This window comes from Thermotoga maritima MSB8 (genome assembly GCF_000008545.1).
Taxonomy (GTDB): domain Bacteria; phylum Thermotogota; class Thermotogae; order Thermotogales; family Thermotogaceae; genus Thermotoga; species Thermotoga maritima.
Genome location: NC_000853.1, coordinates 1,494,718 through 1,860,725 on the forward strand (window position 1 = coordinate 1,494,718; position 366,008 = coordinate 1,860,725).

The window sequence follows — 366,008 nt, forward strand, 5'->3', positions numbered from 1 at the left end:
CCACCGAGCCTTCCAGCAACCATCACTTTTATTCCCTGTGCACCCTTTCTCATAGCGTTCATTATTGCTCTCTTCATTGCCACTTTGTAAGATGCCCTCTTTTCTATACGGGAAGCTATAGACTCGGCAACAAGCTGTGCATCGAGTTCGGGCGTTTTTATTTCTTCAATATTAATAACAACCCTTCTGTTGAACTTCCTCTCCAGCTCCTCTCTCAAGCTTGTTATCTCCGATCCTTTTCTTCCTATGATGATTCCAGGCCTTGCTGTTTTCACGGTTATGTTGATTCTTTCGGCATCAGGTCTTTCCACGTAGATCTCGCTGATCCCGGCATGGTAGTACTTGTTCTTTATGATCTTTCTTATCTCTTCATCTTCGAGGAGCCACTCTTTGTAATTCTTTTCGTTGAACCATTTTGCTTGCCAGTCGGCACTCAGACCCAACCTGAAGCCGCGGGGATGCACTTTCTGACCCACCGTATCACCTCACTCTTCGGATGATATCTTCTTTTGTAATTCTTCAAGAGCCTTCCGGTATTCATCTTCTCTACTGCGATCCCTCACCACGACTGTGATGTGGGACATTCTCTTCTGGATGATATCCGCCCTTCCCCTTCCTCTGGGCCAGATTCTTTTCATCCTTGGACCGTCGTTAACGTAACACTCAGAAACATAAAGATTCTCGACGCTCAACCCAAAGTTGTTTTCGGCATTCGCGACAGCCGATTTCAGTACCTTCTCCATTATTCTTGCGGCCTTCTTCGGTGAAAAAGCAAGAATCTGGAAAGCTTCTTCGACGGATTTTCCTCTTATCGTATTCGCTATCGCCCTGGCTTTTCTTGGAGAAATCCTGATGTATTTTGCCACAGCTCTAGCTTCAATCTTCGGAAGAGAAGACAGGAGCTCTTTTCTCTTTTTATGGAAAAGTGAGCGCTTTAAACCGTTTCTGGGTACCTGGAGTTTCATTCTTTCCCTCCTCACTTCTTCAGTTCACCTTTTTTCGCTTTTTTGTCGGCATGACCTCCAAATCTTCTGGTTGGTGCAAATTCTCCAAGTCTGTGTCCAATCATGTTCTCCGTGATGTAAACCGGTATGTGTTTCATGCCGTTGTAAACCGCGATTGTGTGTCCTACCATTTCGGGAATGATCATAGAGGCTCTGCTCCACGTTTTGATAACCTTCTTTTCACCGGTTTCGTTTAGTTTTCTGATTTTTTCCAGTAATTTTCTATCTACATAGGGTCCCTTTTTTCTGGAACGACCCATTCAATTCACCTCCTTACACTTCGTTCCTTCTCCTGACGATGAATTTGTCAGAAGGTCTCTTTCCACGTCTCGTCTTGTAACCCTTGGTTGGCAGTCCCCATGGACTCGTTGGGTGGTGACCTTTACCTCTTCCCTCACCACCACCGTGCGGGTGATCCACCGGGTTCATGGCAACTCCTCTGACATGCGGCCTTCTACCAAGCCATCTCACTCTTCCAGCCTTTCCGTGAACTTCGTTCTTGTGATCTTCGTTGCCCACAACACCGACGGTGGCGTAGCATTTGATGTGTACCTTTCTCAGTTCTCCAGAAGGCATTCTGAGCAGAGCGTAATTTCCTTCCTTCGCCATGATCTGGCAGTACGTACCGGCTGCTCTTGCGATCTGGCCACCCTTGCCAGGTGTGAATTCCACGTTGTGGACAAGGGTACCGACAGGTATCTTCTCAAGAGGAAGTGCATTCCCTGGCCTTATTTCCGCATCAGGACCGCTCATGAGAGTGTCTCCCACGTTCACACCTTTGGGAGCCAGAATATATCTCTTTTCTCCATCGGCATAAAGGAGAAGCGCTATTCTGGCTGATCTGTTGGGATCGTACTCAATAGCCAGTACTTTCGCAGGAATTCCTGCTTTGTCGTATCTCTTGAAATCTATTATCCTGTATCTTCTCTTGTGTCCGCCACCTCTATGTCTTACAGTAACTCTTCCGTGATGATTCCTTCCACCTGTTTTCTTGAGAGGTGCGAGCAACGACTTTTCAGGTTCTGTCTTTGTGATATCCGAAAAATCGGAGATAACCATGAAACGCCTTCCTGGGGTAACCGGTTTGAATCTCTTAAGTCCCATGACTTCACCCCTCTCAGTGTTCGCCTTCCAGTTCTTTGATTGTGTAACCTTCCTTCAAAGTTACAACAGCCTTTTTCCAGCTGCGAGTCTTCCCTTCAAAAATACCCCTTCTTTTCGGCTTGGGCTTCATGTTGAGGATGTTTACCTTTTCCACCTTAACGTTGAAGAGCTTTTCAACAGCTTCTTTTACCAGGTTCTTGTTTGCGAGCGGATTGACCTCGAATACGTATTTCCTCTGTTCGCGGAGGATAAGAGCCTTTTCTGTGATGATGGGTCTGATTAGAACATCATGCAGTGAGAGCTTTTCCTGCTTCATTTCCGAGCACCTCCTCTATCTTGGAAACCATGTCCCTGGTGAGAACAAGGTAATCGTACTTGAGCATGTCAAAAACATTGAGTCCATCTATTCTTACCGCCTTCTCACCATTTTTGCTGTTGTTCGGATTGTCCGCAATTATTACCTTCACGTCGGGAAGGTTTCTTCCAGAGAGTTTCACATTCATATATCCTTCCTCTTTCCACGGAAGGACAATCAGTGTTTTCTTGTCGGAAAGCTGAAGGTTCTGGAGAATTTCCTTCAGAGACTTTGTCTTGGGTCTTTCGAGTTTCAGATCATCGAGTACAAGGAGTTTGTTTTCTCTGTACTTCACAGAAAGGGCAGATCGCAAAGCGAGTTTCTTCATTTTTTTGTTGAGCTTTTTGCTCCAATCTCTCGGTTTAGGTCCGTGTACTACTCCTCCATGTCTCCAGATGGGAGATCTTATGGATCCGTGTCTTGCTCTTCCAGTGTGTTTCTGCGGCCAGGGTTTTCTGCCACCACCGGAGACTTCTCCTCTTGTTTTCGTAGAGGCAGTTCCAGCTCTCCTGTTGGAGAGCTGCATATCCACGTATCTCCACATCACGTCGTAGTTGGGATCGATGTTGAAAACGAAATCACTGATTTCCAGGGTCCCTACTTTTTCTCCCTTCACATTCAACAGATCAACCTGAGCCATCTTTTATTCCTCCTCCACTGTTACTTTTTCGGGGCCTTGGCGCTCCTGATCAAAACGAGCCCGCCCCTCGCTCCAGGGACTCCACCTTTAACCACTAAAAGGTCGTTTTCAGGATCGATATCCACAACTTGAAGATTTCTGACAGTTACCCTCTCGTTTCCATATCTTCCAGGCATTTTCTTACCTTTCCATATCTTGGCAGGTTCCGTGTGCTGACCAACGGAACCGAGTTCTCTATGGAATTTGGAACCGTGGCTCTTCGGTCCACCGCTGAATCCCCATCTTTTCATCGCACCGGCAAATCCTCTTCCTTTTGTCCAGCCAGTGACGTCCACGTACTCGCCTTTTTCAAACACGTCAACCTTTATTACCTGTCCGGGTTCGTACTCGTCGGGATTTTCTACTCTGAACTCCCTGAGTATTTTCATCGGTTCCACACCGAATTTTTTGAAGTGGCCTGCAAGAGGTTTGTTGACCTTCTTCGCCTTTTCGAATCCGAGCTGTACCGCATTGTACCCGTCTTTTTCAACGGTTTTTTTCTGAACAACCACACAGGGTCCCGCCTTTATGACTGTAACGGGGACAGAATCATTTCCAACGAATACTCTCGTCATACCGATTTTCCTTCCAATTATCATCTTCATCAAAGACACCTCCAGGGATTACAGTTTGATCTCAACGTCGACACCTGCTGGGAGGTTTATCCTCATCAAAGCATCGATGGTCTTTGGAGATGGATCTATGATATCTATGAGCCTTTTGTGTACTCTCTTTTCGAAGTGTTCTCTGGAGTCCTTGTGTTTCATGGGAGATCTCAGGACACAGTAGAGTGTCCGCTCCGTTGGCAGGGGAATGGGACCGGACACCTTGGAATTCGTGGATTTAGCGACTTCAACGATCTTTTTAGCCGATTCGTCGAGTAACTCGTGATCGTAGGCTTTGAGTTTTATCCTTATCTTCTGTCCAGGCATATTCTAAGCACCCTCCCTCTTCTCTCAAAAAGGAGGGGGAAGCGTCCCCCTCACTCGATGACTTCTGTAACCACACCAGCTCCAACTGTTCTTCCGCCTTCCCTTACAGCGAATCTCTGTCCCTTTTCGATAGCGACAGGGTAGATGAGTTCTATTTCCATTTCGACGTGGTCTCCAGGCATGACCATTTCGACACCTTCAGGAAGTCCTACGATTTCTCCTGTAACGTCAGCGGTTCTTATGTAGAACTGAGGCTTGTAGCCTTTTGTGAACGGTGTATGTCTTCCTCCCTCTTCCTTCTTCAAAACGTAGATCTGAGCCTTGAACCTCTTGTGAGGTTTGATGCTTCCGGGAGCTGCGAGAACCTGTCCTCTTTCAACTTCATCCTTGTCGATTCCTCTGAGCAGACATCCAACGTTGTCTCCTGCGATTCCTTCATCGAGTTCCTTTCTGAACATTTCCACACTCGTCACAACGGTCTTCTTGATCTCGTAGCTGAGACCTATGATCTCAACTTCATCACCGGGTCTGATTCTTCCTCTTTCTATTCTTCCTGTAACAACCGTTCCTCTTCCTGTGATGGAGAACACGTCTTCGATGGGCATGAGGAACGGCTTATCGACGTCTCTCTGAGGATCAGGAATGTAGTTATCCATAGCGTCGAGGAGCTCCTGGATGGGTTTGTAAGCTTCGTGATTCGGATCGTTAGGAGCTTCGACGGCTTTCAGAGCAGAACCTCTTATGACTGGCACTTCGTCTCCAGGGTAACCGTACTGGCTCAGAAGGTCTCTCACTTCCATCTCGACGAGGTCGATGAGCTCAGGATCGTCAACCATGTCTGTCTTGTTTATGAAGACGATCATGTAGGGAACCTCAACCTGTCTTGCGAGAAGCACGTGCTCTCTTGTCTGGGGCATGGGACCATCGGTTGCGGCAACAACAAGGATGGCTCCGTCCATCTGAGCTGCTCCTGTGATCATGTTCTTGATGTAGTCCGCGTGACCGGGACAGTCAATATGAGCGTAGTGTCTCTTTTCGGTCTCATACTCAACGTGTGTGATGTTGATGGTGATTCCTCTTGCCTTTTCTTCAGGGGCCTTGTCGATCTGGTCGTAAGGAATATACTGGGCAAGTCCCTTGAGAGAAAGGTACTTTGTTATAGCGGCTGTCAGTGTGGATTTTCCGTGGTCGATATGTCCAATCGTTCCAACGTTAACATGCGGTTTTGTTCTCACAAATTTTTCCTTCGCCATGTTCTCCCTCCTTAAACAACCTTGATGATTTTCTCGGCGATTTTCTCCGGTACTTCCTGGTAGTGCGAGAACTGCATAATGTAGCTCGCTCTACCCTGACTGAGCGATCTCAACACTGTGGCATATCCAAATGTCTCGGAAAGTGGAACTTTGGCAACGATAACCTTCAAATGTCCCCTTGTTTCAAGAGACTCCACTTTTGCCCTTCTGGAATTGAGATCGGAGATGATATTACCCATGTATTCCTCCGGTGTAGTGATTTCAAGCTTCATGATAGGCTCGAGAAGAACCGGTTGCGCTTTTTTCATGGCCTCTTTGAATGCCATGGAGGCTGCTATCTTGAACGCCATTTCTGAAGAGTCGACTTCGTGGTAAGATCCGTCAAGCACGATAGCTCTCACTCTCACAACGGGATATCCCGCAAGGGGTCCTGCCATCATAGCTTCTTTGATTCCAGCTTCGATAGCAGGCATGAATTCCTTCGGTATCACACCACCAACTGTTTTGTCGATGAATTCGAAATTCTTTCCTTCTTCTTCGGGTATGGGTTCTATTCTGAGAATCACATGACCGTACTGACCTCTACCACCGGTCTGCCTGATGTATTTTCCTTCGGCTTCAGCAGATTTCTTGATAGTTTCCCTGTAAGCCACCTGAGGCTGTCCAACTCTCACGTTGACACCGAACTCTCTCTTCAACCTGTCTACGACTATTTCAAGATGAAGCTCGCCCATTCCTGAAATGATGGTTTCTCCCGTTTCTTTGTCAACCCTCACCTGAAGTGTGGGGTCTTCTTCAGAAAGAGCCAGCAGTGCCTTCACGAGCTTTTCTTCATCTGCTTTCGTGACTGGTTCTACGGCAAGAGAGATAACGGGTTCTGGGAAGTCGATCTTTTCGAGGATTATAGGTTCTTTCTCGTCGCAGAGCGTGTCTCCAGTCTGAGAAACCTTGAGACCGACTCCTGCCGCTATATCACCGGGTCTGACGTAATCAACTTCCTCTCTCTTGTCTGCGTGCATGAAGACGATCCTCGATATTCTCTCCCTCTGACCCTTTGTGGAGTTGTAAACGTAACTTCCTTTCTCCAGTCTTCCAGAGTAGACTCTGAAGTACACGAGTTTTCCTATGTATGGATCCACCTGCACTTTAAAGACCAGGGCTGTGAAGGGTTCGTTTTCATCCGGCTTTCTGTAGACAACCTCTCCGTCGGAAACCCTCCATCCCTTTACCGGTGGTAGATCAAGAGGCGACGGCAGATAGTCTATCACCGCGTCCAGAAGCGGCTGTATTCCCTTGTTGGCTTTTGCCGCTCCACAGAGAACGGGAACTGCTTTGTTTTCTATGGTGGCTTTTCTCAAGACCCTCTTTATTTCTTCTTCGGAAATTTCCTCGCCTTCGAGGTATTTTTCAAGAATTTCTTCGTCGAGTTCTGCGATTTTTTCAAGCATCTCTTCTCTTCTCATTTCTGCTTCTTCTCTGAGTTCCTCCGGAATATCTCTTTCCTCGTACACAGATCCATCTTCGCTGACCCAGTAGATCGCTTTCATTTTTATGAGGTCAATCACACCCTGGAAGTCTTTCTCACTGCCGATCGGCATCTGCACCGGAATGGGATTTGCCCTGAGTTTTGTTACAAGAGTTTCAACGGCCATGTAGAAATCTGCTCCCACTTTGTCCATCTTGTTCATGAAAGCGATCCTCGGGACATTGTACTTGTCAGCCTGTCTCCAGACGGTTTCCGACTGAGGCTCGACTCCTGCCGTGGCGTCGAAAACAGCTATCGCTCCATCGAGAACACGAAGCGCCCTTTCAACCTCGGCCGTAAAGTCAACGTGTCCGGGTGTATCAATTATGTTGATTCGGTAACCTTTCCAGAAACACGTTGTGGCAGCAGACTGTATCGTAATGCCTCTTTCCTTTTCCTGAGGCATCCAGTCAGTGGTTGTGTTTCCTTCATCGACGTCTCCTATGAAGTGTTTTCTTCCCGTGTAATAGAGTATTCTCTCTGTTGTAGTAGTTTTTCCGGCGTCGATATGAGCCATTATACCGATATTTCTAAGCTTATCCAGGTCAACATATCTCGCTTCCACATTCTGCATGCTTATCACCACCTGTAATGAGCAAATGCCCTGTTGGCTTCCGCCATTCTATGTGTGTCTTCCTTCTTCTTGATGGCTGTACCCGTGTTGTTGTAAGCTGCTATGATCTCCTCAGCCAGTTTCTCCTTCATTGGTCTTCCTTTTTTGGCTCTTGCGGCTTCAACTATCCATCTGAGCGCAAGGGAAGTTCTTCTCGGTTCCTGAACTTCGATAGGAACCTGGTAAGTTGCACCTCCAACCCTTCGCGGCCTTACCTCAAGAACAGGCTTCACATTTTCTACAGCCTGCCTGAAAACTTCAAGCGGATCCTTCTTTGTCTTTTCTCTGATGATATCGAAAGCACCGTAAACGATCTTTTGGGCGATCGTCTTTTTACCATCCCACATAACTCTATTTATCAGCTTTGCAACAAGCACATCTCCGAACACTGGATCAGGTGGTATCTGTCTCTTTTCGGCTCTTCTTCTACGCACCCACAGTCACCTCACTTCTTTTGATCCTTGGGTCTTTTCGCACCATACTTACTCCTGGACTGTCTTCTTCCTTCGACACCTGCAGCATCCAGAGCTCCTCTGATGATCTTGTATCTGACACCCGGAAGGTCTTTGACCCTACCGCCTCTGACGAGCACAACAGAGTGTTCCTGGAGGTTGTGACCAATTCCGGGAATATACGCAGTGACCTCTATTCCATTTGAAAGTCTCACCCTTGCGATCTTTCTGAGAGCGGAGTTCGGTTTTTTCGGTGTCATTGTAGAAACCTTTATACACACGCCCCTCTTTTGAGGGTTTCCCTGAAGAGCAGGAGCTTTTGACTTTTTCTTCTTCGGTTTCCTGCCGTACCTGATCAATTGATTGATCGTTGGCATCTTCATCCTCCCTTCCGTTTTACTCCAAGCCGAAGTTTAATTTTACTCTTTAATCTGTATGTTGTCAACAAAGAAAACAGACACCTCTGATCAATTTATCATAAGTAGTTTAAAACTTCATTTAAAGTGACGTGAATTTTGAAAGAACAATCCTTATGATTTCCTCCGGGTCGTCCATCTCCAGAACCAGTTTTTCGAATGGACACATACTCTTGCCATCTTTTCCCAGGACGAAAGGTATTTTTTCATCATAACTGAAAGACTGTCCGTATTCATTCATCAATTTCAACGCCGGCTTGCTTATAACTTTTGCGTGGATGTGATCGGGTTTCATTTTCAACAGAAAAGAAGCCGCAGCCTTTCCAACCATTTTGTCGATCACCAGGCTTCCTTCCAGATTATCGAACCTTTTGAAAAGCTCCACCACGGGTTTGAGGCCGCTGTCTTTACTTTCGAAGATCGATCGGCCGCTATAAGCCAGCAAACTTAGATCTTTCTTCTCGAAGATTTTCAAAGCTGATCTTAAAAGGTTTTTCTCCACGGCTTCACGCTCCCTGTAGTATAATTTCCTTAGAAAGTATACCAGTGTGGAGGTGGAAATTACGATTACGGTTAGGAAAGTAAGAATTCCCGAAGATGTGGCCGTTCTGGAGATATTCGGACAGTACGATAAGCGCGCGAGGTATCTGAAAAAACTGTTCAACGTGGAATTCGCGGTGAGAGACAGTGAGATCCTTATAAAAGGCATGGATGAGAAAAGTGTCGATGCGGCTCACCGGGTGCTCGATGAGATCATATCCATAACACGGGACGGTCACCTTCTGGACTGGACTGAGTTCGAGTATCTCGTGGAGAGAGTTTCGAACTCAGAAAGTGTGAAAGAAGTTTACTCAAACAATAGCAAAGGATTGATCATCGGCAAGAAAGTGAAACCAAAGACACTCGGCCAGAAGAAGTATCTGGAAGCAGTCGAAAAAAACGACGTGGTGTTCGTTATAGGTCCAGCCGGTACAGGAAAAACGTACCTGGCAGTGGCCGTCGCTCTAGATTATCTGAAAATGGGAAAGGTGAACAGGATCATCCTCACAAGACCAGCCGTTGAAGCCGGTGAGAAGCTCGGATACTTGCCGGGAGATCTGTCCGAAAAGGTGGAACCCTATCTCAGACCTCTTTACGACGCCATCATAGATATCACGTCTCCGGACAAATTCAACAGCTATCGTGAAAGAGGCATCATAGAGATCGTACCGCTCGCTTACATGAGAGGAAGGACTTTGAATAACTCCTTTATAATACTGGATGAAGCCCAGAACACCACATACCAGCAGATGAAGATGTTCCTCACCAGACTCGGATTCAACTCCAAGGCGGTCATAACGGGAGACATCACACAGGTAGATATCGAGAAGGAAAAGTCCGGTCTTATAGAGTGTCAGAAAATTTTAGAAGGAATCTCTGGAATAGAATTCGTGTATCTGAACGAAAGCGACGTTGTGAGGCATCCTCTCGTTAAGAAGATCATAAAGGCCTACGAAGAGTATGAAAGGTCGAGGAAATCATGAATCGAAAGCGTTTCCTCCTGATAACGATTACAGTGATTCTCTCTCTGATGCTGGTGCACGTTCGTACAGGAATCAGACCCTTGAATTTCACCTTTGAGGCACTGATCACCCTCATTGTTTGGTTCGCCCTGGTAGAAATGAGCACCAGATATTACAGAAAGTACTGGCTCAGTGAAGTGTTTACCTACACTCACTTGGCTCTGATCCTGCTCGGATCTTCTTTCATTGGATTTTCTTTCCCGGAGATAGGTCCTTTTGTGACACCTGTATACATACCGGTTGCCCTCATAGAACTCGTGTTCTTTTCCCCAGAAATAGCCATAACAAGTGGATTTTTGATGTCTTTGTTTGCTCTGTATCGATGGAGTTACGATATCTTTCTTCTTCTACCGTTCATTTCAACAACCTTTGTTGCGGCAGTGACTCTCTCCAAAGCGAACAGAAGGCTGGACGTGGTGAAATCTTCTGCCTTTACATCTCTTGCTCTTATGGGAACATCTCTGTTCATGAAGTTTGGACTGAAAATCGAGTACACTCCGTATGACCTGGTAGCTGCTATTTTGAATCCGATCTTTTCAGGAATTCTGGTTCTTGGAATACTGCCTTACGTAGAATACACAAGCCGTCTTTACTCGAATCTTGGGCTCGTGGAGTTCGGAAATCTGAACCATCCGTTGCTCAAGATGCTTTCCATTAAAGCCCCAGGAACTTATTATCACAGTGTGATCGTCGCGAATTTAGCAGAAACTGCAGCGGAGAAAATAGGCGCAAACCCCATTCTGGCAAGAATAGGAGCCTACTATCACGATATAGGGAAGATGAAACGCCCTCACTTCTTCACTGAAAACATTAGAGATGGTAAAAACCCCCACGAAGACATAACCCCTTCTCTCAGTCACCTCGTTTTGAACGAACACGTGAAGTACGGTGTGGAACTTGCAAGAAAATATCGACTCCCTCTCCTTGTTGAATTCATAATCCCCCAGCACCACGGTACAAGATCACAGAAGTATTTCTACTACAAGGCGAAACAACAGTTCGAGGATATTCCCGAGGAAGAGTTCCGTTATCCTGGTCCCAAGCCTCAGTTCAAAGAAGCGGCTATTATCATGCTTGCCGACTCTGTGGAAGCCGCCTCAAGAAGCTTGAAGTCACCTTCTGTTTCTCAGATAAAGGAATGTGTCGAAGATGTCATATCTTCCATATTCTTTGAGAGACAGCTCGATGAGTCAGGCATCACTCTGAGTGAGCTCGAAGAGATTTCCGACGCGTTCCTTCAGGTTCTCGTGAACCTGTTCAGTTCCAGAATTGAATACCCCGAAGAAGAAAAAATTCAGAAGGTGGTAAAGATAAATGATAAGAATACTGGGTGAAGGTAAAGGATCGAAACTTCTCGAAAATTTGAAAGAAAAACTCGAAGAAATCGTAAAGAAAGAGATAGGAGACGTACATGTAAACGTGATTCTTGTGAGCGAAGATGAAATTAAGGAACTCAACCAGCAGTTTCGGGGTCAAGATCGACCGACAGACGTGCTCACTTTTCCCCTCATGGAAGAAGACGTCTATGGAGAAATTTACGTTTGTCCTCTGATCGTAGAAGAAAATGCGAGAGAGTTCAACAACACCTTCGAAAAAGAACTGCTGGAAGTGGTGATCCACGGGATACTTCACCTTGCAGGATACGATCACGAGTTCGAAGACAAAAACTCCAAAGAGATGTTCGAAAAACAGAAAAAATACGTTGAGGAGGTATGGGGTGAATGGAGATCAAACCCTTCAGAGGATTCAGACCCAGGGAAGAGATAGCCGAAAAATTCGTGGCCAAACCCTACGATGTGGTTTCCTTTCTTGAAGCCAAAGAGACAATAAAGAACAATCCTTTCAGCTTTCTCAGAGTAACTCGCGTTGAAGCAGAAACACACGAAATAGAGATGGATCCTACACCCGAAGACATGGAGAAAGCCAGGAGAAATCTTGAAAAGTTCATAGAGGATGGCATCCTCATTCAGGAAGAAAAAGAAGCGTTCTACATTTACCGTCAGAGAATGGGCGATCACATACAAACAGGAATTGTAGCGCTCTTTCCTGTGGAGGAGTACAAAAAGGGTCGAATAAAGAAACACGAACTCACCAGAAAAAAGAAAGAAGAGGAAAGAGTTCAACACATTCTGAAAACACGTGCACACACAGGACAGGTCTTTCTTTTCTACAGAGCCTTTGAAGAATTCGATAGAAAACTCTCCGAAATTGCTGATTCTCAGGAGCCTGTCTATAGAATACGCGATGATCTCGATGTCATCCATGAGTTTTTCGTTGTCAAGAATGAAAACGAAGTGAATGAAATAAAGAAGCTCTTTGAGAGAGTGGAGGAACTCTACATAGCGGATGGTCACCACAGGGCAGCGGCCGCAGCCAGGGTCAGCGACATACTGGACGAGAAGATAGGAAAAGGACCTCACAATTACTTCATGGCCACAGCGTTCCCCCACAACCAGCTCAGAATATTCGACTACAACAGAGTGGTGAAATCTCAACTCACGCCAGAGGAATTACTCGAAAAACTCCAGGAAAAATTCGAAACGTACAGATCCTACAAGGTACCTGCAAGACCATCCAGAGAACACGAAATAACCATGTACGTGGGTAACAGAAAATGGTACGCCCTGATCCCAAAAAGAGTGCCGGAGGACGTTGTTGAGAGTCTAGATGTGAACATTCTTCAGCGTGAGGTTCTGGAACCCATCTTCGGTATTTCCAATCCTCGCGAAGATGAGAGGATAGACTTCGTTGGTGGAATAAAGGGCCTGTGCGAACTGGAAAGAATGGTGGACAAAGGAGAGTTCGATGTGGCCTTCGCGATGTATCCGGTGAACATAGAAACGCTTATGAAAGTCTCAGATGAAGGAAAGATCATGCCGCCGAAATCAACATGGTTTGAACCGAAACTTCTGAGTGGTCTGGTGGTGCACGTGTTCGGCTGAGGAGGTGATACGGTGTTCTTCCTTTTTGACCCAACGTTCATCATACTGATTCCCGGTATTCTCCTGGCTTTCTGGGCGCAGATGCGAGTTCAGGCTGCTTACAACAAGTACTCACAAGTAAGATCCTCTCTTGGACTCACTGGATATGAACTCGCAAAAAGACTCCTTGAGAACGCGGGAATCTACAACGTGAAAATAGAGGTCGTTTCCGGTTTTCTGACTGACCATTACGATCCCTACCGGAAGGTTCTCAGGCTCTCTCCACAGAATTTCAAAGGTGTTTCCGTCGCTTCACTCGGAGTTGTGGCTCACGAAGTGGGGCACGCTCTTCAAGACGCAGAAAAATATCCGATGCTCGCACTGAGGAATCTGATGGTACCAGCAGCCATCACGGGTTCTCAGCTTGCTTGGATTATTTTCATTCTTGGTTTCATCTTTTACACACCGTTTCTGATAAGACTGGGAATTCTTCTGTTTTCTCTGGTGGTGCTTTTTACCCTCATCACGCTTCCTGTTGAGTTCGACGCCAGCAGGCGCGCCGTGAAACTCCTTGAAACAACGATGCTGATGCCGGAGTACGAGCTCAAGGGAGTAAAAGAGGTACTCGATGCCGCTGCTCTCACCTACGTCGCGTCTTCACTGATGGCGTTCCTCCAGCTCCTCAGAATGATAGTAATCGCTGGTTTGTTCGGTGATAGAAGATGAGAACGAACGTTAGATTGCTCGCCTACAGACTTCTGAGGAAGTACGAGAAGGAAAAATTCATATCGAGAGAGGACGTGGACAGCGTCCTCTCTTTTTTGGACGACAGAGACAGAAGATTTTTCAAAGAGCTCGTGTGGGGAGTTGTGAGGAAAGAAGAACTTCTGGACTGGTACATAAACCAGCTTTTGAAGAAAAAGGACATCCCTCCCGCTGTCAGGGTTGCGTTGAGGATGGGGGCTTATCAGCTCCTCTTCATGAACAGCGTTCCGGATTACGCAGCAGTCAGCGAAACAGTAAAACTGGTGAAGAACGAGAACTTCAAAAAACTGGTGAACGCCGTGCTGAGGAGATTGAGGACCGTCCCCGAACCAAAAGAACTTCACCTCGTCTACTCACACCCGGAGTGGATCGTGAACTACTGGAGATCATTTCTTCCCGAAGAAGCGGTCCTGAGAATAATGAAGTGGAATCAGGAACCTCTCCCTGTTATGCTCCGTGTGAATTCGCTTGCAGCCACTAAGGAGGAAGTCATCAAAATCCTTGCTGAAGAGGGTACGGAGGCAGTCCCGGGAAAACACGCTCCGTTTTCCCTGATTGTGAGGAAACTCGGCGTTCCAATGAACGACTCCAGGGTGATAAACGATGGGCTCGCGAGTGTTCAGGGAGAGTCTTCACAGCTTGTACCTTTCTTCATGGAGCTGAGACCCGGACTGAGAGTACTGGATACCTGCGCGGCACCGGGTGGTAAGACTACCGCCATCGCCGAATTGATGAAGGATCAGGGGAAGATACTGGCCGTTGATATAAGCAGAGAGAAAATCCAGCTCGTCGAAAAACACGCGAAACGTCTGAAACTCTCTTCGATAGAGACAAAGATCGCCGATGCGGAACGACTCACAGAGTACGTCCAGGATACATTTGATAGGGTCCTGGTGGACGCTCCCTGTACCTCGCTGGGCACGGCAAGAAACCATCCGGAAGTTCTGAGGAGAGTGAACAAAGAGGATTTCGAGAAGTTCTCGGAGATTCAGCTGAGGATGGTACAGCAGGCCTGGCAGCTTCTGGAAAAGGGAGGAATTCTCCTCTACAGCACATGTACCGTGACAAAAGAAGAAAACACTGAAGTGGTGAAAAGATTCGTCTACGAACAGAAAGACGTTGAAGTGATCGATATCAGAGACAAGATGAAAGAATTCGAAGTGGAAGGAATCTGGGATGGTTACGGCTTTCTGATGCTTCCCGACGAGACGATAACTCCCTTCTACATCTCCGTTCTCAGAAAGATGGGATGAATGGAGAAGTCTCGCTCCCCACAGCGCTGTTCCACCGATGGGAAAAACATCGAGTAGAAGTTCGTCGCCTTCACGTCAAGATCGATCTGTTCAAGAAAGAGTTGTTTATCAACTGGTAGGTCTGTTTTCTCCAGTACTTTCCTGTAAAGAGACATGTTTGTCACGATCGGAAGTTTTGCCTTCTTTCTCATGAGAGAAAGGATCTCTCTTCCCTTCTCTGTGAAGCCGAGGATTCTGATGTACTGAGGCCCTTTTGTGTTGCTTTTTTCAACGAATTCTTTGTTCACTTCGAACACCGAAAAGAGAGCGAGCCTTCTTATTCGAGAAAAGGTGAAGCGTTTGGCTTTGACACACTCCAGAAAATCCCGGTAAGACCCTGTTTGTCTGGCACAGACGTGAAATCTCTTTTCGAGTCCCTCAGAAAAACCGTGGATCTTCTCGAAGAAATCCATGTTTTTCAGTCTGAAAAACGAGAGGAGAAAATCTCCCATGTTCTCGAGGAAAACGGGTCCCCGCCCTTCGTTTATCTCTCTCATGAGAATTTCAAAAGAATCTTCTGGAAGAGAATCTCTCACCTCTTCCCATCTTTTTTCCCTCATAAGATTTCTTATCGCCGTTGCGCTGGAGAATCGTCCCCTGAAACTGGTATCTTTTTCTTCTGCTCCTACCCTTTTTATTGTGTGGAATCTGATGTTCGAGCCTATCTTTAGAGCGGAATGAATGTACTCCACTCCTAGGATGTCGTTCGACTTTTCGAGTTTCAAGACCTCTTCTTCGTTCCAACCCTTCATGGAGAAATACCTCATCAGAGCGTACTTTCTGGCATTAGGGAAGGAATAGCCTTTCTTCAACTCTTCATGCAAAAACTTCTGATATTCGTCGGGTTGTTCGTAAAGGATTCGTGCCACTCTTTGAAGAAATTCGATATCGTTCGATTCACTTCCAAAGACTACATCTGTGACAACACCCGTTGCATCCAGCACACACACTGCACCGAAAGCAAATCCCCCGGCATCCTGCGTGGCAAAAACAACGGGCAATTCCAGAACAACATCTACCCCCATTCTGAGAGCGATCTCTGCCCGTGCGAATTTATCTATGACGGCAGGTTCGCCTCTCTGGCAGAAATTACCGCTCATCACAGCGATTGTGTAGTCCGGTTTCACGAGTTCTCTGGCCGAAGTCAGATGATAGAGGTGTCCGTTGTGGAATGGATTGTACTCCACGACAACGCCGAGAACCTTCAGTCTTCATCCCTCCTGATGATCGTGAGGAAATAGGCAAGAGAGACCATTGTGAAGAGAAGAAAAATGAGATAAGCGGGAGCGATCTTCGAAAAGATTCCCCTGAGGATGTACAGTCCATAAATCTCGCTCACAAAAGAGACGGAAAGAACAACAAAGCCTAATACAACGAACCACTTGATCCCGGAAGAGGTGTAGAAGTTGAGGAGAATACCTGAGCCGAGTATTGGCAGAAAACACGCCAGAAGAACATTTGCAATATTTTCCGGGAGTTTTATTCCTGCGAATCCCTCGATGTAAGGTGCCAGAAAGTACAATCCCGCCCAGACAACCAAACCCAGAATTCCTATGATTACGAGAAGAAGAGAAAAAAGTTGCACAAGGTACCTCAATCTTTCACCTTCTTCAAACACTCCTCACAGATGCCTTTTATCACCAGTTCGATTTTTTCTCTTTTGCCTTTTACCTCTCCAAGTTTCAGCTCCCTTATTTCTACGTCTTCAATCTTTCCGCATTCTCTGCAAATGAAGTGCCCATGCGGTTCCGGGTTGAAATCGAAGATCGTTTTTTGACCATCGCTGAAGGCATAAATAACACCAAGATCCACCAAAAGGTAAAGAACACTGTAGAGAGTAGCGATGGAAAGCGAGGGAACTTTCTTCGACAGAATGGCAAAAAGCTCCTTTGCCTCAAAATGGCCTTCTTTCATCTCGGATACGAATTTTATGATCTCCATCCTCTGAGTTGTGAGTTTTACCTTTTTCGATTTCAAGCGTTCAATTATCTCTTCTGTGGTCATAATATTCACTCTCCTCAAATGACCATAGCAAGCTCAGCTAAAAGATCCGCCGCCATGGGTATATACCTGTCATTCGGTAAAAAACGCGGGTGGTGAAGCCCAAAACGTTCTCCTTCTCCCACGCCAAACCAGAATAAGAGAGAAGGAAACACTTGCGAGAAATATCCAAAGTCCTCTCCGGTCCACTTCATATCGCATTCAACAAAAGAAAACCCCAACCTCTGACAGGTCTCTCTTAGAGTTTCAAAGAGGTTTTGATCCACCTTCACCTCGGGATAGACACTGCCTCTTTCAACAGCAAAATCAACTCCCATTTCTTCTTTCAGTTCTCCAAGCTGTTTTACCATGTTGGATATCACTTCCTCTGTTATCCTCAGCGCTTCTGATCTTATCGTTCCTTCTAATTTTATCTCATCTGGAACGATGTTCCTCGCCCGTCCCCCCGAAATTTTGCCAACCCCCACAAGAGCGTTCCACTTTTTGTTGTAGAGCCAGCCGAGAAAAGAAACCGCTGCCTTCAGAGCGTCCTTTCCTTTCTCAGCGAACGCCACGTGGGCCGGAACACCTTTAAAGTATACATCGAATTCCGTGGCAGAGGCAAAAAGCACTCCGGGTCGGGATGCCACAGTTCCAGCATCGTACTCGTCAGTCACGTGGAATCCAACAGCGGCTTTTATTTCGTACTTATCTTTGAGAAAGTCCACAACTTCTTTCGCTCCACCACCCGTCTCTTCGGCAGGCTGAAAGACAAAGAGAAAGTTCTTTTTCACGTTCCTGAGTCTCTTCATGGCACCGTAGAGTGCGCTCATGTGAAAGTCGTGTCCACACGCGTGCATATACTCATTCCGCGACGCGAACTCCCATCCCGTTTCTTCTTTTATGGGTAGAGCATCCATATCAGCTCTCAGAACAACGTACGGATCTTCCGTTTCTTTCTTCTCTATCACAAGCCCTGTTCCGGCCACTTCTATGATCTTCTCGTATCCGATCTCAATCACTGCTTTTCTGAGCGTCTCTTTTGTCCTGTACTCCTTGAAAGAAAGCTCCGGATTCATGTGGAGAATGTGCCTCAGCTCGATTTCGTCCATTCACATCACCACGTCTTTGAAAATATCCATCTCCGTTTCCCTTCTTCTTATCAGAGAAATTCTTCCGTTTTCTCTGACGAGCACTTCAGCTGGACGTGTGGTCGAGTTGTAGTTGTTCGACATAGTGTAACCGTAAGCTCCCGCGTTTTCCACAGCGATGATGTCACCCGGTTCGACCTCTGGAAGTTCCCGGTCGTACGCGATCACGTCACCGCTTTCGCACAGTGGACCAACCACATCTGCCCTCATCTCTTTACCCTGTTTTCCGAGCACAAAGATCCTGTGATATGCGGAATAAAGTGCCGGTCTTATGAGGACATTCATCCCACCATCGACTACAACGAACGCCTTGTTATGTCTTCTTTTGACGAGCACCACTCTGAGGAGCAGATACCCAGAAGGTGCTACGATGTACCTTCCTATTTCGACGATGACTCTTTTGAATCTCTTCAAATCAGGAACAACCTTTTCTCTGTAACTGGACAGGTCGAGTTCCTCTCCGCTGTAGTTTATTCCCCAGCCGCCGCCGATGTTGATCTCTTCGAATCCATACCTTTCAGAAGCCCGAACAACTTTACTGAAGGCTTCCACAAAGGGTTCAACCCGGGTTATCTGCGATCCTATGTGAACATGGAGACCTCTTATGTTCATTGATCTGAATCTTTCCATGAACGAATCCAGATCTTCCAGTGGTATTCCGAACTTGTGCTTTTTCAAGCCGGTGGAGATGTGAGGGTGTGTCTTCGCATCGACCTCCGGATTCACCCTGATGAAATACTCCACGCCTTCCGGGTTCAATTCTCTCCAGATCTCCATCTCCTCGAACGAATCCACGTTGACGATTCTCACATCTTCTCTCAAAAAGTGTTCCATTTGATCCCTGCTCTTTCCGTTGCCGTTCCATACAACGGTATGGGAAGGAACTCCCGCCAGTTTAGCCGCGAGGAGTTCCCCCTTTGTCACCACGTCCATGCCGAAACCCTCTTCTCTTAGAATCTTCAAAAGAACAGGATTGTTGTTCGCTTTCACGGCAAACGTTGGAAGGAGATTCACTCCCTCGAAGACCTCTTTTACAAGACGTGACCTTTTTCGCAGTGTTTCCTCGAAGTATACGTAGGTGGGTGTCCCATGAATCTCTGCCACTTTCCTCAGGATGTCCATTTCTTCACCTCACAGTTCGAATTCTTCGATCACCGATTTCAGCGCCTCTTCCGCTTTCTCTTCAGGAACAAGACAGGAGATCTTTATCTCCGACGTTGTGACGAGCTCCGGTGTGACTCCCGCTCTTTCCAGCGCTTCAAAAAACCTTGCGGCCACGCCCGGACTCGTTCTCATTCCCACTCCAACTATGGAGAGTTTGGCAAAACCTCCTTCGTAGGTGGATTTCCACCCTTCCACATCCCTGAGAGCCTCTTTGAGCGCTTCGTCCAGATCTTCTTTGTGGTCTTCGAGAATCGTGAAGGAGAGGAAAACCTTTCCGTTCGAAGGGACAAGGGAGATCATGTCCACGTTCAGAGCCCTTTTTCCAACTTCCTCGAAAATGGCCGTGATGTACTTCACATCCTTTGGGAGGAAAGATATGGAAACTTTTATTTGACCATGAGAAATTGTCGCTCCTGTTACAACGGGTTCTTCCAGCCACTCCGGAAGTCTTTCTACCACCATGGTTCCCTCCTCTTCGGTGAAAGAAGATGCACAGTAGATGGGTATCCCATACTTCTTTGCTATTTCCACGGATCTTGAGTGAAGAACTTTCGCACCGAGAGCGGTAAGCTCGAGAGCTTCGTCGTAGGTGATGTAAGCGAGCTTTTTGGCTCTCGGATGGACACGCGGATCGCAGGTGTATATCCCGTCCACGTCGCTGTAGATTTCACACGGCACTCTGAGTTTTGCCGCAAGCGCCACGGCAGATGTATCCGAACCGCCCCGACCGAGTGTGGTCAGATCACCGTGTTCGTTCACACCCTGAAAGCCCGTTACGACGAGAACATCGTAATCTTTCAGGTTTTCCCGGATCACACTGTCATCTATATCCACGATACGAGCGCTCGTGTGATGCGGAGTGGTTTTTATTTTCACCTGGAACGCGTTCAAAGATTTGGCCTTTACTCCGAGATCTTTCAGGGCCATCGAAAGGAGCGCGGCGGAAACCTGTTCTCCCGTTGCAAGAAGCATATCGAGTTCTCTCGAATCCGGTCTTGGAGAGATCTCCTTTGCGAGTTTTATGAGGTTGTCAGTTGTCTTTCCCATAGCGGAGACAACGACCACAACTTTGTACCCTTCGTCCACTTTCTTTTTTATTCTCTGCGCGACGTTCTTTATTCTCTCCGGTGTGGCAACGGAGCTTCCTCCGTATTTTTGAACCACCACGTTCATTTTCCAGACCTCCATTCATTCGAGATTTCTGAGCTCATCAACTATCTTTGTCTTTTCCTTTGTTTTCTCGTCGATCTGTTTTATCACACGTGCAGGAACACCAGCCACGACTGTGTAAGGTGGAACATCCTTCGTTACAACCGCACCGGCCGCGACGACCGCACCCTTTCCAACCGTCACCCCTTCAAGGATCACTGCGTTCGCCCCTACAAGCACTTCGTCCTCTATGACAACGGGTTTTGCACTCGGAGGCTCTATAACACCCGCTATCACCGCACCGGCACCTATGTGGCACTTCTTTCCTATGATCGCCCTTCCACCAACGACCGCGTTCATATCTATCATCGTTCCTTCACCGATCACCGCACCGACGTTTATAACGGCTCCCATCATGATCACAGCGCCTTCTCCTATTTCCACCATGTCCCTTATGATCGCACCCGGTTCTATTCTGGCTTTGTACTTCGTGAGATCCGCCAGAGGAAGTGCGGAATTTCTTGCTTTCACCTCGAGATGGTAGTCTTCTATTTTTTCTCTGTGCTCTTCGAGAAGCTTTTTGAAGTCTTCGTACTCTCCAAAGAGAATTCCGAACCTTTCATCACCGAAGAATTTGAAACTGGAGAAATCTATGCCTGCTAAATCGCCTTTTATGTAAGCGACTATGGGAGTTTTCTTTTTGGCTTTGGCTATCATTTCTATGATTTCTCTTGCGTCCAACTCACTCACCTCCAAAGATCACTTCTTCGAAACTGTACATACCGGGATCTTTTCCCACAAGAAACTCCGCCGCTTTCAGGGCTCCTATGGCGAAAACAGTCCTCGAAATCGCCCTGTGCTTTATCTCGATCGTCTCACCTATGTTTCCAAAAACGACCACGTGATCTCCCGGAACACCACCCACTCTCAGCGAGTGAATGGGAACACTCTTTCCCAGTGCGCTCTCCAGAAGAATCGCGGTTCCGGAGGGTGCGTCCTTTTTGAAGCGGTGGTGCGTCTCCACGATCTCAACATCCCAATCTTCGAGGACTTTGACGAGTTCCGAGAGGAACCTCTTCAGAACGTTTATGCCAATGGAGAAGTTGTAAGCCTGAACAACGGGTACTTCTTTCGAAAGCTCCCTCAACATCTGGAGATGTTCTTCTTTCAGGGCAGTTGTTCCCAGAACGAGGCCAGCCCTGTATTTTTTACACAGATCCACCGTTTTCGGAAGCGCTTCAGGTGAAGAAAAGTCGATCACAACATCCGGAGAATCCAGCTCCTCGACACCGTTCACATCCACCTTCAAAACGAGTTCATGCCCTTTCTCCGAGAAGACCTTCTGGATCTCCTGGCCCATCCTTCCGGAATAACCGACTATTCCGTACTTCATAGCAATCCACTCTCCTTGAGAACGTTTCTGAGAAGTTCCACCGTCTTTTCACTGGCAGGTACAAGCGGTAGTCTCAGCTCGTTCTCGATGAATCCCATGAGATTCAAAGCGGCTTTAACTGGTATCGGATTTGTTTCCACGAACAGTGCCTTCATGAGAGGTCTGAGTTTTCTGTGAACCTCCCTCGATTTTTCGAGGTTTCCGCTGAAGTACTCTGCGCAGAGTTCTACCATCTGTTTCGGTGCCACGTTCGACACAACAGAGATGACGCCGTCTCCACCCGCGCAGAGGAGATAGAACGTTCTATCATCGTTGCCGGACCACACCATGAAATCGCTTCTTGCCTGTTTTGTCAGTGATACCGTCCTGTCTATCTGGTCTATATCCGGGTTCGCCTCTTTTATTCCCACCACGTTCTTGAGGTCCGCAGCGATCCTTGCAGCAGTTTCCGGGAGAACGTTCACACCGGTTCTTCCGGGCACGTTGTAAACAACGATCCCGAGATCCGTTCTCTCAGAGATGTACTTGTAGTGCTGATAGAGTCCTTCCTGTGTGGGCTTGTTGTAATACGGGGTGACCACAAGAACTCCGTTCGCTCCGAGTTTTTCCGCCTGCTTGACGAGTTTCAGCGTTTTTTCGGTGGAATTCGTTCCCGCTCCCACGATCACAGGGATTTTCCCATCGACGATCTCGAGAGTTCTGGAAACGAGCTTTTCTCTCTCGTCTTCGTTGACGGTTGGTGATTCACCTGTCGTTCCAAGGACGATCAACGCGTTGACGCCGTTTTCGAGCTGATACCTGACAAGCCTCTCGTAAGACTCAAGATCAAGCTCACCATTTTTGAATGGTGTAACGATAGCAGTTCCTACTCCTCTGAACATCTTTTCACATCCCCCCTGAGAAAGATTTCTCCGTTTTCTTCTTTCAGAAAGAGTGTGCCTCCTGGAACCTGGATCTTCACCTCTTTTGCCCCTGTTTTATCTCGATACACGACGAAAACAGACGTAACACCCGTTCCACAGGCTTTTGTTTCCCTTTCCACTCCTCTTTCGTATGTTCTCACCTTGAGGCGGTCGGGAAGTACCTCGTAGAAATCCACGTTCGCGCCTGTTTTGTACCTGAGATCTCTTCCGAGTTTTTCCACATCCAGTTCGTCGATTCCTTTCACTTCCATAACGAAATGAGGAACGCCCACAACGACGAAATATCCTTCGTAACCATCCACCTTCATCTCTTTCTTTTCTGAAACACCCGGCATCCTCACCCAGATACTGTCGTCAACGATCACCTTTATTTCTCCAGCCCTAGAGAGAAAAGTGAATTCTTTTTCTTTGATCCAGCCCCTGTCTATGAGGTACTGAGAAAAGGCCCTTGCGCCGTTCCCACAGAAGGCCGCCATACTCCCATCGCGGTTGTAGTAGTCCATGAAGTATTTCCCATCGACCAGCTCCACGAATATGACTCCATCCAGATCGCCCACGTTTTCCCTGACAAAATCTGGTTTTTTCTCTTCGGGTATCCTCTTTTGCGTGTTGTCAACTATGAGGAAGGTGTTCCCATTGGCCGAATAGCACACACTATCACACCTTTCCGTTCATCTCAGCGTGCTTCAGGAGAATTCTGACGGCGTTGGTCGCAGCCCCTACACGGATGTTGTCCGCCACGTTCCAGAAAAGAATGGATCTTTCATCGGTCGCTCTGAGTCGGCAAACATAAGTTTCGTTCTTTCCTGCGACATCCACCGGTGTTATGAGATCGTCCGTCACCACCACGTCTTCTCCAGAAGCTATGACTTCTCTCACCTTTTCGAGAGACTCGTAGGGTTTCTTGAGCCTCACCATGATCGCTTCAGAGTGTCCGTACAGAACGGGCACCCTCACCGTTGTTGGATACACCCTTATCGAGTAGTCGTTCAGAATTTTTCTTGTTTCATTCACCATCTTCATCTCTTCCTGAGAGAAAAGATTTTCCTGGATATCACCTATGAGAGGAATGACGTTTCTGTGAATGGGTTTTGGGAAGACTTTCATCACGTTTTCTCCTCTTTCTTGAGCAAGGAGTTCTTCTATCCCCTTATGACCAGCGCCGGAGACGGACTGATACGTCGACACAAAGATCTCTTCTATTCCGTAAACTTCGTGAAGTTTGTAGATGGAAAGGATCATCTGAATCGTTGAACAGTTCGGATTTGCTATTATTCCTGTGTATCCCTTGAGAAGGTAAGCGTTCACCTCCGGAACCACAAGGGGTATTTCCTTCTCCATTCTGAAAGCAGAAGAGTTATCTATCACGGTCACTCCGTTTTCGGCTGCGATAGGAGCGAACTTTCTGGAAACACTGGCACCCGCGGAAAACAGGAAGTAGTCACACTTCCATTTCATCGATTCTTCCGTGAGAAGCTCGACCTTGAATTTCTCACCTTTGAATTCAATTTCTTTACCCACAGATCTTTCCGAAGCGAAGAGCCTGAGCTCCGTGACGGGAACGTTGAATTCTTCGAGTACTTTTACCATCGTTCTTCCAACTTCTCCCGTGGCACCAACAACTCCTACTTTCACCTTCATCCCTCCTTGAATTAATAAAAAAAGCGTCTCTTCGCTCCCCGAAGAGACGCCAAATCAGGTCTGAAATCTTTTTCTGATTCCAGACCCGATCGGCTCTCCACGGAGAGACCTCCGTGACAGTGGTATGGGTATTCCCCATACCCCCAGGCATGCAGAGCGGGAGGAACTCTGCACCCTTCGGCGCCCTCGCCTTTCAGCCGTCCCCGATTCCTCCCCTGATGGGACAGCCTACTCATCTCGGGCGCGCCTCCGTCGGGTCAATGACTATTTTAGCTTAATTGTATCAGTATTTCAAACCGAAGACAATTAAGGAAAGGTTAACTTTGAAGTGACAATCGATAAGGGGTTTGAAGTTAGACAAAAATTTATTTATCAAAATTGATTATGTTTTATTCATACAAACCAGGTTAGTTCCAATCATTCACAAAGTAGGTATTGTGTGTACCGGGCATTGGAAGGTTGATTCAGAGTATGCAATTACCGGTAACGAAGAATTTCATGCGGGTTTGTGGTACCGGAAGCTATGCGTTAAAAAGGGAATAATGGATGATATGAAGAGACAATATGAAGAGAATTTGTGGTAATCAACGACGTGTAAGTGCTTTGAATTCGAGAAATTAGTAGTTAACTTCTAACACATTGAGGAATGCCTTCTTTCATCTATTTGTGAAACATGGAACCAATCGATTTTTACCAGAAACACCCCAAAATGCCCTGACGTAGGTTGATATAATTTATCTTCTGTTTTTTGCTTGTGTTCTTTTCTTGTTTGACTATGCAATTATTCCATTTTTCCAAACAGTACTTGAAGGTGCTCTCTTGTGTGTTAGAATGGTTTATGGAAAGGGAGGATATGGAAGGTCAAAAAACATCTTGCTTTCAGAGTGTGTTTGTGGTATAATTTCTTTTGAACTCAACGGGTTTCAATACTTCCTTAGAGGTATGGAAACTCAGTTCCCCTGCTTTCTGGATTGTTAAGCGAGGATCTTCCGTTTCAATACTTCCTTAGAGGTATGGAAACTCATACTCATCCCTCCCTCAAACCTTCAAATTGTCCGTTTCAATACTTCCTTAGAGGTATGGAAACCCTGACGGCAAAATCGTTTTCCGCACACGCATTGAGTTTCAATACTTCCTTAGAGGTATGGAAACATCTTTCTAATCTTATAGGTTAGAAACGGCTTCTAAGTTTCAATACTTCCTTAGAGGTATGGAAACAGGACTTCTTGTTGTAGTTTGCGGAACATATCATACGTTTCAATACTTCCTTAGAGGTATGGAAACGAATTGCTCTTGTACGAAAAGCTCGAATCCTTCGTCGTTTCAATACTTCCTTAGAGGTATGGAAACTCAGAGGAGACTACGACCTTTTCGAATACGCCGACAGTTTCAATAATTCCTTAGAGGTATGGAAACGCTCCTCCCTGTAGTCGTGGTCCACGATATTGAGCCAGTTTCAATGCGTCTTCAGAGGTACAAGAACAAAAATTCGATAAAAAGAGAAAAGCAGGGATTAATACCCCTGTTTTTTTATTTTTGGGTGTATTTAGTTCTATTTGCGAATTTTCAGATTTTGAATGTAAACATTTTCATAATAAGATGTTTTCTGGAGGTGATAATGGTGGTACTGATGACAAAACCGGGAACATCGGATTTTGTATGGAATGGCATTCCCCTTTCCATGGAGCTGAATCTGTGGAACATAAAGGAATACTCCGGTTCTGTAGCTATGAAATTCGACGGTGAAAAGATAACTTTCGATGCGGACATTCAGAATCTTTCTCCGAAAGAACCGGAAAGGTATGTTCTCGGTTATCCCGAGTTTTATTACGGTTACAAACCATGGGAAAATCACACAGCAGAAGGTTCGAAACTTCCGGTACCAGTTTCTTCTATGAAATCATTTTCCGTCGAAGTTTCTTTCGATATTCACCACGAACCGTCTCTGCCTTTGAACTTTGCCATGGAAACATGGCTCACAAGAGAAAAGTACCAGACGGAAGCATCGATCGGCGATGTTGAAATCATGGTCTGGTTCTATTTCAACAATCTCACACCCGGAGGCGAAAAGATAGAAGAGTTCACGATCCCGTTCGTGCTGAACGGAGAGAGTGTCGAAGGCACCTGGGAACTGTGGCTCGCGGAGTGGGGATGGGACTACCTCGCTTTCCGCTTGAAGGATCCCGTGAAGAAGGGAAGGGTGAAGTTCGACGTGAGGCATTTTCTTGATGCCGCCGGAAAAGCTCTTTCGAGTTCTGCTCGAGTGAAAGATTTTGAAGATCTTTACTTCACCGTCTGGGAAATCGGAACCGAGTTTGGAAGTCCGGAAACAAAAAGTGCACAGTTCGGGTGGAAGTTTGAAAACTTCTCTATTGATCTGGAGGTGAGAGAATGAGGTGGGCAGTTCTTCTGATGGTGGTGTTTTCCGCTCTGCTCTTTTCCTCCGAGGTGGTTCTCACGAGCGTTGGTGCAACGGACATTTCCTTCAACGGATTTCCAGTCACCATGGAACTCAACTTCTGGAACGTGAAATCCTATGAAGGAGAAACGTGGCTCAAATTTGATGGAGAAAAGGTTGAGTTCTATGCGGATTTGTACAACATCGTTCTTCAGAATCCAGACAGCTGGGTGCATGGATATCCAGAGATCTACTACGGTTACAAGCCCTGGGCGGGGCACAACAGCGGTGTTGAATTTCTTCCTGTGAAGGTGAAAGATCTTCCGGATTTCTACGTGACTCTTGATTACTCGATCTGGTACGAAAACAACCTGCCTATCAACCTTGCCATGGAGACGTGGATCACGAGAAGTCCCGACCAGACCTCTGTTTCTTCGGGTGACGCGGAGATCATGGTTTGGTTCTACAACAACGTTCTGATGCCCGGCGGTCAGAAAGTGGACGAGTTCACTACAACAGTCGAGATAAACGGCGTGAAGCAGGAAACAAAGTGGGATGTTTACTTTGCACCGTGGGGATGGGATTACCTTGCTTTCAGACTGACAACACCGATGAAAGAAGGAAAGGTGAAAATCAACGTGAAGGACTTCGTTCAGAAAGCCGCGGAAGTTGTCAAGAAGCACTCAACGAGAATAGACAATTTCGAAGAGCTGTATTTCTGCGTCTGGGAGATCGGAACGGAGTTTGGAGATCCGAACACAACAGCGGCGAAATTCGGCTGGACTTTCAGGGACTTCTCTGTCGAAGTTGTAAAATAAAGCGCAGAATCATTAACGAGAAAGGCGGGGCTTTCCCGCCTTTTTCTTTTGGCAAATTTATACACAAGTAGTATAATATTCTATGCAATGTGTGAAAATCAGAACAATGAGGTGATTCTATGAAAGTAAGCGACATTCTGACAGTGGCCATCAGGCTGGAAGAGGAAGGCGAAAGATTCTACAGGGAACTATCAGAACATTTTAATGGAGAGATAAAGAAGACTTTCCTTGAGCTTGCCGATCAGGAAAGGATTCATGCGGAAATCTTTAGAAAGATGTCAGACCAGGAAAACTGGGATGAGGTGGATTCTTATCTCGCGGGATACGCTTTCTATGAAGTTTTTCCTGACACGAGTGAAATTTTAAGGAGAAAGGATCTAACCTTGAAAGAGGTTCTGGATATAGCCATATCCGTTGAAAAAGACAGCATAATTCTCTACTATGAACTCAAAGATGGTCTTGTGAATTCCGATGCACAGAAAACAGTGAAAAAGATCATCGATCAGGAAAAAGAACATCTAAGAAAGCTTCTCGAGATGAAACGTGAAAGTACCTGAGGCGATATCTTTGATGGTGATGTTAGAAAACAGATCTTTCAAATAATCGGAAAGCCAGTTCCAGAAGTATTTTACCCTGCAGGCCCTGTAATTCTTGCACCGGCTGTTGCAGTCCACAATAACAAGGTCTTTTTCAAAGACGCTGATAACATCCAGAAACGATATTTCGTCTGGCGACTTTGCAAGAACAAAACCACCGTTTTTTCCTTTGATCGAATTCACAAGGCCCGATCTTTTGAGGTAATGAAGGACTTTCAAGGCGAAATTTCTGGTGATGAGTTCTTTCTCAGCGAGTTCCGAAGAAGACATAGGTCTGTTCTCCAGCGACAATCTCACGAGAAGTCTAAGAGCGTATCTCACGTGTTTTTGACACTTTCCAAACATCAAGCGCACCTCCAGGAGGGATAGATAGTGAAGTATTTCGTAGCTGTGAGACCGTTTTCCTTCGTTGCAAGTGCTTTTCCTGTTACTGTGGGAGCCATGCTGGCTGAGGAATTTTCCTTGATCAGATACATTCTATCACTGATTGCTTCCATTTTCCTACATGCAGGTGTCAACACAACGAACGATTATTTCGATTACAAAAAAGGTGTAGATACTAAAGATTCTCTTGGTTCGAGTGGACTTCTTGTTTCCGGGAAAATAACACCACGCGAAGAGCTCCTTTTGAGTGTTTTCTGTTACGCGGTGAGTGTGGTTCTGGGGCTTGTTCTCATAAAGATCTCTGGACCTGCTCTGCTGTGGCTGGGACTTACTGGTCTGGTTCTCGGGTACGCTTACACTGGGCATCCGTTCTATCTGAAATACAAATCCCTTGGTATGTTTCTCGTGTTTATTCTCATGGGACCCCTGATGGTGCTGGGAGCCTATTATGTTCAGACGGGAAGGTTCTCACTGGAAGCACTTCTGGTCTCTATTCCCGTGGGGATCGCTACAGATCTCATTCTCCTTGCCAATGAAATTAGAGACTCCGAGTTTGACAGAAGAAGTGGTATCAAAACCCTTCCTATTTTGATCGGAGACAGAGCAGCGTCTTTTCTCTACGCGGTCCTCACTGGTTTGATCTACGTCTTTATCGTGATCCTCGTATCGACGGGTGTTTTTAGAGTAATCTCTCTTGTCAGCTTAGTTTCTCTTCCGCTGTACATACGGGTGATAAAGCAGTTGTTTCAAAAATCAGCGGGAAGGAAAAATGCACGAGAGATCGCTGACGTTGATAAAATGAGTGCGCTGGCGGAAATGATACTCTTTGTTTCTATGATTTTGGGACTTTTGAGGTGATGCCGATGGTTAAAAGAATCTCTGAGATAAGTTTCCTTTCAGTTTTGATCGGACTTTTTTTAGGATGGTATTTCGTCTTTCAGGTGAATATGCTCGATTTCTGGTGGAGAATGTTCATGACCACTCTGATTTTTTCTGTGATTTCGATCTTTCTTGGCGGAAAGAGGAACATAAAGCCAAATAAGTACGAGGCGCCCCTTGCGATCTACTCCGCTGTAGCAGCTTATCTTCTTTTCGTCGTTGGATATTTGATTTCGCTTTTGATTCCTCCGTTTCACAGGGATGTTGTCAGTGTTTACGGACTCGCGGAAGGGCAAAATGCATTGAAAGTGATCATTCTTCTCGTGTTCATAGCCTTTTTTGAAGAGATCATATGGCGTGGTTTTGTAACAGAATTCCTTCTCCAACGGCTGGACGTTGTTCCTTCAATACTGATCTCTTCGCTTCTTTACAGCGTAGTCCACGTGTTCACTGGAAATATGGCTTTGATAGTGGGGGCGTTTGTCCTTGGGATAATTCTTTCTCTTCTTTATGTGATCACTGGAAAGGTCAGCACACCAGCTTTTGCGCATGCGCTGTGGAGCCTTCTCATATTCGTTGTTTTGCCTCTGAAAGGGGGTTTTTGAATGAAAGCACTGAAGCTGATAATCGAGTTTCCGGTTGCTGCAGCTGTTCTCATGTTCGTGGGATTTGACCTTTGGAGGAGATATCTGAGGAGGCGAAGAGCATGAATGTGGTTGTCTGTATCAAACAGGTTCCCGATACAACGAACGTCAGAATCGACAGAAAAACGAACAACCTTGTGAGAGAAGGTGTCCCGTCTATCATAAATCCCGATGATGAAAGGGCACTCGAACTTGCCTCACAATTGAAAGAAAAATTCGGAGCCACGGTTTATGTGATCACTATGGGACCACCGCAGGCGAAAGAGGCTCTGAAGGATGCCATTGCCTTCGGTCTCGATGAAGCAGTCCATTTGAGCGACAGGACGTTCGCGGGAGCGGATACGCTCGCCACGACGTACACACTTTACTGGGGAATAAAGAAGATCGAAGAAAGAATAGGAAAGATAGATCTCATTTTGACAGGAAAGCAGGCGGTGGATGGAGACACCGGTCAGGTGGGACCTGGTCTTGCTACAAGATTCGGATACGCGCTCGGTGCCTACGTCGTTCGAATAGAGGAAATAGATCCAGAGAAAAAAGAGATGGTGATAGTCAGAAGACTGGACCAGGGATTTGAAAAGATACGGCTCAAACTGCCAGCGGTTCTCACAATCACGGATGAGCTGAACAAACCGAGGTACGCAGATCTGCCCAATCTCATCAGGGCGATCAGGTACGAGCCCATCGTCTGGACTCACAAAGATCTGGGTCTCGATCCAAAAAAATGTGGATTCTTTGGATCACCTACAAGGGTTGTGAGCACAAACATACCCCCGGCGAGAAAAGGTGGAGACATCATTTCAAAAAATGAAGATCCGGAAGTGGCAGCGGAGAAACTCATAGAAGCTTTGAAAAAATTTGAAGCCGTTCGACTCGTGGAAGCGTTGAAACCTGTGTTGGAAGGTGAGAAAGATGAGTGAGAAAAAGATAATTTTCGTTCTCATAGAACATCACGGTGGAAAAGCTCATCCTGTTTCCTGGGAACTCATTGGAAAGGCAAGAGATCTCGCCTCGAAACTGGAAAATTCAGAAGTATGGGGTGTTTTGCTGGGAGAAGGTCTGGAGAGTGTGGCAAAAGAAGCAATTCAACGCGGAGCGGACAAAGTTCTTTATGTTAAGAACAGGGAATTCAACACGTATGTGAACTATCTCTACAAGAAAGCCCTCGTGGATATGGTGAGAAAGTACAGACCGGAGATATTCTTAATAGGTGCAACTCTCGAGGGAAGAGAGCTCGCTGGAATGGTGGCAACAGAACTTGAAACAGGTCTGACTGCCGATTGCACAGGACTGGATATAATACCGGACAAAAAGCTTCTTGCCATGACGAGGCCCACATTTGGTGGAAACCTCATGGCAACCATCATGTGTCCGGATCACAGACCGCAGATGGCAACGGTGAGACCGGGTGTTATGAAAGAGCTTCCGCCGGATCCAGAGAGAACGGGAGAGATCATAGAAGAGGAGTACGATTTAGGAACTTTTGACAAACTGATCGAGATTCTGGAAACCATACCGCTTCAGACCCAGGTGAACCTCGAGTACGCTCCGGTTGTGGTAGCAGGTGGAAAAGGAGTTGGGGGACCGGAAGGTTTCAAGAAATTGAAGGAACTCGCGGATCTCCTTGGAGGAGAAGTGGGAGCTTCAAGGGCGGCTGTGAAAGCTGGATGGATTTCTCCAGAGCATCAGGTTGGCCAGACCGGAAAAACTGTGAGGCCCGTTCTATACTTCGCGTGTGGCATTTCCGGTGCGATCCAGCACGTGGTTGGAATAAAAGAGTCAGAAATAATAGTGGCCATAAACATAGATGAGAAAGCACCAATATTCGATATAGCCGATATAGGGATCGTTGGTGACCTGCACAAAGTAGTTCCCGCTCTCACTGCAAAACTCAGAGAGCTTCTGAACAAAAGCGGGGTGAAAAAATGAAGATAGAATTCGACGTTGTCGTCGTTGGTGCTGGCCCTTCTGGTCTGTCCTGCGCATACGTTCTTGCCAAGAATGGTCTCAAAGTTGCGGTCGTGGAGAAAGGAGAATATCCGGGTTCCAAAAACGTGATGGGAGGGGTTCTCTACGTACATCCTCTGAAAGAGATCATGCCAGATTTTCTGGAAAAAGCGGCAAATTCGAAAGCTCTTGAAAGAAACGTTATAGAGCAGAACCTTTGGCTCCTCGGAAATGAAGGTGTCATCAAGATCGGTCACAGAAACGTGGAATGGAAAGAAAATCCGAATGCATTCACTGTTTTGAGGGCAAACTTTGACAGATGGTTTGCCCAGGAGGTGGAAAAAGCAGGTGCCCTGATCATACCAAAAACCAAGGTGGAAGACTTCCTGAGGAACGAAAAAGGAGAAATAGCAGGCGTGGTGACCTCGAGACCAAAGGGAGAAATACACAGCAAGGCGGTTGTGATCGCGGAGGGTGTGAATCCCATCCTCACGATGAAAGCTGGGCTCAGGAAGGAAGATCTGAAACCACACATGGTGGCCGTTGCTGTGAAAGAGGTGATCAGTGTTCCTGAAGATGTGGTGAACAGGGTCTTCGGTGTGGAGGGAAACGATGGAGCAACGATAGAACTTCTTGGAAGCTGGTCTGAAGGTATGTTCGGAATGGGATTTCTTTACGCCAACAGATCTTCCGTATCTCTGGGTTGTGGGGTTCTCCTTGAAGATCTCAGAAAAAAGAAGATCAAGCCGTATCAACTTCTTGAGAATTTGAAAAATCACCCTGTCATTTCCGATATGCTGGGAGAATACAGAAACAACACGATGGAGTATCTGGCACATTTGATACCTGAAGGTGGATACTACGCGATGCCGAAGGTCTATGGAGACAGGGTTCTGGTCTGTGGAGATGCGGCAATGCTTGTGAACTCTATACATAGAGAAGGATCGAATCACGCGATCACATCGGGAAGACTCGCTGCTGAAACACTTCTCGAAGCTTTTGAAAAGGGAGATTTTTCTGAAAAAATTCTGAAAAATTACTACCTCAGATTGAAAGAATCCTTCATATTGAAAGACCTGGAAAAGTACAAAGATCTCATGCCCACTATGGAAAAGAACCACCAGTTCGTGGAAATCTATCCGGATCTTGCAAACGATGCTTTGAAGAGATTTCTACAGGTTGACGGAACTCCAAAGTGGGACGTTCAAAAACAGATCGCGGACATGGTACTTTCCAGGAGAAGTTTGATTGGAATCTCCCTTGATCTGCTCAGATTCTGGAGAGCTGTGAGGTGATGTACTGTGAGGATCGAAGATAAACTCTATTTGAACAGATACAGAACGGATGAGGAAAATCCGCATCTCAAAATAAAAGATGAAAGCATCTGTGCGGAAAAATGTTCCGATCGACCATGTGTGAGCTGTTGTCCTGCGGATGTGTACGAGTGGACGGAGAGTGGAATGGAGGTGAAATTCGAGGGGTGTCTCGAGTGTGGCACCTGTAGGATTGTTTGTCCCTTTGGAAACATAGAATGGAATTATCCAAGGGGAAATTACGGTGTGCTCTACAAATTCGGGTGAGGTGATTTTATGTATGTGAAGATCGACAGAAAGAAGCTTCCCTGTGTGGAGACTGAAGGAACGGTTCTGTGTACCACCTGTGGAAACAGTTACCAGATAGAACCCCGGCAAAAATTGCACTCCATCATAGTTACAACGTGTCCGCACTGTGGCCATCAGAACATAAACGTCGTGACAAACAGCGTAAAGTTCATAGAAGAGGTCTTATCCAAGATAGACAGGCTGAGGAAGGATCTGATGGAGCTGAAGAAGTCCCTTGAAATTGAGTTGCAGCAGAATGGCTTTGTCGACAACTATCCGGAGGTGTTCAAAGCAGATGACGAAAAACAAGCTGAACCAAAACTCCTATGAACTGGAAAAAGTCAAAGAACGCATCGAACAGATTCTTTCCCAATTCTTTCCAGAACAGATAATGAAGGATCTTCCGCTCTACGGAAAGATGTTGAGAGTGAGACTTTCGATACTTTCTTTCAAAAATAGAGGAGTAGAGATCGGTGAAGATGCGATATCTTCTCTTGCAGCTCTCGAACTCGTTCACCTTGCCTCACTCCTCCACGACGATGTGATCGATGGTGCTCGTTTTAGAAGGGGAAAAGAGACGATAAATTTCATGTACGGTGATAAAGCAGCGGTGGCAGCGGGGGATCTTGTACTTGTCAGTGCGTTCCATACGGTTGAAGAGATAGGAAATAACAAACTGAGAAGAGCTTTTTTGAATGTGATCGGGAAAATGTCGGAAGCGGAGCTGATCGAACAGCTGAGTCGATACAAACCGATTACAAAAGAAGAATATCTTCGCATAGTTGAGGGAAAGAGCGGTGCGCTTTTCGGTCTGGCGTTGCAGCTTCCCGCATTACTCGAGGGGGAACTCGGAGAAGATCTTTACAATCTGGGGGTCACCATTGGAACCATTTATCAGATGTTTGATGACATCATGGATTTTGCTGGAATGGAAAAGATTGGAAAAGACGGATTTCTCGATCTCAAAAACGGCGTCGCTTCTTTTCCATTGGTGACGGCGATGGAGAAGTTTCCAGAAGCCAGACAGATGTTTGAAAACCGTGATTGGAGTGGATTGATGTCATTTATGAGAGAAAAAGGGATTCTGAAAGAATGTGAAGAGACTCTGAAGGTTCTTGTGAAGAATGTGATAATAGAGAATTCATGGTTGAGAGATTTTGTGGATGGGATTTTTAAAATCAAAATCTCTTCATGAGGAGGTGTACATATGTTTGTTGATTACCTGACTGTGTTCATGGCAGATGTTGTTGCAGGGTTGGGCGTTCTCATCGCTTTCGTTCTCAAGGGTCTAAACGATTCTGAGAAGGCGAAGTCTTTTGCTCCAGCTTTTGCGGCGGTTGGACTTCTGGCGATCGCAACAGGACTCCACATGGTTCTGACCTGGCCGCTTCCCGGCAGCCACAACATAGCGTTCGGAGAACCTTTCCTTCTTTACGGTTTCGTCTTTCTCGCCGCGGCAATAGCTGTCGCGAAGGGATGGGATCTCATGCCAACGACGATCTTTGCGCTGTTTGCGGGAATATACGCGATCATAGTTGGAGGTTCCATCATGGGTTATGGTATGACAAAGCATCCATTCACTTCTGGTCTTGGATTCATCGCAGCGGGTCTTGTGGGTGTTCTGAGTCCTGTGGTGTGGAAACTCAGAGAAAACAAGGTCATAAGGTTCCTCGGTGTAGTGCTCCTTGCCCTGACACTTCTTCTCTGGTTTATCACCATGTACGGTTCCGTCACAGGACATATAAACCCGCAAGGTAGTTTCGGAAAATGGACTCCAATTCCGATGAGGTAAAAAAAAGGGGCTTCGGCCCCTTCTTTCTGTGTTAGAATACCCACAGAGGTGATTCTCATGAGAGTGCTCCTCATAAATCCCTACAGCGGTGGGTACTACTACAGACTAGGTGCCGTCTATCCTCCCCTCGGTCTCATGTACATTAGTTCCTCCCTCAAGAGAAAAGGACACAGCGTGGCTCTGATAGACATGAACGTGGAGAAATTCGATCTGGAAAGGTTCAATTTCAGAGATTACGATGTGGTGGGGATATCTGCCGATACTGTGCGGTTTCCCGTTGTGGAAAGGATCGCAAAGAAGGCTAAAGCGCAGAACGTAACGGTGGTGATGGGAGGCCCCCACGCGACAGCCTACTACCATGAGATCCTTCAGAAGGGACTCTGCGATTACGTCGTGCTCGGAGAAGGAGAAAGAGCCTTTTCAGATCTTGTAGAGAGCATAGCAAGCAATGAAAAATATCCTCTCATACCCGGTGTTGCCTACATGAAGGATGGAGAAGTAATAGCTTTGCCTTCTCGATTTTTGGAGAATCTGGACGATCTGCCGTTCCCCGATAGAGAGAAAGTCCATCTTTACAGAACGAAATTCGCGGGTGAGAGAGCGACGAGTCTGATCACCTCAAGGGGCTGTCCTTTCAACTGCGAGTTCTGCAGTGCTTCTCAGTTCATGGGAAGGAGAATCAGGTGGAGAAGCATCGAAAACGTGATAGATGAGCTGAAAATCTTGAAAAAGTTGGGATACGGATCTGTCATCTTCTTCGATGACAACTTCACGATAAATCCAAAAAGAGTCGTGAATCTGTGCGAGGAAATGATGAGGAAAGACCTTCGTTTCAAGTGGTGGGCGTTTTCGAGGGCTGATGAACTTCTGGGACGAGAAGATATGGTGGAAGCGATGTCGAAGGCCGGTTGTAGAATGCTTTTCATAGGTTTCGAGAGTGCGAACGATGAGGTGCTCGAGGAATACGGAAAGAATTTGAAATCAGATATAGCTTTCGACGTGATGAAGCTTTTGAAGAAGTACAAGGTAGACGTGTTTGCGAGCTTTGTGATTGGAGCGCTGAAGGACACGAGGAAAACCATAGAAAAAACCGTGAAATTCGCCAAAAAATTGAAAGCCTCCATCGTTCAGTTCTCCATTCTCACACCGTATCCCGGCACCGCCCTTTTCGAAAAACTGAAACACCTGATCTTTGAAAAAGACTGGAGAAAATTCGACGGGACGCACCTGGTTTTCAAGCATCCGAATTTCTCACCAAAGGAGCTGAGGAGACTCTTCATAAAGGCCTACTACGCCGTTTACACGTCACCGAGGCTGATATTCAGACGGGGCATACCGTTCCTTGTGCGTCTGCTCTTTTATAGAGAAGCCTATTTTCTCTGAGGAAGGCTGGAGATTTTCTTTCCACCGAGACTCTTCATGACCATGTCAGCCAGAGGGCTCTGCTCTGCGGCGTGTTTCGAGTACTCCTGAAGGAGCATTTCTTTGAACCACTTCTCGGCAGTTGTTTCAGGTACGAGATCGTACTTCGGAATCGACTCGTACATCTCCTTGAAGATTCTGTAGAAGAGATCACTCACGAATTCAATGCTCGCGTCCCGCAGATTCTTTATATTAGAAGAAACTCCGTAGACGAACACGCTTTTCACCTCACATGATTATGAGTTCTCCTGTAATGTATCCTGATTCATAGATCACCTGCAGAATGGCTATGATGTCCTGAGGAGTGGCACCCGCTGCTTTGAGAGCGCTGACGAGATTGGAGATCGTGGCATCTTTATCTCCTATTTTTCCCCCGGTCACACTTATCGTGAAGTTTCCGTAGGAGATCACAAAGTCAGATAGTTTCACATCCCCTCCGAACAGAACGGTTCCTGTTCTTTCGTTCACCACAATTCTTGCCGGAACGTCTGGCTGAACTTCTATCTCTTCAACAAGCGAAAGAAATGTGATGAGGTCATCCTGGAACGCACTGGGAACGGTCAATTTGATGGCGGATGGATCGATGGCCTTTGCGAGATCCATCTCGAACTTCTCGTTTATCGCCCTCGCCACCCTGGCTGCGGTGGTGATGTCCGGCTGTCTCAGAAGGATCGTCACACTGTCTCCATCGAGCATGTCAGATGGAATGTCCCTTTCCACGATGGCACCCTCTAGAAGATAGCCAACCACTCTATACCTCTTTTGAAGATTGGAAGAGAGCTTTACGTCTTCTCCTCCGATGATCACGGAACCCTGCGCTACGGCGTACACCTTTCCATCGGCACCGTAGAGAGGTGTCTGGAGGAGATATCCACCCGCGAGTGATTTCGCATCGGCTATGGAAGCGACCACACAGTCTATTCTCATGCCTTCTTTGGCAAAGGGAGGAATGTCTGCGAGAACCATCACAAGCGCTGTGTTCTTGGACTTCAGGTCGTTTTCCGAAACCTGAACGCCGAACTTTTTCATCATTTCGAGAAGAAGAGGAGAGTTCACGTTACCGGAATCTCCCGTTCCGTTGAGACCAACAACGAGCCCTATTCCGAAGAGCTGGTTGTCACGGGCACCTCTGAAGAACGCTATGTCTTTTATCCTTGTGGTCACAGAGAACGAAAAGGTTATCGTCAGAACGATGACCAGCAAAACGGCCAATCTCTTCTTCATGTTCATCACCTCATGTGAAGAGTCCTGCTAAGAACGCGAGTATCTTGTCGAAGAAACTCTCTTTTCCGGGTTCCTCGCTGAAAACGAGTTTCCCGTTCACCCATATCTCGGAATCTGCAAGCTTGGAGGAATCCACCTCGTTTCCTATCTCTATGTCGTCTGGCCTCACTTTTCCCTTCACAATGATTTCCTGATAGTCCTTGTCCACCTTTATCGTTTTTCTTCCCTCCACCACGAGGTTGCCGTAGGGATCGATGTCGACGACCACCGCCGAAATCTTCGCCACTACGGAAGACTGCACCTTTCCACCGCGCTGTCTCTCAGGAGAGTTGTTGTTTATAGGAATGAAGTTGTTGAGGTTGACACCTGCGGCTGCGTTCACAACGTTTCCCAAGATGTTCAAAAGGGTTTTCTGAATCTCGAGGCTTTCCCTCTCAGAAGACACGTTGTTGCTTTCCCGGATCACGATAGTGAGGATATCCCCAACCTTCGAGGCCTTCTTTATGGAAAGGAGGTTTTTGTACTCGGATTCGCCCGCGGAGTTCCAAATTGAGAAGGGGAAGATGCTTGTCGCGAAAACGATCAACAGCACGATTGATATCCTTCTCACTCTACCACCTCCAGAATTCTCAGCACGGGTCCTCTCTCAACTCTTCCAAAGACGTATTTTCTGCTCTCTACGTTCATCGCCCTCACCGTTTCACCGAGATAGCCGTTTTCCAGAACCTCAACGAACGTTGTTACCTTTATGCTGCCCATGTCCACGTAAGCTGGAACCACCTGGCCTTTCACCACGTCGGGGGGATCTTTCACCATGTCTGCCGTCAAAACAGTTCCTTCTTTCAGGTATCTCCTGGATATCTTTCCGACCACCTCTGAAACGTCGAAGAACGGCTCTCCATAGATCTCGAACACGTTTCTCTTTTCCAGTCTCACGTCTTCTTCCTTTATCACATCGCCCACATTTATATTTCTCTTCAGAACCACCACATTCCTTTCTTTGCGTAGCAACATGTTGAGGGTCACGTAAGTGTCTGGAAACCTCAGAAAGACGCTGAAGAGATTTTTCGAGATTTTCGTTACTCTGATCGTTTGAGGTTCAAATTTCTCCGGCAGAGTTCCAAAGGTCTTCACCACGAAGGCTTCGAAGTCTTTCGCTTCCGCTTTCTTTCCTATCTCTTCGAAAACAGCGTTTTTGAGACTGCTGTATCCTTCCACAGTTATTCTCACGTTTTCTGGGCCTGTGAAATCGTACTCCGGAAATTTTGTTCTGAGAAGATCTCTGGTTACAAGATATTCGAGCCCCGGCAGGAGAATCATCAGATTCTTTTCAGATTCTACTTTTTCGATCGTGATGTCATCTAAGAAAAGAACTCCTGGCGAAGCCAGGAGCGTTTCCTTCAACGTCAGAGTTTCAGAAAAGAGGAAGGAGGAGATGAGCACTATCAGAATCAAAAGGACCTTCATAACTCATCATCTCTTCACATTCGTGGCTGTTCTGAGCATCTCATCGGCTGTCTGGATAACTCGAGAATTGAATTCGTAGGCCCTCTGTGCTGTGATCATGTCCACCATTTCCCGCACCACATCAACGTTGGACTTCTCCAGAAAGCCCTGCTTTATAGCACCGAAGCCGTCCTGTCCTGGAACACCCTCGATGGGGTCTCCAGAGGCTGGAGTTGCGATATAGAGGTTGTCTCCTATGGATTTCAAACCAGATGGGTTCACGAATCTCACAAGGGTGATCGTTCCAAGTTCCTGTATCGTACCATCCTGGAGTTCGGCGGAGACGATTCCATCGGGAGAAACGTTTATCGAGACGGCGTTTTCAGGTATGGTGATTTCCGGTACCAGAAGAAGTCCGTTGGAAGTGACTATTCTTCCTTCACTGTCCATCTTGAAGCTTCCGTCTCTTGTATAAGCGATTCTACCGTCCTGAAGCTGGATCTGGAAAAATCCGTCTCCGGCTATCGCAAGATCAAGCGCGTTTCCCGTTTGCTCGAAATTACCCAAGGTGAAAATGCGCGTCGTCGCTGCCGTTCTCACCCCGTGACCCACGTAGAGTCCTGTTGGAAGAGATGACGTCGCGGCGGTTGGAGTTCCAGCGTTCTTCACGTACTGATAGAGAAGGTCCTGGAACTCTGCCCTCACTTTTTTGTAGCCTGTTGTGTCCACATTGGCGAGGTTGTTCGCTATGGTATCGAGTTTGAACTGCTGTGCTGACATCCCCGTTGCCGCAGAGTAAAGCGATATCATCATTGCTCAACACCTCCGGTTCATTTCAGACTGGCGAGTGAATTGATCAGCTTTCCGTTTAGTTCGTCGTTCACTGTCACTGCTCTCTGCGATAACTCGTAGTGTCTCATCGCTGAGATCATATCCACCATGGCTTTCAGGGCATCCACATTTGATTTTTCTACGTATCCCTGCATAATCCTAAAGTTCTCCGAAGGTGATGGATTCTCGCCTGTGAAGAGTGTGTTTCCAAATTTTTCTGGGTTTTCCAGATTGTACACACCGATCCTGGTGACAATGTTTCCATATGCGTCTCTCACGTAGCCCTCTTCGTCCACGGTGAAATCATCGAAGAATCTGACTCTTTCACCGTTTTCATCGAGGAGATAGCCTCCGTAATTCGTAACGATGTATCCCTCGCTGTTCACAGTGAATTCCCCGTTTCTTGTGTAGTACTCTCCTCCGTTGAATTCTATTCTGAAGAATCCTTCTCCATTTATCGCGAGGTGGTAAGGAACGTCTGTTTCCTCAACAGGACCCTGGGAGAGATCTGTTCTGACCTCGTCGAGAACGGTAGCGTACTCCAGAGGACCGATCGGCACTTTTTTCGTTCTGCTCTCCACCGGGTTTGGCTCCTGCCTGAACACCTCTCGTCTCAGGTAGGCCCTGAAGGCTTCCCGGTCCTGTTTGTAGCCTGCAGTGTCAACGTTTGCCAGATCGTTGGCGATTCTATCGAGTTTAGCCATGTCGACAAGCATTCCCATCGCGGCGTTGTATATGCCCCTCGTCATAACATCACCTCGAATAGGTTTCACACACGGTTTTCAGGAGCTTCTCATCTTCGAGGAGAATCCCCGTTCCTCTTGCGACGCAGGTTATGGGATCGTCTGCCACGATCGTCTTCACGTGTATCTCATCGTATATGGTTCTGTCCAGTCCTCTGAGCAGTGCACCTCCACCGGTCAGACGAATGCCGTTGTTTATGATGTCGGCAGAGAGTTCTGGTGGTGTTCTTTCCAAGACATTCTTGAGCTTTGTAAGAAGCGCAAAAATGATGGGTTCGATCGCTTCTCTCACGTCTTCCGAGCTCACGCGGTCTGTTCTCGGAAGACCCGTCACCACATCTCTTCCCTTTATTTCTATTTCGTAGTTTTCGAAAGCGGGATGTGTTTTTCCTATTCTTTTCTTGATCTCTTCAGCGGTGGATTCTCCGATAATGAGACCGTATTTTTTCCTTATGAACTTCACGATGGCCTCGTCCATCGCGTCTCCGGCCATTCTAACAGACTCTCCCACCACCGTGCCGCCGAGACTGATGACCGCTATGTCCGTGGTTCCTCCTCCGATATCCACCACCATGTTTCCCTCTGAAGCCATCACATCTATTCCGGCACCTATCGCGGCTGCGATCGGTTCAGAAACGATGTGAACCCTTCTAGCACCAGCGTTCAAACCGGCTTCGAACACCGCTCTTTTTTCTACCTCTGTTATTTTCGTGGGAACACCTATGATGAGAGAAGGTTTCACGAAGCTGAACCTTCCTATGATTTTCTTCAGAAAGTTTCTTATTATCGCTTCGATCATTCTGTAGTCCGCTATCACACCGTCTTTCATGGGTCTTATCGCTTTGAGGCCTTCTGGAGTTTTACCGAGCATCTTCTTCGCTTCTTCTCCTATGGCGACGATTTCCCCGGTTTTTTCTGAGATCGCAACGACAGAAGGTTCGTGCAGAACAATTCCTTCTCCTCTCTTGTAAACGATTATGGATGCTGTTCCAAGATCTATTCCGATGTCACCTCTTGGCATTTTAAAACCTCCTCGTCATGATATTTCTTCTTCAAAATGTGCTTTTCCTAAGAATTAAAAAAAATCTGGTGTGCCTGGCGGGACTCGAACCCGCAACCTCTGGATCCGGAGTCCAGCGCTCTATCCGTTGAGCTACAGGCACACCAGCCTACCGTTTTCTTTCAGGTATTTCTTCAACTCTTCGCAGTTTTTTCCAGAAATGATCAGGTCGTACTTCTTTTCCCAAAGTTCTCTTCCAACGAAGTATCCATTTTTACTGTAGAAATAAGCAAGAACCGGATTTTTCGTGACCACATCAACTTCTCTTGCTTCGATGTTCAAAGAAGGATCTGGGAACTCGTACAGGAGAACTTCTCCATCGACTTTTTCCAAAGCCAAATCGACTTTTTTTCTTGGATCTGTGACTTTTTCACATACCGAGGAATTCTCGAAGAAAGACTGAAAAATCAGAGCGGCGCTCACGGCGTCATCTCTCTTCGAGATTCTTTCTCCTATTTTCGTGGTGAGTCTTTCGTCACAGAGATATGTTTCGTACTCTTTTGAAAATTTGAAGGCAACCGCGACTGTTTTGAACGTCTGCTGGGTGTATTTTCCACTCATTGAAAGAGGCAATCCAAAGATTATTTTATCAGGTTTCAGCTTTCTGATGAATTCCTTCAGGTTTTTTGTGGGTATCACAAGACTTTTTTGAGGAAGAATTTCTCCAAATGCGACTCCACACTTCCTTTCTCCGTAATCCACAGCGACTATCACTTTACCACCGTATCCTTGAAAAAGTTGAATATCCACTTCAGATCCTTTGAAAGAACGGAAACCGTCCTTTCGAACTGGGCTATTTCGAGCTCTCTCTCAAGCAATCTCCAAGGTATCCTTTCATCTTCCGAAAAACTCCATCTATCGAAGTTGAACCCGGATTCTTCCAGAAGGTCCAGGTAAATCTTTCTCAGAGTGGCGCTGCTCAGATCGTACTCGCTCTCCAAAATCTTCTCCAGTTTTTCTTTGTCTTTCAGATTCATCGCTGTGATCGCTATTTCTTTTAGTTTTTCACGATCTGGAAACAGCTTGTTGAGCTCGTATCGACGCTTTTCAATGTCGGAGGAAGAGTAGCAGAGGTTAACCACCGATTTTCTTCTCAAAAGATCCACTATTTCGTAAATGCTGAGCGGGAAGTCGTAAAAGAAGATATCGCCTTTTATGTGGGTCGGAAGCCCATCGGTGTTGCTTGTGATGATCGCTTTTCGAGCAGAACCACTTTCCATCAAGCCGATTGCCTTTATTTTCTTTTCCATGTCCATGCTTGTGTAGTAAACGATTGCATCTTTGCCAATCTTCCGATAAAGATCTGGTATGAGTTTTTTCTCAGAAACAACCACCGCGAAACTGTGAGCGTCCACAAGAGAACCTAAGTCGAAAGAATTTCTCTGATCGGAGAACAGAAATTCCTCAGGTTCGCCGGTTCTCAGCTCAACGACATCGTATTTTTCCTTTTTCAGAAACTCTTCCAACCCTGGGTGTTCCATCGAGGCAACGAAGATGAATTTTCCCGGGTGTTTGTCGACTATGTCTAGGAAGCTTTTGACCAGTTCGCTGTCGCGATGCGCCAGAAAATCTTGGAACTCGTTCACCACAAAGACATCAAACTCATCCAGACGGTGTTTTTTCAGAAAACCAGCAAGGGTGAAGAGAACAATATCGCTTTCTTCTTCCTTAGAAAAGGTGGAATTTACAAATCCCAAGTTTCTGGAGGTGTAGTACCTCGAAAGGCACCCCAGAATGTTTTGAGTCGTAGCGTTCGTTAAAGAAACGATCGCCAGTTTTCCCCGAAGCTCTTCCTTTATGGAAAGCAGAAGCTTTGTTTTTGATGGGTAAGGTACCTTTATCAGTGTTCTTTCTTCCTTAGATCTACTCAGTATATGACTCACTTCTCTGTTTTTTACAGAGAAAACAGGTTTCACATCCAACGAGATGAGATAGTAAGAAACTCCATTTCCCATGGGGCGCAGATTCACCACAACGTCTCCTCTGGTGGGAGTTACTGGTAATGTAGAAAGAGAACTCGAAAGGTTCTTGAAATTGTATCCCACAACTTCCAGGTTCTTTTCACCGTTTTTCAGGTGAAGGAACACGTTGCTGCCGTCTTCTCCAAAGAAATGGATCTTTTCTACCAGGACGTCTTTGAAGAGAAGAACAGGTTCCGGATTTCCCTGGCCGAAGGGCATGAGTTTTTTTATGTCTTCAATGAAGCGATCATCGATATCTTCCATTCTGACCTCAGCATCAACGATTACCTTCTCTTCTCGTTCTTCCAGAGAAATGTTTCTGATGTAATCCCTGAACGGTTCCAGTTGGTCTCTTTTCAAGGAGAAGCCAACCGCCGAGGAATGACCTCCTATCTCCTCGAATATTTTGAGAATATCTTCGTTGAAAATGTTCATTATGTCATAACCGTTGTAGCTCCTTATGGAACCTTTCGCTATCTTTTCGTCCAGAGAGACGACTGCAACGGGTTTTTCATAACGATTTGCCAGTTTGGCAGCGACTATGCCGATGACTCCCACGTGCCAGTTTTCTTTTGCAACGACTATGACGGGATCTTTCCACAGGTCGTTTGTCTCGATTATTTCAATTGCTTCTTTGTATATCGCCCATTCTGTTTTCCTTCTGATACTGTTCAGCTCCATCAATCTATCCACAACACTGTCCGCTTTCGCTGGATCGTTCATTATCAGTAAATTGAAGGCGTCGTTGGCACTCCCCATACGGCCCGCGGCGTTGAGACGAGGAGCTATTTTGTAACTTATATCGTGCGATGTGAGATTTCTCAGTCCGAGTCTTTCCAGAAGCCTCTTTAAACCTACACGTTTTGTGTTCGCAAGTAACTCTATTCCCTTTTTCACGAAGTATCTGTTTTCGTCGAGGAGGGTGACCATATCGGCGACCGTTCCAAGAGCTACCAGCTCCAAAAATCTCTCGGGATGGGGATAATTGGTCGCTTCAGAAAGAGCCTGGACGAGTTTGTAAGTTACACCGACACCTGCAAGATCTCTGAATGGGTAGTTCTCTCCAGGTACTTTTGGGTTCACAATGGCATCGGCGGGGGGAAGATCGCCGTTCACCTCGTGGTGGTCCGTGACGATCACTTTCATTCCGAATTTTTTCGCGAGAGCAACTGAATCCAGCGCGGTTATTCCGCAGTCAACCGTTACAAGACAGGAGACGTTGTTTTCTTTAAAGGTCGAGATGTTTTCTGGCTGGATACCGTATCCTTCTTCGATACGGTGGGGAATATAAACATCAACACGCCAGCCGTTCTCCTCGAGGAATTCCTTCAACATAACGGTTGAAGTTATACCATCCACATCGTAGTCTCCGTGGATCAGAACGAGTTCGTTCTTGGATCGGGCTTCAAGCAGGGTTTCAACCGCTTTCTCCATATCGTTGAAGAGGAAGGGATCGTGCTGGTGGGATTCATTGACGAACAGAAAAGCCTCTACCGCTTCCCTGGTAGTGAAGCCTCTGTTTACGAGTATTCTCGATGCAATTTCATTGAGACCAAAATACTGAGAAATCTCTGACACAGCCTTTTCATCAGGCTGTGAAAGTTCCCACTTTTTCATCCTCCGCTTCTCCTTTTCTTTTTTAGTAATTTTACCATATTTTCGAGTGATACAATTTAACAGAAGGGTGGTGATAGCGTGTTTAAAAAGGTTTCAAGGGATCCTGTGCATTCGGAAATATATCTCTATCCACTGGAAATACTAGCCACCGATACGAAAGTGGTTCAGAGGCTTCGCTTTCTTTCGCAGTTGGCAGGGGCGACCGTCGTGTATCCCGGCGCGACTCACACACGCTTTGCACACTCATTGGGAACCATGCACGTTGCCGGATTGTACGCGAGGAATCTTTTCAAAGAAAGCGATCGAATAAGGATAGTGCGTCTTGCCGCTTTGCTGCACGATGTTGGACACGGTCCGTTCAGTCACCAGTTCGACGATGTGGTTTTCAAAAGATACGGTTACGAGGACGGTCACGATGAGTTCAGAAACAGACTAATAACGGAAAAGCTTCCAGAAGAGATGATGAGGGTTTTCAACTCATACAACGAAAGATTGAAACAAGCAGTAATCGAAGATATAAGAGAATCGGTGGGAGAGGTTTCCCTGGAAGACGCCTTTCAGGAGATAGCAAAAAGAGTAGTTGAGGTATACAGAGGAGAGGAAACGGGGAGTGTGGATTTCAACATCATCCAGGGACCGCTGGGAGCCGACAGGCTCGATTTTCTGCTGAGGGACTCTTACTACAGCGGAGTGGGGCATTTTGCTCCGATGAACGTGGACAGGGTGCTGAGGAATTCCCTTGTCAAAGAGGTAGATGGAAAAGAGATACTCTGTTACCACGTGAAGGTGGTTGACAACATATATTCGATACTGTTCAGCCGATTCATGATGTACAAAAATGTGTATTTCCACAAAACGTCCCGTGCTGCCGATCTCATGATTCAGGAGATACTCTTGAGGGCCTGTGAGATTCTCGATTTGGAAGAGCGCTTGAAAGATCTCGACGAATTCCTCGAATTGACAGATTATTCCATTCTCAGAGAACTCGAACTGAAGGGGGACAGTGAAACGAAGAAACTCGTGGAGCGGTTCAAAAATCGCGATCTGTGGAAGATGGTGGTTGAGCGTCCTTTCTCCGCTGAAGGGTTTGATCCATCTGAACTCAGTCTATCCGCAGCCAGAAACTTGATCGATAAGATCGTCGAAAACATAGACCGTGTGTTGTCCAGTGTTAACGTAGAGGATTCAGACAAAAGCATTCTCGAAGAGATTCGCGATAACAAAGAGAAATTCTTCAGGATCGACACACCGTACAAACTCACCATCTTTCATCCCGATGAATTCCTCCAGAACAACGTCTTCCTTTACGACCCCAAACATGATGAGATTCTCACGGTGGACGAGTACGTGAAGAAATACCCCGCGTACAGATTGATGGTGAGCAACATGATTCAGATCGTGAGGGTGTACGTGACAGAGGATGTACGTGAGGTACTTTTCAAGTACGGAGTTATACCAGAAGACGGGAGAAGGGTGATCACAAGATGGTAAGAAAGGCGCTCCTTTTTGTAATCGACGTGGCTCTGACGTACTTTGCAGGTGTGGTGGCGCTCTTTTCGAGGTTTGGTTTTGACTTTCAGGAAATGAGCCGTTATGACGAGTCCGTGATCGTATACACTGTTATCTCAGCCGTTGTCTACATTCTGAACGGAAACTATTCCATCGTGTGGGAATACGCTAATGCCAGAGACTTTCTCATTCTCATAAGAGGAAGCGTTATCTCCTATCTTTCCAACCTCGCGTTTTTTTATGTTTACAGGGGAATAGTTCTTCCCAGATCCGTGGGCTTTGCTGTCTTTCTTGGATCGATGGTTCTTCTCGTACTGAGCAGGATCACATGGCAGTGGATGATTGTGAACGGAAGAGGTAAAGTCCCAGGGGAAAAGAGAATACTGATCATAGGAGCAGGAGATGCGGGAGTCTCTATTCTCGAAGAATTTGAGAAACACCCCCATTTAGGAAAAATAGTGGCCTTCGTGGACGATTCTCCCAGAAAGATCGGTCGAAAGGTGAGGGGAGTTCCGGTTTTTGGACCAATAGAGAAAACAATGGAATTCGTGGAGAAAATGAACGTGGACGAAATCGTGATAGCTATACCTTCAGCTTCCAGAGCTGAGATGGAACGAATTCTCAAAAGCATCGATTTGAAAAAGGTCAGAGTAAAGACCCTCCCCAGTGTGAGAGAGCTGATAGAAGGACGTGTCAGGATCTCCCATCTGAAGGAAATATCCATAGAAGATCTTCTGGGTCGCGAAGAAGTGAAGGTGGATTTTCATGAAATAGGAAAATTCTTGAAAGGGAAGAAAATTCTTGTGACCGGAGCAGGAGGCAGTATCGGTTCTGAGCTTTGCAAGCAAATAGCCAGGATGAATCCAGCGGAGATCTTTCTTCTGGGCCACGGAGAAACCAGTATATATCTCATAAACGAGTTTCTCACCGAACACTTTCCGGAGGTGAAGAAAAAAAGGATCATAGCGGATGTTGCCGACAGAAAGATAATGGAACACTGGTTGACCCAGCTGAGGCCGGACGTGATCTTCCACGTGGCAGCGCACAAGCACGTTCCTTTGATGGAGGAAAATCCGCTTGAGGCTTTCAGAGTGAACGTTCTGGGAACGATGAATCTCGTGGAACTCTCCGAAAGGCTCGGTGTTAAGTATTTTGTTTTCATCTCGACAGACAAAGCGGTGAATCCCACTTCTGTGATGGGCCTCACCAAGAGGATAGCGGAACTCTACATCCTTTCGAGAGAAAAAAACAGCACGAATTTCTCGATCGTGAGGTTTGGAAACGTTCTTGGAAGCAGGGGAAGCGTAGTGGAAAAATTTCGCCGTCAGATAGAAAAAGGTGGGCCTGTAACGGTGACGGATCCACGAATGAAGCGCTACTTCATGTCCATACCTGAGGCCGTCTCCCTCATTCTCCAGTCCCTTCTCTTCTCTTCCGGAAAGGATCTCTTCATTCTCGACATGGGAGAGCAGATACCCATCCTGAAGCTTGCGGAAACCATGATCATGCTTTCTGGATACACCCCTTACCAGGACATAAAGATAGTTTTCACCGGAATCAGGCCGGGGGAGAAGATGTACGAAGAGTTGCTCTACCCTTACGAGGTGAAAGAGTTGACTCCACACTCGAAAATCTTCAGAGTGAAGACATCCGTTCTTCCAGGGAAAGAGAGCGTAGAACAGGCAATCAACAGAATGAAAGAAGCCTTCGAAAACAGCGACGTAAAAGGACTTCTCACCGAAATGAAAAAATTAGTCCCGGAGGCACAAATAAATGTGGGAAGCGATAATTAGTTTCTTCCTGACTTCGGTGCTGTCTGTTTTTGCGAAGAAGACGGAATTTCTCGATCGTCCTGACTCCAGAAAATCCCACGGGAGAGCGGTTCCGCCGGTCGGTGGTGTTTCCATATTCCTGACGCTTCTCATCTTCGAAAGAGACAATCCCTTTTTTCTCTTTTCGATTCCCCTGTTTCTTCTTGGACTTCTGGATGATCTTTTCGACCTCTCCTACAGAATCAAACTCGCTGTGACCGCTCTGGTTGCTGTCTGGTTCTCCACCGCTGTGACCATAGAGGTCAGTATCTTTGGAGCGAGGATACATCCTGTCTTTTTCGTGATCTGGTTTGTCGGTATGGTTAACGCGTTCAACGTAGTCGATGGATTGGACGGCCTTTTGAGCGGAATATCTCTATTTTCTTCGCTCATGATTGGAGAAAGGTCTCTTGCGTTTTCGATAATCGGTTTTCTTCCATGGAACCTCCCAGACGCAAAGGTTTTTCTGGGGAACAGTGGTTCGTTTCTTCTTGGAGCTTACCTCTCCACGGCATCGGTGGTTTTCTTCGAGGGAGATCTCGGATACGCCACGCTTTTCCTTGGATTTCCGTTCTATGAGATCGTGTTCAGTTTTGTGAGAAGATTGGTTGTAAAGAAAAACCCGTTCTCTCCGGATGAGAAACATACTCACCACGTGTTTTCCAGAAAGATAGGAAAATGGAAAACACTTTTGATTCTCGTTTCCTTTTCACTGATGTTCAATCTTCTTGGACTATCCCAGAAGTTCTACTTCATCTTCCTTTACGTTGTCCTCTGTTGTGTCCTTCTCTTCACCTACTGCGTACTTCAGCGCGGTAATGGCAACCTCAAGCTGTGAATCATCTGGTTTTGCCGTGGTCAGGTATTGAAGAAGGTACCCTGGAAGATAGAGAAGCTTCACCAGTCCCTTTCCATTGAAAAAGGCTATGACTTTCAGGAGTTCGTAAGAAATCCCCGCTGCGAAGGGAAGAAGGACGAGCCTTGAAACGATCCTCGTCCAGGTGTTCATCTCCACAACGACACCGACCAGGCTGAGAAGAAGGATGGCCACTATTAAAAAGATCATCAAAAAGTTGGTCCCGCATCTTGGATGTATTGTCGAATATTTTCTCACATTTTCCGGTGTGAGTTCCTCTCCATGTTCGTAAGCGTGAATTGTCATATGTTCCGCACCGTGGTACTGAAACACGCGTTTTACATCCTTGAACAGTGAGATGATCCAGACGTAGAGGAGAAAGAGTCCAACCCTTATGAATCCTTCAACAAGCGAATAGAGAAACTCTCCTTTTTTCGTCACCAGGAAATTGGTCAGAAAAATAGGTACTACCACAAAAAGACCAACGGCAAGTCCAACAGCTGTGATGAGAGAAAAGAATTTCTCGCTTTCCTTCAGTTTTTCACCGGAAGAGATTTCGGAGGAAAGATTGAGGGCTTTTATTCCAAAGTAGAGAGAAACAAAAAGCGAATAAAAACCTCTCAAGAAAGGTATCTTCGCCCAACCTGGAAACTTTACTTTCCCGAGTTCCCTGACTTCGATGTTCCCATCTGGATTTCTGACAGCAAGGGAAACCTTTCTTGCGATCATAAGCACTCCTTCTATTACCGCTTGACCACCTGCTTTCACGTTCTATCCTCTCCTTTCTCGATCTCTCAAATTCTATGATACAACAGGTGCTATAATTGTTACAGGTGGTGGGAACATGATAGGCGAGCATCCTTACGTGAAATGGGCAATAAGGGTCATAGAGAATTACGTGAGATATGGAAAAGTGATCGAACCCGATGAAAGTGTTCCTGAAGAGCTCTTCAAAAGAAGAGCAGGGGCTTTTGTGACTCTTCACAAAACGGACGGTTCTCTGAGGGGCTGTATAGGAACCTATCTTCCCACAAAGCCGAATCTCGCTCTTGAGATAAGAGATAACGCCATCGCGGCTGCCACTCAGGACCCAAGGTTTCCTCCGGTCTCGCCCGATGAACTCGACGATATCGTTGTGCACGTGGACATTCTCAGTCCTCCTGAACCGGTGAGGGATATCTCCGAGCTCGACCCGAAAAAATACGGTGTGATAGTAGTTAAGGGCTGGAGGAGAGGGCTCCTTCTTCCTGACATAGAAGGTGTGGATACGGTCGAAGAACAGCTCAGAATAGCGAAGCTGAAAGCCGGAATCCCTGAGTGGGACGACGATGTGGAGATTTACAGGTTCACAGTTGAACGCTACAAATGAGGAGGATGGGACATGGAAAGGATGGCTTTGCACTTTGAAATTCTTGAGAATGGAAAAGTTAAGTGCCTTCTGTGTCCGCATGAATGTGTGCTTGATAACGGACAAATTGGGTTGTGCGGTGTGAGAAAGAACAAAAACGGCTCTCTGGTGAGTCTGAACTACGGTGAAGTAACAGCAATCGCTATGGATCCCATAGAAAAGAAACCGCTTTTCCACTTCAATCCTGGTGAGCAGATATTCTCTGTGGGAACTTTCGGCTGTAATTTCAAGTGCGGTTTCTGTCAGAACTGGGAGATTTCGCAAGCAAAGCCAGAAACCAAAAGAGTCACTCCAGAACAGCTTGTCAAGATAGCCCAGATGAACAGAAACTCAAAAGGAATCGCTTTCACATACAACGAGCCTCTTGTCTGGTACGAGTTCGTTCTCGACACGTCTCGTGTGGCTGTGAGAGAAGGTATGTACTGCGTTCTTGTGACCAACGGTTTTATAAACGAAGAACCTCTGGAACTCCTCTTTCAGTCCGTGCATGCGATGAACATAGATCTCAAGGGATTCAACAGAGATTTCTACAGGGAGATCGGGGGAGATTTGGACGTGGTCCTCAGAAACATAGAGAAGGTTTACAACGCAGGAATTCACGTTGAGCTCACCACGCTGATAATTCCGGGAAAGAACGACGACAAAGAAGACCTGAGGAGAGAATTCGAGTGGATCGCTGATCTGGACAAAGACATCCCTCTTCATATAAGCCGCTACTTTCCAAATTACAAGTACACCATACCTCCAACGCCGATAGAAGAGCTCATCGAGATATACGAGATGGCCAGAGAGTATTTAAATTTCGTCTACCTCGGTAACGTGTGGGACGAAAGATACGAGAGCACTTTCTGCCCGGATTGCGGAAATCTTGTGATCAGAAGACAGGGATATGAAGTGGAAAAAGTGGGACTGGATGAAGAAGGGAAGTGCACAAAATGTGGCCGTCAGATAGCAACGATCATCGGGTAACCAGAAGAAACGTCATCATCTTTTCTTCACTTCTTCTAGGTTCTCTTGCGATTCTCTTGGCTTTACTCCTCATCCGAACGAAAGATCAGTATTATGAGCTCAGAGATTTCGCTCTCGGAACGAGTGTGAGGATAGTCGTTTCCTCTCAGAAGATAAATCCCAGAACGATCGCAGAAGCCATTCTGGAAGACATGAAGAGGATTACCTACAAGTTTTCTTTCACGGATGAAAGAAGTGTTGTGAAAAAGATAAACGATCATCCCAACGAATGGGTCGAGGTGGACGAAGAGACTTACAGTTTGATCAAAGCGGCCTGCGCGTTCGCAGAGCTCACAGATGGAGCGTTTGATCCGACAGTAGGAAGGCTTCTCGAACTCTGGGGGTTTACCGGGAACTACGAAAATCTCAGGGTACCTTCTCGGGAAGAGATCGAAGAGGCTCTGAAGCATACCGGGTATAAAAACGTTCTCTTCGACGATAAGAACATGAGAGTGATGGTTAAAAACGGTGTGAAGATCGATCTTGGTGGTATAGCGAAGGGATACGCCCTCGACAGGGCCAGACAGATAGCACTCTCTTTTGATGAGAACGCAACGGGGTTTGTCGAAGCAGGTGGAGATGTTCGTATCATCGGGCCAAAGTTCGGAAAGTATCCGTGGGTGATAGGAGTAAAAGATCCCAGGGGAGACGATGTGATAGATTACATCTATCTGAAATCTGGAGCGGTTGCGACTTCCGGTGATTACGAAAGATATTTCGTTGTGGACGGTGTCAGGTATCATCATATTCTCGATCCTTCAACAGGGTATCCTGCTCGTGGTGTGTGGAGCGTAACGATCATAGCCGAAGATGCCACCACAGCCGACGCACTCTCCACAGCGGGCTTTGTGATGGCCGGAAAAGACTGGAGAAAAGTGGTGCTCGATTTTCCAAATATGGGAGCTCATCTGCTGATAGTTCTTGAAGGAGGAGCGATCGAAAGGTCTGAGACCTTCAAGCTGTTCGAAAGAGAGTGAAAAAGGTGAGGAGCTTCTTCAGAAAAAAAGATGTGATGCTGATCATTTTGATCTTTGTTGTCCTTATCTTTTCAATACTCGCTTCGGAGAAAAAAGGAAGCAAAGTTGTGGTTCAAGGAAGAGATTTCAGAAAGATTCTGTCGAAACCAGGAACGTACGACATAACAGAGAACGGAAGATTCCTCATGAAGGTGGAATTCGATGGAAACAGGGTCAGAGTCGTCGAGTCAACCTGTCCTTTGAAACTGTGCGTGAAAACGGGATGGGTTGGTCCAGGAGGGACCATCATCTGTGTGCCAAACGAGGTGATAATATTCTTCGAAGAAAAGACAGATTACGATACCGTGACCTGGTGAGGAGAATCACATTTCTTTCTGTTTTGACGGCTCTTTCTTCTACTTTTTATGTCCTGGAAAATCTACTTCCTTTTCCGGTGCCGTTTGGAAGATGGGGATTCTCCAACTCGGTAGTCCTCATGATAGCTTCGGAAATTGGTTTTGGAGATGCTCTGATCGTCGCATCTGCAAAGAGCATTTTGGGTGCTCTCTTTTCCGGCAGGTTTCTTTCTCCATCTTTTCTAACTGGATTCTTCGGTGCCGTTTCCGCTTCCCTGGTGGAATCGTTTCTGGCCCGGTTCGATTTTGGTTACTTGAGCTTGAGTGCAATGGGATCTTTTGTGAACAACCTTGTTCAGCTCATCGTCATATCTTTTCTGGTTGGAAGCACGAAGACCTTCTTACTCTTTCCTTTGATGGTGATACTCGGTCTTGTTTCGGGAACAGTCAACGCCTTCCTGGCAAGCAGGATGGGAGGGATAGTGTTTGAGAATTATTCTCGCTTCTTCTTCGCCCAGAAGAAGGCAACTGATGGAGTTGCTGGGGATAGAGTTCGAAGTTGAAAAGCCTGATGTTGAAGAGGAGTTTCTTGAAAGTCCCGAAGAGACCGTTAGAGAACTCTCGTTGAGAAAAGCGGAGTGGGTGTTCAAAAAGAGGAAGGAAGAGGAAATACTCGTCATTGGATCCGATACGGTGGTGGTTTTGGATGGTAACATACTGGGAAAGCCGGAGTCTCTGGAAGAAGCGAAAGGTATGCTGAAGAAGCTTTCTGGAAAATGGCACGTGGTTTACACGGGGGTGGCGTTCGTCTCCAGTGAAACAAAAGACGTGATCGTTTCTTCAACGAAGGTCAGGTTCAGAGAACTTCCAGAGAGTGTGATCGATTACTACGTTGAGAAATACAGACCTCTCGACAAAGCGGGGGCTTATGGGATACAGGATTTCGCGGCCGTCTTCGTTGAAAAAATAGAAGGAGATTTCTTTACTGTGGTGGGATTTCCTCTTGGAATGGTCTGGCAGTACCTCTATGAAAAGGGATGGTGGAAGGTTGCTTCCAAGAGAGAGGATGATAAAGGCGGGGCCAGAGTCGCTTTCGGTTGAAGAACTCGTCGCCATAGTGTTGAGAACTGGAAAGAAGGGAAAACACGTTCTCGAACTTTCAAAGGATCTTCTTGAAAGGTTTGACGGCTCGTTGATAAAACTCTCGAACGCAAGTCTCGAGGAGATAGCTTCGGTCGAAGGGGTCGGTATGGTCAAGGCCATCACCTTGAAAGCTGCTCTGGAGCTTGGAAAAAGACTTCACAGAGAACTGGAAAGGATACCGGAGAAGCTGGACTCTTCCGTGAAAGTTTACAAATACTGCCAGGAAATGGTGTATCTTGAGAGGGAAATTGTGAAGGTGATCTGTCTCGATACGAAGCTCAACGTTATAGGAGAAAACACACTCACTGTTGGAACTTCTGACAGGAGTTTGATACATCCGCGGGACGTGTTTCGGACGGCTATCAGGGCTAATGCATCTGGAGTGATCGTCGTTCACAACCATCCTTCTGGTGATCCCACTCCCAGCAAAGAAGATCGTTTGATCACGGAAAGATTGAAACAAGCAGGAGAAATCCTTGGGGTGAGTCTTGTGGATCACGTCATTGTATCGAGACGAGGATATTTCAGCTTCAGGGAGGAGGGAGAACTTTGATCAGCAGGGAAAGGGCAATGGAGCTGTTGAAAACCCACGTTAAAACGAAAAATCTTGTGAAGCACTGTCTTGCAGCGGAAGCTGTTATGAGAGCTCTCGCGAGGGAATTCAACGAGGACGAAGAAAAATGGGGTCTTGCCGGACTTCTTCACGATCTGGATTACGACTACACCAAAGATAAACCCGAGGAACATGGCTTGAAGACCCTGGAAATCCTGAAAGATGAGGACGTACCCGAAGACGTTCTCAACGCTATTCTGGCCCACTGCGAAAAGAAAACTCCAGAAACTTTGATGGAGAAGGCTTTGTATGCGGTGGATCCAACCACTGGTTTTATAGTGGCGGCCGCACTGATCAGACCAGAGAAGAAACTGGATGTTATCGATGTGGATTTTCTGCTGAGGAGATTCAAGGAAAAGGCCTTTGCGAAGGGAGCGAGCAGGGAACAGATGAGAACCTGTGAAAACTTTGGGCTCTCGCTTGAGAAATTCTTAGAAATTTCTCTCGAGGCGATGAAAACGATCGCTTCTGAACTCGGTTTGTGAGGTGATTTCTCATGATAGAGTACAGGATTGAGGAGGCAGTAGCGAAGTACAGAGAGTTCTACGAATTCAAGCCCGTCAGAGAAAGCGCAGGTATTGAAGATGTGAAAAGTGCTATAGAGCACACGAATCTGAAACCGTTTGCCACACCAGACGATATAAAAAAACTCTGTCTTGAAGCAAGGGAAAATCGTTTCCATGGAGTCTGTGTGAATCCGTGTTATGTGAAACTGGCTCGTGAAGAACTCGAAGGAACCGATGTGAAAGTCGTCACCGTTGTTGGTTTTCCACTGGGAGCGAACGAAACTCGGACGAAAGCCCATGAGGCGATTTTCGCTGTTGAGAGTGGAGCCGATGAGATCGATATGGTCATCAACGTTGGCATGCTCAAGGCAAAGGAGTGGGAGTACGTTTACGAGGATATAAGAAGTGTTGTCGAATCGGTGAAAGGAAAAGTTGTGAAGGTGATCATCGAAACGTGCTATCTGGATACGGAAGAGAAGATAGCGGCGTGTGTCATTTCCAAACTTGCTGGAGCTCATTTCGTGAAGACTTCCACGGGATTTGGAACAGGAGGGGCGACCGCAGAAGACGTTCATCTCATGAAATGGATCGTGGGAGATGAGATGGGTGTAAAAGCTTCCGGAGGGATCAGAACCTTCGAGGACGCTGTTAAAATGATCATGTACGGTGCTGATAGAATAGGAACGAGTTCGGGAGTTAAGATCGTTCAGGGGGGAGAAGAGAGATATGGAGGTTGAACGCCTTTCGCTCAAAGAATTCTGCGATATGGTTGCAGAGAGAAAGCCAACTCCTGGTGGGGGAGCGGTTGGATCAGTCGTGGGAGCCATGGCATGTGCCCTCGCTGAAATGGTTGCGAATTTCACCAGGAAGAAAAAGGGTTACGAAGATGTGGAACCGGAGATGGAGAGGATAGTTGAGGCAATGGAAGAAGCGAGACTGAAACTCTTCGATCTTGCAAAGAAAGACATGGAAGCCTTTGAAAAGGTCATGAAAGCTTACAAATCCTCTGAAGGAGAGCTTCAGAATGCTCTGAAGGAAGCTGCTTCTGTACCGATGGACGTGATAAGGGTGATGAAAGACCTCGCACACGAGCTCGAGAAGCTCGCCGAATTTGGAAACAAGAATCTGGCATCGGACACGTTGAACGCCGCAGATCTCTGCCACGCGGTCTTTCAGGTTGAGAAGGTGAACGTTCTGATCAATTTGAAAGAGATTTCAGACGAGACTTTCAGGAAAAACATGCTGGAAGAGCTCGAAGAACAGGAAGCACAGATTGAAGGCTGTTATCAAAGGGTGAAGAAGATGCTGGAGGGAATCGTGTGGAGTTCGAAGTGAAAAAAACTTTCGGAAAAGCAAGACTGGGTGTCATGAAGCTTCACCACGGAGCTGTTGAAACTCCTGTTTTCATGCCGGTTGGAACCAACGCGAGCGTGAAGCTTCTCACTCCCAGAGATCTGGAAGAAGCAGGAGCGGAGATAATTCTTTCGAACACGTTTCATCTCATGTTGAAACCCGGTGTGGAGATCATAAAGCTTCACAGGGGACTTCACAACTTCATGGGATGGAAAAGACCGATACTCACCGACAGCGGAGGTTTTCAAGTTTTCAGCCTTCCAAAGATCAGGATAGACGATGAAGGTGTGGTCTTCAGATCTCCTATTGACGGTTCGAAAGTTTTCCTGAATCCAGAGATATCCATGGAGGTTCAGATCGCTCTGGGATCGGATATCTGCATGGTCTTCGATCACTGTCCTGTACCCGATGCCGATTACGAAGAGGTGAAAGAGGCAACAGAGAGAACCTATCGATGGGCTCTGAGATCTAAAAAGGCTTTCAAAACGGAGAATCAAGCACTCTTTGGAATCGTTCAGGGAGGGATCTACCCGGATCTGCGGAGAGAAAGCGCTCTTCAGCTTACATCGATTGGATTCGATGGATACGCCATAGGAGGATTGAGCATAGGTGAAGAAAGATCCCTCACTCTTGAAATGACCGAAGTCACGGTGGAGTTTCTTCCGGAAGATAAACCCCGTTACTTCATGGGAGGAGGGTCTCCAGAACTCATACTCGAGCTCGTTGATCGAGGAGTGGATATGTTCGACAGCGTCTTCCCAACCAGGATAGCAAGGCACGGAACTGCGCTCACCTGGAATGGGAAACTCAACCTCAAGGCCTCTTACAACAAGCGGTCCCTCGAACCGGTGGACGAAAGGTGCGGGTGTTATACCTGCAAGAATTTCACGCGGTCTTACATCCATCACCTCTTCGATCGAGGAGAAGTCCTTGGGCAGATACTCCTCACGATTCACAACATCAACTTCATGATCTCTCTAATGAAGGAAGTAAGGCGTTCTATAGAGAGTGGAACCTTCAAGGAACTGAAAAGCAAAGTGGTAGAAGTCTATTCTTCAGGGGGTGTGAATGTATGAAGAAGGTCTTTCTTTTGATTCTTGTGATTTCAACACTGGCGGTAGCTTCCCAGCTCGAGATTTTTTCCTCTTCTGGTGAGTGGGCTTTCTTCGAAAATCCCGCACGACTTCTTTCCATGAACAAACAGGGAGTCATGGGTTCGTATCAGGTGTTTTCTGGTGAGGGTGAATCTCTGGGAACGTTCTTGGTCGGGCTCTTCCAGACTCCCGCACCGAACATCGCAGGAGTGTTGTATTTGAAAAGAAGTACTCTAACGGAATCCAGCTACAGAACCACGATCGAATACGATGCGGCCTTTTCGCCAGAAGAGAGCTTGAATGTCGGAGCCGGTGTTTCTTTCACCATGGATCAGGAAGAAAGAAAAGAGATCGATCTCCACGGGGGTGTCTCTGGTTACTTGTTCAAAGATGTTGGTTTTGGTGTCAGCGTTCGGGATTTCACTCTCTGGAGTCAGAAAGGAACTTACATGGGAGGAACTTATCTTTTGAAGCTTTTCTACGATTCTTCCAGGAAAAACAGATTCTCCTACTCTCTGGTGTTCGACCAAGAAGTGCTGGAAAACAGGATAGACTTCACGATCGGATCGGAACAAAAAGCGGGTCTGGGAGTTTCGGTGCTGAGCAACACCAAAACGAAAGAAAACACCGTAAAAATCTCTCTTGGTTTCTACGCAACTGTGAACAACGTCTCTGTGGGCTTTGGCACGTTCATCATCAGTTCACCCGTGAGCAGTGACCCATTCTCGGAGTACTACTACACTCAGGGAACAGGCATCAAATTCGCTGTGAGGTGGTGAGAACTTGCTCGCCAAACTGATCCTCACGGCGGTAACGGTTGTTGTTTCTTATCTGGTTTTCAAATGGTTGTTCAAGCTCATCGAAAAGAGTGTGGAAAAGCTCGGAAAAGAACTTCAAATGAGAAACACCATCAGATTCTTCCTGGGATTGATCATCTCTGTGATCGCGGTGATGATAATTCTCGACATCTGGGATTTAAGTCTTGCACCACTTCTCGCTGGAGTGGGTATCGGAGGTCTTGTCATAGGTCTTGCTCTTCAGGAACCGCTGGCCAATTTCTTCTCAGGGTTGTTCCTTCTAGTGTCTCGGGCTGTCAAGGAAGGAGAGGCTCTGGAGGCCGGTGGAGTCTCCGGAACCGTTGAAGTGGTGAATTTGAATCATACCGTGATCAGGACCTGGGATGGTCGAAGAGTGATGATACCGAACAAAGCCGTCTGGAACGACAAGATAATACATTTCTGGCCTTCGAACGTTAGAAGACAGGAAATAGTGGTGGGAGTTCCTTACTCAGCTGATTTAAGGAAAGTGGTGGAGATCTTCCAGAAGGCGCTGGAAGACGAAGAGACCGTTGAAAAAGATCCAGCACCAGCTATTGTTTTCTCCGCGTTCAACAGTTCTTCCATAGACTTCATTATCAGATTCTGGGTCAACCGTGATAACTTCTTCGAAGGTGTGAAGAGATTGGCTTTCAGAATAAAGGATTATCTGGAAAAAGAGGGAATCTACATACCTTTCCCACAACTCGACGTGCATTTTGACGAAGAATTCATAAGGGTGTGGAAACATGAAGGCTCTGAAAATAAGAGTTGAGGGGATCGTTCAAGGAGTGGGCTTTCGATATTTCACAAGAAGAGTTGCGAAATCTCTTGGTGTGAAGGGTTACGTGATGAACATGGATGATGGGTCTGTTTTCATACACGCCGAAGGTGATGAAAATGCCCTTCGGCGTTTTTTGAATGAGGTAGCGAAAGGCCCACCTGCGGCGGTTGTGACGAACGTGAGTGTGGAAGAAACTACGCCTGAAGGATACGAGGACTTCACGATCAAGTATTATTAAAAACATGTGTAGTTTAGTAGGTGGATTAAGTTAAACCACCTATTCATTGAAAATAAATTGTAACATTAAGTGCGCTACTCCTTAGATGATTGGAAACCTGGTATTAATGAGAAGCGTCTAATATGAGAGAAGGTCCTTCGGAGGTGTTTCGATGTTCGAGAATCTTCAGGAGAAGCTGTCTAGGGTTTTCAAGAATCTGTCTGGACGCGGAAAGATCACAGAAAAGAATGTAAAAGACGCGATCAGGGAAGTGAAACTTTCCCTGCTCGAAGCTGATGTCAACTACAAAGTTGTGAAAGAATTCGTGGACCACGTCCTCCAGAAAGCTCTCGGAGAGGAAGTCCTCAGGAGTCTCACACCGGACCAGCAGTTCATAAAGATAGTGAGAGACGAGCTTGTAAGAATCATGGGAGAAAAGAACGAACCATTGAGACTCGTCCACAGACCAGCTCCCATAATGATGGTGGGACTTCAGGGAAGCGGAAAGACCACAACGTGTGCAAAACTCGCAAAGCTCCTCAAAAAAGAGGGAAGGAATCCTTTGCTTGTCGCAGCGGATCTGTACCGTCCTGCAGCCGTTGATCAGCTTGTGAAGCTTGGAAATCAGATTGGTGTAAACGTTGTTCACGATTACAACAAAACACCCGTTGAGATAGTGAAAGAAGCTGTAGACGTTGCTGAGAGTACAGGAAAAGATGTTCTGATAGTGGATACCGCTGGTCGACTTCACATAGACGAAGAGATGATGAAAGAGCTGGAAGAGATAAAGAAAATCCTGAACCCAGATGAGATCCTGCTCGTCGTTGACGCGATGATGGGGCAGGACGCAGTCAATACCGCCAAGGTGTTTGATGAAAGGCTCGATTTAACAGGATTCGTTGTAACGAAGATGGACGGAGATGCAAGAGGCGGAGTCATTCTCTCCATAAAGTACGTGACTGGGAAACCCGTTAAATTCATTGGAACGAGTGAAAAACTCGATGGTCTGGAGCCGTTCCATCCAGACAGAATCGCAAACCGAATCCTGGGAATGGGGGACGTTCTTTCACTGATCGAAAAAGTGGAAAAGGAACTCGATCAGGAAAAGATGAAGAAAAGCGCAGAAAAGTTCCTGAAGGCAGAGTTCACCCTGGAAGATTTCAAAGAACAGCTTCAGGAGATGAAAAAACTCGGACCTCTTTCTTCCATTCTTGAGATGCTTCCAGGTGCACCGAAGGTCGATGTGGAGATGAGTGAAAAGGAGCTGAAAAAGATCGAGGCCATCATAAATTCGATGACCATAGAAGAGAGAAGAAATCCCGGTATAATAAACGCCAGTAGAAAAAGGAGAATCGCACGTGGAAGTGGAACTACCGTCCAGGATGTGAACAAACTTCTCAAAAGCTATGAACAGATGAAAGCTCTAATGAAGAGGATGAAAAAAGGTAGATTCAAAATACCATTTGGATTCTGAGGAGGTGTGTTCGGTGGTAAGGATCAGACTCACAAGGATGGGAAAGAGACACCAGCCTTTCTACAGAATAGTCGTTGTTGACAGCAGGAAGAGGAGAGATGGTGCTTACATCGAGTCTCTTGGATACTACAACCCTCTGAAAGAAGGGGAAATAAAGATCGATGTGGAAAGAGCCGTGGAATGGATTCTGAAAGGAGCCCAGCCGAGCGACACTGTGAGGGATATCTTCAGAAAATTCGGGGTTATGAAGAGGGTCCACGAGATAAAATACGGAAAGAAAGAGGAGGCCACGGCTGAATGAAGGAGCTCCTCGAGAAGATTCTTCGGGGAATAGTGAAGCATCCCGAAGAGGTTGTGGTCATGGAGTTCGACGAAGAAGGAAAGAAAGTATACGAAATCGTTGTGAACGAAGAAGATGTTGGACAGGTCATAGGAAAAGATGGAAGAACGATAAAATCTTTGAAGATACTTCTGAGTGCACTCATGGGAGATTCTAAGGAGATCACCATCAAGGTGGTCCGGTGAGAGTATGATAAGAACCATTCAAGACCTGTTGAATGAAAGAGTGGCGATTGGAAAGATCGTCAACACACACGGCCTCAAGGGAGAGGTCAAGTTCTTCCCTTACACGAACTCTGAGGAAATCGTGAAGAACCTCTCCAGTGTGGTTCTTTACAACAGCGAGAAGAAGGCGTTTTACAACCTCACCGTTGAGTCTGTGAGGAGGATGAACAAGCTCTTTCTCATCAGGTTCAAATCGATAGACACGATAGAAGCCGCAGAAAGGATCAAAGGTTGTGAAGTCTTCATAAAATACGAGGAGCTTCCAAAACTCAGCGAAGACGAATACTACTTTTACGAAATACTGGACTGCGATGTTTTCTACGAGTCGGGCGAAAACGTTGGAAAAGTAGTTGACATAATAGAAACCGGTTCGAACGACGTACTCGTGGTGAGAAAAAAGAAGAAGGAAACCCTGATCCCCATGACGAAGGACTGTATAGTTGAAATCGACAAAGGTGCGAAAAAGATCATAGCAAAGGAAATGGAGTGGATTTGATGAGAATCACAATAGTGACTATATTCCCTGAAATGGTCGAAGTTATAAAGAAGTACGGCGTCATAGCTCGGGCGGTAGAAAGAGGTATCGTGGAGATAAACGTGGAGAATTTGAGGGATTACACCACCGACAGGCACAGAACGGTTGACGATTATCAATACGGCGGCGGATACGGCATGGTGATGAAACCTGAACCTTTCTTCAGATTCTACGAAAGTTACGTAGAAAAATATGGAAAACCTTACGTTATTCTCACAAGTCCGCAGGGGAGAATTTTCAACTACAAGATAGCAGAAGAACTTTCAAAGAAGGACGACATCGTTATATTCTGTGGAAGGTACGAGGGAATAGATGAAAGAGTGATGAGCATCGTTGACGATGAAATATCCATAGGAGACTACATACTCACGGGTGGAGAGCTCCCCGCCATGGTCATAACTGACGCTGTTGTGAGGCTTGTACCGGGTGTTGTCGAGAGAGAATCCGTAGAAAGAGAATCGTTTCATCAGGGACTACTCGATCATCCCGTTTACACAAGGCCGTATGAGTACAAGGGTATGAAAGTTCCAGATGTTCTCCTCTCTGGAGACCACGAAAAGGTGGAGCTCTGGAGAAGAAAGGAGAGCATAAAGAAAACACTGGCAAAGAGGCCAGATCTTTTCTTAGCGAAGGAACTGGACGAAATGGACAAATTGGCTATAATAGAGTTGTTCAGGGAGTTGATGGAAAAATGTTAGAGAAGGTGTACGTGGCCCTGATTCATTACCCTATAAAAGGAAAAGACGGCAGCATCATATCAACGGCCGTGACAAACCTCGATGTCCACGATATAGCAAGGACTGCGAGAACGTACAACCTCAAGGGATACTACATTGTGACTAACCTCAGAGCGCAGCAGGATATGGTAAGCAAGATGTTAAAATTCTGGAGAGAAGGTTTTGGAAGCCGGTACAATCCTTCCAGAGCGGAATCTCTCAAGCTCGTGAAGCTCAAATCCTATCTGGAGGATGTGCTGGAAGACATAGAAAGTGTCGAAGGAGAAAGACCTTTGATCTTCTTCACCTCTGCGAAAAAACGCGAAAATGACATTTCTTTCGAAGAGGGAAGAAGAATAATCATAGAAACCGAAAAACCTGTTCTCATACTTCTCGGTACAGGCTGGGGTCTTCCCGATGAAATTCTCGAGATATCCGATTACGTACTGGAGCCCATAAGGGCGCAGTCTGATTTCAACCATCTTTCCGTGAGAGCGGCTGCTGCCATCATCATCGATCGGTTGATAGGAGAAAATTACGCGAGGAGGGATTGAAGATGGATCATCTTGTGAAAATCATCGAAAAGAAATATGAAAAAAAGGAGATTCCCGATTTCAGACCAGGAGACACCGTGAGGGTGCACGTGAAAGTTATAGAAGGTGACAGAGAAAGAACACAGGTGTTTGAAGGAATCGTCATCGCAAAGAGAGGTTCTGGAATAAACAAAACGTTCACAGTGAGAAGAATAGGCAGCCACGGTGTTGGAGTCGAAAGGATCTTCCCCGTCCACTCCCCAGTTGTTGAGAAGATCGAAGTTGTGAGAAAGGGTAAGGTGAGGAGAGCCAAGCTCTACTACCTCAGGAACGTGAGAGGTAAGATCAGGATCAAGGAGCGCAGAGATTGATGAACTTGAAAAAAGAATCCGTGGAATGGATCAAGGCACTCCTTTATGCACTGGTTGCAGCGACGATCGTGAGACTCTACATATTCGAGACCATGCTGGTTCCGACTGGATCGATGATCCCAACGATACAGATTGGGGATCGGCTCTTCGTCGAAAAGATCACGTACACTGTACGTGAACCGCAGATAGGAGAAATCGTGGTTTTCTGGTCACCGTTCGTGGATGAGAGAGCAAGCCACATGCTCCGACTTTTCGATAAATTCATGGATCTCTTTTCTCCCAGTAAGTTCAGGGGTCATGTAAAGTACGTGAAGCGCCTCGTTGGAAAGGGTGGAGATGTCCTCGAAATAAAGGACGGAAAACTCTACGTGAACGGTGAGGTTCCGGAAGTTTTGAAAGACAGGTACTACGAGCCGGAAGGGATTTTCAAATACGAAGATTTTTACGAATGGCTGTACACAGCGAGCAAGCTGAGAAAAGACAAACAAGCGTACAGAGATTTCATATACGATATCGCAAAGAATTATGGCAGAACAGCGGCAGTTCTTGTTTTCTCCCTCATCGGGGAGGAAGGTCTCAGCTACGGAGAAGCTTTCCTCCCCGGTTTGTTGAACTATTTCGATCCATCCATGGTTTACTACGACGAGAAAACGAAATCCTATTACATCCCAGGAATGATCTACCATGAGTTTTACGAGGAATATTACTCCAAACTCGATCTCAAGAAGTACGTCGGAAAAACAGATGATGGTACGATCAGAATAAGGGTGCCGGAAGGATTTTACTTCCTGATGGGGGACAACACAAAGGAAAGTCTTGACTGCAGATATTTCGGTTTTGTCCCTAAGGACCACATCATAGGATGGCCAATTTTGAGGATCTGGCCCTTTGAAAGATTCGGTCCTATTCAGAAATACTAAGGATGAACAGAATCGAAGAAACAGTAGAGATTTCCACTTCTGGTGACAACCACTACACGTTCTTCACCAACAACGGGTTCTACGGTACTCTCCCCGACCTTTCTTTCCCATCTTCTCTTTCCATCGAGCGTGAAGGAGTAAAGAACGCCCTCAGACACGAAGTATACGTATCCTTCCTTTGAAACAGCCACCGGAGAAGGAGTGGAAGCTGAAATGATTCTTTTCACATTACCGGAAAGGTCGATCGAGTAGATTCCATCTTCCGCGTTCACGAAAACGGTATCTCCGAAAGCTGAAAGTTGTGAATTCAACGAGAGAGGAAGTTTCTTTTTCCAGACCACGTTACCGTTTGTTCTGTTAACGCACAACAACCAGCCTGAGTTACTTCCAGTGATCACATATCTGTCGATGATTATCGGTTTCATCGTTAGAAGATATCCTGTGCGGGTTTTCCATCTCAAGGAACCATTTGAATAGAGAGAGTACAGACTTCTCGAAGTTCCAAAATAGACGACTCCGTTTTCATCGACCGTTACACCGGTTGAAATCCACTCTTCGTCTTTGAATCGCCACACGATGGAAGAATCGTGATCGATGAAGTACACTTCGCCGCTGTCGGTGGCAAGGTAAATACCGTAGGAATTCACTTCAAAAGGCTTTGAAACATCAGCCTCAAGATCGATTTTCCACACCAGCTGACCGTTTTGAGATATGGCGTAGAGGAAGTTGTCCCAGCTCGTTACGTAGATCCTTTCCATGAAAACGCGGGGTGGTGCCGTTATGACGAAACCTGTTCTGTAACTCCAGAGTTTTCCACCGCTCATCGAGATAGCGTGAACGATTCCTTCTACATCCGCCACAACCAGCAGATTTTCAAAAATGACGGGTGAAGATCTCACCTCGGCTTCCAGATTCAGCTGCCAGATCAAATCTCCCGGTGTGTACATCTCACCCTGAGCAAGAACCGGAAAAACCCTTTGAGCTGTTCCGATCTTCTTCAGAGAGAAGACTCCCACTCTGTAGAGGTCGTTACCTTTTGTGAAGAGGATTGAATCCTGGAGTTTTACAACCGATGTGGTGTTTCCACTTGCGATGTACTCCTTGAACGCTCTGGGAGACGTCAATTTTGCCGCGTTCATGGTGATCACTTTGTTTCTGAAAAAGACGATCAGAAAGTCTTCGATCCATTCTAAGTCTTCTGCTTCTTCAAATTTCGAGAAGAAAACGACCTTCGGTGCCAAAACGTTTTCCAAATCCACCAGAAAAATCGTTCCATCGGAAGTTAAAGCGGCGAACGCTTTTTTCTCTTTGTTTACAGAAATCTTGTTTATCTCTGCCTCGGCCTCTATCTTCCAGATCTCTTCACTGTTCTTCGTGAGAGAAACGTATTTTCCATGACTCACCAGCAGGTAGCCTTCGTAGAAATCGACGTCAGAAACGGATTGTTGAAAACTGATCTTGCTGTATTTGAAAGAAACGGGATCCAGAAGTAGAACCTCTTTTTCGCAGATTACCACCAAACGTTCATCGTTCCACTTCAATTTCTTTGCCGGTATTTTCAGCGATCGGATGATTTCTTTGCTCTTCAGATTGTACTCCAGGAGAGCGTTTCCGGTCGCAAAATATGCCGTATCCGAAACCACGACTCCATCGAGAGGAGAGAATGGAAAGACGATCTCCAGGTTCTTCTTCAAGTAATCTCCTTCCACTTCCACGAGGGAGGCGAGGTTTCCCTGGACGACCATGAGTTGCGCTGAGAATAGGTAAGACGCGAGAAGGATGCAAAAGAAGACGATTTTCCTCCACATGTATTTCAACTCCGGCTGTTAAAATATGATCTGGTACAGTAAAAATATAGCACGAATCGAGGTGAAAAGATGAAGCGCGTGGCGGCAGTGATCGAGTACGATGGAAGTAATTTCTTTGGATACCAGGGGCAACCCGATGTCAGAACGGTTCAGGGAGTTATAGAAGACGCTCTTGAGAGGATATTCAAACAGAGAATCTACACCCAGGCAGCGGGAAGAACGGACACCGGTGTTCATGCGAACGGTCAGCTCATCGCTTTCAACTGTCCGAACGATCGAATGACCACCGAGGACATAAGAAACGCCATGAACGCGAATCTTCCGGATGATGTTTATGTGAAAGAGGTTTTCGAAGTTCCTGTGAATTTTCATCCCCGTTTCGATGTGACAAAGAGAATCTATCACTACTTCATTCTGACTTCGAGGCAGAAGAACGTTTTCCTCAGAAAATACGTCTGGTGGTTTCCCTACGAGCTCGATCTCGATGCGATGCGAAAAGCGGTGAAGTATCTGGAAGGTACCCACGACTTCACCTCTTTCAAGACGGGGAGTGATGAAAGAGATCCTGTGCGGACCATATACAGAATCAGAATTTTGAGGTTAAAAAACGATCTTGTTCTCATAAGAGTGGAGGGGAGATCCTTTCTGAGAAGAATGGTTCGAAACATCGTTGCCGCTCTTGTGAAAGTTGGTTTGAAGCAGTGGGAACCTGAGAAGATGAAGGAGGTGCTCGAAGCACGCGACAGGAGCGCGGCGGCTGGTACCGCACCTGCACATGGCTTGTACTTTTACAAAGTGCTGTTTTGATTCTTGCTTTCAATTACAGGATTGAGGAAAACGGAGTACTTTACTTCCTCGGTGATGCGACTCCGACGTCATCTGAAATCGAGATCATCGAGGAATGGAAACGGCTTCCTGTGGTGACGCTTGTTTACGATGGACCCTCTGAGTACGAAGCGTTGTGAGAGATCTTCTCTCTGAAGAAGGAGTACTGACTGGTTCGGGAACACCCCTCATTGTCAAGATTCGAACTAAGGAAAATTACGTTGCCTTTCAGTTGATATTCGAAGAAAAGTCCGTGGATAACTTTGAAAATCTCTCAACAAAAGACTCCTTCCCGGAACACTTCAGAAGAGCTGTTAGGGGAATCTTTCCAGATTCTCAGCTTCCCGATGAGTTTTTCCTCGTCGTTTACAGAGATGGAAAGTTTGAAAGGAGCCTTCAACCGACTGCGACTTTTGCGGGAAGAAAAGCTCCCGTTGTGATAATTCCTCAGTGGAAAGAGAAACATACTCTGGAAATAGGAAACTACAGAAAGGTGGTTGACGAAGAGTTTTACCAGATTGGTGGGAAGATGATATACGCAGGAAGGGACATTTTCATAGAAGACGTCCCAGGGCTCTACAGGAATATCGATATGGTCTTTTTGGACGGAGAAAAAGAGTGCATCTATCGCGATGGATTTCTTATGATGGAAGAAAAAATCCTAAAGATCGAAGAACCCGTTGATGTGGTTGATGGAATAGTGATCACCAGACACAGGATGGGAAGTAAAGAGATCGATGATACAATTCTGTTCAGGTGGAACAATTTTGTTTTAACGGCATCGGGTTTCCTTGTGGATATAAAAGGAAAATGGTCGTGGAAAGTTTCAAATGCACCGGTGGAGTTTTCCTTTCAGGGTGATATTTTCTACGTGCTCGATGTGTGCGGTTTCTTGAGAAGTTACAATCTCAAAACAAGACAGCTTCTCTGGGAGAAGAAATTCGAAGGAGCCTGGGGGCTGGACTCTTCTAAGGATCGCGTTTTTCTGGGTGCTGGAGACGAAGTACTCGTTTTGAACGCACAGGACGGAGAGACGATCGAAAGAATGGAAGCAGATGATTTCGCTGTGTGGAAGGGTAGACTGCTCGTTTACAAAGATGGAAAGGTAGATGGAGAGGATATGGAAGGGTTCTTCATCAGAAACTTTGGGATGCCTCTCTTCGTTTCGGGAAAGCGAGTTGTGATGTTTGGTACGGAGAAAAAGGAGTTCGAAGAAGTTGAGAAAGTGCGTCTTTTTGACTGGGGAACGGTGATAAAGGCAGGGGATGAATTGTGGCTGATAAGAAGAGATTAGACCAGCTTGTTCTGGAAAGAGGACTCGTGGAGAGCAGGGAAAAAGCGAAGGTGTTGATACTGGCGGGGAAGGTTCTCGTGAACGGAGAAAGGGTTACAAAGGCCAGTAAACTCGTTCCAGAAGATGCCAATGTCGAACTCCTGGAGGAGCCAAAGTATGTGAGCAGAGGAGGGTACAAACTCGAGTCTGCCTTCGAGAGCTTCAAAATAGACGTTTCAGGGAAAGTCGCGTGCGACATAGGAGCGTCCACGGGGGGATTCACGGATTTTCTTCTCCAGCGTGGAGCGAAGAAAGTGTACGCTGTGGATGTGGGGTACGGCCAGCTTCATTGGAAATTGAGAAACGATCCTCGGGTTGTTGTGATGGAAAAGGTGAATGCTCGTTATTTAAATCCTGATGATCTGGGAGAGAAAGTGGATGTTGTAACCTGCGATGTGTCTTTCATCTCTTTGAAAAAGATCATCCCTGCCATTTCCAGGATACTGAAGAACATCGGTGATGCTGTTTTGCTCGTGAAGCCTCAGTTTGAAGCTCCAAGAAAATTCGTAAAAAAGGGTATCGTAAAGGATCCAGGTGTTCACCTTGAAGTGCTGGAGGAAATACGAAAGAGCCTGATCGAGAACGGTTTTGTTGTGAAAGGATGCTGTTTTTCAAAAATCAAAGGAACGGAAGGGAACATAGAGTACTTTTTCTGGGTCAAAAAGGAAGGAGAGAACGCTGAAATAGACCTGAGAAAAATCGTGGAAGAAGCCTGGAGGTTTTTTGGGGAGAGGGAAAGATGAAGAAAACAGTGTTTTTTTTGCTTTTAATGGCTTCTCTGTCTTTTTCAGTACCTGTTCTGCAGAACTACGATTACTTTATTCATCTAAAGAATACCGGAGAGCTCTACTCCGCTTTGAAGAAACTGCCACTTTTTGAATTTTTGTTCTTGGAGGGTGTCGGTTACGAGGAAACGGTTGTGGAATGGGTGGAAAGTCGATTGAACGATCCCGAAGAGTTCTTTCAGGGTATCTCAAGCGAGATAGTGATCTGCGGAAAGGGAGATATTTCGAACCTCTTCACCTTGGATATCAACGAGATTCTCTCCTTATCAGAGAAGATAAATGGATTCATAGCCTTCAAGACACCGGCTCCAGAGAGGTTCATTGAGGATTTTGCAAAGGTGAAGGACCGCACTTTCATCAAAAGAGACGATCTCTATGTTCTGGGAAACACCACACCTCTTTTCTCGAAAATTTCAGGAAACTACGTCTTGATCTCCTCGACAGAGACCGTGTTCGAAAAGATAGGAGAGAGTGAAGACACGACTGATAAACCGTTCTTTGCCCGTATCAAGAAAATGAGCGTGTTTGGGAGAGAAGGTGAAGTCGAAATCGTGGGACAAGTGAAAGAATCTCACCTCACCGTTGAGATCACGCAGAAGGCCAGTCCATTCAGGGTATCAGCCAGAGAAGATATCGGTAAACTGCCGTATCTGGGAGATCTTTTTGCATTCACAAGCGATCCTGAGATCCTTAGGTGGTTTTTCATGAATATGTTCAGAGGAAGCGATGTGGAGAAGTTTTTCAACACGATTTCTTCTGAGGGGAGCTCTATGTTTCTGGTTTCTCTGTACGGAACACCACGGTTCGCTTTCCTGATGGAGAATAAAACGCTGGATGAGGTGACGTCCGATCTCGTCAGCCGTGGTGCGAAATTTGTGGGAGAAGAACTGCAGCTCGATGTGGGAGGTTTGCTTCTTCACTTTTTCAATTACAACGGGAAAATCGTTGTTTCATCCATGAAGAAAGTGGGATTTCTGCAGACTTTGAACAGAAAAAGACTCGAAAATCATCCGAGTTTCGTCTTTCTGGAAAAAGAAGTTCCTAAAAGCGTTTTTCTCGAGGTGTTCGTTGACCTTTACACGCTTTTCGACAAGCTCCTCGGATTTTCTCCAAGATCGAGCCTTCTCCTGATAGGCTATGAGGAGGATGGTCTCATAAAATACAGATTGGAGGTAATGTGAAATGATACTCTTCGATAAGAACAAGCGCATTTTGAAAAAATACGCGAAGATGGTCTCAAAAATAAACCAAATAGAGTCCGATCTACGCTCGAAGAAAAACAGCGAGCTGATAAGACTTTCCATGGTGCTGAAGGAAAAAGTGAATTCCTTTGAGGACGCCGATGAACACCTTTTTGAAGCGTTCGCCCTGGTTAGAGAAGCAGCACGAAGAACGCTCGGAATGAGGCCTTTCGATGTCCAGGTGATGGGTGGTATAGCGCTCCATGAAGGAAAAGTGGCCGAGATGAAGACCGGTGAAGGAAAAACCCTCGCCGCCACCATGCCGATTTATCTGAACGCTCTCATCGGAAAGGGTGTTCATCTGGTCACGGTCAACGACTATCTGGCCAGAAGAGATGCGCTCTGGATGGGACCCGTGTATCTCTTTCTCGGTTTGAGAGTGGGTGTGATAAATTCTCTGGGAAAGTCGTACGAGGTGGTGTGGAAAAACCCTGATCTCGCCAGAAAAGCAATAGAGGAAAACTGGAGTGTCTGGCCTGATGGGTTCAACGGAGAAGTTTTGAAAGAGGAATCTATGAACAAAGAAGCCGTTGAGGCTTTCCAGGTGGAACTCAAAGAGATAACCAGGAAGGAAGCCTATCTGTGTGACGTTACCTACGGCACGAACAACGAATTCGGCTTCGATTACCTGAGGGATAACCTCGTTCTCGATTACAACGATAAGGTGCAGAGAGGCCACTTCTACGCCATTGTGGACGAAGCCGACAGCGTACTCATAGACGAAGCAAGGACCCCACTGATCATCTCCGGTCCCTCCAAAGAGAGTCCTTCTGTGTACAGGAGATTCGCTCAGATCGCTAAGAAGTTTGTTAAAGATAAGGACTTCACGGTAGATGAAAAAGCGAGGACCATCATTCTCACCGAAGAGGGTGTGGCGAAAGCGGAGAAGATCATCGGTGTCGAAAACCTTTACGATCCGGGAAACGTGTCTCTTCTCTACCATCTCATAAATGCCTTGAAAGCGCTGCACCTGTTCAAGAAGGATGTCGATTACGTCGTCATGAACGGTGAAGTTATTATCGTTGACGAGTTCACGGGAAGACTGCTGCCTGGCAGACGCTACAGTGGAGGGCTCCACCAGGCTATCGAAGCCAAAGAAGGAGTACCCATAAAGGAAGAATCCATCACCTACGCGACGATTACCTTTCAGAATTACTTCAGAATGTACGAAAAGCTCGCCGGTATGACGGGAACAGCCAAAACAGAGGAAAGCGAATTCGTACAGGTTTACGGTATGGAAGTGGTGGTTATTCCCACTCACAAGCCCATGATAAGAAAGGACCACGATGATCTGGTCTTCAGGACTCAGAAAGAAAAGTACGAAAAGATCGTGGAAGAAATCGAAAAGCGCTATAAAAAAGGTCAGCCAGTTCTTGTCGGAACAACCTCCATCGAAAAGAGCGAACTTCTCAGTTCCATGCTGAAAAAGAAAGGTATCCCCCATCAAGTTTTGAACGCGAAATACCATGAAAAAGAAGCTGAGATCGTCGCCAAAGCCGGGCAAAAAGGCATGGTGACGATCGCCACCAACATGGCTGGGAGAGGAACAGATATAAAACTCGGACCAGGAGTGGCGGAACTTGGAGGACTGTGCATCATAGGAACGGAAAGACACGAGAGCAGAAGAATCGATAATCAGCTGAGAGGACGTGCCGGTAGGCAAGGAGATCCGGGAGAGTCCATCTTCTTCCTCTCTCTCGAAGACGATCTTCTGAGAATCTTCGGTAGTGAACAGATTGGAAAAGTGATGAACATACTCAAAATAGAGGAAGGACAGCCTATACAGCATCCGATGCTTTCAAAGCTCATCGAAAACATTCAGAAGAAGGTTGAGGGTATCAACTTCTCGATAAGAAAAACCTTGATGGAAATGGATGATGTCCTCGACAAACAAAGAAGAGCAGTGTACTCGCTTCGCGATCAGATCCTTCTCGAAAAAGACTACGACGAATATCTGAAGGATATCTTCGAAGATGTTGTCAGCACAAGGGTTGAGGAGTTCTGTTCCGGGAAAAATTGGGATATCGAAAGCCTCAAGAATTCTCTTTCTTTCTTCCCGGCTGGTTTGTTCGACCTGGACGAAAAGCAATTCAGTTCTTCTGAAGAACTTCACGATTACCTGTTCAACAGACTTTGGGAGGAATATCAGAGAAAGAAGCAGGAAATAGGCGAGGATTACAGGAAAGTGATCAGATTCCTGATGCTCAGAATAATAGACGATCACTGGAGAAGATACCTGGAAGAGGTAGAGCACGTTAAGGAAGCCGTTCAGCTGAGGTCTTACGGTCAGAAAGATCCTATCGTTGAATTCAAAAAGGAAACGTACTACATGTTCGATGAAATGATGAGGAGAATAAACGATACGATAGCCAACTACGTCCTCAGAGTTGTTAAAGTCTCGGAAAAGGATGAAAAAGAGGCCAAAGAAGAACTTGGTAAAATAAGACTCGTGCATGAAGAATTCAATCTTGTGAACAGAGCGATGAGAAGAGCCACAGAAAAGAAAAAGAAAAAAGATGGACTGCACAGCTTTGGTAGAATAAGAGTGAAGAGGTGATGGGTATGATCAGTTTCGAAACCAAAACCAAGATAGAAGAACTTGAAAAGAAATACAAGGATGTTCTTTCGGTGGTCAACGAGGATGAAATCAACAAGGAACTCGAAGAGGTAGAGAAAAAACTCACAGATCCATCGGTATGGGATGATCAAAAAAAGGCGCGTGAGTACACCCAGAAACTGAAGAGGTTGAAGAACATCTCTGAAGATTTGAAGAGAGTGAGATCTCTGTTCGAAGATCTGGAAGTTGCCATAGAACTTTCCGACGAGGATCAGGAGATGGCTCAGCACGTGGAAGAAATAGTTCAGGAGCTGGAAGGTGCCGTCAAAAAACTGGAACTTGAGATCATTCTGAACGGAAAATACGATCCGAACAACGCTTATCTGTCGGTCCATCCAGGTGCGGGTGGTACCGAGTCTCAAGACTGGGCGCAGATGCTTCTCAGAATGTACATGAGGTGGGCAGAGAGAAAAGGTTTCGATGTTGAGATTGTGGAGTTCCAACCGGGAGAAGAGGCCGGTATCAAGGATGCCACGATTCTCATAAAAGGTGAATACGCTTACGGTTACTTGAAACACGAATCCGGTGTTCACAGACTGGTCAGGATCTCACCCTTCGACGCGGCCAGAAGAAGACACACTTCTTTCGCTTCTGTGAATGTGATTCCGGAGATAGATGACGACGTGGATATAGAGATCAGACCGGAAGATTTGAAGATAGAAACTTTCAGAGCTTCTGGACACGGCGGACAATACGTCAACAAAACCGAATCTGCCGTGAGAATCACGCATCTACCGACCGGGATCGTGGTCTCCTGTCAAAACGAAAGATCGCAGCACCAGAACAAACAAACCGCGCTGAAGATACTCAAAGCGAAACTCTACCAACTCGAGATGGAAAAGAAGCGAAGGGAAATACAAGAGATTCAGGGAGAACTCAAGGACATTTCCTGGGGAAACCAGATAAGATCTTATATTTTCCACCCGTACACGATGGTTAAAGATCACAGAACCGGAGTGGAAACTGCGAACGTTGACGCCGTTATGGATGGAGACATAGATATGTTCATAGAGGCCGAGCTGGTCTATTTCGCTCGTCGATCAAGTTAAACCGTATTTCTTCATTTTGTAAGACAGGGTCTTGTAGTTCATATTCAGGACTTCACATACTTTTTTTCGATTGCCCTCGTTTTCCTCGAGGGCTTTCTTTATGACCTTCTTTTCCACGAATTCAACCAGAGAGTCAACGAATTCTTTCAGGTTCAAGCCTTTTATCTCATCGATTCCACTGGCGATTTTCATCGCCTGATCAACGGGATTCTCCAGAGTAATTATTTCGTAGACTTTCTCGAGAAATTCCTGCGTGTTTCCCGGCCAGTGGTACTCTATCAGGAGCTTTGTCAGATCGTCATCGATTTTCACTGTTTTTCCCTGGAACTGAAGAGACTTTATGACCCCGTCAAGCATGTAGGGTATATCCATCTTTCTTTCTCTCAAAGGCGGTATTTCGACGAAGGGGATGTTGTTTTTCGGTGTGCTGTCCATTCCCAGTATTATCTTTCTACCACCAAGGCCAGCAGGCGAGAAATCTGGAGGCACATCGTCGATGAAAACAGTGTGCGAATTTATGTTCAGCGGAAGATCTTCGTGGTAGATGAGGGAAAGGTAATTTCCACCCGTTACAAAATCCACATACGCGTGTCTGTGAACCCCTTTCTCTGAAACCAGCGCAAAAATTGAAAAAGAATTGTAAAATTTCAAAACTTGGAACAGAATTTCCTTTATCTTGGCTCCCTGAAGTTCTGGGGTGTAGAGTAAAAGGTTGAATCTTGCCTTGATGGTTTCAAGATCCTTTCTGGCAGCCGCGTACTTCAAGGCAAGTTCCAGCTCCCTCAAAGACTGGACAAAAAGGGTGTCTTCCATTTCCAGAATTTTTTCACCGAAAACTACATCCCACTTTTCGGCAAGGATCTTGTCTCTGTAGTCTTCTCCTTCGTACAGGTCCCAGATCACATCGTGGGATATCTCTGATATCATATCTTTGAAGGTGTTGACAATATCCTTTCTGATGAGGACCCTCAACACGGTATCAGCCCCGTTGTCCGTTGCTTCCGTTTCAAATCTTACCACACGAAAGGGAGGAAAGAGGAACGGAATGGAGCTCAAAAAACTGGATGAAGGTCTTTTCTGGCCGGATTACAAAAACTCTATCGTCAATTTTTCAAATTCGATTCTCGAGTTGTTCGACGAAAAACCACTACATAGGCCTTTCAGGTTCCCCAAGCGAGTTCTTGAAAACGTGAGAAAAGTGATCGTTATGGTAATAGACGGCCTCAGTTTTGAGATCTTTTCGGACACGATTCATGATGACGATGTTCAGGTTTTTCCCTGTTCGGCTGTTTTCCCAACCACCACCGCTGCTGCTCTTCCCAGTCTCTACTCTGCTCTCACACCGCTAGAACACGGTTTTTTAGGTTACATTCTTTATCTCAGAGAAGTGGGAAGCCTTGTGAACATGATAGAGATGTCTCCTCCGGGCCTTCCCAGAGACAGCGTGCTCAGGTTTCACGATTTCAAGTTCACCACTATCTTTCAGAGACTTCAGAGCAAAGTGAAGAGCTTCTTTCTTATTCCAAGGTATCTTCTGGGAACGGGTTTTTCCAGAATAATGTCCCAGGGATCGGAGCAGATCGGTTTTTCGAGTTTTGGGGATATGATCGAAAGAACTCTTGAAGTGCTTGAAAAACACGACAGAACGCTGGTTTTCATCTACTGGCCAACGTTGGATTCGATAGCGCACAAAAACGGTGTTGGAAGAGAGTACATCAGAGAGCTAAGATGGATTTACAGGATCTTGAAGTCCGAACTTCTCCGCAGGTTGAAGCAGGATACGCTCTTTTTCCTCGTGAGTGACCACGGACAGATTTCGACACCTCAAGACAACGAAATATGGTGGAATTTTTCTTCTGAAGTTATGAGGTTTCTCGACAGACCCCCCGCTGGAGAACAGAGAATGATGTTTCTTTATACGAAAAAAAAGAGAGCTTTGATAGAATATCTTAAGGAGAAATACGGAGATTTTGCCGTTTTTCTTGACACGAAAGACGTCGTCCAGCTTTTTGGAACTGGAAGAAAGCATCCAGAATTTTTCAGCAGAGTGGGAGACGCTGTTCTGATAACAAGGGAGACTTTTTCTTTCAATTACAGATACACAGGAAAGGAAGAGAGCTTGTCTGGAAGGCACGGGAGTCTTTCTTATCAGGAACTGGTGGTGCCGTTGGTAGTCTACAGGAGGTGGTAGGTTCCGTTATTTGAAGAGTCCAACCTGGGGAAAAGTGGATTACAGAACGGTTCGAGAGCTCATAAAAAAGTTCACAGAAGGATACAAATACAGCGTGTTCGTCGGGACGGACAGTGATGTGAAGGACGGGAAAGTGATATACGCCACGGCACTTGTTGTGTATCGTTTTGGGAGCGGTGCCACTTACTTTTACACGGTGTACAGGGACGGAAATGGAAAAGATCTGTATTCGAGGATCTTCAAAGAAGCGGAGATGAGTCTCGAGATGGCAAGATTCGTAGAGGAGATATTGAAGCTGGGAAAACCTGTTGTGCACCTCGACATAGGTTACGAAGGTCTCACAAAAGATCTCGTGTCCAGTGTGATAGGTTACGTGAAGGGGGTTGGGTACCCCTATCAGATAAAACCTGATTCGTTCGCCGCCACGAAAATTGCGCATAAACACACCAAATAGGGAGGTATAGTTGTGAGAATCCTTCTGAGTGTCTCCAGATTCGAAGACGAACTGATCGAAATTCTCGATAGACTCGATGAAACATACGAAATCTTCGCTGATAACGATTGCTTCGAGATTCTCAAAGATAGAATCCCCAGGATAAGACCGTTTGAAAGAGACGACTTCGATCTTCTTTATCTGAACTGGAGAGATTTGCCTTCCGAGAAACGAGAGGAAAAGATACTTTCGACCATCGATGAGAACAGAACTCTCCTTTTCCTAAAGGCGATCAAGAATTATCGTGAAAAGCTTGTGGTGACCACTTTGGAAGATTTGAAACTCACCTTCTCTGAGATAGAAAGAGCGGGGGACGTTTCCCTTCAAACTAGGAGGTACCTTCTTCTCAAAGGGCTTGCACATTTTTTGAAAGTTCATTCCGAAGTTCTTGAGAGCCTGTCTGATCTATTTTTCATAAAGGATTGGAAAGCAATCGTCCTGGAAAGGTTACAAGAGGGTATCAAAGCGCCTGTCAGTCTCCTGCCAGTGAGCATTCCTCCAGAACTGGTTGAGGATATCGGTCTCGCTTCGCATCTGATAAGGTTCCTGCCCCAGAAAGCGTGCGTTCTGGTTAAAAACGGGAAGATCGTTTACGCTTCATCGACGGGTGATCTTCCAGAAATCGAGGGTGGTGTTTTCGCACTCAAAGGTGTGTTCAGAGGAGAGAAGAAGTTTGACTTCATCCTGGCAGAGGATTTCGAAGGTGATGTGGAGGGTTTGAGGATAAAGGACTTGCTCCATCAAGAAGAGGGCCTCGTTCTTTTGGGAGCGTCTGGATACCTGAGAGAACCCGTTCCAACAAACGACTTCACAGAGGTGCTCTCTATGCACCCGGTTTTCGACAGCTGCGCTGTGACGAAAGAAGGAAAACTCGTCCTTCACGTTGTGGAACTGAACAGAAGCGATGTCATAAATGCCCTTGAGAAAATTGACCTTTCGGGCACGGAGGTGGCGTTCAACTTTCCCATCTCTGATGAAGAGAAAGCCGAGCTGAAACAAAAGGGGGTAAAGAAGGTATCCTGGATAGATTCGAGAAGAATCTGGAGAAGGTGCTGAACTATCTTTTTGAGAATAACTGCCTTCTCTGTGGCAAGGAAGTGTCACCACTCAGATCTTTGTGTGAGAACTGCGAAGAGAAGGTCCTCAAAAATGGACCTTCTTTTTATCGTGAAGTTCACAGAAAATACGAGCTTTTTGTGTACTCTGACTACACGGATGAAATTGAACGCATCATAAGGCTTTACAAATATCATGGTGAAGTTTCTCTTTCCGGAACATTGGTGAAGCTTTTTCTGAAACTTTACAGTTATTTTCCCAGAGAAGCCAACCTCATCACATGGGTTCCTTCTTCGCTTGATTCTCTCGAAGACAGAGGCTTCGATCACATGAGACTTCTAGCGAAGAGGATAAGCAAAGAGTTGGGCATACCGTTTGACGCTGTTCTGGAAAACGTGTCGGAAGGAAGACAGGTGGAAAAGAGCAAAGAAGAGAGGAAAAGAACCGGAAGATTCATCTGTAAGAAAGATCCTCCTCAGAACGTGATACTGATAGACGATGTTTTGACGACGGGAACCAGTGTAAGAGACTGCGTGGAAACCCTTTTCAGGAATGGAGTCAGCAAAGTTTTCGTTTATGTTCTGGCGAAAACTAGACGATGAGGCCTATTATCAAGTCGTTGACGTTCGTTCCCGTAGGTCCTGTTATCAAGAGCGCTCCAGATTTTTTCAGAGCGTTGTACGAATCGTTGTTCTTCAGATACTGGTAGGGGTCTTCTCCCATTGCTTTCAGCGTTTTTGCCGTGCTTCCATCCACGATTCCTCCAGCTGCGTCTGTGGGGCCGTCCGTTCCATCTGTTCCTGCTGAACACAGAATCACTCCTTCTATCCCTTCGAGGGCTATCGCTGCTGAGAGGGCAAGTTCTTGGTTTCTTCCTCCGATGCCGTTTCCTTTCACATGAACGACTGTTTCTCCACCGAAGATCAACGCGGCTGGTTTTTTCAGAGGTCTGTCTTTGAACTTGACCTCCTTCATGATGCTCGCTATGAATCTTCCCGCTTCTCTGGCTTCACAGTCCAGAGAAGTGGTTATTATCTCCGCGTTGAACCCTTTTTCTTTTGCCAAACTCTTCGCTTCGTCACACACCTTTTGAACGTTTCCTATCAAATGTATCTCCACGTTCGATAGATGTTTTGGAGTCTCCTGAAGGATCGCTCTTTTCACCGATTCGCTGGTTTCTATTCCGTACTTTTCCAGAACTTTCAGAGCGTCTTCGGAGGTGGAGCTATCAGGCCAGGCAGGACCGGATGCTATCACGTCCAGTCTGTCACCGAGTACATCGGAGAGGACGAGCGCTACGACTTTAGCGGGAAACACCCTCTCCGCGAATCGACCACCTTTCACCTGCGACAGGTGTTTCCTCACGGTGTTTATCTCTTCTATGCTTGCACCACTTTTCAAGAGAGCGCTGGTTAGTTTTTGAATTTCTTCGAGAGACACTCCTTCTAAAGGCAACTCGAAGAGGGAAGAACCTCCTCCAGAAAGAAGAAAAAGGACTGTGTCGTTCTCATTCAGCTGATCAACAAGTTCTAAGACTCTCCTGGTGGTTTTTATGGTGTTTTCATCGGGAACCGGATGGCCTGCCTCGTAGATTTCAAAATCATCTATCGGTCCTTCGCTGTGGCCGTACTTTGTTACAACCACACCTTTTCTTATCTTCTTCCCAAGAACTTCATAAGCAGCTTTTGCCATTCGCCACGCTGCTTTCCCAACGGCAACGAGAATCACTCGATCGAGGTTCAACTTCGGCAGCGTTTCTTTCACTGCTCTGTCGGGAAAAACCGCTTCTATGGATTTTTTGACTATTTCTATCGCTAATTTCTTCAAGGATTCAGGATCAAACAATACGTATCCTCCCCTCTTTTTTGTATCACAGGTTCTCTTTTGAATATCTCCCGGGCTGTGAGGTACGCGTGTGACAGGGCTATTCCCAGGTCTACAGGCCTTTCCGAAGAGATGCAGAGTTCACCGCCGGTGTATTTGATTTTCCACGGCTGTCTGTTCAGGGCAGACGGTGCCAGGATCGTCATCTCAACGATTTTTACGATCTCGGGTGGAAGTTCTTCCAGGTCGTTTTCGAGAAAGGAGGTGATGGGTCTTCTCTTTCTGGTGAAATTTCTGGTCCTGGGATATCCGAAGACGATGATGTAAGGAACATCAGGATGGGGTGATCGGGCCATCCAGCACGTTCCAAAACCCTGCGCTGTGAGAAAAAGGACTATTTGTTCTCCCTGAAAACCGTATTCGACGAGTTCGTCAAAATGTTTTTCAGCTTTTGCGTAAATGTAACTTGGAAATGAGGAAAGATTTATTTTCCAGTCCAGTTTCTTTGTGATAAACTTTACTAAAAGATTTTCAATATCATCTTTTACTCTCTCCGGCATTTTCCTTTCCAAAAAATCCCGCACTGAGTGCCTGTTTTCAATCGCTTCAAAGATGTTCACCTCTACCACCTCCGGGGGTGAGCGACGTGAGAAAATCACTGGCTTTTTTGATTGTTTCTGTTCTGCTTTCAATTTCTTTTGGGGATTTCCTGTATCTTGTGCCGCTCTCGGTGGATTTTCCCGAGGAACTCTACGAGAGCACGGGAACCAGGTCGTTCCTTGTGAAATATTTTACTCTTTTCGAAGACGAATTCCAAAAGGGAATCGTTTTTTCTGGATGGATCTTTTCACCCAGCGATCAAGCCACAACCACCGTGGAAGTGAAGCTCGAAGGTAAAGGAGAACAGCACAGCTTCTTTGTAGAAGCGATTCGTGAGGGTTTTTACCTTGTGATCCCTCCACATCTTCTGGTGTTTCCAAAGGATTTGAAGGTCTTCATTGGAAAATACGAAGTGGGGGGTGAGCCTCGTTGATAAAGATGATCACCCATTTAACGGCTGCTGTGCCTCTTTTCTTCTTCGTCGTTATCGTGAGAAAGTACGCAAGGAGCCTGGGGAGTTATTTTCTGGAACTTGGAGTTTCTATCATAACAGGGGGGCTTTTACTTACAGAGATCAACGGAACATTTGGATATAATATCATACTTGTTGGGATAGTGGTTACCTTTTTTGGCGTAACAAAAATCTTCAAGAGATTAAAAGAAATAGCCATAAAAGACTATCTCACAGGACTTTACACGAGGTACTACTTCTTTGAGGAGTGGCTCCCAAGGGAAATGGAAAGGCAAAAAAGAAAGAGTGGAAAAGGCATTTCTTTTCTCATCATCGATCTGGACGATTTCAAAACCATCAACGATAAGTATTCTCACAGAATAGGCGACAAACTTTTGAAGTACGTTGCAAGTGAGATCATCAAAAACATCAGGAAAACCGATTGTGCGGTTAGATTCGGCGGAGACGAAATCCTTGTTGCTTTTCCGGATACCGACAAAAAAACTGTTGAAAACATTGTGAAAAGACTCGAGAAAAAATTAATTTTCAACCCAGTGGGACTCCCGGTAGAATTTTCTTATGGAATAGAGACCTGGAAACCCGGTGAAAACGTGGAAGGTATTGTTCAAAACGCGGATCTTCAGATGTACGCTCTGAAGAACCTGAAAAAGCAAAAGCGCGTTCTGACGGAAGAGCCAGAGGTTGACTAACTCAAAATTTTAAGGTAATATATTCAATGCGGTGGGAGCGTAGCTCAGGGGAAGAGCGCCTGCCTTACAAGCAGGAGGTCGTAGGTTCAAGTCCTGCCGCTCCCACCAGAGATGTCAGGTGGCCAGGTAGCTCAGTTGGTAGAGCACTGGACTGAAAATCCAGGTGTCGGCGGTTCGATTCCGCCCCTGGCCACCAGTTCTGTTCAAAAGATATTCAGCCCGGTCAAAAAGGCCGGGCTTTTTGTATTATTCTGGATTTAGATTTTGTTCACTATTCTGGAAGATCTCGTAGCAACCTTCTGAGTGATAGGAAAGGAGATTTCAATTCCTTTTTCTTTAGAGAATTGCCTAAGAAAGCAGTTGCCCCTGATTTGTAGGACAAAACGTCACCTGTCTGATGCCAAGATTCAAGGAAATTGGACCACAGGAGTTCCTGGGAGAAAAGAAGAGAATTGTAGTCGCTTCCCCAATAAATTAGGGAATCTGGATCGTCTGGCATGAATATACTTACAGGATTTTCTATTGAGGTACCTGATTTTTCGGCATATTCGTAAATAACCAGCTGTTCGAGGGATTGTGATACTTCATTAGCATAGGTTTGAACATCAGAGTTGTTTATGTCTTGCATAGAAATCGCACAATTGTTGAGATCCACAAGCAGATTGTAGTCGGGATAGTACTGCATCAAACTTGGATAGAAACTGTTTATTGTGATTCTTAGAGAATCATCCATGATGGAAACGAGCCTGCTCGCTAAGCTGTTCAAAGAATCGGTTACACCAGTGACTTGATTGGCGTCGTAAACTGCTAGACTCAGACCATAATTCTCCCAAAATGTCTCATCATAGAAATTTCTGTAGGCATCAACTATCTTCATTCCAACATCGAGAGCATCGTCAGAAGAAGTTATGTTCGCCAGGAAGCTGTAATCCCACCCGTCGCCAGGTTCTGTGAAACTGGAGGCAACAATGTAGTCAACCAAACCTCTCAATTCGTAGAGAACTTCTATGGATCCCATTAGACACGCGTCCATTCCCAGGATATCGATGCGCGGAAGTCCGTAGCTGTTGTATTCTTCCAAAGCTTGGCGGAGTTCTGGGGTGGTGATGTGATTACCTGAAGTCTCATCGAAGCATATGGCTCTTGGTGAATACCTGGCTTTTGCGTCGTAAAGCCATGCGTTTCCATGATCCCAGAGAATAATGGCGCGGTGTGAAGCTTCCAAATTGCTTGCATATTCCATATAATTGATCAATTCTGATATATTTCCAGAATCGATTTCAGCATCTGCCGGTCCCCCTTCCCATTCTCCTTCTTCGTTTAGAACGTATATCCAATCACTATGGAAGAAACCATCGAAAATTACCACAACAGAAACGTTTTCATTTGAATTCAACATTTCACTCAAATCGTTCAAGGCAAATGATTCCAGATTGTTGTCAGCACACATCCAGACGAGGAAGAACCAGTTTAAACCCTGAAACGTTACATCGAATTGAGTTTCAATTGAAGGATTTCCAACAAGACGAGCTTTGAATGTCACAGTACCGCTTTGAACCGGCCAAATCCTTATCTTTGCAATTCCATTGCTATCCGTGGTGAAGGAGTTCTCTTCTGTGATAGCGTCAGAAAGTGGATACCAGTTTCCATCAGATTCTTGGTATAATAACTGGACGTTCACCCCAGGAATGGGTACACCCGATTCATCAACCACCTGAACGTCTATGTAACCGATTCTCCCGACCACGTGAGTCTCATTATCTGCGATTATCTGTGCTGAAGTTGTTGAAATTTGTTCTTCAGGTTGTATAATGATGTAATCCACCCAGGCTGTGTCGTATCCTTCGGAAACGCTGGAATCTTTCTTGTACGCGAATCTTATCGTGTGCTCCCCGGGTGGGAGAAGGTACGCCAGCGGTGTCCAGTCCACCTCTCCAGAAAGTTCGTCCCAGAGCACGTTGTCAACATAGAACCTGAAATAGTCGAAATCTTCCTCACTGCTCACTTTCACCCAGAAGGATAGGATAACTGGTACATTGTAGTTCACTGTGAACTCCACCCAGCTTTTTTCGTAGTTGTCTATGTCACCGAACTGAAGAGAATGGTTTCCTTCATAGAAAACGGAATCCTGAACAAACGGTAAGGCATCTCCTCCCAGGATCCAATCAACTGGAATTCCATATTCAAAGTCTACGATGTAAGCAGGGCCAACGTAAGTTATGCCGCTTTCCATACCGTTTGCTACAGCGTTTACACCGACCATCGCTATCTCTTCATCACCTTGCACAAGGGGAATGGAAAAGAATTTTTCTGTTGTCTCACCTACATATCTCCAGAAATTTTCAGAAACGTACTTTTTATGCACCATGAACACCGCATTCTCTATATTGTAATCCCAGCTGAGGACTATTTCCTCGTTTTCCAAACTCGCTGTCAGATTGCTCACAGGTGGTAGGTATGGAAGCGATGCTGTTATCGTTATTTGGGGATTTGTTAAAACAAGATCATCCCCTACACTAAAATTTATCTCACTCATCCTTGCGGGATAAATTGTGACGTCGAACTCTTCTTGTAGGTTTGTCACAGTATTATCGTTAATGTTGGTTAAAGTAGCTGAATAAACGATGTGCCATACTCCCGGTTCGAGATCAGAGATTGTATAAGTATCCTCTGTTGAATTTACAGTGTGATCAAGGTTCAACTCAGAATTATTTGCGGAATGCACCATTTGGATCTCAGAACTTTCTATTATGTAAGGAGCATCAGGATTCAAGCTCATGTTGAGACTAAATTGACCGGAAAGGAACTCGAGAGCTATAAAAACATCATTTGCTCCATCTCTAAGATTCACCTGAGAGGAACCTTCCATTATTTTTGTTTCTTTATCATAGAGTTCTGAATTGTCCGTATAAGCTTCTACCTCTATCGTATGCACACCGGGATAGGTTTGAACTGTTATAGAAATTTCTGAGGAGGTGAATTCCCCTGAATAAATCACCGTTCCTGAACTGTTCAGGACTCTCACTTGGAATTTGCTTATGGGAAGTTCATCTTGGAAGGCTTTTGTAAAAGGAAAGTTCAATGTAAGATGAATCTCCGCTGTTATCTTTTCGGAGGATGGTACCAAAGAAGGCTGCGCACATCCTGATAGAATGACTAATACCATGAAAGCTGCTAAAATGGAAACGAAAAAAGACTTTCTCAACCTCATGGTTTATACCCCCAAAAAAGAGTTTGTTACTTTATTATATGAGAACAACTTCAACAAAGTCAAGAAACAGAAGTTTCGTAGTTCAAAGTTTTGGAAAATGAAGGCGTGTTGATCTAAGAAAGAAAAATCCGAAAAAATAAAAAGTCCTTCTGGGGATTGACCATATTTCGTACTCATGCTATAATCTTCTTCGGCGTGTCTGAACTGGTCTTTTCAAAGGAAAGGGATTGTGATATAATATAAAGACGAGGTGGGGCCGTAGCTCAGCTGGGAGAGCGCTACCATGGCACGGTAGAGGTCGTGGGTTCAAGTCCCATCGGCTCCACCAGCGGGGGCCCCCGTAGTTCAACGGATAGAACGGCGGATTCCTAATCCGCAGATGGAGGTTCGATTCCTCCCGGGGGCACCACTCCCGGAAGGAATATGAGGTGGGCCGTTAGCTCAACAGGTAGAGCACCTGATTCTTAATCAGGGGGTTGCAGGTTCGAGTCCTGCACGGCCCACCAGATTTTTTTAGGAAAAAGCAAGTGGAGGCCAGCCCGGCTTCCCACCCTGGGGCAAGAGGCTACCAGGGTAAATATCCCTGAAAGATTCAGCTTCAAGGGGAAGCGGGCTTTTTGCCCGCTATTTTTTATGACTGAAGGAGGCGATAGGTATCGGTGTAAACACGGATCTTCCGAGAAACGAGCAGATAAAGGCTCCAAAAGTCAGAGTAGTAGACGAAAATGGAAAGATGATAGGTGTCATGCCAACCAGAAAAGCTCTGGAACTTGCGAGGGAGAAGGGACTCGATCTTGTTCTCGTTGCTCCCAACGAGAATCCGCCTGTTGCCAGAATTATGGACTACGGAAAGTACAAGTACCAGCTCACAAAGAAACAGAAAGAAAACAAGAAGAAGCCTGTTCAGATGAAACAGATGAAGTTTCGCTTGAAGATTGACGAGCACGACTATCAAACCAAGGTGAAACATATAAGGAGATTCCTGGAAGATGGTCATAAAGTCAGGGTAGTTGTAATGTTCATAGGAAGAGAGATGATGTTCGCTGAAAAGGGCAAAGAGATCCTGGAAAGGGTTATCAAAGACACGGAAGATCTGGCTACGGTGGAAAGTCCTCCCAAGATGGAAGGAAGAGACATGTGGATGGTGCTGAAACCCAAAAATTCGTGAAGGAGGTCCTGGATATGCCGAAGGTGAAGACAAACAGAAGTGCCGCGAAAAGATTCAGGATAACAAAGAACGGTAAGATAATGAGAAATCACGCTTACAGAAGTCATAAAACGGGAAAGAAAAGAAGAAATGCCCTCAGAGCGCTCAGAAAGAAAGACGTGGTTTCCAGTGCAGATAAAAACAGAGTTCTCAGACTTCTTGGAAAAAAGTGAGGAGGGATAAGTCATGCGCGTAAAAAGAGCTGTGCACGCGAAAAAGAAGAGAAAGAAATATTTGAAAGCCGCTAAGGGATACAGAGGTGCTCTCAGCAGAAGGTACAAACTCGCCAAGCAGATGTACGTAAGGTCGAAATGGTACTCCTATGTTGGAAGAAAGCAGAAGAAGAGAGATATGAGAAAGCTCTGGATCACAAGAATCAACATCGCTGCAAGGAACGAAGGACTCAAATACAGCGAGCTCATTCACGGTTTGAAACTTGCCGGCGTTTCCATAAACAGAAAGATGCTCTCTGAACTCGCGGTGAACGATCCTGAAGCTTTCAAAGAATACGTGAAGATAGCGAAAGAAGCTCTTGCGTCTTGAGGTGTTGAGAATGGAAAAAACGAAGAAGATAGCTGTGATGAGTGGTAAAGGTGGCGTTGGAAAAACTACTGTAGCGGTGAACCTCGCTGTTGCACTGGCGGCTGAGGGTTACCAGGTTGGTCTTCTCGATCTCGACCTCCACGGACCAAACGTTCAAAGGATGCTCGGTGTTTCTCTGCCACCTTCCGAAGGTGAAAAGATCGTTCCAGCAAAGTATGGAGATTCTTTGAAAGTGTTTTCACTAGCAATGATTCTCCAGGAAGGTGCTCCCGTCATATGGAGAGGTCCTCTCAAACACAAGGCGATTGAACAGCTCACAAGAGATGTAGAATGGGGTGACCTCGACTACCTGATCTGTGACCTTCCACCGGGAACAGGGGACGAAGCGCTTTCCACCTTTCAAATAATAAAACCTGACGCTGTGATAGTCGTTTCCACTCCTCAAAAAGTGGCTGGAGACGATGTGAGAAGAGCGATAAACTTTGTCAAAAGATTGAGTGGAAAGATACTCGGACTGGTGGAAAACATGTCCTATCTGGTCTGCCCAAACTGTGGTGAGAAGATATACGTTTTTGGAAAGGGAGAGACAGAAAAACTGGCAGAAGAATTTGGTATCCCTCTCATTGCCAGGATACCCATGGATCCAGAGGTGGTTTCCCTCTCAGACGAAGGAAGGCCTGCGGTGGTTTATAAGAGAGGAACCGTAATAGAAGAAGAATTCAAGAAGATCGTCGAGAAAGTACTTTCTCTGTGACCACAGAGTTCTTTCCAAGAATTTTTGCCAGGTAGAGGGCCTCATCGGCCCTTTTTATTGTTTCAAAGGGGTCCTCGCCGTTTTTGTATTCTGCCACTCCAAAACTCAGAGTGATGTGATAGGTGTTCTCTGGATCTTCCATAACGGCCTTTCTCAGCTTCTCTGCTACAATCTTTGCCTCTTCCAGGGAAGTTCCCGGGAGAGCTATAATGAACTCTTCCCCTCCGTATCTTCCCACAAGATCGCTCTTTCTCAAAACGGACTTCATCTTTCTTCCCAGCCAGCCGAGAGTTTTGTCACCCGCAACGTGTCCAAATTGATCGTTTATCTTTTTGAAGTCATCGGCATCGCACATAATGATGGAAAGGGGAGATTTATACCTCGAAGATTTGTACGCCTCTTCCTCAAGACGTTCCATGAAGTACCACCTGGACAGAACTCCCGTGAGAGGATCCTTCATACTTCTGTCTCTGTAGAGACGTTCTCTGAGAATGGTGGTGAGAATGTTTCCAAATTGTTCGAGCGTTTCCACCAGCTCCCAGGCTGTCTTTTCGTCACATTCAAGGTTGGTCTCGACACCAACGATCATGTCGTGCTTCATATCGAGATGGAAGGACATGACCGTTCTGAAGGGTGAAATTTCGAGGAAGTCCTTCTCCATAGGTGGAGTGATTGGAGATGTTGAATATTCTTCCATCACCTTTTTCGTTGTTCTCTCAATTATTCGAATTGAAAAAACTTCGTATGGAATTACTTCTGAAAGCCTTGCCGAAGCAAACTCCATCATATCAGAAAATTCCTTTTCTGTTTCTATGAAACCCAGCAATAGATAAAACGGTGCTTTTTTCTCTTCAATTTGAGTTTTTTCTTCCACTTCCGGCTTGACCGAAACTTCTCTCAAGCCTATCAGGTTGTAAACAAAAATCGCCCTTCTGAGATAACGCTTGGCTTTGAAGTTTTCTCCAAGGGCACTGTAGAATTTGTAAAAGGTTTCATAAACCAGAGCGAGTGTGAGATTTGAAGAATTTTCGACATTTTCCCTTTCAAGTTCGAGGAGGAATTCTTCAAAGCCTTCTGGATCCAGTTTTGCTAACCTTTCTGTAAAAACATAAGCGATTTCTTCGTTGAAGAATTTCTGAGGAGTTTCAAGCCTTTCTTTCCAGATTTTCAAGAGCTCTGAATCGTCTTTTGCAAGGACCAGCCTCTTGAGAAAATTGAATCCGAATCTATCGAACTCGGGTTCATCCTTTTCCAGAAGACTTTTAGCGGATTCAACGTCTCCAGAAAACAGGTAGTTCATGACCAGTCCTCTGAGTGCTCTTCTTTCTATTCCGTGTTTTTCTTCCAGTTCGAGTTCTGTTCTGAAAACTTCTTCTGCTTTTTGGAAATCTTTCTTGTGGATGTAGTAGAGCCCTTCGAGAAAGTAGGTGTAAGAAAGGATGGGCATGTCTTCAAAGAGCCTTGCCTGTTTTCTCAGTCTTTCAAGCTGGACGAGGAAGTTCGTTATTTTTCCCTCGTAGAGCAAGCTCCATGTCAAATTGCTTTCGTCCACGATGGAAAGTGATGGGTCTATTTTTCTTGAAAGCTCTAAAGAGTGATGGAAGTAGTAGTTGCTCATCGCTCTCGTTCTTGAAAGAACTCCCAAAGCTCTGTAACCCATCACTTGAAGGTCGAGGAAACCTTCCGAGGTGGCAATGTTCATCATCTCTTTCAGTGCTTCCCGATCTTCAGTTGAAGAAAAGAGATCGTAGAGAAGATGAGCCTTCAGATAAAGCCTTTCTCTTGTGGAGAAGTTTTTCTCTTTGAGCTCTCTTTTGATGGTGTTGAGAATTTCCTGAGGGGCTTTCTTTCCCGCTCTTATGTGAAAACGGGAAAGAACGACGAGATTGTAGAGATCATAATAAGACAGTGAGTCTTTTTGCAAGATCGATTCGACATCTGGATTTCTGAGAGTTTTGAATCTGCGAAAATGAAAATTCTCCTTTTCTACACCCAGAGGATCTATTCTGAAAATAAGCTTCATCTTCAAGCTTTCTATGGAATAATAGGGCTTTTCGAAAAACTCTTCCAGTCTTCTCAGGTATTCAATGAGCGATCTGGTCTTTTCATAATCCCAGAAGTGCTTTCTCACGTATCTCAGCACGTAGAAAAACTTTAATCTTGGGTCCTCCAGAGACAGGGCGTGTTTTATTGCGAGGTCGTCCGGGAGATTTTCGAACAGTTTTTCGTGGAGATTTTTCTTTTTGTTCTCTGAAAGCTTGTTGTAGTAGTATTTCCAGAATTCTCTAAGTGCGAATCTGTAGAGTCCTTCTTCTGTCGTTATCACACCAGAATCATATGCGGACATCAAAGTGTCATGGTAGTCTTTTCCGGTTATCTTTTCAAGCACCTTCAGTTCAGTTCCAGTGAACTTCTGCCCCAGAACGCTCAGTTCTCTGATTTCTGGGGAATCCAGCTCTCGAAGAAGAGGTTTGAAGATTCCAACGATGTTTTCTCTGAGATTGGACTTGTTGAAGAATTTCAACAATTCTACCATGTATCCCGGTAATCCCTTGCTGAGACTGTGAATCAACTTAACTTGATCCTCGCTGATTTTTCCAATCGCTCTCTCAAGAAAGATACGAGTTTCCTCAACTGTGAAAGGAGAGAGCCTGTACACCTTGTGGAAGAATTGAAAAGCCTTTGTAGAAGTTGTTAGAACGATTATTTTGGTGATAGTGGAGAGTCCGGAAAACTCCTCGAGAAACGATAACAAGTCTGAACCTTCAAACAAGTCGTCGATCAAGATCACCTTTTTTTGACCGTCGTCGAGTTTGGTGAGAAGATCGAGTTCGTCTGAAGCATCATACCACACGCGGAGATCTTCGAGAGAGGTGATTTGATGAACCATGTATCCTTGTTCTCTCAAACCATCGACGAGAACAGACGCGAGTTTTGTCTTCCCCACTCTCTGTTCACCTGTAATAAGAATGAAGAAAGGAAATTTTTGAGCAATTTCTATGTCTCTTTTTATCAGTTCTTCTTCTTTCCTGTGAATGTAGGGAATTCTGATCTCTCTGGAGTCGAACGAGGGCTCTCTGGTCTCCAGATGAGGTTCTATTCCGTGGATTTTCAAAAAACGCCTGCACACTTCTTCGGTTGCCCGGGAAGATCTCTCTGGAGAAAAAACAACGCCCTTCACATCGTCCGGAATGTTCGAGATGAGTGCAGGGATCAAAAAAACTCCGTCGTTCACCAGTATGTCGTCCATCCCGAGCGCGGGAATAGTGACGCCCACTTTCGAGAGAAAGAGAAACAGCTTGAGAAGCTGCTTTGCGACCTGATCGCTCAGATTTTCGAGAGGTGCGAGGTTGTGGTAGTAGGGATAGAACAGCAGGAACTTCCCATCAGAGATTTTCAACTTTTCAGGCAGAAGAACGTTTGGCAGATTGAGACGTTTCAATTTCGCGTATTCGTTGAAGAAGAAAGATCTATCCACGGGAGCTCTTACGATTTTCAAAACTTGATCTTCACCGTCATCTTCTATGAGAAATTCATCCCCCCAGTACGTCTCCCTCAGGAATTTTTTCACTCTCACTTTCCACACCTTCTTTGAACTTCTTCAAGAGATGATTTATAACCCTGGGAATCACTTCTTCTATTTTCTTCCCCTCGAAAGTCACACCCGCTGCTCGAGGGTGCCCCCCTCCTCCAAGCTCAAAGGCAACCTCGTTGACGTTGAACCAGTCTTTTGATCTCATGCTGACATGTATTTTACCACGTGGAAACTCCATGAAGAGCACAGCCACTTCCACGCCTCTTATGGAACGAAGCTCACCGACAAATCCCGCGCTGTCCTCATCGGTGCAGTTGTGTCTGAGATAGGTGTCGTAATCGATGTAGGAGTAAGCGATCTTTCCATTTTCAAGCAGCTGGAGTCTTTCGAGGACTTCAGCGAACAGTTTGAACTGTTCGAATCTCTTGTTCTCCAGGATCTCTTTGGCAACGAAATGTGCATCTGCTCCCATCTTCACCAGTTTGTAAGCGTCTTCGAACACTCTGACATCTGCGTTGGAGTGCCTGAAAAACCCTGTGTCGGTTGCGATCCCAAGGTAGTTCAAAGTGGCAAGGTTCGAATCGTACTCTACACCAAGTGCCTTGTTGATTCTGAATATCATCTGAGCGGTGGCTGCAAAAGACGGATCCACCCAGTTCCAGTTTCCGAAATTCGTGTTCGTTGAGTGGTGATCGATCACAACAGAAGGAACCTTATCCAGGAGATCCTGAAACTTTCCGATTCTGTCGGGAGAGGAGGCATCGACCACCACAAGAAGCTCCGGATCAAAATTCGGATTCTCTTCTATTTTATCTATGTAAGGGAATTTCTCGAATACGTAAGGAATTTTGTAATCTACAGCAGCCTTCACTTCTTTTCCTAATTTTTCCAGTCCGAGTGTGAGGCTCAGAACGGAACTCACACAATCACCATCTGGCATTATGTGACCTACGACGAGTATTCTATCGTGTTGAGAGAGCACTTTGACGATCTCGTCCACTTAGAACACCTCCACTGCAGTGGTGAGAGCTTTTTCTATTTTACCCTGTGCCATTTTCGTTGTTCTCACCACTTCTTCGTGTGACAGTCTTCCGTGGGTGATACCGGCTGCCATGTTCGTCACACAGGAGAATACAACCACTTTGAGTCCACAATGTTTTGCAGCGATCACTTCTGGAACGGTTGACATCCCAACAAGATCAGCTCCGAGCTTTTCAAAGACGCGTATCTCAGCTGGCGTCTCGTAACTTGGTCCAAGGACACCGATGTAAACCCCTTCCTTCAGGCTGAGTCTTTCCTGGATTTTCCTCGCCCATTCAGGATCAACAACCGAGGACATATCGGGAAACCTCGGACCTATCTTTTCGTCGTTTGGACCTCTGAGAGGATTTCTGAACATGAAGTTTATTATGTCTCTCACCAGAATGATTTCTCCAGGTTTGAACTCCGGGTTTATCGCACCGGCGGCGTTGGTTACAACGACACCTTTCACTCCCACGTATTTTGCCAGATACACGGGAAAAGCCACCGTTGCTGGATCGTGACCCTCATAAAGGTGAAACCTTCCTGCCATGATCATAACTGGCTTATCGCTTATTCTTCCAAAAACGAGTTTCCCGCTGTGACCTTCCACGGTAGGTTGTGGGAAGTGAGGAATATCTTTATAATCTATAATAACAGGGTCTTCCACTTTTTCTATGAAAGGCCCAAAACCGGATCCCAGGATGATCAAAATGTCCGGTGAAAGGTTCGTTCTTTCACTTATAAACGTCCTTGCTTCTTCGATCTTTTTCATCATAACTTGTGATCACCTCCACGTAACTATTCTACTATAAAGTGAGGTGTTGATGGTGTATCCCAGGCTTCTGATAAATCTAAAAGAGATAGAAGAAAACGCAAGAAAAGTGGTCGAAATGGCTTCCAGAAGAGGTATAGAAATAGTTGGTGTTACCAAGGTGACTCTTGGTGATCCCCGTTTTGCGGAAACGCTCAGAAAAGCGGGTATCGGGATACTGGGTGAGTCCAGGATAAGGAACGTTCTCAGAATGAAAAAAGCGGGAATCGAAGGACCGTTCATGCTCCTGAGACTTCCCATGATGAGTGAACTTGTTGAAGATGTGAAGCACTTCGATTACATAATGGTCTCCGATCCTGATGTAGCAAAGAAAGTGGATGAGCTCTCCAGAGAGATGAAGAGAAACGTGAAGATCATATACATGATAGACGTGGGAGATCTCAGAGAAGGTGTTTGGTTTGAGAAGGCCGTTGAAGAAATAGCTCAATGCAGGGGAGCCAACATCGTGGGAATAGGCACCAATTTTGGATGCTACGGTGGTATCATACCAACGAGAGAAAAGTTCGAAATCCTGCTCGATATAAAGGAAAAGCTGGAAAAAAATCACGGATTCAACATAGAGATAGTCTCCGGTGGAAACACTCCGGCGCTCTACGCACTGGAGAATGGAGAGATTCCTGAGGGAATAAACCAGCTCAGGATAGGAGAGGCCATTGTTCTGGGAAGGGACATAACGAACAATCGAGTCATAGACTGGCTTTCTCAGAACACCTTTCTGATCGAGGCTGAAGTGATAGAAGTGAAGGAGAAACCCTCCGTCCCCCTGGGAAAGAGAGGACTCGATGTCTTTGGAAGGAAGGTTGACTTCGTGGACAGGGGTATAAGGAAAAGAGCGATCTGCGCTCTTGGAGAGCAAGATATAGACAGCAGAGGGCTCATTCCCGTGGACAAAGGAGTTGAGGTACTGCACGCTTCGAGCGATCATATCGTCCTCGATGTTACGGATTTTGGAGATGTGAAAGTCGGTGACGTGTTCAGATTCAGAATGACTTACTCCTGTCTTTTGAAGGCTATGACTTCTCCATTCGTGGAGAAGGTGTATGAACCCTCAATCTGAGGGGAAAGTCTTAATACGAGGAGGAAACGGTTTTGAACGAAAAAAAACTCGTCGAAGCCCTCAAAAGGAAAGAAGACTGGGCATACGAGGTTCTATACAGAGAATTCGCTCCAAAAATAGGGAGTATAGCAAAGAGCTTTTTGAACACCGACGATGTGGATGATGTCGTTCAGGATGTGTTTTTGAGGATTTTCAAAGGGATAAAGAAATTCAGAGGTGATTCGAAGCTCTCTACGTGGATCTACAGGATAGCCGTGAATGTCTGTAAGGACTACCTTCAGAAGTACAAGAAGAGAAACGAGTTTTTGACAGATTTTCAGGAGAAAGACAACGAGGAAGAAATCTATATCCAGCCAGAAGCGAAAGAGAACGTACTCGATGAAGTGCTTCGCTCAATCACCGCTGAGAGGGTTCAAAAGGCTCTGGAAAAGCTCTCACCGGAGGACAGGCTGCTCATAAAACTGAGGGATATAGACGGGTTGAGCTATGAAGAAATAGCGTCCGTTTTGCAAAAACCTGTTGGAACTGTAAAAAGCCGTCTTCACTACGCAAGAAAGAGGCTGGGAAACTTGTTGAAAGAGGGTGAAACTGTTGAAAGATGACAGATTGAACAGGATTCTTGACGGTGAAGAGCCCATAGAGGGGCTTCCTGAGGAACTCCTCAGAGATTACCGAGTTTACAGGGAGGCTATCACTCTCTACAGAATACGATGCGAGTACGTTCCAAGTGAACGTCTGATGAGGAAGATCCTGAAAAAAAGGCGAAAGAAACTCGTCCTTTCAACAGTTTTCGCTGGGATCGCAGTTTCCCTGCTGCTTCTTTCTGTAGTCCTCGACATTTTCCCTGTCTCTCCGTCTCGAAAAGTTGTTCAAAAACAAAATCCTGTTGTTAAAGAGTTAATAGATTACATAAAAACAGTGGAAGTAGTGAGCGATGGATGGTGATAGTGTGAAAAAGTACGTTCTGGTAGTTTTGTTTTTCCTCGCAGCTACGATTTTTGCACTACCTGAAATCGTGGAAAAGTGGATGTACGCGAACTATTACGCGAAGAGGATAATGGTTGAAATTGGTTTGAAAAGCCGTTTCAGATACGAAGAGGTGTACAAGTGGGGAGCGGACAAGATGGTTCTGGTACACGAACCCGTCAGTGTGAACTGGGTGAGACTGGGTCAGAGCTGTTACATGGGATCCGGTACCACCTTGAAGAGATCTCCCATGCTCATTCTCGATCTTGAGGATCTTGCCTTCAAGGAGATTCTGCAGGGAAGAGATCTGAAAATTGAAGAAACAAACGAAGGGTACGAGATATACATTCATGACACGGGAGAATACCGCGTGCTTCTCTCATCCGATGGATTCCCAAAAGAGATCGAAAGAAACTACATGGACACGAAGAGCAAGCTGATCTACGAAGAAGTGAAACCGCTTTCTGCCGATAAGAATGAAATTTTGAAAGACTACACTCTTGTGGACTCTGGAGTGGAATTTCCAAAAGAACTGGTTGACATCCTGAGTAACTTTCGTTTCCTCATAATCAGAGAAGGAACATCGGGGCTCGAGATAGAAGGTATCTACAAAAACGGTCAGAAGGTAGAGATATTCATAGGAAACGACCTTCCAAAGGGTGGTTTACAAGTCAACATCAACGGACTCAAGATAGCCATCGTTGCCGATGAAAAAACTCTTGAGGAGATAAAGGTGATTCTTGGACAATGAGAGCGCTCATAGTGGACGGTTACATAGACGAGCCCGCCGCCTTTGGTGTCCCACCTTATGTGAGTCCGTACGTCAGGTACCTCGCAGGTGCACTTGTGGTTCATGATGTAGAAGTCGATTATGTCACCATAGACAAAATGAGAAAGGAATCACTCTGGGAAATTGCGAACGAATACGATTTTCTTTTTGTTTTTGGTGGAATCACCGTGCCAGGTCGATACAAGGGCGGAACACCTCTCACCCTTTCAGAGCTTCAGAGGATTCTCAGCATCGCAAGAAGACCCATAAAAATAGTGGGTGGTCCAATAGTTGGGGGATATTCACTCAGAGGGGGATCTGTGGCAAGACGATTTGACATACAGGCGGATTATCTGGTGAGTGGAGATATGGAGGCTTTTGTAGTCTCCTATTTTCAGGGTGTACCCGATCCAGAGGCAAAAAGCGATTATGAGCTGATCGATGCGGTGGCACCTTATGGGGCCGTTGTCCTTGAGAAACATCCGAACTTTCCGCATGTCATATGCGAAATAGAAGTCTCGAGAGGTTGTGAAAGAAGAACGTTCTGTTCTTTTTGCACAGAACCGCTTCTCCATGGAAGGTTGAAATCTCGAGATGTACAGGCCATACTGAAAGAGATAGAGTCCCTCTACAGAGCTGGATGCAGAGCATTTCGCTTCGGAAGGGCTGCAAATATCTTGGCGTTTGGATCTGACAGAAACGGAGGGAAGCCTTCCCCAGAGATCTTGGAAGAGCTGTACTCGGGTACCAGAGAAGTAGCTCCTCATCTGGAAGTTCTCCACACGGATAACGCCAACCCATCCTACCTTGTTACATACGAAAAGGAATGTAGAAAGATAGTTGAAACCATTGTCAGATACAACACACCAGGCGATGTGTTCTCCTTTGGAGTGGAGTCCTTCGACGAAAATGTCCTGAAGAAGAACAACGTTCAGGGTTCGCCGGAAGAGTTTTTGAAAGCCATCGCTGTTGTGAACGAGATAGGTGGAGTGCGGGTGGATGGAATACCAAAACTCCTTCCCGGTGTGAATCTGATCTTTGGTCTTCCGGGGGAAACGGAAGAAACCCTCAAAAAGAATTATTCATATCTGAAGCGCATTCTCGATGAAGGTTATCTTCTGAGAAGGATAAACATCAGAAAACTTCTCGCTTATCCGGGAACTCCGGTATACGAGTATTTAAAGAATAAAAAGCACAGAATCAAAAGTTATCTTCATGATCAGTGGAAAAGAAGGATAAGGGAAGAGATAGATCGTGAAATGCTGAAGAGAGTCTTCCCTGCCGGCACTGTTCTAAAAAAGGTGATAGTTGAGTACAGAGAAGGAAAAACCTCTTTTGGAAGACAGCTAGGGAGTTATCCGATACTCGTCGGCATTCCGGGAAATCACAGCGGTGTGCTGGACGTGGTTGTAGTTTCCCATGGCGAACGATCGGTGACTGCCCTGCCTTACCCTTCCTTCATAAACTCCATGTCACTGGAAGAACTCACAGCGATCCCAGGGATTGGAAGTGCCCTCGCCAGAAAGATCATTCTGAACCGTCCCTTCAGAAGCTGGGAAGATCTCAAGAAAGTAGTTCCCGCCGAGACAGCGAACTTTCTCAGAAATCTTGGCATTTCTTTACAGCAGGTGTAAAATATGCTCGGGTGATGCACATGAAAACCGTTAGACAGGAAAGATTGAAGTCCATCGTAAGGATTCTCGAGAGATCAAAAGAACCTGTCAGTGGAGCTCAGCTGGCAGAAGAACTCAGTGTGAGCAGGCAGGTGATCGTTCAGGATATCGCCTACTTGAGAAGTCTTGGTTACAACATCGTGGCCACGCCAAGGGGATACGTGCTTGCGGGTGGAAAGTCTGGAGTCTCGAGGCTTGTAGCTGTGAAGCACGCGCCAGAAGAGATAAAAGAAGAATTACTCTGTGTGGTGAGAAACGGTGGAAGAATAGTCGATGTGATTGTGGAACATCCGGTTTACGGTGAAATAAGAGGTATCATCGATGTTTCCTCCGAGGAAGAGGTCTTGAAATTTGTAAACTTGATGGAGATGGCAAAGACAGAACCTCTCTTAACTCTCTCTGGAGGAGTTCATCTTCACACCATAGAGGCACCGGATGAAGAAACAATGGAAAGAATCATGAGAGAGCTGAAGAAAAAAGGTTTCCTGATAGAGGAGGGATAAAAGATGAGAATAGACGAAATAGTTGAAAAATACGTGGACAGAAAAACTCAGAGAAGGTTTCTCATCCTCACTTCTATCGCCTGGATGTTCGATGCTGCCGGTGTTATGCTTCTTTCTTTTGTGCTTCCTTACGTGATAAAGGAATGGAATCTCACCTCTACTCAGGGAGCTACCATAGCAAGTGCTACCTTCCTTGGAATGCTTTTTGGAGCGCTTTCTGTGGGGTTCGTGGCTGACCTTCTTGGAAGGAAAGTTTCCAATCTGTTCTTTTTCATCGTAACGATCACCTTCACTTTTCTGTCCGGCTTTTCCTCATCGTTCGAAACTCTTTTAGTTCTGAGAGGCCTTTCGGGTTTTGGGTATGGAGGCTTGATGCCTTCGTTCAACGCGTATCTTGCAGAATTCACGAGTATCAGACTCAGGGGAAGGTATCTTGTGCTTCTGGAGTCGAGCTGGGCGGTTGGGAGTATACTGATAGGACTCTTCGCAGTGAATGTTCTCCCGAACTGGAGATGGGTCTTCTGGATCTTCTCCATCGGGTACCTTTTTGTTCCGGTGTTTCTTAGGATGCCCGAAACCCCAAAGTACGCGTTTTTGAAGGGTGGAAAAGAAGCGCTGGAGAGGTCTCTGGGTAAAAGAGTGGAGGAAGAGGTGGAGCTTCCAAAAAAAGAGAAAGTTCCCATCCTGGCTCTTTTGAAGAGGGAACATTTGAAAGACACAGTTGTGATCTGGATAGCGTGGTTCGTTGTGAGCTTCGTGTATTACGCTCTGTTCACCTGGGCTCCCAGGATCTTCTCCTCGCTGGGTGTGAGTGTTGTCAAATCTTCCTGGTTCACATTCTACATGATGGTGGCACAGCTTCCCGGGTACCTTTCGGCAGCCTACTTCATAGAAAAATGGGGAAGAAAGGCTTCTCTTGGTGTTTACTTCATAGGAACAGGACTTGCCGCTCTGCTGTGGGCCAACGTGAGAGGAGATGCTTCGCTTCTTGCAGCTGCTTTGGTCCTTTCTTTCTTCTGTCTTGGAGTGTGGGGACTGGTCTACGCTTACACACCGGAGCTGTATCCCACGTCGCTCAGGGGGACTGGAAACGGAGCAGCGGGAGTATGGGCAAGGATAGCGGGTATAATAGCTCCTTACTACACAGGCTTCATGATGGAGAAAGGAAAAAGCATCGCGGAAACCCTCGCATGGATCTCCGCGATGGCAATGTTTGCCGGTGTGATCGTTCTGATATTTGGAAGAGAAACAAAGGGGAAATACGTGGATTAATCTGGAACAACGGTGCTTCCCACGTCTTCTCCCTTCAGCGCTTTCAGAAGAGTTCCTGGTTCGAAGAAATTGATCACCTTCACTGTAATTCCAAGCTTCTTACACAGAGCGAAGGCTTCGGCATCCATGACCTTGAGCCCCATTTTCATCGCTTCTGAGAACGTGAGATGAGGGATCTTCTTCGCATCGGGAAATTTCTTTGGGTCTTTATCGTACACACCATCCACTTTTGTGGCTTTCACCACCAATTTTGCTCTCATTTCCTGGGCTCTCAGAACGGCTGCTGTGTCTGTAGTGAAAAATGGATTGCTCGTGCCTCCAGCGAAGATCAGAATGCTGTTTTCTCTTAGGGCAGATTCTATAGAATCGTAGTTCACCCTTTCCACATCCGGAAGATTCACTATCTGTGAATAAATTCGAGCTTTCAATCCGGATCTTTCGAAGATGTCTTTCAAATATACGGAATTCATCACGGTTCCGAGAAGACCGATCTGATCGGCCCTTGTCATGGTGAGATTCTTCAGCTCGACACCCCTGAAGAGATTCCCTGCTCCCACAACGATACCTATTTTGAAACCTTCTTCAATGGCGCTTTTAATCTCGTTGACTATGTAGTTCACTCTTTCTGGATCGAACCCTCTGCCTCCTTCTCCCGAGAGTGCTTCCCCACTCAGCTTCACCAGTACTCTCATGATCCATACCTCCAAAAAAAGGGTGAGCTTTTCGCTCACCCTCGCTTATGTGTGTCGTTGATCAATCTTCGTAACCCTCTCCTATCTCGTATCTTGTGAACCTTGAAACTCTTATGTTTTCACCTGTTTTCGCTATCAGTTCGTTTATGAGATCTTTCACCTTTTTTGTATCGTCGAATATGTAAGTCTGTTCGTAGAGACACGCCTGTTCGAAGAATTTCTCGAGCTTTCCTTCCACGATCTTTTCCACGATGTTTTCAGGTTTATCCTTGATCTGAGCTCTGTAGATTTCTTTCTCTTTTTCTATGACTTCTGCCGGAACGTCCTCTCTTCTGACGTACAGAGGTTTCATTGCAGCAACCTGTTTTGCGAGGTTGTAAGCGAGTTCTTTGAACTCATCGGTTCTGGCCACGAAGTCCGTTTCACAGTTCATCTCGAGCAGAACACCTATTCTTCCGTTGAAGTGAACGTATGCAACGATGATTCCTTCTTTGGTAGTTCTTCCAGCTTTCTTTTCAGCTGTTGCAGCACCCTTTTTTCTGAGAATCTCCACCGCTTTTTCCATATCACCGTTGGCTTCTTCGAGGGCTTTTTTACAATCCAGAATACCTGCACCTGTCATTTCTCTGAGCTTTTTGATTAGGTCCATGGATATTTCCATGTCACTTTCCTCCTTTCTTGGTCTTCGCCTTGATCTCGTAAGAATTTGGATCGTGCCAGCCGTAATCCAGGTTCAGTTTTACTTTGAATTCCTTCTGGAGCTTTTTTATATCTTCCCTTTTGAAGTATCCAGACATGTTCGGATGAACTTTCAATGTTACTTCCTCAAAATCTTTCAATTTTTTCAAATCTTCTCTGATTCTCTTAAGCAGAATCTTTTGAGAAAGTACTTTTCCCGTTCCCGAACACACGGGGCACCGGGTGAAAAGAAGTGTATCCAGAGGTCTTGTCGTTCTTTTTCTTGTTATTTCCAGAAGCCCAAGATTTGTGAATCCAAAGATTTCGATTCTTGTTCCGTCTCTTTTTGCAACCTCTTTGAATCGTGAAAGAAGCTTTTCATAACTCTTCGGATCTTTCTGCTTTATGAAATCTATTACCACGATTCCTCCAATGTTTCTGAGTATCAACTGACGAACGATTTCTTCGATGGCCTCCATGTTCGTTTTCAAAGCGAGTTCCTCCTGGTTTTCAGCGTCTGTGTAGCTTTCCGAGTTTACATCTATAACGGTGAGCGCTTCTGTTCGATCTATGACGATGTTTCCTCCGCTTTTCAATGGAACAGTGCGGGAGAGAAGTTTTTTCAAACGTTCGTAAACGGAAAACTTTTCAAACAGGTCACCTTCTACGTACTCGATCTCCGGTTTTTTCGGAAGATTTTGAAGATATTTCTGTAAGGTCTCAAGGAGTGATCTGTCGTTGTAAATCAATTTGTCTATCTTCGAATTCACCTTTTCTTTGATGATCTGTTCTACAGGATCTTCTTCGTATAGCAACTTCGGTTTTCTCGATCTTCTGAACTTTTGAAGTACCTGGTTCCATTTTTCTAATGCCCTTTCGAAATTCTTTATGATCTCCTCTTCGTCCACACCTTCCGCTGCTGTCCTCATTATTACACCGACACCGTATTTTTTTCTCAGAGAAAAGGCTATGGTTCTCAATCTGCGTCTTTCTGAAGCATCTTCTATCTTTCTTGAAACACCTATCACTTTTTTGAAAGGAAATATGACAACGAATCTGTCGGCTATCCCTATCTGGGGTGTTACCTGAGGTCCTTTTTTTCCCGAAGCATCCTTTTTCACCTGTACGAGTATCTTCTGGCCTTCTTTTACTTCTTGTCCTTTCAGAACAGTTTTCCTGTAGGCTTCATTAATCTCGCTGAGTTTCAAAAAGGCGTTCCTGCCCTTTCCAATTTTCACGAAGGCTGCTTCGAGTCCTGGTACAATTTTTTCGATCCTTCCAAGGTAAATTTTCCCTGCGATCGTTTCTATTTCATCGAAAAAGACCTCTTCGAGTTCACCATCGTCCATTACAGCGTAAGACAAGCTGTCCGATTGAACATTAAGGAGAAATTCTCTTATATCCTTGACACCTCCGGTTTACTCTGCCATCTCGATGAGATGAATGTCTCCGTTTTCGTCCCTGTAGAGGAGATTTATTTCGCCAGTATTGACGTTTCTGAAAACGAGGAATCGATGGTTCAACTCATCCATCTGCATAACTGCTTCATCGAGATCGAGGTTGAGAAGAGAAACTCTTTTTACAGAAGAGACCTTGTCAGATGGGGAAAATTCACCTGGCTCTTCAAGAGGAGTTTCAACGAGTGCAGAACTTCTATGAGGGTGGTTCTTCAGCCTCTCTTTCAATCTTTTCACCTGTTTTTCTAGAGCATCCGAGGCAAAATCTATCGCGGTGTAAATATCCGGGTGTCTTTCTTCTACATTGATGATGTTCCCTTTCAGATTCATATTGAACTTAACCACATATTGATTCTTACCATCTTTTTCTATTCTAACGTTGAAGGAAACGAGGTCATCATCGTAAATCACCCTGTCAATTTTATCGAGCCTTTTTTCCAGATAATTTTTGATGGCTTCGGAAATTTCTACACCCTTTCCCGTTATCCTGTACTCCATAAAAGCACCTCCCTTACAGTATGAATACACCTGCTCCGAACATCTTGGGACCAGAATGAACAGCAAGGGTGGGAGGCAATCTCACGATGTCCACCCTTTCGATGTGTTCGTCTTTCAGTTTTTCTTCTATTTCAAGAACGATCTCCTTCATTTCTTCCCCGGCATAAACAAGTCCCAGCATTTTTCTTCCGTCTATTTTCAGGTCCTGAACAATTTTCTCTACAACATTCTTTAAACCACGTTTTTTCGCTACCACTCTGAGTTCTCCATCTTCAATGCTCAGAATGGGATGTATCTTTATGAGATTCCCGAGCATTCCTGTTATCGCTTTTACCCTTCCACTCTTCATGAGATAATCGAATTCCAGCACTGAGAAGCGGATCTTTATTCTTTCGTTTGCTTCCTGAACAACTCTTTCAAGATCCTCTCTGCCGTCTTTCACCGATTCCATCAACTTTAGAAGAACATATCCTGCACCTATTGAAACTTGTCTGGTGTCAATAACCCTGAATGTCACCGATGGGAACTTTTCTTTTAGACGTTCGGTTACGCTCTTCATCACGTTATAGAAAGCACTCAGCTTTGAAGAAAGGTGAACGCAGTATATACGGGTACAACCTTCAGAAATTATATCACGAAGCACCCTCTCCATTTCAAGCGGAGAGGGGACGGCTGTTCTGAAGTTTTTTGCCTTTCCAAAAAGACTGTAAAAAGTTTCTTTATCGATGTCTACGTCGTCTGTGTACTCTTTATCGTCGATGTAGACCTTTATACCGATCGTTCTTACAGGAAACGGAAGTTCCCAATTGCCAACTGTGACAGCGCTGTCTATAACGAAGACTGGAAGAATCGTCTCACCCTTTCCACTCTTTCCCTTGCTTCCATGAATCTATCAGGGGAGATGTCTTCTTCTCTTCCGGCTTCTTCCGTGATTATGATCACATCTTTTCCATCGCAGAGCAAAAAACCACCCGCAACTTTCAGATGGTATTCATCATCACCCGATTTTATTTTTACATCGCACACGGAGAGCTGGGTTACTATGGGAGCCCTCCTGGGGAGGATTCCCATGGATCCTTCCACCGTTCTGAAAGAAATGAAGTCGCTTTCTCTGTCGTACACGATCCCATAGGGTGTAACGATTTTTACCTTCACATTTTCAACTCCTCATTTCTTTTGCTCTTTCTTTAACTTCGTCGATGTTTCCGGCCATGAGAAACGCCTGTTCAGGTACATCGTCGAGTTTTCCGTCGAGAATCTCCTTGAATCCTCTAATTGTTTCTTCAATGGGTACGTATCTTCCAGGACGACCTGTGAACCTTTCTGCTACGTGGAACGGCTGGCTGAGGAACCTTTGAATTCTTCTGGCACGGTGAACCACAAGTTTGTCTTCCGGAGAGAGTTCCTCCACACCGAGTATGGCGATAATATCCTGAAGGTCCTTGTATCTCTGAAGAACTTCCTGAACACCTCTTGCCACTTCGTAATGCTCTCTTCCAACGATCGCTGGATCCAGAATTTTCGAGGAGGAGTCGAGAGGATCAACCGCCGGGTAAAGTCCAAGTTCTGCTATTCTTCGTGACAGAACCACAGTGGCATCAAGATGGGCGAAGGTGGTTGCCGGTGCCGGGTCGGTTATGTCGTCCGCAGGAACGTATATGGCCTGAACGGATGTGATGGAACCTCTCCTCGTCGAAGTGATTCTCTCCTGAAGTTCTCCCATATCGGTTGCGAGGGTGGGCTGATATCCCACAGCAGACGGCATTCTTCCGAGAAGTGCCGAGACTTCACTTCCAGCTTGGACAAACCTGAATATGTTGTCTATGAAGAGAAGAACGTCTCTTCCTTCTACGTCTCTGAAGTACTCAGCGATGGTGAGGGCGGTAAGAGCCACTCTGAACCTTGCTCCCGGGGGCTCGTTCATCTGGCCAAAAACGAGAACGGTGTTTCCAAGAACTCCGCTTTCCTGCATTTCGAGCCAGAGTTCGTTACCTTCTCTTGTTCTCTCCCCGACACCTGCGAACACTGAAAATCCCTTGTGTTCTATTGCGATGTTTCTGATGAGTTCCATAACGAGCACGGTCTTTCCAACGCCCGCTCCTCCGAAGAAACCGATCTTTCCGCCCTTTGGGAACGGAGCGAGAAGATCGATCACCTTTATACCGGTCTCGAGGATTTCTATCTCTGTGGATTGTTCCACAAGCTCAGGGGCTGGTCTGTGAATGGGCCATCTTTCTTTGGCTTTTATTTCTCCTGCTTCGTCGACAGGTTCACCTATCACGTTCAGGATCCTTCCAAGGACTTCTTTCCCCACAGGTGCTGTTATGGGAGCTCCTGTATCTACCACTTCCAGACCTTTGGTTAAACCGTCTGTTGAATCCATAGCCACCGTTCTAACAACTCCATCGCCGATGAGCTGCTCCACCTCGAGCACTACCTTCTGCCCCGTTTGGGGATTTACAACTTCGAGGGCGTTGTATATATCCGGGAGTTCCTCTTCGGGAAATTTCACGTCCACAACAGGTCCCATAATACTCACAATGAATCCTTTCGAACCCTTTGCCATGCCATATCACCTCATTTTTCTATTTCCTTCAGAGCTTCTGCTCCCGTAACGATCTCTATGAGTTCCTGGGTGATCGAAGCCTGACGCGCTTTGTTGTACGCCAGTGTCAGCTCCCTGATCACTTCCTGGGCGTTGTCTGTGGCGTTCTTCATGGCGTTCTGTCTTGCGTAGTATTCTCCTATCTTCGTCTGAAACATGAGTTCCATGAGTGTGGCCGAGAGATAGTAATGAAAGATCAGCGGAGCAATTTGCTCTAGGCGTGGTTCGTATTCGAAGTCTTCTCTCTTTTTTTCTTCCTTTTTGATGGGAAGAAGTTCGTGCACTTCTGGCCTCTGTATAAGAACGTTTTTGAATCGGCTGAAAATCACTCTGACTCTCGCGGGTTTCCCATCGAGAAAATTGAGAATATCTTCCACGATCGTAGAGCCGTTTCTAAAGTCGGGTATTTCGTAGAATCTGTCGTACATTTTCAACACTTTTCCGTCCTTGAAATGGTTTATGGCTTTGAGACCTACGAGTATGAGGTGTGGATCCCTGGATTCGGAGATCACTCTTTCTGCCTCTCTCAAGATTTCACTGTTGAAGGAACCACACAGTCCCATATCGCTTGTTATCACCACGATCAGGTCTCTGTTCCCTTCTTCAAAAAAGATCGGATCGAGAGATTCCGCTGGAACCAGCGCCCACAATCTTTTCACTTCGTCGTAGAAGGGCTTGAATTTTTGATACTCCGACTCTATTTTTCTCACCTTTGCGCGCGCTACCATCTCCATAGCGCGCGTGATCTTCATCAGTGATTGTGTTGCGTTTATCTTTCTCTTTATCTGTAGCATTCGACCTCTACTCATTGCACATCACACCCTGAAAGTGGTTTTGAATTCTTCAATGGCTTTCTTGAGTTTTTCCTCCGTTTCCGAAGTCAGTTCTTTCTTCGTCTTTATGTCGTCGAGGATATCCTGGTGCTTTTCGTGCATAAATCTGAGAAATTCCTTCTCGAATCTTCTGACTTCTTCCACCGGGAGATCATCGAGGTATCCCCTGACACCTGCGAAGAGAACGACGACCTGCTCTTCAACGGGCATAGGACTGTACTGTTCCTGTTTCAGAAGTTCCATGAGCCTCTGTCCTCTTATGATCTGGGCTCTGGTAGCTGGATCCAGTTCTGTGGCAAACTGAGCGAACGTTTCGAGTTCTCTGTACTGTGCAAGATCAATTCTCAACATACCGGCGACCTGCTTCATTGCTTTTATCTGCGCAGATCCTCCAACCCTGGAAACGGACAGACCAACGTTGATAGCAGGTCTCTGACCGGCGTAGAACAATCCGGGCTCGAGGTATATCTGACCGTCAGTGATGGATATCACGTTCGTTGGAATGTAGGCGGATATATCGTTCGCCTGAGTTTCAACGATGGGTAGAGCCGTGAGGGATCCTCCACCGAGTTTGTCGTTCAGTCTGACGGCCCTCTCAAGGAGTCTGGAGTGTAGATAGAAGATGTCCCCAGGATAAGCCTCTCTTCCCGGGGGCCTTCTCATGAGAAGTGAGAGCTGTCTGTAGGCGACGGCGTGCTTCGAAAGATCGTCATAGACCACGAGGGCATCCCTTCCGGAATATGCGAAGTACTCTCCCATGGCACAGCCCGCGTACGGTGCTATGTACTGGAGAGATGCCGGGTCGGAAGCGGAGGCCACAACCACCGTTGTGTACTCCATGGCTCCGTACTGTCTGAGTTTATCGATGATCCTTGCAATAGCGGACTTTTTCTGACCTATCGCCACGTAAATGCAGTACACACCCTGTCCTTTCTGGTTGATGATGGTGTCTATAGCGATGGCCGTTTTTCCCGTCTGCCTATCTCCTATGATCAGCTCTCTTTGGCCTCTCCCGATGGGAATCATGGAGTCGATCGCCTTTATTCCTGTCTGGAGAGGTGTATCGACGGGTTTCCTGTAGATGACACCGGGGGCTTTTATTTCTATCGGTCTGAAGTTCTTTGCGTTTATTGGGCCCTTTCCATCGAGCGGTTCTCCGAGCGGATTGACCACCCTACCGAGGAGCTCTTCTCCAACCGGTACTTCTATGATCCTTTTCAATCTTCTGACGGTGTGACCCTCTTTTATATCTTTGTATTCACCGAGTATGATGATACCAACGTTGTCCTCTTCCAGATTGAAGGCGACTCCTTTGACTCCAGTTTCGACGAATTCCACGAGCTCACTCACCATCACTTTATTCAACCCGTACGCACGGGCTATACCGTCTCCAACCTGGATGACCTTACCAGTGTCTTCGAGATCGATCTTCTCCTCGAAACTTTTTATCTTCTCTTCGAGAACCTTCGTGATTTCTCCAGGATTTATCCTCAACTCATCTCACCCCTTTTGAGGGCTTCTCGGGCGATTCTTTTCAGTCTGCCCTGAACCGTCGTGTCCAGTCTGAATCCTTCGAATTCAACGAGAGCACCCGCTATGAGAGATTCGTCGATGGAAATATCGAAAACAGGATCCTTGAGAGCGTACTTTCTGACGAACTTTCTGAGGAGAGAAAGTTCTTCATCTTCTGGGCTGTGGGCTATCGATAGATTTGCCGGAACTTTCTGCTCCGACAGGATCTTCTCGTACTCGAACAGATCCCTGATGTTTCTCAGAAGTTTCTGTCTTTTTCTCTCAAACACGAGCGTTAAAAATCGTTCCTGAAACTCATCCATTTCCTGGCCGAAACTTTTCATTATCTCTTTTATGAGAGAAATCTTCTTTTCTGGTTTCAAGATGGGATTGTCAAACAGTTCCCTGCTTGATTCGTAAATCTGGCACACAAGATCCAGGAATCTCAGGTATTCCTCTTCTTTTTCTTTTTCTATTGCAACGTTTAAAAGTGCTCTGGCGTACCTTCCCGCCACCGCAGAGAACCTCATGACTTTTCTATCTCCTCTTTGAGGATTTTGACGAGATACTCTCTTCTTGCTCTTTCATCCTGAAACACCTTTTGGAGAAGCTTGGTAGCGAGTATCACGGAGAGTTCCGCTGCTCTTTCCTGAACCTGTTCCAGAGCCTTTTTGTATTCAACTTCTATCTGTGTTTTTGCGGACTCTACGATGTTCTGCGCTTCTTTCTTTGCCTTTTCACGAGCTTCTTCAACAATCGCTTCGGCTTCTTTTCTGGCACTTTCTACGATTTCGTCTGCTCTCTGCCTTGCTTCGGAGAGAAATCTCTCGGCTTCAGATCTCATCTTTTCGGCTTCTTCCTTCAGTTGCTCAGCGCTTTTCAGGTCCTCTTCCACCTTTTTTCTTCTCTTCTCCGCCATCTCAATGAACGGTGTGTAGAGGAATTTGTTTAGAAAATACACCATGAGAACGAAGAGCATCAGCATTGCCGCTGAGGTCCAGTTTATCTCCAGAAAGCCCAAAGTTCTCCCCTCCTCACACCACGAGGAGGATCATGAAGGCTATGAGAAGAGAGTATATACCCGTTGTTTCGGCAACGGCGTCGGCAAGAAGCATCCTCGTGGTGATGGTACCGACCATTTCAGGTTGTCTCGCCATGGCGTCCATCGCGTGGGCTCCTATGTTACCTTCTCCTATTCCAGGACCGATGGCTCCTATTCCCATACATAGTCCTGCACCGAGATATTTTCCAAGAAGCGCCAGTCCCTGAGCGAGATCTCCAAGATTTTCCATCTTTGACCCCTCCTTACGAAAGTTGTGAACTGATGTATGCAACTGCGAGCATACTGAACACGAACGCCTGTACCAGACCAACGAAGATACCGAAGAATCCCCAGAAAATGATGGGAGCGAAGAAGTACTTCGTCATGTAAGAGAGGATGTAAACGAGTATTGCTCCACCTCCTATATTACCAAACAACCTCAGAGAATGGGAGATGGGTTTTGCCAGTTCGCCGATGAGGTTTATAGGGAACATAACCGGATTTGGATAGAACCAGGACTTCAGCCACTCTTTGAATCCCTTGGACTTTATGGCGAAAGCATGGCTGATGATGAGGACCATGACGGCGTAGGTGAGATTGGTGTTCAGGTCTCCTGTTGGTGCCGGCCAGGTGTCGTTGAAGAGTACTACTTTCTGAACAGCTCCAGTTTCATCGGCGACCACACTCACGCCCGGCACCGCTCCACCTATTATGTTCGAGATGGTGATGAAGAGGAAAAGTGTGGTTGCGACTACAAAAGTGGGTTTCACGAATCGCTTATCTGGGATCGATTCGTCAACGATCTCGTAAAACATCTCGAGGATCGACTCCATGAAAGCCTGCTTTCTGTTTGGAATCATTTCGAACTTTCTCAGTCTGTACGCGAGCACTATTAGAAAGATCGCTATAGCCGTTCCAACGATGATGGTCATGGGATTGATCCTGAAGCCGTTTATATCCACAATCCACCTTTTACCGAGACCACCGAAGATCTCTTCCATGGGTGTCCGTTTCAGCTGCTGGATGTTCAAGACGGCGACGAGAACGTAGAGGGAAATGAAGACAGCGAGAAATATTTTCTCTTTTTTTGAAAACGTGATCTTCAATCCGTCCACCTCCAGGCTATGAAAGAGACTATCTTCAAATTCATCAAACCAAAGAAAACTCCCAGAAGAGTTTCAAAAGACACAAGACCACCCAGAAGAAGAAGCGCCGCGCTGAAGGTGTATCTTCCCAAGTATCCAAAGACCCATCCCTTTGTGGTTCCCCTGGAAGCCATCTTTTCTATGTCGTTTTTCAAAGAAAAGAGATTCAGTACAGCTCCTGCACTTCCAAGGAGTGGGCTCCAGCTCTTTTCGAAGCCACTTATCAAGCCAAAAACGAGTGCTTCAACCATTCCCATTATCATTATCGTCACTGCCATCTTTTTCGTTAACCTTTTCACTTTTATCATACCTCTCAGTTTCTTTCAAAAGAATTTTGAAACCGTTATAGAAACCTGAAACAATTCCTAAAATTATGAAAATAAACAGTAAAATCCCATTTTTGAAGGTCCATTTGTCCAGATAATACCCGATCAAAGCACCGACAACGATGTTCGAAGCCAGAGTCGTTATGAACATAACGACTATGTTGTATTTTCCAAAGTCCCTGAAAAGATTTCTGGAAATAGGCATCACCCTCCGCTCTTCACTGAAAGATGAAGATCGAAATCCTCTTCCGAAAAGACAGAGATCGGAAGTTTCAAAATAACACCAAAACTCTTTATTTTGAGATCTCTTCCACTCACCACAGTTGGCGGGGTGATATCCACATGTTTTCCCAAGTGTTCGAGTTTCATCGCCAGCTTCCCGGCTGTCATGTTTCCAAGTTCTCCTATCGCGCTCAGAGCGAGTTCATCGAGTTGATTGTATTCCATTCCACCCATCATAGCGGAAACAACTTTCAGTGCCGTCTCCGACGAAAAAGAATAGATCAGACTGCCTTCTATTCCACCTGTTATTCCAATGACGGTTACCAGCGAGTGGGGAATCTCTATGTGTGATACGGTGCTGGGTTTTCCTGTTTTCGGCTCTATCCCCAGAACATCTCTGATGGTTTCATAAACCGATCCAATGAGGGCGTTCACGATTCTTGCATCCACAGATAACACCTCCTCACGACCATGTTTTGCCGATGGTTACATCCACTTCGAGCGGCACTGAAAGCTTTACCACATTCGTCATTCTGTCTTTCACCAGCTCGACGAGCGCGTCCTTTTCCTCATTGGGCACTTCAAAAACCAGTTCGTCGTGGACCTGTATGATCATCTTCGATCTCATTTTTCTTTCTTTCAGTTCCCTGTCTATTTCTATCATAGCCAGCTTTATTATATCCGCTGCTGTACCCTGTATGGGAGTGTTTATGGCAATTCGTTCTCCTTCAGCCTGTGTGTTCCTGTCCCGGGCCATGAGCTGTGGTATGTCTCTTTTTCTTCCAAACAGCGTTCTAACATAGCCTTTTTCTTTCGCTTCCGATACGACCCTCTGAATGTAATCGCGCACCTTTGGGTAGAGGACGAAGTAGTTGACGATCATCTTTTCTGCTTCTTTCACAGGTACTCCAAGCCTCACAGACAGACCGTAAGGTGTTACACCGTATATGATGGAAAAATTAACCATTTTACCAGCGCGGCGCATTTCTTCGGTTACTTCTTCGGGTTTCACGTTGAATATTCTGGAAGCTGTTAGAGTGTGGACGTCGATGCCCTCTTCGAATGCCCTCAAAAGATTCTCATCACCACTGAGATGGGCGAGGATCCTCAGTTCTATTTGGGAGTAGTCGGCACTGACGATCCACCAGTTTGGATCCTGAGGAACTATCGCTTTCCTGATTTCTTTTCCCTCTTCACTTTTCGTCGGGAGGTTCTGAAGATTGGGATCGCTGCTGCTAAGTCTTCCAGTGGCAGTCCCCGTTTGATTGAAAGAAGCATGAATCCTTCCGGTCTTTGGGTTGACCATCTTGGGAAGAGCGTCTATGTAGGTTGATTTCAATTTCTGTATCTTTCTGTATTCAAGAATCAGAGGAATGATTTCGTGTTCACCGGCAAGTTCCTCGAGGACTTCTATGCGTGTTGAATAGTCTCCCGTTTTCGTCGTTTTACCACGTGGTTTTATGCCGAGTTTTTCAAAAAGGATCCTTGAAACCTGCTTCGGTGAGTTTATGTTGAACGGCTCTCCAGCTATCCTGTATATTTCCTCTGCCAGTTCTTCGAGTTTTTTTCCGTACTCTTCTGAGAGTTTCTTCAGGAACTCTGTGTCCACATACACACCGTTCAGTTCCATCCGTGCAAGCACGTTCACAAGGGGCATTTCTATCTTGTAGAACACGTTTTCCAGATCTGCCTCGTGGAGTTTTAAGCTCAGGGTCTTGTAAAGTCTGTAGGTGATGTCTGCATCTTCACAGGAGTAGTTCGCTGCTTTTTCTACAGGAACATCGGCAAAACTGAAACCAAACAGCGGAAAAGAGAAGGACATGAGCTCTTGGTAAGATGTCATTTTGTATCCAAGAAATTTCAATGCGAGATCGTCCAGATTGAACTTCTTTTCGTTCGGCTCAAGAAGGTAAGCCGCTATCATCGTGTCGAAGTAAGGAGGAACAGGTTCAACACCCTTCACCATCAACACCTTGTAATCGAATTTCAAATTCTGACCAACGATCTTTGCTCCGGGGTCCTCCAGAATTTCTTTGAGCTTTTTCAGAACCTCTTTTTCGTCCAGGTTCTGGGCGTTTCTATGATGGAGTGGTATGTAGTACGCTTCCTTTGGTTTGAAAGACACAGAGATACCGACAATGTCGCAGTCGAAAGGATCGAGGGAAGACGTCTCAAGATCTATGGCGAACGAAGGGGATTCTCTCAGTTTCTCTATGAGTTTTTCAAATTCCACTAGGTCTTTCACTATTCTGTATCCAACGGGTTCGGACTCTTCGTACAGTTGAAGTTCCTTCATGATGGATGCGAATTCCAGTTCTTTCAAAAGTGGTAAGAGTTTCTCTCTGTCGTAGCCCTGGTAGCGAAGTTCTTCCCAGTTTATTTCAATGGGAACGTTTGTTTCCAGAATCGCCAGCTTTTTGCTGAGAATGGCGTTTTCTCTGTCTCGAAGCAGGGCTTTTCTCACCTTTTGAGGAAGTTCGCGAACATGATTCAGTATGTCTTCGAGGTCTTTGTACTTCTCTAGAAGCTGAACAGCAGTCTTTTCACCTATCCCAGTTACACCGGGGATGTTGTCTATTTCATCTCCGGTTAGAGCCAGAAGATCCGGGATCTGCTGGGGTTCAACACCGTATTTTTCCTTCACCTTCTGCGCATCGTAAAGTTCCAGATCGGATATCCCTTTTACGATTCGCCACACCTTGATCTTTTCGTTCACAAGCTGAAGCATGTCTTTATCTCCGGTCACTATGAATATTTCATCAAAAAGCGGAAGCCCCTTCACAGCCAGAGTGGCAATTATATCGTCCGCTTCGTATCCTTCTACCTCCAGCACTTTCATTCCAAGGGCTTCGACCAGCTTCTTTATGTACGGAAGCTGCTGAATCAGGAGATCCGGAGTCTTTGGTCTTTGAGCCTTGTAAGTCTCGAGGAGCTTGTGTCTGAAGGTGGCAGCTTTTTTGTCGAAAGCCACAGCAACGTAGTCTTTTCCGACAATGATATGGTCTTTGATGAATCTCACCAGCATCCTCGCCACACCGTATGTGGCGTTTGTGGGAATGCCGGTGGAAGTAGAAAGCGATCTATCGAGCGCATAGTACGCTCTGTAGGCCAGAGCAGTTCCATCAAAGAGAAATAGTCTCGCCATTTTTCTCCATCTCCCTCAGCTCTTCAAGGAATCCCACAGCTCTTCTCAAGTGCGGTATCACGATAGAGCCACCAACCACGAGGGCGATGTCAAGGGCTTCGAAGATCTCTTCGTCGCTCGCTCCTTCCTGAACACACCTTACAAGGTGGTACCTTATACAATCATCGCACCTGAGAACCGTGGATGCTACGAGCCCCATCAGTTCTTTGGTCTTTACATCGAGTTTCCCGGGCCTGTAAACGGCGGAGTCGAGATTGAAGAATCTCTTCGTGTTCAGAGTTCCACGGGATAACACCTTCTCGTTCAGCTCTCTTCTTGCTTCCACAAACTTTTTGTACTCCACGGCTTTTCACCTCAACTTCACGAAGAGTTCCACTTCGTCCGTGATAACCCCGTCTATTTCTCTGCGTATCTTTCTATAAATTTCCGGATCGTTCAGCGTCCAGACAAAGATCACGATTCCTTTTTTTCTGAAACTTCTCAAAACCTCTACTGCGTATTCTAATTCGAACGCCTGGTACGGTACGTGGAGCGAATAAGGACGTTCTTTTTCTACTCTCTCGACAAAGTTTTCTATACTTCCGTAGTTCTCTTCATCTATCAGATAGCCGTATTTTGTCCCCTTGAATTTCTCATCGAGCAGGTCCAGATCGAAAGAAGAGAATATCAGATTCTTTCTTTTTTTCGAAATTTCTAGAACAGCATCTGCCGCTTCTCTTTCTTTTATCTCGATGTTAATGATTTTATCATCAGAAACGTTTTCGAACACTTCTTTCAAAGTGGTTATCTTTCCATCTGTTAATTCTTTCAGCTCAGACACAGTGGCATCTCTTATCTTCACGTCCAGTCCAAACAGTCTTTTCAAATCTTCGTCGTGTGAGACAACAACTTTCCCGTCCTTCGACAGTCTCACGTCCAGTTCCACACCGTTTGCCCCCGCTTCTATCGCCTTCATAAACGCTTCGAGGGTGTTTTCAAGGTATTTCGCAGAGTACCCCCTGTGCCCCAGAACGATCACTGTTTCATCTCCTCATAGACTCTATAAACGTGCTTCACAAATTCTTCTACACCGTTTTTCCCTTCGACGATGAAAAGCCAGTTTTTTCTCCACCAGGCGACGATCTTCTTTCCGTTCGATACTGTGGAGAATTTTCCCATGTTGGGCAGGTCCAGAACACTTCTTATGGACACAAACCCGGCTCTGCCGTTCAATTTCTTCCAGATCTTCTTCGCTTCTTCGCCTTTGTAGACGTAGAGGAAAACAGGGCCATACTCCGTTTCAAAAACCGCAACTTTGCCCTTCATTTCCACGTCTCCATAACTGTCTATCTCCTTCACATCCGACAATCTGTAATCTCTGGTCTCCAGAACGAAGATGGCTGTATCCAGAGAATAGGCCTCCGGTGGTACCACTATTTTTATCAACGTGCATGAAGAAAGCATCAGGAGTACAACAACGAGAAACAAAGAACGCCTCACTTTTCATCCTCCCCTCCTATTTTGAGAAGAGCCAGGAACGCCTCCTGTGGAATGGTCACGCGCCCGATTTCCCTGAGTTTCTTTTTACCCTCCTTTTGTTTTTCGAGAAGTTTCATTTTCCTCGTCACATCTCCACCGTAACACTTTGCCAGAACGTCTTTTCTGAGGGCTTTTATGTCTGCTCTTGCTATTATCCTGCCTCCGGCTTTCGCTTGAATGGGAATCTGGAACTGGTGACGCGGGATCAGATCTTTCAGCTTTTCTACTATCTTTCGTGCCATCTGGTACGCTTTCGACCTGTGTACGATGAACGACAATGCGTCGACGGGTTCTTTGTTTACGAGTATGGTAACCTTCACCAGATCGCTTCTTCTGTACTCTTTGAACTCGTAATCCATGGAGGCATAACCTCTGCTCACCGCTTTCATTCTGTCAAAGAAGTCATAGATTATTTCGGCAAGTGGAGCGTCGAATCTGAGAATGACGCGATTTTTTCCTGCGTTCTCGGTTATTCTGAGTTCTCCTCTCTTTTCATTCTGAACGAGATTTATTATCGCTCCGATGTATTCGCTCGGTGTTATGATCGAAAGATCAACGTACGGTTCGTACGCTTCCAGTATCTCGCCTTCATCGGGAAATTTGGAAGGATCCGTGATCTCTATTTCCTCACCGTTTCTGAGCTTCACCCTGTATCTGACGTTCGGTGCGGTGAGAATGACAGCGAGATCGAACTCTCTCTCTATTCTTTCCCTCACCACTTCCATGTGGAGAGGTCCCAGAAAACCACATCGAAAGCCAAAACCCATAGCTGGGGACATCGTGGGCTCAAAGTACAGCGCAGAATCATTGAGTTTCAGCTTTTCGAGGGCTTTTCTGAGTTCTTCGTAGTATTCGGGAAGCCCTGGAAACATCCCGGCGAAGACCATCGGTTTTATCTCTCTGTATCCCGGAAGAGCTTCATCTACCGGATCGTTCGCCGATGTGATCGTGTCTCCCACCCGCGCGTCCGACACCTCTTTTATCCCTGCGATGATGTATCCCACTTCGCCCGCACTGAGTGAATCCACCGGTTCCATCTCCGGCAGAAACACTCCTACTTCCTGGACTTCGTAGACTTTTTTGTTGGAGAAAGTCATTATTTTATCACCTGGTTTCACCTGACCATCGAAGAGACGAACGTGTACGATCACACCTTTGTAATTGTCGTATTTCGCGTCGAATATAAGTGCCTTGAGTTTGCCGTTGATGTCTCCCTTCGGAGGAGGAACCCTTTTGACGATGGCTTCGAGGAGTTCTTTCACACCGGTTCCTTCCTTGGCGCTGACGAGCAAGATTTCGTTTTCGCTTACACCAAGAAGGTCCTTTATTTCAAGGGCAGTTTCCTCTATGTTTGCATTCGGAAGATCGATCTTGTTGATCACCGGAATTATCTCCAGATCATGTTCTATGGCAAGGTAGGTGTGGGCAACCGTCTGGGCTTCCACTCCCTGCGTTGCATCAACGAGCAGTATGGCACCTTCACAGGCCGCCATACTCCTTCCCACTTCGTAAGAGAAATCCACGTGTCCCGGCGTGTCTATTATGTTTATTTCATAGGTGTTTCCATCTTCTGCCGTGTACATGACCTTCACCGGCTGGGCCTTTATGGTGATTCCTCTTTCTCTCTCTATATCCATCATGTCCAGGTACTGCTCTCTCATTTTTCTTCTGTCCACCGTATTTGTGATTTCAAGAATCCTGTCCACCAGGGTTGTCTTTCCATGATCGATATGCGCTATTATGCATATATTCCTGATCAGGTCGGGTCTGTACACTCCTCGATCACCTCCGGAAAAATTAACCTCTCTTTTGAATTTTACCATTTCGTTTTTTCATAGAGAGTGTGATATACATTCATGAGGAGGTGATAACGTGAAAAGAATCGACCTGAATGGTTTCTGGAGCGTTAGGGATAACGAAGGGAGATTTTCGTTTGAAGGGACTGTGCCAGGGGTTGTCCAGGCAGATCTGGTCAGAAAAGGTCTTCTTCCACACCCGTACGTTGGGATGAACGAAGATCTCTTCAAGGAAATAGAAGACAGAGAGTGGATCTACGAGAGGGAGTTCGAGTTCAAAGAAGATGTGAAAGAGGGGGAACGTGTCGATCTCGTTTTTGAGGGCGTCGACACGCTGTCGGATGTTTATCTGAACGGTGTTTACCTTGGAAGCACCGAAGACATGTTCATCGAGTATCGCTTCGATGTCACGAACGTGTTGAAAGAAAAGAATCACCTGAAGGTGTACATAAAATCTCCCATCAGAGTTCCGAAAACTCTCGAGCAGAACTACGGGGTCCTCGGCGGTCCTGAAGATCCCATCAGAGGATACATAAGAAAAGCCCAGTATTCGTACGGATGGGACTGGGGTGCCAGAATCGTTACAAGCGGTATTTGGAAACCCGTCTACCTCGAGGTGTACAGGGCACGTCTTCAGGATTCAACGGCTTATCTGTTGGAACTTGAGGGGAAAGATGCCCTTGTGAGGGTGAACGGTTTCGTACACGGGGAAGGAAATCTCATTGTGGAAGTTTATGTAAACGGTGAAAAGATAGGGGAGTTTCCTGTTCTTGAAAAGAACGGAGAAAAGCTCTTCGATGGAGTGTTCCACCTGAAAGATGTGAAACTATGGTATCCGTGGAACGTGGGGAAACCGTACCTGTACGATTTCGTTTTCGTGTTGAAAGACTTAAACGGAGAGATCTACAGAGAAGAAAAGAAAATCGGTTTGAGAAGAGTCAGAATCGTTCAGGAGCCCGATGAAGAAGGAAAAACTTTCATATTCGAAATCAACGGTGAGAAAGTCTTCGCTAAGGGTGCTAACTGGATTCCCTCAGAAAACATCCTCACGTGGTTGAAGGAGGAAGATTACGAAAAGCTCGTCAAAATGGCAAGGAGTGCCAATATGAACATGCTCAGGGTCTGGGGAGGAGGAATCTACGAGAGAGAGATCTTCTACAGACTCTGTGATGAACTCGGTATCATGGTGTGGCAGGATTTCATGTACGCGTGTCTTGAATATCCGGATCATCTTCCGTGGTTCAGAAAACTCGCGAACGAAGAGGCAAGAAAGATTGTGAGAAAACTCAGATACCATCCCTCCATTGTTCTCTGGTGCGGAAACAACGAAAACAACTGGGGATTCGATGAATGGGGAAATATGGCCAGAAAAGTGGATGGTATCAACCTCGGAAACAGGCTCTACCTCTTCGATTTTCCTGAGATTTGTGCCGAAGAAGACCCGTCCACTCCCTATTGGCCATCCAGTCCATACGGCGGTGAAAAAGCGAACAGCGAAAAGGAAGGAGACAGGCACGTCTGGTACGTGTGGAGTGGCTGGATGAACTACGAAAACTACGAAAAAGACACCGGAAGGTTCATCAGCGAGTTTGGATTTCAGGGTGCTCCCCATCCAGAGACGATAGAGTTCTTTTCAAAACCCGAGGAAAGAGAGATATTCCATCCCGTCATGCTGAAGCACAACAAACAGGTGGAAGGACAGGAAAGATTGATCAGGTTCATATTCGGAAATTTTGGAAAGTGTAAAGATTTCGACAGTTTTGTGTATCTGTCCCAGCTCAACCAGGCGGAGGCGATCAAGTTCGGTGTTGAACACTGGCGAAGCAGGAAGTACAAAACGGCCGGCGCTCTCTTCTGGCAGTTCAACGACAGCTGGCCGGTCTTCAGCTGGTCCGCAGTCGATTACTTCAAAAGGCCCAAAGCTCTCTACTACTATGCGAGAAGATTCTTCGCTGAAGTTCTACCCGTTTTGAAGAAGAGAGACAACAAAATAGAACTGCTGGTGGTGAGCGATCTGAGGGAGACAAAAGAAGTCTCTCTCAGGCTTGCAGCCTACGAGAAGAAGGGAGAAAAGGTATTCGAAAAGACTTACAGAACGGTACTCCCAGCAGACGGTGTGAGTTTGGTTGATAGAGTAGAGCTACCCGATGATCTTTTCTTCTTCGTCGAGGCAGAAGTGGATGGGGTTAAATACAGGAACTACAGGGTTTTCAGAAAGTGGCGCGATCTGGAACTTCCAGATCCAGAGATTTCGCTCGAGGATATGGGAGAGCTCATAGAGCTGACAGCGCAGAGGCCAGCTTTTGGTGTAAAGATTCTCTCTGATGAAGTACCCGAGGATGATTTTCTGTTCCTTGAACCAGGAAGGAGCATCACGCTAAAGAAACCAGATGGAGTGAGAGGAGTGAAATCTCTGTTCGATTACCTGAGATGATGAAAAGCCCCTTCGGGGGCTTTTCATTTTACTGTTTTGTTTTTGATTTGAAGTATGAGTTGTTTTAAACGATTGGCCTTTCTGTAATCTTCGTTTTTTATTGCCTCTTTTAGCTTTCTTTCGAGGAAAGTGATTTTTCTTTCATTCTCAAAGTTTTCCTTCTCCTGATCTGACCAGAGCTTCCCGAACATTTCCTCCAGAATTCTCAAAGGTGTCTCCACAAAAATCACCATTTCTCCATCGAAGGAAAGATGCCTTTTTTTTTCCATCGAGTCCTCTGAGGGAGATGGAGTGTTTTTGAGTGGGACACTCTCTTTTAAAACATCCATCAAGCACTTTTGACAGTATGCGATCTCTTTTTCCACACCGTCGAAATCCACTTTATATGACTTTGAAGTTTCATGGCCACATCTCAAGCATTTCATGCTCTCACCTCTAAGGAATTGTAGATAGACATTGCTTTTTCTATTCCTTCGACGAGAATCACCTCAAGGGCTTCTTTCATTACTTCAAACACTTTGTTAAGTATAATCCACTCCTCGTCTGAGAATTCTCCCAGCACGAAATTTACAAGATCCATTCCTTCTGGTTTATCGCCTATTCCTACCCTTATACGTTTTATCTCCTGTGTTCCAAGCGCCTGTATAATGGATTTCATGCCGTTGTGCCCACCGTCGGAACCTTTCTTCCTGATGCGGATCTTCCCGAGTTTCAAACTCACGTCATCGTACACCACTATTATATCATCCAGACTGGCGCTGAAGAATTTCAAAACGTGGGGCATCGCCAAACCGCTGAGGTTCATATAGGTCAATGGTTTCACCAGAGCCACTTCATTTCCAGCCAGGTTAATTTTGTTCCACGCGAAATATTTTTCAGTTTTCCAGTCTTTGTTTTTCAAAAAGTCCAGAAACAGAAAACCCACGTTATGCCGGGTGAAGGCATAACGTGGGCCTGGATTCCCCAGACCAACAACAACCATGCGTTATTCCTCTTCCTCTTCCTTTCTCTTTATAACTTCAGGTTCTGCAGCTTCTTCCTCTTCTTCCGTGGCCTCTTCGATCGCCACTTCTTTCGGAACGAGTACGGAAACAACTGCCTCTTCTTCTTCGAGAAGGCACTTGACACCTTCTGGGAGTTTCAGATCTCTTGCATGAATCACGTCGCCGAGATCGAGAGAAGAAACGTCCACTTCTATTTCCTGTGGGACTTTGTCGGGATCGGTTTCAACAGGTATCTCTTCATGGAACACTTCGAGGAATCCGCCCTTTTCAACACCGACGGGTTTTCCAACAACTTTGAGAGGCACATTGATCCTCATTCTGTGGCCCTTTGTCGGTTCATAGAAGTCGAGGTGAACGACCGTTTCGGAGACTTTGTCCCTCTGAACCATCTTGAGAAACACGGTTTTTTCCGCCACCGTGTTTCCCTGATCGTCTTTGATTATCAATTGAATGGGAGTTGCTTCGGATATGGTGTGGAATATCTTCTCGAGGACCGATCTTTTGATTTTCACGGGTATAGGTTCAGTTGCTGGTCCGTACACTACCGCTGGTACTTCTCCTCTTCTTCTGAGACGCCTCGCTTCTCTTTTTCCCTTCACTTCTCTCACTCTTGCTTCCAGACTTACCATCTTTTCTCCCTCCCGTAGGTCTTCGCATTGTCATCTGAAGAGCGTGCTCACAGACAGATGTTTTCTTATTCGCATGATGGCTTCTCCTATGAGATTCGCTACCGAGATCACCTTAACCTTTTCTGGAAGATTCTCGTGATATATCGTGTCGGTTATGTATACGGTGTCTATCGAGGAATTTTCTATTCTTTCCAGAGCTCTATCGGAAAAGACACCGTGCGTTGCACAGGCTATGATCCTCTTTGCACCCGCGTTTTTCAGTGCTTCTGCACCCTTCACTATAGAGTGAGCAGTATCTATTATATCATCGAACATAATAACCACTTTATCTTCGACTTCTCCTATTATGTTGACCACTTCCGCGACGTTGTCACTTGGTCTTCTTTTATCGAGAATTGCAAGCGATGTCCCGAGTCTTTCGGCCATTCTCCTTGCCCTTCTCACACCACCAACATCTGGTGACACAACCACTGTTTCCTCAGGGACGATGTTTTCTCTTTTGAGGAGTTCCTCTGCGAAGACGGGGTAGCTCCAGAGATTGTCAACGGGAATGTCGAAGAACCCCTGTATCTGTTCCGCGTGGAGATCCACCGTCAGAACGCGGGTTGCTCCAGCCACGGTGATGAGGTTTGCAACCAGCTTGGCACTGATAGGATCCCTTCCCTTTGCCTTCCTATCCTGTCTCGCGTATCCGTAGTAGGGAATCACGACGGCGATGGTGTTGGCTGATGCCCGCTTGAACGCGTCGATCATTATGAGAAGTTCCATGAGGTTCTCGTTCACCGGAGGCGAGGTGGGCTGAATGAGAAAGATATCGTGTCCCCTCACTGTTTCGTTTATGCGGACGTTTATCTCTCCGTCGGCGAATCTTCCGACCTCACAGTCACCGAGTTGAAGGTTGAGGTAATTCGCTATCTTCTCAGCCAGAGGTCTGTTGGCGTTCCCAGAAAAAACTTTCATTTCGTTTGAGAAAGACATATCATTCCTCCTTTCTCTTTTTCAATACCCACCCTTCTTTCACAACCTGCCTCGCTCTACCCAGACCGAGGGAATACGGTGGAACGTCCTCTGTTATCACCGATCCCGCTCCTATCAGAGCTCCTTTCCCAATGCGAACGGGTGCCACCAGAGATGAGTTGCTTCCTATGAATGCTCCATCTTCAATGAAGGTGGGATTCTTTTTCTTACCATCGTAATTACAGGTGATTGTCCCTGCGCCTACGTTCACATTTTTTCCGACGAACGCGTCTCCTATGTAACTGAGGTGTTGAGCCTTGGTTCCCTCTCCAATTGTACTTTTTTTGATTTCAACGAAGTTTCCAATTTTTGAAGATTTCTTCAAAATCGTTCCTTCTCTCAGCCTCGCAAATGGACCAACGGAGACATCGTCTTCTATCACACTCTTGAAACATTCAGATCTTGTGATCTTCACGTTGTTTCCTATCTCACAGTCGACTATTCTCGTCATGGGTCCTATCTCGCAGTTTTCTCCCACACGGCTCTTGCCTTCTATGAAAGTCATGGGGTAAATAACCGTGTCCATGCCGATTTCGACGGAGTAGTGAATGTAGGTGGTGGCTGGATCTAAGATGGTAACACCGTTTTCCAAAAGCTCTTCTATTTTTCTCATTCTGAGCTGTTCCTCGAGCCAGACAAGAGTCTTTCTGGTGTTCACTCCCGTTATTTCGAGTAGATCGTCCGTTCTTACAACCCTCACTTTTTCGGCGAAATTGACCGCATCCGTGAGATAGTACTCTCCTTTCGCGTTCTCGTTCTTTATCTCCGGGAGTGCTCTTAAAAGAAAATCACCGGAGAACACGTAAAATCCGGTGTTGATTGTTGTTACACTCTTCAATTCTTCTGGCAGGTCTGTGTCCTCTATTATTCTGTATTTGTCTCCGTCTTGTATGACTCTACCGTACCCGGATGGGTCTTCGAGGTCAGCCACCAAGATGGTCACATCTGCACCTTTTCTGTGTTCTTCGATCATTCTTTTCAAGGTGTTTTCGCTTATGAGAGGAACGTCCCCGTAGAGGATCAAAACGTCATCTCCCGGTTCGATGAAGTCTTTTGCACACATCACAGCGTGTGCGGTGCCCAGCTGTTCTCCCTGAACGAAGACATCTACCCATTCCGGAAGAGCTTTTCTGACCAATTCCGCTTCAAAACCGAGGACAACACCAACTTTCTGCGCTACTTTCCCAGCTGTTTCGATCACCCACTCTATCATGGGCCTTCCAGAGAGTGGGTGTAACACTTTTGGAATCTTTGATTTCATCCTCGTACCCTTTCCCGCTGCGAGAACGAGGGCTCTCATACTTTCACCTCTTAAAACCAGTTTTTCTCTTCGAGATCGAGCTCGTTCATTTCCCCTTTCAGGAAGAGTTCCATTTCCTCTCTGGTCAGATCTTCCTCCACGAAAATCCTTTTTTCTCTCGGATAATCTTCAAAAACACGGTGGATTATGGGTTTCTGAGAAATCTCCATGGCAAACAGTATCATCCGGAGCGCTTCGTTTATTTCTGCGTCTGAATACTTCTTTCTGAGCTGGTGTATGTGTTTTCCGACAAGATCAAAGAGATCTTCTTGGGTTTCTTCGAGAACACTGAGAATCTCATCCAGAACGCTCACACTCTCTCCTCCAGCATCTTCTTGAACTGCAAGGCGTTTATTGCCGCCTGACCTTTGTAACAGTTGTTGAAGAAGACATAAGTTTCCTTCACTCTTCGTGAAAGTTCTACAACATCTTCAAAAAGAGTTTTCAGTTCTTCCTCGCTGTAGAGGTAATCGTACCTTTCTTCCCCTTCGGCCTCGAACCATCTTTCGTTCCTTCCATGAAATCTGAAGTAGGCGTAATCAGTTGTTGTTATGGGTCGATAAGGGAACAATCCGGGAAGCTTCGGTTCGTCCACCACTACAAAGGTTATACCATGATTTCTCAAGAATTCATATGTTTCTTCTCTGTCCCAGGAGTAGTGTCTGAACTCCACAGCGAGTTCGTACGGGTAGCTTTCTCTCAGTTTTTCAAGATACTCCACGTTTTTTCTGGAGAATTTGAAAGAAAATGGAAACTGTGCTAAAGTCATCTTTAGTCTTTGTTCTTCTATTAGAGGCTCTATTTGACGTGTGAAATTTTCCATGTCCTCTTTCGGATCTTTTCCCTCTTTCCAGAGAACGTGTGTGACGCTTCCTGGGGTCTTTACGGTAAAATAGAAATCGGGAGGGGTCTTTCTCAACATCTGAACAAAGGAGCGCCACGATGGTTGTGTGTAATAAGTGAAATTCAATTCCACGATTCTGAATCCAAGCACCGCCCAGTAGTACTTCAGAAACTGGGAAGGTTTCAAATGTTCGGGGTACACCACTCCCTTCCAATCTTCAAAGGAAAAACCGCTCGTTCCCACGTAAACCATTCGTTGTGTCTCCTTCCGGAGGGATTCAATATGTATTGTACAACACTGTGGAGGAACAGAAAATGAGACATTTACGGTTTGAAAATTTGACCGAAGAACAGTTGAAAAGACTCGCAAAAATTCTCACTGAGAATCTCAAGGGCGGAGAGGTGGTGATCCTCTCCGGAAATCTCGGAGCTGGAAAAACAACGTTTGTGAAGGGCATGATCAGAGCGATAGGTCTCGATGAAAAAATGGTGAAAAGTCCTACTTTCACCCTCATGAATGTTTATCCAGGTTTGAAAACAATATACCACCTCGATCTTTACAGACTTCAAGACACGGACTTTCTCAGTCTCGATGTTGAAGACATACTGGAGGACGAAGACGGAATCATGGTGGTAGAATGGGGAGATCTGTTCGATGGATTCTGGCCTGAGGACTCGATAAAGGTGAAGATAGAAATAGCGGACGAGAGTCACAGAAACGTGGAGATCCTTATACCCGAGGAGGTGAACTTTCTTGTCGAAAAAATCGAAAGATACCGAAAAGAGCTTCAAAATACTTGAGAAATACGCCAGTCAGCAGGAAAAAGAGCTGGAGATACCTGACAGCTTGCCGTGTATTCCTTTGAGAAACGGAATGGGAGTCTTTCCAAACACCGTTGTTCCTTTTTACGTGGGAAGGACCGGCTCTCTCATAGCGCTCGAAGAAGCCATGGAAAAGTACAACAGACTTCTTCTGGTGGTCAATCAGAAAGATCCATCCGTTGAGATACCAGAACCGGAAGATCTCTACAAAGTAGGAACGGTCGTGAAGGTGCTTCAGATAATGAAGCTTCCAGATGACACGTTCAAGGTGCTCGTGGAAGGGCTGGAGAGAGCTCAAATAGAGGAATTCGTCTCGACTGATCCTTTCTTCCTCACGAAGATAAAAATACTGAAGGTGAAATACAGAAAAACGAAGAAACTCGAAGCACTTATGAGAAGCGTCAAAGACAAGGCAGTCAGATATTTCAATCTGACCCACAGGTTCCCTCAGGAGACGCTCGTTACCCTTAAAGAAATGCAGGATCCGGACAAACTGGCAGACTTCGTTGCTTCGATTCTTCCTGTTCCTCTGGAGACGAAGCAGGAACTCCTCGAGACGGTTCATCCGCTTGAACGTCTCGAGAAGATACTCTCAATACTGGTGAAGGAAATCGAGATTCTCGAGATAGAAGAGGAAATTGAGAAAAAAGTGAAAGACAGAATAGAGAAGACCCAGAGAGAATACGTGCTCCGCGAAAAGCTCAGAGCTATAAAAGAAGAACTCGGAGTGGAAGAGGAGCTGGAGATCAAGGAACTCTACGAGAAGGTAGAAAAAGGTGATTACCCGGACTACGTGAAGGAAAAGGCCTACAAAGAGATTCAGAGGCTCGAGAAGATGTCGCCCTACAGCGCCGAGGCGACGGTTGTCAGGACCTATCTCGACTGGCTTCTGAACCTTCCCTGGAACGTTGCTACCGAGGATAGACTCGACATAAAAGAGGCGAGGAAGATCCTGGATAAGAACCATTACGGGCTCGGAGAAGTCAAGGAGAGAATACTGGAGTATCTCGTGGCCAGGAAGTTTTCAAAGAATCTCAAGGCTCCCATTCTCTGTCTTGTGGGGCCTCCAGGAGTGGGGAAGACGTCGCTAGGCAGAACCATAGCGGAAGCGATGGGAAGGAAGTTTGGAAGAATGTCCCTTGGAGGTCTCAGAGACGAGGCGGAAATAAAGGGACACAGACGCACTTATGTGGGTGCGCTTCCGGGAAGAATCATACAGATCATAAGAAGGCTGGGAACGAAGAATCCTGTTATTCTGCTCGACGAAGTGGACAAGATGGGGATCAGTTTTCAGGGTGATCCGGCGTCTGCTTTGCTCGAAGTTCTCGATCCCGAACAGAACAAGGATTTCGTCGATCACTATCTCGAAGTACCCTTCGATCTCTCTCAGGTGCTGTTCATTACAACTGCGAACGTGCTCCACACCATTCCTCCCGCACTGAGAGACAGAATGGAGATCATAGAGATACCCGGGTACTCGGATCCAGAGAAGTACCACATAGCCAGGGACTACATAATACCGAAGATTGCACGGTCTTATGGTCTGTCAAAGGTGATGTTTACTCCTGGAGCGATCAAAAAGATCATCAGGGAGTACACAAAAGAAGCGGGTGTGAGAAATCTCGAGAGAGTCATAGAAAAGGTGATAAGAAAAAGTCTTGTGAAGGGCGAGAAGAAGTCTTTCAAAATAACCACTAAAGATGTCGAAGAACTGCTCGGGCCTCCTGTTTTCAGGGAGGAGGAGATTTTGGAAGAAGACACAGTGGGAGCGGTCACAGGTCTTGCCTGGACTCCAGTTGGTGGAAGTGTTCTCATCGTAGAGAGTCTGCTGCTTCCAGGAAGAGGCAACCTCATTTTAACAGGAAACATGGGTGACGTGATGAAAGAATCTGCCAGAATAGCCCTCAGTGTGGTCAGGAAGATGTGTGGAGAAGAATGCAGAGAGGTCTTCGAGAAGAACGACATCCACATCCACGTTCCAGAAGGAGCCGTTCCAAAGGATGGCCCCTCCGCCGGCATAACGATCACAGTGGCCCTGTACTCTGCCGTCACCGGTAAAAAAGTCAGAAGGGATGTAGCCATGACGGGTGAGATCACGTTGAGGGGTAAAATACTCCCGGTGGGAGGGATAAAAGAGAAATTGCTCGCGGCAAAGAGAGCCGGCATAAAAAAAGTAATCCTTCCTTCGAGAAACAGACCAGACGTGGAAAAGATACCGAAGGAATATCTGAACGGGATGGAGATCGTTTACTGTAGTGAAATACAGGAAGTTCTCAAGGAGGCCATTGTGAGGTGAAGAGAGACATATTCTACGTGATCATTCTGACAGTCTTCGCGGTTCTTTTTATGCTCACATATTTTTCCTACAGAAATCTTGCCGTGAAGCTCACCCGTATGGAAAAAACGTTGAAAGCATACGAGCTTTACATTTTCTCCGATTATGAGAATTTTGAAAACTACGTGAAGAAAGAGGGATTGAAAATAGAAGGAATGGAACTTCTGAAAGAAAAGAAGGCCAGGTCTCTCATCGCTGAAGGAAAGGATCTGTTCGAGACTGCCAACTATGGAGAAGCCCTTGTTTTCTTTGAGAAAGCTTTGAATCTCTCTGACAACGAGGAGATAAAGAAAATAGCCAGTTTTTATCTGGAAGAATGCAGGAAAAAGCTGGCGGGTGATTAATTTGAAGGAGCTCAAAATACTCCACACATCCGACTGGCACCTCGGTGTCACCTCGTGGACCAGTTCGCGTCCAGTAGATAGACGTGAAGAACTGAAGAAAGCGCTCGATAAAGTAGTCGAAGAAGCCGAAAAGAGAGAGGTCGATCTGATTCTTTTAACGGGTGATCTTCTTCACTCGAGGAACAATCCCTCAGTCGTCGCTCTGCACGATCTTCTGGATTATCTGAAGAGGATGATGAGAACAGCTCCTGTGGTTGTACTTCCAGGAAACCACGATTGGAAGGGGTTGAAACTCTTCGGAAACTTCGTAACATCGATCTCAAGCGACATAACCTTTGTCATGTCTTTCGAACCTGTGGATGTAGAAGCCAAACGGGGCCAGAAGGTGAGAATTCTTCCCTTTCCATATCCTGACGAGTCGGAAGCTTTGAGAAAAAACGAGGGAGACTTCCGGTTCTTCCTCGAATCCAGACTCAATAAACTTTACGAAGAAGCGCTGAAGAAGGAAGATTTCGCTATCTTCATGGGTCACTTCACTGTTGAAGGGCTCGCGGGTTACGCTGGAATCGAGCAAGGAAGAGAGATCATCATAAACAGAGCGTTGATTCCGTCGGTGGTTGATTACGCTGCGCTCGGGCACATTCATAGTTTTCGAGAGATTCAGAAGCAACCTCTCACCATATACCCTGGCTCTCTCATAAGGATAGATTTCGGAGAAGAAGCGGACGAAAAGGGAGCGGTCTTTGTTGAGCTGAAAAGAGGAGAACCGCCCAGGTATGAAAGAATAGACGCCTCCCCTCTTCCGTTGAAAACTCTCTACTACAAAAAGATAGACACCTCTGCCTTGAAAAGCATAAGGGATTTCTGCAGGAATTTTCCTGGTTACGTGAGGGTGGTTTATGAAGAAGACTCCGGTATTCTTCCCGACCTGATGGGAGAGATAGATAATCTGGTGAAGATAGAGAGAAAGTCAAGAAGAGAGATAGAGGAGGTGCTTCGAGAAAGCCCGGAAGAGTTCAAAGAAGAACTGGACAAGCTTGATTATTTCGAACTCTTCAAGGAGTATTTGAAGAAGAGAGAAGAAAACCACGAAAAGCTGTTGAAAATCCTGGATGAGCTTCTCGATGAGGTGAAAAAGAGTGAGGCCTGAAAGACTCACCGTTAGAAACTTTCTCGGACTGAAAAACGTCGATATAGAGTTCCAGAGCGGAATAACGGTTGTAGAGGGTCCTAACGGTGCAGGGAAGTCGTCCCTCTTCGAAGCCATTTCTTTCGCACTTTTCGGGAACGGGATAAGGTATCCCAACTCGTACGATTACGTGAACAGGAACGCCGTCGATGGAACTGCCCGTCTCGTGTTTCAATTCGAACGTGGAGGGAAAAGATACGAAATCATAAGAGAGATAAATGCCCTGCAGAGAAAACACAACGCGAAGCTCTCCGAGATACTGGAAAACGGAAAGAAAGCGGCCATAGCTGCAAAACCTACCAGTGTTAAGCAGGAAGTGGAAAAAATTCTGGGAATAGAACACAGAACCTTCATAAGAACGGTTTTCCTCCCACAGGGGGAAATAGACAAGCTTTTGATTTCTCCTCCATCGGAGATCACCGAGATCATCTCCGATGTTTTCCAAAGCAAAGAAACACTCGAAAAGCTGGAAAAACTCCTCAAAGAGAAAATGAAAAAGCTGGAGAACGAGATATCCTCATTGCAAGCTCTCTACACCGCTATCTGGAAATATCTGGAAGAGAACGATCTGGAAGTTCTGAAGAGCGAGCTGAAAACCGTCTCGGAGAAAAAGAAAGAACTTCTCAAAAAAAGAGAAGAACTCCAGAAAGAAGAAGAGCAGCTCAAGAGGCTTCTTGAAAAATATCGGGAACTCGTGAAAAAGAAAGAGAGGCTCAGGGTGCTTTCTCTGAGAAGGAACGAATTGCAAAAAGAAGTGATCTACGAACAGAAGGTGAAAAAAGCGAAAGAACTGGAGCCGCTCTTTCGAGAAATCTATCTCAGGCAGAGGGAATTTGAGAGGTTCTCACAGGAGCTGAACAGCAGGGAAAAGAGATACAAAGAACTCGAAAGTGAGAAGGAAGCGATCTCAAAAGAAATCCCTGTTCACAGGGAAAGACTTTCCAAGCTGGAGGAGATAGGAGAGAAGATCAAAGAAGAGCTGGATCTTCTTGAAAAGGTCTTGAAGGCCTCTCGGCCGCTTCTTGAGCAAAGAATAAGATTGAAAGAAAATCTCACGAGGCTCGAGGAAGAGTTCAGAAGACTCGTTGGAGAAAAAGAAAAGAGGGAAAAAGAACTGCTTTCTATTGAAAAGACAGAGAATGAAACGAAGAATGAGCTGGAAAAACTACTCGATGAACTTTCGATTTTGAAGAAAGACCACATGAAATGGCTGGCCTATCAGATAGCTTCCAGTCTGAACGAAGGTGATACTTGTCCTGTATGCGGTGGAGTGTTCCATGGAAAAGTGGAAGCCGTCGAATTCAACATCGATGAATTCGAGAAGCTCGATCAAAAAAGAAGCGAACTGGAAAACACCTTGAACGTTCTGAAAGAGAGAAAGAAAAGCCTTTCCAGCCTCATAGAGGATCTTCTGATGAAAATCGAAGAGGGGAAGAAAAATCTGAAGAGCATTCGAAATCAGATCGAAAAAATCGAAGAAGAACTGCACAGATTGGGTTATTCGGAAGATCTGGAGGAAAAACTGGATGAAAAAAGAAAAAAGCTCAGAAAAATAGAAGAAGAGAGGCATTCTATTTCCCAAAAGATCACAGCGGCCGACGTTCAGATTTCACAGATCGAAAACCAGCTGAAAGAAATAAAAGGAGAGATCGAAGCCAAAAGGGAAACTCTGAAAGAACAGCGCGAAGAGATGGACCAGTTGAAAAGTGATTTCTTCGATCGTTTAAGGAAGATAGGGATCGGCTTCGAAGAGTTCAGGATCCTCGTCAAAGAGGAAGTAAAGGACGCGGAAAAAGAATTGGGAGTTGTAGAGACGGAGATCAGGCTTCTTGAGGAAAGCCTGAAGGAGCTCGAATCAGAGAATGTTCGAGATGTGAGTGAAGATTACGAAAAGGTTCGAAATCAACTGGAAGCTCTCTCACAGGAAATATCGGATCTTGAGAGAAAAGAAGGACGGCTCAATCATCTCATCGAAGAAACACTCAGAAGAGAGCGAGAGTTGAAGAGTCTGGAGAAGAAACTAAAAGAGATGAGCGATGAATACAACAATCTGGATCTTCTGAGGAAATATCTGTTCGATAAAAGCAACTTCTCGAGATACTTCACAGGGAGAGTTCTCGAAGCGGTCCTGAAAAGAACGAAGGCATATCTCGACATTCTGACGAACGGAAGGTTCGACATAGATTTTGACGACGAAAAAGGTGGTTTTATCATAAAAGATTGGGGTATCGAAAGACCAGCGAGGGGACTTTCCGGTGGGGAAAGAGCTCTCATTTCCATATCTCTTGCCATGTCCCTTGCGGAGGTGGCCTCCGGCAGACTGGACGCGTTCTTCATCGATGAAGGGTTTTCCAGTCTCGACACGGAGAACAAAGAGAAGATCGCTTCCGTTTTGAAGGAACTCGAAAGATTGAACAAGGTGATCGTTTTCATCACGCACGACAGGGAGTTCTCGGAGGCTTTCGACAGGAAGCTGAGAATAACGGGAGGAGTTGTGGTGAATGAGTGACGAAAAGAGAAAGAAAGAGGAACTGATAGAGAGAATCGTGAGTGAAAAGGGAGAGGAAGCGTTTCCGAAACTGCTGGAGCTTCTGGAGGACGAAGACCCGGAAGTGAAAGAAATCGTTTCTGAAGTTTTCTACAGACTCGGTGATCGGGCAAGGGAGTTTCTCTTCAACGAAATTCAAAAGAGAAGGGAAAGAGGTTTCGAGAAGAACGACATCACGAATCTCTACATAATCGATATACTCGGAGATCTCGGTGAGAAAAGAATGAAGAACGTTCTTTACGAACTCATGGAAAAGTACGACTCGGAAGAAGCACTTCTCATCATATACGAAGCACTCGCTAAAATAGGAGAGGGGGAAGTCTTCCTGCCGGAACTGGAATACCTGATGTTCGAAGATGCCTACAGAAAGGAACTTTGCGAACAGGTGGCGATGGTGCTTGCCAATATTCCAACGGAGAGATCCCTGAGAATCCTCCTGAAGGCTCTGAAGAGCAAAGAGTTTTCGGAAGATCAGAAGGAGTTTTTCAGAAGGGCAGTGGAGATGATTCTGTACAGAAAACCGGAGCTTTCTAAGTATGTGACCGATGAGGAAAGAAAGGAGCTGGGATTATAGTTGTAGTCGCGGAAAACTTGAAGAAATCCTACGGGAAGAAGAAGAAGGTTCTGGATGGAGTTTCGTTTTCTCTCGAGAAAGGAAAATCCCTCGGCATTGTTGGACAGAATTCCGCGGGGAAGACCACTCTTTTGAAGATACTCGCCACCATCCTGAAACCGGACGAAGGAAGACTCTTTCTCTTCGAAAAAAACGCGCTGAAGGACCTGTCGTACATTCGAAAGAGAATAGCCTTCGTTCCCGAGTTCCCTGCTCTGCTTGAAGAACTCACAGTTCGTGAGAACCTTCTTTTCTTTTCCAGACTCAGAGGGGTGAAGATGGAAAACTTCATTGTCTCTGAGCTCATGCTGGAGCCTTTCATGGGAACCCTTGTTCGAAACGCTTCAAAAGGTGTGAAACAGAGAACGGCTCTCGCAGTAGCTCTATTTGGAAACCCTGAACTTCTGATCCTCGACGAGCCGACCAGCGGTCTCGATGTTGAATCAGCCAGCATCGTCAGGAGTAAACTGAAACGACTTAAAGAAGAAGGAATCACGGTGATAATATCTTCTCACATAAGGGAGGACATCGAAGAACTCTGCGACGAAATTCTGGTGATCAACGGTGAGAATGGGGGGGACGGCTTTGAACGAGATCGTTAAGAAGGTGAAAATCGCAGAAGACGTGTTCGATTTCTGGATCCATTCACCCTCTGTTTCAAAAGAAGCAAGACCGGGCCAGTTCGTTGTGATAAGGCTCCACGAAAAGGGAGAGCGAATTCCTCTAACGGTGGCAGACACAAAGCCTGAAGAAGGGTTGTTCAGGATGGTCGTGAAAGTTGTTGGAAAAACCACTCATGAGCTTTCTCTGAAGAAAGAGGGGGACACCATTCTCGATGTGGTGGGGCCCCTCGGGAACCCGAGTGAGATCGAAAACTACGGAAACGTCCTGCTCGTGGGTGGGGGAGTGGGAATAGCAACGCTCTATCCCATAGCGAAAGCGCTGAAAGAAGCAGGGAACAACATCACAACCGTTCTCGGTGCAAGAACGAAAGACTACCTGATCATGGTGGATGAATTCAAAGAGATATCTGATGTTCTGCTTGTGACGGATGACGGAAGCGCCGGAATGAAAGGTGTCGTAACGGACGCGATGGATAAACTCTTCAGGGAAAGAAAGTTCGATATCTGCTGGGCTGTTGGGCCCACCATTATGATGAAATTCTGCACGCTGAAAGCAAGAGAATTTGGCGTTCCGATATGGGTCTCTCTGAACCCGATAATGGTGGACGGAACGGGAATGTGCGGTGCCTGCAGGGTCACGGTTTCTGGCCAGATAAAGTTCGCCTGTGTGGACGGCCCCGAGTTCAGAGGGGAAGAAGTGGACTGGGACGAACTTCTGAAAAGACTCGCACAGTACAGAGAGCAGGAAAAGATCTCGTACGAAAGATTTTTGAAAACGGCAGGTGAATCAGAATGAAAAACAGAAAAACTCCGATGAAGGAACAATCGCCGGAATCGAGGAGAAGGAACTTCGAGGAAGTGGCGCTCGGCTACACGCTCGAAGAGGCTTTGGAGGAGGCTCAGAGGTGTCTTCAGTGTCCCACACATCCGTGCGTCTCCGGCTGTCCTGTGGAAATCGACATTCCCGGCTTCATAAGGAAACTCAGAGATGGAAAACTCGAGGAATCTTACAGAATTCTCAAAAGCTACAACAACCTTCCCGCAGTCTGTGGAAGAGTCTGTCCCCAGGAAGTTCAGTGTGAGTCGAGGTGTGTCGTGGGAAAGATGAAAGACAGCGAACCCGTTGCGATCGGAAGACTGGAACGATTCGTTGCGGACTGGGCGGCTGAGAACCTCGAGGAGGATGTGAAACCTCTGGCCGGGTCAAAAAAGGAGAAAGTCGCCGTCGTTGGTTCAGGTCCCGCGGGACTGACAGCCGCAGCGGATCTCGCGAAGATGGGATACCACGTTGACATCTTCGAAGCTTTTCACAAACCGGGTGGTGTTCTCGTGTATGGAATTCCGGAGTTTCGTCTTCCAAAGAGGATCGTCGAAAGAGAAGTCAGCTACATAAGGAAACTCGGGGTTAACTTCCACCTCAACACGGTCGTTGGTAAGACCGTCAAGGTGAAAGAGCTCCTTTCGGAGTACGACGCCGTCTTCATAGGTACCGGTGCGGGGACACCGAAGTTCATGGGAATTCCGGGAACGAATCTGAACGGGGTATACTCCGCAAACGAGTTTCTCACGAGGGTCAATCTCATGAAAGCCTATCTCTTTCCTGAGTACGACACACCCATCCGTGTGGGAAAGAAGGTAGCTGTGATAGGAGCTGGAAACACTGCTATGGATGCGGCAAGAAGCGCTCTCAGATTGGGAGCCGAAAAGGTGTACATTGTCTACAGGAGAACGGAACGTGAGATGCCTGCCAGAAGAGAGGAATACCACCATGCACTTGAGGAAGGAATCGAGTTTCTGTGGCTCACCCTCCCGATACGGTACATCGGTGACGCCAACGGAAACGTGGAAGCCATGGAGTGCGTAAGGATGGAGCTGAAAGAAGCAGACGGTTCGGGAAGGCCAAGACCCGTTCCCATCGAGGGAAGCAATTTCGTTCTCGAGGTTGACATGGTGATAGAGGCCATAGGGCAGGGTCCAAACAGGGTGCTTCTCTCTGAGTTCCCAGGCTTGGAACTGAATGAGCGTGGATACATCAAAGCAGACGAGGACACAGGAGCAACGAGCGTGAAAGGCGTCTTCGCAGGTGGAGATATCGTGACGGGTGCAGCGACGGTGATAAAGGCTATGGGAGCTGGAAAGAAAGCGGCGCAGTTCATCCACTCTTACCTCACGGGGGAATGGAATCCGTGGCAAAAGTGATTTTCGTTCTTGCGATGGACGTCTCCGGAAAGATAGCCTCTTCTGTTGAGAGCTGGAGCTCATTTGAGGACAGAAAAAATTTCAGAAAAATCACCACAGAGATCGGAAACGTTGTGATGGGAAGAATCACCTTCGAGGAAATAGGAAGACCTCTTCCAGAGAGACTGAACGTTGTTTTGACAAGAAGACCCAAAACTTCCAACAATCCTTCACTCGTTTTTTTCAACGGTTCACCCGCGGATGTGGTAAAATTCCTCGAAGGAAAAGGCTACGAAAGGGTGGCTGTCATAGGAGGAAAGACCGTGTTCACGGAATTTCTGAGAGAAAAACTGGTAGATGAGCTTTTCGTCACTGTCGAACCGTACGTGTTCGGAAAGGGAATACCTTTTTTCGATGAGTTCGAAGGTTACTTTCCTTTGAAACTTCTGGAGATGAGGCGTTTGAACGAAAGAGGCACACTTTTTCTCAAATATTCTGTAGAAAAATCGCACCGTTAGGTGCGATATTTTTTTGTCTGAAGGGGGTATCGTGAATGAAACGGGATTTTCTCGGCAGAACCCTCGCAGTCATAGAAGATCTGAGCGTGGAGGAGCAGATGTTCCTCTATGAAAAAACCAGGGAGCTCAAACAGAGATGGTACAGCGGAGAGGATGTATCGGATTTCAGGATAAAGAAGAGAAACGTTGGAATATACATCGTTTTCGTTGAACCAAGCACGAGGACGAAAGAATCCTTCATAAACGCCGCGAAGTTTCACTCGGGCCCGAACGTGAAGGTGAACGTTTTCGATTCGGAACATTCCTCTTTCAACAAACAGGAGAGCTACACGGACACCTTCTCCATGCTCACAGGCTACAGCGACTACTCCATATTCGTTGTGAGAACAAGACTCGAGGGAGTCTGCAGACTCCTGGAAAGAAGAATATCAGAGTTCGCAAGCAGGAACGGTATAGAAGTACCCTCTTTTATAAACGCGGGTGACGGAAAGCACGAGCATCCAACACAGGAACTTCTGGATGAATACACCTTTCTCGAGCAGAACGGTTTTGACAACTCGTTCATACATGTGGCACTCGTTGGTGACCTGCTTCACGGCCGAACGGTTCATTCTAAAGTGAACGGCTTGAAGATATTCAAAAATGTGAAGGTGGATCTTGTGGCACCGGAAGAACTCATGATGCCTGAGCATTACGTAGAGAAGATGAAAAAGAACGGTTTTGAGGTCAGGATTTTCTCTTCGATCAGAGAGTATCTCGACCAGAAAGATGTGGCAAAGATCTGGTACTTTACACGGCTTCAACTCGAAAGAATGGGAGAAGACATTCTCGAGAAGGTTCATGTTCTGAGAGAAGCAGTCACTTTCAAAAAAGAGTATCTGGACGCACTGCCGGAAGGAGTGAAGTTCTATCATCCGCTTCCAAGGCACAAGGTTTATCCGACGATACCGAACTTTCTGGACACACTTCCTCTGAACGGATGGGAAACACAGGCTAGGAACGGTTACTGGGTGAGGATCGTGCTTCTTTCCATGTTTGGTGGAGCGCTGGAAGCACCTTTCGATACCTCGAAGAAAGAAGAAAAACCAGAAGAAGACTTCATAATCCCCGCTCCCATCACACACGGATCAAAGGGGGTTCAAAAGGAAGGAAAGAGAGGCATAAAACCCATCGAAAACGGAACGGTGATAGACCACATAGCCAAGGGAAAGACACCGGAGGAAATCTACTCAACAATTTTGAAAATAAGGAAAATTCTGAGACTCTACGATGTGGACAGTGCGGATGGTATTTTCCGGTCGAGCGATGGAAGCTTCAAGGGTTACATCAGCCTGCCGGATCGTTATCTCTCCAAGAAAGAAATAAAGAAACTCTCGGCGATTTCTCCGAACACCACGGTCAACATCATAAAAAACAGCACGGTTGTTGAAAAGTACAGAATAAAGCTTCCACCAACGATCTATGGATTCGAAGAGCTCCGATGCAAAAACGAGAACTGTATCACCAATCCCGCACACGGTGAAAATGCTTCACCTTCCTTTGTGAGAAACGAAAAAGGACAGTTCATATGCGAGTACTGTGAAACACCGCATTCTTTCGAAGAGATCTGGAGTATTTGAGAAATTTGCGAAAAAAGAAAGCAGGGGAATTTTCCCCTGCTTTTTTATTTTATAGCCAAGCTTATCTGGACTCGGTTGGTGTTTCCATACCTCTAAGGAAGTATTGAAACACAAGCGTTGTGCCATCACTACTTGTTCGAAGCCCAGTTTCCATACCTCTAAGGAAGTATTGAAACAGACGTTCCTGTCGCTGGTAGTGTCGAATATTCGTGTTTCCATACCTCTAAGGAAGTATTGAAACTTGTGTCTGAAGAATGAGCATCGAGTTCTACACGATGTTTCCATACCTCTAAGGAAGTATTGAAACCCGTTGAGTTCAGGAGAATTTATACCACAAACACACTCTGAAAGCAAGATGTTTTTTGAACTTCCATATTCTCTTTTTCCATAAACCATTCTAACATACAAGAGAGCACCTTCAAGTACTGTTTGGAAAAATGGAATAATTGCATAGTCCAACAACGAAAGAACACAAGCAAAAAAACAGAAAATAAATTATATCAACCTACGTCAGGGCATTTTGGGGTGTTTCTGGTAAAAATCGATTAGTTCTATATTTCACAAATAGATGAAAGAAGGTCTCCCTCAATGTGTTAGAAGTTAACTATTAACTTCCTGAATTCAAATCACTTACACGTCATCGATTACCACAAATTCTCTTCATATTGTCTCTTCATATCATCCATTATTCCCTTTTTAACGCATAGCTTCCGGTACCACAAACCCGCATGAAATTTTTCGTTACCGGTAATTGCATACTCTGTATCGACCTTCCAGTGCCAGATACACGTATCACCCACTTTGTGAATGATTGGAACTAATCTGGTTTGTATGCATAAAATAATGTTGTTGGATATTAATATTTTTCACACTAATATTACAGCGACTTTTGATCAAAACAACTTGTCTTTTGTTTACAGCAGGTGTAAACTTATTTCTGGGGGTGTTGAGCATGACTGTTCTGATCATCGGAATGGGAAATATTGGGAAAAAACTCGTAGAACTGGGAAATTTCGAGAAAATCTACGCTTACGACAGGATTTCAAAAGACATTCCGGGAGTCGTTCGCCTCGATGAATTCCAGGTTCCTTCAGACGTCAGCACGGTTGTCGAATGCGCTTCTCCAGAAGCCGTTAAAGAATACTCACTTCAGATCCTGAAAAACCCTGTGAACTACATCATAATCAGCACCAGCGCTTTCGCGGACGAAGTTTTCAGGGAAAGGTTCTTCAGCGAATTGAAAAATTCACCAGCCAGGGTCTTTTTCCCATCCGGTGCCATCGGCGGTCTCGATGTTCTCTCTTCCATCAAAGATTTCGTCAAAAACGTCCGCATAGAAACAATAAAACCTCCAAAGAGTCTCGGCCTGGATTTGAAAGGTAAAACAGTCGTGTTCGAAGGAAGTGTTGAGGAAGCGTCAAAACTATTTCCAAGAAACATCAACGTAGCGTCGACCATCGGCCTTATAGTGGGCTTTGAAAAGGTAAAGGTAACAATAGTGGCAGATCCCGCCATGGATCACAACATCCACATTGTAAGAATCTCCTCCGCTATCGGAAACTACGAATTCAAAATAGAGAATATTCCATCACCAGAAAACCCAAAAACAAGTATGCTAACAGTCTATTCGATTCTCAGAACCTTGAGAAATCTCGAATCAAAAATCATATTCGGATGAGGAGGAAAAAACATGGTGGATGAAATTCTCAAACTGAAAAAAGAAAAAGGCTACATCATTCTTGCGCACAATTATCAGATTCCAGAGCTTCAGGACATAGCCGATTTCGTCGGTGATTCCCTTCAGCTCGCAAGGAAGGCAATGGAGCTCTCAGAAAAGAAAATTCTGTTTCTTGGGGTAGATTTCATGGCGGAACTGGTCAAGATACTGAATCCAGACAAAAAAGTGATCGTCCCCGACAGAAGCGCGACCTGTCCCATGGCGAACCGTTTGACACCGGAGATCATCAGAGAGTACAGAGAAAAATTCCCAGATGCACCGGTGGTTCTCTACGTGAACAGTACGTCCGAATGCAAAACGCTCGCCGACGTTATCTGTACGTCTGCCAACGCCGTGGAAGTCGTGAAAAAACTGGATTCCAGTGTGGTCATCTTTGGTCCGGATAGAAATCTTGGAGAGTACGTCGCGGAAAAAACAGGAAAGAAGGTCATCACGATACCCGAGAATGGCCACTGCCCAGTCCATCAGTTCAACGCTGAATCCATCGACGCTGTAAGGAAGAAATATCCGGATGCCAAAGTAATCGTTCATCCAGAGTGTCCAAAACCGGTGAGAGACAAAGCCGATTACGTGGGAAGCACGGGACAAATGGAAAAGATCCCAGAGAAAGACCCTTCCAGGATCTTTGTGATTGGAACAGAGATAGGAATGATCCACAAACTGAAGAAAAAGTTTCCTGACAGAGAATTCGTGCCACTCGAGATGGCAGTGTGTGTGAACATGAAGAAAAACACACTGGAGAACACTCTCCACGCTCTGCAGACCGAATCTTTCGAGGTAATTCTCCCAAAAGAAGTGATCGAGAAGGCAAAGAAACCGATCCTTCGAATGTTCGAACTCATGGGGTGATATGATGGAGAAAATCCTCGACCTTTTGATGAGTTTTGTCAAAGAAGATGAGGGAAAACTCGATCTCGCCTCTTTCCCGCTTCGAAACACAACTGCCGGCGCTCATCTTCTTTTGAAAACGGAAAACGTGGTTGCCTCTGGTATAGAGGTTTCTCGAATGTTCCTGGAAAAAATGGGATTGCTTTCTAAATTTAACGTGGAAGACGGAGAGTACTTGGAAGGAACCGGGGTGATAGGAGAGATAGAAGGCAACACCTACAAGCTTTTGGTCGCGGAGAGAACTCTCCTCAACGTTCTCTCTGTTATGTTTTCTGTGGCTACAACAACAAGAAGGTTCGCCGAAAAACTTAAACACGCAAAGATAGCAGCGACGAGGAAGATCCTGCCCGGTCTGGGAGTTCTTCAAAAGATCGCTGTGGTGCACGGAGGAGGAGATCCCCACAGGCTCGATCTGAGCGGATGTGTGATGATAAAAGACAACCATCTGAAGATGTACGGCAGTGCCGAACGGGCTGTTCAGGAGGTCAGAAAGATAATACCCTTCACCACAAAAATAGAAGTCGAAGTGGAAAATCTGGAGGATGCACTGAGAGCGGTTGAAGCTGGAGCGGATATTGTCATGCTGGACAATCTCTCTCCCGAAGAAGTGAAGGACATATCCAGGAGAATAAAAGATATCAATCCTAACGTGATCGTGGAAGTGTCCGGTGGGATCACGGAAGAGAACGTTTCTCTCTACGACTTTGAAACAGTCGATGTGATCTCCTCGAGCAGACTGACACTCCAGGAAGTGTTTGTGGATCTCTCACTCGAGATTCAGCGGTAGAGGTTGAGGATCAGTCCGTTTATCTCTTCTATTCTGGCGGCCAAGTTTATGGTCTGCCACTCGTTTTTCATGATCTTCTCCGTGAGATCCATCAGTTTTTCGTTCACTTCTTCGACTACCAAGTGGAGCCTTGCACGGCCACTGTTCATATCGAAACTTCCAGCCAGTTTGTAGATTTTCTTCTCTATGAGTTTCAAGAACTCCTTTATAGCGTTTTTGTATCTCTTCAAGTTGGAAGGAGTGGGGGAGCGCACGAGCTCGTTTCCTGAGTCGATCACTTCTTCCACAGCTTCCTCGAGCAGTTTTTCGAAGTGGTCTTCTTTCACATCCTCCAGAATATCGAAAAACTCCTTTTTCTTCGACTCACCAACTCTGGAAGTCTTTCCGGATTTTTTACCCTTCACTTCCTGGTTCTTCAGAGACTCCCCACCGAGAGGATCTATCCTCACCTTTTCATCTCCTCGGAGATGGCTTTGAGTTTCTCCGAGTCCAGATACAGTCTCTCGTACTTCTTGCCTTGAACTTCTATCACAATGGGCTTTTCCGTCACCGTCGGCGCTTCGAAAACGTCTACGGCGTAGTTCGAAATCTTCTCAAAGAACTTGTAGAGAGAGAACCTGTTCAGGTTGTTGAAACCGAACTTTTTCAACCAGCTTCCAACAAAGAGAAAGTCGAAAAACTTCAGTTTTCTTTTAGAGAACTCTTTAACGAAGTTCGAAAAACTCTCACACTGCTTTCCGAGAAGATCCTGACAGAGTTTTAGAAACTCTTCCTCAGACATAACGGAGTAGAAGGCTCTTTCAGCCTTTACATCAAGAAGGTTCTCCATCTTTTCAAGATCGCTCAGAGGTCTTTCAGAAATGATCGTTTCTCTTCTTTCGGGATCAAAGGACTCCTTTGGAAAAGAAACGACGAAGACCATTCTCTTCGAATCGTCTATTCTCACGAAGTAGCTATTGTCTCCCACTCTGAAGAGATAGTGAACCTCTGCTGCTTTGTAATCCGGGGAGGTGAGGAACGATCTGTAGTAAAGGAACAAAACGGCAGAGAGAGCAACAGCGATCAGCACAATTACCAGTACGATTTTACTCGACCTCTTCATCGACAAGACCTCCTCTTCCCATAAGAATGCTGTTCCACAGTTCAACGGTTTCCGGGATCAACAGGTAGTTCTTCCCGACCGCGTAAAAGATCTTGTTTTTCAAAACCTGAAAGAATCCTTCCTCCAGGTTCCTGAAAGCGATCCTTCGAAGCTCATCCACCCCTGGAAAGTCACGCGTGAACTCCAGAGAATCGGCTATGAACAGAATCTTTCCTACGGTTTTGAAGCTCACATGCCCTGAGGTATGATAAGCTACCGCGTTGAGAACTTCTTCGTCTTCCACATTGAAGCGCCTTTTCAAAAATTCCGCCGCAACTTTTCCATGCAGAAGAACGGGGTGTGTTCTCTCCAGTTCCGAAATCTTCAGACCATAAGCTTGGGCCATTTTCAAAAGCTTCCTTGGTGGAACGTCTCTGAAGAGATCGTGAGAGATAGCTGCAAGTTCCAGTTTATTTGAATCCGCACCGTACATTTCTCCCAGTTTCCTTGAAAATTCCACCACCGATCGCACGTGGTTGATCCTTTTTCTCGAAAGAAGCCTCTCCATAATGCTTTCAAGCTCGTTCGTTATCACGACCATTCACCACACCTCTCTTTCGATCTCTTCCACTTCCATTCCCGGATAAAGATCCAGATAATCGATGATTGAATCGAAAACTCTCTCAATAACGGCTCTGTCAGTGTTCACCATGGCGATTCCTATTTCAAAGAAGCTCTTTGAATCGTGCGCTCCTACTTCAGAGATGGAGATGTTGTACTTTTTTCTCAAATCGTTCATCAGTCTCTTCAGGATTCCTCTTTTTTCTTTCAAAGATCTCACACCGAAAAGTCTCACTCTCAGACTCACAACACCTACACTCATTCTACCACCCGCTCTCAGTAGAGCACGAAAGAGAGTATCAGAGGTTCTTTTCCTATCTCAACAGTCGCGCGGGAATTTTTCACAGGAACTCGAACGATCTCATCGTTGAACACGTTCTTCGAATGTATACACGCGCTTTCCCAGATACCGGAGAAGTCGAGAGTTACTTTTGTGTTTTCAAGAAGGGGATTCAGCATACAGAGGATGTATCTGTTTTCGTATCTCCAGAGATAAGATATCACCTTCTCTGGTTGATCGTTTTTCACAAAAAGCATCTCTCCTTCACTGAAAACACTTGTTCCGTATCTGTAGTGTGCGAGTTTTCTGTGAAGAATCGAGATTCTGTTCTCTTCCATGGGAAACGGTAACGTGTACTCGTTGAATATGTCCACGTCTTCTTTGAGACCGTACTCCTGTCCGTTGTGAACGAGCGGAACTCCCTTGAAGGTGAAAAGAAACGCTATCCAGTGGACCAGCGAATCCTCTTCGATGAACTTTGCAATTCTCGGCTGGTCGTGGTTTTCCAGAAACCTCATCTTTATGTAACCTCTGGGATACATGTGATCCTGCATCCTCAAGAAATCCACATACTCCCTCAAACTGCCTCTTCCTTCTATGAAATCCCTGAACTTGTAGTAGCCATCGTAGTCGTAAGTGATATCGAACGCCTGGTACATATAGGGATCGTGTGTTTCAGAAAGCCAGATGAGTCTCTTCACAGGATCGAGTTCTTTCCTTGCCTGCAGCCAGAAGTCCAGTGGGACAAGTCCTGCTACATCGCATCTGAATCCATCGACGTCGAATTCTTCGACCCAGTACTTCATCATGTTGATCATGTACTTTCTCAGCTCTCCATTCGAATAATCGAAATCGACTATATCTGTCCAGTCCGGAACCTTCCTTGTGGGATTTCCCTTTTCATCCCTGAGGAACCACTCGGGGTGTTCCCTGACTAAGACGTTGTCAGCTGCCGCGTGGTTCAGGACCATGTCCATCAAAACGTACATGTTCAACTCGTGAGCTCTCTTCACGAATCTCTTGAAGTCATCTTTTGTTCCTATGAGGGGATCTATCTCGTAGTAATCGCGTATGGCGTATGGAGATCCTAGAGTGCCCTTTCTTCCTTCTATCCCGGTAGGATGAATGGGCATCAACCACACTGTGTTGATGCCCATTCCTTTTAGTCTTTCAAGATCTTTTATGAGAGAATCGAATTTCTTTCCTTTTTCTCCTGGATAAGCGCGTGCAAAGGCTTCGTATATTATCAGCCTTTTGAAGTTCATCTCACTTCTCCTGTTCCTGCATCTCTCTTCTTCTCTCTTCGATGATCTTCTCCTGTATGTTCGGAGGCACTATTTCGTACCTCTGGAACCTCATCGTGAAGTATCCTCTACCGCTTGTGATGGAAGAAAGTTTGCTGGAAAAGTCGAGCATCTCAGCGAGTGGAACCTCTGCCTTCACCTTTACCATGCCTTTTCCAGACGGCTCCATTCCAAGGGGTCTTCCCCTTCTACTGGAGATCTCTCCCATCACGTCTCCTGCGTTCTCTTCTGGGACAAAGACCTCAACTTCCATTATGGGTTCCAGGATGACGGGTTTTGCCGCTTCCATTCCTTTTTTGAAGGCCTGAATAGCGGCTATCTGGAACGAAATATCCGAAGAGTCCACTTCATGGTAAGAACCATCAAAGAGTATGACTCTGACATCCGTCACAGGGTATCCCGCCAGAACGCCCTTCTTCATGGCTTCCCTGATACCCTTATCGACAGATGGTATGAAGTTCCTCGGGATCACTCCACCAACGATCTTGTCAACGAATTCGTACCCTTGTCCCCTTGGAAGAGGCTCCAGCTGTATCTTCACGTGACCGTACTGACCGTGTCCACCCGTCTGTTTCTTGTGCTTGTGTTCGGCGACAGCGGTTGTCGTGATCGTCTCTCTGTAGGCGATCTTCGGCTTTCCAACTTCCACATCGACACCGAAGATCTTCTTCAATCTCTCTATCATGACGTCGAGGTGCATCGCACCAAGACCAGAAACGACGGTTTCTCCTGTTTCAGGATCGTATTCCCACACGAACGTTGGGTCGGAGTCCGAAAGCCTTGAAAGTCCACTGCTGATCTTGTCGATATCGGACTTCGATTTTGGATGAACTGATCTGGAGAACATGGGTTCCGGGAAGGCAGGAGGCACTATTTTCACCCTTCTGTCTCTGTGTGCGAGTGTTTCTCCAACGGCACCCTCCTTGAGTTTCAGAAGAACAACGATCTCACCGGGACCAGCGGATTCAACTTCCTTCTGCTGTTTGAGGATAGGAACATAAACGTGTCCAACCTTCTCTGTAACATCTTTCTGGACGTTCACGACGGTATCACCGGGCCTGAGAACACCAGCTATAACCTTGGCGAAAGTGATTCTTCCAACGAACTGGTCAACCACGGATTTGAAAATGTAGGCGCAGAACGGTTCTTCTTCAGAAAATTTCACTTCTATCTCCGTTCCATCTTCCAGGAGTGCCTTGTACGAAGGAGCTTCCTCGGGAGAAACGCCTATGTCTCCCAGATAATCGAGAAGAAGATCCAATCCTATTCCTTTCAACGCGGATCCCGAAAGTACAGGCACGATTTCTCCCTTTTTGTAACCTTCTTTGAGTACTCTCATGAGTTCGTCGTATCCGATATCTTCGCCGTCGAGATACCTCATCATCAATTCTTCATCTTGTTCCACGATATCTTCGAGAATTTCTGATCTCATATCGTTGAAGCTCTCTGGCATGTCTTCTTCTTGAACTTTATCTCCATCGTACCTGTAGGCCTTTTTCTTCAGAAGATCCACGACACCCTCGAAGTTTTCAGCCGCACCGATTGGAACAACTACCGGGACGATCTTTCTGGAGAACCTCTCTTTCAGTTCTGCCACCACATTCTCAAAATTGGCTCTCTCTTTATCCATCTGGTTGACGAAAACTATGATGGGTTTTTTCATCTCATCCGCCATGTTCCATGTTCTTTCGGTCTGTATCTCCACACCGGCAACGGCGTTCACCACGGAGATGATGTTTTCAGAAACGAAAATCCCGTTTATAACCTCCGATATGAAATCCGAGAATCCAGGGGTATCTATCAAATACACCTTTTTGCCTTTCCATTCAAGGGACGCCACGTGTGAGGAGAAACTGGCTCCTTTCTCCTCTTCTACAGGATCGTAATCCACGTACTTTGTATCTGCTTTGTCGATCAGACCTGATTTGTAAAGAATCTGTGCGAGAAGAAGAGATTTACCCGATCCGTTGTGCCCTATCAAAGCGGCCGAACGCACATTCTGAAGTCCTCCCATCACTTACCCACCTCCGTCTTCTTTTTCTCCCAGACTACGATTCCCACAGGTATCGCGGCTGTGCTGTTCTCCGTCCTGCCGAAGAGACTGCCAGCCACTGCCATTACAGAGGAGCTTCCCCCATCTACACACATGGCGTCTTCGAACCCCCTGGAAACAAGAAAGTCCACGAGTTCATCGTAAGTCAATCCCCTCGTTATATGATTATAACCTTCGAAGACGAGAAACCAAAGCTTTCCATCTTTTGTGGCAATAACCGTCCTTGGAGCCTTCGCGTACGCTATTCCACCACCGTACCTTGCCTTCTCTTCCCAGGCATCTGGGATCGGAGCACCGTTCTGGATGAGAAGAGGACCCCCTTCAACTGCCTGCTTTATGCGCAGCGGAATGTTTGGCTGAAGAGATATATACACTTCGTCTCCTTCTTTGAGATCAGAGAGGTATTCTTCGTACTTCTTGCTGATAGAAACAACATACTCAGAATCTTCCGCGTGGCTTTTGTATCCAATTTGCGATACTTTGCTGTCTTTCACCACGAAGTAGATTTTGTCGTCTTTCTTCGGTATCTCTTTGGAGAATTCCTTTGTGTAAACGAGGACTTCACCTTCTCCGAGGGTGTTTATTCCCTTCACGAGAAAGAGGACATCCTTCACCATGAGTGTGACATCCACTATAACCCTTCCTATGAACACCTCGTTGTCCTCGGTGATGGCAAAAACCGGTCTTCCGCTGAACATGGCAGAATACGGTTTCCCATCTATCACAACAAGACCGATGGGGAACTTTGTGACCGGGTCGAAGTAGTTGCCGTTTATCCCGGCGATGCCTCCCACTCTTTTCACCATTTCGTCGAGCCGCTCGATGGTCCCAAAACCGTTTTCCGACACAACCGGTTTTATCGTTACCTTCTCTGGATCCATTATGAGATAATTGACAACCGTCTTCTCACCCTCGTCGAATTCTTCGATTTTCCTTTCGAAGACTACTCCATCTGCGACCTCCAGCCTTCCAAAGAAACCTTCGACGAGGAGAAACCGGAAAAGCAGTTTCCCATCACCAATGGAGTACTCCACGTCTGGATAAAAGTTTCCCACATCTACAATAAACGAAAGACCATTTTTCTCAAGTTCAACCTTTATGTCTTCAGAAACATTTGGAAGACTCACCACAACAGGAGACAGATTTATTCTGACTCTTCCCATGCTTTTTTCCACACTCACCATATCAGGAACGATCGTTCCCGTGTATGTTATCGTAACTCCATTTTTTTCCTTCGCCGCTGAAAGCACGATCGGAAGGGAATCGTAGATCAGAACCTTCTCACCTTTCGTGTACATTTGATAGCCTTCCATCACCTTTTTTAAGGCATCGATAGGCACGAAAAGAAGGCCATCTACGAAGAGCGGAGGGGAGAGTTTTTCCACAAAATCAAAAATCGTCTCATGCTCTTTTATGAAGAGCACGTGGTTGTCGTAGACGATGTAGTGGTAGCCGTTCGAATGTATGTAACCAACTCCGGCAGGTGCGAGATCCTCAGCGCACACATAATAAATCCCTTCACTGAAGACGGTTCTCAACGGAAAAGCCTTTCCACCACTGATCAGGTAGGAACCAAAAACGACACTTGCGAAGATCAAAAGAACCAGAATTATTTGCTTCATTTGATCACCTCTTCAACAACTCTGGGTGGTTCTGAAGGAGAGTCAGAGATCACATACGCTTCTTTCAGAAGTTTCAGAGCGCTTTCAACATCACTCCTGTCTGACACGAAGAGTCTCGCTATCGCCTCTCCCTTTTTCACAGAGTCGCCGAGCTTTTTCTCAACGATGATTCCAACGCTGTGATCGATTCGATCTTCTTTCTTTTTCCTTCCCGCTCCAAGCATCATCGATGCAATACCCACTTTCTCCGCGTCTATCTTTGAAACAAAGCCCTCTCTCGCTGCAGAGAATTCCACCACCTGTTCTGCGACCGGGAGCACTCTCCACGGGTCATCCACCACTCTTTCGTTTCCTCCCTGAGCCTTGACGAGAAGCCGAAACTTATCCAGAGCCTCTCCTGTTTCGAGCTTTTCCTGCAAGATCTTCTTTCCTTCTTCAAAATCCGCCACTCCGGCAAGTTCCAGCATGAGAGCTCCCAGAGTAAGCGACAGTTCCTTCAAATCCTCAGGACCGTTTCCTTTCAGAGTTTCTATCGCTTCTATCACTTCCAAGGAATTTCCAACGGCTTTTCCGAGGGGTTGATCCATATTCGAGAGAACGGCGACCGCTTTTTTTCCATGCTGCTGGGCTATTCTGAGCATGAGAAAGGCGAGTTTTTTCGCGTCTTCGAATCCCTTCATGAAAGCACCTGTTCCGAATTTCACATCCAAAACGAAGGCATCGCTCCCACCGGCGAGTTTTTTGCTCATGATACTGGAAGCGATCAGAGAAATCTCGTCAACGGTTGCCGTTGCGTCGCGGAGTGCGTATATCTTCTTATCGGCGGGAACAAGATTCCCCGTCTGTCCTACAATCGCTATTCCATATTTTTTGACGTTTTTGATGAATTCTTCAAGGGAAAGTTCCGTCCGAAACCCAGGAATCGACTCCAATTTGTCGATGGTTCCTCCTGTGTGACCAAGGGCCCTTCCAGACATCTTGGCAACAGGTACCCCAGCAGAAGCCACAAGAGGTGCGACGACCAGGGTTGTTTTGTCACCGACTCCCCCCGTCGAGTGCTTGTCCACCTTCGTTCCCGGTATTTCCGATAGGTCGAGTACCTCTCCCGATCTCATCATCGTCTCCGTGAAGTAGTAAGTTTCCTCCTCGTCGAGATGGCGGAAGTAAACGGCCATCAAAAAAGCTGCCATCTGGTAGTCTGGAATCTCACCTTTCACGTATCCACCAACCATGAACTCTATTTCTTCTCTTGAAAGCTTCTCCCCGTTTCTCTTCTTGAGTATCACATCGTAAGCTCTCACTTTATTCACCTTCTTTTCGGCAGGAGCACCCTCATCAGCGTTCCCTGGTTGATCTCACTCTCAACCTCTATCTTTCCTCCGTGTTTGTCAACGATCGTTTTCACTATCGTGAGACCCAATCCCGTTCCGCCCATCTTTCTGGAACGCGCTTTATCCACCCTGTAGAACTTCTCGAAGATTCTGCTCTGGGCTTCCTTGGGTATTCCAGGTCCCGTGTCTTCTACCTCAACAACCACCCAGTCCGGTGTATCGTAGGCCCTCACCCAGACCTTCTTTTCTCCTTTTTCCTTCAAAGATGTGTATTTGACAGCGTTGTCCACAAGATTCAGGAGCATCTGGATCAGCCTTTCTTTGTTTCCCCTGACCACAACATCCTCACATTCAACGATGAGATCCACTTCGTTCTCCTCGGCTATCGGTTGTATGATTCTGTAAACGTATTCTATCACTTCACACAGATCCACATCTTTCATTTCAAAATTGGCTTCGCTTTCTTCTATTTTCTCAAGATCGAGAAGATCGTTGATGAGGCGTGTCATTCGAGCGGATTCTTCCTCTATGATCTTCAAAAACCTTTTAACCAGTTCCTTGTTCTCCAGATCATCTTCGAGGAGCGTTTCCGCATAACCGTGGATGGAGGTGAGGGGAGTTCTGAGTTCGTGTGAAACTGTGGCTATGAATTCTCTTCTCATCTCGTCGAGCTTTCTTTCCTTGGTCACGTCATGGAAGAGAATGACAAAGATTTTGTCGCCGCTTTTCAGCTCGACGGGTATCACCTTCACGTGGAAGTATTTCTTCTCGTTACCAACATAGGTAACGAGAGTTCCTTCCTGCGGTTCTTCGCTTTTGATTGTTTCTTCCACCATCTCGTTTATATAGTAATCTTCGAATATTTCATAATAAGGTCTTCCTTCGGGGTTGATTCTGCCTTGCACGAGTTCACGGGCAATTTCGTTCAAAAATGTGATCTTTCCCTCTCGATCCAGAATGAATATGGGTTCGCTGAGGCTGTTCAAAATCGTGAGAAAGTTATCTCTGCTCACTTCGACACGTGAAATTGTTTCTTTCAGATTGTCCACGTACTTTTTCAGTCTCTCGAAAAGATAAAGTGGGGGAACACCCTTTTCCCCCAGCATATCTGACAGCTTTTCGATGAGAATTTTGTACTCGGAGAGACGCTTCTTGAACACCAGAAAGAGCAGGACGAATAGAACGGCTACTATGACGAACAGGAACACACTCATAGATCAGTCTTCCTTTCCGGGGTCTCTGAATTTGTATCCCTTTCCTCTCACAGTGATTATGTATTTCGGATTCGAAGGATCTTCTTCTATCTTCGTTCTCAGCCTTCTTATGTGAACATCTACAGTTCTCGTATCTCCGTAGTAATCGTATCCCCAGAGTTTGTCCAGAAGAACATCCCTGCTGAAAACTTTTCCTTCGTTTTCCGCGAGGAATCGGAGCAGTTCAAATTCGAGAGGAGTGAGGTTCACTTTTTTCCCTCTCACTTTCACTTCGTACTTTTCCACATCGATTTCAAGATCCTTGGCTATGATCTTCTTAGGCCTTTCTTCCTTGCTCTGAGTAGCGGTGGAAAGCCTTCTGAATATAGCCTTCACCCTCGCAAGAAGCTCTCTCACGCTGAACGGCTTGGTGATGTAGTCGTCCGCACCGAGCTCCAGCCCAAGCACCTTGTCGAATTCTTCTCCCTTTGCGCTCAGGAAGATCACGGGGGTGTTCTTGTATTTCTCCATGGATCTGATCTTCCTGACCAGCTCGAAGCCGTCGATTCCAGGAAGCATGATATCCACTATGAACATGTCCACGTCTTCGTCGTTGGCAATTTTGAGTGCTTCCTCTCCATCATAAGCCTTGAGCACCTCGTATCCTTCCTTGGAAAGGTTATATCCTACCAGCTCAAGAATTGCCGGGTCGTCGTCAACCACCAGAATCTTCTTTTTCGCCATCTTCGATCCCCCGAGGGGGTACACCTCCTTTCAGATCTGGTTTCTATACTATTTTAACATTTACGAACTAGTTTTTTGATAGGATCTTTTCCTGAAAGTGAACCATGCAGAAAGAAACAGAAAGAGCAGAAAAAGAGACACGTAGAAGAAGATCATCATCTTGTTCGCAAAGAGAGATTCCGGTTTAAACTCCACACCAAAGAGTCCGGAAAGGTAGAACAAAACCAGCACTGAAAAAATCGCAGCACCCACCACAACTGAGAGGATTCTCGCAAATTCTTTTTCCTTGCGGTAAGCAGTCAATCCAGCTAAAAGTCCAATGAAAACGGAAAGTCCAAACGTTATCCAGTTCATGTACTGAACACTTTGAAGGTTAAAAGAACTCACCAGAAAGTTTATAACGTAGTAAGCGACGAAGGTCACGGTGACGAGAGCAGCGAGGAACACCAGGTATCTGTACAGAACGTAAAGCACAACTGCGGTTAAAACACCTGTTGCCACCAGTACAACAACCTTCACATTCTCATTCGTGAGATAGGATTTGAGAAATTCGATATTCGAAAGAAGAGGAAACACGAAGTTGATACCGATTACAAAACCGATCACCGCAAAAGCTATGTGTTCAACATACCTGGCAGCGAACATGAGAAAAAGAGCGGCGGGTAGAGAAAAATACCAGTTTTTAATAATCAACCTGAAGAAATCCCCTATCAACCCCTCCACGCACAATCCCTCCCTTTAAAATCAGAAATGCCCCGCAAGGGGGCCAGCTTTCAAAAACAGCAAGAAATTCACTCCTGAGTTGTTTCGAGAGTTCTCAGGTATTCGTTCACCTTCTCGAAAAGTCTCGCTTTTCTTCTCGCACCCTGATTCTTGTGGATGACTCCCTTGGAAACGGCTTTGTCTATGGCAGCCTGCGCTTTCCTGGTGAGTTCAAGAACGACTTCTTTCGGTTCTTTGTTCTCGATAGCTTTGAGAACCTCTTTTATTCTGTTCTTGAAGAAAGTCTTGTAAGCCTTGTTTCTGAGTCTTCTCTTTTCAGAAACTCTGACCCTTTTCTTTGCAGATTTGATATTCGGCACTACTTGATCCCTCCCTTACATATTGAAAGCTCTTTTCAACTCATCTACCATGTCGAGTTTCTCCCATGTGAATTCCTCTTCGTTCCTTCCAAAGTGACCGTAGGCGGCTGTTTTCCTGTAAATAGGTCTCAAAAGATTCAGTTTCTTTATGATCGCACCCGGTCTGAAATCGAACAGTTCAGTGATCACCTTGAGAAGTTTGTCTTCATCCACCTTCGCGGTTCCATACGTGTCGATCATTATGGAAACGGGTTTCGCGACACCTATAGCGTAAGAAAGCTGTATGAGGAACTTGTCCGCAAGACCTGCAGCCACAACGTTCTTCGCTACATATCTTGCCATATAGTGAGCCGATCTGTCAACCTTTGTGGGATCTTTTCCGCTGAACGCCCCTCCGCCGTGGGGTACCCAACCACCGTAAGTGTCAACGATGATCTTTCTCCCTGTGAGCCCCGTGTCGGCCATGGGACCTCCAAGAACAAATCTTCCCGTTGGATTCACCAGTATCTTCATTTTGTCGTCCCTGTACTGTTCTGGAATCACAGGATTTATGACGTGTTCTATTATCGCCTCTCTCAGATCTGCCTGGGAGATATCCGGATCGTGCTGAGTTGAAATAAGCACTGTGTCGACACGGACTGGTTTGTCGTCCTCGTATTCTATGGTCACCTGTGTCTTTCCATCTGGCCTGAGGAAAGGAAGAGTCCCGTTCTTTCTGACCTCAGCGAGTCTCATGGCGAGTTTGTGGGCGAGAGTTATGGGAAGGGGCATGTACTCAGGGGTTTCGTTGGTGGCGTAGCCGAACATGATTCCCTGGTCGCCAGCTCCGAGCGCCTCGAACTCGTCAGCCACTTCCTCTCCTGTTTTGACCTCGAGCGCCTTGTCTACACCGAGAGCTATGTCAGGAGACTGACTGTGGATGCTGGTGAGCACTCCGCAGGTTTCCCCATCGAATCCGTACTTCGCCCTCGTGTATCCTATCTCCAGAATGGTCTTTCTCGCTATATCGGGGATCTCAACATAAGCTCTGGTGGTAACCTCTCCCGCGATGATGACAAGCCCTGTTGTTACGAGTGTTTCAACGGCAACCCTGCTCCTTGGATCCTGCTCGAGCATGGCGTCGAGTATGGCGTCGGAAATCTGGTCGGCGATTTTGTCCGGATGCCCTTCTGTTACGCTCTCGCTGGTGAAAAGTCTTCTCATCTCCCATCCTCCTTTCGCTGATCTTATAACAGCCTTGATAGTTTATCACAATCTTTCTTAAAAAAAGGTTACATCATTGTTTTTGCGATTCTTCAAATTCTTCTCGGGTTATAAAAGTTCCACCCTCCAGAGAAACAGACACCGGTTTATAAGAAGACGTGAAGGTCGCAACAAGATGTATCTTGTTGGGACATTTTGAACCCACATAGAGCTTGTCTATCTTGTAAGGAACGCCCGGGTTATCGTAATCCACGATGAAATCGTACCCCGTTCTCAGATGACTTCTGAAGACTTCCCCACACCTGTCACATTTTATGTAAACTACAAGGGATCCCTTTTCCCTGTAAAACGGGTTTTTGTTCAGGTCTTTCTTTTTCTTTCCAAAAAACAGAAAGAGCATGATTTCACCTCCGCTGCAGGTAGAAAGAAAATTCCTTCTTCATGCCCCAGATATCTTCAATAACGACTGTGTATTTGGCAAAATCTGGGGCTTTTCCCAATTCGGGAAATTTGTTCACCTTTATCATCGAAGAAAACGTTTCGGGGAACAATTTGTACCAGAGCTCAAACCTGTACGCGGCCGAAACGGACTTCCTATCGTACACTCCCCAGACGTTTGTGAACTCGGACCAGGGAATCTGATCGAAAGAGATCTGATAGATCTCTTCACCTTCCAAAAGGAGTGAGATCTTCTTGAGTCCTAACGTGTTGTTGAACCCTTTCGAATAGGCTTTGATCGCAAGATCCGGGAAATTTCCACTGAACGGGTACGTCCTCCCCTCGACGAAATCGTACACACTGTCTCCTATCTTTATTTTTTCCAGAACAATATCCTCATCCACGGGTTTTGGAAGGTTCAAGAAAGTCGAAGGGTCGTAGGAAACTTCCTCGTTCCTGTCTCTTATCTCGAAGTGTGCGTGGGGAATGGGTGCCTCTCCTGTGGTTCCTGAGTATCCGACGACTTCACCTTTTTCGAACCAGATCTCTTTCTCAGGGAAGTTCACGACGATCCTCACATTCCCGAACTCTTGTTTCAAAGAACTCGCTACCGTTTCCAGTTTTTTCGAGAATCTGCTCAGATGGGCGTAGAGCGTTCTGTATCCATTCTCGTGTTCCAGAACCACTGTGTAGCCGTATATATCGTCCTCGTCTATTTCGATTCTGACGAGCCAGCCTCTCTCGGAGGCGTATATGGGAACTCCTTCTTTCAATCCCGTAGAAAAGTCGATTCCCATGTGAAAATGAGGTCCTCTGTTTCCACTCCCTCTGTACTCACCGAAAGTTGCCGAAACCCTTGGAGAATCAACGGGTGCGGAGAACGAAAACACAACCGCGGAGAACACCATCAAGGAAATCAAAAGCAACCACCTTTTCACGTCTCTTCCCTCCTCATCTCTTAACGGTTCTTGCTATGTCCATGAGTTTCTTTCTGAGCAAAAGGCGCTTTGCTGGACTGATTCGATCGATGATCAAAACTCCGTTCAGATGATCGAACTCGTGCTGAAAAACCCTTGCAGCGTAACCTTCCAGTTCTTCTTCCACGTATTCTCCCCTTGTGTTCTGGTATTTGACCTTTATTCTTTTGCTCCTTTCTATCTCGACGAAGATCTCGGGAAAGCTGAGGCACCCCTCTTCTGCTACTTCAGTTTCTGGATCGATTTCAAGAATCTCCGGATTTATCACGGCAACCGGACCATTTCCAACGTCCATGACGAAGAACCTCTGAGATATTCCAACCTGCGGTGCCGCGAGTCCCACACCGTCGTAGTGATACATCGTCTCTATCATTCTTTCTATGGTCTTTTTCAGGTTCTCGTCGAACTTTGTAACGGGTTTTGCCCTCTTTCTCAAGACGGGATCTCCAAAGACTCTTATTCTGTACATCAGTCGTACACCTCCCTTAACTTCTTCAGACACTGTTCGTTCGTGAGAAAGGGATGTATCGGAGTGATGGAGACGTACCCTTCTCTAACCGCCTTGTAGTCAACATCGTCTCTATCGTCGTCTTCGATGACCTCTCCCATCATCCAGTAGTACTTCTCCCCAAAGGGTGAGACTCTCTCTTCGAAGTAATCGTTCCACCTTCTTCTGCTCTGCCTTGTGAATCTCCATCCCTTTATCTCACCAGCAGGCACGTTTATGTTCAGCATGGTGAAAGGATCGAGGAGTGAGAAGTCGAATTCTTTCAGAAAGTCGATCAAAAAACGTGCCGCTCCTTCGAAATCGGGACTCTCGTAGTTAGCACTCGATATGGCAATCGAAGGAATGTTCATCATGGCACCTTCCATCGCACCCGAGACCGTCCCAGAGTGGAGAATATCCATGCCCATGTTGGGCCCCCTGTTCACACCACTCACGATGAGATCGACCCTTTTATCCATGACCACGTTGTAGGCGAGTTTCACACAGTCCGCGGGCGTTCCTGTAGTGGAGTACGCAACCACCCTCTCTGAGATGAAAACCTTCTTCATCCAGAGCGGAACGTGTATGGTGATGCTGTGACCAGTTGCGCTCCTCTCTTTATCGGGAGCCACCACGAACACCTCGTGTTCCTCGGAAAGAAGCTCTGCGAGGACGATGATCCCCTTAGACTGTATCCCGTCGTCGTTGGTTACCAGAATTCTCATACCGATCCTCCCACAGGTTTATCTTCCCACATTTCTTCCAGAGTTTCCACTTGAAAGGAATCTCCACATCGTCGAACTCTCTCTCCACGAATTCCTCCCAGCTTCCACAGAAATCGATTGTACCATTCGAGATGTGGAGTATGAAGTCCATATCATCCAGATACTCCAGCTCGTGTGTTACCAGTATTATTCCCTTTCCTTCATTCTTGAGGCTCTCGAGCACCTGAAATATCTCCCTCTGAGAGGGAGGGTCCAGCATGGAAACCGGTTCATCTAAAGCGAGAAAGCGTGTATCCCGAGCGAGCATCGAGGCAATCGCAAGCCTCTGTTTCTGGCCTCCTGAAAGGTTCAGCGGGTCTTCCTTTTCGAGACCGGAGAGTCCCACCAGTTCCAGGACCTTCTTTATTCTCTTTCTCATTTCGCTCTCGTCGAGCCCCATTATCTCCAGCGAAAAGGCCACGTCCTCCTCCACGGTGGCACCTATGATCTGTGAAGACGGATTCTGGAAGACGTAGCCCACGTTCTTTCTCAAAAGAAACGGATCCGCTGGTGAACCGTCCAGGAAAATCTCTCCCTCGGCTTCCAGGAGTCCTGCGAGGATCTTCAAAAGGGTGGTCTTCCCGGAGCCGTTTTTTCCCACCACAACGTAGATCTTCCCCGTTTCGAACTCGGCGTTCACGTCCTTCAAAACGTAGTCTCCGTTGTATCTGAAGGAAACGCTATTCAGCGTTATCTTCATCTTCTTTCAATCCTTTCACGGACCTGTAAACCCTTATTCCACCGGTTTTGCAGAGCTCCTCCACGTTCCCGAAAACCTCTTTCATGAAATCTCTGATCCTTCTGCCACCTTTGTTGTGGTAAGCGACGATCTGAAGGCTTCCGCCTTCTTCAAGGAACTCGGGGGCACTCTTCACTATTTCCATCCAGACTTTCTTTCCTGCAACGATCGGAGGATTACACACGATCATGTCGAACTTCATATCTTCCCACGGCTCGTAGAGATTCCCCCACCTTATATCGACTTCGACGTTGTGGTCCTTCGCGTTTATCTTGGCGAATTCCACTGCGCGCTTGTTTATGTCGCTCATGTAAACTTCAAGATCTGGATATTCTTTTTTCAAAACGATTCCTATCACACCGTAGCCGCATCCAAGATCGAGCACCTTCTTTCCGTGAACTTTCAGGTTTTCAAGGAGCACCTGCGTGGCTTTGTCTATTTTTCCGTAAGAATACACACCGGAAGGTGTTTTGAAAATGTATTCATGGCCGTTTTTCAAAACGAGTCTCGCTTCTCTGACCTTCAGCTTCGATGTGGGTTCCACCGTGTAGTAGTGTTCGAATTTTTCACTCATTGTTTTCACCTCCTTTCAATTCTCTCTCAAGACTCTCCAGAGTTTCGAAGAGAAAAACCGCAAAACTGGGGCTCTCCGGGTCCCAGAGTCCTTTCTCCCTCAGTTCGATGGTATTTATCTCATAACCGTCTCCATTCTTCTTTCTGATGATGTACCAGTTCACATCGGGATCAGAAAGAATGAGACTCGCGAGTGCTCCGGCTACGTCCCCAACCGGCTGGCAATCCACACTTTTCAGATTGAACCGCGCTTCTACTTTCGTTCCCTTTCCTCTTTCTGTGTGTAATTTAACGAATCCTCCCGTCTGTTCCGCGGCCTGTTTCAAAAATGGAAGACCGAGCCCCACTTTTCTCAGCCTAGGATCCCTTGTGGTGAAGAAGGGATCGAACACCCTCTCTGGATTCTCTATCCCCGGTCCGTCGTCTTCCACGACGAAACTGAACCATTCATCGGTCTCTTCTATCTCTATCTTTATGTTCTTCGCTCCTGCTTTCACGGCGTTTTGCGCTACATCCATGAGGTGATCAGCGATCGTTCTGAGCAATCGATTCACCTCTCGGTTCCGAGAAGTGCGAACACCTTCGCATCTTCCACCATGTGCGATATCCTTCGGTACTCGTTGGGCTGATGAGCAGTCTCGTCTATTGTGCTCCAGACGACCGCGGGCCAGCCTTTCTTTCTGAAGAACGCAGCGCAGGTGCCTCCACCTATACCTCCCACTTTCGCTTCCAGCCCTCTTAGACTTCTCAAAACATTGGAAAGTTTCACCACGAGTTCCGAATCGGGTGGAGTTGGCTCGGGCGCGGGCTGTTTCACGACGACCTCCAGCTCTGCACCTCTTCCATCGAGAATCGACTTGACGATGGACAGCACCTCGTCGAGATTGTAGCGAGGCAGGACCCTGCAGTCGAAGTAAAAGACGAATCTGCCGGGAACGGTGTTCACGTTGTCCACAGTTTTTTCAGCGCGAGTGGGCTCGAACGTGCTGAGCGGTTCATCGAAGAGTTCATCTCTATCGGAGTATTTCCTGTGGAGTGCTTCATCTATCTCTGTTATGAGATGTGCACCCTTTCTGAGAGCGTTCTCTGTTGTTTGCGGTCTTGAAGCGTGTCCCTGTTTTCCGTTCACCATCACTTTGAACCACAGGATGCTCTTCTCTGCGATCTCGATGAAGTCTCCCTTTTCGTTTCCAGCATCCGGGACCAGGAACATGTCTTCTGGGCTGAACAACCCTTTTTCTATCAGATATTGGATTCCATACTCACTTCCCGCCTCCTCATCGGCAACGAGTGCAAGACCGAAGTTGTACTCGGGAGTGATACCAAGGTCGATAAGGGCCTTCCCAGCGTATATGGAGGCTATCATGGAACCTCCGTTGTCTTCGGCTCCCCTACCGTAAACTTTCCCGTCCTTCACAACGGGCACGAAAGGATCCGTCTCCCACAAAGAGAGATCTCCCGGTGGTACCGTGTCGATGTGAGTCACGATCCAGAGCGTTTTTTCTCTATTTTTTCCCGGAATCTTTGCCACAATGTTCGATCGCCATATACCCCTATCGTCTCTCACATCGCAGCGGTCGACCTCGAAACCGAAATCCCTGAGGAGGCCTTCAAGCCAGTCGGCCTTTTCTTTCTCTCCCGGGCCTCCAAAAGCAGGATTCACCGAGTTGATGGAGATGAATTTCTTCAAGGATTCCACCATTTCCTCTCTGAGCTCTTCTATTCTTTTTGTGATCTCCATTGAAAACACCTCCCAGATTCAAGTATATCCTAAAAAAATATTTGAAATGATACCCCAAGATTTTATATAATTGATTGATAGAAAAAATTTAGGGAGGTGTTTACATGGCAGAATTTTTCCCAGAAATCCCAAAGATTCAGTTTGAAGGTAAGGAAAGCACGAACCCGCTGGCGTTCAGGTTCTACGATCCGAACGAGGTGATCGATGGGAAGCCCCTCAAGGATCATCTGAAGTTTTCCGTCGCCTTCTGGCACACTTTCGTGAACGAGGGAAGAGATCCGTTTGGAGATCCAACCGCTGAACGCCCATGGAACAGGTTCTCCGATCCCATGGACAAAGCTTTTGCAAGGGTGGACGCTCTCTTCGAGTTCTGCGAAAAGCTCAACATCGAGTACTTCTGTTTCCACGACAGAGACATCGCTCCCGAAGGAAAGACGCTCAGAGAGACAAACAAGATACTGGACAAAGTGGTGGAAAGAATTAAGGAAAGAATGAAGGACAGCAACGTGAAACTCCTCTGGGGAACGGCGAATCTGTTCTCCCACCCGAGGTACATGCACGGCGCCGCGACGACATGCAGTGCGGATGTCTTTGCCTACGCGGCGGCCCAGGTGAAGAAGGCCCTCGAGATCACAAAAGAACTAGGAGGAGAAGGCTACGTCTTCTGGGGTGGAAGAGAAGGCTATGAAACACTCCTCAACACAGATCTCGGGCTGGAACTCGAAAATCTCGCGAGATTTCTCAGAATGGCAGTGGAGTACGCAAAGAAGATCGGCTTCACCGGACAGTTCCTCATAGAACCCAAGCCGAAAGAACCCACCAAGCACCAGTACGATTTCGATGTGGCAACGGCCTACGCTTTCCTGAAGAACCACGGCCTTGATGAGTACTTCAAGTTCAACATTGAAGCGAACCACGCGACACTTGCCGGTCACACATTCCAGCACGAACTGAGGATGGCAAGGATCCTCGGAAAACTTGGAAGCATCGACGCCAACCAGGGAGATCTCCTGCTCGGCTGGGACACCGACCAGTTCCCAACGAACATCTACGACACAACACTTGCCATGTACGAAGTGATAAAAGCAGGAGGATTCACAAAGGGTGGCCTCAACTTCGACGCGAAGGTGAGGAGGGCTTCCTACAAGGTAGAAGATCTCTTCATCGGTCACATCGCAGGAATGGACACCTTCGCCCTCGGCTTCAAGATAGCGTACAAACTCGCGAAAGACGGAGTGTTCGACAAGTTCATCGAGGAAAAATACAGAAGCTTCAAAGAAGGTATCGGAAAAGAGATCGTAGAAGGAAAAACCGATTTCGAAAAACTCGAAGAGTATATAATAGACAAAGAAGATATCGAACTTCCATCTGGAAAGCAGGAGTACCTCGAAAGCCTGCTCAACAGCTACATAGTGAAGACAATAGCAGAACTGAGGTGATGTGGGGTTTGAGACCCCTTTTCTTGAGACTTCAAAAGTTTCTTCTGCCACTTCTGATCACGATCGGAATAATTGTTGTAGTCGTTGTATCCGGACAGAGCGACAGGGTGAAGTTCCCAAAAGGAAGGATTGTGATCACAGATGGTGAAAAGTCACTCAAACTGGATGTGGAAATAGCGAACACCCCCGCTCTTCGTTCCATTGGTCTGATGTACAGAAAGAGCATCCCGGACGATTTCGGGATGCTCTTTGTTTTTGAAGAGGACACCTGCTCGGGTTTCTGGATGAAGAACACGTACGTTCCCCTCGAGATCGCTTTCATAGACAAAAACGGTGTCATATTCTCCATTCAGGAGATGGAGCCATGCAAAGAGGAACCCTGCAAGATCTACTACGCACCAGGCCCTTTCAGGTACGCTCTCGAGGTGAAGAAAGGCTTCTTCGAAAGGCACAGATTCGGCGTGGGAAGCAGGGTTTCAATAGAGAAATGATCACAATATAGACTGCGGCTTTGGGTACAGTCTAACTTCGGTTCCTTCATCCTTTTGTACGATGTCCAGCGAGAAGGAGTAGTACTTTCCATCCACTGATATCATCGCCACTGAACCGCTGTGGTCGTTCCATCCACCGTTGTACACTTAAGAGAAAGGAAATAGGTCTTATCGACGAAATCTGGTTTGTTGTTAAGGAGAAATGGGATGAACTTTGTGGTATATTCCGTTATTCCCTCGATTTCGATCGATGTGACGGTTGCAGGCATGAAGAAACTTACCTGAAACACATAGTAGAGATACTGCCAGCCTTCTGCCCACACGAGTTGTTCGAAATCGCTTGGAATGTAGATCATAGAAGAGGCACCTTCCAGAAATCCCATCGCCCAATCCTCGTACTCGTCTGGAGAACTATCGGGATCTGGTATTTCAAACGAAGATGTGTTGCTCATCACCGCTTAAAGCTGATCGACGAGTCCCCTCGCTGCTTCTGAAAGCGTGTCAGCTTCCTGTGTTCCGCTGAGAAGATCAAACAGGCCAGAAAACACACTTTCTTTCCCATGATCATCCCCCCTATTATTGTTTGTATTATATTAAAATTTCGCCTGAAAAAGCAAAGTGTTTTTTGAAGAATCGCTGGAAAACAGAAAGATACCAGTTAAAACAAAAACAGGGATGCCTTTTGGCATCCCTTTACACTTCTGCTATTGCATCTGGCAGCCCCACGGGGAATCGAACCCCGACCTCCGGACTGAGAATCCGGCGGACTGGCCGTTATCCTATGGGGCCATCCAGGGGTAATTTTAAACCATATCGGAAAGAAAATCAAGTGGGGAGTTAAATTTTCCAGATACCAACACATTTAAGAGCTCTACGGAGGGCCGAACGAAAATCCATAAGGGTTGAAATCTTCACATCCTGTGATAAAATATAAAGACGGCGGGGCGTAGCGCAGGTGGCTAGCGCGCTTGCATGGGGCGCAAGAGGTCGCTGGTTCAAGTCCAGTCGCCCCGACCACGCAGAGGTCCCCACGTTTGGGGACCTCTTTTCATTTGTCGTATCTTTTCAGAAAGGCGTATATCTCAGCGATCACAAGGTACATCTCTTCAGGAATCTCTGAGAAAAGATCCAGTCTCAAAAGATCGTCTATGATATCCGGCCTTTCTTCTATTGGTATGCCATGCCTTCTGGCCATCTCGATTATCCTTTCTGCAACTTCACCCACACCCTTTGCCACAACCTCAGGTGCACTCGTTCTGGTGGGATCGTATTTCAAAGCCACTGCTTTCTTTATCTCATCCGTACGCATTGAATCCCTCCCAGTTCATGGGATCCTTTCTCAAAAAGAAGACGTGCGCGATCAATCCCAATCTTTCGAATTCCTTCTGAAGCTCTTCGCTGTGAGCGGACAATTCCTCCGAATTCTTCTCAGCGTAGAATCTCACCGAGAGAGATCTGCCCTCCAAAATCACGTCGGCAACGACCCTGCCGAACCGCACGGTGTTAACAACAAGGATCACTCTATTGTTGTCTTTCTCCCACCACATCTCCTGAACACCGAAAGAAGGCATCGAAGCGAACCTGACGTTTTCTTCCAGAAGGCTGTTCAAAAGAAAGACGGCATCTAAGAGGTCATCGTCCACCAGTTTTTCAGGTCTTGGGAGGAGTTCTTTGTCCGGAAGTTCAAACTCCATCATTTCTCTGTCTTTCCAGATGAGGACCCAGCCGTTTTCTCTTTTCTCAACCGCTACTTTGTCGTTCACAAAATCCTCAAAGAAGGTCAGATCCGGCTCCTCCTTGAGTTTGAATTCGACAAACGGAAAGTTTCTCCTTCTGAAAACAACAATCAGGTACTTTCCAGAGAGAGGTAATGCCATGTAGTTCTTCCCCGCGAATCCCTTAGAGAGCGGTTCATTCATCTGATAGACATCGTACTCTTCGGTGGAAAGGATGGGTCTTTTCAAAGTGACTGTTCTTCTGAGAGCCTCTTCATTTATATTCCGATTGATTGGAAAGTTCTTTTGAACGTACTCAAAGAAGCTCTTGACGGAAAACCTGATCCGAACGCTGGAAGGTCCTGACTCGAAAACCTCAGGGAAAGATTTCATTATGATCTTCTTTTCTTCATTGTTCATCTTGAGGAAGCGAGATGGAACGAGGTGTTTCACAAACAACTTCACAAAGTGAACGTACTTCTTATCGAACCCGCGGGAAATGTCGTGCAAGAATTCCAGAAGACCCGGCACTTTGAGAACCTTGAGGGAGAGTTCTTCATCGAAGTGTGCCAGGAGCTTCGCTTTGAGCTCCTTTCCGGTCATGACCCTGTTGTTCCAGACTCTCACGCTCTCTCCCGGCTTCGGTGCCTTGCCGTTTATCTCGAGGATGAGGATGCTGTTTTTCTTCGAGAGAACGAGCACGTTGCTGTACCTTCCCAGAACCTTCCAGACGTCCATTCTTCATCCTCCCCCTATGATTATCGACAGTCGTTTAAAATCATAAACGTGGAGGTGGAAGAATGTTCCTTCAAAAAATCCTCGGAGCGTTTCTGGTAACACCCGGTCTTTTCATACTCCTGTTGATCGTGGGGAGTTTCTTTTTCAAAAAAGCAAGATGGTTCCTCTTGGCTTTGGCAGCGATTGTGTATCTTTTCAGCAGTTACGTGGGGGAGTTTCTCTTTCTCTGGCCTCTCGAGAAAAACCTCGATGTTCCTGCAACGCTTCCAAACGACGCTGTGATCGTTGTTCTCGGTGGTGGTGTGGAAAGAAACACGAAGGCGGGTGACAACCTCAGCGATGCCACTCTGAGAAGGCTTCTGACAGGTGTACAGATCTACCAGAAGACAAAAATGCCTATACTCGTAACCGGTGGTAGTTTAACCGGGCTGAGGTCGGAAGCGATGATAATGAAAGACTACCTTGTTTCGCTGGGTGTTCCCGAAGAAAAGATCACCGTTGAAGACAGATCGAGAAACACGTACGAAAACGCCCTTTTCACGAGGGAAAAAATAGGAGATGTGCCCATCATTCTGGTAACCGATTCGATCCACATGAGAAGGGCTGTTTTCACTTTCAAGAGGTTTTTTCAGAGTGTGACACCGTACCCCGCTGGATTCTACTTTGGAGATCCGGAGTTCGTAGATTTCCTTCCGAATGCCACCTCTTTCTATCTGAATTCACGGGCCATCTACGAGTGGATCGGTCTTGTCTGGTACAATTTCAGGTGGAGGTGATACGATGAATCTTTCAACCGCGAAAACGTTGGCGGGGGTAGGGATGATACTCAAACTGTTTGGTGCGGTGCCGGTGGTAGGGTGGATCTTTTCTCTTGTGGGGCTCATACTGTTTCTCATTGGTATCTACAATATTTCACAGCAGGTGGGGGAAAGAAGAATCTTCAACTACCTCTTGATACCCGCTGTTTTGCTGTTGATCGTTTCTGTGATCTTCTCTGTTTCACTCGTTGCTTCACTCTTCGCGGGCGGTCTGTTCGCTGGTGGTGTGACCTTAGCCGGCTTCGTAACCATTGTTGTTCTTGGAATAATAGCCCTCGTTTACAAGGTGAAAGCCTACAGAATGATCGCCGAGAGTTTGAAAATCTCAGTCTTCAACACCGCCGCGTCTTTCTACAAATGGGGAGCGATCCTTCTTGTTGTTTTCGGGATGGGTTTCATACTCATGTTTGTGGGTGATATTCTCACGATAGTTGGCTTTTTCTCAAAACCATCCGAAGAAGCGGCTTGAAAAAACTCGGGGGGATGATTTTTGTATCTGAAACGTTACAAATGGATTTTCTTAGTCGTCGCAATGCTCATTTTCTTTGGAGTGGCTTTTGTTCAGATCCACTACCAGAAGAAACTGGAACGCTACCAGCTCGAAGTCTTCAAAATCATCGTTCAGCGATCTGTGGATCTCGTATCGAGTGGATACTTTCAGTGGACAGAACTGAAAGAAGCGATAGAAAAAAACGATGAAGAATTCATCGAAGAAGCCTTTGAGGAAATAAAATCTTTAGATCCATACATTAAGGAAATAAAGATCCTGAATCAACCTCCAGATTTCGAAGAGGAATACTACAGAGTGGAATCAGATGGGGAAAGACTCTGGGCACTGTTCAAAATATACGACAGCATGGGAGAAGAAATGATAGCTGACAGAACAGCGTATGTAGAATGGAACGTAGCTGGTATTTTGAACTCAATCGGTGCTTCTGTGGAGTTTCGAAAGGGAGGAAAGAAGACGTTCTGGGGTTTAGAGTACAGAAGCAAGTTCGGCAATAAATGGTTTGCAGTTTCTTTCTGGAGTTCACTTGGAGGGTTCTCAATCATACTCATCATTCACTCCATTTTTGTGAGGTCTATTTTGAAGTTTCACTATGAAACAGAAGGACTCGAAAGGATGATCAAAATTATCGACAAGAAAGATCACTACACAGCTCTTCACTCGGAATACACTTCGAGAATCGCTGTTCTCTTAGGAAAGAAATTGGGACTTAACAAGAAGGAACTGAAAGAGCTTGGAATAGCAGGCCGACTCCATGACAGAACCCCAACCACGCAAGCTATCCCCCTTCAGGGGGATAGTAAGTGGTTGTTGTAGTTCAACTGTGTTACAATTAGCACAGGGAGTGGGAAAATGCCCGGACGTGTGATACGAACCTACAAACTCGCCGTACCAGGACACCTGAGTCAAACATGCGAAGAACTCAACCGCACTGCAGCAAGAATCTACAACAAAACGATGTCTATTGTGCGAAAGATACACCGAAAGAAAGGCTTCTGGCTGTCCTGGCCCACCGCAGACAAATACATCCTCCGCTGGGCAGAAAACATCAAAATCCACGTCCATTCAAAGCAGGCATTTGTTCAGCTCTACTTTCAAGCCCTCAAAGGGTACTTCAAAGCAGCCAAAAAGAATCAAGATGCAAAACCTCCCCACAAGAAAAAACGCTATCTGCCGTTCATATGGAAAGAAAGCGCTGTAAAACTTCTGCCAGACGGTACCCTAAGACTGTCTTTGGGCAAAGAACGAGAATCATTTGTTGTACAAACACCTCTCAAACCTCCCCTTCGCATCAAACAGACAAGACTTGTCTTTGAAGATGGATACTATCTCCACCTTGCGATAGAGGTGGAGATTGAAGAGAAGAATGCTGGCTCTGGTGTTATGGCGGCCGACCTTGGAGTGCTCCGTCCCATCACGTGCTTTGATGGAAAAGAAGTCATCAGCTACCACGGAGGAGTCCTCAGCAGCACTCTTCGCTATCGAAACAAACGCCTTGCAAGTTTTCAGTCTGCCATAGCAGAGTGCAAGAAGGGATCAAGAAGGTACAACAAGCTTGTTCGTGCAAAGAAAAGAGTCCTGAGACGGCTCAGAAACCAGATCAACGACATCATGCACAAGATCACAAGCAGTTTCATCGGACTGTGCCTCAGAAAACAAATCAGAACCATCGTGATAGGAGACGTCACAGGGATCAGAGAAAGAGCGGACTACAGCGACAACGCGAACCAGAAGATCCACCAGTGGCAGTTCAGAAAACTCATCGAGATGATAAGGTACAAAGCAGAGCAGTTCGGAATCGAAGTGAAACTCATCTCAGAAGCGAATACAAGCAAGACGTGTCCTGTCTGTGGTGCAAAGAACAATCCGAACGGAAGAAGATACCACTGCAAAGCCTGCGGTTTTGAGTATCACAGGGACGGAGTTGGAGCAATCAACATCTGGAAAAGGTATCCTGGCACAGGCCAGGTAGTAGCGGGCTTGGCCCCCGTCAGAGGTGTGAGGTTTCATCCACACCTCTGTGGCCATGGAGCATCTTTGGCTCCATGGAAGGTGGCCTGAGAGCCACCAAGAATCCCATCCCCTTCAGGGGATTGGGAGGAGGTCAAATAGGAAAGATCGCTGTACCAGAACACATCTTGAACAAACCCGGAAAGCTCACAGATGAAGAATTCGAGGAAATCAAAAAACACTCCATCGTTGGTGCAGACATATTGAGGGAATATCCGGAGCTGTCCTTCGCTGTCCCTGTGGTTCTATACCATCACGAAAGGGTGGATGGTTCTGGATATCCTTTCGGTTTGAAAGATGGAGAGATACCGCTCCTTGCCAGGATTTTAGCGGTAGCGGATGTGTTCGACGCCCTTACCAGCGACAGACCCTACAGAAAAGCCATGAAGCCAGAAGACGCTGCAGCTCTCATGAAGAAAATGCCTCTCGATCAGGAGATCGTGGGAATCCTAGAAAAACATCTTTCGGAGTTCGTCAGTCTGAAACCTCAAGTTTCAAACCCGCGTAGCAATCCATGATTTTCCCGAGGAATTCTCTTTTGAAGATATCAACTGCTCTTTCACCCGTGCAGTGACAGGGAACCACGGTTTCAACTCCAAGCTCGTTGAAGGCCTTCACGATTTTCTCTATCTCATCATCGGAAGATTTCAGAAGATGGAAGCCTCCCACCACCATTTTGATGCGCTCGTTGAAGGTCTCCGCGATGTCAAGGAGAATGTTGTCGATCCCGCGGTGAGAACAACCGGTTATGACAACCAGACCTTCCTTTGTTCTCACAACCAGAGTCTGTTCGTCCTCGAAGAGATCTTTTCGCCTCTCACCGTTTCTCTCAACGAAGAAGTCTCCTGTGGGGACCTTTCCTCTCAGATTCGCTGGTCCCAGAAGGAACATGTTTTTCCCGATCTCAGTGATTCTTTCGATCACGAACTTTCCTGTGTTCTTCTTGAGTACTTCATTCCAATCGGCTCCTGCGTATCTTTCTCCAGAATACTTCTGATCTAGGGCTTCTTTTCTGAGCCACACTCTCTTTCCTGAAAGATACAAAAGACCCCCTGCGTGATCGTAGTGACCATGACTGATGAGCACGTCCTTTGGAAGATCAATTCCCAGTTTTCGCGCATTTTTGAGAAACACATCGGATTTCCCCGTATCGAAAAGAACGGAATCCACAAGAACAGAAAAACCGTGTTCGCTTTCAAATCCATTTTGAGATGAATCATCACACAGAACGTGTATTCGCATCTTTCTCCCTCCGCTCAAAAACTGAAGGGGGTTGATACCCCCTTCATATTACCACCAGCCTCTCCATCCCCATCCTCTTCTGTGTCTCCAAGCAAAGCCCATTCCAAATGGCCATCCTCTTCTCCATCCATAACCAAAACCTCTCCACCATCCCCAAGGTCTTGCCCAGCTACCACCGAACCTGCACCATCCAAGACCTCTGCCCGTCATCGGCCCAAGTCCCATCGGGCCCGTTCCGTCGAGCCTCGGCATACTGCTCACCTCCTGTTTTCAAGCTCTTTCAGTCTCTCTTCAACGTATCTGAGCTCCTCTTCCAGGTATCTTTTGTAATCTAGAAGCATTTCTTTTTCCTCTTCAGGAGAAGGTGGTACTGGAGGATAGTCGTAATAAGCCCACCATGGCCCTCTTCCAAAACCGAATCCTCCTCGCCAGCCCCAGCCTCTTCTCCATCCGTATCCTCTGCCCCACCACATATTCTCACCTCCCATATATGTATTTTACATATATATGAGAAAAAGTCAAGTCGCTCTAGACTTCCAACATCAATTATTCGCCGTGAGTTTTTTCCCAGATTTCTTTGATCTTTTCGTGTTTTTCCCTGAAAATCTCGATCAGCTTGGGGTGAAAATTGGACGGTGAGGTTCTTCCGTCTCCCTCGAGAATCACCCTGACGGCCTCTTCATGGGACAAGGCTTTTTTGTAGGGTCTTTCTGAGCGCAGGGCATCGTAAACATCGACTATCTTGACGATCTGCGCTTCTATGGGGATCTCGTCGTCTTTCAGACCGAATGGATAGCCCGTTCCGTCATAGCTTTCGTGGTGGTAGAGGGCTATGTTTCTTGCAACTTCCAGTTCTTTTCTGCCGGAGAGCAACTCCCCACCCCAGATGGTGTGCTTCTTCATGATTTCCCATTCTTCTGCTGTGAGCTTTCCTTTTTTGTTCAAGATCTCCTTGGGAACCTTTATCTTTCCAATGTCGTGGAGTGGAGCGTACAGATATATTTTGTGAACAAGATCTTCATCGAGGCCCATCTCTTCAGCGAAGAATTTCGACAGCTCCTGAACTCTTCTGACGTGGTTTCCAGTCGGCTCGTCGAAACCTTCCACGATATCCACCAGTTTGTAGGTGAAAAATTCGTACGCTTCTTCGACAGCTCGGCTTTTCTCCTCTATCTCCTGAGCCATCTTTTGAAGTTCAGAGTAAGACGCCTCGAGCTCCTCGTAGGATGCTTCGAGCTCTTCCCTCTGGGATTCAATTATGGTGATCATATCGGAAACTTCATCGATGAGCTGGTTGATCTCCAGAATGTTCGAAGATGTACCCCCAAGATCAAAGATCCTGGAACGCAGGTACTCCTTTGAAGCCTTCGAGAACACCTCGAGGGGAACTCTGAGTTCTCTGTCGATCAACTTAGATACTCTTCGAACGATCGGGAAAGAAATTATGAAGGCTAACCCGATCACATAACCCAAGTGGAGAAGAGAATTCCTCAGAAAAACAAGAAGCGGTACCTGGATCACAAAGACCGTGGATCCCGTTTTTCTGAAAAATGCAACACCGGACACGCTTATCTTCGCGCCGTAATCTCTTGATTCAAAGTCTTCGGGATCGAGTTTCACATGGATTTCACCGTTTTGAAGAAGAACCGTTCCGTCTTCTGAAAGAACGTACATGCCCGGTTGTAGAAGATCCTTCATCACCTTTGATGGAACAATATCGATTCCCAAAACACCGAGGAGGTTTCCTCGTTCGTCGAGTATCGCTCTCACTATACCAAAAGTGACAACACCGAGGATTCTGTGGGTGAAGGGAGGAGTAACCACAGCAGAGTCGGGGTTTTCAGCAGCAGCTTTGTACCAGGGTCTCTCCCTTGGGTCGAAATCGGGAGGAAACGTGTAAAGAGGATATATGTAGTAATTGCCATCCGGGGTGGCAAAGATGGGATAAGCTGAATAATCTCCGAAGTGTTCGCGGATCAGTTTCAAAACCTCGAGAATCGTTCCGGGATTTTCAAAATCCTTACTGCGATCTGCGAAGAAATCGAGGACATCCCGGTAGTGATCGATTGTCCTTTCCCACTCGTTCGAAACAAGGGTGAGCTTTTCGAACCAGTCTTTCTTGCCAATATAGTAGGTTACTATAAAAACAAAAACAGCTATCACGAGCGATAGAAGAAAAATGAAGATCAGATTTTTCTTGTAAACCAGATCTTTGATAACATCACTCAATTTTCTCGGTGCCACATCATCACCCCTCGGTGTTCTTATTTTACTACATTTTTACAAGGCGATCGTGATGTATGACTATTTGGCTTAGAAGTGCTAAAACTTTAGTAGGTCGCACAGAAATAAAGTATCTCCGAGCCCGAAGAGGGGAAGATTGGGAGGAGGTCAATACATCTTGACACATCCACCTACGAAGTGTTATGATTGAGGAGTACCATCTTTCGTTAAGGAGGCATGTGTTATGAGAGGAAAGGTTAAGTGGTTCGATTCCAAGAAGGGCTACGGATTCATCACAAAGGACGAAGGAGGAGACGTGTTCGTACACTGGTCAGCCATCGAAATGGAAGGTTTCAAAACTCTGAAGGAAGGCCAGGTCGTCGAGTTCGAGATTCAGGAAGGCAAGAAAGGTCCACAGGCAGCGCACGTGAAAGTAGTTGAGTAAAGAGACGAATCAGCCCCCGCCCGGGGGCTTAAATTTTCTTTCTCCACTTGATTTTTAGTCTCACATATGGTACCATTTGGCATGTGAGACGTAATAATATTCATGGAGAGGTGAGGACACGGTGAAAAAGGGAATACATCCAGAGATGAAGCTCGTAACTGTTAAGTGTGCGTGTGGTGCTGAGCACACTTTTTACACGACGGTTGACAATATAAGAATCGACGTGTGTTCTAACTGCCATCCGTTCTACACCTCCGGTGGAAAAGGTGGCGTTCTCATAGTGGATACGGAGGGTAGAGTGGAGAAGTTCAGAAGGAAGTACGGAGACAACTATTGAGAGGCAATATCACTTTTGTGAGGAGGGTTTTTTGTGAAAGTTGGTGAACTTGTGAAGGGAAAGGTTTCTAAGATCGTGAAGTACGGAGCCTTCGTGGATATCGAAGGGGGGGAAAGAGGATTCATCCACATTTCCAAGATCTCCAAAAACTATGTGAAGAGAATCGAAGATTACCTTCACGAGGGGCAGGAGATATCCGCGAAGGTGATAGGAAGAGCCAGAAACGGCGGCTGGGAACTTTCCCTGAAAGATCTTGAAGAAGAAACACCAAAGACAGGTGAGAAATCTGAAGAAAAGAAAAATATGGATTTCGAGAAAAAGCTATCCAGATTCTTGAAAGAAAGCAGTCAGAAGCTTTCCGAATACAAGAAGAGACTCGAGAAAAAAGGCAGAAGAAGCGCATGGTAAAAAAAGCGGGGGTAATCCCCGCTTTCATTTTTTTAATAGATCCTTTCTGGAAATTCTTTATCTTCCTTCACCACCACAACTTCCGTTCCAACACCAGCGAAAGCGTCGATTTCTTCCACATCTCTGTTGAACATCCTGATACAACCGTGCGAGATCCTTTTTCCTATTTCCCACGGTTTCGAGGTGCCGTGTATCGCATACGTGGGATCCGATAACTGCAGATACCTCGTTCCGAGTCCGTTGAGAGGGGTTCTGGGGGATATGTACTCCCCAAACCAGTAGAGGGCAGGATCTATCTCTTTTCTGAGAACCCAGTAACGTCCCGGAGGTGTGGCGTCACTCCTTCCAAGGGCCACGGGATAAACTTTGAGCAGAACCCCATCGTAGTAAAGAGCGAGCTTAGATGAAAACAGATTCACAACTATTGTGACTGGATTCTCCCGGAAATAGACCCTTCCGATCTTCAAAACCTGACCAGCCACTATCCTGTCGGGATCTTCCAGGCGGTTTATCAAAACGATGTCTCCAACTCTCACACCGTATTGATTGGCTATGCTCCAGAGTGTTTCTCCTCTCTTCACAACGTGCTCGGCAAACACAGTGTAGTCGAAAGCGCCATCTTCTCCCCTCATAGGTACCGCAACGCGTTTTATAACGTAGATTTCTTTCTTCAAGCTGAAGGTGTAACCGTATGGACCGTTGAAAGTAATTTCCAGTTCGTGCGCACCATCTTCGAGAAAGGACTTGAAGACGCAGATCCACTTCCCTTCCAGGTTGAAGAATCTGAATCTCTTTCCCTCCAGGTTTAACGAGACAGGTACCACACCTTCTGGAGACTGAATGAACACGTACACCAGAACTTCTCCGTTTTTTATGTCCGAGATCACTCTTGTTTCGGGTTTCTCCAGAGGTACCCTCAAAACCTGAGGTGCCACACGGTACATCCTCTTCCCGAAAGAATTCACACCTTCAACAATTGGAAAGAAGGGGCCTTCGAAATCCACCTCGAAGGTGTAATCGCTGTTTTTCACTTTTTCAGGAAACACAAATCCCGCCGGGGAGTAGAGAAGAAAGGTCGTTATTTCTCCTTCGTAGAGTTTTTTTACGGAGAGAGTCACGTGATCTTCAGAAACGCTCTTCAGTTCAAGAAGGTGATCCGCCAGCAAGGTTTGAAACAACATCAAGAATACCGCAAGCCACACGAATCTTGTCATCTTCATCAATCCTTTTGATGAAACCGTCTCTTCCGTATATGTAGACCTCCACTCTGTCGGAAGAGAACGCTTTCCGGGCATCGTTCAGCACGAGCAAATCCAGATTCTTCTCTCTCAGCTTTTTCACAGCGTTCTCCTCGAAATTTTCCACCTCAGCCGCGAATCCCACAAGAATCTGATTTGACTTTCTCTGTCCGAGTTCTTTGAGAATATCTTTTGTTCTTTCGAGATGGAGAACGAGATCGTTCTCTGTTTTCTTCAGCTTTCCTTCAAAGACCTTTTTCGGCCTGTAATCTCCCACGGCGGCGTTCATTATCACGATGTCTGTATCTTCGAATCTCTTCATCACCTCTTCGTACATCTCTTCAGCACTTTCTACTTTCACAAATTCATCCACATAGTAAGGTGGTTTCAAAGACGTTGGGCCGGATACAAGAGAAACACGAGCTCCCATCCTCTTTGCGACAGTTGCCAGCGCGTATCCCATCTTTCCTGAACTCGCGTTAGTGATGAACCTCACAGCGTCTATACGCTCTCTTGTTGGTCCCGCGGTGATAAGAACCTTTTTTCCGGCGAGCTTCTTTGGAAAAGTCAAAAGGTGTACCGCTTCGACTATCTTTTCGTTCTCCGGATATCTTCCCTTTCCGACCTCACCGCACGCGAGATGGCCTTCTTCGGGTTCCACAACGAACCAGCCGTTGTTTTTTAGCTTTTCAAGATTCTCTTGAAACAGTTTGTTGCTGTACATACGGTAATTCATCGTGGGAACGAGAATCTTCGCGTCTTTATCAAAAGCGAGAGCGACGAGTGTGAGAAGATTGTCCGCTATTCCGTTTGCGATCTTTGAAATGGTGTTCGCGGTTGCGGGGGCAACAACGAGCACGTCTGCCGTTCTGGAAATTTCGGTGTGCGGGATCCAGCCATTCCTGACATCCATCCAGTCGTGGTACACGGAACAGTTTCCAACAGCTGAAAACACCACCGGAGAAATCATTCTGGTGGCGTCCGGTGTCATCACCACGTGAAGTTCGTGACCTTCTTTTCTCAACTTACTTGCCAGGTCCACGGCTTTGTATATCGCTATGCCGCTGCTGACACCGAGTACTATCCTCATCCTCACTTCACCTTCGGAATGAGCGCTTTCAGTATCTCCTCGTTTTTGATCCTGATGTAGTTCAGGCTGAGCTCCATGAAGGCGATGCTAACATAATTTTCGTCGTCTGTAATCACAAACGGCCTGGCGTATTCTCTGATCGCTTCAGCACGCTTTGCCACAACAACAGGTATGGCGTACTTGTAGGGTATCTTCTTAAGCAGTTCATCGTACTTGAGGTCGAACTTCACAATTTTTTCCATCCTTTCACCTCCATCTTGAACCGTTCTATCTTGTCTTGATTTCTGGTGACTTTCGCTCTCTCGGACCTCACAATCGACACGACCATCTCTACAGCATCTTCGAGATTTTCGTTTACAACGATGTAATCGAACTCATCCATGAACATGAGCTCCCACTTGGCGTTTTCGAGTCTTACAAGCACGTCTGCTTCTTTCTCCGTTCCCCTTTTGAGGATACGTTCCCTCAGATCCGCATAGGATGGAGGAGCCACGTAAATGAACACCGTGTTTGAGTATTTCTTCTTTACCGAGAGCGCACCCTGAACGTCTATGTCGAGTACAACATCCTTTCCTTCGTTGATATGAGATTCCACAAAGGAGCGAAGGGTCCCATAGAGATGGCCGTGGACACGGGCCCACTCGAGGAATTCTCCTCTTTCGACACGCTTCAAAAACTCTTCTTCCGTGATGAAGAAATAATCCTTGCCATCCTCCTCGTGAGGGCGCTTCGGCCTTGTCGTGCAGGAAACGGAGAAAACTACGTTGTCCAGTCTTTTGAGAACTTCTTTGATTATACTGGTTTTCCCCGCACCGGAAGGACCACAGATGACGAAAAGCTGTCCTTTCATTGATCACACTCCTATTTTTTCGTTTCTCTCAACACTCTTTCTATCTCGTAGAAGTTCTCCATGAATCTCTGAGCGATCGTTTCCGGCTGAATGGCACTCAGAATGATATGGTTACTGTCCGTGATGATGATCGATCTTGTTTTTCTTCCATATGTAGCATCGATGAGCTTTCCTTCAAGCTTCGCCTCGTCTTTCATCCTCTTCAAAGGAGAGGACTCGGGGTTCACGATAGCGATCACACGGTCACCCGCTACCACGTTTCCAAAACCGATGTTGATCAGACCGTACATACTTTCTCCCCCTCACTCAACGTTCTGAATCTGCTCCCTGAACTGAGAAACCAGTACCTTCCCCTCGAGAGCAAGGCTGGTTATCTCACCGGAGATAGACTTGGAAAGGATTGTGTTCAACTCCCTCAACATCTCTTGACCGAGAAAATCCAGATTCATTCCGACCGGCTCGTCGCTTTCTATTAGCTCAAGAGCTCTTTTTATGTGACTTCTGAGCCGGGTGATCTCTTCTCTTATGTCGGCTTTGGTGGCCATGAAAGCCACGTGATTCTCCAGAATGTCTTCTTTCACAGAGACATCCTGTGGAAGGATCTTCTCCACTTCTTCCTTTATCTTTTCACGGTAAAGTGCAGGAAGCTGATCAGAGATTTTTTCTATTTCTTCAACTCGAGACGAAAGGTCTTCCAAAATCCTCTTCAGATCCGCACCTATTTTTTGACCCTCTTTTTTTCTTTCCTCAACGAGCTTTTCCAAGGCCTCTCTGAGAATGGGAACCAGATGGTTCCAGATATTTTCTATTTCCTCGTCTGAAAGCTCTATTCGAAAGACCTCTCTGAAGTTCAGAAGGTCCGAGAGTTTCACAGGTTCAGGAAGAGAAAGTTCCCCTACTATTTCATCGAGCATCGAATAATACGCCCTGACAACGTTTTTGTCTATCTCAAGCACCTTGGGAGGTTCCAGGAACTTCACCTGAACTCGAGTTTGGACTTTTCCTCTGCTCACGTACTCCTGAACAAGGTTGTTCAGCTCTATCTCTTTCATGGAAAGATACCCGGGCAGCTGGTTTATGATGTTAAGGCCTTTCGAATTCAAGGACTTCATCTCGACTCTGAACTGATAGGGACCAGACACCTTTTCGACTCTGCTGAAGCCGGTCATGCTTTTTATCACCAGATATTCCCCCTTCTGGTTGAAATTATATCATTATCGGCGATTATTTCCAGTTAAATCCAGAAAACTGAGAATTTCTTCGATTTTCTTTAGGAAGTAATCCACTTCTTCCTCTGTGTTGTATTTGCAGAGGCTGATTCTGATGGCTCCCTGGGCAATTCTCCTGTCTACCCCCATCGCATCCAGAACATGGCTCAATCTTTCATCCTTGCTGGTGCAGGCCGATGAGGTTGAAACGTAAATACCATAGCCGGAGAGTAGATTCTGAAGAGTGGAACCTCTGATGTTCGGAAAAGAGACGGAGAGGGTGTTGGGAAGGGATATCTCCAGGGGAGTTATGATGTGGGCTCCCAGGTTCATCAGACCCGATACGAGTTTGCTTCTGAGCTTTTCCATGTGTTTTGCTGCTTCGCTCAGCTCTTCAACGGCGATTTCCATAGCGCGGGCTGCCCCGACGATTCCCGGAACATTCTGCGTTCCAGATCTGAGCCCTCTTTCCTGTCCACCACCGTGTATGAGGGGTCTGATAGGAACTCCCTTCCTGATGTAGGTTATTCCAACGCCTTTCGGTCCGTGAAATTTGTGCGCGCTGAAACTCGCGTAGTCCACTTCCAGTTTCTCGAGGGAAAATGGAATTTTCCCTATCGTCTGAACGGCATCGACATGAACGAGGGTCTCTTTGTTCTTTTTCTTCACTATCCTAGTCACATCTTCAACGGGCTGGATAGTTCCCACTTCATTGTTCGCAGCCATGATGCTGACAAGGAACGTGTCCTCATCTACGAGTTTTTCCAGTTCTTCCAGTTTCACAACACCCCTGGAATCAACGGGAACGTACTTCACTTTGAAACCTTTCATCGATAGATATTTCATCGTTTCGAGAACGGCTTTGTGCTCTATGGGAGTGGTGATGATGGTTCTTTTTCTTTTTTCGAACGTCTCAGCGACCGTTTTGAGAATCCAGTTTATCGACTCCGTTGCACAGGAGGTGAAGAATATTTCTGAAGGTGAGACACCGAGTACCTTTGCCACCTTTTCTCTCGCTTTTTCCATGTGTAAATTCGCCTCTATACCCATGCCGTGAGCAGAATTGGGATTTCCATACTTTTCGCGGTAGAAAACGATCATCTCTTCGAGAACCCGATCGTCCACCCTCGTCGTTGCGTTGTTGTCAAAATAAACCCTCATTTCGACCACCTCGCTTTTAACTCTTCAACTCCCCTTTTCACGACCTCTTCCACGTATTTTCTGAGTTCCTCCTCGCTTGAAAATCCTTTCGGATCGACCGGCTCGTGTATCTTGAGAAAGACCTTCCCAGGAGTGAACGTCCATCTTCCCTTTGGAATCAGATGATAAGTTCCCCAGATGGAAACGGGCAGAACTGGAACACCAGTCTTCACAGCGATCATGAGGCTGTCTTTTTTGAAAGAAAGAACCTTTCCGTCTGGTGATCTCGTTCCCTCCGGAAAGACGATGAAGGTAACTCCGTTTTTGAGCTTTTCAATAGCTTCCCTGAGTGCTCTCACCGCTCTCCTCGGATTTTTCCTGTCAAGAAACACACCGTTCAGATATCTTATGTACCAGTTCACCCCTGGAATTTTTCTCAGTTCTTCCTTCGCTATGAACGCGCCTGTGGCAACGAAGCCGAGGATCAACGGGATATCCATGAGGCTCTGATGATTCGCAACCACTATGAAATTTCTGTCCTTCGGAATATTTTCGCTGCCTTCAACTACCACATCAGAAAAAAGCCATGTGAAGGCTCTTTTCCCGAATTTTTCTATCTCCTTCAAAACGTACTTTCTGGCTTTTTCACGGTCTCTCATTAAAAATGATCTGAAAAGCACAAACCCTCCGTAAAAAACAATGTATACGGTGGCTATGAAGTAGAAGTACAGCGTCAGCAGAAGATTTCTGATTTTTCTCACTCTATCACCTCGACTTTTCTGGAGGTGAACGCTTCTTCTTCGAGAACGGGAAGATCTGGAACCTGCTGTTCCAGCTTCTCGAGGATCGAGGGATGAGATCTCGTTGCAGGATTTTTCGGAGCGAAGAAAACACAGCTGTCCTGGTAAGGCTTTATAGAGATCTCGTAGGTTCCGATCTCTTTCGCCTTTTCGACGATCTCTGTTTTGTCGAAACCGGAAAGAGGCCTTATCACGGGTCTTGTAGTCACGCTCTCTATAGACCAGAGGTTTTCCAGCGTCTGGCTCGCCACCTGTCCTATGTTCTCTCCCGTGTAAAAAGCAACCGCACCGGTTTCCTCTGCTATTTTTTCCGCTATTCTGAACATGGACCTTCTGTACATGATCAGCGAGTATTTGTCCGGCACCCTCTTTTTGACCTCAAGCTGCAGCTTTGTGAGATTCACAATGTGCAATCTCAAGGGATGACCTCCACTGAATTCCCTGAGAACTCTCAATATGTCTCTCACTTTTTCCACGGCCCCCTCCGATGTAAACGGAGGAGACACGAACGTGACGGACTCTATGAGAACTCCTCTTTTCAGTGCGTACCAGCCTGCCACAGGACTGTCTATTCCTCCAGAGAGAAGAAGAACCGCTTTTCCTCCCGTTCCCACGGGAAGTCCACCGTAGCACTCCACCCTGTCTGTGAAAATCAGAACCCCTTCCGGTCTCACTTCCACCCCGAGAACAAAATCCGGATTGCGTACATCAACGGAAAGTTCCTTGAAGTTTTTGAGTATCAAAGCACCGAGTTCACTGTTTATTTCGTACACACCTTTTTTGTATTCCTTGTAGGCCTTTTTGGCCTGCACCTTGAAAGTTCTGTAATTTCCTTTTTCCAGCTTTTCTTTCACCGCGATCAGTGAATATTTCTTCACTTCCTCGAAATCGTGACTCACCAGAAATCCTTTGCTGAAATTTTGAATTCCAAAGATTTTCTTCAGCTTGTCATCGAGTGTTACGTTTTCATCTATTGGAATGAGAAATCTTCCCCACTGTCTCTTCACCTTCATTCCGGTTACTCTCTCGATGTTTCTTCTAAGAGCTTCTTCAAAATCTTTTCTGTTCTTTCCTTTGAGACCTATCTCGGAATATCTCACTATGTAAACTCTCAACTCTTTCACCTCCGGATAAGATTTTAGCAGAAGAAACACAGAATTTGCCGTTTCCTGGTTTATAATGTAAAATGAATATGAACCGCAAGTTTCAGGAGGGATGGCTGATGGCAGAACATATAATAACACTTGTCTTATCTGGAGAAAGGCTGGATGTTACCACTTCAACACCTTTCGTTGTGGCTCTCAGGGATCTCCTCTACGAAGGAGACTGGGAACTCCTAAAAGAAGATATGAAGAAAAAAGAAAACATAATGAAAGAAGTACAAACCTGCGAAAAACTGGAGAAGGTGGTTCATCTCGATGAGACCGTTTATGAACCTCTCATCTTTCCCGAATTTCAAGAATGGCTCAGAGAAGAGAACATAACCCCAAAAGATTTCAAAAATGTCTCTCTCAAGGGTCTGTACGATCTTGCGCTGGAGTACGCTGATCGAAACCTTTACGATATAGCGCATGATATCATAAAGTTCATGCTCGACATAGACGAAAACTACGCTCCAGCCTACGAGCTGAAAGGCTCTCTTCTCGTTGAGCAGGGCAAGATAGAAGAGGGAATAAAATTCCTCGACAAGGCCGTGGAGATAGATCCCTGGCTGGTTCAAGCGTACGCCTCTCTTGGGGAAGCCTACTACAACCTGGGTGATTATGAGAAGGCAATTCATTACTGGGAAAGAGAACTGGAATACAATCCGAACGACAAGATCACATACTTCATGATCACGGAAGCCTACTATGAAATGAACCGCAAAGACCTCGCTGTGAAAACACTGGAGCGCCTTTTAGAAATCGATCCAGATAATATACCTGCCCTGTACCAGCTTTCGCAGCTTTACAGAGAACTCGGCAACGAAGAAAAGGCACGGGAAATGGAAGAGAAGATCATGAACTGTAAACCCAAGTATCCCACAGAATTAGAACCATGGGCTCGCGTGATGCTGAAACACGGAAGATACAAAGAAGTTGCCGAAGAGCTTGAAAAGATCGTTGAATCTTCTCCGCTGAACACCCTGGCACGGCTGCTCCTCGTGGTTCCCTATGTGAAACTCGGTCAAATCGATAAGGCGAGAGAAATCCTCGATGATATTGGACAGAGCAATTTCTGGTATTATTATGGAAAAAAGGAGATACTGGACGAACTTCTCACGGAGGAGGAAAAACGGGCTTGTGGTATCTCCTGACGTTCGCAATAGGCACCATAGTTGGAAGTTTTCTGAACGTTGTCATATACAGATCTACGAAGGAGGATCTCAAGCTGTGGGATCCTCCTCATTCATTCTGTCCTAACTGTAAAAGGAAAATAGAGTGGTACGACAACATTCCCGTTATCAGCTATATTCTTTTGAGGGGAAAATGCCGGCACTGTGGATGGAGAATTCCGATCAGATACCCCATCGTGGAGATTTCAACGGGGACTTTGTTTCTGATGAATCGTGTTCTCATAAAAGATCCCCTGCTGTTTGTATCTTCGTGCGTGATTGCCTCTGCCCTCATCGCGATATCACTCATAGACCTTGAAACGTACCTGATTCCAGATTATCTGAATTTTACCGTTCTGATCTTTTCCTTCGTGGTAGCTTTGAGAACCTCCTTTCTGGAGCATCTGATTTCCTTTCTCATCGTGACGATCATGTTTTTGATTCTGAAAGCGATGTACAGAGACGGTCTGGGAGCAGGTGACGTGATCCTTGCAATGGGAATAGGCTTCCTCCTCTCTCCAGTTCCTTCCATTTTTGCCATCTTGATCGCTTCAATTTCTGGAATACTCTATGCACTGATCAAAGGAAAAGGTAAAATGGATATAAAAACGCGTATACCATTCGGCCCCTTCCTTGCCCTTGGAGGTTACACTCTCTTTCTCATATCGTACGGAATGGGGTGGTTGTAGTTGGCAAAGGTGTTTCTAAAGAGGATGAATCGAAGGATCTCAGGCGGTCATCTGTGGATCTTTTACAACGAGATTCTGAAAGTCGAAGGAGAGTATGAAAACGGAAGTGTCGTGGATGTTTTCAGACCCGACGGTTCTTTTTTCGGAAAAGGATACATAAACGACAACTCGAAGATCAGGGTGAGAATTCTCACCTGGAAAAACGAAGTCATCGATCGAAATTTCATAAAGAACAGGATAGAGAGCGCTCTGAAGAGGAAGAAAAAACTCGTGAAAGAAACGACGGCCTTCAGAGTCGTGCACAGCGAGGGGGACTTTCTGCCAGGTCTCATAGTTGACCTTTTTGGGGATTATCTTGTCTTTCAAATAACGACTCTGGGAATGGAAAAGATGAAAGATTGGATCCTGGATAGTCTCGTCGAGATATTCAAGCCGAAGGGAATATACGAGAAATCAGAGGGCACCTTCAGAGAGAAAGAAGGGCTTGATAATCGAGAAGAATGGGTCTACGGTAAGGGTCCTGAACTGATAGAGTTCGAGATGAACGGCTTCAAATTCCTTGCTGACACCAGAGGACAGAAAACGGGTTTCTTCCTGGACCAGAGGGAAAACGCCAGAATGGTGATGGATCTGGCCGAGGGAAAAGTCTGTTTGGACGTGTTTTCTTACACTGGAAACTTCGCAGTGCACCTCCTCAAGGGAGGAGCGAAACACGTTACCCTCGTCGACTATTCGGAGAGGGCTCTTGAGGTTGCCAGAGAGATCTTGAAACTGAACGGATTTGACAGCAGCAGGTACGATCTGCTTCCGGGAAACGCTTTCGATATCTTGAAAAGCTTCGACAGAGAAGGGCGAAAGTACGATCTCGTGGTTCTTGATCCTCCATCTTTTGCGAAGAGTTCAAGCAATCTGGAAAGTGCGAGGAGAGGATACAAGGAGATAAACCTGAGAGCGATGAGGATATTGAAAAAACCAGGTGTTCTCGTGACCTCTTCCTGCACTCAGATAGTTTCTGAAGAGCTGTTCAGAGAAATCCTTTTTGATGCGTCCTTCGACACGAAAACGAGTTTGACCGTTTTGAGAAGGGGAGGGCAACCTCCTGATCACCCAGTTCTCATGAACGTTCCAGAAACGCAGTACCTGAAGTTTTATATCCTTCAGGTTGACAAGAGGTGATGGATGTGTTCTCCGATCGTGTCCTGCTGACCGAGGAAAGCCCAATCAGAAAACTGGTTCCCTTCGCTGAAATGGCAAAGAAGCGAGGAGTAAGGATACACCACCTGAACATAGGACAGCCCGATCTGAAAACTCCCGAGGTGTTTTTTGAGCGCATCTACGAAAACAAGCCGGAAGTGGTGTACTACTCTCACTCTGCGGGTATCTGGGAATTGAGAGAGGCTTTCGCATCTTACTACAAAAGAAGACAGAGGGTAGATGTGAAACCGGAAAACGTTCTGGTGACGAACGGTGGAAGCGAAGCCATTCTTTTTTCATTCGCTGTGATAGCAAATCCTGGTGACGAGATCCTCGTTCTGGAACCGTTCTACGCGAATTACAACGCTTTCGCGAAGATCGCCGGTGTGAAATTGATTCCCGTAACGAGGAGAATGGAAGAAGGATTCGCCATCCCTCAGAACCTCGAAAGTTTCATAAACGAAAGAACGAAGGGAATAGTACTCTCAAATCCCTGCAATCCGACCGGGGTGGTTTATGGAAAAGACGAGATGAGATATCTCGTGGAAATAGCGGAAAGACACGGACTCTTTCTGATCGTCGACGAGGTGTACAGCGAAATCGTGTTTCGGGGAGAATTCGCAAGTGCCCTCAGCATTGAAAGTGACAAAGTCGTAGTGATAGACAGTGTATCGAAGAAGTTCAGCGCCTGTGGGGCGAGGGTAGGATGTCTGATCACGAGAAACGAAGAATTGATATCACACGCCATGAAACTGGCTCAGGGGAGGCTCGCTCCACCTCTGTTAGAACAAATCGGATCCGTTGGTTTGCTGAATCTCGACGATTCCTTTTTTGATTTCGTGAGGGAAACGTACAGAGAGAGAGTCGAAACAGTATTGAAGAAACTCGAAGAACACGGTTTGAAACGTTTCACAAAACCCTCAGGTGCCTTCTACATAACCGCGGAACTCCCCGTGGAGGACGCGGAAGAATTCGCAAGGTGGATGCTGACAGATTTCAACATGGATGGTGAAACAACCATGGTCGCTCCCCTGAGGGGATTCTATTTGACTCCAGGGCTTGGAAAAAAAGAGATAAGAATCGCGTGCGTGCTTGAGAAGGATCTCCTTTCCAGGGCCATTGACGTGTTGATGGAAGGTTTGAAGATGTTTTGCTCGAGCCGCATCTCCTGTTGAAAAAAATGTTCATCAAGTATCGCAGGAGGTTATTGAAAGTGACGGAAAAAATGGAAAAACTCATCAATCTCCTCGAGATTTCTCTGGTTGTTCTCCTTTCCAGCTTCTCTTTTTTAGAAATTCTCAAAGGCAACTTACTGTCCCTTGCCTACCCCTGCCTCGTTTTCGCCGTGTTTCTTTCCCTGTTTAGGCGAAGATGGTACAGAAATTTGAAGAATGAGATGAACGAGAAGAGTGAAGAGATGTCTGCAATGAATCAAGAACTCACAGCGTTAAACCAGCAACTCACAGCCGTGAATCAGGAGCTGGAAGCCTCTTACGAAAGCCTTCAGATCCTCTCCACCCAGCTGGCCAGAATCATGGAAACCATGGGAGAAATGGATCTTGAGGTCGATCCCGTTCCTACTCTTGAGAGGATTTTTTACGATGTGAAGAAGCTGGTAGAACCGCTGTCGGGACTCGAGTTGAAAAACTCACAAAGATCCATTGTTGTCGGTGAATTCACAGAAAATCTGCTCTACAAAGAAGCCGGAAAGACATCCGCCAAGATCTTTGTAAGCAGAGAACTCGAAAAGGATGAGGAGCTCTTCCTGAACTCCGTTCTGAACTTTTCCCTCTTCCTTCTGAACGCCCACGATTCGTATCTTGAGGTTATGAGGAACAGAGACACGCTCTCAAGGATGATCAGCTCTCTGGAAGAGGTTTTAGACGTTTCAAGAAGAGCAGAACTCATAGAGAAGACGCTGCATTATTTGAAAGACATGTTCCCCGGCATCGTGCTGTCGTCCGTTTCTCTTCTCGAAGATGGAAAAATAAAAACCTTCTTTTTGAAAAACGGCCAGATCGAGGTGGTCAATCTCAAAAGAGGTATCGTGGTAAAGGCTTTTGAAACAAAGAGAGATCTTTTCGTGAACGATGTAAGGGATTTCCCGGAGTTTTACGATGTCACGAATGGAAGAACAAGATCCGCAGCCGCCATCTTCTTCGAGTACGAAAACACTCCCCTCGTCCTCGAAATTGAAAAGGATTCGGAAATCACCGAATACGAACTCTCATCCCTCAAAATGATGGCGAGAATCCTGGCGATCTTCTTCTCACGTTTGAGCCTCTACAGGAAACTCCGAAAAACTTTTTTCCAAACAATAGAAGCGTTCTCGTACGCGGTGGAGTTAAAAGACCCCTACACCAGCGGGCACAGCCTGAGAGTCGCTGATTATTCACAGGAAATAGCCAGAAGAAAGGGGCTCCCAGATCAGGTGGTGGAGAGAATCAGGATAGCCGCTGTTCTCCACGACATAGGAAAGATAGGTGTCAAAGGTGCCATTCTCAACAAAACCTCTAAGCTCACAAAAGAAGAATACGAAGAAGTGAAGAAGCATCCAGAACTCGGTGAAAAACTGATCAGCAAAATCGAAGACTTCTCCGATATAGCGAAGATAGTGAGACACCATCACGAATGGTACAGCGGCCAGGGATACCCGGATGGACTTCGCGGGGAAGAAATACCGTTGGAATCGAGGATCATCGCCGTAGCTGACGCATTCGATGCGATGACCAGCGACAGACCGTACAGAAAAGCCATGGATAGAAAAACAGCCCTCGAAATTCTTCGCAGAAACGAGGGACCCCAGTGGGATCCTGAAATTCTGAAGATCGCCTTAGACTACTTCAGCGGACTCTGATGAACTTCATCCCTACCTTTTCACACTCCCCATCGTTCAATTCGTCGTCACCGTACATAACACAGTCTTCTGGAGAAACTCCCATCTTTTCACATATCTCGAGGTAGTACCTCGGGTCTGGCTTGCAAAAATGGAAGCTCTCCATGTCTGTTATCAAGTGGAAATCGTCTTCTGACAGTCCAATCCAGTTCAGTCGCTTCAAAATAGCGATTCTTGGAAAGACAGGGTTCGTTGCCAGAACAACCTTCCCTTCTTTTTTCTTCTCTTTCAAAAGGTCCACCGTCCCCTTCACGGGTTCGACCGTACCTTTGAGCGAATCGAAAAGCTCGCTTTCATAAAACTCCATGAAGAGTTCTTTCCATTTCTCTGCACACTGTGACGTTCTCTTTTCAAGGCATTTCATGTATCTCTCCAGATTGGTTGACCCATCCGGATTCCTGGTTATTTCCTCCACACAGCCAAGAACCAGCTCTGGAGAGATCGAAACACCTCTATCTCTGAAAAAAGAAGTGAGTTTCTTAAAATATTCCTCTGCGAATCCGTTGTCTTCGGCCAGTGTGCCGTCGTAATCGAAAAGGAAAATTCTCACACTCACCCCTCCTTTTTAACTATTCTAACACTGGTTCGATGATAGAATCTTTAACGGGAGGTGATTGGTTCTGGAGAGAGAAACCATCGGAATAAAACTTCTGAGAGGAGATCCCAGAAAAGCCATAGTGAAACTCTCAATTCCCATGATGCTCGCCATGCTGGTCCAGACGATTTACAACTTAGCTGATGGTATCTGGGTCGCGGGACTGGGACCTTACGCACTGGCAGCGATAGGATTGTTCTTCCCTGTTTTCATGGTGATCATCTCCCTCGCCGCAGGTATAGGGGTTGGGGCGAGTTCGGTGGTGTCCCAAAAGATTGGAGAAAGAGACAAGGAAGGAGCAGATACCGCGGCTTCTGTTTCCATCCTGCTTTCAATCGTCATTGGTTTTTTGAGCATTGCTGTTATTCTTCCCTTCATTTCTGACATCCTCATCTTCGCGGGAGCTCAGGGGGAAACTCTCAGACTGGCCCTCGAGTATTCGGTGATCCTCGTGTATTTCATTCCCCTTATCATGTTCAACAACGTAGCAAACGGTGTTTTCAGAGGTGAAGGAGACGCGAAAAGAGCGATGGTGGCCATAACGATAGGTTCCCTTCTGAACATAGGTCTGGATCCCGTGTTCATCTACGTCTTCGGTATGGGGATCAGAGGAGCAGCGTACGCCACCGTGGTATCAATCGCTGTTTCTTCCCTTCTGATCGCGTACTGGATGTTTTTCAAGAAGGACACGTACGTATCCTTCCGTTTGAAATGGGATGGAGAAATCCTGAAGAGAATATTGAAGATCGGTATTCCGGCTTCGCTGGCACAAATTTCAATGTCGGTGGCGATCTACGTGCTCAACGTCTTTGCGGTGAGGTCAGGAGGAGACTACGGAGTTGCGGTTTTCACGAGTGCGTGGCGTGTCATAAATTTCGGAACTGTCCCTCTCATTGGAATGGCCATGGCCGTGACATCCGTTACAGGTGCCGCTTTTGGTGAGAGAAACGGGGAGAAACTCGAAACGGCACATCTCTACGCCGTGAAACTCGGATTTTTCGTAGGGCTGGCAGTGATGTTCACAATCTTGATTTTTGCCCCATACATCGCTAGGTTGTTCACTTATTCTCAGGAAGGTGAAAAATTATACAGCGATCTGGTGAAAGCCCTCAGAATCCTGAGTCTTTTTCTTCCAGGTGTTCCATTTGGAATGTTCACTTCCTCCATGTTTCAGGGAGTGGGTCAGGGACTCAAAAGTCTGATTGTCACCATCATGAGAACTGTGATTATGCAGGTTGTTTTTTCGTGGCTGTTCGTCTTTGTTCTGAGAATAGGACTTGTAGGAGTCTGGTGGGGCATAGTCCTTGGAAACACCACATCGGCTTTCATCACTTTCAACTGGGGAAGGTTCACAGTGAAACACCTCAAAAGGGATTTTCAAAAAAACATCACATAGGAGGGGTTTGAATGCTCAAGTTGGAGGCCAATTACTCCACGATCGAGAAGATCGTTTTGAAAAGCACCGAAGGATTTTCTCAATTCTCACTTTCGAAGGAGGATGAAAACCTTAAGGTGAAACTGAAGCACGGTTCCTTTCCTTTTTCCCTGTCGGTGAAAGTCAAAGTAGTATCGACGCAGAAAACACCCGATGATCCCATCATCCTGAAAGTAGGTGTGCCCTCTTTCCTAATGGAAATGCTGAAAAGCAGAATAGAGCGAGAAGGACTGGAAGTTCACGGGAACGAGATTCACATCTACCCCAAAAAGATAGCAAGATTTTTCGAGGATCTGATCGTATCGAGATTGGAATTTGAAGACGACAGAGTGATACTTCACCTCGAGGAGGTCTGATCCTTGGCGACCTTCTGCAGAGGCTGACAGTTTCTGAGGATGAAGTATCTGGAAGCCTCTATTTGCTGTATGGCCTTTACATAGCCATCTAAAAACTCCACGTACCTTTGAGGAGTACCATTTTTTCTGTCGATAGCCGTACTCTTATCCAGTCTACCGTCCCATGAGACAATGAACACCCGGTTGTCGTCTATGAAAGATCCGTCCGGAACGTGATATCTCAAAGCAGCAAAACCATGTTTCGCGTTCAGAAGATCCTGCCCCATGAAGAAACCTTCTCTGTAATTTATTCCCATCACATTCAGGATCGTGGGAAGAAAGTCTATCTGTCCTCCAGGGACGTTGACTACTCTACGAATGTTCTCTCCAGGGATGTGGATAGCAAAGGGAATGTTGAGGGCGATTTCGAAAGAGAATTCTCTATCCAGGATCTCAGGTATCTTCGTTTTGACTTCCCTGTTGAATGGATACAGACCCGCGTGGTCACCGTAGAGAACGATCACGGAGTTTTCGTAGAGTTCAGCGCGTTTCAACTCATCAATAAAAACACCGAACGCTTCATCGGCGTAATGTATAGCCTGCAGATAGTGTCCAACGATGGTATCAGCTATGTCTTCAGGAAGTTCGAGTTTTCTGTGCTCTTCAGGAATAACAAAGGGAGTGTGACTGGATATAGTTATCAAAAAAGCGTAGAAGGGTTGTGGATAGTTTCGCAGTTTCTGAACAGCCTGCTTGAAGAAAGAAACATCAGCCAATCCCATTCCGAAAACCTCATCCTGCTGGAAATCCTCAAGACTCACGAATTCGTCGAAACCGATGTGTTTGTAAACCTCTTCTCTGTTCCAGAACCAGCCAACGTTTCCATGAAACGCTATTGTGTGATAGCCGTTTTGTTTCATAATTCTGGGCAAAGCAGGAAGGTTTATCACGGGGTACTCTTCATAGACCACACTGTCTCCCAGTGTGTGAAGAGAGGTGTTCACAATAAACTCGGCGTCCGCCGTGTTCCCGCTCCCCACTTGCTGGTAGCAGCTTGAGAAATAGACGGTTCCGGAATCTCTCAAAAATGAATTTATGTTCGGCGTGACTTCTTGCCCGTTCACCTCAAGACCGATCACGAAATTCTGCAGCGATTCCATCTGAACGACTATCACGTTTTTTCCTTTTCCTATTCCGAAAAAGCTTTTTTGAGAAGGTTTTGTCGTTTCATTTCTAACAGAAGAAACTGTCAGATCGTTGTTTTCTTCTTTCTTGTTCACAAAGAGATTGATGATGTCCTGAACGTGATAATCGAAAACACCGTATCTGTTGAAGACAAACTTCGATTGTAGATTCTGAGAGGTGTGGATGGCACCGAGAAAGGTGAAAGACAGAACCAGGACAAAAAGCGAAGACAGAGAATACGCTCGCTTCGTATTTTCTTTGAAGAAAAACCACACGAAAGGAAGATCCGCCACAAAGAGAAGAGAGTACAAATCGATGAAGTACTTGATTTCACCGCCGAGATCTCCCACCTGAGGAAGCAGAACTACTTCCTTAATGGATGGAAGGTTTCCAAAGTTCTGAAAGTACAGAAAATCAACGAACAACAGAAGGGAGAGCACCGTGTAAAGAAGCTTGTGCCCTCCCTTAAAAACCAGAATCAGCAACATCAACCATCCTGCGGTACTGAAAACAACGGAAACACTGAAAGAACTCAAAGTAGGCACGTAGAAAAGAACGATCTTTGCTGCCAAGAAAACAACCAGAAGATAGTCGCTCATTTTACTCCCCTGTCGCCGTGGAAGGTGTAGACTCTTCTGTTGTCTTCATCGCTTCGAGAATGGCTTCCACCTGATTGTAGGCAGATTCGTAATCCATGAAGTTTGGATCGATTTTTTTCATCTCATCAAGGTAATACTTCGCAGATGTGGGATCGTTCAGTGCAAGACTCATATCGTAAAGCATGTAATAAGAGTCGAGACGAATGCTGGTAGAAGCGTCCGTCGCTTCAGCCACTGTGTAAAGACCGAGAAGAACTCCAAATATCTGGTTTGGATCGTAGGTTCCAGTTGACAGATAAGGTTTGATTTGGTTGTAAAGATTGGAGTAATAGTTGTACTTGATGTTTATGTCGTTGGGGTGCAAGCGGTACGCGTACTCCAGTACATACGTGGAAGACGGGTAGTTCTCGTAAAGATAATCCACAACTGCTCTTTTTTTGTTTTCCAACTCTGCTTTTTTCTTTTCAAGCTCTTCTTTTCTTGCGTCGACTTCTTCGATGGAGAGTTTCCCGTACTTCTTTATAAGATCCTCATCTGGTTCCTGGGAGTTTTCAAGTGCTGTTCTGTACTGAGTCAATTCGGCTATCTGTTTGGTGAGTTCCTGGATCTTGCTGTCGGAAAGAAGGACGAAGAGAGATTTCAGCTCATCTGGTGTTTCTGCCGCCAGGTTTTCTCCCTGGAAGAGAAGGTTCGCCAGTTTTTCATAGAGATCTTCTTCGTTCTTGAGGTACTTCCACCAATACTCAAGAACCTGATCGTTGAACGCGTACGATAGATTTTCTTCCTTCATGAACTCTTCCAGCCACTTCTGGAATTTTTCCTGTTCCAGTTTCGTTTTCACATCACTGTACGCGTCGCTGTTCGAGAAAGCGTTGAAATCCGTTAGAACCGAAGAAGTTTTCACCCTGAACACGTACCATTGATCGAGGAAATAGAACGGTCCGACAATCGAACCTGGAGTGGCACTGAACAGAGCCGTGTCTATTTCATCCGGGAAAATCCCCCTTGTGGCGTTGGAAAAAGGTTGAACAGTAACATTCATACTGGAAGCTGCTTCATCGAAACCCATTTCACTTGCTTTTGCAATGAACTCCTGAGCCGTGGAACTGCTGTCAAACGACACGGCTTCTATGTCAACTCTGTCGTACTGCTTCTGAAGGTCTTCCTTGTTTTCCTCGAAATATTTCTTTATTTCGTCCTCGGTGACAACTCCCACTTTTTCCTGAACCTTTTTGATGGTGAGCTGAACTCGAATTTGAGGTTCCAGGTAGTTCTTCTCGTAGTTCGAAAGGCTTCCGTACATTCTCTCTATCCGGTTGAGCTGATTTTGATCGTTCTTTATTGTTTGGATAACGTTGTTCACTTCCTGTTCGATTTCTTTCTTGGAAGGCTTTATGTTGTTCTTTTCCGCATAGTAAAGAACCACTTTCTGCTGGAGAAAGACGTCCGCTATCAGAGCTTTGAGTCTGGGTTCTTCAAAAAGTGGATCGAGAGATGTGATCTGATAAGAACTCAACAGGTTGGAGTAGTAGTCATTCACTTCCCACGGCATGAGCCAGTAGATAGGATCGTTCAGAGCCGTTCCGTCTTTTGTGATGTAAGCGAGACTCTGTTCGAGGGTGTATTTAACGTTGTTCTGGGTGTTTCTGAGGTTGATCGACACCGACCACCAGATCATACCCGCCACGAACGCAATAGCAATCGTCCAGATAATGACCCCTTGCCACTTTTTCATCCATTTTCTCATTCTTCAAACCCTCCTTCGAATTCCGCCTCTTCTTCCTCGAACTTTTTGGGTTTCACAATTGGGAAGGGAATCACATCCCTTATTGTGGGGGAATCCGTGATGAACATGAAGAGCCTGTCAAGACCGATTCCCAGTCCTCCCGTGGGAGGCATACCATACTCGAGGGCCCTCACAAAATCGAGATCCATCATGTGTGCTTCTTCATCTCCCTCTTCTCTCATTTTCGCCTGTTCGAGAAATCTCTGGTATTGATCAACGGGATCGTTCAGCTCACTGAACGCGTTCGCGATCTCTCTTCCGAATATGATGAGTTCGAACCTTTCCGTGAGTCTAGGATCCTCTCGGTGTCTTTTGGCAAGAGGGGAAATCACCACAGGATGATCGATTATGAAGGTGGGGTTCACCAGCTCTTCTTCCACCAGATCTCTGAGTTTGTCTATGAGGTGTGCTCTGTTCTTTATTTCCAGTTCTACCCCATGTTCTTCGAGCTTCTTCAACAACACTTCATCGGGATCTTCGAGGATGTCCACCCCGAGTTTTTCTTTGAGAAAGTCTCTCATTCTCACTCTTTTCCAGGGTGGTGTGAAGTCTATCTCCTTGCCTTGGTAGGAGATTTTCAAGGTGCCACATGTTCTTTTCACAACTTCCACTATCAACTCTTCAGTGAGATCCATCATATCGTTGTAATCCGCGTAAGCCTGGTAGATCTCTATGCTGGTGAACTCGGGACTGTGTTTGTAAGATATTCCTTCGTTTCTGAAGTTCTTTCCTATCTCGTATATCTTTTCAAAACCGCCGACGATCAACCTTTTCAGGTAAAGCTCCGGTGCGATTCTCAAATACATATCGATATCAAAAACGTTGAGATGGGTCACAAAAGGCCTCGCTTCCGCACCACCCGTGACGTAATGAAGAATAGGTGTTTCCACTTCGATGAATCCCCTGCTGTTGAGAAATTCCCGTATCACACGGACGGCCTTGAATCGCTTTTTGAACCTCTCAATAGCCTCGTCGTTCACGATGAGTTCGAGGTACCTCTGCCTGTATATGATTTCCTTATCTTTTATGCCGTGCCACTTCTCGGGCAGAGGCCGCAGAGCCTTGCTCAGAAGCGTGTATTCTTGAACGTAAATGGTCAACTCTCCGGTTTTGCTTTTGAACGGAAAGCCTCTTACTCCTACAAAGTCACCTATTTTGACGTGTCTTTTGAAGAGATCCATCTTTTCCTTCCCAACAGAATCTGCTTTTATGTAAGCCTGGATCCGGCCCGTGTCATCTTTCATGTGAAAGAAGGCCGTCTTTCCGTGGTGACGTATCGACATGACTCTCCCTGCGAAAGAGAGCTTTTCAGATTCAAGAACTTCTCCAGCTTGAAGATAGTCGTACTTTTCCCTTATTTCTCTGGCCGTGAGTTCCTTTTCGAATTTGTAAGGATATGGCTCTATACCCATAGAACGAAGTTCCTGTATCTCTTTGAGTCGTTGTTCTTTGAACTCTTTCAGCACACAACCACCTCCGTTACTTGTTCATTACCGCTATCACCTGATAACGCTGAACACCACTGGGAGCTTTTACCTTTACCACATCTCCCACCTTTCTACCGAGAAGACTTTTGCCCAGTGGAGAATCGGAGCTCAGCTTCTGAGCGAAAAAGTCCGCTTCCTGAGGTGTGACGATTCGAAATTTGTGCTCTTCACCGGTATCCAGGTTCTTTATAACAACCCATTTCCCCAGTGTAACCTCGTCGCTTTCCTCAGAATCTTCTATGATCTCCGCGTTGCTCAGAATCTGTTCGATCTCCATGATCCTGCTTCCAACACGCCCCTGTTCGTTCTTCGCAGCTTCGTACTCCGAGTTTTCCGATAGGTCTCCGAGTTCCCTCGCTTCTTTTATTCTTTCAGAGATCTCGTACATGAATTTCCTTTTCAGATCTTCCAATTCCTTCTTCAGCTTCTCATAGCCTTCACGGGTGAGACGAACTTTCTTCATTGTTCTTCGCCCTCCTTCTCTCTTTTTAGTTCTTTCACAATTTCCAAAAATTGATCCACTTCCCTGAAATCACGATAGACTGAAGCCAATCGTACGTAAGCAACCTGGTCCAATTTCTTCAATTCCTCCATAACCAGTTCTCCTATTCGTTTCGTTTCAACTTCGAAGGATCCTTCTTCTCTGAGTTTCAAGCAGATTCTGTTCACAGCTTCCTCGATCTGCTCGTAGGTGACAGGTCTCTTCTCACAAGCTTTTATCATACCATTTTTTATCTTTTCCCTGTCAAACTTCTCCCGCCTGCCATCCTTTTTTACAACGAGAACAGGCGCTTCTTCGTATCTCTCGTAGGTGGTGAATCTTTTACCGCAAGAAGAACACTCCCTGCGTCTTCTGATAGCAGTTCCATCGAGGGTTGGCCTCGAATCGAGCACTCTCGTGTCCATCGAACCACAAAACGGGCACTTCATTTTACATCACCAAACCTTTCAGCTATTTTGATAATTCTTTTCAGTTTCGAGTATATTTGAGATTTTGTGAGATTTAACTTTTTCCCCAGCTCTCTGAGTGAGAGTTCTTTGTTTCTCAATCGAACCAGAGCGACTCTTCTCAAATCCTCGGGTAAGTTTTCGAGTCCCATGTTCTCTTTTATAAGCTCTATCGCACGTATCTGACGAGCCGTACTGTTTGCTGTTCTGATGGCGTTCGCCTCTATAAAGTTGACCGTTCTGTTCACATCACCGATCACTTTTCTTTCAGTGACGATTCGATCTATCTCTTCCAGCTTTCTCTGAACCCCTATGGCTTCAAGGAACACAAGAATGTCCTTTATAGACTTTATATAAAGTTTTCTTGTATTCCTGAGTTCTATGATGCCTGCGTTTATGTTGAAGAAATCTTTCAAGCTTTTTCTGGTGAGAGCGAGCGTTTCTTCCTCAAACAGATTGATTTCCAGATGATAATGATACCTTGGATTCGTCATGGATCCTCCGCTGAGAAACAGTCCTCTCAAAAATGAAACAAAGAGGGCTACGTCGAAGAACGGCTCTATCACCATGAAACTTTCTGAATACTCTGCGGTGATTTTTATGTACCTCTTCTTTATGTTGTGTGATTTCTCTACAATTATCTCCGAAACGGGTTTTGAGAGATACTTCATTAAATTCAAAAGCCGCCTCGAGGCGGCAAAAGAGTGCAAAGAAAAAACGATATGCCTGCTCTTAACATCCAGATCGCCCCGCGCTTTTATGAAACCTAAAAGTTCCGATATAACCTCTTCACGACTACCAAAAGGGACGTTCACGAGTTCTTCTTTTATCTCTTCAGAGAAAGTTCGCCTCAAGAGGCTCACCACCTCGAAATTCTCTCAATCACATCCGCCAGTTTCACAGAGTCGTGTCTTATCTTTCTTTGACCATCTGAGGGGTCAACTATCTCTACAAGAAAAGGCTCTGCCAGAATGGTGTTCTGTATGTTTTCAGCGTCGATCTCCACGAAATCACTGCCCTCTTTTCTATACCTTTCGAGCACCTCTTCAGAAGGTTTGCGGGTGTTCACCAGCACAAAATCGACGCTTTGCTCCAGGTACCTTTCGAGTTCTTTAACGTGGTCCGAGACCCTGTATCCTGTTGTTTCACCTGGCTGGGTCATGAGGTTACACACGTATATTTTCTTCGCCTTCGATTTTTTAATCGCATCCTTCACACCGTTTACGAGAACGTTTGTGATGATACTCGTGTAGAGACTCCCTGGGCCAAAGATGATGATATCGGCCCTTTCAATCGCCTCGAGGACTTCAGGAAGTGCATCGATCGGTCTATCCAGCCTGACTTCGACTATCTTTCCACCTTTTCTGACGATGTTCGTTTCACCGATCACCTCTTCTCCATCTTCGAACCTTGCCACAAGTCTTGCGTGATCTTCGCTTACGGGTAAGACTCTCCCTTTTATAGCGAGCACCCTCTCCAAGATCCTTATGGCCTCCGAAAAACTTCCTTCGATCTTGGTAAGAGCCGCTATTATCAGGTTTCCCAGACTGTGTCCCTTAAAAGACCCCTCACTGAAACGATAGCTCATCAGCTTCGCAAGAAGATCTTCATCTTTTGCCAGAGCCACGATGTTGTTTCTCACATCACCGGGAGGAGGTACGTTCAGCTCTTTTCTTAACTTTCCGGAGCTTCCCCCTTCGTCAGTGACTGAGACAACAGCGGTTATTTCAAAAGAATCGATGTTTTTCAAGCCTTTCAAAAGAGTGGAAAGTCCCGTCCCTCCACCTACAGCGACCACCTTCACCGCTCACACCTTCTCTATGTCCCTGTGTTTCTCAATGACCGTAAAACCTTCTTTTTCCAGCATTTCTTTCAGCCTGTGTGCGATATACACAGATCTATGCTTGCCGCCGGTACATCCTATTCCCACAGTGATTATCCTTCTTCCAGTTCTCTGGTACTCTTCTATCGCCACTTTGAGTACTTCATAGATCTTCTTCGATGAACTCTTCCACCACTGGATAATTTTTAAAGTACGCTTCTACCTCGCTATCCAAACCCGTCTTTGAAGAAAGTTCCGGTACGTAGTGTGGGTTCGGGAGAAAACGAGCATCAAAAACGAAATCCGCGTCCATTGGGATTCCGTGTTTGAATCCGAAACTCATTATTCTGACAGAGGTTCCACCGGCCTGGTTCACGAGAAAATGCGTCAGAGTTTCACGCAGTTGATGTGTGTTCATGCTGGTTGTATCTATCACAACGTCCGCGATTTCCCTTATACGAGACAGGATTTTCCTCTCCTTCTCTATGGCATCTTCCAGCCCTATTCCGTCCTTCTGAAGAGGATGCCTTCTTCTCGTTAGAGCGTATCTCCTCAGAAGTTCCTCCGTGGACGCCTCCAGAAAAATTACCAGAGCATTCGTCTTTTCTTTTATTCTCTCAACCGTCGATATGGGATCTCCAAGGTGTTCGCTTCGCACATCAATGGCCATCGCCATCTTTTCAAGATCGGAACTCATGAAGAGCTTCAAAAGTTCCTCCAGTATGTTACCGGGAACGTTATCAACACAAAAATACCCCAGATCCTCCAGAAAACCCATCGCGGTGGTTTTTCCCGCCCCCGAAAGCCCGGACACAACGACTATTCTCTTCAAGGTTCCTGATCACCTTCCCTGAGTGCCTGAGAAAGTTTTTTCTTCAGATTTCTAATTCTCTCACTCATTTTCACGTTTTCGAGCACGGTGTTGGCCAACATGACGAACAGGATGTTATCTATCCCCACTTCGTCGATGAATTCTTCGTACCGCTTGAAGTCTTTTTCTATTTTTTCTATGGTTTGATTGACTATCTCCAGATCCTCATCCGTAACGAGGTTGTACACTTTCTTTCCAAGTCTAACGCTTATTTTCTTCTTCATCCTGTATCATCCCCTGATCGGTTGTGAGGGAGAGAAAACGCTGAATTTTCTCCACGAGTGTGTTCAGAGACCTTTTATGTTGCTCGATGGTCTTTTCCAGCTGCTCCTTCTCCTTTTCTAAGTGAAGTATCCTTTCATTCAACTGTTTCACCTTCGACCACAGTTCCTTATTTTCCTCTTTCAACTTTTTGTAATCCTCTATCATTGAATCGAGAATCCTTTCGAGATCCTCCAGTTCTTTCATTCATTTTCCCTCCTTCGTGATTATATTAACACATCACGAATCGTTTTTATAACCAGGTTTTCAGGTACTTCAAGACCACGAAGCAGGATTTTTGCACCCCTCTCTGTGTAGTCCATCTCAACGAGCTCCAGCCCCATCATCTCCACAACTCTGAACACATTGTTCAGTTCCTGATAATCTACTTCCACTTCGAACTCTTTCATGAGCCTCAGCTTTCTCAATTCTGCTCCCTTGACCGCCATCTCAGCGGCCGAAGAGTAAGCTTCTATGAGTCCACGAACACCCAGTTTCACTCCACCAAAATATCTTGTGACAACGATCGCCGTGTTCATAAGATCGTATTTTTTTAGAGCCCCGAGGATTGGTCTGCCCGCCGTTCCACTCGGCTCACCGTCGTCCGAACTGTGTTCAAGAATACCGTTTGGAGAGAAGATCCTGTAAGCCCAGCAGTTGTGAGTTGCATCTCTCTTCGAAACTTCTTTCAGCTTCTCACGAAAGTCTTTTTCATCCTTTACTGGAAAGATCGTGGCATAGAACTCCGATCTTTTAACGTTGATTCTTTCTGTATGGGGTTTCACCACCGTCTTCCATTCCACCAGATTTCAACCTCCGTTTCCAGCTCCACACCGTATTTCTCCTTCACCTTTTTTCTCACAAAATCAATGAGTTTCATCACGTCATCAAAAGTAGCACTTCCTGCGTTCACAATGAATCCCGCATGTTTTTCCGATATCTGAGCCCCTCCAATTCTGTAACCTTTCAGACCCAGGGATTCTATGGCCTTTCCCACGTAGAAATCCTCTCTTGGCCTTTTGAAAACACTACCCGCACTCGGAAGGTCAAGGGGTTGTTTTTCCAGACGCCTCCTCATGTAATCGTCCATCTTCGCTTTTATGGTTTCCTTCTTTTCTTTTTTGAAACTCATCATCACACGTGTTATGATCAATTTCTCCCTTTTAAACGTACTGTCTCTGTAGCCGAAAAAAATCTCGTTCCTCGAAAGCCAGGTCTTTTCTCCATCTCTTAGAACCTCGACCGCTTCGACGAACTCTCCAATCTCTCCTCCGTACGCTCCCGCGTTCATATAGATGGCTCCCCCCACGCTCCCCGGTATCCCGTATGCGAACTCCAGTCCCCCGAGTTCCGCTTCCATCAAAAATAGACAGAGTCTCTTCAGGGGAGTTCCACTTTCTACCAGTACTTTTTCTCCCTTTATTTCAATTTGATTCAACCTTTCTGTTTTCAACACTGCGATATCCAGATCTTCATCTTGAACCAGAAGGTTCGTGCCAAGTCCCATTATTTGAAACGGAAGATCCTTCAGAACAGTGATGGCTCGTTCCAGAGAAAAAACATCGTTTGGAAGAACAAGATATTTCACTCTTCCACCGATTTTTATGCTGGTGTGACAGGAAAGTTTTTCGAACATTCGCACGTCACAGCCTGCTTTGTGAAGAGATCCAAAAATTTTGTCCAAAGATATCCCTCCTTAAACTCTATAGTATAATTTCAAACTGGGAGGTGTTGACTTGAAGAATCTACTCGATCTTTCTTACGAAGAACTGGTAACCGAGATCACTAACCTGGGTCTCGAGCGCTACAGGGCAGATCAGATTCTGGACTGGGTGTTCGATAAAAAGGTGAACAACTTCGACGAGATGACAAACCTTTCGAAAAAGCACCGTGCTCTTTTGAAAGAGCACTTCTCCATTTCTTTCTTGAAACTCCTCGACAAGAAGGTTTCCAGAATAGATGGTACCACCAAATTCCTCTGGGAACTCGAGGATGGAAACACAATAGAATCTGTGATGCTTTTCCATCCGGACAGAATAACGGCCTGCATTTCAACCCAGGTTGGATGTCCTGTGAAATGCATCTTCTGTGCCACAGGAATGAGCGGATTTGTCAGAAATCTGACCACAGGAGAAATCGTAGCACAGATCCTTTCCATGGAAAAAGAAGAGAAGAAAAAAATAGGAAACGTTGTGTACATGGGAATGGGAGAACCTCTTCTGAACTATGAAAACACAATAAAAAGTATAAGAATACTGAACCACAAAAAGATGGGAAACATAGGTATCAGGAGGATCACAATCTCAACAGTTGGAATCCCGGACAGAATAATTCAACTGGCTGAAGAAGGGCTCGATGTGAAGCTCGCTCTTTCACTCCACGCTCCAACGAACTTCAAGAGAGATCAGCTCGTTCCTTTGAACAAAAAGTACTCCATCGAAGAGATCCTGAATGCGGTGAAGATCTATCAGAGGAAGACAGGAAATCGTGTAACGATAGAGTACGTGCTCATAAGGGGTATAAACGATGAAATAAGCGACGCAAAGAAACTGGCCGAAATTTTGAGAAACATGAAGGTCTTCGTGAATCTGATCCCTGTTAATCCAACGGTGGAAGGCTTGAGAAGACCGTCGAGGGAACGGCTTTTGACCTTCAAGAGGATACTACTGGAAAACGGAATCGAAGCAGAAATCAGACGAGAAAAGGGTACCGACATCGAAGCGGCCTGTGGTCAGCTGAGGCTGAAGAGAATAAAATCAAGATCATGAGGGTGTTTCTCGGAATAATAATCGGCATCGTGGTTGGTGGCCTTTTCTTTTTGTTCACAATGAAGTTTTATCAGAGTCAGTACAGCACGGTACCGGACGTTGTCGGGCTTTCTGGAACAGAAGCGTGTGAAAGACTGAAAACGTCTGGTTTGTTTTGTGACAAGTCTTCTTCCGAAACGGTGGTGGACACTTATCCACGAGCCGGTTCAAGGGTGAAAAAGGGAAGAACGGTGAATCTCTACTACGAAAACCCCCAGAAAAAAATTGTGCCTCGTCTTTCACAGCTGAATTTCCCAGTCGCAGAAGAGATCCTGAAAAGGCTCGGGTGGAATTACGAAACCGTTTATTTTCCTTTTGGCACTGAAAAAGACAGGGTTCTCGCAACCTATCCGAAAGAGGGGCAGATCTACAATGGGAAATTAATTCTTCTTATTGATACAGGAGAAAAAGAAAGCTATTTTCTGGTAGAAAATTTTGTGGGCAAAAAAGTGGACGAACTGAAGGACGATCCCCGTGTTTTGCTACTTGGAACAGGTGATACGGTGGTGGCACAGTATCCCCCGGAAGGTTCTATAGCAACGAAAGTTATCCTCATCCTTGGGGAGGAATGAACTTGAGAAGAAGAGGAATAGTGGTGAGTTTTCACTCGAACATGGTCACGGTCGAAGACGAGGAAACTGGTGAAAGAATCCTCTGCAAACTGAGGGGGAAATTTCGCCTGCAGAATCTCAAGATATACGTTGGAGACAGGGTGGAGTACACACCGGATGAAACAGGATCCGGAGTCATAGAGAACGTGCTACACAGGAAAAATCTACTCACCAAACCTCACGTCGCCAATGTGGATCAAGTGATTCTCGTGGTAACGGTGAAAATGCCGGAAACTTCGACCTACATAATCGATAAATTTCTTGTTCTCGCTGAAAAGAACGAACTGGAAACGGTGATGGTCATCAACAAGATGGACCTCTACGATGAAGACGATCTGAGGAAGGTAAGAGAGCTGGAAGAGATCTATTCTGGACTCTATCCAATCGTGAAAACCAGTGCGAAAACCGGAATGGGAATCGAAGAGCTCAAGGAATATCTGAAGGGAAAGATCAGCACGATGGCCGGACTCTCCGGAGTTGGAAAAAGTAGCTTGCTCAACGCCATAAATCCCGGTTTGAAATTACGGGTGAGCGAAGTTTCAGAGAAACTCCAAAGGGGAAGGCATACTACAACAACTGCCCAGCTCTTGAAATTCGATTTCGGAGGTTACGTAGTCGATACTCCGGGTTTCGCAAATCTGGAGATCAACGACATAGAACCCGAGGAACTGAAACACTACTTCAAGGAATTTGGAGACAAACAGTGTTTCTTCTCGGACTGCAACCACGTGGATGAACCGGAGTGTGGAGTGAAAGAAGCCGTGGAGAACGGAGAAATCGCAGAAAGTCGATACGAAAACTACGTGAAGATGTTTTACGAGCTTCTGGGAAGGAGGAAAAAGTAATGGTGAAAATAGCAGCTTCAATTCTCGCGTGTGACCTTGCAAGACTGGCCGATGAAGTGAAAAGGGTGGAAGAGCACGTGGATATGATCCATTTCGATGTCATGGATGGTCATTTTGTTCCAAACATTTCCTTTGGACTTCCCGTTCTGAAAGCCCTCAGGAAAGAAACAAAACTTCCCATAAGTGTACACCTGATGATCACCAATCCCGAAGATTACATCGACCGCTTCATAGAAGAAGGAGCAGATATGGTCGCCATCCATTACGAATCGACCTTTCATCTCCACAGACTGGTCCATCGTGTTAAAGACCTTGGAGCACGGGCCTTTGTGGCCATAAACCCGCATACCCCCATCAATCTTCTTTCAGAGATCATAACCGACGTCGACGGTGTACTTGTGATGAGCGTCAATCCTGGTTTCTCTGGTCAGAGGTTCATAGCAAGGAGTCTTGAGAAAATAAGAAATCTGAGAAAGATGGTGAAGGAACTGGGATTGGAAACAGAAATCATGGTCGACGGCGGTGTAAACGAAGAGAACGCATCGATACTGGTTAAAAACGGTGCGACGATCCTTGTGATGGGATACGGTATCTTCAGAAACGACAATTACGTTGAACTGATAAAGAGCATCAAACAGGAAAGAGAGGAATTTGCTGACTGAATCTGTTCGATTTTCCGTTTTTCTTCGTGTTGTTTTTGAAATTCCTCTCCAGAATTTCATAGGCTCTGTTTATAACCCTGTCAGGAATACCCGCTATCTTTGCGACCTCTATTCCGTAACTTCTGTCTGCCACACCGTCCACCACCTTGTGGGTGAATATCACGTTTTTGCCTTCTTCTTTTACCAGAATGGTTTTGTTCTGAACCTGCGGAAAGTGTTTTTCGAGTTCCGTGAGTTCCGTGAAATGAGTGGCAAACAGCACCTTACATCCTCTCTTTATGAGTTCCTCTGAGATTGCCCAGGCTATGCTGACGCCGTCCTGGGTGCTTGTACCTCTTCCCACCTCGTCCAGGAGAACCAGACTCTTATTTGTTGATTTCAGAAGGATGAGCGCCATCTCGTTCATCTCGACAAGGAACGTACTTCTACCACCAGCGAGATCGTCTCTGGCACCCATTCGCGTGAAAATCCTGTCGAACACTGGAAGAATCGCCTTCTGCGCCGGCACAAACGATCCTATCTGCGCCATGAGGGATATGAGACCCACCTGTCTGATGAAAGTGGACTTCCCGCTCATGTTGGGACCCGTTATTACCACAAATCTCTTCTCGTTGTCCATGTAAATATCGTTTTCAACAAAATTCTGTGTGAACCTTTCAACGACCGGGTGTCTTCCACCTTTGATCTCCAGTCTGTCTTCTGAAAAGACGGGTTTTGTGTAGTTGTACATAATAGCGTCGTATGCTAACGTCGAAAGCGCATCTATCTTTGCCAGATCCTCCGAGATCTCAAGGAGAACTTCTTTGTGCTTTTTCACCTCTTCGCACACGCTTTTGAAGAGTTCCTTTTCCAGTTCTTCTATTCTCTCTTTAGCGGCCATTATCTTTGTCTCGAACTCCTTCAATTCGGGTGTGATGAATCTTTCAGAATTGACGAGTGTTTGTTTTCTTTCGTAATCGTCGGGAATCTTATCCAGATTCGCCTTCGTCACCTCTATGTAGTAACCAAAAACCTGGTTGTATCCAACCCGCAGTTTTTGGATGCCTGTTCTTTCTCTCTCCTTCTCCTCGAACTCTTTGAGCCTCTCTTCGGCATGTTCCAGAAGATCCCTGTATTCGTCGAGTTCAGATGAGAATCCTCTCTTTATAACTTTTCCCTCGCCGGGGCTTCCCACCGGATCATCTTCAATGGCTTTTCGAAGCAGATCAACCAGTCCTTCCGGGAAAGCGAGTTTCTTGAACACACCGAAGGTTGAAAGAACTTCGTTCAGTTTCGGGATGATCTCCAGTGTCTCTCTGAGTGCCACTAAGTCCCTGGGAACGGATCTGTTGTACTCCACCCGCGAAACGATCCGCTCCACATCCCTCACGTTCGAAAGAAGGTTCCTCATCTCCTCCAGGCTCACCCTGTCGTTCACCAGTCTTTCCACAGCCTTGAGCCTTTCTTCGATCTGTTTTCTGTCGACCAGAGGGTGGAGAATCCACTTTTTCAAAAGACGAGCCCCCATAGGAGTTTCCGTGTTGTTCAGCACATCGAAAAGATTCTTTCCCCTGTCACCGGGAATCAAAGAAAGATTTTCCACCGTTGCGGAATCGAGTATCATGTAGTCTCTCTGGGAGATGAGAAGAGGGGGTTTCAGATTCAGATCTTCCGCGATCATCGTGTACTTGACATACTTTATCAGCGCCGCAAGGGCTTTCAGCGCAAGGGGCGAAAGCTCGAAATGATGAATGTCTTTCAGATTGTAGGCTTTTTCCACTTCTTCCAGATCTGAGAAATACCACTCGCTTATGGTTTCTGTGTAAACACCTGGAAAGCGTTCCTTCAAAGAAGATTTCAGGTGCTCTGGACAGATGATCTGGGAAATGGAGTAATTCTTCAGCAGGTCCAAAGTTTCCTGTTCGTCTGAACTTTCATGAACCAGGACCTCACCTGTCGAGACATCACAGAAAACCGTACAGTACCGTCCTTTCTCTTCTGAGACAACGGCCATGTAGTTGTTCGTTTCGCTGAGAAACTCATCCTCTACGATGGAGCCGGGAGTGACAACGCGCGTGACTTCCCTTCTGATCAATTTCTTCGACTTCGAAGGTTCTTCCATTTGATCGCAGATTGCCACCTTGTAGCCCGCTTCGACGAGCTTTTTCAGGTAGGTGTTCAGCGCGTGGTACGGGATGCCCGCCATGGGAGCGTCCTGCCTTCTTGTGAGAACTATGTTCAGAACCTTCGAAACGATCTTTGCGTCTTCGAAAAACGCCTCGTAAAAATCTCCCAGTCGAAACAGCAGAATGGAATCTTTGTACTGTTCTTTTATTCTCAGGTACTGTTCCATGAGGGGAGTTACCTTCACCGTTTCACCACCTTCACCATCCTCACGTGTGGAATGTTCGCTTCGTAGAAGATCTCTCCTTCTGCCCTGTAACCGAGTCTCTCGTAGAACTCTCTCACCTGGATTTGAGCGTTCAAAACGATCTTCTGAACTCCTTTAGAGGAAAGCTCTCTTTCTATACTCTCCATGAGGAACCTTCCATGGCCCTTCCTTCTTTCTTCTTTCAGAATCGCCACACGTTCTATCTTGAACGTTCCATCATCGATCTTTCTTATCCTTGCGGTTCCTATGAACTTTCCTTCCTTTTCGAGAAGCACGTGAACACTCTCAGGATCTTTCCCATCGAGTTCTTCTTCCTCGGGAACTCCCTGCTCTTCGACGAAAACCTTCCTTCTAATGTTCAAAGCTTCTCTCAGGAGTTCTTCGTCGTTCTCAAAAAAGATCACCTTCATCTCGAATCACCTCTCAGGATATTTTAACCCCGGGTGATAGAATCTTCAGAAGGAGGTGAAAATTATGAGAAGCTTGTTGTTTCTTTTATTCGCATCGACAACGATCTTTGCAACACCCGTTCTCATTCTTTTTCAGGACAGTGCGATCCTCATGGAAAGTTTATCCGTGAGCGGTACAGAAACCGTCTCCGTTCCTCAGGACTGGAACGTGATGGATGTAATAGGAGCAAAAAGCTGGTACGTGGTTTCGGAAAAAGAACCTTCCTGGGAAGAAATTATAAAAGGAAAAACCGTCGAAGCGGTGGACGAACCTCCCTCACGGTTCGAAGTGATAAGTACTTCTCCTCTCGTTTTGAAAAAAGACACGAAGTACTACATCTACAACTCCACGTTGAAAAAGTGGCTTGTTCTGGAATACGAAGAACCTCAGAGCAGTCGGAAACTCGTGATGAACGGGCAGGGAAAGGTAACTTTGCTTCTGCGTTCCTCAGGAAGCTGGAACGTCAGGTACTATCTCTTCGAAGATACTCTCACGGGAAACGCCTTTCTATCAGTCTCCGGTGTGGAAAGCGCGGATGTTTTCTTAATTTCCAGGCCCGCTGGGGAAGCTTCCATTTGGAAAGGGATGTACCTCAGCGCTTCACCCTCAAGAGAAATGCCCGAAGAACACGAGTCTGAGGAAGTCAAGGTGTATCACCTCGGCAAAGTGAAAGATCTGGACAAATCTCCTGTTGTGAATCTCATAGAAACGAATCTGTTCAACGTAAATGAGTACTACTCGTACTCTTTTGCAGTGAACGATTCAATTTTCGATTATCAGAAAACCACCTTCACGAGAAGTTTCATGACTCCTGTGGATCTTCCGGGAGGCACGGTGAGCATATTCTCTAACATTTCCGGTGTGGATATAATGATTGGGGAAACAAGCATCCCCGACACTCCGAAAAACTCCCTTCTGGAGCTTCCCGTAACGGACTCCTGGGATGTTCGTGTGAAAGGGGAGATTCTGGACGAGAGGAACTACAAAGACACATACGAATACGAAAGGACCTGGAGAGTGACCGTTCAGAACCTGAACGAAACGGAATCGAAGGTGAGAATCAACATCTATGGAAACATGATGAGATTGCTACGATCTTCCATCAAACCGTTGAAAGAAACTTCGGACCAGATCGTTTTCGAATTGATCGTTCCGCCCAATTCAGAGAAAGAATTCGAATTCAAAGTGAGGAGCGGGTGGTGAAGATTGGTAAAGGCACTTTTCAGCTTACTCTTCGTTGCGTTCATCTGGGGATCGACATTTCCCATACAGAAGATCGTACTGGTGGGAGTCTCTCCCACCTTTTATATCGCCGTTAGATTCTTCATCGCAGCACTGGTTTCTTATTTTCTATTTGGAAAGGGGAACGTCAAGTACGGATCGATCCTTGGAACACTCCTGGGAATTGCCTACACCACACAAACGTGGGGACTCACAATCACCACCTCCACGAAGAGCGGTTTCATCACATCGATGTACATCGTTTTCGTTCCGGTCTTTGCGTATCTTCTGGAGAGAGAAATTCCAACGATATTCCAGATCGTTTCCTTTTTTGCTGCAAGTCTGGGACTTTACATGATCTCCGGTGGAATCAAAGATTTCAACTTCGGGGACTTTCTCACCCTGATCTGCGCTGTGAGCTTTGCTTTGCATGTTGTTCTGATAACGATGTTTTCAAAACGAGTCAAAGAAGTGGATCTCCTCTTTCCACAGTTTCTGGTGGTGGGAATTTTGAACCTGATACTGAACTTTTTCTGGAAGAACTGGAACTTCACACTCCCGGCTCTTGGGAGCGCAGTCTTCACCGCTCTTGCGGCCACCATTCTGGCCATCTACCTTCAGGCAAAATACCAGAAAGCGCTTGGAAACAACGTGTCTGCGATTGTTTTCCTGGGAGAACCTGTTTTCGCAGCAGTTGTTTCTTATTTCATGCTGGGCGAGACGATGGCAGGGAAACAGCTTTTAGGGGCAGCACTCCTTTTGATCTCCATGCTGTTTTCCAGTCTGGAACGTGTTAAAATAGTTCGTGATGCGAACCAAAAGGGGAGGGATGAGTGTGAAGATTCTCTTTAAAAACGCCACGGTCTTTCCCATAACCTCCAGACCTTTCAAAGGAGATGTGCTTGTCTCGAACGGAAAAGTGGAAAAGGTGGGAGAAAACATAGAAGATCCCGACGCGGAAATCGTTGATCTGACGGGAAAATTCCTGTTTCCCGGTTTCGTAGATGCGCACTCCCACATCGGACTCTTCGAGGAAGGAGTAGGGTACTACTACAGCGATGGAAACGAAGCCACGGATCCCGTCACACCGCACGTGAAAGCACTCGACGGTTTCAATCCGCAGGATCCGGCCATAGAACGAGCCCTTGCCGGTGGAGTCACGTCCGTGATGATCGTTCCTGGAAGCGCCAACCCGGTGGGTGGGCAGGGAAGCGTGATAAAGTTCAGATCCATAATTGTGGAAGAGTGCATTGTGAAGGATCCCGCAGGTTTGAAGATGGCGTTCGGAGAAAATCCAAAGAGGGTCTACGGTGAGAGGAAACAAACTCCTTCAACGAGAATGGGAACAGCTGGAGTGATCAGAGACTACTTCACTAAAGTGAAGAATTACATGAAGAAAAAGGAACTCGCCCAAAAAGAAGGAAAAGAATTCACCGAAACCGACCTGAAAATGGAAGTCGGTGAGATGGTCCTCAGAAAGAAGATTCCTGCCAGGATGCACGCCCACCGCGCAGACGATATTCTCACCGCCATCAGAATAGCAGAGGAGTTCGGTTTCAACCTCGTCATAGAACACGGAACGGAAGCGTACAAGATTTCTAAGGTGCTAGCGGAGAAAAAGATACCCGTCGTTGTGGGACCACTCCTCACCTTCAGAACAAAGCTGGAACTGAAAGATCTGACGATGGAAACTATCGCAAAACTCCTGAAAGATGGGGTTCTTATAGCCTTGATGTGTGATCACCCGGTGATTCCTCTCGAGTTTGCAACCGTTCAGGCGGCAACTGCCATGAGGTACGGTGCTAAGGAAGAAGATCTGCTGAAGATCCTGACGGTGAATCCTGCTAAGATCCTCGGACTCGAAGATAGAATCGGTTCCATCGAACCTGGAAAGGACGCGGATCTTGTGGTCTGGAGCGGACATCCGTTCGATATGAAATCCGTGGTGGAGAGGGTCTACATAGACGGAGTGGAAGTCTTCAGAAGATGAGGGGCCTCAGATCACGAGGCCCCCATCTATTCCTATCACCTGTCCGGTGACGTAACTCGACTCGTCCGATGCGAGGAAGAGTATAACCTGCGCCACCTCTTCTGGCTTCCCAAACCTTCCCAGCGGTATTCTGGAAAGGGCCGTTTCACGGGCTTTTTCTGGAAGTTTTTCGGTCATGGGGGTTTCTATGAATCCGGGTGCCACAGCGTTCACCCTGATGTTTCTTCCAGCGAGTTCCTTCGCCCACGTCTTGGTCATTCCTATGACTCCCGCCTTCGACGCCGCGTAATTCGTCTGACCAGGATTCCCGTATATTCCAACGACAGAGGAGACGTTCACGATCGAACCGTTCCTCTGTTTGATCATGTAGGGCACCACCATCTGAGTCACGTTGAAAACACCCTTCAGATTCACGTTTATTACCGCATCCCAGTCTTCTTCTTTCATCCTCACAAGAAGCGCATCCCTTGTTATTCCCGCGTTGTTCACCAGAACATCGATTCGACCGTACTTTTGAACGACTTTTTCCACAACTTCCTTTATCTGATCCCTGTCGGTCACGTTCAAAACGTAGGGATCAACCTTCCCCGGAAGTCCTTCTGCCTCTTTCACAAGAGAGTCGAGATTTTCTTTCGAGATATCGCCAGCGATCACCGTAGCTCCTTCCTGTGCGAAAAGAAGCGTGGTGGCTTTCCCTATCCCGCTTGCAGCCCCTGTGATCAGACACACTTTCCCTTCAAGCCTCATGAACGCACCTCCTCGCGTTTTTTTAAATTGTATCACGTGTTCTATTTAAGAAACCATTAAAGTTACCCCGGAAGGAGTATAATCCTCTCATAAGGAGGTGAAACAACGCGCTCCTTTTTGATAGGAATAGCAATTACCATGATCGGACTGTCCGTTTTGAAAGTTCTGGATACTTACCTGTTCGTTTTACCGGAGAAAGATCTGGTGTGCTAGAGCAACCAGAAGATCTATCGCTTCTATCGTAGGTAAAAGGAACTTGCCAAGCACCGACAGACTGTATCTCAGATTGAGATGAAAATAGAAAGTGAAGAAAAGGGTCAATGCTCTGGAGAACGTGGTGATCCCCCAGCTCAAAGAAACGATAAAATACATTCAGGATACCCTCGAAGAACAAGAAAGAGAAGAGTTCTTCAAGATCAAGCGATTGAAAGAAAGGGTGCAGGTTGGAAGAAGATGACTGCGGGTAGAATAAGAATAGACGAGGTTATAAAAGATGGTGAGAAAATCATCGCCGTTTCGAGAACAAGCCCTTTCTATCCAGACGGAAAGGGTGGACAGCTTGGTGATAGAGGAAAGATCGGTCCTGCAAATGTTCTGAAGGTGAAGGAAAAGAATGGATACATCCTTCATTATCTGGATGCTCATCTCGAACCGGGTGACTACGAGTGCGAAATAGACCCTGCCAGAAGAAAAGACATTGCCTGTCAGCACACCGCTCAGCACATCCTCTCAGCCGCTTTTCTGAAGGTGGCCGATCTTGAAACGGTGAGTTTCCACATGGGAGAGAGGGTCTCCACCATAGATCTGAACGCTCCGTTCGTTCTCGAAGATGTCCTGGAAGAAGCTGAGGATCTGGCCAACGAAGTAGTGAGAAGCTGTGAGAGAGTTGAAATTCTCGAGATAGAAAAAGAAGAAGCAGAGAAAATGAACCTCAGAAAACTGCCCAATGTGGAAGGAAAAGTCAGAGTGGTGAAGATAGGAGATTTCGATGTCACCGCCTGCGGAGGGTTTCATGTAGAAAACACTGGAGAAATCGGTCTGATAAAGATCGTGGACACGGAGAAGGTGAAGAAGGTACTAACAAGGATCTATTTCACTGCAGGCGATCGAGCCTTGAAAGATTACAGAGAAAAAGATAAACTCCTGAAGTCGCTCTCCAGAGTGCTGACCACATCCACAAAGGAACTCCTGAAGAGAGCAGAGAATCTTCTCGAAGAAGTCAAAGAAAAGAGTGCAAAGCTCGACAAACTGTCGGAAAAGTACGCCGAGATTCTCTCAAAAGTAGCAGAACCAGAAAAGGTCGGAAAGTACTATCTGTATCACTTCTCTGGAACTCCAGAGGAAATGAAATACCTGCCCAAGTTCCTCGCAGATCGCAAAGACACAATCGTTCTTTTAGAGCATCCTGACCGGATAGAGATCGTTTCGAACTGGATAGATTGCAGAAAGATCTTCGAGAAATTGAAAGACCAGTTGAACGTAGAAGGTGGGTCGAGCCAGAAGAGGGCTGTGATAACAGCGAACTCCGCTTCGAGAATCGTTGAAAAATTGAGGGAGATATTGAAATGGTTCTGAACTTTGTGGGTACCGGAACCCTCACGAGGTTTTTTCTTGAGTGTTTGAAAGATCGGTATGAAATAGGATACATCCTGTCCCGCAGTATAGATAGGGCTCGAAACCTTGCTGAAGTTTACGGGGGAAAAGCCGCCACGCTGGAAAAGCACCCTGAGTTGAACGGTGTGGTCTTCGTTATCGTCCCGGACAGATACATAAAAACGGTGGCGAACCACTTGAATCTTGGAGACGCTGTTTTGGTACATTGTTCTGGTTTTCTCTCGTCGGAGATTTTCAAAAAGAGTGGAAGAGCATCGATTCACCCGAACTTTTCTTTTTCCAGCCTCGAAAAAGCCCTTGAAATGAAAGACCAGATCGTCTTTGGATTGGAAGGAGACGAAAGAGGACTTCCGATTGTGAAAAAAATCGCAGAAGAGATCTCCGGAAAGTATTTCGTGATCCCTTCGGAAAAAAAGAAAGCTTACCATCTCGCCGCGGTCATTGCTTCAAACTTTCCGGTGGCACTTGCCTATCTTTCAAAGAGGATATACACTCTTCTTGGTCTGGATGAACCGGAACTCCTCATTCACACCCTGATGAAAGGTGTGGCGGACAACATAAAGAAGATGAGAGTGGAATGTTCTCTGACAGGCCCTGTGAAAAGAGGAGACTGGCAGGTGGTAGAGGAAGAGCGCAGGGAGTACGAAAAGATCTTCGGAAACACCGTGCTCTACGATGAGATTGTGAAGCTGCTCAGGGAGGTGGCAGAAAGTGAACGTCGAGAAGCTCAAGAAGATGAAAGGTAAGGAAAAGATCGTGATGGTCACCGCGTACGATGCTCCCAGCGCCAGAATCGCGAGAGATGCCGGCATAGATGTCATTCTCGTTGGAGACTCCCTTGGAAACAACGTTCTCGGGTACGAAAACACGATTCCCGTAACTATGGAAGAAATGCTGATACACGTGGCAGCCGTGAAAAGGGGAGCCCCAGACGCTTTCATAGTAGCAGACATGCCTTTCCTTTCCTACCAGACTTCCGTGGAAAAAGCCGTGGAGAACGCTGGGAAGTTCTTGAAGGTCGGTGCGAATGCCGTGAAAATAGAGGGTGGAGAGGAATTCGGTGAACTCGTTCAAAAACTGGTCGAAAGCGGTATTCCGGTGATGGGCCACATAGGCCTCACACCTCAGTTCGTGAACCGTTTCGGTGGTTACAGAGTCCAAGGAAAGACGGAAAAAAACAGAGAATACCTCTTGAGGAGCGCCAGGGAGCTTGAAAAGAGGGGGGCTTTTGCTATCGTTCTGGAGCTCGTTGTTGAGGAAGTCGCTAAGGAGATCACCGAAAGCGTCTCCATTCCAACCATTGGCATCGGTTCAGGCCGTTTCTGTGATGGTCAGGTTCTCGTCTGGCACGACCTTCTCGGTCTGAATCCGGACTTCGCACCTCGCTTTTCCAAGAAATACGCGAATCTGTACGAAGTCATATTGAAAGCTCTGCAAGAGTTCAGAAGAGAGGTAAAAAAGGGTCTGTTCCCCACCGAAGAACATTCATTCACAGATAAATCTAAAGGAGGTGTGTCTTCATGAAGAAGCTTCTGGTGTTCGTTCTGATGCTTGGAGCATTCGTCGGAATTTCACAGCAGTTCAAAGACGTCCCCGTCAACCACTGGGCCTACGAAGCGGTAATGGAAATGTCGAAACTCGGTGTTCTCACTGGAATGCCGGATGGAACGTTCCAGGGTAACTCCTACCTCACCAGGTATCAGGCAGCGGTGGCGTTCTACAGACTCTACAACATACTCAAACAACCTTCTGCGGACGTTTCCGGACTGATAAACAAAGTCTCTACTCTCGAGGATCTCGTCAGCACTGCCTTGATGAAGGTTCAGAACCTATCTGACAATTTTGGGGGAGTAACGTCCGATCTTGAAACTCTCAAGAACGATGTGGCGAACTTGAAAGCCACTCTCGTTGACCTCAAAAACCTCAGAGTCGAAGTCATGAGTCAGGTTCAGAGTCAGTCAGATGAACTCCAGAGCCTGGATGCTAAAGTGAACGAAGCGCTTTCGAAAATCGCCGCTCTCGAATCCAAACTTTCGGGGGACTTCGTGAACAAAGACTACGTCGACAGCAAGATCGCCCAGACCGTCTCGAAACTGAGCGATCTCGAAGGAAGGCTCTCCGCCGTTGAGACGAAAACGGCGAACCTTGAGGCACTCGTGAGAAATTCCGAAGCTTCTCTCAAAGATTACGTGGAAAAAACTCTCAAATCCTACACAGATACTCTCGATCAGAAACTCTCCGAACTCTCTGCCAGTGTCGAGAAAAACAACACCGCCCTGTCTGGAGAGATAGGAAACCTCAAGGTGCTCGTCTCCAAACTCCAGAGCGACCTTGAAACTCAGCAGAAGACGGCAAGAGCTCTCGATGCTCGTGTGAGCGTTCTTGAAGGTCAGATCACGACCGTGAACAGCCGTGTTGAGAGTCTGGAAAAGAGAGTTTCTCAGGTGGAGTCGGCAGTTGACAAGGTGAACTCACTCGAAAGAAGCATGGGAGCAGTCACAGCAAGAGTCACCAAAGTCGAAGAAGAAGTTAAGAATCTCAATCAGAGTAACGCAGAACTCTCCCAGAAAGTTGACGAGGTCGTCTCTTCGAAACCATGGATGGAAGATGTAAACAGCGTGAGCGCCACCCTCAGCAAGAAGATCTCCGATGTTCAGACCATGGCCCTTGCGGGTGTCGCCATCGGAATCGTCGGTGTGATAATCGGTTTTGTGATGGGAAGCGGTAAGTGATCTTCTTTTTCAGGAAAGAAAAGGGGGCGCAAGCCCCCTTTTTTGTTCGAGTGGTATAATTTTTTCGAGAAAAAGGAAATCAGAAGAGGTGGAAAGGTGAGTGAATTTCTCACACCTGAAAGGACCGTTTACGACTCTGGTGTACAGTTTCTAAGGCCCAAAAGCCTCGATGAATTCATTGGTCAGGAAAACGTGAAAAAGAAACTCTCCCTCGCTCTCGAAGCCGCGAAGATGAGGGGAGAAGTGCTCGATCATGTCCTCCTCGCAGGACCACCGGGACTCGGAAAGACGACCCTTGCACACATAATCGCCAGCGAACTCCAGACGAACATCCACGTTACGAGCGGACCGGTTCTTGTGAAACAGGGAGATATGGCCGCTATCCTCACAAGTCTGGAACGGGGAGACGTTCTTTTCATAGACGAAATACACCGATTGAACAAGGCAGTGGAAGAGCTTCTTTACTCTGCCATCGAAGACTTCCAGATAGACATCATGATCGGAAAGGGCCCGAGTGCAAAGTCCATTAGGATAGACATCCAGCCTTTTACGCTCGTTGGAGCCACGACGAGAAGTGGTCTTTTGAGTTCTCCTCTCAGAAGCAGGTTTGGTATCATCCTCGAACTGGACTTCTACACTGTGAAAGAACTGAAGGAAATCATAAAAAGAGCGGCCAGCTTGATGGACGTTGAGATAGAAGACGCAGCAGCAGAGATGATCGCGAAAAGATCGAGAGGCACACCGAGGATCGCTATAAGACTCACGAAGAGAGTGAGGGACATGCTCACGGTGGTAAAGGCAGACAGAATCAATACCGATATCGTTTTGAAGACCATGGAAGTTCTGAACATAGACGACGAGGGACTTGATGAGTTCGACAGGAAGATCCTGAAGACGATCATAGAGATTTACAGGGGAGGCCCCGTCGGATTGAACGCCCTCGCCGCTTCACTCGGTGTAGAAGCGGACACCCTGAGCGAAGTTTATGAACCTTACCTCCTCCAGGCAGGATTCCTCGCCAGAACTCCCAGAGGAAGGATCGTCACTGAAAAGGCTTACAAACACCTGAAGTACGAAGTCCCGGAAAACCGTCTTTTCTGAGGTGATCTCCCATGGGATTGAAAGAAAACCTCGAAAGGGTTCTCAACAGAATGAAAAACGCTGCTCTTCGAGCAAACAGGGATCCATCCGAAGTGAGGCTCGTAGTTGCTTCAAAATACGCCAGCGTCCAGCAAATGGAAGAACTCGTGTTCCTTGGTATCAGAGAGTTCGGAGAAAACAGAGCGCAGGATCTCGTCAAAAAGAGCGAATATTTCAAGGGCAAACCCATCATCTGGCACTTCATTGGAAGAATACAGACGAACAAGGTGAAATACATCGTACCGAGATGTGAACTGATCCACTCCGTCTGGAGGGAAGAGGAGCTGAAAGAAATAGAAAAAAGGGCAGAAAAACTTGGGAAAATCCAGAAGATTCTCCTTGAGGTGAACGTCTTCAAAGAAGAAACGAAGGCCGGACTTCTGGTCGAAGAAGTGGAAGGGTTCTTGAAGCTCTGTCAGGAATTCCCACATGTCGAAGTTCTCGGTTTTATGACCATGGCTCCCTACGTTGGAGATCCCGAAGAAGTTCGGTGGGGTTTCAGAACTCTCAGAGAGCTAAGGGACGAGCTCGCCAGCAGGTTCAACGGGAACGTGAAACTCAAGGAGCTTTCCATGGGCATGAGCAACGATTTCGAAGTAGCGATAGAAGAAGGAGCAACCATGGTGAGGATTGGAAGCGCCATATTCGAAGGAGGGAAGTGAATGTTCGTGATAGCCAATCTGCTCAGATCGATCGCGGTGGTTCTGAGAACGTTCATATACGTGGAGATTGTGTCCATCGTTGTCTCTGCGATCTTCAGCTGGACTACACCTTACTATTATCACCCTGTAAGAAGGTTTTTCGATGCTTTATCTTCGATCGTTTTGAATCCCATTCGACGTGTTGTACCTCCAATAGGTTCTGTTGACATATCTCCTATGATAGCCATCTTCATTCTCATGTTCCTGGACGGTTTCCTTGTACAAACCCTCTTCGATCTGGCGGTGAGACTTTCATGAAAATCGCCATTCTCTACAGAGAAGAGCGGGAAAAAGAGGGAGAGTTCTTGAAAGAAAAGATTTCAAAAGAACACGAAGTAATCGAGTTCGGTGAAGCGAACGCTCCAGGAAGGGTTACGGCAGATTTGATAGTGGTGGTTGGAGGAGACGGAACCGTGCTCAAGGCAGCGAAAAAAGCGGCCGATGGAACACCGATGGTGGGCTTCAAGGCAGGCAGACTGGGGTTCCTCACATCCTACACCCTCGATGAGATAGATCGATTTCTCGAGGATCTCAGAAACTGGAACTTCCGGGAAGAAACAAGATGGTTCATACAGATCGAAAGTGAACTCGGAAACCATCTCGCCCTGAACGATGTCACCCTCGAACGTGACCTGAGTGGAAAGATGGTCGAAATAGAGGTCGAGGTGGAGCACCACTCTTCCATGTGGTTCTTCGCAGACGGAGTGGTGATTTCCACACCGACAGGTTCCACGGCTTATTCTCTTTCCATAGGAGGTCCCATAATATTCCCGGAATGCGAGGTGCTGGAGATCTCTCCCATTGCACCACAATTCTTTCTCACCCGAAGCGTTGTGATACCCTCGAATTTCAAAGTGGTGGTTGAATCCCAGAGAGATATAAACATGCTGGTGGATGGAGTCCTGACGGGAAAAACAAAACGAATCGAAGTAAAGAAATCCAGAAGATACGTTAGAATTCTGAGACCTCCTGAGTACGATTACGTGACGGTGATAAGAGACAAACTCGGTTACGGGAGGCGTATCGAGTGAATAGACTCTTAAACGAAAAGGTGGAAGAATTCAAGAAAGGCGTTCTCAAAGCGGGATGGTTCATAGAAAAGATGTTCAGAAACTCCATATCCTCACTTGTCGAAAGAAACGAGTCCCTCGCCAGGGAAGTGATCGCAGATGAAGAGGTTGTCGATCAGATGGAAGTGGAGATTCAGGAAAAAGCAATGGAGGTGCTCGGCCTCTTTTCTCCCATAGGAAAGCCCCTTCTCACAGTAACAGCGGGTATAAGGGTGGCAGAGCTCATTGAAAATATAGCCGACAAATGCCATGACATCGCAAAGAACGTCCTTGAACTCATGGAAGAACCTCCCTTGAAACCTCTCGAAGACATTCCAGCCATGGCGAATCAAACTTCAGAAATGTTGAAGTTCGCTCTCAGGATGTTCGCCGATGTGAACGTAGAAAAGTCTTTCGAAGTTTGCAGGATGGATTCGAAGGTTGATGACCTGTACGAGAAGGTGCGTGAAGAACTCTTGCTCTACATGATGGAGTCACCCAAATATGTGAAAAGGGCTCTTCTCCTCTTAGAAATAGCCGGCAACATAGAGATCATAGCCGATTACGCCACCAACATCGTGGAAGTCTCCGTTTACATGGTTCAGGGAGAGGCCTACAAGTGCTACCACGATGAACTCCTTCTCTTCAAAAAATCCGGAGGGGTGCTCTTTGAAAGTTCTGATTAAGTATCTTCTGAAACTCTCCGTTGTCCCTTTCTTGATCGGTCTTGGTGGTTTCATCGTTTTCGTCAGTCTTGAGATTCTCTACCAGCTCTCCGATCTGATAGTGAGGCACAGGGTGGGAATCGAAAAACTCTTTCTCATGCTGTACTACTACCTTCCTTACTTCGTCGCAATGGGTGTTCCCGTTGGAGTACTCCTCGCCATCTTCTGGACGTTCTCACGACTCTCCGAAGAAAGAGAGCTCATGGCCATACAGGTTCACGGAATCTCCCAAAAGAATCTGATCGTTCCCTTTCTGATTCTTGGAGCCCTTCTCTCCATAGCCGTCTTCTTCCTCAGCGATCAAATCGTTCCCGAGTACCAATCAAAAGCAGAAGAAGCAATGTCGAAGTACGTTCTGAAAAAACCCGAGGTTTTTGTCGTTGAAAACGTCATCTCAAAGATAGGAGACGACCAGTATTTCTATGTGGAAAAATACGACGAAAGAACAAGCACGATGTGGAACGTGGTTATTTTCAGATACGGGCATGAAGAGACGATAGTCACCGCAAAAAGGGTGCAGAAAAAAGGTAACGACTGGTACCTCTTCGATGGAAATTACTACACCGTCGATAAAGATGGCTTCTTAAAACTCGACGTGCACTTTTCTGAGATGAAACTGGATATTACAGAGGACATAGAAAAACTCCTTCGTGTGGGAAAGACACCGAAAGAGATGACGGGAAAAGAACTCAAGGAAAAGATAGAATTCTTCAAAAAAGTGGGAGTGAAACCTTCTCCCTGGGTCGTAGAACTTCACAGCAGATACGCGAACTCTCTGACGCCGATAGTAATAGTGCTCGTTGGAGTGCCGCTCTCTCTTCTCTTTCAGCTGAGAAGCAAATCCTGGGGTGTGATCTTCACCTTCGTGCTCGTTGTCCTTTATCAGGGAAGCGGGGCATGGCTCAGCGCCATGGGAAAGGAAAATCTCCTCAATCCTGTACTCGCACCGTGGATTCCAAACATCGTGTTCACGATCGTTGGAACGCTCCTGTTTATCCTTCTCGACACCTTTTTTGCCTACAGAATCACGGAATTTCTCTCGAGACTGTTTTTCGTTGCCTTCATCTTCACCGTCTCTTCTCTTTTTTCATCACAGGTTGTCATAGTGTCCGATCGAATGGAGAAGTTTCCGGAGGAAATGGTCTTTCATGGAAGCGTTGAAATAGCGTACAAAGATATGACCGTCCAGGCGAGCGAAGCCACAATTCAGCTCACTGAAGAAGGAAAAGCGAAAAAACTCGAAGCTTCGGGTGGAGTGATATACAGAAAGGCCGACACGATCCTGATGGGTGAACATTTGATCTTCTATCTGGAAAATGAAAAAAGCGTTCTTACTCACATTCGGGGAAGCACTGTCCTCGAAATAGAAAAAGAAAAGAAAAAAATTTACCTGTCCGGTGAAGATCTCACCTCTGAAGGCTCGAGAACGATCGTGGACATGGGTTCCATCTCCACCTGCTCGGAAACTCCGCCCCATTACAAGCTCAAGGCCAGGTACATAGAAATAAAAGAGAACGACTACCTCCTGGCAAAGGATGTGGTTTTCTATCTTCTGGAGATACCGCTGTTTTATCAACCTATCTTTTTCACTTCACTATCCGATAAACCGCAACCGTTCTCCGTTGAAGTGGGTGTGGGAAATAACCCGCATCTGAAAACCTCCTACAACGTGTCTTACCCCTCTGGGCTCCTGTATTTCTCAACCAAAAGTGTACTGAGTGGAGGCCTATCTAAGGAACTCAACTGGAACCACAAGATGGGAAGCTGGTCCCTCAATCTAGACTACAAAGAATCGACATCCCACAGCGTTCTGGTGAAGATCTTCGACAGCAAAAATACCTTCCTTTTCTCACAGAAAAACGAAGAGAGAATCCATCAGTTCGAAAGAAAGGAGAAGATTCTGAACGGAAGCCTGAACGTGGTTCTCAGAAAAGAATCGGACGGCGAAGACAGTTACATACTCCCACGAGTAACTGTGAAAAAAGTGAGCGTCAAGACGGGTGTAGGAACTTTTTCTGTGGACAGTTTCAATCACGAAACCCGCATAGAAGATCAAGAAAAGAGGAACTCCGGGTCGGTGAGCCTTTCTTTTCGTTCTGTTCCCTTCTTGCTTTTTCAGTCCGTGAGCGTCAGTACCACTGGAAAGTACTTGTTTGAAAACCAAAACCTCGACGAACGAACGAGCTACCTCAAAACAGATTCCATATGGGATTTTCAGAACCTTTCCCTCGGGAAGTTTCTCGTACTGGATGATAAAATATACGCTGGCGTGTACAGATCGAACGAAGACGGCTACCGTGTTGGAAATCTGTTCACAACCACACTCAGAGTGCCTCTGGGGCCTTTTTCCTTCGAGAGTTACTACAAACTCTTCACGGTTTCCGGAGAAAACCTCAGAAAGTTTTCCCAGAATGAATCAAAAAACGAGGTGGATCTGAAAGTATCGTTCTCTTATGAAAATTTCAAATCTTCCTTAGAAACAACCTACGATTTCCTCGAAAAGGAGTTCTCGGATCCGTATCTCAAAACCTCTTACTCGTTCAAAACAGGAGATATCACTCACACTGTGGACTCCACTACCCGGTTCGTTCTGGACGAGATCAGCAGAAGTTACACCACCTGGAACTTCCAGCAGAGAATGGGAGCTTTCCTGAACAGATTCTACTTCACCTACTACTACAGAGAACCACACGTTAAGTACGTCGAGGATCAGATGAGGATATACGGAAAGAATTTCCTTTTCATGGAAAACCCGCGAATAACCACGTACACAAAGCTGAGCGTTGATCCCTTTGAACTGGATGAATTCTGGATACGCGGGACGTTTAAAAAAGGAGAGTCCACCCACTCTTTGAAAATGAGTTATTCCAGTGACAACCTGGAATTTTCTTATCAGACAAAGAACGGTGATCCGGCGCTGGAAATATCTTTTTCATTAAAGGACTGGAACGTGGAGAAGTTTTCTCTGTCTGTTGAAAAGGCTTTGCACTGTCTTGGAACGAAGATTTCAACTTCATTCGGCAGGAATTTCACTCTTGAGAGTTTCTCCATTCTTTTCTTCATAAGAGATTTTCCGAACAGCGGTATCGGTTTCGACACGGAAGAAGGGATAGGGCTCAACGTTTTTTGAGAGGTGAGAACATGCGTGTTCCCCCGCACAACTTAGAGGCCGAAGTTGCTGTGCTCGGAAGCATATTGATAGATCCGTCGGTAATAAACGACGTTCTTGAAATTTTGAGCCACGAAGATTTCTATCTGAAAAAACACCAACACATCTTCAGAGCGATGGAAGAGCTTTACGACGAAGGAAAACCGGTGGACGTGGTTTCCGTCTGTGACAAGCTTCAAAGCATGGGAAAACTCGAGGAAGTAGGTGGAGATCTGGAAGTGGCCCAGCTCGCTGAGGCTGTGCCCAGTTCTGCACACGCACTTCACTACGCGGAGATCGTCAAGGAAAAATCCATTCTGAGGAAACTCATTGAGATCTCCAGAAAAATCTCAGAAAGTGCCTACATGGAAGAAGATGTGGAGATCCTGCTCGACAACGCAGAAAAGATGATCTTCGAGATCTCAGAGATGAAAACGACAAAATCCTACGATCATCTGAGAGGCATCATGCACCGGGTGTTTGAAAACCTGGAGAACTTCAGGGAAAGAGCCAACCTTATAGAACCCGGTGTGCTCATAACGGGACTACCAACGGGATTCAAAAGTCTGGACAAACAGACCACAGGGTTCCACAGCTCCGATCTGGTGATAATAGCAGCGAGACCCTCCATGGGAAAAACCTCCTTCGCACTCTCAATAGCGAGGAACATGGCTGTCAATTTCGAAATCCCCGTCGGAATATTCAGTCTCGAGATGTCCAAGGAACAGCTCGCTCAAAGACTACTCAGCATGGAGTCCGGTGTGGATCTTTACAGCATCAGAACAGGATACCTGGATCAGGAGAAGTGGGAAAGACTCACAATAGCGGCTTCTAAACTCTACAAAGCACCCATAGTTGTGGACGATGAGTCACTCCTCGATCCGCGATCGTTGAGGGCAAAAGCGAGAAGGATGAAAAAAGAATACGATGTAAAAGCCATTTTTGTCGACTATCTCCAGCTCATGCACCTGAAAGGAAGAAAAGAAAGCAGACAGCAGGAGATATCCGAGATCTCGAGATCTCTGAAGCTCCTTGCGAGGGAACTCGACATAGTGGTGATAGCGCTTTCACAGCTTTCGAGGGCCGTAGAACAGAGAGAAGACAAAAGACCGAGGCTGAGTGACCTCAGGGAATCCGGTGCGATAGAACAGGACGCAGACACAGTCATCTTCATCTACAGGGAGGAATATTACAGGAGCAAAAAATCCAAAGAGGAAAGCAAGCTTCACGAACCTCACGAAGCTGAAATCATAATAGGTAAACAGAGAAACGGTCCCGTTGGAACGATCACTCTGATCTTCGACCCCAGAACGGTTACGTTCCATGAAGTCGATGTGGTGCATTCATGATAGAATTTTCTTGAAAAAGACCAGGGAGGTGTTCGACGTGGACATAAAGGCCTACAAAGAAAGAGTGGAAAAAGCGGTTGAATATCTGAAAGGTCAGATCGATGAAACACCCGAAATAGCGATAATACTGGGTTCTGGTCTTTCCGTCATAGCGGATGAGGTGGAAAAGGAGGGAACCTCCAAGAAGATACCCTACAGCGAGATACCAGGATTTCCCATTTCCACAGCTCCGGGTCACAAGGGTGAGCTGATCTTCGGAAAACTCTTTGGAAAGAACGTCATGCTGATGAACGGAAGGTTTCACTACTACGAGGGTTATTCAATGAAGGAAGTCACATTCCCCATCAGAGTGATGCAGCTTCTCGGTGTTGAAATTCTGATTGTTACCAACGCCGCTGGTGGGTTGAATCCGGATTTCGAAGTGGGAAGACCCATGATCATAACCGATCACATCAACTTCATGGGTGACAATCCTCTCATAGGCCCCAACGTGGATGAATGGGGTCCCAGGTTTCCGGACATGTCGGAGCCCTACGACAAGGAACTCATAGAACTCGCTTACAACAGTGCCAGAGAACTGGGAATTCCCGTCTATCAGGGTGTCTATGTGGCCGTTACGGGTCCATGCTTCGAAACACCCGCTGAGCTCAGGATGCTCAGAAAATTCGGAGCCGATGCAGTTGGAATGTCAACCGTTCCGGAAGTCATAGTGGCAAGGCACGGTCAGATAAGGGTCCTTGGAATCTCCGCCATCACCGACAGGGCCGTTCCTGAAGACCTCAAGCCGCTCACCGCAGAGGAGGTCCTGGAAGTCGCTGAGAAGACGGGAAGAAAGATCGCACAGATCATCTTCGAGGTCGTCAGAAAACTCTGAGGTGAAGGGATGGTTCTCAAGGGAATCCTCTACAGCACGATCGCGGGAATGGCAACCTCGCTCGGTGCGTTGCCGTTCCTTTTTTTAAAACCGCACCACACGAGTGACAAGGTGATCGACTCTTTCTTGGGGTTCGCTGCCGGTGTCATGCTGGCTGCGAGTGCTTTCAGCTTGGTCGCTCCCTCCCTCGAAATGGGAGGGATCGTCAGATTCCTGATAGGCTTCGTCCTGGGTGGTCTTTTCGTCAACCTCGCAGACAAACTCATCCCACACGAACATCTGCTCAAAGGTCACGAAGGACCTGACACCAAAAGACTGAAAGGTGTGTGGCTTTTCATCATCGCCATCACAATACACAATTTCCCTGAAGGAATGGCAGTGGGAGTTTCCGCCTTCACACCCCAGGCCCTCGCAATCGCCATCGCAATTGGGGTTCAGAACATTCCCGAAGGTGCCGCCGTGATGGCCTCTCTGATACCCATGAAGTACAAAAAAGGCAAAGCCTTTTTGATAACTTTCCTCACAGGACTCGTTGAAGCGATAGGTGGTCTTCTCGGTGCGGGAATCGTTTCGATCTCCCAACGACTTCTTCCTTACATGATGGCCTTCGCTGCCGGTGCAATGATATACGTCGTCAGCGACGAAGTGATTCCAGAAACCCATTCGAAGGGGAACGAACTGCTTTCCACGTGGTGGATCATGGTGGGATTCCTGGTGATGGCTTCCCTCGACGTGGCACTGGGGTGATGCAGGTGCGTATCGAAAGAGCGGAAAGAATTGAAAGCGAACTGGAAGAACACGTAGGAGATCAGACTTTCGTGGAAGAATCGAGATTCCTGGAGGAAGACGAGCAGAGAGAGGGAGAAATTCTCGATCAGATCATCTTCGTCGATGGCAAAAGAAGAAGCTTTGTGCGGATAACAACAGACGAAGGGATCACCGGTATATTCGCGGAACTCTGTGTTGGGGCGGTCATCTGGGATAGAGAAGGTGGAACGAAAACGCTCTTCTCTCCAGACAAACCACCAGTCAAAGAAAGAGTCCTTGGATTTTCCCAAAGCTTCCAGGAAGAAGGATACGAAGAAGTCGGAGGTATTCTCTTCAAAGTTGTAAAAGAAGGCAAAGACGCCATGCAATCGATAGATCTGTACATGAGGTCCTTGGAGATAGAAGAAGTGAGAAAGCACATGGACAAAAACATTCTCATCGTGAAGGATGGACCAGCTGCCCGGGAACTTCCGTTCGAGGAAAACGTGGGACCCATCGGTCTTGTGAAGAACATCGGTGTCACCGAGTTGAGCAAAGAGGACTTCAAGAAACTGCGCTTTCTCAAAAAGGGAAAGCGAAGCAAGATGTTCGTTTCATCGAGGGAAACACCTCTGAAAAAAGTGGGAGCGTACGTAAAACTGATCGATGGAGAAGGTATAAGGGGTCTTGTCAGGTTAGAAACCTACGTGAAAGACGATAATCAGATACCGTACATCAGAAAAGTGTTCGACGATCTTGCAAAGACGTTACCACATCTCACGGCAGACCTTCCCATCCCAAGACTTCCGGAAAATATTCTTCCGATACAGTTTCTGGAAGAGAACCTTTCGTACTATCTCACCGACAAGAACTACATGAACACGAGACTGTTTGCCTACATCGGGAGATGAAAGAGTGGAAAAACTCTTCAGATTCGAAGCAGAACCGGAGAAACTGCCACCGGCCGTTCTAGCGTATCTGGGAGATGCCGTTCTGGAGCTCATCTTCAGATCGAGATTCACAGGAGATTACAGAATGTCCGTCATACACGAGAGGGTCAAGGAACACACCTCGAAACACGGTCAGGCATGGATGCTGGAGAATATATGGAATCTCCTCGACGAAAGAGAGCAAGAAATAGTTAAAAGAGCGATGAATTCGAAGGCAGCGAAAAGACACGGGAACGACCCTACATACAGAAAGAGCACCGGTTTCGAAGCTTTGATCGGGTATCTATTCTTGAAAAGAGAATTCGACAGAATTGAAGAACTGCTTCGGGTGGTGATGGATCTTGAGAGTCTACGGAAGAAAAATCCTGGAGGAAGCGCTCAGGAATAACGTTCCGATAAAGAAAGTATTCTTCCAAAAAATGAAAAATCCTGGCAGTTACTTTCTTTCTCTTGTGAAAGAAGTCGAAAAGAGAGGTATCAAGTACTCTTTTGAATCAGAAGAAAGATTGAAGAATCTCTCGGGAACAAAGAAGCATCAGGGGGTTGTTTTCGATATAGGAGAGTACCGGTACAGTTCTGTAGAGGAAATTCTTGAAGCAAAGACTCCACCCTTGATAGTTCTTCTCGATCAGATTCAGGATCCACACAACCTCGGTGCAATCGTGAGAACGTCCGTGGGTGCGGGAGCGAACGGAATCATCATTCCGAAGGACAAGTCAGTAAAAGTAACAGAAACCGTCGTGAAGGTTTCGGCTGGAACGGTTTTCAGAGCCAGAATCGCCGTTGTGACCAATCTGGCAAGAACGATAGAAGAGTTGAAGGAAAAAGGTGTCTGGACTTACGCTTCAGACATAGACGGTACACCCATCTACGAGGAAGATTTCACCTTCCCCACCGCCTTCGTCTTCGGTAACGAGGGAGAAGGCATCAGAAGACTCGTGAGAGAGAAGTGCGACAGGGTGGTCACCATTCCGATGGAGAACGACATAGATTCTCTGAACGTTTCGGTGAGTGTGGGAGTAGTTCTCTTTGAAGCTGTGAGACAGAGGAGGATGAAAGGTGCTGGATAAAATAGAACTCTTCATTTTAGATATGGACGGGACTTTCTATCTGGACGATTCGCTTCTTCCCGGATCTCTGGAATTTCTGGAGACTTTGAAAGAGAAAAACAAAAGATTCGTCTTTTTCACCAACAACTCCTCGCTCGGCGCACAGGACTACGTGAGGAAGCTGAGAAACATGGGAGTGGACGTACCGGACGATGCTGTCGTAACCTCTGGAGAAATCACCGCGGAGCACATGCTGAAGCGGTTCGGAAGGTGCCGTATCTTTCTTCTGGGAACCCCTCAGCTGAAGAAGGTCTTCGAGGCTTACGGACACGTCATAGATGAGGAAAATCCGGATTTTGTGGTCCTGGGTTTCGACAAAACGCTAACGTATGAAAGACTGAAAAAAGCTTGTATTTTACTCAGAAAGGGAAAATTCTACATAGCCACCCATCCGGACATCAACTGTCCTTCGAAAGAAGGACCCGTTCCAGACGCTGGAAGCATCATGGCAGCGATAGAAGCCTCGACGGGAAGAAAGCCAGACTTGATCGCTGGGAAACCCAATCCACTGGTTGTGGATGTGATATCCGAGAAGTTCGGTGTTCCAAAAGAAAGAATGGCAATGGTAGGAGACAGGCTGTACACGGATGTGAAACTGGGAAAGAACGCCGGGATAGTCTCCATTCTCGTTCTCACCGGTGAGACTACCCCGGAAGACCTTGAAAGGGCTGAAACAAAACCGGACTTCGTCTTCAAAAACCTTGGAGAATTAGCCAAGGCTGTCCAGTAGCTTCATTTCCTCTTCGGAGAGTTTGATCTCCGTTGCTTTTAGATTCTCCCTGAGATGTTCTACTCTGCCGGCCTTTGGAATGGCAACAACATTTGGTTTTGCGAGAAGCCACGCGAGCATAATCTGATAGATAGTTGCTCCATGATTCTTCGCTATTTCTTCGAGTGTTCTCTTCGTTTTTTCTGAAAGAAGAGTTCTTCTCAGTGGAGAGTAGGCCACCAGGGTCACTCCGTTCTTTTGGCAGAACTCGAGAAGTCCATCTCTTTCTGGATCTCTGTCTTCTATGTTGTACTTGACCTGATCGCAGACTATGGGTTCTTGAGACTTGCTGATGGCCTCCTCGAGGAGTCTTCTGTCGAAATTCGAAACTCCTATGTACCTGATGAGCCCCTGCCTGACGCCCTCTGCCATTGCGGAAAGGGTCTCTTCGAGGGGAATCTCTGGATTCGGCCAGTGAATCAGGTAAAGATCCACGTAGTCCGTGTCGAGTCGTTTGAGGGTGTTCTCGAGGGAGCGCAAAAGATCGTCCCTTCTCAGATGCGTCGGCCACACCTTGGACACTATGAAAAGATCCTCACGCCTGAAATCCTTTATCGCCTTGCCGATGAGTTCCTCTGTGTGCCCTCCACCGTAGTACTCTGCCGTGTCTATGTGTGTGTATCCCATTTTGATCGCCGTCTTCAAAAGCTCAACCATCTCTTCGTCTCTGGAGTAATCGGGTGTTTCAAAACCGCCGATACCCCAGGTGCCCAGACCCAGAGCCGGAATTTCTTCTCCTGTTCTTCCAAGTTCTTTGTATAACATTCCAACCACCTCCTGAATTAGTCTAGTATTATTATTATAACCTGAGGTGTTAAAATTCAATCAAATCGTGTGGGAGGTGACAGGATGATCGATCTCAGGTCCGACACCGTTACAAAACCAACAGAAGAGATGAGAAAAGCCATGGCACAGGCTGAGGTGGGAGACGATGTGTACGGAGAAGATCCAACCATCAACGAACTCGAAAGGCTCGCCGCAGAGACCTTTGGAAAGGAAGCGGCTCTCTTTGTACCCTCCGGCACCATGGGAAATCAAGTGAGCATAATGGCTCACACCCAGAGGGGCGATGAAGTGATACTGGAGGCAGACAGCCACATCTTCTGGTACGAGGTCGGAGCCATGGCGGTTCTCTCCGGAGTCATGCCCCATCCTGTACCTGGAAAAAATGGAGCCATGGACCCCGATGATGTGAGGAAGGCCATAAGACCCAGAAACATACACTTCCCCAGAACTTCGCTCATTGCCATCGAAAACACACACAACCGTTCCGGTGGAAGAGTGGTCCCGCTTGAAAACATAAAAGAGATTTGCACGATAGCCAAAGAACACGGCATAAACGTTCACATAGATGGTGCGAGGATCTTCAACGCCTCAATCGCTTCAGGTGTTCCCGTGAAGGAGTACGCCGGGTACGCCGATTCCGTGATGTTCTGTCTTTCAAAAGGTCTCTGCGCACCCGTCGGTTCGGTGGTTGTAGGAGACAGGGACTTCATAGAAAGAGCGAGAAAGGCGAGAAAGATGCTCGGTGGAGGGATGAGACAGGCAGGTGTTCTCGCTGCCGCTGGAATAATCGCCTTGACAAAGATGGTAGATCGATTGAAAGAAGATCATGAAAACGCCAGATTTCTCGCCCTGAAGTTGAAAGAAATAGGGTACTCCGTGAATCCCGAAGATGTGAAAACCAACATGGTGATTCTGAGGACCGACAACCTGAAGGTGAACGCGCACGGGTTCATAGAAGCGCTCAGAAACAGCGGGGTGCTCGCGAACGCCGTATCCGACACGGAGATCAGACTGGTAACCCACAAAGACGTTTCAAGAAACGACATAGAAGAGGCTCTGAACATCTTCGAAAAACTCTTCAGAAAATTCTCCTGAAACAGGAAAAAATTTCACGTTTTTTTCACGGTCGAAGCATTAAGATGAAGCTGGAGACTCTGAAGAGGAGGTGGAAGTATGAAAAGGTTTTTTGTGGTGATGCTCGTACTGACAGTGGCACTAGGTGTGTTCGCGGCGGGCTACAGAGGTTTCGCAGAACGGCCAGCTTTTGAAAGACAGCCCATGGGTTACGCTCAGCAGTTCCCGGGTTGCGGAGGAGGTCTCGGCTACGGTCCTAACGCTCCCATGTATGAAAGGCCTCAGATGAGAGCCGAAAGAGGTTTTGGCTACGGTCTCAAGCTCCAGATCAGAGACGAAGAACAGCTGAAACTCGCTCTCAAGACAAGGATCGCAGAAGCACTGAACAATCTGGATCTGAACGACGATCAGTTGAAAGAGCTCTACAATGTCGCGAAAGAAACAAAAGAACAGCTCGATTCCCTGAAAGAAAAGTTCGTTCAGCTCCATGAGGAGTACTACAACGCTCTCGTAAAAAGGGATACAAAGACAGCAGAAGACCTGAAAGACCAGATAGACGACCTCAGAGATGAAGTGCAGGATATCTACAAAGATTTCGCTGACAAAGTAGACGACATCATCACCGTGGATCAGTACAGAAAATTCAGAGGCGACAAAAGAATGCTCTTTGTTCTCCTCACCGACGAAGGCTTTGAAGTGCTGGAAGAAATGGTTCAGGAATAACCCTCTTTCCCCACACCCCGGCGGGCCCGCAGTGGGCCCGTTTTTTTTTCAAAGATTCATCTTCCACCACGCACTTAACCCTGTCGCTTCGAAATGACAATAATTCAAAATAAATGGATATATCCCAAAATGATTTCTAATATTGCGGAATAATTACTCTTCACTTCGTTTGGAACTCAATATCACAGTCTGATAAAATATCCATAACATAATCTTTTTATTAGTAAGTGTTATTTATTAACATCCATTTAAAGGAGGGGATGTTGTATGAGAAAGTTCGTTGTGGGGTTCCTGATGGTTTTAGTCGCTGCATTTTATTTTAGTGAAGTCGAGGTACAGCTTCCATGGTTTGGTGTAACAAACTTCGATCCCTACTACTGGCAAGCCCAGCATATTCTGGCTCAAGGAACCATTTTCGAAGGTTTGTTTGGTTATGTTCCAGATCCCAAATCGCTTGGCGGTGTAAAGGTTGTACCAGCTGTCTGTGAAAGTTATACAGTATCTGAAGATGGTTTAACCTATACCTTCTACTTGAGAAAAGATAAAAGATGGTCAAATGGTGATCCCGTTACTGCCTATGATTTCGAATTTGCTTGGAAAAGGGCTGCCAGTCCCGAAACACCAACTCTTCCACTCTGGGCTTCTCCTGTTCAGTACATAAAAAATGTCTACGATTGTAAATCCGGTGCCAAACCTCTTGATGAACTTGGAGTAAAAGCCCTGGATGACTACACACTTCAAGTTACTCTCTCAAGACCAATGCCATCTTTCATTAATATGCTTGTTCTCGGTGGAGCAATGCCTCTGCATAGGAAAACTGTTCAGGAACACCCTGAAGACTGGTGGAAGCCCGAGTATTTTGTTGGAAATGGACCGTATGTTATTGAATCCTTTACACCTAATTACGAGATAGTCCTGGTCAGAAATAAATACTATGTGGGAGATTTTCCTGGCAATGTTGATAGAATTGTGCTCAAAGCAGGCGGGCTTGGATTGCAGCAGTATTTAGCTGGAGAGATAGATGCTGTTTTTATCACCGCAGTTGGAGATTATGTGTTTGCATTGAAAAACAAACAACTTTCCAAGGAACTTCATGAAGAATCTGGTGTTCAATGGGTGGGATACGAAATCACAAGAAGCCTAAGTCCTGTTTTTGACGATATACGAATAAGAAAAGCACTTGCAATGGCTATTGACAAGAAAGTCTTAACTGACATTGTTCTTGGTGGTATGGCCATTCCAACACACGCATATTGTTCTCCTGATAGTGAAATAGCGGAAGCTGTGAAGGGAATACCCTATGATCCAGAACAGGCAAAGAAGTTACTAGCGGAAGCAGGTTATCCAAACGGAAAAGGTTTTCCAAAAGTGAAGTTCTACATAACAGGAGCGTCTGATCCTGTAGCGGAAGCACTGGTTGACCAGTGGAAAAAAGTTCTTGGAATCACTTTTGAAATTGAAAATATAGAGTCCGGTCAATTTTCAACACTGCAATGGAGTGATTTTGTGCCTTGGGCAGAACCAGGTGTATGTACAATTGGTGGGCCCGTCAACTGGCAAGACAGTGGTTCTCTTATGCAAACTGCCGATCATACATTCTGGTTCTACGATTACCCCGCTGAGGTACGTCAAAAACTCTATGAATTAAGAGAGAAAAGAGAAAGTGTCCTCAGAGAAGAAGGTGGAAAAACAGAAGAAGAGTGGAAGGAGATACTAAACCGCGCCCAGGAACTCTGGGAGAAGTGGCAAGAAGTTGTTAACTCCGAACCAGATGAATTCTTGAAAAAATACTTCCTTCTTCCTGCCCCCGGAGAATTGACCTTCATAGAACAAATCAACAAGTTGTATGAAGAATGGAAAAAAGCCACAACCGACGAGCAAAAAATTCAGCTCTGGAGATTGGCAATGAGAGCTATATACAATCAGGAATATTCTCTGGTTGAATACACCGGAATGAACCCAACTAATAGGGAAGCCAGAAGACTATGGGCAAGAATTCTCTATTCACCCTACGATAAAGCCGTCGAATATGCAAAGAAACTCCAGCAATTGTGTGTAGATCTTGCCTACGAAGTTCCTCTGTACGTTCAGAAAGTTGTGTATCTTGCCAAACCATACCTCAAGGGAATAGTTCCTTACAAATTCTCGTGGGGTCCCACTTTCTTCCTCTTCAAATACTTAACTGTTGAGAAGTGAATTCTGAGCCCTGGGATTTCCCAGGGCTCCTGCTAAACATGTCGAATGGGGTGGTTGATATGAGATTTTTAAAATTTCTCTTAAAAAGACTTTTGACCATTGCTATTTCTATGGTAGTTGTTATTGTAATAACATATGTTCTAATGTGGCTTGCCCCTGGAAATTTCTTTGAACTTCAACGCGTACGAGATGCGATAGCGAGAGTCACAACACCCGACGATCCTGCTTATCAAGCTACCCTGAAAGGTTTTGAAGAGAGATATGGTTTGAATAATCCTCTGTGGAAACAGATCCTTATGTATTTAAAAGGAGCTGTGGTTTTCAAATTCGGTCCTTCTTTTTCTGATCCTGCAAGAAACATAGAAGATTTGATAAAGGAGAAATTTCCTATTACTTTCACCCTTGCCCTTTCAAGCATCCTTTTCGCACTCGTGGTGGGAGTTCCTCTAGGAATCTTAGCAGCTCTCAAAAAAAACACATGGATTGACTATACTGCAATGACCGTTTCTGTTATAGGAGTTGCCATCCCATCGTATGTAGTAGCAGTCTTTCTCATACTGATTTTTAGCATCTATTTGGGATGGCTTCCCACTTCCGGATGGGAAGGAATAAGAACTAAAATCCTTCCAACCATAGCTTTGGCACTCGGTCCACTCGCTTCTGTTGCCAGATTTACAAGAGTCAGTCTTCTAGACACATTGAACCAAGACTTCATAAGAACCGCTTATGCAAAAGGTGGCGATGACAGAACGGTAATTATGAAACATGCTCTAAGGCCATCCATGATTCCTCTAGTAACGATAGTAGGCCCTCAAATGGCTTATCTCATGGTTGGCACCGTTTGGGTCGAGAACATCTTCAGAATACCAGGTTTGGGACAACTCTTTGCTAATGCAGCAGTCACTAGAGACTATCCACTTTTAGTAACTTCCACATTTATACTTGCCCTTACCGTTATGATCATGAACCTTATAGTTGATGTTCTTTATGCAATTCTCGATCCCAGAATAAAACTGGATTAAGGAGGTAATAAATCGGCATGTTAAGAAAAAATAAAACGGAATCCATTGGTTACTGGAAAGCCTTCTGGTTAAGATTCAAAAAAAACAAAATGGCAGTAATAGGGGGAGTTTTTGTTTTAATCCTTATAGCACTTGCAATACTGGCTCCCTATATTGCTCCATATCCTTACGACGAGCCTCACTATATCAGGGCTTTCGAGGGACCAAGCAAGGATTTCATATTCGGAACTGACGCATTGGGAAGAGATCTTTTCAGTAGAATTCTGTATAGTTTGAGAAACGCATGTATTATAGGTTTCGGTTCTCAATTTGTTGTCCTGATCATAGGAGGCATTCTGGGTGCTGTCGCTGGTTTCAAGGGAGGCTGGATAGACAAATTTATTATGAGTATTGTAGATATTATGTTTGCTTTTCCAACTTTTCTCTTCAACGTGATACTGGTTACAGCCTTAGGCAGGGGGCTTTTCACCATCTTCTTAGCTATAGGATTGACCGGATGGGCGGGAATGGCCCGACTTGTAAGAGGGCAAGTGTTGTATCTGAAGAATAGCGAATTTGTTGAAGCTGCAAAAGCCGCTGGTGCCAGCACCTTCTATATCATCAGAAAACATATTCTTCCCAATATGATAGGACCCATTCTTGTGAATCTTGCATTCGGAGTACCTGGAGCAATGATGACTGAAAGTGGTTTAGCAGTGATAGGAATGGGGGTAAGGCCTCCGATGCCGAGCTGGGGAAATCTTATAGGTGAAGGGATCGGGATGATGATGGCGTTCCCTCATCTGCTAATATTTCCTGCTGTCACTTTTGCTTTTACCTTGATAAGTTTCACGTTTCTTGCAGATGGCTTAAGAGATGCCTTTAATCCAAGGAGTGAGATATCATGATGGAACTGCTAAACGTGAATAATCTCAAGGTAGAGTTTCATAGAGTTGAAGGTATTGTCAAAGCAGTGGATGGAATCAGCTACAAATTGAACAAAGGCGAGAGTCTTGGAATAGTTGGTGAAAGTGGTTCTGGGAAGTCTGTATCAGTCCTTTCTCTTTTGAGATTGATAAATCGGAACGGGCGAATCGTTGATGGTGAGGCTATATTCCTAGGAAAAGACCTTTTGAAATTGAATAAAGAAGAATTGAGAAACATAAGAGGGAAAGATATAAGCATCATTTTTCAAAATCCAATGACCTCTCTTAATCCAATAATAAGAGTAGGAATTCAAGTAATGGAACCCATCATCTGGCATCGACTTATGAAGAATGAAGAAGCCAGAGAAAGAGCTATAGAACTCCTGGAACGTGTTGGAATCCCTGAATCACCAAAAAGATTTCTGAACTATCCGTTCCAATTCTCTGGCGGAATGAGACAAAGAGTAATGATCGCAATGGCACTTGCATGCCATCCTAAACTCTTAATAGCTGATGAGCCAACAACTGCTTTAGATGTGACTATTCAGGCACAAATAATGGAACTACTTCAGGAATTGAAAGAAGAATACGGTATGAGTGTTATATTCATAACACACGATCTTTCTGTGGCAACGAATTTTTGCGATCGAATAATTACAATGTATGCCGGAAAAATTGTTGAAGAAGCACCAGTAGAAGAAATTTTAAAAACACCCCTACACCCTTATACCAAGGGTTTGTTGAACTCTACCCTTGAAATAGGCTCCCGCGGAAAAAAACTGGTACCAATACCGGGAAACCCACCAAACCCCACGAAACATCCTTCTGGTTGTAAATTTCACCCGAGATGTAGTTTTGCAATGGAAATTTGTCAAAGAGAAGAACCGCCCCTCGTAAATATTTCTGAAAATCATCGTGTTGCATGCCATTTGATCAAGGGGGAATCAAAATGAAGCCTCTTTTACAAACCGTAGATTTAAAAAAATATTTTCCTCAGGGGAAAAGAATACTTAAAGCAGTTGATGGAATATCAATAGAAATAAAAGAAGGAGAGACACTTGGGTTGGTCGGTGAAAGCGGCTGTGGAAAATCGACTCTGGGGAGAACGATTCTCAAACTCCTCAGACCTGATGGCGGTAAGATTTTCTTCGAAGGAAAAGATATAACAAACTTGAATGACAAGGAGATGAAACCTTATAGGAAAAAGATGCAAATAATCTTCCAGGATCCTTTAGGATCTTTGAATCCACAGATGACTGTTGGAAGAATTATAGAAGATCCTCTCATAATTCACAAAATTGGAACGAAAAAAGAGAGGAGAAAACGAGTAGAAGAACTTTTAGATATGGTGGGAATAGGTAGAGAATTCATTAACAGTTTTCCACACGAATTTTCCGGAGGGCAGCAGCAAAGAATAGGAATAGCTCGAGCTTTAGCTCTGAATCCGAAATTTATAGTCTGTGACGAGCCAGTATCTGCTTTGGACGTTTCGATTCAGGCACAAATAATAGATCTTCTTGAAGAAATACAGCAGAAAATGGGTATCTCATACCTTTTCATTGCACACAATCTTGCAGTAGTCGAACATATAAGCCATAAAGTAGCTGTTATGTATCTCGGGAAAATTGTTGAGTATGGAGATGTAGATAAAATCTTCTTAAATCCAATTCATCCGTACACTCGAGCACTTTTGAAGAGCGTTCCTAAGATTCCATGGGACGGTCAAAAACAAAGATTTTATTCATTGAAAGGTGAACTTCCTTCTCCAATTGATCTTCCTAAAGGATGCAGATTCCAAACTAGATGTACAGAAAAAAAGGCAATCTGCTTTGAAAAAGAACCTGAACTCACAGAAGTGGAAAAAAATCATTTTGTGTCTTGTCATTTAGTCAGAAGCTATAGGGGGTGATTTTCTTGAAAAATTTTTTATTGTTTTTGCTTATGATCTTGATAATGGGAGGTATTGTTATGGGTGTTGATCCTTTTGAAAGGAACAAAATATTGGGAAGAGGCATTAATATAGGAAATGCGCTTGAAGCACCAAATGAGGGAGACTGGGGAGTGGTGATAAAAGATGAGTTCTTCGACATTATAAAAGAAGCCGGTTTCTCTCATGTTCGAATTCCAATAAGATGGAGTACGCACGCTTACGCGTTTCCTCCTTATAAAATCATGGATCGCTTCTTCAAAAGAGTGGATGAAGTGATAAACGGAGCCCTGAAAAGAGGACTGGCTGTTGTTATAAATATTCATCACTACGAGGAGTTAATGAATGATCCAGAAGAACACAAGGAAAGATTTCTTGCTCTTTGGAAACAAATTGCTGATCGTTATAAAGACTATCCCGAAACTCTATTTTTTGAAATTCTGAATGAACCTCACGGAAATCTTACTCCGGAAAAATGGAATGAACTGCTTGAGGAAGCTCTAAAAGTTATAAGATCAATTGACAAAAAGCACACTATAATTATAGGCACAGCTGAATGGGGGGGTATATCTGCCCTTGAAAAACTGTCTGTCCCAAAATGGGAAAAAAATTCTATAGTTACAATTCACTACTACAATCCTTTCGAATTTACCCATCAAGGAGCTGAGTGGGTGGAAGGATCTGAGAAATGGTTGGGAAGAAAGTGGGGATCTCCAGATGATCAGAAACATTTGATAGAAGAATTCAATTTTATAGAAGAATGGTCAAAAAAGAACAAAAGACCAATTTACATAGGTGAGTTTGGTGCCTACAGAAAAGCTGACCTTGAATCAAGAATAAAATGGACCTCCTTTGTCGTTCGCGAAATGGAGAAAAGGAGATGGAGCTGGGCATACTGGGAATTTTGTTCCGGTTTTGGTGTTTATGATACTCTGAGAAAAACCTGGAATAAAGATCTTTTAGAAGCTTTAATAGGAGGAGATAGCATTGAATAACACCATTCCAAGATGGCGTGGTTTCAACCTTCTGGAGGCCTTTTCCATTAAAAGTACAGGAAATTTTAAAGAGGAAGATTTTTTGTGGATGGCTCAGTGGGACTTTAATTTTGTTAGAATCCCTATGTGTCATCTTCTCTGGTCAGACCGGGGCAACCCATTTATTATCAGAGAAGATTTTTTTGAGAAAATCGATCGTGTAATTTTCTGGGGAGAGAAATATGGAATACATATATGTATTTCTCTTCACAGGGCACCTGGCTATTCTGTTAACAAGGAAGTAGAAGAGAAAACCAATCTGTGGAAAGATGAAACAGCTCAAGAAGCGTTCATTCATCACTGGTCTTTTATCGCACGTCGTTACAAAGGAATTTCTTCCACACACCTGAGTTTTAACTTAATAAATGAGCCTCCATTTCCTGATCCACAAATCATGAGTGTTGAAGATCACAACTCTCTTATCAAGAGAACTATTACAGAAATTCGAAAAATAGATCCCGAAAGATTAATTATAATAGATGGATTAGGCTATGGGAATATTCCAGTGGATGATTTAACAATTGAGAATACAGTGCAATCATGCAGAGGGTACATTCCCTTCAGTGTTACTCATTACAAAGCGGAATGGGTGGATAGTAAGGACTTTCCTGTTCCTGAGTGGCCAAATGGATGGCATTTTGGGGAATACTGGAACAGAGAAAAGTTATTGGAACATTATTTAACGTGGATAAAACTCAGACAAAAAGGAATAGAAGTATTCTGTGGAGAAATGGGAGCTTACAACAAAACACCTCACGATGTGGTTTTAAAATGGCTTGAAGATCTTTTAGAAATTTTTAAAACTTTGAACATAGGGTTTGCCTTATGGAATTTTAGAGGTCCTTTTGGTATTTTAGATTCGGAAAGGAAAGACGTTGAATACGAAGAATGGTATGGACATAAACTGGATAGGAAAATGTTGGAACTATTGAGAAAATATTAGCAAGTTATGCCTTAAGACGAGGAAACGTAATCAAGCAATCTGAAGAGTGATACCGTGTTTTCTATTGTACTCGAGCTGAATTCTCCTTCTTCTGTTCGTTTCTTCGATGGCTCTCTTCATCGCGTTTGTTATCCTGTCGGCGTACATGATGACCTTCCCGTTGACGTTCCTTGCGGTTCTCCCTATAATCTGGATGAGCGTTGTTTCAGATCGCAGGAAGCCTTCCACGTCCGCGTCCATGATCGCCACCGGTGACACCTCGAGAAGATCGAGACCCTCCCTCAGAAGGTTCACACCCCTGTAATTAACCTGCTTTTCTTCTTCTCTCAAAATGTTGACAAATTTTGATCTTGATGTTTCTGTATGGTAATATTCTTATGGAACATTACATAAAACTTTGTGTAATCTTTTGTCAACATAAGAGGTGATCGGATGTACAGAATCCTCGTGATAAATCCAGGTTCCTCCTCCACAAAAGTAGCAGTTTTCGAAGATGAAAAAAAGATCGCTGAAAAGAACGTCTCCCACAGCGTTGAAGAGCTGAAGAAATTCAAAAGGTCTATGGATCAGGAACCTTTGAGAAGAAAAGCGGTGGAAGACTTCATAGACGAGGTCGGCTACAGGATAGAAGACTTCAGCGCGATCGCTGCCAGAGGTGGTGTACTCGAGCCGGTTCCGGGGGGAACTTATGTTGTAAATGAATACATGGTGGATTACCTCATCAATCGTTCTCCCGTTGATCATGTATCCAATCTGGCAGCCGTAATCGGCTACAAACTGGGAAAACCCCACGGGATACCCTGTTTTGTGGTAGATCCGGTTTCAGTGGATGAGATGTGTGATGAGGCGCGTTTCTCTGGCATCCCTGAAATCGAAAGAAAAAGCTATTCTCACGCTCTGAACATCAAAGCGGTATTGAGAAAGGTTTCCAGAGAGATGGGCAAAACACCAGAAGAAGTGAAGATCGTAGTGGCACATCTTGGAAGCGGAATCTCTGTTTGTGCCTGTAAAAACGGAAAGATAATAGACGTGAACAACGCCAACGACGAAGGACCCTTCAGTATAGAGCGAACGGGAGAGCTTCCCGTTGGAGACGTTGTGAAGACGGCCTACTCCAGTAAACACTCAGCCGCCGAACTGAAAGAAGAATTCACCAGAAAAGGAGGGCTCCTGGCGTACCTTGGAACAAAGAACCTCAAGAAAGCCCTCGATAGTATGGAAACCTCGAGGAAAGCGAAACTGGTCGTTGAAGCCATGGCCTATCAGATCGCTAAAGAAATCGGTGGAATGTGCGCTGTCCTTGGAGAAAAACCCGACGCCATAGTGATAACGGGTGGTATGGCCCACGAAATCAGATTCGTCCGGATGATCACAGATTACATCGAAAAGTTCGGAAAAGTAGAGGTGATTCCAGGAGAGCTGGAAATGGAAGCCCTCGCGCTCGGTGTTTTGAGGGTGCTCAGAGGAGAGGAAAAAGCGATGGACTATCGGAGTGTGGTCGAATGAAGAATCTTCTGGAGATGGTTGAACTGGTTCGGGGAAAAAGAATGAAGATCGCCGTTGGGGCAGCAGAGGATGAAGAGGTTTTGAAAGCCGTTGCAAGAGCTAAGGAGGAAGAAATCGTAGATCCGGTGCTCTTTGGAAAGAGAAAAGATATAGAGACACTCGTGGAACGAATGAACCTCGAACTGGAAGCAGAAATCGTTCACGTTGAGGATCCTTTCGAAGCGGTCAGGAAAGCTGTCGAAAGCGTATCAAGGAATGAAACGCAGATACTGATGAAAGGAAAAATCAAAACAAGCGATCTGTTCTCCGTGTTTCTCAAGAAAGAGTACGGTCTCAGAACGGGTAGAACTCTCTCTGCTGTCAGCGTCCATGAAGTCCCTGGATACCACAAAATTCTGATCATCTCGGATGGTGGACTCGTCATCTCACCAAATCTTCAGCAGAGAATGGACATCGTGGAAAACTCGATTCTGGTCGCCCGAGCCCTCGGCATAGAGAAACCAAAGATCGCACTCCTGGGAACGGGTGATCTGAAAAGTCCTCTAACTCTCGAGATTGCCGCACTGTCGAAAATATTCCAGCAAAGGAACGACTGCATCGTTGACGGACCTTTAACACTCGATCTGGCTATCAGTGAAGAGTTGGCTTCGAAAGCAGGGAACAGTCCAGTAGCGGGAGATGCCGATATACTGATAGTTCCCAGCATAGAAACAGGAAACATCCTCAGCAAATCGCTCGTATACATGGCTCGCGGGAGAGCGGCGATCGTTGTTGTCGGTGGCAGAGTACCAGTTGTCCTCACCTCCAGGGCAGACGACGAGGAAACGAGATTCCTTTCCATCGCTTTGAGCGTACTGGTCGCACAGAAAAAGGGGTGATCGTGTGTTCAGAATCCTCACCATAAATCCCGGTTCTACATCCACAAAGCTGTCCATATTCGAAGACGAAAGAATGGTGAAGATGCAAAATTTCAGTCATTCACCGGATGAACTCGGCAGATTCCAGAAAATCCTGGATCAGCTTGAATTCAGGGAAAAGATAGCGAGACAGTTCGTCGAAGAAACTGGATACAGTCTGAGTTCTTTTTCCGCTTTTGTCAGCCGAGGAGGACTCCTCGATCCCATACCCGGGGGAGTGTATCTGGTGGACGGCCTAATGATAAAAACCCTGAAATCAGGAAAAAACGGAGAACACGCTTCGAATCTGGGAGCGATCATAGCCCACAGATTCTCGTCTGAAACGGGTGTTCCAGCCTACGTGGTGGATCCCGTCGTTGTCGATGAAATGGAAGATGTTGCACGTGTCAGCGGACATCCAAACTATCAGAGAAAATCTATATTTCACGCTTTGAACCAGAAGACCGTTGCAAAAGAAGTTGCCAGGATGATGAATAAAAGATACGAAGAGATGAACCTCGTTGTGGCTCACATGGGTGGGGGCATATCAATCGCCGCACACAGAAAGGGAAGAGTGATCGACGTGAACAACGCTCTGGACGGGGACGGACCGTTCACACCTGAAAGAAGCGGAACGCTACCTCTGACACAGCTTGTTGACCTTTGTTTCAGCGGGAAATTCACTTACGAAGAGATGAAGAAACGTATCGTGGGAAACGGTGGACTCGTGGCGTATCTTGGAACCAGCGATGCCAGAGAGGTGGTCAGAAGAATCAAACAGGGTGATGAGTGGGCGAAGAGGGTTTACAGAGCGATGGCCTATCAGATAGCCAAGTGGATAGGTAAGATGGCAGCCGTTTTGAAAGGTGAGGTTGATTTCATAGTTCTCACAGGTGGTCTGGCTCATGAAAAAGAGTTTCTGGTTCCATGGATCACCAAAAGGGTGAGTTTCATAGCACCGGTACTTGTCTTTCCAGGAAGCAACGAGGAAAAAGCACTTGCCCTTTCGGCACTGCGGGTGCTGAGAGGTGAAGAAAAGCCAAAAAATTATTCTGAAGAATCTCGAAGGTGGAGAGAAAGGTATGATTCGTATCTTGATGGGATCTTACGGTAGCGGAAAAACAGAAATATCGATCAATCTGGCCTTAAAACTGAAGAGTTCGGGGAAGGACGTATCACTGGTCGATCTGGATGTGGTAACACCTTATTTCAGATTGAGAGACCTGAAGAAAAAGTTAGAAGAACTCGGAATCCACGTTGTGACAGTGGGAGACAACCTCAGATACAGCGACTTGCCGATCATACCAAAGAACACAGACTGGCTGTCCAGTGAAGAAGCCGTCATCGACACGGGAGGAGAAGACGGAGCAAAAGCGGTAGGAGCCCTAAGACATCTCATGAATGGAAAAAACACTCACACTTATTTTGTCGTAAATGCCTTCAGACCGTTCTGTGAACGTCCGGAAGATATCATCGAAAACTTGAAGAAGATATCCACTCTTTCCAAGATGAAGATCGATTTCCTGATAAACAATTCCAATCTTGGAGACATGACCACAGCGGAAGTTGTTCTTGAGGGAGAACGAATAGTTTCAGAAGTTTCCAGGAAAACAGGGATAAAGGTTCTTTTCACCGTGGTTCCAGAAGAGCTGATCGATCCTCCTGAGACTGACTATCCTCTTTTCAGCATCAGAAGGTTCATGAAAAGAAAACTGGGAATCGGGGGGATGAGAACATGAGAGGCTACATAACGATCGATTCAGAAAGGTGCAAGGGTTGCGGTCTATGCATCTCCGTGTGTCCTGCAAAGGTGATCGAGTTCTCCCACAGATACAACTCGAAAGGCTATCACCCCGCGGTGTACAGGGGAGATGACTGCATAGCCTGCGGTTTCTGTTATCTCACGTGCCCGGATGTTTGTATAACCGTGTTCAGAGAGGTTCAGAAGAAAACCAACGTAAAGGTTTGAGGAGTGGTGCTTATGAAAAAACTCATGATGAAAGGAAACGAAGCGATAGCGGAATCTGCGATAAGAGCGGGTTGCAGATTGTACTTTGCTTATCCAATCACTCCCCAGAGCGAAATAGCAGAATACATGGCAAGAAGACTTCCTGAAGTAGGAGGTGTTTTCCTTCAGACCGAAAGTGAAATAGCAACGGTCAACATGGTTTATGGAGCCGCTTGCACCGGAAAACGTGTTATGACATCGACATCGTCTCCTGGTTTCAGCCTGATGCAGGAGGGGATCTCCTACATTGCAGGCGCAGAACTTCCCTGCGTTTTCGTCGACGTGGTGCGTGGAGGTCCCGGACTTGGAAACATCCAGCCTTCTCAGGGTGATTATTTTCAAGCCGTGAAAGGAGGAGGCCACGGGGATTACAGACTGATCGTTCTTGCACCATCAACACTTCAGGAAGCCGTGGATCTGACCCAGCTGGCTTTTGATCTCGCTGACAGATACAGAAATCCCGTTCTCATACTGGCGGATGGAATGATCGGCCAGATGATGGAACCTGTTGAGCTGCCGGAGATGAGAGATTTGTCCACCCTTCCAGATCATTCGGATTGGGCACTTCGAGGTGCCAGAAACAGAGAGCCGCACAGAATAGCCGCTTTCAACATAGATCCTGTCGGTCTTGAGAAAATGAACAAGCGCTTACAGGAAAAGTACAGGCTGATAGAAGCGTCAGAACAGCGATGGGAAGAGTACAGAGTGGATGGTGCAGAGTATCTGATGGTTGGCTACGGTACGATGGGAAGAATCCTCAAGAGCGTTGTGGACTCTCTGAGAGAAGAAGGAATACCGGCTGGCCTGTTCAGACCTGTGACACTCTGGCCTTTCCCGAAAAGAAGGCTCAAAGAACTGGCCAAAAAAGTGCAACTCATCTTCGTTGTGGAAATGAGTTCCGGACAGATGGTCGAAGACGTTCAGATTTCGGTAGAAGGGAAAGTGCCGGTACACTTCTACGGACGCATGGGAGGAGTTGTTCCAACACCCGAAGAAATACTGTTTGCTTTCAAGGAGGTGAGGAAATGGAAGTGATATTCAAAAGACCGAAAGCCTTGAGTGATAGAGAATTCACTTACTGTCCAGGATGCCACCATGGAATAATACACAGGCTGATAGCAGAAGTGATAGATGAGCTGGACATTCAGGAAAAAACCATAATGGTTGCCCCCGTCGGATGCTCTGTTTTCGCTTACGAGTTTTTCGATGTGGATGGGACGGTAGCCCCGCACGGAAGAGCACTCGCAGTGGCAACCGGTATAAAAAGAGCACTCCCGGACATGATAGTCTTCACCTATCAGGGAGATGGGGATCTCGCGGCCATCGGAATCGCAGAGACAATCCACGCGGCGAACCGAGGAGAAAAATTGACAACGATATTTGTCAACAACGCGGTGTACGGTATGACGGGTGGACAGATGGCACCCACCACCCTTTTGGGGCAGAAAACCACCACGACCCCATACGGTAGAACCGCAGCAAATGACGGATATCCTCTTCACGTTTCTGAAGCTCTGAGTACGATCGATGGAGTCGCTTACCTTGAACGTACAACGGTGAGTACCACAAAGGATATTCTGAACACAAAAAAAGCCATAAAGAAAGCTTTCCTCGCACAGATAAAGGGATTGGGATTCGGAATGGTGGAAGTGCTCAGCACCTGCCCTACAAACTGGGGGATGAGTCCAGTGGAAGCTCAAAACTGGCTTCTAGAGAACATGGTAAAGGAATTTCCTCCGAAAGTTTTTGTTGACAAGGTGGGCGATTGATATGGCGTATCACGCGATAATAATAGCCGGCTTTGGTGGTCAGGGAATCATGCTCACAGGACAGATAATTGCCGCAGCTGCTGTTAAAGAAGGGAAAAACGCCACCTGGCTTCCTTCGTACGGTCCCGAAATGAGAGGAGGAACCGCCAACTGCACCGTGATCGTGGATGAAAAACCAATCACTTCCCCCGTGGTTGATCATCCCACGGAAGTGATAGTAATGAACTTTCCCTCCATGATGAAATTTGGAGCAAAACTCAGATCCGGTGGTCTGCTCTTGGTCAATTCTTCTGTTGTTGAACAAATCGTAGAAAGGGACGATATAGAAACGATCGAAATACCAGCGAACGAAATGGCGGAAGAAGCGGGAAGCGTGAAAGCCGCGAACATGGTGATGCTCGGAGCCTTTCTGGAACTAACAAGAACAGTGAGCTTTGAAGCTGTAGAAGAAGTACTCAGAGAGAAACTTTCAAAAACCAAGGAAGATCTTCTCAAAATCGATCTGATCGCTATAAAAAAAGGCAGGGAGTTCATCGGTAGTTTGCACCACAAATCCTCTTGACAACCCGTGACTTTTCTGAGAAAATAGTATTCGGTTCAGGGGACGTGGTGCAGCCTGGTTAGCATGCCGGTCTGTCACACCGGTGGTCGCGGGTTCAAATCCCGTCGTCCCCGCCAGAAAGAAGAAAGGGGCTCAGAGCCCCTTTTTCTTTTTTATCTCTTCCCTGATTCTGAACAGCTCATCCCTCAAGGCCGCTGCATCTTCGTACCTGAGCTCACTTGCAGCCCGATACATTTCCTCTTCGAGAACGGCCATGTACTCCTCTGGGGAGAGCGTTTTCTTCATCTCAAAGATGTTTTTCACAGTGTCTCCGTACCTCTCAGGCTCTTCTTTCACCATGAACTGTTCGAATACTTCTATCTCCAGAGGCTTTATCACGGAACGTGGAGTGATACCGTGTTTTCTATTGTACTCGAGCTGAATTCTCCTTCTTCTGTTCGTTTCTTCGATGGCTCTCTTCATCGCGTTTGTTATCCTGTCGGCGTACATGATGACCTTCCCGTTGACGTTCCTTGCGGTTCTCCCTATAATCTGGATGAGCGTTGTTTCAGATCGCAGGAAGCCTTCCACGTCCGCGTCCATGATCGCTACCAGTGACACCTCGGGAAGATCGAGACCCTCCCTCAGAAGGTTCACACCAACGACCACGTCTACGTCTCCTCGCCTCAGTTTCTTCAGGACCTCAACCCTTTCTATGGCGTCCAGTTCGGAGTGAAGATAGAGCGATCTTATTCCAAGTTCCGTCAGATGTTCACTCAAAAGCTCTGCCGTTTTTTTGGTGAGCACCGTAACGAGGGCCCTCTCCCCTCTTTCTTTCACTTTCACGATCTCGTTCACAAGATCATCCACTTGCCCCGCGGTGGGACGTACCTCCACCTCTGGATCCACGAGTCCTGTGGGTCTAATGATCTGCTCGACGACCTGTTCAGAGATCGAGAGTTCGAAGTCTCCCGGCGTAGCGGAAACGAAGATGATCTGGCCTGTTTTTTTCAAAAATTCTTCGAAAGTCAGCGGTCTGTTGTCGTAAGCGGAAGGCAGACGAAAACCGTATTCGACCAGATTTTTCTTTCTGGATCTGTCTCCGTTGTACATGGCCCTGAGTTGAGGAACCGTGATGTGTGACTCGTCTATGAAAACGATGAAATCTTTATCGAAATAATCGAGAAGAGTGTACGGAGGCTCTCCCGGCTTTCTTCCATCGAAGTGCCTGGAGTAGTTCTCTATTCCAGGACAGTATCCCATGGTCTCCAGCAGCTCTATGTCGTTCAGAGTTCTCTGCTTCAAGCGTTCGTACTCGAGGATCTTTCCCTGTTTTTTGAGCTCTGAGAGTCTTTCGTTAAGCTCCTCCCTTATTGATTCGACGGCTCTTTTGAGTTTCTCCTCCGTTGTGATAAATTCAACGGCGGGATAGATGATGATCTTGTCAAGGTGCTCCAGTGTGGTGCGATTGAATCTGTCTATCAACGTTATCGAGTCCACTTCGTCTCCGAAGAATTCGATCCTGATCCCTTCATCCTGATACGTCGGGTAGATCTCCACCGTGTCTCCCTTCAGCCTGAAACATCCAGAAAGAGACACATCCTCCGTTCTCTGATAGCCTATCCTTGCCAGTCTTTCCGCGAGTTCCAGAACGTCTATTCTATCTCCAACAGCGAGATTTATGTTCATCCTATCGAAATCGTTCGGGTCTCCCGTGGCGTAAATACACGAAACACTCGCAACTACCACCACATCGCGACGAGTTCTCACAGATTTCAACGTGGACATTCTCATTCGCACGATCACATCGTTGATGTCAGCGTTCTTCTCTATGTAAAGATCCTTCGTTGGAATATAGGCCTCCGGTTGATAGTAATCGTAGTAACTTATGAAGAACTCCACTCGATTTTCCGGGAAGAACGTTTTGAACTCCTGATAAAGCTGGGCGGCAAGCGTCTTGTTCGGTGAGATCACAAGGGCGGGTCTGTTCACACGCGCTATCACGTTGGCCATGGTGAAAGTCTTTCCGCTCCCCGTAACACCGAGGAGCGTTTGAAATCTCATTCCCCTGTTCAAACCTTCTACAAGTTTTTCTATGGCCTGTGGCTGGTCACCCGTTGGCTCAAATTCACTCACCAGCTTGAACACAATTTTTTCCTCCTGGAAAACTTTTTAACATATCTATAATGGTAGAATCTCAAAGGACAGATACAACTATCTCTTGATCAATATTATGACCCAGTTGTGGGAGGTGAGGTTTAACGATGGAAAGGTTTCCCTATGAAAAACTTCCAGAAAGCGAACTCAAAGAGTTGAAAGAACTCGGAAGGCTCTGCCGTGGCGACATACTGAAAATGACCTACATAGCTAACTCAGGCCATCCTGGAGGATCCATGTCTTCGATCGATCTTTATCTTACCGTCTTCAAGTACGCAAAACTCAGACCCGTCGATGATCCTGCAAGAGACAGAATCGTGATCAGCCATGGACACACTTCTCCGGGTGTCTACGCAGCTATGGCTCGTTTGGGGTTTGTCGATCTCGATGAAGTCCTCGCAGGATTCAGACACCCCGCTTCCGTTTTTGAAGGACACGTGACCCGAGGTGTTGGGATCATCGACTGGACAACCGGAAACCTCGGTCAGGGTCTTTCAGCCGGACTCGGTTTTGCCCTCGCATCCAGGTTCACAGGAAAAGATTACCACGTCTTTGTTCTCATGAGTGACGCAGAACAGGCAAAAGGACAGGTGGCGGAGGCAAGAAGAGTGGCGAAAAAGTACGGTGTCACGAATCTCACAGTGATCATCGACTACAACGACGCCCAGATCAGTGGCCGTGCCAGAGACGTCATGCCCGTGAACATAAAGGAAAACTACTTAGCGGACGGCTGGAGGGTCATCGAGATCGATGGGCACGACTACGAACAGATCTATCTCGCACTGAAAGAAGCGGTAGAAGACGAACTGAATCCCGTTGCCATAATCGCCAAAACGGTCATGGGAAAAGGCGTATCTTTCATGGAAAACGAGGTGAAATACCACGGAAAGCCTTTGAACAGAGAAGAACTCGAAAAAGCCCTCGCGGAACTCGGAATTGAAAACGATGTTGATGTGTACATCGAAAAAAGAAAACAACTTCCAGTGGAAAAACACAAGAAAGTCTACAAAACTTACCCGATCAAGATCGACACGGGAGAGCCCATCACCTACACCTCACCCACTGACAACAGAAGCGCATTCGGAAAAGCTATTCTGGATCTGGTGAAGAAGAACGTAAACAATCCAGAAACCACACCCATCGTCGCTGTGGACTGCGACCTGAAGGGATCGGTCAAACTCGACCTGCTCGACAAAGAGTTCCCTGAGAGACTCCTGGAAGTGGGCGTTCAGGAACACAACGCTGCCGCTATGGCGGGGGCACTCTCCGCAGAGGGTGTGATCACGTTCTTCGCTGATTTTGGTGTTTTTGGAATTTCTGAAACCTACAACCAGCACAGGCTGAACGCCATCAATGGAACGAACCTCAAAGTCGTTGTCACACACTGCGGACTCAACGTGGGAGAGGACGGAAAAACTCATCACGGACTCGACTACGTTTCCGGGCCGATGAACTGGTACGGTTTCAAAGTGATCGTCCCTGGTGATCCCAACCAGACGGATAGAGTTGTCAGATACGCCGCGAAGGAATACGGGAACTTCGTAATCGCCATGGGAAGATCTAAGCTTCCCATCATCCTCGATGAAAACGGGAAACCTTTCTTCGGAGAGGGTTACACCTTCGAATATGGGAAGATCGATGTCGTTAGAAAAGGTGACGACGCGGTGATCATAACTTACGGTTCTACACTCTGTGAAGCCGTAAATGCCGCAGACGAACTCAAGAAAGAAGGAGTAAACGTAGCCGTTCTGAATGTCTCCTGTCCGGTGGATCTCGATATAGAGACCTTGAAGATGGTCGATGGAAAACCCGTTCTCGTTGTGGAGGATCACAACGTTTTCACAGGACTTGGAAGCTTCCTTGGAACCACCCTTCTTGAAAACGGCATCATCCCGAAGAAATACGTGAGAGTAGGTGTTCCAGAATTCGCCGTGTCCGGCAGTTACACGATGCTCTACAAACTCTACGGCCTGGATAAAGATGGAATAATTTCCAGACTCAGAGAGATGCTCTAAAAAATCGTTCATGATAAAATTCTACGAGGGGAGGAAATCCCCTCGTAGATTTTGTTGTGAGGAGGTGCTCAGATGATCGAAGTAGGTGATCTGAAGAAGGGTATGTTCATCATCTACGATGGAGAAATATACAGAGTCCTCGAGGCGAGCAAACACTTCATGGGAAGAGGAAGCGGACTCATCAGAACAAAACTCAAGAATGTAAAAACAGGATTCGTCAGGGAAGTGAATTTCCCAAGCGGTGAAAAGGTACAGGAAGCAGAGCTCTCTTTTAGAAAAGCCCAGTATCTTTACAGAGACGGAGATCACTATTATTTCATGACTCTCGATGACTACGAGCAGTATGCTCTCAGTGAAGAGGAAATAGGTGATGCAAAATACTACCTGGTCGAAAATATGGAAGTGGATCTTGTGTTTCACGAAGGAACACCTATAGGAATCGAGCTTCCAACCACTGTCGAACTGACAGTGGTAGAGACAGAACCATCCTTTAAAGGCGACACCGTTTCCGGGGGAGGAAAACCAGCGGTCCTTGAAACTGGGCTGAAGATCACTGTGCCATACTTTATCGAAGTTGGTGATAAAATAAAAGTTGATACGAGAACAGGGGAGTACGTTGGAAGAGCATAAAAGGGGGGATCTTTATGGCGGAAGAATACAAGAACATCGAAATATCCGACGGAGTGATAAAAGAAATCGCAATCAGAAGCATCGAAGAGTTTTTGGGAGATGTGAGCTCAAAGGTTATCAAGAAGATCAGAAAGAGCCTCGATGTTACCAGAAACCCCGATGACAGCCTTGTGATCGAGTTCAAAATCGATGTGCCCTACGGCGAACCGATTCCGGAATACGTTTCCAAACTCACTGAAAAAGTCAAACACGACGTCGAAATGATGACATCCATGAAAGTGGAATCCATCAACGTCACGGTGGAGAACGTTTTTGAGAAAGAAGAGGAGCTGGAAGAAGAACCAGAAGAAATCAAGGAGGATGAAGAAAAGAAAGAATAAATCTGGAAAGGAGATCCAGACATGAAAACACCGAGGCGAAGAATGAGGCTTGCTGTCTTCAAAGCCCTGTTTCAGCATGAATTCAGAAGAGACGAAGATCTTGAACAAATTCTCGAGGAAATTCTGGACGAAACCTACGATAAAAAGGCAAAGGAAGACGCCCGGCGCTACATAAGAGGTATAAAAGAGAACCTTTCCATGATAGACGATCTCATTTCCCGATACCTAGAAAAGTGGTCTCTGAACCGATTATCCGTTGTGGACAGAAACGTTCTGAGACTCGCCACTTATGAACTTCTCTTCGAAAAGGACATCCCCATAGAAGTGACCATCGATGAAGCCATAGAAATAGCCAAGAGATACGGCACGGAAAACAGTGGAAAATTCGTCAACGGAATACTGGACAGAATCGCCAAAGAACACGCTCCAAAAGAAAAATTCGAACTTTGAAGGTGATAATTTTGAAACCGATCAAAGAGATCGCCGATCAGTTGGAATTGAAAGATGACATTCTCTATCCTTACGGCCACTACATAGCGAAGATCGACCACAGATTCTTGAAAAGCCTTGAAAATCATGAAGATGGGAAACTGATCCTCGTAACGGCAGTTACCCCCACCCCTGCAGGTGAAGGAAAAACTACCACCAGCATAGGACTTTCCATGTCTCTGAACAGAATCGGTAAGAAATCGATAGTTACTCTGAGAGAGCCTTCCCTCGGCCCCACCCTTGGATTGAAAGGCGGTGCAACAGGAGGTGGCAGGTCGAGGGTTCTTCCTTCTGATGAGATAAACCTTCATTTCACCGGAGATATGCACGCCGTGGCCTCCGCCCACAATCTGCTGGCGGCCGTTCTGGACTCGCACATAAAACACGGCAACGAGCTCAAAATAGACATAACAAGAGTATTCTGGAAGCGAACCATGGACATGAACGACCGTGCTTTGAGAAGCATAGTGATCGGTCTTGGAGGCTCAGCGAACGGATTTCCAAGAGAGGACAGTTTCATCATCACGGCCGCTTCCGAAGTGATGGCCATTCTTGCTCTGTCCGAGAACATGAAGGACCTGAAAGAAAGACTTGGGAAAATAATCGTGGCGCTCGACGCTGACAGAAAAATCGTCAGGATCTCTGATCTTGGAATCCAGGGTGCCATGGCCGTTCTTTTGAAAGATGCCATAAATCCCAACCTCGTTCAGACAACCGAAGGAACTCCAGCGCTCATACATTGCGGACCTTTCGCCAACATCGCGCACGGCACCAATTCCATCATAGCGACGAAGATGGCCATGAAGCTCTCCGAATACACGGTCACGGAGGCGGGTTTTGGAGCAGACCTCGGTGCTGAGAAATTCATCGACTTTGTTTCCCGTGTTGGTGGTTTTTATCCGAACGCAGCCGTTCTGGTGGCCACAGTGCGAGCTTTGAAGTACCATGGTGGTGCAAACCTCAAAAACATCCACGAGGAAAACCTGGAAGCCCTCAAAGAAGGATTCAAAAATCTCAGGGTACACGTGGAAAACCTGAGGAAATTCAATCTGCCCGTCGTGGTAGCGCTGAACAGATTCAGCACGGACACAGAAAAGGAAATAGCCTACGTGGTGAAAGAGTGCGAAAAACTCGGTGTGAGGGTAGCAGTCAGTGAGGTTTTTAAAAAGGGCAGCGAAGGCGGTGTCGAACTCGCAAAAGCCGTAGCAGAAGCTGCGAAGGACGTAGAACCGGCTTACCTCTACGAGATGAACGATCCTGTGGAAAAGAAGATAGAGATTCTCGCAAAAGAAATCTACAGAGCGGGAAGAGTGGAGTTTTCCGATACTGCAAAAAATGCCCTCAAATTCATTAAAAAACACGGTTTTGATGAGCTTCCCGTGATCGTTGCCAAAACTCCAAAGTCCATTTCCCACGATCCGTCTCTCAGAGGTGCACCTGAAGGATACACGTTCGTTGTCAGCGACCTCTTCGTTTCCGCCGGGGCAGGCTTTGTTGTTGCGCTTTCAGGAGACATAAATCTGATGCCTGGTCTTCCAAAAAAACCAAATGCTTTGAACATGGACGTAGACGACAGCGGTAACATAGTAGGTGTTTCGTGAAGGAGGTCACACCGTGTGGATCGACTGTAAGACAATAGCTCGAAGTATCGAGGAAAGAACGAAAGAGAGAGTAGAAAAGCTCGGTTTCACTCCTAAACTGGTCAGCGTTGCGTGTACAGATGATCCATCGGCCCTTTCTTATCTGAAATCTCAGAGAAAAAAAGCTGAGAAACTCGGAATAGCCTTTGAAATAATGAACGTTTCTCCAGAGGAGATAGTTTCCACGCTGAAGAAACTCGGATCGGATGAAAGTGTAAACGGAGTTTTCGTTGCAAGGCCTTTTCCTCTGGGGCTCGACGAGAAAGAAATCCTTTCCTCAGTTCCCGTTGAAAAAGACGTCGAAGGTGTGAATCCTGCGAACCTCGGACTTCTTCTTTACGACGAAGAGATCTTTCCTCCATGCACGGCTGAAGCCGCTGTGAGAATACTCGAAAGAGAGACAAACCTCTCTGGAAAAAGAGTCACCGTTGTTGGAAGAAGTGTCACCGTGGGAAAGCCGCTCGCTCTGATGCTCTTGAAGAAAGGAAGGGACGCGACCGTCACGGTTTGTCACTCCAGAACGGTGAACCTCGAAGAGATAACAAAAAACAGCGACATCGTGGTGGTAGCCGTCGGTAGAGCACACTTTTTGAAGAAGAACATGGTAAAAGAAGGAGCGATCGTGATAGACGTGGGGATAAATTACGTAGACGGAAAACTCCAGGGAGATGTCGATCCATCGGTTGAAGAAATCGCCAGAGTGACTCCCGTTCCAGGGGGTGTGGGACAGGTAACGACCGCACTCCTGTTCGAACACGTTGTTAGAGCGGCGGAGAGACAAAGGAAATGAAGGATTACACCTATTCCGTTACAGAGATAAACGAGTACATAAAAGACCTGATAGAAGGAGATCCTTACCTCACCAACGTGAGTGTTTACGGTGAGATCTCTGGTGTTCGCCCCAGGAAGGGGCATATTTTTTTCTCCTTAGTTGAGGAAAACGCTAGGCTGGAGTGTGTGATATTCGGCGGAGACAACATGGGAATTCGCCTTCAGGAGGGCAGAATGGCCCTTGTTGAGGGAAGTGTCAGCGTTTACATTCCTCATGGAACCTACAGATTCATCTGCTCGAACGTTCGATATCTGGATCAAGCTGGCATGTATCAGATAAAGTTCGAAACCACCCTGAAGAAGCTCCTTGAGGAAGGTCTCCTCTCCAGACCAAAGAAAACCGTTCCCAGATTTCCCAGAAAAATCGGCATCATCACCTCTCGAGACTCCGCCGCCCTGCAGGATGTGATAAGAACTGCCAGAGAAAGAAAGGCCCCAATCGAAATCTATGTCTTCCACACCTCCGTTCAAGGTGACTCTGCAAGAGAAGAGCTCATAAAAGCTTTGCGAAAAGCGAACGAATACGATCTCGATCTTGTTATGATTGTGAGAGGCGGTGGTTCCAAGGAGGACCTCTGGGTCTTCAACGAAGAAGACGTGATCCGTGAGATCCTCAGGCTTCGACATCCTGTTGTAACGGGGATAGGACACGAGATAGACCGTGTGATAGCGGATTTCGTGGCAGATGTATCGATGCACACCCCAACGGGTGCCGCCGAGTATGTGATACCAGACGCGAGTGAAATACACGAAGACCTTGATTCATTCTTCGAAAAGTTGATAACTTCCCTGTCAAACAGATTCGATATGGAAGAGAGAAGATTGGAAACTCTTTATTTTCGCCTCAGAATGATCGGCCGGAGAAAACTCGAGCTAAACGAATTTAAAATAGAAAGGGTCAAAGAATTGGCCGCAAAGTTGAGAAAGAAACTCATGGATTATTTTGAACACAATCAAAAGAAACTCGACAGTCTCGGCAGAATGCTCGAAAGTTTGAACCCGTTGAGACCTCTCGAAAGAGGGTTCGTCCTGGTGAAAAAAGATGAAAAGATCGTCAAAGAATCTACCGATCTGAAACGAGGAGATGTAGTGTCACTCGTTTTCAAGGATGGAACGAAGAAAGCGCAGGTGATAGGGTGAATTTCGAGGAGATGATGAAAGAACTGGAGGAAATCGTAAACAGACTGGAAAACGAAGATCTTCCTCTCGAAGAATCCATCAAACTCTTCGAACGCGGAGTGGAACTTTACAGAAAGTGCAAAGAGATCCTTCAGCAAAACAGACTGAAGATCATAGACGTGATGAAAGAGCTGGAAGGTGAGATAGATGCTTCTGGACGAGATCAAGAGAATGAGCTACGATGAGCTGAAAAGACTGGCAGAAGACATCCGAAAAAGGATCACAGAAGTTGTCTTGAAGAACGGGGGGCACCTCGCATCGAATCTCGGAACAATAGAATTGACACTTGCCCTCTACAGGGTCTTCGACCCGAGGGAAGATGCTATTATCTGGGACACTGGCCACCAGGCTTACACACACAAAATTCTCACCGGTCGTGACGATCTGTTTCACACGATAAGAACCTTCGGCGGTCTCAGCGGTTTTGTGACGAGAAGAGAGTCTCCACTCGACTGGTTCGGGACGGGCCACGCCGGAACTTCCATAGCCGCGGGCCTTGGTTTCGAAAAAGCATTCGAGCTGCTCGGAGAGAAAAGGCACGTTGTGGTCGTCATCGGTGATGGTGCACTCACCTCCGGAATGGCACTCGAAGCACTGAACCAGCTGAAGAATCTCAACTCAAAGATGAAGATCATACTGAACGACAACGGCATGTCCATCTCACCAAACGTAGGAGGGCTCGCCTATCACCTCTCAAAATTGAGAACCAGTCCAATCTACCTGAAAGGAAAAAAAGTCCTGAAGAAAGTCCTCGAAAAAACAGAGATCGGATTCGAAGTCGAGGAAGAGATGAAGTATCTGAGAGACAGTCTCAAAGGAATGATACAGGGAACCAACTTTTTTGAATCCCTCGGTTTGAAATACTTCGGTCCTTTCGACGGTCACAACATAGAGCTACTGGAGAAAGTTTTCAAGCGGATCAGAGACTACGATTATTCATCGGTCGTCCACGTGGTAACCAAAAAAGGAAAAGGGTTCACCGCCGCGGAAGAAAATCCCACGAAGTACCACAGCGCTTCACCATCTGGAAAACCGAAAATGCTCTCCTACAGTGAGCTGCTGGGACACACCCTCTCAAGAGTAGCGAGAGAAGACAAAAAAATCGTCGCCATAACGGCTGCGATGGCCGACGGAACAGGACTTTCCATATTCCAGAAAGAACATCCCGATCGCTTCTTCGATCTCGGGATAACGGAACAGACCTGCGTAACCTTTGGAGCCGCTCTCGGTCTTCACGGAATGAAGCCTGTGGTCGCCATATACTCTACCTTCTTACAGAGAGCGTACGATCAGATCATTCACGATGTGGCTTTGCAGAACGCTCCCGTTCTCTTTGCGATCGACAGATCCGGTGTGGTGGGAGAAGACGGTCCCACCCATCACGGCCTGTTCGACATAAATTATCTGCTTCCTGTCCCGAACATGAAGATCATCTCTCCGTCTTCTCCTGAGGAGTTCGTGAATTCACTGTACACCGTTCTAAAGCACCTCGATGGCCCTGTTGCCATTCGATACCCCAAAGAGTCCTTCTACGGTGAAGTCGAATCCCTCCTGGAGAACATGAAAGAGATCGACCTTGGCTGGAAGATATTGAAGAGAGGAAGGGAAGCCGCGATAATAGCGACCGGTACCATTTTGAACGAAGTTTTGAAGATACCGCTGGATGTAACTGTGGTTAATGCTCTCACGGTGAAACCGCTGGACACAGCTGTTCTGAAAGAAATCGCCAGGGATCACGATCTCATTATCACCGTTGAAGAGGCCATGAAAATCGGTGGTTTTGGATCTTTCGTTGCTCAGAGACTTCAAGAAATGGGATGGCAGGGAAAGATCGTTAATTTAGGTGTCGAAGATCTTTTCGTTCCTCATGGGGGTAGAAAAGAACTTCTTAGCATGCTGGGGCTGGATTCGGAGGGGCTCACCAAAACTGTGCTAACATATATTAAGGCCAGAAGTAGGGAGGGGAAAGTATGAGGATCATGCTGGAAAACGGGGAACTCGAAATTACACTCAACGCACTGAAAAAAATCGTGTACTTTGCGACTCTGGAGAGCTATGGAACGGTAGGGCTGGGAGATTCTCGTTCCTTCTTTGAGAGAATCTTTGGAGGAGACAGAGGCATTAAGATCGAAGAACTGGAAGATTCTTCCCTCAACGTTGATGTGTACATCGAGGTGGAATACGGAGTGAACATCAGAGAAGTCGCCAAGAACATTGCGGACAACGTTGCTCACAAGCTGAAAACCCTCGCTGGGTGTGAAAAGCTGAACATAACAGTCCATGTGGTAGGTATCAGGTGAAACGGAGGTAGAGACCTTGGAAAAAGATCACAGGCAGATTTCTCAAAATCATCATAAAGAAGGCAACTGAAAATCTATTAAAACACAGAGATGAAATAAACGCCCTGAACGTGTTTCCCGTTCCAGACGGAGACACGGGGTCCAACATGTGTTCCACCATGCTGGAGGCGTGCAAGTACATAGACAACGTTAAAAGCGACGATCTCATTGAGGTGTGGAAAGCCGTAAAAGAAGGCGCACTGATGGGAGCCCGGGGAAACTCCGGGGTGATACTGTCCCAGATTCTGAGGGGAATGGCGGACGCTTCTCCTAGAGAGTACATCACACCAGCGGATTTCGTAAAAATGATCTCAAACGCCAGAAAAGTCGCTTACAGCGCCGTCATGAGACCCGTTGAAGGAACGATGTTAACGGTCGTGAGGGTTCTGGATGAACGGCTACAAGGCAAGAATTTTGAAACTTTCGAGGAACTCTTCGACTGGATTGTCGAAATAGCGAGAGACACTGTGAACAGAACTCCACACATGCTTCAAAAACTCAGAGAAGCCGGTGTAGTGGATGCCGGTGCAAAGGGCCTCTATTATATATTCGAAGGCATGAGGGACGCCGTAAAGGGAAACATACAGGTTAATCTGGAAGAGGTGGAACAGGCTTCCGTTGAAGAGCTCCAGAGAATGGCCTTTGAAGAGATAACGAACCGCTACTGCACGGAAGTGGCCGTCAGGAGGAACCAGGTGGTTGAAAAAAGCGAACTCGAAGCTTTCCTCAACGAGATCGGTGACTCTGTTGTCCTCGTCGAGCAGGATGACCTGATAAAACTGCATGTTCACACGAATCATCCGGGTCAGGTACTGGAAAAAGTCATCGAATTCGGAGAAATAGTAAAGGTGAAAATAGACAACATGAAGCTTCAACACGAGCATGTGATTTCTACACAGCCCACAAAGGAAATCGGGGTTGTCGCTGTTTCCCCTGGAAAGGGTATCTCAGATATACTGAAGAGCCTCGGAGTGGACGTGATAGTGCCCGGCGGTCAGACTATGAATCCCAGCTTTGCCGATCTGAAAGCAGCCGTGGAACAGACACATGCCAAGAATGTCTTTTTGTTCCCAAACAACGCAAACGTCCTTCTCACAGCAAAACAAATAGCGGAAGCGTTCGACGATAGAAGAGTGATCGTTGTTCCAACTTCCTTCGTTCAAGAGTGTGTGGCTGCCATGGTGGAGTACGATCCCGACGCGGAACCTGAAGACCTTCTAAAGAGGTTTGAAGAAGCCATCTCCCAGTGTGTTCCCATCTCCGTTACAAGGGCAGTGAGAGATTCCAGGTACGGAAACAGACGAATAAGGAAAGGCGAGTATCTGCTGTTTGTCAGAAAGGAACTCGTGTCTCACGGGTTCAGCCTCGTGAAGGTCTTGAAAGAAGCTCTGGAAAAGGAAAACGCACACGAAAAAGAGATACTGACGGTTTTTCTGGGAGATAACTACAGAAAACCAGAACTTGAAAAGATTCAAAAACTCATAGGAGAAGAATTCCCAAATCTCGATCTTGAAATCTACGAAGGAGGACAGCCTCACTATCCTTATTTGATGCTTTTACAATGAGAGGTGGAAATATAAAGGCAATCGTTTATCTCCCGCTGGATCCAGAAAAAGCGAAACAGAATAATCTTCCAGTGAAACTCCCTGTCCTCGCTGAAGATCTCCCGAAGGTACTGGAAGAAGATAGGATACCCCTCGATGTCATATTGAGGGGTCTGGAAGCCCAGTACGAGATCACAAAGGATGAATACTACAGATCCTATTATGTGTTCTTCCTCTACGAGAAATTCAAACAGCTCCTGCGCGAAGGAAAGCTCGACGAAGCCGAGAAAATTCTGGAAAAAGCCAAGGAAGTTCAGTACGACTACCGCTATCATTTCTACCGTGGACTTCTCCTGAAACACAGAGGAGAGCTTGGAGAAGCAGAAATCGAAATGAGGCTCGCCATTTCGATGAACGACCGTTTCGCACCAGCATATTTTGAACTTGCCGGTATACTCAAAGAGAAAAACGAGATCGAAGACAGTCTTCTCTTCTACGAAAAAGCCTACGAAGTCAACAAAGAGTTTCTCTTACCACTCCTCAAGAAAGGAGATCTCCTTCTGGAAGAAGGAAGGCTCGAAGAAGCGATCGAAGAATACAGGAGAATCCTCGAGAAAGACTCCAATTTTGTCGAAGTCTACGAAAGACTGGGAGTTATCTACAATCAGCTCCAACGATTCAAAGAAGCAGAGAAGTTCTTCAAAAAGGCTCTGGAAATAGAACGAAAAGATCATGTGGAGTACAATCTCTCTTACACTCTCATAAAACTCGGAAAACTCTTCGAAGCTCTCGAAATCCTAAAGAGACTTTATGAAAAAAACCCCGATGATCCCATGGTAGCCAACGAATACGGACTCCTTCTCAAGACACTCGGGCTGTACGAAGAAGCCCTCGAGGTCTTTGAGGATGCTTACCGCAGGCATAAAGAAGAGGAGATTCTGAAGTACAACTACGGAACGATCCTGCTTCACTTTGAGAAGGAGAAAGCCGTATCCATCCTCTCGGAAATCTCTGGTGAGCTGAAAGATAGAGCCGAGTTCATGATCTCACTCGCAGAAAAGGATGTGGTGATCCCCTCTTACGAGGAATTCGAATGGCTGAAAGATTACTTTTTCGAGGGCACCATCGATGTTGTTGCCCTTTCGGAAGAAATCGATTCAGAAGACGAGGATGCGAAAAGACGAATAGAGAGACTCAGAGAAGGGGAATTTCCGTTTTACGATACAACACTGGACTCTTCAGAAATGCTCGAAGTGATCCTCGGTATCATGTTCGAATCCCCCGATATCTTCAAAATGGAAGAAAACGCCGTGAAATTCGTCTCCGCGTTCTACGGTAGCTCTGTGATGATCGCCTCCACAATCGTTTTGACGAGAACTTTCCAGTATTTTCTCGCTGAAGAAGAACCTACCATGGAGGAACTTTTGAGAGAACTGGTCGCGGAGACCCAGGATGTGAACTGGAAATTTTCTCTGAGGCTCGCCAGATTCAGGCACGCAGACAGGTTTGATTTCAACAGACTCTCGGATCTTGTTATCGCGTTTCTACAATCCATAGAGCAGGGAACACCTGTATCAGATGACGAAAGGTTAAAATATCTACTGGAGAAACTGACTTTTCAGAAGGAGGGATAGAGATGTTCGATAAACAGGAGTTCGTATCGAAACTCGTCACAGAAGAAAAAGCAAAGATTGTTCTCCTCGTAATGGATGGTCTTGGGGACATTCCCGTGAACGGAAAAACACCTCTTCAGGCTGCGAACACTCCGAATCTGGACAATCTGGCAAAAGAAAGTGATCTCGGACAGACGATACCCGTTCTTCCCGGAATCACCCCGGGAAGCGGACCAGGACACCTTTCGCTCTTCGGATACGATCCCATAAAGTACCAGATTGGAAGAGGGATCCTCGAAGCTCTCGGTATAGGTGTTGAAGTGGGAGAAAAAGACGTCGTTGCAAGGGCGAATTTCGCCACCTGGGATGGAAAAGTGGTCCTCGACAGAAGAGCCGGAAGGCCTGCCACAGAAGAATCCGCCAAGGTGGTTCAGCTGCTCTCGGAAAAGATAAAGAAGATCGAAGACGTTGAGATCACTTTTTATCCTGGAAAAGAACACAGGTTCGTCGTGAAATTCACGGGGGAAGGACTCGGAGATAAAGTGACGGACGCAGATCCCCAAAAAGAAGGACATCCCATGGTTTGGGCTGAAGGTCTGGACGAACCTTCGAAAAAGACGGCAAGGATCGTCAACGAACTGATCAAAAAGATAGCGGAAGTCCTGAAAGACAACCCGAAGATAAACTTCGCTCTCATCAGAGGCTTCTCCAAATACCCGGATCTTCCGAAATTCCCTCAAGTTTACAAGATGAAAGCGGGAGCCATAGCAACGTACCCGATGTACAGGGGACTTGCAAAACTCGTGGGAATGGAAATAATAGAAACGGGCCAAACTGTAGCAGATGAGATAAAAACGCTGAAGGAAAAATGGAACGACTACGACTTCTTCTACGTCCACGTGAAGAAAACCGACTCTTACGGTGAAGATGGAAAATTCGAAGAAAAGGTGAAGGTGATAGAAGAAGTCGATGCAATCATTCCAGAGATAGTCTCTCTGAATCCCGACGTTCTTGTGATCACAGGTGATCACTCCACTCCCGTTCCGCTGAAAGCGCACAGCTGGCATCCCGTACCTCTTCTCATCTGGTCCAAATATACAAGAAGAGGTCTCTCTCAGGCTTTCAACGAGTTCGAATGTGCGAGGGGCACACTCGGAACGATCCATGCGAGCGACGTCATGACCCTGGCGCTCGCGTACGCCGGAAAGCTGGAAAAATTCGGAGCATGATACTCGTTTTCTTCTCCCTGTGTCTTGGGGCGCTGATCGGCGCCCTTTTTCGTTTTCCGTGGTACATGCTTTTTCTACTGGCAGCTATTTTCTGGAAAAGAAACAAAGATATCTCTGTGGTGATATTTTTCACTCTTCTGAGCGCTTCCCTCTACCAGATTGGAACCCTTCCCGCTGGAAACTACGAACTGGTAGGATATGCGGAAAGGGGAAGGTTGAAACAGGTGAAAGTGTTTCAAGAAGAGTGGAAGAGGATACACCCTGTGAGAATAGAAACCTCAGAAGAGGGATACGTCTACGCAATCGGATACTTCGATGGAAAGGCCTTTCATCCTTCGTACTTAAAAAAAGTCGAAAAGCCTTCCCTCAAGACCCTGAAAGAGTCTTTCTCCGGAATGGCGAACGGAACAGTTCTTTCCGTACTTTTCGGAGAGAAAAACGGAGATATTTACAGAAGTGGTCTGGGACACTTCTTTGCAGTTTCAGGACTGCACGTGGGAATAGCTTTCTCACTCTACACAACGCTGTTGTCTTTCCTGACATGGAGAAGAACTTACCAGGAACTTACCGCGCTTTTGTTACTTGTTCCCTACGTGATCGCAGTGGGCACGCCTTCTGTGATCAGGGCTTACCTGACTATTTTTCTCTGGGTCGCGTTCAAAATCTTCGGTTTCAGGACGACTCCCCTTCATACAACGGCAACGGTGGGATCCTTTATGATGATCGTGGATCCCACCGTTGTTTTCACTCCCTCTTTCCTGTTGTCCTTCTTTGTCACCCTTTGCATACTGGAGTCAAAAAACATTTTCGAATTGACAGTGAAGGCTTATCTGTCGGCTCTACCGTTTCTCTGCCTTTTCTTTGGAGGAACCAATATGTCGGCTCTGGTTCTCTCCATTCCTGTATCCCTTCTCATGATACCAGTAACGTGGCTCGCTCACCTTTCGTTTCTTCTTTTCCTCCTGGGTCTCAAAACATCCGCTCTGATCGCAGCAAAGATAACGAACATCGTATCGCTTCCTCTGAACGGGTTCATAAAACTGGCGAATCTGCTCCCTGAAGTTCCTCTTCCACAGTATCTTTACTTCATTTTGATCTTTTTTCCTCTTCTTTTTCTTTCGCCTGACATTCGGGACATATTCCGTAAAATTTCAGGTCGTGCCATTTTATAACGTAACCCGTTTTTTTAGAGATGTCTGATATTATCTTATTCACCTGTTCCGAGTTTATCTCCACGATCCTCCCGCATTTCTGGCAAATCACGTGCTGATGCGATTCCCTGTTAGATCGATCGGCCAGCTCGTACCTGTAAAGCCCTTCTCCGAAGTTCAGCTTTCTCAAAAATCCAAGCTCCACAAGAAGTTCCACCGACCTATAAACCGTGGCTTTGCTTATTCGAACGTTCCTGTTCAGAAGTTCCCGATAAACCTCTTCTACTCCCAGATGCCTTCCTCGAGACTCCAGGAAGATCTTGAGAATCATTTCCCTCTGTGCCGTGATTCTGTATTTTCTCTTCTTCAATTCGTTTCGAAGTTCTTCGTACATCTGAGCACCTCCTTCTGCTTCACAGGTTCATGATCGGTTTTATGTCTATTTTCCATCCTGTGAGCTTTGCAGCGAGTCTCGCGTTCTGCCCTCCTTTTCCTATGGCGAGGGAAAGCTGTGTCGGAGGAACTAGAACGCGTGCGGCCTTGTTCTCTTTGTCGAGTATCTCCACTTCTATGACGGTAGCCGGCGCAAGGGCGTTCGCTATGAGCTGTTTGGGATCGTCCGACCACTTCAGAACGTCGAGTTTTTCACCCTTGAGCTCCTTCAGTATGGCGGCTATCCTCGATCCTCCTTCACCGATGCAGGCACCTATGGGATCCACGTTCGGATCGTTCGATGCAACTGCCACCTTTGTTCGAACACCGGGTTCTCTGGCGATAGCCTTTATTTCCACGATTCCATTCTCCACTTCCGGAATTTCGAGTTTCATCAGGCCAATTACGAACTCCGGTACTCTCCTGCTCACGAGTATCTTCGGCCCCTTGGTTGTTTTAACCACATCGATGATGTAGACCTTCACCAGATCACCGGCTTTGATTTCCTCACCGGGGATCCACTCTTTCTTTGGAAGCCTTGTCTCGAGCTTTCCTATTCTGATGTCTGCCCACTCGCCCATGACTCTTATGACTTCAGCGGTTGTAACCGTTCCTTTGAGTTCGGAATACTTCTCGAACTGTTTCTCCTTCTCGAGTTCTCTGATTCTCTGAATGAGAACCTGCTTCGCCGTCTGCGCGGCTATTCTTCCAAAATTCTTAACGTTCAGTTCCTTCTTCACAATAGACCCAACTTCCGCGAGGGGGTCGATCTTTTTCGCCTCCTCGAGAGATATCTGTGTTGCTGGATCTTCCACTTCTTCCACAACTTCGAGGAGCTGATACACTTTTATGTTTCCCGTGTTCCTATCTATAACAACCTCCACGTTCTTGGAATTTCCAAAGTTCTTCCTGTAAGCGCTCACCAGTGCTTTTTCAAGGATAGGAATGACCTCTTCTTTGGAAATTCCTTTTTCTTCCTCCAGCTGGTCGAGGGCTTCCAGCAAGCCTATGTTCATAATGCCACCTCCTTAAAATTCCACTTCCAGATTCGCTCTCTTCACATCATCGATGTTTATTTCGTATTTCCTCTTCTCGTCCGAGATCGTGATCGTTCCGTCGACAAAGGATTCGATTCTTCCTATGAAGGTCTTTCCATCCTTTGTTACTATTTTTGCGAGCTTTCCGGTGAAACGAACGTAATCTCTCGGACCCCTCAACGGTCTGTCGAGTCCCGGCGAAGAGACTTCGAGTGTGTAGGAGTGTTCTATGAAGTCTTCACGATCGAGGAATCGTTCCATCTCCCTCGAAAAGAGCTCACAGTCCCTCACACTCACATAACCCACGGGATTGTCTATGATGATTCTGAGGACCCATCCTCTGCTCTCACGTCTGTATTGAACATCGAATATTTCCAGCCCTTGCTCTTCTGCTATCCTTTCCGCTTCTTTTCTTACCTTCTCGAGGATCATTTCTTCAAACATGCTCTCACCCACCCCGTATGATGAATGAAAAACCGGGACCTGAAAAGTCCCGGTCTTTCTCTGGCGGAGAGGGTGGGATTTGAACCCACGGGTGGCTTTTGGCCACCACACGCTCTCCAGGCGTGCGCCTTAGACCCCTCGGCCACCTCTCCTCTCCACACCAGAAAAATATTATACACTCAATCGTTTCCTTGTTCAAGTTTTCATTTTTCTTCCTTCTTTTTCATTCTGAAATATTTCCATACCCCCACGGCGAAAACGAAAAGTGCAAAGATGGAAAGGATCTTTGTTATCATTGATTTCTCACCTCACATTTATTATTTTACTATCTCACGGAAAGGACTTTCAATATTGACGGAGATTGTCTTTTCCGTAATTGATATTCATAAACACGAAAATAATATGTGGATTTCATCCTTTACAAAACTGAAAATAACAGTGAAAAAACACTTCATATAAATCATTTCAAATAATCCTATAATTATGCTATCAAGAACAAAGAGGAGGGTTCATCATGAAAGAGAAAGTCGTTCTTGCATACAGTGGTGGTCTCGATACTTCCGTCATTTTGAAGTGGCTCTGCGAAAAGGGCTTCGACGTGATAGCTTACGTTGCAAACGTTGGACAGAAGGACGATTTCGTTGCAATAAAAGAAAAGGCCTTGAAAACAGGCGCTTCAAAAGTCTACGTGGAAGACCTCAGAAGGGAATTCGTCACAGATTACATATTCACCGCACTCCTTGGAAACGCCATGTACGAAGGAAGGTACCTTCTTGGAACCGCTATCGCAAGACCTCTCATAGCCAAAAGACAGGTGGAGATAGCCGAGAAAGAAGGAGCACAGTACGTTGCGCACGGTGCGACCGGGAAAGGAAACGACCAGGTGAGGTTCGAGCTCACCTACGCCGCTTTGAATCCAAATCTCAAAGTTATCTCACCCTGGAAAGACCCTGAATTTCTCGCCAAATTCAAGGGCAGAACAGATCTCATAAACTACGCCATGGAGAAAGGGATTCCAATCAAAGTCTCCAAAAAAAGACCCTACAGCGAAGACGAAAACCTCATGCACATTTCCCACGAAGCGGGCAAACTGGAGGATCCCGCACACATACCTGACGAAGACGTGTTCACATGGACAGTCTCCCCAAAGGACGCTCCGGATGAAGAAACCTTGCTCGAGATCCATTTCGAAAACGGCATTCCGGTGAAAGTTGTGAACCTCAAAGATGGAACAGAAAAGACAGATCCCCTCGAACTCTTCGAATATCTGAACGAAGTAGGTGCGAAAAATGGAGTGGGAAGACTCGACATGGTCGAAAACAGATTCATAGGTATAAAATCAAGAGGGGTGTACGAAACTCCGGGCGCGACGATCCTGTGGATCGCACACAGAGATCTCGAAGGAATCACCATGGACAAAGAAGTCATGCACCTGAGAGACATGCTCGCTCCGAAGTTCGCGGAGCTCATATACAACGGTTTCTGGTTTTCTCCAGAAATGGAGTTCCTCCTCGCAGCGTTCAGAAAAGCACAGGAGAACGTGACCGGAAAGGTGACGGTATCCATATACAAAGGAAACGTCATGCCCGTTGCGAGGTATTCACCGTATTCACTGTACAATCCGGAACTTTCGAGCATGGACGTCGAAGGAGGATTCGATGCCACTGACTCGAAGGGCTTCATCAACATTCACGCCCTGAGGTTGAAGGTCCACCAGCTCGTGAAAAAGGGGTATCAGAGATGAGTGAAAAACTCTGGGAGAAAGGCTACAAAGTCAACGAAGAAGTAGAAAAATTCACTGTCGGAGACGATTACATAACGGACATGAAGATCATAGAATACGACATAAAGGCCTCCATAGTACACTCCAGGATGCTACACAAAATAGGCCTTCTGAGCGCGGAAGAACAAAAGAAAAAGAAGAAGCGCTCAGTGAACTCCTCAATCTTGTAAAAGAGGGAAAGTTCCAGATAAAACCGGAGGAGGAAGACTGCCACACCGCCATCGAGAACTTTCTCGTGAAAAAACTTGGAGAGATCGGAAAAAAGATCCACACCGCTCGCTCAAGGAACGATCAGGTCTTAACCGCGCTGAGACTCATGTACAAGGAAGAATTGAAAGAGATAGAAAACCTCATTAGAGAACTTCAAAAAAGCCTGGAAAGATTCATAGAAAAGTTCGGTGACGTGAAATTTCCAGGATACACCCACACCAGAAAAGCGATGCCAACCGATTTTGCAACGTGGGCAGGAGCGCTGAAAGACGCCCTCGAAGACGATCTGAAACTTCTCAAAACGGCTTACGAAATCGTAGATCAATCGCCTCTGGGGACGGGAGCTGGCTACGGTGTTCCCATCGACATAGACAGAGAGTTTACAGCGAAGGAACTCGGATTCTCGAAGGTCCAGTGGAATCCCATCTACACCCAGAACAGCAGGGGAAAGTTCGAATATCTGATTCTTCACACGCTCTCTCAGATATCTTACGATCTGAACCGGTTCGCCTCCGATATCATATTCTTTTCTCTTCCAGAGATAGGTTATCTCAAACTGCCAAAAGAGCTCTGCACGGGAAGTTCCATCATGCCACACAAGATAAATCCGGATCCACTGGAACTCGTAAGGGCCCATCACCACACGATAGTTTCGAAGATGCTGATGGCAGTCACTCTGCCGTCAAATCTCATCTTCGGTTACCACAGAGACTTCCAGCTTTTGAAGAAGCCGGTGATAGAGGCTTTCGAAGTTGTTAAGAATATCGTAAGAATAATGAAAATAATTTTTGACCATCTTGAAGTTGATAAAGAAAGATCTGAGTCTAGTATTACTGAGGAAGTACTGGCCACACACAGAGTCTATGAACTGGTGAAACAAGGAGTACCGTTCCGCGACGCTTACAGGATGGTAGCGGAAAAGTACGGGAGGGAAAAAGATTGATCAGAGCTGGAATAATAGGTGCGACAGGTTACACAGGACTGGAGCTCGTCAGACTTTTGAAAAACCACCCCGAAGCGAAGATAACCTATCTGTCCTCGAGGACCTACGCCGGAAAGAAACTTGAAGAAATCTTCCCTTCGACACTGGAGAACAGTATTCTCAGCGAGTTCGATCCAGAGAAGGTCTCAAAAAACTGCGATGTTCTTTTCACGGCGCTTCCAGCCGGTGCGAGTTACGATCTCGTCAGGGAGCTCAAAGGTGTGAAGATAATAGATCTTGGCGCGGATTTTCGTTTCGACGACCCGGGAGTGTACAGAGAGTGGTACGGAAAAGAGTTGTCGGGATACGAGAACATAAAAAGAGTTTACGGACTTCCAGAACTCCATCGTGAGGAGATAAAGAATGCTCAGGTGGTGGGAAATCCCGGATGTTATCCAACGAGCGTCATCCTCGCTCTCGCTCCCGCACTGAAACACAATCTTGTGGATCCGGAAACGATACTGGTCGACGCGAAATCTGGAGTTTCCGGGGCGGGAAGAAAAGAGAAGGTAGATTATCTCTTCTCCGAGGTGAACGAAAGTCTCAGACCGTACAACGTGGCAAAACACAGACACGTTCCTGAAATGGAGCAGGAACTCGGGAAGATCTCGGGGAAGAAAGTGAACGTGGTGTTCACACCTCATCTCGTTCCTATGACGCGTGGAATCCTCTCGACGATATACGTAAAAACAGACAAATCCCTCGAAGAGATACACGAAGCGTACCTCGAATTCTACAAGAATGAACCGTTCGTTCATGTTCTTCCCATGGGAATTTATCCTTCGACGAAGTGGTGCTATGGATCCAACCACGTCTTCATCGGTATGCAGATGGAAGAAAGAACAAACACGCTCATACTGATGAGCGCAATAGACAACCTCGTGAAGGGGGCGTCGGGACAGGCAGTTCAGAACATGAACATCATGTTCGGTCTGGACGAGACGAAGGGACTCGAATTCACTCCAATATATCCGTGAAAGGGGTTGGAAAAGAGTGTTCACTCCCAGGGGTTTCAAGTTCGCAGGAGTACACTGCAAGATAAAGAGAAAAAGAAAAGACCTAGGAATCATTTTCTCTGAAGTTCCGTGCGTTGCCGCGGGAGTCTTCACCACCAACGTTGTCAAAGCAGCACCGGTGATTTACGACATGGAGATCCTGAAAAAGAATCCAAACGGTATCAAAGCGGTCGTTGTGAACAGCGGTGTGGCCAACGCATGTACCGGTGAACAGGGAATGATCAACGCAAGGAGGATGGCAGAAAAAACGGCTGAAGAGCTCGGTGTTCCCGTTGAAAGTGTCCTCGTTTCCTCCACAGGGGTAATAGGGGTTCAGCTTCCCATGGATAAGGTGGAAAACGGCATAGAAGAAGCGGCGAGGGTGCTTTCAAACGATCCTCTTCCGTTTGCCGAGGCGATCATGACAACCGACACAAAGGTGAAGATGCACAGCACCAAGGTGATGATCGATGGAAAAGAAATCACCGTTCTGGGAATCGCCAAGGGATCCGGCATGATCCACCCCAACATGGCAACCATGCTCTCGTTCATAACGACAGACGCAAAAATTTCTGAAGAAGCCCTGAAAAAACTCTTAAAGCTCTCAGTCGATGATTCCTACAACATGATAGACGTCGATGGAGACACGAGCACGAACGACATGGTGATCGTTCTCGCAAACGGTCTTGCGGGCAACACAACGATCCAGCCCGAAACGGATGGTTTCTGGAAACTCTACGAAGCCGTTCACGAGGTGAATCAGGTTCTCGCGGAGAAGATAGTGGAAGACGGTGAGGGAGCAACGAAAGTCATGGAAGTCCATGTAATCAACGCCCCCGATATAAAGTCAGCGAGACTGATCGCCAGATCGATCGTTTCCTCAAACCTTGTGAAGACAGCCATATATGGGGAGGACGCGAACTGGGGAAGGGTCATCGCCGCGGCGGGGTACTCCGGTGCAACCTTTGATCCTGAGAAACTCGACCTGTTCTTCGAAAGCGAGGCGGGAAGGATAAAGGTGGCGGAAAACGGGCAGGGAGTATCTTTCGACGAGGAAGAAGCGAAGAAGATTCTCAGCGAAAAGAAGATAAGAATAATCCTCGACATGAAACAGGGAAAAGAGACCGCAAAAGCGTGGGGATGTGATCTCACGGAGAAGTACGTTGAGATAAACGGGAGGTACAGAACATGAGGATCGACACGGTCAACGTTCTCCTCGAAGCCCTTCCATACATAAAGGAATTCTATGGGAAAACCTTCGTCATAAAGTTCGGCGGCAGTGCGATGAAGCAGGAGAACGCAAAGAAAGCCTTCATCCAGGATATAATTCTCCTGAAGTACACTGGAATAAAACCGATCATCGTTCACGGTGGAGGGCCTGCCATCTCCCAGATGATGAAGGACCTCGGTATAGAACCTGTTTTCAAGAACGGGCACAGGGTGACCGACGAGAAAACCATGGAGATCGTTGAGATGGTCCTCGTTGGAAAGATCAACAAAGAAATCGTGATGAACCTGAACCTGCACGGTGGACGGGCCGTTGGAATCTGCGGAAAAGATTCAAAACTCATAGTGGCAGAAAAGGAGACGAAACACGGAGACATAGGTTACGTTGGAAAAGTGAAGAAGGTCAATCCAGAAATTCTTCATGCACTGATAGAAAACGATTATATCCCGGTGATTGCCCCTGTGGGAATAGGAGAAGACGGTCACTCCTACAACATAAACGCCGATACCGCAGCTGCAGAGATAGCGAAAAGCCTGATGGCAGAGAAGCTCATCCTCCTCACGGACGTGGACGGTGTTCTGAAGGATGGCAAACTCATCTCCACTTTGACACCGGACGAGGCAGAGGAACTGATCAGAGACGGCACAGTGACGGGGGGAATGATTCCGAAGGTTGAATGCGCCGTGTCTGCAGTGAGGGGGGGAGTGGGAGCCGTTCACATCATAAACGGGGGATTGGAACACGCGATCCTGCTGGAGATATTCAGCAGGAAGGGTATCGGAACCATGATAAAAGAACTGGAGGGGTAAAGATGTATCTGATGAACACTTACAGCAGGTTTCCAGCAACGTTTGTCTACGGTAAAGGCTCCTGGATCTACGACGAAAAAGGAAACGCGTATCTCGATTTCACTTCAGGAATAGCGGTGAACGTCCTCGGACACTCTCATCCTCGACTGGTGGAGGCCATAAAGGATCAGGCAGAGAAGCTCATTCACTGTTCAAATCTTTTCTGGAACCGACCGCAGATGGAACTGGCAGAGCTTCTGTCGAAGAACACGTTCGGTGGCAAGGTTTTCTTCGCGAACACGGGAACCGAAGCGAACGAAGCCGCCATAAAGATAGCGAGAAAATACGGAAAGAAAAAGAGCGAAAAAAAATACAGAATCCTCTCCGCCCACAATTCTTTCCACGGAAGAACTCTGGGCTCCCTCACAGCGACGGGACAGCCGAAATATCAGAAACCTTTCGAACCACTCGTTCCCGGTTTTGAATACTTCGAGTTCAACAACGTAGAAGATCTGAGAAGAAAGATGTCAGAAGACGTGTGTGCTGTGTTCCTCGAACCGATTCAGGGAGAAAGCGGAATAGTACCAGCCACCAAAGAATTCCTTGAAGAGGCTAGAAAACTATGCGACGAGTACGATGCACTTCTTGTGTTCGATGAGGTTCAGTGTGGAATGGGAAGGACAGGAAAACTCTTCGCGTATCAAAAGTACGGAGTCGTTCCGGACGTTCTCACAACCGCCAAGGGACTCGGTGGGGGAGTCCCCATTGGAGCTGTCATCGTGAACGAAAGAGCAAATGTTCTGGAGCCGGGAGATCACGGCACCACGTTCGGAGGAAACCCGCTCGCCTGCAGGGCCGGGGTGACCGTGATCAAAGAGTTGACGAAGGAAGGCTTCCTCGAAGAAGTGGAAGAGAAGGGAAACTACCTCATGAAAAAGCTCCAGGAAATGAAAGAAGAATACGACGTGGTAGCCGACGTGAGGGGAATGGGACTCATGATAGGGATTCAGTTTAGAGAGGAAGTGAGCAACAGAGAGGTCGCCACGAAATGCTTTGAAAATAAACTGCTCGTCGTTCCAGCAGGTAACAACACAATCAGATTCTTACCACCGCTCACGGTAGAGTACGGAGAGATCGATCTGGCAGTTGAAACGCTCAAAAAAGTCCTGCAAGGAATTTAAAAGGGAGGCTTTGCCTCCCTTATTCTTTCTTCTTTTTCTCGCTTTTTTTCTCCTCTTCTTTTTCCATCACTTCTCCTTCTTCACCCAGCTGTTCGAGCTCCCCGCCGCATTTTTCGCAGTACTTGTTCAGCTGATATTCGATAGACGTTGCGGAGTAGTAGATTGCTCCACATTTTTTGCATCTGTATATGTAAGGCATGAAAACACCCCCTTGTGAGTATTACCGCGTCTTATGAGCCTTCGCTTCGCTCCTGTGATATATTCTAATACTTTATTTGGTCAGTTTCAAGTTTTTAGAATGAATAATACGAGTCCTATCATTGCAACTATAAAACCGATGATTTCAAAAAATGTTACAGTTTCACCCAAAAGAAGAAAAGACCACAGAATAGAAAGAACCGGCTCTCCAACCAGAACAACACCCACTACACTTGAAGGTAAATATTTGAGCGAGAGATTGATGAGGAGATACCCCAGAAACGAACATCCCACCCCCAGACCGATGAGAATGAACCACTCCCTCGCTTCAACGACCCTGAACGATGGCACGAGGAAAGCCAGAACAGTCGAAGCTAAGGCGTGTGTTTTCAGGCTGAAGTTCATACTTCCCATGGCCCTGTTCAGGTATCTTCCAAGAACAAGGTATCCACAAAAGAACACCACACCGATAACTGCGAGCAAATCACCCCTCGAAATACCTGAAAAACCCTCTTTTCCAGCAAGAGCCAGTACCACCCCCGCAACGACCATGCTTCCCGTGACGATTCTGAAAGGACTGAGCCTCTCACCGTAGACCAGCCACGAGAGCAATCCCGTTAAAACAGGCTGAAGCGTCAAAGGTATAACGGCTCCGGCAACGGTGGTGTGGTTGAAGGCAGAAACCCAGAAGAAAAAGTGCATCGCAAGGAAAAATCCAGTAGCCAAAGAGAGAACTTCCTTCTTCAAAGAAAAAAGCTCAACTCTTCTCTTTACCAGAAAGAAAAACAGTGAAGCGATGAAAACCCTGTAGAAAGCGATGGTCGCAGGTGGAAGAGAAGAAAGTTTTATGAGTATCCCCGAAAAGGACGCCACTAAAACACTGAGTAAAGGATAGAAAACGGGTTTCAAGTGCTTCACATCCCCTGGAAGCGTTTTGAATGAACACCAGAAGTTATTAAATCGTACTGGTAAACCGGTTGCTATACTGAACAAATGAACTACGAGTGTGATTCTGGGATCAAAAAGATAGAAGACAGTAATTCACATGAAGCATTATCCCGTAACGATTTATTTACATCCTCGACCACTTGAACAATTCCGTATTTTATAGTATATTTCTTTCTGGTGCACGCTTCATGCCCCCATCGTCTAGCGGCCTAGGACACTGGCCTTTCAAGCCAGAGGCAGGGGTTCGAATCCCCTTGGGGGCGCCAGATATTAAAGGGATGTCGAAAAGACATCCCTTTTGTTTTTCAAAAGCGCTTTTTCGCATCTCTGCAATCACTATAAGTAAGTCCAAGCAAAAGGTTCACGAGATATTTTGAAGTACCAGATTATGAGAGACTGAAATAAGGCACTTTCATTTCCTTTGCTTTGTACATCCTCATATCCGCTACTTTCAGAAGTTCTTCAAGATTTTCCCCATCTTCAGGGAATCTGGCAACTCCTATGTTCGGTGTGACAGATAAGTGTTTATTTTCCACTCTGACGGGTTCTCTGAAGGTGGAAAGAATCCTTTCCAGGAGGGATTTCAGATACTCTTCTTTCATATCGTAGAGGAGAATGGTAAACTCATCACCGCCGTATCGAGCCACCACATCGCTTCTTCTAACCCTGTCCAGAATCCTTTTTGAAACTGTCTTCAATACCTCATCACCTGACAGATGGCCGTATGTGTCATTTATCGCCTTAAACCCAGCAAGATCTACGAAAAGAACGAATACCTTTTTTCCCTCGCGCTTTGCTAAGTCCAGATATCTGTTTCCCAGTTCAAAGAAATAACGCCTGTTTGGAAGCCCTGTCAGTGGATCGTGATAGGCCATGTATTCCAGTTCTTTTACACCAAACGAAAGATCTTCCCTTTCAAGGGTAGTTAGCAGAGTCTGAATCAAAAGAAGAGCATCTTTGCTCAAAGGCCTTTTTAGATATAAGACCAAAGACCTTCTATACTTACTGTCTTTCAATACTGAGATAATTGCAGATGTGCTACTACATACATTGATAAGATGAGTCAGTTCCTCTGAAGTAAAGAAAAACCCCTCCTTGAAAAAGGGAGGAACTTCCCCCCCGGAAACTTTCACAAATAGTTTCTCATTTTCACTGTCGCTTTCCAGGAGAACAAAACCAATTACAGGTCGTAAAGAATAAAGCACTTTTTTCAATAATTCAGAATGACCGTTATTCACGGCTATCACCCTTTGAGATTCAACTTTTTATTGTCTGAATTTTATCACAGTATTCTTTCAAAAATGACCAAATAATTTTCGATGGTGTGATATCAGAGGGAAAATCACCTTTACTGAGATGTAGAAGGTTCAGATCTTTTAATAGGTTTCTTTTCTGCTTCGATGTGAAAAACGAGCCATTTGTTATCTATCAAAATCCAGAGATCAGATGGTGTTTTGAGTTCTGTCTTGACCCTTTTTGCCGCGGGTACTGCCAAACCTGCTATAGTCGCTGGTACCTCGTACAGGTACCACCATCTTAGCTTCTGAAGACGTTGCAATCCCTCGTTCTTGGTCAGGACATCTTTGAGCTTAATTTCTCCTGCATGGTCACGCCTGCACATATCCAGCGTGCTGACATCTCCCACAAAAATCATCGTACCAAACACCTCCTTAAAGAACTCTCAAAAACGCATCTCGAAGGGTCATAGAAGGTTCAGCTGTTCTTTTTATGATTTTGAAACTTTTCGGATTTTCAACGCCGTAGTTGTAGCGCGGGTGAAGGATGTCGTCTTTCGTTTTGAAGTCGGGAAGTAGTTTGTATTTAACTACATCAGCTTCGAAAGATACAACGTCTCCTACAGCAATATCCATATTTTCAGGGATCCTTTTGATCGCAACCCACAGATGATCCACCTTGACCTTCTTATCCAAATACCTCACAGTAACGTTTGTTATGAGAATTGTTGGCTTTTTCGAGAAAGGACTTCTTGTGGTACCAAACGCTTTGATTTTCCCCCTGACAGAAACTCTCTTTCCAACAAAAGGCAAAAGTTCGTTTCTAATTCTTCTCCTTGTCTTGTTTGATATCACATCCATCCCCCCTTGAATACAAATTTCATAAAATGTATAAGAAAAAGCCCCGCTTGATGCGGGGCTCACTGATATCTTTTGAATTTCAAGACTCTACAGCTCAGCTGGGCTCTTCGAAACGACCGTAACCATAACTTGTTTTTGCGCCTAAGCCATAAGCTTTTAGCATCTCCACGAATCTCTGTTTTATTAGTTCCTTTTCCGAATTTCCAATAACTCCGGAACGACTCTCAAGAACGGTAAACCAGAACACACCACTGCTCACCACCAAGTATTTTATTGGAACAGGGTCGTACCAATCATTCGGAGGAAGTTTTTCTTTCATATAATACGGCTGGAAGTGTGGATTGACGATATCCAGCGAAAATTTCAAATCCGAAACAGGTATTGCATCAAGAAAAATGAGGTCACCCTCTCTTTCGGTGTCTCCAAAAATATGAGCGAGTGATTCGTATTTATCCCTTTCGAATTCGAATAAAAAACTGGCAAACGCCCCCTTGACAGCGGTGCCAGGAATTATGGGAAGTCCGTAATTTCTGGAAAGAGTTATGCCCACCTCGATAGAAGAAGGATTCCCAGCCCCAAGCAAGAGTTTTCCTTTCACTCTCATCTTCAAGTTGATAAACGGTTTTCTTTTCTTGATCAGCTGTTCCCTTCTTTCTTTGAGAATACTGCTGATCTTTCCAAAATCGGATTGCAATTTCTCAACGGTCTGGAAGATTTTGCTTACTATCTCTTTATCTTTTGAGTTTGAACCCTCAAGCAAAAGAAAGCTGTACTTTTCCCAGTAAAGACTGAGATTTTTGCTTTCAGGTAGTTTCATTCTCTTCACCACCCAGGAGAACCTCTCCGCATCTTTTGAGCCATTTTGCACACTCAAGAGCAGCGATCTGTGCTTTCAAGTATGTCCTGGCATCCAAAAACTCGTTTTCCATCAGTCTTTCGACGATACCATCTTCCAGTGTCAGGTGTTCGATCATCTTTCCAAGGTGATCCACCACCTTGTTTTTTCCTTTCTTTTTCAGAAAGAGAATTGTTCCCATCAAACCGTTTTGAACGATCATACTTCCAAGACCCTTCACATCCCTGAGGTAATCATCTCTTTTGTCTTTCTCAACTTCCTCAACCAAATTCATCGCCAGTTTTGCCAGTTCAAGGCTGAGCGTCTTCATCTTCATCACCTCCAGGCATGTACCCACATCATGCCTTTTCCAACAGTTTCTTTTCCTCCGATGTTGATCAATTCTCCATTTACTTCGTTTTCGAAAACTTCCATCAAAGAATCTTTCCCGGAATCTTCTTTGTTACCGTAGTACGTCTTCCTCACCACAAAGTACATCACCGTATCCTGAGGCAGATATTCCTCGTACCACAAACCACCTTCTTCAACGGTTTTCTTCTCTCTGTTTATTCTCACTCTCGGTACAACTTCTGTCATAGCCTGAACGATTTCTGAGAAGAGAACATCATTCACAACAACCACATCGCTTTCCATTTTCTTTTTCAGGTAGTCAACTGGAGCACAATTGGAAATCTTCGATATCAATTCCCTTGTCCTTGGAAGTTCACCAACAAATGGTTCTAATTTTACTTCCTCAAGGAACACCTCACCAGATCCATAGAAGGAGACTGCCTTTCCATAATCAATATTCGCCTCTTCTAGTTCTTTAACAACATCGTTATCCCCTACAGATTTCGCAAATTTTATCAGTACAAGAGGACACGTAACCCACACAAAAAGCCTATCCGGGTTTCTCACAGGGAAAAGGAGAATTCTCGCTTCAGAAAAGCTCAAACTACCAGGAACCGTTCCTTTGTCGCTTTTCGGTTCACTTCCAAATATCTCTTCTATCTTTTTTTCATCTATCTTGTCCTCTTTGATGAGAGACCTGAAGTAGGCCCTCAAAGCACCTTTTATACCATGTATAATGGGAAATTTTGTGGTTCTCTCCCTCTGAATAGGCAGGTCAACAACTCCTATTTCGAAACCAGTTCCAGCATGAACCTGAGTTTCCGCGTAAAGAAGGAAGACTCTTCCTTCCATCTTCCTATCCCTCCTCAAAGTTTTTCGTACTTCATGAAGATACATCTTCCAAAACCAAAATCCGTGAATTTACTTTCATTCAGCACATGTCCATTGACCTTACCTTCCAGATAGTAAACAGCTCCCGGAGAGACAGCATGATAGATCTTCTTTGGTTTATTTTCGCGTAGGTCCCATCCGGAAACAACCTGCTTTCTAATCCCTGCGGTTGTGAGAACTCTCTTTCCAAGAATAGTTTTATCCTTCGGCATCCCTCCTCCATCGAAAACAGCCGGTGTTATGAGAGCAACCGCTACATTCTTATAGTCTGGAGGATCAAAAGCGGTGGTGTTCAGTTCTTCAACCTCGACCGCCGACCATTTGCTCTTCATTCCGAGAAACACACCGTCGAGTTTTGAAACAAGCTCGACCGTTCTTTCATCGTCTGTGAACATGAAAAATCCTCCATCGTAAAATCTGTAGTAGGAGATCGAATATATCATTCTTTCTTTCACTTTTTTTCTGTTTTCTTCAAAAGCTACTCCTATGTGGGTTTCCTTCTTAAAGATTTTTTCCGCGGAAACAAGATCGAATTTACACACACCCTGAGTGTTACTCCTGAGAAGTTCGAGATCACTCAGTTCTATGAGCCCTCCAGACGTAGATTCTTTACTATCCATCTTGTACTCAGGTTTCCAGGGAAGGTAAACTCCATCAATCTCGACAATGGGGGTGACTCTGTAGCCAGAATCCGTTTTATATATGTTTCTTGGAAGTGGAAAGTAGTGCTTCCTTCCTTCAGGGGTATTTTCAAAAACAAAAGGGCCGAACATCCTTACGTCTCCTGCTCTTTCAACATCTCCGGGATCGAATTTCTGATTTTTCATCAAAAGAGCCGTTCTCACAGCACCGTAAAAAGGAAAAGAAGATGGAAAAACACTCTCCACCCTATCAGAAAAAGAAAATCTTCTAGTCTCTCTGAAACCAACCCAGTCTTCAGGCTCAAAGTATATCGCCCACAGCTTCATTGAGACTCACCTCTCTTCATCGAGTACACCATTATGAGAAGTTCCAGTGCTTCTCTCATTGCTTCATCGAAGGAGGACTTCTTCGTGTTTTTGTAGTAAGCTAACAGTCGACTAAGAAAATTCTTGAAATTTCCAATAAACTCATTCTTCGATTTCTCTGAATGGATCGATCTTCTCAAAGTGAACTCTACAAACTTTTCCATTTTGTCCTCGTAGAGCGAGAAGTCCGGAGAGAGAAGTTTGTAAAGACTGCGGTGTGAAACATTGTAATTTTTCATCTCCTCAAGGATTTTCAACGATCTCTTGACAACGTCTTCTTCTTCAATTTCCCATGTTGATCCAGCAAAAATCATTTGCCCTGATCTCTTCACCTGCGTCACACAGAACGCGTTTCTTCCGTAAACGTTCTTTGCTCTCTTCTCTGCTTCCCTTGCTATCTTCAGAGCTACCTGAAGAGGAAACTTGTGATGGACAATAGCGATTCCAGCGCTCATAGTAGCGGCTCTTCCCATCAGAGGAGCGAAAGGCTTGTCGTTGTGGTACAGAACACCGTTTTCTGATCTGAATCTTTCCACATCAGAGCCGCTTTCAATCTCTATTTCGTACTCCAAGTGCCCCGAAAAGAATTTTCTGATGTCGTTTGCACATTCCAGTACGCTGTCTGCTGGAAGAAGTGCCAGAACATCGTCTCCACCGCTGTAAACGAGCATCCCGTTGTGTCTATCAACAATTTTCCCGACAAGTTGAGAGAAGATACCGAGTGTCCTCGAAACACCCCTGTGATAGGCTGGCTGAATGGTTTTGAATTCCTTCAGTTTTTCCCATGCATATTTGAGATCATCTGTTTCTTGAAACATCTCAATCACTTTCGGATTTATTACTTTTTCCAGGAAAGGTGCGTTCTCTCCAAGCATCCAATCACCCATTCGATCTCCATCCATGAGGAGAACAGCTATGTATCCATTCTTGAATTTTTCGGGATCCTCGATTTCCTTATTTGCCTGATTGTTTCTTGCAACATCCGTTGTTGAGTCGAATTTTATCCTGATATTGAGGATTTCCGGAAGAAATCTCTTCACAGTGTTCAGAGTTCCGAGCCTGTCCTCTTTTTCTATGTCTTTTTCTATATCTTTATCTTTGAACACAGCACAGGCTCTGACTCCAGCCCCAAAATCGTCCGCGTCAGTGAAGTGGTCGGGATAAACATCCTCTTCGTATCCCGGAAAGAGTCTGGCCATCTTTCTCGCAGCGAGTTTTGAGGTCAGAAGACGATGGAGGTACCTGTAAAACGTCCCAGGATTCTCTTTGTAACCAGCGTGTTCCGATACTTTCTTCAGAACTTCCTTGAAATCTTCAATTCCCGATCCCGTGAACAAGTTTCTCACCGTTTCAACTATCCTTTCAGGTTCATCGAAAGACACCTTTGATGTCTGAATGTCCGGAAAGAGAGACGATTGGTAATCGAACGAATGCTCGTTGAAAAGAAATTCGCTTTTACTGAGCTTTTCTTTTGTTTCATCAACTATTGTTTTCCATCTGTTTCTTATCGCTTCCTCACATTCTTTGAGTATTTCTTCGTCCGAGGATGGAACTATCGCAACAAAGAGATTTGGAAGAGAAGCGACTTCCCTCCGAGGAGGAACAGGACAGAGGTCTTCAAGATCTACGCCCATTGATTCGAGTGTTTCCTTGACGAAATAGTTTCCTCTCAAATACGGTGAGATGATGGAATCGAAGCCGTACTTTTTGCCAACAACTTCTATGGCACCGTAGATGAGATAAGAAAGAAGATAACTTCCAGCCCAAAGGTCTTTCACTTTTCTTGCCTGGGCTATCACTTCTTGAACAGGACCTATCGCTACCGCTACTAGAGATGCCTTCACCTGTTTCCCCTCTACACATCCCTTGAGAGCCGATGTTACGTCGAGATGGTCTATGATCGAGTGATTGGCTATTCTGGTATCAGCAGGAAGAAACTGACTTCCTTCCAGAATGTAAGGCAGATTCCACCAGATGGAATGAAAGAGCTTTTCATACGTGTCGTTTTTCTCTTTCAGCTTTGTCAATGCGTTTATCAGACGGCTCTTCATTTCTTCAACTTTTTGATTTTGAAAGAAACTCTTCACTTCCGGTAACCCTTCACCAGAAAATGGATGAACAAAGAGAGTCTCATCGAACGAAACATGAATTTGTTTTTTTGCATCCTTTTCGTAGGGGATTGGAAACCTGTCCATTGCGCTTGCAAGACGGTCTTCTTCACCTCTTGTTTTTTTGATGCCAAGGGTCTTTAGAATCTCGCCAGCTATGTTTTCATGATTTTTCACATCGAATGCCTTCACCAGCGGATCATGAAGAAGAGCGGTTATCTTAGATTTCCAGAATTCTTCTCTTTTGCTCACGATTATCCCCCCTGGATTTCTTTTCCGCCGAGTTTTTTGATCCATTCGAGGAGATTCTTGTAGTCTTTTTCTTCTTTCACTATCGTTTTGATGCCACTGGAAGGTGTTTTTCCACCTTTGACTTCTGTTATCAACTCACCATCATTAGTTACCCTGCTTCTCATCAGCAAAACAACTAATTTCCATTTTCCTCTCTCACCTTCGTGAACTGAAAGGAAAAGCGGAGAAGCTTTTCTCCCATCGATATCATCAATGCCCAATCCTCTCAGAGAAGAAGAGACAATGACTTTCAGTCTTCTTATCTCTCCTCTTCCTAAGTTCTGATATTGAATGGGAAGGCCGACGACAGCAGTTGGAATCTCGATCTTTTTCTCTGTTTTTCTACCTTTCAACAATCCTTCTAAAGCCTCAACCAAATCTTTAACACAATCGCCCTCAGAAAATCTCATTTTTTGTTTTAAAGATGGATACCACCCCTTGAAATTTCTCCCTACTTTGAAAACCTCTCTTAGGACTTCTAAAGGAGAATTCCCGCTAAATTTTGTTATTTCAAAAATTTTGTAATCGCAAAAACAGGGAAAATCCGGTATGCCGTTGAAATTGGTTCTTCCCAACTTGATTTTTACTTTTGATGACGAATTGTGATGATTCACAAATTCTCTGATGTGCTCTTGACACTCACTGATCACCAGATTGTAGTCATTTCTAGTAAGTTTTGGATCCACAATCTCGAATTCTCCAAAACCTTTCCTCGTCTTCGCTCCAAAACCGGAAAAAGTGGAAACGAGTTTGAGCAAACTCAGAATTATTCCTTTAATACTATCGTTTGCCGTCTGGAGAATTATGATAAAATTTTTTCCTTCTTGGAGATATTCATAAATTCCACTTTTGTCGTACAAACCGTACAAAGCATATTTTGTATCTTTTAAGCGGTCATCGGTAAAAGAAAACCTGTTATTCATGTATTTTCCCAAAGCTTGCGATTCTCCTTCCACCTTAACCTCCAAACTAAAAGAAGATTTTCTTTCCTGAGATCCGAAGATCAATCCCTCAAGATATTTCAAGCCCTTGTATTTCTCTTTTTCCCATCTCTCTTTCTCTTTCTTACTGAGATTTTCTAAACCTTCGAGTGAGTATATGTCTATCACCGTTGGAGCGATGGCACGAAACCAGAATCTGAGGACCCCTTTGATGCTTTGCGGCCTCAGCTCGAAGGGATATACTCTGTTTCCGTTCTCCCACTTCGGCTCAGCTGCGCCTCTTGAAAACATAGGAGTTACAACCTTACATTCGATCTCCAAAACACTCACCCCCTCAGAAGATGAAGCCATCTTCTCCTTTCTCCACTCCCAGAGTTTCCAGGTTGAACACCTTTTGAGAGTCCATAACGTAAAATCTAACTGAGTCTTCTTTCTCGTCTATCAGTCTTGAAACCTCCAATTTCAGCTTTTCATATTTTCCGGGGGAAAGTTCCCCCTCCAGAACGGAGTTTTGAACCCATTTGAGGTATTTTCTGGCTATTTTCAAAATTTTTGCTACTCTTTTTTCGTTCACGTCGTAAACCATTATGACGTACATTCCAATCATTCCTCGGATCCGAAAACCTGTTCACCTATGAGGTGCTTCTCCAGTTTATGAAGTTCCATCTTTATCAGAGATCTCATGGAAACGTACCGGTTCAACTTTTTGTGGAAAACTGTTTCCCTCAAAGCCTGTTCGTAATTTTTGACAAACAGACTTTTTCCCTCGTCGTTGAGCATTAGACCCTCTGAAATTTCATCGAAATGTTTTTCGTTTATCTGACGAGTGTTGACGAGATTCAAAAACAACCTGTCCACTACAGCTGGTTTGAATAGCTCTGCTATATCGAGATTGAGTGAGAACCTTCTGAAGTTCGTCTCATGGAGATAACCTATCCTCGGGTCCAGATGTGTCTGATAGATGAGGCTCAAAACAGTCGTATAAAGGAGCGAATTTCCGAAACTGATAAGCGTGTTGGCAAAATTCTTGGGAGGTCTTCGTGTTCTCTTCTCTATACGGAATCTTTCATCTGACACGAGACTGTCTATCATCGAGTAGTACTCTTCTCTCGCGTTTCCTTCTATTCCCATCAACTCTGATACATTGCTCGCCTCTTCTGCTTTCTTTTTATATCTCGTTAGTGAATCAGCCCGAACTTTTCGTTTTTTCAAAAAGTCGACCATGTTTTGAAACGATCTTGAAACTATTTCTCTTGCTATGAGCATTCTCTTTTCTTGGTTAATGTAGTGTTCAGCCTGTTTCAGTATCAGAAAACCGCTGTTTAAATACTCTCTGGGATAAAAAGTGCCTACATAATACCCCTCTCTGTTGAAAAAGTGAATAGGAATTCTTTTCTGAGAAAGAAACTCGAGGAATCTTTTGTTGAGATCTACCTCCCCAAAAACCTTTATATCCATCACGTTTTCAACGGGTATGTACTTTCGGCCCGATTCTGTTTCGAGGCAAATGGTATTCGCTTTTCTTTTCAACGTTCCGCTTGAAAAGAGATAGACGCTCTCCATCCTTCCACCTCACGAAAAACAGAAAAGTTCATAACCACACTTTCGGCAAATTCCTTTTCTCTTGGGTGGTGGAGGAGTTTCTTCTTCAAGGAGGGAAGATACTTCCTCGAGGACCTTTTTGATTTTCTCTCTGTTTTCTTCTGTGAGCTCAACCGGTATTCTTTTGTTCTCTTTTGGTACTATGATCTCTCCCCTCGCTTTCACACCTTTTTCCTCGAGCCTGTAAAGATAGTAAAGGAGCTGGTACTCAGCTCCCCTTTTTGAAGCGGATGATTTTTTCACTTCGCCAACCACTCTCACTCCTTCTCTTTCAAACATGGTATCGATCTTCATACCAGGAAGCATGACAGAATCGCTGTAGTCTTCGTGGATGAACCTTCCTATCTCTATGTGCATGTTTCCCTGATCTGGAAGAACCCCATGCGCCATCAGCCATGCTTCCCTTTTGCAGTTTATATAGCTCAAAACAACAGATCCAGAAATCATCATATGATGATCACCTCATCGGATCCTTCCACTCTCAAACCTTTCACGGGGTGGTACCATTTGTCGAGAACGTTCCTGTGAATAACCATCATGCCGGCAATCGTGTGTGGGAATGGAAGATCCCTCTTTATCCTCGCGCTCACGATGTAGGGGGAAAGTTCCCTGAACAAACTTTTCACGAGAGAGAAGTTTTCTCTTGATCTTTTCCCACTGAAGATCTCTGCAAATTCTTCGAATACTCTTTGAGCCTCTTCATCAACAAGAACGATGAACGGCACCGTTGGCTCTGGTTCAATGAGACTGAATTCTCCTATTTTTTTGAAATTCAAATTCTCGAGCGCCTTGCCGATTCCTTTCTTGTCCGGATTGCCGTACGTTTTCACGTAGCTGAAGAAATCCTCCACGAGCATGAAAAACTCGCTTTCCTCCAGAAATTTGTGGTTTTTCAACACGTTCATGGAAGTTTCTGTGAGAAAGCTCCCGTAAACATATGAGGAAAAGAGGGTGTTTTTTCTCTCATTCCTGACGGGTACGACTATCACTTCTCCCTTTTCCAACTCGAAGTGCCTGTTGCACCTCCCCGCTGCCTGAACAATACTGTCAACAGGTGCTATGTCTCTTATCACCCTCTCGAATGAGATATCAACACCTGCTTCCACCACCTGAGTGGAGACACACAGATCGTACTCATTTATCTTCGAAACGATCTCCAGTCTGTGCTTTGGTATCACCCTGGAGGAAAGGAAACAGGTTTTTCCCATGCCTTCAACAACGTCGTATATCTCCTCGGCTTCTCTTATCGTGTTTGTTATGATGAGCGTTCTTTTTCCATCCTTCAAGGTCTCTCTTACGAATTCCTTGTATTCTTCAAAGCTCATTTCTTTTTCTACTTTCAGAACAGTTCTGTTCAAGGCTGTGAAATAAACATTCTTGTTAGACACCACTTCCAGAGCCTCTTTCAAAAGAGCGGGCTTTGTCGCTGTGGAGAGCAAAACGGTGGTGCCCATTTTCGAGAGGAATTCAACGGTTTTTTCAACAGGGGTCCAGTATTCGTGAGGTATTGCCTGGACCTCATCAAGTATGAGAACAGCTTTTGGGAATTTGTAGAAGAACGGAATCTTTCTGAAAGTGATGAGAGACTCCAGAAGCGACACGAATGTTGTGACTACCACCCTGGAGTGCCAGAGGTTCATCAGGAGATCTTCGTATTTATCAGGTTCCTCATAAGCTGGATTTGCAAGGTGATGAAAGGGAAGGACGAAGAATGGGCTTTCTGTTTCAAATATTTCCTTTATCTTATCGACGGTCTGCTCAATTATGTTTATGAAGGGAAGAGCGTATATTACGATCGTGTCTTCATCAGCGAGATGGCTGGCAAAAAGGAGATTTGCAATAGTTTTTCCTATTCCCGTCGGTGCGGTTATGGAGTATATCTTTCCTCTTTCGGGTTTGAAGCTCAAGATTTCCTCCTGAAATTTCCACCTCAGAGAATCGATCTGGTTTTTTCTGCCAAGCTTTTCTCTGTAGGAGAGAATCTTCTCCTTTTCATAAGAAGGAAGGGAGGGAAGCGGTTCGCTCTTGAAAACCACATCCTCCCTATCCGAAGAAACGAGTATGGACATAAAAAGGTGGATCAAAAAGTAGTCAGATAGGTCTTTTTTTCCAAGGATAGAGAACTTACTGATCGATCTTTTTATCCTTTCTATTGTTTCTGATAGCTTAAGATCATGAAGATCATATCTTCTCAGGAAATCCTCTGGAATGGCTGAGAACTGCTTTTCCAGGACTTTCTCATCTATTTCTATATCCAGAAAGTTCCTGAAATCTCCGTGGTGTCTTCTTATTATTTCGAAGCCGAATATTCTGAGTTTGTCCGGCAAGTTTTTTGACCTGTGAAAGAAAGCAACCGCGGAGAAAAGAGCGTGCGCACTCAAAGATCTTTCGACTCTTTCACCGCTCAAATGCTTCTGAAAGTAGATTGTACTCTTTCCAACATCGTGCGATTCAGAGAGCAGGGAAACGAATTCTTCCAGAACATTTTCATCGTATCCGAAAAGTTCTTCCCAGGAAAGATCAAGCGACCTGAATTTTTCCAGAGAGCGTCTTTTAACACCCTCAAGATGATCAATCAGTCTTCTGTCAGGATGAGATTTCATCACATCCACACTATGTTCTGCTCTCCCACCCTCCACACTTCTCCCCCTTCCACCTTCACAGGAGATAAGTCCCTCTTGAAAATGTAAACCGCAGATTCAAGCATGTTTCGCTCTTTGTCCATTTTTCTTGTGACCCTCTCGAATATGAGATAGTGTGAAGGCTCCGGCAAAAGCTTTACTGTGTTCGGAACAACCGTGTGGACCTCGCAGGGAAAATCTGCTACACGGGTTGCTTCGTACTTTCCCACGTAATTCAGTCTGGCAATAAAGCTTGCCACACCAAGGTAAGGTGTGAAGATGGTTTCGCTGTGTTCGAGAAGGTTCTTCAACCTCTCAAAATCTTCGTCTTCCCAGCTGAAAAACACCCTGTAAGCAGGATTCTTCAGAAGTTGAAGACTTATTCTTGTTCTTTTTGAAGCTTTTTTGTCTTTCTTTGTTTCCACAAAGTTCGTTCCCGTTCGCAGAAACTTCAAAGGATTTTTTATCTGAACCGCCACTTTTGCACTGTCGAGTCTTTCGGGTGTGGAATATCCCAGAACACACCCCACAAGCCCCAAAAGAGTGGTTCTTGGTGGAAAGGGAAGGGTGTACGATGATGTCGTTGTGTAAGGTCTTCTGAAGAGAGCGTAGGGAGCAGAAACATCAAAGACCAGAACTTTCATTCTCACCACTCCAGTTTTACAAGCTGGAAACCTCCGAATATCTCCTCAAAAGGCTTCTCTTCTCCGTTCTCCGCGAGTTTTAAGCGGTTGTCAACAGAGTATTCTATTCTTTCGATCTTGTCCTTAAGGGATTCCAGAACCTGCTTGAGTTCGGTAACGTCGAGTTTCAACTCGGAGATGTCTCTTATTTCTTCATCTTCTTTCTCGGACACGACCTTCACAAGGTAATCGAGTTCTCCGGAGTGGTAGTTCACACCTTCCTTGTAAACAACTCTCATCAGGAGTCTGGGATTGTGCTCCATTTTCGATCTTGTGATGAGGTTCTTCGTACCCATCCAGATTCCTTCAAGAAGCTTGGAAACATCTTCTTCGGTGAGTCCTGTAAACTTTGCAGAATTCTGATTTATCACACCGTAGAATGCTATGAGGGCATAGGGTACAACCTGATCCTCACGAAAACTCCTCTGTTTTGAATTCTCGGTTGCGAACGCAGCAGTTCCCTGGATAGTCATGAGTTTGACTCTGTGAAGACTCGTTCCGTATCTGAACTGAACAGGACCAGTTATGGAAGATTCCATAGCTCCTTTTTTCGACTGAGGAATAACGGCACCGAAGAGTCTGATATCGATGCACTTCTGGCATGCGTCGTTTACGTCCTTGATTCCAAGCTCTTTGACTCTGTCTTCCGGTACCACCGCTTCACCGGTCACCCAGAGCGTTTCGTCGTAGCACTCCGCAAGATAATCCCTCACAGTTCTTTTGAGTCTCACGTCTGTGACAAAGAGTCTGGATGTTTCTTCATCAAAGCGCGGTCTGTTCTCATCGAGTGGATCACCGTTCGGATTTGCCCACTTCACATCGTAGATGAAAAGCACTTCACTCCTGTTCTTCACTGGATTCATCGACCCCTACCTCCCTGAAGAAAGTTTTCCCGAGAGAAAGTCCCGAGACGAAGACAAAACTGATCTCGTCGGGTGATGCTGACCAGTTCCCAGCTTCGAGGAAAGCTTCAGCAGTCTCCCTGAAAAGCTCTGCCACACTTTCACTCATTCCACCGTAGGCTTCGATCTTGGCTCTGATTTCCGGAAGAAGCCCCTCCACATCTCTCTTTGTCAGTCTGAGTCCTTTCAGTTTCTTCGTGAAAGCCTTCGAGTTTCTTTTAACGTACTGCAGATAAAGAAGGTAATTTGCCAGAACTCCTTCTAAAAAGACTGCTTTCTTCCACGGTTCATCGAAAAACTCCGGATACCTGGAGAAGAAATCTTCACCCTTCAAAACGGAAGCACCCCCCTTTAAGACGTTCAAGCGTCTCAGATAAACATACGTGGCAAAAGCTTCACGTGCAGAAAGTAAAGTATCATTTCCAAAGAAATCGCTTCTTATTTTCGAAAGAAAGAGAGTCAGCAGCAGTTTTTTATCAAACGTTCCCTCAGAGAATACAGCACTAAACAGGGAGTTGAAGTATCTGTCCAGATCCTCGAAGAATTTGTGAATCACTGAGAAGTTCACAGAAACTTTGAAACCGTCTTCTTTGAGTTGAGATTCTATCTTCTTTGATTCTTCAAGGATCCGTCTTACTCTGGTAGGCGAGACTTCCTCAACGTGAAGAACTATTCTTTCTGCCTGTTGTTCTTTTTCTATCAGTACAAAATCGTAAACAGCTCTTTCGTTTTCCGAAAGAACTTTTTCAATCTCTTCTTCGAGCCTAGCGAAACTGCGAAACTTTGAGTTTTTGTCGGTGTCTTTTATTTCATATATTTTTTCAATCACTGATTCCAGAATATCCTGATCGGGTACGGAGGGGATTATCCAGAGAATTCTGTTGTTGCTGAAGAAGGAAAAAGAAAGCTTTTCATCAATTGCTCTTCTGGCTTTTTCCAGAACACTCCTGCAATCATCACAAATCTGGATCGGATGTTTCTTGGAAAGAAAAGGTGTGAAGCCAGGCTTGTCAAAGGTGGCAAATTTGAACACATCACTCAGTCTGGAATTTGCTTCTTTTCCACACAGAAAACATTTTGCCTCTCCCTTAGTTTTCTTCTGTGTGACTTTATCTTCAAACGCCTGGAGAATTTCTGGAACTTCTGCGGGAAATTTTCCATCGATGGATATCGTGAGGAATCTGTTTTTTACATCGTAATTTCTTAGCTTGTCAATAATCTCTTCTTTATTTCTCTCGAGGACATCTTTGATGTGAGATATCTTCGGATGGTCGAAAAAGCCTAAGAAGACATCAAAGGTCCTTTCCAGAGGGTCTCTTGAACCACTAGATTTGTCGAGAAATTTCATGGTGGGGGAAACAGAAGAGGAGAAATTCCCGCGCTGTTTTCTGTAGAGGAAGATTTTCGAGTTCTTACCCCCTGGTTTTTTCTCGATAGAAACAACATCCTTGAAAACCAAACCCTCTGAATTACTCTCAAGAAAGATAGCTATTCCTTCATCAGAAGGAACTTCTTCAGCGAAGTTTGAAAAAGAATCACCACCAATTTTCCCAAGATTGTATATCTTTTCAAGCACCCCTATCCCCCCTGCGGTGTTATCATTCACATTTTAACGTACACTTTCTGACAACAATCTAAATCCATAGTCATTGCACCTGAAAGGAAGTATTGAAACAGTATCGAAGATGAAGAAATCATACGGTTTGTGGGCTTTTCATACCTCTAAGGAAGGATTGAATCTCTTCTTGATAGCCTTGTAGTTGTCTGTGGTCATGGTTTCCATACCTCTAAGGAAGTATTGAAACTTGTTTTTGGCATGCTGGCGCTGGCGCTGGCGGGCGCGTTTCCATACCTCTAAGGAAGTATTGAAACCAAGCCGAATTGGAAATGGAACGATGAAACAGAAGCTGTTTCCATACCTCTAAGGAATTATTGAAACGTTCTCTCAATGTCACGTCTCATCACCTCTTCTTCGGTTTCCATACCTCTAAGGAATTATTGAAACAGAAAGTAGTCGACAAGTTCGTTGATTGTCTCGTCGCGTTTCCATACCTCTAAGGAATTATTGAAACAGAGCTCTCCCGGGCCGTACCATCCAGGCCACCCCAGTTTCCATACCTCTAAGGAATTATTGAAACTACAGAACATTGCACTGGAAGAGAAGAAGCAGGAGAGTTTCCATACCTCTAAGGAATTATTGAAACAGACATCTCGATCCTGATGAAGTAGGAGGGATACTTAGTTTCCATACCTCTAAGGAATTATTGAAACAAATCAGGATTGAACCTGACGTAGAAGCTTTGTACAAGTTTCCATACCTCTAAGGAATTATTGAAACACTTAAAGGAGGCAAAAAGACAGGAAAGAAGGGACGGGTTTCCATACCTCTAAGGAATTATTGAAACAGGCAGATCTGAGGATCATTGCAGAGCGAGGAAACAGTTTCCATACCTCTAAGGAATTATTGAAACAAGGAACTCAGGACGATTCTCTGGATCGGTCTCAAGGTTTCCATACCTCTAAGGAATTATTGAAACCCGTTGAGTTCAAGAGAAATTATATCACAAACACACTCTGAAAGCAAGATGTTTTTTGAACTTCCATATTCTCCTTTTCCATAAACCATTCTAACACACAAGAGAGCACCTTCAAGTACTGTTTGGAAAAATGGAATAATTGCATAGTTCAACAATGAAAGAACACAAGCAAAAAACAGAAGATAAATTATATCAACCTACGTCAGGGCATTTTGGGGTGTTTTTGGTAAAAATCGATTAGTTCCATGTTTCACAAATAGATGAAAGAAGGTATTCCTCAGTGTGTTAGAAGTTAACTGTTAACTTCTCGAATTTAAAGCACTTACACGTAATCTATCTCCACAAATTCTCTTCATATTGTCTCTTCATATCATCCATTATTCCCTTTTTAACGCATAGCTTCCGGTACCACAAATCCGCATGAAATTTTTCGTTACCGGTAATTGCATACTCTGTATCGATCTTCCAGTGCCATGTACACGCATCACCCACTTTGTGAATGATTGGAACTAACCTGGTTTGTATGAATAAAACATATTAAGATTTAGTTAATAAAGATTTTTCTAACATCACCTTCTGAAATACTTCCAGATGTTAAAATATCAGAGAAGCTTTCGCCGTGGAGGTGATCTTTGTGAATCCCTACGAAGTCCTTGGTGTTCCACCTGGTGCTTCAAAGGAAGAGATAGAGAAAGCTTACAGAGAGCTGGTGAAAAAGTACCATCCGGACCGATACAAGGATCATCCTCTCAAAGATCTTGCGGAAGAAAAAATGAAGCAGATCAACGAAGCGTACGCTGTATTGATGAGTGGTGAGTTTTCAGAAACACCCGGACAGGAAAATGTACATAACACGTTCTATTCCATGGGATACAGATACAGGGGGAACGACGGCTGTCGCGATATTCTCGCCTGCCTTGGATGTGCATGGTGCACAGATACCTGTTGTGAAGCATGCGGGGGTGACTGCATTCCTTGCATGTGAAGAAAGTCACTTATGGAGGGCTCGTTTCCGCTCTCGTTGTCCTTCTACTCTACATTGGGAACTTCACGAAGAGCAAGATATTTTTCGCCGCTTTGAGCAGTGTTTTCACAGGGGTTCTTGTGGAACTCTTCGGGATCGGATCTGTTCCAATCATAATCGCTGTGAATGTTCTTGTGTTTCTTCTTGTTCCTAATCCAGGCTATGTTTTGCTCTTTTTCGTGCTTTCTTTTTACGGTTTTCTCAGAAAGAAACCGATTCTCATCAGGTTTCTCTACTTGAACGCTTCTACTCTGCTTTTGGTGTTTGTGGCTTCAAAATTCTTCAATGCTGAACTGCCTGATGTTTCCTTTTCTCTCTACGTGCTCGGCTTTCTTGGTGTTCAGGTTGCGTTCTTTGTCTACGACTACCTGTACAACAGGATCCTTCAAGAACTTCTCAGAATCATCAGGAGGAAAAATTGATGTTTGGATATATCAAACCCTTGAAGTGCGAACTGAAAGTGAAGGAGTACGAAGAATTCAGAGGGTACTACTGCGGTGTCTGCAAAGCTTTGAAAAAGTATTCAATCATTCCGCGTTTCCTCCTCACCTACGAAGCCGCATCACTTGGACTTCTTCTTTCAAGTCTGAACAACAGCGATTTGAAAAGAAAAAAAGAACTCTGTATCTTCACCCTCAAAAAGGTGGATTTTTACTCCTCAAGCGAAATAGACGAGGTGGCTCGTGTTTTCACTGCCCTTCTTCGTGAAAAGCTGAAAGACAACTACATAGACAGAAAAAATCCCGTTTACCTATTTGCGAGCGCTTTTTTGAAGAAAGATCCCGAAATATCCAGTCTTTTTGAGAACTTCTACGAAATGGAAAAAAAGGAACAAGATTTCAAAATCCTCGCAGAAGAACAGGGCAAAATAGTTGGAACAATCCTCAGCAAAATGGTTAAAGAAGAAACCCAGAGAAAAATTCTTTACTACCTTGGTCTGTCCCTTGGAAAATGGCTCTATATCGTAGACGCACTGGATGACTTTGAAAAGGATAAGAGAAAAAACGTGTTCAACCCGCTCGTCAAGAAATACAACGGTGACCTTGAAAAGGCACGATCCGAACTGAGACCCCACCTGAAGAAATGTATTGATGAGATGTGGAAGGCTTACGACCTTCTCGACATAAAGAGGAACAAGACTATACTTGATAACATCGTATACCTCGGGATACCATTCATCACAGAAAACGTTTTGGTAGGTAAAACCTGTAACTTAAATCACTCAACAATCCTGTAGATCTCTACATCTCCATGTCCGTACTTTCTGCTCTCACCGGTGCCACAAAGCCTCGAGAGTTTCACCAGAGCGGTCGTTTCAGGGGTGAGGGTTTTCAAGGTCACGATAACACCGTTCTTTGTGTTTCTCAGAGAAACCGGCTGGAAGGCGGGTTCAACCTCGACACCGAGGAAGAGTTTCATGTCTTCTTTCAACTGCTTCAGTGAGAAACCCTTTGCTCCTTTCACCTTCAAAGTGAACACCCCGGGTGAATCGAAAAGATCTCTCTTTTCGTATATTTCGACGTAGGCTCTTCCGGGTTTCACGACTGCGTTCAAAACACGGGGAACGTTGAGAACCAAGAAATGAAAGAGCGAAGAAAGAGGCGAGGAGATAACAAGAGCGTAACCACTCCTCGCCCGAAACGGACCGATCACTCTCATTGTTCCATCCGGTGCTTCTTCCACGAAGGAAGCCACTGCCGGATCGATGGACTCGATTTTCGAGAGGACAAACTCCCACTTCTTTTCATCCGATGTGAACTCCTCTTCTACGTAGATTGGGAATCTTCCAACCACAACGCACACCATCCTATCGGAGATATCACTCTGTAACTGTTGTTTTCACTCTGAACGAGGTATCTCCTCGTGAGAGGAGCTTCGTCATCTTTATGGTACTTTATAATGTTTCTCACCTGTTTTCTTGTCTCTTCGTCAAGGAGAATGAAGAGCGAATTTGCCATGAGTCCTCCACCGTATCCTATGTGTATGAGTACGTACTTCTTGCTTTGAAGCACTTTCTCTATCTTTTGGAATCTTTCTTCGATTTTACTGGTGTCGAGCTTTTCAAAATTCTCCTTTGCTTTTTTAAAGCGTTCTCTTTCGAATTTGAAGACTTCGGAGTAGAACTCGTTCACGATCGAAAAGATCTCTTCAATGCTTCCAGGAAGTTCTACTCCGTAGCGTTTTCTCACGTGTGTGAGAAAGTAATCGTATTCTTCTTTCACAAACCTCACATCAAAGACGAAATCTCTGTTGATAGGAACAAACTCCAGAGGGAAAGTTCTGGGGTGAGTGTTGGGACGAGCTACGTAGAAAATCCCGACATCGTGCACAACCAGCTGGGTCCTCAGTGTTTGAGAATCAGAAACTCTTAGGAAGCGGAAGTAATCGGTGTTGATCTCTTTTGGAGCAAATCTGAACAATCCATTCAGGAATTCATTGGTCTGATAGAATGCCCTTTTGTGATTTTGAAGATCCTTTTGTACATTCCTGCGGAATTCTTCAAGAAGATTCCTGTTGTTCCTCAAAACGTGCCAGGTGAGTGCAAGTCTTACAGCGCCTTTCAGCGAACTTCCCGGGACATAAACGCTTCCGTCGGGATGGTGAACAACTTCAGGAATCTCCGGATTTTTCTTCCCACTGGAGAAATCTGAGTAGAGGCTCACCTCATAGAAAACACCATCTTCCACGTTTTCTACTTCTTTAAAACTGAGGGGTTTAGAGATATTTTCAGAGATGTTTTGCTTGATTTCAGGGTGTTTCCTCAAAACTTCAAGAAATTTTCTTGTGATAAGCCTCACAGCTGTTTTTTTGTTTTCTTCCTCTTTCAGAACAACGAGGTTGCAAGGAGGATACTTTTCGCCGCTTCCTATGTGAAGGGGAGTCAGTGTTTTGAGAGTCACCTTCATTTCCCATCACCACCGAAAGCCACGCAGAGTGGAGACGTCTGGACAAAATAGTCTTCTATCTTCAACACCCCACGGCCCTCTGGCTTGAAAGGAAACACAGAACCTTCCTGAACATAAGAAATCTCCTTCTTTACCTTCATTTCATCCCTTTTTACTCCGCGCCTTTTTACTACCCTGTAGTATCCTTCGTTCATCTTTGATCTCTCTTCTGCAGAAGGTACAAAAAGCGACAGGGTGAGATAGTACTCACCCTCTTCCGGGAAATCTGGAGCAGATTCGAACTCGGCATTGAAAAGTCCGTATCCGTAAGTTGAGTCAGCGCCTATTCCACTATCTCCAAGAGACTTGACAGCTGTTTTGAAAAGCCCCTCGTATTCATCGGGAAATTCTGCCAGAAATGCCGGAGTGAACCCCTCTTTTACGAAAGCAACTTCCACAAAGTAGAGATTGGAGGAACTCGTTATCCTGTCGAGGGAATTTCTTGGAATCCTCACTATCTCCACCGGATTTTCCTTGCAGACAGCACCGCTTGCTTCCTTTATCGACCGATAGTCAGCGAGCTTGTCCAGGAAAACATAACTTGCTTTCTTCAGCTCCTTTGGACTTTCCTCATCATCTTCTTCCAACGAATAGGTGTTGTAAAGAAAAGGTTTTGGAACAAGAAGGCGATCACCGCGAACGAACAGAAGAGAAGAGACCTTCAACTTCTTTGCGAAGTCTTCGGCTTTCTCAGACCACTTGAAAGCGTGGTACACAACAGCACCGTAGATGGTATCGGAATGGATGGTGGGGAGGGTGGAATCGGTCTCGTTCCCCCTACCCACCCTGAAACCACTTCTGAAACTCATCTTCACCAGAAGGCGCACTCCTATCACCCTTTCACGATTTCGGGGATGGCTTTCTTAAAGCCCTCAACACCACCTTTGACCTCTTTTTCTACGGGTGTTCCCTCTCCTTTGTAGTAATCGGCGCTCTTGAAGATCACTTTTTCTATACTGAACTTCACTTTTCCGTATCCTCTGCTTCCGTTTCCACCGAGATAGTCGTCTTCGAGAAGCTCCAGAGCTGTGGCTATATTTTCGAGGTCTTCCTTTATGTGCTTTTCGTTCTCTGCTGTGTAGATGATCTCGAATTCAAATTCCGCACCTGCGGGAATTCTTTCAAAGCTTCTCGGATCGGCTTTACAGGTGACTCTGTCCAGTGCGTTCTCTGTTTTCCATTCCGTGTATGGAAGGTCGGTTTCCATGCTGAGGAGTTTCGTTTTCGAATCTTCCGTGAGGAACGCATCTCTGACAAGAAGGCGTGAAGGGATGTTATTTCCTTCTTTCGAGGTCGAACCAAACACCCTGCAGACTTTGCATTCCCTTTCTTCGCATTCGTGTCTTCTTACCTTGTTCCCAGATATATCCAGATTCAACAACCTTTCCATCAGGCTTCTCATCTTTCCTTTCACAGAGCTTCCGGGGATGTAGGGTTCTCCCGTGAGAGGATTTCTGATAACGGGATTGTCTATACCACCGATGTTCACACCGAGCTCCTGACCTCCGATCCTAAGACCTGTTTCCAGAATGATCTTTCCCTTTATGATGTACTTTCCGAGTATCGGCCTTTCCACCGCTCATCCCTCCTTATCTTCTGGCTGTCCTTCTGTTGCTTTTTTCGGATTCAGAATGGAATTTGTGATACGCAAGGATTGCATCGTAGAACTTTTTGAATTTCTCAAACTCGTCAGGAGTCTTTATCTCGTCTATGAGAGGTTCAAGTATCTCCTTCAATTCACTGATACCTTCGATATCCCTTCCAACCTGATATGCGAGAAATATCTTCATGAAGTGAAGCTCGTTAAGGATCTCTTCGTTGAACTTCTCCGGGTTATCCCTGTAGTCCTTCTTTTTGTAGATGTAGTTGCTCCAGATTTTGGTTAAGTGACCATGAAACTTTCTGAGCTGGTTTGTCTTCAGCTTTCCAGAAAGTTCCCTTCCGATTTCCTCTGCCTTTCTCACAAGGTCCTTCAAATCTTCTTTGAGAGAAACACCCTGAGAAACTGCCACCGCTCATCCCTCCTTCAGCTTTTTCTTGAGAGAAGATCCACAAACTGGAGGATTACATTCAAGGCGTTTTCACCGAGGTGATCTATGTTCTCTCTCATGAGATTTGCCACTCTTTTGTCTTCGTCTTTGTTCTCCCTTGCTTCTATGTAGGCGAGGAAGGCTTTGTTCAGAGGAGACTCTTCTCTTGTGAGATTCAAAGCCTTTCTAATGACACTTCTGTCCACTTTGTCTGCTATTTCCTTCAACTCTTGATAAAAGTTGTACATTTCGAAGAAGGTGTTCCACTTTACCGCATAGTAGTTTCTGTTCGAAAATGCTATGCTGTTCTTCCCGGATTTCTTGGCAGCGCTTTCGGCTCTTTCAGACATTTCTCTTATGAGGCTCATACTCGTTTTCTCATCGGTGATCACGTATCCCGCGGAGAACGTCATGAAGTCGTTCGTTGTGAATCTTCCAAACGCCTCTCTCAACTCTTTTGCCACATCCAGAACATCGTTCCATCCGCCAACCAGATAGAGATCGTCTCCGCCGGAATAAATCACCATAACGTTCTTTCCTTCAACAATACTCTCTACTCTTTCTTTGAAGAAAAAGCTCATGAGCCTTGAGAGGGTGCTGTATCTGGAAAGGGTCTTTTTCTTTAAACCTTTGAGAAAGATCTTTCCAAGGTTGTCAACGTCAACAAGGAGGCTCGCTATTTTTTTGCCAGGTGCTTTTTCTGCGATTTTCTCGAACTCCTGTTCTTTGAAATACGTCACCACCTGTATTCTTCTGACGTTCTTTTCTTTTTCCGAGAATTCGTATATCCTTCTCAACTTGTAGCTGAAACCCTCTCCCGGTTCTCTCGAGAAATCGAATTTTCTCTTAAAAATCTCGAACTTTCCATTCTTCCTTTCAGCAAGATACACGTGAGACTCTTCAAGAAGTTCTCTTCCAAGCTCGTACATTTCCTTGCAGAAGTCACAGGCGATTTCTTCTTCTCCTTCTCGAATGGAAAAGAGCTTGTCTACTCTGTTTCCACAGATTTTGCAGGTGTGGTTTCCCTTCTCCTGGATCAGATTCAAATCATCGGGGAAGATCGCTTCGAGGTCTTTTTCTGTGTACATTCTGTATTTTCTTTCGTTCAACTTTTCACCGATCTTCTTGAAAACCTTGGACATGTCTTCCACGTCTTTCACCGAAAATTCAACAGATTCGATCACAAGGTGGAGTGAAAGACCCCTATTTCTGAACCATTCGTTCAGCTCGTTTCTGATCTCTTCGAGGGCTTTCTTCACCTTCTCTGTGTTGGAAAGGACAAGGTAGAAATGTCCTCCTCCTATGAAGTGAACGTTTGTCCTGTAAAAGCCTGTTTTATCAAGAATCTCATCCACAACGACTTCCTGGAGAATTTCTATGAAGAAACTCCTTCCTCTGTAGGATCTGAGAGCTCCTTTTGAAGAGACGTTGGCAATAAAATTCTGTATCCCGGAGACATCTCCCCCAACAAGTAGGAAGGGTTTCACGTTGGAATTCTCAAAGTGTGATTTCATCTCCTGGTAGGATTCAAATTTGAGGTCGTTTTCCTTTGCGTAGTCATAGAGCGAGAGAGCAAGCATAGCCGTGACCTTCAGATGGTCGTAGAGCGATATATCCATGTCTCCTTCCACTCTTGTTTCCTGAGGAATGAACGAGAAGTACTTGTAAGTGAGAAAATTCACATCATCTGGTGTGGGAGAAATCTTCTGAGCGTCTTCGACAAATCTCCTGTAGAGATCCTCGTAGGTTTTCTGATCTTCTTTCATATCCTTTACCGCTTCCACCACTTCGTTGGCTGGTTTTGCAGGAAAGTAAGTGACGTTTCTGGAAGATTCCCCCTCCGGGATCTTTGAGAGGAGGTTGACCATTCTTCGAAGTTCTTCAAACTTCTGATCTTCGGTCATTCTTTCTTTGCTCGAGAGGTTGTCTGCGAAGCACACGTACCAAACCTTTTCGTTTTCCAAACTTTTTTTCAGAAGATCCTTTTCATGATGGTAGTGAATGTAATCCTGAATTACAGCGAATTTCTTCACTTTGTTTGTAAAATCGTATCCGGCAATCTGATGTCTTCTGTCATCCCCCGCCCTTCTTACGACCTTTCCTATGTCGTGCAGGAGAGCCCCAACAACAAGCTCTTCTCTGTCTTTCAAGGAAGATTCACCTCCTTTTCTCAATCAAGCTCCAGAATTTCACCCACCACAAAAGGATTCTGCTTTTGTTCTTCGTAAGTTCTCTTGTCCACAGCCAGGATAGTTTTTACTTTTCTTCCGTATCTAATTTGATTTTTGGCACGCTCGATAACGTACGTAAGAAAAGTGGTTCCACCTGTGAGATTGACGATCACTTCATCCACGTCAGAAAGATGTTCTTTGATTTCGGATACTACTCGATCTATTTCACTTACACCCATAAAAGGGTCTTCGAGAAGGATTACCCTAAATTCACCCTTGAATTCAGCTTTCTCCAGAATTTCTGAAAGAATAGCTTTTCCCTGTTTTGAAGTTATAACCAGGAGTAGATCAGGTGAAATTTTTTTCAGAACGGTGTATAAAGCACCTTTTGTCGTACCGAGAGGAGTGAGAAGAGCTCTTTTTCTGTTTCGCTGAGTTTTTCTCGCAGACTCCAGAAGTTGTTCCGGTGGGGTTTGAACAAGCACTTTCAGGTGATCTTCTATCTTTTTCAAGGAGGGAAGCTGGAGTTTGTTGAATCCGAAATGAGCAACATGATTTCTTGCCTGAAGGATGGTATCATAACCAAACGTTGAAATGCTCACAGACTCTCTAACATTTCTATCCAAGAAATCACTCTTCTCCCCTCCAGACATCAAATAGACATTTATAAGATATTCTCTTGCCAAACGAAGAGCCATACCTAAATCTCCTGTTTGAAGATAGAAATCCAGTAACTCTTTTTCAGATTCCAATTCTTTTTCGCTCAGTTCAAAATTCTCCGATTTCACATGTATAACCCTGTATCTTTTTTCGATCCCATCTAAGAGAGCCGCAATCTCTGGAACAAAAACCTCCGTCTCCTCTCTTATTCTTGCTTTATTTCTATCAATAAAATTGAAGAAATTGGTTAAATTCTTCCTTATGGCTACTATGGATCCAAGACGTATAGAAGACGAAAGATCCTGAAGTTTTTGAGACATAGAACCAAGTAGCTTTGGTTTTTTCGAACTTTGACTTCTCCTGTATATTTCTTCATTTCTCTTTTTTATCAAATCAGCGAGTTCTTTCGCATATCCATACTCTTTGAACAATCGAACAGCATATATCCATGATGTAGCTTTAGTTAGTGGGGTCAAATCTTCGCACTCTGTTACTTTTGTTTCTTTATTGTACTTGCCGTAAACTACACTCACATTAACATCTTTGGCCTCTTTAAGGTACAGGGCTACTACACTTGCCATCAATGGAATACTTCTGAACGAATGAGTAACATCCAGTATAACTCTGTCCCCTTCTTCCAAATTTTCCACAAGGTTTCTTACAAGGAAATTCATCAAGTTACTTGAAGATTCTCCTCTCCGGTATTTCAAAATCTTTAATATTTGATCTCAAAAATCTTCTACACTCATCCCATGTTTTGCTTTCTTTCACGGTTTTTGTTAGGAAGAATATTGTTTCAACTTGTTTTCCTATATGATTCAGATATTCAATTAATGCTAGTGGGAAAATCGATTGTCGAACACAAAAAATATCCTGGGAGTCATCATTTTTTACACACCCATCTAAAAGATTCCCATTAATTTTAATTTCGCTTTCTTCATACTTACCCAGGCCAAGAAATGTAACCAGTTTTACAACTTCGCCCATCTTTTCACCTCTCATATTTTTTCAAGGCTACCATTCCGAATCCCATGCTGTTTTTCTCTCCAAAACCCGCTTCATAGCCGATCTCTACAAGCTTTTTCTCGCCCCTGATTTTGAACGGGAAAACCACGGCTCTGACGAACGCGTTTTTCAATTTGATCCTCTTGGTTATCCGATGACGTGATTTGATGTAATCCCAATCGGGGATGACTTCAACAGTGCCTTCTGGATCTTTTCCGTAAAAAGCTCTGTACTTCTTCATAAGATTTTTTCTGAAAACTTCGTAGAACTCTTCCTCTCCCGGATGAAGATACCTGTGGTAAAGCTTTCCATTGTTTTCTTCAGGTACACTGACCACAAGCGGTGACAGCATGACAAAGTGGTACTCCGACTGGTCAGGAAGAGAATTTTCGATGTCAATGGATTTCACGATGAACTCTGTTTTTCCTACCCTGATCACGGGATCTTCGGAGAGAGAAGAAAACATGTACCTGACGAATTCAACTACTGGGGATGAGATGTACCACCATCCTTTTCCTGGAAATATGAAGATTCTCTCACCGCTGACTCTGGAATTTTCAAAGAAAAGTTGTGAAAAAGTGAAAAACTTGAACCTCTTCCCATAACCCTTCTCGTGAAGGAATCTGGCAAAGTTTTCATTCTGTGAAGCCAATCTCTTGTAGATGAAAGAAGAAAGAAAATAGTTGTAATTCAATGGAACAGTGCTTTCCATCGCCTGAAAAGAAACTTTCAATCTCATACTGTTTCCCCCTTGGATGTCTTTGTGATAATTTTATCATTAAAATTTTCTTTGCATACTATCCTTTTTTTCTTTGAATAGTCATTATCGATGATCTTTCTGATTTAATGGTCAAGAAAAATTCCCCAAACTCTGCAATTTTTTGTTTGACCAAATATATGCAAAAAGTATATAATTTCCCTGAGGTGAGAGTCGTGAGAAAGGTCTGTCAGTGCTGGTGGTGCGGGTATTGATACTCCCTCCCCTTACCACGAAGAAGAACAAAACGGGGAGGGAAGACTATGGCAGAGGCAAAGAACGCTCCGTTGATTGGAAAGGATGCCCTTGGTCGAGAAGTTCGTGATCTTTCTAAAGTCCCATGGTGGGGCGTGGACAGGAAAGAAATAGAGTGGTACCCAACCATCGATTACGATAAATGTGTGACATGTGGAATCTGCTTTGTAACCTGCGGAAGACGAGTGTTCGACTTCGACAAAAAAGAGGGAAAAGTGATAGTGGCGCGTCCTTACAACTGTATGGTTGCGTGTCAGACGTGCATGAACCTTTGTCCAACAGGAGCGATAAGTTTCCCCGATGCTTCCTATATAAAAAAGCTGGTTGCGCAGAACAAAATTGTGAAGAAAGCCTTTGAGATAATAAAGCCTCTCCTGGCCGAAGATCATCTGTCACCAAAGGAAACGGAAACCAAACCCGAACCCTGAGAGGAGGTGAAACAATGATCATAGCCATTCCCGTCTCCGAAAACAGAGGAAAAGATTCTCCCATATCGGAACACTTCGGTAGGGCACCGTATTTCGCATTCGTGAAGGTGAAGAACAACGCGATAGCGGATATCAGTGTTGAAGAAAACCCTCTTGCACAGGATCATGTTCACGGTGCTGTCCCAAATTTTGTGAAAGAAAAAGGAGCGGAGCTGGTGATAGTGAGAGGTATCGGAAGAAGAGCCATCGCTGCCTTCGAAGCCATGGGTGTAAAAGTGATAAAGGGCGCATCAGGAACAGTGGAAGAAGTGGTGAACCAGTATCTCTCAGGACAACTGAAAGATTCAGACTACGAAGTTCACGATCATCACCACCACGAACATCACTGAAAAACAAAGAGGGGCTTTGGCCCCTCTTTTTCATTCTAGATCTCTGAGGATGGATTCGAGCCTTGCGAGACGTTCCCTGTTGGTGTTGAGTTTTTCTTTCGTTTCTTCGACCACTTCCTCAGGTGCCTTTTCGACAAAGTCTTTGTTTGCGAGTTTCTTCTCCAGACGATCTATTTCTTTCTGGATCTTCTCCATGATCTGTTTCAATCTCTCTTTTTCCTTTTCGAAATCTATGAGCCCTCCAAGGTCCACATAGGCCTCTATTTCCTCTTCAACGTAGGCTGTTGCAGTCTTCGGCGGTTTTTCGTTCACGAAACTGACTTCTTCTATGTTTCCGAGAGTCTTGAGAAGGAGCTCTTCTTCTTCCGTGACTTCGTAGCCCTTGATGTACACCTTCACTCTCTGAGACTGCGGCAGATTCATCTCGGCTCTCACGTTCCTGACGCCGCGCACCATGTTCATGAGCCTGGTGAATTCCTTCTCCGCGGTTTCATCGATGAGTTCTCTTTCGATCTCTGGCCACTTCGCAATCGTTATGGATTCACCGGCCACGGGGAGTTTCTGCCAGAGCTCTTCTGTGAGGAACGGCATGAACGGGTGAAGGAGTCTCAAGGACGCATCCAGCACCTTCACAAGCACCGTCTGAACAAGGTTCCTCTCTTCAGTCTTCAACCTCGGCTTTGAAGCCTCTATGTACCAATCACAGAAATCATCCCAGAAGAAGTTGTAAATGGTCCTTGCTGCAATGTTGAAATCGTAGTTCTCGAGAGCGTTTGTGACCTCTTCCACCGTTTTGTTGAGTCTCGTGAGAATCCATTTGTCAACCGTCTTGAGGTTTTCGAGAGGTACCTCTTTGTAATCTTCAAGGTTCATCAAAACAAACCTCGTGGCGTTCCATATCTTGTTCGCGAACTTCTTGTAGGCGTCGAAGTACCTCGGATCGAGTTTTATGTCCCTTCCCTGAGCGGCGAGTATTGCGAGGGTGAACCTCATCGGATCGGCACCGTACTCGTCTATCACCTCGAGAGGATCGATGCCGTTTCCGAGGGATTTGCTCATCTTCCTTCCGTATTTGTCCCTGACGAGCTGGTGAATGTAGACATGGCTGAAAGGTTTGTCGTTCATGAACTCGTATCCCATCATGATCATTCTCGCGACCCAGAAGAAGATTATGTCAAAGCCTGTGACGAGAAGGTCTGTTGGATAGTACCTCTTTAGGTCTTCGGTTTCTTCGGGCCAACCGAGAGTCGAAAACGGCCAGAGTGCAGAGGAGAACCAGGTGTCGAGCACGTCTTCGTCCTGTTTCAGATTCGTGGAGCCGCACTTTTCACACTTTTCCACGTCTTCTTCGGAGACGTTCAGATGGCCGCAGTCCTGACAGTACCAGACGGGAATCCTGTGGCCCCACCAGAGCTGTCTGGAGATACACCAGTCCCTGATTTCGTACATCCAGTTCAGATAGACCTTCGTCCATCTCTCCGGGAAGAACCTTATCTCTCCATTTTCTACGGCCTCAATAGCTCTTTTGGCAAGCGGTTTTGTGGAAACGAACCACTGGTCGGAAAGCTTCGGTTCTATCACCGTGTCACATCTGTAGCAGTGCCCAACAGAATGAGTGTAATCCTCTATCTTGACGAGAAAGCCCTGTTCTTCAAGATCCTTCACTATTTTCTCTCTCGCCTCGTACCTGTCCAGTCCTTTGTATTTTCCACCGTTTTCGTTTATCCTCGCGTTGTCATCGAAGATTTCTATCATTGGAAGGTTGTGTCTTTGAGCTATGAGATAGTCGTTCGGGTCGTGCGCAGGGGTTACCTTCACCGCACCCGTTCCGAACTTCGGGTCAACGTACTTGTCCGCGACAACGGGTATTTCTCTTCCAACGAGCGGAAGAATGAGCGTCTTACCGACGAAGTTTTTGTACCTTTCATCCTCCGGGTGAACGGCGACGGCCGTGTCACCGAGCATCGTCTCGGGTCTTGTGGTTGCCACAACGATGTACTCATCGGAATCTTTGACGGGATACTTCACGTAGTAGAGTTTGGACTTGTGTTCCTTGTGTTCGACTTCCTCGTCCGAGAGCACCGTTTTACACCTTGGACACCAGTTCACTATGTACTTTCCTCTGTATATCAGACCCTTCCTGTAGAGCTCAACAAACACCTTCCTTACGGCTCTGCTAAGCCCCTCGTCCAGTGTGAACCTCTCCCTTGTCCAGTCCACCGAGGCTCCAAGAGCCTTTATCTGTTCTCTTATTTCCCTCCTGTATTTGTTAGCCCACTCCCAGGTGATCTCAAGGAACTTTTCTCTTCCGATTTCCTCCCTCGTCTTTCCCTGTGTTTGAAGAAGGAACTTTTCCACCGCGTTCTGCGTAGCGATACCCGCGTGGTCTTCTCCGGGTACCCAGAGGACATCGTACCCTTTCATTCTCTTGTATCTGACCACGATATCCTGGAGAGTTATGTTCAGAGCGTGCCCCATGTGGATCCTTCCGGTGATGTTTGGAGGCGGTATCACAATGGAGAATTTCTCTCCGACACCTTTCGGTGTGAAGTAGCCTTTTTCTTCCCAGTATCTGTACCATTTGGTCTCTATCTCAGCTGGATTGTATCTCGTCGAGAGTTCTGCCACTCTCAGCACCTCCTTTTCCTGTGATATTTTATCAGAAACCGAGGATCGCTCCGATCACTCCACACCCAAAAATGATGAAAAGAGGGTGCACCTTGAAGAAAGAACACACAAAAGCGGCAGCAGAAAGCAGGATCAACACAGGATTCTGAACGGAACTGAGAAGCGAAAGGAGCGTCACGATCAAAAGGGTTGTGGTGGCCCCTTCGAGCGCTTTCATCAACCTCACTCTCTGAAGCTTCACGTATTTTCTGAGGAAAATAGCAGTGGTGATAACCAGAATGGGAGCCCCAAGGAAAGCGAGTGTGTTCAACACAGCACCTATCAGACCAAAGAATTTGTATCCCGTGTAAGTTGCCAGGTTTATCGCAACGGGACCTGGAGTCATTTGAGCGATCGAAACCGCCTGAGAGAACTCCTCAGGAGAGAGAAAGCCACCGGTGACGAGTTCGTTCTTGAGTATTCCAACGATCGCCCATCCACCGCCAAAAGAAAGAAAACCGATCTTCAGAAAAATGAAGGCGAGTTTCAGCAAGGTTCATACCTCCTTCAGATACAGAAGCAGAACGAGCAAAATGACCACCGGAATCACGAGGGATCCATTGAGAAGCAGAACGAAAACCGCTACTCCTATCATAATGGCTCTGTAGAGATTCCAGCGCTGGTTTCTCACAAGCCGGTACAGAACACTCCCTACAAGTCCGATTATGGAAGCGTAAGCACCTCTCAGAAAACTCCGAACGTAGCTGATTCCTGAAAGAGTGCGTATCACTTCCGCAACCGCAACTATGGCGAAAAACGGTGGTAGCACAACGGCCAATCCAGAGGCGATCGCACCGTAGATACCTGCGAGTCTCCTTCCCACAAGCACCGCAGTGTTGAAGGCGATAGGACCCGGTACCACCTGAGCTGTGCTCATGATACGAAAGAATTCTTTCTCCGTCAAAAGACCGGATCTTTCCAGTTCCCATTTCATCACAGGAATCATGGCGTATCCTCCACCTATGGTGAGGGCGGAGATCCTCAAGAAAAGGAAGAACAGTCTTCCAATCAAATTCGATCCCTCCTGAACTTCGATTTTAGAACTTTTTCCTTCAACACAAATTTCCATTGAGTTAAATCTGAATATGATTTAATAGTATCAAAAGAAACCGGGAGGGATCGAGTTGGTACTCGTCGTGGATTACGGCTCTCAGTATTCCAGACTCATAACGAGAAGGATCAGAGAAAACGAGGTCTATTCCGAAGTGGTTTTCCCCGATGACAAGGTGGACCTTTCAAAAGTAGACGCCGTGATCCTCTCCGGTGGTCCAAGAAGCGTTTATGAAGAGGACGCCCCAAAGCTTCCAGAGTGGTTCCAAGAATACAAAGGCCCAGTACTCGCTATTTGTTATGGAATGCAGCTGATCGTGAAAGAACTAGGAGGAGAGGTCAGGAGAGGACGAGGGGAGTACGGAAGAACCCTCGTGGAGCTCTCGAGGGATCCGATATTCGAAGGAATTCCGGAGAAGGTTCACGTCTGGATGAGCCACGGCGATGAGGTGGTTAGGCTTCCGGAAGGGTTCCACCCGATCGCTGTGTCCGAAACGGGTGTGATCGCCGCTGCCACAGATGGAAAAAGGTTCTGGCTGCTCCAGTTCCACCCGGAAGTGCACCACACCGAGTACGGTGATCGTATGATTTCCAACTTCCTCTTCAATGTGTGTAAGCTTGAGAAAAACTGGAAGATAGGAGACCTCGTGGAAGAGAAAATAAGACACATCAAAGAGACCATAGGGAACAAAAAAGCGATCCTCGCGCTTTCTGGAGGGGTAGATTCTTCCGTTGCAGCGGTCCTCGTGCACAGAGCGATAGGAAAGAACCTCGTGTGTGTCTTCGTGGACCACGGCCTTCTCAGAAAGAACGAGCGAGAAGAAGTGGAGAGAGTCTTCAAGGAACACTTCGACATGAATCTGGTTGTTGTGGATGCCAGGAAGAGATTTCTCGAAAAACTCAGAGGAGTCACGGATCCGGAGAAGAAGAGGAAGATCATAGGAGAAGAATTCATACGAGTGTTCGAAGAGGAAGCGAAAAAACACGATGTGGAATTTCTTGTTCAGGGAACGATCTATTCAGACGTCATAGAAAGCGCCGCATCCGGAAAGACGACTGCGAAGATAAAGAGCCACCACAACGTGGGCGGTCTTCCAGAGAAGATGAACCTGAAACTGGTAGAACCCCTCAGAGACCTCTTCAAAGACGAGGTGAGAAAAGTAGGAAAGTATCTCGGCATACCGGACAGGATCATAAACAGGCATCCGTTCCCTGGCCCTGGACTCGCCGTGAGGGTGCTGGGAGAGGTCACGGAAGAAAAGCTCGAAATCCTGAGAGAAGCGGACTACATATTCATAGAAACTCTCAGAAAGCATGACTACTACGATAAAGTGTGGCAGGCGTTTGCGGTTCTTCTTCCTATAAAAAGCGTAGGCGTGAAGGGTGACGCGAGGGCGTATGAGTACGTGGTGGCGCTTCGAGCCGTGAACAGCGTGGAGGGGATGACCGCAGACTGGTCCAGAATTCCGCATGATATACTGGACGAGGCAGCAAGAAGGATCACAAGAGAAGTGAAAGGTGTCGGCAGAGTGGTCTACGATATAACTTCAAAACCGCCTGCAACCATAGAGTGGGAGTGAGAACTTGGAAGAACTGCTGAAAGAACTCGAAAGGATACGAGAAGAAGCAAAACCGCTCGTTGAACAGCGGTTCGAAGAGTTCAAAAGATTGGGCGAAGAAGGAACAGAAGAGGATCTCTTCTGTGAACTCTCTTTCTGTGTTCTCACAGCCAACTGGAGTGCGGAAGGTGGAATTAGAGCGCAGAAAGAAATCGGAAAGGGTTTTGTGCATCTTCCCCTTGAGGAACTCGCGGAAAAACTGAGAGAGGTTGGACACAGGTATCCTCAAAAGAGAGCCGAGTTCATAGTAGAAAACAGAAAACTGCTGGGAAAGTTGAAGAACCTTGTGAAGGGTGATCCTTTTCAATCCAGAGAGTTCCTAGTAAGAAACGCAAAGGGGATCGGCTGGAAAGAGGCGAGCCACTTTCTCAGAAACACCGGTGTGGAAGACCTCGCCATTTTGGATAAACACGTTCTGAGACTCATGAAAAGACACGGCCTGATTCAGGAGATACCAAAAGGATGGAGTAAGAAAAGATATCTCTACGTGGAAGAGATCCTCAGAAAAGTCGCCGAAGCGTTTGGAGAATCTCCCGGGAAGTTCGATCTCTACCTGTGGTACCTTGTGAAGGGGAAGGTGGATAAATAGGAGGTGATGGAGTGCGAAAATACGTGTGGATAGTCGTTTTCATCGTGCTGGGAATCTACTTTCTCACCGGTGTGTATCAGGTAGGACCCTCCGAAGTCGCCCTCCTCAAGACTTTTGGAAGATTCACCTCGGTCGTTCCTTCAGGAATCCACTACCACCTGCCGTATCCGATTCAGTCTCATGTGACCGTCGACGTCACAACTGTGAGAAAGATCGAAATAGGATTCAGAAGCATTCAACGAGGGGAGAGGATCTCTTACCAGTCGGTTCCTCAAGAAGCCATAATGATCACAGGAGACAACAACCTCGTGAGTGTGGAAGCGGTGGTTCAGTACAGGGTGAAAGACCCCGTCGCTTACGCCTTCAACATCACAGAAGCGGATTCCATCGTGAGATTCACAACAGAATCTGTTCTTCGTGAGAAGGTAGCGATGAGAAGCATCGACGACGTTCTCACCTCAGGAAGAGATGAAATAGGATTCAAAACTGCCCAAATGCTCCAGGAGATTCTCGATTCCTACAACTGCGGTATAAAGGTGGAAAACGTTTATCTCCAGGAAGTGGTCCCGCCAGATCCCGTTGTTGACGCCTTCGACGATGTGAACAACGCTCGTCAGGACAAAGAACGTCTCATAAACGAGGCAAGAAAATACGCCAACGACGTTGTTCCAAAAGCCCAGGGACAGGCACAAGAGATACTGAGACAGGCAGAGGCCTACGCTCAGGAAGTTTATCTGAAAGCACTCGGCGAAGCGAAAAGATTCGAAGAGGTGCTGGAAGAATACTCAAAGGCTCCTGATATCACGAGAAAACGAATGCTCCTCGACGCTCTCCAATCTTTGCTTGAAAAATCCGAAAACAAGGTTTTCTTCGTGGGAAACGGTGATTCTCTGAACATTCTCAACATTTCCGACCTTCTGAAGGGGATGGGAAAATGAAAATCTGGATGATTTCTCTTCTGATCATTCTGATCGTGGTGGGTGCGATCCTTCTTTTCTCTTCTTTCTACGTCCTGGATCAGACACAGCAAGCGGTGGTTCTGAGGTTCGGAAAGATCGTCGCGGTGGAAACAGAACCTGGGCTTCACTTCAAGCAGCCGTTCGTTGATAATGTGGTGAGATTCGATAAAAGAATCCTCCTCTACGATATAGAACCAGAAAAGATCATAGCCGCCGACAAGAAAACGCTCGTGATAGACACGTACGTTCTCTGGAGGATAAAAGATGCGGAAGCGTTCATAAAATCACTGAAGAGCGTGAAGCTCGCTCTTCCAAGAATCGACGATGTGGTTTACTCACACGTGAGGAACATCTTCGCAAAAGCGAACTTCGACGAGATCATCTCCGAGAAGAGAGAAGACCTTTTGAGGGAAGTCACGGCTCTTTCAAGAGAAGATCTGAAGGACTTCGGCATAGAAGTGGTCGATGTGAGGGTGAAGCACGCCGACCTCCCCGCTGAGAACGAAAAGGCCGTGTACGAAAGAATGAAAGCGGAAAGATACAGCATCGCTGCACAGATCAGGGCTGAAGGTGAGAAAGAGGCAAGAAAGATACGTGCGGAAGCCGACAAAACAGCGAAGGTTCTGATCGCGGAAGCTCAAAGCAAAGCAGAGCAAATCAAGGGAACCGGAGAAGCAAGCGCGGTGAAGATCTACGCGGAGGTGTTTTCAAAAGACAAGGACTTCTACGAATTCTGGAGAACGATGGAGGTTTACAGATCCATCGAGAAAGGAATTCTCATAATTGGAGACGAACTCGATGCACTGAAATACCTCAAAACGAAGTAAGGGAGAGTTCCCTCACTTCATTTTCAGAAAGTTACTCACGCTGAAGAGCATTCTGAACATCCATATGTTGAACTTGTTTACCCTGTTCTTTCCGGGGCCGTAACCGAAATCTTTCACCGGTCTGAGAAATCTGTACCTCCCAGCGTTGTGAACGATGGGAATGAGCTCACCATTTTCGAGATAGAACTTCGAATCTTTCACGTAGAATTTTTCTCGGGCCGTTGAAGGAATGAAGTTGTACTTCGAAGGAAGTTCCACATGAGGGTTCTTGTAGATCACGTAGTTTCCAATGACAGTATCTCCACCCCAGACGTTTATGTTTTTCAGACGTCTCTCCATTGTTCTTGCGAGCTCGAGGAAACCTTCCCTTGGTGCTATTATCACACCCACGTTGAAGAGCTTTTTGTTTGAAAGAAAAGACTTTATCTCCTTTCCATTCACAAGGTCTTCTTCCTTCACCACGAGATCAATGGGTGGACTCAACTGCTCCACAACCGCTCGAAAAGCATCTCTGTGTTCCTCGAATAGGTGCGAGATGTCACTCTGGAAGATGATGTCTCCGCCATCACAAAACAGGATCTGATCGTACTCAGGATGATTCTCAAGAAAAATGGCAAGATTGATGAAACGCGTGTTGTTTATGAGTCCAGAACGCTCCACAGCCGGAAAGTTGATAACCTCTTTAGGAAGTCCTGTGAGACCGTAGTTTATGACGAGAACGTCCGTTTTGCTCAGATCCACATTTTCCTTCAGAGATCTGTACCAGTCGTTCACAAGAAAGTCCCTTATTCTGTCGTTACCTGCCGTTGCTATCAGATTCAAAAACATCCCTCCTGAGTCTCTTTCTGAGATTTGCCATTTCGATCGCTACCATCGCTGCTTCAAAACCTTTGTTTCCACTCTTTGCTCCGGCTCTGTTGAGGGCCTGTTCAAGGGTGTCCGTGGTGAGAACGCCGAAAACAATAGGAATATCAGAGGTCATGTTGAACTGCGCCACTGCTTTACCTATCTCGTTCGCCACCACGTTGAAGTGGTACGTCTCTCCCCTTATCACAGCACCGAGAACGATTATAGCATCATGCACACCGAGATCGAGGAGTCTCTTGAGCGTGTATATCGCTTCCATACTTCCCGGAATTCTCACAACCGTTATGTTCTCGTCTGAGACACCGTGTCTTTTCAGCCCGTCGAGCGCTCCCTCGAGGAGTTTCGAAGTGACAAGGTCGTTGAACCTAGGAACGACTACGGCTATCTTCAAACCTTCTCCTCTGTAGTCTCCCTGAACAACCTTCATGAATTCACCTCCCTGAAGATTTCTTCGAGTTCGTGTCCGAGCTTTTTCATTTTTGTCGAAAGATAGAACCTGTTGTGAGGTGTTACTCTTCCGTACAGTCTCTTCGTTTCGACAACTTCGATCCCGTATTTTTCAAGACCAACCGTCTTTCTTTGGTTGTTGGTGAAGAGAAGAACCCTTTCGATGCCAAGGGCTTTCAAGATCTGCGCTGCCGGTGCGTAATCTCTTTCGTCTTCAGAAAAACCAAGAACTCTGTTTGCCTCCACCGTGTCCAAACCTTTGTCCTGAAGAGAATAGGCTGCAATTTTGTTCGAAAGGCCGATTCCTCTCCCTTCCTGTCTCAAATAGATCAGGATACCTCCGTGAGCTGACATGTATCTGAGAAAATTCGCCAGCTGTGAACCGCAGTCACACCTCAAAGAAGAGAGAACATCCCCGGTCACGCATTCGGAGTGTATTCTCACAGCAACGGGATCTTCGAGGGGTTCCTTAACGATTGCGAAGTGTTCTTTGCCATCGAGGTGGTTTTCGAAAGAAACAACCTTGAAGACACCGAAATCCGTTGGAAGTGTTGCTTCTGCTTTTTTCTTCATGAGAAGCTTTCTCTTCACAAATTCACGCCAGACATCGTCCATCTCCAGAACGGGGAGGGAAAATTTTTCTGAGAGCTTCAAAACATAATCCAAATTGTGAGAATTTCCCTTCTCATCCAGAATTTCCACGATCACGGCGTGACGGCTGAAGCCCGCGAGCTCAGAAATTTCCAGAGATGCCTCCGTGTGTCCTTTTCGTCTCTGGAAACCGATTCCTCCTATCACCGTGACGTGACCCGGGTATCTGAACTCATGAAAATACCTGCCTTCTGCAAGCTTTCTGCACGTTTCTGCCCTCTCCAACGCTGAAATCCCCGTGCCAGTGCCCCAGTCCACCGGCACGAAGTAGTTCGCTCCGTAGTTCGAGGAAAGTTTTACGAACCCTCTCTTCAAAAGATCTTCCTCGTCGGCTGTAACACAGAAGAGTCCCTTTCCATATGTAACGAAAAAGCTCACAACGTCTTCGGTGATCAGTTGAGCGGGAAAAACGAAATCTGCTTCGTTCTCTCTATTTCTGTCGATCAAAATGACGGGCTTTCCTTCCTCAAAAGCCTCTCTCAGTTCTTCCACGGTCTATCACCCCTTTCAGGTAGCGAGCGATGATATCGATCTCGTAGTTAACGGGATCTCCGGGCACCAGATACTGGAGGTTCGTGTTCTCGAACGTGTGTGGGATCACCTGAACACTGAACGTGTCCAGAGAAGTTTCAACGACGGTGAGGCTGATACCGTTCAACGTGATAGAACCTTTTGGAACGATCGCCCATCTTTCCGACGGCATCGAAAAGAACATGAAATAGCTGTTTCCGCGCCTTTCCATTCCGACAAACCTGACGGTACCGTCCACATGGCCTGTTACCAGGTGTCCTTCAACTCTGCTGCCGAGAGCCAGAGATTTTTCAAGATTGTAAAAACGAGAAACGAAAAGATTGGTTCTCCTCCTCGTTTCCTCACCCACATCGAACCAGTACTCTTCTTCTGAAAGCCCGGAGACAGTCAGACACACACCGTTCACCGCTATACTCTCTCCCAGTTTCACTTCCCACGTTCTTTTGAAGAAGATCCTCTCTCCTCTGATGTGCCCTCTTTCCACCTTCTGAACTATTCCCGTGAACACGGTCTCATCTCCACCAGAAACTCCGAATCGGAAAACTCCACGTTCACCACTTTGAACTTCGGAGGAACCGAAACATCTGACAGATAACCGGAGAAGACATCAAGCCCCTTTCCGAAAATCTTCGTCGAATAAAAACCAAAAACCACATCTGCGTGATCCAAAAATTCACTGAACACCTTCGATCCGCCTTCCACCAAGACAGAATCGATATCCCTTTCATACAGATTTCTCAATATACTCTCCACAGAACAATCGCTCAGGGCCTTCTCCACGTGTGGTGGATATTCCGCCTCTTCACTTTCTGTGAAAACGATCACCCGAGCGTTTTCTTCGAACACTCTGAACACTTTCCCACTCAAAACACCCTTTCTGTCGAGGATCACCCTCACAGGATTTCTGCCTTCTTTCAGTCTGCAGGTTAGCTGAGGATTGTCCTTCAAAACCGTTCCAGCACCGACGAGAACAGCAGAGTAGATGTTTCTCATCTCGTGAACCTTGAATCTGAGTTTGTCTGTGATCCACTTGGAATCTCCTCTGTGATCAGCTATTTTCCCATCTAAGGTGGACGCGTACTTCAGCGCAACGAACGGCCTTTTCTTTGTCACATAAGTGATGAAAAACTCACACAGCTTTTTCACCTCTTCTTCCAAAACACCTTCTATCACTTCAATACCGTGATTTCTGAATTTTTCCACACCGTTTCCCGAAACAGGATTTGGATCCCTTGTTCCAATCACAACGGTTTTTATTCCACTTTCTATGATCAGATCCGTGCATGGAGGTGTCTTTCCATGATGATCACAGGGTTCAAGGGTAACTATGAGAGTTGCACCTCGTAAATCTTCTCCTTTCTTTCTTGCACTTTCTATTGCCATCCTTTCAGCGTGCGGACCTCCAAAATAGGGATGAAAACCCTCCGCGATTATCCTGCCGTCTTTCACAACGACCGCACCAACTGGTGGGTTGGGATTCACCCTTCCAAGTCCTTTCTTTGCAAGCTCTATCGCTCTTTTCATGAAAGTTTCATACATACAACACCCTCCCTGTGTAAAAGAAAAGGGACCCTCTCGGGTCCCATATAACCTCCACATCACGCTCTCTCCCATCCGGACTTTCACCGTCGGCCCCGGAATTCCACCGGGTCAACCCTCCTGAGAGGGCTCGCGGGCTTTCACCGCCGGTCGGGAATTCCACCCTGCCCCGAGAGCGTTTCTTTTGTATTCAGTTTTCTCCATTCTATCAAGGATTTATTTCCAGAAGGTGAACAGATCTTTTAACTTCATCTGCCGATCACTCTGTTTTTTCCACGCTGTTTTGCCAGATAGAGGTTATCGTCTGCTTCTTTGAGAAGATCGTCTATTGTCTCATGATCTTTCATTTCGCAAACACCGATACTCACGGTTACATTCAAGCCGTTTTCAAAGACTTCTTTCTCGATCTTAGTCCTGATTCTCTCAGCGAGGCTCACCGCTTCGTTCAACTTCGTTTCAGGACAGAGGATCAAAAACTCTTCTCCACCCCACCTCGCAATCACTTGACCTCCTCCCAATCCCCTGAAGGGGATGGGATTCTTGGTGGCTCTCAGGCCACCTTCCATGGAGCCAAAGATGCTCCATGGCCACAGAGGTGCGGATGAAACCTCACACCTCTGACGGGGGCCAAACCCGCTACTACCTGGCCTGTGCCAGGATACCTTTTCCAGATGTTGATTGCTCCAACTCCGTCCCTGTGATACTCAAAACCACAGGTTTTGCAGTGGTATCTTCTTCCGTTCGGCTTGTTCTTTGCACCACAGACAGGACACGTCTTGCTCGTGTTCGCTTCTGAAATGAGTTCCACTTCGATTCCGAACTGCTCTGCTTTGTACCTTATCATCTCGATGAGTTTTCTGAACTGCCACTGGTGGATCTTCTGGTTCGCATTGTCGCTATAGTCCGCTCTTTCTCTGATCCCTGTGACGTCTCCTATCACGATGGTTCCGATTTGTTTTCTGAGGCACAGTCCGATGAAACTGCTTGTGATCTTGTGCATGATGTCGTTGATCTGGTTTCTGAGCCGTCTCAGGACTCTTTTCTTTGCACGAACAAGCTTGTTGTACCTTCTTGATCCCTTCTTGCACTCTGCTATGGCAGACTGAAAACTTGCGAGGCGTTTGTTTCGGTAGCGAAGGATGCTGCTAAGAACCCCTCCGTGGTAGCTGATGACTTCTTTTCCATCAAAGCACGTGATGGGACGGAGCACTCCAGGGTCGACTGCCATAACACCAGAATTAGCACTCTTTTCTTCAATCTCCACCTCTATCGCAAGGTGGAGATAGTATCCATCTTCAAAGACAAGTCTTGTCTGTTTGATGCGAAGGGGAGGTTTGAGAGGTGTTTGTACAACAAATGGTTCTCGTTCTTTGCCCAAAGACAATCTCAGGGTGCCGTCTGGCAGAAGTTTTACAGCGCTTTCTTTCCATATGAACGGCAGATAGCGTTTTTTCTTGTAGGGAGGTTTTGCATCTGGATTCTTTTTGGTTGCTTTGAAGTACCCTTTGAGGGCTTGAAAGTAGAGCTGAACAAATGCCTGCTTTGAGTGGACGTGGATTTTGATGTTTTCTGCCCAGCGGAGGATGTATTTGTCTGCGGTGGGCCAGGACAGCCAGAAGCCTTTCTTTTGGTGTATCTTTCGCACAAGAGACATCGTTTTGTTGTAGATTCTTGCTGCTGTGCGGTTGAGTTCTTCGCATGTTTGACTCAGGTGTCCTGGTACGGCGAGTTTGTAGGTTCGTATCACACGTCTTGACATTCCTCGATGTACCTCCTGATAGTTTCTTCAGAAACATTACCGGCTGTTCCAACGTAGTAACTTCGAGCCCAAAGGCCCTCTTTGGTTCTAAGCTCTGGAAATTTCTCCAGCAGTTTCCTCGCTGAAACGCCCTTGAACAGGTTTGCTATCTCAGCCGGTGAAAATCTTGGAGGCGCCGATACAAACAAATGAACATGATCAGGCTGAATAGAGAGGGCCAGTATTTCTATTCCGTGTTGTTTTGCTGTGTTGCGGAGTATTCGTTCAAGTTCTTCAGCTATGGAGCCGACCAGGATTTTTCTGCGGTATTTAGGTATCCACGCAAAATGATAGTTCAGATTATAATGACTCCACCTTGTCTTCTTGATATGCATACCTATCACCCCATTCAATTATATCATAAGATAATTAACACCACAACAAACCTATCCCCCTGAAGGAGGATAGTAAGTGGTTGGGGTTCTGTCACAGTTTCATGGTTATCAAAAGAATGAGGAAAATTACTCAAAAGTCTCTCCAGGAGTGTTTCAACAGATATCACACCGGTCACGTTTCCCTCGTCGTCCGTGATCACCTTGCTCACGGAAAACAAAAGCTCTTTTGTTTTGAACTCCCTGTAGGGAATCCCACCGGTGGGTTTAGGTCGGGATTCGAGGGCGGCTCTGTACCAGGGTCTTACTCTTGGATCGTATCCTTCTGCGGGTTCGTAATCGTTGATCAGAAGAAGTCCATTCTCGTATCCCGAGTACAGATAGTATATATCTCTGTCTGCCTCCTGGAAAATTCTGTAGATTTCCAACACTTTTCGTCTTTCCTCATCGGTCAGATAAGGTGCATATCGTACTTCAGGAATGCGGCTCAAAACATCAACAACATAGAATTTTCTGAAATATCCGTTTATGAAGGACGTCACAGTATTGTTCACGTTTCTTATGAAATCACGGGCAGTTTTTATTCCGGAAAAGTAAAGCTGAAAGATACTCAGAACACATATCACAACAAATGCAACGATAAGAGCTATTGTTATCTTCCAGAAAAGTTCTTTTTTAAGAGAACTCATCTTTTCCCCCACTATCTTCTTTGGATTTTCCAACACATTATATTATACATAAAGGGGCCTTTCAGGCCCCTTTCAGATCCTTTCATCTCTTCAGATAATGTTTCCGCATCTCTTCGTTTTCTGGAAGTGCGAGGATCTCCTCGATCACCTTTTCTACCTGTTCATCGCTCTTTGTCCTTGGATCTCTGTAGAGAAGTTCTTTTATGATCCTTATGTCACCCGTTAGAAACGCCTCCAGAGCCATTTCCATCCTCATGATTCTGGGTCTCAGGTAGTACTTGACCACGCGATCTGGAAGCGGTGGTTCGATCTTCTCGGGATGGATTCCGTTCTTGTCCACAAGGGCTGGGACTTCAACAACCACGTCATCGTCTATTCCGTGAATGATACCTTTATTTGGTATGTTCACCACGAATCTTGCCTTGTTATCGTTCAGCAGCGCATCGATGAATGGGATGTGCTGCTCTCCACTCTTTCTTTCTGGATCGAGAATTTTCTCCACTTCGAGCACAAACTGCTTTTCTGAGAGGTCTTTCCCCAGAACACTTCCAAGGTCGGAGAGCCTCACGGACGGATTTTCTTTGATGAACTTTGCCACCTTCTTTGTGATCTCCGTGACCTTTCCAAGCGTGTCTTGGTACCATTTCCAGCCTATTTCAGAATCTGCTCCTCCCCAGGGTTCACCGTACCACTTCTTCTTGGTTTCAAGATCCCTGTGGTACCTCCACGAAGAGTTTCTCACGGTGTCACCGATGGGCATCACACCGTAGAATCTGTACATGTCTATCGCGGCGGGAGAGAGCTGGTCGTTGAAGGGGTTCTCTGGTTTCCAATCTTTTGATTTTTCCTCGATCCACTTGTCAAGGAGGGGATACGCGTTCCCCCCGTTGTATCTGAACCTATTCAGCCAGATACCGTGGTTCACTCCTGCGACCTGCCAATCTACTTTTTCTTCTTCCAGCCCCAGTTTCTCTACGATCTCCATCACGCCGTAGTGTCCATGGCAGAATCCCACTGCCTTTATGGGAACCGTTCTTGTCACAAGGGTTGTTCCCTCGAAAATGGGGTTCGCTGCCTGCAAGTACCAGGCTTTTGGGGAGAGCTTCTCTATCTTCCTTGCTATGTCAACGAAGTACTTGAGCTGGTTGTAGTTGGAGAAGGTGTAGTAGTCGGAGACCATGTTAAACTCCTGAGCGTCTATTCCTCTGTAGTAGCCGTATTTCTCACCGATCTGTCTGACCTTCTCCAAGTAGGTATGGCCACCCACCATCGCTGTGTTTATCACAAAATCCGCGTCGATGATGACGTCATCTAAATTCATGGTTTTTTCGAATTTCAGATCCGCTCCCACTTCTTCAACGTATTTTTTCGCGATGGTCAGAATAGCGTCGAGTCTTTCTTCGTCGATATCCATGAGGGTGACCGTGCTGCCAGAGAGTCCCGGCGTTTTGCAAAGATCACTCACAAGCCTCAGAGAAAACACCGCGCTCCCCGCACCGATGATACCGATCTTCACAGATGGCATAAAAACACCTCCCTGTATTTCGTATCCACCAGTTACAACTATATACTTTCCGAACGTTTTTTCCATGAATTCAAACGCTTCTTAAAAAATTAAAAGGCTGGCCGGAAGCCAGCCGGAATCTTCAATGAATTTTTTCAAACTCTCTTGTACAATCTGTACTTACCCACTCTCAGATCCTCGGGCTTGAGAATTCTGAAAGATCTCGCTAGAAGGGGAAGCTTCACAACCCCGCCGTCAACGTGGAATCTTTCTCCGCTGAACACATCGACAAGGGGAGTGGTGTTCATAATTTTCCCGTCGGGAATGGAGAGAACCAGCACCTTCTCTTCTCCTGGGTTCACCACCACGATGGTGTTTTGAAGAGGATGAGGAGCCTTTCTGAGAAACGCGAGAGGTGAGTCGTTCAGCAAGACAAACTCTCCAAAGCGCAAACCTGGATCCGTCCTTCTCAGTCTGATCATCTTCTTGTAGAACTCGAACAGATCAACATCCCATTTCTCTCTGTTCCATTCCATGGTGGCACGACACTCTGGATCTTCTCCACCTGTGAGACCTATCTCTGTTCCATAGTAAACGAGCGGAACACCGGGATAAGTGAACTGAAGAACTACAGCGAGTTTTCTCAGGTCTCTGTCGGGAACCATTGTGGCGAGTCTCGGGGTGTCGTGACTGTCAAGCATGTTCCAGCAACCGAATATGTTCTTCGTCTCCCTGTAAGCTCTTTCCAGGTGAAAACCTATGGAATCCGTCTCGCCGTTCACATAACTAAGCACAAGGTTTCTGAAGTTGTAATTCATCAGACCATCAACCATATCCCATCCTGCCGGGTAAGTCCATATCTCACTCACGAGGTACTTTTCCGCTGAGAACTCTTTCACTTTCATGTTGATCCACAGGTTGACGGTAGGTCCAAGATCGTGGCCACAATCCAGCCTCCAACCGTCTATCCCCAGTTTCAGGTAGTGCTCGACAACTTTCAAAATGTATTCCTTCACTTCTTCGACTTCCACGTTCAGCTCGGGAAGGCTTCCAACGTCGAACCACGATCTGTGCCTATCTTTGTAAAGGAAAAATCTGTTCACGTACTCTGGATCGTTTTTCTTCGCTTTTTTGAACCACGGATGCTGACTCCCAACGTGGTTGAACACACCATCGAGAATGAGTTTCATACTCCTCTCATGGAGAACCCTCAAAAGGTGCAGAAAAGCCCTCTTTCCGCCGAACTGTGGATCCACCCTGAAGTAATCGATCGTGTCGTACTTGTGATTGGTATCGGACAAAAAGATAGGAGTGAGGTACAGAACGTTGATTCCAAGTTCTTCAAAATAATCGACCTTCTCGGCTATTCCCCACAGATCTCCTCCGTAGAAGATCTTCACGTGCTGAGCACCGGGAAGTTTGCGGGGAGGAACTCCCCATTTCTCTATGACTCCTCCCCGCTTCAGGTACAGATCCTTTTTGTCTTCCACCGTTTTTCCCTTTCCGATGAAAAATCTATCTGGAAAGATCTGATACACGACACTGTCGTAAACCCAAGACGGCATCGGGTACATCATCCTTTCACCGATCCTTTCGTGAGTCCACCCACTATGTACTTCTGGAGGGACAGGAAGAGTATCACCATCGGTGTCATACCGAGGAGAGCGGCAGCCGTGAAAAGGCCCCACTCTGTTTCATAAGCACCCGTTGAGAACGTCCAGAGGCCGAGAGCGTAAGTGTAGTTTTTCACGTCCTGAAGAATGATCCTTGCAAGGACGAACTCGTTGAACGTCCCGATGAAGGTGAGTATCACTATGACCGTGAGGATCGGAAGAGCGAGTGGAACGACTATCTTGTAGAAGGTCTGGAATCTGGTTGCACCGTCGATCATAGCGGCCTCTTCGAGAGACGAAGGAATGGTGTCGTAGAATCCCTTTATGAGGTACATGTTGTAAGCTATGTTACCGAGATAAGCGAATATCAAGCCTCCGAGAGAATCCAGTCCCAAGAATGGAAGGAACTGACCGATGAGCTTCAAAAGACCGTATATTGCAACCATGTACATGATGGCTGGGAACATCTGAATGAGAAGAAGAGCCATGATTCCGTACTGCCTTCCCCAGAATCTCATTCTGCTGAACGGATAGGCCGCCAGGGCACAAACAGCCGTGGTGATGAGTGAAACAAGGCCTGCAACGATCACCGAGTTCATGACCCATCTGAGGAAGTAATGCTTTGTCTTCTGCTCCCATATCTGTGCGAGCCTGTAGAGATCTCCATCGATCTTTTTGAGATCGGACTTCAATTCCTTCAAAGGAATGGTGTCCATCAGAGTTCCTGCCTTTCTCGAAGCCACTGCTGTGTTCGTGAGAACTTCTTGAACGAAGTTCATCTTCACAAGGTCGTACAGCATTTCAAGGTGCTCAGAGGAAACGTAAAGTCCTTTGAAGGAAAGATCGAGAAGATTCGAATAACTTCCCTTGAAGTCATCGAGGATATTCTGAGCTTTTTCAACGATTTCCACAGCGTTTTTGTAACCCGTTTCTATCCTTCTGTTCAGATCTCTGTAGTCTTCTATCCAGGAGAGCTTCGCTGCCAGTTTTCTTATCTTTCCGATGAAATCGTCTCCTCCGTATTCCGACACATAGCTACTCACAAAGTTCTTGAGAGTCTTGTATATCGAAAGAAGCTTTATCTGCGCGGCGTTGTTGAAAGATTTCATGCTTTCAAGAGAATCGATTCTGCTCTGGATCTGATGGTTGAAGATCTTGAGATCCAGATACATCTTCGCCGAAGAAATTTCTTTCTCTTTCTCAGAGAGGGAGGATCTCACATTGTTCAAGCTTTTCTCTAGGCCATCGAGTTTTGCTGTTAGTACCATGATTTCGTTTTCTATATCTTTCAAATCCTTTATCTTCTGAACGAAATCGTCGATTCCGTCGCTCACTTTCTCTACAATTCCTTCAATAATAGGAACCGTCTCTTCAAAGGATTGAACAAAGCTTCCATAGAGGGCTTTTTTGGAAATGTCACCATCTTCGCTTACCACATTGTTTATCTCTTCTAAAGAACTCTTCATGGCAAATATCTTTTCTGAGAGATCCGAAAGATCAGAAAAAGCAGAGATCTTGTCGTAGAGAGTGTTGAGTTCAGACAGAAGTTTTTCGAGTGAAGATTTCAATCTTGAGTCTTCATAAGGGAAAGCAGTTTCCACTTTACTGTTTCTGACACTGTGCACCATTTCCTTGAGTTTGACGAGAACTTCGCTCACGGAATCGATATCAGGCTTCAAAACCTCGAGTACTTTTTGTTTTTCCAAGATTTCTTTTTCAAGGGTTTCCTTCTGCTTCTCAAGGACGGCTATTTCTCTCTGAAGGATTTCAATTTCACCTTCGAGTTTTTCAATTTCTTTCATGAGCGTTCCTACTTCTTTCTCATAAACCAGTCCAAGTTCAGAAAGGGCATCGTTCAGAGTGTCCTGATTCTCAACGCTGTAACCCACTACTTTCTCGATCACGTCCTTCAAAGCCTGAAATTCAGCACTTCTAAAGTTTTTCCCTTTCAATTTTTCATAGAGTGCAACAGCGATCCTCTGTGAATCGGGCAATGGGGTTTTATCCATCTGCTCCTGAGTCAATTTCTTTGCCTCTTCCAGAACATCTTTTGTGTAAGACAACACATCGGAGAACCTCTGGGAAAGCGTCTCTTCTATTTTCGAATTTCTCGCGTTGACGTCCTCCAAAAGCTTCTTCGTTTCAGCGAGGTAATTTTCAAATCTTCTGATTCGATCTTCGATGAGACGGTCTGCTTTCTCTCTGGAAACGTTATCAAAAGGTTCAACCCTGGAAACAAGGCTCTGCATCTCCTGTATGAGAACGGGAAGGTTTTTCTCAGGTGCCACCAGATCTTTGTAGTGCTGAAGGGTGAGACGAGACGAGAAGAGTTTCGGGGAGAAAGCCGCCTCATCCCTCCTAAAAGAGGTAGAAACAACCCAAACGATGGGGAAGAGAACCACAACAACAAGAAGTGTTAGAAGAACATGCGTGAGCCATCTATTCTTTTTTCTCACCATCATTCACTCACCTCTTCAAACGCACCAGAGAGTTTGAAGTTCACAAAGCTGATTCCTCCAACGAGGAAGAATATGATGATGGATATGGCACTGGCAAAACCGAAGTCCTGTCCTCTTCCTCCTTCGAACGCGAGTTTGTAAACGTAGGAGACCAAAATGTCCGTGTGTCCAACAGGAGTTGTGGTTCCAGCCATTGCGGGACCTCCACCGGTGAGCAGATATATGTTCACAAAGTTGTTGAAGTTGAAAGCGAAACTTCCGACCAACAGAGGAGCCACAGTGGTCATCAGAAGCGGAAACGTGATAGTCCAGAACCTTCTCCACCTTCCAGCTCCATCGATCGCAGCGGCTTCGTAGAGCTCCTCTGGAATGCTCTGCAAAGCTCCGAGTGAGACGGCCATCATGTACGGAAATCCCAGCCACGTGTTGACGGTGAGAACTGCGACCTTCGCCCAGAACGGATCGTTGAACCACTTCACCGGATCCAATCCCAAGAACGGAAGAACAAATCGGTTGAGAATTCCATAAGTCTCGTTGAACATCCCGTTTCTCCAGACGAGAACGGAAATGAAAGCTGGCACAGCCCATGGAATAATGAGTAACGTCCTGTACACGTTCTTTCCCTTCAGTGTTTTATCGTTCAGAACAAGAGCGAGGGAAAGACCTATCGCGAACGTTAAAAGAACGCTGAGGGCTGCCCAGGTGAACGTCCAGGTGAAAACCTTGAAAAAAGGACCAGCGATCTTCGGATCGGTGAATATCCTGGAGAAGTTCTTGAAACCAATGTATTCCATGTATCCAATCACGAAAAATTCTCTTCCATTTTCGTCGTAATCGTAGAAAGCACCTTCCCTTTCAACGAGATGCCTTCCAGTGAGATTGTTTTTCACCACAAGTTTCGTTGTTATCCTTCCGTTTTCGAGGGATTCTTCGAAAGACAGAGAATAAAGCCTCTTCACTGGATAAAAGTTCCACTCACCGTTTTCACCTATTCTGAACATGTAACTCTGATCCTCGAGCCAAAACTCTGCCCTGTTGAGATACTTCTGAACCACATTTACCTTGAAGAAAGGTTCGTACCTCTTCAGGGAAACCTCTTCAGGTGAGTAAAGCGGTTTGTAAATTTTACCGTCTGAATAGACGGCGTTCACCTCTTTTATGGAAGCGGGCCAGGGGACTATCTCATAAACCTTCCCATTCACTTCGGCGGTTCCATCCTTCACGGGAAAGAGAGTTGACTCTCTCAAAAGGACCTCTTTCCCACTCCTCTTTGTGACAACGGGGCGTCCGCAATGTAGATGTTCCCATCTTTCTCGAAGAGAACAACAAAATCCTCGGTAGGATTCAAACCGTTGAACACGGAGAAAACCATGTATTCAACAGGTTCAGCGCTCTCTGGAACATAAGTGTAATTCGGGTCGAAAAGAATTCTCTCGATGGCCTCTTGTTTCGTCATGAGGTGTCCTGTTCCATAATTGGTGAACGCAACTTTCACCGTGAAGTATATGGGATAGAGAACGAGCACAAAAAGTAATATCAAAGCGGGAATGGTGTATCTGTAAGGATAAGCTTCGGGTTGAAGATGAAGTAATCTATGAGTACGAGAAGCGTGAGAAGAACGATTCCAAGTTCATAATAAGAATTTTGAAGCAGGAAAATTCCTGCCCAGACCATTCCTGCGTTGAATACGGCAAGAAACAATATCAGAAAGATTTTGAGAAGCCCTTTCACAGCGATCAGACCTCCCTCCCTGAATTTTTAAAAGAGGGGGAAAAGTCCCCCTCTTCTTTGACTAATGATAGCACTTCGAATTATTTTTCTATCTGTGCCTTGATTTTTTCCACAGCCTCTTTGAGAGCATCTTCGACACTGGCCTGTCCGTTGATAATGATGCTGAGAGCGTCTCCCATGGCAGACCAGACAGGAGCCATTTCCGGCACGTTTGGCATCGGTGTTCCCATGGAAGCACTCTGGGTGAACGCAACAACATCGGGATTGTCTTTGACGAGTTCAAGAACATCTTTTCTCGCAGGAAGCCTTGGATCTGCGAGGTATATCTTGTACATGGTTTCTTTTCTCGCAATGAAGTTCGTGAGAAATTCCATAGCGATCACTTTGTTTGGAGACTTGGCATTGATCATGAATCCCTGAACACCAACAAACGGTTTGGCAGGAACACCCGGCTCGAGCTCAGGAATAGGAGCGACTCCGTAGTTTATACCTGCATCTTTGTAGGATTTTATAGCCCAAAGTCCGTTGATGATCATAGCCGCGAGACCTTCTTTGAACATGGAATCCATCGTTCCGTAGTTGTCACCAGGGGTGAGAACACCTTCATCGATCATTCTCTTTATGAGTTTCGCACCTTTGACTGCTCCTTCGTTCGCGAGTCCAATGTCTGTCACGTCGAGTCCCTGAGGTGTTTCCTTGAAGACGTATCCTCCGTAACCTAGAATGAACGGCGCAGAGAAGTAGAAGTTGGCGACATCGTAGATGAAACCTCTGACTTCTCCTCCGTATTCCTCATCTATCTGTTTTGCTTTTTCTATGAGCTCGTCCATGGTCTTAGGAACAGAATCAACGTAGTCCTTGTTGTAGATGAGAGCAACCGCTTCCATGGCGTACGGGACTCCGTAGAGTTTTCCACCGTAAGAGAAAGCTTTGAGAGCCGTGTCATAGAAATTCTTCAGATCAGAGAAGTTGGGAATGGGTTCGATCAAACCGTTGACGGCGAGTTCTCCTACCCAGTCGTGCGCTCCAACAATGATGTCTGCGCCCTGTCCCTGTGGAGCCGCCGTCAGGAATTTGGATTTGATGCTTCCAAAATCGACGTACTGAACTTCAACAGGGATTCCGTACTTTGCCTTGAATTCTTCCCCGAGTTTCTGGAGGATGTCAACCTGCTTTTCGGAACACCAGATGGTGAGCTTTGTTTGTGATAACACCAGAGCAGAAACCACAACAAGCATTAAAACGAGCAGTCTCTTCACCATGGACACCTCCTTTAGATTACAAAGAGTTTACCGTCAGAAAATTCACAAAATGTTTCACTAAGGATTTTAACACCGAATTTTCGTGATGTCAATCTGGATTCGAATCGGTGTTTTTAAATTACTCATCAACTGTTTCATTCAGAAATATCGAAATTCCGTTAACCCTATCGACATGTTATGAATTGGGTGTTAATATAAACAGACGGATTTGTGTTAATTTATTGATCGTGGAATGTTTCGAAAATGAGGAGTGAAGGTTGTGAAGAAGCCTTTTTTACTGCTTGCTTTTGTGTTTTTACTCTTCCTCACCTCCTGCTTTCAAACGTCTATGAGTCAATCCCTCGTTTCAAGTAATCCACATTCAAACAGCACAAACACAGATGGTACTAGCTCCAACCTTGAAGAAGTAAAATACCCCGTCGTCTACGAAATTTTCATTCGCTCTTTTTACGACAGAGACGGGAACGGAGTGGGAGATTTAAACGGTGTTTCTCAGAAAGTTGATTATCTGAAGGAACTCGGCGTTGACGCTGTGTGGTTTATGCCCTTCAACGAGGCTGTTTCATACCATGGATACGACATAACAGACTACTACAACGTCGAGAAAGACTACGGCACCATGGAAGATCTCGAAAACATGATCCAGGTGCTCCATGAGAACGGAATAAAGGTAATAATGGATCTCGTGATCAACCACACATCCGATGAGCATCCCTGGTTCAAAGACGCCGTGGAAAACACGACCAGCTCTCCGTACTGGGACTACTACATAATGAGTCTTGAAGATCATTCTGGTCAGGATCACTGGCACTGGAAGATCAACTCAAAGGGTCAAAAAGTCTGGTATTTCGGACTTTTTGGCTATAACATGCCGGATCTGAACCACGACAGTCAGAAAGTGAGAGAAGAAGTAAAGAAAATCGTGGATTTCTGGATTTCCAAAGGTGTTGATGGATTCAGAATAGATGCTGCAAAGCACATATATGGCTGGTCCTGGGACGATGGGATACAGGAGTCGGCCGAATATTTTGAATGGTTCAGAGATTATGTGCTTTCCAAAAAGCCCGATGCCATACTTGTGGGAGAGGTGTTCAGCGGAAACACGTACGATCTTTCTCTATATCCAATTCCCGTTTTCAATTTCGCCCTCATGTACAGTATAAGGAACTACCCAGAAGGGCAGGATGGAATGATAGAAAACAACTGGGTTGAGGAGTCTTTCCTGTTTCTTGAGAATCACGATCTCCACAGGTTCTTCTCCCATCTTCAAGAACATTACAAAAAGTTCTCCGAGTCCGACTACGAGTTCATCAAAAAACGTGCTGCTCTCTGGTATTTTCTGATATTCACACTGAAAGGATCTCCTGTTATCTACTACGGCGGTGAAATTGGAACGAGAGGTTTCAAGTGGCACGGTCCTGTATATGACGAGCCGGTGAGAGAGCCGATGCAGTGGTACGCAAGCGGTACAGGAGAAGGTCAAACCTTCTGGACAAAGGAAGTCTACAAAAACGCGGGGATAACCTTTGGAAACGCTGATGTTGACGGATGTATCTATGACGATCCTTACGATGGCTTTTCTGTCGAAGAACAGGAAAGCGATCCGAAGAGTCTTTTGAATTTCATCAGATTCATTCTCAACTTCAGAAAAGATCACGACGCCATTTTGAATGGAGATCAAACGATCTTCAGGGACTGGAAAAACCTCATAGCGTTCTACAGAGAATCCTCCAACGAAAAGCTGTTGGTGGTCTTGAATCCGGATCCAGTCTGGCAAAACAGCTTCACTTTTGAAGAAAACATGACGATGATTCTCGAGGTAGATTTTGAAAACTTCATCTGGAACGAGTCAAACGTGTCTTTTTCAGCGGGTGAATCCTTCACTGTGGATCCCATGAAAGCGTACATTTTCAAAAAGTGAGGAGGTGCGAAAATGAAAAAACTCTTCCTGGTTTTGGCGGTCTTATCTCTTGTTCTTTACGGATGTCTGAGAACACCACCTGTCGTCAAAGATATGGTCACCACCGATGGTTCTCTCAGCGACTGGGGAAGCAAGATCAAGGAAGACGCAGCAGATGATTCCAAATGGGGAGCTGACAACGAGCTTTTGAAGGCAGGTTTGCTCTTCGATGGTGCAAACATCTACATCGCCGGTGAATATGTGATAGGAGGCGATGGAAACGTTAATGTCTTTCTTGTTTTGATCGATCTTGTCGGTGTGACCGGAGCTCAGACAGTCTCCTACACGGGTTTGAACGATGGAAACAGAAACTTCACAAACCCCAACGGCGACATAGATCTCATCGTTGAAGTGAATCAGAGCAACGAATACAAAGTCTGGAGAGTGTCTCAGGATGGAAGCCTCACAGATATCACCGACCAAGTGACCGCCCAGTTTGGAACTGGATCTACAATAGCAGAACTCAAGATCCCAATCTCCGAACAAGTTAACCAGGTGAAAGCTGTCTTCGCCATCAGCGGTGGAACGGGTGGCGGAAATCAGTGGGTAGGAGACTTCTATCCAAATCAGCCAGACCACGATTCGGCGGAAAATGGTGGTATTCCACAGCCAGCACCTGTTGTGAATTTCGTTGTTTGCGACAAAGAAGGTAACGTGAGTGAGGAAATAAACCAGACCTCTGAACCGGAGCAGCCCACTGAAAGTGTGATTGTTGTAGACGGAGATCTGAGCGATTTTGGAACCCCTGTGGCAACAAGCACGAATCCTGGCGGTGGAAATGGAGCAAATCTGTACCGGCTCTACGTGACCTACGATGCGACGTACCTCTACATAGGATTCGATACTCAAAACTCCGGATCCTGGGATGTTGCCTATGGAATAGGTATCGACACAAAACCCAGCGGTTACACAGGAGACAGCGATGCGTGGGGAAGAAAGATAAGCTTCGGCGCTGATTATGCGGTAGATTACGAGATCTACTTCTGGTGGGCCGGGGGGTCAGGTCTTGATAGTAACAACTTCTGCGAATGGAACGGTTTAGACTGGAATTATAGATCAATAGCTGATGCTGGAGGAACGTTCGATTACACCGGTGACACTAGTAGTGGACTTCAAACGATGGAAATAGCGATTCCATGGTCTGCCATTGGAGGAAAACAGGACGTGGCTTTGATCGTTTGGATAACAGGTGGTAGTGGTTCGGCTGTAGACAGCATTCCTGATGATGATTCTACAATTGATAATGCCGACGAATGGAATGACTCTGATACTTTCACGAATCTCTATCTTCTCCAAGTGAACTGAGGAGGTGATCTCCTTGAAAAAGATAATCCCAGCTCTTTTGTTGATTACGTTTCTTTCTGGATGTATGACACTGCTCAATATAAAGCTTCCGGACGGTGTTTATGTGATAGGAGATTTCTCAAACGGTGTGCCGAGCTCCGAATACAAAATGGCGCTTCAGGGTGATTTCTACACCCTGGAGCTTCCTTCTTCCGTTTTGAGCTTTGAAAATGACATCGCCTGGTATCAGGTTGTGGTTGTTGAAAACGGAAAACCAGTGAAGACCACTTCCGAGATTCCTCTGTGGAAACAGCTCGTTGGAGCCACCGTCACCATATACGCAACACCGAACCTGATGGAAAACGACACAGCAAAGGGAGTGGGAGACTCTGAGAAAGAAACACCTCCCTGGTACTGCGCCGGAGATTTCAACAACTGGACGCTCGAAGAGATGACCTACCAAGATGGAAAGTTTGTTTTGAACACAGGCCGCACCGTCTCTTCCGGTGAAACGATACAATACAAAATCGCAAGAAACACCGACTGGACTCCTTACGAAGAACAGTTCGATGGAACCAGTTACGAAGCCGGATACGGTAAAAACGCCACCTTCACCGCGGACAAAGACGGAACTTTCGTCATAGAATTCGATCCGAAAACGAGCACACTTCAAGCCTATGTGGAGTGAGGTGAGGAATATGAAAAAACTCGCTGTTTTGATAATGTGTCTTCTTGCGTTTTCTTACGTGTTCTCCTTTTCGCCAACGGGTTCTCTCAAGGTGGGTTACTCCTACGATCTGGAAAACCAGAGCGGATCCAGCTACACTGAGCTGTACCTCTCGGGGAACAGTCTTTCCGGCGATTTCACAACCAAAGATTTGAAACTCGACTCCGGATACATCGCCCTCGATACAGACCTGGTGGATCTCAAAGCCTACTACAATAGAGTCTTTGGATCTACAGGTGACTGGCTTGGAATCTACAGCTTCAACGACTCTAGAAATGGACTTGAAATTGAGCTTTTCGGTTTCAGAGGTGTGACCACAGGAGATGTTTCTTATCTCCAGTACCGAGGAAATCTTTCGAATTTCTACTTCAGCGCGATGCTCGGGAAACGCTCCACAGTGAACGACATGTACTTCGATTTCAACTGGGAACCGGGCCTCAGGTATTTTGGAGAATTCGGTGTGAGTTATGAGAACGAGGAAAAGATAGGATCAAACAATTTCTTCTACATGTTTGGTATTTCAACCGCAGACTGGAAACACGGAGTGAAACTCACCGGAGTAGGTTCAGAAACATACCTTGACTACTGTGACTACGTGAACGACAACGATCTCGAAGGTGAGATACTCGCAAACCTCTGGACGACATTCGGCGACTTCAAGCTTTGGTTCGATTACAAATTCACATCGAAGACTCCCAAATACGGTGTCGAGTACTCTTCCGGTGATGTCTGGTTCAAGGCCTGGAAGGAAGGAACGAAATTCGATTCTGACATTCTCAACTGGGATGACTTCGGAATGGAAATTGGAAAGAACTTCAGCTTCATTGGCTTCAATGGAAAGATCTCTTACAAGTTCGGCAAACCCGCCCACGATTCCACAAGCGCGATGGGTGAGGTATTCTACGCGGAACTGTGGAAAAACTTCGGCAGTGTCAACTTCTTCGCCAAGTGGCAGTATCTGAACACTCTCTACACAGAGGCGTACACAGCCTACTACGAGCTGAAGTTCACGGATGAAAAGTCCGAGTTCAAACTCTCTCTTGGCGATGGCGATTTCTCCAGCCAGATAAACTTTGTCAAGAAAATCTCTCTTGAATATTCAACGTGGTGGTAAGGAGGTGTCTAAGGTATGAAAAAACTTCTCATTCTCTCTGTGCTTTTGCTGAGTGCCTTCGTATTTTCTGATGTCTTTGTAGAAAACGGAAAAGTGATTTTCACCTTCGAGTGGGAAGGAGCCAAGGTGGTGTACCTCGCAGGAACCTTCAACAACTGGAATCCCACAGCGCTTCCAATGGAAGAAGTGGAACCCGGTCTCTGGAGAGCAGAGCTCGAACTCGAACCCGGAACGTATCAATACAAATACGTGATAGATGGAACTACGTGGAAAGAAGATCCCAACGCACCCGGATACGTGGACGATGGTTTCGGAGGCTACAACGGAATATTCACACTGGTGGAAAAAGACGGAGAGCTTTTCATCGTTGGTCCTCAGAAGAAAGAAGAATCAAAGAAATACGAGCCTAACCCCGACAGGGAAGACACCATCTTTGTCGAAGACGGTATAGTGGTTCTCAAATACTACAATCCCGAAGCGGAATTCGTAACCATAGCTGGAAGTTTCAACAACTGGAACGCAGAAGAAATAGAGATGTACCCACTTGGAGACGGATGGTGGGAAGGAGTACTGGAACTTGGTCCCGGAGTGTATGAATACAAGTTCGTTGTGAACGGTGAAGAGTGGGTAACCGACCCCAACGCCTTCGCTTTCGCCGATGACGGTTTTGGAGGAAAGAACGGTGTTTTCGAAGTTTATGAAGAAAACGGAGAACTGAAGGTAAAATCTCCCATCGAGGAAACTGTCCAAGAAGAGACTTCAGAAGAAGCACCCGAAGTCGCTCAGCAAGAAACCGCAGAAGCCGAACCAGAAGAGGTTGAAAAATCCGAGCTGAAAGAAGGACTCAGCGTGGAAGACGGTTTTGTTGTCTTCGCCGTTAGAAAGCCAGAAGCTTCCGAGGCTTACGTTGCGGGAAGTTTCAACAACTGGAGCACTACAGCGAATCCAATGGAAAAAGAAGGGAACCTCTGGGTGGCAAGAATCAAGCTCAATCCTGGCACTTATCAGTACAAGTACGTCTTCACGATAGCGGGAAATCAGGTCTGGCAAGAAGATCCCAACGCGCCTTCCTATGTCCCGGATGGATTCGGTGGAAAAAACGGCGCTTTCATGCTCTCTGAAGAGGATGGAAAACTCGTCATAAAACCACTGGAACAGAAATCTGAGAGTGAGACTCCGTTCTTCGGGAAATACTCCATTGATCTGACTTACAAATACGCAACGGATACCTTCCTCAAATCTCTCGAAAGCTCCCATGAACTCACTCTCGGTGTAAAAACCGACTTCTTGAAAGCAACCTTGAATTTCAAACCGGAAGGCTCTTTCTTGGACAGCGCGAACATAAAGGTGGAAAAGGACGGCTTCGAGGTTTTCGGACACTACAACGTGGCATCTCTGGTGGAAGGGAAGCCCTACGAAGAATGGTTCGCCGAAACAGGCTTTGGTCTCGGTATTTCTTTCCTTTCCTACAAGTTCACAGCTGATGTCGCTTTTGACACAAACGCGGAAAAGGAAAGATTTTTGATAGGAGTTTCGGGAGAGAATTTCGGTACCTACTTTGGAAGTAATTACTTGCTTGGGATAGAAAAAATAGACCTCGCAGGTTTCTTATCCTTTGATCTTCTTGGAGCAAAAACAACCGTCTGGACCGGTTTAATCTTTGCCAAGCCCGTTCTCTACTTTGTGAACCTCGAAGTCGATTCGGACAACTTCGATGTCAACTACCTGTACTATGAAAAAACATCTTCAGAAGACAAAGGATTTCTCAAAGCAAGCATTGATCTCTTCAACCTGGAACTCTACGGGGATTACAATTTCAACAACAAAACGTATACGGTAAGCGCAGGGTACGTTTTCGATGACACCTATGTCCTCGGATTGGCCTACAGATACGGAGACTACGACAACTTTGAAAACGACCCCGACAAAATAACCGTCTTTGGGGAGCTCAGAAACGAATTCGCAAGCGCAAAACTTGGAGTAACTTACGACGCATACAAGAACATCTATCTGGATTTCCAAGGTGAAGTCAACTTCTGATTGTGAGGTGATTCAAGGTGAAGACTAAACTCTGGTTGTTACTTGTTCTCCTCCTTTCCGCTTTGATATTCTCAGAAACCACCATCGTAGTCCACTATCACAGATACGATGGAAAATACGATGGATGGAATCTCTGGATATGGCCCGTGGAGCCTGTGTCTCAGGAAGGGAAAGCTTATCAGTTCACAGGTGAGGATGATTTTGGTAAAGTAGCAGTAGTGAAATTACCAATGGATCTTACAAAGGTGGGGATCATAGTGAGGCTGAACGAGTGGCAGGCAAAAGACGTGGCAAAAGACAGGTTCATAGAGATAAAAGACGGAAAGGCTGAAGTGTGGATACTCCAGGGAGTGGAAGAGATTTTCTACGAAAAACCAGACACATCTCCCAGAATCTTCTTCGCACAGGCAAGGTCGAACAAGGTGATCGAGGCTTTTCTGACCAATCCTGTGGATACGAAAAAGAAAGAACTCTTCAAGGTTACTGTTGACGGAAAAGAGATTCCCGTCTCAAGAGTGGAAAAGGCCGATCCCACGGACATAGACGTGACGAACTACGTGAGAATCGTCCTTTCTGAATCCCTGAAAGAAGAAGACCTCAGAAAAGACGTGGAACTGATCATAGAAGGTTACAAACCGGCAAGAGTCATCATGATGGAGATCCTGGACGACTACTATTACGATGGAGAGCTCGGAGCCGTATATTCTCCAGAGAAGACGATATTCAGAGTCTGGTCCCCCGTTTCTAAGTGGGTAAAGGTGCTTCTCTTCAAAAACGGAGAAGACACAGAACCGTACCAGGTTGTGAACATGGAATACAAGGGAAACGGGGTCTGGGAAGCGGTTGTTGAAGGCGATCTCGACGGAGTGTTCTACCTCTATCAGCTGGAAAACTACGGAAAGATCAGAACAACCGTCGATCCTTATTCGAAAGCGGTTTACGCAAACAGCAAAAAGAGCGCCGTTGTGAATCTTGCCAGGACAAACCCAGAAGGATGGGAAAACGACAGGGGACCGAAAATCGAAGGATACGAAGACGCGATAATCTATGAAATACACATAGCGGACATCACAGGACTCGAAAACTCCGGGGTAAAAAACAAAGGCCTCTATCTCGGGCTCACCGAAGAAAACACGAAAGGACCGGGCGGTGTGACAACAGGCCTTTCGCACCTTGTGGAACTCGGTGTTACACACGTTCATATACTTCCTTTCTTTGATTTCTACACAGGCGACGAACTCGATAAAGATTTCGAGAAGTACTACAACTGGGGTTACGATCCTTACCTGTTCATGGTTCCGGAGGGCAGATACTCAACCGATCCCAAAAACCCACACACGAGAATCAGAGAAGTCAAAGAAATGGTCAAAGCCCTTCACAAACACGGTATAGGTGTGATTATGGACATGGTGTTCCCTCACACCTACGGTATAGGCGAACTCTCTGCGTTCGATCAGACGGTGCCGTACTACTTCTACAGAATCGACAAGACAGGTGCCTATTTGAACGAAAGCGGATGTGGTAACGTCATCGCAAGCGAAAGACCCATGATGAGAAAATTCATAGTCGATACCGTCACCTACTGGGTAAAGGAGTATCACATAGACGGATTCAGGTTCGATCAGATGGGTCTCATCGACAAAAAGACAATGCTCGAAGTCGAAAGAGCTCTTCATAAAATCGATCCAACTATCATTCTCTACGGCGAACCGTGGGGTGGATGGGGAGCACCGATCAGGTTTGGAAAGAGCGATGTCGCCGGCACACACGTGGCAGCTTTCAACGATGAGTTCAGAGACGCAATAAGGGGTTCCGTGTTCAACCCGAGCGTCAAGGGATTCGTCATGGGAGGATACGGAAAGGAAACCAAGATCAAAAGGGGTGTTGTTGGAAGCATAAACTACGACGGAAAACTCATCAAAAGTTTCGCCCTTGATCCAGAAGAAACTATAAACTACGCAGCGTGTCACGACAACCACACACTGTGGGACAAGAACTACCTTGCCGCCAAAGCTGATAAGAAAAAGGAATGGACCGAAGAAGAACTGAAAAACGCCCAGAAACTGGCTGGTGCGATACTTCTCACTTCTCAAGGTGTTCCTTTCCTCCACGGAGGGCAGGACTTCTGCAGGACGAAGAATTTCAACGACAACTCCTACAACGCCCCTATCTCGATAAACGGCTTCGATTACGAAAGAAAACTTCAGTTCATAGACGTGTTCAATTACCACAAGGGTCTCATAAAACTCAGAAAAGAACACCCTGCTTTCAGGCTGAAAAACGCTGAAGAGATCAAAAAACACCTGGAATTTCTCCCGGGCGGGAGAAGAATAGTTGCGTTCATGCTTAAAGACCACGCAGGTGGTGATCCCTGGAAAGACATCGTGGTGATTTACAATGGAAACTTAGAGAAGACAACATACAAACTGCCAGAAGGAAAATGGAATGTGGTTGTGAACAGCCAGAAAGCCGGAACAGAAGTGATAGAAACCGTCGAAGGAACAATAGAACTCGATCCGCTTTCCGCGTACGTTCTGTACAGAGAGTGAAAAGTTGTAAAATCTCAATGGTCAAGCCCCAGCGTGAGCTGGGGCTTTGAAACCTAATTTCAGGAGGGTGAGCCGATGAAAAAATCACTGACACTGGTTTTAGTCGTTGTATCGATCCTGATTTTCTCTCAAACATTCAAACTCGAGAAGGTGCTGGGATTCAGCGACATTTCATCTTTAGCATTCAAAGATGGTTATCTCTTACTTGGAACGGGAAACGGTGAAATCATCGTTTACAAAGACGGATCCTATTACAGAGCTTTCAAAGTCCACGACAACAGAGTAAACGAAGTAACCTTTGAAAACGGGTTTATCGTGAGCGCTTCGGACGACAAAACAGTTGGTGTGACGAATCTGGAAACAGGTGAAATAAAACTCCTCAAAGGTCACATGAAAGGTGTTTCTTCCGTCGCAGTGGCGGGCAGTAAAATCCTGAGCGCCTCCTTTGATGGAACCGTGAGAGTATGGTCTTTCCCAGATGGAGGGGAAATCTCTTCTCAAAAGCTTGGACCATCGGTTGTTCAAATCGCCGCCCATGAGAACAGATACGTCGTGGGACTGGCCAACGGACTTGCACTGATCAGAGACCTCTCGAATCAATCATTTTCCATTCCCCTCAAGGCCCATCCTGAAGGAATCAAAAAGATCGTGTTCTCAGAGAATGGACAGTTGATCGCAACCTGTGGGGGAAACACCGTAAAGGTATGGAACGCCTCGAATGGAAATCTCGTCCTCCAGTACGACCACGTCATAACGGTGAACGATGTGGCTTTTCTTGAAAATGACAGTCTCATTTTTGTAGCCGACGACTACAAAGCTGTGGTTTTGAACATTCAGAAAAACGAAGTGGTGAAATCAATCGACGCTCATAACAACTTTGTTCTTTTCGTCTCTTCAGATGACGGCAGCATAGCAACCTACGGAATGGACAAAACTGTCAAAGTGTGGAACGCCAACTTAGAGCTTCAATACTCTCTCTACGGTCACCAACTCTCGGTGAACACAGTAGCTTTATCAAGCGACAGGAAATTCATTGTGAGCGGCAGTGACGACAGAGAAATTCTGATATGGAACACTGAGAAGGGGATTGCTGAACACAGGATAAAGGCTTTATCAGGAGTCAGAAAGCTTTTGACAGTAGAAAACAACATCATTTCCTGTCTGGATAGCAATCAACTCAAGATTTATAACCTGGAAAATGGAAAGCTCGTGAAGAGAATCAAAGTTGGCACGACGAGCACAATGGACATTGCTCTTCAAAACGATAGAATGGCAGTAGGATTCTACGATGGAAGTGTCGCTCTGTTCAGATATCCATCCTTCGAAGAGATATGGAGAAAAGACACAGAACACGAAATGATCCAAACGATTGATATGAACAACAAATTCATCGCCTTCGGAGTTTCTTACTCTGATCCAAAAGACAAGATAGGTTACGTAGAAGTTCTCTCTGCGGACACAGGAGAAAGAGTATTTCTGCTGGAAGGTCACAGAGGAAACGTAAACGCTGTGAAATTCGCTGGGGACTTTCTTGTCTCAGGTGGAGAAGACGGAAAGGTCATTCTCTGGAATTTGGATACGGGTTCAAAAGTCAAAGAGATCTACCTGAACGAACCAGTGTCTTCTCTGTTCGTCGATGAAAAAGAACTCTTTGTTGGAACCTGGAATGGAAGTATCAAAATTTTTGCTTTTCCAGATCTGACTTTGAAGACTTCTTTGAAAGCCTCTGATCAAAAGATAGGACATCTCATTAAGGTGGGCAATCATCTTGTAGTTCCATGCGGTGACGGAAAGATAAGGATCCTCGTGGAAAAGTGAGGGGGGCAACCCCCTCATTTTACACCAGTCTTTCACTTATCATCATGGAAGAAAGTATCGAAGTTCCCTCCAGAACCACCTCTTTGTTGGAGAGACTACCTTTTTCCACGGAAACTTCTTTATCCATTGGATGAACCTGTCTTCTCGTTTCTGACACGATCACCTCAAACACGCTCTCAGGGAGAAACACACCTTCTCCACCAACAATCACGATCTCCGGACTCAAAATGTTCACAAGATTCACAATACCATCTATGAGGATACCGGTGAATTCATCCAGTACTTCCTTAGCCAGTGGATCTTCTTCGTATATTCTGCAGAGTGTCTCGAATTTTTCGTACATGGTGTTCCCCGGAAGAGGTTTTTTCTTTTCATACTGACGGACGCAGTGGGAAATGGAGGTGTTGGCCTCCCAGCATCCGACCCTTCCACAAAAACACGGTCCCCTGTCGTACATTTTCATATGCCCGATCTCTCCAGCTGCGTTGAAAGAACCCTTGTAGAGTTTCCCTTCGATGATAATGCCTCCACCTATTCCTTCTCTGACGAGTATGTACACGATGTTCTTTCTATCACCGAAGTGCTTGTTTCTCATCATTTCCGCGAGAGCCGCAAGGTTCGCGTCGTTCTCCAGATACACCTCGAACACTTTGAAGTATTTCTCTACATCTATGTCTCTCCATCTGTTGAGATTTGGAGCGAATGCCAATTTCTTGTGAGTCTTATCAACAGATCCTGGAACCCCTATCACAATCAATGGAAAAACACCGGGGAACCTGGAAACCTTTTCCGTCAAAACTCTGAAACACTCCTTCGGAGAACAAAAGGTCAGCCCATCACAACTTCAACCCTGTGCACCTTTCCATCCTCGAAAACCGGAAGTACTTGCCCTTCTATCTTTTTCCCGTCAACAATGATCTCTTTCACACCTTTGGAAACATGAGAGGGATTCTTCACCGTTATATCGTAGATGCTTCCTCTGAACTTTCTTGTGATCCTGAATCCTTCCCATTCTTTCGGGATGCAGGGATCCACTACCAGGCTGTCGTAAGTAGGCCTTATCCCGAGTATATGCTGAGTGATCGCCACAAAGCTCCAAGCAGCAGTCCCCGTGAGCCAGGAATTCTTCGCCTCTCCATGCCTCGGTGCATCTTTTCCGGCAACCATCTGAGCGTAGACGTACGGCTCAGTCCTGTGTATTTCGCTGATGTCTTCGAGATAAGCCGGTGTGATTTTTCTGTAGATCTCAAAGGCTCTGTCTCCCCTACCTATAACAGTCTCGGCTATCGCTACCCATGGATTGTTGTGACAGAAGATCCCCGCGTTTTCTTTGTAGCCCGGTGGATAACTCGAGATCTCACCAAGCTCGATGTAATATCTGCTGTACGCCGGCTGCTGAAGAACGAGTCCGTAGGGTGTGTCGAGATATTTCTTGACAGAATCGAGAGCTTTTTCCGCGTATCCGTTGTCCACACCGATACCTGCCATAACACACATTCCCTGTGGTTCTATGAAGATCTTACCTTCTTCACACTCTTTGCTTCCCACCTTTCTCCCAAAGGCATCGTACGCCCTGAGGAACCATTCACCATCCCAGCCGTATTTCAGAGTGGTCTCGATCATTTTGTTCACATGTTTTTCCGCTTCTCTCGCTTCTTCCTCAAGTCCTCGTCTTTTGCAGATCTCCACGAACTCTTTTCCGGCAAGAACGAAGAGCCCCGCTATGAAGACGGACTCCGCTACCCTTCCGTCGAGGGCGTTGACGGTTGTTTGGAAGGACTCATCGGGATTTTTCGAGAAACAATTGAGGTTGAGACAATCGTTCCAATCGGCCCTTCCTATCAATGGAAGACCATGGGGGCCGAGGTTGTTCACAGTGAAGTAGAAAGATCTCTTCAGATGCTCAAAGAGTGATGCCTTTTTGTTCGGATCGTTGTCGAAGGGAACCTCTTCGCCCAGTATGCTCCAGTCACCTGTCTCTTTGATGTAAGCGCTCGTTGAGAGAATGAGCCAAAGCGGATCGTCGTTGAAGCCTCCTCCTATTTCGTTGTTGCCCTTCTTGGTGAGCGGCTGGAACTGGTGGTAAGTGCTTCCATCCTCGAATTGGATAGAGGCCAAATCGAGTATTCTCTGCCTTGCCTTCTCCGGGATCATGTGAACAAAACCCAGGATATCCTGGTTCGAGTCCCTGAAACCTATTCCTCTACTGATTCCAGACTCGAAGTACGAAGCGCTTCGAGATATGTTGAATGTGACCATACACTGGTACTGATTCCAGATGTTCACCATTCTGTTGAGTTTTTCGTCATGGGTTTCTACCTGTATTCTTCCAAGAAGGTCGTCCCAGTATTCTCTAAGCTCCTTCAGGGCGTGCTCAACATCTTCACCTGTTTTGAATTTTTCTATCATCTCTTTTGCTCGCTTTTTGTTTATCACACCGGGCTTTTCCCATTTTTCTTCCTCTGGATTCTCTACGTACCCGAGAATGAAGATGAGTTCTTTCTTTTCGGATGGAGCGAGTTCTATCTCTAAGTAATGTGAAGCGATCGGTGCCCACCCGCTCGCGACGGAATTTCTGGGTTTTCCTTCCACCACCGCTTGAGGAGCTTCAAAACCGCTGTAGAGACCTATGAAGGATTCTCTGTCTGTGTCAAAACCATCTATCGGTTGATTCACAGAATAGAACGCGTAGTGGTTTCTTCTTTCTCTGTATTCTGTCTTGTGGTAAATCACAGAACCTTCTATTTCCACTTCACCCGTACTGTAGTTTCTCTGGAAGTTGGTCATATCATCGAGAGCGTTCCAGAGGCAGAACTCTATAAAGGAGAAAAGCTTTATTTTCCTTGGCTTCTCTGCTTTGTTCTCCAGAACGAGGTAATGAACTTCTCCTGTGAAATGCCTTGGCACAAAGTAGGTGATGGTGGCTCTCAGGCCGTTCCTTTCACCTGTGATCTTTGTGTATCCAAGACCGTGGCGCGCTTCAAAGAAGGAAAGATCTTTTCTCACAGGCATCCACGTGGGTGTCCAGAAATCTCCATTTTCTTCTCTGATGTAAAAGTACCTTCCTCCAGCATCCGTTGGAACGTTGTTGTATCTGAACCTCGTTATTCTTCTGAGTCTCGCGTCTTTGTAAAAACAGTAACCCCCTGCCATGTGAGATATGATGGAAAAGAAGTCCTCCGTTCCCAGGTAATTTATCCATGGATACGGAGTTTGAGGAGTTGTGATCACGTATTCACGGTTGACGTCATCAAAATAACCGAATCGCACGCTATCACCCTCTCTTCACTTTTTCTGTCTCTGGTATTTTATTCTGAAAATGTTTTCATTCAAAGTCTAAAGAGAAGGATGCAGAAACAAGTATCGGCGAATATTTTTCAAAAGAAACCATTTTCTTCTAAATCCGCGGTTCCAGTCTCCGGTATTTATTAGACGAAATCAAAAAAGATAATTTATTAGTGGATAAAAATCTTAGTGTTTAAGATCGAAAACATCCAGACTATTAATAGATAATTTGTTCATATATTTGTTATGAAACCATTAATGAGTTAAAATATACTTTGAAGGAGGTGAGAACATGAAATACGTGCTCTGGGCAATTCTGATTCTGAGTTTGCTGGCTGGATGTGTGCTTTTCACAACCGGAACCAACACCGTAAAAGTTCCTGTGTATCTCACGGACAACCCAACTTTCAACATCGAAAAATTACTGGTGAAAATTTCAAACGCGGAATACCACTATTCATTGGATGGAGAAGAGTACACTGCTACCGCTGCTCTGCTGGAGAATGAGTTCGATCTCCTCTCACTTGCTGGAACTAAAGTTCAGTTCTTCGAGATGGAATTGCCCGAGGGCGCTAATCTCGAGTGGATCAGACTCTACATCGATGCCGCCACTGCTGTTACAAACGATTCAACGGAAACTGTTAGGGTTCCTTCCAGAAAGATCAAAATCATAAAGCCCGTCATAGTGCAGGGTGGTGACTCGATCGTTCTCGACTTCGATGTGGCAAGATCTCTCAAAATCGCAACCACAGGAAATGGTGAATATCTGCTCAGGCCTGTTATAGTTCCCTATCACCATAGGGAAAGGAACGAGTACGGTCCTGGTGAGGGAGAAGAACACAGGTACGAAGTGGAAGGAAAATTGAAAGAGACACTTTCAGGAACACCATGCCTTGTAGCGCTCTTTGAAGGAGAAACCTGCCCCGGTACACTCGTGAATCTTGAAATCACAGACGATGATTTTAATTTCGAAGAGCTGAAAGAAGCCACTTACACCGTTTGTGTGTACACCGATTTTGAACTTCCAGAGGAAAATGAAGTCGCTAACACTGATGAAGAATTGGAGGTAGACGAAGACGATATGGAAAACGCAAATAATGAGATTTCAACCATACTGGCAGATCTCTCTCCATTCGCATCAGAAACGTTCTATCTCAACGATTCGACGATCACCTACATTTTCGATTCAAATCTGATAAAACTCACACTCGGTGATTAAAAGTAGGAGAGGGATGCTTGGAAGACTCGAAGAAGGATATCTGGGAAGGCAGATCGTTAAAGATGGCGGGTAAATAATCTTTACACTTCGACTGTTTCTTTCTCTCTTCTCCTCCTTCTGGAGGAGACTTTCTTTTCTTCTTTCACTACCTTTTCAAGGAGTTCTTTTTCGAGTTCGATGGCTTTGAGATTTTCGAGAGCTTTCTTTACCCTCTCTTCGTGGATCTCTCTAACAACTTCCGGCGGCAAGAACATCATCATAGTTTCACCTCCTTTTTGTTGTCATGCCTTTTTATCATTTATTTCTTCCGTCCTGTTATTTTTATAACATAACAGTGATACAAATCAAGAACACATTTTAGAAGAATCGTTTAAGGCTTTATTTATGGGTGTTTACACAGGAAAAATTAGGTCTAACAAAGAGCGGGGTGCCATCCCCGCTCTCGAGTGACAAGTTTGAACCTTCAACCTTCTACAACAAAAGTGTAGATCTTGAACGGATGGTAAACCACTGGGAAGGTGACTTTCTGTTTTTTCTCTTCCAGAACGTTCGTCTGATAGATTTCACCATGCCATGGGAGTTTAATGGAAAGTTTTCCTGATGTTCCGAAGATCTCAACAAGCCTCAGAACAATTTTGTCCTTCACCCTTCTCAGTGAGGTGAGACGGAAGTTTTGAGGAGAGATCTCCAGTAAAGGAGAGGGGAGGTTCAACACCCCGCGATGAACGATGAAAGATCTGTTGAGATCTTCTGATTCTTTTACAACATCTCTCAAGCTGTCTCCAGGGTGTACGTAGACAGAATAGGTGAAAGTGTGTTCGCCTTCGTCACAGAGAAAATCGGGGAAAATACCCGCTTTTATCAGTGAAAGCGCCATGATACCCTGATGAACACTGCCACCGTATTTTCCGTCGTTCAGAATGGACACGCCGAAGTCTGTCTGGGAAAGATCCATCCACCTGTGAAACGGCACCTCGAAACGCGCCTGTTCGAAACTGGTGTTTCTGTGTGTGGGCCTTTCGATGAAACCACCGGAGATATCGAACCTAGCCTTTCTCGACAGAACAGTTGTTGGGAAGTAGGCTCTGAGAAGCGCACGCCTTGTGTGCCAGTCTACCTTCGTTTCTATATCGAGCCTTCTACTCTTTCTGTAAAGGATGTAATGCTGCGTGATCCTGCTTCCTTCTGATTCATGTTCAACACGGATCACTTCTCGAACAGGGCCAGACTCTATTTTTTCTATGTTTTTCGCCCTCAGGGTATATCCTGTCTTTTCCACGTTTTCTGCGATATCCCAGTTGTCCCAGTAAGCAGGGATGTTTTTATGAAGTTTCAAGATGTTTCCCTTCTCTTCGAAAACGTACCTGTCCAGTTCTTTGTCGTAGATTTGAATTGTTCCGTCATCGTTGACGTGCACCCTGAGAAATTCGTTCTCCATGATGTTTGTTTCTCTCAACTCACTTGGAGTTTCCTCAGACGTGGCTTTGCGAACTTTCAGTTCTACTTTCGTGAACGGAGGAATCTCCCTGTCTATGAAGTACACATACCTTCCATCGTGAGTTTTCTGTTTCAAGAGTGCTTCTCCTTCAAAGGAAATCGCGAGATCTTCGTTGAGGAAGAAAAGACACTTCTTTGGAAACGATGAAGCGTTCAAAATGGTTAGAACATCTTTGTTCTCAGAGGAAAGAACTTTGAGAGATTCGATAACGATGTCTTTTGATTTTTCTATCACATGTCTGAGCTCTTTTTCTGTATCTTCATAGACTTCCTTTATAGAAGATCCAGGTAGAATATCGTGAAATTCGTTTCTCAACAGAATCTTCCAGAGTTCGTCTATTTCGTCCGAAAAATCTTTATCCGTGAAAGCCGAGATCAACTCTGCAAGATAAAGACTGTCTTCCGCTTCTTTGTGAAGTTTCTTTGTCCTGAACTGAGAAGTGTAGGTTCCCCTGTGAAGTTCAAGGTAAAGCTCTCCGTCCCACACAGGGAGTTCTTCGTCGATCTCCACCTTCTTGAAAAATTCTTCCACAGTTCCCATTTCAAGGTGCGGTAGTCCAGGGAAATCCTTCAGAACCTCGTAATTTTCCAGCATCTCTTCGGTTGGACCGCCACCACCATCACCGTGTCCGAACGAAAGAAGAACTCTGTTTGTGAGATCTTTCTGCCTGAAGTTCTTCCAGGTTTTGTAGACCGTATCGGGATCTATCTTTCCGTTGTACCCCTCGTTGGGATTTTTGAAACTGAAATAGATCACTTCGGATCCATCTATTCCCCTCCAGCGGCACAGATCGTACGGAAACTCGTTCGTGTCGTTCCAGTTGAGTTTCGTGGTGACGAAGTATTTTATCCCGGCTTCTTTCAGAATTTGGGGAAGCACCCAGGAAAACCCAAACACATCCGGAAGCCAGCACACCTTGCTCTTTTTCCCGAATTCTCTTTCGAAGAATTTTTGCCCATAGTAGAACTGTCTCACAAGCGACTCTATCGATGGAACGTTGCAGTCCGACTCCACCCACATGCCACCGACTGGCTCCCATCTCCCCTCTTCTACGAGCTTTCTCACTTCCTCGAAAAGCTCTGGTGAATTTTGCTTGAGATCCTCGTACATCTGAGCAGAAGACTGAGTGTAAACGAACTCCGGATAAAGCTTAGAGAGCAACACAGAGTTTGCGAAAGTGCGTAGGATCTTTCTCTTCGTCTCCTCAACTGGCCAGAGCCAGGCGTAGTCTATGTGCGCGTGCCCCACAAGGTGAATCGTTCCAAAACCCGGATGGTTTTTTCTTATTCTATCCAGCTTTTCTTTGAATTTTTCGAACTCTTCCAGAATCTGATTTCTCAACTCTTCAGGAAGCTTCACACCTGTGAACTCTTTGAACTCCGGTGTGTTCCAGGTGTTTTTGATCTCATCTTTTATTCCCGGATCCTCCAGTGCTGTCATCAGATAGGTACCTGTGTCTCTTGGGATCCATACTTTCGAGAGAAACTCCTCGGAGATGTCCAGAAGTTTCTTAGAAAGCGACTCGTCTTCTATCACTTCTGCCGTTTTTATAGTGAGTTCGAGAGTTTTCACCACCTTCATCAGTGCTTCATCAACGACGATGAAGAAAGCTTCCGTGAACACCGGCTTTTCTGGTTTTCCAAAGAGACCCCTTGGCATCACCTGAGCTTCTATCGTGTGTGGTTTTCCATCAGCAAGGGGGGTGATGTTCAACATCCTATGATACTCGTTGATCTCACCGTAAGGCTTCCCATCTATCAGAACGAGTGTTTCACCACCGAACCAGAGTTTCAGGTAGGCCCTCTGCTCTCCAGCGACGGAGAAAGGCTCTAGCTCTTTCCTGAACCGGACGGGAGCGGAGCTGAAGTCCCATTCGAAGGAAGGATCCACGATTCTCTCAACAGCATCATCGGAGAAAATCCAGCTTTCTATTCTTTCTCTTCTCAGAACAGTATACGGAACAATCTCTGAGAGCATTCTCCACAATCGGCCTTTCACAACCTTTTCCTCCTGTTATTCTCTACACCATTTCATAACCTTTTCCACGGGAATTGTTGCAAGAGCTATACAGTTGTCCGCGGCTCCGTAGTAGACGTAGTAGTAACCGTTGTACTCTATCATCGCGTCGCTGAAGACCACGTTCGGTACTCCTCCGAACTTTTCCCAGTCCTCTTCCGGTTCCAGAATGGGCTCTTTCGACCTTTTTATGACCTTTGTGGGATCCTCCAGATCGAGCAACATGAAACCGAGCCGGTATATAGGTCTGGAAGTACCCGTGTTCTGCACTCCGTGGTAGAGGACGAGCCAGCCGTACTCGGTCTTTATAGGAGGAGCTCCCACTCCGATCTTCAGGTCATCCCACATTCCAGGCCTTGGAGAAGCAATCTTCACAAAGTTGTCCCAGTGCACGAGATCATCGGAAAACGCGAGCCACATGTCAGGTGGTATTCTATGGAACATAACGTACTTTCCATTTATCTTTTCGGGAAATAGAGCCGCGTCTTTGTTGTCCACTTCTGGTATCACAACACCATACCTCTTCCAGGTGATGAAATTCTTCGTGGAGGCCATAGCGATTCTGACACCACGTGGAGAATAGGCGGTGTAAACCATGTAGTACTCGTCTCCTATCTTCGTGATCCTGGGATCTTCCACTCCATAGAGCTCATCATCACTCTTGGGAGCAAAGACGGGTTTTTCAAATTTGTTGAAGTGGATTCCGTCGGTGCTCACGGCGTATCCGATCCTTGAAACCATGTCCTCTCCCTGAGCTCTGTAGAGCAAGTGAAAGAGCTCTCCGTCGTAAACCACAGCCGGGTTGAAAACAAACCTGCTCTCCCAGAGAAAGTACGGAGAAGGTTCCAGAATGGGATTTGCCGGATGTCTTTCGAGTTTAAGCTCCATGCTCTCCCTCCTCTACTTGAAAGACATAGAAATTCCCTGAAGGAATTGCTTTCTGAAAATCAAAAAGATGAGAACCATCGGAAGAGTTTGTATCACAGACCCTGCCATCAATGGCCCCACATAGGCTGCGTATTCGTGGTTAAAAGTGGCAAGCAAAACGGAGAGTGGCATCTTGTTGTAATCCTTCACCACCATCAGAGGCCAGAGAAAATTGTCCCAGATCCCTATGAACGTGAAAAGACCCACAATTGAGAGTGTGCTTCTGGAGAGAGGTACCATCACCCTAAATATTATCCACAAAGTACTGGCTCCGTCAATTTTAGCGGCTTCTATGTAATCTTGAGGAATCGTTTTGTAGGATTGTGTTAACATAAAAAGGCTCCATGCACTCATGAGAAATGGAACGATCATAGCAGAGTAAGTGTTGTAGAGGCCGAGTTTTCTTATGAGAACGAACAACGGGATTATGAACATGAACCCAGGAAAGAGCATCTGGAAAATTATGAAGTTGAAGACAGCGTTGCTTCCCTTGAATCTCAGCTTTGAAAGTCCATAGGCAATGATGGAAGAAGTGAAAACCACAGAGAAAGTAACTGTGAGAGTTACAAACAAGCTGTTAAAAAAAGCTCTCAAAAATGGTCTTTCCATTTTCTCTGCCATTGTGAAAATGTACTTGTAGTGCTCCAGAGTGATTCTGGATGGAAAAAATCTTGTGAATATCTCTTCAGGAGGCTTTATAGACGAAAGAAAAAGCCATACGTACGGGTATATCCAGATCAAGGCAAGGAGAATCATCACTCCGTGAAGTATGATCTCACCCATCTTTTTTCTCATACGACGGTCACCTCTTTTTCAATGACTTTTCTGATGAAGATCACAATGGAGAAGTTTATCAATGCTGTCATAATCGCTATTGTTGTCGCATAGCTTGGATTTATTCTCTGAAAGGCGGTGTTGTACATATAAAGCATGAAAGTGAGAGTTCTGTTCATCGGCCCGCCACCGGTGATCATGTATGGCTCCGTAAATATACCAAAGGAGAGATTCACAGCGAGTATCAAAACCGTCACAATTGCCGGGTTCAATAGAGGAAGTGTGATCTTCCAGAACTTCACCCAGGAAGTTGCACCATCTAGCTCCGCCGCTTCGAATATGGATTTGGGAATAGCCTGAAGTCCTGAGTAGAGAATGAGACCGTAGTACCCGACGAATTTCCAAGTGACCATTATCGCTATAGTCAACATTGCAAGCTGTGGATCTGTGAACCATGGTATCGTAATTCCAAACGCGTTGTAGAGAAACCTGTTTATGGGGCCTGTTTCTGAGAATATTCTCTGGAACATGATTGAGTACGCAACACCTGATGATACGTAAGCAACCAAAAAACTCAGAGTCACAAACGTCTTGAAGTACTTCATACGGTTCAGAGCGATTGCAAAAAGAATCGACGCGATGAAAACCATGGGTATGAAATAGGAAAGAAAGTTCATCGTGTTCAGAAAGACCCTCCAGAATATCTTGTCTTCGAAGATCCTGAAGAAATTCTGAAGTCCCACGAATTTAGGAGATCCCACAAATTTCCATCGTGAAAAGGCGAGTATCAGCATCCAGACAAACGGATATCCCCAGAAAATAGCGGTATATAGAAGATAAATAGAAACTAGACCCCACCCGAGCCTTGCTTCTCTTCTTTTGAGGCTCATTCTATCCCTCCTGAAAAATGAAGGTGAGGGGAACCCCCTCACCACAGGAGTGCGTTGATTTCTTTAACAGCCTGTTTTAGAGCCTCTTCGGGTGTAGCTTTCAGATACATGAGAGGCTCCATCAGATATGTGGTCATGGCGTTCTGGACGTCTATTGTGTTGGTGATCATCGCAGGCGGTACAGCGTAAGCCACTGCTTCCGCGATCTTTGCAAAATATGGATCCTTCATGTACTCGGCAAACACCGGATTCGTTCCAAGATCTTCTCGCGCAGGCGGCATCCTTGTGAGCTCGATCCAGCGCGCGTCGTTTTGTGCGTTGGAGAAGACCCATTTGATGAATTCAAAGGCTTCCTTCTTGTATTTGCAATGTTCGAACATAACGAGTCCTTTGGTATCCGCGAAGGTGTAGATTGGTTTGTCTTCGGGGTAATTATCTGGAACGGGAGGAGGTGTCATCACTATGTGCGGGTACACCTCAGGATAGTGTTCTTTCGTGTAGTTCAGGTGCCATGGTCCCATGAGCTGACCAAGGATCGTACCGTTTTCGAAAGGATCCTGGCCCAGATCCACAGCGGTCCAGCCGTTCTTGAAGAGTGTGTAGATGAATTCAGCGACGGCTTTTCCGTACTCGTTATTGAAGACGGCTTTACCATTTTCGATGTAGGGTTTTCCACCGCTTGCCGCATAGTAGAACGTGATGAAGTCGAACCATCTGTCCCACCAGTTTCTCCCAGCAACTGCTCTTATAACGTACTTTTCTTTCGGAACAACCCATTTCTTTGCCAGTTCGTAGATCTCAGAGTAAGTTCTTGGAGGTTTGTCGTATCCGAGTTCTTTCAGAAGATCTCCTCTCCACCAGAAGAGCATTGGATTGGAATAGATGGGTATGACGTAGTAATGTCCGTTGAGCTTCCAGCCCTCGAGTATGCCTCTCATTTTCCTTGCGTCCACGAGTTTCCAGAACTCTTCTCCAAACTCCTCATCGAAAGCAACGAGAACGTCCAGTTCTTCTGCGAGCTGGGCAGCAAAGCCACTGAATATGTTGGTACAAATATCTGGTGCGTTCCCAGCTGCAATAGCGTTCAAAATGGCTTCTTCAGAACTTCCAGCAGCTGGGATAACCGACCACTCGATCTGAACATCCGGATGTTCTGCGTTCCACTTTTCAACGAGTTCTTTCCAGAAAGTTTCCTGATTCGGGTTTGGTGCTGTCCAGAACACTATTTTCTTGACCTCGGCGAATGCAAAGACAGAAAGAACAACGAGCATAAAAAGAAGCACTCTTTTCCACATACGTATCCCTCCTTTATGAAAGGTTGGTGTTATTTTGTACTTTTTCTCTTTACAAACTGTGTGAAAACAAGAATACGAACAGGATGCGGATTAATTCCAGTCAGCAATTCATGTAAACGCTTACACGCAAGACAACCCATTTCGTACTTGAAGACCCTCAGTGTCGTCAAAGGAGGATCGAAGTTTTCAGCATCAACAATATCGTCAAATCCTATTACAGAAACATCATCTGGCACTTTGATGTTATGCTCCTTGAGGCGCTTTATCACCCAGAATGCAATGCTGTCGTTGGAAGTGAAAATAGCTTCCGGTGTGCCATAAGAGTTCAACATGATGTCGATAACTTTTCTGGTTCCTTCTTCTGTGTCATCGCACTCATAAAATCGAGGCATTAATCCTGCTTTTTCCATTGCGTCTTTATAACCGTCGTATCTCATCTTGAAGCCGTATGGATGCAGTGGACCGTGAACGTGGACAATCCGCTTAAAACCTTTAGAAATAAGATAATTTGTTGCATAAACCGCACCATCGTATCCGTCACTTATCACACAATCCACACGCTCTCCAGGAATGTAATGGTCCACCAGAACAAAGGGTTTCTTCCTCGATTTGATTTCCTTCAAAGTCTTCTCCGAAAGATCTCCCCCTATGAATATGTAACCATCGGCTCCATTCGACTCAGAAAAATTCTCGAGCATTTTCAGTTCTACATTCATTCCAAGTCTTCCACAATTTTCCTCAATAGCTCTTATTATCACTCCGTAGAACTCTCCCAAAATGCCATTGTTTTGAAGAGGCGACAGTATTCTTTTACTGGCGAACACATAGATATTGAACAGTTTTCCCTTCGAAGCAAGGAGCTTCGCTGAAATCTCTGGTTTGTAACCCAGCTCTTCAATGGCTTTCCAGACTTTGTACCTTGTTTTTTCCGAAACATAACCCGAACCGTTTATCACTCTTGAAACAGTTGCGATGGAAACCCCGGCAAGCTTTGCGACATCTTCTATTGTTGGCACAGTTTGCACCTCCTGTAAGCGCTTACATATCGTTTATACAAAAAATTTCCGTGTTAAATCAAGATCTATTTCAAGCGAATACCTTCAACTATTTCCGATTAAGAGAAATTATTCAGGATTATGACGCAAAATCTCAATTTTAATCAAAACTCACAAAAAACAAAAGCCCCCTGATGGGGGCTTGAAGGTTTTCCATATCAAAACTCTTACTTCGCGTAAGCGACGCTTCTTTTCTCTCTTATCACCACAACTTTCAGAACACCAGGATACTCGAGCTCTTCTTCTATCTTTTTAGAAATATCGTAGGCGAGTTTTTCAGCGAGAGCGTCATCCACTTTGTCGGGTTCCACAATCACTCTAATTTCTCTTCCAGCCTGAATGGCGTAGGCCTTTTCAACGTACTTGAAGCTTTTTGCTATCTCCTCCAGCTTCATAAGACGCTTGATGTAGTTCTCCAGACTCTCTCTTCTCGCACCTGGTCTTGCCGCGGAGAGAGCATCAGCAGCTGCCACGAGTACTGCTTCAGGTGTCATGGGTTCTTCTTCTCCGTGATGGCTGAGAATCATGTTTATGATGTCTTCTTTTTCTCCGTATCTTCGGGCAAGCTCTGCACCTATGGTCGTGTGTGAACCTTCCAGCTCCTGATCAACAGCTTTTCCTATATCGTGGAGGAGTCCTCCTCTTCTCGCTTTGTCCGCGTTTAGCCCAAGTTCAGAAGCCATGTAACCGGCGAGCAGAGCCACTTCTATCGAATGGTTCAGAACGTTTTGGCCATAGCTCGTTCTGTATTTCAATTTTCCAAGGAGTTTCACAAGCTCCGGATGGAGCCCCATAACACCCGCTTTGAACGTCGCCTCCTGTCCAGCTTCTTTTATGGCTTTCTCCACTTCCTGCTTTGCTTTTTCGTACATTTCTTCGATCCTTGCAGGATGTATTCTTCCATCCGCCACCAGTTTTTCCAGAGTGATACGGGCTATCTCTCTTCTCAGAGGGTTAAAGCAGGAAAGAACCACCACTTCCGGGGTGTCGTCTATTATCAAGTCCACACCCGTGATCTTTTCAAATGTCCTGATGTTTCTTCCTTCTCTACCTATGATTCTTCCCTTCATGTCATCCGACGGTAGAGAAACGGTAGAAACGGTGATTTCTCCTACATAATCCGGTGCGTATCTCTGAACAGCGAATGCTATGACTTTCTTGGCTTCCTTCTCAGCTTCTTCTTCAACCTGTTCTTTCATCTCTTTGTAGAGTTTCGCAAGGTCGTGTTCGTACCTCTGCCTTGCTTCTTCGAGGATGAGTTCTCTTGCCTCTTCTACAGTCATACCGGCAAGGCGTTTCAATTCTTCGTCGATTCTTTTTTCCTTTTCTTCGACCTCTCTCATTTTCTCTTCCAGATTTGCTTTGAGTTCTTCAACCTGCTGTTCCCTTTTCTCAAGGTTCTCTTCTTTTCTTGTCAGGAGCTCTTCTCTTTTCAAGAGTCTTTCTTCTAATGCTCTCAATTCCTCTTCTCTTCTGGATCGCTCTTTTTCGAATTCTTCTCTGAGCCTGTGAACTTCCTCTCTTCCTTCTATTATCGCTTTCTTTTTTATCTCGTTTGCTTCTTTCTCCGCCTTTTCAATGATGGTTTGAGCGTCTTCTTTCGCTTTTCTGAGCTTTTGATTTATCTGATAGTTTGCTATTAAATATCCAATCAGAAGACCACCGGCTCCTGCTACTATGTACCACAGCATCATTCTTCACCTCCATCTATTTTATTGAGAATTTCTTCGATGAGAGAAGAATCGAACCCTCTTCTGTAGAGATAATCTCTTAGCTCCCATCGATCTTTGAATCGCCCTTTCAATCTCTTCAATTCCTCGTGAAAATCGATCTCCTCCAGAGCCTTTTCGATTGCTCTTTCTATGATCTCTTCATCCACTCCAAGTGATTTGAGCTTCATTTTCACGACTCTCGGCCCAAAGAGCTTCAATCGCATCTCATCGAGTGCAAAGAGATAAGCCGCTTTTTCGTCGTCCAGATATCCCTGCTTCTTCAAGGTAGTAATGGTACTTTCCACTTCCTCATCTGCGAAGCCCTGTTTCTTCAATCGTTCGCGAAGTTCGTCTTCAAATCTGACTCGATATTTGAGGAGCCTCAACGCATAATTAAGAGGCTTCTTCGCCTGAAGATTTCTTTTCTTTCCTCTGTTCTTCTTTCTCCACTGATAGTAATCCATATTTTTCTCTTATTCTCCTTTCGATCTCTCCTGCTATTTCAGGGTTGTCTTTGAGAAACTGAACGGCGTTCGAGCTTCCCTGCCCAAGAGAAACTTCCTCACCTTTGAGAGTGGTGTAGTAATACCAGCTACCTTTTCTGTCTACTATCCCTTCATTTACAGCGATATTGAACAGCTCGTACTCTCTATCGATTCCTTTTCCGTATATGATGTACGTCTGTGCGGTTTTGAACGGAGGAGCAACCTTGTTCTTCACGATCTTTACACTTATCACGTTGCCTATCACATCTTTTCCTTCCTTTATAGGTTCACCCCTCCTGACTTCCATCCTCATGGTTGCGTAGAATTTCAAGGCGAGTCCACCGGTTGTGGTTTCCGGGCTCCCAAACATAACACCTATCTTCATTCTGATCTGGTTCGTGAATATCACTACCGCCTTTGATTTGTTCACACTTCCCGCGATCTTTCTCAGTGCCTGCGACATGAGACGTGCCTGAAGACCCACCTGCATGTCTCCCATGGCACCTTCTATTTCCGCTCTGGGAACGAGAGCCGCAACGGAATCAACAACTATGAGGTCAACCACACCACTTCTTACGAGTTCATCCACTATTTCGAGTGCTTGCTCTCCATGATCAGGCTGAGAGATGAGAAGACTCTTCAGATCCACTCCAAGGTTTTTCGCGTAAACAGGGTCCAGTGCGTGTTCTGCGTCTATGAAAGCAGCCACTCCTCCCATCTTCTGGGCCTCTGCTATGGCGTGGAGTGCAAGGGTAGTTTTTCCACTCGATTCCTGACCAAAGATTTCCACGATCCTTCCTCTTGGATATCCTCCAACACCCGTTGCGATATCGATGGCGAGGGACCCTGTTGGTATCACCTCTACAGGCTGAACCTGGGTTTCATCACCCAGGATCATTATGGAACCCTTTCCAAAGTTTTCTTCTATTCTCTTCAACGCTTTCTCCAGGACACTCTTTTTCTGTTTTTCCTCAGGCATACCTGATCAATCCTCCTTCAAACTGACATTCGTAGAGAACTTTGTAGATGGGACCTGTCGGTGTTAACGTGGACGAGTAAATCTTGAATCTGTCCACCGCAACTTCGATGGGCGGAAAATCGATATCTTCGATCAGTTTTTCCCACTTGTCCGGGTAGTACTTCACCCTTCCAATTGTAATGTGAGGAACGAACTTCTCTTCAAACGAGAAACCGTGGTGAGACAGCTCGTTTCTGAGCTCTTCGTAGAGTTTCATCAAGCGATCGGTGTTCTCCACTCCGAGCCAAAAGACGCGCGGAGACATCTTCCTCTTGAAGTACCCAAAACCTTTCACGGTGAACGAAAAAGAAGGAAAACCTCTCACTCTTCTACAGAGGTGTTCGGCTATTTCGGAGATTTTCTGCTCGTCAACCTCTCCCAGGAAAAAAAGCGTGAGGTGCATGTTTTCTTCAGAAACCCACGTTGCACCAAAGCCTCTTTTCATGAGTTTTTCTATGATCTCAGAGGCTTGCTTCTTGACTTCTTCGTTGACATCGATAGCAATGAAGGTTCTCATGAACTATCCCTCCAATTTCGTGATTCTTGCAATATCGATCGTGTACGTAATCCAGGAGATCACCGTTACTGTGAGTGAGAGCACCACAAAAAACATGAGAAGTGCGTTACTCAAAAAGCCCATCTTGAAGAGATACGCAGCGATCAACACCACAAATTGAGAAACAGTCTTCGCCTTCCCTATCCACCTCGCTGGCACAACGTTTCCTCTGCTGGCTGCGAGTATTCTGAGCCCGTTTACAAAGGTGTCTCTTGCAAAGACAACCAGAACGTACCACAACGGAAGAACATCCAACATGGCCACTGCCGTGGATATCACGAGAATCTTGTCAGAAACCTGATCGAAGACCTTTCCAAAATCCGTTACCTGGTTTTTCTTCCTCGCAAAAAAACCATCGAGATAATCTGTGAAAGCCGCAAATACAAAAATCAGGAACGACAAAGAGATCCATCCTTCCATGTAAAACCAGACAACAGGAATTACCAGCGCCGCTCTCAACAAAGAAAAAAAGTTCGCAAGATTCATATCACTGACCCCCACATGTCGTACTCGTCGTGCTCTTTTATCACCACTTCAAGAAAGTCTCCTATCTTCCCTTTCCCTCTTACAAAAACCACTCCGTCCACTTCAGGTGCTTCCGTCCAGGTCCTTCCCACAAGAAACTTCCCTTCTTTTCCCTCAACCAGGAACTTCAATTTTTTTCCAACGAATCTATCAAGCCTGCTGTTTGAGATCTCCGCCTGGAGAAGGAGCAGTTCTTCCTGTCTTCTTTTCGCCATTTCCGGGTCAACTTTCTCTTTGAGGTTGAAAGCAACCGTTCCCTCCTCATCCGAATAAACGAAAGCTCCGAGTTTGTCAAACTGAATTTCTTCCACAAATTGCTTGAGTTCTTCGAAGTCTTCTTCAGTTTCTCCCGGAAATCCCACGATTATACTCGTTCTAAGAACCGCGTCCGGGAACCTCTCTCTGATGCTCGAAAGCATTTTTTTCAACTCTTCTGAACTCTTCGTTCGTCCCATTAGTTTCAATATTTTATCGCTTCCATGCTGCACCGGAACATCGAAATACTTCACAACCTTATCCAGTTCCAGCATTGCGCTTATTATTTCCTCTGTCAGATGATCCGGATGAAGGTACATAACCCTGATCCAGAACTCTCCGTTTAGACTGTTCAGTCTCCTCAAAAGATCAGGCAGCGCTTGCTTTCTATAGAGATCGATCCCGTAGGACGTCGTGTCCTGAGCGACGAGGATTATTTCTTTCTTTCCTTCTTTCAAAAGGTCTTCCACCTCTCGCGTTATGTCTTCTATGCTCCTGCTTCTCAGACTTCCTTTGAACGAAGGTATGGAACAGAAAGTGCATCCTCTGTCACACCCGTCGGATATCTTCACGTAAGCGTAGGGTCTCTCCTCCAGATCGATTCTTTTTCTGTATCTGTACACGGTCTCTGGTTGATCTGGAACAAGATCTGTACCATTTTCAATGGCATTCGCTATCTCTTCAGGATCTGCAACACCTATCCACTGATCCACCTCGGGAATTTCTTTCTTCAGCTCTTCGTAATAACGCTGAACAAGACAACCTTTCACAACCAATTTGTAACCATACTGATCCTTTGCATCTACAAAAGAGAAGATTTCATCTATTGATTCTCTTTTCGCGTCCTCTATGAAAGCACAGGTGTCCAACACAACCACATCCGCATCCTTCACATCGAAAACTATCTCGTGACCTCCTTCTCTCAACACACCTGCCAGGACTTCGCAATCCGCTTCGTTTTTCGGACATCCTAGAACCTTTATACCAACCCTCACTTCATCATTTTCCTCCTCTTTTTGAGGTACAGCTCCCTGATCTTTTCAAGATGCTTTTTGTACTCTTCTTCTCTGTAATTTGGATAGGTGAACTCCATGTGTCTGAATTCTCCCCGCACGTAAACCAGCGTCACCTCAGCGTAGATTCCTTTGCCTATGTAGATGCGGTTCCCCCAGTGTTTGGTGGAAGCGAGAACGAACTGAGTGTGATGAATGTATCCTGGATCCATGTTGACTTTTCTCTTTCCTTCGATCGAGAACATCTTTTCTATCTCGTTGGTTTCGCGCTTTATATCCGCCAGCTGGAAAGGATGGACGAGTCTTTCAAAACTCACAAGTCTTCCCTTCAAACCCTGTCCCATTTCTTCCGAATAGTAAAGAGTGTACTTCTCGAAATCGAGAACATCCGAAATGTAATCCATGGGCCCAAAACGTCCTTCGAGAACGGGCCTCACTTCGTTGAACCAGTAATCTATGTGCGATGCGAATATGAACATCACAAGATTCACCATGTCAGGTACCTTCACTTCTCCCATGAAACACTCACCTCGAACTTCCTGATCTTCACTGTCCACTCCTCGGAAGCCGTTTTTAGAACCACGTCGCTTCTGGATTCGACAATATACTCTCCTTCTTGAAGAGGAATCTCTCCACTCACACTTTTACCGTTCACGATCGTTTCCTCTGGTGCAACAAGGTAAGCAGGTGGTGTCTGCCGCAGCTTCAAATTCTCCACCGCTGAAAACAGAAGAAAAACCAGTCCTGCTATCAGAAAAAAGAACATCACCAGGTCCCTTGTTTTCTCTTTCTCCTTCTTTTTTCTCGGCTTCTTCTCTTCAACTTCTTCAGCTACTTCTTCCTTGCCTTCTTCGTACAGTTTGAGCATCTCATCTGGGGAGAGTTCGAGAAACTCCGAGTATCGTTTTATGTAACTTTTTATATAGACTTCTGCGTCAAGTCCCTTCAGATCGCCTTCCTCGATCCGCTTCAATTTCGATGGATTTATGTTCGTGAACAGAGAAGCGTCGAGAAGGGTTATTCTTCTTTCCTCCCTCTTTTTTCTGAAAGTCTCACCGAGTTCCTTCCATTTTTCGCTCAAAACAATCTCCTCCAGACCCCCGTGTCTGGTATCCTGAGGCTGAATTTATTTTATCACAGCCGAAAAATCTTTCAGAAAAGGCCTTTTTTGAGCCGTTGTGTGTAGATGTGTGCCAGTCTGGTGGGTTCCGGTATCCTTCTTCCGGGTAAGGTAAAAGCCTTGATCAGTCTTTTCGAACTTTCAACGTCCATGAGATGGCCCGGAGACACGAAGATAGGAGCACTTCCTTCCTTTGTTCTGATCACACAGCCTATTATCTCCTCGCCGTCGTAGAGATAACTCCAGGAACACCTTTTATCTTCAGGCATTTTGAACGTTCCATACAGTCTGGATTTTGCCACACCAATGGTCGGGATCTCTATGAAGAGTCCCATGTGGGAGGCTATCCCAAGTTTTCTGGGATGTGCCAGTCCCTGACCATCGAAGACCACAACATCGGGTTTCGTTCTCAGCTTTTCCCAGGCCTTCAAGAACAGAGGTCCTTCTCTGAAAGCAAGGAGCCCCGGAATGTAGGGAAAAGTTATCTCTCCCCTTTCAGAAACGACCTCTAATATTTTGAAAGAAGGATATTCGAGTACCACTATCACCGCGAGCCCTTCTTCTTTTCCCGGAAACGAAAGGTCCACTCCCGCCACGTACTCGGGCTCTCCTTCGTATGGAGTGAGTTTTATCTTCTTTCTGAGTTCGTTCTGCACTTTTATCGCTTCCTCCGGAGGAAGATCCCATCTGTGAAGCTGCCTGTAATCCATCGAATCACTCCCTGAAATCGTCTATCAGAATCAAAGCAGATACTGGAAAATCGGGATATATTCTGTTCTTTGCGAGGCTTTCCAGTATCGTGTAGTACATCGTGTAATCTTCCGGTCTGTCGAACCTGTGCACCGTAAAATGCCTGGAAGGATGCGCTTTCCTCAGAATTTCCAGGATATAGTCCTCCTTTTCCGGTTCCCCTATGAAGACATGGTCTCCCTCGAATTTCTGCGATATTCCCACGTCTTCCCAGACAACACGGTCCGGTTCGAATCCAACCCTGTCTTTCCACACTCCCCTCAGGTTGGCTTCGAATACCCTCGAAACAAGCGATGAGGTGTTCACAACGAGGAAGTTCACGCGGTATTTTTCCTGAACACTGCTTCCAATGAGATTCTCTTTGAAAGAAACGAGTCTTTTTTCATCCACAAAGATGCTTCCGTCGCTATCCACATTGTACGGAAGGGTCGAAAAACTCACCCTAACACTGTTTTTCAATTTAGAAAAGAGTGTTAGAATCTCTGGAAGACCGATATCCGTTTCGATGTAAGGACTTATCTTTTTGTAAAGTACGGAAATTTCGAGAGGATTTCTTGAAAGGGCCTTGCTGAGGAGTTTCTTCAGTACATCCTTCTGTCTTTCTATTCGGGCAAGATCCCCCATGGAGTCTTTTCTGTATCTTATGTACGCAAGAAGCTGTTCTCCATTCAATTTGTAAGGAACCCCAGGTTTGAAATCTATGACGAGATTCTGCGACAGATCTTCATAAAACATGACCTCGTTCGGTATCACCTCTATTGGTCCCAGTTCATCCACGAGTATTTTGAAAGCCTCGTAGTTGAATATCACGTAAGAATCCGGCTTCTGTCCCAGAAGTGATTCGATGATCTGAAATAGTTTTTCCATTCCATAAGTGTTGTAAATCGCGTTGATCTTTTTTCCCTCTATCATCAAATCCCTGGGTATCGATACAAAAGAGAGATTTCCTTTTTTCCAGTCCAGCACACCAACAACTATCACATCGGTTCGAACGGTGTGTTCGATCTCTTTATCTTTTCCCAGAACGAGAAACACGTAAGGGTTTTTCACCTCACCCTTGAAGAGATAAGATACCATCTTATCCAGTAAAAAGAAGGATGATATAATTAAAAAGAAGGCTAAACTAATTGAAAGTGACAGAAAGATTTTCTTCAACACGATATCACCCTGACTGTATTCTATCACCGGGGAGGTGATTCTGATGAAAATAGGTATCGTAGGACTCGGAAGGGTTGGTTCCAGCACGGCTTTTGCACTCCTGATGAAAGGTTTTGCGAGGGAAATGGTTCTGATAGACGTCGATAAGAAAAGAGCAGAAGGAGACGCTCTCGATCTCATTCACGGAACACCTTTCACGAGAAGAGCGAACATCTACGCTGGAGACTATGCGGATCTGAAAGGATCAGATGTGGTGATCGTCGCTGCGGGAGTACCTCAGAAACCAGGAGAGACGAGGCTTCAGCTTCTTGGGAGAAATGCAAGAGTGATGAAAGAAATAGCGCGAAACGTCTCCAAATACGCTCCTGATTCGATTGTCATCGTGGTCACGAATCCCGTCGATGTCCTCACGTATTTCTTCCTCAAAGAGTCCGGAATGGATCCCAGGAAGGTGTTCGGTTCCGGAACGGTTCTCGACACAGCAAGGCTCAGAACTTTGATAGCGCAACACTGCGGCTTTTCTCCAAGAAGTGTGCACGTGTACGTGATAGGAGAACATGGAGATTCAGAGGTTCCTGTGTGGAGCGGTGCCATGATAGGAGGTATCCCCCTACAGAACATGTGTCAGATTTGTCAGAAGTGCGATTCGAAGATACTGGAAAACTTCGCTGAAAAAACCAAAAGAGCCGCGTACGAGATCATAGAGAGAAAGGGAGCCACCCATTACGCCATAGCTCTCGCCGTGGCCGACATAGTGGAGAGCATCTTCTTCGACGAAAAGAGAGTGCTTACGCTTTCCGTTTATCTCGAAGATTACCTCGGTGTAAAAGATCTCTGTATCAGTGTTCCTGTTACCCTTGGAAAGCACGGAGTGGAAAGAATCCTCGAACTGAACCTGAACGAAGAAGAACTGGAAGCCTTCAGAAAGTCAGCTTCCATATTGAAAAACGCCATCAACGAAATAACGGCCGAAGAGAACAAGCACCAGAACACCAGCGGTTAATAGGACGTAGAGTGTGTCCATCGGTTTCCACTTTATGTCTTTGAACCGTGTTTTTGGAGGCTCGCCCGTGTAGAGACGAGCCTCCATGGCCACAGCCAGTTCTTCTGCTTTTCTGAGGGCCGATATGAGAAGGGGCACTATTATCACCACAAGCGCTCTTATTCTGTCGAAAAACTTTCCCCTTTCGAAGTTTGCCCCCCTGGCAATCTGGGCCTTCAAGATCCTATCCGCCTCGAGCGCCAAAACAGGAACGAACCTCATCGCAATGGTCATCACCATTCCTATCTCATGGCCGATTTTTCTGGCACCGAACGTCGAGAAGATACTCTCTATAGCCCTGGCAGAAAGCAAGGGCGGAGTGGTGGCAGAGAAATTCTCAGCAAGGAGGATTATGAGCACCAGTCTGAGCATAATGTAAACGGCAGACCATATGGCTCTGTCGGTGATCATCCAGAAGATCTTTTCACCCTCTGATGAGGAAAAGAACTGAACCAGAACCGCAAACACAAGGAAGAACCAGAGACTCCTGAGTCCCGCAAGGTAAATCTTGAATCCTGTTCTGCTCAGAAACATCAAAAGAAAGATAGCCAAACCCGGTACGAGGTAAAACAAAAGATTGGGTACGATCAGCACAGCGGAAATGAGAAAGATCATACCCAGGAGTTTCGCTCTTGGATCGAGTCTGTGAACAATCGAATCAACCGGAATATATCTTCCTATCAGAACCGTCGGCAGTCTCATTTTTTACCCTTTCTCTTTTTTTTCTTCCTTTCTTCTGGGACTCCATCGAGGAGTTTTTTCATCTTCTTCAATTCGCGGTAAACCAGGTAATTCACACTGTTTCTTTCGAATTTTCCGGTCTTTGTAACCCTTCCGGCCTTCATTCCCATGACGATCTCAATCGCGTCGTCTATGGTTTCCACGGTCCATATATGGAAGAGGCCTTTCTTCATAGCCTGGATGATTTCATCCTTCAGCACCAGATTCTTCGCGTTGGCTTTGGGTATGATCACGCCCTGTTCCCCATCGAATCCACGGGTTTTACAGGCTCTGTAGAAACCCTCCACTTTCTCTACGATTCCCCCAACGGGCTGCACCTCACCGTGCTGATTTATGGAACCCGTTACGGCTATTCCCTGCTTTATGGGCACCTTAGAAATGGCAGAAAGGAGAGCCAAGGCTTCTGCAAGTGAAGCGCTGTCTCCCTCCACTTCACTGTAAACCTGCTCGAAGCTGATGGACGCGCTGACGGAAAGTGGAAAGTCCTGAGCGTATCTGCTCCCCAGAAATCCTTCCAGTATGAGAACAGCCTTGCTGTGGATTTTCCCGCTCAGATCCGCTTCGCGCTGAATGTCAACAACACCCGGCCTTCCAAGATAGACCTTCGCGGTGATTTTCACAGGAACACCAAAAGAATGATCTCCAAGGTCGAGAACGGTAAGACCGTTTATCTGTCCCACTTTCGATCCAGTTACTTCGATCATGAGATCGAATGTCTTTATCATTTCGTCGTATTTTTCTTCGAGGAGATTTCTTCGGTTCTCCATAGCTTGATATGCCTTGAGAACGTGATCAGAAGTGGTAACCTCTGATCCTTCAAGTCTTGCGAGTTCCCCCGATTCAACTATGAGATTCACTATGTCTCCAAAAACAGCGGAAAGTTTCGTGCTGTTTCCAGCGTTTCTCATAGCGTACCATATGACTCTCTTCACAGCGCCTCTGTCGAAGTGGGGAAGATTCTTCTCTCGACAGACAGACGAGATGAAGGATACGTACTTCTGGACGTTCAATTCGTTTCTGGGTATTTCCCAGTCGAACTCCGCTTTTATCCTGAACAGCTTTCTGAAGTCTGGATCGAGTTCGTAAAGGAGTTCGTACAAATAGGGTGTGCCAATGATGACGACTTTCAGATCGAGGGGTATTTTTTCTGGTTTCAGGGTGATCGTGCTTGAAACTCCTAAGGTGTGTTCGAGATTTTCAACGGAAATCTGACTTTCCATGAGAACCCTTTTCAGGTTGTACCACGCGTAAGGCTGACTCAAAAGCCGCTCGGCCTCGACGATCAAGAAACCACCGTTCGCTTTGTGGACACTGCCCGGCCTTATCATACTGAAATCCGTGTGGAGGAAACCGCCTCTCACGTAGTACTCGATCTTTCCGAACAGATTGGAATAAGTGGGATTCGTTTCATAAATGACAGGGGCGCCTGTGAGATCCGAGTTGTCCACAATCAGATTCAGAGAGTACTTCCTCATGTATATCTCTTTTCTCTCCCTGGCGTCCATTCTCAAAAAGTCCAGGAGATTCTCCACAATATCCTTCTTTACGGATTCAAGGAATTCTTTCACACCTTCGTTTTCGAATTCACTCTCCACTTCAACAAAGAGTGGATCAATGGCGAAGAGTGCCGTTCTTTTGTGGAACTCTTCGAGGGATTTTCTGAACTCGATATCCAGCTTCCTGATTCTGTAGAGCGTTCCGTCCACCAGATGCTTCAATTTCATCTGCCTTTCTTCGATTTCCCTTATGGCCTGGTCTGGTAGGGCATTCACCGCTTCTGGTGGAAGCGGTTTCCCGTCCACCACAGGCAACATAACGACGCCGGCTGGAGTCAGCTGAACCACGAAACCGAGTTCGCTCGCCTTTGCCTCTAAACTCTCCCAGAGCTGCTTTCTCATGAGAGCGTATTTTTCTTCCATTTCGGAAATCTTTCTTGCGAATTCCTCGCTTTCGAAGGATTTGTTCAAAGCTTCAACCACTTCATTGATCAAATCTTCGAGCCTCTTTTTAAACCTCCTTCCCTGTCCCGCTTTGAAAGAAATGGCCTTTGGTTCATACGGATTCTCGAAATTGTAAACATACCCCCAGTCGTTCGGCACGGGAAGTTTCTTCGCGACATCCTGGAGCATCATCTGGACAAAGGTTCTTCTTCCCGTTCCCGTCATTCCTGTAACGAAGATGTTGTAACCCTTTTCTCTGATTCTTATTCCCGTTTCGATAGCCTCTTTCGCCCTCTTTTGACCTATAAAACCTTCGTTTGGAGGGACCTCCTCCGTGGTCTGAAAATTCAAAAAATCAAGGTCGAAACTGTTTATCTCATCGGGCCTCAATTTTCTGATCACCCTCTCACTCCTCATGAGGTAATTTTTTGTACGATCACATTTTATTGTACAATATTTTGAGGAGAAAACTGTTCAGGTGAACGAGAAAGGGTGGGATTGATGGGAAATGTCATAGTAGTGACTTCTGGAAAAGGAGGGGTGGGTAAAACCACCATAACGGCTAATCTCGGATGCGCCCTGGCCAAACTTGGAGAGAAGGTGTGTCTTATTGATGCCGACATAGGATTGAAAAATCTGGACATAGTTCTTGGGTTGGAAAACAGAATCGTTTACACCATGATCGATGTAGTGAATGGTAAGGTCTCTCCCCAAGAGGCTCTTGTCAAACACAAAATGCTGAAGAATCTGTATCTTCTTCCTGCTTCGCAGATAGCCACGAAAGAAATGATCTCGCCGAACGACATGAAAGCCATTGTGAAAGAACTGATACCGCACTTTGACTACATCATAATCGATTCCCCGGCCGGTATCGAAAGGGGGTTCAGAAACGCTGTTGCCCCAGCTGAGAGGGTGCTTGTTGTCACAACTCCGGAGCTTCCGGCAATCTCTGACGCGGATCGTGTGATCGGTCTTCTGGAAAACTTCGGATTTTCCGATGAGAAGATAAACGTGATCATAAACAGATTCAAACCGCACATGGTGAAAAAGGGAGAGATGCTCACCACTGACGATATCAAACACACACTGTCACTGGAGATCATAGCCGTTATACCGGACTCAGAAGATATCATAGTTGCTTCAAACACAGGAATCCCGGTTTCATTAAACGGAAATTCGAGGATTTCCAAAAACTTCGAAAACCTCGCAAGAAGAATTCGGGGAGAGGGTGTTCCTCTAGAGAACGATTTCGTCACCGTCTCAAAGGGTCTCATCGACACGCTGAAAGACTTCTTCTCAAAACTCAAGAGGGGATGATATTATGAAGTTCCTGTTCTGGGAGTTCGGAAAGAAAAACAAAAGCAGAGAAACCGCTAAAAAAAGGCTGGAACAGATAGTTGGGACAACAAAAAGAAGACAGATGAACATAACAGAGATCATTCCAAAAGAGATACTCGACAAGAATTCGGATAAGATAAAAGAGAGAATCGCCAGCTGGCTTTCCGAGACTTTCAACGTTGAAAAAGAAAAGATAAAGATAGATCTCGAAGAAAGAGAAGGTCATGTGGTGATAATCACAAATGTGTTTTTCAAATGAAGAGGGGGGAAATAGATGCTTAAAAGACTCACAGTTCGGACCTCTTCGCGAACGCAGTTCGTGGATATCACTTCGGAGATTGTGAAATTCATAGAAGAATCTAAAGTGAGAAACGGTATCTGCGTGGTTTTCGTTCCGCACACCACCGCGGGTATCACAATAAACGAAAACGCAGACCCGAGTGTGAGACAGGACATAATGAACACGCTGAACAAACTGGTTCCACCGTCGGCTGGTTACACACATCTGGAAGGAAACGCCGACTCTCATATAAAAGCGTCTCTGGTGGGATCTTCTGTCACGCTTATAATAGAAAACGGACGCCCTCTCCTCGGAACCTGGCAGGGAATATATTTCTGCGAATTCGACGGCCCGAGGACGAGGAGCGTTTATGTAAAAATCGTTGAGGGATGATTCAATCCAGCACTCGTGTTTTGATTTTCTCCTCTATTGAGATCTCCGTGAGTTCTTCGATGAAAACCATCTTTGGAGGTTCTATTCCGTTGAAACGGGTGTTGTACTCAACCGTGTAAGCCCCCGCGTTTATGAAGCACACAAGGTCGTTCAGAGTGATGCTCTTTGGAAGAAAGATTCTGTCGTATATCACATCCACGCTGTCACAAGTGGGACCCGCCAGATGGTACTCTTCGAGCTCTTCTCTTTCTTTTCCGAGGACTCTGATTTCGTACTCGAAGTTTTGGATAGTTTCTGCGAGCCCGTGAAATACTCCCGCGTCGATGTAAACCCATTTTTCACCTGATCTTTCGCTCTTCAAAAGCACTTTTGTGACAAGCCAGCCTGCTTCTCCGACCATGTACCTTCCGGGCTCGGCTATCACTTTCAAATTGTGGACAAACCAGAGGTTTTCGTCTATCGCCTCTTCGATTGCCTTTCCTATTTCTTCCATACTTGGAATTGGCTTTGTGTGCTGAACAGGAAAGCCTCCACCAACGTTCAAGAGGAAAAGATTCAAACCGGATCTCATGGCTTTTTTGAACACTCTCCCCGCGATCTCTATCGCCTTTTTCCAGCTTTCAGGATTCAAATTCTGAGATCCCACGTGAAAACTCAATCCCGCGGGGATCAGTTTCATCTTCGAAGCATAGGAGAGAAGCTGAAGAGCATGCTCTGGATTGGTTCCAAACTTTCTGGAAAGGGGCCAGTCTGCGTCTGCACCATCCGTTTCCACTCTCACAAAAACGAAGCTTCCAGGAGCATTTATAGCGACTTTTTCCACTTCCATCTCACTATCCACTGCAAAGAGCCTTATACCGTTTTTGTACGCGAACGCGATGTCTTCCTCTCTTTTTATGGTGTTACCAAAACTCATTCTCTTCCCATCCACACCAAGTGCGAGGAGCTTTTCTATCTCCCCCTTGGAAGCCACATCGAAATTACTCCCCAACCTGGCAAGAAGGGATATAATACGCGGGTGGGAGTTTGCCTTCACAGCGTAGTAAATATCCGCTTTTTTGAGAGCAGCTTTCATCTCCAGATATTTCTTTTCCACGACCGACAGATCGAAAAGAAGAAAAGGCGTTTTCACTACTTCAAGGGCTCTTCTAATCCAGTATTCCATCATGGACTCCTCCTCAACGGGATATGGTTATGCATATAAAGAATAGGTAAAAAACTCTTTCATAGAAAGACCCATTAAGTTAAATAAATATGTCTTTAGGATAAAACTAAGATTTCAAAACACCGTAAACCCCTTCTGATGAAGAATACAGAGATTTTGACAAAGCCGTATCCGGGGTGTACACTTAGGAGGTGCCGCCTTGAGCGGAAAGATTTTTAAGAAGGAGTGATTTTTTCATGAGAGGTACGGTTAAGTGGTTTGACTCCAAGAAAGGCTACGGTTTTATCACCATGGAGAACGGAGAGGACATCTTCGTTCACTGGTCAGCGATCCAGATGGACGGTTTCAAGACCCTCAGGGAAAACGAAACAGTCGAGTTCGAAGTCCAGAAAGGTACCAAAGGACCTCAGGCTGTCAATGTGAGACCTGTTAGATAATAGAGGTCGAAACCGAATCCAGGCCCCGGTGTTCATCACCGGGGCTTTTTTTGATATATTAGAAGTCGGACCAAAAAAAATCAGGAGGTGCTTCGAATTGGTCAGAGTCAGGTTCGCCCCGAGTCCAACAGGCCATCTCCACGTAGGTGGAGCCAGAACCGCTCTGTTCAACTGGATGTTCGCAAGAAAAGAGGGTGGAAAGTTTATCCTTCGAATAGAAGACACCGATACTGAGAGAAGCTCAAGAGAATACGAACAGCAGATCCTGGAATCTTTGAGGTGGTGCGGTCTCGATTGGGACGAAGGGCCTGACATAGGTGGAGATTTCGGACCCTATCGACAGAGCGAAAGACTCGAGATCTACCGAGAATACGCTGAGAAACTGGTGGAAGATAAGAGGGCTTATTACGTGGTTTACGATAAGGAAGATCCCTCTAAAGAGCTCTTCACAACTTACGAGTATCCCCACGAATACAAGGAGAAAGGGCATCCCGTTACCATAAAATTCAAAGTTCTTCCCGGAAAGACTTCCTTCGAGGATCTTCTGAAAGGCTACATGGAATTCGATAACTCCACCTTAGAAGATTTCATCATCATGAAGTCGAACGGATTTCCCACCTATAATTTTGCGGTCGTGGTGGACGATCATCTCATGAGAATCTCCCATGTGTTTCGCGGTGAAGATCACCTTTCTAACACCCCAAAACAGCTCATGATATACGAGGCTTTCGGATGGGAAGCACCCGTCTTCATGCACATTCCACTCATCCTTGGATCGGACAGAACGCCTTTGAGTAAAAGACATGGCGCCACTTCCGTTGAACACTTCAGAAGGGAGGGCATTTTGAGCAGGGCTTTGATGAACTATCTTGCACTTCTCGGATGGAGAGTGGAAGGAGACGAAATCTTCACTATAGAAGAGAAACTTCAGTCATTCGATCCAAAAGATATTTCGAACAAGGGAGTCATATTCGATTACCAGAAACTCGAATGGGTGAACGGAAAGCACATGAGAAGAATCGATCTCGAAGACCTGAAGAGGGAATTCATCGAATGGGCAAAGTACGCGGGAAAAGAAATCCCCTCCGTGGATGAAAGATACTTCTCAGAGACCCTCCGTATATGTCGGGAAAAGGTGAACACACTCTCTCAGCTGTACGACATCATGTATCCGTTCATGAACGACGATTACGAATACGAAAAGGACTATGTAGAGAAATTTTTGAAGAGAGAAGAAGCCGAAAGGGTGCTTGAAGAAGCAAAAAAAGCCTTCAAAGATCTCAACAGCTGGAATATGGAAGAGATAGAAAAAACATTGAGAGATCTTTCTGAAAAGGGTCTGGCATCGAAAAAGGTGGTCTTTCAGCTCATAAGAGGAGCGGTTACTGGAAAGCTGGTAACACCCGGTCTTTTTGAAACCATAGAGGTGCTGGGAAAAGAAAGAACACTGAAAAGACTTGAAAGAACTTTACAGTTCTTAAAGAAAACCTAAAAAAATCACGCTTTATAGTTGAGGGTGACAAAATGAGGCTTGCCTTCTTTGGAGATGTTCATGGAAATTTCGAAGCGTTGAAGGCCGTTCTGGAGGACATGGAGAACAAAGGTGTCGATGAAGTGTTCTGCCTTGGAGATTTGGTCGGCTATGGACCCGATCCTGAAGCTGTTGTACAGACAATCATGGAAAAAAACATCAAAACGATTATGGGAAACTACGACGATGCCGTTGGCTATTCCAAAGAGAGCTGTGGTTGTTCCTACGCGCCCGGAAGGGAAACAGAGGTTGGAGACATCTCCCTCAAGTGGTCGATCGAAAACACTTCTGAGAAAACCAGAGAATTTTTGAGAAATCTTCCCAAAAAGCTGAGTTTCGAAGTTGAAGGAGTCAGATTCTTGCTCGTTCATGGAAGTCCTCTAAACGAACTCCTCGAGTACGTGAAGCCCAACACTCCTCCAGACAGGCTGAAGAAGATCGTGGAATCGGTCGAAGAGAATGTTGTTGTGAACGGACACACTCACCTTCCCATGGTGAAATGGGTTATGGGAAAGCTCGTTTTGAACCCAGGAAGCGCCGGAAGACCGAAAGACGGGGACCCGAGAGCGTCTTACATGATCGTTGATGTTGAAAACGGTACGGTCAGCTTTGAAATAGTGCGTGTCAGGTACGATGTGAAGACAACCGTAGAAAAGATCGCAAGAAACGGCCTCCCAGTTGAACTTGCGACCGTTCTGGCACTCGGACAAACGTTCGACATGGGACCAGGGAAAGTCACTTTCACCCTCGGCCGATGAAGGCACAGCATCCTTTGAACTCACCCGTCCCGCCGACGGGCTTTGTGATGACATCCACGAGATCTTTCAACTCGCTTTGAAGCTTCTTTCTGTATTCCCCCCTCGGTTGCATACAGCCGAGGATTACTCTTTTGAACAGTTTTCTTGCCTTCTCGAAGAGTTTCACAACCTCCTGGAGATCCGGTGGGAAAGATTTTCCAAACTTCGTTCCGGGAGTTGGAATGAACACGTTCAAAACAACGGTGTCTGTCTCCTGAGACAGGATCTCGAGCGCTTTTTCTTCGTGGGTGATCTTTCCACCCGTTATTCCTACCGTGATGTGAAACACCACGTTCTCATAAAAGTGAGCGATATCTAAAATTTCCTGTGGAGTCAATGCGAGTCCGTAGATGCTTTTCAAAACGGTTTCATCACCGAAGAAATCCATAGAAACGACGTCAGCCAGCTCCTTTGCAACCTTGGACTTTTGAAACCCCACGTGAAAGTTGTAAAGAAGACCGTGGGATTCTTTCAGCTCCTTCAAATGTTCGTAATACTTTTCAAACGGAATTGAACCATCTGGAAGCATTCCACCGCTTATCAGAAAGCTTCTGTAGCCTTTCTTCACAAGGGCTGGAATTTCATCCACGGAGATCATGTGTCTCAAATAGTGTGCTCCACAGTGAGGGCAGTTGAGCGAACAAAACGCGCCGGTCACGCTCACGGGAATCGTGTGAGATGGATCCACCGTCACGAGTGAAACCTCCTTAACAAAGTCCCACAATATGTTAACACATTAGAGTTAAAATCTTTGAAGGGGGTGATATCATGAGAAAGTTCCTGGTGATCCTTCTGGCTTTGCTGATAACCGCTCTGCTTCTTGGTGCAAGGCTCACCATCCTTCACGTCAACGACACACACGGCCATGCCTGGGCATTCGATGAGTATCGTAATCCCGGAATTGGGGGCCTTGCAACTATCGCAACGATCGTAGAAGAGGTGAAAAGGGAAGTCGAGAGTCAGGGTGGGTACGTGATCTTTCTCCATGCGGGAGACCTGAACACCGGTGTTCCAGAGTCCGATCTTCAGGATGCCATACCGGACATCGTTGGATTCAACATGATGGGACTCAAAGCCATGGCCGTTGGAAACCACGAGTTCGACAATCCAAGGGAAGTACTCGAAAAACAGATGAAATTCGCAGATTTTCCGTTCCTTTCAGCGAACATAGTAAAAGAAGATGGTGAACCGTTCTTCAATCCATACATCGTCGAAGATCTCGGTGAGCTGAAAATCGCCATCATCGGCTTCACCACAGAAGAAACGGAGATCCTGGAACCCCTCTACCTCGAAGGTCTGAAGTTCGAAAACGCCCTGAAAGTGGCCCAGAAAATAGCACCCGAATTGAAAAAACAGGCAGATGTTGTGATCGCTCTTGCGCACCTTGACTGGGGAGAGCCGAAGAAGGAAGACATCACCACGACACACCAGCTGGCAGGAGTTGAGGGAATAGACGTTGTGATAGCAGGGCACAGCCACGTGCTTGGATCTGACGTTGTGGACGGAAAGATAATAGCTTCGGCCGGAGAATATGGAAAGTACGTTGGAAGACTCGATCTGGACATCGAAGACGGAAAGATCGTGGCGTGGCACTGGGAAGCGATACCCGTTAATTTGAAGGTGTACGAAAACGAAAAGTACAGGTACCTCGGGAAGCCGTACCTCGAAAACAGATACGTCGCAAAGGCTCTTGAATACTTCAAGAAAGTGGGAAATGAAAAACTCGATACCGTCATAGGAGAGACGAAGATCTACCTCGATGGTGAAAGAGAACACGTCAGATCGAAAAGCACGAATCTTGCCAACCTCATAGTGGACGCCATGAGATGGAAAGTGGGGGCGGATATCGCTTTCACAAACGGTGGAGGTATCAGAGCCTCTATAAAACCTGGAAAGATCACTGTGAGAGATATACTGACGGTTCTTCCGTTTGGAAACACTCTCTACGTACTGGAACTCACCGGTGAACAGATCATGAAAGTGCTCGAGTACGCCGCTACCATTCCGGAAGGTAAAGGTGCGTTCCTCCAGGTTTCCGGCCTCACTTGGAAGAGCAAAGACGGAAAAGTCGTAGAGGTTCTCGTGAACGGAGAGCCGCTCGATCCAGAGAAAAAGTACAAAGTGGTCACAAACAACTACATGGCAGGTGGTGGAGACGGTTATGTCATGTTCAAAGAGTGGGACGGATACGACACGGGATACCTCATGTCAGACGCCGTCATTGAGTACATCCAGAATGTTCTGAACGGGAAAATAGAAGAGTACGACGATTCGCAGAGGTACGTGAGAGAGTAACTGGAACAGTTCGAAGAGTTCAGGTTGAGGCGGGGCAATCCCGCCTCTTTGGTTTTTGATATTAAAAATTAACTTGAAAATTATTGATATTTACTAATTAACTTTTATGCATACAAACCAGGTTAGTTCCAATCATTCACAAAGTGGGTGATGCGTGTATCTGGCACTGGAAGAACGATACAGAGTATGCAATTACCGGTAACGAAAAATTTCATGCGCCTTTC

Annotated in this window: 381 protein-coding genes, 11 tRNA genes, 4 pseudogenes, 2 CRISPR repeat arrays and 2 riboswitches (1 of these 400 running past the window's edge); of the genes and pseudogenes, 196 read left to right on the forward strand and 200 right to left on the reverse strand. The window is 46.0% G+C overall.

Features of this window, described 5'->3' with window-relative positions:
- From rpsC to TM_RS07640, 13 genes are all read right to left on the reverse strand, one after another.
- A protein-coding gene (gene rpsC, locus TM_RS07580; RefSeq protein ID WP_010865350.1) for a 30S ribosomal protein S3 crosses the window boundary here: on the reverse strand, positions 1-476 show its 5' portion. It extends 154 nt beyond the left edge of the window; only the first 476 of its 630 coding nucleotides appear in the window; it begins with the start codon at positions 474-476; its stop codon lies beyond the left edge, outside the window.
- Between the two features lie 9 nt (positions 477-485).
- Positions 486-965 (reverse strand): 50S ribosomal protein L22, encoded by a 480-nt coding sequence (gene rplV, locus TM_RS07585; RefSeq protein WP_004081826.1) that lies wholly within the window; start codon positions 963-965, stop codon positions 486-488.
- Positions 966-976: 11 nt separating this feature from the next.
- Positions 977-1,264, reverse strand: coding sequence for a 30S ribosomal protein S19 (gene rpsS / locus TM_RS07590; RefSeq protein WP_004081828.1), 288 nt, complete (start codon positions 1,262-1,264; stop codon positions 977-979).
- A 13-nt stretch (positions 1,265-1,277) separates the two neighbouring features.
- Positions 1,278-2,108, reverse strand: a complete 831-nt coding sequence (rplB, locus tag TM_RS07595; protein WP_004081830.1) for a 50S ribosomal protein L2 — start codon at positions 2,106-2,108, stop codon at positions 1,278-1,280.
- A 13-nt stretch (positions 2,109-2,121) separates the two neighbouring features.
- Positions 2,122-2,424, reverse strand: coding sequence for a 50S ribosomal protein L23 (gene rplW, locus TM_RS07600; protein WP_004081832.1), 303 nt, complete (start codon positions 2,422-2,424; stop codon positions 2,122-2,124).
- Positions 2,396-3,103 (reverse strand): 50S ribosomal protein L4, encoded by a 708-nt coding sequence (gene rplD / locus TM_RS07605; protein ID WP_004081834.1) that lies wholly within the window; start codon positions 3,101-3,103, stop codon positions 2,396-2,398. The genes rplW and rplD overlap by 29 nt, the downstream gene beginning before the upstream one ends.
- Positions 3,104-3,123: 20 nt before the next feature.
- Positions 3,124-3,747: a 50S ribosomal protein L3 gene (gene rplC, locus TM_RS07610; RefSeq protein ID WP_004081835.1), complete on the reverse strand. Its 624-nt coding sequence runs from the start codon at positions 3,745-3,747 to the stop codon at positions 3,124-3,126.
- 18 nt (positions 3,748-3,765) lie between these two features.
- Positions 3,766-4,074 carry a 30S ribosomal protein S10 gene (rpsJ, locus tag TM_RS07615; protein ID WP_004081837.1) on the reverse strand — a complete coding sequence of 103 codons (309 nt, stop codon included), beginning with the start codon at positions 4,072-4,074 and terminating at the stop codon, positions 3,766-3,768.
- 50 nt (positions 4,075-4,124) lie between these two features.
- Positions 4,125-5,327 (reverse strand): elongation factor Tu, encoded by a 1,203-nt coding sequence (gene tuf, locus TM_RS07620; protein WP_004081839.1) that lies wholly within the window; start codon positions 5,325-5,327, stop codon positions 4,125-4,127.
- An 11-nt stretch (positions 5,328-5,338) separates the two neighbouring features.
- Positions 5,339-7,426 carry an elongation factor G gene (fusA, locus tag TM_RS07625; protein ID WP_004081841.1) on the reverse strand — a complete coding sequence of 696 codons (2,088 nt, stop codon included), beginning with the start codon at positions 7,424-7,426 and terminating at the stop codon, positions 5,339-5,341.
- Positions 7,427-7,431: 5 nt separating this feature from the next.
- Complete coding sequence (gene rpsG / locus TM_RS07630) at positions 7,432-7,899, reverse strand: 30S ribosomal protein S7 (protein WP_004081843.1); 468 nt, start codon at positions 7,897-7,899, stop codon at positions 7,432-7,434.
- Between the two features lie 11 nt (positions 7,900-7,910).
- Positions 7,911-8,294: a 30S ribosomal protein S12 gene (gene rpsL / locus TM_RS07635; RefSeq protein WP_004081846.1), complete on the reverse strand. Its 384-nt coding sequence runs from the start codon at positions 8,292-8,294 to the stop codon at positions 7,911-7,913.
- Positions 8,295-8,415: 121 nt separating this feature from the next.
- On the reverse strand, positions 8,416-8,835 hold the full coding sequence (locus TM_RS07640) for a DUF1893 domain-containing protein (RefSeq protein ID WP_004081848.1): 420 nt from the start codon (positions 8,833-8,835) through the stop codon (positions 8,416-8,418).
- Positions 8,836-8,881: 46 nt separating this feature from the next.
- Here TM_RS07640 and TM_RS07645 point away from each other — a divergent pair, with 46 nt between their 5' ends.
- The 6 genes from TM_RS07645 to TM_RS07670 are packed head-to-tail and all read left to right on the forward strand — an operon-like array spanning position 8,882 to position 14,834.
- Positions 8,882-9,856, forward strand: a complete 975-nt coding sequence (locus TM_RS07645; RefSeq protein WP_004081850.1) for a PhoH family protein — start codon at positions 8,882-8,884, stop codon at positions 9,854-9,856.
- A complete protein-coding gene (locus TM_RS07650) occupies positions 9,853-11,229 on the forward strand; it encodes an HD family phosphohydrolase (RefSeq protein WP_004081852.1) in 1,377 nt (458 codons plus the stop codon). Before TM_RS07645 ends, TM_RS07650 begins: the two co-directional genes overlap by 4 nt.
- On the forward strand, positions 11,210-11,662 hold the full coding sequence (gene ybeY, locus TM_RS07655) for an rRNA maturation RNase YbeY (RefSeq protein WP_004081854.1): 453 nt from the start codon (positions 11,210-11,212) through the stop codon (positions 11,660-11,662). Before TM_RS07650 ends, ybeY begins: the two co-directional genes overlap by 20 nt.
- Positions 11,617-12,837, forward strand: a complete 1,221-nt coding sequence (locus TM_RS07660) for a DUF1015 domain-containing protein (protein ID WP_004081856.1) — start codon at positions 11,617-11,619, stop codon at positions 12,835-12,837. Before ybeY ends, TM_RS07660 begins: the two co-directional genes overlap by 46 nt.
- Positions 12,838-12,849: 12 nt before the next feature.
- Entirely contained in the window at positions 12,850-13,542 is a 693-nt protein-coding gene (locus tag TM_RS07665) for a zinc metallopeptidase (RefSeq protein WP_004081858.1), read from the forward strand.
- Positions 13,539-14,834 (forward strand): 16S rRNA (cytosine(967)-C(5))-methyltransferase, encoded by a 1,296-nt coding sequence (locus TM_RS07670; RefSeq protein ID WP_004081860.1) that lies wholly within the window; start codon positions 13,539-13,541, stop codon positions 14,832-14,834. The genes TM_RS07665 and TM_RS07670 overlap by 4 nt, the downstream gene beginning before the upstream one ends.
- On the opposite strand, the gene TM_RS07675 is transcribed toward TM_RS07670, so the two are convergent.
- From TM_RS07675 to TM_RS07725, 11 genes are read right to left on the reverse strand one after another with little or no spacing between them, the layout of a single operon-like run.
- On the reverse strand, positions 14,804-16,081 hold the full coding sequence (locus TM_RS07675) for a nucleotidyltransferase (protein WP_024103782.1): 1,278 nt from the start codon (positions 16,079-16,081) through the stop codon (positions 14,804-14,806). The genes TM_RS07670 and TM_RS07675 overlap by 31 nt on opposite strands.
- Positions 16,078-16,470: a hypothetical protein gene (locus tag TM_RS07680; RefSeq protein WP_004081864.1), complete on the reverse strand. Its 393-nt coding sequence runs from the start codon at positions 16,468-16,470 to the stop codon at positions 16,078-16,080. Before TM_RS07680 ends, TM_RS07675 begins: the two co-directional genes overlap by 4 nt.
- The gene (locus TM_RS07685) at positions 16,467-16,877 is read right to left on the reverse strand and encodes a Fur family transcriptional regulator (protein WP_004081866.1); all 411 of its coding nucleotides are present in this window, start codon (positions 16,875-16,877) and stop codon (positions 16,467-16,469) included. Before TM_RS07685 ends, TM_RS07680 begins: the two co-directional genes overlap by 4 nt.
- 14 nt (positions 16,878-16,891) lie before the next feature.
- Entirely contained in the window at positions 16,892-17,965 is a 1,074-nt protein-coding gene (locus TM_RS07690) for a M20 family metallopeptidase (RefSeq protein ID WP_004081868.1), read from the reverse strand.
- Positions 17,966-19,126, reverse strand: a complete 1,161-nt coding sequence (gene lysA, locus TM_RS07695; protein ID WP_004081870.1) for a diaminopimelate decarboxylase — start codon at positions 19,124-19,126, stop codon at positions 17,966-17,968.
- Between the two features lie 9 nt (positions 19,127-19,135).
- The gene (locus TM_RS07700; RefSeq protein WP_004081873.1) at positions 19,136-20,341 is read right to left on the reverse strand and encodes an aspartate kinase; all 1,206 of its coding nucleotides are present in this window, start codon (positions 20,339-20,341) and stop codon (positions 19,136-19,138) included.
- A gap of 15 nt (positions 20,342-20,356) precedes the next feature.
- Entirely contained in the window at positions 20,357-21,058 is a 702-nt protein-coding gene (gene dapD, locus TM_RS07705; protein WP_004081875.1) for a 2,3,4,5-tetrahydropyridine-2,6-dicarboxylate N-acetyltransferase, read from the reverse strand.
- Position 21,059: 1 nt separating this feature from the next.
- Positions 21,060-21,710, reverse strand: a complete 651-nt coding sequence (gene dapB, locus TM_RS07710; RefSeq protein WP_004081877.1) for a 4-hydroxy-tetrahydrodipicolinate reductase — start codon at positions 21,708-21,710, stop codon at positions 21,060-21,062.
- Complete coding sequence (dapA, locus tag TM_RS07715; RefSeq protein WP_004081879.1) at positions 21,707-22,591, reverse strand: 4-hydroxy-tetrahydrodipicolinate synthase; 885 nt, start codon at positions 22,589-22,591, stop codon at positions 21,707-21,709. Before dapA ends, dapB begins: the two co-directional genes overlap by 4 nt.
- Positions 22,576-23,286 (reverse strand): diaminopimelate epimerase, encoded by a 711-nt coding sequence (gene dapF, locus TM_RS07720; RefSeq protein WP_004081881.1) that lies wholly within the window; start codon positions 23,284-23,286, stop codon positions 22,576-22,578. Before dapF ends, dapA begins: the two co-directional genes overlap by 16 nt.
- Before the next feature lie 4 nt (positions 23,287-23,290).
- Positions 23,291-24,268, reverse strand: coding sequence for an aspartate-semialdehyde dehydrogenase (locus tag TM_RS07725; protein WP_004081884.1), 978 nt, complete (start codon positions 24,266-24,268; stop codon positions 23,291-23,293).
- An 87-nt stretch (positions 24,269-24,355) separates the two neighbouring features.
- Positions 24,356-24,534, reverse strand: a riboswitch (Lysine riboswitch).
- Between the two features lie 660 nt (positions 24,535-25,194).
- Positions 25,195-25,690: a CRISPR direct-repeat array (repeat unit 30 nt; unit sequence GTTTCAATACTTCCTTAGAGGTATGGAAAC).
- 202 nt (positions 25,691-25,892) lie between these two features.
- On the opposite strand from TM_RS07725, the gene TM_RS07735 reads away from it, so the two are divergent.
- From TM_RS07735 to TM_RS07745, 3 genes are all read left to right on the forward strand, one after another.
- Positions 25,893-26,669, forward strand: a complete 777-nt coding sequence (locus TM_RS07735; RefSeq protein ID WP_010865354.1) for a GH12 family glycosyl hydrolase domain-containing protein — start codon at positions 25,893-25,895, stop codon at positions 26,667-26,669.
- Entirely contained in the window at positions 26,666-27,490 is an 825-nt protein-coding gene (locus TM_RS07740; protein ID WP_004081891.1) for a GH12 family glycosyl hydrolase domain-containing protein, read from the forward strand. Before TM_RS07735 ends, TM_RS07740 begins: the two co-directional genes overlap by 4 nt.
- Before the next feature lie 119 nt (positions 27,491-27,609).
- Positions 27,610-28,047, forward strand: a complete 438-nt coding sequence (locus tag TM_RS07745; protein ID WP_004081893.1) for a ferritin-like domain-containing protein — start codon at positions 27,610-27,612, stop codon at positions 28,045-28,047.
- On the opposite strand, the gene TM_RS07750 is transcribed toward TM_RS07745, so the two are convergent.
- Entirely contained in the window at positions 28,009-28,431 is a 423-nt protein-coding gene (locus TM_RS07750; protein ID WP_004081895.1) for an Rrf2 family transcriptional regulator, read from the reverse strand. The two genes, TM_RS07745 and TM_RS07750, sit on opposite strands and share 39 nt — an antisense overlap.
- 27 nt (positions 28,432-28,458) lie before the next feature.
- Here TM_RS07750 and menA point away from each other — a divergent pair, with 27 nt between their 5' ends.
- From menA to TM_RS07800, 10 genes are all read left to right on the forward strand, one after another.
- Complete coding sequence (gene menA, locus TM_RS07755; RefSeq protein WP_004081897.1) at positions 28,459-29,328, forward strand: 1,4-dihydroxy-2-naphthoate octaprenyltransferase; 870 nt, start codon at positions 28,459-28,461, stop codon at positions 29,326-29,328.
- 5 nt (positions 29,329-29,333) lie between these two features.
- Positions 29,334-29,954: a CPBP family intramembrane glutamic endopeptidase gene (locus TM_RS07760; protein ID WP_004081900.1), complete on the forward strand. Its 621-nt coding sequence runs from the start codon at positions 29,334-29,336 to the stop codon at positions 29,952-29,954.
- 101 nt (positions 29,955-30,055) lie between these two features.
- The gene (locus tag TM_RS07765; RefSeq protein WP_004081902.1) at positions 30,056-30,913 is read left to right on the forward strand and encodes an electron transfer flavoprotein subunit beta/FixA family protein; all 858 of its coding nucleotides are present in this window, start codon (positions 30,056-30,058) and stop codon (positions 30,911-30,913) included.
- Positions 30,906-31,922: an electron transfer flavoprotein subunit alpha/FixB family protein gene (locus tag TM_RS07770; RefSeq protein ID WP_004081904.1), complete on the forward strand. Its 1,017-nt coding sequence runs from the start codon at positions 30,906-30,908 to the stop codon at positions 31,920-31,922. Before TM_RS07765 ends, TM_RS07770 begins: the two co-directional genes overlap by 8 nt.
- On the forward strand, positions 31,919-33,235 hold the full coding sequence (locus TM_RS07775; RefSeq protein ID WP_004081907.1) for an NAD(P)/FAD-dependent oxidoreductase: 1,317 nt from the start codon (positions 31,919-31,921) through the stop codon (positions 33,233-33,235). The genes TM_RS07770 and TM_RS07775 overlap by 4 nt, the downstream gene beginning before the upstream one ends.
- A gap of 6 nt (positions 33,236-33,241) precedes the next feature.
- Entirely contained in the window at positions 33,242-33,520 is a 279-nt protein-coding gene (locus TM_RS07780) for a ferredoxin family protein (protein WP_004081910.1), read from the forward strand.
- 9 nt (positions 33,521-33,529) lie between these two features.
- Positions 33,530-33,871 carry a 50S ribosomal protein L31 gene (locus TM_RS07785; protein ID WP_004081912.1) on the forward strand — a complete coding sequence of 114 codons (342 nt, stop codon included), beginning with the start codon at positions 33,530-33,532 and terminating at the stop codon, positions 33,869-33,871.
- Positions 33,837-34,736, forward strand: coding sequence for a polyprenyl synthetase family protein (locus TM_RS07790; protein ID WP_004081914.1), 900 nt, complete (start codon positions 33,837-33,839; stop codon positions 34,734-34,736). Before TM_RS07785 ends, TM_RS07790 begins: the two co-directional genes overlap by 35 nt.
- A gap of 12 nt (positions 34,737-34,748) precedes the next feature.
- Complete coding sequence (locus TM_RS07795; RefSeq protein ID WP_004081917.1) at positions 34,749-35,333, forward strand: DUF981 family protein; 585 nt, start codon at positions 34,749-34,751, stop codon at positions 35,331-35,333.
- Positions 35,334-35,390: 57 nt separating this feature from the next.
- Positions 35,391-36,716 carry a B12-binding domain-containing radical SAM protein gene (locus TM_RS07800; RefSeq protein WP_004081919.1) on the forward strand — a complete coding sequence of 442 codons (1,326 nt, stop codon included), beginning with the start codon at positions 35,391-35,393 and terminating at the stop codon, positions 36,714-36,716.
- On the opposite strand, the gene TM_RS07805 is transcribed toward TM_RS07800, so the two are convergent.
- The 10 genes from TM_RS07805 to recJ all read right to left on the reverse strand — a co-directional run bounded on the left by TM_RS07805 (position 36,704) and on the right by recJ (position 45,637).
- On the reverse strand, positions 36,704-36,973 hold the full coding sequence (locus TM_RS07805) for a rod-binding protein (protein WP_004081921.1): 270 nt from the start codon (positions 36,971-36,973) through the stop codon (positions 36,704-36,706). The two genes, TM_RS07800 and TM_RS07805, sit on opposite strands and share 13 nt — an antisense overlap.
- A 10-nt stretch (positions 36,974-36,983) precedes the next feature.
- Positions 36,984-37,979 carry a flagellar basal body P-ring protein FlgI gene (locus tag TM_RS07810; RefSeq protein WP_004081923.1) on the reverse strand — a complete coding sequence of 332 codons (996 nt, stop codon included), beginning with the start codon at positions 37,977-37,979 and terminating at the stop codon, positions 36,984-36,986.
- Positions 37,980-37,989: 10 nt separating this feature from the next.
- A complete protein-coding gene (locus TM_RS07815; RefSeq protein WP_004081924.1) occupies positions 37,990-38,589 on the reverse strand; it encodes a flagellar basal body L-ring protein FlgH in 600 nt (199 codons plus the stop codon).
- A complete protein-coding gene (gene flgA, locus TM_RS07820; RefSeq protein WP_004081926.1) occupies positions 38,586-39,446 on the reverse strand; it encodes a flagellar basal body P-ring formation chaperone FlgA in 861 nt (286 codons plus the stop codon). Before flgA ends, TM_RS07815 begins: the two co-directional genes overlap by 4 nt.
- Positions 39,447-39,452: 6 nt before the next feature.
- Positions 39,453-40,238, reverse strand: a complete 786-nt coding sequence (gene flgG, locus TM_RS07825) for a flagellar basal-body rod protein FlgG (RefSeq protein WP_004081929.1) — start codon at positions 40,236-40,238, stop codon at positions 39,453-39,455.
- A gap of 17 nt (positions 40,239-40,255) precedes the next feature.
- Positions 40,256-41,005 carry a flagellar basal-body rod protein FlgF gene (flgF, locus tag TM_RS07830; protein WP_004081931.1) on the reverse strand — a complete coding sequence of 250 codons (750 nt, stop codon included), beginning with the start codon at positions 41,003-41,005 and terminating at the stop codon, positions 40,256-40,258.
- A gap of 4 nt (positions 41,006-41,009) precedes the next feature.
- Entirely contained in the window at positions 41,010-42,020 is a 1,011-nt protein-coding gene (locus TM_RS07835) for a rod shape-determining protein (protein ID WP_004081933.1), read from the reverse strand.
- Positions 42,021-42,086: 66 nt separating this feature from the next.
- A tRNA-Arg gene (locus tag TM_RS07840) sits at positions 42,087-42,162 on the reverse strand.
- Positions 42,153-42,773, reverse strand: coding sequence for a RuvX/YqgF family protein (locus tag TM_RS07845; protein WP_004081934.1), 621 nt, complete (start codon positions 42,771-42,773; stop codon positions 42,153-42,155). Before TM_RS07845 ends, TM_RS07840 begins: the two co-directional genes overlap by 10 nt.
- The gene (gene recJ / locus TM_RS07850) at positions 42,770-45,637 is read right to left on the reverse strand and encodes a single-stranded-DNA-specific exonuclease RecJ (RefSeq protein ID WP_004081936.1); all 2,868 of its coding nucleotides are present in this window, start codon (positions 45,635-45,637) and stop codon (positions 42,770-42,772) included. Before recJ ends, TM_RS07845 begins: the two co-directional genes overlap by 4 nt.
- 78 nt (positions 45,638-45,715) lie before the next feature.
- On the opposite strand from recJ, the gene TM_RS07855 reads away from it, so the two are divergent.
- From TM_RS07855 to TM_RS07865, 3 genes are read left to right on the forward strand one after another with little or no spacing between them, the layout of a single operon-like run.
- The gene (locus TM_RS07855; RefSeq protein ID WP_004081938.1) at positions 45,716-47,128 is read left to right on the forward strand and encodes an HD domain-containing protein; all 1,413 of its coding nucleotides are present in this window, start codon (positions 45,716-45,718) and stop codon (positions 47,126-47,128) included.
- Positions 47,122-48,939 carry a polysaccharide biosynthesis protein gene (locus tag TM_RS07860; protein WP_004081940.1) on the forward strand — a complete coding sequence of 606 codons (1,818 nt, stop codon included), beginning with the start codon at positions 47,122-47,124 and terminating at the stop codon, positions 48,937-48,939. Before TM_RS07855 ends, TM_RS07860 begins: the two co-directional genes overlap by 7 nt.
- Positions 48,920-49,795: a glycosyltransferase family 4 protein gene (locus TM_RS07865; protein ID WP_004081942.1), complete on the forward strand. Its 876-nt coding sequence runs from the start codon at positions 48,920-48,922 to the stop codon at positions 49,793-49,795. The genes TM_RS07860 and TM_RS07865 overlap by 20 nt, the downstream gene beginning before the upstream one ends.
- On the opposite strand, the gene TM_RS07870 is transcribed toward TM_RS07865, so the two are convergent.
- Positions 49,691-50,581 (reverse strand): DUF1385 domain-containing protein, encoded by an 891-nt coding sequence (locus tag TM_RS07870; RefSeq protein WP_004081944.1) that lies wholly within the window; start codon positions 50,579-50,581, stop codon positions 49,691-49,693. The genes TM_RS07865 and TM_RS07870 overlap by 105 nt on opposite strands.
- Before the next feature lie 76 nt (positions 50,582-50,657).
- Between TM_RS07870 and amrA the strand changes: the two genes are divergently transcribed.
- The 22 genes from amrA (at position 50,658) to lepB (ending at position 65,179) form a co-directional block, all read left to right on the forward strand.
- Complete coding sequence (amrA, locus tag TM_RS07875; protein WP_004081947.1) at positions 50,658-51,182, forward strand: AmmeMemoRadiSam system protein A; 525 nt, start codon at positions 50,658-50,660, stop codon at positions 51,180-51,182.
- 12 nt (positions 51,183-51,194) lie between these two features.
- Complete coding sequence (amrS, locus tag TM_RS07880) at positions 51,195-52,190, forward strand: AmmeMemoRadiSam system radical SAM enzyme (RefSeq protein WP_004081949.1); 996 nt, start codon at positions 51,195-51,197, stop codon at positions 52,188-52,190.
- Entirely contained in the window at positions 52,157-53,206 is a 1,050-nt protein-coding gene (locus tag TM_RS07885; protein ID WP_004081951.1) for an FAD:protein FMN transferase, read from the forward strand. Before amrS ends, TM_RS07885 begins: the two co-directional genes overlap by 34 nt.
- 5 nt (positions 53,207-53,211) lie before the next feature.
- On the forward strand, positions 53,212-53,562 hold the full coding sequence (locus tag TM_RS07890) for a NusG domain II-containing protein (protein ID WP_024103778.1): 351 nt from the start codon (positions 53,212-53,214) through the stop codon (positions 53,560-53,562).
- On the forward strand, positions 53,559-54,104 hold the full coding sequence (locus TM_RS07895; protein WP_004081957.1) for a Gx transporter family protein: 546 nt from the start codon (positions 53,559-53,561) through the stop codon (positions 54,102-54,104). The genes TM_RS07890 and TM_RS07895 overlap by 4 nt, the downstream gene beginning before the upstream one ends.
- On the forward strand, positions 54,028-54,642 hold the full coding sequence (locus TM_RS07900) for a Maf family nucleotide pyrophosphatase (protein ID WP_010865361.1): 615 nt from the start codon (positions 54,028-54,030) through the stop codon (positions 54,640-54,642). The genes TM_RS07895 and TM_RS07900 overlap by 77 nt, the downstream gene beginning before the upstream one ends.
- Positions 54,569-55,237: a RadC family protein gene (radC, locus tag TM_RS07905; RefSeq protein ID WP_010865362.1), complete on the forward strand. Its 669-nt coding sequence runs from the start codon at positions 54,569-54,571 to the stop codon at positions 55,235-55,237. The genes TM_RS07900 and radC overlap by 74 nt, the downstream gene beginning before the upstream one ends.
- Positions 55,234-55,782 carry an HD domain-containing protein gene (locus TM_RS07910; RefSeq protein ID WP_004081962.1) on the forward strand — a complete coding sequence of 183 codons (549 nt, stop codon included), beginning with the start codon at positions 55,234-55,236 and terminating at the stop codon, positions 55,780-55,782. The genes radC and TM_RS07910 overlap by 4 nt, the downstream gene beginning before the upstream one ends.
- An 11-nt stretch (positions 55,783-55,793) precedes the next feature.
- Positions 55,794-56,540, forward strand: a complete 747-nt coding sequence (deoC, locus tag TM_RS07915) for a deoxyribose-phosphate aldolase (protein ID WP_004081965.1) — start codon at positions 55,794-55,796, stop codon at positions 56,538-56,540.
- Complete coding sequence (locus TM_RS07920; RefSeq protein ID WP_004081967.1) at positions 56,530-57,138, forward strand: cyclodeaminase/cyclohydrolase family protein; 609 nt, start codon at positions 56,530-56,532, stop codon at positions 57,136-57,138. Before deoC ends, TM_RS07920 begins: the two co-directional genes overlap by 11 nt.
- Complete coding sequence (gene tgt / locus TM_RS07925; protein WP_004081969.1) at positions 57,123-58,232, forward strand: tRNA guanosine(34) transglycosylase Tgt; 1,110 nt, start codon at positions 57,123-57,125, stop codon at positions 58,230-58,232. The genes TM_RS07920 and tgt overlap by 16 nt, the downstream gene beginning before the upstream one ends.
- Positions 58,229-59,029: a hypothetical protein gene (locus tag TM_RS07930; RefSeq protein ID WP_004081971.1), complete on the forward strand. Its 801-nt coding sequence runs from the start codon at positions 58,229-58,231 to the stop codon at positions 59,027-59,029. Before tgt ends, TM_RS07930 begins: the two co-directional genes overlap by 4 nt.
- Positions 59,030-59,033: 4 nt before the next feature.
- Complete coding sequence (locus TM_RS07935; RefSeq protein ID WP_004081973.1) at positions 59,034-59,840, forward strand: mechanosensitive ion channel family protein; 807 nt, start codon at positions 59,034-59,036, stop codon at positions 59,838-59,840.
- On the forward strand, positions 59,815-60,087 hold the full coding sequence (locus tag TM_RS07940) for an acylphosphatase (RefSeq protein WP_004081975.1): 273 nt from the start codon (positions 59,815-59,817) through the stop codon (positions 60,085-60,087). The genes TM_RS07935 and TM_RS07940 overlap by 26 nt, the downstream gene beginning before the upstream one ends.
- A 151-nt stretch (positions 60,088-60,238) precedes the next feature.
- Entirely contained in the window at positions 60,239-61,540 is a 1,302-nt protein-coding gene (gene ffh / locus TM_RS07945) for a signal recognition particle protein (protein WP_004081977.1), read from the forward strand.
- Positions 61,541-61,553: 13 nt separating this feature from the next.
- A complete protein-coding gene (rpsP, locus tag TM_RS07950) occupies positions 61,554-61,841 on the forward strand; it encodes a 30S ribosomal protein S16 (protein ID WP_004081979.1) in 288 nt (95 codons plus the stop codon).
- On the forward strand, positions 61,838-62,065 hold the full coding sequence (locus TM_RS07955) for a KH domain-containing protein (RefSeq protein WP_004081981.1): 228 nt from the start codon (positions 61,838-61,840) through the stop codon (positions 62,063-62,065). The genes rpsP and TM_RS07955 overlap by 4 nt, the downstream gene beginning before the upstream one ends.
- Positions 62,066-62,069: 4 nt before the next feature.
- Positions 62,070-62,600, forward strand: coding sequence for a ribosome maturation factor RimM (rimM, locus tag TM_RS07960; RefSeq protein WP_004081983.1), 531 nt, complete (start codon positions 62,070-62,072; stop codon positions 62,598-62,600).
- Positions 62,600-63,337: a tRNA (guanosine(37)-N1)-methyltransferase TrmD gene (trmD, locus tag TM_RS07965; protein ID WP_004081985.1), complete on the forward strand. Its 738-nt coding sequence runs from the start codon at positions 62,600-62,602 to the stop codon at positions 63,335-63,337. The genes rimM and trmD overlap by 1 nt, the downstream gene beginning before the upstream one ends.
- Positions 63,331-63,909 carry an RNA methyltransferase gene (locus tag TM_RS07970; protein WP_004081987.1) on the forward strand — a complete coding sequence of 193 codons (579 nt, stop codon included), beginning with the start codon at positions 63,331-63,333 and terminating at the stop codon, positions 63,907-63,909. Before trmD ends, TM_RS07970 begins: the two co-directional genes overlap by 7 nt.
- A 2-nt stretch (positions 63,910-63,911) precedes the next feature.
- Positions 63,912-64,259 (forward strand): 50S ribosomal protein L19, encoded by a 348-nt coding sequence (gene rplS, locus TM_RS07975; protein ID WP_004081989.1) that lies wholly within the window; start codon positions 63,912-63,914, stop codon positions 64,257-64,259.
- A complete protein-coding gene (gene lepB / locus TM_RS07980) occupies positions 64,259-65,179 on the forward strand; it encodes a signal peptidase I (RefSeq protein WP_004081991.1) in 921 nt (306 codons plus the stop codon). The genes rplS and lepB overlap by 1 nt, the downstream gene beginning before the upstream one ends.
- On the opposite strand, the gene TM_RS07985 is transcribed toward lepB, so the two are convergent.
- Positions 65,176-66,987: a PQQ-binding-like beta-propeller repeat protein gene (locus tag TM_RS07985; RefSeq protein ID WP_004081993.1), complete on the reverse strand. Its 1,812-nt coding sequence runs from the start codon at positions 66,985-66,987 to the stop codon at positions 65,176-65,178. The two genes, lepB and TM_RS07985, sit on opposite strands and share 4 nt — an antisense overlap.
- A gap of 69 nt (positions 66,988-67,056) precedes the next feature.
- Here TM_RS07985 and truA point away from each other — a divergent pair, with 69 nt between their 5' ends.
- The 7 genes from truA to prfB are packed head-to-tail and all read left to right on the forward strand — an operon-like array spanning position 67,057 to position 74,837.
- Positions 67,057-67,794 (forward strand): tRNA pseudouridine(38-40) synthase TruA, encoded by a 738-nt coding sequence (gene truA, locus TM_RS07990; protein ID WP_004081995.1) that lies wholly within the window; start codon positions 67,057-67,059, stop codon positions 67,792-67,794.
- On the forward strand, positions 67,791-67,952 hold the full coding sequence (locus TM_RS09725; RefSeq protein WP_244261684.1) for a hypothetical protein: 162 nt from the start codon (positions 67,791-67,793) through the stop codon (positions 67,950-67,952). The genes truA and TM_RS09725 overlap by 4 nt, the downstream gene beginning before the upstream one ends.
- Positions 67,949-69,106 (forward strand): PQQ-binding-like beta-propeller repeat protein, encoded by a 1,158-nt coding sequence (locus TM_RS07995; RefSeq protein ID WP_244261685.1) that lies wholly within the window; start codon positions 67,949-67,951, stop codon positions 69,104-69,106. The genes TM_RS09725 and TM_RS07995 overlap by 4 nt, the downstream gene beginning before the upstream one ends.
- Positions 69,085-69,888, forward strand: a complete 804-nt coding sequence (locus tag TM_RS08000) for a TlyA family rRNA (cytidine-2'-O)-methyltransferase (RefSeq protein ID WP_004081998.1) — start codon at positions 69,085-69,087, stop codon at positions 69,886-69,888. The genes TM_RS07995 and TM_RS08000 overlap by 22 nt, the downstream gene beginning before the upstream one ends.
- Positions 69,885-71,111: a hypothetical protein gene (locus TM_RS08005; RefSeq protein ID WP_004082000.1), complete on the forward strand. Its 1,227-nt coding sequence runs from the start codon at positions 69,885-69,887 to the stop codon at positions 71,109-71,111. Before TM_RS08000 ends, TM_RS08005 begins: the two co-directional genes overlap by 4 nt.
- A 1-nt stretch (position 71,112) precedes the next feature.
- Positions 71,113-73,728: a preprotein translocase subunit SecA gene (gene secA / locus TM_RS08010; RefSeq protein ID WP_004082002.1), complete on the forward strand. Its 2,616-nt coding sequence runs from the start codon at positions 71,113-71,115 to the stop codon at positions 73,726-73,728.
- A 5-nt stretch (positions 73,729-73,733) separates the two neighbouring features.
- Entirely contained in the window at positions 73,734-74,837 is a 1,104-nt protein-coding gene (gene prfB / locus TM_RS08015) for a peptide chain release factor 2 (protein ID WP_004082004.1), read from the forward strand.
- Here prfB and TM_RS08020 read toward each other — a convergent pair.
- The gene (locus TM_RS08020; RefSeq protein WP_010865365.1) at positions 74,829-75,764 is read right to left on the reverse strand and encodes a helix-turn-helix domain-containing protein; all 936 of its coding nucleotides are present in this window, start codon (positions 75,762-75,764) and stop codon (positions 74,829-74,831) included. The genes prfB and TM_RS08020 overlap by 9 nt on opposite strands.
- A gap of 118 nt (positions 75,765-75,882) precedes the next feature.
- Between TM_RS08020 and TM_RS08025 the strand changes: the two genes are divergently transcribed.
- Genes TM_RS08025 through TM_RS08040 form a run of 4 tightly spaced genes read left to right on the forward strand, consistent with a single transcriptional unit; the run spans position 75,883 to position 79,179 of the window.
- Positions 75,883-77,028, forward strand: a complete 1,146-nt coding sequence (locus TM_RS08025; protein ID WP_004082008.1) for an alkaline phosphatase family protein — start codon at positions 75,883-75,885, stop codon at positions 77,026-77,028.
- Positions 77,029-77,038: 10 nt separating this feature from the next.
- Positions 77,039-77,482 carry a ribonuclease H-like YkuK family protein gene (locus TM_RS08030; protein WP_004082010.1) on the forward strand — a complete coding sequence of 148 codons (444 nt, stop codon included), beginning with the start codon at positions 77,039-77,041 and terminating at the stop codon, positions 77,480-77,482.
- A 12-nt stretch (positions 77,483-77,494) separates the two neighbouring features.
- A complete protein-coding gene (locus TM_RS08035) occupies positions 77,495-78,577 on the forward strand; it encodes a hypothetical protein (RefSeq protein ID WP_004082012.1) in 1,083 nt (360 codons plus the stop codon).
- On the forward strand, positions 78,571-79,179 hold the full coding sequence (locus TM_RS08040) for a ComF family protein (RefSeq protein WP_004082014.1): 609 nt from the start codon (positions 78,571-78,573) through the stop codon (positions 79,177-79,179). Before TM_RS08035 ends, TM_RS08040 begins: the two co-directional genes overlap by 7 nt.
- On the opposite strand, the gene TM_RS08045 is transcribed toward TM_RS08040, so the two are convergent.
- Positions 79,169-80,422 carry a glycerate kinase type-2 family protein gene (locus TM_RS08045; RefSeq protein WP_004082016.1) on the reverse strand — a complete coding sequence of 418 codons (1,254 nt, stop codon included), beginning with the start codon at positions 80,420-80,422 and terminating at the stop codon, positions 79,169-79,171. The two genes, TM_RS08040 and TM_RS08045, sit on opposite strands and share 11 nt — an antisense overlap.
- Positions 80,401-81,021: a nitroreductase family protein gene (locus TM_RS08050; RefSeq protein WP_004082018.1), complete on the reverse strand. Its 621-nt coding sequence runs from the start codon at positions 81,019-81,021 to the stop codon at positions 80,401-80,403. Before TM_RS08050 ends, TM_RS08045 begins: the two co-directional genes overlap by 22 nt.
- 26 nt (positions 81,022-81,047) lie before the next feature.
- Between TM_RS08050 and TM_RS08055 the strand changes: the two genes are divergently transcribed.
- The 4 genes from TM_RS08055 (at position 81,048) to TM_RS08070 (ending at position 82,358) form a co-directional block, all read left to right on the forward strand.
- The gene (locus TM_RS08055) at positions 81,048-81,434 is read left to right on the forward strand and encodes a hypothetical protein (protein WP_004082020.1); all 387 of its coding nucleotides are present in this window, start codon (positions 81,048-81,050) and stop codon (positions 81,432-81,434) included.
- A 5-nt stretch (positions 81,435-81,439) separates the two neighbouring features.
- Complete coding sequence (locus TM_RS08060) at positions 81,440-82,162, forward strand: GGDEF domain-containing protein (RefSeq protein ID WP_010865367.1); 723 nt, start codon at positions 81,440-81,442, stop codon at positions 82,160-82,162.
- Positions 82,163-82,195: 33 nt separating this feature from the next.
- Positions 82,196-82,270: transfer RNA gene (locus TM_RS08065), tRNA-Val, on the forward strand.
- Positions 82,271-82,282: 12 nt separating this feature from the next.
- Positions 82,283-82,358: transfer RNA gene (locus tag TM_RS08070), tRNA-Phe, on the forward strand.
- A gap of 75 nt (positions 82,359-82,433) precedes the next feature.
- Here the strand turns inward: TM_RS08070 and TM_RS08075 are convergent.
- Positions 82,434-85,373, reverse strand: a complete 2,940-nt coding sequence (locus tag TM_RS08075; protein WP_004082025.1) for a clostripain-related cysteine peptidase — start codon at positions 85,371-85,373, stop codon at positions 82,434-82,436.
- A gap of 252 nt (positions 85,374-85,625) precedes the next feature.
- Between TM_RS08075 and TM_RS08080 the strand changes: the two genes are divergently transcribed.
- From TM_RS08080 to TM_RS08110, 7 genes are all read left to right on the forward strand, one after another.
- A tRNA-Ala gene (locus TM_RS08080) sits at positions 85,626-85,701 on the forward strand.
- A 6-nt stretch (positions 85,702-85,707) separates the two neighbouring features.
- A tRNA-Arg gene (locus TM_RS08085) sits at positions 85,708-85,782 on the forward strand.
- Positions 85,783-85,803: 21 nt separating this feature from the next.
- A tRNA-Lys gene (locus TM_RS08090) sits at positions 85,804-85,879 on the forward strand.
- 227 nt (positions 85,880-86,106) lie between these two features.
- A complete protein-coding gene (gene infC / locus TM_RS08095) occupies positions 86,107-86,541 on the forward strand; it encodes a translation initiation factor IF-3 (RefSeq protein ID WP_004082027.1) in 435 nt (144 codons plus the stop codon).
- 14 nt (positions 86,542-86,555) lie between these two features.
- Positions 86,556-86,753, forward strand: a complete 198-nt coding sequence (gene rpmI, locus TM_RS08100) for a 50S ribosomal protein L35 (RefSeq protein WP_004082029.1) — start codon at positions 86,556-86,558, stop codon at positions 86,751-86,753.
- Between the two features lie 13 nt (positions 86,754-86,766).
- Positions 86,767-87,123: a 50S ribosomal protein L20 gene (gene rplT, locus TM_RS08105; protein ID WP_004082031.1), complete on the forward strand. Its 357-nt coding sequence runs from the start codon at positions 86,767-86,769 to the stop codon at positions 87,121-87,123.
- A gap of 10 nt (positions 87,124-87,133) precedes the next feature.
- Positions 87,134-87,877, forward strand: a complete 744-nt coding sequence (locus TM_RS08110) for an Mrp/NBP35 family ATP-binding protein (protein WP_004082033.1) — start codon at positions 87,134-87,136, stop codon at positions 87,875-87,877.
- Here the strand turns inward: TM_RS08110 and TM_RS08115 are convergent.
- From TM_RS08115 to TM_RS08125, 3 genes are read right to left on the reverse strand one after another with little or no spacing between them, the layout of a single operon-like run.
- Entirely contained in the window at positions 87,843-91,454 is a 3,612-nt protein-coding gene (locus TM_RS08115; protein WP_004082035.1) for a diguanylate cyclase, read from the reverse strand. The genes TM_RS08110 and TM_RS08115 overlap by 35 nt on opposite strands.
- Positions 91,411-92,412: a DHH family phosphoesterase gene (locus TM_RS08120; protein ID WP_004082036.1), complete on the reverse strand. Its 1,002-nt coding sequence runs from the start codon at positions 92,410-92,412 to the stop codon at positions 91,411-91,413. Before TM_RS08120 ends, TM_RS08115 begins: the two co-directional genes overlap by 44 nt.
- On the reverse strand, positions 92,413-93,210 hold the full coding sequence (locus TM_RS08125) for a purine nucleoside phosphorylase I, inosine and guanosine-specific (RefSeq protein WP_004082038.1): 798 nt from the start codon (positions 93,208-93,210) through the stop codon (positions 92,413-92,415). It abuts the gene before it with no gap.
- 49 nt (positions 93,211-93,259) lie between these two features.
- Between TM_RS08125 and TM_RS08130 the strand changes: the two genes are divergently transcribed.
- From TM_RS08130 to TM_RS08160, 7 genes are read left to right on the forward strand one after another with little or no spacing between them, the layout of a single operon-like run.
- Complete coding sequence (locus TM_RS08130) at positions 93,260-94,324, forward strand: lysine racemase (protein ID WP_004082040.1); 1,065 nt, start codon at positions 93,260-93,262, stop codon at positions 94,322-94,324.
- Positions 94,325-94,356: 32 nt separating this feature from the next.
- The gene (locus TM_RS08135) at positions 94,357-94,926 is read left to right on the forward strand and encodes an RNA polymerase sigma factor (protein WP_004082042.1); all 570 of its coding nucleotides are present in this window, start codon (positions 94,357-94,359) and stop codon (positions 94,924-94,926) included.
- The gene (locus TM_RS08140; protein WP_010865369.1) at positions 94,907-95,269 is read left to right on the forward strand and encodes a hypothetical protein; all 363 of its coding nucleotides are present in this window, start codon (positions 94,907-94,909) and stop codon (positions 95,267-95,269) included. The genes TM_RS08135 and TM_RS08140 overlap by 20 nt, the downstream gene beginning before the upstream one ends.
- Positions 95,259-96,041: a hypothetical protein gene (locus TM_RS08145; RefSeq protein ID WP_004082047.1), complete on the forward strand. Its 783-nt coding sequence runs from the start codon at positions 95,259-95,261 to the stop codon at positions 96,039-96,041. Before TM_RS08140 ends, TM_RS08145 begins: the two co-directional genes overlap by 11 nt.
- A complete protein-coding gene (locus TM_RS08150; RefSeq protein ID WP_004082048.1) occupies positions 96,038-97,693 on the forward strand; it encodes a radical SAM protein in 1,656 nt (551 codons plus the stop codon). Before TM_RS08145 ends, TM_RS08150 begins: the two co-directional genes overlap by 4 nt.
- 14 nt (positions 97,694-97,707) lie before the next feature.
- Positions 97,708-98,235 (forward strand): transcription repressor NadR, encoded by a 528-nt coding sequence (locus TM_RS08155; RefSeq protein ID WP_004082049.1) that lies wholly within the window; start codon positions 97,708-97,710, stop codon positions 98,233-98,235.
- A gap of 3 nt (positions 98,236-98,238) precedes the next feature.
- Entirely contained in the window at positions 98,239-99,507 is a 1,269-nt protein-coding gene (locus TM_RS08160) for an MFS transporter (protein WP_004082050.1), read from the forward strand.
- On the opposite strand, the gene pyrH is transcribed toward TM_RS08160, so the two are convergent.
- The 21 genes from pyrH to lepA all read right to left on the reverse strand — a co-directional run bounded on the left by pyrH (position 99,504) and on the right by lepA (position 116,955).
- Positions 99,504-100,199 (reverse strand): UMP kinase, encoded by a 696-nt coding sequence (pyrH, locus tag TM_RS08165; protein ID WP_004082051.1) that lies wholly within the window; start codon positions 100,197-100,199, stop codon positions 99,504-99,506. The two genes, TM_RS08160 and pyrH, sit on opposite strands and share 4 nt — an antisense overlap.
- A gap of 61 nt (positions 100,200-100,260) precedes the next feature.
- On the reverse strand, positions 100,261-100,860 hold the full coding sequence (gene tsf / locus TM_RS08170; protein WP_004082052.1) for a translation elongation factor Ts: 600 nt from the start codon (positions 100,858-100,860) through the stop codon (positions 100,261-100,263).
- 1 nt (position 100,861) lies between these two features.
- Positions 100,862-102,241, reverse strand: a complete 1,380-nt coding sequence (locus TM_RS08175) for an Rne/Rng family ribonuclease (protein WP_012311033.1) — start codon at positions 102,239-102,241, stop codon at positions 100,862-100,864.
- Between the two features lie 54 nt (positions 102,242-102,295).
- Positions 102,296-102,832 carry a ribosome hibernation-promoting factor, HPF/YfiA family gene (gene hpf / locus TM_RS08180; protein WP_004082054.1) on the reverse strand — a complete coding sequence of 179 codons (537 nt, stop codon included), beginning with the start codon at positions 102,830-102,832 and terminating at the stop codon, positions 102,296-102,298.
- Positions 102,833-102,845: 13 nt separating this feature from the next.
- The gene (locus tag TM_RS08185) at positions 102,846-103,721 is read right to left on the reverse strand and encodes a DegV family protein (protein ID WP_327084764.1); all 876 of its coding nucleotides are present in this window, start codon (positions 103,719-103,721) and stop codon (positions 102,846-102,848) included.
- Complete coding sequence (locus TM_RS08190) at positions 103,661-103,987, reverse strand: F0F1 ATP synthase subunit epsilon (protein WP_004082057.1); 327 nt, start codon at positions 103,985-103,987, stop codon at positions 103,661-103,663. Before TM_RS08190 ends, TM_RS08185 begins: the two co-directional genes overlap by 61 nt.
- 4 nt (positions 103,988-103,991) lie before the next feature.
- Positions 103,992-105,398, reverse strand: coding sequence for a F0F1 ATP synthase subunit beta (atpD, locus tag TM_RS08195; protein ID WP_004082059.1), 1,407 nt, complete (start codon positions 105,396-105,398; stop codon positions 103,992-103,994).
- 11 nt (positions 105,399-105,409) lie between these two features.
- Positions 105,410-106,231: an ATP synthase F1 subunit gamma gene (gene atpG / locus TM_RS08200; protein ID WP_004082062.1), complete on the reverse strand. Its 822-nt coding sequence runs from the start codon at positions 106,229-106,231 to the stop codon at positions 105,410-105,412.
- 21 nt (positions 106,232-106,252) lie between these two features.
- On the reverse strand, positions 106,253-107,764 hold the full coding sequence (gene atpA, locus TM_RS08205) for a F0F1 ATP synthase subunit alpha (RefSeq protein WP_004082064.1): 1,512 nt from the start codon (positions 107,762-107,764) through the stop codon (positions 106,253-106,255).
- Positions 107,761-108,312, reverse strand: coding sequence for a F0F1 ATP synthase subunit delta (locus TM_RS08210; protein WP_004082066.1), 552 nt, complete (start codon positions 108,310-108,312; stop codon positions 107,761-107,763). Before TM_RS08210 ends, atpA begins: the two co-directional genes overlap by 4 nt.
- Complete coding sequence (gene atpF, locus TM_RS08215) at positions 108,309-108,803, reverse strand: F0F1 ATP synthase subunit B (protein ID WP_004082072.1); 495 nt, start codon at positions 108,801-108,803, stop codon at positions 108,309-108,311. The genes TM_RS08210 and atpF overlap by 4 nt, the downstream gene beginning before the upstream one ends.
- Positions 108,804-108,816: 13 nt before the next feature.
- A complete protein-coding gene (locus TM_RS08220; RefSeq protein WP_004082074.1) occupies positions 108,817-109,074 on the reverse strand; it encodes a F0F1 ATP synthase subunit C in 258 nt (85 codons plus the stop codon).
- 13 nt (positions 109,075-109,087) lie between these two features.
- Positions 109,088-109,930, reverse strand: a complete 843-nt coding sequence (atpB, locus tag TM_RS08225; protein ID WP_004082076.1) for a F0F1 ATP synthase subunit A — start codon at positions 109,928-109,930, stop codon at positions 109,088-109,090.
- A complete protein-coding gene (locus tag TM_RS08230; protein ID WP_010865371.1) occupies positions 109,927-110,277 on the reverse strand; it encodes an ATP synthase subunit I in 351 nt (116 codons plus the stop codon). Before TM_RS08230 ends, atpB begins: the two co-directional genes overlap by 4 nt.
- Positions 110,213-110,500 carry an AtpZ/AtpI family protein gene (locus TM_RS08235; RefSeq protein ID WP_004082080.1) on the reverse strand — a complete coding sequence of 96 codons (288 nt, stop codon included), beginning with the start codon at positions 110,498-110,500 and terminating at the stop codon, positions 110,213-110,215. The genes TM_RS08230 and TM_RS08235 overlap by 65 nt, the downstream gene beginning before the upstream one ends.
- Positions 110,500-110,967: a chemotaxis protein CheX gene (locus tag TM_RS08240; protein WP_004082082.1), complete on the reverse strand. Its 468-nt coding sequence runs from the start codon at positions 110,965-110,967 to the stop codon at positions 110,500-110,502. The genes TM_RS08235 and TM_RS08240 overlap by 1 nt, the downstream gene beginning before the upstream one ends.
- A 13-nt stretch (positions 110,968-110,980) precedes the next feature.
- Positions 110,981-113,662: a DNA polymerase I gene (gene polA / locus TM_RS08245; RefSeq protein WP_004082086.1), complete on the reverse strand. Its 2,682-nt coding sequence runs from the start codon at positions 113,660-113,662 to the stop codon at positions 110,981-110,983.
- Positions 113,640-114,005 (reverse strand): carboxymuconolactone decarboxylase family protein, encoded by a 366-nt coding sequence (locus tag TM_RS08250; RefSeq protein ID WP_004082088.1) that lies wholly within the window; start codon positions 114,003-114,005, stop codon positions 113,640-113,642. Before TM_RS08250 ends, polA begins: the two co-directional genes overlap by 23 nt.
- 6 nt (positions 114,006-114,011) lie before the next feature.
- Entirely contained in the window at positions 114,012-114,680 is a 669-nt protein-coding gene (locus TM_RS08255; RefSeq protein ID WP_004082090.1) for a glycerophosphodiester phosphodiesterase family protein, read from the reverse strand.
- The gene (locus TM_RS08260) at positions 114,677-115,141 is read right to left on the reverse strand and encodes a DUF3242 domain-containing protein (RefSeq protein ID WP_004082092.1); all 465 of its coding nucleotides are present in this window, start codon (positions 115,139-115,141) and stop codon (positions 114,677-114,679) included. The genes TM_RS08255 and TM_RS08260 overlap by 4 nt, the downstream gene beginning before the upstream one ends.
- Positions 115,138-116,955 (reverse strand): translation elongation factor 4, encoded by a 1,818-nt coding sequence (gene lepA / locus TM_RS08265; RefSeq protein ID WP_004082094.1) that lies wholly within the window; start codon positions 116,953-116,955, stop codon positions 115,138-115,140. Before lepA ends, TM_RS08260 begins: the two co-directional genes overlap by 4 nt.
- A gap of 97 nt (positions 116,956-117,052) precedes the next feature.
- Between lepA and TM_RS08270 the strand changes: the two genes are divergently transcribed.
- Positions 117,053-119,410 carry a glycoside hydrolase family 2 protein gene (locus tag TM_RS08270; protein WP_004082096.1) on the forward strand — a complete coding sequence of 786 codons (2,358 nt, stop codon included), beginning with the start codon at positions 117,053-117,055 and terminating at the stop codon, positions 119,408-119,410.
- 23 nt (positions 119,411-119,433) lie between these two features.
- On the opposite strand, the gene TM_RS08275 is transcribed toward TM_RS08270, so the two are convergent.
- Genes TM_RS08275 through TM_RS08305 form a run of 7 tightly spaced genes read right to left on the reverse strand, consistent with a single transcriptional unit; the run spans position 119,434 to position 124,456 of the window.
- Positions 119,434-119,835, reverse strand: a complete 402-nt coding sequence (locus TM_RS08275) for a UvrB/UvrC motif-containing protein (RefSeq protein WP_004082098.1) — start codon at positions 119,833-119,835, stop codon at positions 119,434-119,436.
- Positions 119,832-120,392: an aminoacyl-tRNA hydrolase gene (gene pth, locus TM_RS08280; protein ID WP_004082100.1), complete on the reverse strand. Its 561-nt coding sequence runs from the start codon at positions 120,390-120,392 to the stop codon at positions 119,832-119,834. The genes TM_RS08275 and pth overlap by 4 nt, the downstream gene beginning before the upstream one ends.
- A gap of 3 nt (positions 120,393-120,395) precedes the next feature.
- On the reverse strand, positions 120,396-121,043 hold the full coding sequence (locus tag TM_RS08285) for a 50S ribosomal protein L25 (RefSeq protein WP_004082103.1): 648 nt from the start codon (positions 121,041-121,043) through the stop codon (positions 120,396-120,398).
- A 30-nt stretch (positions 121,044-121,073) separates the two neighbouring features.
- On the reverse strand, positions 121,074-122,021 hold the full coding sequence (locus TM_RS08290) for a ribose-phosphate pyrophosphokinase (protein WP_004082104.1): 948 nt from the start codon (positions 122,019-122,021) through the stop codon (positions 121,074-121,076).
- 1 nt (position 122,022) lies between these two features.
- Positions 122,023-123,360, reverse strand: a complete 1,338-nt coding sequence (gene glmU / locus TM_RS08295) for a bifunctional UDP-N-acetylglucosamine diphosphorylase/glucosamine-1-phosphate N-acetyltransferase GlmU (RefSeq protein ID WP_004082105.1) — start codon at positions 123,358-123,360, stop codon at positions 122,023-122,025.
- 11 nt (positions 123,361-123,371) lie between these two features.
- Entirely contained in the window at positions 123,372-123,674 is a 303-nt protein-coding gene (locus TM_RS08300; RefSeq protein ID WP_004082106.1) for a hypothetical protein, read from the reverse strand.
- Positions 123,671-124,456 carry a DUF72 domain-containing protein gene (locus tag TM_RS08305; protein WP_004082107.1) on the reverse strand — a complete coding sequence of 262 codons (786 nt, stop codon included), beginning with the start codon at positions 124,454-124,456 and terminating at the stop codon, positions 123,671-123,673. The genes TM_RS08300 and TM_RS08305 overlap by 4 nt, the downstream gene beginning before the upstream one ends.
- 62 nt (positions 124,457-124,518) lie before the next feature.
- Here TM_RS08305 and tsaE point away from each other — a divergent pair, with 62 nt between their 5' ends.
- From tsaE to nadC, 14 genes are all read left to right on the forward strand, one after another.
- The gene (gene tsaE / locus TM_RS08310) at positions 124,519-125,004 is read left to right on the forward strand and encodes a tRNA (adenosine(37)-N6)-threonylcarbamoyltransferase complex ATPase subunit type 1 TsaE (protein WP_004082108.1); all 486 of its coding nucleotides are present in this window, start codon (positions 124,519-124,521) and stop codon (positions 125,002-125,004) included.
- Positions 124,958-127,321 (forward strand): endopeptidase La, encoded by a 2,364-nt coding sequence (lon, locus tag TM_RS08315; protein WP_004082110.1) that lies wholly within the window; start codon positions 124,958-124,960, stop codon positions 127,319-127,321. Before tsaE ends, lon begins: the two co-directional genes overlap by 47 nt.
- Positions 127,318-127,704, forward strand: coding sequence for a hypothetical protein (locus TM_RS08320; protein WP_004082112.1), 387 nt, complete (start codon positions 127,318-127,320; stop codon positions 127,702-127,704). The genes lon and TM_RS08320 overlap by 4 nt, the downstream gene beginning before the upstream one ends.
- Positions 127,697-128,854 carry an exonuclease SbcCD subunit D gene (locus tag TM_RS08325; RefSeq protein WP_010865373.1) on the forward strand — a complete coding sequence of 386 codons (1,158 nt, stop codon included), beginning with the start codon at positions 127,697-127,699 and terminating at the stop codon, positions 128,852-128,854. Before TM_RS08320 ends, TM_RS08325 begins: the two co-directional genes overlap by 8 nt.
- Complete coding sequence (locus TM_RS08330; RefSeq protein ID WP_004082116.1) at positions 128,844-131,402, forward strand: AAA family ATPase; 2,559 nt, start codon at positions 128,844-128,846, stop codon at positions 131,400-131,402. Before TM_RS08325 ends, TM_RS08330 begins: the two co-directional genes overlap by 11 nt.
- The gene (locus tag TM_RS08335) at positions 131,395-132,015 is read left to right on the forward strand and encodes a HEAT repeat domain-containing protein (protein WP_004082118.1); all 621 of its coding nucleotides are present in this window, start codon (positions 131,395-131,397) and stop codon (positions 132,013-132,015) included. The genes TM_RS08330 and TM_RS08335 overlap by 8 nt, the downstream gene beginning before the upstream one ends.
- Positions 132,016-132,032: 17 nt before the next feature.
- Positions 132,033-132,656 carry an ABC transporter ATP-binding protein gene (locus TM_RS08340; RefSeq protein ID WP_004082120.1) on the forward strand — a complete coding sequence of 208 codons (624 nt, stop codon included), beginning with the start codon at positions 132,033-132,035 and terminating at the stop codon, positions 132,654-132,656.
- Complete coding sequence (locus TM_RS08345) at positions 132,640-133,473, forward strand: sulfide/dihydroorotate dehydrogenase-like FAD/NAD-binding protein (protein WP_004082122.1); 834 nt, start codon at positions 132,640-132,642, stop codon at positions 133,471-133,473. Before TM_RS08340 ends, TM_RS08345 begins: the two co-directional genes overlap by 17 nt.
- Positions 133,470-134,876: an NADPH-dependent glutamate synthase gene (gltA, locus tag TM_RS08350; RefSeq protein WP_004082125.1), complete on the forward strand. Its 1,407-nt coding sequence runs from the start codon at positions 133,470-133,472 to the stop codon at positions 134,874-134,876. Before TM_RS08345 ends, gltA begins: the two co-directional genes overlap by 4 nt.
- Entirely contained in the window at positions 134,864-135,373 is a 510-nt protein-coding gene (gene folA, locus TM_RS08355; protein WP_004082129.1) for a dihydrofolate reductase, read from the forward strand. The genes gltA and folA overlap by 13 nt, the downstream gene beginning before the upstream one ends.
- Positions 135,374-135,408: 35 nt before the next feature.
- The gene (locus tag TM_RS08360; RefSeq protein ID WP_004082131.1) at positions 135,409-136,992 is read left to right on the forward strand and encodes a bifunctional aspartate carbamoyltransferase catalytic subunit/aspartate carbamoyltransferase regulatory subunit; all 1,584 of its coding nucleotides are present in this window, start codon (positions 135,409-135,411) and stop codon (positions 136,990-136,992) included.
- Positions 136,993-137,944: 952 nt separating this feature from the next.
- Positions 137,945-138,670: an aspartate dehydrogenase gene (gene nadX, locus TM_RS08365; protein WP_004082138.1), complete on the forward strand. Its 726-nt coding sequence runs from the start codon at positions 137,945-137,947 to the stop codon at positions 138,668-138,670.
- Positions 138,671-138,682: 12 nt separating this feature from the next.
- Positions 138,683-139,579, forward strand: a complete 897-nt coding sequence (gene nadA / locus TM_RS08370; RefSeq protein ID WP_004082140.1) for a quinolinate synthase NadA — start codon at positions 138,683-138,685, stop codon at positions 139,577-139,579.
- A gap of 4 nt (positions 139,580-139,583) precedes the next feature.
- Positions 139,584-140,405, forward strand: a complete 822-nt coding sequence (nadC, locus tag TM_RS08375) for a carboxylating nicotinate-nucleotide diphosphorylase (protein WP_008194698.1) — start codon at positions 139,584-139,586, stop codon at positions 140,403-140,405.
- Here the strand turns inward: nadC and TM_RS08380 are convergent.
- From TM_RS08380 to TM_RS08480, 21 genes are all read right to left on the reverse strand, one after another.
- On the reverse strand, positions 140,396-140,854 hold the full coding sequence (locus TM_RS08380; RefSeq protein WP_004082145.1) for a YaaR family protein: 459 nt from the start codon (positions 140,852-140,854) through the stop codon (positions 140,396-140,398). The genes nadC and TM_RS08380 overlap by 10 nt on opposite strands.
- Positions 140,851-141,507, reverse strand: a complete 657-nt coding sequence (locus tag TM_RS08385; protein ID WP_004082147.1) for a hypothetical protein — start codon at positions 141,505-141,507, stop codon at positions 140,851-140,853. The genes TM_RS08380 and TM_RS08385 overlap by 4 nt, the downstream gene beginning before the upstream one ends.
- Complete coding sequence (yqeK, locus tag TM_RS08390) at positions 141,491-142,087, reverse strand: bis(5'-nucleosyl)-tetraphosphatase (symmetrical) YqeK (RefSeq protein WP_004082149.1); 597 nt, start codon at positions 142,085-142,087, stop codon at positions 141,491-141,493. Before yqeK ends, TM_RS08385 begins: the two co-directional genes overlap by 17 nt.
- Positions 142,088-142,369, reverse strand: a complete 282-nt coding sequence (locus TM_RS08395) for a DUF503 domain-containing protein (RefSeq protein WP_004082152.1) — start codon at positions 142,367-142,369, stop codon at positions 142,088-142,090.
- A 14-nt stretch (positions 142,370-142,383) separates the two neighbouring features.
- Positions 142,384-143,652, reverse strand: a complete 1,269-nt coding sequence (locus tag TM_RS08400; RefSeq protein ID WP_004082154.1) for an alpha-amylase family glycosyl hydrolase — start codon at positions 143,650-143,652, stop codon at positions 142,384-142,386.
- Position 143,653: 1 nt separating this feature from the next.
- Positions 143,654-145,705, reverse strand: coding sequence for an elongation factor G (gene fusA / locus TM_RS08405; protein WP_004082156.1), 2,052 nt, complete (start codon positions 145,703-145,705; stop codon positions 143,654-143,656).
- Entirely contained in the window at positions 145,705-147,366 is a 1,662-nt protein-coding gene (locus tag TM_RS08410) for a phosphodiester glycosidase family protein (protein ID WP_004082158.1), read from the reverse strand. The genes fusA (TM_RS08405) and TM_RS08410 overlap by 1 nt, the downstream gene beginning before the upstream one ends.
- Positions 147,363-148,667, reverse strand: coding sequence for a pyrimidine-nucleoside phosphorylase (locus tag TM_RS08415; RefSeq protein WP_004082160.1), 1,305 nt, complete (start codon positions 148,665-148,667; stop codon positions 147,363-147,365). The genes TM_RS08410 and TM_RS08415 overlap by 4 nt, the downstream gene beginning before the upstream one ends.
- A 5-nt stretch (positions 148,668-148,672) precedes the next feature.
- Positions 148,673-149,911 (reverse strand): sensor histidine kinase, encoded by a 1,239-nt coding sequence (locus TM_RS08420; RefSeq protein WP_004082162.1) that lies wholly within the window; start codon positions 149,909-149,911, stop codon positions 148,673-148,675.
- 3 nt (positions 149,912-149,914) lie between these two features.
- The gene (locus TM_RS08425; RefSeq protein ID WP_004082164.1) at positions 149,915-150,634 is read right to left on the reverse strand and encodes a response regulator transcription factor; all 720 of its coding nucleotides are present in this window, start codon (positions 150,632-150,634) and stop codon (positions 149,915-149,917) included.
- Positions 150,635-150,694: 60 nt separating this feature from the next.
- Positions 150,695-151,357, reverse strand: a complete 663-nt coding sequence (locus TM_RS08430) for a hypothetical protein (RefSeq protein ID WP_004082166.1) — start codon at positions 151,355-151,357, stop codon at positions 150,695-150,697.
- Positions 151,358-151,425: 68 nt separating this feature from the next.
- Positions 151,426-151,716 (reverse strand): 30S ribosomal protein S20, encoded by a 291-nt coding sequence (gene rpsT, locus TM_RS08435; protein ID WP_004082168.1) that lies wholly within the window; start codon positions 151,714-151,716, stop codon positions 151,426-151,428.
- Positions 151,717-151,731: 15 nt separating this feature from the next.
- Entirely contained in the window at positions 151,732-152,919 is a 1,188-nt protein-coding gene (metK, locus tag TM_RS08440; protein WP_004082170.1) for a methionine adenosyltransferase, read from the reverse strand.
- A gap of 73 nt (positions 152,920-152,992) precedes the next feature.
- Positions 152,993-153,319 carry a hypothetical protein gene (locus TM_RS08445; RefSeq protein ID WP_004082172.1) on the reverse strand — a complete coding sequence of 109 codons (327 nt, stop codon included), beginning with the start codon at positions 153,317-153,319 and terminating at the stop codon, positions 152,993-152,995.
- A gap of 4 nt (positions 153,320-153,323) precedes the next feature.
- Positions 153,324-154,295, reverse strand: a complete 972-nt coding sequence (locus TM_RS08450) for a M23 family metallopeptidase (RefSeq protein WP_004082174.1) — start codon at positions 154,293-154,295, stop codon at positions 153,324-153,326.
- Between the two features lie 13 nt (positions 154,296-154,308).
- Complete coding sequence (def, locus tag TM_RS08455) at positions 154,309-154,803, reverse strand: peptide deformylase (RefSeq protein WP_004082176.1); 495 nt, start codon at positions 154,801-154,803, stop codon at positions 154,309-154,311.
- Positions 154,803-155,546 carry a 5'/3'-nucleotidase SurE gene (gene surE / locus TM_RS08460; RefSeq protein WP_004082178.1) on the reverse strand — a complete coding sequence of 248 codons (744 nt, stop codon included), beginning with the start codon at positions 155,544-155,546 and terminating at the stop codon, positions 154,803-154,805. The genes def and surE overlap by 1 nt, the downstream gene beginning before the upstream one ends.
- A complete protein-coding gene (gene ecfA1 / locus TM_RS08465; RefSeq protein ID WP_004082181.1) occupies positions 155,506-156,285 on the reverse strand; it encodes an energy-coupling factor ABC transporter ATP-binding protein EcfA1 in 780 nt (259 codons plus the stop codon). Before ecfA1 ends, surE begins: the two co-directional genes overlap by 41 nt.
- A complete protein-coding gene (locus TM_RS08470; protein ID WP_004082182.1) occupies positions 156,266-156,898 on the reverse strand; it encodes a class I SAM-dependent methyltransferase in 633 nt (210 codons plus the stop codon). Before TM_RS08470 ends, ecfA1 begins: the two co-directional genes overlap by 20 nt.
- Positions 156,891-157,442 carry a sensor histidine kinase gene (locus tag TM_RS08475; RefSeq protein WP_004082183.1) on the reverse strand — a complete coding sequence of 184 codons (552 nt, stop codon included), beginning with the start codon at positions 157,440-157,442 and terminating at the stop codon, positions 156,891-156,893. The genes TM_RS08470 and TM_RS08475 overlap by 8 nt, the downstream gene beginning before the upstream one ends.
- Positions 157,443-157,447: 5 nt before the next feature.
- Positions 157,448-158,638: a M20 family metallo-hydrolase gene (locus TM_RS08480; RefSeq protein ID WP_004082184.1), complete on the reverse strand. Its 1,191-nt coding sequence runs from the start codon at positions 158,636-158,638 to the stop codon at positions 157,448-157,450.
- Positions 158,639-158,742: 104 nt separating this feature from the next.
- On the opposite strand from TM_RS08480, the gene xylA reads away from it, so the two are divergent.
- Positions 158,743-160,077 (forward strand): xylose isomerase, encoded by a 1,335-nt coding sequence (gene xylA, locus TM_RS08485; protein ID WP_004082185.1) that lies wholly within the window; start codon positions 158,743-158,745, stop codon positions 160,075-160,077.
- Positions 160,077-160,568: a DUF192 domain-containing protein gene (locus TM_RS08490; protein WP_004082186.1), complete on the forward strand. Its 492-nt coding sequence runs from the start codon at positions 160,077-160,079 to the stop codon at positions 160,566-160,568. The genes xylA and TM_RS08490 overlap by 1 nt, the downstream gene beginning before the upstream one ends.
- A 101-nt stretch (positions 160,569-160,669) precedes the next feature.
- On the opposite strand, the gene TM_RS08495 is transcribed toward TM_RS08490, so the two are convergent.
- Together TM_RS08495 and TM_RS08500 are read right to left on the reverse strand one after the other, a co-directional pair.
- A complete protein-coding gene (locus TM_RS08495; RefSeq protein WP_227738452.1) occupies positions 160,670-161,020 on the reverse strand; it encodes a hypothetical protein in 351 nt (116 codons plus the stop codon).
- 262 nt (positions 161,021-161,282) lie between these two features.
- A tRNA-Glu gene (locus TM_RS08500) sits at positions 161,283-161,357 on the reverse strand.
- A gap of 151 nt (positions 161,358-161,508) precedes the next feature.
- Between TM_RS08500 and TM_RS08505 the strand changes: the two genes are divergently transcribed.
- Positions 161,509-161,585, forward strand: a tRNA-Pro gene (locus tag TM_RS08505).
- A gap of 31 nt (positions 161,586-161,616) precedes the next feature.
- On the opposite strand, the gene TM_RS08510 is transcribed toward TM_RS08505, so the two are convergent.
- Both TM_RS08510 and TM_RS08515 read right to left on the reverse strand, forming a co-directional pair.
- Complete coding sequence (locus TM_RS08510; RefSeq protein ID WP_004082188.1) at positions 161,617-161,877, reverse strand: FlhB-like flagellar biosynthesis protein; 261 nt, start codon at positions 161,875-161,877, stop codon at positions 161,617-161,619.
- Entirely contained in the window at positions 161,864-163,021 is a 1,158-nt protein-coding gene (locus tag TM_RS08515; RefSeq protein WP_004082189.1) for a flagellar hook-length control protein FliK, read from the reverse strand. Before TM_RS08515 ends, TM_RS08510 begins: the two co-directional genes overlap by 14 nt.
- Before the next feature lie 62 nt (positions 163,022-163,083).
- On the opposite strand from TM_RS08515, the gene TM_RS08520 reads away from it, so the two are divergent.
- From TM_RS08520 to TM_RS08540, 5 genes are read left to right on the forward strand one after another with little or no spacing between them, the layout of a single operon-like run.
- Positions 163,084-163,797: a YdcF family protein gene (locus TM_RS08520; RefSeq protein ID WP_004082190.1), complete on the forward strand. Its 714-nt coding sequence runs from the start codon at positions 163,084-163,086 to the stop codon at positions 163,795-163,797.
- 4 nt (positions 163,798-163,801) lie between these two features.
- A complete protein-coding gene (locus TM_RS08525; RefSeq protein WP_004082191.1) occupies positions 163,802-164,308 on the forward strand; it encodes a DUF996 domain-containing protein in 507 nt (168 codons plus the stop codon).
- 21 nt (positions 164,309-164,329) lie between these two features.
- Positions 164,330-165,163: a hypothetical protein gene (locus TM_RS08530; protein WP_004082192.1), complete on the forward strand. Its 834-nt coding sequence runs from the start codon at positions 164,330-164,332 to the stop codon at positions 165,161-165,163.
- A 36-nt stretch (positions 165,164-165,199) separates the two neighbouring features.
- Positions 165,200-166,408, forward strand: a complete 1,209-nt coding sequence (locus TM_RS08535) for an RNA-guided endonuclease InsQ/TnpB family protein (RefSeq protein ID WP_004082193.1) — start codon at positions 165,200-165,202, stop codon at positions 166,406-166,408.
- Positions 166,393-166,875: an HD-GYP domain-containing protein gene (locus TM_RS08540; protein ID WP_004082194.1), complete on the forward strand. Its 483-nt coding sequence runs from the start codon at positions 166,393-166,395 to the stop codon at positions 166,873-166,875. Before TM_RS08535 ends, TM_RS08540 begins: the two co-directional genes overlap by 16 nt.
- Here TM_RS08540 and TM_RS08545 read toward each other — a convergent pair.
- The 4 genes from TM_RS08545 to TM_RS08560 form a co-directional block, all read right to left on the reverse strand.
- Complete coding sequence (locus TM_RS08545) at positions 166,832-167,599, reverse strand: MBL fold metallo-hydrolase (protein ID WP_004082195.1); 768 nt, start codon at positions 167,597-167,599, stop codon at positions 166,832-166,834. The genes TM_RS08540 and TM_RS08545 overlap by 44 nt on opposite strands.
- Positions 167,600-167,647: 48 nt before the next feature.
- Entirely contained in the window at positions 167,648-167,851 is a 204-nt protein-coding gene (locus TM_RS08550; RefSeq protein ID WP_004082196.1) for a DUF5320 domain-containing protein, read from the reverse strand.
- A gap of 5 nt (positions 167,852-167,856) precedes the next feature.
- Complete coding sequence (locus tag TM_RS08555) at positions 167,857-168,072, reverse strand: DUF5320 family protein (protein WP_004082197.1); 216 nt, start codon at positions 168,070-168,072, stop codon at positions 167,857-167,859.
- A 73-nt stretch (positions 168,073-168,145) separates the two neighbouring features.
- Positions 168,146-169,843 (reverse strand): HD domain-containing phosphohydrolase, encoded by a 1,698-nt coding sequence (locus tag TM_RS08560; protein WP_004082198.1) that lies wholly within the window; start codon positions 169,841-169,843, stop codon positions 168,146-168,148.
- Positions 169,844-170,066: 223 nt separating this feature from the next.
- Between TM_RS08560 and TM_RS08565 the strand changes: the two genes are divergently transcribed.
- The 3 genes from TM_RS08565 (at position 170,067) to TM_RS08575 (ending at position 171,012) form a co-directional block, all read left to right on the forward strand.
- Entirely contained in the window at positions 170,067-170,267 is a 201-nt protein-coding gene (locus TM_RS08565) for a cold shock domain-containing protein (RefSeq protein ID WP_004082199.1), read from the forward strand.
- A gap of 121 nt (positions 170,268-170,388) precedes the next feature.
- Positions 170,389-170,604, forward strand: a complete 216-nt coding sequence (rpmE, locus tag TM_RS08570; protein ID WP_004082200.1) for a 50S ribosomal protein L31 — start codon at positions 170,389-170,391, stop codon at positions 170,602-170,604.
- 33 nt (positions 170,605-170,637) lie between these two features.
- The gene (locus TM_RS08575; RefSeq protein WP_004082201.1) at positions 170,638-171,012 is read left to right on the forward strand and encodes a S1 RNA-binding domain-containing protein; all 375 of its coding nucleotides are present in this window, start codon (positions 170,638-170,640) and stop codon (positions 171,010-171,012) included.
- A gap of 32 nt (positions 171,013-171,044) precedes the next feature.
- Here the strand turns inward: TM_RS08575 and TM_RS08580 are convergent, their stop codons facing one another.
- The 9 genes from TM_RS08580 to thiI are packed head-to-tail and all read right to left on the reverse strand — an operon-like array spanning position 171,045 to position 178,453.
- On the reverse strand, positions 171,045-172,193 hold the full coding sequence (locus TM_RS08580) for a L,D-transpeptidase family protein (protein WP_004082202.1): 1,149 nt from the start codon (positions 172,191-172,193) through the stop codon (positions 171,045-171,047).
- On the reverse strand, positions 172,156-173,340 hold the full coding sequence (gene coaBC / locus TM_RS08585) for a bifunctional phosphopantothenoylcysteine decarboxylase/phosphopantothenate--cysteine ligase CoaBC (RefSeq protein ID WP_004082203.1): 1,185 nt from the start codon (positions 173,338-173,340) through the stop codon (positions 172,156-172,158). Before coaBC ends, TM_RS08580 begins: the two co-directional genes overlap by 38 nt.
- Before the next feature lie 2 nt (positions 173,341-173,342).
- Positions 173,343-173,582 carry a DNA-directed RNA polymerase subunit omega gene (locus tag TM_RS08590; RefSeq protein ID WP_004082204.1) on the reverse strand — a complete coding sequence of 80 codons (240 nt, stop codon included), beginning with the start codon at positions 173,580-173,582 and terminating at the stop codon, positions 173,343-173,345.
- Positions 173,567-174,190 carry a guanylate kinase gene (gene gmk / locus TM_RS08595; RefSeq protein ID WP_004082205.1) on the reverse strand — a complete coding sequence of 208 codons (624 nt, stop codon included), beginning with the start codon at positions 174,188-174,190 and terminating at the stop codon, positions 173,567-173,569. Before gmk ends, TM_RS08590 begins: the two co-directional genes overlap by 16 nt.
- A gap of 11 nt (positions 174,191-174,201) precedes the next feature.
- Positions 174,202-174,480 carry a DUF370 domain-containing protein gene (locus TM_RS08600; protein WP_004082206.1) on the reverse strand — a complete coding sequence of 93 codons (279 nt, stop codon included), beginning with the start codon at positions 174,478-174,480 and terminating at the stop codon, positions 174,202-174,204.
- A 12-nt stretch (positions 174,481-174,492) separates the two neighbouring features.
- The gene (locus tag TM_RS08605) at positions 174,493-175,371 is read right to left on the reverse strand and encodes a YicC/YloC family endoribonuclease (protein WP_004082207.1); all 879 of its coding nucleotides are present in this window, start codon (positions 175,369-175,371) and stop codon (positions 174,493-174,495) included.
- Positions 175,372-175,404: 33 nt separating this feature from the next.
- Positions 175,405-176,559, reverse strand: a complete 1,155-nt coding sequence (locus TM_RS08610; RefSeq protein WP_004082208.1) for a cysteine desulfurase family protein — start codon at positions 176,557-176,559, stop codon at positions 175,405-175,407.
- Positions 176,556-177,299, reverse strand: a complete 744-nt coding sequence (locus tag TM_RS08615; RefSeq protein ID WP_004082209.1) for a lysophospholipid acyltransferase family protein — start codon at positions 177,297-177,299, stop codon at positions 176,556-176,558. Before TM_RS08615 ends, TM_RS08610 begins: the two co-directional genes overlap by 4 nt.
- Positions 177,296-178,453: a tRNA uracil 4-sulfurtransferase ThiI gene (gene thiI / locus TM_RS08620; protein WP_004082210.1), complete on the reverse strand. Its 1,158-nt coding sequence runs from the start codon at positions 178,451-178,453 to the stop codon at positions 177,296-177,298. Before thiI ends, TM_RS08615 begins: the two co-directional genes overlap by 4 nt.
- Before the next feature lie 107 nt (positions 178,454-178,560).
- Here thiI and TM_RS08625 point away from each other — a divergent pair, with 107 nt between their 5' ends.
- From TM_RS08625 to TM_RS08645, 5 genes are read left to right on the forward strand one after another with little or no spacing between them, the layout of a single operon-like run.
- On the forward strand, positions 178,561-179,634 hold the full coding sequence (locus tag TM_RS08625) for a tetratricopeptide repeat protein (RefSeq protein ID WP_004082211.1): 1,074 nt from the start codon (positions 178,561-178,563) through the stop codon (positions 179,632-179,634).
- A complete protein-coding gene (locus TM_RS08630) occupies positions 179,619-180,341 on the forward strand; it encodes a prepilin peptidase (RefSeq protein ID WP_004082212.1) in 723 nt (240 codons plus the stop codon). The genes TM_RS08625 and TM_RS08630 overlap by 16 nt, the downstream gene beginning before the upstream one ends.
- Positions 180,342-181,517, forward strand: a complete 1,176-nt coding sequence (locus TM_RS08635) for a class I SAM-dependent rRNA methyltransferase (protein ID WP_004082213.1) — start codon at positions 180,342-180,344, stop codon at positions 181,515-181,517.
- The gene (locus TM_RS08640) at positions 181,517-182,710 is read left to right on the forward strand and encodes a pyridoxal phosphate-dependent aminotransferase (protein ID WP_004082214.1); all 1,194 of its coding nucleotides are present in this window, start codon (positions 181,517-181,519) and stop codon (positions 182,708-182,710) included. The genes TM_RS08635 and TM_RS08640 overlap by 1 nt, the downstream gene beginning before the upstream one ends.
- 38 nt (positions 182,711-182,748) lie before the next feature.
- Positions 182,749-184,392, forward strand: coding sequence for an HD-GYP domain-containing protein (locus tag TM_RS08645; protein WP_004082215.1), 1,644 nt, complete (start codon positions 182,749-182,751; stop codon positions 184,390-184,392).
- Here the strand turns inward: TM_RS08645 and TM_RS08650 are convergent.
- Positions 184,379-184,981 carry an HAD family hydrolase gene (locus tag TM_RS08650; RefSeq protein WP_004082216.1) on the reverse strand — a complete coding sequence of 201 codons (603 nt, stop codon included), beginning with the start codon at positions 184,979-184,981 and terminating at the stop codon, positions 184,379-184,381. The genes TM_RS08645 and TM_RS08650 overlap by 14 nt on opposite strands.
- Positions 184,982-185,045: 64 nt before the next feature.
- Between TM_RS08650 and TM_RS08655 the strand changes: the two genes are divergently transcribed.
- Positions 185,046-186,422 carry an MATE family efflux transporter gene (locus tag TM_RS08655; protein ID WP_004082217.1) on the forward strand — a complete coding sequence of 459 codons (1,377 nt, stop codon included), beginning with the start codon at positions 185,046-185,048 and terminating at the stop codon, positions 186,420-186,422.
- An 11-nt stretch (positions 186,423-186,433) separates the two neighbouring features.
- Positions 186,434-186,817 (forward strand): hypothetical protein, encoded by a 384-nt coding sequence (locus tag TM_RS08660; protein ID WP_004082218.1) that lies wholly within the window; start codon positions 186,434-186,436, stop codon positions 186,815-186,817.
- Here TM_RS08660 and TM_RS08665 read toward each other — a convergent pair.
- From TM_RS08665 to murB, 12 genes and pseudogenes are all read right to left on the reverse strand, one after another.
- Entirely contained in the window at positions 186,799-188,580 is a 1,782-nt protein-coding gene (locus TM_RS08665) for an LTA synthase family protein (protein ID WP_004082219.1), read from the reverse strand. The two genes, TM_RS08660 and TM_RS08665, sit on opposite strands and share 19 nt — an antisense overlap.
- Before the next feature lies 1 nt (position 188,581).
- Positions 188,582-190,327: a peptidyl-prolyl cis-trans isomerase gene (locus TM_RS08670; protein WP_004082220.1), complete on the reverse strand. Its 1,746-nt coding sequence runs from the start codon at positions 190,325-190,327 to the stop codon at positions 188,582-188,584.
- On the reverse strand, positions 190,324-191,832 hold the full coding sequence (gene lysS, locus TM_RS08675; RefSeq protein WP_004082221.1) for a lysine--tRNA ligase: 1,509 nt from the start codon (positions 191,830-191,832) through the stop codon (positions 190,324-190,326). Before lysS ends, TM_RS08670 begins: the two co-directional genes overlap by 4 nt.
- 13 nt (positions 191,833-191,845) lie before the next feature.
- Complete coding sequence (gene greA, locus TM_RS08680) at positions 191,846-192,316, reverse strand: transcription elongation factor GreA (protein ID WP_004082222.1); 471 nt, start codon at positions 192,314-192,316, stop codon at positions 191,846-191,848.
- Positions 192,313-192,783 (reverse strand): transcriptional regulator NrdR, encoded by a 471-nt coding sequence (gene nrdR, locus TM_RS08685; RefSeq protein ID WP_010865386.1) that lies wholly within the window; start codon positions 192,781-192,783, stop codon positions 192,313-192,315. Before nrdR ends, greA begins: the two co-directional genes overlap by 4 nt.
- The gene (gene whiA / locus TM_RS08690; protein WP_227738401.1) at positions 192,780-193,664 is read right to left on the reverse strand and encodes a DNA-binding protein WhiA; all 885 of its coding nucleotides are present in this window, start codon (positions 193,662-193,664) and stop codon (positions 192,780-192,782) included. Before whiA ends, nrdR begins: the two co-directional genes overlap by 4 nt.
- Positions 193,661-194,605, reverse strand: coding sequence for a YvcK family protein (locus tag TM_RS08695; protein WP_004082225.1), 945 nt, complete (start codon positions 194,603-194,605; stop codon positions 193,661-193,663). The genes whiA and TM_RS08695 overlap by 4 nt, the downstream gene beginning before the upstream one ends.
- Positions 194,606-194,608: 3 nt before the next feature.
- Positions 194,609-195,455 (reverse strand): annotated as a pseudogene (gene rapZ / locus TM_RS08700) (RNase adapter RapZ).
- The gene (locus TM_RS08705; RefSeq protein WP_004082227.1) at positions 195,452-195,718 is read right to left on the reverse strand and encodes a hypothetical protein; all 267 of its coding nucleotides are present in this window, start codon (positions 195,716-195,718) and stop codon (positions 195,452-195,454) included. Before TM_RS08705 ends, rapZ begins: the two are co-directional and overlap by 4 nt.
- A complete protein-coding gene (locus TM_RS08710) occupies positions 195,696-195,962 on the reverse strand; it encodes a DivIVA domain-containing protein (protein WP_004082228.1) in 267 nt (88 codons plus the stop codon). The genes TM_RS08705 and TM_RS08710 overlap by 23 nt, the downstream gene beginning before the upstream one ends.
- A gap of 20 nt (positions 195,963-195,982) precedes the next feature.
- A complete protein-coding gene (locus tag TM_RS08715) occupies positions 195,983-196,558 on the reverse strand; it encodes an IMPACT family protein (RefSeq protein WP_004082229.1) in 576 nt (191 codons plus the stop codon).
- On the reverse strand, positions 196,537-197,439 hold the full coding sequence (gene murB, locus TM_RS08720; RefSeq protein WP_004082230.1) for a UDP-N-acetylmuramate dehydrogenase: 903 nt from the start codon (positions 197,437-197,439) through the stop codon (positions 196,537-196,539). The genes TM_RS08715 and murB overlap by 22 nt, the downstream gene beginning before the upstream one ends.
- A gap of 52 nt (positions 197,440-197,491) precedes the next feature.
- Here murB and rlmN point away from each other — a divergent pair, with 52 nt between their 5' ends.
- The 4 genes from rlmN to rpe are packed head-to-tail and all read left to right on the forward strand — an operon-like array spanning position 197,492 to position 200,680.
- Positions 197,492-198,523: a 23S rRNA (adenine(2503)-C(2))-methyltransferase RlmN gene (rlmN, locus tag TM_RS08725; RefSeq protein WP_004082231.1), complete on the forward strand. Its 1,032-nt coding sequence runs from the start codon at positions 197,492-197,494 to the stop codon at positions 198,521-198,523.
- Positions 198,520-199,134: a PASTA domain-containing protein gene (locus tag TM_RS08730; protein WP_004082232.1), complete on the forward strand. Its 615-nt coding sequence runs from the start codon at positions 198,520-198,522 to the stop codon at positions 199,132-199,134. Before rlmN ends, TM_RS08730 begins: the two co-directional genes overlap by 4 nt.
- The gene (rsgA, locus tag TM_RS08735; protein WP_010865389.1) at positions 199,131-200,018 is read left to right on the forward strand and encodes a ribosome small subunit-dependent GTPase A; all 888 of its coding nucleotides are present in this window, start codon (positions 199,131-199,133) and stop codon (positions 200,016-200,018) included. Before TM_RS08730 ends, rsgA begins: the two co-directional genes overlap by 4 nt.
- Positions 200,018-200,680 (forward strand): ribulose-phosphate 3-epimerase, encoded by a 663-nt coding sequence (gene rpe / locus TM_RS08740; RefSeq protein ID WP_004082234.1) that lies wholly within the window; start codon positions 200,018-200,020, stop codon positions 200,678-200,680. Before rsgA ends, rpe begins: the two co-directional genes overlap by 1 nt.
- Here rpe and mutS read toward each other — a convergent pair.
- Complete coding sequence (gene mutS / locus TM_RS08745; protein WP_004082235.1) at positions 200,649-203,030, reverse strand: DNA mismatch repair protein MutS; 2,382 nt, start codon at positions 203,028-203,030, stop codon at positions 200,649-200,651. The two genes, rpe and mutS, sit on opposite strands and share 32 nt — an antisense overlap.
- Positions 203,027-203,461, reverse strand: a complete 435-nt coding sequence (locus TM_RS08750) for a GNAT family N-acetyltransferase (protein ID WP_004082236.1) — start codon at positions 203,459-203,461, stop codon at positions 203,027-203,029. The genes mutS and TM_RS08750 overlap by 4 nt, the downstream gene beginning before the upstream one ends.
- A 64-nt stretch (positions 203,462-203,525) precedes the next feature.
- On the opposite strand from TM_RS08750, the gene TM_RS08755 reads away from it, so the two are divergent.
- Genes TM_RS08755 through TM_RS08765 form a run of 3 tightly spaced genes read left to right on the forward strand, consistent with a single transcriptional unit; the run spans position 203,526 to position 206,712 of the window.
- Positions 203,526-204,704, forward strand: a complete 1,179-nt coding sequence (locus TM_RS08755; RefSeq protein WP_004082237.1) for a hypothetical protein — start codon at positions 203,526-203,528, stop codon at positions 204,702-204,704.
- A 3-nt stretch (positions 204,705-204,707) separates the two neighbouring features.
- Positions 204,708-205,574 (forward strand): DMT family transporter, encoded by an 867-nt coding sequence (locus TM_RS08760; protein WP_004082238.1) that lies wholly within the window; start codon positions 204,708-204,710, stop codon positions 205,572-205,574.
- Positions 205,552-206,712: an amidohydrolase gene (locus tag TM_RS08765; protein WP_010865390.1), complete on the forward strand. Its 1,161-nt coding sequence runs from the start codon at positions 205,552-205,554 to the stop codon at positions 206,710-206,712. Before TM_RS08760 ends, TM_RS08765 begins: the two co-directional genes overlap by 23 nt.
- 6 nt (positions 206,713-206,718) lie before the next feature.
- Here the strand turns inward: TM_RS08765 and fabG are convergent, their stop codons facing one another.
- Positions 206,719-207,459 carry a 3-oxoacyl-[acyl-carrier-protein] reductase gene (gene fabG, locus TM_RS08770; protein WP_004082240.1) on the reverse strand — a complete coding sequence of 247 codons (741 nt, stop codon included), beginning with the start codon at positions 207,457-207,459 and terminating at the stop codon, positions 206,719-206,721.
- A gap of 304 nt (positions 207,460-207,763) precedes the next feature.
- On the opposite strand from fabG, the gene TM_RS08775 reads away from it, so the two are divergent.
- The 18 genes from TM_RS08775 to TM_RS08860 all read left to right on the forward strand — a co-directional run bounded on the left by TM_RS08775 (position 207,764) and on the right by TM_RS08860 (position 224,327).
- Entirely contained in the window at positions 207,764-207,916 is a 153-nt protein-coding gene (locus tag TM_RS08775; protein WP_015646191.1) for a V-type ATP synthase subunit D, read from the forward strand.
- Positions 207,913-209,034, forward strand: coding sequence for an alanyl-tRNA editing protein (locus TM_RS08780; RefSeq protein ID WP_004082241.1), 1,122 nt, complete (start codon positions 207,913-207,915; stop codon positions 209,032-209,034). Before TM_RS08775 ends, TM_RS08780 begins: the two co-directional genes overlap by 4 nt.
- Complete coding sequence (locus tag TM_RS08785) at positions 209,025-209,819, forward strand: Rossmann-like and DUF2520 domain-containing protein (RefSeq protein ID WP_004082242.1); 795 nt, start codon at positions 209,025-209,027, stop codon at positions 209,817-209,819. Before TM_RS08780 ends, TM_RS08785 begins: the two co-directional genes overlap by 10 nt.
- Entirely contained in the window at positions 209,785-210,597 is an 813-nt protein-coding gene (panB, locus tag TM_RS08790) for a 3-methyl-2-oxobutanoate hydroxymethyltransferase (RefSeq protein ID WP_004082243.1), read from the forward strand. The genes TM_RS08785 and panB overlap by 35 nt, the downstream gene beginning before the upstream one ends.
- Positions 210,594-211,805, forward strand: a complete 1,212-nt coding sequence (locus TM_RS08795; RefSeq protein WP_004082244.1) for an outer membrane anchor protein OmpA2 — start codon at positions 210,594-210,596, stop codon at positions 211,803-211,805. Before panB ends, TM_RS08795 begins: the two co-directional genes overlap by 4 nt.
- Before the next feature lie 96 nt (positions 211,806-211,901).
- On the forward strand, positions 211,902-212,906 hold the full coding sequence (gene ruvB, locus TM_RS08800) for a Holliday junction branch migration DNA helicase RuvB (RefSeq protein ID WP_004082245.1): 1,005 nt from the start codon (positions 211,902-211,904) through the stop codon (positions 212,904-212,906).
- Between the two features lie 11 nt (positions 212,907-212,917).
- Positions 212,918-213,607: a YggS family pyridoxal phosphate-dependent enzyme gene (locus tag TM_RS08805; protein ID WP_004082246.1), complete on the forward strand. Its 690-nt coding sequence runs from the start codon at positions 212,918-212,920 to the stop codon at positions 213,605-213,607.
- Positions 213,608-213,904, forward strand: coding sequence for a YggT family protein (locus tag TM_RS08810; protein ID WP_004082248.1), 297 nt, complete (start codon positions 213,608-213,610; stop codon positions 213,902-213,904).
- Complete coding sequence (locus TM_RS08815; RefSeq protein ID WP_004082250.1) at positions 213,901-214,677, forward strand: NAD(+) kinase; 777 nt, start codon at positions 213,901-213,903, stop codon at positions 214,675-214,677. The genes TM_RS08810 and TM_RS08815 overlap by 4 nt, the downstream gene beginning before the upstream one ends.
- Positions 214,674-215,381 (forward strand): phosphate signaling complex protein PhoU, encoded by a 708-nt coding sequence (gene phoU, locus TM_RS08820; RefSeq protein WP_004082252.1) that lies wholly within the window; start codon positions 214,674-214,676, stop codon positions 215,379-215,381. The genes TM_RS08815 and phoU overlap by 4 nt, the downstream gene beginning before the upstream one ends.
- Positions 215,365-218,550 carry a YjgP/YjgQ family permease gene (locus tag TM_RS08825; protein ID WP_004082254.1) on the forward strand — a complete coding sequence of 1,062 codons (3,186 nt, stop codon included), beginning with the start codon at positions 215,365-215,367 and terminating at the stop codon, positions 218,548-218,550. The genes phoU and TM_RS08825 overlap by 17 nt, the downstream gene beginning before the upstream one ends.
- A gap of 11 nt (positions 218,551-218,561) precedes the next feature.
- Positions 218,562-219,917 carry a replicative DNA helicase gene (gene dnaB, locus TM_RS08830; protein ID WP_004082256.1) on the forward strand — a complete coding sequence of 452 codons (1,356 nt, stop codon included), beginning with the start codon at positions 218,562-218,564 and terminating at the stop codon, positions 219,915-219,917.
- 37 nt (positions 219,918-219,954) lie between these two features.
- The gene (locus TM_RS08835) at positions 219,955-220,791 is read left to right on the forward strand and encodes a purine-nucleoside phosphorylase (RefSeq protein WP_004082258.1); all 837 of its coding nucleotides are present in this window, start codon (positions 219,955-219,957) and stop codon (positions 220,789-220,791) included.
- A gap of 9 nt (positions 220,792-220,800) precedes the next feature.
- Positions 220,801-221,538: a ZIP family metal transporter gene (locus tag TM_RS08840; protein ID WP_004082259.1), complete on the forward strand. Its 738-nt coding sequence runs from the start codon at positions 220,801-220,803 to the stop codon at positions 221,536-221,538.
- Positions 221,538-222,449 (forward strand): DNA double-strand break repair nuclease NurA, encoded by a 912-nt coding sequence (locus TM_RS08845; RefSeq protein WP_004082261.1) that lies wholly within the window; start codon positions 221,538-221,540, stop codon positions 222,447-222,449. The genes TM_RS08840 and TM_RS08845 overlap by 1 nt, the downstream gene beginning before the upstream one ends.
- 4 nt (positions 222,450-222,453) lie before the next feature.
- On the forward strand, positions 222,454-222,876 hold the full coding sequence (locus tag TM_RS08850; protein WP_004082263.1) for a Mini-ribonuclease 3: 423 nt from the start codon (positions 222,454-222,456) through the stop codon (positions 222,874-222,876).
- On the forward strand, positions 222,830-223,558 hold the full coding sequence (rlmB, locus tag TM_RS08855) for a 23S rRNA (guanosine(2251)-2'-O)-methyltransferase RlmB (RefSeq protein ID WP_004082265.1): 729 nt from the start codon (positions 222,830-222,832) through the stop codon (positions 223,556-223,558). Before TM_RS08850 ends, rlmB begins: the two co-directional genes overlap by 47 nt.
- On the forward strand, positions 223,548-224,327 hold the full coding sequence (locus TM_RS08860; RefSeq protein WP_004082267.1) for an HAD-IIA family hydrolase: 780 nt from the start codon (positions 223,548-223,550) through the stop codon (positions 224,325-224,327). Before rlmB ends, TM_RS08860 begins: the two co-directional genes overlap by 11 nt.
- Here the strand turns inward: TM_RS08860 and TM_RS08865 are convergent.
- A complete protein-coding gene (locus TM_RS08865) occupies positions 224,307-225,131 on the reverse strand; it encodes an aldo/keto reductase (protein WP_004082270.1) in 825 nt (274 codons plus the stop codon). The two genes, TM_RS08860 and TM_RS08865, sit on opposite strands and share 21 nt — an antisense overlap.
- Positions 225,132-225,215: 84 nt before the next feature.
- Between TM_RS08865 and ltaE the strand changes: the two genes are divergently transcribed.
- The 9 genes from ltaE (at position 225,216) to TM_RS08910 (ending at position 234,976) form a co-directional block, all read left to right on the forward strand.
- Positions 225,216-226,247 (forward strand): low-specificity L-threonine aldolase, encoded by a 1,032-nt coding sequence (gene ltaE / locus TM_RS08870; protein WP_004082276.1) that lies wholly within the window; start codon positions 225,216-225,218, stop codon positions 226,245-226,247.
- Positions 226,248-226,325: 78 nt separating this feature from the next.
- Entirely contained in the window at positions 226,326-226,949 is a 624-nt protein-coding gene (locus tag TM_RS08875) for a hypothetical protein (RefSeq protein ID WP_004082277.1), read from the forward strand.
- A 267-nt stretch (positions 226,950-227,216) separates the two neighbouring features.
- Positions 227,217-229,145, forward strand: coding sequence for a peptide ABC transporter substrate-binding protein (locus TM_RS08880; protein ID WP_004082278.1), 1,929 nt, complete (start codon positions 227,217-227,219; stop codon positions 229,143-229,145).
- A gap of 59 nt (positions 229,146-229,204) precedes the next feature.
- Entirely contained in the window at positions 229,205-230,167 is a 963-nt protein-coding gene (locus TM_RS08885; RefSeq protein ID WP_004082279.1) for an ABC transporter permease, read from the forward strand.
- Between the two features lie 17 nt (positions 230,168-230,184).
- Positions 230,185-231,054: an ABC transporter permease gene (locus TM_RS08890; RefSeq protein ID WP_004082280.1), complete on the forward strand. Its 870-nt coding sequence runs from the start codon at positions 230,185-230,187 to the stop codon at positions 231,052-231,054.
- Complete coding sequence (locus TM_RS08895; protein ID WP_004082281.1) at positions 231,051-232,025, forward strand: ABC transporter ATP-binding protein; 975 nt, start codon at positions 231,051-231,053, stop codon at positions 232,023-232,025. Before TM_RS08890 ends, TM_RS08895 begins: the two co-directional genes overlap by 4 nt.
- Positions 232,022-232,981, forward strand: a complete 960-nt coding sequence (locus tag TM_RS08900; protein ID WP_004082282.1) for an ABC transporter ATP-binding protein — start codon at positions 232,022-232,024, stop codon at positions 232,979-232,981. The genes TM_RS08895 and TM_RS08900 overlap by 4 nt, the downstream gene beginning before the upstream one ends.
- A 59-nt stretch (positions 232,982-233,040) precedes the next feature.
- On the forward strand, positions 233,041-233,994 hold the full coding sequence (locus TM_RS08905; protein ID WP_004082283.1) for a glycoside hydrolase family 5 protein: 954 nt from the start codon (positions 233,041-233,043) through the stop codon (positions 233,992-233,994).
- Positions 233,987-234,976: a glycoside hydrolase family 5 protein gene (locus tag TM_RS08910; protein WP_004082285.1), complete on the forward strand. Its 990-nt coding sequence runs from the start codon at positions 233,987-233,989 to the stop codon at positions 234,974-234,976. Before TM_RS08905 ends, TM_RS08910 begins: the two co-directional genes overlap by 8 nt.
- Positions 234,977-235,021: 45 nt before the next feature.
- Here the strand turns inward: TM_RS08910 and TM_RS08915 are convergent.
- Positions 235,022-235,279: pseudogene (locus tag TM_RS08915) on the reverse strand (excinuclease ABC subunit B); the annotation flags it as partial.
- 129 nt (positions 235,280-235,408) lie between these two features.
- Here TM_RS08915 and buk (TM_RS08920) point away from each other — a divergent pair.
- The 9 genes from buk (TM_RS08920) to TM_RS08960 all read left to right on the forward strand — a co-directional run bounded on the left by buk (TM_RS08920) (position 235,409) and on the right by TM_RS08960 (position 241,833).
- Entirely contained in the window at positions 235,409-236,482 is a 1,074-nt protein-coding gene (gene buk, locus TM_RS08920) for a butyrate kinase (RefSeq protein WP_004082288.1), read from the forward strand.
- Entirely contained in the window at positions 236,479-237,360 is an 882-nt protein-coding gene (locus tag TM_RS08925) for a phosphate acyltransferase (RefSeq protein WP_004082289.1), read from the forward strand. The genes buk (TM_RS08920) and TM_RS08925 overlap by 4 nt, the downstream gene beginning before the upstream one ends.
- Positions 237,361-237,364: 4 nt before the next feature.
- On the forward strand, positions 237,365-238,492 hold the full coding sequence (gene buk / locus TM_RS08930) for a butyrate kinase (RefSeq protein ID WP_004082291.1): 1,128 nt from the start codon (positions 237,365-237,367) through the stop codon (positions 238,490-238,492).
- Positions 238,461-239,117 carry a hypothetical protein gene (locus tag TM_RS08935; RefSeq protein WP_004082293.1) on the forward strand — a complete coding sequence of 219 codons (657 nt, stop codon included), beginning with the start codon at positions 238,461-238,463 and terminating at the stop codon, positions 239,115-239,117. Before buk (TM_RS08930) ends, TM_RS08935 begins: the two co-directional genes overlap by 32 nt.
- Positions 239,114-239,347, forward strand: coding sequence for a 4Fe-4S dicluster domain-containing protein (locus TM_RS08940; RefSeq protein WP_004082295.1), 234 nt, complete (start codon positions 239,114-239,116; stop codon positions 239,345-239,347). Before TM_RS08935 ends, TM_RS08940 begins: the two co-directional genes overlap by 4 nt.
- A 12-nt stretch (positions 239,348-239,359) precedes the next feature.
- The gene (locus TM_RS08945) at positions 239,360-240,421 is read left to right on the forward strand and encodes a 3-methyl-2-oxobutanoate dehydrogenase subunit VorB (RefSeq protein ID WP_004082297.1); all 1,062 of its coding nucleotides are present in this window, start codon (positions 239,360-239,362) and stop codon (positions 240,419-240,421) included.
- Positions 240,412-241,155, forward strand: coding sequence for a thiamine pyrophosphate-dependent enzyme (locus TM_RS08950; RefSeq protein ID WP_004082299.1), 744 nt, complete (start codon positions 240,412-240,414; stop codon positions 241,153-241,155). The genes TM_RS08945 and TM_RS08950 overlap by 10 nt, the downstream gene beginning before the upstream one ends.
- Before the next feature lies 1 nt (position 241,156).
- Positions 241,157-241,717, forward strand: a complete 561-nt coding sequence (locus TM_RS08955; protein ID WP_004082301.1) for a 2-oxoacid:acceptor oxidoreductase family protein — start codon at positions 241,157-241,159, stop codon at positions 241,715-241,717.
- Positions 241,718-241,755: 38 nt separating this feature from the next.
- A tRNA-Asp gene (locus TM_RS08960) sits at positions 241,756-241,833 on the forward strand.
- Between the two features lie 16 nt (positions 241,834-241,849).
- Here the strand turns inward: TM_RS08960 and uvrB are convergent.
- Positions 241,850-243,844: an excinuclease ABC subunit UvrB gene (uvrB, locus tag TM_RS08965; RefSeq protein ID WP_004082307.1), complete on the reverse strand. Its 1,995-nt coding sequence runs from the start codon at positions 243,842-243,844 to the stop codon at positions 241,850-241,852.
- A 116-nt stretch (positions 243,845-243,960) separates the two neighbouring features.
- Here uvrB and TM_RS08970 point away from each other — a divergent pair, with 116 nt between their 5' ends.
- The 14 genes from TM_RS08970 (at position 243,961) to TM_RS09035 (ending at position 258,914) form a co-directional block, all read left to right on the forward strand.
- Positions 243,961-245,868, forward strand: coding sequence for a transketolase (locus TM_RS08970; protein ID WP_004082308.1), 1,908 nt, complete (start codon positions 243,961-243,963; stop codon positions 245,866-245,868).
- A 72-nt stretch (positions 245,869-245,940) separates the two neighbouring features.
- A complete protein-coding gene (gene efp, locus TM_RS08975) occupies positions 245,941-246,498 on the forward strand; it encodes an elongation factor P (RefSeq protein ID WP_004082309.1) in 558 nt (185 codons plus the stop codon).
- Between the two features lie 14 nt (positions 246,499-246,512).
- Positions 246,513-246,878: an Asp23/Gls24 family envelope stress response protein gene (locus tag TM_RS08980; RefSeq protein ID WP_004082310.1), complete on the forward strand. Its 366-nt coding sequence runs from the start codon at positions 246,513-246,515 to the stop codon at positions 246,876-246,878.
- A 21-nt stretch (positions 246,879-246,899) separates the two neighbouring features.
- Entirely contained in the window at positions 246,900-247,328 is a 429-nt protein-coding gene (gene nusB, locus TM_RS08985) for a transcription antitermination factor NusB (protein ID WP_004082311.1), read from the forward strand.
- Between the two features lie 11 nt (positions 247,329-247,339).
- Positions 247,340-248,968, forward strand: coding sequence for a formate--tetrahydrofolate ligase (locus TM_RS08990; protein WP_010865397.1), 1,629 nt, complete (start codon positions 247,340-247,342; stop codon positions 248,966-248,968).
- A gap of 13 nt (positions 248,969-248,981) precedes the next feature.
- On the forward strand, positions 248,982-249,797 hold the full coding sequence (locus TM_RS08995; RefSeq protein WP_004082313.1) for a bifunctional 5,10-methylenetetrahydrofolate dehydrogenase/5,10-methenyltetrahydrofolate cyclohydrolase: 816 nt from the start codon (positions 248,982-248,984) through the stop codon (positions 249,795-249,797).
- The gene (gene xseA, locus TM_RS09000) at positions 249,794-250,978 is read left to right on the forward strand and encodes an exodeoxyribonuclease VII large subunit (RefSeq protein WP_004082314.1); all 1,185 of its coding nucleotides are present in this window, start codon (positions 249,794-249,796) and stop codon (positions 250,976-250,978) included. Before TM_RS08995 ends, xseA begins: the two co-directional genes overlap by 4 nt.
- Positions 250,975-251,202 carry an exodeoxyribonuclease VII small subunit gene (locus TM_RS09005; RefSeq protein WP_008194462.1) on the forward strand — a complete coding sequence of 76 codons (228 nt, stop codon included), beginning with the start codon at positions 250,975-250,977 and terminating at the stop codon, positions 251,200-251,202. Before xseA ends, TM_RS09005 begins: the two co-directional genes overlap by 4 nt.
- On the forward strand, positions 251,165-252,991 hold the full coding sequence (gene dxs / locus TM_RS09010; RefSeq protein ID WP_004082316.1) for a 1-deoxy-D-xylulose-5-phosphate synthase: 1,827 nt from the start codon (positions 251,165-251,167) through the stop codon (positions 252,989-252,991). The genes TM_RS09005 and dxs overlap by 38 nt, the downstream gene beginning before the upstream one ends.
- Positions 252,988-253,317, forward strand: a complete 330-nt coding sequence (locus tag TM_RS09015; protein ID WP_004082317.1) for an Asp23/Gls24 family envelope stress response protein — start codon at positions 252,988-252,990, stop codon at positions 253,315-253,317. The genes dxs and TM_RS09015 overlap by 4 nt, the downstream gene beginning before the upstream one ends.
- A 50-nt stretch (positions 253,318-253,367) precedes the next feature.
- On the forward strand, positions 253,368-254,921 hold the full coding sequence (locus TM_RS09020; protein ID WP_425277051.1) for a DAK2 domain-containing protein: 1,554 nt from the start codon (positions 253,368-253,370) through the stop codon (positions 254,919-254,921).
- Positions 254,918-256,534 (forward strand): tetratricopeptide repeat protein, encoded by a 1,617-nt coding sequence (locus TM_RS09025; protein ID WP_004082319.1) that lies wholly within the window; start codon positions 254,918-254,920, stop codon positions 256,532-256,534. Before TM_RS09020 ends, TM_RS09025 begins: the two co-directional genes overlap by 4 nt.
- A gap of 2 nt (positions 256,535-256,536) precedes the next feature.
- Positions 256,537-257,742, forward strand: a complete 1,206-nt coding sequence (locus tag TM_RS09030) for a 2,3-bisphosphoglycerate-independent phosphoglycerate mutase (RefSeq protein ID WP_004082320.1) — start codon at positions 256,537-256,539, stop codon at positions 257,740-257,742.
- Positions 257,739-258,914 (forward strand): ComEC/Rec2 family competence protein, encoded by a 1,176-nt coding sequence (locus TM_RS09035; protein ID WP_004082321.1) that lies wholly within the window; start codon positions 257,739-257,741, stop codon positions 258,912-258,914. The genes TM_RS09030 and TM_RS09035 overlap by 4 nt, the downstream gene beginning before the upstream one ends.
- On the opposite strand, the gene TM_RS09040 is transcribed toward TM_RS09035, so the two are convergent.
- The 4 genes from TM_RS09040 to TM_RS09055 all read right to left on the reverse strand — a co-directional run bounded on the left by TM_RS09040 (position 258,829) and on the right by TM_RS09055 (position 260,958).
- Positions 258,829-259,287, reverse strand: coding sequence for a Fur family transcriptional regulator (locus tag TM_RS09040; protein ID WP_004082322.1), 459 nt, complete (start codon positions 259,285-259,287; stop codon positions 258,829-258,831). The two genes, TM_RS09035 and TM_RS09040, sit on opposite strands and share 86 nt — an antisense overlap.
- 19 nt (positions 259,288-259,306) lie before the next feature.
- Positions 259,307-260,341 carry a transcription termination factor NusA gene (nusA, locus tag TM_RS09045; protein WP_004082323.1) on the reverse strand — a complete coding sequence of 345 codons (1,035 nt, stop codon included), beginning with the start codon at positions 260,339-260,341 and terminating at the stop codon, positions 259,307-259,309.
- A 12-nt stretch (positions 260,342-260,353) separates the two neighbouring features.
- On the reverse strand, positions 260,354-260,806 hold the full coding sequence (gene rimP / locus TM_RS09050) for a ribosome maturation factor RimP (protein ID WP_004082324.1): 453 nt from the start codon (positions 260,804-260,806) through the stop codon (positions 260,354-260,356).
- A gap of 61 nt (positions 260,807-260,867) precedes the next feature.
- Positions 260,868-260,958 (reverse strand) — tRNA-Ser (locus TM_RS09055).
- Between the two features lie 362 nt (positions 260,959-261,320).
- Between TM_RS09055 and TM_RS09060 the strand changes: the two genes are divergently transcribed.
- From TM_RS09060 to TM_RS09085, 7 genes and pseudogenes are all read left to right on the forward strand, one after another.
- Positions 261,321-262,550 carry an argininosuccinate synthase gene (locus TM_RS09060; RefSeq protein ID WP_004082326.1) on the forward strand — a complete coding sequence of 410 codons (1,230 nt, stop codon included), beginning with the start codon at positions 261,321-261,323 and terminating at the stop codon, positions 262,548-262,550.
- Entirely contained in the window at positions 262,547-262,759 is a 213-nt protein-coding gene (locus tag TM_RS09730; RefSeq protein ID WP_244261687.1) for a hypothetical protein, read from the forward strand. Before TM_RS09060 ends, TM_RS09730 begins: the two co-directional genes overlap by 4 nt.
- 5 nt (positions 262,760-262,764) lie before the next feature.
- A pseudogene (locus TM_RS09065) lies at positions 262,765-263,742 on the forward strand (lyase family protein); the annotation flags it as partial.
- Entirely contained in the window at positions 263,739-264,758 is a 1,020-nt protein-coding gene (argC, locus tag TM_RS09070) for an N-acetyl-gamma-glutamyl-phosphate reductase (protein WP_004082328.1), read from the forward strand. The pseudogene TM_RS09065 and the gene argC, both read left to right, overlap by 4 nt.
- A gap of 16 nt (positions 264,759-264,774) precedes the next feature.
- On the forward strand, positions 264,775-265,968 hold the full coding sequence (argJ, locus tag TM_RS09075) for a bifunctional glutamate N-acetyltransferase/amino-acid acetyltransferase ArgJ (protein ID WP_004082329.1): 1,194 nt from the start codon (positions 264,775-264,777) through the stop codon (positions 265,966-265,968).
- Positions 265,965-266,813 (forward strand): acetylglutamate kinase, encoded by an 849-nt coding sequence (argB, locus tag TM_RS09080; RefSeq protein ID WP_004082330.1) that lies wholly within the window; start codon positions 265,965-265,967, stop codon positions 266,811-266,813. The genes argJ and argB overlap by 4 nt, the downstream gene beginning before the upstream one ends.
- A gap of 2 nt (positions 266,814-266,815) precedes the next feature.
- Entirely contained in the window at positions 266,816-267,973 is a 1,158-nt protein-coding gene (locus TM_RS09085) for an acetylornithine transaminase (RefSeq protein WP_004082331.1), read from the forward strand.
- A 19-nt stretch (positions 267,974-267,992) separates the two neighbouring features.
- On the opposite strand, the gene TM_RS09090 is transcribed toward TM_RS09085, so the two are convergent.
- Both TM_RS09090 and TM_RS09095 read right to left on the reverse strand, forming a co-directional pair.
- Complete coding sequence (locus tag TM_RS09090; protein ID WP_004082332.1) at positions 267,993-268,172, reverse strand: hypothetical protein; 180 nt, start codon at positions 268,170-268,172, stop codon at positions 267,993-267,995.
- A gap of 86 nt (positions 268,173-268,258) precedes the next feature.
- Positions 268,259-269,089 carry a DMT family transporter gene (locus tag TM_RS09095; RefSeq protein ID WP_227738404.1) on the reverse strand — a complete coding sequence of 277 codons (831 nt, stop codon included), beginning with the start codon at positions 269,087-269,089 and terminating at the stop codon, positions 268,259-268,261.
- A gap of 220 nt (positions 269,090-269,309) precedes the next feature.
- Between TM_RS09095 and TM_RS09100 the strand changes: the two genes are divergently transcribed.
- Positions 269,310-269,385: transfer RNA gene (locus TM_RS09100), tRNA-Glu, on the forward strand.
- Positions 269,386-269,505: 120 nt separating this feature from the next.
- On the opposite strand, the gene TM_RS09105 is transcribed toward TM_RS09100, so the two are convergent.
- From TM_RS09105 to TM_RS09180, 16 genes are all read right to left on the reverse strand, one after another.
- On the reverse strand, positions 269,506-270,108 hold the full coding sequence (locus TM_RS09105; RefSeq protein WP_228378897.1) for a GGDEF domain-containing protein: 603 nt from the start codon (positions 270,106-270,108) through the stop codon (positions 269,506-269,508).
- 359 nt (positions 270,109-270,467) lie between these two features.
- Positions 270,468-270,773: a hypothetical protein gene (locus tag TM_RS09110; protein WP_004082335.1), complete on the reverse strand. Its 306-nt coding sequence runs from the start codon at positions 270,771-270,773 to the stop codon at positions 270,468-270,470.
- A 16-nt stretch (positions 270,774-270,789) separates the two neighbouring features.
- Positions 270,790-271,215, reverse strand: coding sequence for a hypothetical protein (locus TM_RS09115; protein ID WP_227738406.1), 426 nt, complete (start codon positions 271,213-271,215; stop codon positions 270,790-270,792).
- A gap of 94 nt (positions 271,216-271,309) precedes the next feature.
- A complete protein-coding gene (cmr6, locus tag TM_RS09120; RefSeq protein ID WP_004082337.1) occupies positions 271,310-272,032 on the reverse strand; it encodes a type III-B CRISPR module RAMP protein Cmr6 in 723 nt (240 codons plus the stop codon).
- Positions 272,019-272,381, reverse strand: a complete 363-nt coding sequence (gene cmr5, locus TM_RS09125; RefSeq protein WP_004082338.1) for a type III-B CRISPR module-associated protein Cmr5 — start codon at positions 272,379-272,381, stop codon at positions 272,019-272,021. Before cmr5 ends, cmr6 begins: the two co-directional genes overlap by 14 nt.
- A gap of 5 nt (positions 272,382-272,386) precedes the next feature.
- On the reverse strand, positions 272,387-273,253 hold the full coding sequence (gene cmr4, locus TM_RS09130; protein WP_004082339.1) for a type III-B CRISPR module RAMP protein Cmr4: 867 nt from the start codon (positions 273,251-273,253) through the stop codon (positions 272,387-272,389).
- Positions 273,254-273,267: 14 nt separating this feature from the next.
- Positions 273,268-274,260 carry a type III-B CRISPR module-associated protein Cmr3 gene (gene cmr3 / locus TM_RS09135; protein ID WP_004082340.1) on the reverse strand — a complete coding sequence of 331 codons (993 nt, stop codon included), beginning with the start codon at positions 274,258-274,260 and terminating at the stop codon, positions 273,268-273,270.
- Positions 274,257-276,659, reverse strand: a complete 2,403-nt coding sequence (gene cas10 / locus TM_RS09140) for a type III-B CRISPR-associated protein Cas10/Cmr2 (protein ID WP_004082341.1) — start codon at positions 276,657-276,659, stop codon at positions 274,257-274,259. Before cas10 (TM_RS09140) ends, cmr3 begins: the two co-directional genes overlap by 4 nt.
- 2 nt (positions 276,660-276,661) lie before the next feature.
- Positions 276,662-277,969 carry a type III-B CRISPR module RAMP protein Cmr1 gene (gene cmr1, locus TM_RS09145; protein WP_227738453.1) on the reverse strand — a complete coding sequence of 436 codons (1,308 nt, stop codon included), beginning with the start codon at positions 277,967-277,969 and terminating at the stop codon, positions 276,662-276,664.
- Between the two features lie 4 nt (positions 277,970-277,973).
- The gene (gene cas2, locus TM_RS09150) at positions 277,974-278,237 is read right to left on the reverse strand and encodes a CRISPR-associated endonuclease Cas2 (RefSeq protein ID WP_004082343.1); all 264 of its coding nucleotides are present in this window, start codon (positions 278,235-278,237) and stop codon (positions 277,974-277,976) included.
- Positions 278,238-278,242: 5 nt separating this feature from the next.
- Complete coding sequence (gene cas1b / locus TM_RS09155; protein WP_004082344.1) at positions 278,243-279,202, reverse strand: type I-B CRISPR-associated endonuclease Cas1b; 960 nt, start codon at positions 279,200-279,202, stop codon at positions 278,243-278,245.
- A gap of 9 nt (positions 279,203-279,211) precedes the next feature.
- Entirely contained in the window at positions 279,212-279,691 is a 480-nt protein-coding gene (gene cas4, locus TM_RS09160; protein WP_004082345.1) for a CRISPR-associated protein Cas4, read from the reverse strand.
- A complete protein-coding gene (locus tag TM_RS09165; RefSeq protein ID WP_004082346.1) occupies positions 279,688-281,880 on the reverse strand; it encodes a CRISPR-associated helicase/endonuclease Cas3 in 2,193 nt (730 codons plus the stop codon). Before TM_RS09165 ends, cas4 begins: the two co-directional genes overlap by 4 nt.
- Positions 281,844-282,506, reverse strand: a complete 663-nt coding sequence (cas5b, locus tag TM_RS09170) for a type I-B CRISPR-associated protein Cas5b (protein ID WP_004082347.1) — start codon at positions 282,504-282,506, stop codon at positions 281,844-281,846. Before cas5b ends, TM_RS09165 begins: the two co-directional genes overlap by 37 nt.
- A 2-nt stretch (positions 282,507-282,508) precedes the next feature.
- The gene (gene cas7b / locus TM_RS09175; RefSeq protein WP_004082348.1) at positions 282,509-283,408 is read right to left on the reverse strand and encodes a type I-B CRISPR-associated protein Cas7/Csh2; all 900 of its coding nucleotides are present in this window, start codon (positions 283,406-283,408) and stop codon (positions 282,509-282,511) included.
- Positions 283,383-285,023, reverse strand: coding sequence for a TIGR02556 family CRISPR-associated protein (locus TM_RS09180; RefSeq protein ID WP_004082349.1), 1,641 nt, complete (start codon positions 285,021-285,023; stop codon positions 283,383-283,385). Before TM_RS09180 ends, cas7b begins: the two co-directional genes overlap by 26 nt.
- A gap of 134 nt (positions 285,024-285,157) precedes the next feature.
- A CRISPR array of direct repeats spans positions 285,158-285,984; the repeat unit is 30 nt; unit sequence GTTTCCATACCTCTAAGGAATTATTGAAAC.
- 634 nt (positions 285,985-286,618) lie between these two features.
- On the opposite strand from TM_RS09180, the gene TM_RS09185 reads away from it, so the two are divergent.
- From TM_RS09185 to TM_RS09195, 3 genes are read left to right on the forward strand one after another with little or no spacing between them, the layout of a single operon-like run.
- The gene (locus TM_RS09185; protein ID WP_004082350.1) at positions 286,619-286,969 is read left to right on the forward strand and encodes a J domain-containing protein; all 351 of its coding nucleotides are present in this window, start codon (positions 286,619-286,621) and stop codon (positions 286,967-286,969) included.
- Positions 286,966-287,430, forward strand: a complete 465-nt coding sequence (locus TM_RS09190; protein WP_004082351.1) for a hypothetical protein — start codon at positions 286,966-286,968, stop codon at positions 287,428-287,430. The genes TM_RS09185 and TM_RS09190 overlap by 4 nt, the downstream gene beginning before the upstream one ends.
- The gene (locus TM_RS09195; protein ID WP_004082352.1) at positions 287,430-288,245 is read left to right on the forward strand and encodes a DUF5685 family protein; all 816 of its coding nucleotides are present in this window, start codon (positions 287,430-287,432) and stop codon (positions 288,243-288,245) included. Before TM_RS09190 ends, TM_RS09195 begins: the two co-directional genes overlap by 1 nt.
- Here TM_RS09195 and TM_RS09200 read toward each other — a convergent pair.
- From TM_RS09200 to cas6, 9 genes are read right to left on the reverse strand one after another with little or no spacing between them, the layout of a single operon-like run.
- A complete protein-coding gene (locus TM_RS09200; RefSeq protein WP_004082353.1) occupies positions 288,227-288,802 on the reverse strand; it encodes a hypothetical protein in 576 nt (191 codons plus the stop codon). The genes TM_RS09195 and TM_RS09200 overlap by 19 nt on opposite strands.
- The gene (gene csm5 / locus TM_RS09205) at positions 288,775-289,914 is read right to left on the reverse strand and encodes a type III-A CRISPR-associated RAMP protein Csm5 (protein ID WP_004082354.1); all 1,140 of its coding nucleotides are present in this window, start codon (positions 289,912-289,914) and stop codon (positions 288,775-288,777) included. Before csm5 ends, TM_RS09200 begins: the two co-directional genes overlap by 28 nt.
- The gene (gene csm4 / locus TM_RS09210) at positions 289,911-290,762 is read right to left on the reverse strand and encodes a type III-A CRISPR-associated RAMP protein Csm4 (RefSeq protein ID WP_228378913.1); all 852 of its coding nucleotides are present in this window, start codon (positions 290,760-290,762) and stop codon (positions 289,911-289,913) included. The genes csm5 and csm4 overlap by 4 nt, the downstream gene beginning before the upstream one ends.
- Positions 290,763-290,785: 23 nt before the next feature.
- A complete protein-coding gene (gene csm3 / locus TM_RS09215; protein WP_004082356.1) occupies positions 290,786-291,529 on the reverse strand; it encodes a type III-A CRISPR-associated RAMP protein Csm3 in 744 nt (247 codons plus the stop codon).
- Positions 291,530-291,542: 13 nt separating this feature from the next.
- Positions 291,543-291,965 carry a type III-A CRISPR-associated protein Csm2 gene (gene csm2, locus TM_RS09220; protein WP_004082357.1) on the reverse strand — a complete coding sequence of 141 codons (423 nt, stop codon included), beginning with the start codon at positions 291,963-291,965 and terminating at the stop codon, positions 291,543-291,545.
- 14 nt (positions 291,966-291,979) lie between these two features.
- The gene (gene cas10, locus TM_RS09225) at positions 291,980-294,133 is read right to left on the reverse strand and encodes a type III-A CRISPR-associated protein Cas10/Csm1 (protein WP_004082358.1); all 2,154 of its coding nucleotides are present in this window, start codon (positions 294,131-294,133) and stop codon (positions 291,980-291,982) included.
- A gap of 20 nt (positions 294,134-294,153) precedes the next feature.
- Positions 294,154-295,488, reverse strand: a complete 1,335-nt coding sequence (locus TM_RS09230; protein ID WP_010865408.1) for a CRISPR-associated DxTHG motif protein — start codon at positions 295,486-295,488, stop codon at positions 294,154-294,156.
- 4 nt (positions 295,489-295,492) lie between these two features.
- Positions 295,493-295,801 (reverse strand): hypothetical protein, encoded by a 309-nt coding sequence (locus tag TM_RS09735; RefSeq protein WP_010865409.1) that lies wholly within the window; start codon positions 295,799-295,801, stop codon positions 295,493-295,495.
- A 4-nt stretch (positions 295,802-295,805) separates the two neighbouring features.
- Positions 295,806-296,558 (reverse strand): CRISPR-associated endoribonuclease Cas6, encoded by a 753-nt coding sequence (cas6, locus tag TM_RS09235; protein WP_004082360.1) that lies wholly within the window; start codon positions 296,556-296,558, stop codon positions 295,806-295,808.
- Positions 296,559-296,839: 281 nt separating this feature from the next.
- Here cas6 and TM_RS09240 point away from each other — a divergent pair, with 281 nt between their 5' ends.
- Together TM_RS09240 and TM_RS09245 are read left to right on the forward strand one after the other, a co-directional pair.
- Positions 296,840-297,259, forward strand: coding sequence for a 4Fe-4S dicluster domain-containing protein (locus TM_RS09240; protein WP_004082361.1), 420 nt, complete (start codon positions 296,840-296,842; stop codon positions 297,257-297,259).
- A 14-nt stretch (positions 297,260-297,273) separates the two neighbouring features.
- Positions 297,274-297,648 carry a NifB/NifX family molybdenum-iron cluster-binding protein gene (locus tag TM_RS09245; RefSeq protein ID WP_004082362.1) on the forward strand — a complete coding sequence of 125 codons (375 nt, stop codon included), beginning with the start codon at positions 297,274-297,276 and terminating at the stop codon, positions 297,646-297,648.
- A gap of 30 nt (positions 297,649-297,678) precedes the next feature.
- Here the strand turns inward: TM_RS09245 and TM_RS09250 are convergent, their stop codons facing one another.
- Genes TM_RS09250 through TM_RS09260 form a run of 3 tightly spaced genes read right to left on the reverse strand, consistent with a single transcriptional unit; the run spans position 297,679 to position 301,327 of the window.
- Positions 297,679-300,276, reverse strand: a complete 2,598-nt coding sequence (locus TM_RS09250; protein WP_004082363.1) for a valine--tRNA ligase — start codon at positions 300,274-300,276, stop codon at positions 297,679-297,681.
- A gap of 31 nt (positions 300,277-300,307) precedes the next feature.
- Positions 300,308-300,808, reverse strand: a complete 501-nt coding sequence (locus TM_RS09255; protein WP_004082364.1) for a chromate transporter — start codon at positions 300,806-300,808, stop codon at positions 300,308-300,310.
- A 3-nt stretch (positions 300,809-300,811) separates the two neighbouring features.
- Positions 300,812-301,327 (reverse strand): chromate transporter, encoded by a 516-nt coding sequence (locus tag TM_RS09260; RefSeq protein ID WP_004082365.1) that lies wholly within the window; start codon positions 301,325-301,327, stop codon positions 300,812-300,814.
- Between the two features lie 112 nt (positions 301,328-301,439).
- Here TM_RS09260 and guaA point away from each other — a divergent pair, with 112 nt between their 5' ends.
- From guaA to hflC, 4 genes are read left to right on the forward strand one after another with little or no spacing between them, the layout of a single operon-like run.
- Entirely contained in the window at positions 301,440-302,945 is a 1,506-nt protein-coding gene (guaA, locus tag TM_RS09265) for a glutamine-hydrolyzing GMP synthase (RefSeq protein ID WP_004082366.1), read from the forward strand.
- A 4-nt stretch (positions 302,946-302,949) separates the two neighbouring features.
- Positions 302,950-303,573 (forward strand): N-glycosylase/DNA lyase, encoded by a 624-nt coding sequence (locus TM_RS09270; protein ID WP_004082367.1) that lies wholly within the window; start codon positions 302,950-302,952, stop codon positions 303,571-303,573.
- 11 nt (positions 303,574-303,584) lie between these two features.
- Positions 303,585-304,511: an FtsH protease activity modulator HflK gene (hflK, locus tag TM_RS09275; RefSeq protein ID WP_004082368.1), complete on the forward strand. Its 927-nt coding sequence runs from the start codon at positions 303,585-303,587 to the stop codon at positions 304,509-304,511.
- Positions 304,508-305,359 (forward strand): protease modulator HflC, encoded by an 852-nt coding sequence (gene hflC / locus TM_RS09280; RefSeq protein WP_004082369.1) that lies wholly within the window; start codon positions 304,508-304,510, stop codon positions 305,357-305,359. The genes hflK and hflC overlap by 4 nt, the downstream gene beginning before the upstream one ends.
- A 12-nt stretch (positions 305,360-305,371) precedes the next feature.
- On the opposite strand, the gene TM_RS09285 is transcribed toward hflC, so the two are convergent.
- The 14 genes and pseudogenes from TM_RS09285 to malE all read right to left on the reverse strand — a co-directional run bounded on the left by TM_RS09285 (position 305,372) and on the right by malE (position 320,779).
- Positions 305,372-306,187: a glycosyltransferase gene (locus TM_RS09285; protein ID WP_010865411.1), complete on the reverse strand. Its 816-nt coding sequence runs from the start codon at positions 306,185-306,187 to the stop codon at positions 305,372-305,374.
- Positions 306,156-306,653 (reverse strand): 6,7-dimethyl-8-ribityllumazine synthase, encoded by a 498-nt coding sequence (ribH, locus tag TM_RS09290; RefSeq protein WP_004082371.1) that lies wholly within the window; start codon positions 306,651-306,653, stop codon positions 306,156-306,158. The genes TM_RS09285 and ribH overlap by 32 nt, the downstream gene beginning before the upstream one ends.
- Entirely contained in the window at positions 306,650-307,816 is a 1,167-nt protein-coding gene (locus tag TM_RS09295) for a bifunctional 3,4-dihydroxy-2-butanone-4-phosphate synthase/GTP cyclohydrolase II (protein WP_004082372.1), read from the reverse strand. Before TM_RS09295 ends, ribH begins: the two co-directional genes overlap by 4 nt.
- Positions 307,791-308,363, reverse strand: a complete 573-nt coding sequence (locus TM_RS09300; RefSeq protein WP_004082373.1) for a riboflavin synthase — start codon at positions 308,361-308,363, stop codon at positions 307,791-307,793. The genes TM_RS09295 and TM_RS09300 overlap by 26 nt, the downstream gene beginning before the upstream one ends.
- Positions 308,348-309,394 (reverse strand): bifunctional diaminohydroxyphosphoribosylaminopyrimidine deaminase/5-amino-6-(5-phosphoribosylamino)uracil reductase RibD, encoded by a 1,047-nt coding sequence (gene ribD, locus TM_RS09305; RefSeq protein ID WP_004082374.1) that lies wholly within the window; start codon positions 309,392-309,394, stop codon positions 308,348-308,350. The genes TM_RS09300 and ribD overlap by 16 nt, the downstream gene beginning before the upstream one ends.
- Before the next feature lie 59 nt (positions 309,395-309,453).
- A riboswitch (FMN riboswitch) is annotated at positions 309,454-309,575 on the reverse strand.
- A 67-nt stretch (positions 309,576-309,642) separates the two neighbouring features.
- A complete protein-coding gene (locus tag TM_RS09310) occupies positions 309,643-309,897 on the reverse strand; it encodes a GGDEF domain-containing protein (protein WP_004082375.1) in 255 nt (84 codons plus the stop codon).
- Between the two features lie 47 nt (positions 309,898-309,944).
- A complete protein-coding gene (locus TM_RS09315; RefSeq protein ID WP_004082376.1) occupies positions 309,945-311,153 on the reverse strand; it encodes an RNA-guided endonuclease InsQ/TnpB family protein in 1,209 nt (402 codons plus the stop codon).
- Positions 311,138-311,527 carry an IS200/IS605 family transposase gene (gene tnpA / locus TM_RS09320; RefSeq protein ID WP_008194358.1) on the reverse strand — a complete coding sequence of 130 codons (390 nt, stop codon included), beginning with the start codon at positions 311,525-311,527 and terminating at the stop codon, positions 311,138-311,140. Before tnpA ends, TM_RS09315 begins: the two co-directional genes overlap by 16 nt.
- A gap of 23 nt (positions 311,528-311,550) precedes the next feature.
- A complete protein-coding gene (locus TM_RS09325; protein ID WP_004082378.1) occupies positions 311,551-312,213 on the reverse strand; it encodes a cache domain-containing protein in 663 nt (220 codons plus the stop codon).
- A gap of 82 nt (positions 312,214-312,295) precedes the next feature.
- Entirely contained in the window at positions 312,296-313,738 is a 1,443-nt protein-coding gene (gene aglA / locus TM_RS09330) for an alpha-glucosidase AglA (RefSeq protein ID WP_010865414.1), read from the reverse strand.
- A 134-nt stretch (positions 313,739-313,872) separates the two neighbouring features.
- The gene (gene aglB, locus TM_RS09335) at positions 313,873-315,294 is read right to left on the reverse strand and encodes a cyclomaltodextrinase (protein ID WP_004082380.1); all 1,422 of its coding nucleotides are present in this window, start codon (positions 315,292-315,294) and stop codon (positions 313,873-313,875) included.
- On the reverse strand, positions 315,291-317,792 hold the full coding sequence (locus TM_RS09340) for a sugar ABC transporter permease (protein ID WP_004082381.1): 2,502 nt from the start codon (positions 317,790-317,792) through the stop codon (positions 315,291-315,293). The genes aglB and TM_RS09340 overlap by 4 nt, the downstream gene beginning before the upstream one ends.
- Positions 317,789-319,520 (reverse strand): annotated as a pseudogene (locus TM_RS09345) (DUF4896 domain-containing protein). The gene TM_RS09340 and the pseudogene TM_RS09345 overlap by 4 nt, the downstream one beginning before the upstream one ends.
- Before the next feature lie 80 nt (positions 319,521-319,600).
- A complete protein-coding gene (malE, locus tag TM_RS09350) occupies positions 319,601-320,779 on the reverse strand; it encodes a maltose/maltodextrin ABC transporter substrate-binding protein MalE (protein WP_024103758.1) in 1,179 nt (392 codons plus the stop codon).
- 262 nt (positions 320,780-321,041) lie between these two features.
- Between malE and TM_RS09355 the strand changes: the two genes are divergently transcribed.
- The 7 genes from TM_RS09355 (at position 321,042) to TM_RS09385 (ending at position 332,274) form a co-directional block, all read left to right on the forward strand.
- Positions 321,042-322,703, forward strand: a complete 1,662-nt coding sequence (locus TM_RS09355) for an alpha-amylase family glycosyl hydrolase (protein ID WP_004082384.1) — start codon at positions 321,042-321,044, stop codon at positions 322,701-322,703.
- 12 nt (positions 322,704-322,715) lie between these two features.
- The gene (locus tag TM_RS09360) at positions 322,716-324,047 is read left to right on the forward strand and encodes a hypothetical protein (RefSeq protein ID WP_004082385.1); all 1,332 of its coding nucleotides are present in this window, start codon (positions 322,716-322,718) and stop codon (positions 324,045-324,047) included.
- Between the two features lie 13 nt (positions 324,048-324,060).
- The gene (locus tag TM_RS09365) at positions 324,061-324,714 is read left to right on the forward strand and encodes a hypothetical protein (protein ID WP_004082386.1); all 654 of its coding nucleotides are present in this window, start codon (positions 324,061-324,063) and stop codon (positions 324,712-324,714) included.
- A gap of 10 nt (positions 324,715-324,724) precedes the next feature.
- Positions 324,725-325,867: a hypothetical protein gene (locus tag TM_RS09370; RefSeq protein ID WP_004082387.1), complete on the forward strand. Its 1,143-nt coding sequence runs from the start codon at positions 324,725-324,727 to the stop codon at positions 325,865-325,867.
- 15 nt (positions 325,868-325,882) lie between these two features.
- Complete coding sequence (locus tag TM_RS09375) at positions 325,883-327,907, forward strand: glycogen-binding domain-containing protein (RefSeq protein WP_004082388.1); 2,025 nt, start codon at positions 325,883-325,885, stop codon at positions 327,905-327,907.
- A gap of 17 nt (positions 327,908-327,924) precedes the next feature.
- A complete protein-coding gene (gene pulA, locus TM_RS09380; protein WP_004082389.1) occupies positions 327,925-330,456 on the forward strand; it encodes a type I pullulanase in 2,532 nt (843 codons plus the stop codon).
- A 75-nt stretch (positions 330,457-330,531) separates the two neighbouring features.
- Positions 330,532-332,274 (forward strand): WD40 repeat domain-containing protein, encoded by a 1,743-nt coding sequence (locus tag TM_RS09385; RefSeq protein ID WP_004082390.1) that lies wholly within the window; start codon positions 330,532-330,534, stop codon positions 332,272-332,274.
- Between the two features lie 19 nt (positions 332,275-332,293).
- Here TM_RS09385 and TM_RS09390 read toward each other — a convergent pair whose 3' ends face one another.
- A complete protein-coding gene (locus tag TM_RS09390; protein ID WP_010865418.1) occupies positions 332,294-333,070 on the reverse strand; it encodes an ROK family protein in 777 nt (258 codons plus the stop codon).
- A 32-nt stretch (positions 333,071-333,102) separates the two neighbouring features.
- Entirely contained in the window at positions 333,103-335,544 is a 2,442-nt protein-coding gene (locus TM_RS09395; protein WP_004082399.1) for a GH36-type glycosyl hydrolase domain-containing protein, read from the reverse strand.
- Positions 335,545-335,851: 307 nt separating this feature from the next.
- Here TM_RS09395 and TM_RS09400 point away from each other — a divergent pair, with 307 nt between their 5' ends.
- Positions 335,852-336,778 carry a DUF4382 domain-containing protein gene (locus TM_RS09400; protein ID WP_004082400.1) on the forward strand — a complete coding sequence of 309 codons (927 nt, stop codon included), beginning with the start codon at positions 335,852-335,854 and terminating at the stop codon, positions 336,776-336,778.
- 80 nt (positions 336,779-336,858) lie between these two features.
- Here TM_RS09400 and TM_RS09405 read toward each other — a convergent pair whose 3' ends face one another.
- The 17 genes from TM_RS09405 to TM_RS09485 all read right to left on the reverse strand — a co-directional run bounded on the left by TM_RS09405 (position 336,859) and on the right by TM_RS09485 (position 353,852).
- Positions 336,859-337,038 carry a hypothetical protein gene (locus tag TM_RS09405; RefSeq protein WP_004082401.1) on the reverse strand — a complete coding sequence of 60 codons (180 nt, stop codon included), beginning with the start codon at positions 337,036-337,038 and terminating at the stop codon, positions 336,859-336,861.
- Positions 337,039-337,241: 203 nt separating this feature from the next.
- The gene (locus tag TM_RS09410) at positions 337,242-340,274 is read right to left on the reverse strand and encodes an alpha-mannosidase (protein WP_004082402.1); all 3,033 of its coding nucleotides are present in this window, start codon (positions 340,272-340,274) and stop codon (positions 337,242-337,244) included.
- A gap of 15 nt (positions 340,275-340,289) precedes the next feature.
- Positions 340,290-341,180 carry a glycoside hydrolase family 130 protein gene (locus TM_RS09415; RefSeq protein ID WP_004082403.1) on the reverse strand — a complete coding sequence of 297 codons (891 nt, stop codon included), beginning with the start codon at positions 341,178-341,180 and terminating at the stop codon, positions 340,290-340,292.
- Between the two features lie 12 nt (positions 341,181-341,192).
- Positions 341,193-342,014 (reverse strand): carbohydrate ABC transporter permease, encoded by an 822-nt coding sequence (locus tag TM_RS09420; protein WP_004082404.1) that lies wholly within the window; start codon positions 342,012-342,014, stop codon positions 341,193-341,195.
- On the reverse strand, positions 342,011-342,883 hold the full coding sequence (locus TM_RS09425; RefSeq protein WP_004082405.1) for a carbohydrate ABC transporter permease: 873 nt from the start codon (positions 342,881-342,883) through the stop codon (positions 342,011-342,013). The genes TM_RS09420 and TM_RS09425 overlap by 4 nt, the downstream gene beginning before the upstream one ends.
- 38 nt (positions 342,884-342,921) lie before the next feature.
- Positions 342,922-344,178 (reverse strand): extracellular solute-binding protein, encoded by a 1,257-nt coding sequence (locus tag TM_RS09430; RefSeq protein WP_004082406.1) that lies wholly within the window; start codon positions 344,176-344,178, stop codon positions 342,922-342,924.
- 29 nt (positions 344,179-344,207) lie between these two features.
- The gene (locus TM_RS09435) at positions 344,208-345,194 is read right to left on the reverse strand and encodes a LacI family DNA-binding transcriptional regulator (protein ID WP_004082407.1); all 987 of its coding nucleotides are present in this window, start codon (positions 345,192-345,194) and stop codon (positions 344,208-344,210) included.
- 206 nt (positions 345,195-345,400) lie between these two features.
- The gene (gene rny / locus TM_RS09440; protein WP_012310845.1) at positions 345,401-346,924 is read right to left on the reverse strand and encodes a ribonuclease Y; all 1,524 of its coding nucleotides are present in this window, start codon (positions 346,922-346,924) and stop codon (positions 345,401-345,403) included.
- A complete protein-coding gene (locus tag TM_RS09445; RefSeq protein WP_010865419.1) occupies positions 346,924-347,409 on the reverse strand; it encodes a regulatory protein RecX in 486 nt (161 codons plus the stop codon). Before TM_RS09445 ends, rny begins: the two co-directional genes overlap by 1 nt.
- On the reverse strand, positions 347,339-348,409 hold the full coding sequence (gene recA, locus TM_RS09450; protein ID WP_004082410.1) for a recombinase RecA: 1,071 nt from the start codon (positions 348,407-348,409) through the stop codon (positions 347,339-347,341). The genes TM_RS09445 and recA overlap by 71 nt, the downstream gene beginning before the upstream one ends.
- Positions 348,402-348,965: an RNA 2',3'-cyclic phosphodiesterase gene (thpR, locus tag TM_RS09455; RefSeq protein ID WP_004082411.1), complete on the reverse strand. Its 564-nt coding sequence runs from the start codon at positions 348,963-348,965 to the stop codon at positions 348,402-348,404. Before thpR ends, recA begins: the two co-directional genes overlap by 8 nt.
- A gap of 3 nt (positions 348,966-348,968) precedes the next feature.
- Positions 348,969-349,490, reverse strand: coding sequence for a CDP-alcohol phosphatidyltransferase family protein (locus TM_RS09460; protein ID WP_004082412.1), 522 nt, complete (start codon positions 349,488-349,490; stop codon positions 348,969-348,971).
- Complete coding sequence (rimO, locus tag TM_RS09465) at positions 349,487-350,779, reverse strand: 30S ribosomal protein S12 methylthiotransferase RimO (protein WP_004082413.1); 1,293 nt, start codon at positions 350,777-350,779, stop codon at positions 349,487-349,489. The genes TM_RS09460 and rimO overlap by 4 nt, the downstream gene beginning before the upstream one ends.
- On the reverse strand, positions 350,776-351,315 hold the full coding sequence (locus TM_RS09470; protein ID WP_004082414.1) for a DUF4416 family protein: 540 nt from the start codon (positions 351,313-351,315) through the stop codon (positions 350,776-350,778). Before TM_RS09470 ends, rimO begins: the two co-directional genes overlap by 4 nt.
- A complete protein-coding gene (locus TM_RS09475; RefSeq protein WP_004082415.1) occupies positions 351,303-351,878 on the reverse strand; it encodes a helix-turn-helix domain-containing protein in 576 nt (191 codons plus the stop codon). Before TM_RS09475 ends, TM_RS09470 begins: the two co-directional genes overlap by 13 nt.
- Positions 351,879-351,949: 71 nt before the next feature.
- Positions 351,950-352,627 carry an endonuclease V gene (nfi, locus tag TM_RS09480; protein ID WP_004082416.1) on the reverse strand — a complete coding sequence of 226 codons (678 nt, stop codon included), beginning with the start codon at positions 352,625-352,627 and terminating at the stop codon, positions 351,950-351,952.
- A gap of 4 nt (positions 352,628-352,631) precedes the next feature.
- A complete protein-coding gene (locus tag TM_RS09485; RefSeq protein ID WP_004082417.1) occupies positions 352,632-353,852 on the reverse strand; it encodes an LCP family protein in 1,221 nt (406 codons plus the stop codon).
- Between the two features lie 16 nt (positions 353,853-353,868).
- Between TM_RS09485 and TM_RS09490 the strand changes: the two genes are divergently transcribed.
- Positions 353,869-354,828, forward strand: coding sequence for an L-lactate dehydrogenase (locus TM_RS09490; RefSeq protein ID WP_004082418.1), 960 nt, complete (start codon positions 353,869-353,871; stop codon positions 354,826-354,828).
- Here the strand turns inward: TM_RS09490 and ecfT are convergent.
- Positions 354,754-355,569: an energy-coupling factor transporter transmembrane protein EcfT gene (ecfT, locus tag TM_RS09495; protein WP_004082419.1), complete on the reverse strand. Its 816-nt coding sequence runs from the start codon at positions 355,567-355,569 to the stop codon at positions 354,754-354,756. The two genes, TM_RS09490 and ecfT, sit on opposite strands and share 75 nt — an antisense overlap.
- A complete protein-coding gene (locus TM_RS09500) occupies positions 355,566-357,950 on the reverse strand; it encodes a Lon protease family protein (protein WP_004082420.1) in 2,385 nt (794 codons plus the stop codon). Before TM_RS09500 ends, ecfT begins: the two co-directional genes overlap by 4 nt.
- Before the next feature lie 99 nt (positions 357,951-358,049).
- Between TM_RS09500 and minD the strand changes: the two genes are divergently transcribed.
- Genes minD through TM_RS09515 form a run of 3 tightly spaced genes read left to right on the forward strand, consistent with a single transcriptional unit; the run spans position 358,050 to position 359,559 of the window.
- Positions 358,050-358,865, forward strand: a complete 816-nt coding sequence (gene minD / locus TM_RS09505; protein ID WP_004082421.1) for a septum site-determining protein MinD — start codon at positions 358,050-358,052, stop codon at positions 358,863-358,865.
- Between the two features lie 4 nt (positions 358,866-358,869).
- The gene (locus TM_RS09510; RefSeq protein ID WP_004082422.1) at positions 358,870-359,145 is read left to right on the forward strand and encodes a hypothetical protein; all 276 of its coding nucleotides are present in this window, start codon (positions 358,870-358,872) and stop codon (positions 359,143-359,145) included.
- Positions 359,146-359,160: 15 nt separating this feature from the next.
- On the forward strand, positions 359,161-359,559 hold the full coding sequence (locus TM_RS09515; RefSeq protein ID WP_004082423.1) for a secondary thiamine-phosphate synthase enzyme YjbQ: 399 nt from the start codon (positions 359,161-359,163) through the stop codon (positions 359,557-359,559).
- Between the two features lies 1 nt (position 359,560).
- Here TM_RS09515 and TM_RS09520 read toward each other — a convergent pair whose 3' ends face one another.
- Positions 359,561-360,727 carry a type III PLP-dependent enzyme gene (locus TM_RS09520; RefSeq protein WP_004082424.1) on the reverse strand — a complete coding sequence of 389 codons (1,167 nt, stop codon included), beginning with the start codon at positions 360,725-360,727 and terminating at the stop codon, positions 359,561-359,563.
- A gap of 233 nt (positions 360,728-360,960) precedes the next feature.
- On the opposite strand from TM_RS09520, the gene TM_RS09525 reads away from it, so the two are divergent.
- The 3 genes from TM_RS09525 (at position 360,961) to TM_RS09535 (ending at position 363,450) form a co-directional block, all read left to right on the forward strand.
- Entirely contained in the window at positions 360,961-361,161 is a 201-nt protein-coding gene (locus tag TM_RS09525; RefSeq protein WP_004082425.1) for a cold shock domain-containing protein, read from the forward strand.
- A gap of 97 nt (positions 361,162-361,258) precedes the next feature.
- Positions 361,259-362,653 (forward strand): glutamate--tRNA ligase, encoded by a 1,395-nt coding sequence (gene gltX / locus TM_RS09530; protein ID WP_004082426.1) that lies wholly within the window; start codon positions 361,259-361,261, stop codon positions 362,651-362,653.
- A 32-nt stretch (positions 362,654-362,685) separates the two neighbouring features.
- Complete coding sequence (locus TM_RS09535; protein WP_004082427.1) at positions 362,686-363,450, forward strand: metallophosphoesterase family protein; 765 nt, start codon at positions 362,686-362,688, stop codon at positions 363,448-363,450.
- Here TM_RS09535 and TM_RS09540 read toward each other — a convergent pair.
- A complete protein-coding gene (locus TM_RS09540; RefSeq protein WP_004082428.1) occupies positions 363,434-364,183 on the reverse strand; it encodes a radical SAM protein in 750 nt (249 codons plus the stop codon). The genes TM_RS09535 and TM_RS09540 overlap by 17 nt on opposite strands.
- Before the next feature lie 74 nt (positions 364,184-364,257).
- Here TM_RS09540 and TM_RS09545 point away from each other — a divergent pair, with 74 nt between their 5' ends.
- Entirely contained in the window at positions 364,258-365,784 is a 1,527-nt protein-coding gene (locus TM_RS09545; protein WP_004082429.1) for a bifunctional UDP-sugar hydrolase/5'-nucleotidase, read from the forward strand.
- Positions 365,785-366,008: the final 224 nt, after the last annotated feature.

What these genes read in the sequence shown, in the direction of transcription:
- TM_RS09735 (WP_010865409.1), bottom strand. Translation starts at nt 295,801, where the DNA reads ATGGGCGAAGTTGTAAAACTGGTTACATTTCTTGGCCTGGGTAAGTAT.
- metK (WP_004082170.1), bottom strand. Translation starts at nt 152,919, where the DNA reads ATGAGAAGACTTTTCACCAGCGAGAGCGTAACAGAAGGGCATCCGGAC.
- TM_RS09035 (WP_004082321.1), top strand. Translation starts at nt 257,739, where the DNA reads ATGATACTCGTTTTCTTCTCCCTGTGTCTTGGGGCGCTGATCGGCGCC.
- amrS (WP_004081949.1), top strand. Translation starts at nt 51,195, where the DNA reads ATGGAAAGGATGGCTTTGCACTTTGAAATTCTTGAGAATGGAAAAGTT.
- TM_RS09515 (WP_004082423.1), top strand. Translation starts at nt 359,161, where the DNA reads ATGCTTAAAAGACTCACAGTTCGGACCTCTTCGCGAACGCAGTTCGTG.
- secA (WP_004082002.1), top strand. Translation starts at nt 71,113, where the DNA reads ATGATACTCTTCGATAAGAACAAGCGCATTTTGAAAAAATACGCGAAG.
- hflC (WP_004082369.1), top strand. Translation starts at nt 304,508, where the DNA reads ATGAAAATCTGGATGATTTCTCTTCTGATCATTCTGATCGTGGTGGGT.
- TM_RS09115 (WP_227738406.1), bottom strand. Translation starts at nt 271,215, where the DNA reads ATGGATGTGATATCAAACAAGACAAGGAGAAGAATTAGAAACGAACTT.
- ecfA1 (WP_004082181.1), bottom strand. Translation starts at nt 156,285, where the DNA reads ATGAAGATAACGCTGAATAGCGTTTCCTTCAGATACAACGGAGACTAC.
- recA (WP_004082410.1), bottom strand. Translation starts at nt 348,409, where the DNA reads ATGCCTGAGGAAAAACAGAAAAAGAGTGTCCTGGAGAAAGCGTTGAAG.
- yqeK (WP_004082149.1), bottom strand. Translation starts at nt 142,087, where the DNA reads ATGGTCGTGATAACGAACGAGCTTGAAAGCATTATGGAGAGGCTTCTT.
- TM_RS08565 (WP_004082199.1), top strand. Translation starts at nt 170,067, where the DNA reads ATGAGAGGAAAGGTTAAGTGGTTCGATTCCAAGAAGGGCTACGGATTC.
- pyrH (WP_004082051.1), bottom strand. Translation starts at nt 100,199, where the DNA reads ATGAGAGTACTGGTGAAGCTGAGTGGGGAAGCACTCTCGGGAGAAGGA.
- TM_RS08895 (WP_004082281.1), top strand. Translation starts at nt 231,051, where the DNA reads ATGATGGAACTGCTAAACGTGAATAATCTCAAGGTAGAGTTTCATAGA.
- TM_RS08945 (WP_004082297.1), top strand. Translation starts at nt 239,360, where the DNA reads ATGAAAAAACTCATGATGAAAGGAAACGAAGCGATAGCGGAATCTGCG.
- TM_RS08840 (WP_004082259.1), top strand. Translation starts at nt 220,801, where the DNA reads ATGGTTCTCAAGGGAATCCTCTACAGCACGATCGCGGGAATGGCAACC.
- ybeY (WP_004081854.1), top strand. Translation starts at nt 11,210, where the DNA reads ATGATAAGAATACTGGGTGAAGGTAAAGGATCGAAACTTCTCGAAAAT.
- TM_RS07940 (WP_004081975.1), top strand. Translation starts at nt 59,815, where the DNA reads ATGAAGGCTCTGAAAATAAGAGTTGAGGGGATCGTTCAAGGAGTGGGC.
- rplC (WP_004081835.1), bottom strand. Translation starts at nt 3,747, where the DNA reads ATGAAGATGATAATTGGAAGGAAAATCGGTATGACGAGAGTATTCGTT.
- csm5 (WP_004082354.1), bottom strand. Translation starts at nt 289,914, where the DNA reads ATGAAGGTGACTCTCAAAACACTGACTCCCCTTCACATAGGAAGCGGC.
- hpf (WP_004082054.1), bottom strand. Translation starts at nt 102,832, where the DNA reads ATGGAGTACAGGATAACGGGAAAGGGTGTAGAAATTTCCGAAGCCATC.
- TM_RS09025 (WP_004082319.1), top strand. Translation starts at nt 254,918, where the DNA reads ATGAGAGGTGGAAATATAAAGGCAATCGTTTATCTCCCGCTGGATCCA.
- nfi (WP_004082416.1), bottom strand. Translation starts at nt 352,627, where the DNA reads ATGGATTACAGGCAGCTTCACAGATGGGATCTTCCTCCGGAGGAAGCG.
- TM_RS08335 (WP_004082118.1), top strand. Translation starts at nt 131,395, where the DNA reads ATGAGTGACGAAAAGAGAAAGAAAGAGGAACTGATAGAGAGAATCGTG.
- TM_RS08410 (WP_004082158.1), bottom strand. Translation starts at nt 147,366, where the DNA reads ATGAAGCAAATAATTCTGGTTCTTTTGATCTTCGCAAGTGTCGTTTTT.
- TM_RS08940 (WP_004082295.1), top strand. Translation starts at nt 239,114, where the DNA reads ATGAGAGGCTACATAACGATCGATTCAGAAAGGTGCAAGGGTTGCGGT.
- TM_RS07740 (WP_004081891.1), top strand. Translation starts at nt 26,666, where the DNA reads ATGAGGTGGGCAGTTCTTCTGATGGTGGTGTTTTCCGCTCTGCTCTTT.
- TM_RS07970 (WP_004081987.1), top strand. Translation starts at nt 63,331, where the DNA reads ATGTTAGAGAAGGTGTACGTGGCCCTGATTCATTACCCTATAAAAGGA.
- nrdR (WP_010865386.1), bottom strand. Translation starts at nt 192,783, where the DNA reads ATGAAGTGCCCGTTTTGTGGTTCGATGGACACGAGAGTGCTCGATTCG.
- TM_RS09325 (WP_004082378.1), bottom strand. Translation starts at nt 312,213, where the DNA reads ATGAGTTCTCTTAAAAAAGAACTTTTCTGGAAGATAACAATAGCTCTT.
- pth (WP_004082100.1), bottom strand. Translation starts at nt 120,392, where the DNA reads ATGGTTGTTGTTGGTCTGGGGAATCCAGGCCCACGTTATGCCTTCACC.
- TM_RS08805 (WP_004082246.1), top strand. Translation starts at nt 212,918, where the DNA reads ATGGGATTGAAAGAAAACCTCGAAAGGGTTCTCAACAGAATGAAAAAC.
- polA (WP_004082086.1), bottom strand. Translation starts at nt 113,662, where the DNA reads ATGGCGAGACTATTTCTCTTTGATGGAACTGCTCTGGCCTACAGAGCG.
- TM_RS07650 (WP_004081852.1), top strand. Translation starts at nt 9,853, where the DNA reads ATGAATCGAAAGCGTTTCCTCCTGATAACGATTACAGTGATTCTCTCT.
- TM_RS08625 (WP_004082211.1), top strand. Translation starts at nt 178,561, where the DNA reads ATGGCAGAACATATAATAACACTTGTCTTATCTGGAGAAAGGCTGGAT.
- TM_RS08980 (WP_004082310.1), top strand. Translation starts at nt 246,513, where the DNA reads ATGGCGGAAGAATACAAGAACATCGAAATATCCGACGGAGTGATAAAA.
- TM_RS08005 (WP_004082000.1), top strand. Translation starts at nt 69,885, where the DNA reads ATGAAGAAAACAGTGTTTTTTTTGCTTTTAATGGCTTCTCTGTCTTTT.
- TM_RS09110 (WP_004082335.1), bottom strand. Translation starts at nt 270,773, where the DNA reads ATGATTTTTGTGGGAGATGTCAGCACGCTGGATATGTGCAGGCGTGAC.
- fusA (WP_004081841.1), bottom strand. Translation starts at nt 7,426, where the DNA reads ATGCAGAATGTGGAAGCGAGATATGTTGACCTGGATAAGCTTAGAAAT.
- TM_RS08160 (WP_004082050.1), top strand. Translation starts at nt 98,239, where the DNA reads ATGAGAATAGACGAAATAGTTGAAAAATACGTGGACAGAAAAACTCAG.
- TM_RS09245 (WP_004082362.1), top strand. Translation starts at nt 297,274, where the DNA reads ATGATCATAGCCATTCCCGTCTCCGAAAACAGAGGAAAAGATTCTCCC.
- TM_RS08970 (WP_004082308.1), top strand. Translation starts at nt 243,961, where the DNA reads ATGGAAAGGTTTCCCTATGAAAAACTTCCAGAAAGCGAACTCAAAGAG.
- rplV (WP_004081826.1), bottom strand. Translation starts at nt 965, where the DNA reads ATGAAACTCCAGGTACCCAGAAACGGTTTAAAGCGCTCACTTTTCCAT.
- ffh (WP_004081977.1), top strand. Translation starts at nt 60,239, where the DNA reads ATGTTCGAGAATCTTCAGGAGAAGCTGTCTAGGGTTTTCAAGAATCTG.
- dapB (WP_004081877.1), bottom strand. Translation starts at nt 21,710, where the DNA reads ATGAAGTACGGAATAGTCGGTTATTCCGGAAGGATGGGCCAGGAGATC.
- TM_RS08520 (WP_004082190.1), top strand. Translation starts at nt 163,084, where the DNA reads ATGTTCCTTCAAAAAATCCTCGGAGCGTTTCTGGTAACACCCGGTCTT.
- TM_RS08925 (WP_004082289.1), top strand. Translation starts at nt 236,479, where the DNA reads ATGAAGAATCTTCTGGAGATGGTTGAACTGGTTCGGGGAAAAAGAATG.
- TM_RS08780 (WP_004082241.1), top strand. Translation starts at nt 207,913, where the DNA reads ATGACTGCGGGTAGAATAAGAATAGACGAGGTTATAAAAGATGGTGAG.
- ribH (WP_004082371.1), bottom strand. Translation starts at nt 306,653, where the DNA reads ATGAAGGTTGTTCAGGGAGACTACAGAGGAGAAGGTTTGAAGATAGCC.
- TM_RS08880 (WP_004082278.1), top strand. Translation starts at nt 227,217, where the DNA reads ATGAGAAAGTTCGTTGTGGGGTTCCTGATGGTTTTAGTCGCTGCATTT.
- TM_RS07795 (WP_004081917.1), top strand. Translation starts at nt 34,749, where the DNA reads ATGTTTGTTGATTACCTGACTGTGTTCATGGCAGATGTTGTTGCAGGG.
- TM_RS07765 (WP_004081902.1), top strand. Translation starts at nt 30,056, where the DNA reads ATGAATGTGGTTGTCTGTATCAAACAGGTTCCCGATACAACGAACGTC.
- ecfT (WP_004082419.1), bottom strand. Translation starts at nt 355,569, where the DNA reads ATGAGACTGCCGACGGTTCTGATAGGAAGATATATTCCGGTTGATTCG.
- fabG (WP_004082240.1), bottom strand. Translation starts at nt 207,459, where the DNA reads ATGAGGCTTGAAGGGAAAGTGTGTCTGATCACAGGGGCTGCAAGCGGG.
- TM_RS08710 (WP_004082228.1), bottom strand. Translation starts at nt 195,962, where the DNA reads ATGAAAGAACTGGAGGATCTCGAAAGGATTCTCGATTCAATGATAGAG.
- TM_RS09525 (WP_004082425.1), top strand. Translation starts at nt 360,961, where the DNA reads ATGAGAGGTACGGTTAAGTGGTTTGACTCCAAGAAAGGCTACGGTTTT.
- TM_RS09285 (WP_010865411.1), bottom strand. Translation starts at nt 306,187, where the DNA reads ATGTTTTTGAATCTGATAGCAACGGCAGGTAACGACAGAATAAGGGAC.
- TM_RS07745 (WP_004081893.1), top strand. Translation starts at nt 27,610, where the DNA reads ATGAAAGTAAGCGACATTCTGACAGTGGCCATCAGGCTGGAAGAGGAA.
- TM_RS09425 (WP_004082405.1), bottom strand. Translation starts at nt 342,883, where the DNA reads ATGAGCCTCAAAAGAAGAGAAGCAAGGCTCGGGTGGGGTCTAGTTTCT.
- TM_RS09460 (WP_004082412.1), bottom strand. Translation starts at nt 349,490, where the DNA reads ATGAATCTTGCGAACTTTTTTTCTTTGTTGAGAGCGGCGCTGGTAATT.
- TM_RS09195 (WP_004082352.1), top strand. Translation starts at nt 287,430, where the DNA reads ATGTTTGGATATATCAAACCCTTGAAGTGCGAACTGAAAGTGAAGGAG.
- TM_RS08490 (WP_004082186.1), top strand. Translation starts at nt 160,077, where the DNA reads ATGTGGGGTTTGAGACCCCTTTTCTTGAGACTTCAAAAGTTTCTTCTG.
- TM_RS08275 (WP_004082098.1), bottom strand. Translation starts at nt 119,835, where the DNA reads ATGAAATGCTTGAGATGTGGCCATGAAACTTCAAAGTCATATAAAGTG.
- rplT (WP_004082031.1), top strand. Translation starts at nt 86,767, where the DNA reads ATGCGCGTAAAAAGAGCTGTGCACGCGAAAAAGAAGAGAAAGAAATAT.
- TM_RS08400 (WP_004082154.1), bottom strand. Translation starts at nt 143,652, where the DNA reads ATGAACTTCAAAAGGCTGATAATATACGAAGCCTTTGCACGCGCTTAT.
- TM_RS08905 (WP_004082283.1), top strand. Translation starts at nt 233,041, where the DNA reads ATGGGTGTTGATCCTTTTGAAAGGAACAAAATATTGGGAAGAGGCATT.
- TM_RS08305 (WP_004082107.1), bottom strand. Translation starts at nt 124,456, where the DNA reads ATGGTTTACGTGGGAACGAGCGGTTTTTCCTTTGAAGATTGGAAGGGA.
- TM_RS08495 (WP_227738452.1), bottom strand. Translation starts at nt 161,020, where the DNA reads ATGAGCAACACATCTTCGTTTGAAATACCAGATCCCGATAGTTCTCCA.
- thpR (WP_004082411.1), bottom strand. Translation starts at nt 348,965, where the DNA reads ATGAGAACCTTCATTGCTATCGATGTCAACGAAGAAGTCAAGAAGCAA.
- cas7b (WP_004082348.1), bottom strand. Translation starts at nt 283,408, where the DNA reads ATGAATCCAGTGAAGAACAGGAGTGAAGTGCTTTTCATCTACGATGTG.
- TM_RS08480 (WP_004082184.1), bottom strand. Translation starts at nt 158,638, where the DNA reads ATGGAGATCACAAAAAGAATAGAAGAGCTCAGAGAGGAAATGGTGGAA.
- cas6 (WP_004082360.1), bottom strand. Translation starts at nt 296,558, where the DNA reads ATGAGATTGAAAGTTTCTTTTCAGGCGATGGAAAGCACTGTTCCATTG.
- nadX (WP_004082138.1), top strand. Translation starts at nt 137,945, where the DNA reads ATGACTGTTCTGATCATCGGAATGGGAAATATTGGGAAAAAACTCGTA.
- TM_RS07985 (WP_004081993.1), bottom strand. Translation starts at nt 66,987, where the DNA reads ATGTGGAGGAAAATCGTCTTCTTTTGCATCCTTCTCGCGTCTTACCTA.
- TM_RS09385 (WP_004082390.1), top strand. Translation starts at nt 330,532, where the DNA reads ATGAAAAAATCACTGACACTGGTTTTAGTCGTTGTATCGATCCTGATT.
- TM_RS09015 (WP_004082317.1), top strand. Translation starts at nt 252,988, where the DNA reads ATGAGGATCATGCTGGAAAACGGGGAACTCGAAATTACACTCAACGCA.
- rimM (WP_004081983.1), top strand. Translation starts at nt 62,070, where the DNA reads ATGATAAGAACCATTCAAGACCTGTTGAATGAAAGAGTGGCGATTGGA.
- TM_RS08950 (WP_004082299.1), top strand. Translation starts at nt 240,412, where the DNA reads ATGGAAGTGATATTCAAAAGACCGAAAGCCTTGAGTGATAGAGAATTC.
- efp (WP_004082309.1), top strand. Translation starts at nt 245,941, where the DNA reads ATGATCGAAGTAGGTGATCTGAAGAAGGGTATGTTCATCATCTACGAT.
- atpG (WP_004082062.1), bottom strand. Translation starts at nt 106,231, where the DNA reads ATGCTACAGATAAAGAGAAAGATAAACGCAACACAATCACTGATGAAG.
- TM_RS08865 (WP_004082270.1), bottom strand. Translation starts at nt 225,131, where the DNA reads ATGTTATACAAAGAACTTGGAAGAACAGGAGAAGAAATTCCGGCTCTG.
- argB (WP_004082330.1), top strand. Translation starts at nt 265,965, where the DNA reads ATGAGGATCGACACGGTCAACGTTCTCCTCGAAGCCCTTCCATACATA.
- TM_RS07835 (WP_004081933.1), bottom strand. Translation starts at nt 42,020, where the DNA reads ATGCCAAGAGGTGACATCGGAATAGATCTTGGAACAGCATCCATAATC.
- greA (WP_004082222.1), bottom strand. Translation starts at nt 192,316, where the DNA reads ATGAAGAAAGTTCGTCTCACCCGTGAAGGCTATGAGAAGCTGAAGAAG.
- rpe (WP_004082234.1), top strand. Translation starts at nt 200,018, where the DNA reads ATGGTGAAAATAGCAGCTTCAATTCTCGCGTGTGACCTTGCAAGACTG.
- nadC (WP_008194698.1), top strand. Translation starts at nt 139,584, where the DNA reads ATGGAGAAAATCCTCGACCTTTTGATGAGTTTTGTCAAAGAAGATGAG.
- TM_RS08845 (WP_004082261.1), top strand. Translation starts at nt 221,538, where the DNA reads ATGCAGGTGCGTATCGAAAGAGCGGAAAGAATTGAAAGCGAACTGGAA.
- TM_RS08580 (WP_004082202.1), bottom strand. Translation starts at nt 172,193, where the DNA reads ATGTTGTTTCAAACCTTGCTGGCGGATCACCTTCTTGAACTGAAGAGC.
- TM_RS07735 (WP_010865354.1), top strand. Translation starts at nt 25,893, where the DNA reads ATGGTGGTACTGATGACAAAACCGGGAACATCGGATTTTGTATGGAAT.
- TM_RS08155 (WP_004082049.1), top strand. Translation starts at nt 97,708, where the DNA reads ATGCACATGAAAACCGTTAGACAGGAAAGATTGAAGTCCATCGTAAGG.
- TM_RS08750 (WP_004082236.1), bottom strand. Translation starts at nt 203,461, where the DNA reads ATGAAGGTGATCTTTTTTGAGAACGACGAAGAACTCCTGAGAGAAGCT.
- TM_RS09490 (WP_004082418.1), top strand. Translation starts at nt 353,869, where the DNA reads ATGAAAATAGGTATCGTAGGACTCGGAAGGGTTGGTTCCAGCACGGCT.
- TM_RS08600 (WP_004082206.1), bottom strand. Translation starts at nt 174,480, where the DNA reads ATGTACGGTCTGATCAACATCGGTTTTGGAAACGTGGTAGCGGGTGAC.
- TM_RS08755 (WP_004082237.1), top strand. Translation starts at nt 203,526, where the DNA reads ATGAGAAGCTTGTTGTTTCTTTTATTCGCATCGACAACGATCTTTGCA.
- dnaB (WP_004082256.1), top strand. Translation starts at nt 218,562, where the DNA reads ATGCGTGTTCCCCCGCACAACTTAGAGGCCGAAGTTGCTGTGCTCGGA.
- TM_RS08075 (WP_004082025.1), bottom strand. Translation starts at nt 85,373, where the DNA reads ATGAGGTTGAGAAAGTCTTTTTTCGTTTCCATTTTAGCAGCTTTCATG.
- rsgA (WP_010865389.1), top strand. Translation starts at nt 199,131, where the DNA reads ATGAACTTGAGAAGAAGAGGAATAGTGGTGAGTTTTCACTCGAACATG.
- cas1b (WP_004082344.1), bottom strand. Translation starts at nt 279,202, where the DNA reads ATGGAGAGCGTCTATCTCTTTTCAAGCGGAACGTTGAAAAGAAAAGCG.
- nusB (WP_004082311.1), top strand. Translation starts at nt 246,900, where the DNA reads ATGAAAACACCGAGGCGAAGAATGAGGCTTGCTGTCTTCAAAGCCCTG.
- TM_RS08150 (WP_004082048.1), top strand. Translation starts at nt 96,038, where the DNA reads ATGAGAGCGCTCATAGTGGACGGTTACATAGACGAGCCCGCCGCCTTT.
- TM_RS08785 (WP_004082242.1), top strand. Translation starts at nt 209,025, where the DNA reads ATGGTTCTGAACTTTGTGGGTACCGGAACCCTCACGAGGTTTTTTCTT.
- rplB (WP_004081830.1), bottom strand. Translation starts at nt 2,108, where the DNA reads ATGGGACTTAAGAGATTCAAACCGGTTACCCCAGGAAGGCGTTTCATG.
- TM_RS09030 (WP_004082320.1), top strand. Translation starts at nt 256,537, where the DNA reads ATGTTCGATAAACAGGAGTTCGTATCGAAACTCGTCACAGAAGAAAAA.
- TM_RS09240 (WP_004082361.1), top strand. Translation starts at nt 296,840, where the DNA reads ATGGCAGAGGCAAAGAACGCTCCGTTGATTGGAAAGGATGCCCTTGGT.
- TM_RS08525 (WP_004082191.1), top strand. Translation starts at nt 163,802, where the DNA reads ATGAATCTTTCAACCGCGAAAACGTTGGCGGGGGTAGGGATGATACTC.
- infC (WP_004082027.1), top strand. Translation starts at nt 86,107, where the DNA reads ATGATAGGTGTCATGCCAACCAGAAAAGCTCTGGAACTTGCGAGGGAG.
- TM_RS08210 (WP_004082066.1), bottom strand. Translation starts at nt 108,312, where the DNA reads ATGAGGTTCTCTGCGGTGGCGGGAAGGTACGCCAGAGCACTTTTAAAC.
- TM_RS07800 (WP_004081919.1), top strand. Translation starts at nt 35,391, where the DNA reads ATGAGAGTGCTCCTCATAAATCCCTACAGCGGTGGGTACTACTACAGA.
- csm4 (WP_228378913.1), bottom strand. Translation starts at nt 290,762, where the DNA reads ATGAGTTTCAGAAGTGGTTTCAGGGTGGGTAGGGGGAACGAGACCGAT.
- cmr3 (WP_004082340.1), bottom strand. Translation starts at nt 274,260, where the DNA reads ATGAAGCTGTGGGCGATATACTTTGAGCCTGAAGACTGGGTTGGTTTC.
- dapA (WP_004081879.1), bottom strand. Translation starts at nt 22,591, where the DNA reads ATGTTCAGAGGAGTAGGAACTGCTATCGTTACACCATTCAAAAATGGT.
- TM_RS07955 (WP_004081981.1), top strand. Translation starts at nt 61,838, where the DNA reads ATGAAGGAGCTCCTCGAGAAGATTCTTCGGGGAATAGTGAAGCATCCC.
- lepB (WP_004081991.1), top strand. Translation starts at nt 64,259, where the DNA reads ATGAACTTGAAAAAAGAATCCGTGGAATGGATCAAGGCACTCCTTTAT.
- TM_RS07670 (WP_004081860.1), top strand. Translation starts at nt 13,539, where the DNA reads ATGAGAACGAACGTTAGATTGCTCGCCTACAGACTTCTGAGGAAGTAC.
- cas2 (WP_004082343.1), bottom strand. Translation starts at nt 278,237, where the DNA reads ATGTACGTCATAATGGTTTACGACGTGAACGAAAAAAGAGTAGCAAAA.
- cas4 (WP_004082345.1), bottom strand. Translation starts at nt 279,691, where the DNA reads ATGATGATTTCTGGATCTGTTGTTTTGAGCTATATAAACTGCAAAAGG.
- rpmI (WP_004082029.1), top strand. Translation starts at nt 86,556, where the DNA reads ATGCCGAAGGTGAAGACAAACAGAAGTGCCGCGAAAAGATTCAGGATA.
- tsf (WP_004082052.1), bottom strand. Translation starts at nt 100,860, where the DNA reads ATGGAAATATCCATGGACCTAATCAAAAAGCTCAGAGAAATGACAGGT.
- TM_RS08445 (WP_004082172.1), bottom strand. Translation starts at nt 153,319, where the DNA reads ATGCTCTTTCTGTTTTTTGGAAAGAAAAAGAAAGACCTGAACAAAAAC.
- xylA (WP_004082185.1), top strand. Translation starts at nt 158,743, where the DNA reads ATGGCAGAATTTTTCCCAGAAATCCCAAAGATTCAGTTTGAAGGTAAG.
- xseA (WP_004082314.1), top strand. Translation starts at nt 249,794, where the DNA reads ATGAAGGATTACACCTATTCCGTTACAGAGATAAACGAGTACATAAAA.
- coaBC (WP_004082203.1), bottom strand. Translation starts at nt 173,340, where the DNA reads ATGAGGATAGTACTCGGTGTCAGCAGCGGCATAGCGATATACAAAGCC.
- TM_RS09340 (WP_004082381.1), bottom strand. Translation starts at nt 317,792, where the DNA reads ATGATGGTGAGAAAAAAGAATAGATGGCTCACGCATGTTCTTCTAACA.
- TM_RS07660 (WP_004081856.1), top strand. Translation starts at nt 11,617, where the DNA reads ATGGAGATCAAACCCTTCAGAGGATTCAGACCCAGGGAAGAGATAGCC.
- TM_RS08515 (WP_004082189.1), bottom strand. Translation starts at nt 163,021, where the DNA reads ATGGACGTCTGGAAGGTTCTGGGAAGGTACAGCAACGTGCTCGTTCTC.
- TM_RS08875 (WP_004082277.1), top strand. Translation starts at nt 226,326, where the DNA reads ATGAAAAGGTTTTTTGTGGTGATGCTCGTACTGACAGTGGCACTAGGT.
- TM_RS09510 (WP_004082422.1), top strand. Translation starts at nt 358,870, where the DNA reads ATGAAGTTCCTGTTCTGGGAGTTCGGAAAGAAAAACAAAAGCAGAGAA.
- TM_RS09085 (WP_004082331.1), top strand. Translation starts at nt 266,816, where the DNA reads ATGTATCTGATGAACACTTACAGCAGGTTTCCAGCAACGTTTGTCTAC.
- TM_RS08510 (WP_004082188.1), bottom strand. Translation starts at nt 161,877, where the DNA reads ATGCGTACGGATGAGATAAAGAAAGCAGTGGCTTTGAAATACGATCCC.
- TM_RS07930 (WP_004081971.1), top strand. Translation starts at nt 58,229, where the DNA reads ATGAAGAAGGTCTTTCTTTTGATTCTTGTGATTTCAACACTGGCGGTA.
- aglB (WP_004082380.1), bottom strand. Translation starts at nt 315,294, where the DNA reads ATGATGTACCCGATGCCGTCTTGGGTTTACGACAGTGTCGTGTATCAG.
- rplW (WP_004081832.1), bottom strand. Translation starts at nt 2,424, where the DNA reads ATGAAGCAGGAAAAGCTCTCACTGCATGATGTTCTAATCAGACCCATC.
- cmr4 (WP_004082339.1), bottom strand. Translation starts at nt 273,253, where the DNA reads ATGGAAGGAAGAGTCTTCCTTCTTTACGCGGAAACTCAGGTTCATGCT.
- deoC (WP_004081965.1), top strand. Translation starts at nt 55,794, where the DNA reads ATGATAGAGTACAGGATTGAGGAGGCAGTAGCGAAGTACAGAGAGTTC.
- TM_RS08610 (WP_004082208.1), bottom strand. Translation starts at nt 176,559, where the DNA reads ATGAGGGTTTATTTTGACAACAACGCAACGACGAGGGTGGACGATCGG.
- TM_RS08540 (WP_004082194.1), top strand. Translation starts at nt 166,393, where the DNA reads ATGGAAGGTGGCCTGAGAGCCACCAAGAATCCCATCCCCTTCAGGGGA.
- recJ (WP_004081936.1), bottom strand. Translation starts at nt 45,637, where the DNA reads ATGAAAAAGTGGGAACTTTCACAGCCTGATGAAAAGGCTGTGTCAGAG.
- TM_RS08020 (WP_010865365.1), bottom strand. Translation starts at nt 75,764, where the DNA reads ATGATATCAGAGATATCCCACGATGTGATCTGGGACCTGTACGAAGGA.
- flgF (WP_004081931.1), bottom strand. Translation starts at nt 41,005, where the DNA reads ATGACGAGGGGCATATACAACGCCGCGATGGGAATGCTTGTCGACATG.
- TM_RS08425 (WP_004082164.1), bottom strand. Translation starts at nt 150,634, where the DNA reads ATGGCGAAAAAGAAGATTCTGGTGGTTGACGACGACCCGGCAATTCTT.
- cmr5 (WP_004082338.1), bottom strand. Translation starts at nt 272,381, where the DNA reads ATGAAGACGCTCAGCCTTGAACTGGCAAAACTGGCGATGAATTTGGTT.
- lysA (WP_004081870.1), bottom strand. Translation starts at nt 19,126, where the DNA reads ATGGACATCCTGAGGAAAGTGGCAGAGATTCATGGGACACCCACCTAC.
- TM_RS08110 (WP_004082033.1), top strand. Translation starts at nt 87,134, where the DNA reads ATGGAAAAAACGAAGAAGATAGCTGTGATGAGTGGTAAAGGTGGCGTT.
- TM_RS08660 (WP_004082218.1), top strand. Translation starts at nt 186,434, where the DNA reads ATGCTCAAGTTGGAGGCCAATTACTCCACGATCGAGAAGATCGTTTTG.
- cmr6 (WP_004082337.1), bottom strand. Translation starts at nt 272,032, where the DNA reads ATGAAACTACCTGAAAGCAAAAATCTCAGTCTTTACTGGGAAAAGTAC.
- TM_RS08705 (WP_004082227.1), bottom strand. Translation starts at nt 195,718, where the DNA reads ATGAAGAAGAAAATAAGCGTTAGACTTGGAAAGAAAGTGTACAACCTC.
- TM_RS08765 (WP_010865390.1), top strand. Translation starts at nt 205,552, where the DNA reads ATGAGTGTGAAGATTCTCTTTAAAAACGCCACGGTCTTTCCCATAACC.
- TM_RS07865 (WP_004081942.1), top strand. Translation starts at nt 48,920, where the DNA reads ATGTGGGAAGCGATAATTAGTTTCTTCCTGACTTCGGTGCTGTCTGTT.
- TM_RS09535 (WP_004082427.1), top strand. Translation starts at nt 362,686, where the DNA reads ATGAGGCTTGCCTTCTTTGGAGATGTTCATGGAAATTTCGAAGCGTTG.
- dxs (WP_004082316.1), top strand. Translation starts at nt 251,165, where the DNA reads ATGCTTCTGGACGAGATCAAGAGAATGAGCTACGATGAGCTGAAAAGA.
- TM_RS08810 (WP_004082248.1), top strand. Translation starts at nt 213,608, where the DNA reads ATGTTCGTGATAGCCAATCTGCTCAGATCGATCGCGGTGGTTCTGAGA.
- rny (WP_012310845.1), bottom strand. Translation starts at nt 346,924, where the DNA reads ATGCTGTGGTACATAGTAGCAGGAGCCGGTGGTCTTCTGATTGGATAT.
- TM_RS08535 (WP_004082193.1), top strand. Translation starts at nt 165,200, where the DNA reads ATGCCCGGACGTGTGATACGAACCTACAAACTCGCCGTACCAGGACAC.
- rplS (WP_004081989.1), top strand. Translation starts at nt 63,912, where the DNA reads ATGGATCATCTTGTGAAAATCATCGAAAAGAAATATGAAAAAAAGGAG.
- TM_RS09430 (WP_004082406.1), bottom strand. Translation starts at nt 344,178, where the DNA reads ATGTGGAAAAGAGTGCTTCTTTTTATGCTCGTTGTTCTTTCTGTCTTT.
- TM_RS09730 (WP_244261687.1), top strand. Translation starts at nt 262,547, where the DNA reads ATGAGTGAAAAACTCTGGGAGAAAGGCTACAAAGTCAACGAAGAAGTA.
- trmD (WP_004081985.1), top strand. Translation starts at nt 62,600, where the DNA reads ATGAGAATCACAATAGTGACTATATTCCCTGAAATGGTCGAAGTTATA.
- rpsJ (WP_004081837.1), bottom strand. Translation starts at nt 4,074, where the DNA reads ATGCCTGGACAGAAGATAAGGATAAAACTCAAAGCCTACGATCACGAG.
- TM_RS09375 (WP_004082388.1), top strand. Translation starts at nt 325,883, where the DNA reads ATGAAAAAACTTCTCATTCTCTCTGTGCTTTTGCTGAGTGCCTTCGTA.
- TM_RS09405 (WP_004082401.1), bottom strand. Translation starts at nt 337,038, where the DNA reads ATGATGATGTTCTTGCCGCCGGAAGTTGTTAGAGAGATCCACGAAGAG.
- TM_RS09545 (WP_004082429.1), top strand. Translation starts at nt 364,258, where the DNA reads ATGAGAAAGTTCCTGGTGATCCTTCTGGCTTTGCTGATAACCGCTCTG.
- TM_RS08385 (WP_004082147.1), bottom strand. Translation starts at nt 141,507, where the DNA reads ATGAAGAGGTCGAGTAAAATCGTACTGGTAATTGTGCTGATCGCTGTT.
- TM_RS07810 (WP_004081923.1), bottom strand. Translation starts at nt 37,979, where the DNA reads ATGAAGAAGAGATTGGCCGTTTTGCTGGTCATCGTTCTGACGATAACC.
- TM_RS08550 (WP_004082196.1), bottom strand. Translation starts at nt 167,851, where the DNA reads ATGCCGAGGCTCGACGGAACGGGCCCGATGGGACTTGGGCCGATGACG.
- TM_RS08815 (WP_004082250.1), top strand. Translation starts at nt 213,901, where the DNA reads ATGAAAATCGCCATTCTCTACAGAGAAGAGCGGGAAAAAGAGGGAGAG.
- TM_RS08640 (WP_004082214.1), top strand. Translation starts at nt 181,517, where the DNA reads ATGGATGTGTTCTCCGATCGTGTCCTGCTGACCGAGGAAAGCCCAATC.
- TM_RS08545 (WP_004082195.1), bottom strand. Translation starts at nt 167,599, where the DNA reads ATGCGAATACACGTTCTGTGTGATGATTCATCTCAAAATGGATTTGAA.
- gltA (WP_004082125.1), top strand. Translation starts at nt 133,470, where the DNA reads ATGAAAAACAGAAAAACTCCGATGAAGGAACAATCGCCGGAATCGAGG.
- def (WP_004082176.1), bottom strand. Translation starts at nt 154,803, where the DNA reads ATGTACAGAATAAGAGTCTTTGGAGATCCCGTCTTGAGAAAGAGGGCA.
- TM_RS08395 (WP_004082152.1), bottom strand. Translation starts at nt 142,369, where the DNA reads ATGAGTGTAGGTGTTGTGAGTCTGAGAGTGAGACTTTTCGGTGTGAGA.
- TM_RS08145 (WP_004082047.1), top strand. Translation starts at nt 95,259, where the DNA reads ATGGATGGTGATAGTGTGAAAAAGTACGTTCTGGTAGTTTTGTTTTTC.
- rpsS (WP_004081828.1), bottom strand. Translation starts at nt 1,264, where the DNA reads ATGGGTCGTTCCAGAAAAAAGGGACCCTATGTAGATAGAAAATTACTG.
- TM_RS07885 (WP_004081951.1), top strand. Translation starts at nt 52,157, where the DNA reads ATGTGGCCGTCAGATAGCAACGATCATCGGGTAACCAGAAGAAACGTC.
- TM_RS09445 (WP_010865419.1), bottom strand. Translation starts at nt 347,409, where the DNA reads ATGGATTACTATCAGTGGAGAAAGAAGAACAGAGGAAAGAAAAGAAAT.
- TM_RS09370 (WP_004082387.1), top strand. Translation starts at nt 324,725, where the DNA reads ATGAAAAAACTCGCTGTTTTGATAATGTGTCTTCTTGCGTTTTCTTAC.
- TM_RS08955 (WP_004082301.1), top strand. Translation starts at nt 241,157, where the DNA reads ATGGCGTATCACGCGATAATAATAGCCGGCTTTGGTGGTCAGGGAATC.
- TM_RS07685 (WP_004081866.1), bottom strand. Translation starts at nt 16,877, where the DNA reads ATGACCACAGAAGAGATAATTGAACGCTTGAAATCGAAAAAGGTAAAA.
- gmk (WP_004082205.1), bottom strand. Translation starts at nt 174,190, where the DNA reads ATGAAAGGACAGCTTTTCGTCATCTGTGGTCCTTCCGGTGCGGGGAAA.
- TM_RS08285 (WP_004082103.1), bottom strand. Translation starts at nt 121,043, where the DNA reads ATGGTAAGTCTGGAAGCAAGAGTGAGAGAAGTGAAGGGAAAAAGAGAA.
- TM_RS08125 (WP_004082038.1), bottom strand. Translation starts at nt 93,210, where the DNA reads ATGATGAAAAAGATCGAAGAAGCAAGGACGTTTATAAGTGAAAGAACG.
- TM_RS09420 (WP_004082404.1), bottom strand. Translation starts at nt 342,014, where the DNA reads ATGAGAAAAAAGATGGGTGAGATCATACTTCACGGAGTGATGATTCTC.
- rpsL (WP_004081846.1), bottom strand. Translation starts at nt 8,294, where the DNA reads ATGCCAACGATCAATCAATTGATCAGGTACGGCAGGAAACCGAAGAAG.
- buk (WP_004082288.1), top strand. Translation starts at nt 235,409, where the DNA reads ATGTACAGAATCCTCGTGATAAATCCAGGTTCCTCCTCCACAAAAGTA.
- nusA (WP_004082323.1), bottom strand. Translation starts at nt 260,341, where the DNA reads ATGAACATAGGCTTGCTGGAAGCCCTCGACCAGCTGGAGGAAGAAAAA.
- ribD (WP_004082374.1), bottom strand. Translation starts at nt 309,394, where the DNA reads ATGTATGAAACTTTCATGAAAAGAGCGATAGAGCTTGCAAAGAAAGGA.
- TM_RS09060 (WP_004082326.1), top strand. Translation starts at nt 261,321, where the DNA reads ATGAAAGAGAAAGTCGTTCTTGCATACAGTGGTGGTCTCGATACTTCC.
- TM_RS08470 (WP_004082182.1), bottom strand. Translation starts at nt 156,898, where the DNA reads ATGAGTGAAAAATTCGAACACTACTACACGGTGGAACCCACATCGAAG.
- TM_RS08935 (WP_004082293.1), top strand. Translation starts at nt 238,461, where the DNA reads ATGATTCGTATCTTGATGGGATCTTACGGTAGCGGAAAAACAGAAATA.
- TM_RS07750 (WP_004081895.1), bottom strand. Translation starts at nt 28,431, where the DNA reads ATGTTTGGAAAGTGTCAAAAACACGTGAGATACGCTCTTAGACTTCTC.
- rimP (WP_004082324.1), bottom strand. Translation starts at nt 260,806, where the DNA reads ATGTTTGAAGAAATGATCCTCGAGAAGGTAAGAAAAGAAGCGGAAAGG.
- truA (WP_004081995.1), top strand. Translation starts at nt 67,057, where the DNA reads ATGAAGCGCGTGGCGGCAGTGATCGAGTACGATGGAAGTAATTTCTTT.
- TM_RS08220 (WP_004082074.1), bottom strand. Translation starts at nt 109,074, where the DNA reads ATGGAAAATCTTGGAGATCTCGCTCAGGGACTGGCGCTTCTTGGAAAA.
- TM_RS07690 (WP_004081868.1), bottom strand. Translation starts at nt 17,965, where the DNA reads ATGGACGAAATCGAGCTGAGGCACATTCTCCACATGAATCCGGAGCTT.
- cas5b (WP_004082347.1), bottom strand. Translation starts at nt 282,506, where the DNA reads ATGAAAGTTCTGGTCTTTGATGTTTCTGCTCCCTACGCTCTCTTCAGA.
- TM_RS09040 (WP_004082322.1), bottom strand. Translation starts at nt 259,287, where the DNA reads ATGTACGAAGAACTTCGAAACGAATTGAAGAAGAGAAAATACAGAATC.
- TM_RS09360 (WP_004082385.1), top strand. Translation starts at nt 322,716, where the DNA reads ATGAAAAAACTCTTCCTGGTTTTGGCGGTCTTATCTCTTGTTCTTTAC.
- TM_RS09470 (WP_004082414.1), bottom strand. Translation starts at nt 351,315, where the DNA reads ATGGGAGAAGTGAAGGTACCTGACATGGTGAATCTTGTGATGTTCATA.
- TM_RS09230 (WP_010865408.1), bottom strand. Translation starts at nt 295,488, where the DNA reads ATGAATTTCCTTGTAAGAAACCTTGTGGAAAATTTGGAAGAAGGGGAC.
- TM_RS09090 (WP_004082332.1), bottom strand. Translation starts at nt 268,172, where the DNA reads ATGCCTTACATATACAGATGCAAAAAATGTGGAGCAATCTACTACTCC.
- atpD (WP_004082059.1), bottom strand. Translation starts at nt 105,398, where the DNA reads ATGGCAAAGGGTTCGAAAGGATTCATTGTGAGTATTATGGGACCTGTT.
- TM_RS08060 (WP_010865367.1), top strand. Translation starts at nt 81,440, where the DNA reads ATGATCACCCATTTAACGGCTGCTGTGCCTCTTTTCTTCTTCGTCGTT.
- TM_RS09315 (WP_004082376.1), bottom strand. Translation starts at nt 311,153, where the DNA reads ATGTCAAGACGTGTGATACGAACCTACAAACTCGCCGTACCAGGACAC.
- TM_RS07860 (WP_004081940.1), top strand. Translation starts at nt 47,122, where the DNA reads ATGGTAAGAAAGGCGCTCCTTTTTGTAATCGACGTGGCTCTGACGTAC.
- TM_RS08360 (WP_004082131.1), top strand. Translation starts at nt 135,409, where the DNA reads ATGAAACGGGATTTTCTCGGCAGAACCCTCGCAGTCATAGAAGATCTG.
- amrA (WP_004081947.1), top strand. Translation starts at nt 50,658, where the DNA reads ATGATAGGCGAGCATCCTTACGTGAAATGGGCAATAAGGGTCATAGAG.
- TM_RS08665 (WP_004082219.1), bottom strand. Translation starts at nt 188,580, where the DNA reads ATGAGCGACTATCTTCTGGTTGTTTTCTTGGCAGCAAAGATCGTTCTT.
- TM_RS08890 (WP_004082280.1), top strand. Translation starts at nt 230,185, where the DNA reads ATGTTAAGAAAAAATAAAACGGAATCCATTGGTTACTGGAAAGCCTTC.
- TM_RS07700 (WP_004081873.1), bottom strand. Translation starts at nt 20,341, where the DNA reads ATGAACGTGGTGGTTCAAAAATACGGAGGAAGCTCCGTTGCCACACCG.
- TM_RS07770 (WP_004081904.1), top strand. Translation starts at nt 30,906, where the DNA reads ATGAGTGAGAAAAAGATAATTTTCGTTCTCATAGAACATCACGGTGGA.
- TM_RS08555 (WP_004082197.1), bottom strand. Translation starts at nt 168,072, where the DNA reads ATGTGGTGGGGCAGAGGATACGGATGGAGAAGAGGCTGGGGCTGGCGA.
- TM_RS07760 (WP_004081900.1), top strand. Translation starts at nt 29,334, where the DNA reads ATGGTTAAAAGAATCTCTGAGATAAGTTTCCTTTCAGTTTTGATCGGA.
- TM_RS08670 (WP_004082220.1), bottom strand. Translation starts at nt 190,327, where the DNA reads ATGAGAAAATGGATGAAAAAGTGGCAAGGGGTCATTATCTGGACGATT.
- minD (WP_004082421.1), top strand. Translation starts at nt 358,050, where the DNA reads ATGGGAAATGTCATAGTAGTGACTTCTGGAAAAGGAGGGGTGGGTAAA.
- TM_RS08130 (WP_004082040.1), top strand. Translation starts at nt 93,260, where the DNA reads ATGGTGTATCCCAGGCTTCTGATAAATCTAAAAGAGATAGAAGAAAAC.
- flgA (WP_004081926.1), bottom strand. Translation starts at nt 39,446, where the DNA reads ATGAAGGTCCTTTTGATTCTGATAGTGCTCATCTCCTCCTTCCTCTTT.
- TM_RS08025 (WP_004082008.1), top strand. Translation starts at nt 75,883, where the DNA reads ATGGAGCTCAAAAAACTGGATGAAGGTCTTTTCTGGCCGGATTACAAA.
- TM_RS08730 (WP_004082232.1), top strand. Translation starts at nt 198,520, where the DNA reads ATGAGGGTGTTTCTCGGAATAATAATCGGCATCGTGGTTGGTGGCCTT.
- prfB (WP_004082004.1), top strand. Translation starts at nt 73,734, where the DNA reads ATGATCAGTTTCGAAACCAAAACCAAGATAGAAGAACTTGAAAAGAAA.
- ltaE (WP_004082276.1), top strand. Translation starts at nt 225,216, where the DNA reads ATGATCGATCTCAGGTCCGACACCGTTACAAAACCAACAGAAGAGATG.
- TM_RS08885 (WP_004082279.1), top strand. Translation starts at nt 229,205, where the DNA reads ATGAGATTTTTAAAATTTCTCTTAAAAAGACTTTTGACCATTGCTATT.
- TM_RS09400 (WP_004082400.1), top strand. Translation starts at nt 335,852, where the DNA reads ATGAAATACGTGCTCTGGGCAATTCTGATTCTGAGTTTGCTGGCTGGA.
- TM_RS07920 (WP_004081967.1), top strand. Translation starts at nt 56,530, where the DNA reads ATGGAGGTTGAACGCCTTTCGCTCAAAGAATTCTGCGATATGGTTGCA.
- TM_RS07785 (WP_004081912.1), top strand. Translation starts at nt 33,530, where the DNA reads ATGTATGTGAAGATCGACAGAAAGAAGCTTCCCTGTGTGGAGACTGAA.
- flgG (WP_004081929.1), bottom strand. Translation starts at nt 40,238, where the DNA reads ATGATGATATCGCTTTACTCTGCGGCAACGGGGATGTCAGCACAGCAG.
- TM_RS07775 (WP_004081907.1), top strand. Translation starts at nt 31,919, where the DNA reads ATGAAGATAGAATTCGACGTTGTCGTCGTTGGTGCTGGCCCTTCTGGT.
- TM_RS09415 (WP_004082403.1), bottom strand. Translation starts at nt 341,180, where the DNA reads ATGGAGCTTAAACTCGAAAGACATCCGGCAAATCCCATTCTGGAACCT.
- rplD (WP_004081834.1), bottom strand. Translation starts at nt 3,103, where the DNA reads ATGGCTCAGGTTGATCTGTTGAATGTGAAGGGAGAAAAAGTAGGGACC.
- TM_RS08290 (WP_004082104.1), bottom strand. Translation starts at nt 122,021, where the DNA reads ATGTCTTTCTCAAACGAAATGAAAGTTTTTTCTGGGAACGCCAACAGA.
- nadA (WP_004082140.1), top strand. Translation starts at nt 138,683, where the DNA reads ATGGTGGATGAAATTCTCAAACTGAAAAAAGAAAAAGGCTACATCATT.
- tnpA (WP_008194358.1), bottom strand. Translation starts at nt 311,527, where the DNA reads ATGCATATCAAGAAGACAAGGTGGAGTCATTATAATCTGAACTATCAT.
- TM_RS08900 (WP_004082282.1), top strand. Translation starts at nt 232,022, where the DNA reads ATGAAGCCTCTTTTACAAACCGTAGATTTAAAAAAATATTTTCCTCAG.
- TM_RS08230 (WP_010865371.1), bottom strand. Translation starts at nt 110,277, where the DNA reads ATGATAAAAGTGAAAAGGTTAACGAAAAAGATGGCAGTGACGATAATG.
- TM_RS08590 (WP_004082204.1), bottom strand. Translation starts at nt 173,582, where the DNA reads ATGGAAAAAATTGTGAAGTTCGACCTCAAGTACGATGAACTGCTTAAG.
- tsaE (WP_004082108.1), top strand. Translation starts at nt 124,519, where the DNA reads ATGAGACATTTACGGTTTGAAAATTTGACCGAAGAACAGTTGAAAAGA.
- TM_RS08795 (WP_004082244.1), top strand. Translation starts at nt 210,594, where the DNA reads ATGAAGAAGCTTCTGGTGTTCGTTCTGATGCTTGGAGCATTCGTCGGA.
- TM_RS08235 (WP_004082080.1), bottom strand. Translation starts at nt 110,500, where the DNA reads ATGCCTATTTCCAGAAATCTTTTCAGGGACTTTGGAAAATACAACATA.
- aglA (WP_010865414.1), bottom strand. Translation starts at nt 313,738, where the DNA reads ATGCCATCTGTGAAGATCGGTATCATCGGTGCGGGGAGCGCGGTGTTT.
- TM_RS07790 (WP_004081914.1), top strand. Translation starts at nt 33,837, where the DNA reads ATGACGAAAAACAAGCTGAACCAAAACTCCTATGAACTGGAAAAAGTC.
- radC (WP_010865362.1), top strand. Translation starts at nt 54,569, where the DNA reads ATGAAAAGGGATGGTGGAAGGTTGCTTCCAAGAGAGAGGATGATAAAG.
- fusA (WP_004082156.1), bottom strand. Translation starts at nt 145,705, where the DNA reads ATGGGAGGACTTCAGAATGTGCGTTCGGCCGCTTTGATAGGGCACAAC.
- TM_RS08420 (WP_004082162.1), bottom strand. Translation starts at nt 149,911, where the DNA reads ATGAGTGTGTTCCTGTTCGTCATAGTAGCCGTTCTATTCGTCCTGCTC.
- surE (WP_004082178.1), bottom strand. Translation starts at nt 155,546, where the DNA reads ATGAGAATTCTGGTAACCAACGACGACGGGATACAGTCTAAGGGGATC.
- tuf (WP_004081839.1), bottom strand. Translation starts at nt 5,327, where the DNA reads ATGGCGAAGGAAAAATTTGTGAGAACAAAACCGCATGTTAACGTTGGA.
- glmU (WP_004082105.1), bottom strand. Translation starts at nt 123,360, where the DNA reads ATGAGAGCCCTCGTTCTCGCAGCGGGAAAGGGTACGAGGATGAAATCA.
- TM_RS09520 (WP_004082424.1), bottom strand. Translation starts at nt 360,727, where the DNA reads ATGATGGAATACTGGATTAGAAGAGCCCTTGAAGTAGTGAAAACGCCT.